The organism is Halovivax limisalsi (assembly GCF_023093535.1).
Classification (GTDB): domain Archaea; phylum Halobacteriota; class Halobacteria; order Halobacteriales; family Natrialbaceae; genus Halovivax; species Halovivax limisalsi.
Genome location: NZ_CP095757.1, coordinates 1370564 through 1822396, shown reverse-complemented (window position 1 = coordinate 1822396; position 451833 = coordinate 1370564). Strand labels below are relative to the sequence as shown.

Below are 451833 nucleotides of genomic sequence, written 5' to 3'. Positions count from 1 at the left end.
GTAGTTGTTCATCAGGACGAAGCTCCGGGGGCTCCGGGCGACGATGCGGGTCTCGCGGTCGTCCTGACGCTCCGGGAGATCGCAGAACGGACACGCCGACGCGTCACCGTCGTCGACGGCGTCCTCCCGCTCCACCCACTCGATGCGCCAGGGAGCGAACACCTGATCCATACCGGCGACTCGGCCGCGGCCGGCCTAAATCTGTCCACCCGTCGCTTCGACGCTGGCCGGCCCTGCGACGGCGAATCGACGGTCCGCCGCCGAGAAACGGGCGCATATCGCCCCGTAAACCGTATCGAACGGTCTCGCGGCGTCGCTTGTCGACCCCGGCGCCGTAGTGCGATCCCGCGACTCGCGCTTCGAAATGAAACGTGGATTTATACCTGAGTTATCTAAATTCGTAGGTAGATGGCAACGACAGACGACACGTTCAACGGACTGACCGAATACTGCGAGGACTGCGACCTCGAAACGCTCCACGAGGTGTCGGTGCAGATTCGAACCGAGAGCCTCAAAGAGGAGAACAGCCAGTTCTCGCGCGAACCCTACCGCGTCACCGAGTGCCAGCGCTGCGGACACCGCGGCAGCCAGCGGATGAACAACGCCTGATCGGCCGGGCCGTCCCTCGCCGCGGGAGGCGTGACGGGGCAGCGATCGGGCGCGGGCCCATATAGCTGCTGGTAGCTCCGAAGGGCCAGAGCGTCCGATGGGGAGCGATAGCCCGCGGATCGAATTCGGGTGGACGACGGCCGCGGAGACGCGACCACCCCAGACCGGGCGTCGCGGTGCGCGTCGCCGAGTCACTCCGGTTGACTGACGACGCACGCCGTTCGACGGCTGTCGAGACGCGGGGGACTCGATATCACGACGCGGGGGACGCGTCGAACGGGGCCTTACGCTCGATCGCGGGTAGTTACTTCGCAGCCGTCCTCGGTGACGATGACGGTGTGTTCTTTCTGGCTGACGAGGCAACCGTCGTCCTCTTTCAACACGGGGTAGCCGTGGACGATGTCGTTTCGCTTGAGCCGGCGCAGCGCCATCGCCGCGCGGTCGGTCTCCAGCCAGCGCGTCGCGAACGGAAGGGTTCGAAATTCCTCGGTGATCTGCGAGAGGGCCTGACGCGCCTGGCGGTTTCGGACCGTTCCCTCGCGCTCGAGCGAGAAGATCTCCTCCGAGGCCCCTTCGCTCACCTTGCCGCCGCCGTCGGTCGCGAAGGGTTCGATGGCGACCACGTCGCCCACCTCGAGCGTCGTCCCCTGCGAGACTTCCCGGTTCGGGATCGTCGGGCTGGTGTGTTGTTCCCAGTGACCGAGTCCGTGGCCGGTGAGGTTGACGACCGGATTGTAGCCGTAGTCGTCGATCGACGATTCGATCGCGGCGCCGAGCTCGCCCGTTTCGACGCCCGGTTCGATCAGGTCGATCGCGGCCTCGAGGGCGGCGGCGGGAGCCTCAGCGAGGTCGTCGTGTCCGGAGAGGTCGACCGTGATCGCCGTGTCGGCCAGCCAGCCGTCGACGTGGACGCCGATGTCCAGATTGATCATCTCCTCGCCGAAGGTGGTCTCGTCGTCGATTCCCGGCGTCGCGTGGGCCGCCTCTTCGTCGATGGAGATATTCACCGGGAACGCGGGTTGCCCGCCGAGTTCGCGGATGCGATCCTCGGCGAACTCCGCCACCTCCAGGTGGGAGACGCCGACCTCGACGCGGTCGGCCGTCTCGGCTCTCACCTGGGCCAGGATCTCGCCCGCCTCGCGGTGCTTGTCGTACTGCTCGGCATCGAGATCGACCTCGGAATCGGCCATGGACGGAGTTCGGCGGGTCCACAAAAAGAGATTGCGTCTTCCCGGGGCGCCCGCGATACCGGACGTCCGGCGGCCGCGACTCGGCTCGTCCGTCAGTCGCCGGAGTCGATCAGTCGTCCGGCCGAATCCTCCGGCCTCGTCGCAGTCGGGTGTGCGACCTCGGTACTCGCGGCGATAAAGCCGGAAGCGGCAAGCACGCAGCCGTTTGCATGCCTGGCGATCCGAATACGATGTCACTCCGAGCGATCCGAGGCGGTCTCGTTCGACCGATTCGAGGTGGGCCGGTTCGAGCGATCTCGAACCCACTCGCAGGTCGGGCAGGTGTCGAGGCCTTGGACGTTCGAGAGGGCCACGTCGCACGACGGACACCGGCTCGCGCCGACGGTTCGTGGTTCGAGCATACCCCGACCAGGAAGTCGACGATAATAAAACTCTGGTTCGACGATCGACGAACGCAGCCGGTTGCTTCGACCCGAGCTCTCGATGGGTTTCGAACCGAAAAACCAATTCCCCGGCAGGCACCGTCGAAAGGCCCTACAGCAGGTGCCGCCGATGGGAGATGCACCACCTGTCTCGCCGGCCGACCACCCCGGCCGGCGCGGTTCGAACCTCGCGAGCGACGCGTATCGCGACCGATCGAGGGTTGCGACGAGTAGCCGGATCGCTCAGTTCCGCGCCCGGTCGACCGATCGTGCCCGAACCACGACGGGGATCGCCCGGCCGACGGGCGTGACCGATGGGGAACCGTCGCGCTCGTTCCACTGCATTTACCAATCCCGTCACGAAAGGGGTTCGAAATGGCGACCGTACCCGCACTTCCGACGCCGCACGACCTGCCGACGTACCTCGAGGACGGTGCCAGGATCGCCGGCATACTCCTGCTCTGGGGAATCCTCGGCACGTTCGTCCGGTTCGGGCTGACCGAATTCGGGCTCTTCGAACGGACCCTCTGGCAACTCGGCGACCTGCTCCTGCTGACCGGCGCGTTGAACGCCGTCCTCTTCGTCCTCTATCGCGTCGTCGACTACCACAACCGGTACCACTGAGGGACCCGGGTGAACGGAGCGTCGCGATCGAACGGTCGCACCGAGCGATGGGGTACCGTGCGCGGATCGAGAGATGGCGACAGCGATCGGACGATCGCGAACGAGGCAGGCGGAACGATCGATCGTGTCCGGTCGCTCAGTGTGACGATGTTCCCGCCGATACGGATGCGAGTAGCGCCTCGACGTCGAGATGGGTCTCGACGAGGGTCGCGGCGGCGTCGTACGGATTCACCCGCTCCGGACCGCGAGCGGGCGGCTCGGTTCCAGCGCGGCCGAAGACCCGCTCGCAGAACGCCTCGCGCACGAATCGATTCTCGAAGAGGCCGTGGAGGTAGGTCCCGAGCACCCGCCCCGACGCCGCACTCTGCGGGCCGATCGGCCGCGCGACGGATTCGGTCGCGCGGGTTTCGCCCGCGTGGATCTCGTAGCCGCTCGCACGGCCCGCGGCGCCGGCGAGCGGGCCGACCCCGTCGACGGCGTAGCTGACCCGTTCGACCCGCTTCGCCCGGGAGAACCGGGTCTCGACCGGGAGCAACCCGAATCCCGCGAGGGTACGGCCGTCGCCGGTCCCCTCGACATGGGCGTTCGTGAGTCGCTCGCCGAGCAGCTGGTAGCCGCCGCAGATGCCGACGATCGGTCCGTCGAATGCCGCGAGTCTGTCGCCGAACCCGGCCGCACGGAGCGTCCGCAGGTCGTCGACGGTGTTCTTGGTTCCGGGCAGGACGACGGCGTCGGCCGTCTCGATCGGATCGTCGGGATCGACGTACCGGATTCGGACGCCGGGTTCGCGAGCGAGCGGTTCGAGATCCGTGAAGTTCGAGATCCGCGGCAGACGCGGGACGGCGACGTGCACCGATCGCGAGTCGGGTACCTCGTCCGCCCCCACGGTCTCGACGCCGTCCGGGAGCCCGACGCTGTCCTCCTCGGGGAGGCCGGGATCGTCGTAGGGAAGGACGCCCAGGATCGGGACGCCGGTGCGCGCCTCGATGTCGTCGAGCGCGGGCGCGAGAACGTCTCGATCGCCGCGGAATTTGGTGATCGCCGCGCCGACGACCCGCTCGCGCAACTCTGCGGGCGCGAGTTCGAGCGTGCCGTACAGGCTCGCGAAGGCGCCGCCCCGTTCGATGTCGGCGAGGACGAGCACGGCCGCGTCCGCGAAGCGGGCGGTCTCGCGGTTCGCCAGGTCGCGGTGGGCGAGGTTCGGCTCCGCGGCGCCGCCGGCCCCCTCGGCGACGATCACGTCGTACTCGCTCGCGAGCCGGGCGTGGGCGGCTTCGGCGGCCGACACGGCCGTCTCCCAGCCCTCCTCGTAGTAGGCGGCCGCGGATCGGTGACCGATCGGTTCCCCGTCGACGATCACCTGACTCTCGCCCTCCCCGCGGGGCTTCAGGAGGACGGGGTTCATGTCGGTCGTGGCCGGGACGCGGGCGGCGCGCGCCTGGACGTACTGCGAGACGCCGATCTCGCCCCACGACCCCGAGGGTGTCACGGCGACGCGGGCGTTGTTGCTCATGTTCTGGGCCTTGAACGGCGCGACGTCGTAGCCGCGATCGGCCAGGAGCCGGCAGAGGCCCGCACAGACCGCGCTCTTGCCGACGTGCGAGGCCGTCCCGACGACGAGGATCGTGTCCGCGCCGCTCATGCGCGACCGCCGCGCCGGTCGGCGACGCCAGCGCGTTCCGACGCGACGTCGAGAAAGCGGTCGAACGCGCCGCTCTCGGGGTGACAGTGCGTGTACGTGCCCAGTACCGCGTACTCGGTGAGACCGTCGTGCGCGCCGTCGATCCCCTCGCCGCGTCGGACGTCGAACGCGAACCGAGCGTCGTCGCCGACGCTCGCCGTCGAGTAGTGAAACTCGTGCCCCCGCAGGGACTCGTCCGCTCGCGCGGTGACCCCGTCGGTCCGGGCCCGCAGTTCGACGTGGTCCAGCGCCTGATACCGCTCGCACAGTTCCACGTCGGCGGGCAGGACGCCGGCCATCCGGTGGGTCTCCCCGTCCGCCGTCGTCAGCGATTCCGAAAGCGCCATCAGTCCGCCGCACTCGCCCAGCACGGGCAGCCCGTCGCTCGCTCGGGCGGCGAGATCCTCGAGCGCGGGCGCGTTCGCGAGGGTCTCGGCGTGGAGTTCCGGGTACCCGCCGGGAAGGTAGACGCCGTCGCAGGACGGCACCGGATCGCCGGCGGTCGGCTGGAAGGTCACGACGTCAGCACGCTCGCCCAGTCGCTCGATCGTCGACGGATAGACGAAGCAGAAGGCCTCGTCGCGGGCGACGGCGACGCGCACCTCGGGGTCGGCCGTCGACGCCATCCCGATCGACGTCGCCTCGGCCCCGCTCGTCGAATCACGTTCGGCGGCGGCCGCGCTCGGACGCGGTGGCGTGCGAGCGAGGGCTGCGAGGCCGGCCGCGTCGATCGTCTCGGCGGCCCGGTCCAGCGCGTCCGCGTCGACCGGCGCCTCCTCGCCCCTGTGCAGTCCGAGGTGGCGGTCGGGGATCTCGAGGTCGGCCATCGGCGGGATGCGACCCAGATACGCCAGATCGTCGGGAAGCGCGTCCCGAATGCCGGCCTCGTGACGGCCGCCGTGGGCGCGCTGGAGGACGACGCCCGCGACGTCGACGTCCCGATCGAGCCGGGCGGCGAACTCGCGAAAGCCGAGCGCGGTCGCGCCTACGCTCTGCATCCCGGCGCTCGCGTCGAGGACGAGCACGACCGGCAGGTCGAGTCGCGCGGCGATCCCCGCCGTGCTCACCTCGCTGCCGTCGTAGAGGCCCATCATGCCCTCCACGAGACAGACGTCGCCGTCGCCGCGCCAGAAAGCCCGACGGAGCCCCGCCTCGCCTTCGAGCCAGGGATCGAGCGTCCGGGAGGGGCGGCCGCTGACGACCGCGTGGTGACTCGGATCGATGAAATCCGGCCCGGCTTTGGCCGGCTGGACGTCGTAGCCCGCGTTATCGAGTGCGCGTATCGCGGCGAGCGTGGCGACGGTCTTGCCCACGCCCGATGCCGTTCCGGCGAGCACGAGGCCCTTCATCGCCCCCTCCGGTTCGACGGTTCCGCCGACGTCCGCGCACCCCGCCTTCGAGCCGCAAATACCATATCACCTGTAGTAGGACAACGTCACTTTAATTTCGCGGTCGGCTCCCATCGCGTTCGGCTCGCCTCACCCCCCGTCATCGGTGGAGTCGTCCGGATCGTGCCGTTCGATCACGGCTTCGATCCCCGCCCTGATGGCTTCGCTCCGGTTCGGATAGACGTCGGCCGAGACGAGCGACTCGATCGCTTCCAGTTGCTCGTCGGTCGTCCTGACCGTGACGCGATCGGATATCTGGCGCGGTTCGAGGCGAGAACGGCGCCCATCGGCCGCTCGATCCGGTGACGAATTGCTCCGTTCCGTCATGGGTTCCTCCGCGGGCCCGAGATACCTGGCGACTCGCGTCCCGTCGACGCGCTGGCGACTCGTCTCGATGGTCGCCGACCGGCGACTGTCGGTCGAATTCCCACGTCTACGAGAGGGGGTTCGGCGGAAAAAAGGCCTCGCGTAGCGGGGTGAAAGTGAAAATTCGCGTCGGCGCTCCCGACCGTCTCTTCCGACGATCGGGATCTCCTGAATCTCACGAAAACTAGGGGAAGCGGCCCGGAGACAGCGTTTTCACCGTCCAGCCCCGTGGACAGTTGCGGGCAACCGCCGCAACACACCATGCCCGAGAACACCCATTCGTCCCCCGACGGGGACACGACACCCGACCGGTTCGAATCGCTCGAAGGCGCCGCCCGCGATCGCGTCGACGACTTCCTTCGCGACCGCGTCGCGTTCACCGCGCGCGAGTGGGCGATCGCCCGACTCTGCGCCGACTTCCGGACGAAGACCGGCGTCGAGATGACGACCGTCGGCGAGGAGCTGCCGGATCTCGTCCCCTTCGTGCACGAGCCCTACAGCCGCCAGGCCGTCTACCAGGCGCGTCGCTCGTTCGAGGAGAAGGTTCGCACCGCGGGAGCCACGTTTTGCTACGGCGCGTTCGCCGACTTCTTCACGGCCGACGAGCTCGACGACGTGCTCTACGAGGCGACGGAGGTCGCCCGGTTCCTGATCGAGGTGGAGGGGCTCCGGCGCTCGCACGCCGACGAATCGCGATCCGAAGCGCAGGTCCGTTCCGCCATGGAATCGGTCCACCGCGCGAGCCGGGACCTCCGCTACGACCGCTGTCCCAACTGCGGACACGAACTCGACGAGGACGCGATCGAATCGGACTGAGCCCGCGGCTTCGGTCGCGTTCGGCCGTCAGGACTCGATCTTGTCGACGATCTCCGAGGCCTGCGCTTCGGCCTCGTCCTCGCCGACGTTCTTCTTGATGAGGACGGATTCGACCTTCCAGTCGTCGCTTCCTTCCTCCTGACCCATCCGGACTTCGCTCCCCTCGGAGACGGAGCGGGCCGGGTTCTCCGCCCAGTCGGGCGTGCGGATCTCGTCGAACCGGTCCGGATCGCGAAATCGAACGTGGATGTACTCGTCCTCCGTCTCGACCTTCGATGCGCTCGGCATACGCGGTCGTCCACCGCCGACGAGGATAAGCCGCGGGGGCGGAAAGCGCAAGCCCGGTCAGCCGCGACCGGCGGCGACCGCCGCTGACAGTGGCCGCCGACGCTAACCCGCGTCCGAGGGACGCGTCGAGCAGCACTGGGTAGGTTTTTCCGGAGTTCGCTCGTAGGCGGGGACATGAGAAACGCGAAGATCGTCTGCACGCTCGGACCGGCCTCGAGCGACGTCGAGACGATCCACCGGCTGGCGGACGCAGGCATGTCCGTCGCCCGGTTGAACGCCAGCCACGGCGAGACGGCGGATCGGGCGACACTCGTCGACCGGGTTCGGACCGTCGACGAGGAGACCACTAGCCCGCTGGCCGTCATGCTCGACCTCCAGGGGCCAGAGATCCGAACGGCGCCGCTCGAGGACGACGAGGCAGTGACGCTGCGCGACGGCGAGACGATCGCGCTCGTCGAGGGCGAGGCCGCGACGCCGGCGGAGATCGGTCTCTCGGACCCGATCGTCGGCGTCACGACGGGCGATCGGATCCTCCTCGACGACGGCCTGATCGAACTGACGGTGACGGAAGTAACCGACGAAGCGGTCCACGCGCGGGTCGACAGCGGAGGCGAACTCGGAAGTCGGAAGGGGGTGAACGTCCCCGGCGTCGAACTGGATCTGGAGACGGTCACCGACGCGGACAGACGCGAGCTCGAACTGGCGGCCGAGAAATCGGTCGACTTCGTCGCGGCGAGCTTCGTCGGGAGCGCCGACGACGTCTACGAGGTGAACGAGTTCCTGGAAAGTCTCGGCGCCGACGTCCCGATCGTCTCGAAGATCGAGCGCGCCGAGGCGGTCTCGAATCTCGACTCGATGATCGACGCCTCGGAGGGTATCATGGTCGCCCGCGGGGACCTCGGCGTCGAGCTGCCGATGGAGGAGGTGCCGATGATCCAGAAGCGGATCGTCCGCCGGGCCCACGAGGCCGGCGTGCCGGTCATCACGGCGACGGAGATGCTCGACTCGATGGTCCACGCGCCGCGACCGACGCGAGCCGAGGCGTCGGACGTGGCGAACGCGGTGCTCGACGGCACCGACGCGGTGATGCTCTCCGCCGAGACCGCCGTCGGCGACGACCCCGTCCGCGTCGTCGAGACGATGGATCGGATCGTCCGCGAGGTCGAGTCGTCGTCCGAGTACGGGGACGTACTCGAAGGGCGCGTGCCGAAATCCGGCGGCTCGAAGACCGACGCCCTCGCGCGGGCCGCGCGGTACCTGGCCCGGGACGTCGGCGCCGACGCCATCGTCGCGGCGACCGAATCGGGCTACACGGCGCGCAAGGCGGCGACCTACCGCCCGTCCATTCCGATCATCGCCTCGACGCCACACGACGGTGTCCGACGCCAGCTGGCGTTGAGCTGGGGCGTCACGCCGGTCTACGCCCCCATCTCGGATCAGAGCGCGGACGCCGTCATCGAGCGCGCCGTCCAGTCGGCCATCGACGCCGGCGTCGCCGAGAGCGGCGAGACGGTCGTCGTCCTCTGCGGGATGATGACCGAACTCGAGGGGGCGAACACGACGAACATGCTCAAGGTCCACGTCGCCGCCGACACGCTCGAAACCGGCCGCGTCGTCGTCGAGGGACGAGCGAGCGGGCCGATCGCGCACGCTTCCGACGGAGCCCTCACCGACCTCCCCGAGGGGGCGATCCTCGCGCTCGACGCCGAGTTCGACGGCGAATTCGACGGCGACGTCTCGCGGCTCTCGGGCATCCTCGACGCCCGACCCGGGATGACGGGCTACGCGGCGCTGGTGGCGCGGGAAGTCGGCATTCCGATGCTCAGCGGGGCCGACTGCACTGACCTGGCGGCGGGTCGAGTAGTCACCATCGACGGCGACCGCGGCGTCGTCTACGACGGCGAACTCGCCCCCCGCGACCAAACGGCGTGAGCGCGGACCGGCGGATCGTCGCGACGGCGTGATTCGGCGCGCAATCGGGCGACTGCATCTGAGCCCGCGACTTTTTCACCGCGCGTCGAGTACGTTCGTCCATGACTCGCGACGCGGACCCCGAGGACGACTCGGAGGGACACACCGAGCCCGCGACGGCGGGAGACGCCGACCACAGAACACAGCCGTCCATCCCCAATCCAAATACGTGGGCGGACGCGGGGACGAACGAGGGCCCCGACGGTGACGCGGGCGGCGCGGAACCGACGGCAGCCGACGAGGGCGAGGATTCGGAGCCGATTCCGGAGTCGGGATCGACCCCCGTGGTGGCCGGTCGCATCGACCGCGAACACGCGGCGTTCGTCGTCCTGGGAGCGCTGACGACCGTGCTGGTGTTGCTCCGGGCGACCGGACTGGGACTCTGAGATCGAACCGTTCGAAAATGACGCACACTAAAGGTTTAATCGGGGCCGTCCCCTACCCCCGCCCATGATCGATCTGCTGGTCTCGAATGCGGCCTACGCCCTGCTCGCTGCGGGGCTCGTGTTGATGGCGATCGAGGCGGTATCGCCGGGGGCGTATCTGATCGTCATCGGGGTCGCCCTCGCGGGCGCGGGGCTGGTTGGCGTACTCGTCCCCGGCGGCCTCAACATCCTGGTGCTTGCCGTCCTGACGCTCGCCATCGGCGCGGCGGCGACCTGGACCTACCGGGAGTTCGACTTCTACGGCGGGAAGGGGACGGCCCAGACCAGCAGTTCGAGTTCCCTCGCCGGTGCGACCGGCTACGTCACCGAGACCGTCACGCCGCGCTCCGGCGAGGTGAAACTCGAACGCGGCGGGTTCTCGCCGTACTACACGGCCCGGACGACCGACGGTACGATCGAGGAGGGCACCGAGGTCATCGTCCTCGACCCGGGCGGCGGCAACGTCCTCAAAGTGGAAGCGCTCGATAGCATCGAGTCGGACGGGATCGACCGCGCGCTCGCCCGCGAGTCCGCGAGCGACGGAGACGAGGAGTCGAAGAACGACGACTACGGCGGGTCGGTCGAGGGCGAGCGGGACGCCACTGGCGAGGCCGAGCGGGCGTCGGATTCCGAACTCGAGTCCGAGCGCTCCGGCTGAGAATCGCCCGTTCGTTCACATTCTTGAACGACAACACTTTTGAATACATCCGCGCAAGTATCGGGTATGGCAACGACATCCATCCTCGTCATCAGCGCGCTCGTCTTCGTCGTCGTCATCGCGACGCTTCTGAGCGCCGTCGAGATCGTCAACGCGTACGAAAAGCGCGCCCTGACCGTCTTCGGGGAGTACCGGAAACTCCTCGAACCCGGGATCAACATCATCCCGCCGTTCGTCTCGCGAACGTACAAGTTCGACATGCGCACACAGACGCTCGACGTCCCCCGCCAGGAGGCCATCACCCGCGACAACTCGCCGGTGACGGCCGACGCCGTCGTCTACATCAAGGTCATGGACGCAAAGAAGGCGTTTCTGGAGGTCGACGACTACAAGAAGGCCGTCTCGAACCTCGCCCAGACGACGCTTCGGGCCGTCCTCGGCGACATGGAACTCGACGACACCCTCAACAAGCGCCAGGAGATCAACGCCCACATTCGCGAAGAACTCGACGAGCCCACCGACGAGTGGGGGATCCGCGTCGAGAGCGTCGAGGTCCGCGAGGTCAACCCCTCCAAGGACGTCCAGCAGGCGATGGAGCAACAGACCTCCGCGGAGCGCAAACGCCGCGCGATGATCCTCGAAGCCCAGGGAGAACGTCGCAGCGCCGTCGAGAAGGCGGAGGGTGACAAGCAGAGCCAGATCATCCGCGCGCAGGGTGAGAAGCAGAGTCAGATCCTCGAAGCGCAGGGTGACTCCATCTCGACCGTCCTCCGGGCCAAATCCGCCGAGTCCATGGGCGAGCGGGCCATCGTCGACAAGGGGATGGAGACGCTTTCCGAGATCGGCCAGGGCGAGTCGACGACGTTCGTCCTCCCGCAGGAACTCTCCTCGCTGGTCGGACGCTACGGCAAGCACCTCACCGGCAGCGACGTCGCCGAGGGCGACGGCACGCTCGAGAGCCTCGACTTCGACGAGGAGACCCGCGAGCTGATCGGCCTCGACGACATCGCCGAGATCATCGGCGAGATCGACGAGGAGGCCGATATGGACATCGAGGCGATGGAACAGCAGGCCCAGGCGATCAAGGAGGGCAAGGACGCGGCGAACATCACCGATCCCGACGCGGTCATCGAGGAGATGGACCAGGAGTTCGGCGGTGACGCGAAGGGAGAGGACGACTAGTCAGTTCGACGGAGGTTACATTCGACGAATCGAAATCGAACGAAACGTGTTTTACCCTCGACCGTGTGCGTACTGTAGAGCCAGATGACCGGGAAGGACCGCGTCGACGAGGACAAGCGGGCGACGCTGCGGCGCTTTGCGACCGTCGGCGCCGGCGCGCCCCTCGTCGGTGCGGCCGGATCGGCCGCCGGTGAGACGGGCGAGAGCGAGGCCCGCGACGCCATCGCGGGCTACCTCGCGACTACGCCCGGCGCGCACTTCTCGAAGATCCGCGACGACCTCCAGCTCGGGACGGGCGAGACCCAACACCACCTTCGAACGCTCGAGGAGGCCGGCCGCGTCGAGCGCTTCGCGGACGGCGATTACAGTCGCTTCGTCCCGGCCGGTCGATTCGACGCGTTCGAGCGCTGCGCGCTGGGCTACCTGCGACGCGAGACCCCGCGCGGGATGATCATTCACCTCCTCCGGGAGCCGGACGCCGCCGCGAGCGAACTCGCGGATGCCCTCGAGGTCTCCGCGCCGACGGTGAGCAAGTACGCGGCCGAGCTCGAATCGCAGGGGCTCCTCGACCGATCCGACGGCTACAGCCTGGTCCGCCCGGAATCGCTGCTCGTCCTCCTCACCAGGCACGCCGACTCGTTCGGCCCGGACGCCGTCTCCCTGGCCAGCGACGCGGACGCGCTCGTCTCCTACACGGGGTAGATCCGCGTCGGTGCGGGTCGGGTTCGACATCCCCGTCGATCGGTTACAACCCCGGTCAGCCGTGGGGAACGCTTTTGCCGGCCGCCGCCAATCTCGCGACCATGAGCGACTTCGACTTGGATCTCCGGGCGATGGAAGAACACATCGAGGCGTCGGAGGATGCCGTCGACGGGAGCATCGTCCTCGACGTCCTCGACGGGTCGACGCCGGGCGAGGAGCGCGTCGAGACCGTCGCCGACGGGAACGTCCTCGTCCTGAACGTCGAGGGCGACGTCAACGAACTGGCCGCGGACTTCGCTCGCGAAATTTCGGAGCTCGGCGGCAACCTGGTTCACTTCCGCGGGTTTCTGATCGTCACGCCGCCGGACGTCGAAGTGGACAACAGCCGATTGGGGGAGTGACGATAGTCGGTCGCCGATTCGACGGCGACCCGAGAAGTCGGCCGTCGGTCCGATTCGGAGACGACGGCCCGGCCGTCGCGGACTCCGGTCTCGGCCTCAGTCTGGCCGAATCGTCAGGTGGTGGCCGTCCGGGTCGACGACGATCCAGCCGTTTTGGGTCTGCTCGCATCGACACGCCCGTTCAGCCACGGCGTCGACCGCAGCCCGCGGGTCGGCTGCGGAGAACCCCAGATCGACGTGGACGCCGCCTCGGGCGTCCGCGATTCCGAGCTGGGGTTCCCAGAGTTCGAGCGCCATCGGCCCGGCCATTCGAACGCGACGGCGGTTCCCCCCTCGATCCACCGTCTCGAAGCCGAGGGACTCGTAGAACGACTCGGCGTCCTCGAGCGAGGCCACCTCCAGGGCCACTTCGAAGATGCCGTCGATCCCCGGCCCCGCGACGTCGCGCTGGCCGAGTTCGACGCAGTTGCCGTCCGGATCGTACAGGTAGAGCGATCGCGCGTCGCCGAACGTCGTCTCCTCGAGGTCGTACTCGGCCGCGAGCCGGTCCCACCAGTCGTCGTACGCGGCTCGCGGGATCGAACAGGCGTAGTGGGTGTGGAGACCCCCGCGCGGAATCCCGGACGGTCGCCTGAGAACGAGGTCCGACGGACCGGCGGCGTAGCGAACTTCGTCGGCCGATTCCGACCGCACCGAGAGCGAGAGCGTCTCCTCGTAGAACGATCGCGCCGGGTCGAGGTACTTCACTTCGAGGGCGAGCCAGTCGAGTCCGGAGAGCATGGCGCCACCTACATCCGGCGCAGCTAAATCGGTACTGGCGCGCGTGCGAGTGCAGCCTGGCTCGTGTGGACCGGGTCTCGATTCGAGTGGACCGGGCTGATGGAACCGAACAACGCACCACTTAACCGGCGGTGCTCCGTGGTGTCTCGCGAGCACACGATGTCCGAGTTACCGGAGGACTTCAGCTGTACCATCACCAACTGGGAGTACATCTACAGCCTCTGTCGGGAGGTGAGCGAACAGGTCAGACGCGACGCGTTCGAGCCGGACGTCATCGTCGCGCTCGCTCGCGGAGGCTGGTTCGCCGGACGCTGCTGCTGTGACTTCCTGGGGCTCGACGACCTGACGAGCCTGAAGATGGAACACTACGTCGGCGCGGCGGAGAAGGCCGACGAACCCACCGTCAGGTATCCCATGCCGGAGGGCAGCGTCTCGGACAAGGACGTCCTCATCGTCGACGACATCGCCGACACCGGCGGCTCGATCGAACGCGCCCACGAGTACGTCACCGACCGCGACGCGGGGACCGTCCGCACCGCGACCCTCCAGCTGCTCGGGACGAGCGAGTTCGAACCCCACTACGTGGGCGAACGACTCGAGGAGTGGGCCTGGATCGTCTACCCGTGGAACTTCATCGAGGACATGATCGACCTGATTTCGGGCGTGATGGACGGGGCCGACCAGGAGACGTTCACCGCGGACGAGATCCGACACTTCCTCGCGAGCGTCCACGACATCCAGCGCATCGAGATGGAGATCGCCCAGCCCGACCGCCTCCCGGAGGTGCTCTCGGAGATGGAACGCCGCGAGGTCGTCGAAGCCGTCGGCGACGGGGAGTGGCGTCTGGCCGCCTAGTCCCCGTCACTCGAACGCCCGTTCGAGTTCGCGATCGACCGCGTCGTCCGTACGGGCGGTCGCGTCGGCCTCGCGGCGGACGGCCGACCCGCCCGGTTCGGCGCAGTCCAGACAGTACTCGTTGACTCCCCACCCGAGGGTGTGCAGCGGGACGCCGAAGCAGACGAACTGGCGCGCGTATCGCCGACGCAGGCCCTGCGTGGTCGATCGGCCGCACTCGGTACAGCGCTTTCGCGACCCGTCGAACGTGTCCTCGTCGACGCGGTGGTGCACGCCGAAGGCATCCGGGGCGTAGAGCGGGAGTGGCCGGGCCGTGGTGACGGCGAAGAGGGCCACGGTGAACAGCGCCATCCCGATGGCGAGTCCGACCCCCGAATCAAGGAGGAGTAGCGGCCCCACCAGTAAGCCGAGCAGAACCGCGCCGAACAGGAGCAATCGGAGCAGGGCGAACGTGACGACGCGGAGGCGATACAGGGCGTCCTCGGGTCTGGACATCAGTAACTGGTAGGTGAACTGACCACATAGGAATTTCGTTCACCCTCCGTCGCAGTGGACGGATGGGGCGAGTCAGTCCGCCACCGCTTCGCCGGTCGCCTCGGCCTCGACCGTCACCTGCTGGACCCAGAGGTCGCCGAACAGTTCGTCCTGTTCGAGTCGCACCCGACCGCGGTGGGCGAGAAACAGCAGCGCCAGGTAGGTCATCACCCGCGAGCCGCCCGACGCCTCGATCTCGACGAACAGGACCTCCTCGCGGCCGCCCTCGTAGTGCGGTTCGAGCGCCGCCTCGACGGCGTCGATGACGTCCTCGATATCCTCGTCGTGCTGGGTGTGCGTGACGTCGTCGGCCGTCGGCTCGTCGACGCCGCGAAAGGCGTCGCCCGAGTGGTAGCTGAGTTCCTGCACGCCGCGGTTGAACCCGCTCGGCGAGTTCGACGTGTCGTACTCGCGCGAGCGCTTCCACCACGACCCCCGCTCGGCGTCGCGCAGTTCCCGAACCAGCTCGTCCAGCGTCTCCGGCTTGCCGCGTGCGTGCTGGCGCTCCAGCCGGCGATCCATCTCCGCTTCGAGCCGCTCGACCGGATCGAACCCGTCCGGCCCCTCCGCTTCCTCCGGGGCCGGCCCCTCCTCGGCGAACGGCGCCTCCCACGGCGGCAACTCCTCCTCGTCGGGCTCGTCCGGCGTGAACAGCACGTCACTCTTCATCCGCAGGAGGACGCTCGCGTAGAACAGCGCCCGACCCGAGGTTCGCAGATCGGCCTCGTCGAGCGCGTCGAGAAACGCGTCCGTCACGTGCACGATGTCGATATCCCACGGGTCGATCTCGCCGTTCTTGGCCAGCTGAACGAGCAACTCGACCGGCTGGACGTCCTCATCGTCCTCATCGGCGGCGAGCGCGTCGACCTGGTCGGGGTACGGATCCGCGTCGTCGGGTGCATCGGCGTCCGACTCCTCGTCCGCGTCGCCGAACGAGACCGATTCCGCGTCGTCTCCGCCCGGTGGCTCGCGATCCTCGTGCCCGGCGATCGATAGGGGAATGTCGTCCTCGGCGGCCTCGTCGGATGGTTCCGAGGATCGCTCGAACTCGCCGTCCACGCTCTCTCGCGGGTCGCTTCGCTCCCCGCTCGAGTGTTCGGAGGGTTCCGTCGTCGCCTTCGCCTCCTCGGAGCCCTCCCTTCGCTCACGGGTCACTTCGTTCCCCGTTCGCGTTTCCGAGGAATCCGTCGTCGCCTTCGCCTCCTCGGAGCCCTCCCTTCGCTCACGGGTCACTTCGTTCCCCGTTCGCGTTTCCGAGGAATCCGTCGTCGCCTTCGCCTCCTCGGATTCCTCGCTAGTCATCAGCAACGACCTCCTCCCCGCCGCTCAGGTCGATCCCGGTCACCGCGCTCACGTTGTCCTGTTGCATCGTCACCCCGATGGCTCGCTCGGAGCGATCGAGCATGGCCTGGCGGTGCGAGACGACGACGAACTGCGCGTCGCCGGCCAGCTCGTCGACCATCCGGCCGACGCGTTCGGCGTTGACCGCGTCGAGGAAGGCGTCGATCTCGTCGAGCGCGTAGAACGGCGCCGGGTTGTGCCGCTGAATGGCGAAGATGAACGCCAGCGCCGTCAGGGACTTCTCGCCGCCGGACATCGCGTCGAGGCGCTGGATCGGCTTGTCGCCGGGCTGGGCCTTCATGGTCAGCCCGCCGTCGAACGGGTCCTCATCGTCCTCGAGGTGGAGCGAGCCCGTCCCCTCCGAGAGCTGCTCGAAGATGTCGGTGAAGTGGCCGTTGATCGATTCGTAGGCGTCCATGAAGGTGTCCTTCTTCTGGCGCTCGTAGCGCTCGATCCGATCGCGAATGCCCTCGGCCTCCTCGACGAGGGTCTCCCGGTTTTCCTCCAGTTCGTCGAGGGCGGATCGAACCTCGTCGTACTCGTCGATCGCGAGCATGTTCACCGGTTCGAGCGCCTCCATGTCGGCCTCGAGGAGGTCGATCATCTCGACGACGGTGTCGTGGTCCGGGACGTCCTCGGGGTCGTAGTCGCCGACCTCGTCCTCGAGCGAGTCGATCTCCCACGTCAGGGCCTCCTCGCGGTCCCGCGCCGCGGCGAGGTCGGACTCGGTCTCGTCGACGGCCTCCTGGGCCTCGTCGCGAGCCAGCCGGGCGTCGGCGAGATCGTCCTTGAGATCGGAGCGCTCGTCTTTGAGTTCGGCGAGTTCGGATTCGAGCTGTTCGACCGCCTCGCGCTTTTCGTCGAGGGCGCCCTCCTGACTCTCGATCTCGGCCTCGTAGGTTTCGATGCGCCCTTCGTACTCCGCCTTCTGGTTCTGGGCGGTCTCGATCTCGTCGTGGAGGTCCTCGATCGCCTCCTCGGCGTAGTTCTTCTCGAGTTCGTACTCGTTGAGCTCGGAGTTGAGCGCCTCGACGCGATCCTCGCGCTCGTCGATCTCGTCCTCGAGCTCCTCGATCTGGGCCGTGAGTTCCGGAATCTTCGAGTCGGCCAGCTCGGTCTCGAGTTCCTCGATCGCCGCCTCGATCGACTCGATATCGGCCTGTTTTGCCTCGATCTTCCCGGAGATTTCGGTCATCTCCTCGTCGACGGATTCGCGCTCGTCCTCGAGCTCTTCGAGTTCAGACTCGTCGGACTCGATCTCCGCCTCGAGTCGCTCGCGCTGGTCGTCGAGCTTCTCGATCTCGTTCTCGATGGACCGAACCTCGTCCGCCGCGTCGGTCTGTCGGTCCCGCGCGTCGTCGAGTCTCGATTCGACGTCGCGAAGCTCCTCGCGCAGGTCCTCGCGCTGGTCCTGCAGCTCCGTGATCTGGGTCGCGACGCGTTCGAGTGTGCCGCGACCGTCCGTCGAGAACGAGTAGCGCGATCCCTTGCGCGAGCCGCCGGTCATCGCCCCGCTCTTCTCGACGAGGTCGCCGTCGACGGTCACCATCCGGAAGTCGCCCATGTAGGACCGGGCCGTCTCGATGTCCTCGACGACGAGCGTGTCGCCGAGGACGTACGAGAAAACCCCCGCGTACTGGTCGTCGAAGTCGACCAGATTGTACGCGAAGTCGACCACGCCGGGGTCTGCCGGGGCCGAGGGCAGGCTTCGCGTGTGCATCTCGGTCATCGGGAGGAACGTCGCCCGCCCGGCGTTCTTCGACTTGAGGTGCTCGATGCAGTGCTGGCCGACGCCGTCGTCGTCGACGACGACGTTCGCCAGCCGGCCGCCGGCGGCCGTCTCGCAGGCGACGGCGTGCTCGCCCGCGACGCTTCCCAGCTGCGCGACCGCGCCGTGGACGCCCTCGAAGCCGGCGTTCAGGATGGTCGTCACCGCGCGCCCGAACGAGGAGTCGCCGCTCTCGCCCGCCTTCGCCTCGAGTTCGGCGTACTCCTGCTGTTTCGCCTGGAGTTCGTCCTCGAGTTCGTCCAGGTCGTCCTGGAGCTGGAAGCGCTCGCGTTTCAGGTCCTGGACGACCTCGGCGATGTTCTCCTTGTTCGCCTCGGCCTTCGACAGTTCCCGTTCGAGTTCCGAGCGCTCTTCGTCGAGTTCCGGCAGGAGTTCACGGGTCTCCTCGATCGAGGACTCGAGCTCCGAGATCTCGTTCGATCGCCGTCGCGCCTCGTCGAGCAGGCGATCCTGCTCGCGCTGGAGGTCGTTCTTCGCCGTCTTCGCCACCTCGAGTTCGTCCTTGCGCTCGGCGAGGTCGGCCTTCACTTCGTCGTACTCGGTGTCGACGTTCTCGAGTTCGGTCTCGAGCTCGTCGATCTCGGCCTCGCGCTCCTGTATCTCGGAGGCGATCGAGGCCTTCTCGAGTTTGCACTCGCGCATCTCGTCCTCGAGCTCCTCGACGCGCTCTTGCTTGCGGTCGATCTGGACGAACGCCTCGCGCCGGTCGGCCTCGGCTTCCTCGATGCGCTCCCGGCAGGTCTCGATCTTGTCCTCGAGGCGGGCGATCTCGCCTTTGACCTCCTCGATCTCGGCTTTGATCCGTAGCTGTTCGTCCTCGCCCTTGCGCTCGATCTCGGCGTTTAGGTCCTCGAGGTCCTCCTGCAGGCGAACGACGGTGCCCTGCTTCTCGTCGAGGTCGCGCTGGCGTTCCTCCAGGTCGGCCTCGAGGTCGTCGATGCGTTCCTCGACCGATTCGAGTTCTTCGCGTTTCTCCTCGAGTTCGCTCGCCTTGAGGTAGCCCTCGTACTCGGCCTTTTCGCGCCGGAGGCGACGGTAGCGAAGCGCCATCCGGCGCTCGTCTTCGAGCTGGTCGAGGCGGGTCCGCTTCTCCTCGATGCGGAGGTCGGCTTCGTCGATGCGCTCCTGGACGACCTCGAGTTCCTCGAACGCGTCCGCCTTCTTCGCGTCGAACTCCGCGACGCCGGCGATCTCGTCGATGATCTCGCGCCGACTGTGCGGGGTCATGTTGATGATCTCGGTGACGTCGCCCTGCATGACGACGTTGTACCCCTCCGGGGCGACGCCGGCCTGGGCGAGCAGGTCCTTGATGTCGGTGAGGTTGACCGAGCGGCCGTTGAGATAGTAGTAGGAGTAGTAGTTGTCCTCGGTCTGTTTGACCCGTCGGCGGATGCGGATCTCGTCGCAGTCGCCGACGTCCTCGGTGCCCGCGGCCGTCGCGACCTGGGATTTCTCGAGGGTCCGATCGGCGTTGTCGAGGATGACTTCGACCTCGGCTTCGCGGGTGCCCGGCGGGCGCTCGCCGTCCTCGTATCCGGGGTTGTAGATCAGGTCGGTGAGCTTCTCGGCGCGAATGCCCCGCGTCCGCGCCAGTCCGAGCGCGAAGAGCACGGCGTCGATGATGTTCGACTTGCCAGAGCCGTTCGGACCGGTGACGACGGTGAAGTCCTCGTAGAAGGGAATTCGGGTCTTGCGCCCGAAGCTCTTGAAATTATCCAGAACGAGGGCTTTGATGTGCATTTCCTGGGAGCCTCCGGGGCCGACGTCGAATCGAGCAGTTAGGCTACGATGATGTCGTCGGTACGTGACTCTTGTGGTTCTGAGTCAGTGTCGCCGTCCGTCGGTTCCGCCGAAGCCGGTTCCGTCTCCGGGGCGTCCTCGGCCGCGTCCGGTTCGAGCCCGAGATCGTCGGCCGATTCCGCCTCCGCGGCCGCCGCGGCGACCTCGTCGGGCTCGGCTTCGAACGTCCCCTCGCTCCGGCGGTCCGGCACCCGGGTCGGCGCCTCGGCTTCGAGCATGTCCTCGAGGACTCTGATTCGTTCCTTCGACTCGACGAGTTCCTCCGTCAATCCCTGAATCGTCGACTCCAGTTCGCGGACCGTCGACTCCAGTTCGTCGACGCGATTTTTCGGCATACGCGCTAGGGGCGCCGCCGTGTACATAAACGTGCGTCAGACAAACATATTTAATTCGTCAATTGTCCGAGAGCGATACGTTTCGGGTGCTCCCGATTGCCGAGCACGTCCCGATCGGCCCGTCTCGCGACCGACCGCCGCCGGAGGGCAGCGACGGGACCGACCACACCGCGATCGCGCCGTCCCGATACGTTTTACCCGCGGGAACTCGAATCGGGCCCAATGACCGCCCAGCACGTCCAGCGAAGCGACCTCGTGACGGTCATCGGCCTCGAGGTCCACGTCCAGCTGGAAACCGAGACGAAGATCTTCTGCGGCTGCCCGACGGACCCGGCTGACGAACCGAACGACCACGTCTGCCCCGTCTGTCTGGGCCTGCCGGGATCGCTGCCGGTGCTCAACGAGGGGGCCGTGGAGGCGGCCGTGAAGGTCGGCAAGGCGATCGACGCGACGATTCCCGAGGAGACGCGGTTTCACCGCAAGAACTACTTCTACCCGGACCTGCCGAAGAACTTCCAGATCACGCAGTACGACGAGCCCATCTGCCAGTCCGGCGAACTCGAGGTCTCCGTCGAGGGCGACCGTCGCACCATCGAGATCGAACGTGCCCACCTCGAAGAGGATCCCGGGAGCCTCCAGCACGTCGGCGGGGGCGGCGGCATCGACACCGCCGAGTACACCCTGATCGACTACAACCGCGCGGGGACGCCGCTGATGGAGATCGTCACCGCGCCGGACTTTCGCAGCCCGTCCGAAGTGCGCGCCTTCCTCGCGGAACTGGAGGAAGTCCTCGAGTACCTGGGCGTCTTCGACGCCGAGCGAGACGGCAGTCTCCGGGTCGACGCCAACCTCTCGATCGTCGAGGCCGACGAGGCGGAGGACGGCGGCGACCTCACGGCCGAGACGCTCGAGTCGGCCAACCGGACCGAGGTCAAGAACATCTCGAGTCACAAGGCGGCGGAGAAAGCGCTGGCCTACGAGGAGACCCGCCAGCGAAACGCCATCCAGCGCGGCCGCGCGGTCGAACAGGAGACCCGCCACTGGGACGAGAGCCGCGGCATCACGGTCTCGATGCGCTCGAAGGAGGAAGAGAAGGACTACCGCTACTTCGAGGAGGCCGACCTGCCGCCGCTGCGGGTCGCCCACTGGCGGGACGAGATCGAGATTCCGGAACTCCCGCGAGCCCGGCGCGAGCGCTTCCGCGCGGCGTACGACCTCGACGAGGAGGCCGCCTCGAAGCTCACCTCGACGAAGCAGGTCGCGGACTTCTACGAGGACCTGGCGAGCGAGTTCGATCCGGACCTGGCCGCGACGTGGGTCGCCGACGAGCTGCTCGGCGAACTCAACTATCGCGACATGGAAATCACCGACCTCGAGGGCCGCCTCGACGAGATCGCCCGACTGGTCGAACTCGTCGCCACCGACGAGATCACGGCGAAGAACGCGAAGGAAATCGTCCTCCGCGCCATGCTCGACGAGGGGACGGGCCCGGACGCGATCGTCGAGGCCGAGGGACTGGGCAAGACCAGCGACGACGAAGTCGCCCAAGCCGTGACGGCCGCCATCGAGGACAACCCCGACGCCGTCGCCGACTACGAGAACGGCGACGACGGCGCCATCAACTTCCTCGTCGGGCAGGTCATGCAGGCGACGGGCGGCAGCGCCGATCCGGGCACCGTCAATCAGCTCCTGCGAGCGGAGCTCGAAGAATAGGGGCCTCCCCGTCCACTCGCCTACTCCGCCTATCCGATCACCACGCGCCGTCGATCGGCGGTCGCTCGAAGGTCGACTCGCAGTTCTGACAGGCGACGACTGGGTCGTCCGACTCGCCGAGGACGACGCGCAGGTCCTCACTCGAACAGGTGGGACACGCCGCGGGGTCCCAGTTCCCACCGCACTCCGTGCACTCGAACGCGAGCGAGTCCCCCGCGAAATCGAGACGGAGATCGTCGCCGCGACAGGATGGACACGCGATCGGGATGCGAACGTCGACGGTCTCTCGCGGAGCGCCGAGCGCCAGCACCGACAGCGGGGCGTCGCCGTCGTTCCGGCCGGCCTGGTACTCGCCCGGGGCGAAGCGAACCGCCTCGTCCGCCCCCACGACGACCGCGCCGTCGAGCGTCTCGAACGTCGCCCGTCCGGACAGGACGACGAAGCATTCCTCCTGATCGCGGTGGGCGTGCAACCCGGCCGGGAAGCGACCGCCGGGATCGATCCGGTAGTGGTTGATCGCGAGGTCCGACGTATCGAGTGCGGTCGAAAGCGTCCGGCGAACGAGGGACGGCGATTTCGTCGACGAGTCCGCAGTCGATTTGGAGCCGTCTCCGCGTGCGGATTCGGGTCCAGTTTCGCGTTCGTCCGCGAGCGAGGCGCGTTTCACGTACGCGAATTGACTCCCGGGCCACCAAAACGGTCCGGGTCGACCGCGACGTCACGCATCCTCGATCCGCTCGCGGTTGCGATCGAGTACCGTTAGGTCGCCGTCGACGACGAGCTTCAGTCGCTCGTCGTCGAGAGCCACGACGAGCGAGAGTCGCCACGGGTCGCGGGACTCGACGGTGACGGTGCGGTCGGTCGCGGCGAACTCGAGTTCCCAGAGCGGGGTCGTCAGGACGTCGAGGCCGTGGTCGTGACAGAACGCGCGCAGTGTCGCGTCGGCCAGGACGGCCTCGCCGATCGACAGGTAGCGCGCGTCGTCGCAATTTTGACAGCGGAGGTAGGCGGAGACGACCCGGCGGTCGTCCGTGGAAAACGGCGTCTCTTCGGGTTCGAGCACCGTCGCGGTCGGCTGGCGGCCGCAGGTCGGACAGACGCCGCGGGCGAACGCGAGGTGGATCTGGTGGGTAAAGCGGGCGATCCCGTCGAGGTCGAGGTCGGCCGCCGCGTCGATCCCCGGCGGAACGGTCGTGACGTCGTATCGGTAGTCGCAGTCGGGACACTGGATCCGAAGTTCGCCCTCGTGAACGACCGCGTCGACGGGCGCTTCGCAGTAGTGACAGTCGAAGCCCGCGGCCGCTCTCGACTCGCTGACCCGGCGATCGAACGAGCCCGCCGACAGCGCCTGGTAGAGGACGCGCCCTTCGGGACGGATGCGATAGCCCGCGTCGGTTCGCTCGACGAAGTGACCGACGAGCTGGCCGAGGTGGTAGTTGAACTGGCTGCTCCTGACGTCGACGTCGACTCGGTCCCGGAGGTCGGAGAACGCCACCGGTGGCCCGCCGCGCACGTCGGAGCCGCCGAGTTCCCGGACGATGGCCGCCCTGATCTCGTTGCCGACGAGCGCGAACGGGTCCGAACCAGCCGGGTCCGGGTCGGACGTGTCGTCGGGGGTCACGAGTGAGGCGTTGTGAGACGGACCCCTAATCCTTGCGGCGCGCTCCGGCTCACCCGTACCGGTGGGTCCGACATTGCGTCCGATCGGTGCGACCGTCGGGCCGGTCGGTCGGCGACGGCACCGCGGGGATCAGTCGCCCGGATCCGGATCGACGGGCGGTTCGACCCGGTCCGAGACGGACTCGCCGAACGGGGACGTGACGGAGAGCAAGCCGACGGCCGAGGCGACGACGAGGACGCCGCCGGCGGCCAGCACGGGGACCAGTCCCACCGCGTCGGCCAGCGCACCGACGAGCAGTTTCGCCGCGCCACCGGAAAGCATGAGGATCATCGACACCCCCGAGAGGATCGTCGCTCGGCCGGCGTCCTCGATTCGGTCGTTCAGGTACTGGTTCCGTATCGGCCGGATGACGGCCTTGATGCCGCGATTGGCGAAAAAGAGCGGGACGAGCGCGAGCGGCGTGATCGCAAGGGCGACAGACGCGACGCCGTAGATCGGGACGAGGAGGGTGTACGTCAGCCGGACGCCCAGTCGATCGCGAATCCACCCCGCGGTCGCCGCCGCGGCCCCGGAGACGAGTTTGAACGCGGCGTAGAGCAGCCCAAAGCCGGCGACCGGGATCCCGACCGATTCGAGGCCGGGTTGCTCGAACACCCGGACGACCTGGTACAGCACCGAGAACAGGCCCGCGTAGGCGACGAACCACCGGATATCGGTGCGGACGATCAGCGCCCGGAGCGACCGGAGCGCCTCGCGAGTGGTGAACGGCTCCGTGGCGGGCGCGTCGGCTCCCGCATCCGTCGCGTCCGGGTCGGTCGCTCGCTCGGCTATCGCGTCCGAGTCGGTTGCCGCGGCTGCCGTCTGGCGCGAGCGCGGCGCGGTGAGCAACAGCGGGATTCCGAGCACCGCGACGAGCGCGTTGGCCAGGAAGGGGAGCGACCAGCCGAGGGTGACGAGCAGGCCCGCGGCCGCGGCCGTAACCGCTTCGAATCCCAGCTCGACCGTCGTCGCGCGCCCCCGAACGCGAGTGAACTCGTCGGCCTCGCCCGCCCTCGCGAGGAGTTCGTAGAGCCACGCGTCCGCCGTGCCCGAACGAAACGCCCAGCCGACGGCCCAGAACGCGTGGAGCGCGGCGTACGCGAGCGGCGTCTCGACGACCGTGTAGGCGGCCATGAACGTCGCAATTATCGTGTTTCCGAGGAGGAGACAGTGCGGTCTGCTGAGCCGATCGCCGACGTACCCCGTCGGAATCTCCGCGAGCACCATCGCCACGGAAAAGGCGCCCATGACGAAGCCGATATCGCCGAGAGCGAATCCGCGCACCTGCTGCAGGTAAACCACGCTGACGGGCAGGTAGAAGCCGTTCGAGACGCTCACCCGGTAGGCGTAGAACCGCCACACGGCCCGGTTCGGCTCGCGATCCGTCGGCTCGATCATCGTATCGGATCGGACGGCCGCGAGGGCCGTCAACGTGTCCGTAAATTGATTATTGTAGCGCCGCGGACTACAGTCGATTGTTGTAGGGAGACTGACTCGCGAGAGCCGGGCCACGGTCGGAGACCCGAACACCGGCCGCGACAGCGATCGCCAGCCCTCGATCGAGTCCCGTCAGCAGGCCACTCCGCCCCGGCTCCGGACGACCGTGGGCTGGGACTCGGTCGACGGCTTCGAGCCGTCGGCCGTGAATCGTCCGATCAGTCGTCGATGAGCTCCGGCGAGTCGTCGTCTTCGCCGACCGCTTCCCCGGCGGGGGCGCCTGCGGTCGGGCCCTCGTCTTCGATGACGGCTTCGGTCCAGTTGCCAAAGCGGAGCCAGAGCACGGCGACCACGAACGAGGCGGCCATCCCGACCGCGAACGCGATCCAGATACCGTCGACGCCGAGATCCACGCCCGGGACGGTCGGGACGGTGATGTCGGTGTAGGGGATCGTCACCGCGGTAAAGGCGAGGGCGAGCGCGACCGGGACGCGAAACACCCACCGCGAGAGGACGGAGAGGATCATCGCCGAGCGGGTACTCCCGGCGCCGCGGAACGCGCCCTGGATTACCATCACGGCCGCGAAGAGTGCCCAGAACGGTGAGACGATGCGCATGAATCGTACACCCTCTTCGATGGTGTCGGAATTGTCCACGAAGATGGCCATCGCCTGGTACGGGAACGCGAACACCAGTGCGGCGCAGGCGGCGATGAAACCCATCGTTCCGAGCACGGCCGTCCGTGCGACGGTCCGGGCCCGGTCCGGCGCGTTCGCGCCGAGGTTCTGGCCGACCCCGGTCGCCGTCGCCTGGCCGACGGCGCCCGAGACCGACCAGGTGACGGACATCAACCTGATGCCGATGCCGTACGCGGCCGTCGCGGTGTAGCCGAAACGGGCCACGAAGCCGGCCATCGCCACGGCGGCGAAACTGCGAACCCAGCCGTCGAGCGTGGCCGGATACCCGACGTCGACCAACCGGTAGAGAAGGGCCCAGTCGGGGCGCAAGTCGCGCACGTAGAGTTTGACGCCGTAGGTTCCCTCGAGGAGGATGTAAATTCCGGCGACGGTCGCGACGCCCCGCGAGATGAGGGTGGCGATCGCCGCACCCCGCGTCCCCATCGCCGGGACGGGGCCCCAGCCGAGGATGAACAGCGGGTCGATGACGACGTTGAGGCCGGCCGAGATGAGAACGAGCCACATCGCGGTCCGCGTATCCCCGGCGCCCTGCAGCGACGACCGGAACACGAAGAACAGGAACGTCAGCGGAAGGGTGAGAAATATCACCTCGATGTAGACCAGCGCGGCGGTGAATACGGGCCCTTCAGCGCCCATCAGCCGGAGGATCGGTTCCCTGAACGCGAGGCCGAAGGCCGCGAGGACGACCGAGACGACGATCGCGAGGAGGATCGACTGCGCGACGGCCCGGTCCGCCTGCCGACGCCGGTCCGCCCCGACGTACTGGGAGACGAGCGCGATCGTCGACGCGGTCAGGCCCATCGCCGTCGAGACGAACATCCACGACAGCGGAAACATGAGCGAGACCGCCGCGACGCCGATGTCCTGGTCGCCGGGAATCATCCCCACCCAGAACATATCGGCCAGGTTGTAGACCGTCTGGAGGAGGTTCCCGAGAACGAGCGGCCACGACAGGGCGAACAGCTTGGGCGTGATCGCCCCCGTCGTCACGTCGATCCCCTTTCGATCTGGCTGCGACACGGAAGACTCGGGTGGACGGTCGGGAGGTCGCAAGTTAAAGGATGGCAATCCGCGAGCGGCTTGCCGGGACGACCGGTCGCCGAGCGGGAAGTCGGTATGCCAACCGACTGAACGTTCATGTCGGTCGCCCGAGAACGAAGGCGTATGCCACCAAACGACCGAGAGAGCTCGAACGATCGGGGGTCGCTCGACGCCGACACACTCTCCACGATCGATTCGGTGCTGCGAACGCGACTTGCCGAGGACGACATTCCAGGGCTGAGCCTCGCGATCGCGGACCGCGAGGGGGTCCGGTACGCGAGGGGCTACGGCTCGCGCGATCTGGCGACCAACGAGCCGGCGACGCCCGAGACGATCTACGGGATCGGCTCGGTCTCGAAGTCGTTCGCCTCGCTGGCGACGCTCCAGCTCGTCGAGGCCGGCGATCTCTCGCTCGACGATTCGGTCACCGCGCACCTGGACGTCGACGTCCCCGAGGAGATCACCCTTCACCACCTCCTCTCGCACACGTCCGGCTTCCCATCGCTCGCGGCGAGCGAAGCCCTTCTGGGCAGACAGATGGGTACCGGGGAGGCCGGGATCCCGCTCGGATCGCGCGAGGACGTACTGGCCCACATCGAGGGTGCGACCGACGAGCTCGTCGGCGAGCCGGGCGAGCGGTGGCTGTACTGCAACTCGGGCTATACGCTCGTCGGGGAAGTCATCGAAGCGGTCACCGACCGACCGTACACCGACTACGTCACCGAAGAGATCCTCGACCCGCTCGGGATGGATCGCTCGACGTTCGACGGCGACCGGTTCGAGGCCTTCGAGGATCGGATGACGCCGTACTTCGCTCCCGACGACGAACTCGAGCCCCATCCGCTGCCGATTCGCGAGCACAGCGCGGCCGCCGGCGGCCTGCTCGCACCCGTGACCGACCTCGTCCGGTACTGCCGGCTGCACCTCCGCGGCGGCGAACTCGACGGAACCAGACTCGTCGACGAATCCGTCCTGCAGCGGGCCTACGAGCCCCACGCCAAGACGCCGGCCGGCCCGTACGGCTACGGCTGGCGAACGCGCAATGTGGCCGGCGACACCCTGATCGGCCACGGCGGCTCGATCGCCGTCTCGACCGCCTACGCCGGGTTCAGTCCCGATCGCGACCTCGCCATCGCCCTCCTCGCGAACGCGAGTCCGGGCTACGGCCTGGCGGAACTCGGAAAGGGCGTCTTCGCGGCGCTCACCGGGCCGGACCCCGAGACGCTACCGTTCTTCCGGCGCCGCGACCGGTTCGACGCGTTCAGCGGGACCTACGAGTCCTACCGCGGGATCAAGCGCGCCGAAGTGGAGCCGAGCGGCGGGACACTCCGGCTGCGGATCGGCGGCCCGATCGACGGCGAAGGCGAGTGGCAACCGCTGATTCCCGTCGATATCGACGAAGGCGAGTTCGAGACGCTGTCGGCCGCCGGCGATCGAATCCCAGTGGAGTTCGTCGAGACCGACGCGGGCGTCGAGTGCTACGTCGATCGGTGGCGGTTACATCAGGTGTGAATCGGACCGTCGTTCGATTCTAACCCGTGTCTACCGCCTAGCTGTCGTCGTGATCCTCCTGTCGAAAGCGCCCCACTATCGGTTGTCGAGCGGTGTCGTGGCCGAGCCGGCGGTCGGTGGGTCAGCACTCCGGCCGTATTCGCCACTCGCGCACGAAGACGAACCAGTACAACGGAAGTGAGAGCGCGTAGAAAATCGCCCCGAAGAAGAGCCACAGGATGATGCCGATCAGCCCCGAATCGTGACCCACAACTGCGTTCGAGGCCCCTGCCCCGAGCGTTGCCGCTACACCTGCGATTAGTAGCGGAACCACGACATTCGAAATGAGCGTACCAATCGTGATCTGAGGACTACCGTTACGCGCCATGCGTTCGATAATTGAGCTTTCATGTTAAATGGTTCTAACCGCGTTATCTCACGCGAGGCGTACCACACGGATCAACGGCGATCGTCCACCACGGTCGGCCATACACCCGACGCCCCCGTCAGCCATACACGGTCGTTCGCGCAGGCGCGCATCGCCCGCGTACGGCGCGCACACCCGCGCTGTCTTGCGGTTTCGCCGAAACGGTTATGGGGGCGACCGGCGTAGCCCCGGCCGATGCGAACGCGAGCGACGGCCGGCGGAGGTGAGACGGCGTGGAACTGATCGTCACCGAGAAGGACAACGCGGCGAGGCGGATCGCGGAGATCCTGAGCGGCGGCTCGATGCAGTCGACGCGCGAGAGCGGCGTCAACGTCTACGAGTGGGGCGGGAAACGGTGCGTCGGGCTCTCCGGGCACGTCGTTGGCGTCGACTTCCCCCCGGAGTACGGCGACTGGCGGGACGTCGAACCCGTCGAGCTGATCGACGCGAGCGTCGAGAAGCGCCCGACGAAGGAGGACATCGTCTCGACGCTGCGGATCCTCGCCCGGCGGGCCGAGACGGTGACGATCGCGACCGACTACGACCGCGAGGGCGAACTCATCGGCAAGGAAGCTTACGAGATCGTCCGCGACGTCGACGAGGACGTCCCGATCCAGCGGGTGCGCTTCTCCTCGATCACCGAGAACGAGGTCACCCGCGCGTTCAACGAGCCGGAGTCGCTGGACTTCGACCTGGCGGCCGCTGGCGAGGCCCGCCAGATCATCGACCTCATCTGGGGCGCGTCGCTCACCCGCTTTCTCTCGCTGTCGGCCGGCCAGCTCGGCAACGACTTCATCTCCGTCGGCCGGGTCCAGAGTCCCACCCTGAAGCTGATCGTCGACCGCGAGCGCGAGATCGAGGCGTTCGACCCCGACGACTACTGGGAACTGTTCGCTGATCTCGCAAAAGACGGCGGCGCGGGCGACGCCTTCGACGCGCAGTACTACTACCTCGACGAGGACGACAACGAGGCCGAACGCGTCTGGGACGAGTCGGTCGCCGAGAGCGTCTTCGAGACGCTCGCGTCGGCGAGCGAGGCGACGGTCACCGACGTCAATCGCCGGACGCGAACCGACGCGCCGCCGGCCCCGTTCAACACCACGCAGTTCATCCGCGCGGCCAGCGCGATCGGCTACTCGGCCAAGCGCGCGATGTCGATCGCGGAGGACCTCTACACCGCGGGCTACATGACGTACCCGCGCACCGATAACACGGTCTACCCCGACGATCTCGACCCCGAAGCGCTGCTCGACGAGTTCGTCGGCCACCCAACGCTCGGGGAGAGTGCGGAAGACCTCCTCGATGCCGACGACGACCTCGTGGCCACGGAGGGCGACGAGGAGACGACCGACCACCCGCCGATCCACCCGACGGGCGAGATCCCCTCGCGCGGCGACGTCTCCGACGACGAGTGGGAGATCTTCGAACTCGTCGTCCGGCGGTTCTACGCGACGCTGGCCGAGGCGGCCCGCTGGGAACACCTCAAGGTGGTCGCCGACGTCGAGGACCACTCGCTCAAGGCCAACGGCAAACGGCTGGTCGAACCCGGCTACCACGCGGTCTACCCGTACTTCAACACCAGCGAGAACTTCGTTCCCGACGTCGACGAGGGCGAGACCCTCGCGCTCACCGACGCCGAGATCGAGGCCAAGCAGACGCAGCCGCCGCGACGCTACGGTCAATCCCGGCTGATCGAGACCATGGAGGACATGGGGATCGGCACGAAGTCGACGCGGCACAATATTGTAGAAAAGCTATACGAACGCGGCTACGTCGAGGACGATCCGCCGCGACCGACGAAGCTCGCGATGGCCGTCGTCGACGCGGCCGAGCAGTTCGCCGACGAGGTCGTCAGCGAGGAGATGACCGCCCAGCTCGAAGCCGACATGGACGCCATCGCCTCCGGCGAGGCCACGCTGGACGACGTCACCGAGGAGTCCCGGGAGATGCTCGAGGAGATCTTCGCGGAACTGGCCGACTCGCGCGAGGAGATCGGCGACCACCTCCGCCAGTCGCTCAAGGACGACAAGCGCCTGGGGCCGTGTCCGGAGTGCGGCGAGGATCTGCTCGTCCGGCGGAGCCGCTACGGTTCGTACTTCGTCGGCTGCGACGGCTACCCCGACTGCGAGTACACCCTCCAGCTCCCGTCGACCGGCAAGCCCCACATCCTCGAGGAGACCTGCGACGAGCACGACCTCAAGGAGATCAAGATGCTCGCCGGGCGCCAGACGTTCGTCCACGGCTGTCCGCAGTGCGCCGCGGACGACGCCGGCGAGGGACCGCTGATCGGTGACTGTCCCGAGTGCCACGACGAGCACGGCGGTGAACTCGCGATCAAGACCCTACAAAGCGGGTCACGACTGGTCGGCTGTACGCGCTACCCCGACTGCGACTACTCGCTCCCGCTGCCCCGCCGGGGGGAGATCGAAGTCACGGACGAGCGCTGCGACGAGCACGACCTGCCCGAACTCGTCGTCCACAACGATGACGACGACCCCTGGGAACTGGGCTGTCCGATCTGCAACTACCGCGAGTACCAGGCTCGCGAGGCCGAAAGCGGCTCCGACCTCGAATCGCTCGACGGTATCGGCGCGAAGACCGCGGAGAAACTGGCCGAAGCCGGCATCGAGAGCGTCGACGACCTCTCCGAGGCCGACCCGGACGCAATCGCGTCCGACGTCGACGGTGTCAGCGCCGACAGCGTGCGAAGCTGGCAGGCCAAGGCCTGAACACCGTTCACGGTGGCGGTGCAGTCGGACGGTCGCATACACCGGAACAGCTCGAATTCGTTCCGCTTCGCCGCCACCGGGACATTTTTGATCGCGTCGCGCCGAGACGGCCACGTGTTCGAGTCGGTCGGTACGCTCGTCGTCGGCGCGATCTTCGGCCTGGCGCTCGCGGCGCCGCCGGGGCCGATGAACGCCATCATCGCCGAGGAGAGCGTGCTCCGGGGCTGGGTCCCCGGCTTTACGGCCGGGCTCGGGGCGTTCACCGCGGACGCCCTGTTCTTCGTCCTCACGCTGGTCGGCGTCGTCACCGTGATCGACGCGCAGCCGGCGATCCGCCCGCTGCTGTACCTGTTCGGCGGCCTCCTCATGTGTTACTTCGCGATCGACGCGTTCCGGAGCGCCCGCAAGGCGTTCGCCTCGCGCATCGAGGACGACGCCGGCGCCGCAGCTGGGTTCAAAAAGACGTTCGTCCTCGCCGCGACGAACCCCTATCAGATCGGGTTCTGGGTGACGGTCGGCGTAGGACTGCTGAAGGAGGGGACCCTCGACGTCTTCTCCCACGTACCGCTGGTGGGAACCGACCTCGCCGGCACGCTCGTCGTCGAAACCGGCTCGCCGACGCTCCTGATCGGCTTCTTCGGCGGGATCGTCGTCTGGATCGTCGTCTTTCCCGCCACGCTGGTCGAGGTGGGCGACAGGGTCGACGAACTCGCGCCGGTCATCGCGACGCTCAGCGGCGTCGTCCTCGCCGGGTTCGGCGCCCTCTTCCTCGGCCTCGGGGCGTCAGGGCTGCTGTAATCGATCACAAAACATCGGTCGGGGTCGCCGTTCGCTCGGATCGACCGTCCGCTCAGCCCAGAACGTACCTGAGCCGCGGGAACCGCTCGATCAGTCGTCGATCGCCGACGCGGAGGCGCTCGATGTAGGCGTCGAGTCCGGCCATCCGACCGGCCGCGAACGCCCCGAGCGCGAGGAAGACGAACGCGTAGACCAGCGTCGAGTCGAACAGCGCCAGCCAGTCGCCGGCCCACCCGCCGAGGTAGAACAGGACCATCTGCACGGCCCCGCCCAGCGCGGCGAGTCGGACGAACGCACCCGTGAGCAGCGCGACGCCGATCAGGAGCTGCGTCGCCGGTACGATCACGTTGATCGCCTCGAGCACGACGGGCGTCCCGGCCATCGTCGCGTAGAGTCCGCTGACCGGGCTCGCCGGGTCGACACCGTGGACGAGGAAGCCGCTCGCGTCGAACGGCCACTCGCTCACCTTACCGAGGCCGGCGAACAGCATCACGCCGCCCATCACGAGTCGGAGCGCCACGATCGTCACCGCGCTGAGCGCGTGGGGCCGGCCGTTGATGGAGAGTCTGCCGTACTGGGCCTCGAGTCGGTTTCGGGTCGTCGTTGACATCGTCCTTGCACCTCTACGTATACAGGTAGGACCCCCGCGTACCTATACGGAAACGGCGGTTCCCGCGGAAGGAGAACGATTGCCAAACGCTGGGAGCGATCGCACCCGAATCGAGTGCGAGTAGAACCGGTTCGGTTACAATCGGTATCGGATCGAGCGGGGCAGTGACCGAATGGACACCGACCGATTCGGCGAACGCGTCACTCGCCCATGCCGGCGATCTCGTCTTCGAGCCACTCGCGGAACCACTTGACGCGCTTGAGTCGCCGGTGGGCGATGTCCGTCGCCGTCTGGCTCTCGACGCGCTCCGCGGCGTCGACCCCGCGTTCGAGAACGCGCGAAACCATCTCGTCGGCGTCCATGTGGACCCGCGACTCGTAGCCCATCCGCAGGAGCATCAGCGCGGTGCCGTTTGCGCCGACCTTGTCGAGGAGGTCCGCCTCGATCAGACACTGCGTCTCGAGGGGCAGGTCGGTGACCGGTCCCTGGTAGGAGTGGTTCTCGACGGCCCGACAGACCTGGTCCACGAACGAACTCGGGTAGTCGCCCTGGGCGGCGAGGTACTCGCGTGCGATGCGGGCACCGGCCTCGGCGTGGCGATCTTGCGCGGTCTCGAGTTTGGCCACGTCGTGAAAGATCGCCGCGGTCCGGGTCACGTCGACGTTCGCTCCCTCCGCCTGCGCGATGTCGGCCGCCAGCTCGGCGACGTTGCGGATGTGATTGTGCCGGTACTCGGCGGAGTGCCAGGGGTACCAGCGCATCCGGCCGCCGTCGTCTTCCTTCTCGACGCTGGCGGAGAGGTACTCGAAGACGAATCGCTCCATCTCGGCGTACTCGGCCTCGCTGATCTCCGGTTCGGTTATTTCGACGCCCACGAGAGATCCCTCCGATAGACACGAACGACGTTCATTGTGGGGATATTCGTCAGTTTCACTCTTTAGCCTTTGGTTCGCGTCGGAACGCGAGTCCTCGCGAAGAACGGCGATCCGATCGCGGTCCGGCCACGCGAACGCGCCACGGGAACGACGATCCGATGACCGTCGGCCGAGACGACCGGCTGGCGGACGCTGTCGGTGTTCGATCGCGACATTCCGTTAGAGTCAAACGCCATGCCAGTGAAATCTCGGCCATGAGTACCGACGCGGAGGGCCGATCGATCCGCTGTCTCGTCGCGAAGGTCGGCCTCGACGGACACGATCGGGGCGCCCACGTCATCGCCCGCGCGTTCCGCGACGCCGGGTTCGAAGTGATCTACTCCGGGCTCCACAACGCGCCCGAGGAGATCGTCCAGGCGGCCGTCCAGGAGGACGTCGACGTCCTCGGGATCTCGATCCTCTCGGGGGCGCACAACACGCTCGTGCCGAAGATCATGGACGGCCTGGAATCCTACGGGGCCGCGGATGACACGCTCGTCCTCGTCGGCGGCGTGATCCCCGAGGAGGATCGCCAGGGCCTCGAGGACGAGGGCGTCGCCGCCATCTTCGGACCGGGCACGTCGATCGAGGAGACGATCGAGTTCGTCCGCGAGAACGCACCGGAGCGATGAGCGGACGCGACGCAGGCGAGGACGCACGCGCCGGTTCGGGAGACGAACGCGCCGAACTGGACGAGCTGCTGAACGCGCTCCTCGACGGCGAGTATCGCGCACTGGCCCGGGTCATCTCGAAGATCGAGAACCGCGCTCCCGGGTATCGGCGGCTCGTCTCCGATCTGTACGCCCACACCGGCAACGCAGACGTTATCGGGGTCACCGGCTCGCCCGGCGCCGGCAAGTCGACGCTCGTCGACAAACTCGCGGAGACCTACCGCGACGACGGGCAGTCGGTCGGGATCGTCGCGATCGATCCCTCCTCGCCCTTTTCCGGCGGGTCGGTCCTCGGCGACCGCATCCGAATGGCCTCGACGGTCGGCGACATGGACGTCTTCGTCCGCTCGATGAGCGCGCGGGGGACCCTCGGCGGGCTCTCGACCGCGACGGCGGACGCCGTCAAAGCGATGGACGCCTTCGGGATGGACACGATCATCATCGAGACCGTCGGCGCCGGCCAGAACGAGATCGACGTCGTCCGCACCGCCGACACCGTCGCCGTCCTCGTTCCGCCGGGGTCGGGCGACGCGGTCCAGACGCTGAAGGCCGGCATTCTCGAGATCGCGGACGTCTTCGTCGTCAACAAGGCCGATCGCGACGGCGCCGACCGGACCGTCCAGGAACTCACGGAGATGATCGAGCTCGGCGAGGGCCCCACGTTCGGCGTGCAGGCGGGCCACCACGGTCCCGACGCGATGGCCGATGCCGACGGGACGGCTGCCGGCGACCGACACCCGGACGAGGGGTCGTGGCGGCCGTCGATCGTCGAAACGATCGCGACCGATGGCGAGGGCGTCGCCGACCTCATCGACGCGATCGAGGCCCACCGACGGTACCTCGACGAGTCGGGCGAACGGACGACGCGAACGCGTCGACGCCACGCCGAGGAGATCAGGACGCTGCTCCGGGCGGACCTGCACGACCTCCTGGAGGACGAACTCGGGCGGATCGGCGGCATCGACGACCTCGCGGCCGCCGTCGATCGGGGAGAGACCGACCCGTACACGATCGCCGACGACGTCCTCGACCCCGTCGAGCGCTGTCTCGGCGAGCTGGAGGCGCCGGATCGAGCGGAGTGAAATACGGCTGTCGGCCAACCTGTTCGACGGATAGAGGGCGGACTGATTATCGGGGTTCGAAGGCGACCTGGCGCTCGCCGGTGGTCACCGTCTCCGTCGTGGAGAGCGTGACCGGCATGCCGATGTCGACGGTGTCCGGATCGGCGTCGACGACGCGACCCGTGACCCGGACGGGGCCGAGGTCGACGATCGCCGTCGCGTAAGGGGCGTCGTCTGCGAACGCCGGGGTGGGGACGTGCACCACGGTGACGGACTCGACGACGCCGTCGATCGAGAGCGATTCTCGCTCGATCGCGTCGCTCCCGCAGTCCGGGCAGACGGTCCGGGGCGGGAGCGAGCCGTGTCCGTTCTCGCACGCGAGGTAGTACGGGTCGCCCGACTCGAGCGCGTCGAGCCAGTCGTCGAACCCGGCGTCCCTCGCGCCGTCGTCGCTCATTCGACCACCTCCAGGACGTGAACCACGCAGGAGGCGACGGTCCCACCCGCGTTGTGTGCCGCGGCGACGTCCCCGTCGACGGCGTCGCTGTGCGGATGATCGCCGCGGAGCAACCGGGTCAGTTCGACGATCTGGGAGGCGCCGGTCGCCCCGACCGGGTGGCCCTTGGCCTTCAATCCGCCGGAGAGGTTGACGGGAACCGGTCCGTCGGCGGTCGTGTAGCCCTCGCGCGCGGCCGAGATACCTTCCCCCAGTTCGGCGATCCCCAGCGACTCGATGGCGAGCACCTCCGCGATCGTGAAGCAGTCGTGGACCTCCGCCGCAGCCACGTCCTCGGCGGTGACGCCCGCATCGTCGTAGGCAGCGGCGGCCGCCTCGTCCGCCGCCGGCGAGCGGGCCAGGTACTCGCGGTCGTGCAACGCCATCCGATCGCCGCCCTGTCCGAAGCCCGTGATCCCGACCCGCGCCTCGATATCGGTTGCGGCCGCGTACTCCTCGCTGACGAGGACGAGCGCGGCGGCGCCGTCGGAGATGGGACAGGCGTCGTAGAGGCCGAGCGGTTCGGCCACCGACGGCGCCTCCAGGACGTCCCCGACGGTGATCGCGCGCTGGAACTGGGCCTTCTCGTTTTCGAGCGCGTTCTCGTGGTTCTTCACCGCGATGTGCGCGAGATCTTCGCGACTCCCACCGTACCGGTCGAAATACGCGCGAGCCATGAGCCCGTAGGCGCCGGGGAACGTGACGCCGGCGCGGACCTCCCACAGATCGTCGGCCGCGATGGCCAGCGCTTCCGTCGCACCGGCGGTGCCCAGATTCGTCATCCGCTCGGCGCCGCCGACGAGACAGACGTCGCACTCGCCGTGTCGAATGCTGGTGACGGCGTCTTTGATCGCGGTCGCCGCCGAGGCACACGCCGATTCGTACCGCGTCGCCGGCGCCCGCACGCCGGCGGCCTCGGCCATCAACGGCCCCTGGTGACCCTGGTGCTCCGCGAGTTCGCCCATGAAATTCCCGTACCGCACCGACTCGACGTCGGTTCGCGGTACCGAACAGTCCTCGAACGCTGCCGCCGCGGCGTCGGCGAACAGCGCACGACCAGTCCGGTCTGGCGTACTCCCGAACGGAGTCAATCCGACGCCGGCGACTCGTACACCGCTCATGCGAGGCGATAATCGGCCGAACGATTAATACCTCGTGGTTCCCGTCCCCGACGAACTCGAATACGGTCTCGACGAATACGCGGCCGACCGAACGCGCAGAGCGCTCCGTCACGCCGGTTCGCCGCCGAAGCGGCTCGCGGGCGGTAGGCCGTCAACCTTACTTTCATAAAAAGGGAAACGATCCGAACTAATTAATGAATTTTGACGTGGGTAATTCCCCGAGACCGAATGATTAACGGAGAGCATAGTCCGTGTTCAGGAATCGCAGCGCTTCGGTAGATATTTACGAGATGTCTGACAATGCCCGCCCATGTCCGATACTGCAGATCGGCAAGATGTGGATAGCAAGCGTCGGCAAATGCTCGCCCTCCTTGGTGGGAGTGCGTCGGTGGGACTCGCCGGCTGTTCGGCCCTCTTCGGCGACGGTGACGACGGCGAAGACGGCGAGGACGGCGGCGACGGTAGTGACGGCAGCGATGGGAGTGACGGCAGTGACGGCGAAGACGGCGAAGACGGTGAAGACGGCGGTGACGAGCAGGAGTTCGCGACGCCGGCAGACAAGGCCCAGGCCGCGTGGGACTTCGTTACGGAGAACACCGGTCCGGACGCGGAGGAAGAGCGCAACGAGCGCTACGTGGACATGGAGGAGGCCGCCCGCGAAGCCGCCGTGTGGCACCCCCAGTTCCACCAAAAGACCCGTCGGTACTGGTACGACGTCGTCGATGTGCCGCGGACCGGCGTTCTCGGCACCCGGTACATGCAGCACAACGAGACGACGGTCGACCGCTCCGACAATCAGCTCAACGAACAGATCAACACGTTCAGCACGCTCGACCCGATCACGTCGACCGACGTCTACTCCGGACGGGTCATTCACCAGATTTACGACAAGCTGACGAACTTCCGCAACGGCACGCTGGAAATCGAGAACGTTCTCGTCGAGAACTTCGAGTCGAACGAGGACAACACCGTCCTCACCTTCGAGCTCAAGCAGGGCGTCCAGTTCCACGACGGATCGGAGTTCACGGCCGAGGACGTCGTGTACACGATGCGACGCGCCGCCGAATCGCCGAACAGCCTGATGACCAGCTTCGTCATCTCCATGCCCGTCGGAATGGGCCTCCAGTACGAGGAGGGCGAGGAAGGTGGCGTTGCGCCGGGTTCCCTCGGTGTCGAGGCCGTCGACGACTACACGGTCGAGATGTCGCTGCAGAACCCGCACCCGAACCCGCTCGAGATCCTCTCTTACAGCTCGTACGTCATGACGCCGGCCGGGCTGGTCGACGACGTCCCCAACGTGGACGGGGAGTACACGCAGTCGCAGATGTCGACGGGCGAAGCGGCCAACGGGACCGGCCCCTTCATCCTCGAGAGCTTCACGCAGGAAGAGGACGTCCAGCTGTCCGCGTACGACAACTACCACGGCAGCGGTCCGGAGCTCGACGCGATCAATTACATGATCGTCGAACAGCCGGAACCGATCTGGACGAACGTCGTCGAGCAGAACTTCGACATCTTCCCGATCCCGACCAACGTCTTCAACCCGGACCAGCAGACCGTCGAGACGACGGACGATCTCGACCGGGAGGTCGGAACGTACCAGATCGAAGAGAACGGAGAGACCGTCAATTACCTCGGCATCGATGCGCTTGCGGTCTCCTACTACGCGTTCAACGTCGCAAACACGCCGGAGGCCGTCCGAAAGGCCGTCGGCTACGTGATGAACCGCCAGGAGATCGTCGACAACTTCTACAAAGGAGTTCCCACTCCGGCGTTCAGCTTCACGCCGCCGTCGATCTGGCCGACCGGTGACGAAGGCCACCAGGAATTCGTCGACAACCACCCCTACAGCGCCAACGAGACCGACATCGAGGGCGCCACGCAGGTCCTCGAGGAGGCGGGCTTCACGCCCGACGATCCGTACGAACTCACGATCAGTACGGCCGACGACGCCACGGCGATCAACGTCGCCGAGAACATCCAGTCGAAGCTCAACGGGACCGGCGTCAACGCCAGCGTGGAGCCGACGCAGTTCAGTACGCTGATTCAGCAGGGGTACGACGGCAGCCTCGAGATGTATGGGATCGGCTGGGGATGGAGCTTCCCGATCGCCGCCTACGGTCTCTACCCGCTCGAGCCGAAGAACACCGACACGAGCGGCATGCCCGGCGAGAACAACGGCTACTACATGGACTGGCAGACGAACCTCGAAGACGAAGCCTAGGTACCGCATCGCTGTTCGGGAGCGCCTATTTCGTCCGATTCCCGGTTCGATCGCATCGTTTTCGTGTCCGTGCAAACCGGCTATGAGGCCGTCGGGGGCGGGCAAAAGTAAGAAATTTCCACTGATTATATCTCAAAGAATTCGAAGGCCCCGACTCCGTTCTTTGGACTCGTATAAATCTTGCCAGGCAATAACAGAACGTTTACAACCGTTCCGTCGAAGTCAAAAATGAGACGGATGCACAAAGGAAAGGGCACACGGGAAGGAAGGGGCGCACGACATCGACTGGTGGGTGACGGTGTATGAGTCGGTGGGGCTACTTCTTCAAACGGCTACTCCTCTCGATACCGGTCCTGTTCCTAGTCATGACGTTCATTTTCGTCATGCTCCGGATGGGGCCGATCGATCCGGTATCTGCAATACTTGGTCCGAATCGTCAACCCGGAGCTGCCGAGGCCTTGCGGCGACAGATGGGGCTCAACGATCCGCTCTGGCGGCAGTATATCGACTTCATAGCGAGTTTCCTGACGGGCGATCTAGGCCAATCGGAAGTCATCAGACAAGGCCAAGAGGTGACGGAGATAATCGCCCAGTCGGGGCCGCCGACGCTCTGGCTCGGATTCTGGGCAATTCTACTTCCGATATTTATCGGCATCCCGCTCGGCCTCTACGCGGGACTCAATCCGAACACCAAGGGCGATTACACGGCGTCGATCAGCGCGATCCTCTGGCAAGCGATGCCGAACTTCTGGCTGTCGATCATGCTCATTTTCGCGCTCCGACAGACACACAACGGCGGCGGCCCGTTCGGTTTCGACTGGTACACACTCGGGCCCGACATTTCCAGCGTTGCGGGGACGCCCGATCTCGACTTCTATTCGACCGGCTGGACCGAGATCCTCGGCGTGATTCCCTCGCCGCTGACGATCGACTGGGGTGCCTTTGCCGCCGAGGTAAAGTTCATCCTTCCGGCCGCAATCGTGCTCGGATCGGCGTCGATGGCCGTCGAAACGCGGATCGGCCGCACGGCAGTCCTCGAGAATATCAATTCGAACTACGTCGAGACGGCTCGAGCGAAGGGACTCACTGAACGTGTCATCATCTGGAAGCACGTCTTCCGCAATGCGCTGATCCCGCTCGTGCCGGTCATCATGAACGAGGCGTACATTCTGATCGGCGGCTCGGTCATCATCGAGTATATCTTCAATATCAACGGACTCGGGAGCATCTTCTTCGACGCGATGACGGAGGGTGACCTGAATCTCGCCGGCGGGTTGCTCTTCTTCTACACGGTGATCATCATCGGGATGAACGTACTACAGGACCTGCTCTACACGATAATCGATCCGCGCGTGGGGTACGAACAATGAGTGACCCAACGACGACGGAGGCGAACGATCGGTCAGTTGCGGCCAGGAATAGTCTCCGCGAGCGCATTCTCGAGAATCCGCGACCCGCGCTCGTCTGGTTCGGCGTATTCGCGTTCCTGATACTGATCGAATTGCCGAAGTACGCCGGATCAGTCGGCGGGTTGACAGGGGCCGTATCGTTCACGCTGGACGGTATCAAACAGATCCCCGGTTGGATCGGCGGAAACGTCGGCGACGGCATCGCGTCGGCGGTGTCGGCGATCGGGATGAGCGGCGTGAGCGAACCGGTGAATACGATCGCGAGCGCCTTCGCACACGACCTGATCGTGATCGGAATCCTGTTCGTCGTCGCCACGCTCATCTCCGGGTACGTCCTCCCGTGGCACGTCGCGGATCGATTCGGTCTCGACCTGACCCGACGGGGACGAGTGTATCTCGACAGGCTCTTCGTGACCGGCATACTGACGGTGCTAACCGGACTCCTGGCGTTTACACCGCTCGGCGGAATCGTATCGAGCGAATTGAGTTTCTGGGGGTCGATCTTCGAGTCGATCGGCGAGTTGCCGTCGCTGACCGATCGCAACGTCATCGACAACGTCGGCCATCGATCGCCGACCGGGAGCGGCTGGGAAGGGACCTTCCTCGGTCTTTCGCCCAAGTGGGCCTGGGTGCTCAGGGTGGTGGTGGTCTACGCGTACGCTTTCGCACTGCTCGCGTGGCTCTGGAAGGGATACAACGTCTTCCGGGAGCACTATCGGGAGGCCGACTGGACGCCCCGAGACGACACGATTCGCCGGTTCCGAGGCCACACGTGGGGCATGTTCGGCTTGGTCGTCGTCGTGATGTTCGTCGTTCTCGGATTTTGGGCTCCGACGATCAGTCCGGTGACGGCCGAAACGGGGATCTACGGGTCATATCAACACGAATTCCAGTACCTTTCGGACGGAGAGGTCGTCTCGTCGACCCACGGAGCGGCGAACGTAAATAGCCACTCGACCGGTGGCAGTTCGGACGTCGGTCCCTGGAGTTACGACGACTACGGACGCTGGCAGCCGGCCGGAACGACGCCGAACGGCCACAACATGATGACCCACCTGGCATACGGTGCCCAGACATCGCTGATAATCGGGATCGTTTCGATCAGTCTCGGCGGTCTGATCGCCCTGCTGTTCTCGTTGATCAGTGCCTACTACAAGGGGGTTGCAGACACCCTCGTCGTGATGGCGAGCGACACGATCATCTCGATTCCCGCGTTCCTCCTCGTGATGATGATCTCGGTGCTGTTCAACCAGAGTGATCACCCGTTGTCCGAGCCGATGGACGGTGGATTGCTGCTCGCGCTCATCTTCGGCTTCGTCTTCTGGCCGAGCCTGTGGCGGTCCATCCGCGGGCCCTCGCTGCAGGTGGCCGAAGAAGAGTGGATCGACGCCGCGAAGAGCTACGGCCAGCGACCGCTGACGACGATGCGCAAGCACATGGCGCCGTACGTGGCCGGATACATGCTGATCTACGCGTCGCTGATCCTCGGTGGGATCATCATCACGACGGCAGCCCTCTCGTTCCTCGGGCTGGGAATCAATCCACCGACCCCAGAGTGGGGTCGACTCATCGCCTCGGGACAGCCGTATCTCTCCCAGGGAGCGTGGCACATCTCCACCATCTCCGGACTGATGATCGTCCTGGTCGTCCTGGCGTTTAACGCACTTGGCGACGGCTTGCGCGACGCGATCGATCCGGAGGCGGATATCGAAAGTGGAGAGGGAGGCGCAGCTGCCGGAGGTGGTGGCTAATGTCCATGGAATCACCAATCGAATCGAGCGACTCGACGGCGGAACCGATCATCTCGGTGAACAACCTCCAGACGGCCTTCTTCACCGAGAAGGAGACCATCCGGGCGGTCGACGGCATCTCGTTCGAGATCCACCCCGGCGAGACGGTCGGAATCGTCGGCGAGTCCGGCTCGGGAAAGAGCGTCACCGCACGCTCGCTCATGGGACTGGTCGACTCGCCGGGGCGAGTGTTGCAGGGGAGTACGGTTCGGTTCAACCACCTGGACACCGTCCAGGCGTACGCCGAACAGTTCCCGGATCGAACCGCAGACATCGGACGGCTCTCCGAAACCTACGATCCCGAATCGGTCTTCGACCACCCGTCCGTCGAGGCGACGCCGGGCGAGTTCGGATTCGACCGGGAAGCCGACGTTCCCCTGGAGGTGCTGGTGGGAGCCGGCTTCACCGAGCCGTTCGACGGCGTCAGCGACGACGATTTCGTCTTCGTCGTCGACGGCGATCCGGAGACCCCAGCGTCGATCACGAACGGATTCGTCGAAATCACCAACCTGTCGGGCGAATCCCAGCGGCTCATGCGCGGCGGCCGGATCGCCATGATCTTCCAGGATCCGCTGACGAGTCTCAATCCCGTCTACACCGTCGGGAACCAGATCAAGGAGGCGCTCAAACTCCATCAGGGACTCACCGGAGAGGAGGCGACCCAGGAAGCGGCCAACCTGCTCGAAGCGGTCGGGATCCCAGACGCCCGCCGGCGCGTGACCGAGTATCCCCACCAGTTCTCGGGCGGCATGCGCCAGCGGGCCGTGATCGCGATGGCGCTGGCCTGCGAACCGGATATGCTCATCTGTGACGAACCGACGACGGCGCTCGACGTGACGATTCAGGCACAGATACTCGATTTACTCCGCGAGATCCAGGACGACCGCGACGTCGGAATCATGTTCATTACCCACGACATGGGCGTCATCGCCGACGTTACTGACCGGGTCAACGTCATGTACGCCGGCGAGATCGTCGAATCGGCGGACGTCGAGACGCTCTTCGCGGAGCCGAAGCATCCCTACACGAACGGCCTCCTTCGAGCGATCCCCGGAACCCAGACCGGCGATCGACTCGAGACGATCGAGGGGAACGTGCCGACGCCGAACGAGAAGGCGACGTACTGTCGGTTCCAGCCGCGCTGTCCGAAAGCGTTCGAGGAGTGCTCCGTCGTCCACCCGTCGTCCGTTCCGGTCGATACGGAGACCGACGATCACACGGCCGCTTGCCTGCTGTATCCCGAGGACATGTCCACCGAGCGTGCGGTCAACCTGCACCAGCAGCACGGATACGCCACCGACGATTCCGGCACGAGCGGCGGAGGTGAGTACGAATGAGTCAAGAAACCGTTTCGACCGACACGGCCGCGGCGACGGAAGCGAGCGAGACGATGATCGAGGTCGACGAATTGAAGACGTACTACGAGAGCGGCGGCCTCCTGGGTGGCACCCCCGTCAAGGCGGTCGACGGCGTCACGTTCGACATCAACCGCGGCGAAACGCTCGGCCTGGTTGGCGAATCAGGCTGCGGGAAGACGACCCTCGGTCGGACGCTGATCCAACTCGAGGAAGCCACCGACGGCGAGATCCGCTTCGACGGGAAGGACATCACGACGCTCACCCGGGACGAGCTGTACGAGTGGCGAAAGAACGCCCAGATGGTGTTCCAGGATCCGGATTCGAGTCTCAACGACCGGATGACCATCGGGGAGATCGTCCGGGAGCCCCTCGACGTCCACGAGGTCGGCACCCCGCAGGAACGCCAACGGAAGGTCAAGGAACTCCTCGCCACGGTCGGCCTCCAGCGGGAACACTACTTCCGCTACCCGCACCAGTTCTCCGGCGGGCAGCGCCAGCGCATCGGTATCGCGCGGACGCTCGCGCTCGAACCGGAGTTCATCGTCCTCGACGAACCGGTCTCGGCGCTCGACGTCTCCGTGCAGGCCGAAATCATCAACCTCCTCGAGGACTTACAGGAGGAGTTCGGACTCACCTACCTCTTCATCGCCCACGACCTCTCAGTCGTCCGGCACATCTGCGATCGCGTCGCCGTGATGTACCTGGGCAACATCATGGAGATCGGCCCGACGGAGGAGCTGTTCAGTGACCCGGCGAACCCGTACACGCACGCGCTCCTGTCCGCGATTCCCGAGCCCGACCCGACGGCTCGCGGCGACCGGATCACCCTTCACGGAACGCCGCCGAACCCGCGGTATCCGCCGGCCGGCTGTCCGTTCAGCACGCGATGCCCGGCCCACATCAAGCCGGAGCAGTTCGAAGGGGTCGACGACGACGTCTGGACGCGCGTCGTCCAGTTCCGTGAAGTGCTCAACGAACGAGCGCGGGCGGATCGATCGATCAGGGAGCGTGTCCGCGAACGAATCGGTCGCGAGACGCGGTTCGGAACGATCGAAGAGACCATCGAGGATCTCTTCGGCGATCTCGACATCCCGCCGAACGTTCAGTCCGAGATCGACGAGATCGCGGACATCGCACGCGACAGAAGCGAGGCCGCCGCCGTCGAACGGTTCAACGAGGTTTTCGGCAGTATCTGCGACCAGGAAGAGCCGGAATACTTCGACGTCTCCGGCACCGACCACCAGAGTTTCTGCCACCGACACGGGTCGGACTTCCAGGATCCCGAGCCGATCATCGAGGCCCGCCACGGGTAAGCATGGGCGTCCCTCGAACGCTCTGGACCCGGCTCCGGCGACGGATTCCAGCCTGGATCGACGCGATCACCTACGCACTCGTCCTCGGTGGCTTGCTCACCGCCGGGGCGCTCCTCGTCGCACTCGGAGCCGGTGGCGATCTCACGACGGTCAAGTACCTGCTCTTCGGTGCCGGCTGGGTCCTACTCGCGATCGCGACCGTTCGGCTGTGGCCGTCCCGGGGCGGTGATCCCGAGCCGAGCGATGATTTCGATCGGTCGATTGGATCGCCGGGGCGCGTCCAGCGACTCGCAGACGACGCCCCGCCGGCCAGGTGGGTCCGGCAACCGACGCCACACGAGCGGCTCTCGAGCGCCTCGAAGCAGTTTCTGGCTGCGATTATCACGCTGGCCATCTCGATCCTTCTCGAGGTCGGAATCGGCGCGTAGCCGTATTCCGTGGGGCCCGAACCGAGCGCAACCGTCGGTACGGCGTCGAGAGCGACTCGAAAAGAGTTATCCGCGCGCCCGCTCGAGTGCGGATATGACCGAGAACGGGTCGACGGATCCCCGCATGGACCGACTCCAGTCGCAGTCCGACGTGCACATCGAGGCCTACAAGCAACTCCTCGCGGAGGTAGACCAGCTCGCAGCCGATCGCGAGGACGACGGCTGGGAAGTTCTCACGCTCTCGCCCAATCACACGAACATGCTCTCGACCGACGACGACCGGGACTGGTGGGGCTTCAGCCACATCGTGGGCGGTAGCGACGCCGAGGCGTTCGAGGACTTCTACGATGCTGACGCGTTCACCGAATATCTCGCCTACGGTCGACAGGTCGAGGGTTACATGTACCTCGTGACGGAACTCATCGATCCGACGGACGAACGCACGGTTCTGATCGCCAGCCGGTACGACCGACGACTGGCGAAGGGGGTCGTCAACAGTGCCAAGTCGGAAGGCGTCCTCTACACGCACGTCCAGACGATCGACGGGACCATCGTCGGGAGTTTCGAACACGAGGAGTACGGCCCGCTACTCGGCGAACCGACCGAGTAACGGCTGCCACTGGTGCTAACCCGGCCCGTCGATCCGCGCAGCGTTCCGAGAGCCGCCCGGCACAGGAGAAGGGTGCTCTGTCGTGTTCCGTAATCCGCGCGTTTTTACACCGGGGATTTGAATCGGCTGTATGGCAGATCACACGCTCGACGAACCCCGCGTCGCCGAACTGACCGAGACGAGCGGCGTCCCCGGCTACGAAGATCGGATTCGCGACCTCGTACGCGAGGACCTCGAAGAAACGGTCGATCGCGTGCGAACCGACGCGATGGGCAACGTCGTCGGGACGATCGAGGGGGACAGTTCGTACTCGGTCGCCGTCGCCGCCCACATGGACGAGATCGGCTTCATGGTGAGTCACGTCGAGGGCGAAGACGAAGGCAACGGCTTCCTCGAACTCGAGGCGCTCGGCGGCTGGGATCCCCGGGTGCTGGCGGCCCAGCGGGTGACCGTCCACACCGAGGCCGGTGACCTGCCGGGCATCATCGGCTCGCCGCCCCCGCACACGCTCGACGAAGCGGACCGCGAGGCGACGCCGGACGTCGACGACGTCTCCGTCGACCTCGGGCTTCCCTACGAGGAGGTGACCGAGCGCGTCTCGCCGGGCGACCTAGTGACGATGGAGCAGTCGACGAAAGTCGTCGGCGAGACGATCACCGGAAAGGCCCTCGACGACCGCATCTGTCTCTACGCCATGCTCGAGGCCGCCCGGGCGATCGAGGATCCGGCGGTGACGATTCACTTCTGTGCGACCGTCCAGGAGGAGGTAGGTCTGCGCGGGGCGCGGGCCCTCGGCGTCGACGTCGATCCGGACTTGGCGATCGCGCTCGACGTTACGGTTGCGAACGACGTCCCCGACTTCGACGAGGGCGAGCACGTCACCCGCCTCGGCGATGGCGCGGCGATCAAGCTCAAGGACGGAAGCGTCATCACGAGCCCGAGGGTGCACCGACGGCTGCGCGACGTCGCCGAAACGGAAGCGATCGACCACCAGTTCGAGATCCTGCCGTCGGGCGGCACCGACACGGCCGGCTTTCAGCACACCCACGGCGCCAAGCCCGTCGGCGCGATCTCCGTCCCGACGCGGTACCTCCACACCGTCACGGAGACGGCCCACCGCGACGACGTCGGGGCCACCGTCGACCTGCTCACCGCCTTCCTGGAGAGCGAAACCGGCGACCACGAGTACTCGTACTGAGGTGACGGAAACGGCGTTCAATCCGGTCGCCGGCAGCGCTCGCGGACGCGAACGGGTGCCGTCAGCCCGGCGTTTCGTGGACCGTCAACTCGATCTCGCGCGGCCGTCCCTCGACGTCGGCGACGAGCCGTTCGAGGACGCGCTCGGCCTCGTCGTACAGTTTCGGGCGCACGCGGTCGATCACCCACCCCAGCGAGACCAGTCGCGGCAGGCTGATCGCGTCCGGGTCGGCAGTGTGCGGGTCGTACGTCGCCTCGAAGAACAGCCGCGTCGCCGCGCCGTCGTCGCCGTCCGCCGACGCGATCGGTTCCAGGCGCCACTCGCCGGCCGCGTCGAGGTCCGCCGTCAGGCGCCAGCCGAGACGCTCCGGCGGTTCGATCTCGGTGACGGTCGAGCGGACCGCGTAGGACAGCTTCCACCAGGAGAAGTGTAGTTCGTAGTCCGTGCCGACGCCGCCGTCCCCGTCGACGGTGACGCGATCCAGGTGCGAGGCGTAGGCCGGGTAGTCCTCGAACGAGGCGACCGCCTCGAAGACGGCCGCCGGTTCGCGATAGACGTCGGTGCTGACGAGGATCCGTTCCACATACGCCCGGTCGGGCCGCACCGAGAAAATTCTCTCGACCGGGACCGAGGTGCGGACGGTGACGGAGCGGCCGCGGGATCGACACGCGCCGTTCGAACCATCCTCCGCCGGATCGACACCATTGACTGGGTGCGCGACCGATCGGATCCTATGTACGATATCGCGATCGTCGGTGGCGGCGTGGCCGGCCGCAGCGCCGGCATCTTCACGGCCCGCGCCGGACTGGAAACCGTGATTCTCTCCGCCGACGAGTCCATCCTCGCGCGCAACGCCCACCTCGAGAACTACCCGGGCTTCCCTGGCGGCGTCGACGCCAGAACGTACCTTGAGCTCCTTCGCGAGCAGGCCGCGGAGGCGGGGTGTACGACCGTGGCGGACCGCATCGTCGCGGTCACGCCGCGGGCCGAGAATCCGTCGGTCACGCCACGGGAGGACGGATCGCCGGAGGCGGGGTTCGTACTCGAGGGCGAGAACGAGAGCTACGCGGCGCGCCGAGTGATCGCAGCCTCGTGGCCAGACAGCGAGTACCTCACGCCGCTGGACGTGGGCCGACGCCAGCGCGGGAGCAAGCACGTCGTCCAGACCGCCGAGACTGGACGGACGGCGGTCGACGGCGTCTACGCGGCCGGACGGATCGCGGACGAGCCCCACCAGGCGATCGTCGCGGCGGGTCACGGGAGCAAAGTTGCCCTCGCAGCCGTCCAGGACAGCGAGACGGCGTTCTACCACGACTGGGTCGCGCCCGCGGGCTACTTCACCGGCCGCGACCGCGACGTGCCGCCGGCCTGCGAGGAGATCGACGACGCGGAACGCCGGCGTCGCGACGAACGCGCCCGAGAACGGTTGCGCGACGCGCTCGCCGAGCCGAACGACGAGCGCCCGACGATGCACCCGAACGTCGACCGAGACTGAGTCGCGCCCGTCGACAAGTGACACTCGGTTCGGCGACGGCAGCGCCCGGTCCGCCGGAGGCAGGCCAGCCCGCGGCGACGATCGGGCGTCACACTCCGGGCGGCGTTTCTTCCCCGCGGCCGCCGAAGGGAGCCCATGACCCGCGTCGCGATCACCGGCGGAACCGGTAACGTCGGCGGGCAGGCCGTCGAGGCGCTCGCCGACCACGAGACGACGATCATCGCGCGGAGCGACCACGAGGACTACGACGTCGTTCGGCTCGACGTCGCGGATCGGGATCGATTCGTCGCGGTGCTCGACGGTCACGACGTGCTCGTCCACCTCGCGGCCAACCCCTCGCCGTTCGCCGACTGGGACGACGTCGTCGAGCCGAACATCGAGGGGACGTACAACGCCTATTACGCCGCCCTCGAGTGCGGCGTCGACCGCGTGGTCTTCGCGAGTACGAATCACGTCGCCCACATGTACAACGCGGCCGACCCGTCCGAACCGGAGTCCCTCGTCGAGGACCCGCGGCCGGTCACGCCGGACGATCCGCCGCGACCCGATTCATACTACGGGGTGAGCAAGGTGACGGGCGAGGCGCTCGGCAATTACGTGGCGGACCGACACGGGCTGACGGTCCTGAACCTGCGCATCGGCTGGCTGCTGAGCGAGGCGGACCTCGCCGAGACCCAGGCGGAGGCCGACGACCACGCCCGCTTCGCCCGCGCGATGTACCTCAGTCCGCGCGACTGTCGCGACGCCATCCGGCGCGCCGTCACCGCACCGATCGCCGACTCGCCGCTGACCTGTCACGTCGTTTCGCGAAACGACGACCGCTACTTCTCGCTGCTCGAGGCGACGACCGGCTTCGGCTACCGTCCCCGGGACAATTCGAGCGAGGTCCTCGACGACGGATAAGCGATCCGCGGGTGGCCACGCCGCACTCAAGGTTCCCCACCGGGGAAGGTACCGCGCGCGGCGCCCGTACGGCAACGGTTAACCCCGATCCGCCCGAACGTCGGGTCATGTCGATGTTGGACGACGTCTCGGTCGCCCTCGGGGTGACGGGGTCGATCGCCGCCGTGAAGACGGTCGAACTCGCCCACGAGCTCAGACGGCGGGGCGCGTCGGTGCGAGCGGTGATGACGGACAGCGCAGCGGGGATCGTCCACCCGGACGCCGTCGCGTACGCGACCGACGACGCGGTCGTCACGGAACTGACGGGCGGCGTCGAGCACGTCGAACTCTGCGGGACTGACGGCTGGGCCGACGTCCTCCTGATCGCGCCCGCGACGGCCAACACCGTGGGCAAGCTCGCGGCCGCTGTCGACGACACCCCCGTGACGACGACGGCGACGACGGCCATCGGCGCCGGCGTCCCGGTCGTCGTCGCGCCCGCGATGCACGAGCCGATGTACGACCACCCGGGCGTCCTCGAGGCGATCGAGACCGTCGAGTCGTGGGGCGTCGCGTTCGTCGAGCCCCGCGTCGAGGAGGGAAAGGCGAAGATCGCGACCGAGGCGTCGATCTGTACGGCCGTCGCCCGCGCGGCCGGCGATCGGCCGCTCGAGGGGAGCCACGTCGTCGTCACCGCGGGCGCGACGAGCGAGCCGATCGATCCGGTCCGGGTCATCACGAACGGAGCGTCCGGGCGGATGGGCCGGGCCGTCGCCCGCGCGTGCTACGCCATGGGCGCCTCGGTGACGCTCGTCCACGGCCCCGTCGGCCCGCACCCGGTCGATCGCCCCTCGACGCCCGCCGACGGATCGATCGACTACGCCACCCTCCGGACGATCTCGACTACCGCGGAGATGGTCGAGGCGACGCGAGCGGCGGCGACCGACGCGGACGCGCTCGTCTCCGCGGCCGCGATCGGCGACTACACGACGACCGCGGCCGAGGAGAAACTGCGCTCGGGTCAGTCGCGAACCCTCGAACTCGAACCGACCGAGAAGCTCATCGACGCCGTTCGCGAGGCCGACCCGTCGCTCCCGATCGTCGGGTTCAAAGCAGAGACGACCGGCGACGAGGCGGCGATGATCGACGCCGCCCGCGGCGTGCTCGAACGCGTCGACCTGGCGTTCGTCGTGGCCAACGACGCGAGCGCGATGGGGGCCGAGGAGACGCGGGCGTTGCTCGTCCACGCGGACGACGTCGCCAGGTACGTCGGCGACAAGGACGGCCTCGCCCGCGAGATCGCGACCGCCCTCGCGGTCGTCCTCGACGCGAACGCCGACGCGCCGGTGTGAGCGTCGGACGGTCGGTTCCGACTTACCGTCACAGGGAACACAGTTAAGACAGCGAGATCCTCCGTCGGATCGACTAGTCACGAACGTTATATAGGTCGCGTTCGTGGCCCAAATTGAATGGAAGGAGAATCGCCCACGACTGGCCCACTCCGCTGGTGATCTACATGCTACCGGACCGTCCGCAAACGGAGTTCCTGTCGAAAGGTGAGGTGTTCGAAGTCCTCCGAAACCAGCGTCGCCGGTACGTCCTGCAGTACCTGAAACAGGACGATCGACCGGTCGAGCTCGGTGATCTCGCCCAGCAGGTCGCCGCCTGGGAGTACGAAACGACCCTCGAGGATGTGACGCCCGAACAGCGAAAGCGCGTCTACACGACCTTACAGCAGACTCACCTCCCGAAGATGGACGAGGCGGAGATCCTCTCGTTCGACTCGGACGCTGGAGTCATCGAATCGACCGACCAGACGGGGAACGTGAGCGTCTACCTCGAAATCGTCCCCGGTCACGAGTTCGCCTGGCGCGAACTCTACCTCTCGCTGGGCGCCGTGAGCTGTGCACTCGTCGCCGTGATCTGGGGGAACGTCTACCCGTTCACGACGATCCCGACGATCGCCTGGACCGCGCTCATCGCGGTGACGTTTACGGTGACCGCCGGCGCGCACATCTACCACGAACGGAACATGCGCCTCGGGTACGGAAGCAAGCCGCCGGAACTCGCCTACGGCAGCGACGACTGACGGACTCGGCACCCGGCGGCGGACTCCCCGCTCGTCGCAACTCCCGTCGCGTCTACGTGGGTCGCTCGCGCGATCGACGCGAGTTACCTCGGTTCCATCGAGCACGTGCGGGTGCGCAGGGCGGAATCGCGCTCGCATCGTCAGCTTTTACTCCGTCTCGGAAGCACTCTCGGCATGGATCAACTGGAGCGGTCACTGCGCGAGGCCCCCATCGTCGAGAAAGACGACGGATACCAGTACTTCGTCCACCCCGTCAGCGACGGCGTCCCCAAACTCGATCCGGGCTTGCTCCGCGAGATCGTCATCCGGATCATCCGGAAGGCTCGCCTCGACGAGGTCGACCGGATCGTCACGCCGGCGGCGATGGGCATTCACATCTCGACGGCCGTCTCGCTCATGACCGACCTTCCCCTGACGGTCATCCGCAAGCGGGAGTACGGACTCGACGGCGAGGTCGCGATCGCACAGCGGACCGGCTACTCGGAGAACGAGATGTACATCAACGACGTGCGGGCCGACGAACGGGTCCTCGTCCTCGACGACGTGCTCTCGACCGGCGGGACGCTGGCCTCGGTGCTCGCCGCGCTCGACGAGATCGGCGCGGAGGTCGTCGACACCGTCGCCGTCATCAAGAAAGTCGGCGGCGAGAACGCGGTCGACGACGCGGGCTACCACGTCAAGACGCTCGTCAACGTCGACGTCGTCGACGGCGAGGTCGTCATCGTCGACGCCGACGGCGACGACTGAGCGGCGATCGCCCGCGCGTTCGATCGACCGGTTCGCGACCGAACCGACACTCATTCGCTCACCACTGCATGATGGAAAACTGGTAGACGAGCCCCAGCACAAACGAGATCGCGATGGTGATCAGCGCGAAGGCGACCGCCACGTTGCCGAGCGGTTGGACGCCGAGCCAGGCCGCAGTGACCCCGACGATCGCGAGGGCGAGCGCCAGGACGCCGAGGCCGACGCCGATCGATCCGCCCAGTTCGACCAGCCACGGTGGGTCGGCGTCCTCGACGGTCGTCGACGGCGCCAGATCCGAGATCGTCCCCCCGAGTATCTCCTCGCCGGGCTGGCGTCCCGACTCGTCGGTCGGGAAGTCAGCCGACGCGTCGGCTCCGGACTCGTCGGTCGGGAAGTCAGCCGACGCGTCGGCTCCGGACCCGTCGGACTGATCCGTCTTATCGGCCGTCATACCCGTTCATCGTCGGTTCCGGGCAAAAGTCCGTCGAAGCGATGCTGACTGACGGCTGACCGGTCGGGGGTGACGACGACCGGTACACGCGGCGCGGACGGTGATGAGGCGGTGACGGATTAGTCCGACGACCCCGGTGACGGCTGGCTGCCGATTCCCGACTGGATCGGCTCCGTCGGGTTTTCGAGCAGACACGCCGACTCGCGGCCCGGACCCTTGGATTCGAGGGCCGGCCGCTGGGTCTCACACGGCGTCGTGAAGTTCTCCGCGAGAATGCTCTCGGCCGCGTCCGGCTCGTCGTCGACGATCGACTCGATCGCGTGCGCGAGGATCGTCTCGGCGGTGGTATCCGATAGCTGCGTCGGGAGGTCGAACTCGGTGCGAATCCAGCGATTCAGCGTTTCGAGATCGAAGTCCGACGGCGATACCTCCGTCGCGTCGTCGACCGTGTCGGCCTCGATCGCGTGGATCTTGACGATACTTTCGAGGTCGAGCCCGGGGCCTTCGACCTGCTTGCGGAAGTGAAGCAGGTTCCGCCACTCCGCCTGCGGGAGGTTGATCCCGTCCGGGGGGATCACCTTCGGACAGCGGGTGTGGAACCGACAGCCGGCCGGCGGCGCGGACGGGTCCGGCACGTCGCCTTTCAGCTCCTGGCCCATCCCGCGTTCGCGCGGGTCGGGCGTCGGAATCGAGGACAGTAACGCCTGGCTGTAGGGGTGCTGGGGATTCGTGAACAGCTCCTCCGTCGGCGCCACCTCGACGAACTCGCCCAGATACATCACGGCGACCCGGTCGCAGATCTCGCGCACGACGCCGAGATTGTGGCTGATGACCAGCATCGTCAGGCCGAAGTTTCGCTGGAACTCGTCGAGCAGCCGGAGGATCTCCGACTGAACGGAGACGTCGAGCGCCGAGACGGGTTCGTCGGCGACGATGAACTGCGGGTTGACCGACAGCGCTCGCGCCAGGCCGATGCGCTGTTTCTGCCCGCCGGAGAACTCGTGGGGATAGCGCTCCATGTCCGACGCCGAGAGGCCGACGCGCTCCAGCAGGTCGGCGACGATCTCCCGGCGACGGGATTTGTCGGTCATCCCCTGAACCGTCAGGGGTTCGGCGACGGACTCGCCGACGCTCATCCGGGGATCGAAACTCGAATCGGGATCCTGGAAGATCATCTGGACCTCTCGGCGGAAGCGCCGGAGCTCCTCGGCGGAGTACTCGGTGATGTCCTCGCCGTCGAAGATGACCTGGCCGCTCGTCGGCTCCTCGAGGCGGATCATCGACGTCGCCGCCGTCGACTTGCCGCAGCCGGACTCGCCGACGATCCCGAAGGTCTCGCCGCGCTGGATCTCGAAGCTGATTCCGTCGACCGCGCGGGCCCGACCGACCTCCGTGTCCATGAATCCCTGGGTGATCGGGTAGTGTTTCTTCAGGTCGCGCACCTCGAGGAGCGGATCGGTCGATCGACTCATCGAGGCTCACCCCCGGGCGAAGCGGTCAGATCGCGATCGGCTTCGAGGACCGTGTTCGGATCCATGTCCGATCGGAAGTGGACGCAGGAGACCTCGTGATCGGCCGAACCCTGCACCGAGTGCTCCGGCGGCTGCTCGCCGTAGGTGCACTCGTCGATGGCGTACGGACACCGATCCGCGAACCGACAGCCCTCCGGCGGATCGAGCGGATCGGGCAGTTCGCCAGGAATCCCGCCGAGATTCCCCTTCCCGGGCAGGCACTCGAGCAGGGCTCGCGTGTACGGGTGCGACGGGTTCTCGAAGATCTCGTACACCGATCCGCGCTCCATCACCTTGCCGGCGTACATGACGACGACGCGATCGGCGACCTCCGCGACGACGCCCAGGTCGTGGGTGATAAACAGGACGCCCATGTCGAGTTCGTCCTGGAGCCGGTTGAGTAGCTTCAGGATCTGGGCCTGGATCGTCACGTCCAGCGCCGTCGTCGGCTCGTCCGCGATCAGGAGGTCCGGCTCGCAAGCCAGCGCGATCGCGATGATCACCCGCTGTTTCATCCCGCCGGAGAACTCGTGCGGGTAGTCGTCGAGCCGGGAACTGGCCTCCGGAATCCCGACCTGGGTCAGCAATTCGACGGCTCGTTCGGTGGCTTCCTCCTCGGAGAGGTCCTGGTGGAGCGTGATCGCCTCGCGGATCTGCCAGCCGATCGAGTAGACCGGGTTGAGCGCGCCCTGCGGGTTCTGGAAGATGTGGCTGACCTCGCCGCCGCGCAGCTTCCGAAGTTCGGATTCGCTCATCTCGGTCACCTCGCGTCCGTTGACCCTGACCGAACCCTGCGGAATGAAGCCCGGCGGACTCTTGAAGAGCCGCGTGATCGACTCGCTCGTGACGGTCTTACCGGACCCGCTCTCGCCGACGATGGCGACGGTTTCGCCGCGGTCGACGCTAAAGGAGACGCCGTCGACGGCCTTCACCTCGCCGGCATCCGTCTCGAAGTACGTGTGAAGGTCGGTCACCGAGAGGAGCGAATCGGCCGCCGCCGTCGCTCCCGTCGCGCCCTGTACACCGTCTCGGTCGCCGTATTCCGTGCTCATGACTCGGCACCTCCGTGTCGCGGGTCGAGCGCGTCGCGCAGCGCGTCGCCGATGAAGTTGAACGCCAGGATCGTAAAGAACAGGAAGATACCCGGGAACGTCGAGATCCACCACGAACTTTGCAGGGATCCCCGCCCGTCCGCGATCACGCGACCCCACGAAGGGATCGTCGGATCCGAGAGGGCCAGGAACGCGATCGCCGCCTCCGCGAGGATGATGCTCGGGATCGTCAGCGTCGCGGCCGTGATGATGCTGTTAGTCGTGTTCGGCAGGAGGTGGCGTCGGATCGACCACTTACTCGTCGCCCCGGCGCTCTTTGCGGCCTGCATGTAGGGCTCTGCTTTGCGTTGTAACGCCTCCGCCCTGATGATTCGCGCCGTTGCACCCCAGCCGAACAGGCCGAAGATCATGATCAGGATGAAGAGGCTTCCACCGATCGTGTAGGCCAGCAACAGGAAGAGGAAGAACGACGGGAATGTCATCTGGAGATCGACGTAGCGCATCAGAACCTCGTCGACGAGCCCGCCGAAGTAGGCGGCAGACAGTCCCACGACCGTCGCGACGACGACGCTGAGTAACGTCGCGGCCAGGCCGACCATCATGCTCACTTCCATCCCGTGAACGATCAGCAGCAGGATGTCCTCGCCCGATCCAGTCGTCCCGAGCGGGTACTGCATGCTACCGTGGCAGATCTCAACACCGGCCTCCATCGTGGTGCCGCCGGGACAGTTATTCCCGACGTGATACTTCTCGATCGACATCCAGAACGGCGGCAACTCCTCGAAGCCCGGGTTCCGCTCTGGGAACGGCAAGACCCGCGCACCGATCCCCCCGACGACCAGGATCACTGAAAGGAACAACCCGCTGATGACGGCGGCCTTGTTCTTCCGGAACTGTTTCCAGTAGTGCATCGTCATCCGGGGGCTCTGATACAGCGGTCTGACGCCGTAGTAGACGAGACAGGCGAGCGTCAAGACCCAGAGCCAGTCTTCCGGGGCGACGGTTCCGATAACCGGGAGTTCGGCGGGTTCTGCAGCCGCGGAGACGAACTGCGAGTAGATGTCGAACAGGACGCCGAACAGCCAGATCGCGAGAAAGCCCATCCAGAGGTACTGGCCGGGCGATCGGCCGCTGTTCGCGAGGTCGATCTGGTCCCAGTCGACGGACTCGAACGTCTCTCGCGGCTCCTCGAGACCGTCGTCGACCGCCGGAGAGTCAGTCGGTTCGCTCATTATCGATCACCGTAGTCGATGCGCGGATCCAGTACCGCGTACATGATGTCCTCGACGAGGTTGCCGACGATCGCCAGAAACGTCGGAATGAGAATGGTGATCGCCACCAGGCTCGTGTCCTGGCGGACGATCGCCTCGTACGAGGCGAGTCCGATCCCCGGGATGCCGAAGACAACCTCGACGAGGTACGACCCAAAGAGGACGATACCGAGGATCCGACCGACGAAGATCGTCATCAGCGGGATCGACGCCGGGCGGAAGATGTGCTTCGCGGTGATCCGACGCGCACTCACGCCCTTGGCTTTCGCAGTCTTGACGAAGTCTGCGTCGACGTACTCCAGCGCTTCGGCGCGTGCGTATCGCATCACCGTCGCAATCGAGGTCGTCATGATGACGAACGTCGGCAGGAGCAATTGCTTCAGGTTCGCAGGACTCAGAATACCCACGTATCGCTCGCCCTCGAAGTTATCTCCGACGAACGCGAGGTGACTCGCGTCTGTCGTCTCGAGCCAGGTGAAACTCCCGTCCGCCGCGAGTGCCAGTTTTCCGTTGAACTCGTAGGGCACCCACCCGAGCCAGGACGAGAACACGAGGAGCATGATGATCCCGAACCAGAAGTTCGGAATGCTGAGCCCGAAGAAGGCGAAGAACGTGGCGGTATAGTCCTTCTTCGTGTACTGGTTGACCGCCGAGTAGAGGCCGATGATCGTCCCGAGAATCGTCGAGAGTATGATCGCCGGGAACCCGTACATCAGCGAGTACGGGATCGCACGCTTCATGACGTCGATCACCGGCTTCTGGTATTCGATCGACCAGCCCCAGTCACCCTCGAAGACGTTCGTCATGAACTGCAGGTACCGTTCGTGAAACGGCATGTCGAGCCCCATTTGCTGGCGCTCGGCCTGTACCGCCGTGGTGAGGTTTTCACCGGCCATCGCCGCCCGCATCTGCGCCTCCATGATGCGCGTTTTCGGCGTCTGATCCATCAGAACGAACGTGACGGTGAGAATAATCGCCGTTGCGAACCCCGCCCACACCAATCGACGTAAGATATACCACTTCATGTGTTGTTAACGTCCTTGAAAATCGACGAGCTACCCCGCCGGTTCAGACTTCGTCGAGTTCGAAGTTGTCGTTCTGCCGGAGCAGCTCGCGCGCCTCCTCGACTTCTTCCGTGCCGATATCGACTCCGTAGACGTTCACCGCGTCCTCGTTGTACCAGTTCGACCAGGTCGGCTGGAACGTGACGGCGGGTTCGGTGTAACCTTGCTGGATATCGTTCGAAATCGTCTGCTTGTCGATGACCAGCGCCATCGCCTCGCGTCCGTCGCGTTCCCGTGAGAGGATGCTCCCGTTGGATCGCTGATTGAAGAACAGGAAGCTGATCCACGGTACGCGCTGTTTCTCGACGCGGACCGATTCGACTGCCTGCTGGAACTCCGCGATGTTGTCGGTCGGTAGAAGCATCTCGTCTCCTTCCCCGTTTCGCAACTGCTCGACGCGCGAGGAATCCTCGGGAACGTTGTTGAACTGGTACCGCTCGAAGTACGGCGCGTCCACGAAGGCCTCGTCCATATCCTTGACGTTGCTTCCCTCCGTGTGTTCGCGCATGTAGTACTCGTCGTTTCGAGTGGTCGTGAACGACCCTGCGGCGCCGGCGACGCGGTCCTCGTACTGGTACGGGCCGAGGTTGCCGGTCCAGGTAAACTCCTGAATCTCGGTCGATTCCCGAAGTGCCTGCGCGTCCGGAGCGTACGCTTCGTACAACGCCTTCGGGAGGACCATTTCGCCCCAGATGACCGGTCGGAGCGGGAATAGCGGATCTGCTTCCGGTAGTTCCAGCTGGAACTCCAGTTCACCGGTCTGTTCGACGTTCTCGACCGCGCTATACGAACTGATGCTCTCGCTCGGCGGGCTCGAACCGTCCCAGAGTTCGACGTTTTCAGGGCTGTCGTACCCGACGGCGTGAAGGTTCTCAAGCTGGAACACCCAGTCTTCGGCCGTCATCTGACCGTAGTCGGTTCCGTCCGCGGACTGGCCGAATTGCAGGTTGTCCCGAACCGTACAAACCCAGACCGTCGAATCGCCGGAGTCCTCGATGCCGATGTGAAGCGGGATGACCTCGTCATCCTTTCGAATGGCGTAGGCACCGTCGGACATGAGCGCGACCCGCATCGCGGAGTTGTCATCGGAAATTTCCGTCGGGAGGAGAGTCGATAACGGCGTTCCCTCCAGCTGGATGTAGTCGCCGCCGACCGTCTGATCGTTACGGTACCGTTCGATCTGGGACAGCTCCGCACCGTAGGCGTTGAAATCGTCCGTCGTATTGATGTCGTTCTGGAAGCCATAAAAGTCGAGACTCTGGGACATGAAGTTCGCCGGCAACTCCTCGGTTAGCGTCCCCATGATCTGATCGATGAGATCCTGACGTTCCTCCTGATCGGTGGAGTTACGGAACTCCTCGTACATCGAATTCAGATCGGCCTCGGGAACGTAACCGTAGGCGTTGACAGCCGAATCTTTCTGCCAGAACGTGTCGGTGTCGCCGGGGGTTCGCGGATACGAGTTGGCTCGAATTCCAATGAGGAGGTCCCAGGGGTAAACGGTCCGGGTCTTGTCCGGCGGTCCGGCATTGTAGCCCACAGGCCCCCACTCGAACTCCTCCGGATTCGCGTCCGGTAACGGCTCGGAGTTGAAGTCCTGGCCGAGCACCTCCGGCCGAGCCTCCGTCTGGAGGTTGACGCCGATCGATTCGAGATTCCGTTTCATCTCGGCGGCGATGTCCTCCGCGTTGGAACTCCCGGCGTCATAAATCAGTAGCGGCTCGATCCGGTTTCCGTCTGCATCGTACAGCTCGACGTCCGGAAGTTCCTCGCTCGGATCACCGCCATCACCGCCGTCCGATCCATCGCTCCCGTCGCCGCCGCCGGTGCAGCCAGCTAACGCAGCAATGCCAGCTGCACCGGAGGTTTTTAATAGAGCACGTCGCTTCAACGGTCGAAAGGCCCGTCGTGGCATAGCGTTTGGATTTCACTAACACGGTAAATAGTTTTTGATTTTTTGGTTCCGAGTGACACGATATCGGATAATATCTACCGGACTTGGGGAAATATTTTATTTATTATATTTAAAACGAACGGTCGGGCAAATCGATTCCTCGAATCGCGCCACGTTGTGCTCGGTTGAACGGGTTTCAGACCGATTTCAGTGTCCGCGACGGTCCAAAAACAAATTACCACGCTGATACCCAGTTTTGAACGGCAGTAATAGTCGAAATCCGGGCCTCCTGGATTCGGACTGCTGGCGCGACGAGCAACTGACCGATCCGGCCAATAGGCAATTGCCCGTCATCCCCAACTTCCCCAGAACACGTGGTAATCAACGCTCCCTTCGACAAAGCGATTCACCGCGCGATCGGTCCACGGAGCGGTCGGCCGTCGAAACGACTCGTCCGGTCCCTCACCGGGGCGAAATACCTCGTCGGCAGTTGCACCGCGGTGCGATCAACTACTCGCTTTGTACGTGGCCCTACACGTATCACACTCGAAAGTGCTCACAGCCAAGGCGTAGCCGGAGGGAGATTCGAACCACGCCGAGACGTCCTCACTGGCTCACGGCTGCCGATTACTTGTCGTGGTTCTCACTCGCTCCCTGCTCATAGCTAGAATTTTTGAGGATTAAAGGACCGCTCAATCCATGCCAAAGTGAAGCTCACGTTCTCCGTGAGTACATTGCTATACCTCGCACGCCAACAGAACTCACCAGCGGCCGCTGTCTAAAGAGGGCATTGAGGAACGAGCAGGAGGTGGCGAAAAGTATCCAAGCAATTCACCAACCACCTCAGTAAGACGTTAAAAGGGGTATAATGAGATTTTGGAGAAGGAGGGCACCCCGAACACCCTGACGAGTGACGGGGTGTGTCTCTATCGACGGAGTGTCAGTTCGAGAAGTCGTCACTGTGCTCGAATTACTCGGCCATAACCGCTACATGGTGCGATCCAGAACTGAATAGTGGCTATCAGAACTCAAAACCGACCCGCTGGTGGCGTCACCGTCGCCGGCCGCAGTCAACGAAACATAGTTCAAAAAAGTAATTTCACACCAATATCAATACGGGAATAAAGCTATTACTTGAAATCGACGTGTTCGGCTGTCGCGGGACTGACCCTACAGCGTCGATTTTGCATCGACTCGTTGAGAAACGGAATTACCACGACACAGAGTTTCCCGTTGATGCCGGCAGCGATCTGGCTGCCCTTGCGTGCCCCAAATTAAGCGGCCAGCTCAACTCCAGCGAGCGAAACCCCGTCGAAAAGAGGTTCCAGACTGTCTCAATGTGAATCGGCCGCTTTCACACCTTCTGGGGGCGGTCCGTCCAGCGCCCGCCGCTGACTAAAACGCTTCAGGTATCGCTACAATCACGATCGTCCGACCAAGCGTTCAATGGTCGAAAGCCGGCTGAGAAGGTGTGAACTAGGCGGTGCCAATAGAAGTGAAACAATAGATTACAATCGCTGATGTGGTTCAAAAACTCAGAAGATACGTCAATTCCAACTTACATCTACTGTTTTCGTGGCGAGATCTTCACCCACATCGTTCTCGGCGGCTACTTCTATATATTTATCACCTTGGTCATCCCAGCTGGTTGTGATCGAAGATCCACTTCCGCTGACGTCACCATCCCAATTGAACGAAAGATCTGATCCAGCCGCTACATCTGCAGTATATGTAGCAGTATCACCGGGAAGGAGGGAATCTGGCCCAGAAATAGAAACTTCTGGCGGTTCTGGTTGATCCCCGCCGCCGTCATCATCCTCATTCGCATTAAAGAAGTCATACGCTTCATCCTGTTGGTTCAATTGGTTTGTAACAGTGAGAGTGACATCATATTTCCCGGGCTGCGAGGGAACGTATTCCTGCTCATCTTGGTACGTATCGGTGCAAGATTCGGTGCTCGTAGGATTCACTGCCTTACTCTCAATCGTATCCGATGGACCCACATCCCAGAAAAAGTTCACCTCCGATCCAGATTCAACAGCAGCCGAAATATCAACTGATTCCCCAACATCGGGGTCATATGGCGTAATATTCAACTCTTTAATATTGGGTTTATAAAGAGTATCCTTGGCTTCAAAGAAGTCGGATACGCTATCGGTATTACCGTTGCCATCCTCAACAGCTAGTTCGACGTCATATTTTCCAGCTTCAGAGGGAGTGTACTGCCATTCCTTTTCGTAAATACCGTCCCCAACAAATTTTGTTTCCGAACTTCGTGCCGACGAGTCCACGGTATCCGACAGGCTCACATCAATGGACCAGTCGGGTTCGGTCACCGACTCCACCGTCGCAGCGATCGTGACCGACTCATCAACTGGAACCGTGTAACAACCGATTTCGAATTCGATTATTTCCGGCCCCTCCGGCTGGGACGTTACAGTAAAGTAATCCTTTGCCTGTACCGTATTGTTGTCTACGTCCGTTGCTTGCAAGGATACCTGATGTTTTCCAGTAACGGTTGGTACGTACGAATATTCATCTTCATATTCTTCGACACCCCCATCATTTTCGTCAACATTACGCTTTGTACCATCGGAAGCTCGGTGATCAGATGCGCTGCTGTCCACCGGACCGACATCCCAAGCGAAGGTTACGTCGGATTCCGCTTCGACAGCCGCCGAGATCGTCGTCGTCTCGCCTACCGGAACAGTATAATCAAGGTCTAAGCTCGTCAGTTTTGGGTATTCATCGACCCATATTTCTACGGTGTCGACTCCGCTCACCCCCGCCGCGTTACGTTGCACAAGGGCAACGGTCATGTAACCTCCCGTCGACGGCGTGTGAGATTCTAGTGTCCGAGAAAACCGGCTGACCCGGCACCAACCATCGTCGCTGTGTTGAATGAACCAACGCGAATCGATAACGTTTTCACTTTCGTCCGTCCGTAATTTTATTGGCTCGCCAACTATAAATTTGTCATCTGGCCTCGGTTCTATAATCTCGGGATGGGGTCCGCTACTGCCCTCAACCGCCATATGACTCTGCAAGACCGTAGTAATAGGGTCCTCATCCTCATAATTACAAGTCCAGTCGTTGCGATAACCAGATGTATCAGGTATTGATGCGCCGTTTTTCGACAACGTGTCCGAATTTACGCATGACTGTTCAATAAGGGTCGGATCCGGAAGAGGCTCAATATCGATTCCCCAAAAGTACGAATCGACGAGTCCATATCCGTCTCCAAATTCGAACGTCGACTGCACAGTAACCGATCCGCCGGTATTCGGTTCCACAAGGACATCAAAGACCAGGAAATGCGCCTGGCCAGGACCTTTTTCGGTAGGTCTAAAGGAAAAGGATACCTCGGACGGATCAAACCGGTTTGGTGGCGGGCTACTGATATAATCAAGAATTATCGTTCCAGCCACATATGCCAAGCCAGCCATCGTAAATGCCGAGGTCGTCGTCGAGAGGGCGGCAACGCCGAGTCCCAGCGAGATCACATCCCCGAAGTTAGTCGTCGAGAGGGCTTCTCCTCGCTCACTGGCGACTTCGCCGCCATAATTTGCCAGTGCGGTTTCGACGTCAATATTCTCCGGGTTCACCCCCGAATTTACAATTTCTTCCGCGAGCTTGCTCTCGGCCATTTCTGCCTTTTCTAATGAAGTGTCAAGAAAAGAGGTGAAATTTTCAGGACCGATTATCCCGAGTGTATTCTGGCCATATAACGGCGACAATGATAGTGAACTGCTGCTGTTAGGAGTTACCTTCATAATCGACTTTGCACCTTCTCGATGACCCATGTTGAATTCCCGATTAGCCACCGGCTGGAGCGTAGGTTCACAAGACCACTCGGTCGGTTCTTCGTCAACAGCGACCCCTTCGTCTATAGAATACCAGTTTCCAGTGAGTGCAAATTTGTGGCGCCATACAGGGTCCCCATCCCTCGCATCAGCGTTTGATTCGTATGTAGCACCAAAATATGAAAGGTTTCCATTACTAATTAGGTGTTTGCCGACACTTTCACCTTGTGGGATTCGCAACCACTGTCGCTTGGCTTCTGAATTCCAGACCGGAACCACCGCATTAACCACATCCTGGAAGTTGCTCACATATTTCGATTCCTCTTGAGTATTAGAGTCGTGTAATTTCCGTCCACTGGCTCCGACTGCCACGCCCGTTCCAAGGACACCGAGCGAACTGAGCAAGTCACGTCGGTCCATATTATTTGGTAAAAAGTAGGAAGTACTTTAATCTTTCTCTAAAATAAATTTTTTATAATTATCAAAAATAATTGTAGTAATGTTATTTTGGCGTCTTATCGTATTATAATCCTTTAATTGTGTTATTAATAGTTATTATTTGTTGCGGAAAGACAATACACCGACTACTTAAACCTGCTCATGTGGAAATATATTACGGAACGCTCGATTCCAGAGCATCAATGAACAACTTTGCAAATCGTACGCTTGATCAACTAAGCTGTTTTTTATTCAGCTATTGATGGCCGTGAAGCCTCATTGTTACACGCACTAATTACGTGAACAACGTGGCAAACTCGTGATGCTTGATTACGGCCTCACGCCCTCTTTTCGCAACGGATCGCACAACCACTGACAGTCGTTCCGTTGACAGTGACAAGGTTGTACAACTCGTCCGAGGTGTGATGGACGATTGCCATCTGTTGAAACAGCTTGCTCCTCCTGCAGAACCTCGGTTTCGTTCAAACTACCTCATGTGACGTTTGCTGCTCGCGAATTTGCTCGCAGCAAAGAAGTAGCGGGAGGTAGATTTGAACTACCGATCTGCGGGTTATGAGCCCGCCGGAATCTCCTGGCTATCCCATCCCGCTACCTCATGGTATCCGAGAACGCCAGATAAGGGTTGTGATTCGGGTGCCGTGTGTGGGTTCGTCGCGCGGTGAAGCGGGTCAGGCCGCGCTGGCTTCGAGGACGGTGACCTCCTCGGCATCGACGTGCTCGACCGAGAGGAAGTGCGGGATGTACTGGCGTCGTTCGAACGCCTCCCGTTCGGATTCGGATCCGACGGTACACCAGAGCTGGACCCGATCCGGCCCGTGCCACTCGCCGTTTCGGTTGATGGCGAAGCAGACGTACTCCTCGCCGTCGACCTCGATCACGGCGTCCTTGCGGATGCCCGGGTCGCCGCGAATGATCACCTTCTTCATACCGACGGCTTCGGACAGCCAGACCGTAAGCCCTTCGGAGTCGACCGTTTACGGCCGACAACGGCTGATCGGCGATGAGAATGCGTCGTCGGCGGCGGAACGAGATCCGTCGGTTGCGCCCCTGGCGCTGACATTCTGCCGCGAGTCGCGCGCTGGATGCTTCACAGTCCGGTTCCAATCATCGCTGAAGACCACCACAGCATCCGGTTCCAATCAGTCACAGCCTCGCACGCTCGTATCACAACTACCCGCAGGGCGACAATAGTGACCGCCGCGAAGCAACGCACGCACGTGAGCGGGTACAAAACTAATTAGAGTGCGTCAAGCGAGCTCGTGTCGGCTGGAAGCACACCGATGGAACCGGGCAACCGCGAATCATTCGTCGACGGGCGACGGCTCGACGTCGAACCAAACGCGTTTTAAACGGGGCTGCCCAACGGATCGGTAAGTGAGCCACCAATGGAGATGCCACGCCGCTTCAATACGTACTGTCCGCACTGTCACGAACACCACGAACACGAAGTCGAAAAGGTCCGGACGGGCCGCTCGACCGGCATGAAGAAGGTCGCCGACCGCCAGCGCCGGCGCCAGACGTCGACGATCGGGAACTCCGGGAAGTTCTCGAAAGTTCCCAGTGGGAACAAACCGACGAAAAAGACCGACCTCAAGTACCGCTGCAGCGAGTGCGGCAAGGCCCACCTCCGCGAGGGATGGCGCGCCGGCCGACTCGAATTCCAGGAGTGATCACGATGGCAGGATCATTCTACTCCGTCCGCTGTGGCGACTGTGAGAACGAACAGATCGTCTTCGGCCGGGCCTCGACCGAGGTGGCCTGCGCCGTCTGCGGAACGACGCTCGTCCGTCCGACCGGCGGCAACGCCGCGATCGAACACGAGATCGTCGAAACAGTCGAGTCACGATGAAGTACAGCGGCTGGCCGGAACCGGGCGAGCTCGTCGTCGGCAAGATCGACGAGATCGAGGACTTCGGCGTCTTCGTCGACCTCCAGGAGTACGAGGACAAACGCGGCCTCGCGCACGTCTCGGAGGTCGCGAGCGGCTGGATCAAGAACGTCCGTGACCACGTCAGCGAGGGTCAGATCACCGTTTGCAAGGTCCTCGACGTCGATCGGTCGGCCCAGCAGATCGACCTCTCGATCAAGGACGTCAATGACCACCAGCGCTCGGAGAAGATCCAGGACTGGAAGAACGAACAGAAAGCCGACAACTGGATGGAACTCGCGTTCGGCGAGTCGCTGGACGGCGAGCAGTACACCCAGATCGCAAACGAGCTACTCGCGGCCCACGGCAGCCTCTACGACGGGTTCAAACAGGCGGCCATCCACGGGAGCGAAGCGCTCTCAGAGACCGACCTCACGGACGAGGAGATCGAGGCGCTGGTCGACACCGCGCGCGAGAACGTCTCCGTCCCGTACGTCACCGTCACCGGCTACGTGGACCTCGAGAACCCCTCCGCATCCGGCGTCGACGGCGTCCGCGAGGCGCTTTCGGCCGCCGAGGGCAACGGCGAACTGCCCGACGAGATCGAACTCGACGTGACCTACGTCGGCGCACCGGAGTACCGAATCAGGGTCCAGGCACCCAATTACAAGACGGCGGAGGATCACCTCGAATCCAGCGCCGATCGCGCGATCGCGGCCATCGAGGACGAAGGCGGCAGCGGCCAGTTCCACCGCGACCGGCGAACGGACGAGGAGTAACCGCGACCGCTCTGCGTTCCGAACATGAAATCCGACATTCGACGCTGTTCCGAGTGGCAGTCCGAGCACGAGCGGCCGGTCTACACGCTCGACTCGCGCTGTCCCGAGTGCGGTGCGACCGCGGAGAACAGCGTGCCGGCGTCGTTGACGCCGGGCGACCCACGCGGCGAGTACCGACGCGCACTTAAGCGTCGGCTTCGGGGGTAGCACATATGGACGAACTCGCCGTCGATACCGTCGCGGATCCGACCCTCGACGATCCGGTCGTGATCGAGGGACTCCCCGGCGTCGGTCACGTCGGCTCGCTCGCCGCGGATCACTTGCTGGAAGAGCTCGACGAGCAGACCACGCTCGTTCGACGGATCTACTCGCACGCGTTTCCCCCGCAGGTGTCCGTCGAGGGCGGCGTCGCCTCGCTGACCTGCACGGAGGTTCACGCGATTTCGCCGGACGACGCCCGCGACATGCTCGTCTTCACGGGCGATCACCAGGCCCAGCACGCGGAGGGACACTACGTGCTGGCGGACGCCTACCTCGACGTCGCCGAGGAATTCGGCGTCAGCGAGGTGTTCGCGCTCGGCGGCGTCCCCACCGGCGAGCTCATCGAGGAGTACGCCGTCGTCGGCGCCGTCACCGACGAGTCGATGATCGAACCGCTCGAAGACGCCGGCGTCGAATTTCGCGAGGACGAGCCCGCCGGCGGCATCGTCGGGATCTCGGGACTGCTCCTCGGGTTAGGCGCGCGTCGTGGTATCGACGCGACCTGTCTCATGGGCGAAACCAGCGGCTACCTGGTCGATCCCAAGAGCGCGCGAGCCGTCCTCGACGTCCTCGAGACGGTGCTCGGCTTCGACGTCGATTACGACTCGCTCGACGAACGGGCGGACGAACTCGAAGACGTCATCGGCAAGATTCAGGAGATGGAAGCCCAGGGCGGCATGGACCTCCCGAGCGACGACGACCTCCGCTACATCGGCTGATCGATTTCGGACCGGGACGATTTTGAAGCGGCTGTTCGGCGGACCGGGAACCTACCCCTCGAGTACTTCGTAGGAGACGTCACCGTCGCGGAGGCTGTCCGTCACCCGACCGACGGCGCCCGTCGTCGCCACGACGGCGACGTCGAGTCCGCGCTCGGTCGCGGCGACGGCTACCTCGCCGGCGGCGACCGTGACCGCCGGTGCGACGCCGAGTTCACGGAGGACGACGACGGCTTCGACGCCGCTCGCGACGACGCGATCGGCGTCCTCCACGATCGACGCGACGGTTTCGTCGTCGACGGCGCGGCTGCCGCCGGCTCGCACCGGTGGCACCTGCACGACCGTGACGGTACCGGGGTCGAGGTCGATCACCCCTTCGAAGTTCGTGACGCCCACGTCGGTGCCGGCGTCGGCGTCGGTCGAGGCGATGCCGGTCGCACTCCCCTCGGTTCCCGGCGACGCGGTGAGGAGGCCGTCCTCGACCGAGAGCGAGACGGGGTCGCCCTCGGACACCGACTCGGTCGCGATCGCGGCGTCCTCGCCCATCGTCCCGAGGACGTCCTCGGTGACGTGATCGGCGAACCGTCGGACGTCGTCCGCGGCGCGAAAGAGCCAGTCGACGCCCTCGTTCGTGACGCGATAGCGCGACCGGGCTTCCTTCTCGACGAAGCCCTCGTCGACCAGTTCGCGGATGTACTCGCTGACGGCCTGGCTCGTGACGCCGACCTCCTCGGCGATTTCGCCCTGGCTCACGGCCGGTTGACGCTCCGCGATCTCGACGAGGATGCGCAGACGGGTCGCGACCCGCTTGTTATCGAGGACGTCGACCATGGCTACGTCTCCGGCGCGTACAGCAAAAAGGTACGTGATCGACGGGATCGTCCGAACGCGCGACTCGGGGTCGACCGCGGGCGCTCCTCGAATGCCGTCGGTTTGCTTCCCTGGCCTCCGGGCGAACGGCGAGTGATCAGTCGTCGACAGTCGCTCGCTTGCGCGAGAGGACCGTCCGTTCGAACTCGCAGACGAGTTCGTCGTCCTGGTTGAAGACCTCGACCAGCATGGTGACCACGCCGCGGTCGCCGTCGGACGTCTCGCGCTTGTCGGTCACCGTCGACTGGACGGCGATCGTGTCGCCGTGGTAGACCGGTTTCGGGTGCGAGACCTCGTCGTAGGAGAGGTTCGCGACGATCGTGCCGTCGGTGGTCTCCGGAATGGTGATACCGACGGCCAGCGCCATCGTGTAGAGCCCGTTGACCAGCCGGCCCTCGAAGTCGGTCTCGGCCGCGAACTCGGCGTCGAGGTGTAACGGCTGCTGGTTCATCGTCATGTCGCAGAAGCGCTGGTTGTCGCTCTCGGAGATGGTCCGCCGGCGATCGTGTTCGATCGTCTCGCCGACTTCGAACTCCTCGTAGTACAGTCCGGGCATGATCGGGGGATCGTTCCGCCGGGCCAAAAGCGAATCGAAGCGTGATGGTGCTTCGAGCCGTCGACTCAGGCGCCGTTCGCGTTTCGGAAGGCCTGGATCCCGCCGACGACCGGGATGTCGAAGCTGCTCCAGCCGGGGACGACCGATAGTTCGGGGTAGTGCGACGGTCGCTTGGTGAAGTCGTAGTCGCTGGAGCGCAGCACGATGCCCAGTCGGTTGCCCGAGTCGAAGATGTAGTCGTCCATCTGCATCGGGAAGCGGGCGCGGTACAGGCCCGTCTCCGAGCCGAGCTGGTAGGACTGGTAGAGCGATTCGAAGTTGTTGGCGTTCATCCAGCCGCGACAGACGATCGACGCGTTGTCGTACTGATCGTACTCGACGAGGATCGCTGTCAGGAGCGCAGCGGGCTCGTTGCAGGAGATTGCCAGGTTCGGTTCGATGGTCCCCGAGACGTGCAGGTCCGTCTGGAGCTGATTCGTCCGGTAGACCAGCGAGTACTCCGAGTCGAGTTCGTCGACGAGCGACGTCGTCGGCGTGCTGGGATTATCGGCGAACGTCTCCTCGCGCATGTCGCCGATCATCGCCTGCGTCGAGAGCCCACCCGGTCCGTCGCCGCCGTAGACGGCCGAGACGTTGACGCGCTCGACGTCCTGGTGCGGCCAGGCGTCGTATTCGTCGAACGAGCCGTCGGGGCGCTCGACCGTCGCGATCGGGACGTCGTCGATCGCGTCGCCCGGTTCCTGTAGCCAGTGGGTGAGCCAGACGTTCAGCGCGTCGAGCCAGCGGTTCGGGTGTTGGTTGATCGGATCGGCGTGCGCGGCCTGCATCAGCCACATGCGGTGTTCCGTATCGACCTGGCCCTCGGTCAGGGCATCGTACCAGCGGCCGGCGTTTCGCGTCTTGACGTTCGTGTCGTGCAGGCCGTGGACGACCAGCACCGACGCCTCGACCTGGTCGACGTCGAGGACGTAGTCGCGGTCGTCCCAGAAGTCGTTCTTGTTCCCGGTGACGCGATCCTGTCCGTCGATGAGCTCCTGACGGACGGAGTCACAGACGTACGATCCGGAGCGGGTGAGCACGGAATCGAAGAGCGAATCGGTGTCCATCGCCGCACCGGCACCGGCGCCCGTCGCGATGACGGCCCCGTTCGCGCGGTAGTAGGTGTACCAGCTCGAGATCGCCGCGATCGGCACGATCGTCTCGAGGCCGTCGACGCCCGTCGCCGCGACGCCGTTGGGCAGGGTGCCGTTGTACGACACCCCGAGCATGCCGGTCGCGCCGTTCGTCCAGTCGGCCTCGACGGTCGAACCGCCGGATCGCGAGGTGTACGCCGTCGCTCGACCGTTGAACCAGTCGACGACCGCCTTCATCGCCTCGATCTCCTTCGACCCGCCGATCGTCGGACAGCCGGTCGACTGTTCGGTGCCGATCGAGGCCGCGTACGCCCACGCGAATCCGCGCGGCCGGAACTCCTCCTCGTAGGCGCTCGGCCCGATCGGATCCCCCTCGGAGCCGGTGAACTCGACGAGGTCGTCTTCGGAGGTGATGATCGCGTCCTCGGTGCCGCCGCGAGCACGTCGATCGATCGTCTCGTCCGGGACGTAGAGCTCGTCGTCCATCGAGTGCGAGGAGCCCGAGTTGAGCCCGCCGTAGTACGGACTTGGCTCGAGCACCACGGGGAGTTGGTTCGACGGTCCCGCGTCGGATGGGTAGGCGACCTCGACGTGGACGCGGTCCGGCGACCCGGAACCGTCGGTATCGGTGGTCGTCTCCACCCAGACGTCCTCGCGGACCGCCGTCGAGTTCCTGAACGTCGGCTGCGATCGCCCATTTTCGACGACCACTTCGTTTCGCGGACGGCGCCGAAGGGACCGTGGGTGGGCCGCGGCGCCGTTGGCGAAGATCGCCGTTCCCGCAACCCCCGTCGCCGTCGACTGCAGAATTCGCCGCCTCGTCGTTGAATTGCTGGACTCCGATGTGTCGGTCATGGCCGGATCACCCGTCGATCGATCCGTGCTGGAAGCCTGTGTGCAGATGGCATCCTTGGTGGGAAAACAGCCTTCACCGTATTTAATTTATTGTTCCTTTTTCTTTATATTTATTCGAAGTTATTCCCTAGGGCGCCAGACCAGTATATTCCGAGCGAGGCAATCGAACCGGGACGATCCGAATCCATCTCGCTGGCGAACCGCATCGACTCGATCGAGAACGGTCAGTCGACGGTCGGGTGACGGTTCAGTACCAGCGATGCGGCGAACGGGCGGGCGCCCGAGCGAGATCGGTCGGCACCGTGGGGGAGAGAAGCGCCAAGCGGCGGCGCCGAACCCACACGTTCAATTCGTCGGCCGCGAAACGACCGGTCATGGTACGACGCAGCGTCATGTTCACGCCCGGCGATCAGTCGGCGTTGCTGCGAAAGGCACCGTCGGCCGGCGCCGACGTCATCGTCTTCGATCTCGAAGACGCCGTCTCGCCGGCCGAGAAACCGGAGGCTCGGCGCACGGTACGAACCGTACTGACGGCCGATGATTTCGATCCGGCGTGTGAAGTGTGCGTCCGGATCAACGCCGAGGCCGACCGCGCCAGCGCCGACCTCGACGCCATCGCCGACGACGAGGCCGCGCGGCGCCTCGACGCCATCGTGCTCCCGAAGGTCGAGTCCGCGGCCGACGTTCGCGACGTCGCGGACGCGCTCGAGGCCCGGGGGCGATCGCTCCCGATCCTGGCGCTGATCGAGACGGCCCGGGGCGTACTCGACGCGGACGCGATCGCGGCGGAGACGGCCACCGACGCGTTGCTCTTCGGGGCGGAGGATTTCGCGGCCGACGTCGGCGCCACACGAACGAGCGAGGGAACCGAGGTTCTCTACGCCCGCGAGCGAGTCGTCGCCGCCGCGGCCAACGACTGCGACGCGATCGACACCGTCTACACCGACTTCGGCGACGAGGCCGGACTGCGCGAGGAGACCGCGTTCGCGATCGAACTGGGCTACGACGGCAAACTCGCGATCCACCCGGCCCAGGTCGGGCCGATCAACGACGCGTTCACGCCCGACCCGGACGAGCTCGCCTGGGCCGAAGACGTCCTCGAGGCCAAAGCCGAGGCCGACGCCGAGGGACGCGGCGTCTTCGAAGTCGACGGCGAAATGATCGACGCGCCGCTGGTCGCTCAAGCCGAACGGATCGTTCGACGCGCCGAGGCGGCGTCTGACGACAGTCAGGTCCGATGACGCCACACCGAGTGACGACTCGGCCGGGCCACGCTGTCTCACCCGTGCGACGATCCGCAGCTCGAAAACGGGTCGGCGGAAGCTCGACGGCCATGACAGTTCCGCCGGACCGGAAAGTATGACATAGAGAGCAGGCTCTAAGGGAGGGGGCTGTGTAGCGTGCGTATGAGCGAATCGACGACTCCGTTCGAGAACCTCCGGTCGCAACTCGAGACGGCGAGTTCGTACGTCGACGTCGCCCCCGACGTCCTCGATCGATTGTCCCATCCGGAGCGCGTCCTCGAGACAAACCTGACGATCGAACGCGACGACGGCACCCTCGAGCGATTTCCCGCGTTCCGCTCACAGTTTAACGGCGACCGCGGCCCGTACAAGGGCGGGATCCGGTACCACCCGGACGTCACGCGCGAGGAGGTCGTCGCGCTCTCGGGGTGGATGACCTACAAGTGCGCCCTCGTCGACGTTCCGTTCGGCGGCGGGAAAGGCGGCATCGTCGTCGATCCGGCGGCGCTCTCGACGGCCGAGCTGGAACGGCTAACGCGCGCGTACGGCACCGAACTCCGGCCGCTCGTCGGCGAGGACCGCGACATCCCCGCGCCGGACGTCAACACCGGTCCGCGGGAGATGAACTGGCTCAAAGACACCTACGAGACGCTCGAGGGGACCACCGCGCCGGGCTCGTTCACCGGCAAGGCGCTCGAGACCGGCGGGAGCGAGGGGCGCGTCGAGGCGACGGGGCGCTCGACCGTCATCGCCGCCCGCGAGGCGTTCGAGTACCTCGGGCGAAATCTCGACGACGCCACCGTCGCGGTCCAGGGCTACGGCAACGCCGGCTGGATCAGCGCGAAACTCGCCGCCGAGGCGGGCGCGACGGTCGTGGCCGTCTCCGATTCCCGCGGCGCGATCGTCGATCGCGACGGACTCGACCCGATCGCGGTGAAAGAACACAAAGACGAAACCGGGAGCGTGGTCGGCTTCGCGGACGCGGAACCCTTCGCGGACGACGCCCTCCTGACGATGGACGTTGACCTCCTGATCCCCGCGGCCCTCGAGAACGCCGTCGACGCCGAGCTCGCGGCCGACGTGCAGGCGGACGTGATCTCGGAGGCGGCGAACGGTCCGACGACGCCCGCGGCCGACGAGGTCCTCCTGGAGAACGAGGTCTTCTACGTCCCCGACATCCTCGCGAACGCCGGGGGCGTGGTCGTCTCCTACTACGAGTGGGTGCAGAACCGCCAGCGCGTCTCCTGGAGCGAAGAGCGGGTCAACCGAGAACTCGAAGAGACGATCGTCGCGGCGTTCGATGCGCTGGTCGAGACCCTGGAGTCGATCGCGTCCGACGATCCCCGCACCGCGGCCTACGTGATCGCCATCGACCGCGTGGCCGCGGCGGCCGAGCGCAACGGCACCTGGCCCTGATCCGGTTCCGAGCCAGCCGGAACGATCGACGAATCCCTACAGGCCGAGTTCGCGCCCGATGACGAGGTGCTGAATCTCGCTCGTCCCCTCGCCGATCTCCATGAGTTTCGCGTCGCGGTAGAAGCGCTGGGGCGCGAAGTCGGTCGTGTAGCCGTAGCCGCCCAGGACCTGGACGGCGTCCTCTGCGACCTCGCGAGCGGCCTCGCTCGCGTCGAGCTTCGCGAGCGCGGAGTCCTTGGTGACCGGCTCGCCGTCGTCGTACAGACAGGCGGCCCTGTGGGTGAGCAGGCGGGCGCGCTCGGTCTTGCGGTGCATGTCGACGAGCTTGTCGCGGATGGCGTCGAACTCGCTGATCGGCCGGTCGAACTGTTCGCGCTGGGTCGCGTACTCCTTCGCGTGCTCGAAGGCGCCCTGTGCGAGCCCGGTCGAGAGCGCGGCGATCGAGATGCGACCGCCGTCCAGGGTCTTCATCGTCTGTGTCCACCCCTCGCCCTCCTCGCCGAGGAGCCGGTCCTCGGGAACGCGAACCGAATCGAGCGAGAGTTCGCAGGTCGGCGAAGCGTTCAGCCCCATCTTGTCCCAGACGGTCGTCACCTCGAAGCCGTCGTCTTCCTCCGGGTCGACGATGAACGTGGAGATCCCGTCGTAGCCGGCGTCGGGGTCGGTGACGGCTTTCACGAGCACCGAGCCGGCTTCGGAGGCGTTCGTGATGAACTGCTTCGTGCCGTCGATGATCCACTCGTCGCCGTCCTTCCGGGCGGTCGTGTCCATGTCGGAGGCGTCCGAGCCGCTACCGGGTTCCGTCAGCGCCCACCCGCCGAGGTACTCGCCCGTCGCCAGCGGGCGGAGCCAGCGCTCCTTCTGTTCGTCGGTGCCGAACAGCTCGATCGGTTTCGTCGCCAGCGACGTGTGCGCGGCGTAGGAGAGGCCGACGGACCCCGACACCCGGCCGATCTCCTCGGTGACGATTGCGTACATCAGGGTGTCGCCGCCGAGGCCGCCGTACTCCTCGGTGATCGGGACGCCCATCACGTCGAGGTCGGCCAGCTGCTCGAATATTTCGGCCGGGAAGCGGTGTTCGTCCTCGATCTCCTGGGCGATCGGCTCGAGTTCGGTTTCGCAGAAATCCCGGACGGTCTGCTGGATCATCCGGTGCTCGTCGGGGAGCGTAACGTCCATGCGGATACGTTCCACCAGCCGAGAAATAAACGCACCGAACCGGCATCGAGACGGATCCACGGTGCTCGCAGGTTCCCGGCAGGCCACGATCACGCCCGGGGGATCGATCCTCGTCTCTCGGCCACGATCCCCCGCTCGTGGTTACCGATCCTCGTCCCGGTACGACCAGCCGTCCGAACCCGAACGGTCGTCGTCTTCGACCTCGGCGTCGTCCTCGGTCCCGGCATCGTCCTCCGCTCCGAGGGCTTCCTCGGTCGTATCGGCAGTTCGATCCTGGGTCCGGTCAGACCCATCCCAGCCGTGGCCCGCCGACCCGTCCCCATGTTCGGCGTCGTCGGTCGACTCGTCCGCGGCCGACTCGGTCGCCGGCGCCGATCCGACGTCCCAGCCGTGACCGTCCGACTGGCCCCGCCGACGACCGGCTTCGCCGGTCGCGTCCGACTCCGTCCCCGCGTCCGACTCGGCCGCCGCGGCCGAGTCGGCGTCCCACTCGTCGGCGCCATCGCGGTCCCACCGCTGTCCGCCGGCCCAGGCGTCGCCAGCGCGGACGCGTCGACGACGATCCGGAACGAGATCGTATCGCTCGTCCGTGTCCCCCAGGACGAACAGCGCGTAGTACCGCAGGTAGACGACGACCGGCAGTTCGATCGCTCCCTTGCAAAGAACCAGCGCGACGACGAACAGGAACAGGAGGAGGACGATCGCCGGCAACGCGAGCGGGCCGAGCAGGAGCGAAACGACGCCAAGCAGGACGAACGGGACGGCCACGACGACCATCGCGATCGCGAGGATCGTCGTGACGAGGATCGCGGCGACGAAGCCGGCGATCGTCGCGATCGTCAGGTAGACGGCGTACTCGGCCGGGTCCGAACGGATCAGTCCCGCCAACCGTCGCCAGCCGGCGAGGACGCCCACGTCTGCCGCGTACATGATGGGGACGACCAGCGCCGTCGTCAGCCGGATCACGACGGTGTAGGCGAGGGTAGAGATCGCGCCGGCGGCGGCGAGGCCGGCGAGCGACGAGAGCGACAGGGCCTCGATCGATCCGGCGTCGACGTACGCTCGATAGCCGGCGAGGGCCACCGGCGCGAAGACGAGGACGCTCGCGACGAGGATGAACGCGAACAGCGAGAGGGCCCGACCGGCGTAGCGGCGCGACGCCGCTCTGATGTGGACCTCCCCGGAGACCAGCGCGTCCACGAGGACGAACTCCATCGCCGCGCGAATCAGCGTCAGGACCAGCCAGATGGCGAGTCCAACGGCCACGACGAGTGCGAGCAGCGCGAGCAGCGATTCCATCGGCACCTCGACTCCGGCCTCCCCGAACGCGTCCTCGACCGCGGGGTCGACCCTGACCGAGGTTCCGTCGGTCGTCGGAATCGACGGGAGGCCGAATCCGGCGCCGGAAACGAAGAACGCGACGACGACGAGTTTGAGCCAGAACCGAGCGTCGACGGGCGTCAACAGCTCCTCGGTGACGTCGACCGCGTCGCTCAGATCGTCGATCGCGTACATGTCCGTCGGGCGAACCAACGCGAGCGGCGGGTAAAAACGGTACCGAAACGCGAACGACACCCGTAATCGCTCGGTGCGGTGCCGGCAGTGAGAGGCAACGGTGGCCGCGAGGCGAATTCGGTACTCGCCGTGCGGTGGCGAGGGCCGTTCCACCGCCGTCGGCGACTCGTGGCGCGGTCCGGTCGGGGATCGTTTCGGCAGCCGAGCCGCTGCCGGGACGATTATAGGCGCCCGGGACGTCCGTTCGGTCGATGGACATTCGCCAGCTCGCCCGCGGGACCGTCCCCTGGGATCGCCTCGAGCGAGTGGCGACGATCCTCGCCCGACGGTACGATCGCGACGCCGTCCGCGTCGAGTTCCTGGCGGCCGACAACTGGCTCTCGATTCCGTGCATCGTCGACGACGAGTGGTTCGTCAAGATCGTCACGAAACAGCACACCCGCGTCCACGCGCTGTTGACGGCGGGGCGCAACGCCGGCGCGCTCTCGTCGGGGTCGGGGGGCTTTTTCACCAGATTCGAGACGCCGCTCGCGATGGTCGAGCACGAGTACGAGGCGACCCAGCGGATGCGCGAGATCGGCTGTAACGCCCCGGAGCCGATCGAGGCGTTCGAGGCCAACGGCCTCGGCGTCCTCGTCCTCGAGTACCTGCCCGCGTTCGAGTCGGTCGACGACCTCGACGCGACCCGGGTCCGGGCGCTCGCCCCCGAGCTGTTCGCGACGCTCGCGACGATGCACGACAACGGGCTGGCCCACGGCGACCTCCGCGCCGAGAACCTGCTCGTCGCCGACGGCGACCTCTACTTCATCGACGCCACGAAGGTGCTGCCGGACCGGCAGGCGGCCGCGCGGGCGTACGATCTGGCCTGCGCGCTCGCCATCCTCGAACCGCGCGTTGGCGTGCGATCGGCCGTCGCCGCGGCGAGCGAGCAGTACGCCGCCGAAGACCTGCTCGACGCCAGGGACTTCCTGGATTTCGTCAGACTCCGGCCGGATCACCGCTTCGACTCCACCCGCCTTCGAAGCGAGCTGGAGAAGTGGGCCGCGCTCTCGGAGGGGTAGCCAGCGGTCGAAGGTCACCGGCCGACGAACGCGAGCGGCGCGAAGACCGACGCGTCACCCGTCCGTTCGGCCGAGCGAGCCCGTCGGTGGCGAGGAGCGCCGTTCGTCGATCGAGGCCGGTCGACGCGATCGAATCGACCCGGTCGATAGCAGGGTTTTTGATTCCCGTCGGAGAAATTTACGTCGAGTATGACACCAGACAGCGACGCAGGAACGTTCGGTCACTACGTCGACGGCGAGTGGACCGACGGGACGGGGACCAAGAGCTTCGAGAGCACCAATCCGGCGACGGGCGAGGCGCTCGCGACCGTCCGGCGCGGCACGGAGGACGACGTCGACGCCGCGCTCGCGGCCGCGGACGACGCCTTCGAGGAGTGGCGCGAGCTCTCCTACATCGATCGCGCGGAGTACCTCTGGGACATCTACCACGAACTGCGCGACCGCACGGACGAACTGGCCGAGATCGTCACCAAAGAGTGCGGCAAGGAGATCTCCGAAGGGCGGGCGGACGTCGTCGAGGCCTATCACATGGTCGAGTGGGCCGCGGGCAACGCCCGCCACCCGCACGGCGACGTCGTCCCGAGCGAAGTCGGCTCGAAGGACGCCTACATGCGCCGCAAGCCCCGCGGCGTCATCGGCTGCATCACGCCCTGGAACTTCCCGGTCGCCATTCCGTTCTGGCACATGGCCATCGCGCTGGTCGAGGGCAACACCGTCGTCTGGAAGCCCGCCGAACAGACGCCCTGGTGCGGCCAGATCATCGCCGAGATGATGGACGACGCGGGTATCCCCGACGGCGTCTTCAACATGGTCCAGGGCTTCGGCGACGCCGGCGCCGCGATCACCGACGACGGTCGCGTCGACACCGTCCTCTTCACGGGCTCCGCCGAGGTCGGCCACGAGATCGCCGGCAAGGTCGGCGGCGAGCCCGGCAAACTCGCGGCCTGCGAGATGGGCGGCAAGAACGGGATCGTCATCACCGAGGAAGCGGACCTCGACATCGCCGTCCACTCGGCGATCATGTCGAGCTTCAAGACGACCGGTCAGCGCTGCGTCTCCTCCGAGCGCCTCATCGTCCACGAGGACGTCTACGACGAGTTCAAAGAGCGCTACGTCGAGACCGCCGAGGCCGTCGCCGTCGGCGACCCGCTCGACGAGAACACGTTCATGGGGCCGGCGATCGAGCCCGCCCACGTCGAGAAGATTCGGCGCCACAACGAACTCGCCCGGAAGGAGGGCGCGGAGGTACTCGTCGACCGCTTCGAACTCGACGGCGACGAGATCCCGGCCGGTCACGAGGACGGGAACTGGGTCGGCCCGTTCGTCTACGAGATCGACTACGACACGGACCTGCGCTGCATCAAGGAGGAGTGTTTCGGCCCCCACGTCGCGCTGATGGAGTACTCGGGTGACATCGAGCGCGCCGTCGAGATCCACAACGACACGCCCTACGGCCTGGCCGGCGCCATCATCTCCGAGGACTACCGCCAGATCAACTACTTCCGCGATCGCGCCGACCTCGGCCTGGCCTACGCCAACCTGCCCTGCATCGGCGCGGAGGTCCAGCTCCCCTTCGGCGGCGTCAAGAAGTCCGGCAACGGCTACCCGAGCGCCCGCGAGGCGATCGAAGCCGTCACCGAGCGCACCGCGTGGACGATGAACAACTCCAAAGAGATCGAGATGGCCCAGGGCCTCTCCGCCGACATCACCACCCAGGACGACTGACACCTCCCGGCACCGCCGAGCATCGGGTCGAACCGTTGCCCGCAGCTCCTCGATCGAACCGATCGCACCGCGACCGTCACGCTCGCGGTGATCCGGATGCGAACCGATGTGAGAAGCGAATAGCAAGCCCGGTCGGCACCGGGCGGACGTGCGCGCGAGGTGCTGACGGGTTCGGAATTTCTGGCGGACGGACAGTAGTCTCCGTCTCTCTGGCCGGTCGATCGAGACCTCGAAAACGGCGTCGGGTCGAGTCGGGCTCGGGAGACGGTCCGGCGGCCGGCACGCCGGACCGGGCGGACGATTCGTCCGAGCGGCGAATCGACGACGTGCGAGCGGCGTCCCCAGTCGCGTACCGGTATCAACGTGAAAAGCGTCGAGTACCGGCACTCGTGCGTTTGGCGTACAGCCTCAAAAGGGCCCCGGTCCGTCGCGGGCGAGCGAACGCGAATCCGGCCAGGATGCCGGTGGACTCGGAGCGTCCATCGGCTCGATCCCGAGCCGAATCGGTCGAGACGCCGGGGCCAGGGGCGGCGGAGCCCTCGTTAGCGTCGCCGGTCCGCGAGTGCGGGGAACGTCTCGCGCACGCGATCCACGCGGCCGGGATCGAGGTCGGCCAGCACGAGGTCCGGCTCGTCGCCCGTCGAGGCGAGCGTCGTCCCCCAGGGGTCGTAGACGGTCGACCGGCCCAGCAGCGTGGCGTCGTCGAACGAGCCCGCGCCGTTGATCGTCGCGACGTAGCACTGATTCTCGATCGCTCGGGTGCGCGAGAGGGTTCGCCAGTGCTCGACGCGGGGGTAGGGCCACGCGCTCGGAACGAGGACGAGCGTCGCGCCCTGGTCGACGAGGTCGCGGTACAGTTCGGGAAATCGCAGGTCGTAACACGTGGTGACGCCGACGGTGAATCCAGCGAGCTCGCAGACGTCGACGGCCTCCCCCGGGACGAGGAGGTCGGATTCGGCGGAGTCGTAGCCGAAGAGGTGGTGTTTGCGATAGACCAGGCGGCGCTCGCCGGTCGCGTCGAAGAGCGCGCTCGTGTTCGCCAGCCCCGAGGCCGCCGGCGTCGGCGCCGACGTCGCCGCTAGATCTTCGACGATCGAGCCGCCGAGAACGGCGATCTCGTGACGGGCGGCTGCGTCGGCGAGCACGCCGAACGTCTCACCCTCGAGCGGCTCGGCCGCCGATTCGTAGGCGTCGAACGCGAAGTAGCCGACCGTGAACAGTTCCGGCAGGCAGACGATGTCGGCCCCGCGATCGGCCGCCCGCCCGACGGCCTCGATCGCGCGCCGGCGATTCGATTCGACGGCGTCGGCCTCGACCTCGAGTTGCGCGAGGGCGATCCGGACCGCGTCCGCCGGAGAGCCAGACGTCGCTTCGGAAGCGGAGTCGGACGTCGGATCGGCCGTCATTCGGCACCACCGCTCGAGACGGCGTCGATCGAGCGAGTCGCCTCCCGCCGGAGGTTGTCGAGTTCGTCGTCGAGCTGTCTGGTGAAGTACCGTTCGACGCCCGGCACTCGCCCGTCGACGACGAACTCGTTGTCGAGGCGGCTGCCGTCCTCGGTCGCCGTAATCTCGTGTCGACCCGTCACCTCGAGCACCGACGACTTGCCGGTGAACTCGACGAATCGCGGCGGGTCACGGGCGAGGTCACGCGTTTCGACGGTCGTCGTCCGGTTCAGGAAGGGGATCGGGAGGCGCACCTGCCAGGTACACCGCCGGTCGTCGGCGGAATCGACCGAGAAGTTCTCGACGACGCTTATCGCGCGCGCCCGATTAGCCGGATCGGCGATGAACGCCCACACCGCCTCCGGCGGAGCGTCGAACTGCATCGTCCGCTCGACCCGTACGGTCATACCGATGCATCGCCGCCGCCAGATAAAAGTCCGACGACCCGCTGGCTTTCTGTCGCGTTCCGAGGACCCTAGCTGAGCGTCACGCGCCACGTCGTCGAGCGCGCGCGGCCCCACTTTTCGATGTCGACGTCCTCGGACTTCTCGGCCAGTTGGGGGAGTCGAGCGCCGACCTGCTTGGCCGAGAGCCCGATCGCGTCCGCGATGTTCTTCGCCCGGAAGTACTGTTCTCCCCGGGCCGCACTCTCGCGGAGGTGCGAGAGGATGCGTTTGTCCTCGTCTGAGTACTGGCTCATCCGTACGCGCTCCTCTACGGCGCGGCGAGTCTTAACTGTTGGCAGGACGGTTCACGGCCTGGAAGCCGATCCGGAGAACGAAAGCGCCGGACGGTCGAGGGCGATCTCACGCCCAGTAACGGTGGGCGGCGACAACCGAGAGACAACCGAACGCGACCGCCGCCGCGAAGCCCCACGCGGCGGTTTCGGCCGGCGCCCCCACGGCCATGACGCCGGCCGAAAGCACCGCGAGCGCCCCGAAAAGTAGCGTCAGTCCAACGCCCCGGTCCGTCGATTCCGTATGCTCGTCCATGCCCGCGGCTCGGGCTGGAACGGTCTTAACTGTGGTTATTCCGGGCGCGGAACCGATCGCACGGCCCGCCGAACCGGTGGCCCGGTCGGCGATTCTCGCTCACAGAATCGTCGTGTGCTCGGAGGGTTCGTTGAGCGCCAGGTTCGCGGCGATCTCGGCGTTTCTGACCGCGTACTGGGCCGTTTGCTCCAGGCTGACGAGGACCTCGCGGACCTGGAGGAGTTCGTCGTTGGCCATCTCCGGTAAGTTCTCGAGGATCTCGCGTTCGTGCGTGGAGATGTCCTCGAAGCTGGTGCGGGCTTCGATAGCCAGGTCGTACTCGCGCTCGACGGCCGCCTCGACCGCGAGCGTCGTGATGTCGTCGACCTCCTCGGTCAGGTCGCGGATTTCGCGCATGACGGCGTTCTCGACCGAGAGGGTGTGGCCCTCGTTCGCCAGGACGATGTCGGCGATGTCCTCGGCGTTGTCGGCGGTGAGTTCGAGGTTCTTCGCGATCGACCGGTAGCCGATCAACGGGAACCCGTCGTCGAGTCCGATCGAGCGCGCCAGCGTCGGGTTGCCGTACGCGGTGAAGATCAACCGGAGCAGCAGGACGAAGATCTTGTTGGCCTGGCGCTCCCGGTTGAGCGCTCGCTGTGCCAGGTCGGGATTGCCGTGTGCGAGCGCCTTGATCGCCTCGCCGCGCATCGTCCGGCCGGTCCGTTCGAGGCGTTCGAGCAGATTGTCGAGGGTGAAGTCCTCGGGATCGACGGAGCAGCGAATGGCGATGCTCTCGGGCGTCTCCTCGACGACGCCCAGCCCCATCAACTGGGTCTCCGCCCGGTAGACGGCGTTGATGATGTCGGAATCGAGCGTCCCGTCGTCGTGTTCGACGTGGATGATCCGACGGCCGAGGACGTACTGGGCCACGATCGCTCGCTCCACGGCGTCGGCGTCCAGCGCGTCGCAGTGGACGATCGCCTTGGGTTCGTCCACCTGGACCGACTCCGGGAGCACCGAGAGCGCGCCGTTGGTCCCCGTCCGGATCGATATCTCGTCGCCCTTCTCGACGTTCTGCGCGCTCGCCCAGTCGGCCGGGAGGGTTATCGCCAGCGTGGAGGGTCCCAGTCGCTGGACTTTTCGCGTTTCCATACCTGGGCATAGGGGAGGTCTCGACCTTAAAGATCACTATAGGCCTAGAATGAAGATCGATATATCTGTACACACACTAGGCAAAACTACAGACGGTGAAATCTTAGCATCCATTCGGTCAGACCCCATGTTACGCCGCCAATCGACAGACGACACCGGAGCGGCATGGACTTTCGAAACGGCAGTTCGTGTCGGTCCAAATACGCATTTCCCCGGCCGTGCCAATCGAACGAACGCATTCGGAGGAGGAGACGAAGCGAGTGATCAACGGCCAGTCGAGTGAAACGGAGGTGCCGAGGAAAAATCGAGGTGCCGCGTGAACGGGGCTATACGGTACCGTCCTGATCGGTCCGCGGTCGCCGCGTGGTCCGAGGTCGGCCGAGGAACGTGCGATCGGGGACCGGGCCGGTGGACCGCGGCTCCGTTCGACCGCGGTCAGGCTAGACGACCTTGACGAGTCGGGTCGTGAACCGGCCCGTGCGGACCTCCATCCACCCGCGAAGCGACGCCGCGAGATCTTCGTCGTCGACGTCGACCCGCAACACGTCGAGCGCGTCGAGTTTCTCGTCGGACGCGACGACATCGATTTCCGCGGCGCGTTCGAGCACCGCCGGCGAGAGCTGGTGATTCCCCCGTCCGAAGACGAATCCCTGCCCGCCGATCGGCGAGACGACCACCGTGGCCGGCTCGCCCATCGTCGAGCGGATGGTGGATTCGTCGGCGTCCCTGGCCAGGAGCGAGCCGCCGCGCCAGACGTCGACGCCCAGCGGCGAGGCGTCGATGCCGAGTTCGGCCTCGATCGCACCCACCGTGCCGCCCGGGCCGAACACGTACGTCCGATCGTCCTCGATATCGCGCGCGTACCCGCTCGCGAGCGTCTCCACCGTACCGCGAGCGAGTTGTTTCCCCGACTGGACCGCCCGCGTGACGGGGACGGGAACGACGGCCTTGAGTTCGGTTCGCACCTCGCCCTGCCGATACGCCTCCTCGTCGATGTCGTTGACTTCCCGGCGTTCGACGTCGTCGAACGAGGCCGCGACCCGGCCCGCGTCGGCGGGCGTGACGCCGAAGACGGCCGAGTAGATCTTCACGCCCGCGGGGACGCCGAGCATCGGCGTCTCGCCCCCGCGTCGATCGAGGACGGTCGCCACGTCGACGGCGGTCCCGTCGCCGCCGACGAAACAGATCAGATCCACCCCCTCGTCGAGGAACGCCTCGACGGCCGCGCGCGTGTCCGCCGCCGTAGTCTCCGAAAGCTCGTCTCCGTCCGGCCGGTAGACGACGGTCGGGTCGCCGCCGGCCGCTCGGATCACGTCGGCGCCCATCGGCGCACCCGCCGTGACGATCACCGACTCCGGCGCCCGATCGAGAAACGCGGCGATCGCCTCGCCCGCCCGATCCGGCGCCCGGGGCTCTGCACCGCGGTCGCGCGCTTCCTCGAACAGGCCGTCGGTCCCCTTCAACCCGACACGACCGCCCATCCCGGCGATCGGATTCACGACGAAACCCAGCCGTAGCATACCGCCGATTCGGCCGGCACGGACAAAAACGGCGCGACTCCGCGCCACGCTCCGCGCGCTCGTCGTCGGCTGCGGCCGAATCGACGGGGATCGAGAGGGGCCCGGCGGGAGCGGTCGAACACGACGGCGACCGTCCAGAACTCGACATCTGAAAGGTTAAGGGCCACCACGCCAGTCGCTCAACCATGCTCGAACACGCGCCCGTCGTCCTCGAAACCGAACCGGCGCTCCCGATGACGCTCACCGGCTGGGGCGTCCTCGCCCTGAGTGTCCTCGTCACCGTCCTCTGGCTCGCCTACGTGTATCGATGATCGGCCGGGCTGTCCGACGGCCCGGCTGCTGATCCATCGGCGTCCGCGAATCGAGCCGATGCGGGCAGAGGCGCGTCTGACCGCCCGCGTGGGATGGCGGATTCGCGCGGTCTCGTCCGGCGGGACGTCGAAACAACGATCGATGGTGTCCGGTACGGACGGCCGTCCGTGATATCCCCGCCTTGTTCGGTCGAACGGTGTCGATCACCGACAACACTCCATTACTATCACGTCGTTTCGCGTTCATATCCTGGAATCGCGGAAGGGATTTTCCGACCGATCAGCTTGAACGAGATTCGATCGAGCCACAAGATTCAACATTGATAATTGGTTAGGTTGGGTATATCGATGTCACGGAGCGAGCGACCGGCGGGCGCCGACGACGAATCGACGGCAATACTCTCGGCACTCGGGAGCAAGTACAGCGCCGAAATCCTGTGTGCGGCGGATACGCCGAAATCCGCCCAGGCGCTGAGCGACGACATCGAGATCCCGATCGCGACGTGTTATCGACGGATCGAGGAACTCGTCGACGCCGGCCTGCTCGAGTGCGAGGGGCGGACGCTCTCGGCGGAGGGCCGCCGGACGAACATCTACCGGCGCACCCTCGACGAGATCGAGGTGGACTTCAGCGACGAGGCGCCCCACTGCTCGAAGAAGCGGCGCACGGAAGCGAAGAACCAGCTTCGCGATCAGATCGCCGAGTAGCCGTCCGACCCCTGACGCTCACGTCGTCGGCCGGTCGACCACTCCGGTAGAAACGCCGAATTGGTCGTCGGCGGCAGGCGAACCCGTCTGCACGCTTCCTCGATCGATCCCGCCCGCGTCAGGGACTCATTTCAGGCGTTCCTGGAGGAAGCACGGGTGAGCCGCGGTGATGCCCTCGACGCCGAGGATCGAGGAGTTGATGAGATCGCCGAGGGCGTCGCCGTCGGGGGCGCGCACCTCCGCGAGGAGCATGTGATCGCCGGTACAACTGTAGAGCGTCTCGACCGCGTCGATCGACTTGAGCTCCTGGGTGGCCTCGATGTAGCGCTCGCTATCGACGTCCATCCCGACCAGCGCGATCAACTGACTCGAGAGCTTCTTCGGGTCGACGTCCGCCGAGTAGCCGACGATCACCCCCTCCGATTCCAGTTCCTCGATGTACTTGCGGACCGTCGGCTTCGAGACATCGGCCCGCTCGGCGATCTCGGCGTAGGAGGCCTGCGCGTCGGCCTCCAGGACGTCGAGAATCCGCTCTCGCGTCGACTGGCTGCTCATGTCGTACGATTTTGCTCCAGCGGAAAAATATCTTTTGTATCGGAAACCGTCACTCGCGCATAGAAAATTACCGACCGGAAGCGAACGGGAGTATCGCGTTCGGCGGTCTCCGGGTCGGTCCCCGTCGAGTACGTCCCGCGTACGGGCGGTCGCATCGGGACGGTATCGATCCGAGAGCGGGCGATACGGACGGGATCACGTCCGTTCCGAGCGGGTCGGGACGGCGTCGATCGGGACGTTTATTCGGCCGGCCTCCCGAGTCCGAGCGATGGTAGCGGTACACTGGCTCAGCGGCGCCGTCTGGGTCCTCGGCGGGCTCGCGATGGGCGGCCTGGGCTACCTCATCGCCGTTCGCGGCCGGGTCGACCTCCACAGCGATTTCGACGAAGCGGCCGATATCGATCGCGACGCCGCCGGCCGGCGCGTCGGAACGGTGGCGCTGTTGATGGGCGTCGTGACGGCGGCCTACGGGCTCCGGGAGATGCTATTCGGCTTCGACGCGACGCTGCTCGGTGGGTTGCTCGTCGTGCTGCTCGCCCTGAGTTACCTCACCAAATTGCTGGCCCGCGGCTGGACGCCGAGCGACGGTTACCGATAGAAGGCGTCGCGATGGATTTCAGTCACGCAGCGGAACCAGCCAGTGCAGTTACGCGCCGGCGAACCCACCGAGCGCCCGCAAACCCAGGGCCGGTCGAAGCGGTCCGTTACGTGTGCCGGTCGAGCAGGTCGTAGCTGCGCTCCCACTCTGCGTCCTCGTCGAAGTAGCGCTCGGCGATCGGCTCGTCGGGAAGCTCGCCGACGTTGCGCTTTTCCTCCTGGTAGGACGGGCGGTCCTCGTCGACGTAGTAGCGGCCGGTGAGGACGGTGCCCTCGTAGAGGGCGCTCTCGGTCTCGTACATCATGTCGGCGGCCTCGCGCCGGTCGGTGATGTCGAAGTCGTAGTCCTCGGACTCCTGGACGTCGACGTAGGGCACGTACTGGCGGGCGTCCTTGTTCCAGGTGGGACACTGGGTCAGGAAGTCCACGTGGGAGAAGCCGTCGTGCTCCATGGCCTCGACGAGGATCTCCTTGGCCTGGTTCGGGTTGACCGCCGCCGTGCGGGCGATGTAACTCGCGCCCGAGGTCAGTCCCATCGAGAGCGGGCGGAGCGGATCCTTCGCGCTCCCTGACGGCTGGGTCTTGGACTTGTGACCCTTCGGGCTCGTCGGCGAGGTCTGGCCCTTCGTCAGGCCGAAGACCTCGTTGTTGAACACGATGTAGGTCATGTCGTGATTCTCCCGGGCGCTGTGGATGAAGTGGTTGCCGCCGATGCCGTAGCCGTCGCCGTCGCCGCCCGCGGCGATCACTTCGAGGTCGGGGTTGGCCAGCTTCGCCGCGCGGGCGACCGGCAGCGAGCGGCCGTGGATGGTGTGGAAGCCGTAGGAGTCGAGGTAGCTGTTGAGCTTGCCCGAACAGCCGATGCCGGTGACGCAGAGGACCTCCTCCGGGTTCCGGCCGACCTCGGGCAGCGCCTGTTTCAGCGCCTTGAGGACGCTGAAGTCGCCGCAGCCCGGACACCAGGTCGGTTGTGGTTCGACGCCGGGCGTGTAGTCGTCGCCCGATACCTCGCGTTCGTCGCCGATCGCGTTGAATGCACTCATTGTCAGTCACCTGCCGCCGGTTCGATGCGAACCTGGGCGCTGGGTTCGGCCGCGCCGCCGTCGAGGTTGACCTCGTAGCCCTCGACGATCTCGGCGGGCTCGAACGGGTTGCCGTTGTACTTCAGCAGGCTGGTGAGCTTCTCGCCGAAGCGGCCGAGCTCCTTCTGGATCAGCCCGCGGAACTGTGCGGTGGCGTTCATCTCGACCACCATCGCCTCGTCGACGCTCTCGATGAATTCGACGAGTTCGTCCTCCGCCAGCGGCATCATGTCCGAGACGCCGATGGCCTTGACCGAGTGGCCCGCGTCGTTCAGCCGGGAAACGGCCTCGAAGACGGCGCCCTGGCTCGATCCCCAGGTGACGATGCCGTAGTCGGCGTCGTCGGGGCCGACGTAGGTCTGGTTCGTCTCGCCCTCGTCCAGGTCCTCGCGGATGTGCTCGAGCTTCTCGAGGCGTCGGTCCATCTGCAGGACGCGGTTGTCGGGGTCCTCGCTGATGTGGCCGACCGGCGTGTGCTCGTTGCCGGTCGCGAGGTAGCGGCCGCCTTTCTGGCCGGGAATCGACCGTTTGCTGACGCCGCGTTCGTTGTCACCGTAGCCGAATCGCTCGAACTTGCCGGAGGCGTCGTGTGCGGCCTCCTTCAGCTCCTCCTCGGTCAGCGTCGAGCCGAGGTCCGGCGCGGGCTCGCGGTCGAAGAACTCGACGTCGACGTTGGAGTTCTCGCCCGAGAGCTTCTGGTCGTAGACGATGATCGTCGGGATCTGGTAGTCGTAGGCGATCTCGAAGGCCGTCCGGGTCTGCTCGTAGGCCTCCGCGACGTTCCCGGGCGCGAAGACGACGCGCGAGGAGTCGCCCTGGCTCGTGTAGAGAACGTGTTCGAGGTCGCCCTGTTCGGGCTTCGTCGGCATCCCCGTCGAGGGACCGGCCCGCATCGCCTCGAGGAGGACGATCGGCGTCTCGGTCATCTCCGCGAGGCCGAGCGGTTCGCTCATCAGCGCGAAGCCGCCGCCCGAGGAGCCAGACATGGCCTTCGCGCCGGCGTGGCTCGCGCCGACGGCGAGTGCGGCCGCCGCGATCTCGTCCTCGACCTGCTCCGCGACGCCGCCCATGTCGGGGAAGTTCTGGCTCAGAATGGTGAAGACGTCCGTCCACGGCGTCATCGGGTAGCCGGAGATGAAGCGGCAGCCGGCGTCGATGGCGCCGTACGCGATGGCGTTCGAGCCCGACAGCAGCGCCTGCTCGGTCTCGTGCTCGCCCTCGGGAATCCGCAGGTCGTGATTAGTCTCCATCTCGTCGACCATGTCGTGGGCCTCCCGGAGGATCTCCATGTTGGCCTCGAAGACGTCGCCCGACATGGCGTCGTCCATCAGGTCCTCGATGTGCTCGAGTTCCATGCCCAGCAGGCCGGCCGTGATGCCGACCCCGGCGGTGTTGCGCATGACCTCGCGGCCGTGTTCCTTCGCGAGCCCGCGGAGGTCGACCGGGTAGACGTGCCAGCCGTTCTCCTCGGCGCGCTCCTCGAGGTCGATCTCGGCGACGTCCTCGGCGTCGAGCAGGCCCTCGTCGTAGACGATGATCCCGCCCTCGCGGAGGTCGTCCAGGTTCTCCGAGAGCGGCTTGAGTTCCTCGTTACCGTAGTAGGCCTCTTCCTGGGGGTTTCGCGCGAACGAGTCGCCGAGCGCGAGCAGGAAGTTGTACCCGTCACCGCGTGACTGTACCTCGTGGCCCGCCGCCCGGATCTCGACGTAGGTGTGTCCGCCACGGATCCGCGAAGGATAGTGGCGATGGGTGAAGACGTCGAGCCCGGAGCGCATCAGGGCCGTCGCGAAGTTCTGGCTCGTCGAGTCGATCCCGTCGCCGGAACCGCCCGCGATTCGCCAGATGAGTTCGTCGTTGGTCATAGTTCGAAAGTATCTGTGGCCTCGTTGGCTCCGTAGGCGAAATTTGCGACAGACGGCCTAAAGCCTTTGCTATCCATTATCACGGATTTATCGTGAAGAATGATAGACCGGGATGAAATATCCGCGAGGCGAGCGATGAGAGGGGTCCGTCGGCCGGCGTCGCTCGATCGGTGGCAGCGCTCCAGCCGTCCGGTGCAGTAGCGTTCACCGGCCGAGAGGGACGCTCATCGGTCGGAACGTAACTAGAAGAGTAATGTATCGAGGGTGACTACGAACGGTAGTGACAGTTCCCCCGCCGACCCCCATCACAGTGCTGTCCGAGACCGATCCGGTTTTCGTGGCCTACGTCGCCGTGTTCGGCCTGGCCGCCCTGGCCTGTTTCGCCAGTCTCGCCCCCCTCGGACGGATCGACGACAGAGACACCCGGCGCGGGCTGGTCGGCCTGATCGGGTTGAGCGGCGGCTGGGCCGCCTCCCAGGTCGGATTCCTGGCCGCGCCGTGGACGACGGTCAAACTCGGCAGTTACGTCGTCGGGCTGGTTCTCGGGTTCGCGGCGGTTGTCGCCTGGCTCTACTTCTGTTCGGCCTACACGGGGCGCAGCTACCACCGCGAGCGCGCCTACCGTCGCGTCGCGGCCGGGCTGTTCGTCGCCGTAATCGGCCTCAAGCTGACGAACCCGCTCCACCAGGGGTACTTCTCGGCCGTCGAAGCGTCGACGCCGTTTCCCCACCTCTCGATGCAGACGGGCTCGCTCCACTGGACGGCGATGGGGCTGGCGTACGCCCTCTCGTTCGTCGGCTTCTTCATGCTGTTCGAGCACTTCGTCGCCGTCGACTTCGACACGCGGCCCCTGCTGGTACTCGCGGGCCTCACGGGGCTCCCGGTCGTCTTCGACCTGGTCGGATACGCGACGCCGTACCTCATCGACATGACGTACGAACCGCTCGGCGTCGCGCTCTTCGCGGTGGGCGTCGGCTACGTCCACCTGGAGCGCTTCGAGCTCGTCCGTCTGGCCGCCGAGCGCGAGTCGCCGATCGTCTCGCTCGATAGCGTCGACCGGATCCGCGACACGAATCGTGCCGCGCGCGACCTGTTTCCGGCGCTCGCGGACGGCCGGGGCGATCCGTTCGAAACCGTCCTTCCCGCGGTCGCCGACGCACTCGCGACCGACGATCCCATCCTCGAGACGGCAATCGACGGACAGAAACGCTACCTCAGGGTGACGGCGACGCCGCTCGGAACCGCGACGGCCGGGCTCGGTCGCACGATCGTCTTCACGGACGTCACGGAACGGGAGCGCTATCGGCGAGAACTCGAACGACAGAACGACCGCCTGGAGCGCTTTGCCGGTATGGTCAGTCACGACCTGCGAAATCCGCTCACTGTCGCCCAGGGAAACGTCGAACTCGCGAGGGAGGGAGCGGACGCGGCGGCGGCCGTCGACGAGATCGAAGCCGCCCTCGATCGGATGGACGCCCTCATCGAGGACGTGCTGGCACTCGCCAGGCAGGGCCAGCCGATCGACGACCCCGAACCGGTCGCGCTGTCGGTGCTCGTCCGCGATAGCTGGCAGATGGTCGACTCGACCCAGGCGTCGCTCTCGGTCGACGGGGACATCGAGTTCGAGGGCGACAAGAGCCGACTGACCCAGCTCCTCGAGAACCTGTTTCGGAACGCGATCGACCACGGCGGGAGGACCGTCTCGGTCACCGTCGGCGTCCTCGCGGATGGGGACGGCTTTTACGTCGCGGACGACGGCCCCGGCATTCCCGAAGCGGAACGCGAGACGGTGTTCGAACAGGGCTACACCACCGACGCGAACGGCACGGGATTCGGTCTCGCGATCGTCGCGGAGGTCGTCGAGGCCCACGGCTGGACGATTCGCGCGACCGAGAGCGCAACCGGTGGCGCGCGGTTCGAGGTGTCGGCGATCGACTCCGCGCGAGCGACCGACCGGGCAGAGCCTGCGGTCGGGTAACTCGAAGGCGGCGATCGGATACGGACGACGTGCCGCCGAGCGGTGGACGGTCAGTTCGACTCGTTCCGGGGGTTACTCGGGTGATACTCGGTATCGTACTCGCCCGGCCGATCGTCGACGCGGTCGGGGTTGATGCGACCCGCGAGCAGCATGAAATCGACGAGCGTCAGGGCCAGCATCGCCTCGACGACCGGCACGCCGCGAGGCGGCAGGACGGGGTCGTGCCGACCGATGACCTGCGCGTCCTCGATCACCTCGCCGGTCTCCCAGTCGACCGTCTGCTGTTCGGACGGGATCGACGTCGGCGCGTGCAGCGTCACCTCGCCGTAGATCGGCTCGCCCGAGGAGATGCCGCCCTGGATCCCGCCGTGATCGTTTTCGGCGGGCTGTGGGTTTCCGTCGGCGTCGAACTCCCACTCGTCGTTTCGCTCGGTTCCCGCGTACTCGCGGGCCTCGCGTCCGAGGCCGAACTCGAACGCCGTGGCCGCCGGCACGGCCATCATCGCCTGGCCGAGCCTGGCCGAGAGGGAGTCGAATCGCGGTGCGCCGAGCCCGACCGGAACCCCGCGGGCCTCGAAGTAGATGCCGCCGCCGATCGAATCGCCCTCGCGCTGGTACGCCTCGATCAGGTCCTGCATTTTCTCGGCCGTGTCGGGGTCCGCACAGCGCACGTCCGTGTCGTCGGCGTGGTCCTGGATCCGCTCGAAGGAAACCGCCGGCGCCTCGACGTCGCCGATCTGGCAGACGTGGGCGGCGATCTCGACGCCCTCCCGGGAGAGGAGTTTCTTCGCGATCGCCCCCGCGGCGACCCAGTTGACCGTCTCGCGCGCGGAGGACCGACCGCCGCCGCCCCAGTTGCGCGTGCCGAACTTCGCGGAGTAGGTGAAGTCGCCGTGAGAGGGCCGCGGCGCGGTGATGAACGGCTCGTACTTGCCCGATCGGGCGTCCTTGTTCTCGATGGAGAGTCCGATCGGGGTCCCCGTGGTGTAGCCGTCCTGGATCCCCGACTCGATCGAGACCGCGTCGGGTTCGCCGCGACTCGTCGTGATCTTCGACTGGCCGGGCTTGCGACGATCGAGTTCGCGCTGGATGTCGTCTTCGGAGAGTTCGAGCCCCGCCGGACAGCCCGAGACGGTACAGCCCATCGACGGTCCGTGGCTCTCCCCGTAGGTCGTCACCTGGAAGAGGCGACCGAAGCGGTTGCCGTTCATTGGCGTCGCCTCCGCGGCCGCGACACTTAGCGGTGGGGTTTCTGGCGAATGTGGACGCGAGGGAGCCGGCGGGGTAGCAGCCGTCACTGTCGGCTGGTTCGAACGAACGTCACCGGGTGCGTCGGTGGTGGCAACGAACATGCCGCGGGAACGATCGAGAGTCCCACCGGTCGACCGTCTCGACCGGTATTGGTTCCGCGGTGAGAGGGCGGTTACGTACGATGTGCGGCGGCGTTCGAACGGCGTCCACTCGCGCGGCGACCGCGATCGCAGTTCGTCGCCGGGTCCGAAATCGACGGAGGCGAAAAGCGATGTATGACCGGCGCGCTCGCGCGGATCGTCGGTACCGTTCCCGGCGTGAGAGACCGCGATCGATACCGCTGACCGAGTTGCTCGCCTCGAACGGCCGGGGGCGGCTCGTTAGAGTAATGATTAAAACATATATTCGAATATTATCGCGAACAGTAATTTTATTAGTCCGGTAAGTAACATACAGATGTAATGTCAGATCGGTTGATGCAAGGTGGCGAAGGGGTCGACAGACGGACGGCGCTTCGAGTGCTCACAGGAACGGGGCTCGGGCTCTCTATCGGCGGTCGGGCAGTTGCCGACAGGTCGAACGACGATGGCGAAGCGACACTGGACGAAGAACCGTCCCGGTCGTCGACCGTCTAGGTGTACGACCAGTCGCTGTATCGGATCACGGGGCACCCGTACTTGCTCGCTCTCTCCGACGAGGCGATCGACCGGCACTTCGGAGCGTCGTCGATCGACGGGCGAGCGTACGAAACCGGCCGCCGCTACGTCGAGAACCTGCGGGCGCGGTACCCGGTCGAGGTCGTCGAGACGGGGGCGGAGAAACGCGTCGAGTTGAGCGAACGGGGGCGCCGGAATCTGGAAATCGACCGTCGGAGCGGAGCATCGATCGTGGCATCCAGGGCCGAAAGCGAGGACCGTCCGGCCCCGTCGGACGGCGGGGTTCCGGCCGTCCAGTCGGATCGCGATCGCGCCGCGTTGGACACGTCGATGGACGTCTTCGGTGGACGGTCCGCTGCGGGCCCTGACGGCGACGCAGACCCGCAGTGGACACACGATCACCACGTCGATCTCCTCGACGATGCCAGAGACGACGTCGGTTCGTCGGCGTCCTTCGCCGACTGGGCGAAAGAGCCCGACGAGTTCAGCGACTGGGCCAACGGCGAACTCGGCCTCGGCGACGGTCGGCTGGAGATTCCGGTCTATCCGGCGGTCGCGCCCGGGAAGGAGTGGCTCGAGGACGCGCTCGGCACGGCGATCTCCGCCGCGATCGACGTCGTTCTCAATAACTACACGCAGTACTACGACCCGAATCCCATCACGATCCCCGTTCCCTCCGTCTCGGACATCGAGATCGGGAACGTCGGCATGGCGCCGGAAGCCTGCGCCCACTTCTACGACAAAGCGGCACAGTCCAGTAGTTCCTACTGGACCCGGAGATACACGGCCTGGGCCTCGCACTACCTGCAGGACATGGCCGTCCCCTTGCACACCGGGATGGCGATCGAGCAGGCCGGCCTCGTCCCGGAGTTCACCTTCGAATTAGCGGACGGCTATCGGATCACGCTCGACGTCGACTGCTCCGTGTCACCGAAGGTGTGGCTTCACCACGGGTTCGAGCAACTGGTGCATAACCGCTACGAGAGCGAGTTCCGGGAGTGGTTTCGGGGGACGGAGACGCGACCCGTTCACAGTCCCGAGTCCGCGATCGAGGAGGTGGCACGGGTGAGTCACGCGTACTCGAACGACGTCTTCCACACGATCATGGAAAACGAGACCGCCGGGCAGGACGATCCGGAGAAGTGGTCGGATACGACCCGAGCCGTCGTGACCGAAGACCTCCATCGCTGCTTCGACCGGTGTGGCAAACTCCACCGACAACTGTTGCTCGATCAGGGTTTCGGTGACCTGCCACCCGGTCTCTGACAGCGGGCGATCGATCCGGCCCCGGTCGGTACCGGACCGACGAAATCCGCGGGATCGACAGCGGTGGTATTGGCGCGACTCGGTGCGGTGTCCTCACCGAATAACCCGATCGCGTCTCGAGCGAGTCGATCCCGGTTCCATCGGTGGGCTAGCCGAAACGAGGCGACGAGTGCATCCGGGCAGTAAGAGCGTCGCGGCGCGAATCGGGACGCACGTTTGAAGCGGCAGACGCTCACTCGTTCGTCGGCAGCTCGCGCTGCACCGGATCGCCGACGACTCGGGCTTCGAGGTCGAGCAACCGACGCTTCGTCTCGACGCCGCCGTTCGCGGAGTAACCGCGGAGTCCGCCGTCGCCCGCCACGACGCGATGGCAGGGGACGAGTATCGGGACGGGGTTCCGACCGCAGGCCTGGCCGACGGCGACGGGCGCGGTATCGAGGGTGGCCGCGAGGTCGCCGTACGTCCGCGTCTCGCCGTAGGGGATCTCCGTCATCGCCGCCATCACCTCGCCCAGAAAGCCGTCCGGAAGTTCTATCTCGAGATCGAATCGCCGTCGGTCGCCGCGGGCATACTCGCTCACCTGCCGGCGGATGGCAACCGGGGGCGCGTCGACCAGCGCCTCGTCGATCTCGAACGTCGTACTACGGCCATCGACGTCGGTTTGGACGTGCATACTCCGTTACGTCACCACGTCAGCCCTTCGTAGACGTCTAGCCGGTCGCGATCGACGTCGATTCGGCGGCCGTCGACGAGAATCCGCCGATCCATCGCCTCGACCGGCAGGTCGTCGTACTCGGGCCAGGCGGTCGCGACGACGGCGCCGTCCGCACCGTCGAGTGCACTCTCGACGGTCGCTGCAAAGGTAAGCGGGCCCGGTCCGGACTCGTCGCCGTGCTCGGCGTAGTACTCGCGGACGGTCCCGATCGCGACGGGATCGTGGGCGACGACGTCGGCGCCGCGCTCGCGAAGTCGATCGATCACGATCAGCGCGCGGGACTTCCGGATGTCGTCGGTGTGGGGCTTGAACGATAAACCGAGGACGGCGACCGTCGCACCGTCGAGATCGACGTGGTCGGCGAGCAGCGAGACGAGCCGGTTCGGCTGGCCGTCGTTGACCGAGACGACGGCGTCGAGCAGTTCCGGATCGTAGCCCTGCTCGCGCGCCCCGGCCCGGATCGCGTTGACGTCCTTCGGAAAACAGGATCCACCCCAGCCAAGCCCCGATCGCGTGAAGCGCTCGGAGATGCGATCGTCGAGGCCCACCGCATCGAGCACCTCGTAGGCGTCCGCGTCGTAGGCCTTCGCGATGTTACCCAGTTCGTTGACCAGCGAGACCTTCGAGGCGAGGAAGGCGTTGTTGGCGTACTTGATGAGTTCGGCCGAGCGGACGTCCGTCTCGACGTAGTCCGTCCCCTCGCGGTCGAGGATGGGGGCGTAGAGCTCTCGCAGCGTGGCCGACGCGTCCTCGCTCGTCGCGCCGACGACGACCTTGTCGGGCTCCTGAAAGTCGGCCACCGCGGTCCCCATCCGGAGGAACTCGGGGTTCATCACGAGTTCGAGGTCCTCGCCGATCGTCATCCCGGACGCGTCGGCCACGATCGGGCCGACGACGTCCTCGGTGGTTCCCGGCAGGACCGTGCTCTTGACGACGACGAGGTGCTCGGATCCGGCGGATTCGCCGGCCGCCCCGTCGCCACTCGCTTCGGACCGGCCTTCGGCCAGCGCCTCGCCAAGCGATTCGCTCGCCGCACGCATCGGTCCGAGGTCTAGACTTCCGTCCTCGTTCTGCGGCGTCGGGAGACAGAGCAGCGTGAGTTCCGTGTCCGTGACGGCGTCGTAGTCAGTCGTCGCACGGAGGCGACCGCCGGCGTGTTCCTCGATCAGCGGCGCCAGGCCGGGTTCGTGGATCGGGGACTCGCCCGCGTTGATCGCTTCGACGATTTCGTCGTCGATGTCGACGTTGACGACCTCGTGGCCCATATCGGCGAGGCAGGCCGCGACGGTCGTCCCGACGTAGCCGCTGCCGACGATGGAGACGTACATGGACGGGGGGACGATGCGCTGGGGTTAGAGGTTTGTGGGTTTCGGTCGACCCTGAGCAAGTGTATCCTGCGAACTGGAGCCCGCCCACTGATCGAAACGGGATGTTCGGTCACTATCTGTATCGACTCGACGTCAGTACTCGTTCCAGTCTACAGCGGTGACGTCTTCGATGCGCTGGAAGTGAGAGACGTTTGCTGTCAGCACAGGCAGCTGTTCGACCCGTGCAGTAGCACCGATATATACGTCGTGAAGGTCGTTCAGAGATCGTCCCTGCTCTTTGAGCGTCGCGATGATATCGGCTGCCGCGACCGCCACCGGGCGCGAAACGTCGACGAGTTCGAACCGCGAGAGCAACCGATCGAGCTTCGTTATTCGGTTCTCCAAATCGGAATCCGACAGGTGAACACCGAGTCGGAGTTCCGTTACAGTCACGGTACTAACCGCATGTGGACCTTCGTCGTCTAGCTTCTCCACTTGGCGTTCGATCTCACTGCCGCCCCGGTCGATATCGACGAGGACAGACGTGTCACAGATTTTCATCGTCCAACCTCGATCGGGTTCCGCGACTCAGCCGTTCGATTTCGTCGGACGCCGCAGATATGGCCTCGTGATCGAGGGCTCCGGCTCCCACGACATCGGACAGTCGTCCCCCATCTTCGAGCCTGTCTTCGATTACTTCGCTGAAACTTCTGTCCCCTTTTTCGCGTTTCAGTCGCTCGTAGACGTCGTCGGAAATGGCGATGTTCTTGCTCACGAATTTGGTATAGGTACCCATACGAAAAAACGTTCTCCCCGAAACCGACGGGTGCCGACCAGAGTCAGTGTTTGCATGGGATGAGGCCATCGGGTTACTGCGACGCCCGTGGTCCGGTACTCTCCGCCATGAATGGAACGAAATGGTTCCCCACCGCGAAGCCAAATTCGTCGGCGACGAGTAGGATCGTGCCTCACTCGGAAACAGAATCACGGCCAAAATTACGAGCGTCGACGCGGAGTTTCCGATCGGTCCGCTCGAGTTGCAGATCGCGTACAAGCTTTATCTCGGCACGCCAAAAGGTTCTGAAGACGCCGTCCATCTCTAATCTACTGGATGACCCCTTCGCACCTCGGCGCTCGAACGCTGGGGGAAGAAACTCGACGTTCAAGAAAACGATGAGCGATTCGAGCGCGCGTGACTCCCTCAAGGAAAAACACGAGCGGAACCGGCAACAACGCATCGTCGCCATCAAGCGATGGGTCGAATACATCGAAACCCACGACGCCGACGAGTGGGGTGAACAGCAGAACCCACTGATCGACTCACAGCTCGAATCCGCCCGACAGTCCGACATCAGCGTCGAACATCGCCGACGCGTGGCGAAAGCCGGTCGCGACTGTTCGAAATAGTGCAATAGGTCAGTACGTGCACCTCACTCCGCCGCTTCAGCCGGCTCGGCCTCCTCGAGAATCAACTCCTCGGCGCGGTCGCGATCCTCCGGGTAGCCGACGTCGACGCGCCAGCCGTCAAGCCGGAGGGCGTCGATGGTTCGTCCGGACTGGATGAGCAGGTCGATGGCGTCCGGGAGTTCGTACTCGCCGCGGTCGGAGGGCTGGACGAGGTGGCAGGCGTGGAAGATCGCGGGCGTGAAGGTGTAGAACCCGGTCATGACGAGGTTCGACGGCGGATCGTCCGGTTTCTCCACGACCTCGACGACCTCGCCGTACTCGTTCGTGTCGAGCACGCCGTATCGGGAGGCCTCCTCCCACGGCACCTCCTCGACGAGGAAGGCGGCGTCGGCGCGGTCCTCCTGCTGGCGGTTGACGACGTCGCCGAGGTTGCCCCGGAAGACGTTGTCGCCGAGCATCAGCATGAAGTCGTCGTCGACGTGCGGTTCGGCCTGGAGGATGGCGTGGGCCAGCCCCAGCTGCTCGCGCTGGTGGGCGTAGGTGATGGGGACGCCGCGGTACTCGTCGTCGTAGCGCTCGATGATCTGCTCTTTGAGGTGGCCGACGACGACGACGAGTTCCGTCGCGCCGATGGCGATGAGGTTGTCGAAGACGTCCTCGACGATGGGCTTCCCGTCGATTTCGACGAGGGCTTTGGGGGTGTCCTCGGTCAGGGGTTCGAGCCGAGTCCCCTTCCCGGCCGCGAGCACGACAGCTTGCATGACGTTCGACTGGAACGTCGACCCTCATATCTCTTCGGGGTTGGGACGGCTGTACGGTCGGGCTACGTGCGGACGGACTCCACGGCGGGAGCGCGGGAGCGGCTCTCCAAGGTGAGAGGAAACGGCGCGCGCTTCGTCGGTGGACGGTCGCTGGCGGCGACTCTAGTCGACGGCTTCGCTGGCGGACTCGACGAGGTCGCGCGCCGCGTCGAAGACCTCCCTCGCACGGGATTCCGCCCTCGCCTGGGCGGTGACGCGGACGAGCGGCTGGGTCCCGCTGGCGCGGACGAGGTACCAGGCGTCGCCCAGGTCCACGCGGAGTCCGTCGCGATCGTCGGTCGACTCGACCGGTCCCGGCCCGGCCCCGTCGGCGATCCGGGCGGAAAGTTCCTGCATGACCGCGCCTTTCGCGTCGGTCCCGACGGCCGTCCGGTGGATCGGGTACGACGGAATCTCCGCGGCGAGGCTGGACAGCGGACCGTCTCGCGAGACCAGGCCGGCGAGGCGACAGGCCGCCAGTGGCCCGTCCGGACACGGCGTCTCGTCGGGCCAGATCCACGCGCCCGAGGGCTCGCCACCGAAGACGACGGCCGGGTCCGCCGCGCGTTCGGCGACGTAACCGTCCCCCACGCGCGTTCGGGTGAGTGCGGCACCGACGTCGTCCAGCGCGTCGTCGACGGCCAGGCTCGTGTTGACCGGCGCCGCGACGAGCGGCCCGTCGGCGGCCCGATCCTCCTGCCGCCGTCCCGCTTCGGCCGATCGCTCCACGGCGTCCCGGCCGAACAGCGCGAGGAGGACGTCCCCGTCGAGCGCCGTTCCGTCCTCGGTGACGGCGAGCAGCCGATCGGCGTCGCCGTCGTGGGCCACGCCCAGATCGGCGTCGGTCGCCGCCACGACGTCGGTGAGCGTCCGGCAGTTCTCGGGAGTCGGTTCGCTCGGACGGGCGGGAAACCGACCGTCGGGAAGCGCGTTCAGCGTCTCGACGTGACAGCCCAGCTCGCGGAGGGCGCGGGCGGCAATGGCGCCGGTGCCGTTGCCGACGTCGACCACGACCGACGGCGGGTCGTCGATCGCTACGGCGTCGACGATCGCCTCGACGTGTCGATCCGTCGCGTCGGGCCACTCCCTGATCGACCCGATCCCGGCCCAGTCGGTGAGGTGATAGTTCTCCGCATCGATCCGCCGCTCGATCGCGTCGAGGCGATCGCGGTCGAGCGCCTTGCCCGTCTCGTCCCAGAGCTTGATGCCGTTGTCGGCCGGCGGGTTGTGCGAGGCGGTGATCGCCACGCCGCGGTCGGCCTCGCGCCAGGGGACGCTCCGCGCGATCGTCGGCGTCGTCGCCACGCCGACGTCGATCACGTCCGTCCCGGACTCGCGAAGGCCGGCGGTGAGCGCGTCCGCGAGGGGTTCGCCGCTCTCCCGGGCGTCGCGTCCGACGACGACGCGGTCGGCCTCGGCGCCGACGGCGCGACCGATCGAGAGCGCCAGCTCGGCCGTGACCGCCTCGCCGACGGGACCGCGAACGCCGCTGGTTCCGAAGAGTGACATACGAGAGCCTCTGCGACGGGCGGTCGAAAACGTTGGGGTCGATCGTCGTCAGTGAGAGCGGTCGGATCGGTTGACTGTACTCGCGACGATGACAAACAGTGCTGTCCAGCCCAACACGAAGCGGGTGCGAACCTCGTCCCTATCGATCGCGTGTGACCGACTCGCCGGGTTTCGTCGTCGCGCCCGTCGAGAGCGTCACGCCGGCGTTGATGTTGGTATCGATTCCCGTCTTGGCCTCGTCGCCGAGGACGACGCCGAACTTCCGGCGGCCGGTCGAGACGCGCTCGCCCTTGACGGTGAGTTCGACGGATTCGTCGTCGTGGCGGAGGTTCGCCACCACCGTCCCTGCACCGAAGTTGACGTCGCGCCCGAGGACCGAGTCGCCGACGTACGAGAGGTGATTCACCGCGGCGCCGGCCATCAGGACGCTGTTTTTCACCTCGACGGCGTGGCCGACGCTCGCGTTCTCGCCGACGAGCGTCGTCCCGCGAACGTAGGCGTTCGGGCCGACGGTCGCACCCGATCGGATCAGCGCCGGTCCCTCGATCGTGACGCCCTCGCGGACCGTCGCGCCCGCCTCGACCACGACGGGTCCCTCGATCGTCGCGTCGTCGCTCACCGTCCCCGCGAACGATCGATCGGTGCCCGCGAAGTGGACCTCCTCCGCACCTGCGCCATCGCGTTCGGCGTCTGCCGCCGCTTCGACGAGCGACGCGATCTTCCACTCGTTGGCTTCGAGCAGTTCCCACGGTCGACCCACGTCGAGCCAGCGCGAGAGGGTGACGGGGCGCACGTCGACGTGGTCGATGGTGCGTTCGAGGACGTCGGTGAGCTCGTGCTCGCCGCGCTCGCTCTCGGGGACGTCGAGCCACTCGAGCGCGGCCGCGGGGAAGTGGTACGCTCCGGCGTTGATGCGATTCGACGGCGGGTCGGTCGGCTTCTCGACGATCCCGGTGACGACGCCGTCCTCGACGTCGAGGACGCCGTACTGGGTCGGGTCGTCGACGCGAACGCTGCAGATCGCCGGTCCGCCGTCGTAGAGCGGGGCGAGATCGCCGTCCGCGAACAGCGCGTCGCCGTTGAGGACGACGAAGGGCTCGGCCGCGAGCGCCGGCGCGGCGGTCCTGACCGCGTCGGCCGTCCCCGCCTGGGCCTCCTGGTGAACGTACTCGATCGGCACGCCCCCGTACGTCTCCCCGAAGTAGTCGACGATCGGGTCGGACTCGTAGCCGACCACGAGGACGATCCGCGTGGCGCCGGCCGCGATCGCGGCGTCGACGGTGTGGGCGACCAGCGGCCGGTCCGCGACGGGGAGCATCGGCTTCGGGCGACGATCGGTCAACGGCCGCATTCGGGTACCCTGACCGGCGGCGAGGACGACGGTTTGCATGTCCGTGCCGTTCGTTGCGAATCCAATAGACCTTGCGACCCGCTTCGCTCGCCGAGTATCGCTGGGGTCGCCGATCCGCGGGAGACGGCGGCGCCGAGAGCATCCCACCTCGTCGATCGGTCCGATCGAGGCTCGCGCGTCGGTAATGAGTCCCTACGCTCGGACGACGGAATGTGCCCCACGCCCGGACGACGGGGATGAAGGCAGCAATGGTCTACCACGATACCGATCCGCACCAGCCGCGCTATTCGAGTCAATGCGACTGCTCGGTAGCGCGCTATTCGATCGACTCCCGAAACCTTCGCAGTCGCGGTCCACCGCCGATCCGTCCAGCCACCTTGAAGTAGTCCTGGACCGAACTGCGGGTATGTCCGTCTCCCCCATCCCCGCGGTCGTGCTGGCTGCGGGCGAAGGTCGGCGGCTCGCGCCGCTGACCCACCGCCGCCCGAAGCCGATGCTCCCCGTGGCCAACCGGCCGCTGCTCGAGTACGTCGTCTCGGCGCTGGTCGAGGCCGGCGTCGATCGGATCGTCCTCGTCGTCGGTCACCGTCAGGAGCGCATCCGGACGCACTTTCGCGACGGCGACGACTGGGACGTTCGCATCGAGTACGTCGAGCAGTCGACCCGCCTGGGAACCGCCCACGCCGTCGCCCAGGTCGAGCCCGTCGTCGACGGTCCGTTCCTCGTGTTAAACGGCGACCGGATCGTCGATCCGGCCCTGATCGCGGACGTCCGCGATCGCCTGCTCGAATCCGGCTCGCCGGTCGTCAGCGTGACGCCGTCGAAACAGCCGACACGGTACGGCGTCGTCGAACTCGACGACGGCCGCGTCGTCTCGATCCAGGAGAAACCCCACGACGTCGGCGACTCGGCGCTGATCAACGCCGGCGTCTACGGCTTCGGCGGCGACGTCTTCGAGGCGATCAGGGAGACGCCGCAGGAAGGCGGCGAACTCGCCATCACCACGACGCTCGCGTCCTACGCCGACGCCGACGGAATCTCGGCGGTCGAGTACCGCGGCACGTGGCTGGACGTGACCCACCTCTGGGACCTGCTGTACGTCACCGAGGCGACGATCGACGGCGGCCGGACCGCCGAGACGGCGAGCGTCCACGACCGGGCGAGCGTCGCTGCCGACGTCGTCCTCGGCGAGAACGTTCGCGTCGACGCGAACGCGACCGTCGGCGGCGCGACGGCGCTGGGCGCGAACGTCACGATCGGCGCCAACGCGGTCGTCTCGAACGCGGTCGTCCTCCCGGACGCGGTGATCGAACCCGGCGCCGTCGTGAACGAGGCCATCGTCGGCGAGAGCGCCCACGTCGGCGCGAACGCGACCATCGCCGGCGGCGAGACGAGCGTGATCGTCGACGACACCGTCCACGAGGGCGTCGATTTCGGCGGCGTGATCGGCGATACGGCCCGCCTCGGCGGCGGCGTCACCGTCGTACCGGGCGCGATCGTCGGCGACGGCGCCACGGTCGAGGACGGCGCCAGCGTCGCCGGACGGCTCGAGACCGACGCGGTCGTCCGGAGGGGGTAACGATGTGTGGCATCTTCGGCTACGTCGGCGACGAATCGGCCGGGCCGATCGTCTACCGCGGGCTCGAAACCCTCGAATATCGGGGCTACGACTCGGCCGGCATCGCCCTCCGCGAACCCGACGAAGCCGCGCTGTCGATCGCGAAGCGGGCTGGCGACGTGAGCGCGCTCTCGGTGCCCGAGTCCGAGACCTCGACCTGCGCGATCGGACACACGCGCTGGTCGACCCACGGCCCGCCGACCGACGCCAACGCACATCCCCACACCGACTGCCGGGACGAGCTCGCCGTCGTCCACAACGGGATCGTGGAGAATCACGAGGCGCTGGCCGGCGAGCTGGCCGACCACGAGTTTACGAGCGAGACCGACACCGAAGTGATCCCGCACCTGCTCGAGACGAATCTCGATGCCGAAGGCGGGCGGCGGGCCGACGGCGGCGACCTCGCCACGAAGCGCTCGAAGCGGGCGGCGCGTTCGAGTGACGACGTCGACACCGCGACGCTCCGGCGCGCGGTCGAGTCGGTGACCGACCGCCTCGACGGGAGCTACGCGGTGTCCGCGTTACACCGGGACGCGGACTGCATCGTCGCGACCAGATCGGAGAGTCCGCTGGTGATCGGCCACGGGGAGTCGGCGTCGTACCTCGCGAGCGACGTCCCCGCGCTTGTCGAGCACACCCGCGAGGTGACCTACCTCGAGGACGGTGACGTCGCCGTGCTCGAAGCCGGCGACGTGCGCGTCTATCGCGACGGCGTCGAGATCGAACCCGAGGTCCAGCGGATCGACTGGGACGCCGACGCCGCGCAGAAGGGCGGCTACGAGCACTTCATGCGAAAGGAGATCCACGAACAGCCCTCGGCGCTGCGCCAGACGCTCGCCAGTCGGGTCGACGTCCCCGGCGGGACGGCCTCGCTCGACCTCGACCTCCCGGAGTCGTTTCTCGACTCGCTGGAGGAAGTCCAGTTCCTCGCGATGGGGACGTCCTACTACGCCGGCTGCTACGCCGCGACGCTGTTCGAGGAGCTGGCCGACGTTCGGGCGACGCCGATCATGGCGAGCGAGTACGGCTACACCGGCGGTCGCGATCCGGCGGAGACGCTCTCGGTCGCGGTGACCCAGAGCGGAGAGACGGCCGACACGCTGTCGGCGCTCCGCGAGGCCGACGCCGCGGGGGCGCGCACGCTCGGGGTGACGAACACGCTCGGCAGTTCCGTCACGCGCGAGGCCGACGACGCGCTGTTCATCCGCGCCGGACCGGAGATCGGCGTCGCCGCGACGAAGACGTTCGCCTCGCAGGTGACCACGCTCGCCCTGCTGGCCGTCGCCGTCGGGCGGGCCCGCGGGACGCTCTCGGCCGCGAGCGCTCGCGAGCACCTCGAGGCCCTGACGTCGCTCCCCGGCGCGATCCAGCAGGTCCTCGACGAGGAGGGCCAAGTCGAGGAGACGGCCCGCGCGTACGCCGACTCGGACGCGTTCTTCTTCGTCGGCCGCCGGTACGGCCACCCGGTCGCCCTCGAGGGCGCGCTGAAGCTCAAGGAGATCGCCTACGACCACGCCGAGGGCTTCGCCGCGGGCGAACTCAAGCACGGTCCGCTGGCGCTCGTCACCGAGGAGACGCCGGTGCTGGCCGTGCTGACCGACGGGTCGAACCCCCGCGAGACGCTGAACAACGTCGCGGAGGTCCAGGCCCGCGGCGCGCCGGCGATCGGCGTCACGGGCGGCGGGCTCGACGCCGGCACGCTCGATACGACCTTCGAGGTGCCGGACGCGGGCATCTTCGAGCCGCTGGTCGCGAACGTCTACTTCCAGCTGTTCGCCTACCACGTCGCCGACGCGAAGGGCCGGTCGATCGACAAGCCGCGGAACCTGGCGAAAAGTGTCACGGTGGAGTGAGATGACCGGGGTTCGATCAACCACCGTTCCGCTCACCGACGAGGAAAAAGCGGTGATGCGCGACGGACGGTTTCGGTCCGGAACTGAAACTGACGAAGCGGACGTCGACGAGATCCTGTACGGCTGAGGTCGCCCAGAAAGCCCAGCCAAATCGGACGAGCGGTCCGCACAACGCCACGTCACTCACGACGCCCGGACGAGTGGTTCGTACCACTCACGGTTGTCCTCGTACCACGCGACGAACTGCGAGACGCCCTCGCGGATGGTCGTAGTCGGCTCGTAACCGATCAGGTCCCGCGCTTTCGACACGTCGGCGTGGGTGTGTCTGGCGTCTCCCTCCTTGGCGTCGTCGTAGACGGGATCGACGGCCGCGCCGGTCTCCGCGATCACGCGGTCGGCGAGTTCCCGAATCGTGATGGTGCCGGTCGAGCCGACGTTCAGGACGTGGCCGTCTGCGGCGTCAGTGTCGAGAAGGCGGAGGTTCGCCCGGACCACGTCGTCGACGTACGTGAAGTCCCGCGTCTGCTCCCCGTCGCCGTAGATCACCGGCGGCCGCCCGTCGAGACAGCGGCTGGTGAAGTTCGTGATCGCCATGTTCGGACGCATGCGCGGGCCGTAGACCGTGAAGTAGCGCAGCGAGACCGTGGGGAGGTCGTGCAACTCGGTGAAAACCCGGCAGTAGTGTTCCGCGGTGAGTTTGGTGACCCCGTAGGGACTGCGTGGCGTGGTGGGGTGGTCCTCGTCGTAGGGCAAGTACTCGTCGTGGCCGTAGACCGACGAGGACGAGGCGTTGACGAAGCGGGTGACGTCGTGGTCGTCGGCCGCCTCGAGGAGCGTGAGCAGGCCGGTCGTGTTGATCTCGTGGGGCTTGTGCGGGTCCTCGACGCTCGTGCGGACGCCGGCCTGGGCCGCCTCGTGGTAGACGAACTCGACGTTGTACTCCTCGAAAACCGATTCGACGAGGGATCGATCCGTGATGGAACCGGTTACGGTGTAAAACCGATGGAGTGCGATCCGCTCGCATTCCTCCAGATTGTGTCGCTTGATGGCCGGATCGTAGTACGGGTCGAGCGAGTCGAGCACGACGACGTGGTGGCCGGCCTCGAGCAACGCCTGTGCGATGTGCGACCCGATGAATCCCGCGCCGCCGGTGACGAGAACGTTCATTGTTGCTGTCGATCGGGGCCCGGCACGACCGCCGGTTCAGCCATCGGACGCCGACGACGCTCGTAACGGTTCGGGTCGTATGCGTGCCGTACACGTCGGATACGGGGAGCTTACACCCGAGAACCGCGGCGGTGTTGGGCCACGACGAGCTCGCGATTCGGCGGTTGCGATCGACTTCCGGGCGTATATGTCGGTCGCACCGGAATTCGGGACCGATGCCAGCCCGCTTGATTTCCGTGCTGCGGAGCGTGGCCGCGGCGGTCTCGCTCATCGGGTTCGTGATCGCGTTCGTGGCCGCCCGATCGGCGGCTGCGACGCCACGGCTCGTCCTCGCAGCGGCCGCCATCGGCGCGATTTCCCTCTGCGCCGCGGTCGGCCCGCGGGGCCTTCTCTGGCTGGTCGGCCTCGACGTCGATCGCAAAAACCGGGGCGAGAATTACCGAAACGGCGGAGGCGAGGGCGACCGACACGGCGGGGGCAAGAACGACGAGGGTGATCGATCCGACGAATCGGCGTGGTGGCCGACCCGGTTCGAACCGACCGTTGACGAAGTGTGGGATCGCCAGGCCGATTACGCGCTGGCGGTCGGCCTCGCCGTCGTCGGCGTCGGTGCGCTCGCGCTGTTCGCCATCGAACCCGGCGACGAGATTCCCACACATCTGCTCGTCCTCGCCCTAATCTGTCTCAACGGGTCGCTCTTCGCGCTCGCGGGCGCCGCGATGAACGAGTGACGTGCGGGTCCAAAACGGAATCGTCGAAGAATTCGATCCGCAATCGGCGTCAGCCTACGACAGCGTCTCGATGTTCGCGACGACTTCGTCGGCGAACTCGCTGGTGGCGAGCTTCTCGGCGTCTTCCAGGTTGCGTTCGAGGTCGTAGGTGACCTTGCCAGAGGAGATGGTCTCCTCGACGGCGTCGCGGACGAGGTCGGCGGCGTCGGTCCAGCCGAGGTACTCGAGCATCATGCGACCCGAGAGGATCATCGCAGTCGGGTTGACCTTGTCCTGGCCCTCGTACTTGGGCGCGGAGCCGTGGACGGGCTCGGCGAGACAGCGGGCGTCGCCGAAGTTGGCGCCGGGCGCGATGCCGAGCCCGCCGATCTGGGCGCCCGCGGCGTCGGACATGTAGTCGCCGTTCAGGTTCATCGTCGCGATGACGTCGTAGTTGTCCGTGCGGGTCAGCAGCTGCTGGAGCATGTTGTCCGCGATGCGGTCGTTGACGACGACGGCGTCGTCGGGTTGCTCACCGTCGCGCTCCTCCCAGAGGGTGTCCTCGGTGATGACCTCGTCGCCGTACTCCTCCTCGGCGACCTCGTAGCCCCAGTCGCGGAACTGGCCCTCGGTGAACTTCATGATGTTGCCCTTGTGGACCAGCGTGACCGAGTCGCGGTCGTGTTCGAGGGCGTAGTCGATGGCGCGGCGGATCAGCCGCTTGGAGCCGAACTCCGTGATCGGCTTGACGCCGATGCCGACGGGGCCGTCGTGGATGACGTCGTCGTGGCCCATCTCGTCCTCGACGAACGACTTGACCCGCTCGACCTCGTCGGTGCCTTCCTCCCACTCGATGCCGGCGTAGACGTCCTCCGTGTTCTCGCGGAAGGTGACCATGTCCATCTGCTCGGGCGCTTTGACCGGCGAGGGGACGCCGTCGAGGTGGTATGTCGGGCGGACGTTCGCGTAGAGGTCGAGCAGTTTTCGCAGGCCGACGTTCAGCGAGCGGAAACCGGCGCCGACGGGCGTCGTCAGCGGCCCCTTGATCGCCACGCGGTGTTCCTTGATCGCCTCGACGGTCTCGTCCGGCAAGTTTTCGTCGTACTTCTCGCGGGCGGACTCGCCGGCGTAGACGCGCATCCAGTTGATCTCCCGGCCGGTCGCGTCGGCGGCGGCCTCGAGCACTTGCTGGGCGGCCGGACCGACGTCTTTCCCGACGCCGTCGCCGTAGATGATCGGAATGATCGGGTCGTCGGGGACCTCGAGTTCGTCGTCAGTCCCGTCTTTCAGCGTGATCTTCGTCCCGGATTCGGGGACCTCGATCTTGTCGTAACTCATCTCGTTCGTAGTTCCCGCCGTCTCGCGTAAAAACACATCCATTTCCGCGCGTTGCCGTCGTCGAGAGCGAGGAACGCGATCGTCGCGGCGTTCCGGGTTGACCCGCGGCCGGACGTCGCCCTCGAGTGGTTCGCTCGGGCCCTGGAGTCTCGATTCTACGGCGCGTCCCCGTCAGAGCGTCGGTCTTCGCCCGGCCGGTCCGGGAGCGCTGCGGCGTCCCGTCTGGCTGTTTTCATGAACATCTCGTGGGCGTCGAGCGGGTTCTCGTCCTCGGTGGAGACGGGCTCGTACGTCCCGTCGGTGCCCAGCACCCACCGGTTGCGTTCGTCGGCCAGGAGCGTCTCCAGGATGGCGTCGAGCCGGCGCCGTAACGAGGGATCGTCGACCGGTGCCAGCGTCTCGATCCGGTCGTCCAGGTTCCGTTGCATCCAGTCGGCCGAGCCGACGTAGTACCGTCCGCTCCCGCCGTCGCGCGCGTGTACGATCCGGGAATGCTCGAGGAAGCGACCGACGATGCTGTGGACGGTGATCCGGTCGCTGACGCCGTCGATCCCGGGGCGGAGCCGACAGATATCCCGCACGATGAGATCGATCTCCACGCCGGCCATCGACGCCCGATAGAGTTCCCGGATCAGTTCGGGATCCTCGAGCCGGTTCACTTTGACGATCAGGCGAGCGTCCTCGCCGTTGCGTGCGTGTTCCGCCTCCGTGCGGATCAGTTCGCCCAGCCGATCTCGCAACTCGACCGGTGCGACGAGGAGCGTCTCGTACTCGCCGTGGAGCGACTGGCCCGTGTAGTAATTGAACAGGGCCACGAGGTCGCGTCCGATCGCCGGGTCGGCGGTCAGCAGCCCGAGATCCTCGTAGCCCTTCGCCGTCTCGGAGTGGTAATTCCCGGTGCCGACGTGGGAGTACAGCCCGACGCCGTCGGTTTCCTCGCGGACGACCAGCGCGGTCTTGCTGTGGGTCTTGTAGTCGATGGTGCCGTAGGCGACGTGGATGCCCTCGGCCTCGAGGCGCTCGACCCACTCCAGGTTGTTCGCCTCGTCGAACCTGGCCGCGAGTTCGACCATGACGGCGACCTGCGTGCCGTTGCGAGCGGCCGTGATCAGGCTCTCGATCACCCGCGATTCGCTCGCCGTCCGGTAGATCGCCGCCTTGATCGCGAGGACGTCCGGGTCCGTCGCCGCCCGTTCGAGGAACCGACAGACCGTCCCCTCGAAGGAGTGGTACGGATGGTGGACGAGAATGTCGTTCGCCCTGATCGCGTCGAAGACCGTTCGCGCGTCGTCGCGAGCGGCCGCTGCCAGGCGGGGATGGGGCTGGGGCGTCCACTCCGGCGCGTCGAGGTCGGGGCGATCCAGCGAGGCGATCCGGTGGAAGTCGCGGTACTCCAGGGGACCGGGAAGGGAGAACACCTGGCGATCCGCCAGGTCGAGTTCCCGCGTGAGGGTGTCGACGATCGCGTCCGCGGCGTCGGGTTCGATCTCCAGGCGGACGACGTTCCCGAAGCGACGCCGTTCGAGGACGGACTCGGTCGCTTCGATCATGTCGTCGGCCTCGTCGGCCCGGCGAACTTCGGCGTTTCTCGTCACGCGGAACAGGGCGGTGTCGACGATCTCGACGGCCGGGAACAGGCGATCGAGGTTCGCTCGGACGACGTCCTCCAGGAGGACGTACCGCGAGCCCGGTTCGACCGTGACGAAGCGGGCGCGATTGCGCGGGATCTTCACGCGGGAGAACGTGACGTCGTCCGTCCCCTCGCGCCGGGTGAGGACGGCCAGTGAGAGACTCTGATTCGAGATGAAGGGAAACGGGTGTGCCGGGTCGAACGTCAACGGGGTCAGGGTCGGCAGGATCGACGCTTCGAACGTCGATCGGACCGCCTCAGCCTCCGTCGGCGAGAGGTCCTCGTAATCGAGAATCTCGATGCCGTTGGCCTCGAGCGCCGGGCGCAACAGCTCGCAATAACACCGCGCCTGGCTCGCGAGGAGGTCGCCCGCCGCCTCGAGCGCGTCCGCGAGACGCCCGTCCGGGGTGGAGCCCGTCGGCGAACCACTCCCCGAAGCGGTCCGCGAGCGTCGGTCGAGACCGCCGATCCGCTTGCGGAAGAACTCGTCCAGGTTGGCCGTCAGGATGGCCAGGAACCGGACCCGTTCGAGGAGCGGATTCGTCTCGTCGCGCGCCTCCGCGAGGACGCGTCGCTGGAAGGCGAGTTCGCTCAACTCCCGGTCGAAATAGTAGGCGGGATCGTCGAGGTCGACGCGCTCCGGAGGAGCACCGTCGTGTGCCGGTCGGTCGGCCGAATCGGGCCGGGCACTGGCGATGTCGTCGGCCATCGAGCGGAACCGAAACGTCTCCCCGTCGGGGTCCGTGTCGGTCGGGCCGCCGTCCGCGCCCGCTTCGGAACGTACCTCCTCGGACTGGCCCTCGCTCTCGGCGCCGGTCGAACGCCGGCCATTGGCCCTCCCGTCGTCGCCGTCCACGCCAGCGTCGCTCGGCGGGGCGGGTGGCTCCGATCTCGCGGCGCGGGCGTCGGGTTCCGATCGTTCGGTTGCCGATTCCTCGGGTTCAGCCTGATCGGTCGACTCCCCGTCTCGCATTCGCCTCACCTCACGTCGACCCCCCGCTCGAGACGACCTTCGTCGCCGGTCGATCCCGGTGGGCCCGCCCGTCGACGGTCACGAAGCGATCGCCCTTGAGATCGTAGGCGGTCAGCTGGCCGCCGTACACGCAGCCCGTATCGAGCCCGACGACCCACTCGTCCTCGATCGGGGCCGAAAGGACGGTGTGACCGAAGAAGACCCGCGGCGGGCCGTCGTATCGGTCGAACCAGAACGGGCCGTCGTAGCCGTCCCCGGTCGGCGCACGCATCGTCAACAACTCCTCGCGAGAGTGGGCACCGAGTTCGCGGTCGGGATCGAGACCACCGTGGACGATCAGGCCGCCCTCCCATCGGATCACGTCCGGAAGCGTCTCGAGAAAGCGGCGATCGAGGGGATCGACGGTAGGGCAGGAGACGTCACCATCTAGCAATTTCTGCTCGTTGTTTCCGCGAACGGCGAGCATGTTCTCGCGTCGTCGAACGAGGCCGACGACGCCGCCACCGTCGGGTCCCTTCCTGACGAGGTCGCCGACGAAGACGACGAGGTCGTCAGCATCGACGGCCAGTTTCGCCAGGAGGCTATCGAGCACCTCGCGACAGCCGTGTACGTCGCCGATCACGTACACGTCGTTCCACGCGTCGGGATCGATCCGGCGCTGGACGAACGGGTCACCCCCGTCATCGGTCGAAGCGATAGTCAGCACGCGCCGGAGTTCTTTCAACAGCTGTTTTATCTTTTATATTATTGATACCGATAGCTATTGTACGGTCGGTCCGGTTCGACCCGCTCTATAGGAATATATACCGGTACCGAGCGAGAGGCGCCGCACCGTCCGGCCCGGGCAGGCAGTTCGGACTCGCAGACCCTTCGGCCGGGCCAGCGGCCACCGCGATGTCCGAGTGCCGAACCCATCCCGACCAGCGCCGTCCGACCCACCTCGAAGGCGGGAAAGCCTAACGGACGACCGCCAGCGTCGATAGCCACGGTCGCGAGCAGCCCCGATGGACTCCGTTGGAAGCGGGCTCCGCTCCTCACGAGACGAATATCACGCCCGCGTTCCAGCCGGTCACCATCGCGCCGACGACGGCGATCGCCAGCGGAATCGCCACCCTGGCCGGGGACGCGAGGACGTACCAGACGAGATAGAAGAGCGCGATTGTCACCGTTTTTGCGAGGAACAGCCCGGCGGTTCCGAACGAGGCGACCATCGGTCCGACCACGGGCCCGACCTCGGTGGCGCCGACCGTCCACAGGCCGATCGCCGTGGTGAGACCATCACCGACGCCGTAAAGCGAGATCGCGAGCAGCCACAGCGCCCGCTCGCGATCGCCAAGCCACGAGAGTCCCGGTTCTATTCCCACAGTACTCGGTCGATCTCAGGGGACGAGCAGTAAAATACCACCGACCGAGAACAGGAGCGAACACACCAGCACGAAGAGGAAGTCGACGAACGGCGAGACGTACGCCGCCGACTCGACCGGTTCGGCATCCCGTTCGCCGGTTATCGTCGGTGTCGACGGCATGCGTACGTGATTGGACGGACATCGCGTAAGCGTAGCGTCGATATCGAGTATCGAAACGCCCGGAAGAGATATATGCAAGCAGCGGTCCCCGCCGGGCAGCGGCCCGATACAGGTTCGAACTCCGTGATCCTCATAGGGCCCGTCGGCCCGACACCGGGTCGAATCACCCGCGCAATATGCGTCACATCGGATCGGGAAAGATTATCCTCCGGGGGTCGCAGTGTTCGGGCATGCACGTCATCGTCCACGGCGGTGCCGGCGGGAGCCCCGACGAACCGGACGCGAGACAGGCCGTACTCGACGACGCGGCGACTACGGGCGCGGCGACCGGGACGCCGATCGAGGCCGTCGAAGCGGCCGTCCGCGTGCTCGAATCCTCGCCGCGATTCAACGCCGGCGTCGGCGGCGCCGTCCAGAGCGACGGCGTCGTGCGGACCGACGCGGGCGTGATGACCGACGACCGAGCGGTCGGAGCCGCCTGCTCGATGCCGGGCGTCGAGCACGCGGTCAGCGTCGCACGGCTCGTGATGGAAGAGACGCCCCACGGCTTCGTCTCCGGCGAGCACGCCGTCTCGCTCGCCGAGGCGTTCGGCGTCGAGACGGACGTCGATCTCCGGACGGAGCGCACGCGCGAGAAGTGGGCGGATCTCGACGCGCCGGACGGCGACCCCCGCGAGCACCTCGAGTGGATTCGCGAGCGCTACGGTCGATCAGATCCCGACGGTCGCGACGCGGGTGAGGGAGAGGCGACACGTCGGGCGGACGGCAGCGATCACGCGGGTTCGGCCGCGCCGGGCGTCGGCGACGAGCGCGATCACGACACCGTCGGCGCCGTCGCCCGCGAGGGCGATCGCATCGCGGCGGCGACCTCGACCGGCGGACGGTGGCTCGCGCTCGCGGGTCGCGTCGGCGACGTCCCGCAGGTGGGGTCGGGCTTTTACTGCTGTCCCGCCGCGGGCGTCAGCGCGACGGGCGCCGGCGAGGACATCGCGCGCGTCACCCTCTCGCGTCGCGTGGCCCGTCACGTCGAACGCGGGCTCGACGCCGACGCGGCGACGACGCTGGCAATGGCGGAGTTCGCCGAACTGACCGGCTCCAGCGCCGGCGTCATCGCCATCGACGCCGACGGCAACGCCGGGTCGGCGTTCAACAGCGACGAGATGCAGACCGCGATCGCCCGGGACCGAACGACCGACGCTGGTCGCCGAAACTGAGTGATCCCTCCGGTCGCCCGAGACCGAGGGACCACGCAGGTCGTTCGAGGGAGATCGCCACGGCGATCACTCGGACCGTGATCTTCAGGGCTCCGGATCGTCGGCCGCCGGGAGCGTGAACGAGAACGTCGTTCCCTCGCCGGGTTCCGAGTCGACGGTGAGTTGGCCGCCGTGGCGCTCGACGATGCGTCGGCAGAGCGCCAGCCCGATACCCGAGCCGTGATGTTCCTCGTGCGTGTGGAGGCGCTCGAACACCCGAAAGATCCGCTCCTGTGCGTCGGGATCGATGCCGATCCCGTCGTCGGTCACCGCGATCTCCCACCGGCTCCCGGTTCGGCGGCAGGATATCTCGATCCCGGGCGGGCCGTCGCCGCTGTACTCGATGGCGTTGTCGAGCAGGTTCTGGAACACCTGACGGAGTTGACTGGCGTCGCCCTCGACGGTCGGCAGCGGGTCGGCCGAGATCTCGGCGCCGGTCTCCGCGATGCGCCGTTCGAGGTCTCTCCGGACGTCCTCGAGGACGGCGTCGAGGTCGACCGCCGCCATCGGATCGCCCCGCGTTTCGACCCTGGAGTACGCGAGCAGTCCCTCGATCATGGCCTTCATCCGCTCGGCGCCGTCGACGGCGTAGTCGATGAACTCGGCAGCGTCCTCGTCGAGGTCGTCGGCGTAGCGACGCTCGAGCAGGTCGAGGTAACTCGTGACCATTCGCAGCGGCTCCCGGAGGTCGTGGCTGGCGGCGTAGGCGAACTGTTCGAGTCGCTCGTTCGACGCGGCGAGGCGCGCTTCGTACTCGTGCCGGTCGGTGATATCCGAGTGGGCGACGACGACGTACCGATCTCCGTCGTGTGTGAACGGCGTCGCGCGCAGCAGGAACCACCGTCTCGCGTCCGGACCGTGACAGGGGTACTCGAGTTCGACGTGCTCGCGCTCGCCCGCGAGGAGCTCGCGAAGCCCCGCCGCGGCCGCTCGCCCGGTTTCCGACGTCGAGGCTTCGGTGACCTCGAGGTAGTTGATCCCCACCGTATCCGGCTGGAGGTCGATCTCGTTGTCCGCGCCGAATTCCTGCCACGCCCGGTTCGTATAGAGGATCGTCCCCTCGTGGTCGAGGATCGCCATGTTGATCGGGAGGGTGTCGACGGCCGCCGGGAGGAGGTCCGGCGCGTCGGGAGCGGTCATGGACGAGGAAGGCAGCCGGACGCCAAAAGTGCTGTTCCCGACCCCCGGTTCCGGTCCCCGCCGTGCTCGCTCCGGCGGGTCCCTCCACGACACAAGCTCCGATCCGTCGCCGGTTACCGCACGAGCGCGGCGGCGCTCAGGCGCCGCATGTCGAGGGCGCGTCGCAGAACGATCGAGGCGAGCCAGAGGGCCGCCGCGACGGCGGCGAACCGGAGCGCGAACGTCTGGCCGACCTGGAACCGGAAGGGAACCGAGAGCAGAAAGTACCAGGTGAGGACGGTGAAGCCGGCGACGATCAGGTGCGGGAGCGCCCAGTGTTCGTCGATCGCCTCCGACTCGCCGCCCGCTCGGTCCGTCGCAGCGGTTCCAGCTGCAGCGAGCGCAGACCGACAGTCGGCACAGAGGTGATGGGCGTCGGCTCCCTCGAAGAGCGAGGCGATGGACTCGCCACCTATCGCACTCGCCTCCGACCGGGAGGACAGCGTCCGATCCAGGTTCGCTCCCTCCAGTTCGACGAGGACCGTTCCGTCGTCAGTTCTGGGCGCACCGCAGCTGTCACACCGGCGTTCCGCTCCATCGTCCGGCGCCCCCGTTCGGTTGCTCATGACCGCTCACTGGTAGGGATTCGGCCGATGGTGATCCTTGGGCTTGCACCTCCCGGTAACGCCCCGTTAGAACGAACTGACGGTAGCCCGCGTTCACGCGTCGGACCGACCGAGCGGGGAGAGGGGAGTGACGGGCGCTTCGAAGCGACGGTGTCCCGCTCGGACCGAACCGCCGCGAGCGCTGACCCGGTCGGCCGAACCCGCCGCGGATCTGTAGGTCACATGCCGGCGTTAGGCGCGCGTAACGGCCTTCTGGGGCGCATCCGCGCGCCGGTTCGCGTAGGCGTTGTAGGCGCTGAGCGCAGCGACGACCACGCCGGCGATCATCGTGCTGTTCGATAACGCGCCGCTTCCCATCTCGATGAGGAACGGCGAAACGACGATCCACAGTCCGAGGAGCACGGCGAGCGACGCCGCTCCGACGCTCGCGAGGCGGTCTCTGGTCATCCGGTAGAAGTTGTAGCCGGCGAGCAGGAAGATGCCCGTGCCGACGAGCGTGTTGTTCCAGTAGGCCGCGTCGGTCGCTTCGTACACGAACGGCGAGGCGACGATCCACAGCCCCACGATCGCCGCGAGCGCGCTCACCCACTGCATCACGTCCGTGTTCAACCCGTCTCGATCGGTGTCTCGGCTGCGTCCGGTTCGTTCGTCCGCCGGTGGTGACGACCCGTTCATAGCGCCGGTTCGTACGGAAACCCCGTCGAAAACCACACTGCTTGCAACGGCCGAGTGGGGCGGGGAAACGCCTGCTTGTACAGGTGGACGGTTCGGGCGCGAATCCCGCCGGTCGATCAAGAAGCAATTACCACGCTATGCTGCGTTCGAGGGCTCGACGGCGAAACCGGGCGAAGTTGTATCGCGTGAGGACGACCGAGAACCCGAGCAAGACGATCGCGAACGGTACGGAGACCAGGGGAGAGAGACCGTTGACGAAGCTATTTCCGAGTTGTGCGATCGAGAGAACGAGCGGAACGATCGTGTACAGCGCGTGCTCGAACGGCCGGGCGCGAAACATATCGACGGGGGTGAGCGACGTATCTGTCTCCATTACCGGATCGTAATCACACGTTGGCCGCGAGTGGTACTTACGTTTTTTCCGCGCTCCGGCCGAGAGTCGATCGGGCTGATACGTCGGTCGGACGGAGACGCCGATCGCGGGCGGCGGTGCCGGCCGCGGATTTATTCTGCTGGCGTGCGTACGTCGCTCCGATGACCCGCACCGTCGAACTCGACGACGAGCTGGCCGAGCGCATGGAGAGCTACCTCGAGGCCGACGAGACCATGGAGGAGTTCATCGCGGAACTCGTCGCGATCTACGAGCAGGAAGGTCGCTTCCTCCAGGAGAGTGTCTGACGTGACCGCGTCCAATCCGGTGCTCACCGTCGCCCAGCAGGAGGGCGACCTCCGCGTCACCAGCGCCGCGTTCGCCGACGGCGAGTCGATCCCGGACGCCTGCAGCTACGACGGGGAGAACGTCAACCCGGCGCTGGAACTCAGCGGCGTCCCCTACGAGGCGGCCTCGCTCGCCATCGTCGTCGACGATCCGGACGCGGTCGAACCCGCCGGGAAGATCTGGATCCACTGGCTGGTCTGGAACGTCGATCCCGCGATGGACGCCGTTCCGCGCGCGTGGGATCCGAACGACGCCGTCGAGGGCGAGAACGACTTCGGCGAGATCGGCTACGGCGGGCCGAAACCACCGGACGGCGAACACCTGTATCGCTTCAAGGTGTACGCGCTCGACACCGAACTCGACCTCGAAGAGGGCGCGTCGGCCGCGGAACTCGGGGACGCCATCGACGACCACGTCCTCGCCCAGACGCAGGTGACCGGGACGTACGCGCCGTAGAAGGAGACGCGGGCCGGGACGGGGCCGGTGGAAAGGAAGAATCGATTACTCACTCGCCAGCAGTGCACGGATCTCGTCGCCGTCGCGACAGGGCTCGGGGAACACGTCCGCGTCGAAGACGCCCGTCGCGCGGGTCACCCCCGGGTGATCGAGTCGCTCGCGTTCGACGTGGAGCGAGCCGCCCGTGCGGTGTCCGACGAACTGGACGACCGGGAGCGGAACCGAGTGGCCTGCTGCGTACTGGAACTGACAGCGAGTCGTGTAGTGGACGTCCGTCAGCGCGACGTCGACCCCGATCTCCTCGCGGGCCTCCGTCCGGGCGGCCTCGGCGGGCGTCTGGTCTCGTTCGACGACGCCGCCCGGCGGCTCCCAGTAGCCACCCGGGTTGAAGACGAGGACCGTTTCCTCGCGGGCCTCCGTGTAGTAGACGACGACCGACGCGACGCCGGCGATGCGATCGAGCTGCGCGCCGGCCGTCTCGGGCGGTTCGTCGGGGTCGAAGGGGCGAGGGCCGAGTTCGAACGGCTCCCCCGTCCGGTCCGTTCCCCACTCCGCCTGGATCCCTTCGATGATCCGGTCGGTCCGCGCCGCGACTCGGTCCCGAACCCGCTCCCATCCGTCGGTCATGACTGGGACCTCCGTGCAGCCACGGCCCCCGGAGAGCGCCCGGACGATCCGGTTCGAGCAATCGCCGCTCGCACGGTCGCGTCGCCACCGGGAGCGCCCCTCCCTCGCATCGGATCGTCGGACCCGTCCGGTTCGCCCACCGTTCGACGGCAGCTCGTCGGGCGTGTGGATGGAGCAGATCGAGTCCGAATTCGGGAACCGAGGGTGGATCGTCCGTCGGCCATACCCGGAGATTCCCGTCGCTGCAATTCAATCTACCGTCGAACCGGTCGTGACAGACCGTAGCTGACCCAGATTTGGGCCCACACTCGAATCACGTCGCGCCGTCCGGAGGGGAGACCGGGGAGACTATGCCCGGCGAGACAAATCGGGCCCGCATGACCTGGGAGTTGGCTCGAGCCGACGACGATCGAGTCGAGCTCGAACACGACGCCGGCCGCCGGCTCACGGCGACCGTCGAGACGCGCGGAGCGGAGCGGAGCGTCTGGTCGATCACCGTCGAAGACGATCCCGCGGGCGAGCGCCTCGGCCACCACCGCTGGGAGGTTCGGAACGAGGAACACCTCTGGGCCACGCTCGACGCGGTCACCTACCGGTACGATCCGGATTTACCGGAACAACGCGCCGCCCGGTCCTGACGGGGCGGACGGGCGCCGAGTAATTGCCGGGGGACGATCGGAGACACCGAAGGCGGCGACGAACGGGAGCGGACGGAGGCGCAGCGATCGCCACGTTGCCGGCCCTCGGTGCGGCGGCAAGCTGCACCAGTGGCGGCTCGCCGTGGTGGTCACGACTGAAAACGGTAGCTCCGCGGCGGGTTCAGGGTGACCCGTCCGCGAAAGCGGATTCCGGCGAGTCGCCGACAGGGGTTCGACGGGTGTCGTTCGCCGGACAGGGGCCGACGCCCAGGGGGGCAAGGGAATGGGAATGCGGCCTGGGACGTTGCGGCCAAGGCGTAATCGGTGGTAATAACGAATAAATGTTTGTCAGACGTGCGTCTGACGCTCGGCACCGGCGCCGACAGGGCGACCACCAGCGTCGACGGGGCGACGATCTCGCACTCCGCCGCCGCGACCGGTCAATCGCCCGGCACCGGCGGTCCGACCTCGCGTTCGACGACGCCCTCCGTCCAGGTGCCCCGGAGGACCCAGACGCCGGTGACGATGGCCGAGGCGACGAACGAAACGGCGACGGCGTACCAGACGCCGACGACGCCCATCTCGAACCCGAGGACCGCCACGAGCGCGATGGGAATGCGCCAGACCCACAGCTCCTGGACCGACAGGACCATCGCGGCCGTGGTCGACCCGCTGCCCCGGAGCCCGCCGAGCATGATCTGGAAGACCCCGAGGAAGACGTAGGAGGGGCCGGCGATGACGACGTACGCCGCCGCGTACTCGATCACCAGGTCCGCGTTCGGCGTCCCGGATTCGATGAAGATGCCCGCGATGGCCTCGGCGTGGGGATACGCCGCGGCGACGACGAGAACGAAGACGCCCGTGATAACCATCGAGCTCAGCTTCACGGCGCGCTTCGCGCGATCGACCTGGTCGGCGCCGAGGTTCTGTCCGACGACGGTCTCCGTCCCGCGGGCGAGCCCGAGCGCGGGCATGAACAGCAACGACGAGAGCCGCGTGACGATCCCGTAGGCCGCGACGGCCTCGGTACCCGCGATGGCGATCACGGCCGTCAGCACCGTGATGCCGAACGCCCGCAGGCCCTGCTCGGTCGCGATCGGCGCGCCGATGTCGAGGATCTTGCGCACGGTCCGGCGTTTCAGTCGCAGGTCGGAGAGCGAGGGATCGAGCCCGACCCGCCCCGAAAAGAGCAGGGAGAGTCCGATCACGGCCGCGACGCCCCGGGAGAAGATCGTCGCGACCGCCGCGCCGTCGACGCCCCAGCCCGTAAAGCCGGTCGCCGCGTACAGCGTCGATTCGAGTTCGGTCAGTCCCAGCCAGGAAAACAGCGGGTTCCCCTCGAAGCCGAGGATGAGGATCGGGTCGATGACCACGTTGAGCGCGACGCTGACGACCATCAGGTACAGCGGCGTCCTGGTGTCGCCCCAGCCGCGCGAGAGCGCGTCGAAGATGAAGAACCAGAACATGAAGGCGATCCCGACGAACATGATTCGCGTGTAGCCGACGGCGAAGCCGTACGCGTCGCCGCCCGGGTCCGCGCCCACCATCCGCATGAGCCACGGCGTCAGCAGGTAGCCGACCGCGGCGAACGCCACCGCGACGATCGTCACGAACGAGAGCGTCTGCCCGGCGACGTGACTCGCCCGCGCCGTGTTGCCCGCGCCCTTGTGCTGGGCGATGAGGACCGTCCCTGCGACGGTGAGTCCACCCCCGACGCTGATCATCAGGAAGACGACGGCCCACGAGTACGACAGCGCCGCGATCGCGTCGCCGCCCAGCCGACCGACCCAGAACGTGTCCGCGAGGTTGTAGCCGACGTTGAGAACCTGCGAAGCCACGATCGGCGCCGAGAGCACGAGCAGCGGTTTGAAGAGTTCGCCGTCGGTGACGTTGACCGATCGGTCCGTCCGGGAACTCATTCGGCCTCCGTTTGGGCGGTGGACTCGTCGTCCCTCCCGTCGAGGTCCTCGACGGCTCCGACGAGTCGTTCGTCCGGCGGGATCGAGACGGCCGGCTCCGTCGGGTACGCCGTCCGGGGTGCCAGCACGTCCGCGATCAGGTGGTCGACGATCGCGTCGCGAACGGACTCGCCGTAGGCGTCCCGGCCGAGCGTCAATCGGCGCGTCCGCGCGCCGTCGACCGCCGAGAGCAGCAGGTCGGCGACGGACTCGGCGTCGTGGTCGCGGAAGGCCCCGCTCTCCATCCCGTCCGCGAGAATTTCGACGAGGGCGTCCCGCAATCGGTCGTCGCTCTCGCGAAGTTTCGCGCGGACGCCTTCGTCGTACGGCGCCTGCGCGCGCAGCTCGAGCATCGCGGTGTGATACTCGGTCTCGTCGGTTCGCGAGGAAGCGAATCCCCACTCGACGAACGCCGCCAGACGCTCGACGGGCGGCGCGGACCGGGTCGGTTCGATGCGCTCGTCGAACCCCTGGAGGAGGTACTCGATGAACGCACGCACCAGATCGGCCTTCGACTCGTAGTGGTAGAAGAGGGCGGCCTTGCTCCGATCCGTTCGGTCGGCGATGGCCTGCGTCGTGAGCTCGGTGTAGCCCTCGTCGCAGAGCGCCTCGTACGTCGCGCGCATGATCGCGTCCCGGGCGTCGGCTGTCACTGACTGACCGGTAAGTCAGTGGCGGTGAAAGAGGTTTCGATTCGAAATACCCCGTCGCGCCGGTGAACCGTCCGCTACGCCTCCGGAGACCGGTGCGTTCCCGGCCGTGTGAGATCCGCCAGCGCAGATCGGGCATCGGCGCGGCAGGGTTCCGGCAGGCAGTCGAGGACCGCATCGAGGTGACGGTCGATCGCCGCCGGGGTGCCGACCGTCGACGCGTCGAGGATCGACGCCTCGCGAAGGCGTGCGAACCCCAGCTCGGAACCGAATCGGGTGGCGGTTCGCTCCAGCTCGTCCACGCGGTCGTCGTCGACCCCGGCCAACAGGCCGGCGATCGAGCCGGCGCATCCCACGAGGGCACCCAGCCGGGAGTCGAGTCGCTGGACGAGCTCCGAGCCGTCGGAGTCGAAGGACGCGTCGGCGAGGATCCCGCGAGCCTCCTGCGTCCGTCTGCAGCCGTCGGTTAGGGCCGACAGACACGAGTTGCGGGTCGAAGCCGGGACGTCCAGCGCCGTCAGTCGTTCGAACGCCACCGAGAGGAGTGCGTCGCCCCGGAGGATCGCGCGCGTCGGATCGGACTCGGCGTCCGAGTCGCCGAGCCGGAGCGAGGTACGGCGATGGACCGCGACGTGGCCGGCGGCCAGTTCGACCGCCACCGCGGCCGGAACGGCCGATTCGACCTCGATGCGATCGTCGCCGAACGCCTCGACGGCGGCGAGACACACGCGACCGCGAGCCAGGCCGTCGGCCGGACCCCGGTGAGGGCGGCGAACGTCGGTTCGGCGGGCCGAACCGTCGGCTTCGATCCACGACGGAACCGCGTCTGCCAGCGCGTCGAGCAGCAGGGATCGGCCGGTTGGCGCTCGTCCGGTCATGATAGCTCGTCGACGGCCGATCGATTCCCGACTGACCGAACCGCGATCGACTGACCATCGGGTCAGCGCACGCATAAACCTGGTGACCGCTTCCCGCGGCGGGACCGATCGGGTCCGATCACTCGGTCGGGCAGTCTCCTCGCTCGATCCCGGAATCGGGGCGAGGTTCCGACGAGAGTGACAGTCGGCCCGGGGCACCGACACGCGTCGTCGGTTGGGCACCCCCGGACGATCGCGTCCACGGTGAGAGGGGTGACGCGGCCGGTTTCCCGTCACGCCGATTCCGCCGGCGATCGCCGCCGGATCGACCGCGCGACGTCGCTCACTCCGCCCGTCGCAGGCCGTCGACGACGGCCGCTCGCGTATCGAAGCCGAACCCGATCGCCTCGCAGTCCAGACACGACCAGCCGTACTCGCCGTCGAGGCCGCGAATCGAGACCAGCCCGCGACAGGCCGGACAGCGCGTCTCGCGACGACGGTCGGCGACTCGATCGAGGACATCCGCAACAGTCCGCCGTGGCATGTTTCTGGATGGCGGGGAAGCGCCGGTATATGCTTTGTCGTCCGGTCCGGTGGACCTGGTCGGGTCGCAATCTGGTTGGACGGAAATCCGTTCGCGCGGTTCGAGCGACCGAGCCCGGGTCCGGTCGCAGCATCGGCCCGCCGATGCCGGCGGGGTCAGCGTGCTTAGCGAAATCCGCCCGTGTGCGGGGCGCTCGTCGACCGAGCGGACTGGCGCCCGTCGCCGGCGAGTCCGTCGAGATCGAGATCCCCGAACTCGTCGGGACGGACGCCCTCGGTGGCGTAGAGGTAGAGCGTCGTCTTGATGACGCCCTGGAGGGTTTGGCTCACGAGGAACGCGAGCAGCGCGCCGGTCAGGATCGCTCCAGCCGTGAGAATCGGGCTGATTCCGGAGAGTGCGATACCGAGGAGGACGAACGGCAGGGCGATCACCAGGCCGACGAGCTGAACCGCGACGAGGCTGATCGGCGTCTCGCCCCAGAGCTCCTTGAACGTGTGCGAGCTCTCTTTGAACATTCCCGTCGTCGTGGTGTCCTCGAAGACGATGACCGGGACGACGAAGAACGTAAGGAGCGTCCAGGCGGCGCCGAAGAGCGTCCCGACGAGTCGAGCCACGCGCGAATCCGAGTTCTCGATGGCGTTGATGAGGACGCCGACGGTGGCGCTGATGAACGACCAGATCAGGAGCGGCTTCCACACCGCTTTCGCGGCCTCGATCCCGCGCCCGAGCGACGGCTCCTTCCCCGCGAGGACCTCGCGGGTTTCGTGGACGAGCCCGGCCGCGAAGAACGACGAGACGAACGTCAGCGTGAGGTAGGTGAGCCCCAGGAGGACCAGCGCCGGGCCCTGCGCGCTCACGCCGACGACGCCGAAGGTGACGCCGAGGAACAACGCGAGGAACGCGAACCCCGTAATTCCGCTCACCAGCGGAAAGACCGCCAGTCCGGGGTTGTGTCGAACCACCAGCAGCGCGTCCTTCGAGAGGGCGAGTCCGGTTTTGAGTCTGCCGAATAGCGCCATATCCGCTTCGATTGCCCACAGATGTATTAATACGTTACTACTTCTACCGCAAATTTTCCGGCGAGACCGTGGTCGGGCTAGACCGAGAAGGACGCGCTCGCCGTACAGTCTCGATCCGTGGCGGTGAGTTCCGCCGTCGCCGTGTACGAGCCCGGGTCGGGGTCGGCCCACTCGACCTCGAACCGTCGCGTCTCGCCCGGATCGAAGCGTTCCTCGCCGAGAACCTGCGGGAAGAGTCTCTCCTCCGTAAAGCGCCAGACCTCCGCGTCGTCGTCCTCGACGGCGACGTCGACGCGACAACCGTCGCTGAACTGTGCCGTGATCGGTTCGTCGCTCGCGTTCGTGACGGCCAGTGCGAACGAGACGCCGTGCCCGTCCGTCGTCACGTCGAGGGTTCCATCGAGTCCCATACCGTCGGTTCGTATCCAGCGGTGCTAATTCTTTCCCCAGGGAGACCGGAAACGACTCGCGGTCGAGGCTCGATCGGACGAACGTCACACCTTTGGCGACGCTGCGCGAAGGTACCGTCGTGCAGATAGTCGGGTACGAACCGACGGCTCGCGGTCCCGCGCTGCTCGTCCGCGAGGGCGAACCCGGGAGCGGCGCCGCCGGCGAGGCGGGCGTCGACCGCCGACCGCTCGAACCCGGCGATCAACTGGAACTGCCGCTCGGCCGGCGCCACTGCGCGGGATCGATCGACCGCGAGACGGGTCGCCACGTTCCGTGCGACCGGCCGGGGACGCCCTACTGCGAGGCCCACGCCTCGACGTGGGTGTGCGCCCGCTGTACCGGGACCTGCCTGAAAGACGAGATGGACTGCTTCGAACCCCACGCCGTCTACATCGCGGCCTTCGCCCCCGACACCGTCAAGGTCGGCGTCACCCGCCTCGACCGCCTCGACACCCGGCTGCGCGAGCAGGGTGCCGATCGAGGCGCCCACGTCCACACCGTCTCGAACGGCCGGATCGCGCGGGAGCTCGAGGCCGAGATCGCGACCGAACTGGTCGATCGCGTCCGGATCGATCGCAAGATCGACGGCCTCGCGGCGGCGGTCGACGAAGCCCGCTGGGAGTCCGTCCTCGCGGAGTTCGACGTCATCGATCGGTGGACGTTCGACTACGGCGTCGACCTCGATCGACGCCCCGTCGTCGAGACGATCGCGACGGGTCGGATCGTCGGCTGCAAGGGCCGGCTGCTGGTGCTCGAACGCGGGGGAACGACCTACGCCGTCGACCTGCGCGAACTGGTAGGCCACCGCGTTCGGACGGACACCACGGATCGACACCTGCAATCGTCGCTCGGGTCCTTCGGCGGTGCGTGACGCCGCATTCGACGACACCGACGACCGGTTCGGACGGATCGGCGTGGGCGCGAACGATTAGCTCGCGGGCGGGCTATCGGTCCCGCTATAACAATCCTTTTCCGGCCCGCGAGTGAACCGCGACGCATGGCAGACGATACCCCCGAAGACGAGGCGGACACCGGCGAATCGGCCGACGACGGCGAGGAGAAGTCCTTCCGCGAGCGCGTCGAGGAGATCCGCGAGAAGCGCGAGCAGGAGGGCGAGGGTGCCCCCGAAGAGAGCCCGTTCGGCGGAGGCGGCGGCCCCGGCATGGGCGGCGGCGGAATGGGCGGTGGCGGCAATCCCTTCGCGCAGATGATGGGCGGCATGATGGGCGGCGGACCGGGCGGTCCCGGTGGCGGCGGCCAGAGCGCGGAGGGCGGGAACGAGGAACTCGTCCGCGAGGTCAGACAGCTGCGCGACGAGGTTCGCGACCAGACCCGCCAGCTCCAGCGCATCGCCGACGCGCTCGAAGACGACTGACGCGTCCGGCGCGATCGATTCCGTCTCGTCGCCCCCGACGCGACGTCGGCGAACCGTCCGGCTCGCCAGCAACCGAACCGGTCGATCCTGCGATTCGTGGTCCCTTGCCGATATCGATCGACCGACCAGTCACTCCTCGGATTGCTGCTGCCGTCGACGGAGCCGGTCGGCAAGCGATCGGCGGTCGACCAGTCGATCGGCCAGCCAGAGGCTGATCGCGGCGAGGACGACGCCGCCCGCGACGTCGATCGCCCAGTGAATCCCGAGGTACATCGTGGCGACGGCGATACACCCGCTCCCGAGCGCGCCGAGGTACCACCAGGCGGGATAGCACTCGCGAGTCCAGTAAGCCACGACGGCGACCGTCACCGACAGGGAGACGTGCAGCGACGGAAAGACGTTGGTGTTGCGGTTCACCTCGGCCGTGAGTAACTGGTACTGCGGATAGACGTCGTAGAGGAGACTCTCCGCGGCGAAGTTGCGCGGCCCGTAGGCGATGACGAAGACGTACACCAGCGGCCCGAGGGTGTAATTGATCGTGTACGCGGTCAGGAGGACGCGAAGCGGGCGCGTGTCGGCGAGCAGGAGGTACGCGACGACGGGAAAGACCAGCAAGAACGCGTAGCCGTAGACGTAGACGTACGAGAAAACGGCCGTCAGCGCGGGCGTCCGAAACGACTGGATCCACGGCACCAACCCGCCTTCGAGCTGATAGAACGTCCAGGTGAGTTCCCACCCGACGATCCAGGAAAGCCCGGCCATGTGCTGTCGGACGATCCCGTTGGCGACGAGAACGAGACCGAGGACGAGCGCGATCGGCGCCGCGTCTCGCAGCCGGGCGAGCAACTCGCGACGAGTCCGGGCGAGCTGGCTCCGGGAGAACAGGACGCTGCCGACGAGCGCGATCAGTCCGACGACGACGAGCACCAGATTCGTCAGGACGGACCGTAACATCTGCGTGAAAGTGACCCACGATCGTGCCAGTTCGTCGGACTCGCCCGGGCAGTTCGTCGGACCGTCGAGCGTCAGCCGTCCGACCCGCGGCGTGAGCCGGCGGGCCCGGACGGTCGAGCCCGGATTCGAGCGACTCACCGTTCGATTCGGCCGACCGACGCGGCGGTCGAAGCGACGCGAGTTTCGAACGGGTTCGACGGGCGCCGTCTTCAACCTTCGTGCGCGTCGCAGGACCTGCGAACCGCTCGATCGCCGGCCGAGAACCGTCTCGACGGCGGAGCGCATTTCGAACGCCGCGTGCCCGAAGCGATCGGCCGCTCAGTTTCTGGTCAGCAGCGAGCCGTCCTCGTCGTAGCGATAGCCGATGTTGTCGAACGCTCGCCTGACCGCGTCGGTATCGAGTTCGCCGTCGCGACCCAGAAACGGGGTCACCGGATCGCGCCCGCGCCAGCGAAGCGCGCTCGGTACCCACTCGGGGGAAAGCGGCGAGACGATCGGCGTCGCGTGGCCGTCGAAGACGGCGTCGACGAGGTGGGCTTTATCGACCAGCGAGGCGATCACCTGCCGGAAGTTCGGATTGCCCAGCGGCCCACTTCTGGCGTTGTACCCGATGCAGTAACACCAGCGCGCCTCGGTTTCGAGTATCGACGCCGGCGGGTCGGGAGCGAGTCCGTCGACGAGACGCGGCTCGATCATCGAGAGGGTGACGTCGGCCAGTCCCGACCGGACGGCCTCGGCCGCGTTCGAGCTATTGGAGACGACCTCGAACCGGAGCGTCTCGATCGTCGGCGTCGGCAGGGTCGGCGCCGACCGCGAGAAGTGCTCGTCGTTTCGAGCGAGCGTGAGTAACTCGCCGTCGGTCCGATCCTCGAACCGGTAGCAGCCGCTGCCGACCGGCGGCACGTTGTCGGTGACGACGCCCTCGGTGATCGAGGGCGTTTCGATGCCCGGCAGCGACGCCTCCTCGGTTCGGTCCGCCCAGACGTGTTCGGGGAAGATCGGGACGGTAAGGGCGCTCTCGGCGGCTTCGATCCCGCCAGCCGCCACGAGTTCGAGCGCCACAGCACCGCTCGCCTCGACCGATTCGATCGCCGAGGCGCGCCCGCGATAGATCGGCGCAGGGGCCGGCACCTCGGCCGACCCGAGCGCCATGTCCTCGAGGAAGTCGTGAGTGAACACCACGTCGCTCGCCGTCACCGGTTCGCCGTCGTGCCAGGTGGCGTCTCGTAGGGTGACCGTGGCGACGGAGCCGTCCCACTCCCAGTCCTCGGCGAGCCACGGGACGTACCCGTCTCCGTCGCGGGCCGCGAGCGAATCGTAGAGCAAGTCGATGACCAGTCCCCCATCGCGGTACTCGATCGAGAACGGGTTGAGGTTCTGGGTCACGCGCGGATCGGTGAGGAGCCCGCGAAGCGTGGTGACGTCGGCCTCTGGTTCCAGCGCGGCGAAGAACAGTCGATCCGTGAGCGGATGTCGGTCCCAGCCGGTGAAGCGATCGGCATTGACCAGGCGGTGCTCGGTCGGTCGGCAGAGCGGCGTCAGGGGCTGTTCGTTCGCCAGGGTAAACAGCCCGTCCGTGACCGCCTGGACGCGCGCGGTGTCGGTCGCCGATCGCTGGGCCTCGAGTTGTTCGTCGAACCGGAGATTCGTCAGCCCGAAGGGGTTCTGCCAGCCCGATTCTTCGGCGTAGCGCGAGTGGAAGGACTCGTAGAGGTACTCCGGATCGATGCCCGTCGGATAGGGACCGACGAACGTGTCGAACTCGTGATTGAGCAGGATCTCCCGACGGTACTCGACGGGAGAGAGAATCGCGACTTCGACGTCGATTCCCGCGACCGACAGGGCCGATTCGAACGTTTTCGCGAGTGCGTTGGCCGGCGGATCGGCGTCCTCCGGAAGCGTCGCGATCGAGAGCGAGAGCGATCGATCCGGTTCGCGCCGGACGATGTTTCGAACCTCGCGAACGCACCCGCTCGTCGCGGCGAGCGTCCCGACGGCTGCCGTTTGGAGGGCGGACCGACGGGAAACCGTCGGTCCGTCGGCGTGCGATGTCATGGCGGCGATGGGTAGGCTTCGAGAGTGGACCTATAACAGTATTGCCTTCTGTGCGCGCCCGCCGGCGTCGCACGGGCCATGCCGCGCCGGGCGCACCCGTCGCGGGCGCGGACCGGCCGACGGGATCGGCCCGCGTTACCCGCCCCCAAAACGCCGGAAGCGACGATTCACGCGATCACCGATCCGTTTCGAGAGGCGATCCACGCGTAACCAGACGGGGTCGAAGAATCGATCGACGTCGAATCGACCGACCAGTCGATCCGCGAGGGCGACGCTGCCCCAGGCCAGGACGAGCCCGGCGACGACGTCGATCGCCCAGTGAATCCCGAGGTACATCGTCGCGATCCAGACGTTGACCGCGATGAAGGCCGCGATCGGCGTCCAGCGCGGGAACCGATCGTGCGTCCGGACCGCGTAGAGCAGCACCGTCGCGGAGAGCGAGGTGTGCAGCGACGGGAAGACGTTGGTGTAGGTGTTGACCTCGGCCGTCAGCAACTGGTACGACGGCCGGAAGTCGAAGAGCATCCACCGGACGTCCTCGCCGATGTACTGACGCGGGCCGAACGCGTGGACCACGACGTAGAGGACGGCCCCGATCGTATAGTTCAGCGTGTACGACGCCAGCAGGCCGCGAATCGTGCGCGTGTCCGAGAGGACGAAGTACATGATGACGGGAAACGCGAGCAAGAACACGTACGCGTAGATGTAGATGTACGAGTAGAAGGCCGCAGTCCACTCGTTCCCGATCGACTGGAAGAGGAGGATGAATCGCCCCTCGATGTCGTAAAAGAGCCCGCCGAGCCGGAGTCCGTACTGGCTCGAGATGTCGACGAGCGCCTGCCGGGAGATCTTGTTGATCGACAACACCGTCGCCAGGGTGAGCCCGATCGGCGTGATCGCCCGCACCGTTTCGCGCCACGTCGAGAGCCCGTCTCGAAACCGATCGATGCCGATGACGCTCACGACCCCCACCAGCATTGCCAGGAGGAGGACGACGCTCAACCGGGTCAGGATCGAGACGAGCATCAGTCGTTCACCACGAGCCTACCATCCTCGTCGTACTTGAAGCCTGCCTCCCTGAACCGATCGCGCGCGGCCTCGACGTCCAGCTCGCCGCTATCGCCGGCGAACGGGACCGTCCGGTCCGGGGCGGACCGCCCGGCGAGTTCGTCCTCGAACGCGTCCGACCGCGGCGCGGTGATCGGCCGGGCGTTGCCCTCGAAGACGTCCGCGACCAGCCACTCGCGGTCGATCAGGCTGGCGATCGCCCGGCGGAGGTTCGTGTTCGAAAACGGTTCGTGCCTGAGGTTGAACCCGACGTGGTAGAACCCGCTGGAATTCGTCTCGACCAGCCTCGCCCCGTCGAGGTCCGCCGGGTCGGGGATGGCGTGCGATTCGAGCGGCGAGACCGTCACCGACGCTTCGCCGGTTTCGACCATCGCGATCGCCGACGAGCTGTTCGCCGCCGGCAGGAAGCGAAGGGTTTCGGCGGTCGGCGCGGGCAGGTCGACCGACTCGCGCAGCGTGAAGTGCTCGTCGTTCCGGACGAGGGACAGTTCCTCGCGCTCGACGAGTTCCTCGACGGCGTAGGGGCCACTGCCGACCCGCTCGTCCCGCGCCGAGAGGAGGGCGTCGCGGAGCCAGGGTTCGGTCGTCGCCGTCTCTTCGTCGAGCTCCTCGACGAGGGGCTCCCAGATGTGGCGAGGCAGGATCGGGATCGTCAACCCGTCACCGACGGGGTCGGTGGTCCGGTCGAACCGGAACGCGACGGTCTCGTCGTCGATCACTTCGACGGCCTCGATCAGCGACCGTTCTCGGCGGAATCGCGGCGACGGGACCGGCGACTCCGCCCGCCCGAGCGAGAGATCCGCGATCAGGTCGTACGTGAAGACGACGTCGTCTGCGGTGAGCGCCTCATCGTCGTGAAAGTGACAGTCCTCCCTGAGCGTGACCGTGGCGCTCGTCTCGTCCATCGTCCAGTCGGTCGCGAGCCAGGGCGTCAACGAGCCGTCGACGTACCGAGCGATCGAATCGTAGAGGAGGTTGACGACCGCCCCGCGCCGGCGGAAGAACACGGCGAGCGGATTGACGTTCTGCGTCGCCCGGGCGTCCAGGAGGAGGCCGGTCATGTCGGCGGTCGACCCGACTTGCTCGAGACCCAGGTAGCCCAGGCTAGAGTTCAGCCGGTCCGGTCGCCAGCCCCCGAAGTGTTGATCGGTCACCACGCGATGCTGCGACGGCTCGCAGATCGGAACGAAGGGCTTCGTCTCGACCAGCGTTTCGAGGACGGCCACGAGCGTCTCCGCTCGCCGTTCGCCCGCCTCTCGACGCTGCGCCTCGAGGTGATCGTCGAGCTGGATGTTCGTCAGCCCGAAGGGATTCTGCCAGCCCGGATCGTTGATGAACTGCGAGTGACACAGCATGTAGAGGTAATCGAGCGTTCGATCACCCGGGAAGTATCCCACGTACATGTCGAAGTCGTTCTCCATCAAGATCGCGCGGTAGAACTCGTGAGTCATCCGCAGATCGAACGAGACGTCGATCCCGACGGCGTTCAGCTTCGCCTCGAGGTCGGTAAAGATCCCGTTTACTTGCCGATCGTCGTCGTCGGGGACCGCGGTGATCGTCACCGAGAGCTGGTCGGTCGAGTCCGGGTCGACGCGGTTCAACAGCGCGCCACAGCCGGCGAGGCCGAGCCCGCCGGCGGCGACGCCTGCCGTCAGGTACTCCCGTCGCGACAGTCCGGCCCGGTCCCTCCTCCCCGTCATCGGTCTCTATGGCCAACGGGGAACTCCAGCGTATAATTATATTGTGACTGACGACTCCGTCGAGACGATCGACGTCGGGAGGGCGCCCGAGAGCGGAGGGATTCGAGCCGGAGAGACGAACGCATCGAGTTATCTACTCGCTCGACGCTCCACCCTAAATAAAACGCGGTTTTAGATCAGCACGAGGGCGCGAGCGACTGGCCGCGCGGGTAGTGTCGGAACGAAACACCGATTTAGGCGGCGGCAAAGGGGGACGTATGACGGTGGCCGAGGAGCGGATCGAGCGACTCGAAACCCTGGCGCGCGACGCCGCCGCGTCCGGCCACCACGACCGCGCCCGCGAGTACGTCCGACTGGCCCGTCGCATCGCGGAACGAAACCGCCTGTCGCTGCCGCGCTCGTTCACGCGCTCGACCTGCGACGCCTGCGACGCCTACCTCCGACCGGGCGATAACGCCCGCGTCCGCCTCCGGGACAGACACGTCGTGATCACTTGCGACTGCGGCCACCACGCCCGCTACCCCTACGACTAGGCCATCCAGAACCGACTGATCCCGCGACCGGCGAGACGGTCCATTCAAACCGCTCGCGGCCAACCCACACGCATGGACGAAGCCGAACGGACCAAACGCGCTCACGACCTCGACGTCACCGTCTGGGTCGGCAAGGGCGGCGTCGACGCCGTCGCCGACGAACTCGACGCCCAGCTCGACGATCGCGACCTGGTGAAGGTGAAGTTCCTGCGCGCCGCCCGCGGGGGAACCGACACCGAGGAACTCGCGACCGACCTGGCCGAGGATGTCGGCGCGAAGATCCACGACACGCGCGGGCACACCGCCGTGCTGTACCGCTAAACACCTGTTTCTGGCCGCAATCGCACCTACGACTATTTTCCCGAATCGTTCGCCAACAGCGTCCCGCGGAGGACGAAACCGACGCCGGCTCCGGCGATTCTTGTTGGAACTACGGTCACGCGCGATTATGCGGTGGCCCGGAGCGCGTGATCGCGCCAGCGATCCGCGCGAACGACGGGGAAGGGTAGGGCGATTGCCAACGATGCTCACCGCGAGCGAGTCCGGCCGGACTCGCGAGCGGGCCGACGACCGACCGAGAAGCCGCGCTCCGCGCGGCTGTCGGGGAGGGAGGAGTGCTTTTGATCAACATTTTACCGAACGACAGCGCGCCGTGTAGCAGCGATGCTGCTACCGGCGCGCACGAGTGCAGCGTAAAAGGTTGATGAATGTGGACGACCGCGGTGGCCCGGCGTTCCGACCGGGGGAATCCCGGTTGCCTCCTCCACCCCGCGACCCGTCGAGCGACAGGTGTCCGACGGTCCACTGCTCGCTTCCGCGCCTGATGGGCTGTCGCCGGCTAACCGCGATGGGACGTCCCTGCGGACGATCATCGCGGACCGCTGTCCCCGACGGACGAGGCTTCCACGTTGGCTCCCGGGGCCCCGGTCGGTCTGACCGGACGCCCGCGGCGTTCGGTCCCCGCTGAAGGCCATAGTGCGGGTGACGAGCAGGGCCTAACTGCCCGACCTAGTCCATCTCCCGGTAGGCCGCTGTGACTTAAGGGCCTTTCGTCTAGCGCGAGGAATGGACGACGGGCCAGGGGCGAGGCGGCGTTCGATCGTCGATCGCGGCATCGTCGACCCGGCCGAACGGGCGCGGACAATCGGCGCGGCGTCACCGGCCGCATTTGAACGTCGGCACTCACCTCGCGAAGACGGACGCGGGTTCGGCGCCGAATCAGGACGACGATTCCTGCTCGACCAGCGCGTGGAGGCCGCCGCTGGGGTAGAGGACGGCGTCGCCGACGACAGGGGTGACCCGGCCGGCGCCAGTTGAGGCAGCCGAGTCGTGGTGCCAGAGGCGATCGCCGCTCGCGCCGTCGTAAGCGGCCGCAGCGCTCAAGCCGCCGATGTAGACGACGCCGTCGGCGACGAGCGGCGTGCCGTCCGCGTCGCCTTCGGTCGTCCACCGGATCGAGCCGTCCTGTACGTCGAGCGCGCTCACCTGCCAGGCGTTCACGACGTAGCACGTCCCCTCAGCGACCGCCGGCGACGAGACGAACGGTGTGCCGACGACGGAGGCGGCACTCTCGACGGGCTGAGTCCAGCGAGGGGTGCCGTCGAGGTCGTAGGCCCTGACGGTGCCGTCGCCCAGCGGTGCGTAGAGGTCACCGTCGGCGACCGTCGGCGACCCGACCACGGGTGCGTCGAGGTCGCGCGTCCACCGTCGCTCGCCGTCGGTGGCCGACAGCGCGACCAGCTCGCTGCCGCCCTGGTAGACCGTCCCGTCGACGACCGCCGGGGCTGTCGGCCAGAATCGGCCGTCGTCGGCCAGCGGTTCGGTCCAGCGCTCGCCGCCGTCCGCGAGGGAGAGCGCGACGAGCGTCGGCGGGTCGGCGTACGCGGTCTCGATCGCGTAGACGGTGTCGTCGGCGACCGTCACCGGGTTCGAGAGATCGCGGCGCTCGCGCCAGCGTTCCGCACCCGTGTCCGCCTCGAGGACGACGACCATCCCGCCGAGCTGCTGCACCACCGCGCCGTCGACCACGGCCGTCGACCCCAGCGCGTTCGTCCCGGGGAACGTCTGTTCCCACTCGACCTCGCCTGTCGCCCCATCGAGCGCGTAGACACCCGTCGCTGCCTCCGCCTCGTCGTCAGACCGGCCCTCGGCGACGTAGACGGTGCCGTCGACGATCGCCGGAGTGCCGATTTCGTAGTAGGTGTCGTCGGCGCCCTCCCGGAAGGTCCAGGCCACGTCGACGGCTGCAGTCGGACCCGCGCCATCCGCGACGCCGGCGTGGTCGGGGCCGTACTGGTGCATCCGGTAGGGAGCCGCGTCGGTCAGATCCGGGCGCAACCGGTCCCCCGCGTCCCCGGGCTCGTTCGTCGAATCCGGCGTCTCGTCCCCGTCCAGCGTCCCGGCGCACCCGGCCAACCCGGCGACGAGCGCCGCGCCGGCGCTCGACAGCAGCTCGCGGCGTCCCCGACGATCGCGAGTCGAATCCCTCGACCGTTTCATGGCCCCCAGTTGCGGCCCGGCCGTATAGAAGTACCTGGCCCCGTCGACGGCGATAGTTCGCCTACTCGGCCTCGGCGTCGTCGCGGGTCGTATCGGTGTCTGGCGTCCTGACGCGGCCGGCGGACGATACTATCGGACGGAAGCCAGTGATTACTGGGCCGGATTCTGAAACCGTTCGTCCCTCGAGAGCGCGGGCTGGACGGGCGCTGTCCGGGGACTGGCCGGCCGAGTGGCGATCCGGTCACCGACGATTGGACTCGCGGAGCTGAACGAAGGCCGTGGCGGTAGTCGCGTAGCCGAGCACGGTTCCGACGGATGCGCCGAACTGTCGAACGAGTAGTCGTGGGACGTCGCCGAGGGGCGCACCGAAGATCGCGAATAGCCAGCCGAGAACGCCCGTGGTGAGGACGACGAGAACGCCGAGGAAGAACACCGGCAACCGGTTCTCGGACGTGAGCGCCCAGCTGCGTTCGAGCCCCTCGACGAAGGACTCGTCCTCGACGGCGACGGAGACGGCGAAGAACCAGAGGGAAACCAGCAGGAAGAACCCGGGGACGATCAGCAGGACGAACCCGATTCCGACGAGGACGCCGAACACCAGGTACCCGACGAAGACGTTTACAAGCGCCCAAAGGGGGCGATGTCCGACTGCACCCGCCGGGAAACGGTCCGTCGCACCGCTGACGAACGTTCGGAAGGCGACGATCGCCACGTACAACGATAGAATTCCGGAGACAAGCGCGACGAGAGCGCCGAGTGCGACCGAATCGCCGATCACGGGCGATCGGAGCACCCGCACGTCGGTTCCGGGGGTCGGATCCGTTCGAACCGGCAGGAAGAGAACGGACACCGCGCTCAGGAGGTACGAGGCGAGGACCAGCAAGAGCCCGTTTCTGGATAGCGTGTGTGTCACCCCCTCACTGAGCGCATCGACGGGCCTAAATGTCATAAATTCGTATTTTTACGCGTCGTATTTAGTCGTTCCTATCGATGATCGATCGTCGAACTATCGGGCGCCGACCGGACGTCGAGTGGCGGCGCGTATCGCCCCCAAGGTGGCAGCGACAACTGTGCCGTCCGACTGCGGCGTCTCGTTCACCGGTCTCGCTCGTCCGATCGATTGGAGTCGTCGGTATCGTCGCGTTCCGACTCTTCCGCCTCGGGGCGCTGATCAGTCCGCTCGGCTGCCCCCGCGGCGCCGGTATTCGCCGCCGCGGGCGGAACGTCCTCGGTGGCGGCCGGTTCCCTATCGAATCCGCCGCGTGGATCGCCGGCGTCTTCGACGGTGACCGCCTCGAGATCGCGGCCCGTTCGGTCGAACTCGTTCGTCCCGCTGGGCTGGACGTTCTCGATCGCCCGCTCGAAGTGCTCGGCGGTCAGTTCGATTTCGTCGACGTCGCGGTCCTCGCCCGCTGTGGTCGCGTCGACGTACTCGCGGACGGCGATCGTGGCCGCCTCGCGACAGACCGCCTCGACGTCCGCACCGGTGTAGTCCTCGGTCTCGGCGGCCAGCTCGTCGAGATCGACGTCGTCGGCGAGCGGACGGTCGCGGGTGTGGATCGCGAAGATCTCGCGGCGCGCGGCCTCGTCGGGTTCGGTGACGGCGACGTGGCGGTCGAGGCGGCCGGGCCGGAGCAGGGCGTCGTCGATGAGTTCCGGTCGGTTCGAGGCGGCGACGACGACCACGTCCTCGAGTTCCTCCAGCCCGTCGAGTTCGGTCAGCAGCTGCGAGACGACGCGCTCCCCGACGTTGGAGTCGCCGCCCCCGCTGCCTCGCTCGGTCGCGATGGCGTCGATCTCGTCGAAGAAGATCACCGTCGGGGCGTTCTCGCGGGCCTTGCTGAAGATCTCGCGAACGCCCTTCTCGCTCTCCCCGACGTACTTGTCGAACAGCTCGGGGCCCTTGACCGAGATGAAGTTCGACTCGGCCTCGCTGGCGACGGCTTTCGCGAGCAGCGTCTTGCCGGTGCCGGGCGGGCCGTAGAGCAGGACGCCCTTGGCCGGATCCAGGTTCACCCGCTCGTAGGCGTCGGCGTGGTCGAGCGGCCACTGGATCGTCTCGCGGAGGCGCGCTTTGGCCGCCTCCAGGCCGCCGACGTCCTCCCAGTTCACGTCGGGGACCTCGACGAAGACCTCGCACATCGCGGAGGGTTCGATGCCCCGGAGCGCGCGCTTGAAGTCGTCGGCGGTCACTTCGACTTCGTCGAGGACCTCGGCGTCGATCTCCTCGTCGGCCTCGAGATCGAGGTCGGGCCGGATGCGGCGCATGGCCGTCATGGCCGCCTCCTTGGTGAGGCTCTCCAGGTCGGCGCCGACGAAGCCGTGCGTGTTACCGGCCAGCCGGCCGAGATCGACGTCGTCGGCCATGGGCATGCCCCGGGTGTGGATCTGCAGGACCTCCTCGCGGCCAGTCTCGTCCGGCACGCCGATCTCGATCTCGCGGTCGAAGCGGCCCGGGCGACGCAGCGCGGGGTCGACGGCGTCGACGCGGTTGGTCGTGCCGATGACGGTGATCCGGCCGCGCTCCTCGAGGCCGTCCATGATCGACAGCAGCTGGGCGACGACGCGGCGCTCGACGTCGCCCTGGACGTCCTCGCGCTTGGGCGCGATGGAGTCGAGTTCGTCGATGAAGACGATCGCGGGCTCGTGCTCGGCGGCCTCCTCGAACACCTCGCGGAGCTGCTCTTCGGACTCGCCGTAGTACTTCGACATGATCTCGGGACCCGAGATCGTCTCGAAGTGGGCGTCGATCTCGTTCGCGACCGCGCGGGCGATGAGCGTCTTGCCGGTCCCCGGCGGGCCGTGCAGCAGGACGCCCTTCGGCGGCTCGATCCCCAGCGTTCGGAAGAGCTCCGGGTGTCGCATCGGGAGCTCGATCATCTCGCGCACCTGGTCGAGCTCGTCGTCGAGGCCGCCGACGTCCTCGTAGGTCACGCTCGGCGGCCGGGTTTCGGTCGGCTCCGTCTCGGAAACCTGAATCTCCTCGGGCGACTCCTCGGCCACCTCGATCCGCGTCTGTGAATCGATCACGACCGTGCCGGACGGCTCCGTGTCGACGATCGTCACCGGGAGTCGGTGGCCGCTCCGGTCCGACAGGATCCCGAACCCGAGCGGGACCGCGAGTCGGTCGCCGGCCGCCACCGCCCGGTCCGACAGCTGGTCCCGGAGGTACGACCCGAGGTCGCCCCGGAGCCGGACGGAGCTCGGGAACGCGACGCTGACCCGCTCGGCGGACTCGACGTCGGCCGATTCGACGGTCACGCGATCGTCGATGCGGACGCCGGCGGCGTTTCGCAGTTCGCCGTCGATGCGGATCGTGCCCCGGCCCGAGTCGGCGGACCGGCCGGGCCACACGCGCGCCACGACGGACCCCTCGGGACCGTCGATCGCGACGAACTCGCCGCTCGCGACCCCGAGATCGGCCATCGCCTCGCGGTCGATCGATGCCAGTCCGCGTCCGGTGTCCTTGCGCTTGAGCGGTTTGACGATCAGATCCATGGCTCCTCACCCGAGCTGGGAGACGGTGTCCGAACGGACGATACCCGAAAGGAACGAGCACGTGCCTGCAGGGGCAGGGCCGGACGATCGGGGGCCACGGCGCCGCTGCAGGCAGCGGCGCTCGTGGGTCGGATCACGTACTTCGTGGTCGAGGCCGGGTTCAGCGTCGGCCGACAGTGGGGTCGGCCGAGCGGTGGGCGGACGAGTTCAGCCCTTGACTTCGATCGGCGTTCCCTGGACCGTGCTGCCGGCGGTCGGCAGCCGGACCTCGAGCACGCCGTTGGTGTAGCGGGCGTCGATCTCGTCCTCGTCGACGACCTTCGGGAAGCGGTAGCGCCGGTGGTAGGTCTTCCGGCGACCGCGCTCGTCGTCGACGTGCTCGGCGGCGACGTTCAGGATGCCCTCGTCCCACGCGAGGTCGATCTCCTCGCGCTCGAAGCCGGGCAGGTCGACGGTGAGCACGAACTCGCCGTCTTCCTCGTACAGTTCGTAGTCGGTTCCACCGGACTCCCCGAAAATGCGGGACGGGAAGTCGAGGCCTTGCATCCAGGATGACGTCGGTGATGCGCGTGGCACCATGGATGGTCACCTCGCGTGCAGGAAAAGATTGTACGCGGTTCGTAAAAAATCTTGTCTTTCAATTCGGATGTGATTTGATCGGAACCATTACATCGAACTTCCGGAGCCGCGAACCGGGGACCGGCGAGAAGCGTATCGCAGGGAGGCAGGCAGTGAGCTTGAGCCCGGCGCGAGCATCGGCTGCGAGGCAATAGCGATCGACGCTACGGACGGCGTGCGGGCGGACGATTCCCCTCGAGTCGACCTGTACACGCGAGTAACGTATCGGCTCGTCGCGGAGTGGAAAGAACCAACTGGGTCGCGACCCAGGTTGTTCCCATGGGACTCGGCTCGACGGCGAAGAAGATCCAGCTCGTCTCTGAGAAGGCGGAACAGATGTACAAACAGGTCCAGGAGCTCCAACAGCGGATTATCGGCCTCGAGGGCGCGGTCGAGGAGACCCACGACACCGTGACCGATATCGAGACCGACGTCGCACAGCAGCGAGCCCTCCTCGAAGCGCTCGCCGAGGAACGGGGGCTGGATACCGAAGCCATCCTCGCGGAAGCGGCGATCGACGACGCCGAGGGGGCCGACGCCGAGCTACCGGATGGCGACGAGGCCGACGCGACCGCCGTCGACGAGCGACCCGAGGAGTCCGGCGCGGACGCCGCGACGTCGTCCGACGAGTAACCCCCACGTTCCCGCCGTTCCGGGCCGGCGATCGATACCAAGAGCTTTCACTCGTGGCAAACGTTGCCTCGATCATGACCGTTCACGACCGCCCGCTGTCGTCGGTGCTCGAGACGGTGGGAAACACGCCGCTGGTCGGACTGCAGGCCGCGCCGGCGGCCGTCTCCGTCTACGCGAAGCTCGAGACGTTCAATCCGGGGGCGAGCGTCAAAGATCGGATCGGCGCGTACATGCTCGAGGCGATGCTCGAACGCGGCGATATCGAACCCGGCGGCACCGTCGTCGAGCCGACGGCCGGCAACACGGGGATCGGATTCGCGATCGCGGCCCGCCAGCTCGGCCTCGAGGCGATCTTCGTCGTGCCCGAGCGCTTCAGCGTCGAGAAACAGCAACTGATGGACGCCCTCGGCGCCCGCGTGATCAACACGCCGACCGACGACGGGATGGGCGGCGCCATCGAGCGCGCCCACGACCTCGCGGACGAACTCGACGACGCCGTCGTTCCCCAGCAGTTTTCCAATCCGCTGAACACGGAAGCCCACTACGAGACGACCGCCCCCGAGATCTACGACGCGCTCGACGGCGAGGTCGGCGCCGTGGTGGCCGGCTGCGGCACCGCGGGGACGCTGATGGGCCTCGCTCGCTACGCCCTCGAACGGAACCCGGACACCCACGTCGTCGCGGTCGAACCCGAGGGCTCGCTGTACGGCGAGTTCCTGGGCGAGGAGCGCGAGGAGGGCGAGTACAAGATCGAGGGCATCGGCACGCACGACACCGCGACGAACGAACTCTTCGACCCCGACCTCGTCGACGAGATCCGCCCGGTGAGCGACGAGGCGGCCCACGACGAACTCACCCGGCTCGCCGCCGAGGAAGGCCACCTCGTGGGGTCGAGCGCCGGCGCGGCGAGCGTCGCCGCCCGTGACGTCGCCGAGCACATCGCCGCGGGCGACCTCGACGTCCCGGCGGACGCCGTCGTCACCGTCTTCCCCGACTCCAGCGAGCGCTACCTCTCGAAGGACATCTACCGCTCGTTCGAGGCCTGGACCTCGTAGGGTAGCCGGCGAAGCCGACCCGCACAAACCGAACGGTTAGTAAGCCGGGCCTCGAACGTGGGAGACGACCGTGTCCCCCGTCGAGACCCAGCCGACCGCCGTCTACGTGACCGAGGGATTACTGGAAGCGTTGCTCGACCTGGCGAGCGAGGCCGAACCGGGCGAGGTCTCGACGCCGATCGCGACCGTGCCGGCGGGCGATCTCGAGGGACCCGACGCGGATCGCGTCCCCGAGGCGACCCCGGTCTTCGCGGAGTATCGACTCCCGGATCCGAACAACGCGCTCGCGGGCGTCTTCGGCGTCGAACTCTCCCGCCCCAATCGCGATACGCAAGGACGGTTTCTCTCCCACCCGTCCGGACTCCTCGAGGTGACGATGGAGGACGACCTCGCGGAAGTCGTCATCGTCGCCGTGCCGCCGTGGGAGCCGACGGACGACGCGCTCGCCGCGTTCGATCGGGGCGGGAGCCGGCGCTCGATCGTCGAACTGGACGCGGCGCCGCCGGTCGAACCGTTCGAGTCCTGACCGGGTACGACGCGAACGTTTCCTTCCCCTCGGAGCCAGGCCGCACCCGGTGCTCGATTCGAGGGAGCCGCTCACGCGCCCATCGCTCACTCCAGATAGCCGAGCGCCCGGAGCTGGTCGGTGATCTCCTCGAACTCGGCCTCGGTGAGTTCGCCCGAGCGCTGGCGCTGGATGACGATGCTGCGCAGGAGAAACCGGACGAGGTCGCTCGTCGAGGTGAAGCTCGTCCCCTCGATCGTCTCCTCGACGCGGTCGGCCAACTCCTTCGGGATCGAGACCGTCGTGTACTCGGTCATACCTCCGAGGAGGGGTCGACGGCCCAAAGACGCATCGACACCCCGGATCGATGCCGCAGGCGTTTTTTGTCCCGCGCGTAGAGGAGGGTGTATGGGCGTACGGCCGCCGACGAACAACGACGATCGAGAGCCCGAAACGATCGAATTCGGCATCGCCGCCGTCGACGCCAGGCTGAAAGAGGTGGATCTGTCGTTCCCCGCGACGGCCGACCGCGTCGTGGAGGCGCTCGGATCGCGCCCGATTCCGTTCGACGCGAGCGGCAACACCGTCGCGGCCGCCGAGGCGGTCGAGAAGACCGGGACGGACCGATTCGAGACCCGCCAGGAGCTACTGAACGAACTCCATCCGGTCTTCGAGGCCTATCGATCGCGCCACTCCGGTTCGGTCCTCGGGCGCGTTCGCAGTCTGCTTCCATTCTGAGTGGTGTCGAACCGGGACAGCGGCCGCCCGGGACGCCGTCGATCGGCTCGATAGTGCTACCGCCGGAGAGGGACCTGGCGCCGCAACGACGGTGCGAGCCTCATTCGCCCCGACGTGCCCGGGCGGACCGGGCGTCGTCGGCCGGCTGCTCGTCGCTCGCCGGACGACCGTCGGCCGGCGCCCGGTCGTCGGCACCGGCCGACCCGTCATCGCTCGCCCCGCGGCCGCCGAACTCGGTCTCGCGGCGGCGCGGAGCGCTGCGGTCGATTCCGTCGTCTCGCTCCGCCCGCCGTCGGAGGTCCCCGGCGAGCCGGTCGAGTCGGCGGCGCTGGTCGCGGTGCAGCGAGACGATCATGTCGGAGAGCACGCCGAAGATCAACAGCTGGACGCCGAGTAGGATCGCGGCCGCCGAGACCAGCGCCAGAATGTTGTGCCCGACGCCGTTGACGATCCACTGGTAGAGCACGAACGTCGCGACGAAGCTACCGAGGAGGGTGGCTCCCACGCCGATCGTCCCGAAGTAAAAGAGCGGGTTGTTCGTCCGCGCGAGCGAGTAGAGCGCGACGATGATCCGACCGCCGTCGCGGATCGGGTGCAGGTTCGTCTCGGATTCGTCCGGCCGCGGCGAGTACGAGATCGGGACGACCGTCGTGGCGACGCCCTGTTTGACGCACTCGACGGCGAGTTCGGTCTCGATCGTGAAGCCGTCGGCGCTCAGGTGGCAGCGCTCGAACGAGTCGACCGTGAACGCGCGGTAGCCCGAGAGGATGTCGACGTACTCCGCGCCGTGGATGGTCTCGAACGCGCCGTTGATCAGCGAGTTGCCGACCGAGTTGAGTCGGGACATCGCCCCCGGCTCCATGTCGGCGAAGCGATTGCCGATGACGTGTTCGTAGCCCTCCGCCAGCGCTGCCAGGAGCCGATCGGCGTCGGCCGGGTCGTACGTGCCGTCGCCGTCGAGCATTACCACGTACGGAACGTCGATCCGGGCGACCCCCTCGCGAACGGCCCGCCCCTTGCCGCTGCCGGTCTGGGTGATCACCCGCGCGCCGTGCTCGGCGGCGATGGCTCTCGTGTCGTCGGTCGAATCGCCGTCCACGACGAGGACGTTCTCGTAGCCGTCCTCGCGAAAGGCGTCGACGATGTCGCCGATCGTCGCGGCCTCGTTGAGCGTCGGGATGAGGACGCAGACGGCCGATTTCGGGATGGAGGTGCTGGGTTCGCGATCGGCGGCGTCCGTCGGGACGCGGCCGTCGGTGCCCGCTGGGGCCATTGTAAGGCAGTGGTATGTCAGTACCGAAAAGGCTACTGGTAGCGAACGAACGCGACTCCCGCCGGCCGCTCCGAGCCCGCTCCGGATATTTTCGCCGGAGGATGGCCGTAGCCGACACGCCGCAGACGGAGCGACCGACGCCGCCGTCCGTCTGCCGACCAGGGTTCCGCGCCCGCCAGGGCCGCGGGGACGGATCCGGCGAGTCGGTCAGTGTTCGCGTTGCTCGGCCGGTTCCTCGGTCTGGCGCTCCTCCGACGGCGTCGGCTTCCAGCGGAGGTCGATCCGAACGCGTTCCTGATCGCCCCGGAACATCCCCGAGCGTTCGAGAACCTCGACCTCCGTCGTCACCTCACCGGGCGGCGAGAGCGTGACGGTTTTGTTCCCGACCGGCACCGAGACTCGCTCGCTCCCGCGTTCGAACTCGTCGGCGAGTTCGCGAAACAGGGCCGCGACGCTGGATCGATCGAGTTCCTGGCTCGCGTCGGTTCGTTCGACCATAGCCTCTCGACACCGCTCAGCGTCAAAATGGTAGGGGGTGAGTGTGACGGGACGAGGCCGCGGGATCGACCAAGATGAGCCATCGTCAGGCCCATGAGCGGAACCCTCAATCTCGCAGGGCATCGACGCGCGCCGCGGCGAAGGGAACCAGCATCTCGGCCCGGGTCAGCCCGCCGTGCAGGCCGCGATTCGCGAGGTCGACGTCCCGCCAGCAGCAACCGCGATCGCGGTGGATCGCGACGAGGTCGCCGCAGCGACGGTCGAACAGCGCCGACGGATTCGCCGGGCCGAACAGATCGGCCTCGACAGCCCCGGCTTTCGTGTAGACCCGTCCGTCGACGGCCGACTCGAGCCGGTGGCGCGCCCGGTCCACGGCCGACTCCTCGACGTGAAGGTGCAGATTTCGGGGGCTGCCGGTCGGCCGACGCGGCCGCCCGCTCCCGTCCGTTCGAGCGCACTCCCGGAGGGCAGGCCAGCACGACCGGTCGGTCACGTCGACGTTCTCGCCGGGCGGGACGTCGACGAGACCGTGATCGGCCGTGACGACGAGCAGCGTCTTCGACGCCGTCTCGGCCGAAAGGGCGTCGACGAAGTCGGCCTGCAGGCTGGCGAGCACGTCGCCCATCGTCCGTCGGGCCGGGCGACTCGCGAGGCCCTCCTCGTGGGCGACGGCGTCGATCGAGGGCTCGTACCCGAAGACGAACGCGGGGCCGTCGGCCGCCTCGGCTCGCTCGCGAAGCCGCCCCGCGAACGCGTCGCGGTCCTCGTAGCCGAGCCGTTTCGCCCCCTCGAAGATCGCCCGGCTGAACGCGGAGTCGGCGATCGCCTCGGGCTGCACCGCGTCGAACGAAACCGAGGGTGTTCGAGCGGATCCCGACTTCGCGGCCCGCGCCGAGAGCGGGCGCGCGTCGAAGAGGACCGACGCGTCGATCGCCGGCTCGACGTCGGAGAGCGGCGTCTCGTCGAGCGCGGTGAACGGCAGCGTCACGACGTCGCGGTCGATCGCCCGCAGGTACTGGAACCAGCCGAGTAGCCCGTGTTCGACCGGGGTGCAACCGGTCGCGATCGAGGTGAACGCCGCGGCCGTCTCCGAGGGGTAGACCGAGGTGAGCGGCGTCACCGCCCCCGACGCTTGCAGGCGACTCGCGAGCGTGCGGCGGCCTTCGAATCGCGTCCACTCGTCGTAGCCGAAGCCGTCGAGCAGGACGAAGACGACGGTCTCCACGTCGGTCTCGACGCCGCGAAACGCCGCGTCCGGCAGCGACCGGTCGAAGGTGGCCGAATCGAGCAGGGAGAGCGACGTCTCGGCGGCGTCCGCGACGCAGTACTCGTCGTAGGCCGGTTCGACGAACGCCGAATCGTCACCGCACAGCTCCGCGACGAGATCCTGCCGATCCATATCCCGACGTATCGACCTCGAATCCTAACTGTTTCGACGCGAATCCGGGTGCGGCGTTCTGGTCGTTGCGTTCTGATCGGTAGCCGGCTCGACGAGAGACGGACCGACGCCACCGGGAGAGCGATTCCGTTCGCGCGGACCTCAACCGGCCTGGCCGTGGCGTTCGACCCGCGCGCCCAGCGCCTCCAGCGCGTCGAAAAAGTCCGGGTACGAGACGTCGACGTGTTCGGCCCCCGCGATGGTGGTTTCGCCCTCGGCGGCGAGGGCGGCGATCGAGAGCGCCATCACGATGCGGTGGTCGGCGTGGCCGTCGACGCGGGCACCCTCGAGCGAGGAGCGATCGCCGTGGATCGCGAGCGCGTCGCGTTCCTCGGTCGTCGCCGCGCCGAGTTTCTCGAGTTCGGTCGCCATCGCGGCGACGCGGTCGGTCTCCTTGTAGCGGACGTGTTCGGCGTCGAAAATGTGCGTCTCGCCGTCGGCGACGGCGCCGAGGGCGGCCAGCGTCGGGAGGAGGTCGGGCGTGTCGGCGACCGAAACCTCGATCCCCGAGAGCGGCGCGCGCTCGACGGCGATCCGTCCCGCGTCGCGATCCCACTCGACCGGTGCGCCGAAGCGGCGGACGTGATCGACGATAGCGCTATCGCCCTGCGCGCTCGGCTGGGCGCCCTCGATCTCGATCCCGTCCGCGGCGGCGACCGCACCCGCCGCGAGCGGGTACGAGATCGACGAGAAGTCCCCCGGCACCGCGTAGGTGCCGCCGTCCCGGTCGACCTCGCTCGCGGCTGACGGCCCGTCGGTCGCGCGATAGGTCTGGCCGCCCGCAACCGCGAAGCCGTCGCTCGTCTCGCTCGTCTCGACGCCGAAGGCCGCGAGGACCTCCCGCGTGATCTCGACGTAGGGCGCGGACTTCAGCGCCGTCTCGAGGCGGATCTCGACGCCGTCGTCGGTGAGCGCGCCGGCGAGCAGGAGCGCCGTGACGTACTGGGAGGAGACGTCGCCGGGGATGGCGACCGTCCCGCCGCCGATCGGGCCGTCGACGACCAGCGGCGCCCGCCCGTTGCCCCGCGTGCTTCGCGCCGAACCGCCGAGGTCTCCGATCGCCTCGAGTAACGGGCCCTGCGGGCGCGACCGCAGCGAGTCGTCGCCCGTCAGGACGGTGGTGCCGTCGGCGAGCGCGGCGAGGGCGGTCACGAGTCGCATCGTCGTCCCGCTGTTCGCGCAGTCGATCACGTCGGCGGGGACGGCCGGCCGACCGTCGAAGCCCTCGACCCGCAGGTCACCGTCCGGGCGCCGAGCGACCGACCCGCCGAAGGCCTCGACCGCGCGCGCCGACGCGCGGGTGTCGGCGCTCCAGAGCGGATCGACGACCCGCGTCGCACCGGCGCAGCCGGCCGCGAGGATCGCCCGGTGCGTGTAGCTCTTCGACGGCGGCGCGCGGACGACGCCAGACAGGGAACCCGGCGAGATGGTGACGTCCATATCGGCCCGTCGGGAGAGCCGACCAAGACGGTACCGGTCGCGTCAGCACTCACCGCGCCGCGGGCCCCTGCCCGACGCGATCGGCTCCGGGACGCCCCGGCACGAACCGATCCGGTACGCTCCGCCCCGGTCCGGGACGGCAGCCGGCGATCGGGCGCACGCTCGCTCCGGCGGTCGCCCGCGGCACGGGCCACCCCGACGCTCCGGGAACCGACCGATTATGTGACGCCCGGCGAAATGAGTCGACATGAGTCACGACCTCACCCCGCTGGTCGAGCACCTCGAGGAAACCGGGCACGACGCGTACCTCGTCGACGCCGACGGCGACGACGCCACGCAGCGCTACGTCTCCGGCTTCGGCGCGCCGGATCCCTTTCAGACGCTGGTGACACCTGACGGCGTCCACCTGCTCGTCTCCGGCCTCGAGTACGGCCGGGCGCAGAGCGAGGCCGACGCCGATAGCGTGACAAAGCTGGCGGTCTACGACTACCGCGACCTGCGCGCCGAGTACGGGCAGGCGGAGGCAAAATCCCGCCTCCTGGCGGCCTTCATGGCCGATCACGACGTCGAGTCGGTCGCCGTCCCCGCCGAGAGCCCCGTGGGGACGGCCGACGGCCTCCGCGAGCGCGGGATCGAGGTGACCGTCGACACCGACGACGTCGTCGGCGAGATTCGCGAGACGAAGAGCGATCGGGAGATCGAACACATCCGCGAGACCCAGGCGGCGAACCAGCGGGCGATGGCCGTCGCGGAGGGGCTGATCGCGAGCGCCGACGTGCGCGACGGCGTCCTCTACCACGAGGGCGAGGTGTTGACGAGCGAGCGCGTCGCCACGGCGATCGAGATCGCCCTGCTGCGCGAGGGCTGCGCGCTCGACGAGACGATCGTCGCCTGCGGCGCCGACGCGGCCGACCCGCACGACCGCGGGAGCGGGCCGCTCGAAGCGGGCGAGACCATCGTGATCGACATCTTCCCGCAGGACAAGGCGACGAAGTACTGCGGGGACATGACCCGGACGTTCGTCCGCGGCGAGGCCGCGGCCGAGATCGAGCGGCGGTACGCGGTCACCCGCGAGGCGTTCGAGGCCGCGCTCGACCGGCTCGAACCCGGCGTCACCGGCGACGAGGTCCACGACGTCGTCTGCGACGTCATCGAGGACGCGGGCCACGAGACGCTCAGGAGCGACCCCGAGACGGACACGGGCTACATCCACGGCACCGGCCACGGCGTCGGCCTCGAGGTGCACGAGGGACCGAGCCTCTCGTTCGGCGGCGAGGAGCTCGAACCCGGGCACGTGGTCTCGGTCGAACCGGGCATCTACGACCCCGCCGTGGGCGGCGTCCGCATCGAAGACCTGGTCGTGATCACCGAGGACGGCTACGAGAACCTCACCGACTACCCGGTGGCAATCGAGCCCGCGGACCGTCGCTAACGGACACTGATGGGGCGACGAGTGACGGCGGCACGACCGCATCGTGGAGCCGTCACGGGTAGACTGTCCGGGCGTGTCCACCGGTTTCGACTGTCACGGGTCCGTCATCCACGCTCACGGGGCGACGATCCGCGAGATCGCCAACGGCGCCGCAGTGCAATGGAGCGCCCCACGATGCCGCCGGCAGTCGACAGTCACTCCGGCGCTACCGCGGGACTCTCACCGCCGGTCAGGTGGGTTTCGCCCGTCCGGACCGGATCGACCAGCAGCCAGAGGAGTCCGCCGGCGCCGGCGGCCGCGATCCCTGCGCCGGCGAGCAATTTGACCGGACCCGTGCCGGTCGCGATTACACCCCCAACGACGTCGAGTATCGCCGCACAGACGGACAGGACCATCGAAGCACCCGAGAGCACGGTCGCTCGCCCGACGTCGTCAAGCCGATCGTTGAGATACTGGTTTCGGATCGGGCGGGAAACAGCGCTCGCGCCCCGACTGACGAACAAGGCCGGCACGACGAGCACCGGCCAGACGGCGGCAGACGCGAAGGCGATTCCGACGACGGGGGCGATGCCAAGGTAGACGCCGCGAGCGCCGAGGCGATCTTGCAACCACCCGGCCGTCGACGCGGCGCCGGCGGAGACGAACTTGAAGCCGGCGTACACGGCGCCCAATCCGGCCACCGGAACGCCCGCGGCGCGCATCGCGGGTTGTTCGAACGCCATTCCGAGCTGGTATACCCCGTAGAAAAGCGCCGTGTAGGCGACGAACCACCGAATATCCGGTCGACTCGTCTGGAGGCGGATCGTTCTGAGCGCGTCCCGAACGCGGAAGGACGGCTGGCCGCCGGAATGGCGAGTCTCGCCGTCGACGCGCGGGAGCGTCACCAGAAGTGGGATGCCGAGCGCGGCCAGCGCGGCATTGGCCAAAAACGGCGCCGACCAGTCGACGGTGACCAGCAGGCCCGCCGCGAGGGCGCCGATCGCCGAGGCCAGCAAGCGAAGCGTCGCAGCTCGACCGCTGATCCGAGCGAACTGATCGGCGGATCCGGTCTCGTCGAGGATTTCGTACAGCAACGCGCTGGCCGTCCCGGATCGAAAGGTGGTCCCCGTCGCCCAGAAGACGTTGATGCACAGGTACTGAAGCGGCGTCTCCAGCAGCGGCCAGGCCGCCATCGCCGTCGCCGTCACCGCGCTCCCGACGGCCAGACTCGCCCGCCGACCGACGCGGTCGCCCAGATAGCCCGTGGGAAGCTCCGCGAGCAGCATCGCGACGAGGTAGGCCGCCATGATCGTCCCGACCGCGTCCAGCCCGAAATTCCGAACCTCCGTCAGGAAGACGACACCGACCGGCAGGTAGAGGCCGATCGACGTCGTGACGCGATAGGCGTAGTAGTGCCACACGACGCGTTGAATGGTCGGCATTCGGGCTGGATTTCCACGAAAATCGGCTAAAGCGTTTCCTGATAGTCGTTTTTGTAAGACGGCCGGAACGTGGACGATTCACCGGCCCCGAGATCGTGGCGACCGACGACTCCGCCATTCGAGCGGTCGGTCGGCTCCCGCCCAACGGTACTATCGACGGGTACGGACGAGCGTCGGTGCCAGCGACTCACGCCGGAGCAGGCGGTCGAGAAACGGCGATCGGACGCATGCGACCGAACCCCTTTTGCGCGGGCGCTCGATACCACCTCCCAATGGAGGTGCTCATCGTCGGTGCCGGGGCAATGGGTCGGTGGCTCGCGAGCGTACTCGACGCGAACGTCGCGGTCGCGGACGTGGACGACGATGCTGCCCGGGAACTGGCCGCGGCCGCCGACGGCCGGGTCGTGCCGGTCGACCCGGACGGGACGACGCGTTCGGGGTTCGACGACGATGACGAACGCTTCGACGTCGTCTGTCTCGCCGTCCCGATGGGCGTCGTCGAGTCGGCCGTGGAGGCCCAGGCCGGCCGCGCCGACGGGGCGATCGTCGACGTCTCGGGCGTGATGGCCGCACCGCTTTCGGCCATGGCCGGCCGCGCGCCGGATATCGAGCGACTCAGTCTCCACCCGCTGTTCGCCCCGCAGCGAGCGCCCGGGTCCGTCGCGTACGTCCGAGGGGAGCCGGGTCCGTTGACGGACGCGCTCCTCGCCGACCTGGAGCGTGCCGGCAACGACCTCGTCGAGACCACGGCGGCAGAACACGACGCGGCGATGGAATCCGTCCAGGCCGCGACCCACGCCGCCACCATCGCGTTCGGACTGGCGGCGCGGCCGGTCCCCGAGGCGTTCGAGACGCCGGTCTACGCCGCCCTCAGGGAGCAGGTCGAACGCCTGACCGACGGGACGCCGCGGGTTTACGCCGACGTGCAGGAACGATTCGACGGCGCCGAGTCGGTGGCGCGAGCCGCCGAGCGCGTCGCGGCCGCGGACCACGACGAACTGCAGGCCCTGCTCGGCGAGGTGGCGGCGACGTGGGACGGGCGGGGCGAGGGCGATTGCGCCGAGGAGGAGCCGGATCGCGGCGTCCACGGTGGACCGGATCGCGTCGACGAGGATCGCGCGGACGCCGAGACGAGCGGACGAGGCCGCGACGGGCGGGGTGAGCCATCGAGATGACCGACCAGCGCGAGGCGGTGCGTGAGAACGCGAAGTACCTGCGCAACGTCCGCCCGATCGATCCCGACGAGATCCACGAGTACGTCGACGGCCGGCCACACCCCGCGGTGGTCAGACAGTACCTCCGCGAGGAGGCGCCCGATCTCGGCCTGATCGAGCGCGCGGACGGCACGTTCGTCCCCGCCCAGGGCGACCCGGTGAGCCCGTTATCCGGTCCGATCCGGGAGGTTCCCGCGCGGTACGAGGATCGACTCGACGACTGGCTGGCCGACGAGTACGGCCCGGACTGGCACGAGGGGCCCTCGGGCGATCTGCTCCGGTCGACCCTCCGGCGAACGAAAGCCCAGTACCTCGCCGGCGGGCCGGTCACCTACGACCGCGACGTCGCCGCCGCGTACGCGATCTACCACCTGCCGGGCTACTACGCCGCAGTGCAGTACGCCCTCGACGACCTCGCCGATAGGGGGTTGCTCGGCCGTCGGCTCCGGGTCCTCGATCTCGGCGCCGGCGTCGGCGGCCCGGCCCTCGGGCTCGCCGACTACCTCCCCGACGACGCCCTGCTGGAGTACCACGCGGTCGAGCCGAGCGCGGCCGCGGACGTGCTCGAAGCGCTGCTCGCCGAGACCGGTCGGAACGTCCACTGGGAGGTTCACCGCGAAACCGCCGAGAGCTTCGACCCGGCCGAGGCCACCGGCGACGGGACGGTCGATCTCGTCATGCTGTGTAACGTCCTGAGCGAGCTCGACGACCCCGTATCGGTCACCCGGCGCTACTGCCGGACGCTCGCGGACGACGGCTCGTTGCTCGCGATGGCGCCCGCCGATCGCGAGACCAGCATCGGCCTTCGACGGGTGGAACGAGCCGTCGAGTCGCCGCCCGGTGGCGACGGGAAAACCGGGACGGACGCCGACGAGGACGGCCCGCGCCCGGTGACCGTTTACGGCCCGATGCCGCGGCTCTGGCCGGGCGAACGGCCCAGCGATCGCGGCTGGTCGTTCGATGTCCGACCCGACGTCGCCGTCCCCGACGTCCAGTCGCGCCTCGACGGGGCGGCCACCGGCGAGGACCACGCGCCCGGCGAGTTCGTCAACGTCGACGTCCAGTTTTCCTACAGCATCCTCCGCGTGGACGGCTCCCGATATCACGACGCGTCCCTCGATACGGCCACGTGGGCAAGGATGGCCGATATGGACACACACGTCTCGAACCGGATCGACCTCGTCGCCGCGAAGGTGAGCCGCTCGCTTAGCGACGGCGACGAGTCGGGGGGACCGGGCGGCGACCGGTCGAATCCGCTGTACAAGATCTCCGACGGGAGCGAGGAGCGCGACCACTACGCCGTCGTGACGAAGGAGACGGGGCTCAATCGCCCGCTGCGGGAAGCGGACTACGGCGACCTGCTGGCGTTCGAGTCAGCGCTCTCGCTGTGGAACGACGACGAGGCGGCGTACAACCTGGTCGTCGACGAGGAGACGATCGTGGATCCGCTCGCCTGACGCCGCGAACTCCCGGTCGAGGGACGCGTCACTTCACGCTCCGATGGGCTTTTCGCGTCGGGAGCGTTGACCAATCGTATGGACGAGCGGCCCGAAATCTTGCTGACGAACGACGACGGCATCGACGAGCCGGGCATCCAGGCGATGGCCGAGGGGCTGTCGGCGATCGGCGACGTCACCGTCGTCGCGCCGGCGACGGACCAGAGCGCTTGCGGCCGGGCGATCTCCAACGAGGTGACCGTCAAGGAGCGCCCCGGCGGGTACGCCATCTCGGGGACGCCGGCCGATTGCGTCGTCGTCGGCCTGGCCGAGCTCGCGCCGTCGCCCGACCTCGTCGTCGCGGGCTGCAACGAGGGGGCGAATTTGGGCTCGTACGTCCTCGGTCGGTCGGGGACGATCAGCGCCGCGGTCGAGGCGGCCTTCTTCGACGTCCCGGCCATCGCCACCTCGATGTACGTCCCGGTGGGCGAACGATCGCTGGCCGAGGTCGAGACGGGCGTCGACGACTTCAGGGAGGCCGTGCGAGCGACGCGATACCTCGTCGAGCGCACCCTGGGGACGGACCTCTTCGACGACATGTCCTACCTCAACGTCAACGTCCCGATGAACGGCGGCGAGAACCCGCCGATGGTCGTCACCCGTCCCTCTCACCGCTACGAGATGGACGCGACGCGCGAGGGGTCGACGATCACCGTCGAGGACGGCGTCTGGGAGACCATGGACCCCGAAGCCATCCCCGATCCCGAGGGGACCGACCGCCGGGCCGTCGTCGAGGGCAAGATCAGCGTCTCGCCGCTCGTCGCCCCGCACACGACGGGGCCCGACGCGCACCTCTCGGCCATCGCCGCCGACTATCAGGGCCGTCGACGGGAGCGGTCGGCCGAGTGACGTCCGCCACGGTCGAAATCCCGAGGGGACGGTCGGTTACGAAACGCCCGACGTCGGCGAGCGGGGGGCTGATTTATGAGGATGGAGAGCAGAGACATCGACAGCCAACGGTTACTTCCCGGTCGACGGGAAGCACAACTACAAGGTACGCGGGCGTCGTACGACGTCCAAGTAACCGAACGGTGATCAAACGATATGGTACTCAAAAACCTCTGGTCCCAGCTCTCGTCCCGACTCGGATCCGACTCGGTCGAGACCTCCGACGCCGCGCAGGGGGTGGACGAACCGGACGAAACGGAGGAGACGGTGAGCTTCGCCGAACAGGTCGAGTACGGCGTCGACGAACGCGACCTCGCCGACGAGGACGTGATCCTCAGGCTCCTCGTCAAACGGGGTGGCCGCGTGGAACGCGACACCGTGATCGAGAAGACTGGATGGTCCGAGTCGCGCCTCGAATCCGTCATCTCCGAGATGGAAGCCGACAACCAGGTCAGCGCCATCACCGTCGGCCGCCAGGACATCATCTGTCGACGCGGCTTCGAACCCAAAGGCTACCGTTCTCACCTCAACGAGTGACCGCCGGCGTCGCGCCGGTCGACCGCATCCAGTCGCTGGCCGACCCGCCGCACGATCGACTGCGCTCCGACGAATCCCGGATCGCGGCCACCAGTTCGTCCCCGCGGGTGACAGTGAATTGACCCGAACCAGTAATGGTTTCGGCGTGGGACGAGTCACGTGACGTAGTATCGCCGCCAGAGACCATGGAAGCGGAGTGTACCCTGTGCGGACTTCCGACGCCTGATTCGGCTCACACGGCGAGCGACGTTCGCGGGGCCTTCTGCTGTCGCGGGTGCCTCGACGTCGCACGATCGCTCGAGGACGTCGAGGACGTGGGTCGGGACGACCTCGAGGCGCGAGCAGCGGCGGGCGCCGAGGACTCGGAGACCGCGGGTCCCGATGGCGCGAGGACCGCGGATCAGGAGGCCCCCGACGACGAACTGGCCCGGGCGTTCCTCGAGGTCGACGGGATGCACTGTTCGACGTGCGAGGCGTTCGTCTCGCTCCGGGGCGAATCTGAGGACGGAATCGGGACCGTCGAGGCGAGCTACGCCACGGATACGGCCCGGGTCAGCTACGATCCCGAGCGAATCGATCCCGCGGACCTTCCGGCGGCCGTGAGCGGCTACGGGTACACCGCCCGCCACCGCGACGAGTCCGCGTCGGCATCCTCACCGCGTCGGGACGACGAACTCGGACGGCTGGTCGCCGGGGTGTTCCTCGCGATGCTCGTCATGCCGTGGTACATCTTCTTCCTCTATCCGAGCTACGTCGGTCTCGAGTCGGGGATCCTCGCGGCGGATCGGACGGCCGCGTTCGGCCTGTACTTCCCGATGGTGATGGTCGCGGCCCTCACCACTATCGTCGTCTGCTACTCCGGGTGGCCGATCCTTCGCGGTGGGTACGTCAGTCTGCGGACGCGCCGGCCGAACATGGACCTCCTGCTCTCGGTGGCGATCCTCGCCGCGTCCGGCTACAGTACGGTGACTCTTCTCTCCGGCGGAACGCACCTCTACTACGACGTCTCGATCGCCATCGTCCTCGTCGTCACCGCCGGCGGCTACTACGAGGGGACGCTGAAACGGCGGGCGACGGGCCGACTGTCGGACCTCATCACGACGCGGGTGACCGAGGCGACCCGGCTGACCGAGGATGGGTCGACGGAGACGATCCCGGTCGACGCGATCGAACCGGGCGACGACGTCGTCGTTCGGCCGGGCGAACGCGTCCCGATCGACGGTACCGTTCGCGAGGGCGTCGCGGCCGTCGACGAGGCCGTCCTGACGGGCGAGTCGCTACCGGTGACGAAACGGCCGGGCGACACCGTCATCGGCGGGAGCGTCGTCACCGACGACGCGCTCGTCGTCCGCGTCGACGATGCGGCCGAGAGCACGCTCGATCGCATCACGTCGTTGCTCTGGTCCGTCCAGAGCACGCGCCCCGGCGTCCAGCGATTCGCCGACCGACTCGCGACCGTCTTCGTCCCGCTGGTCCTCCTGCTCGGTGCCGGCGTCGCCGGCTGGCACCTGGCCGTCGGCAACGGGACCGCGGCGGCGCTGCTCGCCGGATTGACGGTGCTGGTCGCGGCCTGTCCCTGCGCGATGGGGCTGGCGACCCCGCTCGCCATCGCCGGCGGCCTCCGCGACGCGCTCGAGCGCGGCATCGTCGTCACCAACGGCACCCTGTTCGAGGCCGCGCCGGCCGTCGACACGATCGTCTTCGACAAAACGGGGACGCTCACGACCGGTGAGATGCGAGTCCAGCGAGTGGTCGGCGACGGGGACGCGCTGGCACCGGCGGCCGCGGTCGAACGGCGATCGTCACATCCCGTCGGTGAAGCGATCGTGGATCACGCGCGTGAAACGGCCGCCGGCGAGACGGGCGCCCGCGGCGAAGCGAGGGTGACCGACGGCGGCGACGTCGAGCGTGTCGAGGAGCGTACCGGAAGCGCCGAATCGCCGGCGGCCGACACGCCTGCCGAACCGACGGCCGTCGACGCACCCGCCAGCGATGTGGCGAACTTCGAACGGCATCCCGGTGAGGGTGTCAGCGGGGAGGTCGACGGGGAGCGGGTCGTCGTCGGCACGCCGGCCCTCGTCGAGCGACGCTGCGGCCCGCTCCCGGATCGACTCGAGAGCGCCGTCGCGGACGCGCGGGCGTCGGGGAACGTACCCGCGGTGATCGGTCGGGGCGACCGGGCGGCCGCCGTTGCGATCGTCGGCGACCGCGACCGCACCGAGTGGGAGGATGCGCTCGCGGCGTTCGACGAGCAGTCGGTGATCGTCCTCTCGGGCGACGGCGAGTCGGCCGCCGCCCGGTTTCGGGACCACCCGGCCGTCGATCGGGTGTTCGCGGGCGTGCCGCCGGACGGCAAGACGGCGACGATCCGCCGGCTCGGCGCCGCGGGGACGGTCGCGATGGTCGGCGACGGGACGAACGACGCGCCGGCGCTCGCGGCCGCGGACGTCGGCATCGCGTTCGGCGGGACGGCCCGCGCCGGCGAGGCCGCCGATGTCGCGATCCTCGACGGCCGCCTGACCGACGTCCCGGCCGTGTTCGACCTCGCGCGGGCGACCCGGCGACGGATTCGCGAGAACGTCGCCTGGGCCCTGTGTTACAACGCGGTCGCACTGCCGCTCGCGGTCGCAAGCGTCCTGAACCCGCTGTTCGCCGCGCTCGCGATGGCGGGCAGTAGCATCCTCGTCGTGACGAACTCGCGACGCCGGCTGCTGGCCCCGGACGAAGACTAACGGTCGTCCCGTGTGGCTTCGGTAACGCGGAGACGCCGGTCCGGCGCCGCGCTACCCACCCGGAATCGTATCGACGATGCGGAGGAACGTCCGAAGCGTCTCGCCGTTACGATCCTTGAGTTCGACCCGGAACTGTTCTTGCCCTCGCACCGCCTCTAACTCGTCGATCTCGAGGTTGAACTCGAAGGGGGGATCCGCGACTCGCTCGACGCGCTCGCCGCCGGAGGTGACGACGACGCTGTCGATCCCGCGCGAGTCGGAGAGGTGACAGTGGACGGTCTCGGCCGATTTCGTACACTGCAGTTGCGCGGTCACGCTCTCGCCACCGCCGCCGGAGGGGAGCTGGAACTCGAAGACCATGGGTCCGATCGGGTACGTCCCGAGAATCAGGACGAGGGCGAAGAAGATCGACAGGTTCGCCTTCGAGCCGTGACGCGAGAGGAACCGCTCGATCCGGCTATCGGGGCCGCCTCGCCGGATCCGGATCACGAATGGGACGACGACGAAGTGGGTGAACGGGCCCCAGAACAGCAGCAGAAAGCCGTAGGCCAGCACGTAGTACAGTATCGCCCAGTCGGGCCGGTAGGACAGCAGGAGGTTCGCGCCCGCCCAGCAGAACAGCCCGAGAAAGATCAGCGCGCCGCTCTTGAAGACGCGCCAGATGAGCGTGTTCGCGTAGTAGACGCTCCGGAAGTCGTTCCAGCCGGATCGGAGGGTCCGGCGGATCCACGCGACAGGGTGCGGTGCCGGCTCCGACGGAGGGACGTCGTCTTCAGCCATGAGTAGAGCGGGTCAGAGCCCCACGGACCACAGTTCCGACAGCAGGTACCAGTTCGCCGCGTACGCCACGACGAACATGACGAAGAAGATCAGCACGATGACGAACGTGCCCCGCATCTCGTAGGCGTGGACCGGATCGTCCTCGTCGACCACCGGGCCGCCGCCGTCGGCGAGTCGCGGCCCGCCTTCGAGGACCAGGCCGGTGCCGTCCGGGCCGTCGACGACGCGCTCGCCGAAGAGGATCGAGACGACGGCGATCAGGACGAACGCGGCCCCAGCGACGATCGCAACCAGGGCGAAGATCCCGAAGATGGTCATGAGCGGCGCCGCGGCCGCGAGGTCGAAGTTCGCGCCCGGAATGTTCCGCACCACCTCGACCGTGCGCCGGGGCACGCCGTAGAGGAGGCCGGCGTACAGCATCATCATGGTGGCGATGCCCATCCCGCCGGCGTAGAGGTACGGCTGGAGGGTCGCGAGCCGGCCGAGCGCGAGCCGGCGCATGAACATCGTCCGGACGACGAAGTAGATCAGTCCCATGAACGCGAGGGTCGTCCCGAGCGCCACCGTCGCGTGGAAGTGTCCGACCGTCGCGAACGTGTTGTGCCAGGTCATGTTGACCTGGAGCTGGCCCATGACGACGCCGGTGATGCCGCCGACGAAGCCGAAGAGGATGATGCTGAAGATCGTCGCGGAGAAGACCGGATTCGTCCACGGCGCCGAGGTGAGCCAGCCGAAGAGACCGCGCCCCTGCCCGCGCTTGCGTCGGCCCGCCTCGATCCCCGCCGGGATCGCGAAGGCGTGAATCATGCTGGCGAAGGCCGCGCCGTACAGCGCGTAGGAGGCGTTCCAGACGCGCCAGCCGGTCGAGACGACCGGATCGGACAGGATGTGGTGGGCGGCCCCGAGGTTGATGAAGAGGATGTAGAGGATGAAGGCGGTGCGCGAGACCTTCTCGCTGACGACCTCCGCGCCGCCGACGACGTGGGTGAGGAAGTACCAGACGGTCACCATCGCCGCGAGGTTGATCTGCTGGGTGCTGTGTCCGATGGTCCAGTACATGTGGCGGTACCACGCGGCGTCCATCCACGCGATGAGCTCGACCCGCCAGAGCAGGGTGACGGCGAACGTGATGAGACCGCCCAGCAGCGCCTCGAAGGCGATGATCGACGTCGCGAACGCGCCGAAGGTCACGAGCGGCAGCGTCTTCCAGGGCTCGCCGCGCTTTTCCTTCCAGATGGTCACGAAGAAGGGGAGCGCGGCGACGATCGCCCCGAGGATGAACGTGACGGCGCCGACGTAGAACCAGGTGTGGGCGGTCAGCGGCACGTACGCCGTCAACAGCGGCGCTTCGTCCGGCAGCGAGGTCAGCCAGATGCCGGCGTTGACCAGCACCGCCCCGACGACCATCACCACCCAGCCGAGCAGGGCGACTGGCGACCACGACAACCGCCGGCCGAGCACCATCGGCCCGCCCACGTACAGGATGGCGATCTCCAGGAAGACCATCCAGAAGATGAGCAGGTTCCAGGCGTGCATCGAGAGGTGCTTGTAGTAGCTCTCGGGCCCGAGCAGGCCGACGAGTTCCCAGCGCGTCATCGCGACGAAGAAGGCGAAGATGCCGCCGACGATCATCGCGACGACGGCCGTCAGGCCGAACAGCTTCACCATGTTTTCCGCGGTGTGATGGATGTCCAGGCCCGTCACCGAACACCGGCGAAAGCCCTCCTCGTCGTAGTCGTTGTCGAAGAGTCCGAGGACGTCGTACCTGTGGGCCATCTCACTCGCCCTCCTGAACGACGATCCGACCGTGCATCGTTCGGTGGCCCTCACCGCAGAACTCGTTGCAGATGATGTGGTACTCGCCGGGTTCGTCGAACTCCATCGGCAGGACCCACTCGTAGCCCGGCAACACCTGGAAGTTCATCTGCTTGCTCAGCGCGTGCTCCGGCCGGAGCGAGAAGCCGTGCTGGACGTCGATCGAGCTGAGGTGGAAGTCGTACTCCGTCCCGGTCTCGAGGACGACCGGCGTTCCCAGCCAGCTGAAGCGCATTCCCGCGATGTAGACGTCGGTGCCGGGCGGAACGAGTCCCTCGTCGGTGTCTTCGGCCTCGTCCTGGTAGTCCTGAACCGTCTGCAGGTACTCCTCGGTCTCGACCTCGTAGGTCGGGCCGATCGGGTTCTGCTCGCCGAAGCGGGTGAAGCCGCTCATCCAGGCGAAGATGCCGACCGACCAGATCCCGGCCAGTCCCAGCCAGATACCCTCGCGGCGGTTGATCGGTTGGTTCCACCAGTTTCCGTCCGGGGATTCGAGCGGTGACGTCATCGGATCACCCCGCCGGAATCGCGAGAATGTCCACGTATCCCCACAGCACGTACGTGGTCGCCCAGACGAGGACGGCCACGAGCGCGATGAGCCAGATTCTGTCGTACAGCCGTTGCATCAGCGGTGGTGTGTCCGCCGGACGCTCCGACATGATGGCACGTGGTAGCACGAATCGCGATAAAAATCCCGGGGGTCGTGTAACCGCCCGACGGAGCGGCGACGAGCGGTTCGGTTCGACGAACGGGGACGGTCCGTTCGGTGAGGCAGAATCGCAGCAGGGAGTCAGACGCCCCAGATTGCCACGATCCCGATCGACGTGACCACGGAGAGCAGCAGTTGCAGCGGGCCGCCGACCCGGAGGAAGTCGGTGAACTCGTACCGGCCCGGCCCGTAGACCATGAGGTTGGTCTGGTAGCCGACCGGCGTCGAGAACGAGGTCGCCGCGGCGAACATCACCGCGAGCAGGAACGAAAACGGCGCGGCGCCGAGGCTCGTCGCGGTATCGACGGCGATCGGCGTCATCAACACGATCGTCGCGACGGGCGTGATCACGTTCGCGAGCACCCCGGTCACGAGGTAACACAGGAACAGGATACCCGCGTGCGAGAGGTACGGGTCCGTCGCCCCCAGCGCGCCCGCGATGACCGCCGATCCGCCCGTCGCCTCGAGCGCGATCCCCAGCGGCAGGACGCCCGCGAGGAGGAACACCACGTTCCACGAGACCGCGTCGTAGGCGTCGCTCGTCGAGAGACAGCCCGTGAGGACCATGCAGAAGACGCCGGCCAGCGCCGAGATCACGATCGGGAGGACGCCGAGCGCGGCCGCCCCGATCACGCCAGCCATGATCCCCAGCGCGATCGGGGTCTTCGGCGAGAGCGGCGCGCGTTCGGCCGGCTCGTCCGCGAGCAGTCGATCGAGCGCGTCCTCGTCGACGACGACCAGGTCCGTCCCGTCGCCGAAGTACTCGACGGTCTCGGGGACGGTCTGGAGCAACAGGAGATCGCCGGGCTCGAGTCGCGTCTCCCCGAGGTCGGTGCGAAGCAACTCGCCGTCGCGACGGATCGCCAGCACCGTCGTCCGGTAGACCTCCCGGAGGTGCGAGTCGGCCAGTTTCTCACCGGCGAAGGACGACTCCGGCGGGACGACGGCCTTCGCGAGCACGTCGTCGCTCGCGGCGGCTTCGAACGTTTCGTCAGTGACGGACCGGCGGACCAGTTGCGAGAGTCCCTGATCGCCGACGAAGCGATTGACCGCCTGCAACGTCCCGTGAACGGTCAGGACGTCGTCCGCCTCGATCCGCGTGTCCGGGCTGACCGACGCGAACGAGGCGTCCCCGGCGGCCACCCCGTCCGCCGAATCCGGCGACGAGTCGGTGACGGATTCGGCCGCGCCGGTCGTGCCCGCCGGGTGGTCCGAGGGGGCCGCCGGCGGATCCGCAGTGGCGACGGCTTCCTCCTCGGACGGCGTCGCGGCGCTCTCGACCGGCGACTCGCCGGCCGCCGCCGTCGCCGTCGAGTGGTCGCCAGTCCCGTCCTCGTCGTACGCCAGCGCTCGACCGTCGTCGCGTCGCAACTGGAGGATTCGGATCTTCGCGTCCGATCGCGATTCGAGGTCGCCGACGGTCGAGCCGACCGCGTCGGCGTCCGGTCGCACCCGGACCTGTGAGAGGTGGTCCTCGAGGTCGAACTCGTCGACGAGGTCGCCCTCGACGGGGGCGCGCTCCGGCGTCAGCCAGCGGCCGACGGTCATGAGGTAGGCGAGCCCGACCGCGAGGATCACGACCCCGAGCGCGCTGAACTCGAACAATCCGATCGCGTCGCGGCCGACGAGCTCCACGGCGAACTCGCTCGCGAGCAGGTTCGTCGACGTCCCGATGAGCGTCAGCGTGCCGCCGAGGATGGCCGCGTAGGAGAGCGGCAGTAAGAGCTTCGAGGCCGAGATTCCCGTCTTCGCCGCGAGTTCGGAGATCATCGGGATGAAGATCGCGACGATCGGCGTGTTGTTGACGAAGCCCGCGAGCGGGCCGGTGGTCGCGATCGTGGCCGCGAGCGCCCGCGTCTCGCTGCCGCGGGCGAAGCGCGCGAGCGAGAGGCCCAGTCGCTGGACGAGTCCCGTCCGCTGGATGCCCGCGCTAAGCATGTACATCGCGACGATGGTGATCGTCGCCGTGCTGGCGAACCCGGAGATGGCCTCGCCCGCCGAGACGCCTGTCAGCGGCTCCAGGACGGCCAGCGAGACCAGCACGCCGATCGCGGTCGCGTCGGTCGGAATGACCTCCGTGACGAACAGGACCAGCGTGACCGCGATCAGCGCGAAGACGACCAGCGCCCCGGTCGAGAGGACGGGATCGGTCATCGATCCCGACCCGCCGGTCGGTAGCCCCCGACACCCCAGCTCGCGGACCGGCGGGAAGGTGACTGCGGGCCGACCGATCCGGCGAGACGATAGAACGAACGCACACGCAACGGTGCTCGCGAATCACTCAAAACAGTTTGGGTACACGACTGTCAGTCTCATCCTATTCGTCAACCGGCCCCGGGTGCCTCGTGTTCCCCCTACCACGTGATCTCCCGCCGGCCGGTCGGGTGTGCCACGGACTCGGATCGCCACCATCCCGACGCGACCGTCGCGATGTCGATCGGCGACCCGTGCGAAACGAGCACCGAATTACTCGCGGTAGGCGCCTGATACGGGCTCGTTCGACCGGCTCTTGCGGTTCCGGGACCACTGCAGCGGCGGACTGGAGCCGGCTTGGGCGAGTCCGAATACGCCATTACCGCTCGACGGAGTCGGGAAGAGCCGAGTTTCGTGTGGAACGATAGCGTCCATTTATAGACAGATCTCGCCACCGACCGCGCCGGAGAGACATGACCAATCCACCATTCGATCCCGACGGGCCACCGTGCGGGCGCGACGGACAACGCTCGCGGACGGATTCGTCGCGACGCGTGTTCATGAAGGCCGCGGCGGCGACCGGCGCGGCGGTGAGCCTGACCGGTCCGGCGATCGCGCAAGACGAGAACGAGTCGGGCGGGACCGAAACGAACGGCGAAGACGAGTCGACGGGACCGAGCCGGGACGAGATCGTCGGCGAGGGGCCGACCATCGGACTCGAACGCGTCGCGGGCGGGTTCACCGCACCCGTGGGGTTCGAAGTCGCCCCCGGACAGGAGGATCGGTTCTACGTCGTCGACCAGCTCGGCCAGATCCGGGTGATCGAACCCGCGACGGCGGACGGAGATGCCGCGGACGGCGAGGCTGGAACCGACGCGGAAACCGGCGACGGAACGGACGAAGGCAACGTCACCGAGGACGGAAACGAATCCACCGGCGCGGGCGCAGCCGGGAACGAGACCGGCGGAGTTGCCGACGACAACGAATCCGACGGAGCGGGTGACGGTGCCGGGAACGGCGCCAGTCAGGGCGGAACGGACTCGGGGGAGATGCAGCTCAGGGCTGAGCCGTTCCTCGATCTCTCCGACCGGATCGTCGAGGTCAGCGGCGGGACCGGCGAGTTCGACGAGCGGGGGCTACTCGGACTCGCGTTCCACCCGGACTTCCGGGAGAACGGCCGCTTTTTCGTCCGCTACAGCGCGCCGCCGACCGACGACACGCCGGAGGACTACGACCACACCGCCATTCTCGCCGAGTTTTCGACCGCGAGCGACGACCACGAGACCGGCGACCCCGACTCCGAAGAGATCCTGCTCGAGGTGCCGGAGCCCCAGTTCAACCACAACGCCGGCGCCGTGCTCTTCGGCCCGGACGACTACCTCTACGTCCCGTTCGGCGACGGCGGCAACGCCAACGACGTCGGACTCGGCCACGTCGAGGACTGGTACGACGCGAACGAGGGCGGCAACGGCCAGAACACGACGGAGAACCTCCTCGGCGGCATCCTCCGGATCGACGTCGACGCCGAGGGTGACGACGGTCGCCCGTACGGCATCCCCGACGACAATCCGTTGGTCGACAGCGACGAGGGGATGGACGAGTACTTCGCGTGGGGCCTTCGCAACCCGTGGCGGGCGTCGTTCGACGGCGAAGGGCGATTCTTCGTCGCCGACGTCGGCCAGAATCTCTTCGAGGAGGTCGACATCGTCGAGAACGGCGGCAACTACGGCTGGAACGTCAAAGAGGGAATCGAGTGCTTCAGCACGGAGAACCCGGGCGAGCCGCCCGAGGAGTGTCCGAGTGCGACGCCGGACGACGTCCGCGGCGGCGAACCCCTCATCGATCCGGTGATCCAGTACCCGCACCTCGTCGAGGGCGAGACGCTCGGGATCTCGATCACCGGCGGCTACGTCTACGAGGGCGATTCCGTGACCGAGCTACAAGAGACGTACGTCTACGGCGACTGGAGCAGCTCCTTCGGGACGCCCGACGGATCGCTGTTCGCCTCGCCAGTCCGGGAGTACGAGGCGACGGCCGATCGCAGCCGGGACGACCTCTGGGAGATCCAGGAACTGTCGGTCTCGGACGCGGAAAACGACCGGATCAACCGGTTCGTCCTCGCGTTCGGCCGCGACCACGACGACGAACTCTACGTGCTGACGACCGCGCGCTACACCGACGGCGAAACCGGCGAGGTCTGGCGCATCGTGCCCGACGGCGAGGGCGAGTCGATCGAACCGCACCCCGACGGCGTCGGGATGGACGACGATGACGGCGATGACGGAGACGCTGAAACCGAAGATGACGGGGAGAGCGGCGAAAAGGGGGCCGAGAACGGCGACGACGGAACGGGATCGGACGACGAATCGGAGTCGGACGGGGAGGAAGCAAACGAGACGACGGGGGAGTCGGACGGGGAGGAGACCGAGGCGGTCGACGACTGACTGCGGTGAGCGCGGGAGCCCCGCGGCGAGAGCGCGACCGCCGAACCTCCGCGCCTACGACTCGGACGCCGATTCCGTGGATCCGTCACCGGCAGGACGTACATCGAAATCACTTTGCCGCGGACTGCCCGAAAGAGGAGTATGACCGAGCACCGGGAGGGAGAGCCGATCGAGATTTTGCTCGTCGAGGATAATCCCGGTGACGTGCGCCTCACGAAAGAAGCCTTCCGGGAAGGCGGCATCAACAACACCCTCCACGTGGTCAGCGACGGCGAGGCGGCGCTCGACTTTCTATTCCAGCGCGGCGAGTACGAGGACGCGACGCGACCCCACCTCGTGCTGCTCGACCTCAACCTCCCGAAGCTCGACGGACACGACGTGCTCGAGCGGATCAGAGCGGACGACGACCTCCACCGCCTGCCGGTAATCATCCTGACGAGTTCCGAATCGGAACGGGACGTCGTCGAGAGCTACGAGCGCAATTCGAACGCCTACCTCACCAAACCGGTGCGCCCGAACGATTTTATCGACCTCGTCCAGACGTTCGAGGAATTCTGGCTCACGCTCGTCCGACTGCCGCCGCGCCCCGAATAACGACCCCGAAATGCCGCACTTCGGCCCGGTAGTCGGGCAGCTATCGATCGAATCGGCGTATCGAGTGGGGCGGGACTGACGAGCGGAGATCAGTCAGGAGCGCTTTTCCCCTCCCGTCCCATTCACTCCTGACGATGGAAACTGGTTCGTCTCCGAGCGGACGGCGTCCGACTCGTCTGCAACGGGACCGCACGCGGTCCGCGACCGACGCCCCGTCGAGCACTCGTCGGACAGGTCGTCTCGATGCGTCACCGAAAACGGTCCCGCTAACGCATCGGCCACGATGAGCGGGGCCGAGCGCGACATCCTGCTGATCGAGGACAACCCCGGCGACGTCAGACTCATCGAGGAGTTGCTCACCGACGCGACGGGACCGGTTCCGGGATCGCTCGAGCGGACGGCCGACAGCGGCGTCGACCTCCAGCACGCTGATCGACTGGCCGCGGGGCTGGACCGACTGGACGACGCGTCGATCGACGTCGTGCTGCTCGATCTCGGATTGCCCGATTCGAGGGGGATCGAGACGCTCGAGGCCGTCCTCGCGGAGACTCGCGAGCTGCCGATCGTGGTCCTGACTGGGCTCGACGACGAGCGCGTCGGCGTCGAGGCCGTCCAGCAGGGCGCACAGGAGTACCTGGTCAAAAACGAACTGACCCCGAAGTTGCTCGGCCGGTCGATCCGCCACGCGATCGAGCGCAAGAAGTTCGAACGCACCCAGCGGGCGCTCCACGACGCGAGCCGGGCGCTCATCCAGGCCGAATCGAAAGACGAGGTGGGCCGGCTCACGGTCGACGCCGCCGCCGACGTCCTCGACGTCGCCGGCATCGTGGTCTACCTCTTCGACGAGGCGGCGAACGAGCTTCGGCCCGCGGCGACGACGCCGGCGACCGAAGCGATCTTCGGCGACGTCCCGACGTACGGTCCCGACGACGATTCGACGACGTGGCGGGCGTTCATCACGGGCGAATCGCTGTCGCTCCCGACGCCGAACGACGACCCGGCGATCGAGAGCGCGAGTTCGGTCATCCGAAGCGGCGTCTGGATCCCGCTGGGCGACCACGGCGTCGTCGTCGCCGTCTCCGCCGAGGCGGACGCGATCGACCAGCAGACCGAACGGACCGCGGATCACCTGGCGGCGACGGCCGAAGCCGCGCTCGAACGCGTCGAGCGCGAGGAATCCCTGCTCGAACACGAGCGCGAACTCACGGAGCGGAACGCGCAACTCCAGGCGGTCAACCGGATGAACGAGATCATCCGCGACATCGATCAGGTGCTCGTCCAGGCGACGACGCGCGAGGCCATCGAGGACGCCGTCTGCGAGCGCCTCACGAGCGACGAGCGGTTCGCGTTCGCCTGGGTCGGCGAAGCGGCGGGCGACGTCCTCCGCCCGCGGTCGTGGGCCGGCGAGGATCAGGGCTACCTCGACGCCATCTCGCTCTCGATCGACGACGGGGACGGCCCGCCGGGCGTCACGACCGGCGCGACGGGCCGCGCGACCGTCGAGGCGAACGTCGCCGCGGACTTACGCGGCGCGGCGTGGCGAACGGCCGCACTCTCGGCCGGGCTCCAGTCGGTCGTCAGCGTCCCGCTCACGTACAACGACCTCTCCTACGGCGTGTTGACCGTCTTCGGGTCGGATCCCGGGGCGATCGACGACGAGACGGCGACGACGTTCGAGGAGCTGGGCGATACGATCGCGAACGCCATCAACGCGGCCGAGACGCGCCAGGCGCTGTTGACGGACAGCATCGTCGAGCTCAGGTTGGCGATGACGGACCCCGACGACCTGCTCGGCCGGCTCGCCCGGCGAGCGAACTGCGCGATCGAGTACGACGGGATCGTCCCCCAGACCGACGGCAGCGCCCGGGTCTACGTCTACATCGACGGCGTCGACGAGACCGACCTCCGGCCCGTCGCCGACGACCTCCCGAACGTCAAAACGCTCGCACGCGTCGGGGAGGACGGCGGCGACCCGGCGGCCGGTCGCTTCGAGCTGACGGTCACGGGACCGACGATTCCCTGGACCCTCGTCGAGTGCGGCGCGATCGCCCGATCGATCGAGGTGACGGCCGAGACCGCGGACGTCGTCGCCGAGTTGCCCGACACGACGGACGTCAGGGCGTTCGTCGATCGACTCGACGCGATCCATCCGGGAACGGAACTCGTCGCCCGCCGCGACAGGGATCGGCTGGACCGGTCCCGGGAGACGTTCGAAGACGCGCTCACGGACGAACTCACCGAGCGACAACTGGAGACGCTCCGAACGGCCTACCGCAGCGGCTACTTCGAGTGGCCGCGCGAGCGGACGGGCGAGGAGGTCGCCGCCTCGCTCGACATCACGCAACCGACCTTCAACGGCCACCTCAGGACGGCCGAGCGAAAGCTGTGCCGCCGCCTCTTCGACGGCGGCCGCCTCGGCGCGGTCGACGTGGACCAACGTGAATAGGTGTGTCACTCCTTCGCATCCCTACGGGTGTCGTCACAGCGCCTATCCGAATCGTCACCGTTCCACGAGTCATGGATCAACAGACCGGACTCACCGCGACGACCCCGACGACCGACTACGACGCCCCAGTGAGCGAGCGAGTCATCGAGGAAGTGGCAGCGGCGACCGACGCCGATCCCCTCGAGATGACGCCGCTCTACGACGTGCTCGATCCGGACGCGCTCGACGCGCTCTTCTCGACCGGAACGGGCCAGACGAACGGCGAGCTCCGGTTTACGATGGCCGGCTGCGAGGTCGTCGTCCACGGTGACGGCGAGGTCGTCGTGACGCCGACGGGGCGGAGTGCCCGCGCCTGAGATGGGTCGATCCACCGCTCGGGAGCCGACCGGTCGCCGACCGACCCCGCGACGGACCGCTCCGACCGGCCGCCACGTCCTGCTCGGGTGGACGGACGACCGCGAGGGTGGCGCCGATGTCTGAACGGACGGAGCGAGCGGACACCAGCACACGCCAGGAGTACGAAGTATGCACCCGGTGCGGGTCGGTGATCGACACGAGCGACTGGTACCCCATCGCGACGGACCGGATCGACGGCTCGGTAACGCTGCACCCGTTCTGCGACGAGACGTGTAAAGATGCCTGGCTCGACGGTCAGGACGCCTGAACCGTCGCGGGCCGTCGGACCCGAGTGATCGAGACCGAGTCGCCTATTACCGTCCGGCGGAAATGGTCACCGACGGTTCGTTCGTCCGCTCGTCGAGCACCCTCCCATGACCGCCGACGCGACACTCGACGTCCTCCTGATCGAAGACAATCCCGGTGACGCCAGACTCATCGAGGAACTGCTTCGAGCGGCGACTCGCCCCCTCGTGCGATCCGAGGCGGAATCGGCCGACGTGGTCGACGCCCGCGTTCGCCACGAGCCGACCCTCGACGACGGCCTCGATCGCGCACCCGACGCCGACGTCGTCCTCCTCGACCTGGGGCTGCCCGGGTCGACCGGCCTCGAAACGGTGACCGCGGTCGCGGACGCGGTCGAGTTCGTCCCGATCGTCGTGCTCACCGGCAACTCCGACGAGGAGATCGCCGTTTGCGCGATCGAGCGCGGCGCGCAGGACTACCTGGTCAAAGACAAGGTGACGAGCGAACTGCTCGTCCGGACGATCCGCTACGCCATCGAACGAACGCGGCAGGACCGAGAGCGGGCTCGACGCCGGTCCCAGCTCGAGACGCTCAATCGCCTCAACGAGATCGGCCAGGACGTTACCCACGCCGTGATCACGACCTCGACCCGCGAGGAGCTGGAGCGGGCGGTCTGTGACCGCCTCGTCGAGTCGGACGCCTATCGCTTCGCCTGGATCGGCGAGGTAAACGGGGCGAACGACAGGATCACCCCGCGCGTCGCAGCCGGGGTCGAGGACGGCTATCTGGACGAGGTCACGATCACGGCCACCGAGGGCGAGACGGCCAAGGGACCCGCCGGACGGGCCGCCCGCACCATGGCGGTACAGACCGTCCAGAACGCCCAGACGGATCCAGCGTACGAACCGTGGCGGGCGGAGGCGATCGAACGCGGCTATCGCTCCAGCGCGTCGATCCCCATCCGGTACGAGTCGGTGCTCTACGGCCTCCTGAACGTCTACTCGGCCGCTCCGGAGGCGTTCAGCCGACCCGAGACGGACATCCTCTCGCGACTGGGCACGGTCATCGGCCACGCGATCACCGCGATCGAGCGCAAGCAGGCGCTGATCGCCGATACGGTGCTCCGGTTCGAGTTCGACGTCGCGGAACCGCCCGCGGCGCTCGTCTCCCTCACGACGGACGGCGGGCGGGTCGACGTCGAGAACGTCGTCCGAACGGACGATTCCGTCGTCGGGTACGGTCGCACCCGCGACGTCTCCCCGTCGGCCGTGCGCGACGCGGCCGAGTCCACCGCACTCGTCGACGACGTCCGCGTCCTCGCCGACGGCGAGGATGGCTGCGAGTTCGAAGCGACCTCGACGGCCGCCGCGGAGCTGGTCGACGCAGTCGGCACCCACGGCGGCCGCGTCACCGGCGCCACCGTCGAGGGCGGCTCGCTCCAGTTCGCCGTCGAGTTCCCGCCCGGCCGTGACAAACGACAGTTGCGAGACCTCGTCCGTCGGCACTGTCCGGGGGCCCGGACCCGCGCCCAACGCACCGTCGAGCAAACCGACGACATCTCGGCGTTGCGATCGATCGTCCGGAACGCGCTGACGGCGAAACAACGCGTCGCGCTCGAAACCGCGTTCGCCGCCGGGCTCTACGACTGGCCGCGAAAGACCACCGGCCAGGAGCTCGCCGACCGACTCGACATCGCCCCGGCGACGTTCAACCAGCGCCTTCGGGCCGCCGAACGACGAGTGTTCGAATCGCTCTTTTCGACCGAGGGCGGCGAGCCGACCGACACGACGACGTAGCGCCCGCATTCGTTCGCGACTCGCGGCGGCTCGATCGGTCCGCACCCAACGACCCGGTCGGGGCGGCCCGCAGCGGTCGATCCGCCGCACGTAGCCGCCGTCCGCCGCGTCTATTCAGTCCGGTCTGACGGTCGCTATCAGCCGAATGAATATATTTGGGCGCACGCTCAACCCCCGGGCGACCGATGGATCGAGCAAGATGGGACGGTCACCAGCCGAACGTCAACGAGGGCAGAATCGCCGCGGGACTGACGGGACGCGCTCGTCACGGGTGAGCCACCGAGTCGTCAAGTCCCTCGGTGACCGGGAGGGGTGGGTCGCCGTTGCCGATCTCGCTAGCGACCTCGCAACCGCGTCAGACGGGGACCGGGCCGATACCGCGTCCGAGACGGCGTCCGATCGCGACGCGGAGCGACGACGATATCGGATTCGACTCCACCACGTCGACCTGCCCGCACTGGCCGATCGGGGCGTCATCGTCTGGCATCGAACGGAGGGCGTCGTTCGGCTATCCGATCGGAGTGCGAACGCCGCTGCGGGCCCGTTCGACCGCGACGCGGCGGAGCGATCCGAGCGCGGGATCACCGATCCGCAGCGTCGAGCCGTCCTCGATATCGTCCGCGAAGCGGCACCGAAGCCGGTGACGCGGGATCACCTGGCCCGCGAGGTTGCTCCGTCTGGCGACGCGGCGGGGGACGCAGCGACCGAACGGGTCGCCATCCAGCTTCACCACTGTCACCTCCCGAAACTCGACGAGGCGGGCGTCATCCGCTACGACAGCGAGGCGGGTTCGGTTTCGTACCGCGGCCCGACAGAGTCCCCCGCCGTTCAGTCCGCGGAGTAACGCGCGCAAACCTGCGGCAGTCGTGCCCCCTACCGCTCCCGTCGCCGGCTACGTATCCCGGTGCGGTGCGCAGCCGGCCTGCCGATCGGGAACCACTCACTCCCCGTCGCCCGACTCGCGCGTGACCGGGGCTCGCCCGGCCCATCGACGGACACCCGTCGTCGATCTCGAACCGTCAGTATCGAAAGGCGAACCATTTATGTAACGGACGGTGAGGGTCGAATATGGTCGCAGACGACGATGCGTCCGAGGCCGAAGCGGAATCGACGGAGACGCCCGACGGCAACGAGGACACCGAACACGAGGGCGAGCGAGTGATGGGACGCTCCGACGGGGCGGCGATCCTGCGCGAGGTCGCCTCCGGCGTCGAGAACGGTGAAATCGACATCGAAGGGGCGAACGGCTTCACGGCCGCAATTCCGGAACGCTTCGAACTCGAGGTGGAGTACGAGGTCGGCGACGACGAAGCCGAACTCGAAGTCGAACTCGAGTGGCCGATCGAAGACGGCGAGGCGGTATCGGTCGACGCCGAGTAGATCCTGTCGATCCCGACCGAGCACGTCGAATTCGAACCGGGCGAGGGACGTTCTGTTGGCGGATCGTCCCGTCAGCGTGGGCGACCGCGATCGGTCGAACCTGGGAACCGAACCCGACGGGGCCAAGCGCAGCCGAGTCCGCCGGGCGAATCCGGTCGGCCGACGATCACCGACGGCGGTGGAACGGGCGATAGCAAGGCTCGTTTCGTGGGTTACGGCGACGAGGCGCGGGCGAGTGGCGCTGGCGGCTCGGCCACGACAACGGCAACATCATCGCGGACAGCGGTGAAGGATACGACCGGAAGGCTGGCGCCCGGAAGGGCATCGAGAGCGCGAAACGAAACGCCTCCGATGCGGCCGTCGTCGTGAGAGAGTGACGACCGTCGCACTCGACAGCCGCGCCTCCCTGGATCGGTGACGAGCGAGGCTGGATCAGGCGGTATCGGAACGCGATCGATGGAAGACCCGCCTCAGAAGACAGTAATCGACACTTCAAGCACCCATTGAACGCGTTCGATCGCTCGAATCCGAACCGCTTTAGCCCGGGCTGGCGGGAGACGGAACATGGACCGGCGCCGCGAGGTCAGGCGAACCTACGAGCGCATCGGGAGTCACTTCGCCGAGACGCGAGCGTACGCGTGGCCGGAGGTGGAAGCGTTCGTCGAGGATATCCCGCGCAGCCTCGACGACGCGGACGCGAGGACGGACCCGATAATCGGTCTCGACCTCGGCTGCGGCAACTGTCGCCACGCCGAAGTGCTCGCCTCGCACGTGGATCGCGTCGTCGGCGTCGACGTCAGCCGCTCGCTCCTCGACGCGGGACGCGAGCGAGCCCGCGAGCGATCCTTCGCGGACGCGCTCGACCCGCTCCAGGCCGACGCCGCGCGTCTCCCGATCGGGACGGATGCCGTCGACTGCGGCCTCTACGTCGCGACGCTTCACCACCTGCCCACCATGGAAACCCGACGGGCCAGCCTCGACGAACTGGCGCGGGTACTCGACGCGGGCGGCCGCGCACTCGTTTCGGTCTGGTCGACCGCCCACGACCGCTTCGACGACCGGAGCGAGGCGGACACAACCGGCTTCGATACGACGGTCGAGTGGACGCTGCCGGGCGGGACGGTCGTCGACCGGTTCTACCACATTTACGCGCCCGACGAGTTCGAACGCGACCTCGCGGCGAGCGGTCTCGACGTGCTCGCGCGGGAGATGTCGAGCGGCAACTGTTACGCGACGGTGGCCGGTCCCGACGCGTGATCGACCGGCTGGGAAAGAGAAGTCTCTTTACCGAGGCCCGACAACCGACCGAGTGCGCGCGGATGGTCTAGTGGTAGGACCTGAGCCTTCCAAGCTCATGGCCCGGGTTCAAATCCCGGTCCGCGCACTTTTCGAGGAACGCAAGCGAGCCGTATTCAGAGCGAGTCGGCACAGGATCGGGCCTACGAGGGCGTACACAGGTGTTTACCCGCGGTCAGACGGCTCACGGAAGATGCAATTTCGTCCGGGAGGACCCGCGGTAGTTGTCCCCACCGGACCGTTTCCCGGTTCGAATCAGGCGTTGTTCATCCGCTGACTGTCGCGACGACCGCAGCGCTGGCACTCGGTCACGCGGTATGGCTCGCGGGAAAACTGGCTGTTCTCCTCCTTCAGGCTCTCCGTTCGAAGCTGGACAGACACTTCATGCAGCGTATCCAGATCGCACTCCTCGCAGTATTCGGTGAGGCCGTCGAAGGCGTCGTCTGTGGTTGCCATGTCTGTTTATCTGGAACATCTACTTATTATACCTTTCCTTTGATGAACCGTTTGACCCCTCCTTGGAGAAGTTCAAGGATCAATTGCTGACGAAATTTTTGGAATTTAGGGCTTCTTGAGATGGTGGAACCGGGTGAACTTTCCCGGCGGAATCCGTAGACGAAGGCGTGGCAGTTGACTCGATCTCGTGCGACCTGCTCGGCTGGCCGGCCGACGGCCCGACGCTCCGGCTCGATCACGAGCGGTTCGCCTACGCAGGCAAGTTCGTCATGTCCTCGACCGGCAAGGCCGTCGCGCGCGACGACGGGTCGATCGTGGCGGCGGTCGCGTTCAACGAAGACCGGACCGATCCGCGGCGGTGCTGGCTGCGGTACGTCACCGTGCGCGCGGACCGTCGCGGCGAGGGAATCGGGCCGCGACTCTGCGCGTTCGTTCGCGACCGGGCGCTCGCGCGCGAGTTCGAATCGGTGCGGATCGCCGTCAACAACCCGTACGCGTACGAGGCGCTCCATCGGGTCGGGTTCGGCTTCACCGGGGAGACGACCGGAATCGCGGAACTCGTCCTCTCGTTTCCGCCCGCCGAAGGGAGGGAGGAGCGCTATCGATCGGGGCTGGAGGCGTTCGCGGACCGCGATCTGACCGACGAAGAGCGGTCGTTCGTCGCGGATCGGCTCGAACGCGGGACCCCGGGTCGGCTCGACGACGCGTCCCAGGAGTGACGGGTTTCGGGACGCGCCGGCGAGCGGGTCCAGTCGGGATCCATCGGCTGGGTCCAGCCGTGCCGGAGGCCAACGCTCAAATCCCAGCCGTCCGAAGGCATCTCCGATGGGAAACGCAGCACTTCGGGACATCGCGTCGATCGAATCGGTGCCGTTCGACGACCTCGAGGGATCGGTCGTCGCCGTCGACGCCCACAACTGGCTCTATCGGTACCTGACGACGACGGTGAAGTGGACGAACGCCTCGATCTACACCACCGGCGACGGAACGGAGGTGGCCAACCTCGTCGGGATCGTCCAGGGACTGCCGAAGTTCTTCGAGCACGACATCGTCCCGGTGATGGTCTTCGACGGCGGCCCGTCCGACCTCAAGGCCGACGAGATCGAGGCCCGACGCGAGCAGCGCGCGGACTACGAGGAACAACTCGAAGCGGCTCGCGAGGCGGACGATCCCGTGGCGGTGGCTCGACTCGAATCCTACACGCAGCGCCTGACGGAGACGATTCAGGAGACGAGCCGGGAACTGCTCTCGCTGCTCGACGTCCCCGTCGTCGAAGCCCCCGCCGAGGGAGAGGCCCAGGCCGCGCGGATCGTCCGCAACGGCGACGCGGACTACGTCGGGTCGGAAGACTACGACGCGCTGTTGTTCGGCTCGCCGCGCACCCTTCGCCAGCTCACCAGCAAGGGCGATCCGGAGCTGATGGACCTCGAGGCCACGCTCGCCGCACACGACCTCACGCTCGAACAGCTGATCGACGTCGCGATTCTGATCGGGACGGACTTCAACCCCGGCGTCGACGGCATCGGTCCGAAGACGGCCCTCTCGCTGATCGACGAGCACGGCGACCTCTGGAGCGCGCTCGAGGCCCGCGGCGATCACGTCGAGTACGGCGACCGGGTCCGCCAGCTCTTCCGCGAGCCGAACGTGACCGACGACTACGCGTACACGACGGATCTCGATCCGGACGTCGACGCGGCGCGCGAGTACGTCTGCGAGGAGTGGGGCGTCGACGCCGACGAGGTGGCGCGCGGCTTCGAACGCATCGAGACGTCGCTCGTCCAGACGGGACTCGATCGCTACACGTGAGATCGAGCGACCGGCCGGAAACCGAGTAGCGAAACCGCGAGTCGGTCACGGACAGTCGGCCGGCCCGGACGCGAGCTCGGTCCGCGCCAGCTCGAACGCCGTCCGCCCCGCGCCGACGGCAGCCAGATGCCGCGCGCCGGCGGCCGCCTTCGCGATCCTCGCGGGCCGGCCGGTGACCACCCGTGAGCCGACGATGGCCACGGCGTCGTCGCCGACGCTGACGGCCCAGCCCGGCGCGGCCCACTCGAATTCGTCGAGATCGACGGCCGCGGGCGGAGCCGTCGACGATCGATCGTGCCGCACGAGTCGATCGACGTTTTCCGCGGCCGTCCGCGCCGTCTGGCGGGCAGATTGTGCGCTGGCGGGGACGCGGTCACCGGTGGCGTCTTCGACGCGCACCGCGTCGCCGCAGCCGAAGGTGAACCGGTCGAGTTGTAAAGCCGGTCCGACGGTCGGGCGCGTACCGCGCTGGGCGTCGGTCCCCCGAATGCCCCCCGTCCACACCAGCTGATCGAACGGGACCGATCGCCCGTCCGCGGTTTCGACCGCGCCGTCGTCGGCCCCCACGACCGTCGTCTCCGGTTCGACCCGGACGCCGCTCGCGTCGAGCGCCTCCCGGATCGCCGCGGCGAAGCGGGGTGGAAAGCCAGGTGCGACGGTCGACGCCCGTTCGAGCAGCGTCACCGTCGTTCGATCCGACGCGTCCCACGCACGGGCGAGTGCCGCGAGCTCGCCCGCGACCTGAACGCCCGAGAGTCCGGCGCCACCGACGACGAGGCGAACGGATCCCGCCGATTCGAGCGCCTCGCGATACCCGGATCTGATCGCCAGCGCGTCCGCGCTGGACGCCAGCGGGACCGCCCGGTCACGGACGCTCGCCATGCCGTGATAGTCGGTCGCCGTCCCAAGACAGCACACGCAGTAGTCGTACTCGATCGGGCCGGTCGAGCACTCGACGATCCGTCCGGCTCGGTCGAGCGACTCGACGGTCGCGACGTGGATCCGCGCGCGGTCGGTCACGGCGGGCAACGAGAGCCTGATCGCGTTCGCCATCGCCGGCCGTCTGATCACCCGGTGGAGTTCGTGCTTGAGGACGTGGTCCGGCGACTCGTTGACCAGCGTCAATCGGACGTCGCTCGGCAGTCGTCGTTCGAGTCGCCGCGTGGTAACGAGGCCGGCGTACCCGCCACCGAGAACGACGACGTGCATGCCTCGACGTACGCCGCGGGTGCAGTTAGGTCTGTGGCGACGCTGCAGCGAGTCTCGCTCTCGATCGGCACTGCCCGCGCGACGGCGCCGCCGATCCATCCGCCCATCGCTCGATCGTCGAGCGGCGGAGCGGTCGGCTCACGACTCGGACTCGGCATCGCCTGCGCCACCGGGTTCGAGCGACGCCGATTCATCGCGCGTCGAATCGGGATTCGCCGGGCGATCGGCGTCCACCGACGAGGACTGGTCGCGGTGGGCGAGGTCGAACAGTTCGCTCGCCTCCTCGTCCGTCGCCTCGACGACCTCGACCGGGTGGGCGTCGAGGCCCACGCGACGACAGGCTGCGATGCGCTTGTGTCCGTTGATGAGTTCGTAGCGAGGTTCGTCGCCGTCGGCGATCGGCCGTACGACGGGGTAACCGCCCGTGAACTGATCGCGGTAGGCCGCACGCATGTCCTCGTCCGAGACGTCGAAGTCCAGATCGTGGTGGGGAGCGGGCTCGATGCGGTCGATCGGGACGAGTTCGATGACCTTCGACGGCGAGAGCACCTCGATTAGTTCGACCACGCGGACGTAGACGGAACCGACGTCGCGTTCGGCGTCGTCGGTGACGTCGACCGCGTCGTGGACGATGACGCTCGAGCGCTTGTGGTGGATGCGGTCGACCCACCCCTCGTAGACCCGATTCGTTCCGTAGACGCGGACGTACTTCCCCCGAAAGCTCCAGTCGAGTGCGTTGTTGAACGGATTCATTGGTGCGAGTGCGTTCGTCGGTAATTCATTGTTGTGACGTCCGAATAATATGACTGCCGGTATCGACGGTAGCATAACTGAGTTCGGTGGATTGACCGCCGTCCAAACGCGTGTGGCGTACCGAACGAGCCGCAGAGCCTGGAGCGCGTAATCGCGGAGCGATCCGCGCGTCAACGGGGAAGGGCTGGCAGTCTCCGGCGAATCCACCGCGAGCGAGTCCGCGGCGCGGGCGAGCGAGCGGGCCGACGACTGACCCGGAAAGCGCGGCGCTACGCGCCGCGTGAATACGAGCGGCGAAGCCGCGAGTAAGCCGCGCTTCGCGCGGCTGGCGGGGAAGGAGGAGTGCTTTTCATCAAAGTTTTGCCGAGGGCCAGCTTCGCTGGCCCGCAGCGCAAAAGTTTGGTTTAGAACAGGTGTTCGTCCTCGTCCAAGAGTTTCGCGGGGCCGCCGACGCTCCAGGTGGTGGTCGAGACGCCGGTGTCGGCGACGGCCTCCTCGACGCGGTCGACGTGTTCCTCGGTGGTGTTGACGTAGACGCTGGCGCCGGTGTCCGTCGAGAAGTAGACGGGAATGTCCTCCTCCGCGCGGAGTTCGCGGACTTTGTTGAAGACGGCGAGGGTGGCGGGTTGCCAGTAGACCCAGCCCTCGGGGCCGGTCATGGTGGTGGCGGCGAGGCTCAGCGAGTCGTGCTCGGCGAGTTCGAACGTGCGCTCGAAGTCGTCCTGGCGGAGGGCGGCCTTCATCTCGGCGAGCTGGTCCTGGACGTGGGCGCGGCGCGCGTCGAACATGTGGCTGTCGGCGGCCTCCTCGTGGGCGTCGTCGGTGTCCTTGTGGTAGGGAACCAGCGCGACGACCGTCCGGAGGTCCTCGTGTAGCGAGGTCTGCAGTCGGCGGGCGTGGCAGTCCTCGTCGGTGAGCCCGTGCGTGAGGATGGAGAAGGCGCCGGTGACCGCGCGGGCGGCCGACGAGGAGCCGACGCGGGCGATGGTCGAGATCTCGGCCGTCGAGACGTCGAGTTCGGCCGCTTCCGAGAGCGCCATCGCGGCGGCGGCGAAGCCGGACGACGAGGAACCGAGGCCGACGTTCGACGGGAAGCTGTTTTCGGACTCGATCCGGCAGGGGTAGACGGTGTGGGCGGCGTCGGACATGCCGCGGGCCTTCTCGACGACGCGCTCCAGGCGGTCGAACCCGGTCCCGGTGAGTTCCTCCCCGTCGACGACGTAGGTGTCCTCGTCGTAGTCCATCGAGAACTCGACGGTCGTGCGCGTGTGACTCGGGGCGGTACAGACGCTGATGCTGTCGTGGTAGGGATAGCGCTCCAGGTCGTCCCGCAGCCCGTGATACTTGACGAGCCCCTGGATGGGATGAGCCATCGCCGTCGCTTTCATATCGAGACACGGGAGTGATGGTTGCATAAAGGTCACGGCTTTCGGAGTGGCGACCGGACGACGCAGAAATCCGAGTGGGAGGCGACGATCCGCCGATCGAATCGCTCAAATGGCTGCTCGCGGAAGTCACGGGCGATGGGTGAACCGCGTGGCGACCCGGCGGCGCAGACCGAAACGGTGATCGAGCGACTCGAGGCGGAGTACCCCGATTCGACGATCTCGCTTCGGTACTCCAATCGCCTCGAGTTGCTGATCGCGGTGATCCTCTCGGCGCAGTGTACCGACGAGCGGGTCAACGCCGAGACCGAGCACCTCTTCGAGACCTACCAGTCGGCCGAAGACTACGCGAACGCGCCCCAGGAAGAACTCGCGGACGCGCTCGACTCGATCAACTTCTACAACAACAAGGCGACGTACATCCGCGAGGCCTGCGGGATTATCGTCGACGAGCACGACGGCGAGGTCCCCGATACCATGGAGGAACTGACCGAGCTGCCGGGCGTCGGTCGGAAGACCGCCAACGTCGTGCTCCAGCACGGCCACGACGTGGTCGAGGGGATCGTCGTCGACACGCACGTGCAGCGACTGACCCGACGGCTCGCCATTACGGAGGAAGAACGCCCGGAAGCCATCGAACAGGATCTGCTCGACGTCGTCCCCGAAGGCTACTGGGTGCAGTTCACGCACCTGTTGATCGACCACGGCCGGGCGATCTGCACGGCGCGAAATCCGGAGTGTGACGAGTGCGTGCTCGCGGACGTCTGTCCGTCCGAGAAGGGCGACAGCGCAATCGATCTGGCCTCGGGCGAACCCTGGGCGTGACACCCTCCCGGCCGAAGCCGTCCGCGACTTCCGCACATCGCTGTACGCCGGGACCGATCGGGGGACGACCGAAATCGCGATCGTCGCAGCCGCCGCGGATCGCCACTATACCGTCCGTTCGGGGCGCCTGCTCCCGGTATTCGATACCGAGAGCACCTTGCAAGCCCAAGCCCTTTTCACCCGACGACGGTAGCCCAGACTCGGTGGTCCCAATGGTCGACGAGAACAACGAACACGGGCTCGACGAGCATCCGGCCGCGGCCGACGAGGAGCGCGAGGACGCGGACGAGGACGACGAACTTCGCGCCGAACAGCAGGACGCCGAGGAGCGAGCGCAGGAGGCGGACCGGCGCCAGGACGTCGAACACGCGTCCCAGGAACGCGAAGGCGACGCACTCGAACAGGAGAATCCCGACTATCACCGGGACGAGCCGCCGGAGGAAAGTTAACCGGGCAGGGATCCATCTCGGGTCGCATCGGCACTGCCATCACGTATCGGTAGTCACCGCGCCGACACGCTTCTCGCGGGAACTGAAGCTTTTTCACGCCGGTCTGTGACCGGGGAGGTATGCAGGAGACGCTTGCCGAGTGGCGTCCGGCCATCGACGAGGCCATCGCGGGGGTGTTGGCACGCGAGATCGACGATGCCTACCTCGAGTCCTACTTCGGCGAGCCCACGTACGAGTACGATCCCGAGGGAATTCAGCGCGCCCTGGCCGATCCGATCTGGGAGCTGCTGGATCGCGGCGGGAAGCGCTGGCGAGCCGTGCTCTTTCTGGTCTTCGTCGAGGCGTTCGGGGAGGACCCCGAGGACTACCTCCCGTACGCGACGATCCCGGAGATACTGCACAACGGGACGATCATCGTCGACGACGTCGAGGACGAAGCCGAGACGCGCCGGGGTGAACCCGCGTTACACCACCGCTACGGTCGGGACGTCGCGCTCAACGCCGGCAACGCGATGTACTTCATCCCGCTGAAGATACTCACGCACAACCCGGGCGAGTTACCGCCGGAGCGTCGGCTCGCGGCCTACGAGATGCTCATGCACGAACTCAATCGCACCCACCTCGGCCAGGGGATGGACATCCACTGGCACAACGAGCGCGACGTCCGGATCTCGCGCGAGCAGTACCTCGAGATGTGCGCGTGCAAGACGGGCTGTCTGGGTCGGATCGTCGCTCGCCTGGCCGCCATCGTCACCGACCAGCCGGCCGAGGTCGAACGCCACGTCGCCGCGTACGCCGAGACGATCGCCGTCGCCTTCCAGATCGGCGACGACGTCCTCGACGTCGAGCACTCGCTGGGGCGCGCGGGCGACTTCGGAAAGGCCTTCGGCAACGACATCCGCGAGGGCAAGAAGACGCTGCTCGTCTTACACGCCACCGAGAAGAGCGATCCCGCGGACGCGGACCGACTGACCGACATCATCGCCGCCGACGAGAACACCGACGCGGAGATTCACGAGGCCCTCGAGATCCTGGAGGCTGCGGGGAGCATCGAGTTTGCGAAAGAGCGAGCGCGGTCGCTCTCCGACGAGGCGATCGCGCACGTCGACGCCCTCGACATCGACCCCGACGCGGCCGAGCAGTTGCGCTCGTTCGCCCGGTTCGTCGTCGAGCGCGACGCCTGAGTCGAGACGACGTTCGCGAACTCCGGATACAGACTGTACAATCGACGAGAAGCAACAATATAATGGATACAGTAGCTTAATTAAATCGGGTTCGGGGGAGAGCCGTTACGTTGTGCTGCTTACGTGGCAGTACAATAGCCGTCTAGAAATTTCAACGAGGCAAGAACGGATAAGGCGATACCGAATATCCAAGCCGCGCTGGACGTCTGGAAAGCAAGGAGCCAAATGGCGAATCCGAAGATAGAGGCGAGCAAACACATACCGAAGAAGCGCCGATCCGATAGGGACCCCATAAATTCGGTTTATGCATTAAGCGTTCCTCCGCTACGGACCGCCGAGAGCCCGATTCGATTATCGGCAGCGAACTGCAACAGTGCCAGGTCAGTCGCAACGACGGCCCATGCGTCTAGTTCGAATCTGTCGTCGTCGCGTCTCGATCAGTCCTCGCTCACCTGCGCTTGAATGTCCTCGACGACCTCGGGGTTGCGAAGCGTCGACGTGTCCCCCAGATCCCCGCCGGAGGCGATGTCCTCCAGGAGGCGGCGCATGATCTTGCCCGAGCGGGTCTTCGGGAGTTCCGGCGTGAAGACGACCGCCTCGGGCCGGGCGATCGGGCCGATGGCGTCCTCGACGCCTTCGATCACCCGCTCGCGCATCGATTCGGTCGGCTCCTGGCCGTCTTCGAGGATGACGTAGGCGTAGACGGCCTCGCCCTTCACGTCGTGACTGGCACCGACGACGGCGGCCTCGGCGACGCCCGGGACGCCGACGATCGCGCTCTCGATCTCCATGGTGCCCAGCCGGTGGCCGGAGACGTTGAGGACGTCGTCAACGCGACCGAGGACGGTGATGAAGCCGTCGTCGTCGATCTTGGCGCCGTCCTCGGGGAAGTAGACCCACTCGTCCGCGTCGGGGTCCGAGTACTCGCGCCAGTACTCGTCGAGGAAGCGATCGTCGTTGTCGTAGAGGGTGCGGAGCATACCCGGCCAGGGGCGCTGGACGGTGAGGTAGCCGGCATCACCTGCATCGACCGGGTCGCCGTCGCCGTCGACGACCTGCGCGTCGATGCCGGGCAGCGGCGGGCCGGCCGAGCCGGGTTTCATTGTGTCGACGCCGGGGAGCGTCGTCACCATCATGCCGCCGGTCTCGGTCTGCCACCAGGTGTCGACGATCGGGCAGGATTCGCCGCCGATATGTTTGTAGTACCACTTCCAGGCCCGCGGGTTGATCGGCTCGCCGACGGTGCCGAGCAGTCGGAGCGAGGAGAGGTCGTGGCGCTCGGGATACTCCGTCCCCCACTTCATGAACGAGCGGATGGCGGTGGGCGCGGTGTAGAAGATGTCGACTCGATTTGTCTCGATCAGTTCCCAGAGGCGGTCGCGCTCGGGGTAGTCCGGCGTCCCCTCGTACATCATCGTCGTCGTACCCAGCGCGAGGGGACCGTAGACGATGTAGGAGTGGCCGGTGATCCAGCCGATGTCCGCGGCGCACCAGTAGGTGTCCTCGGGCTCGACGTCGAGAACCGCCTGGCTCGTCCAGGCGGTGTAGGCGAGGTAGCCGCCCGTCGTGTGCTTGACGCCCTTCGGCTCGCCGGTGGTGCCCGAGGTGTACATCAGGAAGAGCATGTCCTCGGCGTCGCGCGAGACCGGTTCGACCGTCGCGCCCTCGCGGTCCGCGACGAGGTCGTCGTAGTCGTGGGCGCGCTCGCCGAGGAAGTGGGTGAGTTCGTCGCCGAGCCGGTCGACGACGACCGTCTCGACGTCGTGATCGACGCCGCGGAGGCCCTCGTCGGCCTTCTCCTTGTGGTTCAGCGGGTCGCCGCGGCGGTAGTAGCCGTCGCAGGTGACGAGATACTCGCTCTCCGCGGCGTTCATCCGCGTCGCCAGCGCGTCCGCGGAGAACCCGGCGAAGACGACCGAGTGGGGTGCGCCGATGCGCGCACACGCGAGCATCGCGATCGGCAGTTCGGGGATCATCGGCAGGTAGAGGGTGACGACGTCGTCCGCCTCGACGCCGAGATCCCGGAGAGTCGCCGCGAACGCCTCGACCTCGTTCAGGAGGTCGCCGTACGTGTAGGTGCGCGTCTCGCCGAGTTCGCCCTCCCACTTGATGGCCGCCTGGTTCTTCGCGCCGTTCTCGACGTGGCGGTCGAGGCAGTTCGCCGACGCGTTGAGCCGGCCGCCGGTGAACCACTCGTAGAAGGGGGCGTCGCTCTCGTCGAGGACGGCGTCGTAGGGCTCGTCCCAGGTGAGGAGATCGGCCGCCTCCGTCCAGCAATCGGGCCACTCCTCGGCGAATCGCTCCCGAATGCCCTCGTCGCTGACGTTCGCCTGCTCGACGAACGATTCCGGGGGGTCGAATGATTCCTGTTCTTCGAGCCGGGCCTCGAGATCGACCGCGGGATCGTCACTCATGGTCGCGTCAAACTTCACCGATGGGCCGGATAAACATTCTCACTCCCGTCGAATTCTGGTCGTCGAGTCGGTCGCAGGGCGCCGATCGGTTCGGTCGGGTCGGGACGCCGTTTACAAGGCGAGCGGGCGAAGTGAGCGCACGATCGGATGACGGGCGAGGAGATGCGCCGCCGGGAGGAAGACGGAAGCGGACGGAGCGGCGACGCCGTCGAGACTCCCGCCGCGGTCGTCCGGACCGCCGCCGGGGACCGATCGCCGGGCCGCGCGCTGGACGTCGCGACGGGCCGCGGGCGGAACGCGATCTTCCTCGCCGAACGCGGGTGGACCGTCGACGCGATCGACATCTCGCGCGCGATGCTCGACCCCGCTCGGGAACGCGCGAGCGCTCGCGGCGTCTCGGTCGAGTGGATCCTCGCCGACGCCGACCGCTATTGCGTCCGGAGCGCGACGTACGACCTCGTCGCGATAAGCTTCTTCGACGCGCGCGATCGCCTCGACGGGATCGTCGACGGGCTTCGCCCCGGCGGCGCCCTCTGCTACGAGCACCACCTCGTCGCGAGCGACGCGAGGTCCGGACCCGGCGCTCGGTATCGCTTCGAACGCGGAGAGCTGCGAGCGGCGGTCGACGAGCTGATCGTCGAGCGCTACGACGAGGATGCGGACGAGCGGCGCGTCGAACTGATCGCGCGAGCCCCCGACGAGTGATTCGCGGGACGGAGACCAGACCGCAAGCCCCGTCGCCCGAACGCGAACGACTAACTCGCTCCCGCCGAGACGGTCCGGCGATGGCTACGCTCGAACGATTGCGCGTCTACCCGGTGAAAGCGCTCGACGGAATCGACGTCGAGTCGTCGCGGTTCACCCCCGGCGGCACGCTCGAGTCGGACCGCGAGTTCGCGCTGTTCGACGCCGACGGCGACGTCGTCAACGGAAAACGGACGCCGGCCGTCCACGACCTCGGGACGGCGTTCGATCCCGACACGTACGCGCTCGCGGTCGAATCGCCGGACGGGACGCGGCGACAGTTCGACCTCGACGCGGAGTCCGGCCGTCGCGACGCCGAGGCGTGGTTCGGGGCGTACTTCGACCTCGAGATCTCACTCGAGCGCGACGAAGCGAACGGCTACGTCGATCGCCGCTCGATGGGCCCGTCCGTGATCAGCACGGCCACGCTTGCGACCGTCGCGGACTGGTTCGACGAACTCTCCGTCGAGAGCGTCCGCCGACGCATGCGAGCCAATATCGAGATCGGCGGCGTCGAGCCGTTCTGGGAGGATCGCTTCGTCGGCGCGGACGCGCCCGCCTTCGAAATCGGCGGCGTCAGGTTCGACGGCGTGAAGCCGTGCGGTCGCTGCGTCGTCCCGCAACGCGATCCGGACACGGGTGCCGAGACGCCGGAGTTTCGCGAGCGGTTCGTCCGAAAGCGCCGGGAGACGTTCCCCGAGTGGGCCGACGAGACGGCGTTCGAGCACTTCTACACCCTGATGACGATCACGACCGTGCCGGAGACCGACCGTGACGAGATGCTTCGTGTCGGGGACGACGTGTCGATCGTCGAGTAAGGAATCCCGTTTCGTCGGTGGCCCCGATTCACCCGGCGTCGACCTTACGCGAGGCCGATCTGCTCGGTGTAGGAGCCGTGGACGTCCTCGAAGACCTGCATGATCTCGCCCATCGTCGCGTAGGCCTTCACGGCGTCGACGATGTAGGGGATGGTGTTCTCGTCGTTGTCGATCGCATCGCGGAGCGCGTCGAGCGTCTCGTCCACGGCGGCGTCGTCGCGTTCGTCCTTGACCTCGGCGAGGCGATCGAGCTGGCGCTCCTTCGCGGCTTCCTCGTCGACGTGCAGCAGGTCGGGGCTGGTGTCTTCCTCCAGGGTGTACTCGTTGACGCCCACGACGACCTCCTCGCCGCGCTCGACGCGCTCCTGGTACTCGTAGGAGGCCTCCTGGATCTCCCGGAGGAAGAAGCCGTCGTCGATCCCCTGGAGGATGCCGTCGCGCACCGAGCCGTCGCCCAGCTCCTTGATCTCCTCGATGTAGGCCATCGCCTTCTTCTCGACCTCGTTGGTGAGGCTCTCGACGGCGAAGGACCCGCCCAGCGGGTCGACGATGTCGGCGACGCCGGATTCCTCGGCGATGATCTGCTGGGTGCGCAGCGAGACGCGGACGGCCTCCTCGCTCGGCAGCGCCAGCGCCTCGTCGAAGCTGTTGGTGTGGAGGCTCTGGGTGCCGCCCATGACGCCGGCCAGCGCCTGGATCGTCACGCGGACGACGTTGTTGAGCGGCTGCTGGGCGGTCAGCGACTGCCCCGCTGTCTGGGTGTGGAATTTCAGGCGCTTCGACTCCGCCTTCTCGGCGTCGTACCACTCGTCCATCACGCGGGCGTAGATGCGCCGCGCGGCGCGGAACTTCGCGACCTCCTCGAAGAAGGAGTTGTGACAGTTGAAGAAAAAGGAGAGTCTGGGGGCGAAGTCGTCGACGTCGAGCCCGCGGTCCATCGCGTCCTCGACGTAGCCGAAGCCGTCCGCCAGGGTGAACGCGAGTTCCTGGACCGCCGTCGAACCGGCCTCGCGGATGTGATAGCCCGAGACCGAGATCGGGTGGAACTTCGGCGTCTCCTGCGCGCTGAACTCGACGACGTCCGTCACCAGGTCGAGGGATGGTTCGGGCGGGATCGTCCACTCCTTCTGCGCGATGAACTCCTTGAACATGTCGTTCTGGAGGGTTCCGCGGATCTCCTCGCGCGGGACGCCCTGTTGATCGGCCAGCGCGACGTACATCGCGTAGATCACCGGCGCCGAGGGGTTGATCGTAAAGCTCGTCGAGACCTCGTCGAGGTCGATGCCGTCGAAGAGGATCTCCATGTCCCGCAGGGTGTCGACCGCGACGCCCTCCTTGCCGACCTCGCCCTCGCTCATCCGGTGATCCGAATCCAGCCCCATCAGGGAGGGCATGTCGAAGGCCGTCGAGAGCCCCGTCTGGCCCTGCTCGATCAGGTAGTGAAAGCGCTCGTTAGTCTCCTCGGCCGTCCCGAAGCCGGCGAACTGGCGCATCGTCCAGGTCCGACCCCGGTACATCGTCGGGTACGGGCCGCGGGTGTAGGGTTCCTCGCCCGGGAAGCCGAGATCCGCGTCGTAGTCGAGGTCGGCCACGTCATCGGGCGTGTAGAGCCGGTCGACCTCGAGGTTCGAGACCGACGCGAAGCGATCCTTGCGCTCGCCGAATCGCTCGAGTACGGGGTCGAGCGTCTCGCTCTCCCACCGGGATCGGCCCTCCCGAATGTCGGAGAGTTCCTCCTCGTCGTACATGCGCCGAGATTACACCGGAATCGACATTAGCCTTCGGGAACCGCGTCGTGCAGGAAACCGTTTCCGAGGCCGGACGCCCGACCGATCTGACCAGCCCGGAGTCTCGACGTGAGGTCCGGACGGCGGACGAATGCACTTCCGATCAGTGAGCGCTTGACGGGAACGTTCGGTTACCGGGTACTGCCGCTCGCGTGTCGACCCTGCTGCCGCGAGCGGCCGGTTACCAGCCCTCGTTCTCGGAGATATCGAGACGCCCGGTCGCCGGCGAGGCCGCGTCGTACTTGTCGCCAAAGTGGAAGGCCACCAGCTCGTTCGCAGTACACTCCGTTATCACGGGATTGTATTCCGGCCTCCTGCCCTGGCTCAGGCTGGACCCGTCACATTCTGTATCCGGGATTTGGGGTTCGTAGTCTTGCCACTCGTTGGCATATCCCGTGACCATGATGGACGCTTGTAGACGATCAAACAGCGGATTCCACGTTTCACCGAACCCGTGGTCAAGCTTCGCGCCAGTATCGCTCGTCGTGTGATATGTCATGCAGTGGATCGCTTCGTGAACCGCAAAGTTGTAACCCGCATCCGACCCGAGATCGATTACGGGTATATGGTTTGAGTTGACGTAGCAATGGGCGTTCGTACCATCCGAGTCGGCATTGTACAGCTTTCCGTCGGCGTAGCCAGCAGACAGATCAGTGCTCGAGGTCAGACACACGTTGAGCGAGTCCGGCGTGTCGGTATAGTCCGGATACTGGTCCGCCACGTCGTCAATATCGCCGATCGGATCGAAATCCGCAAATCCCGTCTGGTCTAGTACCTCGACGCTGTCGACGTACGGCATCCACGTCTCGAGCCACACGCCGAAGTCGTCGAGTCCCTCGATGGCACCCTCGTGATAGTCGTGCGTCGGATCGGTGCCTTCGTCCGTCCGAATACGGATCGTGAGCTCCCTGTACTCCCTCGAATCGTTCTCGTGGCTGTCGGCAGTTGCCGTGCCAGACGCGGCCGCTCCGACTACCGCAGCCGCACCGACCGTTTTCAGAAGCGTACGCCGTTGCATTGCGAAATAAAATCCACGGAACAAGTACTTATTTCCTTGGCATATAGTACATACAAATGTTAAGATGAATAGTATATAATTAAATCGACGGCATGCACCAGTGATAGAGCGGTCTGTTCTTGCTCCGCTCTCGGCGAACCGTGATCGGTGAGCGGAACAGGGACGGACGCACGACGCCGAACCACACGCCGGGGAGTAAGGATATTCGGCAGTCGCTCGGCTGCGCGCCGACGAGATCGAGTTCAGTAGTGACCCATCACGCCGAGTCGACGAGCCCGCCGGACGCACAGCTGGAAGACGAAGTAGCCACCGAAGAGGTAGCCGACGCCGGTGCCGACGAGGATGAAGATATCGCCGACCCTGAACGAGAGCAGCGTCGTCCCCTCGGTCATCGAGCGCTGGAGCAGCCCGCTGCCCGCCGAGAGCGGGAGGAGGTCGATCGCCCAGTGGACGTCCGTCGCTGGTGCGGCGATGAGGCCGATGAAGGCGAACTGCACCAATTGCTGGACGTTCTCGATGCGCTTGTACAGCAACGAGAGCCCGGCGACGACGAAGCCGAGCCCCAGAACCGAACAGATGGCCAGTCCCGTCACGACAGTCACGGTCAGGGGGTCGACCGTCAGCGTCCGCCCCGTCGTCACCAGCATGACGACGAGCAGGACGAACGCGACGGCGACGCTCCAGAGCACGTTCCAGACCGACTTGACGGCCATCACCCGCCCGATGCCGTGGGGCGACATGAACAGCTGTTCGAGCGTGCCCCACTGGGCCTCGCGCTGGACGTTCCGGGCCGTCCCGAAGAACGCCGCGAGCGTCGCGGTAAACAGGAAGAAGCCGACGACGAGCCCGTCGAGCGAGCCCTCGATGGCGGGCCCGGCCACGGCCTGGCCCCCGTAGAAGATGATCGCGAAGAAGACGTAGGAGGTGACGAGCATGGTCGCCGTGTTGATCCAGTAGCGCCTGAGCAGGATGACCTGCTTCTCGAACACGGCCGCGGTGAGGCGGCGGAGCGACGCCGCGCTGGAACGGGGCTCGGCTCCGCCATCGCCGGGCCCACCAGGCTCCCCGCTCATCGACTTGCACCCCCGTTCCCGGACGCATCAACGGCGTCGCTCCCCTCGATCGGATCCGCCGTCCCGTCGGTCACTTCCAGGAAGATCTCCTCCAAATCGGGTTCGAGCAGGTCGACCGAGCGGAAGGTCGCATCGGAGGCCTCGATCGTCGACAGCATGCCGTGAAACTCGGCGCCCCGGACGGTTCGCGCGTCGAACTGCGTCGTCCCGTTGCGTTCGACCCACTCCGTCGCGCCGACGTCCGCCTCCAGCGCGGCCTTCGTCTCGCGCGAGAGCGCCCCGTCGAGGCGAACCCGGTAGGCCTGCGTCCGAAACACCGACCGGAGGTCCTCGATCGAGTCGTCCGCGACGATCCGCCCCTCGTTCATGATGACGACGCGGTCGCAGACGGCCTCGATGACGTCCATGTCGTGACTCGAGATGATCACCGTGCGGTCCTCCTCGTCGACGAGCGTCCGCAGCTCTCGGCGCAGGTCGAGCGAACTCTCGACGTCGAGGCCCAGCGTGGGTTCGTCGAGAAAGACGACCGGCGTGTCGCGGACGAGCGTACACGCAAGCGACGTCTTTTGTTTCATCCCGCGGGAGAGTTCGTTGACCGTCGCGTCGGCCTTCTCGGTCAGTCCCACCTGCTCGATCAGCGCGTCGATACGCGCGGGATCGGCCGGTCGGTCGGCGAGCCGGGCGAAGTACCGGACGTTCTCCCGGACCGTGAGGCGCCAGTAGACGTTCCGGGCGCCTTCCAGCATCGCTGCGACCGCGCGATAGCCCCGCCGGGGCGACTCGAGGACGTCGACGCCGTCGATGCGCGCCTCGCCAGCGTCGGGCAGGATCAACCCCAGCAGGAGCTTGATCGTCGTGGTCTTGCCCGCCCCGTTCGGGCCGAGGATCCCGACCGCGCTGGCGCGCTCGATCTCGAGGTCGACGCCCTCGACCGCCGTCACGGCTTCCTCGCCGCTGCCGTACGTCTTGGTGAGATCGCGCGCCCGGACGACGGGATCGGCGGTCGGCGCGGTCGAATCGCGACGGCGGCCGTCGTGGGACCCATCCCCATCACGACCGTCGGCGTCAGCCGGTTCGGACCGGTTCTCGACGGCGTCGTCCACGGCGGTGACGGATCCGCTCCGCCCGTCGACCCGGTCCGAGACACTGGGGTCGCTCATTCGAGCGAACCGACGAGTGGTTGCCTCATAATCATTTTCAACTCGCCCGTGCGTCGCTCGGTTATCGGTCCGGTCGACCACTGCACCACTCCGCTCACCGTAAAAGCCGGCCGTTCGCCGCGGCGTCACTCCTCGCCGGACGAGCCGTCGGCCTGCAACCGCTTGGTCGTCTCGACGAGCGGGTGGCGGGCGTAGTCGACGACCTCGATGTCCTCGAGCGACGAGAGTCCCTCCTTGCGCGCGGTGCGGGCCATCCCGAGGTCGATCGGCTCGGCCGTCTCGATCACGTATGCGTCCATCTCGTCGATGTCGAGGCGGTCGGCCGCGAGAACGCGGTGGTGGCCGTCGGCGAGCAGGAGGGTTCCCGCGTTGTCGATGACGACGAGCGGTTCGGCAAGCCCGTGTTCGAGTTCGTAGCGTCGACCCTCGAGTTCGTCGGCGTAGACCCGCCCCTGCGTCGGGATGAGGTCCACCAGCGGCACCGTCCGTCGCGTCTGCTCGAAGTCGACGCCGTGGATGTTCGAGAGCGTTCGGATGAGCTTTCCCACCTTCTCCGGCGTCGCGCGCTCGATCTGGCTGCGGATGACGTCCGCGTTCGAGATGATGCCGACGAGGTTGCCCGCGTCGTCGACCACCGGCAGCTTCTGGATGCCCGACCGGAGGATGACGCGGGCCGCGTCGGTCACCTTCATCTCCGGGTGCGCGACGATGAGGTCCGTCGTCATCACCTTCCAGATCGGCTCGTCGTCCGCGGCGAGGAGCAGATCGCGCGCGCTGATGAACCCCTCGACGCGACGGCGCTCGCAGACGGGATAGCCGCTGTGGTTGTCGCTCTCGGCGATGCGCCGGGCCACGTCGGCGACCCCGGCGTCCGGCGAGACGGTCACGACGTCCTGGGTCATGTACTCGCCCACCTGGGGCTTGTTTCCACGCCACGCCTCGTCCATACGTACGACCTCGTTCCCGGATGACAAAAGGGTGCGCTTCTGCGGTCGGGTCGGGCGCCGTAGCGCCGCCGTCGATCAGCCACGCAGGTGACGCTCCCGGGCGACCGTCAGTCCCGACCGGCCTCGAAGAGGATCTCGCTCTCGCGATCGTACGAGGCGACGGGCGCACCCGGCTGACTCTCGATCGCCTCGACGAAGCGTTTCTCGACGACCTCCTCGACGGCCGTGAGGATCCGATCGGTCCGTCCGGCGGCGTCGACGTCGCCGCCCTCGAGTTCGCCGAGGACGCCGATCTCGAGCTGGGCGCCGGCCATGTCGCTGTGGCCGCCGGCGCTACCGATCGGCTCGAAGGCGTCGCGGATCACCTCGCCGAGATCGAGATTCCGGTCGCGCGAGCGCGCGGAGCAGAACACCATCTCGTCGAGCATCCCGAAGACGAGGGTCGTCGCGACGCCCTCGATCGAGAGGAGTCGGTCGGCGGCCTGGGGAAGCGCGTCGCGACTCGCGATCTGACCGGCGCTCGCGACGATGACGTCGTCGTAGCGCACCCGTCGTTTGATCGCCCGGGCGATCGTGTCGAGCGTCTCGCCGTCGATCGTCGGCTGTTCGATCCGTTCGAGGACGTCCGCGTCCGCGTGGGGCCGAAGCGTCGCGGCCGCCTCGAAGTCGAGCGACGACGTCTCCCGCGTGAAGTCGTTCGTGTCGACCCGAATGCCGTAGAGCAACGCCGTCGCCGTCCGCCCGTCGAACGCGACGCCGGATTTGTCCACGTACTCCGCCATCACCGTGCTCGTCGCCCCGACGGCCGTCCGGAGGTCGACGAACCGCCCGGCGACCGGACCGCGCGGCGGGTGGTGATCGATGACGATGTCGACGTCCCGATCGGGCGCCAGCCCGTCGTTGACCCCCGGGCGTGAGTGATCGACCAGCGCGATCGACCCGTACTCGTCGATATCGTCCGACTCGTCGACGCGCTCGATGTCGAGATCGAGCAGGTTGACCATCGCCCGATTCTCCTGGTGGGAGATCTCGCCGAAGTAACACGCCTGCGCCTCGACGTCGAGGGCCTCGGCCAGGTCGACGAGTGCGACCGCGCTCGCGATCGCGTCGGGATCCGGGTTGTCGTGGGTCACGACGGCGAGCGGCCCGTCGAGCGACAGCAGGGCCGCACGGAGCCGCCTGGCGGTCTCCGCCTCCGGGCTCGCCGCCCGGTCGAGCACCCGGGCCGAAAGCGCCCCCGCCGGTTCGACGACGTCGTCGGCGACCGCAGACAGCCGCTCCCAGGCGTCCGGCGTGAGATTGCCGCCGGCGTACGCCAGCAGGATCGCGTCCGGAAACTGTGCGCGTGCGGCCTCGGCCGCCTCGACGTTCCGATCCGTCCGGTCGCCGGCGACGATCACCGTGCGCGGCGGTTCGTACGCGGCGAGCGTCGTCCGATCCGTCGGATCGCCCGTCTGGGCGGCGATCCCCGCGTCCCGGAGGCGTTCGACCGTCGCCGGCTCGTCCACGAGGCAGGTGACGGCGTCGAGCGACTGCAGCATCGTCGCTCCCACGTCACCACACCCGAGGACGAGCCGCCGTGCCATGCCCGCGGCTTCGACCCTGTCGCGTAAAAGACAACCGGCTCTCGCCCGGAATCGGTCGCTTGCAGCCGGAGTTACCGCAGGATCGAGCCGGCCGCGTCGATCGCGGCCTCGCCAACCGGCCCGAAGCCGGGCAGGATGACGACCGTCATGACGGCCGCGACGAGGATGGCCGCGTAGAGGCCGACCGGCTGGGCCAGCGGCTCGCGCTCGGTGATCGGCTCGTCGATCCAGACGGCCTTGACCAGCCGCAGGTAGACGTACAGCGAGAGAGCGCTGTTGATCACGAGCGCGGCCGCGAGCACGATCATGCCCGACTCCAGCGCGCCGGCGTAGAGCAGGTACTTGCTCCAGAAGCCAGACAGCGGCGGGACGCCGGCCAGGCTGAACATGAAGACGGTGAGGGCGACGCTGGCGACCGGCGCCGACCGGCCCAGCCCGTTGTAGTCGGCGAACGTGCGGCCGACCCCCCAGTGTTCGGCCAGCGCGACGAAGAGGAACGCGCCCGTGTTCATGAAGGCGTAGACGAGCAGGTGGGCGAACGCCGCCCCGACGACGAGGTCGCCGGCGCCCGCTCCCACGCCCGCCAGCCCGATGAGGGCGTAGCCCGCGTGGCCGACCGAGGAGTACGCGAGCATCCGCTTGACGTTCTCCTGGACGGCCGCGGCGAAGGTTCCGACCGTCATCGTCACCACCGCCAGCGCCGCGAAGACCAGCGGCCAGTCGAAGCCGACGACGCTCGCGGTCGAGTTGACCGGGAACGCCTCGATGAAGACGCGGAACGCGACGACGAAGCCGGCGGCCTTCGACGCCGAGGAGAGGAAGGCCGCGATCGGCGCCGGCGCACCCTCGTAGGCCTCCGGCGCCCAGAAGTGGAACGGAACGCTCGCCATCTTGAACGCGATGCCGCCGAGCACCAGCAGCAGGCCGACGCCGAGCAAGCCGTCGAACGCCGTCACGTCGTGGGCGGCTCCGGTGACCGGGTGCTGGCCGGTCCGGCCGGTGAGGACGTCCGCGATCAGGTCCAGCCGCAGCGCGCCCGTCGCCGCGTAGACGAGGCTGATGCCGAAGACGAAGATCGCCGAGGAGAGCGCGCCGATCAGGAAGTACTTCAGCCCCGCCTCGACGCTGCCGCGGTTGTCCTTGAGGATGGCCACCAGCGCGTACGACGGCAGGCTCGCGAGTTCGAACGCCAGGAAGACCGTCACGAGGCTGTTGGCCGCGGCCATCGTCGCCATCCCGGTCGCCGCCAGCAACAGCAGCGAGTAGTACTCGGCCTGGTAGGCGTGGCCCTCCATGTAGTCGTAGCTCGCGATCGCGACGAGCGCGGTCACGATCGCGGTGACCACCATGAAGAAGAGCGCGAGCTGGTCGACGACGAGCTGAGCGTCGAACATCGTCAGCTCGCCGAGGCCGCCCGGCTCGGGCGCGCCGACCCCGGCGAGCAGGAACCAGAGACCGATCCCGAGCCCTGCCAGTGCGCCGCCGGCGGTCGTCCCCGCGAGCAGCGAGCGATCGACCGCGTCCGGCCGGATCGTATCGAGCGCGAAGACGACGAACGCGGCCGCTCCGAGCGCGAACACCGGCGCCAGCGCGGCCCAGTCGGGCAACTGGATCGGATCGATGACGGGCGCGCTCACGCGCCATCACCTCCGGATGCGGCCACGCCGGTCCCGTCGGCCGCGTACAGGTCCACGATCGGATCGGCCGCGTCGGTGATACGATCGAAGATGGTCTCCGGCGCCACGCCGAGGACGACGATCAGCCCCAGCAGGATCAGCATCGGCGCGATGTCGTGGACCGGCGCCCGACCGATCTCGTAGTCGGTCTCGAGCGCGTAGGGCCCGAACAGACTGCGCTGCATCGCAAAGAGCAGGTAGCCCGCGACGATCACGATGCCGAACATCGCGATCGCGGTGAAGAGGGGCGCGTAGGCGAGCAGGTCGGAGCCGAAGGCGCCGTAGAAGATCGAGAACTCGGCGAAGAAGCCGCTCATCAGCGGCAGACCCATGTATCCGAACGCGCCGGCGACGAAGATCCAGACGGCGACGGGCATCTTCTGTGCCAGCCCGGACATGTCGGTGACCATCCGGGTGTGGGTCGCGTTGTAGACGACGCCGACGGCCATGAACATGAGTCCGGAGATGAGGCCGTGACTCACCATCTGGAAGGTGGCGCCGCTGACGCCGAACTGCGTCGCTGCAACGAGTCCCAGGATAACGTACCCCATCGAGGAGACCGAGGAGTAGGCCACGATCCGCTTGAGGTCCGTCTGGGCGAGCGCGAGCAGCGCTCCGTAGATGACGCTGATCCCGGCGATCGCGGCGATCGGGATCGCGAACGCTTCGACTTGCTCGGGGAACATCGTGAAGTTGAACCGGAGCAGGGCGTAGGTCCCCATCTTCAGCAAGACGCCCGCCAGCAGCACCGACGCCGGCGTCGGCGCCTCGACGTGGGCGTCGGGCAGCCAGGTGTGGAACGGGACGACGGGCACCTTGACGGCGAAGCCGAGGAACAGCGCCACGAAGATGATCGAGGCGAGCAATGGCGCCTCGATGCCGTAGGCGTTGCCCACGAGGCCGCCGTCGTGGAACGCCTGCGTGATCTCGGGCAACGAGAAGCTACTCACGTCGCCCCCCATACCGAAGACGAAGGCGACGAAGGCGCCGAACAGCACGAGCGAGGCGACGTTCGTGTAGACGAAGAACTTCACCGCCGCGTACTTCCGGCGCGGCCCGCCCCAGATCCCGATCAGCAGGTACATCGGGATGAGGACGGCCTCCCAGAAGATGAACCAGAGGAAGAAGTCCAGCGCGACGAAGACGCCGAGCAGGTTCGCCTCGATGAACAGCACGAGGCCGTAGAACTGGGACTCGCGCTCGTCGATCGGCGTCCACGACGAGAGGATCGCGAGCGTCGTCAGCACGGTCGTCAGCACGACCAGCGGCAGGCTGATGCCGTCGAGGCCGACGAACCACGAGACGTCGTACTGGCCGAGGCTGAACCACGTCGCCTGCGACTCGAACGCCAGGTCGCCGCCGAGCAGGGCGTTCCCGCTGCCGTCGAAGGCGGCGAACAGCCACAGCGAGATCCCCGCGGGCAGCAGGCTGACGAGCAGGGCCAGTTTGCCGGCGATGCGATTCGGTGCCAGGAACGTGACGGCCGCGCCTGCGAAGGCGACCGCGAGGAGCAACTCGATCATCATAGGAACCACCCTCCGACGAAGCCGAAGGTTACCAGTATCGCGAGCAGGCCGAGGACGATCAGGGCGGCGTAGTTGGTCACGAGCCCCGACTGGAGCCGGCGCACGCGACCGCCGCCGAACAGACTCACCGCGCTGACGCCGTTTACGACGCCGTCGATGGCCGTCTGGTCGAAGCGGTCGGTGAGTCGCGCCGTCGGCAGGGTCACGTCACGCGCGAGCCAGACCTGATACTCGTCCTGGTAGTAGTTCGCCGCGACAACGTCGCGAACGCGGCCGAGGCGTTCGGTGTGACGACGCGGTTCGGGCGCGTGATACAACGTCCAGGCGAGGGCGGCCCCGCCCAGCGCCAGTCCCAGCGAGAGGACCGCGCTCAGGAGCACCGTCCCCTCCGGCCCGCCGACGTACTCGTGACCGTAGTGGACGGCGTCGCCGTAGGCGTGATACGTCAGCTCCGAGAACGCGCCGACGCCCTGACCGTCGAGCCACCGCTCGAGGTACGCGACGTCGAGCCCGAGGAGTTCCTCGAGCGGTTTGAGGTTCATGAGGCCGCCGATCGTCGCCAGCACGCCGAGGACGACCAGCGGAACCTTCGCCGGAATGCCGATCGCGTGGGGAGACTCCGCTTCGTCGGTACGGGGTTCGCCGTGGAACGTGAGCAACACCATCCGGATGGTGTAGAAGCCGGTGAAGAAGACGGCCACCAGCCCCATCGCGTACGCGGCGAGGATGAGCGGCTCGGAGAGGCCGACGATCAGGGCGTCGTAGAGCACCTCGTCCTTCGACCAGAAGCCGCTGAACGGGATGATGCCCGCGAGCGCGAGCGAGCCCGCCAGGAACGCGTAGTAGGTGACGGGCATGCGATCCTTGAGCCCGCCCATCTCCCACATGTCCTGCTCGTGGTGCATCGCGATGATGACCGCGCCGGCGCCGAGGAACAGCAGCGCCTTGAAGATCGCGTGGTTGAACAGGTGGAAGACGCCGGCGACGTAGCCGCCGACGCCGAGTGCCAGCATCATGTAGCCGTACTGCGAGATCGTCGAGTACGCGAGCACCTGTTTGATGTCGTCCTTGACACAGCCCATCGTCGCGGCGAACAGCGCCGTGAAGCCGCCGACGAACGCGATGATGGCAAGCGCCGTCGGGCTCTGGGCGTAGAAGCCGAACATCCGCGCGACGAGGTAGACGCCGGCGGCGACCATCGTCGCCGCGTGGATGAGCGCCGAGACCGGCGTCGGACCCTCCATCGCGTCCGGGAGCCAGGTGTGAAGCGGGAACTGCGCCGACTTGCCGATGACGCCGCCGAGCACCAGCAACCCGGCGACCGTCACCCAGGTTTCCGCGCCCAGGCCGCCGGGGATCGAGGCGTCGCCGGTGCCGGCGATGGCCGCCTCGGCCGCCGCGACGAACGAGTCGTCGCCGGCGAAGCCCAGCGTGCCGAACGAGGCGGCGATGGCGACGACCCCGAGCAGGAAGAAGTAGTCCCCGAAGCGCGTGACGAGGAACGCCTTCTTCGCGGCGGACGGCGCAGAGCGGGTCTCGTGCCAGAAGCCGATGAGGATCCACGAGCACAGCCCGACGAGCTCGAAGAAGATGAACGCCATCAGCAGGTTGTCGGCGATCACGAACGCGAGCATGCTGAACGTAAAGAGGCCCAGCCCGGCGTAGTACCGGGGCAGGCCGGTCTCGCCCTCGGCGTTCATGTAGCTCAGACTGAAGACGTGGACGAGGAAGGCGATCAGCGAGACCACGACGAGCATCCCGACCGACAGCGGATCGAGTAGCGCGCCGAAGTGGAACGTAATCGCGTCGGTCTCGACCCACGTGTACAGCACCTCGTCGACCGGATCCGAGCCCACGAGGGCGAACGCCATCACGACCGAGAGAACGAGCGACCCGCCCGTGGCCGCGATGCCGGGAATGGCACCGCCTTTCGGCAGGTGCCGACCGAACAGCAGGGTCACGGCGAACGCGACGAGCGGGAACAGGACGATCGCGGGCGCGTAGCTGAACAGTCCCTCCATCTTACCACCTCATCGTCGTCGGCGTCGTGACGTCGATCGTTCCGAAGTTGCGGTGCAACACCATGATGATGCCGAGCCCGACCGCGACCTCCGCGGCCGCGAGCCCGAGGACGAACAGGGTGAACACCTGCCCCGTGAGCGTCCCGTAGTACGCCGAGACCGCGACAAGATTGACGGCGGCCGCGTTCACCATCAGCTCGACGGACATCAGGAACATGAGCGCGTTCCGCCGGGTCAGGATGCCGAACAGACCGATGCAGAACAGTCCGGCCGACAGCAGGAGGTAGTACTGCAATCCGATCACGCCGCGTCACCTCCGTTCTCCCCGCCGGTGGTACCGCCAGGGCCGCCCTCGGCGGCCGCCGCGTCGGACGCGCCGGCCTCGGTGGGCCGCGTCCCCCCGTCCGTCGCCGCGGCCGATTCGCCGGACGCTCCGGCCCCGGTCGCGGCGTCGTCGACGGTGGCCCTCGTATCGGACGCGTCGAACGACGCGGGAAGCGTCGACTCGCCCGCATCCTCGCGCTTCGCGAGGACGATCGAGGCGTCGAGCGCGGCGTCTAAGACGACCGCGATCAGGATGAAGGCGACGAGGAACGGCTCGGTGTCGGGAACGCCCCGGCTCGCCTGTAGTCCCTCGAGATCGAACAGCGAGTAGCCGATCGCGGCGGTGATCGAGACGTCGTCGTAGCCGGTCATCGCGCCGAAGTCGGTTCCGAGGACGACCAGCGCGAGGAACGCGAACAGGGCGACGGCCAGCAGGCCGGGGACGAGCCGGCCCCCCAGCGGAACGAGTCGCGGGCGCGTCATCGGCCCGCCACCTCCGCGTCCTCGCCGGGCGCCTCGCTGGCGTCGACCTTCGTCAACATGACGACGAACGAGATCAGGACGAGCACGCCGCCGACGTAGACCAGCACCTGGATGACGGCGACGAACTCCGCCGTGAGCATGACGTAGTGGGCCGCGACCGAGAGCAGGGAGACGCCCAGCATGAGCGCCGAGTGCCAGGGGTCTTGCAGCAGGACGACGCCGGCGGCGCTCGACAGCGTGATCGCGGCGAAGAGCGCGAACGCGGCTTCCTGCATCATTGGTAATCCACCTCCCCCTCGCCCTCGCCGACCCAGCCCGACCGATCCGGCTCCCTGGCTTCGAGCGGGTCGATGTCCTTGTACCAGGGGACGCCCTTGAGCTGTTCTTTGTTGTAGACGAACTCGTCTTTCGTGTCGGCCGTGAACTCGAAGTTCTGGGTCAGGAGGATGGCGTCGGTCGGGCAGACCTCCTCGCAGAGCCGACAGTAGACGCACTGGCCGATGTGGAGGTTGTACTGCTCGCCGTTTCGCTGGTCGTCCATCACGATCTGGATGGTGTCGTTCGGACAGACCTTCTCGCACTGGCGACACCAGATGCAGCGCTCCTGGCTGAACTTGTGGACCCCGCGGAATCGCGGCGAGACCTTCGGCGTCTCGTCCGGGTAGGCCACCGTGTACACTTCGCCGTCCAGCGCGTGCTTCATCGTCGTCCCGAGTGATTTGAGCAGTCCGATCATACGAAGAACACCCCCACGATCAGGGCCGTCAGCAGCAGGTTCGCGAACGAGGCCACGAGCATGCCCTTCCAGCCGATCTCGATCAGCTGGTCGATGCGCACGCGGGGCATCGCCGTCCGGAACCACTGGGTCAGCAGGAAGAAGGCGACGACCTTGAGCAGGAACCAACCGACGCCCAGTATCGCCGGTCCCGGCCCGGCTGGGCCGCCGAGGAAGAGCGTCGCCACGATGGCGCCGCTCAGGAAGATGTGCAGGAACTCCGAGAGGTAGACGAGGACGAAGTAGACGCTCGAGTACTCCGTCTGGTAGCCGGCGACGATCTCGGTCGGCGCCTCCGGCGTGTCGAACGGATTTCGGCCCACCTCGGCCATCGCCGCCGCGATGAAGAGGACGAACGCGAACGGATTGACGAACGCGAACCAGCCGGGGATCGAGACCGGCCCGAGCTGGACCAGCGTCTCGGCCTGAACCGCGACGATCTCCGAGAGCTGGAGCGTGCCGGTGTAGAGGATGACCGACGCGCCGGTCACGATCAGCGGGATCTCGTAGGCGAGGTTCTGCGCGGTCGCGCGCAACCCGCCCATCAGCGAGTACTTGTTGTTCGAGGAGTAGCCCGCGAGCATCATGCCGAGCGTCGCGAGCGACGCGACGGCGAAGACGAAGAGGATGCCGACCTCCGGATCCGCCAGCTGAATCCCGTTCCCGAGCGGGATCACGGCGAAGCCGAACATCGCCGAGAAGACCATGATGATCGGCGCGATGTCCCACGCTGGCCGATCGACGCCCTCGGGGATGATGAGTTCCTTCGAGATCAGCTGGAACGCCGCGGCGGGGATGATGAGGATCCCCCAGGGACCGTGCTCGGTGATTGCGTACCGATCGGAGAAGTCCGCGAAGATCTTTCGCTTGCCCCAGGGGCCGGCGAATGCGGCCATCACGAGCAGCACGTTCGCGATCACGAACGCGCCGATGAACGAGGCGATCAGCGTGCCGAGCAGGCCGAAGCCGTCGAGCCCGAGCAGGTCGCCGATCGCGTCGGGAAAGGGGATCGCCGTACCCGGTGTGAGCGGAGCCGCCGTGGCGCCCATTACCGGTCCACCTCCCCGAGGATGACGTCGATGCTACCGAGCGTCGCGATCAGGTCGGCCACGTACTCGCCGTTTGCCGCCTCGCCGAGGGCCTGCAGATTGCTGAAACACGGGCTGCGAATCTTGAAGCGGGCGGGTTTGTCCGTGCCGTCCGAGCGGATGTAGATGCCGAGTTCGCCCTTCGCGCCCTCGACGGCCCGATACACCTCCTGATCGGCGTCGGGCTTGAGCGTGCGCGGCACGTTCGACTGGATCTCGCGCTCGTCGTCCGGCCAGTCTTCTAAGATGTCGACGCACTGCTCGACGATCCGCGCGGACTCCTCGAGCTCTCGCATGCGCACGAGGATGCGCGCGTAGTTGTCACAGCCGTCCTGGACCGCGACGTCCCAGTCGAGCTCCTCGTAGTAGCCGTAGGGGTCGTCCCGGCGGACGTCGTAGTCGATACCCGAGCCGCGGGCGACGGGACCGGTGACGCCGTAGCTCTTGGCCGTCTCGGGGTCGAGGTGGCCCGTATCGATGCACCGCAGCTGGAAGATCTCGTTCTCGGCCATCAGGTTGTGGTACTCGTCGACCGAGCCCTCGAAGCTCTCGAGGAAGGTCCGGATCGACTCGAAGAACTCCTCGCGGGGCTCCGGAATGTCCCAGACGACCCCGCCGAGTCGGAAGTAGTTGAACATCATCCGCTGGCCGGTGAGATCTTCGAGGATGTTGAGGACGTCCTCGCGATCCTGCCAGGCGTACTGGAAGGTCACCGTGAAGTCGCCGATGACGTCCAGGGCGAACGCGCCGATCGAGATCAGGTGGGCGGCGATCCGGCTGAGTTCCGCGCCCATCGTCCGGATCACCTGGGCGTACTCGGGGACCTCGATGTCGGCCATCTCCTCGATCGCCCGCGCGTAGGACCACTCGTTGATGAGGCCGGCCGAGACGTAGTCCCAGCGGTCGGGGTAGGGCATGATCTGGTGGCGGTAGGTGCCCTGCTGGCACATCTGCTCCTCGCAGCGGTGCAGATAGCCGATGTCGGGTTCGACGTCGGCGACCGTCTCCCCGTCGAGCACGGCCTTGAGGTGCAAGACGCCGTGAGTCGCCGGGTGGTGCGGCCCGATGTTGAGGAACATCGTGTCCTGTTCCTCGTCGTGGTGGTGCTCGGCGATCGGATTCGCGTGCTCGGAGAGGCTGACGAGCTGGGGCTTGTCCTGGTCGTAATCGCGCCCGAGCGGGTGGCCCTGCCACGTCTCCGGCAGCAAGATGCGTCTGAGGTCCGGATGTTCGTCGTACTGGATGCCGACGAGGTCGTAGGCCTCCCGCTCGTGCCAGTCCGCGGTGCGGTAGACGGCGTCCGCACTCTGGCTGACCGGCTCGTCCGTGCTCGTCGGCACGACGACGCTGACCTCCTGGGTTCGATCCGCGTACTTCGTCAGGTGGTAGATGCTCTCGTAGCGGTCGTCGTACTCCTGGGCCGTGAGCGAGGAGAGGTGGTCGAAGCCGCCCTCGTCGCGCAGGGTGCGAAGCACCGACTGGACCTCGTCCGGGCGGATGACGACGCCCTGGGCGTTGACGTGGTCCTCCCAGCCGATGGCGCGGTCGCCGATCAGTTCCTCGAGCGTCTCGCGGTCGTCCGTCCGTTCGACGGGCTCTTCTCGCCGTGAAACCTCCAGGCTCACGGCGAGTCACCCCAGTTGTAGCGCATAACTAGCGTCTCCTCGTCGATCTCCTCGGCGAGCGAACGGACCACTTCGTCTCGCTCCAGATCGCCGAACTCCTCGAGTTCGTACGGTTTCACCGTCACCGGGGCGGACTCGCCGTGCTGGACGCGATCCTGGAGTTTGCGGATACCGTAGATCAGCGCCTCCGGCCGCGGCGGGCAGCCGGGGACGTGGATGTCGACGGGGATGATCTCCTCGGCACCCTTGACCACGTTGTACCCCTCCTGGAACGGACCGCCGGAGATCGTACACGATCCCATCCCGACGACGAACTTGGGCTCGGGCATCTGGTCGTAGAGGCGCTTCAGTCGCGGGCCGAACTTCGAGACGATCGTCCCCGGGACGATCAGCAGGTCCGCCTGCCGGGGCGAGGCGCGGGGAACGCCCGTCCCGAAGCGGTCCAGGTCGTGGCCCGGCATGTACGTCCCCATCATCTCGATCGAACAGCACGCGATCCCGAACTGCAGGACGAACATCGACGAACTGCGCGCCCAGTTCAGGAAGGCGTCGAACTTGGTGAGGATGAAGGGGGTCGAACCGAACAGCTCCCGGAGTTTGGAGTTGAACCGATCGTCGACGTCTCCCATCCGGGCCGCCTGCGTTTTCGACGCGACGTCTCTCGGACCGGTCGTATCGTGTATGTCGGAGCTCATTGTTCGAGTGTCGTTTGCCAGTCGGTCGTCTGACTGCGCGCCCAGCTCACGACGCCGTTGCGCCACGCCCAGACCAGCGCGACGACGAGAACGGCGAGAAACGCCAGCATGGGGGCCAGAACGTCGAACGACGAGGCGCCGGCGTTCAGCGCGTCCCGGTAGATGACGACCCAGGGGAAGATGAAGGCCGTCTCGACGTCGAAGACGACGAAGAGGAGCGCGACCATGTAGTACTGAACGTTGAACCGGAACCGCGTTCCGCCGGTCGGAATCTCACCGCTCTCGTAGGTCTGGCGCTTGCCCGGTTCGGGGACGCTCGGCCGAAGGAGGCTCGAAAGGACGATCAAGCCGATCGGCAAGCCGACCCCGACGAGGGCCATCGCACTAATCGCTATCCACGCGGTACTCATCTCGCGTGAGGCTTGGGTACAACCCTATATAAGGATTCTCAAACCCTGAGAGGCGCGTGGGCCGTCTCGCCGTCGACTTTCTACCGGTCCGCCCCGATCGACCGGAGTCCGACCCGCACAATCGTCGGTTACGTGACGCCATTTGCCTCGAACGGGATCGGCTTCCCCGTACGAGACGCCACGCCCGGCCGTTCCGCTCGCGGCGTGAACTAGCGCTTCCTTACTCGTCGCATCCGAGTTGACGGGGGACGACTCGCGGTGTGTTCCCCGAATCGTCGCCCACACGGTACTCGCTACCCACCGGTCACTCCGAACGATCGGCCGCGAACGCCTCGGTTCCCCGATCGTGGAGGTCGCGCGAGACGGCCCCGACACCCTCGCGGAGGGCGTCGTGGTAGGCGACGAGCCGGTCGCGCACCGCGTCGTGCTGGCGCGCGAGGATCTGCGCCGCGGAGAGCGCCGCGTTGAACGACTTGCCGGCGTCGACGGCGACCAGCGGCGCGCCGGTCGGCATCCCGATCACCGAGTCGACGGACTTCTCCTGGACGGGAACGCCGATCACCGGCAACGGATAGGCGATCGAGGCGGTCATGTTCGGCAGGTCGGCGGATTTCCCGCCCGCGCCCGCGATGACGACCTCGAGGCCGCGATCCTCGGCGGTCTCCGCGTACGCGGTCATCAGATCGGGCGTTCGGTGGGCCGAGGTGACGTACGTCTCGAAGGTGAAACGCTCGGCTGGCGGGTCCTCGAAGTCGGTCTGTTCGGCGAACCCGAGTTCCTCGACGAACGCGTCGTACGCGCCGCGACGTCGTCCGCCGGTCATCATCGTCTCGAGGTCGGAGTCGCTGCCCATGACGATGCCCACGTCCGGGGTCTCGGCGGCCGGGCGGTCCTGTTCGGCTTCCGCGCGGAGCCGGTCGATCAACTCGGAAACGGTGCCCTCGCTCATACGGCAGGGTTCAAAGTCGGGCGCCATGAAAGGCGCGGGTTCGGTCGTCACCGCTCGAGATTGTGCGCCCAACTCGAAAGCCGCTCCAATCCGGTATCGGAGCCGGGACCGCCGACGACGGGCGCTGCACGCAGCGATAGCATCGATGCGAGTACCCGGGTCGAAGCAGTTGCTACGTCAGTAACCGCGCGTCTTCGGTCACGATTCGACGTACGCTCCGACGGATTAGAGATTGCCAGGACGTGGTGAAACAGAACTAATACGACCAATCGAGTCGAATGCAGCGTATGGGAATGCAGTCCGTCCTTTCGGTATTCGGCAGCGAGCTGTCGAAAGAGACGGTCGGATCGAACTGGCCCGATGCGTACTCCGACGCCATTATTGCGCTCTACGACGCGAACGAGCGCCCCGGTGACGGGATCTACGTCCACATCGAATCGACGTACGATAGGGACCACGAAACGTTCGTGCCGGCGGTGCTAGAAGCGGTTCCCGGCACGACGATCGCCGTGCTCACGCAGATGAACGATACGACGGATAGCGGGGCAGCCTGGGGATATCGAGATACCGGCGACGAAGTGGCGTACCTCGGAAAGATACGCGGCGAGGAAGCCGAGTTCGGCCGCGACGTCGTTTCGCACTACGAGAGCACGTACGGGATTCGCGTCTGGACCCTGTGGGACGTCTTCGAGTACGACTTCTGAACGGGCCCCACGGACTGATGCGCTGTTTCCTTCCCCAACCGTCCCGTGCGCCGGATTGTGAGCCGGGTGTCCCGGGCTGCTGGTCAGTCGCCGGAACGTGTGACTGTCCGGAAGTTGATATAAAAAGACGGTTTTTCAGTGATTCCTAGCTCGATAACGACTACGTAGACGGCGGCCCATTTCTCTTGCAATGGAATCGAAACGATCGGACGCGCCGAGTCCCAGAGATCCAGCGGCGCTCCTCCCTGAAGAGAGCGTTCTCTCGCTGGACGACTACCTCGACATGCAGGCGGCGATCGGAAATCGGACGCGCTTCGAAATCCTGTATCGACTCTCACACACTGATGAATTCGCTCCCGGTGAGCTGGACGAAGTGATCGATGTCGACGACAGCACCCTCCACTACCATCTGGGAATCCTCCGCGACGTCGGCCTCGTCGAGGAACGGGTCCGAACGGAACGCGACGAGGATGGCACCTACACCTACTATCGAGCGACGATCCTCGGCGACGTCTTGCTCGAAGACGGCATCGAGACGTTGATCCGCCGGGAACGGGAGTTCAGAGACGTCTACGATAGCTCTCGTGAGTGATTTCCTCGGCGGATCGGTTCGTCACGAGCGAGGCGGGCGACCCGCCTATTCGAACGTCACCGCGTCGCGCAGTTCGGTCGCCTCGGACGGCAGCGTCTCGACATCGTTCTGATCGGACCCGCTGTGCACGTAGCGTGAGACGGTCCGGTCACGCTTCGACTTCATCCGAACCGACACTCGGCGTCACGAGCGGCAGATCGATGTCGATAGCCGTGTACCAGACGCGCGGCCGTTTGGCCTGGCCGTCCTCGACGAGCTCGATCAAGTGGAGGTCTTCGAGTTCGGTGAGGTTTCTGTGGACCTGTCTGACGTCGCGATCGACCCGCCGAGCCGTTTCCCGGATGCTTCCGGGTTCGTACTGGACGATCGCCCGGAGCAGTTCGAGATTTTTGGGTCGGGTCACGCGATGGACGTCTTCGGGGTCGTGATAGACGATTTCGAAGTGCGGATCCGGCGTGTCTCCTCGGTCGATCGCTTCGAGCGCATTCGCGAGGTCGTCGTCGCTACTGGTTCGAAACCGAACCCGTAGCGTTCGATCGTCGGACTGTCCCATTTCGGTGTCGTTACCAGGGGTCTCCATACTCGTTCACCTCTCGCTTGAATCGTTCGAAGAGGGGTCGCAACCCCTCGAATTCGACGGCCTCAACCGCTCCACCTTCGGCGTGCTTGTGGTGGTGTGCGACGCCAGGGTGATCCGGAAAGTTGTCGTACCGAACGATCGTTTCGCCGGCCGCATTTCCGTACTGCATCGAATGCTTGATCCCATCCGGATACCGCTCAGACTCCGGGACCGCCCACGCCGTGACTTCGGCATACCGACTCCCGAAGTCGACCGTCTGGGAGAGCAACTCGACAGCGTCATCGTCCCCACCCATGTCTGTTGTTATAGGGAACAACGGCATAAGTGTTGTTCCGGCCGCCAACGGTTGCCGTCGGCTCGAATCTAAAACTTCGTTCCAGACGCTGCTCGGGGAACGGCATCCCGTTCGGAAACCGTCCTCGCGCTACTCGAACGTCACCGCGTCGCGCAGTTCGGTCGCCTCGGACAGCAGCGTCTCGACGTCCTCGGTTCCCGAGCCGGTCACCGTCACGTGGCCCATCTTCCGAAGCGGTCGCGCCTCGGCCTTGCCGTACCAGTGGAGGTGCGCTCCCGCCGTCTCGTGGATCCGGTCGACGTTGGCGAGCGCGGCGGGTTTCGACTCCTCGACGTCGCCGAGCAGGTTCACCAGGACGGTCGGACAGCGGAGATCGGTCGCGCCGAGCGGCCAGCCCAGGACGGCGCGGACGTGCTGTTCGAACTGGGAGGTTCGCGCGCCCTCGATCGTCCAGTGGCCCGAGTTGTGCGGGCGCGGGGCGATCTCGTTGAGCAGAATCTCTTCGTCGTCGGTTTCGAAAAATTCGATCCCGTAGACGCCGCGACCGTCCATCACGTCGAGGACGTCCCGCGCAACGTCGTGCGCTCGCTCCCGGGCGGCGTCGCTCGAGCGCGTCGGGACGATCGTCTCCCGGAGGATCTCCTCGCGGTGGACGTTCTCGCCGACGGGGAAGGTCGCCACCTCGGTCTCGCCGGTCTCGGCGTCGGTCGCGCCCTTCACGGCGATGACGCTCACCTCGCGCGCGTAGTCGACGAACGACTCGACCATCGCTGGGCCGGCCACTGCATCGATGGCGGCGTCCGCATCCGCCTTCGACTCGACGGGGACGTTGCCCCGCCCGTCGTAGCCGCCCGTGCGGGCCTTGAGCATCACCGGCGCCCCGTAGTCGTCGATCGCCGCCCGGATGTCGTCGGCGTCCTCGACGGCGCGAAACGGCGGGACGGGGATCCCGGCGGCCTCGAGTTCGCGCTTCTGGACAAGCTTGTCGTGGATCGTCCGCAGCGTCGCCGGCTTCGGGTGGATCGGCACGCCCGTCTCCTCGCTCACCCGCTCCATCGCGTCCTGGTCGGCGAGTTCGATCTCGAAGGTGAGGAAGTCGGAGCGCTCCGCGAGTCGACGGATCGCGTCCTCGTCGTCGAAGTCGGCGACGAGCTGGTCGCGAGCGACCGGCGACGCGGGGCAATCGGGCGTCGGATCGAGGACGAGGAGTTCGACCCCGAGCGGGGCCGCGGCTTCGCCGAGCATCCGTCCGAGCTGTCCGCCGCCGACGACGCCGATCGTCGGGCCTGGGGTCCGTAGCGTAGTCATCGTCGGATCATTGCGAAAGGGCGCGCTTAAGAATTCTCACTCGGGACGATCCCACGCCGAACGGCGTCGCTACGTCGATACTCGACCGTCCCATTGCGGGGCGAGGGGGAACTCCCACGACGCCCGCGGACCGGTACGTCCGATGGGACGGACCGTTCGGCTCGCGTTCGAACGGAGAAAGCGGCTGGTCAGTCGTCCCCAGGGACGCCGGTGTCCCCGGCATCCTCGACGCGGAGGCCGGACGCTCCAGTGGCGTCCTCGAACTCCCGCTGGACGGTCTCCGGTGGTTCCGCAGTCAGGAGACTGACGGCGACGATGGCAACGCTCGAGAAGAGGAACCCGGGGATGAGTTCGTAGACGATTCCGATGTCGAAGAACAGCCAGATGGCGACCGTAGCCATGCCGACGATCATGCCGGCGTACGCGCCCCACTTGTTGAGCCGTTTCCAGTACAGTGAGGCGATCAGCAGTGGGCCGAACGAAGCGCCGATGCCGGCCCAGCCGCCGAGGATCACCGTAAAGACCACGCCGGAGGGCCGGGCGAGCGCGATAGCGGCGACGACGATCGCGGCCATCACGATCCGTGACACCCACAACACCGTCCGGTCGCTGGCATCCTCGTTGACGAATCGCTTGTAGAGATTGTAGGAGACCGCGTTGGTCGCGACGAGGAATTTCGAGTCGCTCGTCGACATCATCCCGGCGATCGCGCCCGCCATGAGGATGCCGACGAGCCACCCGGGCAGCAGTTCGTCGGCCAGCAGCGGCATCACCTGATCGGTGTTTTCGACGCCACCGAGGTACGCGCCGGCCGCCCAGCCCAGGAAGATGGCGCCGTACGTCGCGAAGATGACCCAGACCATTCCGATGAGGGATGCGCGGCGGAGATTCCGGTGGTCGTCGATACTCATGTACCGGACCGTGATGTGGGGTTGGCCGGGATAGCCGAATCCGATGCCGATCGTGCCGGCGAAGAACCCGATAATCGCCAGCACGCCAGAACTCCCGCCCAACAGGCCGGGGGAGGCACCCGAGACTTGCTGGAGTTCGGTCAGGCCACCGGCAACGCTACCGATGCCGACGAATGCCACGACGGGGAGCAGGACGACGGCGACGATCATGATCAGGGCCTGGAGGACGTCGGTGTACGAGACGGCGATGAACCCGCCGACGAGCGTGTAGACGAGGACGAGGACGCCGCCGATGAGGACGCCGGTGAAGAAGTCGTACCCGAAGACGGCGTTTAAAATTTTCCCCGAGCCGATGAATTCGCCGGACGTAGAGATCGTGTAGAACAGTACGAGGGAGACGGAGCCGACGAGTTTGATGATGCCGAGGTCGTCGCGGACCCGTTTCTCGAGGAAGTCGAGGACGGTCACGCTTTCGAGGTGACCGCTGTAGCGGCGCATCCGTTTGCTGAGGAAGAACCAGTTGAAGGCGGTTCCCGCGATGACACCCATGCCGATCCAGATGGCCGACAGGCCCATCGCGTAAGCCGTCGCCGGCAGTCCGATGAGAAGCCAGATGCTCATGTCGGACGCCTGGGCGCTGAGGCCGACGACCCAGTCTTTCATGCCGCGGCCGCCGAGCGCGAAGTCCTCGAACGTATTGGTTGCCAGATAGCCGAAGATGCCGATGCCGAAGACGACCAGGAGGTAGAGGGCGAACGTGATGGTCGATGATTCGACCATCAGCGGTCACCGCTCACGGAGGACTGGGACGGTTGGGCCGCTCGCTCGTCCGCCTCCTTCCCCCACCGCAGATAGTACACGATCGTTACCAGTAGCATCACCAGCGGCGGTCCCCACAGCGCCAGGTGTTCGATCGCGGACAGTGGCATGCCATCCCATCACGACCGATCTCACATAAATATTCGGGTAAGTAACGAATTCATGTACGTTCGATCCCCTAAATTTCCCGAGGGGTACGATTTATGAAGAGGGGTTCGAAATTACGCAACCGATGACAGATTACCCAAACTACTTCGACACCCACGACCACGGCGAGGGGCACTTCGACGTCGAGGACTACGAACTCTACTACCGACGCTTCGGTTCGGGAGACGACGTCCTCGTCGGCGTCCACGGCGGCCCTGGTATGCCTCACGACTACCTCGCGCCGCTCGCCCGCCACGCCGGCGACGAGCTGACGGTCTACCTCTACGATCAGTTCGGCGTCGGTCGTTCGGACGACCCCGCGCCCGGTGATTTCGACCGCTACACCGTCGAGCACTACCGCGACGAACTCGAGGCCGTGCGCCGGGCGATCGACCCCGACGGTTCGTTCGCTCTCTACGGCCAGTCCTGGGGCGGTATGCTCGCCCAAGAGTACGTCCTCGAATACGGTCGACACGTCGACGGACTCGTGCTCGCGAACACCCTCGCCGACACCCGGAGCGCCTACGAGTCGATGCGGCGTGTCGTCGAGGAACTGCCGGCGGAGGAACGCGCCACGATCGAGCGCACGGAAGCCCGGCGAGCCTACGACGCGCCCGAATATGCAGCCGCGCTGGACGGCGCCTACCGCGAACACGTCTGTCGGACCGAAGAATACCCGCGTCCGGTCGCCTCCACGTTCGACCGGATCAATCTCGACGTCTACGGCCTGATGTGGGGCCCCAACGAGTACGTCCTCCTCGAGACCGCGCGCCTTCGCGACTGGGACGTCCGCGATCGACTGAGTGAGGTCGACGTCTCGACCCTCGTGTTGTCGGGCGAATACGACGAAATTTCGCCAGCCATCGCACGGGGCATCGCCGACCGCATCCCGGACGCTCGTCTCCACGTGTTCGACGACAGCAGCCACATGCCCTTCTGGGAACAGCCCGACGCGCACTACGAAGTCGTCGAATCCTTCCTTGCGGACACCGCCACGTAGTCCGCACCGACGATCCGGCGTCGGTGAGCCTCGCGACCTCGAGGACCGGGCAATTCTGGGAAGGCGCCGGGAAACGCGGCGTTCTGCCTCTAGAAGCGCGATAGCCGACGAACGAAGCTTGCGATCGGAGCCGACGAGCGCGAAATACGACGCCAGTACGGAAACTGCAGGGAGTTCGGTGCCTTCCGATCCCGCACGACAGTGATCCGCCACGACAGGCGATCGGCGGCATCCCGATCGAGCGGGGCCACGTACAATATGGGTCGCAAACGGTATCTCTTTAGTTCGCCCGCCCGACTCCTCGGGCATGCCCACGCTCGGACTCGTGGTCGCACAGTTCAACCGGTCGGTCACCGGCGAGATGGAGGACCTCGCCCGCGAAGCGGCCGACGAGGCCGGCGCGGAGGTGGCGACCGTGGTCTCGGTGCCCGGCGTGTACGACGCCCCGCTCGCGGCCGACCGCCTCGCCCGGCGGGCGGCAATCGACGCAGTCGTCGTGATCGGCGCGGTCGTCACGGGCGACACCGACCACGACCAGGTGATCACCGACGCGACCGCCCAGCGCCTGTCCGACGTGAGCCTCGAGCGCGACACGCCGGTCACACTCGGCGTGACGGGCCCCGGCATGTCCGGCGCGGAGGCCCGCGAGCGCGTCGCGAACGCCCGCAAAGCCGTCGAGAGCGCCCTCTCGCTGCTCGAGGAGCTACCGGCCGCCTGAGGAATCGTCGCCGAACCAATCGGTCGCCGTCGACGTACCGATCACCGACGAACCCACCACGCACCCGATTCAAGAAACATATGGAGTACGCAGACCGCATCACGAGAGTCGAACCGTCCGCCACGCTCGCCATCTCCGCGCTCGCCTCGGAACTCGAGGCCGAGGGCGCCGACGTGGTCGACCTGAGCGTCGGCGAACCCGACGCCCCGACGCCCGAGAACGTCGTCGAAGCCGGCAAGGACGCCATGGACGCCGGCCACACCGGCTACACCACGTCTGCCGGCATCCCCGAACTTCGCGAGGCCATCGCCGAGAAACTGCAGGCAGACGGCCTCGAACACGGCCCGGAGAACGTGATCGTCACGCCCGGTGCCAAGCAATCACTGTACGAGGTTACCCAGACGTTGATCGACGATGGAGACGAAGTCGTCCTGCTCGACCCCGCCTGGGTCTCCTACGAAGCGATGGTGAAACTCGCGGGCGGTTCGCTCGTCCGCGTCGACCTCTCGCCGTACGACTTCGCGCTCGAGCCCGCCCTCCCCGACCTGGAGAACGTCATCACGGACGAGACCGACCTCGCGATCGTCAACTCGCCGGCGAACCCGACCGGCGCGGTCTACACCGACGCCGCGCTGGCGGGCGTTCGCGATCTCGCCGTCGAGCACGACGTCACCGTCGTCGCCGACGAGATCTACGGGGAGATCACCTACGACGTCGAGCCGACGAGTCTCGGCTCGCTTTCCGGCATGGCCGATCGGACGGTCACGGTCAACGGCTTCTCGAAGGCCTACTCGATGACCGGCTGGCGGCTGGGTTACTACGCCGGTCCCGAGGAGCTGATCGCGCAGTCGGGGAAACTCCACTCCCACTCCGTCTCGTGCGCGACGAACTTCGTCCAGCACGCCGGTATCGAGGCCCTGCAAAACACCGACGAGGCCGTCGAGGAGATGGTCCGGACGTTCGAAGAGCGTCGCGACCTCCTCCTGGACCTCTTTGCGGACGCGGGCGTCGACGTCCCGAAACCGGGGGGCGCGTTCTACCTGATGCTACCCGTCGACTCCCCGGACACCGAATGGTGTGAAGGCGCGCTCGAAGACGCCCACGTCGCGACGGTCCCAGGCAGCGCGTTCGGAGCGCCCGGGTACGCGCGCCTCTCCTACGCCGCGAGCGAGGAACGCCTCCGCGAGGGCATCGAGCGACTCGACGACGCGGGCTACCTCTGAGCGCGCGATACCGCCGGCGGCGGACGTCCCCGCTCGGCCGGGATCGGGGGGAACGCGGAATTACCGACGGAATCTCGCTGTTGCGGGATTGCGTGAAGTGCTGGAAACGCCACACTCATGCGTTCTCGGCCCAGTTCGTTGCGTATCGATCCGATGAACTGGCAGTACCGGTACTCGGTTCTCACCCTGTGCATGCTGGCGTTCTTCGTCACCTACTTCGCCAGGTTGGCGATCAGTCCGGTCGTTCCGTCGATCGTCGCGGCGTTCGAGATCACGAACGCGCTGATGGGGTTGGCCCTGACGGGGATGTGGCTCGCCTACGGTCTCGCGCAGTTCCCGAGCGGAATTCTCGCCGATAAGTACGGTGAACGGGTCATTATCCTGATCGCCGTCGGGGGCACCTCGGTGATGAGCCTCGCGCTTGCGGTGTCCCCGGTCTACGGCGTCTTCGTCCTCGCGCTGGTCGGTCTCGGTGGCGTCGCCGGACTCCACTACACCGTCGCGACGACGCTGTTGTCCCGGACGTTTGACGATTTCGGGACGGCGATCGGTATCCACTCGATCGGCGGCCCGTTGGCGGGCCTGCTCGCGCCCGTCGTCGCAGCCTGGGTTGGCGTTCGGTTCGGCTGGCGGCCCGCGGTCGCGGTGACGGCGGCCGTCGGGATTCCGATCTTCCTGCTGTTCTGGTGGCGCGTCCGTCCGACGGAACCGAGGCGGCCGGACGAACCGTTGCGAGACGCCGTGCGATCGAACTCGCTCGTCGAACTCTGCGCTCGACCGTCGGTCGCTTTTCCGCTGCTCATCGCGATCGCCGGCACGTACGCCGCCCAGGGGCTGCTCTCGTTTTTCCCGACGTTCCTCATCGCCGTTCGGGAGTACACGGCCACCGAAGCCGGCGTCGCATTCTCAGCGTTCTTCGTCGCGAGGGTCCTCGGTCAGAGCGTTCTCGGACGGACCTCCGACACCTACGGACGGGATCCCTCGATCGCCGGTTCCATGCTGGCCGGCGCGGTCGGTTTGCCGTTGCTCGTACTGGGTCCGGGAACGATCGCGATTGCCGCCGGCGTCGTCTTGACCGGGTTCGGATCGAGTTTCTTTTCGGCGATCGATCCGCGGTTCATCGACGCGCTTCCCGACGAGCAACGGGGAACCGGATTCGGTCTCGTTCGAACGGTCTACACGGTCGTCGGGGCGTCTGGATCGGTCGGCGTCGGCCTCACCGCCGACCTGTTCGGCTGGGAGACCGCCTTCGGATCGCTCGCGATCCCCTTCGTGGCCTCGTTTCTGGCACTGACCGCGAATCGCGCCTTCGGGTTCGGATACTAGGTTTCGAGAACGGGGCGAGATCGGGGACGGTACCCAAGTCGTTCGTCCGAACTGTTAGCCCCGGCGGTCGATGATCCGATCGACGATCTTGCGGGTCGAGTACAGTTCGTCCTCGCCGGGTTCGGTCCCGCTCGCTCGCCTGAGCTCGCAGTCGATGCCGCGGCGATCCAGCTCGGCCAGTATCGCCTCCTCGTCGTGGTGCTGGTCGTGGCCCAGCGCGATGACGTCGGGCTCGAGCTCCTCGATGGGGACGAAGATATCGGACTCGTGGCCGAGGATCGCGCGGTCCACGGGCTCGAGCGCGTCGACGACGTCGCGTCGCTGCGTGGCTGGGCAGATCGGTCGCTCCTTGTGGTCGACGTTCGTCCGGCGGGCGACGATGACGACGAGTTCGTCGCCCATCGCGGCCGCTTCGCGGAGGTAGTGGACGTGGCCGGGGTGGACGAGGTCGAACGTCCCCTGGGCGACGACGCGCATCACTTCGGGTCGCCCCCGCGACGGTGGCCGCGACCGGTTCGTTCGCGTTCGGTCCCGTCACCGCCGCTCGAACCGACGGGCTCGATACCGCGGCGCGGCCGCTCTATCGTCCGTTCCGCGACTATCGCTCGTTCCATTGTAACTCCTCGTCGATGTCCTGCTGGGTGAAGTGAAAGAAGTCCTCGGAGTCGGGCAGATCGACGTCGATCACCGACAGCGTCGTCGGCTCGCCGCTCGAGTCGAAGGCCTGCCAGTCGTGGCGGCCGTACGGCGCGCCGACGATCACGTGCACCGATCCGCGACCGAACGTGCCGAGGTCGGCCTGGCTCGGACGGAGCACGCCGTTCGGATGCGAGTGGATGCTCCCCAGCGCTTTCGTGTCGTTCGGAATCGAACTCGATTTGACCGTCGCGCTGACGCTGTTCGACTCGGTGCCCGGCACCACCAGCACGTCGGTGATGATCAGGCCGTCGCGATCGAGGCCGAGTCGGCTCGCCTCCGTCCCCCGGAGAAACCCCATGTACTCGTTGGGATGGGTTTCGGCGGAGGACTCGACGGCGAACTCGAGGGTCTCCTCGGCGATGCCGAGAATCTCGCTCGAGCGGAACAGCGACGAGAGCAGCCCCATGGCCCTCCATCCGGGCGCGGCGTTGCTAAACGTTGCGGAGTCGGGCGGGGTTTCCGACCCCAGCGCCGGGACGTCGCCGATGGGGGGCGAAAAACGCGCCCGGGCTCGTTTCTGGCGCTCCTTGATAAGCGTTATACGCGCCGGTCGCAAACGACCGGCAACGATGACCCACGAGACCGCCGACGGCGACGGCACGGAACGCGAGGCGGTCGTCTACGATCTCGACTCGGCGTGTACCCCCGACGAGCTCGAGCACGAGACGCCCTATCTCGCCGAGATCAACGGTATCGTCGAGTACGGTATCTTCGTCGATCTCGCGGACGACATCTCCGGCCTCGTCCACGAGTCAGTCCTCGAAGGAACCTACCACGTCGGCGACGAACTCGCCGTCGAACTCGAAGACGTCCGCGAGAACGGCGACCTCTCGTTCGCGCCGGCGGCCGTCGACCTCGACGACGCAAGTGTCGAACCGGTCGACCACGAGGTGTCGCTCACCGGGACGAATCGGCTCGAAGCGAACGTCGGCGAGCAGATCACCTTCGAAGGCGAGGTGGTGCAGATCAAACAGACGGGCGGCCCGACCATCTTCCACGTCGCCGACGAATACGGCGTCGTCACGGCCGCCGCGTTCGAACAGGCCGGCGTGCGCGCCTACCCCGCCGCCTCGGTCGGCTCGATCGTCAGACTCACCGCCACCGTCGAGCGCCACGAGGGCTCGATCCAGCTGGAGGTCGACGGCCTCTCCGTGCTCACCGACGAGGCCGAAACCGAGGCGCGCGACCGGCTCGAAGCGGCCCACGCCGACCGTGCCGAACCCGCCGACGTCGAGCCGTTGATCGAGTGGCCCGCGTTCGAACCGCTCTTCGAGGAACTCCGAGGCGTCGCCGAACGCCTCCGACGGACCGTTCTCGAGGGGCGGCCGATCCGGGTCCGACACCACGCCGACGGCGACGGGATGTGCGCGGCCGTCCCGGTCCAGCTCGCCCTCGAGCGATTCATCGCGGACGTTCACGAGGACGCCGACGCGCCGCGACACCTGATCAAGCGCCTGCCGAGCAAGGCGCCGTTCTACGAGATGGAAGACGCCACGCGCGATCTCACCTACGCGCTGGAAGACCGCGCAAAACACGGCCAGCAGTTGCCGCTCTTGCTGATGCTGGACAACGGCTCGACCGAGGAGGACGTCCCCGCCTACGAGACGCTCGCTCACTACGACATTCCGATCCTGGCGATCGATCACCACCACCCGGACCCGACCGCCGTCGAGGACCTCCTCGACGCCCACGTGAATCCGTACCTCCACGACGAGGATTACCGGATCACGACCGGGATGCTCTGCGTCGAACTCGCGCGGATGATCTACCCCGACCTCACCGACGAGATCCGCCACCTCCCCGCCGTCGCCGGCCTGGCCGACCGGTCGAAGGCCGACGCGATGAGCGACTACATCGACCTCGCGGCGGACGCGGACTTCGACGAGACGCACCTGCAAGACGTCAGCGAGGCGCTGGACTACGCCGCCCACTGGCTGCGCTACAGCCCCGGCGACCACCTCATCACCGACATCCTCGGCATCGACTGTGCACCCGACCACCACGACGAACTCGTCTCGCTGTTCTCCGGGACGGGGCGCGAGGCGGTCGACCGACAACTCGAGGCGGCCACGCCCCACCTCGAACACGAGTCGCTCGAGAACGGCGCCCACCTCTACCGGATCGACGTCGAGGATTACGCCCATCGATTCACCTACCCCGCGCCGGGCAAGACCACCGGCGAGATCCACGATCAAAAGATCGAGGAGACGGGCGACCCGGTGATCACGGTGGGGTACGGCCCGGACTTCGCCGTCCTCCGAAGCGACGGCGTCAGACTCGACATTCCGGAGATGGTCGCCGAACTCAAAGCGGAGGTGCCCGGCGCGGGCGTCTCCGGCGGCGGCCACCTCGTCGTCGGCTCGATCAAGTTCGTCACGGGCAAGCGCGAGGCCGTCATCGACGCCCTCGTCGAGAAGATGGCCGACGCCGAGATCGACGAGGCGCTCTCCAGCGCCGCGCCCCTGGACGACTGAGCGAGCGCCGCTATAGCCGACCGCTTCGGGCGACGCGTCGCGGACGACCGAGTTGCCGGCCTCGCGTCGATACCCGTGGGGCGTGCCGAGACGGGTGACCGGCAATATCCGGGTCGACGCCACCGTTTTTACGACCGCCTGGCGTGGTCCAACCCATGCGACTGCACAACAGGAACCTCTCCCGCGACGTCCGCGATCTCGGGCGCGTGCTCGGCGACGTCCTGACGCGTCAGACCTCGACCGAGGCCTTCGAGGCCGTCGAATCGTGTCGCACGGCCGCGATCGACTACCGGGCTGACGAACTGGACAGCCGGGAACCGCTCCGTCGCGAACTCGACGACCTGTCACCCGCCCACGAGCGGACGGTCGCTCGCGCGTTCGCGACGTACTTCGAACTCGTCAACCTGGCAGAAGAGCGCGAACGAGTCCGGTCGATCCGTCGGCGGTCCCAGTCGGGCGACCTCGACGACGGCCTCGTCGCGGCGGCCGACGCCCTCGCCGAACTCGACGGGTCGACGGTCGAGGGCGTTCTCGAGGACGTCCTGATCGAACCCACGTTCACCGCCCACCCGACTGAGGCGCGACGGAAGACGGTGAAGGCCAAACGCAGGACGATTTCGAACCAGCTCGAGACCCTCGACGAGCGCCTGCTCACCGACGGGGACGCGGACCGCGTCTGGCGGGCGATCGACGCGGAGGTGACGAGCCTCTGGGGGACGCCGCAGGTCCGTCGTCGAAAACCCGAGGTCGCGGACGAGGCGCGTAACGTCCAGTGGTACGCCGAGCACACGCTCTTCGACGTCGTCGGCGATGTCTACGACGAACTCGAGCGGGTCCTCGACGAGGCGGTCGAGGGCGGCCTGGACGTCCCGACGGTCGTTCGGTTCCGATCGTGGGCGGGGAGCGACCGCGACGGCAACCCGTACGTCACGCCCGAGGTGACCGCGAACACGCTCGAACGCCAGCGCGAGGCGATCCTGCGGCGCTACGACGATGCGCTCGAGCGGCTGTTGGGCAGCCTGAGCCAGGAGGGTCGCCGGCTCGCGGTCGGTGACAACTTCGAGGAATCGCTCGCGGCGGATCGCGACCGACTGCCGGAGTGTGCGCGGCGATACGAGACTCGCTACCCGGACGAGCCCTACCGACAGAAGGTCGCCCTCGTCCGCGAACGCCTCGATCGGATCGGCGACGTTCGCCCCGGCGGGTACGCGGACGCCGAGGAGTTGCTCGCGGACCTGACCACGATCGCGGAGAGCCTGCGTGCCAACGACGCCGAGTCGGTCGCGTCGGTCCACGTCGACCCGCTCCGGCGACAGGTCGAGACGTTCGGCTTCTCGCTCGCCAGCCTGGACCTGCGCGATCACCGGGCGAAACACACCGACGCGCTCGTCGAGGCCTTCGAGCGCGAGGGAATCGACTACCGGGACCGGGACGAAGCCGAGCGCGTCGAGTTGCTGACCGACGCGATCCTCCAGGACGAGCCCGTGATCGACCTCGGCGATACCGACGGCCTCTCCGAGTCGTCGGCTCGCGTCCTCGAACTGTTCGACCGGCTCGCCGACTGGCAGTCGACCTACGGACCGGAGGCGATCGACACCTACTGCATCTCGATGACGGAGGAGCCGAGCCACGTCCTCGAAGTGCTCTTTCTTGCCGACCAGGCCGGCGTCGTCTCCCTGCCGGATTACGCCGGCATCGACGTCGTCCCGCTGCTCGAGACGGAGGCCGCCCTCTCCGGGGCGCGTCGCATCGTCGGGACGCTGTTCGAGAACGAGGCCTACGCGCAGGCGCTCGCCGCTCGCGGGGGCACCCAGGAGATCATGCTCGGCTACTCCGACTCGAACAAGGAAAACGGCTTCCTCGCGGCCAACTGGTCGCTCTATCGAACGCAACGCCGCCTCGCGCGGATCTGCGAGGATCACGACGTGACGCTGCGACTCTTCCACGGGCGCGGCGGGTCGATCTCGCGCGGCGGCGGGCCGATGAACGAGGCGCTGCTCGCCCTGCCCAACGCAACCGTCTCCGGCCAGGTGAAGTTCACCGAACAGGGCGAGTCGATCGCCGAGAAGTACGGTCACCCGCAGATCGCACGGCGAAACCTCGAGCAGATGCTGAACGCGCAACTTCGCGCCCGCAAGCGCGCGATCGAGCAGCCCCGGGAGTCGATCGAGGAGGCGTGGCTCGACGCCGCGGAACGGACGGCTGAGGCGGCCCGGACGGCGTACCGCGATCTGCTCGAGCGCGACGGCTTCGTCCGGTACTTCGAACAGGCCACCCCGATCACGGTCATCGAGAAACTCGACCTCGGCTCACGACCCGCGTCGCGAAGCGGCGAACGGACGGTCGAAGACCTCCGGGCGATCCCGTGGGTCTTCTCGTGGACCCAGTCGCGGTGCATCCTGCCCGGGTGGTACGGCCTGGCGACGGGGATCGACGCCTACCTCGAGGACGGGGGCGATATCTCGGTCTTGCAGACGATGTACGACGAGTGGCCGTTCTTCCGGACCACGCTCGACAACGCCGCGCTCTCGCTCGCCCGGACCGACCTCGAGATCGCCGCCGAGTACGCCGCCCTCGCCGAGGACGACCTCCGGGAGACGTTCGTCCCGCTGCTGAGCGAAGAGTACGAACGAGCGGTCGAACTGGTCACGACGATCGGCCGTCGGGACGGCCTGCACACCCGCGACTGGCTCGCCGAGTCGACCCGGCGTCGCAACCCCTACGTCGACCCGCTGAACCTCCTCCAGACGTCGCTGCTCGCTCGATCGGATCGCACCGACGTCGAGGAACGAACGCTGCGGCTGACCGTGCACGGCATCGCGGCCGGCATGAAGAACACCGGTTAATCACGACCCGAACGGAACTCACCGTCAGTTCGTGGTCGCGTACCGCACTTCCTGGTACCACTCCGCGGCGAGCGAGTCCAGGCGCTCCTCCGCGTCGGTCGCGGCGAGCACGTCACCGGTCCCCTCCCACTCGATCGAGACCTTCGACAGCGGCGCGAGCGCGAGTCCGGAGACCGTGATCGGCCCGGCGGTGGTGTGGACGACCCACGCGGTCCGCGACCAGCCGCGATCCCGGGTGATCCCTTCGACGGTCGCGCCGTGGGCCTCCCAGTGGGCGGCCAGTCCCGCCGTGATTCGTTGCAGTCGACGCTGGCCGGCGAAATGCGCGAGGAGCCCCGCGGCACAGAGCAGGAGAAAGGCCGCGGCGGCGAACGCGAACCCGCCGTAGGGGACGTTCACCGAGGCTGCCAGCCCGGACAGAACGACGATCAGGGCGACGACCCGCGGGTCGAACGCACCCTCCACGCGGTCGTCCCAGCAAGCAATGTCGGAACCAGGTTCGGCGGTCATTGATCGGTCCGTCGACGGCGACGGCGATACCGGCCCGGCTGTCCGATTTCGCGCGTTAAGTGCGCGGGTTCGATGGCGAGTGATCGGTCGCGTCGGCGTCCTCGCACGTCGACGATCGGGTCGGTGGTCGGGACCGAACCGCGTCGGGCCGATCTGCCGATCGCCGGCGACCCGTCGAACGTGACCGGTTCGCCGATCGATCGACGCGATCGGGCTTCGAGTCGGTCCCGAGTGTATCGGCGTTGTCCGACCCCGTCAGGAGCGGCCTATCGCCGTCTCGCTCGATCACGATCGGCCGCGGCGGACGCGATTGCCCCACCGAAGCCGGACGAACTGACGACCCCGGCCGATCCGGTCCGGACGAGGACTCGAACGCGAGTCGGCGGTGAACGATCAGGACGACCACCGCGACGGCCCCGAGCGCCGCGACGAGAAGCGTCAGCGGCACCGTCCACGCCTCCCGACCGCCCCAGTCCGCGTCGAACACCTCGGCGTAGTAGTTCGCCGGCTCCTCGCCGTGGAGGACGAGCACCACCTCCCTGTTCTCGGTCATCGACTCGTCGTTCCAGTTGAGGCTGCCCAGCACCGTCGTCTCGCCGTCGATCACCAGCCCCTTCGCGTGAATCCGGTCGAATCGGTCGCCGCCGTCGATCCGGCGGACCTCGATGGGAAGGGCCTCGCGGTCGGCGAGCCGTTCGAGTCGCTCGACGAGGTCGCGGTTCTCGTCCGCGACGTACCACGAGTCGTCCAGTGCGATCGAGACGGAGACGCCGTCCCGTGCCGCGTCGATCGCCGCTTCGAGGAACCGGTTGTCGGGGCCATCGATTCGCATCTGGACGATGCGGATCGAGTCATCCGCGTCGTCGATCAGCGTCTCGATTCGCCCCGCCGCGTTGTCGGGCGAGAGCAGGAGTTCGACGCGCTCGGCGTCGACGGACGCCGGGTCGTGGTTCGTCGGAAACGCCCCGGTCGCCGGATCAGTCTCGACGAACGAGGCGCGAGTTCGGTACTCGGTCCAGGGCACCGTGTCGTGGCCGGTGGCATCCGCCTCGAAGACGGCGGCGAGTTCGCTCGCGAGGGTCGGGCTCTCGACGACGGCGCCCCAGCCGCGACTCGCCGCGCCGCCGACGCCGGCGGGCTTCCAGTTCTCCGTCGTCACGAGCACCCGGTCGTCGATCACGGCGTACTTGGGGTGGTGAAAGGCGTAGCGAGGGGCCTCGACGCCGATCGAGCGGACGGACGCACCGGCCGCGGCGAGGTCCGAGAGGTGGTCGTCGGTCGCGCGCTCGTGGCCGCCGACCGGACTCGCCTCGACGAGGACCTCGACCGAGACGCCGCGTTCGAGCGCGTCCTCGAGCGCCCGCGCGATCCGTCCGTCGGTAACAGTGTACGCGGCGAGTCGGATCCGCTCGTCCGCCCCCTCGATCGACTCGAGGACCGACGAGGGCGAATCTGGCAGGACGAACGCGGTGGCGTTCGCCCCGTCGACGGCTGTCGGTTCGCGGCAGGTCGCATCCTGTGGCCACCACGTTCCCCGATAAACCCGGTGAGAGCCGTCGGCGGTGGTCGTGGCGGTCGCCTCGCCGCCCCGATGCCAGAGCTCCCCCTCCGGCGCCCGGTCGTAGACGACCGACTCGACGGGGTCACCGGCGTCGAGTACGGTGAGTTCGTCTCCGTCGGCCGCGAGACGGAGCGAGCCCTCGACGGGTACGACCGGCAGATCCGTGAGCGTCGCCGTCTCGTTCGGCCATCGCGTGAGGGCGACGCGGTCGGCGGGGAGGTCCGCCGGAATCGTCGCGTTTGCGTGGCCGTCGGTGAGCGTCAGCGGGGTCGCCCGACCCCCACGAGGGACGTCGAGGACGACGTACTCGCCTTCGTTCCCCTCCGTCGGTGGGTTCGGGTAGAGTGCGATGATGCGGGGCCGATCGGGCCGGTCTGTAGCGTCGATCGTGACCGGGCAGTCGGGGGTGGTGCCATCCGGCTTGACCGCGGGAGCGACGCCGGCATCCGGGTCGGGGCCGTCGACAACCGCGGTAGCACCGGCCGACGCCGGCGCTGCGAGGCCTGCCACGGTCGACGGAGCGAGCGCGACGACCAGCACGAGTAGCAGGAGGGCGCTCGCGCTATCGGCCCCGACCCCGCGCCGTCGGTCGCTTGCTGCACCGGTCACACCACGGGGTGGCCGGGTGCTCCCTTATAAAGTGTCGGACGGGGAGACAACCCGGACGAGCGCTAGAGGTACGGACGGGTGGCCGGAGTCCAGATGGCCCGGACGGCGACACCCGATTCAGTCGCCGATGGCTCGTTTCGCTCGTTCGGCCTCGGTCTGGACGAGGTACGTGCGATCGTCCGCGTACGCCGCCGCGGCTTCGAGCGCCGCCGGCACGCCGATCTGTCGGAGCGCCCACGCGGCGCTGGCCCGGACGGTGTCGCTCTCGTCGGACTCGAGGCGATCGGCGAGCGGGTCGATCGCGCGCGTATCGCCGATCAGGCCGAGCGCGCGGGCGGCCCGGCTTCTGATCGCCTCGTCGTCGGCGGCGAGCTGGTCGGCGATCGGCTGGACGGCCTCGGTCGCGCCGAGTTCGCCGAGCGCGCGGAACGTCGTCGCCTGCATGCTCAGGTTGCCCGAGTCGACGTAATCGAGCAAGGTGTCGACGACCTCGTCGTCGGCGACGCCGATCTTGCCGAGGACGGCGATCGCAGCCTCGTCGCGACGGTTCGCCTTCTGGAGCATCGCGTCGACGGCGCGCTCGTCGCCGACCCGCTCGAGCGCCTCCAGACAGTGTTCCTCCATGTAATCGGAGTCGAGCGACTCGAGCGCGAGCAGGATCATGTCGACGTTGCCCTGGCGTTCGTGGACCTTGAGCGCGTGCCACTCCGGCGGGAAGTCCTTGACGTGACCGAGCCCCTCGTAGAAGCCCTCCCGGACGAGCTGTTCGCGAACCTCGAGATCGTCCCACGCGGTCGCGTCGTCGACGCCCGACTGCAGGTCGTCGGTGACCTCGAGCATCGCCGCGATCGTTGCCGCATCGTCGTCGGGGTCGAGGTCGGCGTCCTCGACGGCCTCGATCAGGTCGTCGATCACCGAGACGAAGCCGGCGGCGGCCTCCTCGATCCGTTCGTCGAGCTCGCTCCGGGGTTCGTCCTCGGCCGCCGGTTCGACGTTCCTAGCGACCGAGTCGTCGATGTGCAGCGGGGTGTCGAGGGCGGCCTCGCTCTCTGCGACCGCGGTCTCGATCGTCGCGTAGAGGTCGGCGATACCCTCGCGCGTCCAGCGGGTCGACTCGATGTCGCCGCTGGCGCTCTCGAGGTCGGAGACGACGTCCTCGGCGTACGGGCCGCGCTGGTCTTCGATCCCGGACGCGACGTCGTCGAGGTCGTCTTCGAGCTCGTCTCGTCGCTCGCGGACGTCCTCGTACGGATCCGGGGGCGCGTCTTCCTCCTCGTCGTCGGGTTCCTCCGGGGGTTCGGGGATCTCGATGGCCTCGAGGTCCTCGCGGACGTCGGCGAGGGCGGCTTCGACGTCGTCGAGATCGTCCTCGGTCTCGGCCGCCTCGAGGTCGGCCGCCAGTGCGTCGTGCTCGGCCTCGACGGCGTCGAGCGACGCCTCGATCGAGGCCACGTCGGGCCCCGATGCCGTCTCGGGCGTCGATTCGGCCGATTCGTCGCCCGTCTGCTCGTCGGGGGCGCCCGATTCGCCGTCGTCGGGCGCCGACTCGTCGGTCATGGCCGCACCCGTCGGCGCCGGGCCGACCGCGGACTCCTGGGCGGTTGCATGTGCCTCGCTCGGGTGCAAATCCCCCTAAGCGTTTCCATACACCGCGGACGCGAACGCACCGCCGCGCCAGTACAGCGCCGGACCGAGGACGAGGTAGGCCACGCCCAGTGTGAGTAGTGCGTAGGGGAATGTCCGACCGAAGAAATCTGGGATGAGGACGGCGAGGACGTGGACGACGCCCATCAGCAAGGCGTCGCGCGCCAGCAACTCCGGATAGCGGATGCGCGAGACCATCAGGTAACAGAACGCGGCGGTCGCCCCGAGCACGAGCCACGGGTCGGTCACCTTCGCGAGGATCGCCGCGCCGAGAATCGTCGCCGCGAGCGTCGTCTGGACGCCCTCGGTGAACTCGTCGGCGGTGTCGTAAGCGGTGTAGAGCCCCAGCCGCGTCACCGCCATCGCGACGAACAGGCCGCAGACGGCCGTGACCGCGCCGAGTTCGAGGCTCCAGGCGCCCGCGTCGATCGCCAGGCCGTCGGTGACGACGACGAACGCGATGACGGCCGGCGCGACCGCGAACGACGCCACGTCGGCCAGCGAGTCGAGGTGCGGGCCGACCGGCGTCCCGCCGAAGTGGCGCGCGACGACGCCGTCGAGCCCGTCGAGGACCGCCGCGAGGAGGACGACTCGCGCGGCCAGGCGAGCGTCGGCGAACGCGAGGACGACGGCGAGAAACCCGAGCGCCGCGTTCGCCACCGTCACGACGTCGGCCGCGCCGAGGCGTCCGACGAACCGTGGAAGCATACTCCCCGATTGGCGGGCCGTCGACCTTACGTGTTTCCGTCCGGCGGTCGAGCCGGTATCACGGTGGATCAATGCGAGGAGCCGGGCCGCCGGTGAACTGGCTCCCGCAACCACCCAACTCGTCCGCGCCCGGGGGTCACCGCTCGCCTGCGACCACGCCCGATTCGACGCCGGGTTCGACCGCCCGATTCCCGGCCGACGGGAGAAACCGGGGCCGTTAAACGCCCGCTGTCCCACCACCCGACTATGCGACGGCGCGCGTATCTCGCCGGGCTGGGGACGGTCAGCCTGACGAGTCTCGCCGGGTGCACCGCGTTCGGCGAGGTGGCGACGGACCTCTTCGGCGGCGAGCCCTACGACATCGGCATGACCCGCAACAAATTCACGCCGAAAACGTACGCGGCGACCGTCGGCGAACGCGTCGTCTGGAAGAACACGAGCGAGTCCGTCCACACGATCACCGCGTACGAGGGGGGACTCCCCGACGGCGCCGCTTACTTCGCCACCGGCGGCTTCGAGAGCGAGCAGGCGGCCAGGGAGGCCTGGAACAGATCGGGCGAGGGCGGCTTCAGTACGCGCGATACGTTCGCACACACCTTCGAGGTTCCCGGGACCTACGGCTACTGTTGCATCCCCCACGAGTTCGACGGCGACGAGAACCCCCGAATGGTCGGGTCGATCGAAGTCACGGAGTGAGCGGTCGCTCCGCGGTCGTCCACGCGAAGGTCGCTATTCGAGCCGACAGTCGAGATCGCTCACTGAGCGTCGCCGCGGAAATCCCCACTCCGGGCGGTCGTTCGTCGGCGTCGACGGTCGGTTCGCGATCGACGTCGTCGGTTTCGACGTCCGCTTCGTCGACGTCGTCGGCTTCGACGGCCGACCTAGTCGTCGGCTTCGACGTCCGCTTCGTCGACGTCGTCGGCTTCGACGGCCGACCTAGTCGTCGGCTTCGACGTCCGCTTCGTCGACGTCGTCGGCTTCGACGGCCGACCTAGTCGTCGGCTTCGACGTCCGCTTCGTCGACGTCGTCGGCTTCGACGGCCGACCTAGTCGTCGGCTTCGACGTCCGCTTCGTCGACGTCGACGGCGGTCTCCTGCTCCTCGGCGACCTCTTCGGGGTGTGCCTCGAGCGTCGCCTTCTGGATCTCGACGCGTCGCAGCGGGTAGATGGTCTTGGCCTCGCCGTAGATGGCCGAGGAGAGTCGCCCCTGGACGACGCTGTCGATGAGCTCCTCGAAGGAGCGATCGGCGGCGGCGTCCTCGACCATCTCGACCATCTGCTCGCGGATGGCCTGCTCCTGGCTCGCGTCGGCGTTCTTGGTCGTAAAGGCGACGGGCTGGATCTGGACGCGGTAGTCGTCGGTCGTCAGGACCGTGACGTAGGCCTCGACCTTCGAGGCGCCGCGCCGGACCAGCGAGCGCAGGTAGTCGCGGGTGAGCGAGTGAGCGATGAACTCCGTGTAGGCGGCATCGCTGCCCACGTCCGTGATGCGGAACGTGAGCTTCGTGTTGTTCTCGCTCGCGTTGTTCGTCAGCTCGCCGAGCGTCGTCTCGATCGTTCGGTCGAGCACCTGTTCCGGTTCGTCCGCGGGGGTCTCGCCGAGCTCCTGCCGGTCGAACTGCTCCGGCGCGAGCACGGTGTACCACCGCTTCTCCTGCTTTGCGCGTGAAACTGATCGTTCACTCATGATGTATCGGTCGTGTCTGTCGTCGGTCGGTCGTCGGTCGATGCAACTCGCGTGGATTCCGCCGCGTCGTCGGACCCCGTCGAACCCTCGTCGCCGCGGGCGAGCGTGGCCACCCGATCGGCGACGGCCAGGTTGACGAGCGTATCGTCGACGGTCGAGTGCAGTCCGCTCGTCGAGTCGCGCTCGATCGTCGTGACGACGACGGCGTCGGCCGCGTCCGGTGTCGCGGATACGTCGGCCGCGTCCGTCGTCTCGGTCGCGCCCGCCGTGTCCGTCATTTTGGTCTCGTCCGCCGCGCCCCCGTCGCCCGGTCCGTCGTCCCGGAAGCGCTCGACGCGCGTCCGCATCTCGTCGGTGTTGTCGGGCGCGATCGCCGCCGCGATCGTCTCCGGGTCGGCGTGGGCCATCCGGATGGTGGCGCGGCGGGTCACGACTCGGCCCTCACGGTCTCGATAACGGCGTCGACGTCGATCGCAGCGTCGAACGCGTCGTCCGTCGGCTGATCGACACCGTCGTCGGTCGGATGGCTCGCTCCGTCGACCGGGTCGGTCGGTTCGCCGGGATAGAGCGTCCCGGTCCGGTGACCCGCGTCCGCGACTACCTCGTGGCTCGCGGCCACGGCGTCGCAGTGGATGGCCGCCGGGGTTCCGTCGGCCGTGGCGAGACCGATGCGATCGTCACCGACGGCCAGCACGACGGGTTCCGGCGTCATCGTCGCCGCGGCCAGGCCGGCGACGGTCTCGATCGCGTCCGTGCGGGCGAGGTCGGGCGCCTCGTCGTCGAGTCGACAGACGAAGACGCCGTCGTGGCGCGCCGTCGTGGCGGCGTCGAGCGCCGCGTGGACCGCCTCGCCATGGGTCCGCCAGGCCTCGAGCGCGACGTCCGTGACGTCGCGCCCGTACGCGAGCGTGACGCCGATGCCCGGCGCCGTGCGAGCGGTGGCGGTGAGGACGTCCGCCAGGCCGCCGACGGTCGCGAACGGGCCGTCCGGCGTCGTATCCGGATGGAGCACCCGATCGATCGTCTCGGCCGCTCGCGCCGAGGCCCCGTCGCAGCCGATCGCGTCGATCGCGACGACCGAGGCCAGTTGCCGTCCCTCGGCGTCGCCGGTGGCCGTCGCCGCGGCGTCGGCGTCACCGGACCACGCGGCCCGGACCAGCGTCGCGTGTGCGAGGCCGTCGACGGGATCGTCGGTCGGGATCGCCACGCCGGGTCGTCGATCCAGGACGCCCGTCTCGCGGGCGATATCGACGAGTTCGGCGAGTGGATCGGCGTCCGGCGTCGCCGTCCCCGCGGCGACGGTGCCGGCGAGGGCGAGGCCGGGATCGACGTCGACATCGAGTGCGTCGGCCAACTCGACGGCCTGTCCCGTCAGCGACCCGTGTGCGGGGTCGATGGAGACGACGGACCCGTCGGAACTCGACGGAACGTCGATCGGACCGAGCGCCACCGTGACCGTGTCGGCGTCCGTCGCGACGCGCGACGCGCGGTCGGCTCGCTCGCAGACGCTCACCTGGAAGGGCGTCTCGCGGGCGTCGAGCGCCCGGGCGAGGACGCCGGCCGCGGCGAGCGCGTCGCCGTCTGGCCGTGCGAGCAACTGGACGAAGCCGGCGCTCTCGACGGCGGCCGGCGTCGCCTCGGCGGATCGGCCCGTTGCGGTCATCTAGTCTTCGATGAGTTCGACGGCGACGTCGTAGCTGTAGGTGAAGTCGGCGTCGATCTCGTCGCCGCGGTAGTAGTCGGCGAGGCGACGGACCTTCGACTCCGTGTTCTGCAGCGCGCGCTTGTTCTGGTGGTCCTGCGGGTTCTCCCGGATGTGCTCGCGCAGGCGGACCGCGCGCTCCATCAGATTGTACAGATCCTCCGGGAAGTCGGGTTCCGCGTCGTTCTCAGCCAGGATCTCCGTGATGGACTTGCCCGTCGCGAGCGAGACGTCGGGGACCGGCGTCCCGGTGACGCCCTCGTCGCGCAACTTCATGCCGATCTGGCTGGGATCGTAGCCCTGGTCGGCCAGCTCGACGACGCGCTCTTCGATCGCGTCTTCGTCCACGTCACTCCACTCCGGTGGGTCGTCTGCCGTCGGCTTGTCCGATCCGGACGAGCCGCGACGGCGGGTGTGCATGCGTGCCATTGGTGAGGATAGGAACCACACTGACCGCGACAATCCGGCTACTCGCCGGGCGCACTTCCGCAATCTCGAGTCGCGCCGAGAGACCGATCCGGGTCCGAGGTGGACGCCGTGGCGCGACGGGTCAGATTTGCGGCCGTGCGATTCCCAACGAGGTATTGTGGGGTAGGGGGCAAAAGGGTTTCTAGACCGGATTCAGGCGGACGAACGGTCGGGAGACGGGATGCGCCCGAAAACACACCGTGGCTCGGAACCGAAGGCGAAAACGGGTCAGACGGAGAACGGAGCGAACGATCGAGTCTCAGCGAGCAGCCAGATCGCGTCCGACTCCCGATCCGCCAGGGAGACGGGCAGGGGTAGCATCATGATCGGAGGGGACCGAGTCCGTGTCACCGCCTGGCGCCCGCCTCGCGCTTTCGAGGGGTTTATCTACACCCGCAGAAAAATTCCTGCTGCGACCGCGGGCTCGTAGATCAGTGGTAGATCACTCCCTTGGCATGGGAGAGGCCCCGGGTTCAAATCCCGGCGAGTCCATTCCGATTTAACTCGTATTCCGAGGGAAACTAAAAACGTTGAGAGAGCCCAGTTCGCCGGTATTCTGGCGAATTAGGTCCTGACGGCGCTCCCTCAGAATTCGAGGGCAGTTCGATTCGGAACGCACCCCGACGCCGTCGCCGCCTCGATTCAGGGAGGGGAGTTCTGTGCCTTCGTCTGAATTCGTCGAGCGAACACGTCCACGTCTACCTGCGCGAGATTGCCTCGCCGATCACCGGCGTTGCTGGTGGGGAAGTTTCGGTTTCCAAAAGAGTGTGATCCGCAGCCAGGCCGGGATCGAGTCACTCGGCTTCGATTGACACTCTATCGGTTCTCGTCGATCCACTCGCACCAGGCGTGGAAATCCTCTGCGCCACATTGGTTTGCGATCGACTGGAGCGTCCCGGTCGGGATCTCGTCTTCGGACTTCATTGGAACGGTAACTATCCGTACTTCTCTGGTTACTGGGTGCTCGTAGCGCAGTTTGAGGTGGCTTCCCTTTCGCCCGGCGCGTCGAAATCCGTGGTTCTGGAGGACTTTCGCAATCTCGCGGCCAGAGAACGACGTTTTGGGCATTTAGTTACTGGTAGACAGGGAGAGAATACATAAAAATCTCATCGGTCTGACCGGTTAGGACATGAAGTCGGGAAGTGGTTTGTCGTCTACTTCGTCAGGATCGAGGCCCCACGCTTCGAGATCGGCGTCGGTGACGGGCTCGCCACCGCCCTCGTGAAGCTCAAGCGCTTCGGCGAGCATCGTGAGAGCCTCGGATTTCGTGTCGCCGTAGGAGGCGACGCCGGTTTCGAGGTCGACGGCCGTAATTTGGCCGTTGTCCTCGTGGACGAATTCGACGCCCTCGTTGTTGTTTGACCTGGTCGTGCTCGACATGGCTGTGCGTACGGGTGGGTGTCTGATAAGCGTTCCTCAGAGTTGCGATGAGCCTCCACAACTCTGAGGCGACAGAGCCCTTTTCGTGACTGTCCGCCTCGAGCGCGCTGGCGAAGGGGGTACGGCCGATTTCGATGGCCTTATAGAATCCGTTCGTCTCATCGACGTTCTCGAATAGTTTGTGATCGACGCGATGGACAATCTTCGGGAGCCCTTCGAAGGGAAATCCTCCATTCATCCGTTACTATCCACCACCCGATCTGCGAACTCCAGCATCCCCATGCCAGCCACACAATCGGCACAGCAGAATCGCGTGGCCGCCGCGAACCGCTCCGACGAGGCCGGCGGCTGGACGACCACGCGAAACAGCTCGTCGGTCGCCACGTCGCGATCACACCGATAGCACTCGCGCTCGGCCGTCGAGTGGGCCGACCGGTCCCCCATGACCGTACCGAGAGACGTCATCGGAGATTCCTCCGGACCAGTCGCGCCATCCACCCGTGACGACAGCGTCCCCACTCCGAACGATCGAAACCAGAAGCAGGGCAGGGATTTATCTCTCGGTACCGCGAGCGTGCGAGACCTTTTTGTCTCGGAAGTGTGTACGCAATCATGGTGACCAAAGCGGAGCCCGCTTTGGAAGCCAAGCGTCTCGGGTGCTACCACACCCGGGACATTCTCTGCGCAGCCCCCTGCGACGGATGGAGACGCTGACTTCCAGCGGTGGCTACGGAGCGGTAGGTGTTATATCTACTGGAGATAATGGGAAAGTAACCTTCTGAAGTTGCGGGCGGATTACGTCGTATCGATCTCGACTCGACCCCGGTCACGAGGTGACGCGGTGTCGCTCGACCTGCCGGAGAAGTACGATTCGCGAACCGAGTCCGTCGCAGCGTGAGCTGCTCGCGATTCGGTTCGACCTCGATACCATCGGGAGGTTGCGGCGGGAGACGAGTACGTCGTCGCCGATACAGACTTCGAGATTCGACCGCTCGAGGACCGGATGACCGTCACCAATCTAGCGACAGAACCCGACGATTCGGCGTGAAGCGATGGCAGGCGTCCCGTTCACTCCATCTTGCGTGGTTTCAGATCCCGACATTCGCTAACCGAACACCATCTCGCTCATCGGAACCGTTATACTGTTTGGACTGGTGACCCAGTCTGATTTTGTTAATTAGTTCAGTTGCCGACCGAAACGGCTCGTCGATCGTGCCCGGCCGGATTTGTGCGCCCCATCAATTATAGATGGAAACACTTTTTATTGTTTTTGCTATTTCTATCTGTAATGATATCAAACTATTTCTACAAAATTTTCTCCCGGATTACGGATCAGTTTCGAACGGGCGGAGACCGGCCCAGCAGACTCACGGTCATCCTGACGGCCGTATTGCTCGTCAGTTCGATCATCGTCACGCCGGTGCTCGCCGCGCCGGCAACGCCAGAGCGAGTGGATGGCGGCGCAAGCGACAGATTTCTCCCGGACGAGATGGCGACCACGAATCAGGGTGTTACTGGCGTAGCAGCGGACCAAGAACGCACAACCCAAAACCCAGTCATCGAATCCGGACCGTCACCGCGCCACCTGCTCGTCCAAGCGCAGGCGAGCACGGATCAACTGGAGTCGAGTGACAGCGGACCCGGATCGGCCGTCGCCCCGCCGCTGAACCGGGTGGTCAAAAAGTACGAATCGGCCGTCGACCCCGGCAATCGGGGCACGATCCAGATGACGGCGGCCGCCACGCGCTCGCTGGCTACCGCGGTCAAATTCAAGGGGAAACACGCATCCCCGTCAGAGGACCTGGCGGCCGTCCGGAACGCGACGCGGCACACGACCGAAGCCGGGCGGGTGACGGCTCAGTGGGAGCTCGCGCGGGTCGAGCACTCGATTCAACGATATCGGGCGAACCTAACCGACGGGCAGTACGAGGACCTGACGGCCAGTCTCGAGCGCGCCCGAACCGAGTACCAGAACGGGCTGGGGCTCCAGCGCGAGGCCGCCGAGGAAATAGACGCGACGAGCCATCGTGCGTTCAAAGCGGCCGTTCGCGATCGCGCCGATGCCATCGGATCGTACGCGAGCGCCTGGCGCGACGCCCGGCAGATTCGGGATCGGCTGGACTCGCTCGATGTCGAACCGGCCGGCATCGACACCGACGGCGACGGGCTCGTCGACGCCTGGGAGCTCCTGATCGGAACCGATCCCGAGGACGACGACACCGACGGCGACGGGCTCGGCGACGGCGCCGAAACCGTGTTCGGGTTCCCGATCGACACCGACGCCGACGGCGAGATCGACGCGCTCGATCTCGATTCGGACGACGATTCGGTGCCGGACCGCAGACCGTCCGAGAGTTTCTCCGATACCGACGAGGATTGGGTGCCGAACGTGCGTGACACCGACGACGACGGCGACGGCATCCCGACGGCCGTGGAGTTCGAGGACGGGAAACCGGCGGCGCTCGACGCGGACTTCGACGGGCGCCCGAACTGGGTCGACACCGACGCCGATGGCGACGGCGCGCCCGACCGCGAGGAAGGACGCGAGGATCCGGACGGAGACGGCGTCCCCGCCTACCTCGACAACGACGGTGACAACGACGGCCTGCCCGATTTCTACGAGCGGGAGGTCACCGGGACCGACCCCGCCAGCAACGACAGCGACTACCCGTCGACCGACGCGGACGAAGCGGACAACGGGGTCATCGACGGCCGCGAGGATCCGGACGGCGACGGGTTGACCACGCACCGCGAATTCGCGGCCGGAACCGATCCCTTCGTCGCCGACACCGACGGGGACGGCCTGTCCGATCGCTTCGAGGTCCGCCACGATTCGGATCGGGTCGAGCAGGATCGCTTCGACCCGCTCGTGGCGGATACGGACGGAGACGGCGTCTCCGACGCCGAGGAGGATCACGACGGCGACGGGCTCACGACGGCAGAGGAACGAGAACTCGGAACGGCCTTCGACGATCCCGACACCGACGACGACGGCGTCAGCGACGCGGACGAACTCGACCTGGGGACCGATCCCACCGTGGCCGACACCGACGACGACGGGATCACGGACGGCGGCGAACAGCCGCTCCCCACGGACCCCACGGATCCGGACACCGACGACGACGGAATCCTGGACGGGAACGAGACGTTCGATACCGTCGCCTCGAACGAGACCACCGGCGTGAGCGTCGCGGTCCGCGGACAGGGCAATGTCGCCGAGGGCGTGTCGATCGATCCCAAACCGGCGTACTTCAACGCCACCGATGCCGGCGCCGGCCCGACGGTGCGACTGACGAACGCGACCGCCTTCGAGTCCGCGTCGGTCGAAATCCCGATCGATGAGACGGTCTCCGCGACGGAGTACGACGATCTCGCCGTCTACACGTGGAACGGGTCGGCGACCGACACGTGGCGGCCGCTCGAAACGACGATCGAGAACGGGAGTGCGGTAGCCGAAACCGAACACTTCTCGTACTTCACGGTGCTCGACAGCGAGGAGTGGGTCGACGCAACGACGTTCCCTACCAGCGGTCCGGAGGATGACCCGATCGCCTTCGAAAACCAATCGAACTTTACGTGTCAGGACGCTTGCACCGTCGAGAACGAGAGTACCCTGCTCGTCGGCGGAGAGCCCGACGCGCGAACGATCACCGTCGAACAGGGCAACGAGAGCTTTCAGGTCGTCCCGTTGACCAACGGCCAGGACATCGAGGAATTCTACGACTACGAGGATGCGGAGATCAACTCACCGCTCCCGATCGCGAAGAGCGATGCCAGCCGCCTGTTCGTCTGGTCCGGTCCGGAAGGGCTCAGCCTCGTCAGCCTGCACGACAAACCGCGCGATGGATCCGGTGGCGCGGTCGATCTGGCGTTCGACGGATTACCCCTGAGTCAGGGTGACTGGGTCGTCGAAGACGACCCCGGCGATTTCAACCGCGGGCCGCCAACGCGGCCAGAGTGGACGTGGAACTACGACAACACCGACGGTGGCGTGTTCCGCGGTGGGCTCACGAATCGGTCCCTCACCGTGACGCCGTACTTCAACGATGCGGCCTCGCAGGACCCGCTGACACCGGGCCAACTCACTCGCTGGGAGTTCCTGACGGGACAGGCGACCGCGCCCGAACACCACGACCTGGCGATGGGCGAGCCGGTGACGATTCACTTCCCGGAAGCGGTCGAGGAGAACGAATCGACGGATCCCGGCGGCGACAGCGGCACTGCGAACTTCACGTACGACCTCGGCGAGGACGTCAATGAGATCGCCGTCCGGTACCAGACCGAGCAGACGGACGTCGAACCGGCTGCCAATTTCACGATCGAAGGGACGAACGGGACCGTCGTCGACGAGGCGCTCACCATCGGCACCGTCGGCACCGTCGAAGAAGTCTTCAACGTCTCTTCGCTCGCACACGGCCCGGCGAACGTCACGATCGACGCCGAGGGCGTGAACCTTCGCACCCAGGTGATCCCGCGAACGAGTCAGATCGACGCGGACGGCGACGGGATCCCCGACCGCCTCGAAGACCGCGAGTGGGTCGCCCAGAACGGACCCGCCAAGACCTTCACCACCTCCTCGACCGATCCGGATACGGACGGTGACGGGATTCCCGACGGCGACGAAGCGCACTTCGCCGAGGAGGTAGTCGACGGCGAGTCGGTCGTCACCGTTCGATTGAGTTCCAATCCGGACAGGGCGGACACCGATTCGGACGGCATCGACGACGGGGAAGAACAGGCCCTTCGAACGAACCCCTTGATCGTCGACACCGACGCCGACGGGATCGCAGACGTCGACGATCCGTATCCCGGCGATCCGACGAAGCCGACCATCACGGAGCAGTCGTTCCACCTCGAAGACGGCCTCCCGACCGACGAGTTCCTCGACGGGATGGTCTACGGCGACTGGGGCTACGTCAACGACCGCGCGGGCTCGGACACGGTCGCCTACATGTTCGGCTGGTTCTTCCCGTACATCGTCATCGCGACGGGGTACGTCCCGGTCGTCGAGGACGGCGTCGAGATTGCCCTCGAAGTCCGTGAGTGTCTGGCGATCAACGACGCCCTCTGGGAGAACGCGCTCGACTGCGGCTTCGCCGCCTGGGAAATCGTCACCACCGGCGCGAAGGTCGTCGGTGCGGCGACGTCGATCACCGGCGTCGGCGCCGCATTGACTGGCTCGGCCATCGCGGCCGACGAGGCGGGCGACCTCGTCAGGGCGGCCACGAAGACCGCCGAGGTCCTCAAGAAGGTCCCGGCGTCGAAGATGCAGCGTCTCGGCTACCTGACCGGTCGCCAGTTCGGCGACTTCACGCCCGAGTTCGCCCAGACTGTCGCCAGCAAGGTCTCGCCCGGCAAGGGCTCGAACTTCGTTACCGGCGTCCGCAAGGGAACGCTCCAGAACGCGGGGCTGTCCGAGGCCGTCGCCGAACAGGTCGCCAAAGAGGTGGATGAGGTGGCGAGCGCGAAGCAGGTCGTATCGGGGCTCGAAGGACTGGACACGGTCCCCGCAGCCCTGCGGGCCGACCTCGTTGCCCAACTAGCTAAGCGAAGCGACGCGGAAACCCTGACGAACGCCTACGATAGCCAGACTATACGGAGGATCGTCGCTGCTGGCGGTAGCGACGGAGACAAAGGTGACGACTTGCTCGACAAAGCCGCCGACCTCGCCAATGCAGGGAAAGCCGATGAGCTCGCACGGGTGGCTGATGAACTCGATGCTGATACACTCCGGTACGTCCTCGAAACGGAGTCGGTTACGTCCACCCGAAAACTGTTAGATCGAGGACTGGAATCCAGCCGCATCAGCACGCTTGCGGACATGGTAATCGATATTAGCCGCCACCAGCAGGGGGTGGCGCTTGTCATGGATGAGTCGAACAAAGTACCTAGTTCGTCAGTTGGCGATATCGGCGAAATTCTGGCGGTCGAAAAGGGCATCGTCCAGAAATTTGCGAAAAGCGGTGACGTGATCTATCCGACGCCCGAATCAGTTGGGAAGGGTGTTACAATCAAAGTCGATGGAGGAAGCGTAGAATTTGATCACTTGATTGTAAACAGCGAAAATCAAGTTGTGGGGATCGCGGAAGAGGGTGTGGGGAGGCAAGATCCGGCGACTTCGAAACTCGAACAGATCCGGACATCGTTAGCGGACATCGAGAGCAGCAGTAGTATATCTCTAGTAGACGGGCAAAAAGGGGTGAATCTCGATGACCTCTCTAAAAGCGATTTCGTGGTGAGTAGTGGGAACAACGAGGGCCAGATCGCCATCGTGGCAAAAGGAATGGACGATACGTCTGACCCAGTGAAGCAAGTCGAAACGTTCGAGAGGACGCCAGCCGAACTCAAAGCGCTGCACGAGTCTGTGAGAGAACTCCTGTAATATATGGGAAGCACAATTACATTACTCGTCCCGTCTGACGAGCAAACCCGAGAGACGATCGACGCATATTACATGTACTATCTAGAGGCTATGCGTGAATACTACGAGGGAGAGATTTCCGCGTCGCATCCGAAGGCAGAAACCATCGACGATCTTCGAGAATATCGACGAACAGTCGATCGATTCGAGGAGGACGGCACGTTCCGAATATATTACAAACTACACACCTCTATAGGGGAGAAGATGGACCCATCTGTCACTGACATCTGGAATCAATACGGGATCGACGACCTGTCCGAAGTGGTCACGAACCCGGTTGGGCTTGCCAAATTCGTTCGGGCCTGCGAGCAAGCGCGCGAGCAGGCCGAAGGATGGCGCGAAGAGAAACGGGTCGACGAACTGATCACGCTCGCTGACTTCGCTATTGAAAACGAGTACGGTCTGGCGTATCCATAACGTTGGGCCCTCACATCGATACTGACGCAATCGGATCTAGCGCAAACCGGCACAGTTCACAGTGAAGACGGACAGAATGGATCCGACAAAACCGACCAGACTTTTGGATCGGTTTCACGGATGAACGACGGAGAAGCAAAACTGCTCGAACCCCACAGCCGGCTCAGTAGCCCAACTGCTCGCGAACCAACACCACAGTCGTCCGACCCTCTTCGAGTTCCTGCCGGAAGATGAGCTGTTTCGCGATCGCGGAGTCGACACCGTAGGCCTCCTTGGCGCGTTCGTTTTCGAGCGGGTAGGCGACCGATTCCAGCCGGTCGAGGGCATCGTCCAGCGTCGGGACGATCTTGTTGACGCCGCTGACGATGACGAGGTTACTTGCGGCGAATGGATACGCGCCGATTCGACTGCCCGAACGGTCGGCGGCGACGAGTTCGCCCGTCTCCGCGATGGCGTTGATACCGCCGAGGAAGTAGTCGGCCGTCTGTGCCTCGCGGCGGGCGGCCTGGCGCTCGGCGTCGTCCTCGATGCTCCAGATCTCGTCAGGGAGACTCTCCCACTCGTGGTCGCCCTCGGAGAGGTACGTCATAAATTCGATCTCTTCGAGCGTCGTGGAGTGGCCGTTCATCACGGACGCGCCGGCGGGAACGTGTGACTGGATCGTCTCCAGGGCTTCGGCGGCCGAGTCGACGACCACGACGTCGAAGCCGTTCGATTCGAGGTTCTCGACGGCCCGACCGATGGCCTCGTCGGTCGGCAGCTCGTCGAGCGATGCGTCGATCTCCGTGTCGGGCGCGTAGTCGGATTTCTGCTGAGACATTACGATTTCCGTACCGATCGATAGCGGCGGGAACCCAAAAGGGCTCGCTAACGTCCGTGTTGGGTGGTTATCCGGGTGTGATCTACTCGTATCAGTGTTACCGAGAATACATATTTGGTCCGTGCCGTCGTCTGAATCGGTATGGCGACGACTACCACCGCAGACGCAACGCGACGTATCGCAGGTCTCACCCACCAGACTGCCGTTCCGGAGGGCGGGGAGCGATGAGAGGCGTCGACGGCAAGACCGCCCTGGTTTCCGGGGCGGCGTCGGGAATCGGCCGCGCTGCCGCGAAGCGATTCGCCGAGGAAAGCGCGAGCGTCGTCGCCGTCGATATCGACGAGGAGGGCGGCGAGGAGACAGTCTCGCAGATCGAATCCGACGGCGGCGAGGTCACCTTCGTCGAGACGGACGTCACCGATCGGGACGACGTCGCGGCGGCGGTCGAGACCGCCGTCGACACCTACGGGGGGCTCGACGTCGCGTTCAACAACGCCGGTATCGAGGGCGAGCAGGTGGGATTCGGCGACCAGAGCGACGACAACTGGGAGCGCGTGGTCGACATCAACCTGACCGGCGTCTTCTACGCCATGCGCGAGGAGATCCCGGCGATGCTCGAGAGCGACGGTGGCGGCGCTATCATCAACACCGCCTCCATCGCCGGCATCCTGGGCTTCCCGAACTTGAGCCCCTACGTCGCGAGCAAGCACGGCGTCGTCGGCCTGACGCGGTCGGCCGCCGTCGAATTCGCCGCGGAGGATATCCGGGTCAACGCGGTCCTGCCGGGCGTCATCGACACGCCGATGGTCCAGCGTTCGGGCGAAGCCGATCCCGAGTCGACGGAGCGGACGATCGCGGCGATCCCCGCCCAGCGACTCGGTGAACCCGAGGAGATCGCCTCGACGGTCGTCTGGCTCGGCTCCGAGGACGCCTCCTACGTCACCGGCCAGCCCATCACCGTCGACGGCGGCTACTCCGTCCAGTGAGGCGACCCGCCGACCGCAGCCCTGCCAACCCGGCGGGGAGCGGCTGAACGCGAACCGGCGCCACACGCTCGACGTGACTCGGGCGGCGTGCTCGGTGGGCCACCAGCGACACGACGACGATTCGACAGCTAGTAGTGGCTGCCGTCGCGTCCATCGCCCGTGTTCGCGCAGTCCGCCCTTCGCGACGCCCTCGCCGCCGTCTCCGACGGCCCCGTCGAGGTGGCCACGATCGCCCCGATCGAGGCGGGGACCAATCGCGCCTACCGCCTCCGGCTCGCGGACGAAACGGACCGCGTTCTCAAGGTCGGGACGCGGTTTCCCGACGCGTTTCCGGCGGAGCCGGAGACGATGGCGCTCGTCCGCCGCGTGACGACCCTCCCCGTCCCGCGAGTCTACGGAACAGGCACCGAGCCGCTCGGCTACCCGTTCACCGTCTACGAGTACGTGCCCGGCACCGACCACCGGTGGGTCGGCGAGCTCCCGACGCGAGCGGCCGATCGGCTCTGTCGCGAAGCCGGCGCGCACCTCCGCGAACTTCACCGCATCCGGTTCGAGCGGTTCGGCGCGCTCGGCATGGCGGACGAGGCGGAAGACGGACTTTCCGTCGTCGATCCGGCGCCGCCGCGGACGGTCCTTCGGCGTTCGCTCGATCGCCAGCTCGCCGAGTTGCGGGAGACGCCGTTCGCCGATCGGGTCAGCGCGCTCGACGCGCTCGGCGCCGACCTGATCGACCGAATCGACACCGAGCGCGTCGAACCGACGCTCGTCCACGGCGACTACCGGCTCGAGAACCTCTGTATCGATCCGGCGGCCGACCGGATCACGACCGCGGTGCTCGACTGGGAGCGGCCGACGTCGTTCGACCCGCTCTGGGACGCCGTGATGGCGAGTGCGCTGCTGGCGGACGGTTATCGACTCGATCCGGAGGCCCGGCGTTCTCTACGCGGCGCGTTCTGGGACGCGTACGGGGACGGCGCCGACGGGACGCCGCGGCGCCGGTGCTACGAACTCCTCGCGAGGATCCGACTGGCCCGCCACCTCGACACCGAGATGCGCGGCGAGCCCGACGCGGCGGTGACCGAGCGAAGCGCCGAGCACGAGGCGGCTTTCGAGGCGATGCTCGAGAGCCACTAGCGGACCGGATCGTCGACGGGTAGTCGGCACGCGACGAGCGCAATCACTTTGGCCCGCCCGCGCGAACGGCCCACGCCCGGAGCGTTCACGCGTATGTTCCGAGATCTCACCCAGCCGCTCGACGCCAGCGTGCGGCCGTATCCCGGCGATCCCCCGGTCGAGATCGAGCCGGCGGCCACGATGGATTCGGACGGCTATCGCGTCTCAGAGCTTCACTGCGCAACCCACAGCGGGACGCACGTCGACGCGCCGAGTCACACCGAAGCCGAGGGCAATACCCTCTCCGACTATCCCGTCGAACGCTTCGTCTTCGACGCCAGGCTGGTCGATTGCTCCGGCTACGACGATCGCGAACCGATCGGTCCCGACGCGCTCCCGACCGACGACGAGGGAGAGCTGCTGGTCATTCGAACCGGCTGGGACGCCTACTGGGGAACCGACCGCTACCTCGATCACCCGTACCTGGCGCCGGACGCGGCCGAGCGCTGCCGGACGGCCGGCTGGTCGATCGGGTTGGACACGCTGAGTCCCGATCCGACCCCCACAGACGCAGCGCGGCCGGACGAGCCCGCCGGGGACCCCGCCCACCACGCGCTCCTCGGCGACGACCTGTTCGTCGTCGAGAACCTGACGAACCTCGCCGGGCTCGACCGGTTCGAACTGTTTGCCGTCCCGCTCCCGATTTCGGGCGGGGACGGGTCGCCGGTACGGGCGTTTGCACGGGTGGATTGACATTCTTCCACGGCTTCAACTGCGGGCGTTCGCCTCGTACAGCAGTACTGCCGATCGAACATGGCGTTGCGGGACCCGTCGATGCCGAGTTCGGTCGTATCGGGTCTGCAGTCGACGGCGTCAACGATGCGGATTGGTCGCCGTGTCAAGTCGGACGAGTTCGTCGACGACATCGAAATCGTCGTCGAAGGAATACAGGTACTGGACGTCCTCGCGGTGCATGTATGCGGCGAGCGTCGCATCGACGAACGAGAGTTGCGGATGCTCTCGGAATAGCGATTGTGCGCGGATGAAATCCGTCTGTGGCGTGTGAACGACTTCGAAATGGGTCCCCTCGATGAGTCGTTCGAGTACTCCGTTCGCCACCTCGGGACCGAGTTTCTCTCTCACGAGGTTCAGCGCTTCGGCGACCACGTAGTCCGTCACGATTGCATCCGGCAGTTCGCCGTAGTCGATGCCACGAACGAGTTCCCGGGCACGGTCGTGGTACGCATCCCGCGCGCTAGCGCTGGCAAACAGGACGTTCGTATCGAGCATCGCGACGGCCATCAATTCGCCCCGAATTCGTCCTCGACGGAAACGGCGTCCGTTTCACCGACGTCAGCCGGTTCGAAGTCATCGAAAACCCCTTCTCGCTGTCGAATAACCTCGACGGTTAACTCACCGGACGAATCGATGTCCCACCGGAGCTTATCACCCGGCCCGATATCGAGATCGCGACGGATCTCGGCCGGAATCGTCACCATTCCCCGTTCACTCACGGCCGTCTCCTCCGGAGATTCCGACGTCGCCATAGTCGTGATAGACGCCGATCACATTTACATGTTACTCCACATGTGTACGATGGCAGCTGCGTGGTGAGACTGCCAGTATCGGCGGGTGGACGTTCGGTCGCAGGCAGTGAACGACGTCGATCATAACACCAGCGTGAATAGCAGGAGCGCGACGAGCGTCATGATCGAGGCGTGCTTCGCGCCCGCCCGGACGTCCCCCGTCGCGAGCTGGCCCGCGACGAAGCCGGACGTCGCCCCCTGGATCACCGCCGCGTGGTAGAAGAGCATGTCGTAGGTCTCGCGAGCGCCGTCGCCCATGTTCGCGAACGGGCTGTCGGCGGCCGCGTCGTTCGCGGCGGCTTCGGCGGCCGCGTCGGTCGGCAGGCTCGGCAGGAGGTACGCCGTCAGCACGGCGATGATGAAGACGAAGACGAGGAACGAGACGTAGACGACGACCATGTACTCGGTCATCGTCTGCTTGCGCTCGCGCTCGAGGCGGAGGTCGGCGGCCGCCTGGCGCGAGGCGATCCGGAGCACGGTCGTGAGGTTGCCGCTCGCGTTCATCGCCTCGGTCAGCAGCGTCACCATCCGCGAAACCGACCGCGTGCGGATGCGGCGTTCGAATCGCCGAAACGCCGTCCCGAGGTCGGCGCCGAAGCGGACGTCGCCCCTGAGGCGATCGATGTCGGCGTCGAGCGCGCCCAGGTCGGAGTCGCCGACGCGCTTGACGGCGGCGACGATCGACATGCCCGCCTCGTTCAGACTCGCGAGGCGATCGAGCAGGTCGGGGACGGCCGCCTCGATCGCGTCGATCCGGCGGCGGTGGATCTCGTAGACGATCGCGAACGTGCCCGTGACGAACAGGCCCGCGAGGATCACGATATCGTCGATCGCCGCGGGTCCGGACTCGAGCGCGAGGTGGAGGCGCGACCCGACGGCCGCGAGGGCGATCGGAACCGTCACCAGGAGGAGCCGAACCGGCCGGTCCACGATCGACCGGAGTGGGCGCCCCAGGAGAGTCCTGACGCGTCGAACCCGCCGATAGAATCGGAGGCGAGCCAGGTTCGCCTCGGGCCGCCCGGCCCGCGGATCGACCGGGGACGCCGGCGCCGCGGTCGCGGACGGGTCACGTTCGACGCCGCCGTCGGGAAGCGCGGGCGTCGCGGACTCGGCGCCTCGATCGTCCGGTGGCCCCGACGAAACGTCCCCCGGATTGATCGAGTCGGTGACCATGCTGAGGTAGACCACGAACGCGAGATTGCCGAGCGGCAGGAGGACGTAGATGAGCGCCCGGAGCGGCGCCATCGTATTCCCCATCGAGATCCCCAGGACGACGAGGATCGTGATCAGGAACAGCGGGCCGGCCACCAGGACGGTGACGTAGGCCTCCGCCAGCGTCGCCAGGATATTGAGGATGCTCTCCTGCTGGGACTCGGCCTCCTCGCGATAGTCGTGGTACTGGCGTTCGAGAAACGACGAGAGGCTGTGGCCGCTCTGGAGCACGCTGACCAGGTTCTCGGTGAACTCCTTGAACTGTGTACTCGAGGTCCGGCGGCCCATCGTTTGCAACGCCTCGGTGACGTCGGTGCCGAAGGTGTCCATGTTCCTGACCGCGACGTCGAACTCCGCCGCGGCCGCGCCGTAGGTGTCGCCGTTGCGAGCGACGATCCGCAACACCGTCGGGAACTCCATCCCGCTCCGGGAGAGCGCGTAGCAGAAGGCGACCGTCGAAGGGAGCGTCGCCTCGATCGCCCGGGCCCGGCGGCCGGCGAGGTACGACGGGTACCACCACCGAAACCAGTAGGTGCCGACACCCGCGACGACGCCGAGTGTCGTCGCCGACGCCAGAAAGAGGACGAAGAGCTCCGACGGCGACAGCGTGGGGACGCCGCCGAGATCCGCCAGAAACGCGAGCATCGATGGGAGCGACTCGCGCAGCACGTCCGGTTCGATCGAGAGGACGGTGAGCACGCCCCAGATGGCGTAGATGCCGGCGACGCTCCCGACGACCGCGGCGACCGACGCGACGGCGAGCGTCCGGGCTCCGTGTTCGCGATACGTATCGGTGACGTGGGCCGCCCGTAAGGCGTGACGTCGGTTCGGGTGCTCGTCGCGGAACTCGTCGACGTAATCGCCGAAGGCGTAGATGGCCAGTCGGGTGACGACGCGATCCGTCGGTTCGTGGACGCGCGCCGCTGCGAGCGGAATCAGCAGTGACAGCGCGACCACGAGCGGCAGGAAATTCACGCTACTCACGGGATCACCTCGCCACGAAACCGGCGTTCGAGCCGGTTTCGGGGGTCGGTTTCACGAGTTCTCACCGGCCCGTCTCTGCGTCGGTGGCGAGCCCGCAGACTCGCTGGCGAGCGCCGTCGCCCCGTCGTCCCCGGCCGGGTCCGTCGGTCCGTCGCCGGCCGGCTCCGTCGACCCGTCGCCAGTCGGCGCTGTCGTCGGGCCGCCGTTCGGATCGGCCGTGTCGCCGCCGTCGTCGGGACCGCCGTCGCCCGACTCGGTGCGGCCGGCGGGCGAATCCTCGATCGCATCGCCGCGGCCGATGCGTTCGAGGACGGTGGGCTTGTCGGCGTAGTACTCGTTGACGAGCGCCGTGAACCGGCGATAATCGGAGATGTCCTGCTCGTGAACGTACGCCAGGAACGCCTCGCGGTTCTTGCGCTCGACGCGCAACTCCCGCTCGCTCCAGCCGCGGTTCTCGCGGATCTCGCCGAGGAGGGTGCTGCCCGACTCCTCGAACGTGTCCGAGTCGCCGTCCCACGTGAACGCCGTCGAGTAGTCGAGTTCGCCGGTTCGCTGGTCGATCCCCTCGATCTCCGCCAGAACCGCGTTCCGGCGGACGCGCTCGCCGTCTTCGAGGCGCGTGAGTTTCTGGATCGAGAGGATGTCCAGGCTCTGGACCATCGCCCGCGGCACGTTGATCGGCTCGTTCTCCAGCCGGTTGATGACCGTCTGGACGGAGTCCGCGTGCATCGTCGAGTACGTCGTGTGGCCGGTGTTCATCGCCTGGAAGAGCGTGATGGCCTCCTCGCCGCGGACCTCGCCGACGGCGATGTACTCCGGGCGGTGGCGCAGCGCCGAGCGCAGCAGGTCGTACATCGTGACGTCGGTGCCCTCGTGGATGCGCTCCCTGGTGATCGAGGAGAGCCAGTTGTCGTGATAGAGCGTGAGTTCGCGCGTGTCCTCGATGGTGAGGATCTTCGACCTGGGCGGGATGAACATCGAGACGGCGTTCATGCTCGTCGTCTTTCCGGAGGCCGTCCCGCCGGCGAAGATCAGGCTCTTGTTGTGCTCGATGGCCAGCCAGAGGTACGCGAGCTGCGTGACGTTGAACGTCCCGTACTCGATCAGGTCGACGGGCGTGAACGGCTCGTCGGCGTACTTTCGGATTGTGAAGGCGGATCCGCGCGGCGTCACCTCCTGACCCAGCGCGAGTTCGGCCCGGGAGCCGTCGGGCAGCGTCGTCTCGACCATCGGATCGCCGATCGAGATGTGTCGGCCGGAGCGCTGGGCAAGCCGGACGACGAACTGGTCGAGCGAGGCCTGCTCGAACGAGACGGTCGTCGCGACGTCGGTGTACTCGTCGTGGTAGACGAAGATCGGCAGGTCGTAGCCGTCGCACGAGATGTCCTCGACGTGCGGGTCCTTCATGATCGGGTCGAGCCGGCTGTACCCCTGGAAATCCCGGTGGACGTAGTAGTACAATCGGTAGAAGGTTTCGACGCCGATATCGACGCCGTAGCGCTCGAGGAGGTCCACCACCGCATCCCACAGTCGCGTCTCGACGTCGGGGTGATCGTCGTCTCGATAGAGCAGCGGATCCCGAACGTCCTCGAGGACCATTTCGAGCAGGGCGGCTTCTTCCTCCGTGAGTGACGGTTCGACGACGGTGTACCGGTGGGCGTTGTCGTCAGGGTCGTAGCAGATCGAAACGAACGCGAACGGGGCGTTCACCCAGTAGCGGTCGACCTCTCGAAGCCCCTCGGGGACCGCGTAGGAAACCAGCGGTTCGTGTCTCGTCGGATCGTAGCGCTCGACGTCGAGACGCGAGCCTCGGAGGACGTCGAGCGCGTAGCCGATGCGGCGCTTGAGCCGGTCGAGTCGACCGTCAGTCGCGCCGGTCCGGTCGACGTCGGACGGCGTCGACGCGGTCGCGGCGGCGTCGAGGGGATCGCCGTCGTCTGGGGGGTCCTGGTTGTCCATCGCTGGCGGAGTCGCTCACCAAGTATCCGGAACGCGGCGTCTTAAATCGGATGGCCGCGGGAACGGCGACGCTATCACCGGCGCTGTCGCCACACGCCGCCCAGGTGGCAGCGGTCCGAATCGGACGTCGCGACCGAGCCCACGGCTAGAGTCGGCGGTCACGGGAGCGGAGAGAGCGGTCCGCACGATCGCGGTATCGGATCGGCGGACAGTCAGGCGAACCGGCAGTTCGATTCAGGGACTGGGCGTTACGTTCATACGGTCGGACCCCTAACATGGAAGTACCGAATGAGGCGCGAACACTTCACGCTCGACGTCGAGAACGTCGACTGGGTAGGAACCGACGGCGAGCCGCGAAAACCGTCGGTAACGATCGACTTCGAAGGCTCCGGATCGGATCTCGAATCGCGCCTCACCGGCCCCGACGGCGAACTGCTCGCCGCGGACGAAACGGACGTCGCGCTCCGGCTGCAGGAGGAGGCCGACGACGGCCCCGGCGTGGTCAGCGTCACCGAGCGGATCACCGGCGACTTCGTCCTCGAGTTAAACGTTGACGCCGACGACGTCATCCGCTTTATCACCGCCGCCCGCCGCTACGGCGAAGCCGCCGGCGACGAGAGCGGGCGCTACGAGGTGACGCTCAGTATCGACGGCGAGCCGTTCGTCACCTACGAAAAGCGCACCTTCCTCGTCTACGACGACGAGGGGAGCCTGCTCCGAAAGCAGAGTCTGATCCCCGGCGGCGTCGAACTCTGAACGGACGGTCCCGACCGAGTGCTGACGCCGAACGGGTCGTGGGCGAGGGCTTCGGGGCGCGGGGCCGAACCAGCAGGTATAAGTATTTTAGGGGCGCCTAAACAACTACGAATCGATCGCGGGTCCCGGCCATGTCCAGCCAACACACACTCGAGCGGCGGGCGGAGTCGACCGGCGCGTCGGACGAGTCCGACGTCGCGCTCGAACTCGATGACGTCGCTGCCTCCTACGGCGCCGAACGCGTCATCGAGCGCTGTTCGCTGCAGGTCTACGACGGCGAAATTCTGACGCTGCTAGGGCCGTCAGGCTGCGGCAAGACGACGACCCTCCGGCTGATCGCCGGGCTCGAAACGCCCGACGCCGGTCGCGTTCGACTGTACGACGAGACGGTGGCCGGCGACGAGGCCTTCGTCGCCCCCGAGGATCGCAACGTCGGCGTCGTCTTCCAGGAGTTCGCGCTCTTTCCGCACCTGACCGTGCGCGAGAACGTCGCGTTCGGCATCGACGACTGGGATCGCGACGCGCGCGAGTCGCGCGTGGACGAACTGCTCGATCTGGTCGGCCTCCCGGAGCAGGCGGGGGCCTACCCCGACGAACTCTCGGGCGGGCAGCAACAGCGGGTGGCGCTCGCGCGGTCGCTCGCCCCCGAACCGGCGATCCTCTTGCTCGACGAACCCTTCTCGAACCTCGACGTCGACCTCCGGGTTGAGATGCGCGAGGAGGTCCGCCGGATCATCAAGTCCGCCGGCGTCACCGCCGTCTCCGTCACCCACGACCAGGAGGAGGCGCTGTCGATCTCCGATCGCGTCGCGGTCATGGCCGACGGGACGCTCGAACAGGTCGGCGTCCCCGAGCAGGTCTTTCAGCACCCGAAATCTCGCTTCGTCGCCGGCTTCCTCGGCCACGCGAGCTTCCTCTCGGGGACGGTCCAGGGCGATCACGTCGAGACCGCGCTCGGCCCCGTTCGGCGCGACGCCGTCAGCGGCCTCGTCGAGACCTACGACCGCACGGAGATCGACCTCCTCGTCCGCCCCGACGACGTCACGGCTTACCCCGCGAGCGAGGTGGAGACCGACGGGGAAGTCGTCTACCGCCGGTATCTCGGCCCGACGATCCTCTATCGCGTCGCGCTCGACGACGGCGAGACCGTCGAGTGCATGCACAACCACTCGGATCGGATCGAATTGGGCGAGCGCGTCGCCGTCCGCGTGACGGCCGACCACGAACTCGCCTGGTTCCCCGCGAGTCAGCGAGACGAGGCGCCGGAAGCGACGACCGAGTCGGACCGGGCGGCGCCCGGCAGCGCGATCGAGGCCGCCCGAGACGAGCCGGCCGAGTCCGCGGGCGTGCCGGGCGAGGCCGGCCCGGTCGAGCCGACCGATGACTGAAACCGGGCGGCCGCCGGGTGACACGCGGCCTGAGAGAGACCGGGCCCGTTCTTGGGGATCGCCGGTGGAACGGAGGACATGGGTTCGTACTGGCGGCTGCAGACCGCGTGCGGTGCGATCGCCGCGGCCCTCGTGATCGGCGTCATCCTGGTCTCGAGCTGGCTGGCCGAGCCGTCGACGTTCGCCTGGCGCCACCGGGCGCTCTCGGACATGGGCCGAGCCGACGCCCGCACGTTCGCCCTGTTCAACGGCGGGCTCGCCGGCGCGGGCGTACTCGGCATCGGCTTCGTTCCGCGCGTCCAAGACCTGTCGCAAAATCGCCTCCAGCGCCTCGGCGCGATCGCACTCGCCGGGTCGCTCGCGGGGCTCGCGGGCGCCGGCGTCTTCTTCCTCGATCACTCGCGCGTCTACCTGCCGATCGACCTCCACGCGCCGGCTGCCATCGCGACGTTCACGCTGGCGCCGGTCGCGGCGATCGGCTTCGGCGTCGGCGCCTGGGAGGCCGACCAGCGACGACTCGCCGCGGGCTCGATTCTTGCGGGGGCGATCCCGGTCGCCTCCTGGCTCCTGTGGCTCGCCGGCGCCGTCCGCGGTGCTCGGGACTGGTTCAGCGTCCCCGAACTCGTCGCGACGGTCAGCCTGGCCGCGTGGCTCGCGTTGCTCGTCGACCGGAGTCGCCGCAGTGGACCGACCGGAGAGTGAGCACCCGGTCGTCTGACTCGGCCCGGGCCAGCAAGCTGGCTGCCACCGGGCAGTCGGTCTCGCGGTCGCCGACCGTCTCCAGAACGAGTCGACGGGCCGGTCGAGACGCGGGTCGACGGCGAACACGGTACCGAGACGAAGACGGCCACCGAACCAGCGGACCATCGAACGACGCTCCGGGGCTCCTTCGTCGGTGACGCCGAGCGCAATCTGTCCGACGTAACCGACCGCTACTGTCGTACGCCAACGGCCCGCATACCGCCGCGTGCGGCGGGAACGGAACCGATCCGCAAAACCCTTAACAGGGGTACGCACCTACAGGCGATCATGCATAAGGACGAGCTGCTGGAGCTCCACGCCGAACTGGTCATCATCATGGAGTACTTCGACGACCGGGAGGACGTCGAGGACGGGCTCTTCGACGCGTACCGCCAGCTCGACGTGGATCCCGGCGACGCACACAAGTCAAAGAGCGAACACAAACACGCCGTCTTCGTGCTCGGAAACGCCCTCGCGAACGCCATCAGCAGCGACGAGTTCTCGAGCGCGGGCCGGATCGGCAAGCGCATGCAGGAACTGGCCGACGACGCGGAATCGAAGATCTAGAGCCGATCGGGACCCGGGGGACGGACTCCAAGCGAGTCGCCGAAGGAAACTCGCGGGCCGTCCGAGCCACCGAGTGTCGTCGGTGCCGCGTCGTCGCCCGCGATTCGGGCGTCGGAGTGTGCGAACGAAGCCGTCGCCGGCGAATCGGTCGGGTGAACGAACAATTAGCGCTGTCGATTTGTAGGCGAAACGGTTATACTTTGCTTGCCGCTTGTTGGCGTATGGACTCACGTACGCAAGCGCGCGTCGAGCGCTGGGAGTCGCGCCCGTTCGACGGGGACGAACTGCCCGCGCTCGCCGACGCCGATTTCTCCGGCGCCGTGACGGCCGCCGGCACCTGGCTGTTCGTCCTGAACGGCCGGGTCGTCGGCGTCGTCGACGGCCGGATCACGGACGTTCACGGAACGAGCGGGACGATCTACGAGGCCCCCGAGGACGTCCTTCCCCTCCTGCTCGCGATGCTCGAAACCGGCGGTGAGAGCCGCGGGACGTACTACACTAACGAGACCTCGCTGGCCGAGGTCGACCGCACGCTGCAACAGGGATCGTTCACCGGCTACGTCGAGTTGAGCGAACAGGTCCTCTCCGGGGACTACTACGCCGTCTACTACGGCGGCAAGCGCATGTCCGCGGCCTACATCGGCAACGCCGAACGCCTCGTCACCGGCGAGGAGGCCTTCGAGCGCGCCGACGACGAGGTCGGCCTCTACGAGGTCGTCGACGTCGACGTCGAGGTCACCGACGTTCCCGGACACCGGGATTCCGCAGCCGCCCCGACGTCCGACGCCGACGGTAGCCGGTCCGGCCCGGCGACCGCCACCGACTCGACCGCGACGAACGACGCCTCGGCGGGAGCGTCTGACGGTGGGAACGGTGCACCCGCGAGCGGTGCGGAAACGGACGCGACGGTCGACGCGCGGGGGGACGCCGCGAGCGCGTCGAGCGATCCGAGCGCGGACGACGCCGCGGATCCGACCGGGACGGACCAGTCCCAGGCAACGGGCGGGGAACCGGTCGATCCCCTCGCCGAGTCGGCGCCCGATCCCGGAAGCGCCGCGGCGGAAGACCCGGAGGGTACCACACCCGATCCGACGGCGGATTCGGGTTCGGACTCCGTCGTCGCGGCCGAGCCCACCTCCGACGCGTCCGACGGCGTGACGACGGACGCGGCCTCGCGAACCGGCGCGACTGAACCGGCGGACGCGTCGGACCAGTCACCGGGCGGCGAATCCAGCGAGGATAGCGCAACTGGGTCCGAACCGGTCGCGGACGACGCGGCGACGGCGGCCGGCCGGTCGGAGTCGTTCGACGAGACCGATATCGGGCCGGACGAGGGCGACGGGGACGCCGCGGCCGGTGCATCCGAGGCGACCGGGACCGGACGGGACGCCTCACCCGCGAACCGACCGGCCCCCGGAGCGGGCGATCGAGCGGACGCCGACGGTCGGGCGGAACCCGACGACCGCCCGGATGCGGACGATCCGACGGGGCATGCGGACCCCGGCGCCGATCGAGCGGCCGGGCCTCGAACGGGGGCCGAACCCGAGGCGGACGCGAGCGAGGGAGAACACGACGAGCGATTCAAAGAGGAAGCGCGCTGGCGGGAGACGCGTCAGATTCCGTCGATCGATCCGGAGAACTCCCGGCCGGATCCGAGCGCCGGACGCGAGCGACGGGCGCCGTCGGAGCGATCGCAGACGACCGAACCCGCCCGGCCGGCGGACGGCCAGTCTCCCGAACCCGCCGAGGGAGCCGACACCGGCTCGGTCGCCGACGGTTCCGCCACCGATACGGTCGCCTCGACTGACCGCGCGCTGCGGTCGGACATGCTCGAACGCGAGGACAAGATCGACCGCCTGACCCAGCGCGTCACCGAGATCGAGGCCGAGAAGGACGAACTCGAGGCCGAGCGCGACCGGTTGGCCGGCGAGAACGAGGAACTCAGAGAACGCATCGCCGACCTGGAATCGCAGCTCCGGTCCCTCGAAGCTGAACGCGATTCCCAGCGGGCGTCGGCCGGCGGTCACGGATCCCGGGCGGGGTCGGCCGGCGTCGACGGCTCCCCGGAGACGGGTTCGCCCGCGGCGACCGGTTCGGCGACGCTCACACCGGCCGAGGCCCTCGCCGGGACGAACGTCTTCGTTCGGTACGCCTCGAAGAGTCAGCCGACCCTCGAGGCGGCCCACGACGGCGACGGGAGCCGGAGCGACGTCGTCGAGAACCTCCAGCTCGAGCGCCACACGGGCTTCGACGCGAGCCGGGCGACCGTCGGGGACGCGTCCTACGACGAGTTCCTCGAGGGGACGGTCCAGTATCGATTCGTCCGCTGGCTCGTCGAGACGGCCCTGTTCGAGATCAGGGAGACCGGCAACGCAGCCGGGCTCGCCGACCTGTACGACGCGATCCCGCGGATCGACCGCGTCGAACTCGACGCGACCATCTCCCTCGAGGACGACGACACCGAGAACGTCCCCGATCGCGTCACCTTCGACCTGGCCGCGTTCGACAAGCGAGGGACGCCCCTCGTCGTGGCCAACTGCAACGACTCGCGCGACCCGGCCGATCGATCGATGCTCGAGTCGCTCGAGGCCGAGGCCTCGGCCGTCTGTGCGAACTACCCGGCCCTCGGCGGCGCGGTCGCGGTCACGTCGAGCTTCTTCGAACCAGGCGCGCTCGAATTCGCCGAGGAGGCGACCAGCAGCGGCCTGCTCAACCGCAGTTCGAAGCGCAGCCACGTGAGCCTCTCGCGCAAGCAGGGCTATCACTTCTGTCTGGTCGAGTCGAGAAGCGGCGGCTTCCACGTCACCGTCCCCGAGCTGTAGGAGCGCTCGACGCCGTACGGTCGCTCGGACGGCGATCAGGCCGCGACGCTACCGTGTGGGCGGGTCACAGTTTCGAGACGAGCCCGCCGCTCGCGGTCGCATCGCGATGACACGCACGTGAGCGGGCTACTGCGGAGTCGGCGACACGACGGGCTGTCGCGAGACGGCGTCGAAAACGTAGCCGGCCGACACGGACAGGAACCGCGAGCGGGATCGCGAGCCGGTGGCGGACCACCGGGCGGCGCCGGTCAGGACTCGGCTTCGGCGGCGTTTTCGATCTTCATCCCCTCGAGCTTCTCGGAGATGGTCTCGATTTTCCCGTCCAGGTCCTCGACGAAGTTCTCCGTCTCCTCGGTCTTGATCGCTCCCTGGCTGGACGGTTCGATGAGGTTCTCTTCCTCGAGGACGCGAAGCGAGTAGCGAACCTTGTGGTGCGGGTAGCCGGTCTCGTTCGACATCTTCACGATGCCGATCGGTTCGTTCTCGAGGACCATCTTCAGGACCTGGAGATGACGCTCCAACATGTCCACCTCCTTCTCAAGTCGGTCTATCATGGCATTTGTTAACTTGTCGTTGCCCCTTTTAAAGGTTGCCCTCGGCGGGCACGGGTCACACGTTGCGGTTCGACGTGCGAGGGGTTAACACTTCCCCTCTGGGAGGGAGGCGAGGGATCGTAATCGGTTTATCGACCGGGACAGAAGCCGATCCTGTCATGACCGTTACTATCGTCGGGTCGCAACTCGGCGACGAAGGGAAGGGCGGCGTCGTCGACATCTACGGCGACGGGGCGGACGTCGTCGTGCGATACCAGGGCGGGGATAACGCGGGCCACACCGTCGTTCTCGGCGAGGAGACGTACAAGCTCTCGCTCGTTCCCTCCGGCGCCGTCCGCGGGACGGTCGGCGTCCTCGGCAACGGCTGCGTGGTCAACCCCGAGACGCTGTTCGAGGAGATCGACGCCCTCCGCGAGCGCGGCCTCGATCCCGACGTTCGCGTTGCCGAACGCGCCCACGTGATCCTGCCGTACCACCGCGTGCTGGACGGCATCGAGGAGGAAGCGAAGGACGATCTCGCCGCGGGAACCACCAAGCGCGGCATCGGCCCGACGTACGAGGACAAGGCCGGCCGCCGCGGCGTGCGGGTCGGCGACCTCCTCGATCCCGAGGTGCTGCGCGAGCGCCTGGAGTACGTCGTTCCGCAAAAGCGGGCGCTGGCCAGCGAGGTCTACGGCGTCGACCCCGACGAGGCGTTCGACGTCGACGCACTCTTCGAGACCTACCGCGAGTACGGCGAGCGGCTCGCCGACGAGGAGATGACGGTCAACTGCAGTGACTACCTGAACCGGCGCCTCGACGACGGCGACGACGTCGTCTTCGAAGGGGCCCAGGGGACGGCGCTGGACATCGACTACGGCGTCTACCCCTACGTCACCTCGTCGAACCCGAGCGCGGGCGGGGTCGCGGTCGGCGCCGGCGTCGCGCCCGCCGTCGTCGGCGACGGCGACGTGATCGGGATCGTGAAGGCCTACCTCTCGCGGGTCGGCACGGGGCCGCTCCCGACCGAACTCGGCGGCGTCGAGGGACAGACGCCGGGCTACGACGGCCCGGCCGACGCGGACGACGAGGCGGAGTCGCTCGCGGCCTACATCCGCGACGAGGGCGGCGAGTACGGCACCGTCACCGGTCGGCCGCGACGCGTCGGCTGGCTCGATATGCCGATGCTCCGTCACGCCGCGCGGACGAGCGGCTTCACCGGTATCGTCGTCAACCACGTCGACACGCTCGCCGGCCTCGACGAGGTAACGGTCGGCCATTCCTACACGATGACGACCCGCGACGGCGAGACCCGGGAGCTCGATACAATGCCGCCGACGACCGAACAGTGGGCGCGCTGCGAAGCGAACCTGCGGACGTTCGACGGCTGGCCGGACGTCGACTGGGCCGACGTCGTCGACGCCGGCTGGGAGGGCCTCCCGGAGGCGGCGCGGACGTACCTGACGTACGTCAGCGAGGAACTCGACGTCGACCTCTACGCCGTCGGCGTCGGCCCGGGTCGCGAGGAGACGATCGTCCTCGAAGATCCGTTTGACTGAGGGAAGTGGACTCCAGGGTCCACCGGCGGCCGACGACGCGGTCGGAAACCCCGGCGGACACCTGCGACCGGCGACGCGGCTTCCCGAAACCTTTTGACCTATGCGCGCGGCCTGACGTGTATGAAGGAGTCGCTTCTCGACATTCTCTGCTGTCCGCTCGACAAGCACGATCTTGACCTCGAAGACGCCGAGGGTGACTCGGAGATCGAATCCGGGACGCTCGTCTGTACGGAGTGTGGCGAACGCTACCCGATCGAGGACGGCATCCCGAACCTGCTCCCGCCGGACATGCGCGACGGGACGCCGGCCTGATTCCCGTGTCTCCCCAGACGATCGCGGTCCACGTCGATCGCTACGACGAAGGGGCCATCGACAGTACGCCGCCCTCGATCGAGACCGATCGCTCGTTCGACCTCCACGTCACCAATCACGGCGAACCCGTCCACCTCCACGTCCGCGCCGACGACGAGCTCGCGGACGTCGTCTCGGTCGCGGAGACGAACCCCTACGTCGAATCCGGCGAGTCGATCACGATTCCGGTCCGCGTCGGCGCGCACGAGAGCGACCGATCCGGCGCGGTGGAGCTGTCGACGCGCTTCGGCGCGAACACGGCGGCCATCGACCTGACGCTGACGGGCGGCGTCGATCCGGACGATCGGGTCGACGTCGACGAGCGCCTCGCGTCGCCGCCGGACCGGGGCGAGTCGGCCGACGACGGCGCCGAACGGCGGTCGGTCCCGACGGACGCGCTCGCCCTCGCCGGGCTCGTCGTCCTCGCGCTGGTGGTCGGGATCGGCGCGCTCTCGATCGTCGACGGGCCGGCCGCGATCCTCGGGGGACTCACCGTCCTCGCCGGCGTTCTGGTCGCGGGCTACCTCCTCGCGAGCGGCGACGCCTGAGGGCGCTGCGCCCGGCGACGGCGGATCGCCCACCACCATTAATGTGAGTCGCCGTCCCGGATCGAGACGATGGCCGACCTCGAGGTATTCGTCGACGGGGCAGCGTACGATCGGATCGAGGAAATCGGAGCGCACGCCGCACGGGCCGAGTCGCTCGGCTTCGAGCGCTTTTCGATCGGGGAGACGACGGGCTGGAACGTCGTCCCCGCGCTCTCGATCGCCGCGGACCGGACGAGCGAGATCGAGCTCGGAACGGCCGTGCTCTCGCCGTACGGGCGTTCGCCGGCGATGCTCGCACAGACGGCGTTCGCACTTTCGGACCTGTCGGACGGGCGATTCCGGCTCGGACTCGGCGCGAGTTCGCCGGCGATCACCGAGCGCTGGCACGGCGAGACCTACGACCGGCCCCTGCGGCGGCTGCGCGAGACGATCGACGTCGTCCGCACCATCGCGGAAACGGGGACCTCGGCCTACCGCGGTGCCGTGTTCGACATCGACGGCCTCTCGTACGACCGCGACCCGCCCGCCGAGTGCCCGCCGATCGACGTCGCCGCGCTCGGCCCCACGGCCACGGAGCTGGCCGGCCGATTCGCGGACGGCTGGCTCCCCCAGCTCCTCACGGCGGACGGCCTGGCCGATCGGCTCGAGGACCTTCGCCGCGGCGTCGAACTCGGCGACCGATCGATCGCGGACGTCCGCGTCGCCCCGACCGTCGTCTGCGTCGCGGACCCGGACGCCGACCGGGCCCGCTCGATCGCCCGCTCCGACGTCGCGTTCATGCTCGGTGCGTACGGCCCGTACTACGGCGATTCGGTGGCCGAGCAGGGGTATCAGGACGTCGTCGAGGCGATCAGAGACGCGTGGGCGGATCGCGATACGGACGCGATGGCCGCGGCGCTCCCCGACGACCTGCTCGACGAACTCGCCGCCGCGGGGACGCCCGCGGACGTCCGCGAGTGGGTGGCCGACTACGCGGCGCTCGACGGCGTCGACGCCGTTCAGGTCACGTTCGCGAACGGAATGGACGAGGAAGACAGAGAGCGGACGACGGAAGCCGTCGCCGAGTTCATCGACTGACGACTCGACACGATCACCGACAGCTGTTCGACGATCCGACGCGATCGTAGACGGGCATTCGACGAGCAGGCGGGTCCCCGACGCGGAGGGACTCGCCACCGCCGGATTCGTCAGTCATCGAAGGCGACCTCGCCGTCGGATCGGTTCGCGTCCCACTCGTCCTTCGAGACGCTGTAGCGATTGACCGCCGCGGGCTCGCCGTCGAAGGTGTGCCAGTTGCGAAGCGTCCCCTCGCGGCGCCCGCCGTGGGCCTCGACGTACTTCTCGATCGCCCGATTGGACTTCTCGTTGTCGACGTGGGCCGTGACGGCGACCAGTTCGAGGTCGAGGCGGTCGAACGCCAGTTCCAGCATCGCTGCGGCGCGCTCGCCGGAGTAGCCGCGGCCCCAGAACGGCTTCGAGAGCCAGGTGCCCAGGACCATCGTCCGGCGGTCCCACTCGACGGAACAGCCGGCCGCACCGGCGAGCGTTCCCGCCCCGTCCTCCCCCTCGCGCGGGCGGACGACGTACGTCGCCCCGTCGCCCTCGTCGTACTGCTCGCCGGCGAACTCGACGAACTCGAGGGTGTCCTTCGGCGTCTGGTGTGCGTCCCAGGTGAGATAGCGCGTCACCTCCTCGACGTCCGGGCGGGTGCCGGCCGCCTCGTAGAGTTCGAGGAGGTCCACCGTCTCGGGATGCAGAAGCTCGAGTCGGAGTCGCTCGGTTCGGATCGTCTCGGGAAAGAGATCGGTCATCGCGAGATCACGCTCGCCTCAGGTGTACGAAATCCACGACGTAAGGGTTTCGCTTACGCGCGCTCGTCCGTTTCCCGTTCGTTCGTCCCGGCCAGCGCGTCCGTTTCCCGTTCGTTCGTCCCACTTCGTTCGTCCGTCGCGGACCGATACGCCGCCCGGGTGATCGAGTAGCGATGAAGGTCGAACGGTTCCCCATCGACGACCGTCATATCGCGAAAGCGCCCCTCGTACGCGCCGCCGTAGGCGTCGACGTAGTTCTCGATGGCCCGCTTCGAGCGCTCGTTGCCAGCGGCACAGCCGACCGCGACGCACTCGAGATCGAGTCGCTCGAACGCGAGTTCGAGTAGCGCACCGGCGCGCTCACCGGAATATCCCCGCCCCCAGAAGGGTTTCCGAAGGAGAATGGCCGGTTGGGCCAGGCGCGTCTCCCAGTCGACGTACAGGATCGTCGATCCAGCGATCTCGCCAGCCCCCGGTTCGCCCGATCGCGGTCGTATCAAGTAGGTCACAGCGTCGGCCTCCGCGGCACTCCTGCCCGCGGTGGCGACGAACGCCTTCGAATCGGCCGGCGTATCGGGTTCGTCGACCGGCACGTACTCGTAGACGGTCTCCGGATCGGGATCGTCGGCGAAGGCCTCGTAATGATCGAGCGCGTCGACCGACCCCGGTTCCACGCGTTCCAGCCGGAGCCGGTCGGTTTCGAGGTGCTCGGGAAACAGCTCGGTCATAGTGAGTCGTTCGATCGTGCTGACAATACCGGTTTCGAACGACGTCGGTTTCGAACGTGGTGAAAGCACGGCGCGGAGTCCGGCGCTGTGGCAGCGATGGGCACACCCGACCGGTGCGTGTTTCCGACCGACCCGAGTGCGTCAAGTTGATATCCCGACCGCCCGTGGAATCGGTCAGTGACGGTGACTGACGCAGGCGGTTCGATCTCGCTCGCCGCGGCCGACGCCGCGACGGGCGGTGTCGGGGCCAACCCGTTCGCGAGCCTCCTCTCGTCGTCGGTGGCGTTCGGCCTCGGCGTCGACGACCTGCTCGCCTGGCTCTCGATCGCCACGTTCGTCGCGGCCATCGGCCTCCACTGGCGCGACCGCATCGAGGTGGCCAGGTACGTCGCCGCCGCCGGAAGCGCGCTTTTCGGACTCTACTGGCTCGCGATGGTCCCCTACTTCTGGGGCGAGGTGAACAGCCCGCTCGAAACGCTCCTGGCCCTGGCGGCGTTACCCCTCTGTCTGTACGCGGCCTACCTGCTCCTCTCCGGCCGGGACTCGATGTTCGTTCTCGTCCGCGCGGTGGCGGTGATGGGTATCATCTACCTGCCGGCCGAGACGATCCCCGTCGCCCGCGAGTGGCTGATCGAGACGACGGCCTACCAGACCCACGTCGCGATGGACCTCGTCGCGGAGAGCCCGGGCCTCGAGACCGGCAGCAACGGCTACGAGAGTCGGCTCGCGTTCGATCCCGAGGCGACCGCGACGGGGCGGACGACCTACATCGTCCTCTCGTGTACCGGCCTGGGCAGCATGGCGATCTTCACCGGCCTGATCGCGTCGGTGACGGCGCCCTGGCGGCGGAAGCTGGCCGGCATCGCCGCCGCCGTGAGCATCATCTGGTTCCTCAACCTGGTGCGCAACGTCTTCATCGGCCTGGCGACGCCCCACGGCTGGTTCCAGCAGGGCCCGTTCGTCTACATGGCGACCGAGTGGATGGGGTCGGTCCCCGAGCGGGCGTCGTTTCTCGCCTCGCACAACGTGATCGCCCAGCCGGCGTCAGTCGTCGCGCTCGTCGGCATCGCGTTCGTCGTCATCCGGTTCGTCCCCGAGGTGTTCGACCCGCTCGAGGAGGTCCTGTTCGTCCTCACCGGCGACGAGTACGACCTCGCCGAGGCCTTCGGCACCGCCACCGAGAGCGAAACGGGGAAGCCGACGGCCGACTGACGGTCGGTGATGGCCCCCGACGCCCCCTTCTCATTCGCGGAGCGAGCGGTCTACGTCCGCCCCGCCGAGACGGTCGTCCTCGCGGACATCCACCTCGGCCGCGGCGAGGCTTCGGCCGTCGACGCCCCCATCGACGCGGCCGAGCGCGTCGTCTCGCGCCTGGATCGGCTCCTCGATCGGTTCGAGCCGGAAACGGTCGTCGTCGCGGGCGACCTCCTGCACTCGTTCTCGTGGGTGCCCCGCGGCGTCCGCGAGACGGTCGAACGGATCGAAACTCGGGTCGACGACTCGGGCGCGACGCTCGTCTGCACGCCAGGAAACCACGATCGGATGCTCGAAGACGTCTTCGCGGGCGAGACGGCCGACGCCTATCGACTCGCCGACGGTCGTACGATCGTCAGTCACGGCCACGAGCACCCGGATTCGATCGACGACTCGACGTCCGAGACGAACGAAGCGGCGTCCCCGAGGGACGATTCGACGTCCGAGACGGACGAACCGACTCCCGATACCGACGATCCGGCGAGCCATCGCGACGAACCGGTCACCCGCATCTTCGGGCACGACCACCCGGCGCTGGCCACCGACGGGCGCAAACGACCGTGCTTCCTCTACGGACCGCCGGGTCGTTCCGGGCACGAGGACGCCGCGGGTGAGGCCGACGAACCGGGCGTCCTCGTCCTACCCGCGTTCTCGCAGCTAGCTCGAGGCACGAAGATCAACGATCGCCCGGCGCGGGACTTCCAGTCGCCGTTGCTGTCCGACGTCGACGGGCTCTACCCGATCGTCCGAGACGACGACGCCGGCGAGACACACTGGTTTCCGCGCCTGGGGAAGTGCCGCCACGTCCTGTGACGGCGCCGGTTCCGGCCATCCCGACCGGTCCCAACAGGTCTTTGCCGGCCGACCGCACACGCCCCGGTATGGAGACCACCGACGCGTTCATCGGCCTCGCCTGTATCGACTGCGAGCGGACGTACGATCCGGCCGAGGGGACCCACCGCTGTGCGGACTGCGGCGGCATCCTCGACCCGCAGTACGACTACGACGCGATCGACGTCGATCGGGAGACGTTTCGCGGGCGGCCGTTCGACTCGCTGTGGCGCTACGCCGAGTTGCTGCCGTTCGAGCGGGACGTCGCCGTCACGATGGACGAGGGGGCGACCCCGACGGTCGACTGTCCGACGCTGGCCGACGAACTCGGCGTCGACACGCTGCTGATCAAGGACGAGGGCCGGAATCCGACGGGCACGTTCAAGGATCGCGGCGCGTCGATGGCCGTCACCGCCGCGACGCAGCACGGCGCCGAGGACGTGGTCCTTCCGTCGGCTGGCAACGCGGGCCAGGCCGCCTCGGCCTACGCCGCCCGCGCCGGCCTCGAATCGCACGTCTTTCTCCCGTCGCGGGCCGGGTTCACCACCAAGGCGATGGTGAACGTCCACGGCGGCGACCTCACCGTCAGCGGCGGCCGGATCGGCGACGCCGGCGCCGCCGCGGCGGACGCCCAATCAGAGCACCCCGACTGGTACTCGCTGTCCTCGCTGGTGACGCCGTACCGCCACGAGGGCAAGAAGACGATGCTCTACGAACTGATCGAGCAACGCGACTGGACGGTTCCGGACGCGATCGTCTACCCCACCGGTGGCGGCGTCGGCCTCGTCGGAATGTACAAGGCCGCCCTGGAGTGGCGCGAGCTCGGCCTGATCGACGAGCTACCGTCGTTCTACGCCGCCCAGGCGACGGGCTGTGCCCCGATCGTCGAGGCCTTCGAGGCCGGTCGGGACGAGCACGACCCCGTCGAGCACCCCGACACCATCTGCGGCGGCATCGAGATCCCCGACCCGGGCGCCAGCCGGTGGATCCTCGAAGCACTGGGCGAGACCGACGGCGGCGCGGTGGCGACCGACGACGGCGAGATCCTCGACGCGGCCGTCGCGGTCGCCCAGCACGAGGGCCTCGAGATGGCACCGACCTGCGCCGCGGCGGCCAGCGGCGCCTGGGCGCTCGCCGAGTCCGGCGAGTTCGACGCGGACGACACCGTGGCGATCGTCAATACCGGTACCGGAAACAAGGACGCGGACGTCCTGCGGAGCCACCTGATGGGTCAGGGCATCTGACCCGCGACGTCGCAGAGCGGATCGCGGGCGACAATCAGTCGCTGTGCACGTCTGGGGCGGACCCCAGTTACTCAGCCGGTCGAATCGGTCGACGAATCGTCGCCCCCGTCGTCGGAGTCGGCTTCGTCGTCGGCCGGCGGCCCGCGATCATCATCGTCCGGCGGCCCCTGATCGCCCTCCTCCGGCGGGGTATCGTCATCACCGGAATCGCCCTCCGACGGACCGCCGTCACCGCCATTACCCGGTTTCTCCGCGGGCGGGCCGCGCTCGCCGTCCTGGCCCGGCGGGCCCGATCCGTCGATCCCCGGCGGGTTAACCCCGCTCAGGTTTCGGGCGACTGCGGCCACCTCGGGCCCGGTCAGATCGGAGGCGTTGCCGCGTAGCCGCTGCAGCCTGGCGGTATCGACGCCGACGTCGGTCGCCCGTCGTTCGACGTCGTCGATCGACTCGTTCAGCGAATCGAGTTCGACGGCCAGTCGCGTCAGTCGCGCCTCGCGCGCCCGTTCGGGGAGGGCGGTATCGTTTTCGAGCGCGCGCATGCGCTCGCGGATCGACTCGTACGTCGCTTCCAGATCGCCCGTCCGGTCGGTCACCGCCGTGGCTTTGTCCTCCGACCGGTCGAACGACGCCTCGAACATCCCGCGGTCGACGTCGCCGCTCGCCTCGGCCGTGCTCTGGTGCATGAAGGTCCCGAGCTCCTCGCCCATGGACCGCTCCGGTGCCCCCTCGTCACCCGATGTCGAGTCGACGACGGCGACGCCGCCCACCGAAATCGTCGTGATCGTCACGAGGACGAGACAGCCAACGGCGGCGAAACCCCATCGGTTCATCGACAGATCCTTCTCGATACCACCAATAAAAGATGACCCTTCGTTCGGACCGTTCAACATCGTTTTCGAACGGTGGTGTGGCCGTCCAACGGACTCGGGAACGGCGGGTCGAGGCACCCGTACCGATCGGATCGGGCGGTGTGAACCGTCCAGCCGCGACCATCGCTCGCACCGTGGCCGACAGTAGCTGCTGATGCATCGATCGGGACGAACGGCGATCACCGCACCGAGACGACGCCCCACTGCGACGGCGACTGCGCTGAAAGTCCTTCAACATAACCTTACTCGCAAAACGGTTATCCGTTCCCGGTTCTTGATACCACATAGCATGTTCGAGCGGTTCTCGAAGAGCTACTACCTGGGTCGCCTCTACGTGACCCCGGGCGCGGGCGACCGCGTGACGATGGACCACGCCCAACACGAGCGCGTCAACGAGCAGCTCTACGCAACCGGCGAGGGGGCCGAGCGCCTCGATACGCCGGTCGTAATGAAACTCGAGGGCCAGCACTTCCCGGTCCACGGCAGCGAGTCCGTGCCGACGAACACCCTCTCGGTGCCGGCCGACCTCCTCGAAAACACCGACATCGAGAATCCACCCGAGCTCGCCTCGGTCCTGCTCGCAAATCGCGATCGGGCCAGACAGCTCCTCGAATACGCGGGCTGGAATCCGGATCAGCCGATCGACGAGGACAACGCCGTCGACGACGGCGTCGACTGGGACGGTCCCGTCGGCACCTGAGGCCGAGACCGCTGCGAGACAGGATTCGCGGCGCGTCGATCGCACTTCCGCGATCCGAGCCGGCGGCGATCGGTTCGATCGGAGCAGTCGCTACGACGTGTCGCAGTCCGTGGGAAAGAAGTGTCGACCATCGCTCGGAGCGATGGTGACAGGAATCGTTATTTGCGGGTGAGATTCGTCGCGCGCGGTCCCTTCGGGGACGATTCGATGTCGAACTCGACTTCCTGACCCTCTTCGAGGTCCGGACCGCCGACGTCCTCCATGTGGAAGAAGACGTCCTCGTCGTCGTCTACCTCGTCGTCGTCCGTCGAAATGAAACCGTAGCCGCCCGTGTCGTTGAAGAAGTCAACTTTACCGTTTGCCATTACGGAAATAGGTTGAGCGCGGTCGCGTATAACACTTCCGAGGGTCGCAGTACCACGACACCCCCGTACCCCCGCCTCGGCCGGACGAACGACACTCGCTGTCACACGCGAGGGCCGCTCGATCGCAACGGCCCGTCGGTCCCGGTAGGCCCCTCGTTATCGCAGGCAGATATTTACGACGCGATACCGAGGTGAGACGTGCACCGCCATGAAACCGTGCCAAAGCTGCCAGACGGTCATCGACGAGTACATCCTGGACAAACAACTCGAACCCCTGCGCGAGCTCACGGCCGACGACTTCAACGTCTGTGCGGACTGCGCGACCATCGTCGCGGACGCGTGCGTGAAGTGCGGCGGCGCGGTGTACGTCCCCCGAAGCGAATCCGGTACCCCCGACTACTGCCCGGCGTGTCGATCCGACCTCATCGACCGCACCGGCCACGATCCCGGCTGGATGTGCGACCGCGCGTCCACCTGATCGGACGCGCGACCGCGATTTTTTGCCGATGCGCTCGAACGAGCAATGCCCATCCTACAGCGTGTCGAAGATCGCGCTCCGCCGCGGTATAGCGGGAATACGTGCCCTCGCCGTTCCGGTACCTAGAAGTGTTGCGGGGACGCCATTGCGCTCGATGTCCAGGCTGGACGCGTTGCTCGGGCGGGCGTCGCTGAAAGAGCGCATTGCGGAGCTCGAAGCCGACCTCGAGGACCAGCGAGCGCGCTACGAGGCCGAGTCCGAACGGCGCCGGGAGGCCGTCAGGGGGCGCCAGCGGGCCGAGGAGCGGGTCAACCGCCTCGAAGACCGGATCGCTCAGCTCGAGGGGGAGCTGGAACGTACCGACGCGGGCGACCGCGCGCCCGAGCCGCGTCGCCGGGAGTCGCTTCGCGGCGAGCGGGCGGCCGCGGTACTCGATCGGCTCCGCTCGATTCGGTCGGATCCCGAATCCGTCCTCACCGCCTGGGTATCGGAGGCCAACGCCGTTCCCGGGCCGGTCGAATCGCTCCTGGGCGAGCGGGCTCGCCTCGCGGCAGCCGTCGCACCCTGTCTCGTGGTGGCCGACGACGCCGAAGTCGTCTCGGTGGCGCTGGACCCCCCGATCGAGCCCGCGATCGACGCGGTCTGGGCGGATCGGCCCCGCCTCGAGTCCGGCTGGTTCCGCCCGACCGGCTCGTTCCGGTTCGCACTCGTCAGGGCCGATCTGTTCGCCCTCGGGACCTACGAGGGGACCGAGCAGGTCGACTTCGTCGGCTTCGAGAGCGACGTGAAGAGCGCCCACTCGAAGGGCGGCTTCTCGCAGGCTCGCTTCGAACGCGTTCGCGAGGGGCAGATCGACGACCACCTGGACGCCTCGCGGGAGGCGATCGAGGCGACGCGAAGCGAGTCAGGCGTCGAGACGCTCTACCTCGTCGGCGAGCGGGACGCCGTCGACGCCCTGGCCGACGCCCTCGACCCGGCCGCCACCGGGACCGTCGACGCGACCGGGAAGCCGGCCCCGGCGCTCGAGGACGCGTTCCGCTCGTTCTTCACGACCGAACTCGTCGCACTCTGAGGCCGGTCGACGGATCGGCCGACACTCGCGAGCGGTCGATCGAGACCGGCGACCGCGAGTCAATCGGCCGACGCCCGCGACCGCAGGTCGGTCGATCGAACCACGGGCCCGTACCGCGCCCGGTCGCGAATTCCCGCCGATACTCGAATCGTTAAGTGGGCCCTCGGCAATGGGCCGAGTATGCGCGTCACCATCCTCGCACACGAGCAGTTCCCCGACCGGGCGAAGACCGCCCAGGGCATCTTGCGGTACGCCGACTACGACGTGGTCGCCGTCCTCGACCGCGACCGGGCCGGCGAGCGCGTCGCCGACCACGTGCCGGACGCCCAGGACGCACCGATCGTGACGGGGATGGACGACGTCGACGAGCCGGTCGACGCCCTGATCGTCGGCATCGCCCCGATCGGCGGGGGCTTCGACGAGTCCTGGCGCCCCGACGTCCGAACCGCGCTCGAACGCGGCTGCGACGTCGTCTCCGGCCTGCACTACTTCCTCACCGAGGACGAGGAGTTCGCCGCGCTGGCGGCCGCCCACGACGCGGAGCTCTGGGACGTGCGCGAACCGCCCGAGGATCTTTCGGTGAGCGAGGGCGTCGCGGCCGACATCGACGCCGAGATCGTCTGTACGGTCGGCACCGACTGCTCGGTCGGGAAGATGACGGCGACGATGGAACTCGTCGACGCGGCCCGCGAGGCGGGCCACGACGCGGCGGTCATCCCCACCGGCCAGACGGGCATCATGGTGGAGGGGTGGGGCAACCCGATCGACCGGGTGATCAGCGACTTCACCGCCGGCGCCGTCGAGGAGATGATCCTCGAGAAAGGTGACGAACACGACCTGCTCGTCGTCGAGGGCCAGGGCAGCATCGTCCACCCGGCCTACTCCGCGGTCACCTGCGGCATCCTCCACGGTGCGATGGCCGACCGACTCGTCATGTGTCACGACGCCACGCGCGAGTCGATCCACGGCTACGAGTCGTTCGACCTCCCGCCGATCGAGACCTACGTTTCCCTCTACGAGTCGCTGGCCGCGCCCGTCCGCGAGAGCGAGGTTGTCGCCGGCATGCTCGACACCCACCACCTCGAGGGCGACGACGCGGCTCGCGCGGCGCTGTCTGACTTCGAGGACGCGGTCGGCGCGCCGGCGACCGACCCGATCCGGTACGACGCCGCCGAGGTGCTGGAGGCCATCGTATGACCCTCGAGACGAGCGTCGAGCGCGTCTCGCTCCCGCTCGAGTTCCCGTTTACGATCGCCCGTGGCACCTCGACGGAGACGGCGAACGTGATCGTCCGGATCGAAGACGAGGACGGCGTCGTCGGGATCGGCGGCGCGGCGCCCTCGACGCACTACGGCGAGACGGCGGCGACGGTCGAGGCCGTCCTCCCGGACCTGCTCGCCGTCGTCGAGGACGCGGGCGATCCCCACCAGCTCGAACGGATCGAGCGGCGCATGCGCGAGGCGGTCGCCGACAACCCGGCCGCCCGGTGTGCCGTCTCCATCGCCCTGCACGACCTCGTCTGCAAGCGACTCGACGTCCCGCTGTATCGCTACTGGGGGCTCGATCCCGATCGGACGGTCACCTCCTCGTACACGATCGGCATCGACGACACCGAGACGATGGCCGAGAAGACCGAGACCGCGCTCGAGCGCGGTCACGACACGCTGAAGGTCAAGCTCGGCACGGACCGCGACGTCGAGATCGTCGAGACGATCCGCGACGTCGCCCCCGAGGCCCGCCTCTACGTCGACGCCAACGAGGCCTGGACGCCGAAGGAAGCCGTCCGGAAGATCGAGCGCTTCGCCGCATACGACCTCGAATTCGTCGAGCAACCCGTCCCCGCCGAGAACCCGGAGGGACTTCGCTACGTCTCCGAGCACAGCCCGCTTCCGATCGCGGCGGACGAGTCGCTGCTGACCGCCGCCGACGTCCCGCGGGTGGCCGATCGCTGCGACGTCGCCAACCTGAAGCTGATGAAGTGCGGCGGGTTGCTGGAAGCCAGGCGCATCGTCCACGCGGCGCGAGCCCACGGCCTGCAGGTGATGTGTGGCTGTATGTCCGAGTCCAACGCTTCGATCGCGGCGGCCTGTCACCTCGCACCGCTGCTCGACTACGCCGACCTCGACGGCTCGCTCCTGCTGGCGGACGACCCGTACGACGGCGTCCCGATGCCCGGCGGCCGGATCGACCTCTCGGCGGTGACTCGGGCGGGGACCGGCGTTCGAGAGGCGTAGGCACGGCCGTACGGAACCGAGCTCACGGCCGGGACGTCTCGGCGGACAGGCCGCCCCCGACACCGCATTTTTATGTCGATACGGCCGGAATCGGGCGGTGATGAGCCAGTTGACAGCGGACCTGCAATCGGCCTACGAGGCGGCGGGGTACGACGTGAGCGAGGTAACGCAGAACCGCGACCGCGTCCGGATCGTCCTCGCCGAGGACGTCGGCGCCGACGCGGCCCGCGAGGTCGTCGACGAGACGCTCGACGAGGCGCCCCGGTTCGGCGTCAACGTCTCGACGGAATCGATCGAGGGTCACGACGGCGTCAGCACGGTCGTCTCCTTCCGGTCGGCGAACTGACGATCCCGAGCCGTCGAACGCGCCCGCGGGTCGCGATCAGCCGAGATCCTCGTCCCGGCCGGATCGTCTGAGGATGAACGGACCCATCGCCAGCGTTCGTTTGGCGATCGTCGTGATCCGGAGGATGTAGACGATGAAGACCACGAACGGGGCGAGTCCGACGACGACGCCCGCGCTGGTCACCCAGACGAGATTGTCGACGCCGAGCGTCGACCCGGGCAGGGTGCCGGCGTCGAGGTACATCAGCATCGTCACCATCACCGACAGCGCCGGAACCGCGATGTACAGCAGGGCTCGCGAGAGGTTTATCAGCTCCCACTGGAAGTACAGCGTCTTGAAGTGCTCGCGGGCCGGGCCGAAAAACGTGAGCAGTTCGATCACATCGGAGAGTTCCTCGTCGGCCGTCTCGGAGAGTTCGTCCCCGTGGTCGGCCCGGAGCTTGCGCGCGTCGTAGATCTTTCGCGAGTAGTTGAACCGGAGCGCGTGCCAGATCACCTCGAACGTGCCGAACTGGGCGTCCTCCAGCGAGCCTTTGACGGTCCGCGCGTTCTCGACGACATCGTCGACGTAGCCGTCCACCAGTTCATCGATGTCGTCGCCGTGCGACGGATCGTTCGCGACGACCGACTGGAGGTCCGTCGCCTCGTCCTCGATCCCGTCGACGAGTTCGTAGAGGAAGGCCGCGGGTTCCGGCGGCGAGGCGTCCTCGTCGAGTTCGGATTCCAGGTCGCGGCGAAAGTCCATGGAATCCCGCATCCGCTCGCGCTGGTCGCCGACGGCGCCGAGTTCCTGCGAGAGCACCAGCTGATTGATCGTGACGACGATCGACGTCCCGGTGATGATCGCTCCGATGAACGCCGAGAAGATCCAGAACGTGCCGTTGTTGGTCGCGATGATGGACCGAAGCGACGGCAGACCGAGCTGACTCAGCCCGACCAGCGCGAGGAAGATCACGAGCGAGATCGCTCCGGCGAAGACCCAGCGGTCGAGCCGGAGCAGGAGGTACAGCCGGATCCCACCCAGTCGATCGGTCGATTCGCCGCCGTCGGTCAGCAGCTGCGCGCGTCCCATCGAACCTGCGTGTCCCGTCCACGACCGCGAACAAAAGTCCCCGCCCGGTACCGGCCGACAGCCGGCGCCGTGGACCGCTTCGACGTCCGTCGGCGCGGAGTTAGCGCGGGTCTTTCGGTTCCACGCCGTAGAGCTCCTGCACGCGTTCGACGACCGTCCCGTGAAAGCCCACGAGGATCGCGACCGAACCGACGATGATGGCGATCTCGAGCGGCGAGGACATGAGCCCCAGCGCGACGATGAGCGTCGTCGCACAGGCCGCGGGGTGGTTCGTGTCCGACCAGAGCATTCCCACCGTGGTCAGCACCATCGCGAGGAGCCCGGAGAGGACGAGCCGACCGACGGCCGGCGAGAACGGCGTCCCCGCCCGGAAGACGTCGACGGCGACGAGGCCGTCCGCCAGGGCGACGTACGTGACGAATCCGGCGACGGCCGCGATGGCGTGGCCGCCGACGACGTGATACGCGCCCTCCGCCCGCGGATTCTCGCCCGTCGCGAGCAGGTACGCCGACGGACCGAGACTCGGGAAGAGGATCGGCTGGCCGCTCGCCCACGCCAGCCCGCCGAGCAACGTGACGTGTAACGCGACGTTGATCCCCGCGCTGACGTCGTCCCTGATCCCCATCCGGCGGGCCAACGCCCCACGACGGAATAAGTAGGCGGGCGGTACACGACGGGGTCGTCGTTCGGCGGGCGGTCCGCCGGTTACCGGTCCCGGCCACCGTCCGATTCCGTCACGTCGAACGGCCCCTCGTCGGGATCCTTCGTCGGCATCATCGGACCCGTCGAAGCCGTTCGGCGGGTGATCGTCGCCGTCCGCAGGATGTAGGCGACGAGTAACGAGACCGGCGCGAAGACGATCGCGACGACGGTGCTGACGACGTACGGGAAGACCCCGAACGAGACCGTCGGACCGGTGATATCCGCGTAGAAGAAGCCGAGTAACACCGCCGACAGGATCGACGGCACGCCGACGACGATCGTCAGCTGCGAGAACCGAGTCAGCTCCCGCTGCAGGTAGGTCGTCATGAAGTGTTCCCTGGCCACGGCGAACAGCCGCAGGCCGGTGAGAACGTCGTCGAACGCGGCCGTCGCGTCGTCCGAAAGCGCCTCGTCGTGGGCGGCCCTGAGGTACGACCCGGCGTACCGGAACCAGTCGTCGTCGAAACGGGCGCTGAGCGATAGCGCGTCGAACGAACTGAACGAGGTTCGGTCGAGAGCGTCGTCGAGCTGGTCCGTCTCCCGGGTCAGTTCCGCGACGTAGCGCCGGATCGGCGTTCGAACGACCGCGTCAGCCCCGTCGACCATCGACTCGAGCGCGGTCGCCCGACGGGCGATCGTTTCGGCGAGGAGTTCGAGCAACTGGGCCGGTGCCGCCGGCGCCGCGGGTGCGCTCGCCAGCGTCGCGACCTGCTCCCGAAACGACTCGACGCCCTCCAGCCGGTCCTCGGCGGTCCCCGCGGCCACGAACTCCCGCGAGAGGATCAGCTGATTGATGGAGACGACGAGCGTCACGAGCGAGAACGTCCCGGCGATCATCCCGCTTGCCACCCGGGTCATCGAGTTCGCGTTGGTGAACGAGATGATTCCGACGGCTTCGAGCACGAGCACCGACAGAAAGATCGCGACGGAAAGCAGCGTCGCGACGACGAGTCGGTCACCGTCGAGGAGGAACCACTCGCGACCCCGAACCAGCGGGCCCGCGTCGTCGGTCGGCGCAACACCGCCGGGCGCCGGGTCGCGAGAATCGCCGCTGTCGGCGTCCGCTCCCATCGGGCGTGGCTTCGACGGACGGGCAGAAAAGCGTCGGCGTTGCAACGAGTGGACGGCGATCGGGTGATCCGGCCACGAGCGATCCGGATCCCGGCTTCGGGCGATCCGACGCGCCGGTCGCGGACGATCCGCGAGCGACCGTCACGACGAGCGCGTTCGAGGATCCAGCCCCAGCAGGGTCCACACTGAAATGTTTCCGCGTTGTCGACGGTCACATGCGGAACGGGGCCGATTCTCGCCGCGGGAGACGACGCCTGTTGTACGGCCTGGGAACGGGCCTCGCCGGGTTCACCCTGACCGGCTGTCTCGATAGCGGGCGGGTCGGGTACGAATCGGGCCCGGTCCCGGACGTCAACGGGAGTAACCGGTCGACGCGGGAGCAGATCGCCGCCGTAGCGAGCGCCACGACGAGTACCGTTCAGGGCGTCTCCCCGCTCGAGACGCTCTCGCTCGACGATCACGGGTTCGTCTTCGAGGACGGCTATCAGGGCTCGACCGTCCAGGGGAGCGTGCTGAATCGCGCCGACGAGCGCGTCGAACTCGCCGAAGTGCGCGTCCGGGTCTACGACGAGAGCGGCGCGCAACTCGGCCGATACTTCGCCCGGACCGGCGACCTCGACGGCGGGAGTACGTGGTCGTTCACCGTGATCGTCCTCCAGCCGCCCGCCCGACTCGATCGCTACGAGATCGCCGTCCTCGGGACGCCCGGGTGACCCTGGACGGGACTGAAGAATACAATCGGGCGCCCGAGCGTCGGTCGACCCGATCGAGAGAGAGAGAGAGAGAGAGTGTGTGTGTGGAACCGGACGGTCGCCGTTACTGACTCTCTTCTTCCTGCAGTTCCGAGAGTTCCGCCTCGACGTCCTCGTCGACGGCCGGTTCCTCGGTCGCGGTTTCGGTCGCGTCGGTCGCAGCGTCGGCCGACTCGCTCGTGGCCTCGGTCTCGCTCGCGCCGACCTCCGCCTTGAGCGTCTCCAGTTCGGCCTCGACGCCGCTGTCGGTGGAGACCTGCTCGAGTTCGCGGTCGATCTGGTCCTTGTCGGACATGACGTCCTCGAACGCGCCCGACTCGCGCAGTTCGTCCATCGCGGCCGATCGAGCCTCCATGTCCTGCGTCTTCTCCTCGGCGCGCTCGATGGCCCGGCCGACGTCCTCGAACTCCTCGCCCGTCGCGGTCATCGCCTCGTTGACCGTGGTGCTCGCCTCCGCCGCCTCGTAGCGGGCCTTCATCGTCTCCTTCTTGGTGCGGAACTCCTCGATGCGCGACTGGAGTTCGTCCTTCTGCTCGATGAGCTGGTCCTGCTGGTTCTGGAGGTTCGAGATCTGGCGCTCGAGCTCCTCGATCTGGTTCATCTTCGTCTTCTTCTTCTCCAGGGCCTTGCGCGCCAGATCCTCGCGATCCTGCTGGACCGCGGTGCGGGCCTGGTCGTTGTGCTTCTCGACGTTCTCCTCGAGGCGGCGTTTCTGCATCTCGAGGCGCTTCTTCTGCGTCGTCAGGTCCGCGATCCCCCGCTTGACCTGCTGGAGTTGATCGCGCATCTGCTCGTAGGAGTAATCGAGCGTCTGCGTCGGATCCTCCGCCCGGTTCAACACCGAGTTGAGCTTCGACCGGATGATGTACGACGTCCGAGAGAGGATGCCCATACTGGTAGCTGTTGTTCCCGTTACTTAAAAACATCACACACGTTCCCCGAGGACGCCGGTCCGTCGACGACCGGGGACGGTTCTTCGGCACGGTGTCGCGCCGGCGCCGCGTCGGTACGACCGTCGCTCCGCCGTCCGAATCCCCGCGTTGAAGGGGTCGAGCCTCGAAGCGGCGATATGGATCGAATCCGCGGTGGGGAATCGATCGTCGTTCCCGGCGCGCGCGACGTCCGCGGGACGATCGACGGCCCGGACGACCCCGACGCCCTCGTCGTCGCCTGTCCGCCCTACCCGAAGGAAGGGGGATCACGGACCGACGCCCGGTTACGGGCCGTCGGCGACGCCCTCGCGACCCGCGACGTCGGCTGTCTCCGCTTCGATTACGGCCCCTGGGACGAGGGCTACGGCGAGTGCGAGGACGTCAGGAACGCGCTCCGGTGGGCGGCCGCCCGCGTCGAGACCGTCGGCTGCTTCGGGTTCAGCTTCGGCGGCGCGGAGGCGATCCTCGCCGCCGCCTCGGTCGACGTCGACGTGGCCTGCGTCTCCGCGCTCGCGCCCACCGCGAGCCTCGGCGACGATCTCGAGGTCCCGTCGGCCATCGACGACCTCGACGGCGGGGTCGCCCTGCAGGTCGTCTACGGGACGCGCGACGACGTCGCGGACTGGGAACCCGTCGTCGAGGCCGCTCGCCGTCGCGATGCCGCCGGCCGCCGCGACACGGAAGTCGTCGAGTGGTCGGCCGACCACTTCTTCGTCGGCCAGGAGGAGAGAGTCGCCGCGGACGTCGCGGACTTTCTCGCCGAGCACGCCTAGGATCGGCCGCCGCTGGCTACGAGCCAGGGTCGCCCCGGGAGGGACTCCCGGTCCGACGAAGCGCGGTCAACCGCCGGCCACGACATCGGACCCCGGACGACGAAGCGGACACGCTCATGGGGGACGAAGTGGTCGGTTCTCCGATCGCGAATGACCGCACCACGGACCGAACCGTCGGCGGCGTCGACCGAGAGTGGAGCGTCGGCGACCGACGGTGGGGCGATCGAGAGTGGAACATCGGCGACCGACGACGAGGTGACCGAGACGATTCGATCGGAAACGAGCGTTCTCGAGGGTCCGACCGCGCTCGCGGGGCTAGCGGATCGCTTGCGCGAGTACGACCTCGTCCTCCTCGGGGAGGCGTCGCACGGGACGTCGGAGTTCTACCGGTGGCGATCGTGGCTGACCGCCCGGTTGCTGCAATCGCGGCGACGCGCCTACGTCTGCGTCGAAGGCGACTGGGCGGACTGCTACGCGGTGAACCGGTACGTCAAGGGGCTGGACGGCGCCGAATCCGCCCGCGACGTGCTGGACGGGTTCGACCGCTGGCCGACGTGGCTGTGGGCGAACTGGGAAGTCGTCGACTTCGCGGAGTGGCTCGCCTCGCACAACGAGTCCCGCGAGGCGGGCGAGCGGGCGGGGTTCTACGGCCTCGACGTCTACGGCCTCTTCGAGTCGATGCGGGCCCTGATCGACGCCCTCGAGCGGATCGACCCGGACGCGGCCGAGGACGCGAGACGCGCCTACCGCTGCTTCGAACCCTACGGCGAGGACGCGCGCGAGTACGCGCAGGCTATCCGGCTCGCGCCCGAGTCGTGCGAGGACGAGGTCGTCGACGCGCTCGCGTCGCTCACCGAAGACGGGGGCGAGTACGGCGATTCGCACCCAGACGAACGGTTCAGCGCCGAGCAGAACGCCCTCGTGGCCAAGAACGCCGAAGCGTACTATCGCTCGATGGTCGGCGGCGGTGCCGACTCGTGGAACACCCGCGACCGACACATGGCCGAGACGCTGGACCGGCTGCAAGAGCACCACGGCGAGGACGCGCTGGGGATCGTGTGGGCGCACAACACGCACGTCGGCGACGCTCGCGCCACGGACATGGAGCGTCGCGGCCGCCTGAATCTGGGCCAGCTCGCTCGCGAAGAGCTGGCGGGCGACGTCGCGCTCGTCGGCTTCGGCTCCCACCGCGGGGAGGTCGTCGCCGGCGAGCGCTGGGACGCGCCGATGGAACGGATGCCCGTCCCGCCGGCCCGACGCGGCAGTATCGAGGAGCGCTTCCACCGCGCCGACGGGCGGGACCGCCTGCTCGTGACGGACGACCTGCCGTCGGACTCGGTCTTCGACGAGGAGCGCGGACACCGGGCGATCGGCGTCGTCTACGACCCGGATCGCGAGTCCGGGAACTACGTCCCGACGGTGCTGGCCGAGCGCTACGACGCGTACGTTCACGTCGACGAGACGACGGCGCTCCATCCCCTCGCGAGGCACGCGGATCGCACCGGCGTCCCGGAGCTCTATCCGTGGGGGCTGTAGGCACGGTCCGACGGCGGGTGAGGCGATCGATAGAAGGCAGGCAGGACCGATGCCGGGTCCAGCGATGCGAGGGGAACGCCCCGGTTCGCCGCGTGAGGGTGTCACCGATCCGGTCGCCGTCGGTCCCGGCGGTCCGCGAGCACCCGCCGAATCTGCTTGCCGGGGCCGCCCTCGATCGGCCAGCCGCGCGAGCGCCAGGCCGGCGGCTCCGGTTCGAACGCCGAGCAATCGCCCGAACACTGGCGGGCGGTCTGCTGACAGTCCTTCGCCCGACAGTAGGGGAGGATCTGGCCGTGCGTTCTCGTCTCGAAGTGCCGGCAGTCGGGTCGCATCGAGTCGACGAACGATCGAAATCCTCGCTCGTAGGCGCGTTCGGCGATGGCCAGGCGTTGCGCGTCCTTCTCGGCCCGGTCGACGTACTCGAAGCGGGCGGCGGAGGCGTCGTGTGCGCTTCGGTCCGGTCGTTCGAGGATGCGCGTTCCCGGCCGATCCGCCGCGAGCGTTCGGGGGTACCAGGCCACATCGGCCGACAGCGTCTCCGGATCGAGTTCGAGGATCCCCGCCTCGACGGGGACGTCCTCGAAGAGCGCCGGCGAGATCCGCTCGTCGGTCGCGCGCGTCGCGATCCACACCTCGTCGGCCAGGCCGAGCGCGACGTCGTGTTCGAGCTGGCCCGACAGCGCCCGCGCCGCGCTCGCGTCCAGGTCCGGCTTGTTCTCGATCGCGATCACCCGGTCGACCCAGTCGGGATACGGCCACCGGCGACGGATCTCGATCCGGTTCCCCCGGCGACGGGTCTCGAGGATCCCGCGATTGTCCGCACGGTGGATCGACTCCCGGACGTAGCGCCAGGGGTAGCCCGGATCCGGCAGCGCGTCGCGATAGTAGGCCCACTCGGCGGGCGCGTATCGGCACACGTCGAGGAGGTCGCCGTCGAGGCGGTCGGAGCCGAACCGGGCGCGCTCGCGGAGGCCGTCCGGATCGCACTCGATGACGACGGTGTCCCAGCGTCGCCGTTTCGTCCCGAGCTGGCGCGAGACGACGACGGGGACGGACCGGTCGCCGTCGGGCGGCCAGCTATCCTCGGCCCACCGACAGGTCCGCAACTCGAAGCCGAACTCGCTCGCGTCGTAGTCCACGGCGAGGTATTCGGCCCGACGAGCGAAAGCGTTGCGTCTCGGCGAGCACAGTATCACACTCGGTTGCCCACTACGCGACGCGGGTGGTACGACAGAGGGAAACGACAAGAACGGAATGACCCGGCTGTAGACGGGGCGGCCTCCTGGGTCAGTAGCGTGCGTGGCTCCGGCGTGCTGTGGAGAAGAATAATTTTTCCGCGAAACTATTTATTCCTCCACGGCCTACGAGGGACCATGGCCGCCGATTCGTGGGACGACGTTAACGAACGCACGAAAGCGGTGTGGAAGGCGGATACGACCCCGTTCGAACGGGTCTATGCCATCGTCGAGGGAACGCACGGCGGGCAGCCGGCAGCTCGAATTGCAGAACGGGCGCTCGTAAGCGAGCCGACGGCCCGGCAACACTGTAAGACCCTCGTCAACACCGGGTTCGCCGAGACCGAGTCCGACGGGCAGACGACGCTGTACAAACGAAACAGCGACCGGGTGCTCGATGCGCGGATTCGCGAACTCCGGAACGAGGCCACCAGGGACGAAATTCTCGACGGCATCGAACGGATGAAACGAGAGATTCGGGAGTATCAGGACCGGTACGACGTCGTCACGCCCGAAGCGCTCGCCCGTGAACTCGAGGCCGACGAGGGTGGCTGGGACGATCTCAGCGCCTGGCGGACGACCCGAACCAACCTCGCGGTCGCCCAGGCGGCGCTCGCCTACGACGAGGCCAGTCACCAGCTCACCGCATGAGCGACGACCGATCCGGTGCGTTCGGGCCGATCTACCTCCCCGCACTCCAGCGCATCCGAACGATCTGGCTGGACATCGAACCGCTCGTCGACTCGACGTCGTTCGACGATCCGATCGCACCGACCGAACTTCGGATCGAACTCGCTGACGGAATCGGGACCGCCGACGCGGCCCGCCTCGACGTGCAGTGGAGCGAACTGGATATGTATTCGTTTCACTACGTCACCGCCAAGGACGTCAACTGGCGGTTCGACCGTCATCCCAACACCCATTCACCGGAGCGTCACTTCCATCCGCCGCCGGACGGGTCGGTTGCCGAACCGTCCTGCATCGAGGGGACGGAAGTGTCACTGGTCACCCGAGCCGTTCACGCGCTGTGGCGTGGGGCATACGACGCCGACGATCAGACGCGGTTGAACAGCCTCTCGAACCCGCCGTAGTCGATAAACAGCCGCTTCGAGGATCGAAGCGTCGTCGGTCGCAAATCGATCACCGGAACGGTGCCGTCGCTGCGGGTCCCAGGAGGCGATCGTCTCGTCCGCTTCGACGATAACCGGCACGCGCCGGCGTCGTCCACACCGCTCGTTCTCAGGCCTCCTGTTCGTCTTCCAGCTGGTCGATGTGTTCGTGTGCCTGTTCCAGGATCTCGCGCGGCCCGTCCTGGGTGACGGTGTTGATCGCCTGCTCGTAGTCGCGCCACTGGAGGTCTCTGTGTTCGTTCGACAGTTCCGCGCTCGCTTCGAACGAGCGGGCGATGAACAGGTGGACCGTCTTGTGGATGGTCTCACCGCCCGCCTCGAAGACGTAGCTGTAGTCCTCGCGGAAGCCGTCGAGTAGTCTGAACTCCTCGATCCCTGCCTCTTCTTTTACCTCGCGGATCGCCGTCTGCTGTAGTTCTTCGTCTCCCTCGACGCCGCCCTTCGGAAACTCCCAGTCCCCGGGGCGACTCTTGAGCAGAAGATACTCGCGCCGGCCCCGCGTGTCGCGGAAGAGGATCGCGCCTGCGCTCGTAGCTTCGACTGCCATTAGAGGCATTATCAGCCGAGCCGTTATGAGAATATCGGACGACCGATCGAATTCGAGAATTGAGCGATCGAATTCGGGGTGACGGCCGATCGATCTCGGGAGATTTTTACCTGCGCCCCGTGGACTAGGGTGATAGTCATGACCTTCGTCACCGGACTCACCCTCCAGAGCGGGGACCGGACCGCGCTGGACGGCGTCGTCGAGGACATCAAGCACACGGCAGAGCGGAAGGGTGTGGCGCTGAAGGGGCCACACTCCCATCCGCCGAACCACCTGCACGTTCCGCAGTACCGCCGGCTCTGCGCCGACGACGAGCGCCACTACGACGACTGGTCCTACACCGTCTTCACGCGCGAACTCGAGATCCACGGCCACCAGACGTTCGCCCGCAACGTCGCCGGCCGAAACTTCCCCGACTCGGTCCACATCGAGGTCGAGGTCGAACAGATCCACGGGATGGGGCGGGCCTGAGTCCGGGTCGCTCGCGTTCCCGCGTCCGTACCCCGCCGCGATTCGCCGGAGTCGGCACGATTTTACGTCCGATCGCCCTCTACGAATGTATGTCATCGAGCGATCCCGTCTCGTTCCGCCGGCAGCTCCACCGCCACCCGGAACCCGCCTGGCGCGAGTTCGAAACGACCGCGCGCATCGTCGAACGGCTCCGCGAGATCGACCTCGACGCCCTCCACGTCGGTCCGGACGCGATCGACGGGGCGAACCGTCTCGCCGTCCCCGACGAAACCGAGCTCGATCGCTGGTACGACCGCGCCCGCGACGCCGGCGTCGATCCCGACGTCCTCGACCGGCTCGCGGGCGGCTACACCGGCGCCGTCGCGGTGCTCGAACGCGGCGAGGGACCCGTCGTCGGCCTTCGGGTCGACATCGACGGCCTCCCGCGCGAGGAGTCGGACGACGCGGATCATCTCCCCGCCGCCGAGGGATTCCGTTCGGAAACGGGCGAGTCGATGCACGCTTGCGGGCACGACGCACACGCCGCGATCGGCGTCGGCGCCCTCGAGGCCGTCGCCGAGAGCGATGACTTTTCGGGCACGCTCAAGGTGTTCTTCCAGCCCGCCGAGGAGGTCATCGGCGGCGGCAAGGCGATGGCCAAGAGCGAGCACATCGCCGACGTCGACTACCTGCTCGCCACCCACGTCGGCCTCGACCACCCGACGGGCACCGTCGTCGCCGGCGTCGAGGACTTCCTCGCCGTGCGCCACCTGGAGGCCACGTTCACCGGCGAACCCGCCCACGCCGGCGCCGAACCGGAGAAGGGGCGCAACGCGATCCAGGCCCTCGGGACGGCGATCCAGAACGCCTACGCGATCCCCCGCAACTCAGACGGCCCGACACGGGTCAACGTCGGCGTCGTCGAGGGCGGCACCGCCGCGAACATCGTCGCCGAGGAAGCCTCGCTCGTCGCCGAGGTTCGAGGCCAGACGACCGATCTCATGCGCTACACGAGCGATCGACTCGAACGGATTTTCGAGTCCGCCGCGACGATGCACGACTGCGAGGTCGAGATCGAGGTCGGCGCCGAAGCCCCCAGCGCCGAGAGCGACGACGAACTGCGCGAGATCGTAGGCTCGGTCGCCGCGGACGTCGACGGCGTCGACCGCGTCGTCGACGAGGCCGGCCTCGGCGGCAGCGAGGACGCGACGTTCCTCATGAAGACCGTCCAGGACGACGGCGGCCTCGCGTGCTACGTCGGCGTCGGCACCGACCACCCCGGCGGCCACCACACCGCCACCTTCGACGTGGACGAGCCGACGATCCAGCACGGGATCGACACGCTCTCCGGCGCTATCGAGGAGATCGCCGAACAACGTCCGTAGGAGGGACGACGGACCGTATTTTTCGGCCGTCGTAATCGGACAGTCGCTGCGACGTGTGGATGCAAACCGAACTTTTGCGCTGCGGGCCGGCGAAGCCGGCCCTCGGCAAAATGTTCAAAAGAATGCGAAGCGCTCTTTTGGACAGCGAGGGAACGCAGTTCCCTCGAGCAGTCGGCGCGAAGCGCCCACGACCTCGCGGGATCTTCGATCCCGCTCAGCGTCGACGAAAAGCACTCCTCCCTCCCCTACGGGTCGATCGTCGGCCCGCTCGCTCCCTCCGGTCGCTCCCGGAGAGTGTGCTCACAGCACGCTCTGTACTGAACGGTGGACCAATCCGACCGAGGCGGAGCGAGATGCTCAAATCGCCCCCTGATTTTGAGCCTGCGGCCACGTTGTCTACGAGAGACAGTAGAGATTGACCGCTAGATCTGCGTCAGAATCGACCACGACGAAACACTGTTTCAACGGGAAAAATCCGCAGCCGCCTCGGCCGGTTCGACCTCAACCGTCCCATCCGCAAGTACCTGTATCCGACACCCGCTGTACTCGAAGCAAACTCGCCCGGCCGATTTCTTCGGCGCCTTGAAGAGGTCGTTCAAGGCATCGGCATCGATCACGGTATCGAGGGGCGGGGAGAGGTCGACCGGATCGACCTCTTTCTCGCTGGCGACAGCCCGGACGATCGCTACGGTCATTGATCGGCGATCATCGGCTGTTGACGAATCCGTGCTCATTGACGGTAACAGTGCGCTCATACGGTTAAGAATACTGAATAGTATCGTTGGCACCCGCCTGCATCAATGTTTAATTCTGGATGAAAGACAATATAGAAAGTCGAGCCTTAATACGGGCGGGCTTCGAATCCATCAAGATGATTCATCCGCCAAATCTTTTCCGAAATCATCAAATGGCTGGTGCAACTCCCGGCGAAGTATCTCGGAATGTTCGATTACGAGTCCGAGTTCGTCTAACTCCTGCGTGGTCGTTTCGATATCCTCCGCGTCGGTCCCGACGACCTCGATGTGGATATTTTGCGTTCCAGTCAACAACTCGCGTACATTTACGACGTGCGTAATATCCATCGCAGCCTCGCTGATGTGTTTGCGGTCGCTGATCGGTGCCGTACAGACGAACAGAATGCGGTGGGGAATCCCTGCGTTCTCGTAGTCGATTTTTGCCCTGTATCCGAGCAGGACGTCGGTTTCTTTGAGTTGCTGAATGCGGTTGCTTACGGTACTGGACGAGACGTCGATCCGGTCGGCGATATCGTCGTGCGTGAGGCTCGTTCCCTTCTCGCCCTGTAGGAGATACAGGATCGTCCGGTCGGTGGGGTCGAGTTCCATGAGCAAGTGACACGAGCCGACGAAGTTAGTTTTTTGCTCGGCAAGTGGATGGGGAATAGCTGCTCCATTGTTTTGTCTTCTGTCCCGTACCGTTCAGGGGTGCTCGTATTCAAAATTCTCGAGGCCCTCGAAACGCCAGTTCTATTGGCCGAGTACCCATCACCGCGTTCACTTCATGACCGACTCTTTGGCCGCCATTGAAGTCTCAGCTTATTCGAGCGTCCGGATCAAGCGTTCGTATCCGAACGTGGTAATGCGATGACCGGCCGGTCTGCCTCGGTAACGAGTTTGAGCGATAGATCGCCCGTCAAAAATTGCATGAGACGGTTTCCGCCACGAGAACGATACGTGATCGCACTCGCGTCGATATCATTAGCAACCTCGAATATCGCCCCGACCACATCCCGAGCGTATGCGGTGAGCAAGTCAGCATCCGGAAACACTTCGCGGAAGGCGGCGTACGGCTCCTCCGCGATTTCCTCCGATTGGGCGACAGGAGTCTTATCCGGCGCACCGCCACCCTTTTCGACGACGTGGAGCACCGTAACCTGAGCGGGATCGTACGGTTCTAACGACGTTGCGGTCTTTCTGGCGTCAGTCTCGTTTGCAACTGGAACGAGAACGCTGGCGAGAAGTCCGATCGCGGAGACTCACTTGGACTACCCATACGGTAAATAGGAGAACGTGCAGTATATCAGCTTGGTAATTTGGCACAGACGACAATCAAATCAACTATTTCGCTTTTCTTCGTCATCGAGGTTAATATCGCCGATAAATTTCCAATACGGTTTTACAGTGCCATCCGGATGGCGTTCCTCGGTGACGTGATAGTGGAAGGGCCCCACCCGGCTTTCCGTCCCGTTCACCGTCTCAGTTACGTATTTGATGACTTCCGTGTACCCTTCGTGCTCGGTAACGCTGAGTATGTCATCTCCCGGTTTGGGTTCCACGGGTGATGGACTTTCATGATTGTAATTGAGGAGTTCCTGTGCGTGAATTATCGTTCTTCGAAGCTCTTCGGGACGTAACTGGTGTAAGGTGGAGGCGAGCTCGTCGGGTAGCCCCTCCGGAGGAGTGGGCTCGGCCGGATCGGAACTCATGCGCGACTATCGGTACCGCATGCCCATAATTCCTGTCGGTGACTCCTCGCCGGTGAGTATCGAAGATTCCGGACTGAGAACTAAGTACGGTGTGGCCCTTTAAAATATTTAAACCGAACTCCTCCTCTTTACAACCTTTCCTCCGGATCCCCTGGCTAAAGCGGTCTCACCCTGGGTACGCGAAGTCATTCTAGAGCCGGGTTCTCTCCTTCCACAGACGATTGTAGACCAGAGAGGTGCTATCCGTAAATCAGGAGTCTGCGGTCCCACAATTCACATCGAATGAATAGGTCGCAATTTCGGTTTTCCCACAGGCCGTACAGTAGTTCCGGTCTTCGTCAAACTTGGTTCCGCAATGGCGACATTCGAAGAGGGAAGCACCTCCGGGTTCGGACTCCTTTTCCTGAGAGAGGAGAAAATCCGACAGGAGCTGTTTCATGGGCGCTAGAATCGATTCCGGAATAAATAATTGGTGGACTGTCGATTCCATTATTTCCCACCCATATTTTACCGGTTCGTGGGGAGAGGGGTACTGACACGGGATTTTAAGTATCCGATTTTTCTCATCTTTGTCCTTCAGTAAATGCTTCTAACGTCTCTTCAGTTATCCCGGACCGCGAATGGATAGTAACAAAGTCGCCCTGCTCGATTGCCGTCTCCCCAGTTGGTGTGATCGCCTGGTCATTTCGGTCTATTCGCACCACGAGCACGTCTGACGGGATTAAATCCGCTTCGTTAGCTTCCTTCAATGTCGTCCCGACGATTGGAGCGCCACCTTTGACGATAACCTCGATAACATCCGCATCACCGGCGAGCCCGGCGACGCCGGTTACTGGTGAGATCGGTTCCTGGTCTCTGGGGCCGAACTGGGCGTAGGGCCGGAAATACTCCCGGTGTATGAGGTCCTCGTTATCAATTTCGATCCCAAGAGCCGTAATGTCCTGCGCAATCCGAGTGAGATCGTCCGTATCAGTGCCTACTGCCTTAATCCGAAGGTTTCCTTTCCCGGACATGATCTCCCTCACGTTGATGACTCCCGGAATTTCAAGCGCACGCTGGGCGAGTTCCTGCCTATCGGTGGCAGCCGTGCTACACATAAACATGTTAGTCAACAATCCGTCGGCACGTTCGTAATTAATGTGGGCCGGGTACCCGATGATGATGCCCTCCTCTTCGAGTCGACGAATCCGATTTCGAACGGTAGGAGCTGAAACGTCTACTTTCTCGGCGATATCCGGAGCAGACGTGTGTCGCGCCTCCTGTGAGAGATGGTACAATATCTGCTCGTCGGTCTCATCGATACGTTCCCCCATTTTTATACCCAATCGATAGTTATTCAATCGAGTTAAATTTGTCTTTGGGTTTCGATTGCCGTTCTAACGGGCTTCGACGATATTCCTGTTTGGGTTGATGAGAATTTAGTGATATCACACGATACGCACGGTCAAACTCCGGGCAAACGAATGGAAAATATATTCTCTAGTATCAAACGTAACAGCATTCTACCGGAAGATATTTTTGTTTTCCCCAACCGAGTGGTGGTGTATGAGTTCAGATGGGTCGGTACCAGACTGCCTTCCAGCAGATCTGGTGAAGCAACTACGCGCGCTCGCCGTTCCGGAGCTTCGAGCGGCCCGCGAATACATCGACGAGCGAATCGAGCAACGTCGCACCCCGATACGAGAGCAGATTCTCTCGGGCGCTGTCGGCGATGTCGTTGGAATCGAGGACCACGGGGCATACGCTCTGGTGCGAATGCGGGATCCGACCCAGGACGGACTCGACGGCGATCCGCAGCTGGTCTCCCTTTATCACGTAACACGGGAGAAGCGACCAGGTGGCAAGGAGAGTCTCCACTGGGCGTTTCTAGGTGACATTCAGAGCGCGGCGATACGGAAATGTAAACACTGCAACGGCTACGTGGACGAAAACGCGGAGTCGTGCCCACACTGTCGCAGAGAAACGTCCGAACCGGATCGGCAGGAGGGTTCCGATGCCTGATACAATTTTCATCCGTCCCCTCGACCCACTAGCGAACGTCGCCGACGCGGAACGAACGTGCGAGACCCTCGACCAATATCCCGATTCTGACGTCGAACAAATTACAGTCGTCTTCGTTATCGAGCAATTGGAAGGATTCATCGACCCGGCCTCGCCTGAGGCCTTGAATCAGGGGGCAGAGGAAGTATTCTCGTACGTCAAAGACTACTTCTCGAACGGGCCTGATATCAACCGGGCACTACGGGCTGGCACGGACACAGTTGAGGAGATTGTTGCGGCTGCTGACGAACGCGACGCATCGGCAATTACCTTTTCACCCCGCCCGAAAACGCGGTTTCAGCAGATACTCACGGAGAACTCATCGTACCGGTTGCTATCCGAGCGTCATCAGCCAGTCGTGATCTTTTCAAAAAGACAAATGGAGGAAAAGTAGATGTATCTGATAATCGTCGGCGCAGGAAACATCGGATCGAATCTTATCGAGAGTGCCGTCCAAGACGGAAACGATGTTGCGGTCATAGAACAGGACGAACAGCGGGCGAACGATGCCGGTGCGGAATACGATTGCCTCGTCTTGCACGCTGATGCGACGAATCTCGAAACGCTCCAAGACGCGGGGATCGACCGCGCTGATGCCGTCATATCCACGACCGACGTGGATGCGACCAATATCATGGTGATGTTGCTCGCACAGGAGCACGACGTCCCGAATCTCGTCAGCGTCGTTCACGACCCGGAGAACCTCCCCGTCTTCGAAAAGATCGGCGTGACATTGATCGAGAACCCGCAGCGACTGATCGCCGACTATCTCTACCATGCCGTCCGGTACCCAACAGTTAGCGAATTCATCGAACTCGACGATTCGACCGAGTTGGTAGAATTGACCGTCACGAACGATGCACCCATGAGCGGCGTACGACTCAATACGGCGCTGGAGTCCGGTGCGCTTCCGGAGGGTTGTCTGGTTGTCGCCCTCCAGCGAAACGGCAATCTTCGGGCCCCGAGAGGGGAGACGACCATCCACGCCGGTGACGAGGTGACGATTTTCACGGACGACGCGACGCTTTCGGATGCTGTTTCAGCGTTTACTGGTACATAGCCATGAGGCTTCAGTCCCGTGTCATCGGCCGAGACATCGGTCGAATTCTACAGGTAATTTCTCTGATGAGCGCCGTATCGATACCAGTCGCCATCGTCAACTACGAGTTCTTCGCAGTTCCCGCATTCGCCGTCACGGCAATCCTAATTGCCGGTATCGGCATTACGATGGTGCGACGATACAGTGGCAAAGGCGGAGCTGGCAAGGCCGAAGCGATGCTAACGGCTGCTATCGCGTGGTTTATGGTTGGAGTTCTCGGTGGGCTCCCGTTCCTCCTCATCGCGTGGACGATCTCGCTCGATCCGCTCCCCGCGTGGGCAACCACGCCGCCGATGGATGGCACGACGGTGATTTTCCTCAACCCGCTGGACGCATTCTTCGAGAGTATGAGCGGGTTCACCGGGACGGGGTTGACGGTGGCCGCCGTCGAAGAGGAACTCCCTCGATCGCTGCACTGGTGGCGGTCGTTCACGGAGTGGATCGGCGGCGTCGGTGTGATCGTTCTTACCGTCGCGATCCTCGCCCGTCCGGGGAGCGGCTCGCTCACACTGTTTGAGAGCGAAGCGCGATCCGAGAAGATCCATCCGAGCGTCGTCAACACTGTCACGGAGATCTGGAAGATCTATCTCGGACTGACGCTCGCTTCGATTACACTATTTCTTGCAGTCGGGATGCCACTCTGGGGCGCAATCAACCACGGAATGACGGGAATCGCGACCGGCGGATTCTCCGTGCACGCAGATTCGATTGGCTACTACGACAGCCCGCTAATCGAGTACGCGGTCGTCCCGGTGATGGTCGCTGGAAGTATCGCGTTCCCGATCCACTATCTCATCATCAAGGGCGAAATCCAGAACTTTTACCGGGACATTCAGACTCGATGGGTGTTCCTCTGGTTCGGAATCGGTTCGCTCCTGTTAACCGTGATCCTCGCGCTCAACGACCAATATGAGACGTTCGAAGAAACGTTTCGTATCGCCCTTTTTCAGTTCGTCTCCGCGACGTCGAACACCGGCTTCGGCACGGCCGCGATCGGTGGCGGGACAGAACGAGTCTGGACTGCCGGAGCGACCTTACTGACGTGTCTCGGCATGCTCACCGGCGCAGCGGCTGGTTCAACGGTGAGCGGGTTGAAACTCATCCGCGTGATCACGCTCGTTAAAGGAACGGCGTGGCAAATCGGAAATGTCCTCCAGCCAACCGCTGCTGTTCGACGGCTTCAGATCGGTCAACGAAATCTCAGCGAAAACCAGGCCCAGCGGGAATATACGGAAGCAACCGTCGTGTTCATCCTCTGGATCGCCGGTCTCGCTATTGGCGTAGCGGTGCTTTTGCGGACGCTGTCATCAGCATATCCCCTGGAGTACGTGATCTTCGACGTGATGAGCGCCCAGAGTAATGTTGGACTCAGTGCAGGGATCACCGGGCCTGATCTCCCCGATACCGGAAAGGCCGTTTTGATCTTGAACATGTGGATCGGTCGGTTAGAAATCATACCAATTGCGGTGCTAGTGGGCGCAGTTCTCCAGCGACTGGATTTGTACAACTAAACCAGATGGTCGCTGGGTCACACTGGAATATCTCGGTGAATACCATATCCAATAATCCTTCGAATAGTAGCATTCCCACAATCTACATCTTCTGTATTCGGTACGTATCTTTTGACAAAGATTAGCGAGAGCGGATCTCCTCTGTTACGTGGGTCACCCGTACGTAGCAATTCGACTCGCCCGATGGTAATAGAATCAGTACTGAATACGGCACCTTCAACACGGTCTCCCAGGAATATCCCCCATCGAATACACGGTCGGCGTTCGACCATCGCTCGAAATCCCGCATCCCCGTCTCGATCGGCCGCCGTCCGGACCATCCAGGTTTCACAATCACCATCAATTATATAATCTTCAACTGCTATTGTCAGAACGGAAGCCGCGCTCTCCAGAACTGCCGCGGGGACAGGCGCTAGAATTGTCCCGGGTGGGAACAGCACCCGAGACGTGGCTTCCGAAAACCATGAGCGGTTTTCAGTTGCCATGATTGCGTACACACCACCGAGACAAAAAGGTCTCGCACGCCTGCGGTACCGCCAGCTTCAGCTATGCAGCGTAGAACGTTCAGATTCTGAACCGGCCGGAGATCCGTCGGCGGGGCGACCATGACGGACCGGCCGGTCTGCTATCGCTGCGACGATCCCCTGACCGACAGGCACTGGGTGCGCCTCGCGACGGAACACCGGGGCGTAGCGCCGACAACTACCGCGACATCGACCGCCGAATCTGTCCCGACTGCCTCGCCGGGATCGGGATGCTGGAATTCGACGTCGAGTCGACCGCTCGCGACGAGGGAGACCCCTCGACGATACGGGATCGACCAGCACCGATTCGGACGCTACGGGGTGAGGACTGAGCGAGACGGCCTCGAACAAGAAGGGCGAAGCGCTCGTCGACGCCGCGGTGTCGGGCATTCGGGAGCGGGTCACGGACCTCGAGTCGGAGCGGTGAACGACGGGAAGACCGATATCCCGGCTCCCCGGGTCGCCGTTTACGAACGGTTCGCCTCGAACCACTCGACGGCGAAGTCCACCAGCGCTCGCTGGGAGAGCAGGTTCGCGTCGCCGACGCCGACGGTGCCGGTCACGAACGCGTCCGGGTGTTCGCGCTCGAACGCCTCGCCGCACTCGGGGAAGTCTTCGTCCGTAAAGTCGATGTCATCCCACTCGACCCACTCGCGCTCGCCGTCGACGAGGATGGCGCTCTGCTGGGTCGCCGTCCCGAGGTCGAGGTCGGCGCGATACTCCGCGAGGTGAAACGACGTGTTGGTCGCGTGGGTCGTTCCCAGAAAGAGGACGTCGCCATCCAGGTCGTAGACCCGGGCCAGCGGCGACTCCTCGCCGAGGGAGTACGCCAGCGTGTGGCCCTCGGTCACGAATTCGGCGTCGGCGCCCCACGCCGCGAATGAGTGCTGGGGGTGATCGCTCCGCAGAACGTCGGGATAGGTTCGAAAGCACTCCGCGATCGCGCCCATCCCCTGGGTGGGCGTCGATTCGGGGCGATACGGCGGCATCGTCTCGCGGATGGTCTCGTACCACGACTCGGGGACCGGCGGGTTACCCATGTCGGCCGGGTTCATGTTCCCCGGCGAGTGCGTCGGCATGACGATGGTCCCGTCAGCGCCGACGACGTGCTGGAGGGCGTCGACGACGGCCTGCGGGCCGCCACAGACCCACCCCAGTTCCGAGAGCGAACCGTGGACCAGTACGATGTCCCCGTCCTCGACGCCGAGGGTTCGGAGGTCATCCGCCATCGAGTCGACCGTGACGGGCACCGAGGAGCGTTCTTCGGGAAGCGTCTCGCTCATGAACGCCGCTTCGCCGGGTTCAGAATAAGTTTGGTGGTGTGACGATCGACCGCGCCGATACCCGCGATCGAACCCAGGTCGGCCGGCCCGATCACGCACCGCGATCAGGGTTCGGGCGAGGAGCAGCACGAGAGCGCCGAATCAGGAGGGCACCGAGTCCGATCGCAAGCGACAGCATCCCCACTCCGGCGAGGAGTGGTCGGTAACCGGTGTGGGTCGCGACGAGGGTGAACGAGAGCGGCCCCGCCGCGCGTCCCAGTCCGGTCGCGCTGTTTCGTAAACTGAGTGCGCTGGCGTTACAGGCCGGCGAGACGGCCCGACTGATCGAGGCGTCCACGGACGGTAGTATCAGGCCGATTCCGCCGCCGAAGGCGAGTGCGAACGCGCCCACGAACGGTACCGAGGACGTAAATCCGACGCCGATGAGGCTCACGCCGAAGCAGCAAAAGCCGGCCGAGACCAGCGCGCGATTCGACGCATGCCGAACGAAGCGCCCGTTCTCCGCTGCGACGAGCGCCGAGGCGAGCGTCGCGATCGCGACGATGGCACCGATCGTGGCGGTAGTCGCGTCGAATTCCGCCGCGAGGAGGAAGGGGACCGTCGTCATGATCGACCCGAAGACGATCGTCTCCGCGAGCACCGTCGCCCCGTAGAGCTGGATCGTCCGACCGACGGTGAGTTCGGCGATCGCCCGTCGAATCGTCGCGCGCTCGGTGGGATCGGTGACGAGCGCCGACTCCTCGAAGACGTTCGCGACGAAGAGTCCGGCGCCGACGGCCAACAGGTAGCAGGCGAACGGCACCCGCCATCCAAACAGGGCGAGCGAGCCGCCAACCAGCGGGTAGAGCGTCCGGCCGATCGAGAGGATCGCCACGTTGAACCCGAAGACGGCGTTTCGCTGCGTGCCCGCGAACGAATCCGCGATGATCGTCACCGTCGTGATGAAGATCCCCGCGGCGGCGACGCCCTGTCCGACACGGGCGACGAGGATCGCGGTGAAGTCGCCGAGAAACGGCATCGCGACGCCGACGAACCCGAACGCGAAGAGACTCGCCAGCAGAACGGGCCGCCGGCCCCACCGATCCAGCATTCGGCCGATGAGCGGCGAGAGGACGATTCCGGGGAGGAAGTACGCGCTGAGGAGGTATCCCGCGCGCACGTCCGACACCGCGAACGTGTCCCGAAGTAGTGGCAGCGTCGGACTCAGGAGGGGGACTCCAAGCGGCACCACGACTGTGGCGGCGAGCACGGTCACGAACGGCCGCGAGCGCCACGGCAAACCGATCGGTTCGTCGCCGCTGGAATTCCCCATCAGTGCGACTACGCGAGGCCGAGGGGTATAGCCGGTCGTGGCGAGAGCACTCTCAGTGGTGGCGATCGACTCCGACACCGACGGGCATACCCGCGAATAGGTACAGATCAGGGCACTACGCACCGCGGACAGTCGAACGGCCGAAGGCCGTGTGTCGGGCTGCAAGCGGGCCGGCGACTAGGGGAGCGAGTGGAGTGCGATCACCGCGAGGTGGCGAACGGGCGGAGCCCGTGAGTCGCCGAGCGGGCCGACGACCGATGTGAAAGCCGCGCGAAGCGCGGCTGGAACGGAGGGAGGAGTGCTTTTCATCGAAGGTTTTCCGAGGGCGCGGCTGCGCCGCGCCCGCAGAGAAAAAGTTCGTTGTTAGTACTTGGGATCGGCGCCCGTCGTCTCGTAGACCGACTCCATGAGTCGGTCGCGTTCGGCTTGCCAGGCGTCGAACCCGGCGGGCGAGTCGGGGTAGTCCTCGTAGTGGGCGAGGAGTTCGTCGGCGCGTTGTTTGGTCTTGTAGAGGTTCCAGACGGTGCCGTAGTGGCCGCGAGCCTTCAGGAGCGCCTTGAGTTTGAGGCTCCAGCTCAGGTTCGCGCTGCCGGAGTAGAGCGCCTCGGCGATCTGTTCGCCGGGCATGGCCGCGAGCAGGCCCATGAGTTCGTCGATGTCGACGGCGGTCGAGAGGATGTTGTAGACGTCGAGTGCGGCGTAGCGCGCGCCGAAGTGGTCCATCACGCGCTCGTTGTACCGCCAGAGGGCGTCCTCGTCGACGGTGCCGTCTTCGATCGCCGCGATGGCCTGCTCGGCGGCGTAGGTGCCGGCGTAGGCGGCACCGGCGATGCCGCCGCCCGTGGTGGGGTTGACGTGACCCGCGGCGTCACCCACCGCGACGAAGCCGGGATGGACGGCCGAGTCGTAGGGCCGACGCGTCGGGAGGGCGGCACCTAGTTTGTCCGCGACGCGGGCGCCCTCGAACTCGGGGCGGTTCCGGAGGTCGCGTTTGAGGTCGTCGACGAGGTGCATCGGCTCTTCGGTCATCTGAAAGCCCAGCCCGGCGTTGATCTCGGTCTCGGTGCGCGGGAAGTACCAGAGGTAGCCGGCGGCGCGCTCGGTCGGCTTGAAGACCAGGGCGTCGGACCACTCGACCGGCTCGTCGACGTGGACGATCTCGCGGTAGGCCGAGCAGAACTGCGAGTAGGTGACGTTGGTGTCGAACGTCGATCCGGCGAGATCGGCCTTGTCCTGGAGGATCGACAGCGCGCCGGCGCCGTCGACGACGATCTCGGCTTCGTACGTTCGGGGATCGCCCTGCCGGACGGCGTCGACGCCGGTGACGGTGCCGTCGTCGGCCTGACGGACGTCTTTGACGACGGTGTCGTAGTGGAACGTGGCACCCGCGTCGCCGGCGCCCTCGATGACGCGGCGGCCGTACTCCCAGCGGTCGACGACGGCGAGTTCGCCGGGAACGGGGATCTCGAGGACGGTGTCCTCCTGGGGGATCTCGAAGCGACCGTGGTCGACGCCCGTATTGGTGAATGCGGGTTCGAGCTGGGACTTGGAGATGACCTCGGGGAACGCGTCGGCGCCCTTGAGGGCGTCGCCGCAGGCGATGTGGCCCGCCTCGGATGCGGACTTGCGCTCGAGGACCACGACGTCGTAGCCCGCCTCGGCGATAGTCGCCGCGGCGTAACAGCCCGCCGTCCCGGCGCCGACGACGACAACGTCCCACGTTCGTCGGTCCCGATCGGCCGTCGCCGCCGATCCGGCCTGCTCCTGGGTACTCATACCGAACCGTCGTGAGCGCTGGTAGAAAACGTTTTTCGTGCGACTCGGCAGGGGATCCGGCTCGAATTTCCGGGATCGAACGCCGGCGACCGGCCCGTCACAAGCGAAGTATTTTGACGGCGACCTTCGTAGCCGGGCACATGACCGACTACACCGTCGAGTTCGTGGGGACGGGCGAGACGATCACCTGCTCGGACAAAGAGACCATCCTAAGTCGGTGTCTCGAGGCGGGGATCGCCCAGGAGTACTCCTGTCGGGTCGGGATGTGTCTGGCCTGTACGGCCGAGATCGTCGAGGGCGAGGTCACCCAGCCCGCGGCGCGCGGCTTTACGGCGGACGAAGCCGAAAACTACGCGCTCACCTGTATGGCTCGCCCGCAATCGGACCTGAAACTAGACCGCGGGAAGTACCCGCCGAGTATCGAAGGCGATGCGGCGAAGGGAGCCGGCGAGGCGTTCGCCGACGACTGATCGACGGCTCGGAAGGTGCTCGCTGCCCGGACGTACGCTCTCCGCCCCGAAGGGTGCTCGTTGCGATGCCAGTACGCTCTGCGTGACCGTCGAATGGAGCCCGCGATCGACCGGTCTGGGAGGACGCTCATAGCGGGCAAACTGTGACCACGAACGACCAAAAATCGGTTCCGTCCCAGATCAGATACCGCGGTCGACCGCCGCCACGAGACCGTCAACCGACGAAGTCGATGTCGTCGTCATCCTCGGGGGAGGCGTCGCCCTGACCGCCGACGGGGTCGCCGCCGGCCTGCTGGTGGCCAGTCGGGCCGGCGCCCGCCTGTCCGCCCGCACCCGGCTGACCGCCTGCGCCCGCCTGGCCCACGCCCTCGGGCTGGACGGTCTCGCCGTCCGGTCGGCCGTAGATCTGGGGCGACTGGACGCCCGTGACGACGATCATGGTGCGCATGCTGCCCTCGAGGGTCTCGTCGATCGAGGTGCCCCAGATGATGCGCGCGTCGGGGTCGATCCGGTCGTAGATCTCCTCGACGACGCCCTCGGCCTCCTCGATGGACATGTCGTTGCCGCCGGTGACGTTGACCAGCGCGGAGCTCGCCCCGGAGATGTCGACGTCCAGCAGCGGCGATCGGAGAGCGGTCTTGACCGAATCCTCGGCCTTCGCTTCGGAGTCGGACTCGCCGAGGCCGATCATCGCGACGCCGCCTTTCTCCATGACGGTGCGGACGTCGGCGAAGTCCAGGTTGACGAGGCCGGGTTTCGTGATCAGTTCCGTGATGCCCTTGACCGAGCGCATCAGGACCTCGTCGCTCACCTTGAACGCTTGACGGACGGGGAGCTTGCCGACGGAGTCGAGGAGGCGATCGTTGGGGACGACGATGACGGTGTCGGAGACGTCGCGGAGGCGTTCGAGGCCGGCCTCGGCGTTCGTGCGACGGACCTCGCCCTCGGCAGTGAACGGCGTCGTGACGATGGAGATGGTCAGCGCCCCCGACTCGCGAGCGGCCTTGGCGACGACGGGGGCCGAGCCGGTGCCGGTGCCGCCGCCGAGCCCGGCGGTGACGAAGACCATGTCCGAACCCTCGATGGCCTCGTAGATGTCCTCCTGACTCTCGAGAGCGGCCTCCTCGCCGACCTGCGGGAGCGACCCGGCGCCGCGGCCGCCGGTCTTTTGCTCGCCCATCAGGATCTTCGTGTCGGCGTCGATCTCCACGAGGTGCTGGACGTCCGTGTTCGCGGCGACCAGCTTCGCGCCGTGGATCCCCTCCTCGTTCATGCGGTTGACGGTGTTGCCGCCGGCGCCGCCGCAGCCGACCACCGTGATGTCCGTCTGGAGGTCCTGGAGAACGTCTTTCAGTTCCTCGTCGGTCATCGTCCCCGACGGGTTCGGTTCCGAACCGGTCTCGGGCGCTCCGGGGCCCCCCTGGGCGGGGTCGGCGCCCCCGTCCTCGGCCTCGTCGATCGCGTCCTCGACAATGGAGTCCATTCCTGGCGCGCTATTGTGATCGCAGCGTTATGACCGTTTCCCACGTTGTCTGCCGCCCGTCAGACGATCGTCGATCGAGCGTGGCGGTCACGTCGATTCGAAAGCAACCGTCCACTGAACCAGTGAGCGACACCACTTCCACGGGGAAGCCGACGGTTCACCGGTGACGCAGAGCGGCTCGGGGCGCTCGATCGATCGGCCTCGAGCAAGTCGACCGTCCGTCAGTCGTCGGCCACGAACGTCTCGAGTAGCCGAAGCTCTTCGGACTCGGAGATGCGCTCGGACTGGAGACAGGCGTGCATCGCTTTCGCGATCAGTTCCGGATCCTCGAGACCGGACCGACTGCCGTCGCCGGACGCATCGAGGCGACGGTCGAGCGACGCCACCGATTCGGTCAGTGCGTCGATCCGGGCCGAGAGCGCCTCGAGTTGCGCGCTCTCGGCGTCACACTCGGCGGGCTCGGCGCCGGATCCGGGGTTCCTCGAGTCGGCCGGTTCGGGCTGTGTCGGGTCGGCCCCGGAGTCCCGCCGGTCCGTGGTTCCGTCGGCTCCGGCCGTCGTGGACTCGCCCTGCGAAGCGGCCGCGTCGGGCCCAGACGTCGCGTACTCGGCTTCGGAGTCTCGCCGTTGGGAGCCCTCGTCGGGTGCTGGCCCGGTCGGAACGGCGTCGGGCTCAGCCTCGGCCGAGTCGTTGTTCGGCTCGGGCTCCGTCGGGTCGACGTCGAGTTCCCGCCCATCGGGACCGTCGTCCGGAAAGAGGTCGGCGACGATCGCCTCGCGGTTCGACCACTCGAAGCCGTCGATGTCGTTGACGCGTCGATTGATCGTCGCCGCGGTCACGTCGAAGCGGTCGGCCAGCTCCTGCTGGGTCGCGTTCGGACGCTCCCGAATCGCCCGAAGGGTTCGGCGCTCGGTCTCGCTCAGGCTGTCGGGGTCGATCGGGCTGTCGGACGTGGAATCGCTCCGACCGTCCGCCGCCGGTGCCTCGCGTCGATCGGACTCGGTCGGTTCGCGGTCGGTTTCGATCGTCGCGCCGCCGTCGGCGGCCGATTTGCGCTCGCCGTGGCCCGGTGACGCGGCCTCCCCCGCTTCCGGCGATCCTGGGGTACCGTCTCCACCATCCTCCGGCTCCGGGTCGGAATCTCGTCCGACCATCGATTCCGGGTCGCCGTCCGGCCCGCCCCACGAATCACCGTCCGCCTCCGGATCGTCGGCCGTCTCCGGATCGCCGGCCGACGGCTCGTCGGCCGCGGGGTCGCCGTACTCCTCGAGGACCTGTTCGACGAGGTCGACGGACGCGCCGTTGACCGCGTCGGCGAGTTCGCTCATCGCCGCCGCCGGCCGGTCCTGAGCGGCGTCGAGAATCTGCTTGTGGATCACTGCGCGGGGGACGGGGGTCGATTGGCGGGTCTCCTGGGACGTCGTGGGATCGTTCGTCGATCTGCTCATATCTCTCTTCCAACGGGGATCGCTGGTGTATACCGAACCACCATTATCCTGACCGAAGTAAGTGTTTCTGTACGGTGCTTCGAACGATCGATCGTTCGTTCGAGAATACATTCATCTATTCGGAACTATACGACTACATAGCGATTAGTGTTGAAAATTAGATCGGGAAATGTGCCAGGAATCGGTCTTTCCTAGGTCATTGATTTTATTCGTCTGAAGAGTCGACGCCAGGTCCGCGCGCCGAGCGGTGAAAGGGATATCGCGTCGGCTCACACGTCGCTCGCGACGGGGCCGGCAACCGTCCGGCACCGGACGGTTGGCCGCGAAACTCGCACCAGCCGCCGAATCCGGCCGCGGTATCCGATTCAGATCGCGTATCGGGTCGTTCGGGTTTCGTGGACGTCGTCTGGTTCGACGACGGTCCCGTCGACCGAGACCGTCTCACCCTCGGCCAGTTTCCCGAAGGCGGGACCGTCCGGGACACCCAGTTCGCGCGCTCGGTCGGGGTCGAACGCCGTCTCCTCGACGACGACCGCGCCGTCGGAGACGGTGACGGCGTCGGCGCCCGACCGGATCACGTCGGCGAGGCCGTCGACGATCTGCCGCGGGACGCCGGCGGGGGACCGGTTCGTCTCCACATCGATCGGGACGGCGATACGCTCCCCGAGTCGACTCCCGCCGTTCGCGGTCTCGACGGCGACGCTCCCGGCGGTGACGACGTCCCACGTCCGCTCGGCGTCGATCCCTTCGGCCCGCGAAACGAGGTCGGGCGCCGGGGAAATCACGTCGAACGACTCGGTTCGCCGGTCCCCGAACCGGACGCCGTCGGCGACGGGGCCGAGCGCCGACTCGACGGCGTCGACGAGCGTGAGCGGACGGTCCTCGACCTCGCGAACCCAGGCCTCGCTCACGACCCGATATCCCAGGTCGTCGATCGTCCGCACCAGGGCCGGCCGCGTCCCCTCGACGACCGCGTGAGTCGCGGTACTCGCTTCGAACAGGGCACGAACCAGGGCCGATTCACTCGCCACCCCTTCCAGCGCGTCGAGACCCCAGTCGGCGGCGACGTGGCCGACGGTCCAGGCCGTCTCGCGGACGATGCGCTCGAACCGCGGGACGTAGTGGCCGCCGCCGAAGCCGACCAGCTGCCGGGGCCGGCCCGACTCCGGATCGATCCGGTGGGGCGAGACACCCCGCAGGTCGAGGATGGCGCGGGCGACCGCCTCGGCCCCGGCCGGATCGTCCCACTGGGCGTCGTCGCTTCCGAGTTCTGCAAATAGCGACGGACAGCCGACGTCGGACGGGCCGTGGTGCGTACACTCCATCCCGACCTCGTACTCCTCGGGGGCGTGACGATCGTACGCCTCGAGGAGGGTCGCGAGGGCGTTCGGCGCGGCCGTCGCAACGGCGTTCGTCTCGCCGCCGAACTCGGCCGGGCCGACGTTGCCGGTGAAGTGCGCCGACAGGAGCGGCCCCGTCTCGCCGGAGTGGCGCGAGGCGAAGACGAGCACGTCGGGCGACTCGCCGAACGCCTCGTCCGGGCGAACGAGGTCGAGGTGGAGGGCGTCGAACGATCGGAGTTCGAACCCGTCGGTTCGGTAGTAGGTCCCGCCGCCGTCGGCGTCGGAGCGGGCGTCGTCGACCCGTTCGTCCCACGCGGCGAGTCGGCGGAGCTGGTCGCAGACGTGAACGGACGCTCGGTCGGCGCGACTCTCGACGATCGCGATCACGAGCGCCACTCCGTGCCCGGCGACCGAATAGGCTCCGTTTTCGACCGGCTGCGAGGCTCCGCGTTCGCCCGGACCGACGCGGTGCGACCCCGGGAATCGATAGGTCGGGCCCAGCCACCGCGCGAATACAGGGATCGATCGCATACGCGTCGGCGACGGAGCGAGTATCGTATGAACGAGTCGCTGAAGCCGATCGACGACCAGACCATCGTGATCACCGGCGCCTCCTCCGGCATCGGCCTGACGACGGCCCGGATGGCCGCCGACCGGGGCGCGAGGCTGGTGCTGGCCGCGCGGAGCGAGGACGCACTCCGGGAGCTAACCGATGAGATCGAGGCGAGCGGTGGCGAGGCCGCCTACGTCGTCGCCGACGTGCGCGATCGCGACGACGTCCGGGCGATCAGGGAGACGGCGATCGAGCGATTCGGCGGGTTCGACGCATGGATCAACGGCGCCGCCGTCTCCATCTACGGCCGACTGAGCGAGGTTCCGGTCGAAGACATGCGCCGGCAGTTCGACACCAACGTCTGGGGCCTGCTGTACGGATCGCTCGAGGCCGCCGAGCACCTCCGCGAGCGGGGCGGGGCGATCGTCAACATCGGGAGTATCGTCTCCGATCGATCCCTCCTGCTGCAGGGAAGTTACGCGGCGTCGAAACACGCGGTCAAGGGCTTCACCGACGCGCTGCGGATGGAACTCGAGGATGCCGGCGCACCCGTCTCGGTCACCCTGATAAAGCCGAGTTCGATCGACACGCCGTACCCCGAACACGCGGAGAACTACATGGACGAGGCGGCGACGCTGCCGCCACCGATTTACGCCCCCGAGACGGTCGCGCGGGCGATCCTCCACGCGGCGACCCAGGGCGACCGCGAGGTGACCGTCGGCGGTGGCGGGAAACTCGTGACGGCGCTGGGTCACTACGCGCCCGGCTTGCTCGATCGCATCATGGAAACCGTGTTCGACCGGCAACAGCGAGCAGGTCGGCCACCCAGACCCGGGGCGAGCGCGCTCGAGGAGTCCTCGGGCGAGCTGGCGGAACGGGGCGACTACGAGGGACACGTCTCCGAGACGAGTCTCTATACCAGGCTCCGGCAGCGCCGGCGGACGGTCGCGGCGACGCTCGTCGGCGTCGCCGCCGGCGCGGCGTACGCGGGATATCGGACCCTGCGCGGCGGTGACGAGAAGCGGGCCGGCGAGCAACGCGAGACCGTCGAGCGGGATCGGTCCAGACGCCCCTCGGTGTCGCGATTCGGGCGCTGACAGTCGTCCCGCGTCGGCGGTCGGAGGGATCGCCTTCGGGCGACGGTCACTCCGCCTCCGGCTTCGCCTTGCCGTAGACGGCCCGCCTCGCCGTGGCCTGCCCGATCGAGGCCAGTTCCGCGACCGCGGCCCGCCGACAGTAGAACATGATCGCGGCGAGGACGACGTAGACGACGGTGTAGCCGATCAGGATCTGGTGACTGAGCGCCTCGGGGTTCGCGACCGAGAGGATTCGCAGGACGAGGAACTCCAGAATGACCTGCGAGAGGAACAGGAAGAGAAGTACGAGCGCCTCACGGCCGGAGATCTCGAGGTTGACGAGGATGGCCAGTGCGAACAGCGACTGGGCCGCCGTGATCCAGATCTCCAGGTCCTGCTTGAAATCGAACGCGAGGACGCCGTAGCCGCCGTAGCCGATCGAGTAGACGATCGCGAGCGTCCCGATCAGCAGCGTCCACTGGTTGAGCTTCGACGAGATGAGCGCGTTGAAGCCGGCCGTCGAGCGCGACTTCATCACCAGCACGGCGACGACGATGAGTTCCGGCGACTCGCTGGCCAGCGGCGCGATCCACTGGATCATGAAGAACTCGGGGAGGCCGAACGCCACGCCCAGATCCTCCAGCCCGTGGGCGAACGGTTCGACGGCGACGAGAATCGTCGCCCCCGAGTAGGCGAACAGCCCGATGACGATCGGGATGCGGAACCGTCGGGCGAAGTCCTGGAGATAGGCGGGCACGCCGACGTGCTCGTCGACGGTCTCCGCACCGGCGCGAATCACGACGACGATGTAGGCGACGTAGAGGCCGACGAGCACGATCGTGTCGACGATATCGATGCCGCCCATGAAGGGGACGAAAAAGGCCCACAGCGTCGCGATCCCGAGGAAGGCGATCTCGACCGAGATCCCCTGGTGGAGCGTCACGGCGTTCGTAAACCAGCCCTCGCGCTCGCGAACCGACGTATCGGCCACGCGTCGCGCCCGATGGAGCGTAAAGAGCGCGATGCCGGACCAGCCGAGTCCGATGAGGATCCGGTTGGCGCCGGTCATGTTCGCGATCGCGAGGTTGCCGGCCTCGGCGCCGCGAGTCGTGCCGGCCTGAGCGCCGGCCTCGAAGGCGTACAGCGCGTCGACGGCGTACTCGGGGGCGACGGCGAGCACCGCCAGCACGGCGATCGCGAACGATCGCGGGACGTCGGCTTCGGCCGTCTCCGCCGCCCAGGCCAGGAGGAACGAGGCGCCGAGGACGGCGATCCCGGAGATCGCGACGGTCGGGCCCGCACCGAATCCGTTGCCACTCGCCCAGATGCCGATCCAGGGAAGCGTGAGCGACAGAGCTACGGCGACGGCGACCAGCGGGTGTCGAAGAGAGGCCATCGCCGTTCGGTTGTGAACGTCGATGTTAGTCAGTTTCGATGCGTCCGCTCCAGCCGGATCCGACACCTCGCCGTCGACCGACGGCCTCGGCGCCGGGCACGACGCAGTCGCCCCGGCCCGACCCGACCCATTATGACCTCGGCGCGCCGAGTGCCGGCATGGACGTCTACGGACTCGTCGGCAACCCGGTCGAGCACTCGCTGTCGCCGCCCATGCACGAGGCGGCTTACGAGGCCCGCGGACTCGACGCTCGATACGTCACGTTCGAACCGCAACCTGAGACCCTCGAGCGCGCGATCGACGGCGCCGACGCGCTCGGGGTTCGCGGCCTCAACGTGACGATCCCGTTCAAGCGCGACGCGCTCGACCTGGTCGAACCGGACGACCTCGCCGACAGAATCGGCGCCGTGAACACGATCGACTTCGGCGGCGACCGACCGACCGGACACAACACCGACGCCGTCGGCGCCGTGCGCGCACTCTCCGAGCACGGGTTCGACGGCGACGAGACGGCGATCGACGGGGCGACGGCCGTCGTCGCGGGGGCCGGCGGCGCCGGTCGCGCCATCGCGTTCGGACTGGCCGACGCGGGCGCGACGGTGCGGATCGCCAATCGGACGACGTCGCGCGCCGAGTCGCTCGCCGACGCCGTCCCGGCGGCGACCGGCCACTCCCTGTCTGAACTACCCGCACTCGTGAAGGAGGCGTCGATCCTCGTCAACGCCACGAGCGTCGGACTGGACGAAGACGAGTCGATCGTCGACCCCACCGCGTTGCGCGCCGATCTCGTCGTCATGGACGCGGTCTACTCCCCGATCGAGACCCGACTGCTCGAAGCCGCCGCGGCGCGTGGTGCGCGGACCGTCGACGGCGCGTGGATGCTGCTCTACCAGGGCGCCGCGGCGTTCGAACGCTGGACCGGCCTCGACGCGCCGGTCGATCCGATGAACGACGCCCTCAGGGCCCGCCTGTGACCGCGAGACGGTTCGGCGGCGCGCTCGACTCGGCTCCGCTCGCGACTCGGTCTCGGCTGCGGCGGGGTGCTACCGGTATCGAACGACTTTAGCGGCTCTACCGTATACGGTCGGCATATGCCACTCCTGGACACCATCAAGTCCCTCCTCGGCCTCGGCGACGGGTCCGACCGACGCTCTCGCGGGCGCGGCGGGACCGCGGAGCCGGGCGAGGAGGCGGGACCGAGAGCGCCGCCGCCGATGAGCGGCCGGGACGACGAAGAACCGACCGACGGCGAGGCGGCCGACGCGACACCCGACTCGGCGGGCGCCGAACCCGAGGACGGCGACGGGTCGGATGCCGCCGAGGAGTCGACGGACGGGCGGCCGTCAGACGACGGGGCGGGCGCCGACGAATCGAGCGATTCGACGAGCGACGACGCGACCGACGCCGCAGCGGCCATCGAGGAGGCCGGAGCCGCGGCCGAGTCCGGAGCGGCCGCCGACACCAGCGCGAGCGCGTCGACGGACACCATGACAGAGGTGCCCGACGAGCGCGAGGCGGCCGAGGCGACGGGGCCGACCGACGCGCAGGCGACGACGACCGAAAAGAGCGACCCGGAGACGACCGCCGACGAGACGGACGTGCCGGACGGTCCGACCGGCGAGGACGACGGCGACGAGCCGGTTGCGGACGACGGCGACGAGGATGGCGAAGCGGCCGACGAGGTCGCCGCGGACCACGACGCCGACAGTGCGGCTGGAGACGACGCCGACGAACCGTCCAGCGACGCCGCCGACGAACCCGTTACGGAGATCAAGGGGATCGGTCCCGCCTACGCCGACCGCCTCGGCGATGCCGGCGTCGAGACCGTCGCCGACCTCGCGGCGGCCGACGCGACGGCGCTCGAAGCGGAGACCGACATCGCGGCCTCCCGCATCGAGGGCTGGATCGGGCGGGCGACCGACCGCTGAGGGACGGCGGACTGACACGGTCCGTTTCTCCGAGGCGGCGCGATGCTCGTCACTTGTCAGCCGGGTTTCGACGTCGGTCGAACCGGCAGGGACCGCAAGAGGATTATTCCGGGAGTGAGACCGGCAGTACATGAGCGAACCGCGGGTCGTGACCACCGAGGCGGACGTCGCCCGCATGGCCGCGGGCGCCGACCAGGGGACGCGACTCCCGGTCGAGGCGCGACTCGAGGTCGACGATCCGTTCGACGCCTATCGCCGCGCTCGCGACGGGCCGGGCGGCGCGTTTCTCGAGACCACGGGCGGTCAGGACGGCTGGGGGTACTTCGGCGTCGATCCGATCGAACGCGTGACCGTGAGCGCGGACGCGTGCCTTCGCCGGAACGAGGAGGATGCCGGGTCGCCGACGCTCGCGGCGCTCGAGGGCGTTCTCGACGGGGAATCGGTGGTCGAGGACCGCTCGCCGAACGCGATCGGGAGCGACGACCAGGAGGACGAACCGGTGCCGTACCCCTGCGGCGCCGTCGGCTGGCTCTCCTACGACGTCGCGAGGGAGCTCGAAGCGCTCCCAGCGAACGCCGTCGACGATCGAGGGTTACCGCGACTCGAACTCGCCGTCTTCGACCGGCTCGTAGCGTGGAGGGCGAGTGGCGACGACGGACCGGTGACGCTTCGGATCACCGCCTGTCCCCGGTTCCAACCGAACGGCGAGGCGGCGAGCACTGACGAATCGGGCCACGCGGTCGGTGACGGTTCGACGGCCGACGGGAGCGTCGATCCGGCGACCGACGCGTTCGAGCGCGGCCGCGAGCGCGCGCTCTCCCTCGCCGACTCGATCCGAACCGGTGCGCCGTTGATCGGCCCGGCGCCCGTCGAGGACGATGCCGCGACGTTCGAGAGCCAGTGCGGGCGGGACGCCTTCGCCGAGCGGGTTCGACGGGTTCAGGAGTACGTCCGGGCCGGCGACACGTTTCAGGCCAACGTCTCCCAGCGCCTCGTCGCGCCCGCGGCGGTCCACCCCGTCGCCGCCTACGACGCGCTCCGCCGCGTGAACCCGGCCCCCTACTCGGCGCTGCTCGAGTATCCATCGACCGACCTGATCAGCGCGAGTCCGGAGCTCCTCCTCGAGCGCGAGGGCGAGTTCGTCCGCACGGAACCGATCGCCGGGACGCGACCGAGGGGCGAGACGGCCGCGGCGGACGACGAGTACGAGGCCGACCTGCGCGGCGACGAGAAGGAACGGGCCGAACACGCGATGCTGGTCGACCTCGAGCGAAACGACCTCGGGAAGGTCTGTCGGTACGGCTCCGTCGAGGTGGCCCAGTACCGCCGCGTCGACCGGTACGCCGCCGTGATGCACCTCGTCTCTGACGTCAGGGGCCGACTCCGCGAGTCGGCGACCGTGGCCGACGCCGTCGCGGCGACGTTCCCCGGCGGGACGATCACCGGCGCGCCGAAGCCGCGGACCATGGCGATCATCGACGAACTGGAGGCCGTCCGACGCGGTCCCTACACGGGAAGCATCGGGATCTTCGGCTTCGACGGACGGGCGACGTGCAACATCGTCATCCGGACGCTCGTGCGCGTCGACGACGCGTTTCACCTGCGCGTCGGCGCCGGAATCGTCCACGACTCGGTGCCCGACCGGGAGTACGACGAGACGCTCGACAAGGCCCGCGGGCTCGTCTCCGCGATCGACGAGGCCCTCGGCCGACGCGGCGAACTCGCGGTCGAAGGCGGCGGCCGGGTCGAACCCGACGGCGGGGAGACGGTCGGGCACGGCGGAGAGACGGCCGACCCCGACGGCGGGGAGACGGTCGGGCGCGGCGGAGAGACGGCCGACCCCGACCGCGGAGGGACGGCCGAACTCGACGGGGGAAGCGATCGTGCCTGACGAGCGTGCGGTTTCGGATCGCGCCCGGACGGCCGACGAGCGAGCGCGGGTGACCGGCGAGCGATCGGACGGGCGTGGCACGCCGATTCGGGTGCTCGTCGTCGACAACTACGACTCGTTCGTCTACAACCTCGTCCAGTACGTCGGGGAGGTCGCCGACGAGGTCCGCGTCGAGCGAAACGACGAGCTCACGGTTTCCGACGTCCAGGCGTACGAGCCGACGGCGATCGTGCTCTCGCCGGGACCCGGTACGCCGTCGGACGCTGGCATCTCGATCGACCTCTTCGCGGAGACGACGTATCCCATCCTCGGGGTCTGTCTGGGCCACCAGGCGCTGTGTGCCGCCCACGGCGCGTCGGTCGGACCGGCGCCCGAAGTCGTCCACGGCAAGCCGTCGACGATCACCCACGACGGCAAAGGCATCTTCGCCGGCCTGCCGGACCGGTTTCGCGTCGGGCGCTACCACTCGCTGGCGGTCGAGCGCGACGAGTTGCCCGATCCGCTCGTCGAGACGGCGACGACGACGGACGACCGCGAGACCCTGATGGCCGTCCGCCACCGCGAGCGACCGCACGTCGGCGTGCAGTTTCACCCGGAGAGCATCCTGACGAGTCGCGAACCCGATCCCGAGCGGCGCGACGACGGGGACGACGCCGCACGGACAGGAGACCGGGCGAGCACGGATTCCATCGGAGAGAACGAGGATTCCGCCGTGCGGACGGCGGGGAGCGATCCCGCAACCGTCCGCCGTCGGGCCCGACGGGAAGCCGGGTCGCTCTCGCTCTCGATCGGCAAACGGCTGATCGCGACGTTCTGTGAGATGGCAGTCGAACGGAGGGTGGAGAAATGAACGATTCGAGCGACGGCGAGACGCGCGACACCGCTTCGGGCGGTGACGATGCGACCGACGCCGATTCGAACGACGCCGACCCCATCTACTGGGTCGACGGCGACCTCGTTCCCGCCGGCGAGGCCGTCGTCAGCGTCGACGACCGCGGGTTTCGGTACGGCGACGCGGCGTTCGAGACCATGCGCGCCTACGGCGGGTCGCTCTTCCGGTGGGACGCCCACGCCGACCGCCTCGCGGAAACCTGCGACCTCCTCTCGCTCGATCACGGCCTCGATCGCGAGACGCTCCGTGAACGGATCGACGAGACGCTCGCGGCGAACGGACTCGAGGACGCGTACGTCCGGCTCTCGATCACTCGCGGCGTCCAGCCCGGGACGCTGGCCCCGGACCCCGACGTCGATCCCACGGTCGTCGTCTGGGTCAAGCCGCTCCCGCGCGGCGGCGTCGACGGCGTGCCGGTCTGGGACGGCCCCGCGACCGTCCGGACCGTGGAGCGACCGCGCATCCCCGACGACGCCATCCCCGCCCGGGCGAAGACGCACAACTACCTCGACGGGATCCTCGCGCGGCTCGACGGTCGGACGGACGACGCGGGCGGATCGGGCGATAGCGACCGGATCCGAGATCCCGACGAAGTCCTCCTGTACGACGGGGACGGATACCTAGCGGAGGGGGCGACGAGTAACGTCTTCGTCGTCGCTGACGGCGTGCTCTACACCCCCGCGACCGACGGGCCGGTGTTGCCGGGCGTCACGCGACGGACGGTCCTCGATCTGGCCGACGACCTCGACGTTCCGGTCGAGGTGGGTCGGTACGGGTCGGACCTGCTCGACGCGGCGGACGAACTCTTCCTGACGAACACGACGTGGGAAGTCCGGCCGGTCGACCGGCTCGACGGCCGGACGATAGGGCCCGGCCCGATAACGAGTCGGTTGCGACGCGCGTTCGACGCGACCGTCGAATCGCGCCACTACGGCTGATCGTCGCCCGGCAGCGCACAGCTCTCGAAGTTCGGGATGACGAGATCGCGCTCCTGATCGTACGAGAGGAGGCCCACGTCCACGAGTCGCGGGAGGTGATCGTGATAGATCCCGACGTAGATTTCGGTGACGGTCTCGGGGTCGATCGCCGACAGCGGCCGGCCCCGTTCGGCCACGGCGACCTCGTCTGCCACGTCCGGCAGGGCGAGCGCCTCGCCGTGATCGCGAACGACCGCAAGCGTGAGCCGTCGCCGCCGGTTCGAGAGGACGGCGAGCGCGTCGTCGACGTCGGCCGGGTCGGCCGGGTCGGGAAGCTGCTCGAGAATCGAGAGGGTGAGCTCGGCCGCGTCGGTTTCGTTGGAGGGTGGCGCTGTCATAGGCTGCGACGGGCCAGGGATCGCCGTGCGCGCTCGCGGTCCCGAACCCGGTTCCGTGCCGGACTGACAGTCGGCCCGTTAAAGTGTGTATCGAAAGTGCGCCGGGTGTGCGGAGCGATACCACAGAGAGCCACCGACGCAGGTGCCGACGACCCGGAGCGAGGCGATGACGCTACGGACTGGGGTCGGCCGCTACCGTATCGCGGTCCGACAGAGGCGGCGCTCACTCGATCGTGACGGTTGGTTCGTCGATCCCTTCGTGCTTGCACGAGGGACACCGCGACGGGACGTTGAGGAGGTCGTCGAAGTCGTCGAAGCCGCACTCGCGGCAGGTCGGCGGCGCGACGAGGACGGCCTCGTCCCCCGCATCGAGGCTGCGGGCGACGTGTTCGAGGTGCGAAAGGACCGTCGCCGCGGTCAGGTCGAACTCGCGGGCCAGTTCGGACGGCGTCGCCGCCGTCTCCCGTAACCGCCTGGCAAGCCGCCGTCGGGTCGTTTCGGTTGCCCCGGTCATGCGGCGACGTTCGCGGCCGGGCCATTTCAGGGATGCGGTCAGACCGGTTCGCCGGCCCCGCCCAACGATGAATCGACGGGTCGGGGTCCGGCGACGGGACCTCGGATCACGAATGGAGAAGACACGCTTTTCAGCACCCGTCGCTTAGAGCCGTTCAGATGGACTCCGCGGCGCTGCTCAACCTGCTCGGGAACGAAAATCGCCGGCGGATCCTCCGGTTACTCTCGCGAAAGCCCTGTTACGTCACCGAGATCTCCGAGTACCTCGGCGTCAGCCCGAAAGCCGTCATCGAGCACCTGCAGAAACTCGAAGACGCCGGGCTCGTCGAGAGTCGGACCGACGACCAGCGCCGGAAGTACTTCCACATCGCGCGAAACGTCAGGCTCGAGGTCAACCTCTCGCCGTACGGCTTCGCCAGCAAGAGCGCCTATCCGGCCAGCAACGGACTCGACATGTCGAAGTGTCGGTACCTGACCCTCGACGTCGGCACCGAAGACGAGGAGTCGATCGACGAACTCCTCGGGACGCTCGAGCAACTCGAACGCCTCGAGAACGAACTCTCGCTCGCCCAGCGGTGGGTCCAGGGACGGCTCTGCGAGGTGCTCGATCAGATCTCCGAGTCGGTCGGCACCGGCTCCGAGAGTCGAATCTACGCCGACCTCCTCGCGAGCATCCGATCGGAACCGAAGGGGATCGGCACCATCAGCCAGGACCTCGACGCTCCCAGAGAGGTGGTCGCGGACCTCCTCGAGGCGATGGCCGACCGCGGCCTCGTCCAGCGCACCGAACGCGGCTGGGAGTTGACCGAATCGCGCGCGGAAGTCTGAAGGCGCGGAGCGATCCGGAGCGGGTGCTGTGATCCGAGGGCGGCTCGCGGGAGATTCCGGGACCGGAACCGGCAGTCACTCGGATCGCGTCAGGCCGTCTCGCAGGTCGCGCCCGAAGTAGTAGCCAAGCAGCGCGGCCAGCAGGCCGGCCGTCAGGCCGGCGATCACCAGCCGCGTCCCGACGCCGGCGACGAAGGCGACGGCGAAGTCGAAGATCGCCATGATCGCGCCGATCGACGCACCCGCCGTCGTCACCTCCAGGTACCGACGTTCGGCCGTGAGAGTTCCGACGAGAAAAGCCGCGACGGCGAGGCCGACGAGCGGCCCCGCGATCGGGATCGTCGCGTTGCCGACGAAGTAGCCCGCCCCGAAGACGCCCGCGAGTGCGAGGTACGCCCGCGGCGAGAAGTACGCCGACGGCGAGAGGGTCGAGGGTACTCGAAGCGAGGGGAGCCATCGGCGCGGGTTGAGTCGACTCCGCGAGGCGGAGTCGGCTGCGTCCTGCGTCGGATCCACCGAACCGCGGTCGGGCTCGAACGCCGGCGAGGTGACCGACGAATCGGGTTCGCTCGGCTCCGCCGTCGGCTCGCCGCCCTCGTCGAACCCCGTCTCCGAGAGGAGCCGGTCGGTCTCCTCGAGGAGGTCGTCGGTGGACCCCGGCTCCGAGACGGTCGTTTCGTCCGAGCGATCTGCCATACTCGCCGTTCGGGCGCCGAGGAAATGGGCTTTTTCATGCCGAACGCGCGCCGGCCTCGCAGCAGCCCGGCGGGTCGTCTTCGCCCGGCCGGAGCGTATAGGCACCCCCGCAGCCATTCCGGGACCATGGAGTGGGCCGTCATCCTCTATTTCGCCGGGGTGGGCTACGCGGCCGCGGGGATCGCGGGAGGGCTGGCGCTCTCGATCGAACGGCAGCCCGACCACTCGTCGGTCACCTTCCGCGCGCTCAGGGCGATCGGCGTCGGTATCGGCCTGCTCGCGCTCGGCTTCGCGCTCGTTCTCACCGGCTACGCCCTGCTCGCGCTCGTTTGAGTCTCTCGGAACCGATGCGCCAGTCAGGCCGCTATCGATCCCCCCATCGCCGACCGCCCGTCCGGGCGAAGGGGTGGGTTCAAGTTTCGGGCCGGCCAACCGCGGCGTATGAACCCAGGCGACCGGATCCGCGCCGAGGGGCCGGATCGCACCGTCGAGGGCGTTTACCTGCCCTCGAGTACGCCCGAGCACCTCGTCGTCAAACTCGACGGGGGCTACAACGTGGGCCTCGATCGCGAGTCGAGCACCGTCGAGGTCATCGAACCCGACGTCTACGACGTCGCCGGCGAGGAACCGGCCGACGAGTCGACCTCCGAGATCGCCTACGACGACGACCTGCCGACGATCTCGCTGCTGTCCACCGGCGGGACGATCGCCTCGACCGTCGACTACCGAACCGGCGCCGTCACCGCGCGCTTCGACGCCGAGGACGTCCTGCGAGCCGTCCCGGAACTGGCCGGCCGGGCGAATTACCGCGGACGCGTCGTCTCGAATATCCTCTCGGAAAACATGGAGCCCGCCATCTGGCAAGACCTCGCCCGAGCGGTCGCCGAGGAGATCGAAGCGGGCGCCGACGGCGTCGTGATCATGCACGGCACCGACACCATGCAGTACACCGCGTCGGCGCTCGCGTTCATGCTCGAGACGCCCGTGCCGATCGTCTTCACCGGGTCGCAGCGCTCGGCCGACCGACCCTCCTCGGACAACGTCATGAACGCCGTCTGCGCTGTCGAGGCCGCGAAAGCCGACTGCGCGGAGGTGCTGGTCTGCATGCACGCGACCGAATCCGACGACGTCTGCGCGCTCCACCGCGGGACGCGCGTGCGAAAGAACCACACCTCGCGCCGGGACGCCTTCGAGACCGTCGGCGCCAGCCCGCTCGGCGCGGTCGCCTACGAGACGGAGGACAGCCCGACCGCGACCGTCACGTTCGACGGCGAGTACGTCGAGCGGGGCCACGCCAACCTGTCGGTCGACGCCGCGCTCGAGTCCGACGTCGACCTGCTCAAATTCGCGCCCGGCATGGACCCCGCGTTCCTCGACGTCGCCGAGGGATCGGCGGGACTCGTCATCGAGGGGACCGGCCTCGGTCACGTCCACACGGACCTCGTCCCCCGCATCGAGGCGCTCGTCGACGACGGGACGACCGTCGTCATGACAAGCCAGTGTCTCGAGGGTCGGGTCTGCGATCGCGTCTACGACACCGGCCGCGACCTGCTCGAGGCCGGCGTGATCGAGGCCGGCGACACCCTCCCGGGGACCGCGCTCGTCAAACTCATGTGGGTGCTCGAACGCGAATCCGACGCCGACGCCGTCGCCGCGGCGATGGAGACCTCAGTGGCCGGCGAACTGCAGGACCGGTCGGTGCCCTGGACCTGAGGATGCGGCGTTCTCGCCCGCGATCGAAACGGGGATTCCTCGCGACACCCGATCCGGAGACGAGAACGAACGCGTCCGCCGTCGGACCCAGTACGGCCGGCGAGTACGGACCACCGGCGATCACGGACCGCCGACAGACCGCAGATTCGAACGCGACACCGTTCGGCGGCGACCGAGAGCGACTGATCATCCATCCATGACCCGATCGACAGACATCGAGATCCGACGCGCAACGCACGACGATTACGAGGACGTCGCCGCCTTCACCAGCGAGCTGTGGGCCGATCGGGGCGGCGATTACCTCCACCGCGTCTACCACGACTGGCTGGAAGCCGACGACGAATCGGGCAAACGGACGTTCCTCGCCGCCGTCGGCGACGACGTGGCCGGGATCGTCCAGATCGTCATGCTCTCGCCGGACGAAGCCTGGTTCCAGGGGATGCGCGTCAACCCCGACTACCAGCGCCAGGGGATCAGCCGGCGACTCAACGAGGCCTGCTTCGACTGGGCGGCGGCGCGCGGCGCCACCGTCGGTCGATTGATGACGTTCTCCTGGAACGTCGCCGCGCTGGGCGCCGCCCGCGCCGGCGGCTTCGGTCCCGAAACCGAGTTTCGCTTCGCCCGGCCCGAACCAGATCCGGACGCCGACGGCCCGCACGCGGTCTCTGCGGATCCCGACGCCGCCTGGCGCTTCTGGACGGCCAGCGACGCCCGGACCCACCTCCGCGGCCTCGCGATGGACCCCGAGGAATCGTGGGCGGCACGCGAACTCACCCGCGCGGACCTCGAAACCCTCGCCGACGAGACGGCCGTCTTCGCCGTCGAGGGCGAGGGCGGCGTCTCGGGCATGGCCTACCGAAGCCGCGCGTACGATCGCGAGACCGACGACGGCGAGACGGTCCGCTGGGCGGAGTACGGCGTCGGCGCGTGGGCGGACGTCCCCGCGGCGAAATCGCTACTCGCCGCCGTCGCCCGCGACGCCGCCGCCATCGGCGCCGACGAGACGCGCGTCTTGATCCCCGAGACCGCGCGGGCCGTCAGCGACGCCTCCTACGCCGGCGCCGACCTCTCCGACGAACCCGACTTCGTCCTCGGCATCGACCTCACGAATTTGTAAGCGGACGTTTCCACTCCGAACTTTTTCTCTGCGGGCCGGCTCCGTCGGCCCTCGGAAAAATCTTCAAAAGAGCGCTACGCGCTCTTTTGGACAGGGCGGTTCCACGGAATCGCTTGCAGTCGGCGCTTCGCGCCGACGACCTCGCGGGAGCTTCGCTCCCGCTTAGCTTCGATGCTCTCCTCCCTCCGTTTCAGCCGCGCTTCGCGCGGCTCGTCTCGCGGTTTCACCGTCTGCTCACGGGCGCAAAGCGCCCGTTCGCATGGTACGCGGGACCTGCGGTCCCGCGCGATTCGACTTCCCGCGGCGCATCCGCGCCGCGCTTTCCACATCGGTCGTCGGCCCGCTCGCTCACTTCGCTCACGGGCTTCGCCCGTTCGCATATCGCGGTTCTCACTTCGTTCCGAACCGCGCACCGTTCGCTCGCGGTGGGTGCACTCTACCACTGCTCCCAACACGGCGACAGGCGCGGGACCGACTGCCTCGACACGTCGCTCCGACAGTCGCGTTAGCCCCCGCTAACCGGCGGGAGCAGGGCGAGTTCGTCGTCGGCGTCGAGCGTCGTCGCCAGCCCGTCCCCTCGAGCGTGGACGTCGCCGCCGTTTCGCAGGACCGTGAGTTGCGAGCGCAACTCGCCCCTCTCGTCGAGGACCCGCTCGCGAAGGTCCTCGCGGTCCTCGAGCAGGGCGTCGAGGGCGTCCTCGACCGTCTCACCGGGTTCGACGTCGACCGCGACGTGCCGGTCGCCGGCGCGCTCGGCCAGGTCGGCGAACAGCTTCCACTCCATGCGAGAGCGTATCGGCCGATTCGGGAAGTAGCTACCGCTCCGCGCGGAGCCGTCCGGAGGGAACCGGCCTCGCATTCGGCCGGGACGTCCGTCGAAGGGGTGCAACGTAGTCTCGGTCCGTTTAACTACGCGCCGCTCACAGGGGAGGTATGGAGGCGCCGACCAGATCAAGTGCGGGCGACGACTGGCGACGCCACCTGACGACGCGACTGACGGTGGGACTCGTCCTCGCCGTCTCGCTCCTGTCGGTGCTGACGGCCATCGTCAACATCTCCACCACGACGATCGACGGGCCCTTCGCCGCGTACGTTCCGGCGTACGCGCAGGAGGCGGCGGGGTTCACCGGGGCGCTGACCGGCTTTTTGATGGTCGGAAGCGCCCTGGCGCTCCGTCGAGGGCTGCGCGCCGGCTGGTGGGCGACGCTGTTGTTGCTCCCCCTCACGGCCGCCCAGGGCGTCCTCCAGGCGAGCCGCTACTCGACGCCCCTGATCGCCCTCTCGCTGCTCGCCATGCCGGTGCTGGTGCTCAGCCGCCGTCGCTTCGACGGACGGCTCTCCCTCTCCACGACGCAGATCGCGGCCGGAGCGGCGCTCGCAGCCGTCCAGCTCTACGGGACGATCGGCGCGTACCACCTCCGCGAGGAGTTCGACGGCGTGAACTCGCTGCTCGACGCGTTCTACTTCACGTTGATCACCTCGAGCACCGTCGGCTACGGCGACATCACGCCGAACGGGGGCTCGCCCAGAGCGCTGTTGTTCACCATGTCCGTCCTCGTCCTCGGCGTCGCCAGTTTCGGTATCGGCGTCGGCGCGCTCGTCGGGCCGGCGATTCAGGCGCGAATCTCGAAAACACTCGGAAAGATGACCGATTCACAGCTCCAGACGCTCGACAGCCACGTCCTCGTGCTCGGCTACGGGGATCTGACGGAACCGATCATCGACGAACTCGAGGCGGCCGGCCTGGAGTTCGCCGTCGTCTCGCGAGACGAGACGGACACGGCGGAACTCACCGACCGCGGCGTGGCGGTCGTGCAGGCCGACCCGAGCGACGAGCGGCCGCTCGAACGCGTTCAGATCGCTCGTGCGAGCGCGGTCCTCGTCGCGACGAACGACGACGCGGCCGACGCGCTGACGATCCTCACCGCCCGCCAGCTCCGGCCCGACGTCCGCATCGTCGCCGCGGCGACCGACCGCGAGAACCGTCGAAAGCTGATGAACGCGGGCGCCGACGACGTGATCAGCCCCGCGGAGCTCGGCGGTCACCTCCTCGTGAAATCCGCCCTCGACGGCGATTCCACCGGCCTGATCGAGCGACTGCTCGAGGAGTGAGGATCGCGTTCGGTTCGTCGATCGTTCGCCGTCCGTCCGCCAGATCGACCTCGATCGGTCGGGTCCCGCCGATCGACGGGGTCGCGGGTGGAACGTCGCCTCAGCCGTTCGCCGGATCGGGCGCCCCCTCGAGAATCGCGACGCCGCTCGAGGTCCCGATGCGATCGGCCCCGGCGTCGATCATCGCCATCGCCTCGTCGTAGGTCCCGATGCCGCCGCTGGCCTTGACCGGCAGGTGCTCGGCCATCCGCCCGACGTCCTCGACCGTCGCGCCCCCGTCGACGAAGCCCGTGGACGTCTTGACCATCGCGGCGTCGGCCGCGACGGCCGCCTCGCAGGCCCGGTCGAGTTCGGCGTCCGAGAGCAGCGGCGCCTCGACGATCACCTTCACCGGAATCGGCACCGCCGCGACGATCTCGGCCAGTTCCTCGCGAACGGCGTCGGTCTCGCCCGCCCGAAGCCGACCGACGTTACACACCACGTCGAGCTCGTCCGCCCCGGCCCGCCAGGCGCGAACGGCCTCCTCGCACTTCACCGCGGGCGCGTGCTGGCCGTGAGGAAAGCCGACGACGGTCGCGATCGTGAGGTCGGGATTCGCGCCGCGAACCGCCTCGAGGTAACACGGCGGGATGCAGGCGTTCGCGCCGTACCGGTCCGCCTCGGCGCAGCCGTCCATCGCCGCCCGTTCGGTCGTCCCCGGGCCGAGGACGGTGTGATCGATCGACGGCGCGAGTTCGGCGCGGTCCATGCGACGGCCTCGGCGGGCGAGCGCAATAAACGCGATCATCCGTCGGACGGCGCGAGTCGAAGTCGACTCGGCGAGCCCCGGCGCGGTACGGGTCGGAAACGAGACGCGTATCAGAAGGCATCGGCCGGGACGCGGACCGATCGCCATCCGGCCGGGACGCGGGCGGCCAGTCGGCGTCTGACGATCCATCCACGAGGGGCGTCGGTGGACCCAACCGGAACTTGTTTGACGCTGGTATGTCCCTCTAATTCTATGGTGCTGCCGGAGGGATTCGTCATACCGTCGTGGTACTACACCGTCCCGCTAGTCCTCGGGCTGGCGGGGGTGCTCGCCTTGCTGTGGGCGATCGATCCGCCCGTGACCGATCGGACCGTGATCGCCTTCGCCCCGTGGATGATGCTCGGTTCGACGCTCTCTGTCCTCCACAGCGAACCGATCGACGCGTTCCCGGAGACGCTGTCGCCGCTGTTTGGCATTCCGAGCGTCTACGTGACCACGGCTATCGTCGCCGGGTTCGTCTGGATCGTCGCGAACTTCCTGTACGCGGCCGGCCTCTCGCGGTCGATACCGCGAGTCGTCGGCGTCACCGGCACCGGCTTCGTCTCCGTCTTCGCGATGCTCACGATCATGCTCGGCCTCGAGGCCGGCCAGTTCACCCCCTTCTGGTCGGTCATCGCGGTCGTCATCACCGGGATCGTCACGGCCATCGCCTGGCTCGCCATGGGACTCTGGTTCACCGAGGTCGCCGCGGTCACGGGGCTCACCGGCGCGTTCGTCGTCTTCTCGCAGGTCCTCGACGGCGTCTCGACCGCGATCGGGTACGACGTCATCGGCGTCGCGGAGCAGGTCCCCCTCTCCCAGATCGTCCTCGAGACCGCCGAGTCGCTGCCGACTCCCGACGTGATGGGCGCGGGCTGGATGTTCGTCCTGGTGAAGCTCCTGCTCGCGCTGGTCGTGGTCGGGCTGTTCAGCGACCTCGTCCGCGAACGGGAGCGACAGGGGCGACTCGCGCTGGCGTTCGTCGCCGCCGTCGGGCTCGGGCCCGGCTTTCACAACGTCTTGCTCTACACCGTCACTTGAACCGACGGGTGACCGCAACCGGCGGCTGACTGTCACGCACCGAGAGCGGGCGAGGGGGTTTTTACGTTCGCCGTCGTCAGTCGATCAGTATCGGATGGAGCGAGTACTCGTCGCCGGGCACGTAAACTGGGACGTGACCCTGCGAGTCGATCATCTCCCGGTTCCCGACGGGGAGTCGACGATCCACGGCGAACGCACCGGTCCCGGCGGGAGCGCGGCCAACGTGGCCGCGGCACTCTCCCAGCTCGGCGTCGACGTGGCGCTCTACGGCAGCGTCGGCGACGACGCGCCCGGCGATCGAATCGTCGACGCGCTCGAATCGGTGGGCGTCGACTGTACCGGCGTGCACACCGTCGCCGGATGCGAGACGTCGCGGAAGTACCTCATCGTCGACGATGCCGGCGCCGTCTCGGTCCTCGGGAACGATGGGGCGAACGAGGCGCTCGGACCCTCCGCGGTCGACGACGAAGCCGTCCGCCGCGCGGATCACGTCCACCTCACGAGCCAGCGCCCGGAGACGGCCCGGGCCTTCGCGTCGGTCGCGCGCCGGTGGAACCGACCCGTTAGCGTCGACCCCGGTCGTCGACTGGGGGACCGCTCCTACGAGGGAACGATCGAGCGCGCCGACATCCTCTTTCTGAGCGGCCGCGAGGCCGACGCCATCCGCCGGCGCGGGACGGAGGTGCCGGCCGACGGTGAGCGGACGGTCGTCGTCACCGAAGGCGGGGACGGCGCCGTCCAGTACGGACCGGACGGATCGGTCCGCCACGCGGGATTCGACGTCTCGCCGGTGGACACGAGCGGGGCCGGCGACGCGTTCGCGGCCGGGTACCTCGCCGAACGGGCTCGCGCACCGACGCCCCGGGCGCTGCTTCGCTTCGCGAACGCGTGCGGCGCGATCGCCGCGACGACGGACGGAACACAGATCGAACTCTCGCGCGATCGGGTCGCGGCTGTCGGTGGGCAGTTAGACGAACGGACGGACGGCACCGGCGACGAGCGAACGGCCGGTCCCTGCGACCACGGGGCGGGCGACCGATCCGGTGCGCACCGAACGGGTGATACCGACGCGGAGCGACCGGTCGATTTCGACACCGACCGAACGAGCTGTATCGACGACGAGCGGCAGGGTGACGTTTCGTTCGACGGCGGCATCAGGGACCAGCCGCGGTGAGGGCGTTCCGCGATTATTGCGACCACACCCCATATTATTCTCAGCGGTGGATGTCTGACGAAATATCTAAGAGTGACGCCGTTGGGGACTACGGTAGCCCGTCGACCGGCCGGACGCGAACCGCTGCCGTCGGTCGGCGGAACCGAGTCATGAGAGATGCCAGCAACGCGGGTGGGGCCGTCGCGGAGAACGGGCCCAGTGGACGGACGGAGTACCGCCGATCGACCGATGAACCAGTAAGCGTCGCCGTCGCGACCGCACTCGCCCGGTTCGAAGGGACGAGTCCGACCGGGACGGGAGCGAGTCTGTACGAACACGTCGACCCGGACGCGCTCGACGCCCTCTTCGCGGATCGGGCCGACGGAACGAGTCGTCGGCCGGGGACGGTCCGATTCACCACGGCGTCCGCGACGGTCGTGGTCGAACCGGACGTCGTCCGCGTGTTCGAGTGCGGGCGGCATTGACCCGGGTACACACCCCGCAACGTGGGCCTGCGGCCCCATCGAGCGAACCTGCTCCCCGCGAGCGTGGACGGACGGAACGGAAGGGCGACTCTTATACTCCGGGGCGGAAAACGCGATGACGATGACCCAACCCCATCTCCTCCTCGAATCCGGTGCCGTCGCGGACGTCGCGCTCCTGCCCGGCGATCCCGGCCGCGTCGATCGCATCGCGAACCACTGCGACGGCGCGGAGACCGTCGCGGAAAACCGCGAGTACAAAGTCGTCAACGCCGCGTACGAGGGTCGCGAGCTGACGATCTGCTCGACGGGGATCGGCTCGCCCTCCGCGGCGATCGCCGTCGAGGAACTCGCCGCCATCGGCGTCGAGACGTTCGTCCGCGTGGGAACGACCGGAGCGCTGCAGGCCGACCTCGAGATCGGCGACATGATCGTCGCGAACGGCGCCGCCAAGGACGAGGGGACGACCAGGCGCTACGAGAACGTCGAGTACCCCGCCGTCCCCGACTACGACGTCCTCTCGGCGCTCGTCGAAGCGGCCGAGGACAGGGCCGAACCCGTCCACGTCGGTCCCGTCGCCACCGACGACGCCTTCTACGCCGAAACCGACGCGTACGTCGACGACTGGGAGGACGCCGGCCTGCTCGCCGTCGAGATGGAGGCCGCCGCGATCTTCACGCTCGCCCGCCGGAAAGGCCTGCGCGCCGGCGCCATCTGCACCGTCGACGGCAACCTCGTCGAAGGCACGCAGAAGGGAACCGACACCGAGGACGACGAACTCCCCGAGAAGGCCAAGGACAACGTCGCCCGCGCGATCGACATCGCCCTCGGCGCGGCGGCGTCGCTATAGGGCCCGAAAAAGGTCTACTCGTCCGTAATCGACGGCGACGGCGTCCACGATAGCGGAGAACGACCGAACCGACACCGTCGTGACGGCACCGCCGTCCGATCGACGCACGGGCACCTACGACGCGACCGCGGACGAAACACCACGCCAAGGAGCTATCTCGCCGACCCGACCGACGTGCGGTAGCCAGATCGACCCTCGAGCAGGAAATACGCGACCGCCGTGAGGGCAATTACGCCGAGACTGATCGCTTCAACCGAAGCGGGCCCGACGGCCCGATCGCCGGCGAGCGCGATCGCGACGGCAGCGACCAGGACGACCCCGAGTGCGATCACGTAGCGCCAGCGCGATTCGGCGGGAATCAACCCGTCCTCGTGACGGATCGCGAGGTACAGGTGTGCCCCGCCGAAGGCGATCCCGTAAGCGACGGCGGCGAGGGCCACGCCGATCGCACCGTCGTCCCAGACAGTCGCGTACTCACCGATCGCGAGCGTTCCGATGGCGAGCACCGTAGCGGCGAGATGGACGTACGTATCGCGAGAGACCATACGATAACCGAGGAGCTCGCCCTACTAATAATTACTCATCCGTCACGAACGGGGCGAAAACAGCGACGATCCGGGATCTCGCTCGGCCGAGTCGCCCGCTCGCGGTTCGCGGCGGATCACCAACGGGCGGCGCGGTCGGCTACACGACCACCGACAGCGTGTAGAGGTTGACGACGACGGCCGCGCCCCACGGGATCGCGAGCGCGGCGGGCACGATCGGTCGATACGCGGCGTCGACGAACGGGCGACAGGCGATCGCGACGCCGATCGCACCGGCCTTGAGCGTCAGCATGCCGAGGACGCCCCAGCCGTCGATCGCGGACCGGGCGATCGGATTCGACTCGGCGAGGCCGAGTTCGAGGCCGACGAGCGTCGTGGCGACGTCGCCCATCAGCGCCACGGCGACGAGCACCCACAGCAGGCGCTCGGTCTCGGAAGCGTCCGTCAGCGGCGTCCAGTCTACGGCCTGCCGGGTGCGCGTGCTCATGGACGTCACCCCGTCGGAATCGAACCGATCGCCGGGTCCACGGACACCCCGGAGTGGCTCGTCCGACCGGGCAACCGTTCGACGAATAGTTATCCCCGAGGTACGGCCGTTCGTCCGTCTCTAAGCGACGGTTACGGAACGCACAGCTCGCCTCGCCCGGGGGTAGGCGTCGGTTACCGGCGATCGCTCGCTGCCGACGAACGCGCCAGCACTCGCTCGCGGACAGACGGAACCGGGCGCGCCGGCACGGCAGAGGGGATAGTGACCGAGATACCACCGCGGTGCGCACCGGGGAGCAGATGAGAGGGCTCAACCGGTGGTATACCGGTGATCGGACCGCCTGGTTCCGATCCGGCTCCGTCCGTTACAGAATCGTGCCGTGTTTCTTGCTCGGCAGCTCCTTCTCGATGCCCTCGTAGAAGGCGAAGCGATTGGCGAGTTCGGTCCGGAGCTCGCTCGGGGGCACGATCTCGTCGATGACGACTTCGCTCGCCATCCGGTGGATGTCGATGTCCTCGCGGTACTCCTCGCGCAGTTCGGCCTCCATCTCGGCGCGTTCGTCCTCGTCCTCGATCTCGGAGAGCTTGCGCGCGTAGACCGCGTTGATCGCGGCTTCGGGGCCCATGATCGCGATCTCGCCGGAGGGGAGGCCGATGACGCTCTCGGGGTCGTAGGCCGGGCCGCCCATCGCGTAGATGCCCGCGCCGTAGGCCTTGCGCACGACGACCGTCTGCTTGGGCACCGTCGCCGATGACGTGGCGTAGATGAACTTCTTGCCCTTCTCGAGGATGGCGTCCTTCTCGACCTGCGAGCCGGCCATGAACCCGGGCGTGTCACAGAGGTACAGGATCGGCACGTTGAACGCGTCGGACTTCCAGATGAACTCCGCCGCCTTCTCCGCCGCGTCGGGGAAGATCGCGCCCGCGCGGTGGGCCGGCTGGTTGGCGACGATGCCGACCGGCCGGCCGTCGATCCGGGCGTAGGCCGTGATGATCTCTTTCCCGTAGTCGGGTCGGAGTTCGAAGAACGAGCCCTCGTCGACGACCCGGTCGATCAGGTCGACCATGTCGTAGCCGCGGTTGGGTTCCTGCGGGATGATCGAGTCGATGCCGGCCGGCGACTTCGCCGGCGGCCCACCGGCCGTCCGCGGCGGCTGCTCGTCGGAGTTGTTCGGCAGGTACGTGATCAGCTGCGAGACGAGTTCGCGGGCGTGCTCCTCGTCGCGGGCGACGAGGTCGGCGCTGCCCGACTCGCTGGCGTGGACCGACGCGCCGCCGAGGTCCTGCATGCTGATGTCCTCGCCGGTGACCATCTGAACCATCCGGGGCGAGGCGATCGCCATCGCGGACATCCCCTCGACCATGATCGTGAAGTCGGCGAAGACCGGCGTGTAGGCCGCACCGGCGATACAGGGGCCGTAGAGCACGCAGATCTGGGGCACCCGACCCGAGAGCATCGAGTGGTTGTAGTAGTACTTCCCGATCCCCTCGCGGTTCGCGAAGAAGCCCGTCTGCTGGTCGATCCGGCCGCCCGAGGAGTCCATGAGGTACAGCACCGGCTGACCCGTCTTCAGAGCGCGCTGTTGCATCCGGAGGAACTTCTCGACGCCCTTGGCGGCCATCGACCCGCGCTTGACCGTGTAGTCGTTGGCCATGAAGTGGACGTCCCGGTCCTCGAACGTCGCGGCGCCCGTGATCAGGCCGTCCGCCGGCAGCTGGTCGTCGGCGTCGAACTCGGCGAACCGGCCGTCCTCGAAGAGCAGGTCGTTGCCCTCGCCACCGAACCAGAGGTCGATCCGGTCGCGGACGAACAGCTTGTCCTCCTCGGGGAGTTGCTCCTTGTACTTCTCCGGGCCGCCCTCGAGGATCTCGGCGATCTCCTCGCGGAGGCGCTCCTCGCGCTCCGTCGGCCCGAGGTCGTCCGGCGCCGGTGCCGACGGTGCAGAGACGCCATTCCCGGACCCCGCACTGCCTCCGGATCCTGCCCCGTTCGACCCGCGCTCGCGCCCGTCGGTCGGCGCCGCTTCGGCGGCCGGCTCCGTCGCGTCGCCGACGAAGACGGACACCGACCCGCCGACGTGTTCGGCCATGGCGGTGGCGATCGCCGAGGCCTCGGCCTCGGAGGCCGCCGCACCGATTCGAACCTTCATACCATCTCGTGGGAGTGTCCGGCCCATACCCTTTTCCATTCGTCGAAGCGGCGCTGAACGAAGGCGCCGCGTCGACCTGGCGCCGATTCCGACCGATGCCGTCAGACTGCAAGCACAACCACCAATGACCTCACTCGCGTGGAATAGTAGCGCGTCAGTCGACCGGCGACCGTCGACGCGTGAGAGGCAGGGCCATGTCCGGAGCAGCACCGGGGTCGGAAGCTGCGGGTCAGCCGAGCGACCGGCCGGAGAAACGGGGCGACGGTAACGGGCGAATCGATCGCCGAACCGTCCTCGAGAGCGCCGCCAGCGCCGGGTACGCCCTGGGGCTGGCCGGCGTACTCGGGATCGGCCGGGCGCTCGATCCCGCGAGCGGGACGGTCGAGGTGGAGACGGCGCTGGTCAGGCGACCGGACGAGTCGGCGGGCGACGATCCGGGGCGCAGGGCCGCGGTCGAACCGCTGGTCCGAACGGTCCCGGCCGACTGGTACCGACGGGTTCGAACGGCCATGGACGTCCATCGCCAGCTCCTCAGAACGCGCCTCCCCGGCTACCTCAACAGCGCAGTCGTGCCGGGGTCGTACGGGTCGGGGACGGTTCGGCTGTCGATCGGCGTCCGGAACCTGAACGATTGGTCGCTGCCGAGGACCATCGGGACGCTCGCCTCGCGGATCGGGATCGAGTGGGACGGGTCGCTCGACGGAATCAGCATCGAACTCGAAGAACAGGGCGGCGACCGTGACGGAACGACCCCGTCGCTCGATTCGAGCGGACTCGTCCGGACCCCGTACGTCGACCCCGTCCCGGGCGGCGTTCGCTGTTCGATCGGCGACAATTTCGCGACGCTCACTCCCGCGCTGTACGGGACGGACGGTCGGGCGCGGTTCGCGACGGCCCTGCACGCGTTCCCGGAAGACGACGCGACGGGGACCGAACTCGGCCTGCCGAGCGCCGAGAACGTCGTCCGCCGGATCGGCTACGTGGCCGACCCGTTACCCGACGCCGACGTCGCGGTCGTCTCGCCCGTCGGCGCGGCTCGCCCGGGGAGCGTCCTCGGGCGGGACGGAACGATCCCGGTCGTCGGCCAGTACACGCTGTGGGGGCTCGCCGATCTCGTCGCCCGCGGGAAAGCGGTCGAGATGATCGGCGGGACGAGCGGGCACACGAGCGGGCGCGTCCACGGCATCGACGCCTCGACGTGCGTCACGACGGATCGCTGTCGGCGCGGCCAGCTGAAGTGGGGGCGCGAGTCGGACATCGCCGACGGCGACAGCGGTTCGGTGACGATCGACCCGGAGCCCGACGGCGTCTTCGCGAGCGGCGAGGGACGACGTCCCTCGGACAATTCGAGCGGGCGACGCCCGCGAGAAGACGACGGCTCGTCGGACGGCGTCGACGGCGCGCTCGTCGCCTCGGTCAACAGCGCCCGCACCTGGTGGCCCGGCCAGAACCACGTCTGGGGCGTCGCCGCACACACCATCACCGAGCGCCACGGCTATCACTTCTGATCATGCTCGAATCCGTCCGCCCGCGGACGATCGTTCGCACCCTCGTCGGCGTGACCTGGCTCCTCGTCGTCCTCACGGGCTGGGTCGTCGGCCTGAGTCTCGTCTTCCTCGCGACCGGCTGGCCGCGCGTCGCGTTCTACGCGCTGCTCGTCGGCGGCGCGATCGCATTCGCGATCGTCGGCGACCCGCTCCGCTGGCGGTGACGGGGCCTCGACGATGGCGCGCGGCGTCGGCGACGTCCAGGGAGACCGGCCGCGCGACTGCGCCGGTCGCTCACGCGAGGACGGTTTCGAGCCGGTCGATCAGCTCCGCGTTGCCGACGTGCAGCGGGACGCGGTCGTGGAGGTCGTCCGGCTCGACCGAAAGCAGCGACCGGCTGCCGTCCGAAGACCGGCCGCCGGCGGTCTCGACCAGGTGGCCGATGGGGTGGCCCTCGAACTGGAGCCTGAGTTTGCCGCGCGGACTGCTCTCGAGCGCCGGGTAGGCGAAGATCCCGCCGTAGGTCAGCACCTGGTTGACGTCGCCGATCATCGCCCCGCCGTAGCGCAGTTTGTGCGACGGGTCCGATTCGACCTCGCCGGCGAAGGCCGCGAAGTCCTCGGGCCAGTCGGGGACGCGCCCGCCGAAGCCGTAGACGAGCGGCTCGTCCGGGATCGTGACGTCCGTCTCGACGACGGTTCGCTCGTCGCCCGAGAGTTCGTACTTCGTGACGGTGCCCTCGCGGGCCAGCGCCATCGTCGTGATGGGGCCGTAGAGCACCCAGCCCGAGGCGACGATCGCGGCGCCGGCCGCCGGGAGGGGCTCGTCGTAGACGGCGAAGACCGTCCCCATCGTGTTGTTCGACTCGAGGTTCGACGAGCCGTCGAGCGGGTCAACGGCGACGGCGACCGCATCGGGATCGGCCGCCGAGCCGCCGCAGTCGACGACCTCCGCGCGCTCCTCGCTCGCGTACTCGGCGACGCCGTCGATCGCCGAGAGGCGCTCCTCGAGCAGGTCGTCCGCGTAGACGTCCGCCTCGGCCTGGACCTCGCCGCTCGGATTCTCCCGGTCGGCTTTGCCGCGCCGGCCCACCAGGCCCGCTCGGATGTCGCTCGCGGCGTCCGCGACGGTGTCGACGACCGCGTCGATCGTCGCGGCGCGGTCGTCCGCGCCGCCGTCACCAGCCGCGCCGTCGCCGTCCGCACCGCTGTCCGCCCGTCCGGTATCGCCGGTCGCGCCGTCGCCGTCCGCGCCGCTGTCCGCCCGTCCGGTATCGCCGGTCGCGCCGTCGCCGTCGCGCTCGCTCATTCCTCCAGCGCGGCGTCGGCGGTCTCGCCCTCGTAGATGACCTTCTCGAGGGCGTCGAGCAGCCGGGCCGGGTCCTCGCGCTGCCAGACGTTGCGGCCGACGGCCAGGCCCTTCGCGCCGGCGTCCATCACGGCCTCGACGGTCGAGAGGAACTCGTAGTCGGAGGTCTTCGAGCCCCCGGACATGATGACCTTCACGTCGCCGGCGCACTCGACGGCGTGGGCCATCGCCTCCTTGCTACCGGGGTGCTTGACCTTCGCCACGTCGGCGCCGAGTTCCAGCGCCAGTCGGGTCGCGTAGGAGATGGTCGAGGGCTTGGTGTCGTTCTTGATTCCCTGGCCGCGCGGGTAGGACCACATGACCATCGGGAGGTCGTACTCGCGGCCGGCCTCCTGGGCGTCACGGAACTCCTCGACCATCTCGATCTCGTTGTTCGACCCGCCGTAGACGGTGAAGCCGAGCGCGTCGGCGCCGAGTTCGGCGGCGTACTCGACCGAGCAGTTGACCGCCGAATCCGGTTCGCCCATCCAGAGGTTCGAGGTGCCGTTGAGCTTCAGGAGGAGGTTGACGTCGTCCTCGTAACTCGGGTAGTACCCCTCCGCGATGCCCTTCTGGACGCCCATCGCGGTCACGGCGTCGTGAGTCGCCGTCTCGAAGACGGTCGAGGGGTCGAGCTTTTCGGGGACGTCCTCGAAGTCGACGGGGCCGTGTTCCAGGCCGTGATCCATCGCGAGAATCAGCACCTTACCGTCGCGCGCGATCGGGGTATCGTCGATCGGAATCATCTGTTCGAGTGGTGCTACGGACGGATATTTATCTCTGGTGGTCCGGGTCGCGACGGCCCCGTCGATCGCTGAACGGCGGTCGGCGTCACGCCGTCGGGACGCCACGCCCCCGCCGAGATACGTCGCCCGTTCGTCGCGTCGGCCGTCGATCGACGCGGCGGGCCAGAACGATTCGGCGATCGGCGAACCGTCACAGCCGGTTCGAGACCGGAATGGGGTTTTGTTCGGTGCTCGTTATACGCCATTGCAGTTAATAATATTAGAAATATATTGTTGTAAGCCACACCGATTGGTTATCAGTGGATAAATTAACTAATATTATAAAGAATATTAATATCAAATAACTTATGTGTGGGAGCGTGGACCGGGTGATTGCGGTGTCATCACCCGAAGAGACAATGAGCACACCAACCCAATCCGCGGCCGATCCGTTGGAACAGTTACAGAACAAGTGGTACAACGCGCTGACGACCGGGCTCGAACTGGACGAGCAGTCGTTCCAGATCGTGGAAGCGTCGGAGCCGATCGAAGCGACCGCTGACCTGTGGGCGACGGCCGACGGCATCCCGCCGGAAAGTACGACGCAGGTCTTCACTCAGTCGGGCTACGACAGTTTCTACGACCTGTACCGAAACCGTCTGCTCTACAGCCTCAAACCCGACGAGACGGACTGGACGGAGTACGTCACCGAGGACGACGTCAAAAGCTGGAAGCAGTACCAGCAGAAACACCGGCACGCCTACTTCAAAGACCCCGTCACCACGTTCGAGCGGTGGGCCACGCTGAACCTCGTCGGCTCGACGCAGACCAACGCCGTCGAGGCGTTCCGGCAGACGATGCAGACCAGCCCGATCATGACGGCGCTACAGTCGCTCAGAAACCCGCACTACTACGAGAACGGTGACGCCGACTCCGGAACGCCGAAATACTCGGACACGTACGACGAGATCAGGTCGAAACTCGCTGACGGGTCGAGCTACTCGTTCACGTTCGACAGCGAGGAACAAAGCGGTAGCACGAAGGACTGCTGGTCCTCCTCCGGCAAGGACATCTTGGGACTGATCGTCGACCGGCACTCGGAACACCACCTGTCGAAGACGTTTAGCGAGTCTCGGGTGCAGGCAAACGCCTCCTTCGACAGCGTCGTGACCGTCCCGATCACGGCCGGCGGGTGGTACAATGCCGCCGCGCTCGAACTGGCTCTCAAGCACGAAGAGAGCGTCTGGCGGACGGGCGACGGCTACGCGACCTGGGACGAACTCTTCGGCGACGACGGGGCGATGCAGCGTCTCGTCACCGACCTCGTCGTCACCGCGGGCGTCGACGTGACGATCACCTCGGACGCGTCCTACTCCGCGGAACAGCAATCCGAGATCAAGGACTACGAGAAGAAGGGGCTGTGGCCCTTCTACCGAACGTCCAGCTCCGATCGCGTCAAGACGTCCACGAGCTTCGACGCCCAGGGACACATGGAAGTGCACTTCCAGTCGCCGTCTGACGTGCCGTTGCTTCTGGGCGTCAACGTGCAGTCGGTCGAATCGCTGTTCGACTGACGGGGTCCCGAACGGATTGGGGTGTGGAACGAGCCGAATAGGCGCCATTCGGGTTCCACCCGGCTGGGTCATTTCGGCCGACGCGTCTCGGTCCGGTCCGCTGGGACCGCCTGGCCGACGCGGATCGGTCGGTCCGCCACCGCCGGCGCGATATTTTTATCGATCGACAGTCGATCGTGGCACATGGCATCGACGACCCACCGGTGTGTCTGTGGTGCCGAACTGCGCTATCGACAGGATCTCGAAAAGGACGACAGCGGCGTCTATCCCACCTGGAAGTGCAAAGACTGTCTGACGCCGATCCCCGGGACGGTGGGCGAGCAGCTCAAGCACCAGCATCCCTCCTGAACGGGGCGTCCCTGCTGCGACCGATCCGCGGCTCGACGTCAGCGTACCAGCGGCATGTTGTAGCTCGTCTCCAGTTCCATCACGGCCTCCCACGTTGCCTCGCACGCACACGACACCTGCTCGAAGACGGAGGGGTCCTGCCTGAGGTCGAAGTCCTTGATCGCCTTCTGGACGAGATCGTCACACTCCGTGCAGTTGTGCGGCCCCCGGTCCGAGCCGTGGCCGACGGGGTCCGAGACGACGATTGCGTCGACGTCCGCGGTCGCCTCGAGGACGTGCGCGACCGACCAGAGCCACGGCGGGCGGTAGCCGTCGTCGAAGTACAGCTCGTCGACCATCGTGTAGCGCTGGACGTTACAGGGGTTCATCGAGACGGTGTGACAGCCCGCGACGTCGGCACAGCGCTCGATCGAGTCGATCATGTCCTCGACGGCCTCCGACTCCGCGAGGAAGGGCGGCTTCAGCAGGAGGTAGGCCTTGACGCCGGCCGAGGCGCGGCCATCGGCGTCCGCATTCGCGGCCCCGCCGGCGTCATCGTCCGCCGTGACGGTCCCCGCGTCCGCCTCCGCGCTCGCCGCGGCGGCCTCGGCGCAGGCGGCCTCGAAGTCCGCGAAGTCGAAGTACTTGTTCACGCAGTCGTGGCGGACGCGATCCGTGGCGGTCTCCAGGCCGATCGCGACGTCCGTGTCGAGGCCGTACCGGGTGAAGTCGGCGATCTTCTCCCGGTCGACGAAGTCGGGCAGGGATTCGACGACGATGCGCTCGCGGTCGGCGAACGTCTCCGCGATGGCCCGGCGGGTCTCCGCTCCAACTTCGCGCTCGTCGAGGAACGACCCGGAGGTGTAGATCTTGATCAGGTCGGCGGGTTCGTCGGCGTTTTCGGCTTCGTGGTCGAGGCAGACGTCGATCTGGTCCAGCAGCGCATCGTGGCTGACGCTGCCGCCGTCGACGCTCTCTGCGACGTACCCGCACATCGTACAGCCGCCCGCGCGGGCCCACCGACAGCCCCCGGTGTTGAGGATGATCGTCAGGCTCTCCTTGACGCCGTCGGGCGTGTTGTCCTCGTCAAGCCAGACGCGCGTGGGTTCGTGGGGATCGTAGCTCGCCTCCTTGCGCGAGCGGATCTCGCGCATCACCTGGTTGTGGGCGTCCATGCCCTTCCCCTGCTCGTAGACCTCGGGCGTGGGGTGACTCATTGTCGGGATAAACGCCCCGGCGCGTATAGCCGCTTCGTCTCGGCGGGTATCGGACGGGCAGCAGCTCCATCGTCGACAGCCCCGCGTCGTCGGCTCACCGCCCCGGCGGTCCCGCCTCCGGCTCAGTGTCGGTCGCCTACCTCGGCAGTCGAACCTCGCGGCTGTCGCGAGCCCCGCAGCTCCGGCACTCGCGCTCGTACCGGACGGAGCGACCGCTGGCGCGAACGGTCCACCGGCCGTCGTCCTCGCTGCCACAGGCGACGCAGCGGGACTCGGACTCGTAGGTCCGTCGAAGGCGCTCGAACGGGCTGATCGTGTCTCCAATAGACATGTGGTATCATACCACATGGGGCGGATTAATACTGTCGCCGGCAATCGCCCGGCTCGGTCGAAGACGGTTCCAGACGGCGGACGGCGAGCCCCAGACGCGGGCGACGAACGGTCCGCAGGGCAGCCCGTCGCGGCACGGTCGTCGAGCGACTCGTCCGACTCCGATGGATCGCGTGGTGATCCGACGGCCACACCGCGATCGAGGCCGGTACGGGCCGATTACTCCCGTCAGGAGCGTGATCGGTCGACTGGAGGGTCGGCGGTATTTATGTGTCCGTCCGTGGCGAACCGGCGTATGTTCGAAACAGTCCCGCTCACGGTCGGCGACGGTGGATTCCTGTACTGGGCCATCGTGTTCTTCGTCCTCGCGCTCGTTGCCGCGGCGATCGGCGCGCGCGGCGTCGCCGGCATCTCGATGGAGATCGCCCGGATCTTCGTGTTGGTGTTCATCGTTCTCGCGATCATCGCGCTGTTGCTCTGAGGCGGGAATCGGGCCTGCGTGCGAGGAACGGGCCCGCGCCGACGGCCGGTTCGCCGAGGCGGCCGGTCTCGACCCGCTCGGCCACCGAAGGCGCGCGCCGTCTCCAAGCGCCATTTCCGGGGCCCACAGCCATCGTGCGGGCTGTTATCGGGCCACAATTGTTTAGGTCGTGCTCACCCGAATTCGAGTCGACATGAGCCGTCACGTCTCCGGGATATTCCTCGACGGCTCCCGGACGCGCGAGGACCTGTTCGACTCGCTTCGATCGCCGACGCGGTCGATCGAGTCGGCGTCGAGTCCGGAGGCGGTCACCGCGCGGCTCTCCGACGGAGCGGTCGACGTCGTCGTTACCGGTCCGTCCACGTCGTCGGACGCGATCGAAGCGGTCCGCTCGGCCGACCGGTCTGTTCCCATCATCGCGCTGCTGGACGACGAAACGCGACCGGACGAGGCCCTCGAGGCCGGTGCGACCGACTGTCTCACTCTCGCGGCCGACTCGGCGACGACGGCGGCACTGCTCGACCGTCGCATCGCCGCGGCGCTCGATCGAACCGACGGAGCCGACCGGGACGCCGATGGTGACGGTCGGACTGCCCACGTCGGGGCGCTCGCCGCGCTCCTCGAGGACGAGGACGCCGTACTCGGCGTCTTCGACGCGGACTACCGCCACGTCACCGTCGTCGGGACCGCCCTGACCGACGGACTGGACCCGGCAACGCTCGAGGGACGGACCCTCGTCGGCGCGTCGATCGATCCGAGCGTCGAACCGTACGTTCGAGCGGCGTACGCGGACGCGCTGTCGGGCGAGGAACGATCGGCGGAGTTCGTGATCGACGACCGGCCGGTTCGCGTTCGAACGCGGCCGCTGCCGGGGTCGCCCTACGGCCTCGTCAGGATCGAACCGGTCACCGGCGTCGAGGCGAAGTCGGACGATCGACTGGACACCCGCGAGCGGATCGATCGACTCCGGGCGATCAGTCGCGAACTCGACGCCCACGACGACGACGTCGAGCGCGTCTGCGAGTACGTCGTCGAACGCGTCTCGGACCTGCTCGATTTCGAGGCGTGCGTCATCGCAGACGCCGAGGGCGAGACGTTCGAGGTGCTGGCGGCGACGGCCGCCGAGCCCTACGCCGACGCGGGGCCGCTCTCCACGGCTGACGGGATCGCCGGGCGGACGGTCGCGGAGGACCGGACGATCGTTGTCGACGACGTCCACGAGGAGTCGGCGACCGCGGCGACCAACCCGGCGTATCGATCCGCGATCTCGATCCCGATGGGCGAGACGGGCGTCTTCCAGGTCCTGGCCACCGAACCCGACGCCTACTCCGAGATCGATCGCCAGCTCGCGGAACTGCTGGTCGTCCACACCGCCCACGCGATGGCCCGGGTCAGGTTCGAGGGGGCGCTGACGCTCGAGCGCGATCGGTTCGCCGCGCTGTTTCAGAACATCCCGGACGCGGCGATCACGTACGTCCTCGAGGACGGCGAGCCCCGGATCGAGTCGGTCAACTCGGCGTTCGTCCGGCTGTTCGGGTTCGAGCCCGAGGACGCCGTCGGCGAATCAGTGCGGGATCTGCTCGTCCCGGCCGAGGCGGACGAGGACGCCGCGTCGCTGTACGAGGCCGTCGAGGACGGCGATCGGGTCGACGCGGAGGTCACCCGGCGGACGATTCACGGCACCGCCCCGTTCCTGCTCAGGAGCGTTCCGGTCCAGTCCGACGACGATCGCCAGCGCGGCTACTTCATCTACACCGATATCTCGACGCTCGTCGAGCGCGAGCGCGAACTCGAACGCCAGAACGAGCGCCTCGATACGTTCGCCTCGATCGTCAGTCACGACCTGCGCAATCCGCTGTCGGTCGCCGAGGGCTACCTCGACACCGCCATCGACACCGGCGACCTCAAGCACCTCGACGTCGTGGGGGAGGAACTCGATCGCATGCACAGGATGATCGAGGACCTCCTGACGCTCGCGCGCGAAGGCGAAGCCATCGGGGAGCTCGAACCCGTCGCGCTCGAAGACGTCGTCCGACAGGCGTGGGACGGCGTCGACACGGCCGACGGGACGCTCTCGGTCGATTCGCTGCCGGACGTCCAGGCCGATCGGGCGCGGGCGCGCCAGCTCTTCGAGAACCTGTTCCGCAACGCCGTCCTCCACGGCGGCGACACGGTCTCCGTCGACGTCGGGACGTTCGACGGCGGCGTCTACGTCGCCGACGACGGCCCCGGCGTCCCGGACGATCTGAAAGACGAGATCCTCGAGATGGGCGTCTCCACGGCGAAGGGCGAGGGCGGCACCGGCTTCGGCCTCTCCATCGTGACCCAGGTCGCCGAGGGCCACGGCTGGGACGTCGCGGTGGCCGACAGCGGGAGCGGCGGCGCTCGCTTCGAACTCCGCCTGGATCCGGCCGCTGACGGGGCGGCCGCGCCGGAGACGGCCGATTCGGACGACGACGTCGACGCGTCCGATCGGACGCCGGAGCCGAGGCGCTCGCGATAGCGCCGGTCGTCCCAGTGTGGCCGGTAGCGATGCGCTGGCCCCCGACGAGTCGACCGGATCGGCCCGGTTGAAGCCATCACAGGTATACTGGTCGACCACCTTCCGGGCGTATGGTCGCGATCGAGGTGATCGACACGACGATCCGCGCGACCGACCGCGTCGACAACGTCGTCGAGGTCGAGACGGTCGGGTGGGACGAGATCGCCCCCGCACACGCCTTCTCGAAACAGGTCGACGGCCGAATCGGCGGACGCGTGACGGCGATCACGGTTCCGGCCAGTTTCGCGCAGATCAACACGTACGAAGACGGTGAACTCGGTCGTCCACAGCCGATCCATCCGGAGGAGACGCCGATGGAGTGTGCCGATCGCGCGGTGCTGTTGGGCGAAGGGGTGATCTCGGTCTCCGTTCGGTTCGACCGACCGGGCACCATCGACTTCGAGGACGAGGGGTCGGTTACCATCTCGTTCGAGCAGCCGACCCCGGTGACGGTCGGGTTCGAGAGCCGCGTGTCCTACCCGCGCCACACCGTCACCGTTCCGCGAACGACCGACGGCGTCGCCGCCGCGATCTCGTACTTTTCGTCCGCGGTTCGGCAGGACGCACCCCATCGATCGGCCGATCCCAACCGGCGCCATCCGCCGCGGCTGACCTACGGCGACGGCTACGACGTCCCGGAAGCGGTCAGGACGAACGTCGCCGAGACCGGGCTCGAACTCGTCGTCCCCGATGAGCTCGCGTTCCTCTTTCCGGCGGCCCCGCTCGCGTACTATCTCGGCGCTCGCGTCGTGGTCGAGGCGGGCGACAGGGCGCACCTTCGGACGGACGAGGGCGACGTGCTCGCCGAACTCGGGGCCCTCCCCGCCTATCAGTACGAGATCGCCCGGTTGCTCCGTCGGGTCTTCCTGATCGAGTGTCTGGTCCGGTACGACCAGGTGGCCAGCGCCGATCCGGCCGAGCTACCCCTGGTCGATCAGCTCTCGTTCGACCCGGCGGCCTACGTCGAGGCCTCGGATATCGAGCGCGTTCGAACGTGCCTCGGCCTCGAGTTCGACCGGGTGAGTCGCGCGCTCCCGGAGTGGCACGCCGTGAGCTTCGTCGAGCCGACGTTGGCGCACGCGCGAGGACTGCCGTACCTGGTTCGGGACCTCTCGGCCGTCATGCTCCCCGACGCCGCTCCCGGCCGAGAGCGAGACGGCGCCCACGAGACCCACCGAACGCGCCACGCGGCGATGCCGGCGCGTGCACTCGACGGCGGACCGCACGGCGCGGCGCTGGCCTGGCTGGGCGAGGACGACCCGCCCGACGAGACCCTGTACGTGCCGACCGTCGAGAGCTACGAATCGGCGACGCGCTATCTCGATCGCCAACCCGAGACGGATCGGGTGGTCGTCGTCTGTACCGACGACGATCGCCGATCGGCCGCCCAGCTGGGCGCCGAGCTGCTGGACCAATACGGCCCCGATACCCTCGCGATCGACGTCCATCACGGGCTCACGCGCGCCGAGCTTCGCGATCTGTTCGAGGCCGACGTCGACCTGCTCCACGTCGTCGGCGACGTCGAGGGTGGGATCGCGTGTGCCGACGGAGTGCTCGACCCGACCGACGTCGGCCGGTCGAACGCCCGCGTCGTCTTCCTCGACGGCCCTGATGGTTTCGAGACGGGACGCGCCTGCGTCCAGAACGGGAGCGTGGCCGGCATCGTCCGCGACGGATCGACGGCTGCGGCCGATAGGGCAGCCAGGACGCAGCTCTTCGGGTTGCTCGCGCGCGGCTGTACGATCGACGAAGCGGTCAGGTACGCGCCCGGGCCGACGCCGGGCACGCCGTTTCGCGCCCTCGGCGACGCGGTCGTCCAGGTAACCCAGTCGATGAAGCTTTACTGTACGCTGGCGACGGTCGAATCCCTGGGCGTCGACCGATTCCGGGTGTGCGCTCACCAGTACATACCCAAGGCGGGTTTCATCTGGCGACCCGGGGTGGAGGACGTCCCGGCGAGGTTGTGCGCGCAGCCGTTCGAGTTCACGACGACGGGCACCCAGCTCGCGGGCCTCGTCGCGTCCGAGGACATCATTCCGATCGTCGACGGCGAGATCCGGTGGACCGTCGCTGACGAACCGTTCTATCCGTTCGTGTAGGGATCGACGGCATTCTCAGGCTATCTCCGCTGTCTACGCCGCCATCCGGGACCAGCCACGAGGGCGGCCGTGGCCACCCGAAAGCCAGCAGACGTATACTGGTCGAACGCCATCGACGCGCATGGTCGCGATCGAGGTGATCGACACGACGATCCGCGCGACCGACCGCGTCGACAACGTCCTCGAGGTCGAGACGATCGGGTGGGACGAGATCGCCCCCGCACACTCCTTCCCGATGCAGGTCGACGGACGAATCGCCGGTCGCGTGACGACGCTGTCGACATCCGCGAGCTTCGCCCAGCTGGCCGGGCTGGAGGAGGACTCGATTCGCGATCGGCAGCCGATCGAAGAGGGAATGGACGCGATCGAGCCGACCCACTCGTCGTCGCTCCTGTCGGTCGAATCACCGGTCAACGTTCGGGTTCGGTTCGACGGGCCGGCCCGGATCACCTTCGACGACGGACTCCTCGAACTCTCGTTCGAGCAGCCGACGCCGGTCACGCTCGGGTTCGAGAGTAGCGTCACGTATCCCCGACACACCGTCACCGTCCCGGAGACGATCGAGGGCGTCGCCACCGCGATCTCGCAGTTTTCCTCGTCGGTCCGCGATACCACGCCGCGGCGCTCCGCGAACGCCAGCCAGCGCCACCCGCCGCGCGTGGCGTTCGACGACCGCGTCGATATTCCCGAGGCCGTCGAGAGCCACGTCCCGGAGACCGGGCTCGAACTCGTCGTGCCGCAGTCCCTCGGCTATCTCCTCCCGGCGGCGCCGCTGTCGTACTATCTGGGGTGTCGAGTCGTGACCGAAGCCGTCGACGGCGGGCGGATCCGAACCGACGACGGCGAGTCCGTCGTCGACCTCGGTTCGCTTCCCGCCTACCAGTACGAGGTGGCCGCGCTGCTCCGTCGCGTCTTTCTCGTCGACAGCCTCGTCCGCTACGACCAGCTCTCGACGATCTCGCCGGCGGAACAGGACCTGCTCTCGCAGCTCTCGTTCGACCCGGCGGCGTTCGTCGACGCGTCCGACGTCGAGCGACTCGAGACCTGTCTGGCGCTGGATTTCGGTGGCGTGAGCGAGGCGCTCCCCGAATGGCACTTCGTGAGTTACGTCGAACCGACGTATCAAAATGTCCAATCGTTACCGTACCTCGTCCGGAACCAGTCGATCGTCATGCTCCCCGACGCCGCCCCCGGCCGGGTCGATCCGGACGGGCCCCACGGCACTCGTCGAGTCGCGCCCGAATCGGTCCCAGCGCGCGCGGTCGACGGCGGTCCCCACGGCGCGGCGCTGGCATGGATGAGCGAGGACGCACCGCCCGACGAGTCGCTGTTCGTCCCGGTACTCGAAGCCTACGAGAGCGCCACTCGGTACCTCGAACAGTGGACCGAGGCCGAGCGCGTCGTGGTCGTCTGCACCGACGACGGTCGACGCGAGACCGCCCGGGCGAGCGCCGACCTGTTCGCGGAACACGGGCCGGACGGCGCGGACGTCACGGTCCGAACCGACGTCCCCCGCGACGACCTGCGAGATCTGTTCGAAACGGGCGGCGACTTGCTTCACTTCGTGGGCGACGTCGCGGACGGGTTCGCGTGCGACGACGGGACGCTCGATCCGTCGACGATCGAGCGATCGAACGCGCGCCTCGTGTTTCTCGACGGGCCGGGCGGGTTCGAGGCGTGCCGGTCGTGCATCCGGGCGGGGAGTCTGGCGGGGATCGCCCGGGATCGGTCGTCGAACGCGCCCGAGCCGGCCGATCGGGACCGACTGCTCGGCCTGCTCTCGCGCGGGTTCACCGTCGACCAGGCGACCCGGTACGCCGGCGGCCCCGACGAGACGGCCGCGTTTCGCGCCCTCGGCGACGCGTTCGCCCAGCTCACCCAGCCCGACATGCTGTACACGGCGCCGGCGACGGTCGACTCCGCCGGCGTCGATCGCCTCGACGTGCGCGTCTTTCAGTACATCCCCAAGGCCGGATTCATCTGGCACTCCGGTCTCGAGGACGATCCGCCCGAGATGTGCGCCCAGCCGATCGAGTTCACGACCACGGGCCCGGAGTTTTCGAACGTCGTCGCCGCGGAGGGCATCATCCCCATCGTCGACGGCGAGGTCCACTGGCAGCCCGATCGAGACCCGTTCTACCCGTTCGTCTGAGTCGAGCCGACGACGTCAGGCGGTGAGTGCTCCGACGGATCGGCGGTGATCCGGCGACGGTCATCGGGGTCGCTGTCGACTATCGGCGGAGCCACTATCGTCCTCAGCGGGCGGGGTCACCGTCAGTCCTCCCGCTCGTTCGTGCAACCGCCCGGAGGCCTGCTACCTACCGCTCCACCGACGGGCCGGGCTGTCGGTAATTGTCCTTCGGTATCAGAATTCATAAACATCTGTTCGAATACCGTTGGTTGATGTTCGATAGATAGAAATATTATCCCCCGCGCAGCATTTTCGAGCGAATGTCACCCACAGTGACTCGACGACGGTTGCTCGAAGCGAGTGGCTCAGCCGGAATCGTCGCTCTCGCAGGTTGTATCAGCGGTGACGATGAAGACGGGTCTGACGGCGACGGCGGCAGTGACAACAGCTCCGACGACGAAAACAGCACCGATGTCGGAGGGGATACCGACGGTGAAGATGGCGACGACGGCGGAGACGGCGGCTCCGAGGCGCGGCTCTCCTGGCACGCCGGCGGGACCAGCGGGACTTACTATCCGCTCTCGAACGAGATCAAGACCGTCGTCGAGGACGCTACCGACTACACGTTGACCGTCCAGTCGACGGGTGCGAGCGTCGAGAACGTCGGCAGCCTCTCGCAGGGCAACGCCGACTTCGCGCTCATCCAGAACGACATCGCCTCGTTCGCAGTGAACGGAACCGGCATCGAGGCGTTCCAGGGCAACGCGATCGAATCCCTCCGGGGCGTCGCGACGCTGTACCCGGAGACGATCACGGTCGTCACGCTCGCGGAGAACGACATCAGTTCGCTGTCGGACCTGAGCGGCGCGACGATCAACACCGGCGACCTCGGGTCTGGAACGCAGGTCAACGCCCTGCAGATCCTCGAGACGGTCGGTATCTCCGACTTCGAGGAACAGAACGCCAGCTTCTCGCAGGCCTCCGACCAGCTCGCGAACGGCGACATCGACGCGGCGTTCGTCGTCGGCGGCTGGCCGGTCGGCGCGATCGAGGACCTCGCGACCAGCCACGACATCGAGATCGTCCCCATCGACGGCGAGAACCGCGAGGCTATCATGGAAGACGCCGAGTGGTTCGCCGAAGACACCATCCCCGGCGGCACCTACGGCGGCGTCGATTCGGACGTCGAAACAATCGCCGTCCAGGCGATGATCGCCACGCACGCGGACGTCTCGGCCGACACCGTCGAGACGGTGACGGCGGCCATCTTCGACAACCTCGACGAACTCTCGATCAAGACCGACTTCATCTCGGTCGACAGCGCCCAGGACGGCATGTCCATCGATCTCCACGAGGGCGCCGCGGCGTACTTCGACGTCTGAGCCGCGGGCCCGAACCTCGAACAGCCGCCACCGTCGCGATCGGTCGCATCGACCGCCAGTCGAGCCGGTCCGACGGTCGTGCCGACCGTCCCCGTTCCGCAGACAGGACCGCAATTCATCCGTCACCCAGCATGGTTTCGCTCACTCGTCGACGCGCGCTCGCCGCGCTCCTCGTCGCGGCCGTCCCGCTCCCGGCCACGGTCGCCGCGCTGGTCCCGGCCCAGCGACGCCTCGTCGTCGAGGACCAGGAGACGGGCGAGCGATACCTCAGCGAACCGGTCGCGGACGGGAGTACGGTCGGCCTGGAGTACACCCACAGCGTCGAGAAATCCCGCGTCTACGACGTCTACCGCGTCGACGGTGACCGCCTCCTGCAGGTCCGGATGGAGTTCGAGTCCTACGGCTGGGGACTCCCGACGAGCGCGAACGTCACCATCGTCGACGGAACCTTCGTTTACGAACCCGACGAGCCGATCGTCGAGCTCCGCCGCCTCGCCGTCTCGCCGGGCCGGGTCGCCGGCCACACCCTAGTCGTCGACGGCCGCCGCCACGACCTGGTCGCGGCCACGGACGGCCGCGACGTCACCCTCTCCGTCGAGCGATCGTCCCTCCTCGAACGGTATCTATGACCACGAGCGACGACACGAACGACGACGAACCGACCGACGCAGGCGCCGACAGAGACGAACCCGGCGACGGGTCGAGCGACGAGGTCTCGCCAGTGGACGCGAACGAGCTGGTCGACGAGATCGAACGGCGGCGGTCGCTCAGGGGTGTCGCCACCATCCTCGTCTCCGCGATCGGGATCCTGTTTTCGATCTTCCAGCTGTTCCTGGCCGCGCGCAGCACCACGTTCTCGATCCCGATCGTGACGCTCGACGGCTGGCGACCCGCGATGGCCTCCTGGGACGTCTCGCTGCAGCTCCTGCAGGCCAACGCGGTGCACGTTTCGTTCGCGCTCGTGCTGACGTTCCTGCTGTTTCCGGCCAGTACGGGCGACGGGATCGTCGTGCGGACCCTGGGGCGGATCGTCCCCGCGGCGACCCGGACACTGGGTGCGACGAGCCCGGTCACCCGACTGCTTACGGCGGGCCGTTCCGGCGTCCGCTGGCTCTTCCTCGATCCCGACCGCGATCGCGTGACGCCGTTCGACCTGACCTGCATCGTCGGGTCGGTTCTGCCGACGATCTACCTCCTGACCGAGTTCGCGGAACTCAACAATACGATGCGGGTGTTCGGGCTCACGGCCGGACGGCCCGTTACCGAGGTGTACCCGGCGCTCGAGCCGATCCTCGGCGGCGTTCCGATCGTCGGCGGGACGTCCTACGCTTTCCTACTGGGAGTCGTCGGCGTCCTGCTCGTTCTGGAGGCCACTCGCCGAACGCTCGGCCTGCCGCTCATGCTCATCGTGGCGACCTTCATCGTCTACGCGCGCTGGGGCTACCTCATCGACGTGGAGACGCCACTCGTGGGCGTCCTCGCGATCGACGGGCTGACCTGGCCGCAGATCGTTCAGAATCTCTGGTACAACACGGAAAACGGCGTCTTCGGGATTCCGGTGACGGTCTCGGTGCGGTACATCTACATCTTCATCCTCTTCGGCGCCGTCCTGGAGATGAGCGGCGCCGGACAGTGGTTCATCGATCTCGCCTACGCGGCGACGGGCAAGCGCAAGGGCGGGCCGGCGAAGGCGAGCATCCTCTCGAGCGGCTTCATGGGGACGATCTCGGGCTCCTCGATCGCCAACACAGTCACCACCGGCGCCTTTACCATCCCGCTGATGAAGCGCTCGGGTTACTCACCGGAGTTTTCCGGCGGGGTCGAATCCTCCGCCTCGTCCGGCGGGCAGATCCTCCCGCCCGTGATGGGCGCCGCGGCGTTTCTCATGGTCCAGTACACGGGGACGCCGTTCAGAGATATCATCCTCGTCGCGACGATCCCCGCGATCGTCTTCTTCGTCGGCGTCTGGGTGATGGTCCACTTCAAGGCCGTCAACGAGGGGATCGGCGGCGTCGCGGCCGACGATACCGTGCCAGTCTGGGCTCACCTGAAACGGGGCTGGTTCTACCTCGTCCCGATCGTCCTCCTGCTGTACTACCTCATCATAGAACGCCTCTCCGTCGCGCGCTCGGCGTGGTTCACCATCGTCGCCCTCGTCGCGCTGATCGCCCTCGTCGCGGCCTACAGCGAGGAGACGCGCGGGCTGCTCGTCGCGATCTTCGCCGCCGTCCTCGGCGTCGAACTGGCGAGTTACGTCGGCGCCGGCGTCTCCGTCCTCGGCCTGCTCGCCGGCGACGGGGGTGCCGGGCTGTCCGTCGGCGCGGCGCTCGACGTCGTCTTCGTCCGACTCGACTGGTACGCCATGCTCGCGGGCGTGCTGACGCTACTGTTCCGTCCCGGCACGGACTCGTCGTTACTCTCGCTCGATCCCGCGGTCCAGCGGTCCGTCGACTCGCTCGACGATCGGACCGGCCGCAGCCTGCGAACCAACCAGCCGTTTCGATTCGGCACCTTCGTCGTCAAATCGATGGACGAGGGCGCCCGGACGGCCGTCCCGGTCGTGATCGCCGTCGCGGCCGCCGGCATCATCCCGGGCGTGATCAGCGTCACCGGCCTCGGCCCCAACCTCACGTCGTTGCTGCTGACGCTCTCGGGCGGTTCGATCGTCGTCATGCTCGTCGTGACGGCGATCGCCAGCATCGTCCTCGGCATGGGGATGCCGACGACGGTCACCTACATCATCCTCGTCTCGATGCTCTCCTCGCCGCTCACCGAGTTCGGCCTCCCGCTGCTGGCCGCGCACCTCTTCATCCTCTACTTCGGCGTCATCGCCGACATCACGCCGCCGGTCGCCGTCGCCGCCTACGCCGCCAGCGGGGTGGCCAAGTCCGAACCGTTCGAGACGGGCGTCAAGGCGTTCTCGCTCTCGCTCAACAAGGCGATCGTTCCCTTCGCGTTCGTCCTCACGCCCGGGATCGTCCTCCTGCGCGAGAACGCGAACGCCGCCGAGCTGGACCCCGGCGAGCGCTATCGCGTGGTCGGATTCAATGACCTCGCGGAACTGTCCTACTCGATCCCTGAAATTCTCATCCCCGTGATCGGCGTCTTCCTCGGCGTCGTCGCGCTCGGCGCGACCGTCATCGGCACGCTGTACACGGCCGTCTCGTCGGTCGACCGGGCCGGCTTCGCCCTCGGGTCGGTGCTACTCATGGCACCGGGGCTCCTCTCGACGACCGGCTTCGATCTCCTCGAACTGGCGGGCGTGACCGTCTCGGTCGACGCCCTCCTGCTCGATCTCACGCTTCGCGCCCTCGGATTCGTCCTGTTCGTGGCCCTCGTCGCGAAGAATCGCCGCGAGGCGACGGACCGGAGCGACGTCCCCCGGCCCGCGGCGGGGTGACCCGCGGGGGAAGCACCTGCCGTCCGACGAATTTATCCCCGTCGCGATGCCCGGGAGCCGGACGAGCGACGCCGTCCTCACCACCGCCAGCGTCGGATCGATCTCGTCGGCGGACGCGTCACCAGATCCACCAACGTCGTGGCCTCCCCAAATGGAACATATTTACGCTGTCGGCCCTGCACCTGCGTATTTCGGCATATCGGGGAACCCCGGAGATCGGCTCCCCCGGAATATTCGATATCGCGTTATGAGATATAACATATAAGCAGGGTCGACACGGCACCGCCAGCGGGCGGTATCGGAAAATCGGAACACGGTCACCGTCGCTTAATATTCTGGCCGTCCAACCGGTAGGCGTGATCGTCGACGAGCGCGTCCTCGCCGAGGAGTTCGTTCCGAGCGAGGTGGTCCATCGCCACGAGGAGGTCTCGCTCCTCTCGGAGGCCGTCGAGCCGCTGGTCTCCGGCGGGCGGGCGGATCCGGCCTTCTGCTTCGGGCCGACCGGCGTCGGCAAGACCTGCATCGCCCGCTACACGATGGAGCGCCTGACCGAGAAGCGCCCCGCGATCCGGGTCGCCTACGTCAACTGCTGGCAGGCCTACACCAGGTTTCGCGTCCTCCACCGCCTTCTCGAGGCGGTCGACCGGGCCTACGACGTCCACCGCTCGACGGCGAAGGACGAACTGTTCGGTCGGCTTCGGGCCGCGGACGACGCGCCGATCGTCGCCATCCTCGACGAGGTCGACCAGCTCGAGGAGAGCGAGGTTCTGTACGACGTCCACCGGCTCCCCCACGTCTCGGTCGTCCTCGTCGCCAACCGCGAGGAGGAACTCTTCGCGCGCTTCGACGACCGCGTCCGATCCCGGTTTCGCGCGGGCACGCGCGTCACGTTCGACCGCTACGGCGTCGACGAACTCGTCGCCATTCTCGCCGAGCGCGTCCGGCAGGGCCTCCAGCCCGACGCGGTCGCCGACGACCAGCTCCGCCGCATCGCCGACGCCGCGGCCGGCGACGCTCGCGTCGCGATCGGCATCCTCCGGTCGGCCGCCACCCGCGCCGCGGCACGCGGCGACGAACGCCTTACCGACGACCTGCTGGACGACGCCATTCCCGACGCCCGCAGCGCGATCCGACAGAAGACCCTCGAGAGTCTCCCCGCCCACCAGCGAACGCTCTACGACGTGATCGCCGAGCGCGGCGAGACCGAACCCGGCGAGCTCTACGAGACTTACGAGGAACGCGTCGACGACCCCAAAACCCGACGGACGGTGCGCAACTACCTGACGAAGATGGCCCACTACGACCTCGTCGAGGCCACCGGCGAGAAACGCGGCCGGACGTACCGGACCGTCGAGGCGCGGCCGACCGAATCGAACTGAGCCGAGAACCACGACCCCCTCGGCGGCATCCAACTTGTTCGGTCGGCAGTGGCCGGGCCGTCGATCGACGGCATCGGATCGTTCGGAACAGCGACCGTCGAACCGTCCGATCGGTCGCGCAGACGAATCATGATCCGAGCGACCGGTATCGGATCGGTCGTGCGATACTCGGTCGAACGGGCCACGATACCTGACGGACCGACCGGAAACGGACGGCGCTCGCACGCCGGACGAGTTCGAACTCGGACCGCGGGAGAGCGACGATCGCCGGGTGAGCGAACGGACCCGTGGCGATCGCTCGATCGCGCCGTAGGGGCGCCGACGCCGCCGGCTTCGCGATGCCGCCGCCCGAGCGAGCATTCGTCCTCTCTCCTGCTCGACCACGAGGTCGAATCCGACGCCTCCACGACCGATCGGACGAACTCGAAGCGACGACCGCGGCGACGACGCCGGCGACGAGGGGCCCAGTGTGACTGGAATCGCCAGCGAGGACGGAGACGAGTGCGGAGCCGGTGCTGGACGACGGGTACGAACCGGTGCCGTCCGTCGCCGGTCCGCCCGAGGCGCTGGACGCGCGTCGAGCGACGCTGCGAGCTGATCCGAAGGGCCGGACGCGTCGATCGGGAGCCGATACATCACATTACGCAATACGAAACGGGGGTCGGCACTCGAGCCGGTGCTCAGGGGCGTTCGAACGAACCGGCGAGGATCGGACGCTGGCGCTCGTTCACCGCCACGAGCGGGCGCCGCGGCCGAACGCGGGACGCGACGCGTCGACGGGCGAACGGCGGCGAAGCCGTCGGTCGGAGCGGAGGCGTCGACGCGGTCGAGCGACGAGTCCCCGCCGGTCGCGCCGGGGAGGCTCCGCCTGTTCGACGCCGACTTCGAGACCGATTCGGGCCCGACTACGACGTCGCGTCCTACACCGGACACTCGTCCGCGCGGCCGAGAGCGTCGTCTCGTCGCTCGGCTGGGGTCGCGAGCGGATCCGACGTCCGTGCCGACGAACGGTCAGTCCTGTCCGCAGGCGGTGATCGCGGGCACGAGGACGAAATAACTGTCCTATAAACTATTAATTGAAGGTAATAGCTTCCGTAATATATATGTGAGAGACGAATATAGATCGAACAGGCTATGCGAAAAGATAGTAATCACGGGTACGAACGGCGATCCATCCTGAAGGCCGCCGGTGCGATCGGTGCGACGGTCGGTATCAGCGGCATCACCGTCGCGACACCGGGTCGCGAACCGAAGCCGCGGGAGAATGAACTGCTCGTCGGCTACGCCGAGGGTATCGGACTCGACAGTGCACGATCGATCATCGAGGACGCGATTCCGGCGGACGCCGCGGTCGTCCACGAGAACGACGTGATCAGGTACGTGGCCGTCGAGTTCCCCGACGCGGACGACGCGGAACTCCGGACCCAGCGCGGGCGCCTGGAAGGGCGAGACGGGATCAGGTACGCGGATCGCAACCGCGCGGTCTACGCCTACGACGTCCAGCCGAACGATCCGCGCTTCGACGAGCAGTACGCGCCCCAGCAGGTCAACGCGCCGGACGCCTGGGAGACGACGATGGGCTCGACCGACGTGACGCTCGCGGTTCTCGACACCGGCGTCGAGTACACTCACGAGAACATCGAGGCGCGCTTCGGTGACGATCCCGGGTACGACTTCGGAGACGACGACGAGGATCCGGCCCCGGGGCCCAACGAGGACCACGGGACGCACGTCTGTGGCTGCGCCGCCGCGACCATCGACGACGGCGTCGGGACGGCCGGCATCGCGAACTGTCGTCTGATCGCCGGACGAGTTCTCGGCGGCGTTGGCGGCGGGATGGACGCGGTCGCAGACGGCATCCAGTGGGCGGCGGACGAAGGAGCCGACATCATCAACATGTCTCTCGGGTCGGACTTCCCGAACGGGGCGATCGAGGACGCGCTCGCCTACGCGCTCGAAAACGACACGTTGCCGATCGCCGCCGCCGGGAACGAGGGAACGGAACACACCGGCTACCCGGCCGCCTACGAGGACTGCATGGCGATCTCGGCGCTCAACGAGCAGGAAGAGCTCGCGGATTTCTCGAGTTACGGCCCCGCGATCAACCTCGCGTCGCCGGGCGCGCAGGTCCTCTCGTCGGTCCCCGGCGGCGGCTACGAGCGCTTCTCGGGGACGTCGATGGCCTCGCCCGTCGCCGCCGGCGTCGCCGCGCTCGGCAAATCGGCCCACCCGGATCTCTCGGCCCAGGAACTCTGGGACAGACTCGAAGAGACCGCCGTCGACATCGGCCTGCCCGAAGACCACCAGGGATCCGGCCGCGTCGACGCCGCCAACATCGTCGAGGGCGGTGGCGGCGAGTGTAGCGGCGAGACCGAGACCACCACCGAGTCCGGGTACCTCGCCTGGTGGAACGACCGCGAGGACTACACCTACGCCACGACCACCGACAGTCCCTGCGGGATCGACATCGAGCTCGAGGGTCCCGGCAGCTTCGCGAACTACGACCTCTACGTGACCTACGACGGACGCACTCCGACGACCGGCGACTACGACGACCGCTCTGCCGGCTCCGGCCCCGACGAGGCCATCTCCGGCAGCCTCTCCGGAACCACCGACGTCGGCGTCCTCGTCCACGCCGCGGAGGGCTGGGGGAGCTACGACCTCACCATCACCGAACAGGGCCAGAGCTGAGTCACGCACAGGTCCTCGTGAGAAGCGCCTCGGCGTCTCGCGCCGGCCAGCGAATTTCTTGGGCCCGCCGTCTAGAGCGAGAGCCGATCAAGCGTAACGGCCCCATACTAAAATACAAACTTTTCAGAAGTTATTTAATGATGCAATAGGTACTGATATTACAGTCATGGGAGAAGATGACAGACACGGCTTCGACCGACGATCGGTACTAAAGGCGGCCGGCGCGGTCGGCGCAACGGTCAGCCTGGGCGGCGTTACAGTCGCGACGCCGGGGCGCGAGCCCGGTCCGAAGGAAGACGAGATCGTCGTCGGAACGAACGACGGCGTCTCGATCAAGCGCGCGCGGGCGACGATCGAGTCGACGATCCCGAACGACGCCGCGGTCGTCCACGAGAACGACGTCCTCGACTACGCGGCAGTGAAGCTGTCCGACGACAGCGCGGGAGCGATGCGCACCGTCATCGATCAACTCGAGCGCCAGCCGGACGTCGCCTACGCCGAACGCAACGAGACTTGGCACGCCTTCGCCGAGGAGCCCAACGACCCGCGATTTAGCGACCAGTACGCCCCGCAACTGGTCAACGCGCCGACGGCCTGGGACACGGAGATGGGCTCGATGGACGTCACCATCGCGGTCATCGACACCGGTGCCGACTACACGCATCCCGACATCTCCGACCGGTTCGGGGAGAACAAGGGCTACGACTTCGTCGACGGCGACGGGGATCCGGCGCCGGTTGGCGGCAGGATGCACGGCACGCACGTCAGCGGCTGTGCGGCGGCGACGACCGGCAACAACGAGGGCGTCGCAGGCATCTCGAACTGTCACCTGATCTCCGGGCGGGTCCTCGGCCCGAACGGCGGCTCCGTAACCGACATCGCCGACGGGATCCAGTGGGCGGCCGACCAGGGCGCCGACATCATCAACCTCTCGCTCGGTGGTGGCGGTGGCAGCGAGACGGGTCGCAGCGCGATCAACTACGCCTACAACAACGGCACGCTGCCGATCGCGGCGGCGGGCAACGACGGCGGTCCGGTCTCCTATCCGGCGGCGTACCAGAACTGCCTGGCGGTTTCAGCGATCGACGAGAGCGAGAACCTCGCGAGCTTCTCGAACCGCGGTCCGGAGATCAACGTCGCCTCGCCAGGCGTGGACGTGCTCTCGTCGGTCCCCGACGGCGGCTACGATACGGCCTCGGGGACGTCGATGGCCTCGCCCGTCGCCGCCGGCGTCGCCGCGCTCGGCAAATCGGCCCACCCGGACCTCTCGGCCCAGGAACTCTGGGACAAACTCGAAGAGACCGCCGTCGACATCGGCCTGCCCGAAGACCACCAGGGATCCGGCCGCGTCGACGCCGCCAACATCGTCGAGGGCGGTGGCGGCGAGTGTAGCGGCGAGACCGAAACTACCACCGAGTCCGGGTACCTCGCCTGGTGGAACGACCGCGAGGACTACACCTACGCCACGACCACCGACAGTCCCTGCGGGATCGACATCGAGCTCGAGGGTCCCGGAAGCTTCGCGAACTACGACCTCTACGTGACCTACGACGGACGCACTCCGACGACCGGCGACTACGACGACCGCTCTGCCGGCTCCGGCCCCGACGAGGCCATCTCCGGCAGCCTCTCCGGAACCACCGACGTCGGCGTCCTCGTCCACGCCGCGGAGGGCTGGGGGAACTACGACCTCACCATCACCGAACAGGGGCAGTCGTAACCGACGCGGCTGTCACGCTCCGTGCGGTCTCGAATCCGTCACAGTCAGTACTGGCCGAAGGCAGCGACCGTGTTCACGAGCCGGATAGCGGTGCACCGCGTCCGACCGGACGAGCGATTTCGGACTCGATCGATCCGAGGCGCCCGTCACCTATCGGTCGGGCGCGACGATGCGATCGGATAGTCGCTGTCTGCCGGGCCGATCGTATAGAGCCGGACGTTCACCGCGACAGCGGCCGTCGAAACCGGAGTCAGTCCTCGCCGTCGGTCGATCGACCGGTATCGACGGCCACCCGACCGGCCGGGCGGTCGGTCCAGTCGAATCGCCGCTGGAAGCGAACGGCGACGTGGACGAGTGCGAGCAAGACGGGCACTTCGATGAGCGGGCCGACGACGGTCGCGAAGGCGACGCCGGAGCCGACGCCGAAGACGGCGACCGCGACGGCGATCGCGAGTTCGAAGTTGTTCGAGGCGGCGGTAAAGCCGATCGCCGTCGTCGTCGAGTAGTCCGCGCCGACCGCTCGCCCCATCGCGAAGCTGACGAGGAACATGCCGACGAAGTAGATCGAAAGCGGGACGGCGATCCACAGGACGTCCGTCGGCCGGGCGAGGATGGCCTCGCCCTGCGTCGCGAACATCACGACGATAGTGAACAACAGCGCCACCAGCGTCAGGGGGCTGATCGCGGGGACGAACGACTCCTCGTACCAGGTCTCGCCCTTCGCCCGGATGCCGGCGAATCGGGTGAGGAGGCCGGCGGCGAACGGCAGCCCGAGATAGATAGCGATCGCTTCGAACACCTGCCGGACGGTGACGTCGAACGACTCGGTCCCGGCGACCATCGCGTCGAGGCCGAGTTGCGGCGGCAGAAAGAGGGCGAAGAACCAGACGTAGACGCCGTAGGTGAGGATCTGGAAGACGCTGTTGAACGCGACGAGGCCGGCGGCGTACTCGCTCGAACCGTCCGCGAGGTCGTTCCAGACCAGCACCATCGCGATGCAGCGGGCCATTCCGATGAAGATCAGGCCCAGGAAGTACTCGGGCCGGGCGGGAAACGGCGGCACGAGGCCACTGAAGAAGATCACGGCCAGCGCGAACATCAGCGTCGGGCCGATGAGCCAGTTCTGGACGAGGCTCAGCGAGAGGATGCGCCACTGACCGAACACCCGCGGGAGCAGGCGATAGTTGACGGTCGCGAGCGGCGGGTACATCATGGCGACGAGACCGATCTCGACGAGGTGGTACTCCCCGATGGGGTCGACGACGCCCGGCGCGGACGACCCGAGCCCGACGCCGAGCGCCATCGCCGCGAAGATCCAGACGGTGAGATACTTATCGAGGAGGTCCATCGACCGCGGATCGGCGCAGTCCGGACAGGCGCAGTCGGGGCCGTGATCGTGATCGGTCGCCGGCGAGTTCATCGACCGGCTCCCCCGGTTAACCGGGCCGCCAGTTCGTCGAACAGCTCCCGGACGCGGCCATCGATCGTGTCCCTGATCTCCCGGACCGTCTCGACGTCCTGACCGTGGGGATCGGACAGATTCCAGTCCCTGACGTCGACGCGCGCGTCGAGTTCGAGGGTCGAACATCCCATCGTCGCGACGACGTCGCAGGTCTCGAGTTCGGCGGTCGAGATCTCGCGCGGGGTGCGCCCGGAGAGATCGACGCCCGCCTCGGCCATCGCCTCGACGACGACATCGTGGATCCCGTCGGCGGGGTGCGTGCCGCCGGTCACGATCTCGACGTCGTCGCGTCCGCGCCGATCGCGTTCGCGTTCGGCGAACGCGGTCGCCATCTGACTGCGGCCGGCGTTCCGGACACAGACGAAGGCGATCCGGATGGGGTCGCCGCGTTCGGTACCGGCGTCGGTTCGAGCGTCAGACACGGGCGTCACCCCGGGTGGTCTCCAGCGCGGCGAGGAGCGCCTCGGCCCGCTCGGTCGGCCGGTAGTATCGCCAGGTGCCCTCCTTGCGTCGCGTGACGAGCCCGGCGTCGGCCAGGTCCGAGAGGGCGTGGCTGATCGCGCTGTCGCTGACGTCGACAAGCGGCGAGAGTTCGCAGACGCAGAGTTCGTCGTCCGCTTCGACGAGCAGCGAGGCGATGCGGTAGCGGGTGCCGTTGCCGAGCGTCGAGAGCGCGTCGAGGTCGGCCGACGGGTCCGTCGGGACGGCGTCGTCGAGCGACGCGAGCGCGTTCAGGCGCTCGTCGACGTCCGCGTCGCAACAGTCCTCGAGTTGGGTTTCCAGCAACCGGCGGAGCGAGGATGACTGGACCATCAGTATCTGAATATCTGAACAGGCACTCATATAGATGTTCGGATCGGCGCGGGACCGGCGCCGCGGTCGAAGCGGTCGCCGATCACCGACACTCGTCCAGGGGAAGGAATACCTCGTCGTCCGCGGAGAGCCACGCGGTCAGTCGCGCCCACTCGTGGCAGTGGCGCGGGTGGACGGTTCGTCGATCGGGCGCGGCGTCGTTCCGGACGACGGTCGAGGCGAGTTCGGTCGGCGAGGAAAGCGCGGGCTCGGCTGCCGGCTGTTCGGGGGTGCGTTCCCCGGTCGGGGGATCGGTGGCGGTCATGGGAAGACGGAGTGTCGGACCACTCCGGTCGAGTGTCTGGAAGGATGGCTCAAAGGCGCTGCTAAGAGGTCTATAGAGCGATCGGGAGCGGTACGTGCGGGACGGGAACTGCGAACCGGAGCGGGATCCGGGGGAACGGGATACGGGGCCAGGGGCGAGCGAGACGCCGGTCGGAAAGGGCACACGGAAGACGGTCAGAGGCGAGGAATCACGGGATCCGGTGCGGTCGGGCGTCACCAGTCGAGTTACCGATCGGCGACGGTGCGACCGTGGCGCTCGCGACGGCGTTCGATCCGTCGCGAGTTCCCGGGCGAACTCGACGAGGCGCGTCGATCCCGCTCGGTTCAGTATCCGACGGACGGACCGCCGCCGGCGCGTGGAAAGGCACGAAACACCCGGTCGGTCGGACTCACGGACGAGAGGAGTGGTTGGACGCATCGCAATCGGGACTCGGTCCGAACACAAAATCCGTTGCAAAGGGCTGCTAGCGGCTATTGGCCATGTGCGATTAACTTACCCTCGTTCTGTTCGGCATGGATTATTCACAGCCCTGTCGGCACTGCTACCGCACTGCGCGCCCGACCGCGCGGCCTCGCTCCGCTCGATCAGATGCTCGGTCGGTCCAGTACGGGAGACGCGGAACGGTCGGTGATCGCTACGACCGGCGGGGAGAAGACGAAGCGGGAGTGCAGCGAGCGGCGATCGATCGTCCGGGGTGGCGGCGCAGAACCGATCGATCGGTACGATGCTAACGGAAGGCGTTTACCGGGGTCGACGGCCGTCGCCGCGCCGATCGGCTCAGCAACAGGTCCCGTCCGCGTCGACGACGGACTCCGAGAGGGAGAGGGCGGTCGACGCCACCCGCTGAAGGCAGTCGGCGAGGGTCTCGTAGCGCACGGCGTCCGGACCCTCTCGCTCGCGCGCGACGGTCGCCAGGGTCGCTACGTCCTCGCGTGCCTCCGGGTACCGGCACCTGGCCGATCGCGTCCGACCGGCCAGCGCCGGTTCGAGGAGCCCGCGAACCGCTTCGTCGGCCGCCTCGACGGCGGGGCCGACTGACGGATCGGGGGCGGCCGACTGCCGGTCGGCGACGGTCGCGATTCGGTCGGACACCTCGCCGAGCCGCGAGAGCCGCTGGGCCGTGCGATAGTGATCGAAGGCGTCGGTTCGGTCGGCGTCGACCCGCGCCAGTTCCGTCACGTCCGCCAGCCCGCGACGGAAGCCCCGGCGCACGAACCCGACCAGTCGATCGACGTCGTCGACGCGCTCGGTCGCGCGAGTCGCCAGGTCCGCATCGTCGTCGACGACGGCTTCGATCGCCGCGTCGTACGCCGCGTTCGTCCGGTGGCGGATCTGGGAGACCGTCTGGGCGAGCGAGACGTCGGCCGCGTCGAGAACATCGGCTGCGACGAGTTCGGTCTCCGTCTCGCGCTGTATCTCGAGGCCGATCAACTCGCCGACCAGCGCCGTCACATCGCGCCGGATGGCGGCGTCGAGCCCGGTCGAGTCGACGACGGTGATCCGATCGCACCCCGCGGCGTAGGCGTCCGTGACGCGAGCGGGCACCAGTGACGCGTCCATCGAGACGGCGTCGATCCGTATCGATCGCGACGGCGGGTCCAGCGGTTCCGCCGCGAGGACGAGCCGGTCGTCGTGGGGGTACAGCTGTATCGGCGTGCCGCGCTCGATCCCCTGCTCGAGCGCCCACTCCTTGGGCAGGGAGACGACGAACGTCGAATTTCCGGCCAGTTGAACCGTCCGCTCGACCGCGTCGGGCGTCTCGACGCTCATGAGTTCGAACCGTCAGTAGAGCAGCGTCTCATCGTTCTCGACCATGTACAGGGTCCGGGCCGCGATGTTGACGGCGTGATCGCCGACGCGTTCGAGGTCGCGGATCGTCAACAGGATCCGCGAGACGTCCGCCAGCACGGGGTCGACGGACTCGGGCGCGTCGACGGCCACGCCGGACGCGAGCAGGTTCCGGACGACGACCTCGCTCGCCCGTCGACACCGGTCGTCGATCTCGTCGTCGCGGGCGGCGATCTGGCGCGCCGAAGCGGTGTCCGCATCGGCGTAGGCCGTCGTCGCGTCCTCGACCATCTCGACCGTCTCCTCGCCGATCCGCACGGCGTCGATCTCCGGGTACCGCTCGCGACCGGCCTCGATCGTGTACTGCCCGAGATTGGTGGCCAGGTCGCCGATCCGTTCGAGATCCGTGATGATCTTGAACGAGGCGGCGATGAAGCGCAGATCGCCCGCGACCGGTTGCTGGAGCGCCAGCAGGTCGATGCAGTCGCCCTCGAGGTCGAGGTACCGCTCGTTTATTTCGTGGTCGCCGGTGACGACCGTCTCGGCGAGGTGTTCGTCGTGATCCGCGTAGGCGTCGAGCGCGAGCGTCAGTCGCTCGCAGACGAGGTCGCTCATCGCGAGGACGTCCGCCCGCAGGCGGTCGAGGTCGTCCTGATAGGAAGTGCGTGCCACGGCGATCACCCGAACTTCCCGGTGACGTAGTCCTCGACGCGCTGGCTCTCCGGATCTTCGAATATCTTGTCGGTGTCGTCGTACTCGACGAGCTCGCCGCCAGTGAGGAAGACGGCCGTCTGGTCCGAGATCCGCGCGGCCTGTTGCATGTTGTGAGTGACCACGATGACCGTGTACTCCTCCGCCAGTTGCTCGATCAGATCTTCGATCTTCGCGGTCGCGATGGGGTCCAGCGCGGACGCGGGTTCGTCCATCAGGATCACGTCCGGATCGACGGCCAGACAGCGCGCGATACACAGTCGCTGCTGTTGCCCCCCGGAGAGTCCGAGCGCGTTGTCGTCGAGGCGATCGTTCACTTCGTCCCAGAGGGCCGCCTGTTTGAGACTCCGCTCTACGAGTTCCCGCTCGCGACCGCTCGAGTCGTCGCGGAGCAGGCGGGCGAGCAGTCCCGTTTCGATATCACCGTGTTTCCGCGGGCCGTAGGAGATGTTGTCCCGGATCGATTTCGGGAACGGATTGGGCGACTGGAACACCATGCCGACGCGTTTCCGAAGTTCGACGAGGTCGACGTCGTCCCGATAGATCTCCGCACCGTCGAGTTCGACCGACCCGTCAACCCGAGCGCTGTTGATGCGGTCGTTCATGCGGTTGAGACACCGCAGGAAGGTCGACTTCCCGCAGCCCGAGGGGCCGATCAGCGCCGTCACGCTGTTCTCGGGAACGTCCATCGTGATCCCCTGCAGGGCCCGCTCGTCACCGTAGTAGACGTCGAGGTCCTCGATCGAGAACTTCGGTTCGCCGTCGAACCCGTACTCGATCCACTCGCTCCGGGTCTCCTCCTGTGACTCCCCGACCGTCGTCTGCGTGACGCCGTCGGTCGATCGACGATTCGACTCCGTCGTTTCTCGTGGATTTTCCATGCGATTACTCATGCGCGTAGTTTCTTCCGGAAGTACGTCCGAGTGGCAATACCGATCGCGTAGAACGAGAGGACGACGAGCAGGAGGACGAAGGCGGTTGCCCACCCGTATCCGGGATCGTCGCCGACGACCCCGGTCGTGATCGCGCCGTACAACTGGTACGGCAGCGCGCTCGAGCCGCTGAGCAACGCCTCGTTCACGATGAACGGCGGCGAGGCCGTGAACTCGAACGAGCCGAGAACGGACGGCGCGAACTTTCGCTGCGGGTTGTCGGCGGTGACGATCAAGATCGGTGCGGTCTCGCCGGCGATTCGACCGATACCGATGATGACGCCGGTCACGATTCCGGGCATCGCCGACGGAATGGTGACCTCCTTGATCGTCTCCCACTTGGAAACGCCCAACGCCGCGCTGGCGTCGCGATACTCGTCGGGGACGCTCTTGATCGCCTCGCGGCTCGTGATCAACACGAGCGGGAGGAGCATGAACCCGAGAACGATCATCCCGGCCAGCAGACTCGTGTTGTTCCCGAGGCGGGGAACGAGGAACGCGTAGCCGAACAGACCGAAGACGACGCTCGGGGTACTCCAGAGGCCGTTCGTCGCGATCTCGACGGCGGACGTGAACCGCCCCTGCTCGGCGTACTCTGTCAGGAACACCGCCGCGCCGACCCCGATCGGGACCGCCAGCACGACGGCGCCGACGACGAGCCAGAACGTGCCGACGATCGCCGGGAAGATACCCTTGGTCCCGAGGTACGCGTCGTACCCGTTCATCACGAAGGGCCAGTGAAAGTGCAGCCCCGGTCCGATTTCGACACCGTCGACGGCGTACCAGAATCCGTTCTTGACGATGAACCCGATCAACAGGACCAACACCAGGAGGATGAATCCGGCGTTGGTCCCGATCAGGAAGAACGCGCCGGCCTGGCGGCCGGCGGCTCCGAACCCCCGGAACGCGTTGGCCGCCGCCCACGCGCCTACGAAGGCGGTGAAGACCGTCAACAGAGGAACAACGACCGTCCCGAAGAACGTGACGCCGAATCCCGTCGGGGAGAACGTCCAGCTGGGGCCGATCACGTCGAACAGGAACAGCCCGCCGACCAGGAGCGAGAACAGCCCCGACGGGACGGTTACGCCGAGGTCTTCGCGTGCGAACAGGATCGAGCCGGCGACGACGGCGCCGACCACCGACGCGAGAAGCGCCGAGGGGACGCCGCCGACTCCGAACGTCTGCGACGCGGTCAGGCCGGTCGCGCCGAAGGCGACGAGGCCGAATCCGGCCGCGACGGCGACGCCGGCGGACCTGTCGGGCGTCGTCTCGACGATCTCGAGTCGGGACGCTGCGCCGGTCGCCAGCAGGCAGACGCCGGACGCGAACGGGAGCGCGGCGAACACGGTCTCGAGAGCGAGTCCGAAGAGTGACGATCCGAAGCCGAACCGTCCGGTCAGCGTCGCACCGCCGACGACGAAGGCGACCAGAAACAGCGCGATCGGGACGACCGAGAGTCCCGTCATCGCCGGGGAGTGGTCGGCGGTGAGTGCGTTCCGTGTGTTGTGCTGCGTGGACCGTTCGCTCATCGGTCTCCTCCGAGATTCGTCGTAACGCGCGCTTCGATCACCTGTGCAGTGACGCTCAACGCCATGACGGTGACGAACAGGACCACGCCGGCCGCGAACAACGCCTCCCTGTGAAGGCCGTGTGAATTACCGTACTGGCTGGCGATGAGGCTCGTCAGCGTGATCGTGTTTCCGAACACGTTGTAGAGCGGCTGTGGCAGCTGCATGACGTTTCCGAGGATGACGGTCGCCGCCATCGTCTCCCCGACAGCGCGTCCGACGCCGAGCAGTACCGCCGCCGAAACCCCCGAAACGGACGCGGGAAGCGTGACGCTCTGGATCGTCTGCCACTTCGTCGCGCCGATCGCGGCCGAACCGTCTTTCACGTGATCGGGGACGCTCGCGATCGCGTCTTCGGCGACCGAGGCGACCGTCGGCAGCGCCATCAATCCGACGACGACGCCGACGACGACGATGCTCCCGATCGAGGAGAGCCCGAAGTTATCCATCATGTAGCCGTTGATGATCGTAAAGCCGATGAAGCCGTACACGATCGACGGGATCCCGGCGAGCGTTTCGACTGCGGGCTTTACGATCTCGTGAGCCCACGGAGGCGCGATTTCGCTGATGAAGATCGCCGAGGCGATTCCGAGCGGTGCGGCGACGGCCGTCGCCAGGATGGTCGTGAGAACGGTCCCCCAGATAGCCGGGTACAGCGAGTACCGGTCGTCGGCGCGGCTCCAGTAGTCCCCGTCGCTGTAGAGGATGTCGAGCCCCATGTGTTCGAACGCGGGAAGCGAGCGGAGAAACAGGAAGGCGATGATGAGCACGAGAACGAGCGCCGTCGAAACGGTCGCGAGGAACATGAGTCCCTTCGCGGTCCGTTCCTGGTAGGCGACCCACCCGTATCCGACGACCGCGAGGAACGCGGCGACGAAAAACACCGTGAGCCACGGTGCGACTAGGAACGTCAGCAACGAACCCGCGAGCGACGCCCCGGCGACGAGAGACAGAATCGATCCCCTCCCGCCGCCGGACCGATCGTCGGCATCCGACGGACCGCCCTTTCGTAAATTAGTATACATTGATGGTGATGACGGTTGCGAAACCGGATGTCCGCCCGGGTCAGTTACTCGGCTCGGGAAGCTTTCCCAACTCCTCCTCCCGACGCTCGTCCGTCAGGGGGAGATAGTCCGCCGGTTCGACGAACTGCTGCTGTCCGTAGGGGTGCAGGATCATGCGGATGAAGGCGGCCTCCTTCTTCGAGGTATCCTTCCACGTGTAACAGTGCAGATCCCGAGCGAGCGGATACTCGGGATCGGCCATCCGCTCCCGGGTGTACTCCGTGCCGTCGATCACGAGGTTGACCATCGGCGCCTGGTCCGACACGAACGCGAGGCCCGCGTAGGCGATGGCGTTGTCGGACTGTTCGAGGGTCGTCTGAACCTGCTGATTCTCGCCCTTCCGGGCGTCGACTTCCATCTCGGCGTCGGGATCGCCGAGGACGTTGTTTCGGAACGACGTGTCCGTCCCGGAGCCCTCTGCGCGACCGATGACCTGGATCTCCTTCGAGGAGCCGCCGTAGGCCTCGACCTCGGTCCAGTCGGTGATCTCGCCCCGATAGATCCCCCGTACCTCCTCGAGGGTAATCTTGTCGAGCCCGTCATCTTTGACGGCCTTGCTCACCATGATCGGCTGGGCGTCGACCGCGACGACGTGGTCGACGAACGGCTCGAGGTCGGATTCGCTTCGGTCGGGGAACTCCGCGGAGACGGGAGCGCTCGCGTCGCCGATGTCGACCTGGCCCTCCTCGAGCTTCTGCAATCCGACGCCGGTGTGGTTCAGTCCGATCGACGTCTCGAACGGTGGCGCGCCGCTGTCCTTCGCCTCGAAGCCGTAGCGACCGGCCCAGTAGTCTGCGAGGTTCTCGTCGGAGTCGATGCCGTACTGACTGGGACCCCAGTACTCCTCGTCGTCGGCCGGCGGGTTCGAGTTCCACAGCGACCCGGCCTTGCTCGTGATAGGATAGACGGTCGACGATCCGTCAGCCGACAGCGATCCGGTATCATCCTCATCCGCGCTGCCGAGGCTCCCGACACAGCCGGCGACCGACACCGTCCCCGCGACGCCCGCTCCAGCGATGAATTTACGCCGCGATACGTCAGCACCGAACCGCCCGAATCTGTCTTCGGACATCAGGTGCAGGTATCGGCGGATGGGTTAAGTAGAATGCTAATATCTATATAATTTGGGCGGTAGTACTATATTTAGGTATATAGAACAATGAGGGGAGGCGTGGAGCCTTAAATATCGAGGGTTCCGGACCTTGCAGTCCGCGTCATACGCACATTCGGATCGGGAACGTCCTCGATCGAAAATTCCGAGACGACGACTATCGAGCCGGTTCCGGGATAGCCGCTGGATAAACCGATTTGAGTAGAAATCTATATAGAATTGGCCAGTACACATCGTGATGTGCGACACGGCCGGGTTGTCGGACGCCGCGGAACCGCCGGTTCGCGCTTGAGAAGTCGACTCGTAATCGATCGGCGCTCCGCTATCCGCCGTCGCGACGCGCGATCTGATTCGCCGGCTGCGATTACGTCTCCTCGACGTGGCGAACCGTCACGGCCTCGCCGCGGGCGCTTTCCGCCATCTCGCGGCCGAACATCTCTGCGCGACCGACGGCGAATGCTTTGGGGCCCTCGACGATCACCTCGTCGCCGACGCGGATCTCCTCGTCCGCGTCGACGATACCCGGCGCGAGGACGCTGCCGTGGGGGACGAAGCCGTCGATCTCGACGCGCTTCGTCGGCGCGTCGCTCTCGTCCCACAGCCGGGCGCCCTCGAGCGTGAACGAGAGCGTGCCGTACTCGGGCACCATCGTGGCGAGCTGGGTGCCGTCGCCGTCACGTACCTGGATCTTCGGATAGCGACTCGTGGTCTGGACCTCCACGTCCGCGAAGAGGTCGTCGCCGGCGCCGTCGCCGAGCAGGTAGTCGGCGATCGCGCGGACGGTGTTGTGCTCGCGCTCGCGTTTCGAATACTTGAGTTCGCCGTCGAGGGCGTTCGCGAGGTTCGACAGTGACTCCTCGTCGGTCGGGTGCCCGTCCGCCGGGACGGTGTAGGTCACCCGCTCCTCGAGTTCGAGGTCGGCCTCGACCCGTTCGACGATCTCGCGGTAGCCCTCGTCGGGGACGTGCGCGACGATCTTCCGGTAGTCGTTGCGCTGCAGGTAGCGCCGGAGGACGCTGGCGACGAAGTCGATCTCGTCGGCCGACCAGCGACCGGTGACGACGGTGTCGTAGTGCTGGGCTGGATAGGTCGTCTCGAGTTCCTGGGGCACGACGCCGATCGGACTCGTCATCGAGACGAGGTGGGCGCGCCACCGGATGACGTCGTGGAACTGCCCGTGACTCTGGGACTCGCTGTAGGGCTTTCGGGCCGAGCAGGGGACGAGGACGAGCGGATTTCGGAAGCGGTTGCGGTACCGGCTCGTCACCCGGTCGGCGAAGCGCTGGATCTCGACCCGTCGGAGCGTGTCGGCCGTGGTGGCCGCGATCTCGGCCGCGCGGAGGATCGGCGCGCGTTCCTCGAGGTAGCTCCACTCGTCGTCGAGTTCGCGCATCGCGGCCGTGAGCCACTGGTCGTGGCGGGCCTGTCCCTCGACGTAGTCGCGCAGGCGCCCGTCGCGGATCCGCCCGCGAACCCGCGCGAGTTCGGCCGCGAGCGCGTTGCGGTTGTGCTCGACGCAGTCCTCGCGGGTGAACTTCGCCAGCGGGACCTGACAGGCGGGGCAGGCACACGGCAGTTCTTCGAGCGCGTCGAGGTGGTGAAACCCGTCCGTCGTCAGGTAGTGTCCCTGCGTCCCCTCGACCGTCGCGCGCGACGCGTCGACGCCGTCCACGCCGGCGTAGGAAAGCAGCGAGACGTTCCGCGGCGTGGCGACGCCGGAGAGGATCACGGCGGTGTCGGCCGGCACGGCCTCGCGGACGGCGACGATGGCCTCCACGAACGCCGCGCCGTGGCCCCGAAACGACTGGGCGTCGGCGACGATCACCGCGTCGGTGCCGTGATCGACGGGCGACTCGCTCGAGACCACCGCCGCGCTCGGATAGTCCACGTCGGGGTAGGTGGGTGCGAACGACTCGCGGACCTCGGGGGCCGTGCCGCCGGGAAACGCCCGGTGGGGCAGCACCGTCAGCGACGACGGATCGCCCGCGGGGAGTTCGGGGTCGGCGACCCACTCCGACCCCGCGTCGTCGAGGAGATCGCCCACCAGCGCCGGCGTTCGCCGGGGCTCCGCGAGGCGAAGTTCGCCCAGACGCGCCGCGCCGTCGCGCGCGTGAATCTCGAAGTACTCGGTCATACGGACCCTGCGGCGGGCAGTCGAAAGAGCGTGTCGAAACCCGCCGGCGGGCCCAGACCGGATCGTCGAACGGCGCGACCGGTGGGCCGATCAGCTGCGTTTGCCGACGCCGCGAGCGCTACTCCAGGTCGACCGTGACGCGACCGTCGAAACCGAGGATGACCGCCTGGGCGACGTCGCCGAAGATCGCCTTCCCCGTCGGGGAGCGCTTCTGGCCGACCAGGAAGATGTGATCGACGTCGTACTCCTCGGCGGCGTCGAGGATGGCGTCGGTCTCCGAGCGGTCGTCGATGATACGGGGGACGAGTTCGTACTCGACGCCGGTGTCGCCGAGCGTCTCGTTCGCGACCGACTGGAGTTCCTGCTCGAGGCGGTTGCGGAACGTGTCGATGCCGTAATCGGTCCCCTCGATCCGTTCGAAACCCTTCAGGGCGTCTTTGTCCTCCTCGTACTCCGCGTAACTGAGCGTCGAGAGCAAGACCAGGTCGGCCTCGGCCCCGGCGGCGAACTCGCCCGCCGTTTCGAGCAGCCGCTTGTTCCGGTCCGTCTTCTCGAAGACGACTAACCCACGATCCATACCCCCTCCATCTCAGCGACACGTCAAAAATTGCGTGGTTTCTCCATCCGGAACCGCTCGAATCTGTGGCGGCCACTTCGGCGTTGCGTGATCTTCGCGGCGACCACTCCGGCGTTTCCTGGTCTTCGCGGCGGCCGCTCCGACTGAGTCAGGCCCGGCCGACGAACGTCGCCGTGGCCGACGTCCGCCCGCGGTTGAACGAGAGGATCGAGACGCGGATCGTGTCCGACGGCTGGACGTCGCCCGGAACGTCCGTAACGAACACGACGAACCCTTCGACCTTCGCGACCGCGTGGCGATCGCCGGAGTGGTGGTGGGAAAATTCCTGGACGCCGACGGTGTACTCCTCGCCGATGGCGACCGGCGGCTCGCGCTCGCGAGCGGCCTCGTGGCGCGATCGGGACCGCCGGCGGTCGCGTCGGACGCGCCATCGGCGCCGGAGCCCCCGGGTCGCGAGTGCGAGTAGGACGAGCGCCAGGATCGCCGCCCCCAGACCGACGGCGAGTTCGGTCGACGACGCCCCGGACAGAGACGATCGAATCACGTCCCAGAGTTCGACGGCCCGTTCACGCATCGTTACGGGAAAGGACAGCCATCCCTCTTCGGTGTTTCTATCCGCGAAGCCGGTGTCAGCGCGGTTGAGTCCGGGTGGAGGTCGGTACGAACGGTCGTCGGCCGCGTCCCAGGCGGGCGCTTACGACGGCGCGGAGCCCTCGACGACCGAAACCCGATCGGGTAGCGCCGAGAGGAGTTCCGGCGACCAGCCGGGGTGGCCGAGGCCGAACGCGGTCTCGGGATTGGCCGCGACGAGTCGCTCGACGCCGCGGACGGCGGCCGCGATCGCGGCGCGGTCGGTCCGGTCGGGCACCTCGGCGGTCAGGGGATACGTCTTCGAGAGCGCCCGCGGGAACGGTCCGAACGGCGGCTCGACGCGCCAGACCGCTTCGAACGGTTCGTCGGGTTCGACGCCGCCCGCCGAGAGGAACAGCGACTCGGGCACGGCCAGTCGGTCGAGGCGATCGTGGTGTCGCAGCACTTCCGGCCGGCGCGCGCTCTCGTGGGAGGTGTAGAAGAAGGTGCCCTTCGAGACGGGATCCGTGCGTTCGAGCTGGGCCGCGTGGTCGAGCAGGGCCCGATAGCCGTCGAGCATCGCCGGGTGCGAGCGGGCGCGCTCGTCGACGAGTTCGAGCAGGTTGCCCGCCCGGATCGCGGCCTTGATGCGGCGGATCTCCGCGAAGCTGACGTGGAGGTTGTGCGCGGCCAGCGCCGACTCCCGCCGGTCGTCGGGCAACGCGGCGAGGCCCTCGGCGCCGTGATCGGTGCAGACGGGACACGAGCAGGGCAGGTGATCGAGGTCGTCGAGGTGGCGGGTCCCCCGGACGGTGAGGTAGCGGTCGTCGCGGGCGTAGAGCGCGTAGGCCGCGGAGTCGAACAGGTCACAGCCCATCGCGACGGCCAGCGCGAACATCATGGGGTGGCCGGCGCCGAAGAGGTGCACCGGCGCGTCGGCCCCGAGCCCGCGCTTGGCGGCGGCGACCACCTCGACCACGTCGGCGTAGCGGTACTCGTTCAGCAGCGGGACGACGGCACCGATCGGGAAGACGTCGAGCCCCGTCGAATCGGCGTGGGCGCCCGCTTCCTCGCGGAGGTCGGGATAGGTCGACCCCTGCACCGGCGCGCTGCGGAGCATCTCGCCGGTGTCGATCCCGGCGGCGAGTTCGAGGCGCTCCTTCGTCGTCTGGAGTTCCGCCGCGGCTCGCTCGCGGGGGACGTCCGGCGGCGTCGGGACGTCGACGGGCGTCGCGATGTCCGACCCGATGGCGGCCTGGAAGTCGAGAATCTCCTCGGTCGTGACGTCGATCTCGCCGTACTCGGCCAGCTGGAACGAACCGGAGTCGGTCATGATCACGCCGGGAAAGTCGAGGACCTCGCGGAGCCCCTCGGCGAGCGCGCGCTCGCGGAATTCCTCGGAGCCGTGGAAGATGTACGCGTTCGTGATGAGCGCCTCGGCGCCGAACTCGTCGTGGAGTCGTCGCGGCGGGAGCGTATCCAGGTGCGGGTTGATCACCGGCAGCAGCGTCGGCGTTTCCAGTGTCGTATCGGCGCTCGGGATCGAGAGCGAACCGATCCGGCCGCCGGCGTCCACGTCGCGAAGTTCGAAGCGCCCAGCCATCGTGGACGTCTTCGTGGCGGCGTCGGTAAACGTTGCGTTCCGGCGAGGATCGCCGGCGGTCGGGGGCGAGACGATCGATGACGACCCAGGTCCGCCGATAGCGGCGCGGGTGAACGACCCATTACGCTTCGAAACGGTCCGTCGGGCGGCCGGTCGACCGCCGACACCGGGCGTTGATCGCCGATTGCCAGTCGCGATTCATCCGGCGGCTGCTCGCGCCGTGAATGCGGGGTTACCCGCGACCCTCGCGACGTGAATCGACAGTTTCGGTCGGAAGACCGTGAAACGGTCTGTTCGTTTTAGCCCGGAACGCGGCGGTACTGCGATCCGTATGGACTCACGACTACAGGCGATCGGTGTCGTCCTCGTCGCGTGCTGCGTCGCACTCGCCGGCCCCGGCGTGGCCACGGCGAGCATGGCCGACGGGACGACGACCGGAGAGACGAGCGCAACGCTGCAACACGTACAGGTGGGCGAACTACAACTGGACAACGTCACGGTCGAGAACGTGACGATCGAGGAACTCAACGTCGAGACGCTCGAGGCCCAGGACAGAGCGGCACTCGAAGACGAACTCGGCGTCAACCAGACCCAAGACGGGGCGGCGACCGACGGCACGGACGGTGACGACAACGCTACGGCCGACGGCGAAGACGACGCCACGGCCGGCGGCGCGGACAACGCGACCGACGGTGCCGGCACACAGAACGCCTCGGACGAGCCGATCGAGGACGTGACGTTCTCGAACATCCACATCGAGTCGCTCGAACTGGAGAACGTCTCGATCGAGGAGCTTCAGGTGAGCGAGATGGGCGCCGGCACGGACGGCGCCGACAACGCCACGGACGGCATGGACGGTGCGGGCAATGCCACCGACGGTGAAGACGGCGCTGCGACCGACGGCGCGGACAACGCCACCGACGGCGAGGACAACGCGACCGACGGTGCCGGCGACGAGATGGTCATCGACGAGAACGTGGTCGCGCTCGACGGGAGCGAACTGACGATCGAGGAGATGAACATCGAGACCCTGACGCTCGGCGATATCACGGTCGAAGAGGAGGACGGCGGTATCGTCGATCAGATCGGCGACTGGCTCGGCGGCATCTTCGGCGGTGACGGAGATGGCGAAGACGGCGAGGACGGCGCCGCGACCGACAACGCGACCGACGGCATGGACAACGCCACCGGTGGCGAAGACAACGCGACCGACGGCATGGACAACGCCACCGATGGCGAAGACAACGCGACCGACGGTGCCGGCGCGGCCACCGACGGCGAGACGCAGGAGTTCGAGTCGGTCACGATCGAGCAGTTCGACGTCCAGGAAGCGACCGTCGAGGCGATGACGATCAATTCGCTCGAGGATCGAAGCGCCGACGACGGCGCTGACGGCATGGACGGCAATGCAACGGACGGCATGGACGGTGCGGACAACGCCACCGAAGACGGTGGCGACGGTGCGACCGACGACGCCACCGACGGCGAAGACGGCGCCGCGACCGACAACGCGACCGACAACGCGACCGACAGCATGGATGGTGACGACAACGCGACCGACGGTGCCGGCGCGGACAACGCGACCGACGACGGCGCGGCCGACACCGCCGAAGCTGGCGAGACGATCGAGATGGCGTCGGCCGCCTCGATGACGATCGAGGACGGAACGGCCGAAACCGTCACGGTCGACGTGGACCAGCTCGAACAGGAGTTCGAAGGCGACAACGAGACCGGTACGACGACGGGCGACGGTGCGGACAACGCCACCGAAGACGGTGGCGACGGTGCGACCGACGACGGCACGGACGGCGAGGACAATGCGACCGAAGACGACAGCGCCCCGTCGATCGAGGCGCCCGTCTGATCGGCCGAAACGATTCGTCGGCGACGGACGATCCATTTTTCGAACGACTGCACCCGGTTAGCGACGGCTTCGGGAGGCGGGAAGCCGGTCACCGAAGGGGCTATCGACGGCTGAGCGAGGGGTCGTGAACGGGTGACGAACGTGTTGCAACGGGTGCGGAACGCAGTCAGCCGGCCGGTCAGTCGTCGACGGCGCCGCTCGCTCGGTCAGTCGTCGACGGTTCCGTCGCTCGCCCGCTCTCGGAGCCGGTAGTACGAGACGGCCAGCATCGGCCGAGCGTCCCTGAGTTCGCCCGACAGCGCCGCCCGTTCGAGCGCTTCCAGTGATCGTTCGCGCACGCGAATGGTCTCGTCCTCGTCGAGGTCCTGCTCGGCGGTGGGCCGACAGTCGCGAGCGACGAAGAGGTGCAAGACGCTGTCGGCGAGGCCGTTCGCCGGTTCGACCGTACAGAGCGCCTCGAGCGAGCCGGCTCCGTAGCCGGTCTCCTCGGCGAGTTCCCGCCGCGCGGCGGCCGCGACGTCCGCGTCGTCGGGTTCGACGCCGCCGACGGGGATGCCGACGTTGTGCCGACCGACGGCGTGGCGCCACTCCTCGATCGTCACGACAGCCCCCGCGGGCGTGAACGGCAGGATCCCCACACTCGGCGGCTCGGAGAGGTAATCGAAGTCGGTTCGCGTCCCGTCCGGGAGGACGACGGTCTCGGAGATCACGTCGAAGCCGGGACAGGAGTACGCGACCGAGCGGTCCTCGGTCTCCCACGCCGACCCGTCGGGATCCTGTGGATGGATCTCGGTCCGCGGGTCGGGCTCGGTCTGCTCGGGAGCCTCGTCTCGCGATGGGGGATCGTCAGGCATGCGAGGGGCTTCGCGCGCGGCAGAAAAAAGACTGCCCTCAGACGGAGCCGGACTCGCCCAGGTGGACCGGCGGCGTTCCCGCGGTGAACGTCGAAGCGGCCAGCCAGCCGACTCCCATCGGATCGGCGAGCGGTACTCGAACGGATTGCGGATCGATCGGCGATGAGATGGCCTACGACGGGGTTTCGCGCCGCCATACGTCGCGTTCGGACCTGCTAAATTGCCGTACAACTCCGATAACAAAGACACGGCGTCGTGAATGGATCATTTCGGAGTCACATGGATCAACTCACCGGCTTCCAGCGCGACCTGCTGTACGTCATCACCGGGATGGATCGCCCGTCCGGCCAGGAGATCCTGGACGTGATCAACGACTACGTCGACCAGCCCGTCACCCACGGGCGGCTGTACCCGAATCTCGACGCCCTCGTCGAGGAGGGCCTCGTCGAGAAGGGCCAGCTCGACCGCCGGACGAACTACTACGCGCTGACGCCGAGCGGCGAACGCGCCCTCGAAGACAGACAGGAGTGGGTCGAACAATACGTCGAAGTGTAACTCACTCCTGTATTCTGTCGCGCGGTGTCGGAATGGGACGTAACCGAGAAAGAGCGAACAGTGAGCACTTGCAGAAGAGACCTACAAACCGTTATTCAATATCGAATTCAAATTATAATTTAGCAGACTCTTAAAGTTGGACGTACACACCTTCATATGAAGATACTTGCTCATCCATATCAGGAATTTGCCATTCATAGCCGGTCCAACCCATGAGAATACCATCGGGAGAAGAGGGTTCGTGCATCAATTGGTTAAAATTACCTAGAATATCTACCGGATCTACGAGGAAATATTTCATATATTAATGAACATAAAATATAAGAAGTAAAAAAGATAATTTGCAATATGAATAGAAGATCAATGCTGACCTATGGCCTATTTCTGGTTGTATCTGTATGTCTGATTCTGTTATGGACGTATCAGAGCTCATTAATCGCCATTATTTGCGTGTTATCGGTAGGATTTTACGTAACATTATTTAATTTATTAATTTATATAGAATGGTGTTGAATTGAATGGTTTTTCTGAACTCTAGTTATTCAATAGTTCTCAGGAGGATTGCCTGGTATTTTATATATCTGATCAATCTAGTATAGTTTTTGGAAGATAGCATAGAAATGCTAATGAGGATCGAGGACGTGTTGATATCAATTGTAATATTGGTTGTGATTATAATAGCTGGCACGGCGAGGGTCGCTCCGAAATCGTTTTCACCGGGACCCGCGCACACTCGGTATGCCGACGGACTCGGACACTGATTACGATCCCACACTGGGACGGAAGTTCATTTTCGTCACCGGCGGCGTGATGTCGGGCCTCGGGAAGGGCATCACGGCAGCGAGCACGGGCCGCCTGCTCAAAAACGCCGGGTTCGACGTGACCGCGGTGAAGATCGATCCCTACCTCAACGTCGACGCGGGGACGATGAACCCGTTCCAACACGGGGAGGTCTACGTCCTCAAAGACGGGGGCGAGGTCGACCTGGACCTGGGGAACTACGAGCGGTTCCTCGGGATCGACATGACCTCGGACCACAACGTCACGACGGGCAAGACCTACCAGCACGTCATCGAGAAGGAGCGCGCGGGCGACTACCTGGGCAAGACCGTCCAGATCATCCCGCACGTCACCGACGACATCAAGCGCCGCATCCGCGAGGCCGCCGAAGGCCACGACGTCTGCATCGTCGAGGTCGGCGGCACGGTCGGCGACATCGAGGGAATGCCCTACCTCGAGGCGCTGCGCCAGTTCGCCCACGAGGAGCCGGACGAGAACGTCCTCTTTACCCACGTCACGCTCGTCCCCTACTCGAAGAACGGGGAGCAAAAGACCAAGCCGACCCAGCACTCCGTCAAGGAGGTGCGTTCGATCGGCCTCCAGCCCGACATCATCGTCGGGCGCAGCCCCGACGAACTCGACCGGGCGACCAAAGAGAAGATCGCGCTCTTTTGCGACATCCCGACGGAAGCCGTCTTCTCGAACCCCGACGTCGAGGACGTCTACCACGTCCCGCTGGTCGTCGAGGAGGAGGGTCTCGACCAGTACGTCCTCGAACGCCTCGGCCTGGCCGACGAGGCCCTGCCCCAGGGCGAGCGCGCCAGCGAGTGGCGCGAGATCGTCACCACCGAGAAGACGGGGACGGTCGAGATCGCGCTGGTGGGTAAGTACGACCTCGAGGACGCCTACATGTCGATCCACGAGTCGCTCAAGCACGCCGGCTTCGAACTCGGCGTCGAGATCGAGACCCGCTGGGTCGACGCCGACGAGATGGCCGACCACCACCGCGAGCGACTGCGCGACGCCGACGGGGTCATCGTCCCCGGCGGCTTCGGGATGCGCGGCACCGAGGGCAAGATCGAGGCCGTCCGCTACGCCCGCGAACACGACGTCCCCTTCCTCGGACTCTGTCTGGGCTTCCAGTTGGCCGTCGTCGAGTACGCGCGCACCGTGCTCGGCTTCGAGGGCGCCCACTCCACCGAGATGGACGAGGAGACGCCCCACCCGGTGATCGACATCCTGCCCGAGCAGTACGAGGTCGAGAACATGGGCGGGACGATGCGCCTCGGCGAGCACACGACCGTCATCGAACCCGAGACGCTCGCCTACGAGCTCTACGGCGACACCTCCTGCTCGGAGCGCCACCGCCACCGCTACGAGGTCAACCCGGAGTACTTCGAGGACTTCGCGGACGAGCCGATGGTCTTCTCCGGCACCGCGGGCAACCGCATGGAGATCCTGGAACTCGAGAGCCACCCGTTCTTCCTCGGGACCCAGTTCCACCCCGAGTACAGTTCGCGACCGGACGATCCGAGTCCGCCCTTCGTCGGCTTCGTCGACGCCGTGGTGGAGACGGCCGATATCGACGGTCGCGATGCCGAACCCGACAATCGCGAAGGCGCTGCGGACACGGAGGTGACCGCCTGATGGTCGACGTCGAGACGTTCGTCCCGGAGGCGATCGACGAGATCGGCGACGAGATCGGCGACGCCAACGCCGTCATCGCGCTCTCGGGCGGCGTCGACTCCTCGGTGGCCGCCGCGCTGGCCTACGAGGCCATCGGCGAACGGCTCACGCCGGTCTACGTCGACACCGGGCTGATGCGCAAGGGCGAGACCGACCAGATCCGGGAGACCTTCGACTACATGGAGAGTCTGCGGATCGTCGACGCCAAAGACCGGTTCCTCGACGCCCTCGAAGGGGTCACGGATCCGGAGGAGAAACGCCGGGTAATCGGCGAGCGGTTCATCCGCGAGTTCGAGCGCGAGGCCAAAGACGCCGACGCGGACTACCTCGTCCAGGGGACCATCTACCCCGACCGCATCGAGTCCGAAGGCGGGATCAAGTCCCACCACAACGTCGGCGGCCTTCCGGAGGTCGTCGACTTCGACGGCATCGTCGAGCCCGTCCGCGATCTCTACAAGGACGAGGTCCGCGAGGTGGCTCGCCACCTCGATCTGGACGAACTCGTCGCCGAGCGGATGCCGTTCCCCGGCCCCGGTCTCGCAGTCCGCGTCATCGGCGAGGTGACCGAGGAGAAGCTCGCGGTCGCCCGCGAGGCCTGTCACGTCGTCGAGGACGAACTCGAGGAGTACGATCCCTGGCAGGCGCTGGCCGCCGTCATCGGCAAGGCGACGGGCGTGAAGGGCGACAATCGCGTCCACGGCTGGGTCGTCGCGGTCCGGTCGGTCGACTCCCGCGACGGGATGACCGCCCGCGCCCAGGAGATCGACTGGGAGACCCTCCAGCGCATCCAGTCGCGCATCACCGGCCAAAACGACAACGTCGCCCGCGTCGTCTACGACGTCACGCACAAACCCCCCGCGACGATCGAGTACGAATGAGCGACGACCCAATCGATCCGGACGGCAGGACCGATGCATCGCCACGTGATGCGGGCACGAACGAACCGATCGCCTCGGCGATCGTCGCCGGTCCGGACGATCACGACATCGCCCCCGCGCTGGCGGCGGAAGGGATCGACGTCACCCGCATCGACGAACCGCCGAACAGACCGGCGCTGGAGACGGCGGGGATCACGTCGGTCGAGGGCTACGTCGTCACCGACTACGCCGACGCGACCTCGGTCCCGATCGCTCGCGACCTGACGGACGACCTTCGGATCGTCGCCTACGCGAGCGGGTCCGTCCCCGAGTTCGTCCGCAGCCAGCTGGATCTCGCGATCGATCCCCGGGTGCTCGACCCAAACATCGTCGCGGAAGAACTCGCTCGCCCCTAGTAAATTCGCCTGCCAGCGGCAAACACGTACGGTAATATTCACTTTATTACGGCTCGAATGCATCCCGCGCGAACGGGGATCGCATCGCCGGACGAGGACAATCGGCGAATCCGTATCGCGGTCGCAGGGCGACGCCGCCCGCCGATTTAATCGGCGTAAACCCGGGTCAATTCGGATTGATCGTCCGGTCTGGCCGTTGGACGGTCGCGGGTGTTGAAGTCCACACTCGCCCATCGACGAACTGGAGGACACGGGCCCGCACATCCCAACGGTCGAATCCCGTGGCTTCCAGCATCCCACCAGAGCACCCACCAGGTGTGCCACATCGCGGCCGCCCGGGCCTAGCACCTCCCGGCCGGCCGTTTTTGCCGAACGTACGCGCCCAGCGACGGCCGAGAGCAGCGCCCCGAGGGCAGAGTGCACCGTTTCGAACCGGACCAGTCCGCCGTTCGAGCCGACAACGCCAGACGGATTCTAGAGACGTGCTCGAATCGGCGCGGAGGGACACTCAGACCGGCGGATCCCGTTCCAACGCCGATAGAATCGGGATCTCGTCGCGTCGCTCCGGCGAGAGCGCCGCCCAGTCGATCCCGTCCGGTTGGGAGGCGCCGCCCGTCTCGATAACTCGTTCGGGCGTGACCACCAGGTCCATCGTGACGTCGTGGGCGTCGGCGTCGATCGATTCGACGAGCTGGCGCTCGTGAACCGTCGTGGCGACGGTCGTCGCGTCGTCGACCCGATCGAACGCCCGGAGGATCGCCCACTCGAGGTCGCTGTAGCCCTCCCCTTTCCCGATTCGGGCGCCGGCCTCGGAGACCGCGACGCTCCCGGAGACGATCAGGTCGATGCGGGGCAGGTCGGCGGGCGAACGCGGGACGCCGTACTCGGAGATCCCGGAGACGGTCGTCGCGCCGTCGTAATCGTCGATTTTCGACGGATCGAGTTCGAGGAAGCACCGCTCGTCGCGAAGCCGCGGAACGGCGACGTAGAGGCGTTTTCCGTCGCGTAAGGCGCGCCTACGCACCGGGAGCTGCGGGGCGTCCGGGTTCGCTTTGACGGTCCGAGCCGCGGCCCACCGCGAGGTGTCCGCGAGGCGCTCGGCCGCGTCACCGGCGTCGGCCACGTTGGGGATGCGCCCGTGGGGCGGGTACGGAAAGCGGGCCGCTCCCGAATCCTCGAGGGCGTCCCAGATTCGTTCGCGCACGGCCGCTTTGGACCGGCCGGCCTCGGACGGCGAGTCGGGGTCCGTCGATTCGTCGCCGTCGCGGGCGGATGGACTCATGCTGCGAGTACCGTCGAGCGCGACTCACTCATCGGCTTCGGATTCGTCACCATCGTCGGCCTCCGGTCGGGCCGCGAGGTTGACGAGCTGGCGCAATTGCGGACAGACGATCCGACGCATCGCGAGTCGCGTCCCGCCGGTATTGCCCGGCAAACAGAACACCGGCGTTTCACCGATGACGCCGGCGAGCGGGCGCGAGGCCACGACGTGCGTGCCGATCGACTCGAGCGCGAAGAGCGTAAACAGCGTCTCGAACGCGGGGAGTTCGGCGTCAAGCAGCGGCCGGACCGCGCCGACCGTCACGTCGGTCGGTTCGACGCTGGTCGCACCCACGGTCACCAGCGCGTCGACGTCGTCGCGGTCGGCGAGTCGCGACGCCGTCGACTGAACCGAATCGAAGTCCCGGCCGATCCGCTCGCGGACGACGATCTCGTGACCGGCGGCCTCGACGTCGGCGGTGGCCTCGGCCAGCGCCCGGTCGTCGGAGAGCGACCGCATCTCCGAGATCGAGAGGAGCCCGATTCCGAGGGGCGGACCGCCGTCGGCGGCCGCGTCGGCGTCGGACGATTCGGTCCCTCCATCCGCTCGGTCGGCGGCCATACGCGGGGGTTCTCAGTCGTCCCCCTTAGCGGTGGGGATCCGAATCACCGGGGCGTGGCGGTCGGTCGCGTCGCCGATCGAACGCCGCTCCGAGACGCCGGCCGAAACCGGGCGCCGAGCCGATCACGCGTCGCTCGCCGCGTCGAAGTCGTCGATGAGCGCCTCGAGCGTCGCGACATGGTCCTCGAAGAGGCGTTCGCCCCGGTCGGTCAATTCGTAGGTCGTTCGGGGTTTGCGGTCGACGAACGTCTTCTCGACGGCGACGCAGTCTTCGTCCTCCATGCGGCCGATGTGACTCGCCAGGTTGCCCTCCGTCAGCTCGAGCGCGTCGGCGAGGTCGGAGAACGTCGTCTCGCCGTTCGCGTAGAGGTACGCGAACAGTTGCAGCCGCGTCGGCTGGTGGACGAGTTTGTCGATCTCCATCGTTAGCGGCGGGCGAGAACGACGTAGGCGACGAGACAGTACAGGCCGTAGGCGAGTCCGAGGGTGGCGAACGCCCAGTCCTGGACGGTATCGGGCAGCCAGGGGAGCGCTGCGGAGACGGCGAGCAGCCAGCTCCCGCCGAGGTAGAAGGCGTTGCGGTCGGCCGATCGGATGTGGTAGGCGCCGAGCAACTGACCCATATAGAAGAAGGCGACGCCCATGACGATGCCGGCGCCGACCCAGATCAGCGGCGTCTCCGCCAGGCCGGGAACGGCGTCGAGGACCGGCGAGAGGCCGACGATCCACGCGAACAACCCGGCGAAGAAGCCGAGGTGCCAGCGACCCCAGTCGGGAATTCCCGTCGTCGGTTCGTCGTAGGCCCGCTGAACCCGATAGAGGGCGTACTGGTGGCCCGCGAAGACGGCGAGCAGGCCGCCGACGACGGGGATCGAGAAGCCGTAGACGAAGCCCACGTTGAACAGCGGAAAGAGCAGCGCCACGCCGAGGCCCTCGACGAGCCACATCCGCCACCAGTACGGGTGCGACTCGGCCAGGCCGACGGCGCGCTTGATCTGGCCGAGTTCCGCGCGAAGCGCCTCGGGATCCGACGGGACGTCATCGCTCGCGGCAAGGGACGGGGTGGCCTCCGCGTCCGTCCCGCTGCCGTGGTCAGACGACGAAGCGCCCGCGTTCGTCCCGCCGTCGTTCGCCGGCGCGTCCGTTCCGCCGCCGTTCGCGGACGGGTCCGGCTCGGTCATGGGTCGCCCTCCATCGCCGGAACGAGTCGCGTGAAGTACGTAAAGAGGTCGGTGTAGGTGGTTCGCTCGACGCGCGAGACGCCGGACGGCACCGCCGGATCGGTGGACGAACGATCGTCGGTCCCCTGTCCGTCCGCGTCGCTCGCCCCGCCGTCAGGGGGGAGAAAGGCGCGGACGGCGCCGTCGGCCGGGTAGGTCACGCCCGCGAGAGCGACGTCGGCCAGCGCGTCGGCGTTCGAGAGGCGCGTCTCGACGACCGGCGGCACGCGCTCGAAGAGGGTCTCGGGCGACCCCGTCCCGACGATCCGCCCGTCCGCGACGAACGCCAGCCGGTCCGCCAGGTCGGCGTCCATCGGCTGGTGACTCGACAGCAGGATGGTTCGGCCGGCGGCCCGCCGTTCGCGAACGAGCTGGTGGACCGCCTGGATCGTCGAGAGGTCGAGCGCGGCCGTGGGTTCGTCGAGCAGGTACAGCGGGACGTCGATGGCGAGCGCGATGGCGAGTTCGAGCTTGCGGGTCATCCCGCCGGAGTAGTCCTCGACGCGCTTGTCGAGTGCCTCGGTCAGTCCGAGGCGGTCGACGATCGTCCAGGCCTCGTCGGTGAACGCGGGATGGAGCCGTTCGAAGTACCGGATGTTCTCCCGGCCGGTGAGTCGGTCCGAACACAGCGCGTCCTGCAGGAGGAAGCTCGTCGTGTCCGATCGCTCGGTCGGATCGGCGCCGAAGACGGTGACGGAGCCGGACGACGGACGCGTACTGCCCGCGATGGCCGAGAAGAGAACCGACTTGCCGACCCCGTTCGGTCCCATGACGGCGAGCACCTCGCCCGCCTCGACGGTCAGGTCGACGTCCCGGAGGACGGACGCGTCTCCGAACGACTTCGCGAGGTCGTCGGTTTCGACGACGCTCATCGCCGAACCCCCCGGTCGTAGAGGAGGCGATTCGTCGCGACGGTCCCGGCGACGGCCGCGACGACGGCGTAGGCGACGAGCAGGGCGAGGTATTCGGGACCGGCAGGCGGGCCCGGCGGGCCGAGACCGGCCTCGGCCCAGTCGCTCGTCGGCACGAGGTGGTAGATCAGCAGGCGGGTCGAGAGCGTGTTCGGCAGGTAGTTCAGCAGATCGCCCGAGAGCGGCGAGAGGGCGACGTTCGCGCCGTTGAACCCGGTGAGCATGTAGCCGAGGACGGCGATCATCGGCACGCCGTACTCCGCGAGGCGCTCGTTGGCCGCCGTCGCGATGACCGGCAGCGCCACGAGCATCCAGAAGACGCAGGTGACGGCGAAGGCGAGGAGGACGATCGGGACCGACGCGACGCTTCGCAGGGCGAACGACCCGCCGGTAACGACGCCGGCGACCAGCGTGAGCGAGAAGGCGACGGTCGCGAGGACCCCGCCGGCGAGCATCCGCCCGGCCAGGTCCGCGGAGGCGGCGATGGGCATGGATCGGTAGGCCTCGTACCGGCGCGCTTCCAGGTCGCCGGCCAGCAGGTAGCCGAAGGCGTACAGGCAGACGTAGATCGCCCCGAACGTGGCCGTGCCGACCGCCGCGCTGGCGATCGTCGACGCGGCCATCCCCTCCCAGAGGGCGCCGAAGAACAGCTGCATCCCGGCGGCCGTGCCGACGAGGCTCGCGAGCATGATTCGACTCGTCGCGAGTTCGCGCAGACAGCGTTCGGCGAACGCGCGGGCCTGGTTCGCCCAGACGGCCGTCGCGCTGGCGGCGGTCCCGCGCACCGTCTCCGCGCCCGTTTCGGCTGCGTGAGCGCCGCCGTCGGCCCTGACGGAGTCCGGGCGGGGGCCGTCGTCTCTCGTTGACGACCGCCCCTGGTCGGCGGGTCGGTCGTCGGTATCAGTTCGTTCCATCGCTCGTACCAGGGGTGTCTGCCCGAGGGTACAAAATACTTTCCCAAGTATTGTACTTTGCACTACAAAGCTTCCGTTCGGATTCGCTACTAGTCTCTTCGAGAGTGTGAGTGAGTCAGAGTGCGAGTGAATCAGAGTGCGAGTGAGTCAGAGCGTGAAAGGATGAGAGCGTGAGAATCGGTGCACGGCGAACGGTGGTTTCAGCCCGATACCCATCGCTGCTGGATATCGAACGGTCACCACCATCGCGTCACCGAAAGTGAGAATCGTTATCCCCGTCGTCGCCAATCGGGCGCACATGGACGCAGTCACGTTCACCGGCCACGGCGGTCGCGACGTCATCGAGTACGGCGAGCGGCCGGAGCCGACGGTCGGCGACGACGAGGTGCTCGTCGACGTGAAAGCGGGAGCGCTCAACCACCTCGACGTGTGGACCCGCGGCGGGCTCCCAACGCTGGACCTCGATATGCCCCACATTCCGGGCAGCGACGGGGCGGGCGTCGTCGAGGCCGTCGGCGATGCCGTCACCCGGTTCGACATCGGCGACCGGGTCGCGGTCTCGGCGGGCGTCAGCTGCGGCCGCTGTGAATTCTGTCGCGACGGGGACCCGACGCTGTGCGTGAACTACCACGTCATCGGCGAACACGTTCCCGGCGTCCACGCAGAGCGGGCGGCGGTGCCCGAGGACAACCTGATTCCCGTCCCCGACGGCGTCGACTGGACCGTCGCGGGCTCGGCCTGTCTGGTCTTCCAGACGGCCTGGCGCATGCTCGTCGACCGGGCCGACCTGCGCCCGACCGAATCGATCCTCGTGTTGGGCGCGAGCGGCGGCGTCGGCCACGCGGCGGTCCAGATCGCCGACTACGTCGGCGCCGAGGTCTTCGCCACCGGCTCGACCGAGGCCAAACTCGAGGCCGCCCGCGAATACGGCGCCGACCACGTCTGCAACTACGAGGAGGAGAACTTCGCCGAGTGGATCCGCGCGGAGACCGGCAAGCGCGGCGTCGACGTCGTCGTCGACCACGTCGGCGCGGCCACCTGGCGCGACTCGATCAAGAGCCTCGCGAAGGGCGGCCGACTGGTCACCTGTGGCGGGACGACGGGGCCGAACCCGGAGACGGACATCCCGCGGATCTTCTGGAACCAGCTCTCGATCGTCGGCTCGACGATGGCCACGCCGGGCCAGGTCGACGACGTCATGGACCTCGTCTGGGACGGCACGTTCGAACCGGCGATCCGCGAGGTCCTCCCGATGAGCGAGTCCGCTCGCGCGCACGAGCTCCTGGAGGAACGCGAGGGCTTCGGAAAGGTCGTGGTCGTGCCCGACAGCGAGTACTGAGCGGTCGGTCGAAACCGGATTCGGAACCGCTCGCATCGGGAGCGATCGGCGGGTGATTCGCCACGTTCGACGGAACCCCGCGACTCCGTATCCCGGATGTCCGCGGGGTCCCGCGGACCGGGAACGCCTCGGAGGTGAGGACGACCCGAGGTCGCGGCGATAGCGATCCGACGATCGGAGACCGCTGCCCGCCATCTACCCTCGGACCCCGCAGTGCCGGATCTCGTCGCCGATCGCCGACCGGATCAGTTTGTCTTCGGCCTTTTGTAAGTGCTCGGTGACCGTACTCACCCCGCAGTCGAGTTCGGCGGCGATCTCCTCGTGGGTGATTCGCCGCGGTCGTTCGTAGTATCCCATGGCGAGGGCGACCTGGACCACCTCCCGCTGTCGGTCCGTGAGCCGCGTCGAACGATCCTCCGCCGGACACGGGAACTCGCCGACGGCCGTCACGTCGAAATCGACGTCGGGCGAAAGTTCGGTTAGCATCTCCTGAAGGGGACCCGATTTCCCGACGACGTGACCGTGCGAGGCGCCGTCCCGGTAGACGAGCGGGCGACGCACGATCATCCCGGCCCTGGCCACCGCAGCGACCATCGTCTCGAAGAACGGCATCGCCGCCGATCGGGCCTCGAGCAGGGCGTAGGACGGATCTGCGTCCTCGTCGGTGAGCGCCACGCCGTCGACGCCCTCGGTCTCGAGCGCAGCCGCCCGAAAGTCGGTGGCCGACCCCTCGACGGCGTACAGCACGGTCCCGGCGCCGGACGCCGCGAGGTTCCAGTCGAGAACGCGTAGTTCCGTTACCGGCCCGCGCTCGGAGACGATCTCGTACGCTCGCGGCACCAGTTCAGGATCGGGGGTGGCCGTCACGCGAAGATACTTCATGGGGAACGCACCCGCAGTCGTTCGGTTGCCTGCGACCGGCGAGGACATAAAGCCGCCGGTGATTACCCGCAGAAGCGCCTCCCGACCCCGCCCCTACGATCAGGTATGACGGTGTCCGTCACCGATCCCGACGTCGTCATTCACGACGCCCTCGTGATGACGGTCGACGGCGACAACGAATTGCTACAGCGCGGAACGATCGTCGTCTCCGACGGCCGACTGGCCGCGGTTCGCGAGACGGAGCCCGGCGACGGGAACGCCCCCGCGGATGTCGTCGTCGACGGGTCCGGGACCCTCGTCATGCCGGGCCTCGTCAACGCCCACGCGCACCTCGAACTGACGCCGGTTATCGGCGGCGTCAGCGAGCTTGGCCTCCTCGAACTCTGGGGACACCTGTGGGCAGTGTACAGCAGAATCGGCGCCGGCGACTTCTCGTACCTGATCGAAGCGGGATACGAACTCGCCGCGCTGAACTTCCTGACGGGAGGGATCACGACGACCAATTCGATGGACATGCGCCCGCGACCGGGCGCGGAGGCCTTCGGCCGCGCCGGCCTCCGCGCGTTTTTCGGCGCGCCGCTCTCCGATCTCTTCTGGGACGTTCCGGTCGACGACCAGTTCGCGCGAGCGCGGGACTTCGTCGAGGAGTACCACCGCTCGTACGACGGACGGATACGGGCGACGATCTGCCCGCACGACGACTGGTCGTGTACGAGCGAATTGTGGGAGCGAGTTGCCGACCTCGCCGCCGAGTATCCCGACCTCCTCGTCCACACGCACCTGCTCGAACTTGAGGCCAGTAACACGATGGCGCGGGCCAACGGCGCCGCCGATTCGCTCGACCTGCTCGAGGACGTGGGATTGCTCGACGATCGACTGGTCGCGGCCCACTTCCGACTGGCGAGCGACGAGGACGTTCGCCGCACGTCGCGGGCGGACGCATCGGTCGTCCACTGCCCGTCCGTGTTCTGTCACTGGAATCCGAATCCGGACGACCAGTGGACCCCGGTCCCGTCGCTCAGGGACGCTGGCGTCGACGTCGGGCTGGGTCTCGACGACCACTACTGGCACGATTCCTACGACCTCTTCGGCGAAGCCAGGCAAGCTCGACTCGCCGCCAACCTCGAACGGGGAACGGGACAGTTCACCGCCAGGGAGCTCGTCCGCATGCTCACCATCGACGGGGCCCGCGCACTCTCCGTCGGCGACGAGATCGGCAGCCTCGAACCGGGAAAACGGGCCGACCTGATCGTGCTCGATCTGACGAAGCCAAAATTCGCGCCGGTGAACGACGCCTTCGCCCACGTGGCGAACCAGGCCGGCCCCGCCGACGTGCAGACGGTCATCGTGGACGGCGACGTCGTGATGCGCGACGGCGAGATCGAGACGGTGGATCCGGAGGCCGTGCTCGAGCGGGCGACGAGCGCGATCGAGCGGTTCGAGGACGCAACCGGGTGGACGTTCGACAACCACGGGACCGAATCCCCGAGTCCCGTCGACGCGGTTCGGGACGCCCCGAAACGGGGCCCGGCGAGGCTGATCGCCCGGCTCGCGACGCGGTCCGCCCGAGAAACGATCGGCGGATACGTCCGCAGGTGAACCAATGGGACGCGTCACGATTCTCGTCGACAACACGGTCGCGAGGGCGTTTCCGAAGGGGCTCCGCACGAGTCGGTCGTATCGTCCCTCCGCGACCGCCGACGCGAGTTCGGAATAGCGTGGGTCGGTCGATCGATGCGGACGGCGTCCTCGCCGCCCGTGGTCAGCCCGCTCGCCGCGGTCGGCGGAGGTGAAACCGCCGCGAAGCGAGAAAACGGAGCGCACTTATCCGACGGGCCGAAAGAATCGATCGTGAGCGACGACGAGGGCTACGTCCACGATCCGGCGGCGTTCGACGCGGACGGGGAGCGACGGGGCGAGGCGAGTGACGGGTCGGCGGAGCGGGCGACCGACTCCCGAACCGGCGTCCACCCGACCGCGGCCGACCGGACCTTCGGCCGGCGCGGCTGGATCCTCGTCGGCGTCATCGTCCTCGCGTTCGTCGTCGCACCGCTCTCGATCTACGTGCTGACGCCGGAGGCGGAGGTCTACCTCATGGCGCTGATCATCCTGCCGCTCTTCCCGGCGATTCTGCTCGGGCTGACCGCCGTCTGGGCGACGACCCGTCCCTGAAACGAGACGGCGATGGCCCGGAAACGGCGACGGAGAAACCGCGGCGAGGCAACCGCGTTCGTCAGTCGGAGCGATCCGAGAGCGCGTCGAGTATCGCGGTCGCCGTCTTCGCGTCCGACGACGGCGTCTCCGGGTCCTCGACGTAGGCGCGCAGATCGGCTTCGAGCGGGTCGATCGCCCGCTCCGGTAGCGACGAACCGTCCGATTCGAGGCGCTCGAAGGACTCCACGAGCCAGTCGGGCACGTCGTCGCCGGCCGAGAGGTGTTCGTCGGCCAGTGTGACGACCCGGTGGTGAAGCACCCACTGCTGTTCGTCGGACAGCTCGACCGCGTTCGTTCGTGGTTCCGTCGGCGCCTTGCTCATGGCGATCGGAGCCGTGATCGGCTCACGGCACCTCCTACGAAGCTACCCACCATAAACCTTGTTACATGCTAGCATTCATCTACCACGCCCTCGACAACCGACCGTCTCCTCCCCCATCGTACCGGCGAACTACGGAAATTGCCGGGGAGAGCGGCGCTTCGAAACGGGTGCCTATCGACGGAAAGGGAGGCCCTACCGGCGAACGCGGGGACCGAACAAAGTGAACGGTGCCTATCGGCGAAGGTGAGGAACGACCGTCCCGTCAGGCGTCGTCGCGGCGCATCGCGATCTCGAACCAGGGACAGAGGCGGAACTGGCGATACCACTCGGGGTGCTCGCGGAGCCGGTCGTACGGCACCCAGGCGAGGCCGGCGACCTCCGATTCGTCGGGATCGAGGCTGCGGTCCGTGAGCGTGAGTTTGAGCACGGCACAGACCTCGTGTTCGACGCCCTCGTTCTCGAAGTAGCGCTTGTACTCGAAGCGGTCGGTGCGTTCGAGGTCGTCGTACTGGTCGGGCGTGATGCCGAGTTCCTCTTCGAGGCGCTGCCGGGTGGCGTCTGCCTGGCTCTGGCCCGCGACCGGATGGGACGCGACGGTGCCGTCCCAGTAGGTGCCCCAGAGGCGCTTTCCGGGGGCGCGCTGGGCCAGCAGGATGTTGCCGTCGCCGTCGAAGACGAGCGACGTGAACGCGCGGTGGCGAATGCCGTCGCCGGTGTGGGCGTCGAGTCTGTTGACCTGTTCGAGTTCGGTGTCGTCGGCGTCGACGGCGACGACGTCCTGCCCCGCGTTCGGGTGGGCCGCCCGCCCGTCTGACTCGCTACTCATACTCCCACCGTCGGGAAGCGCTCTCAAACCAGTGTCGAATCGGCCCCGGCCCGCGCCCGCCGGATCCGGTCCGATCTCCCGACGATTCGCGGTTCGACCCGACCAGAGCGGGGATCGGCGGAGTCGTGGCGACGTTAAGTTCGTCGCCCGTCCGGATCGGCCGCGTACCCCTCGCCGACGATCACGGACAGCGAGGCCGCGGCGACGTCGAGCTCCAGGCGATCCGTCTCAAGCATCTCGCCGTCCAGGCTGTACTCGACCGACCGTTCCTCGCAGGCGATGCGAACCGAGGGGGTCCGACGCCGGACGATGGCGTCGCCGTCGCGGCCGAGCAGGCGCTCCAGCGCGGCGTCGCCGACCAGCGACGACGGCGGCTCCTCTCCGACGACGACCACCTCGAACAGGCCGTCCTCGACGTCGGCCTGGGCCGTTCGCGTCCCGGAGAACCGCCTGGCGTTGCCCACGAAGACGAACAGTGCATCGCCCTGCCAGTCGACGTCGTCGGCCGACCCGTCTCGCAGATCCACCGAGAGCGGCGGCGCATCGTACGACGTCACCTCCTCGATCGTGTTGCGAACGTACGCGAGGACGCCCAGCGACGCCTTCTCCTCCGAGCCGGTCGCCGCGCTCGCCGCCGCCGTGATCCCGCCGACGCAGGAGTTGACGAACGCGCGATCGTTCGCCAGTCCCAGATCGATCTCGCGACGGCGATCGCGGGCGAGCACGTCGAACGCCGCCTCGATCCCCTCGATGCCGACGTTCGTCGCGAAGTTGTTTCCCGTGCCCGCCGGGACGATCCCGAGCGTCGTCGACTCGGTCGCCGTCGCCTCGACGATTCCGTTGACCACCTCGTTGACCGTCCCGTCGCCGCCGGCCGCCACGACGACCTCGGCCGCCGGGGCGACCTCGCGAGCGATCCGCCTGGCGTCGCCCGCCGCGTCGGTGAGTCGCGTCTCGAATCCGGCGTCGGCGGCACGTTCGACGACCGTATCCACGTGGTCGGCGCTGCCGCTGACGGGGTTCACCACGACCACGCCGCGACCGGGACTGCTCGAAGCCATGGGTCACCCACACCGTGAAAGTCAAAAAGGGGTGGCCCACGTACGTCGGTGCATGTACCGCGTCGACCTCCACACGCACACGCGATTCTTCCACGGGCGCCGCGACCTCGGGGACCGGTTCGACCCGATCGGCCACCGGGTGCTGGCCCGGCTCGCCGAACGTCGGGGCCTCGACGGAATCGCGACGACGAACCACGACTACTACACCCGCTTCGGACCCGCCGCGGTCGCCTCGATCCCCGGCATCGAGATCTCGACCGACCGCGGACACGTCCTCGTGATCGGGCCGGATCCGCCGACTGAGACGGAGCCGAAGGAGCTTTCCCCCGGCGAGGCCGTCGACCTGGCCCACGATCGCGACTGCGCCGCCGTCGTCGCCCACCCGTTTCGCAACAGCACGGTCCGCGACGTCGACGACGTCCCCTTCGACGCGATCGAGGTCAACGGCAAACACCCGCGCTCGCTCCCCCTCGTCGAGAAGCTGGCCGAAGTGCGCGACCTGCCGCTGATCGGCGGCAGCGACGCGCACTACCCCTTCGAGGTCGGGCGAGCGTACACGCGCATCGAGACCGACGACCTCACCCCGCGAGCGGTCGTCGACGCCATCCGGGCCGGCGACGTCGACTTCGCGATCGAGCGCGGCCGGGCCGATCGCCTTCTCCGACAGCTCTACCGGCGGGTCCACCACCGAAAGGGAGTCGCGGACGACTTCGGCGATCTCGGACCGACCCCGGGCGTCGGGCGACCACCCGCGGAAGCGGAGGGTGTCGAGGCCGACCCGATCGAGGCAGGCGACGTCGACCGAACGCGGACCGACGGGGCCGATCGAACGCAGGCTGACGGAAGCGAGCGGACGTCGACCGACGGACGAGAGCGCGTCACCGACTGATAGAACGAACGCGTCACCGACTGACGGAAGCGAGCGAGCATCGACCGGCTCGCGGTCACAACTCAGCCGCGCTGCTCGTCGAGAATGAGGCGGGTCTTCGTGTTGACGACCTCGTCCTGCTCGCGGGCGCGCGTGATGAGATCGTTGATGCCGCGGGTGTCCGCGGCGTCAACGACGAGGACGATGTCGTCCTCGCCGGAGACCTGCCAGGCGTAGTCGACTTCGTCCCACTCGGCCATCCGCTCGGTCGTCTCCCGGGTGTCGACGTCGACGGCGACGCCGATCTCGAGCATCGCTTTAACGTTCCCCGTGCGCGTGGTGACGGTGAAGCGCTCGATGACGTCGGACTCGACCATCCGGTCGACGCGGTTTCGCACCGTCCCCTCGCTGGTGCCGACCTCCTCGGCGATCTCGGTGTAGGGCGTCCGGGCGTCGCGGCGAAGCACGTCGAGGATCTCGCGGTCGAGGTCGTCCATGGAGGTGCGACGGTTCGCGGCGGTCGCACTTGACGATTACGAAAATCGTAACTCCGCTTCGAAGACAACACTTATGACCCTGCCGCCAGTACGTATCTCGTAATGCCACCGGCCTATATTGCACTGGAGGGCGGCCACGTGATCGAGGGGCGTGGTCGTTCGCCGGGTACGGCCCGTGGGGAACTGGTTTTCACAACCGCCTACACGGGATACGAAGAGAGCCTGACAGACCCGTCCTACGAAGAACAGATCCTGACGTTTTCGTACCCCCTAATCGGGAACTACGGGGTTCGCGAGGAGCGCTTCGAGTCCGAACGCGTCCACCCGCGAGCCGTGCTCGCACGGGAGTTGACCGACGACGTCGCCGACTGGCTCGCCGACGAGGGCGTTCCGGCCGTCGACCACCTCGACACGCGCGAGGTCGTCACCGACATCCGCGACGGCGGCGCCATGCAGTGCGGGATCGCCGTCGGCGAGACCGCCACCCCCGAGGACGCCCTGGCCGAGCTCGATCGCTCCGTCGCGATGAGCGATCACACCGAGATCGGCTCGCAGGTCAGCGTCGCCGACGCCGAAGTCTACGGCGCCGAGAACGACGGCGAGACGCTCGCGCTGGTCGACTGCGGCGTGAAGTTCTCGATGATCGAGTCCTTCGTCGAGCGCGGCGCGACCGTCCACGTCCTGCCCCACGACGCGACGCCGACCGACGTCCGGGCGATCGACCCCGACGTCCTGTTCATCTCCAACGGCCCCGGCGATCCGGAAAACTACGACGAGGCCGTCTCGCTCGTCGAGGAACTCGTCGACGACTACCCCGTCGCCGGCATCTGCCTCGGCCAGCAGATCGTCTCGCTCGCGCTCGGCGGTACGACCGAGAAGATGGCCTTCGGTCACCGCGGCGTCAACCAGCCCGTCATGGACCTCGAGACGGGCCGCGTCGTCATGACGACCCAGAACCACGGCTACACCGTGGAGGACCCCGGCCCGCGCCTCGACGTCGCCCAGCGTAACGTCAACGACGACACGCCCGAAGGGCTCACCGGCGTCGACTGCGACGTCCTCACCCGCCAGTACCACCCCGAGGCCAACCCCGGTCCCGAGGACACCCTCGACTTCTTCGACGACGTCCTCACGATGGCACAGGCGCCCACCTCGCGGGCGATCGCCTGCGACGACTGAGCGGCTCTTCGACTCCCGTCTCGCCGACTCCGCGTGCCTATTCTCCCCCGGTAGCCGAGTCGGTATCGTCCGGTTCCGTCCCGTCCCGATCGCCGGACGTGCCGGGTTCGGCGTCTCGATCGCCGACGTCACCGTCGGAATCGTCGACCGGGTCGGTCCGGGTCGATTCGGCCTGCGTGCGGTCGCGATCGGTCCCTGCGTCCGATTCGTCGGCCGCCGACCCGGGAGGGGCGATATCGATCGACGTGCCCGATTCGTCCGCCGACCGTCGCGGATCCGCCTCGACCGCGTCGTCGCTCGACGGACGGGTGTCGGTCGCGTCCTCGATCGACGGCTCACTGCCCGTCCGCGGCCGTTCGGCCGGCGCGTCGTCGCGCGAGGGGTGCCAGTCCGACTCCTCGGCCGCCGGCTCGTCGCCGATTCCGCTCCCCCGACCGGCGAGAGCGACGCGCTTCTCGACGCCGTACCCGAGCAGTCCGGCGCCGGCGACGGCGGCGAGCGCGCTTCGAAGTGCGCCGTCGCTCGCGATGCGGCCGGCGACGAACAGCGCGGTACCCCCGGCAACGACTGCGAGCGTCCCGTCACCCGCCCCTCGATCGAGGGCAGCGGCGAGGCGGTCCGACGCGGGTTCCTCGGTCGCGCTAGCGGTGTCCATGCGTCCGTCTCACGGTTGCCGGACGGTTGAAACCCCACCCGGCGACAGCGCGGCAGCCACGGCGATCGCCCTCCCGACCTCGAAGCGCCCCGTCTCCGGAGCGCGGGCTGCGAGTCGACCGAACCCTTACGGTCACCTCCGGCGGATTAACGGGTGTGAGCGACGCTCGACTCGTCCTCCCCGTCGCCAACCCGGACACCGCCGCCCGGTTGCTCGAGACCGCCGTCGACGTCGCCGACGATCGCGATCTCGAACTCCTCGTCGTCCACGTGATCGGCGTGCCCGGACAGACGAGCCTCGAACAGGCCCGCGCGTCGATGGACGCGGGCCCCGGCGAGTCGGTCGTCTCCGAGACCGTCGAACGCGCACGCGCGGCCGGGATCGAGGCGACGGGCCTGCTCCGATACGGCCACGACGTCGCCGGCAGCCTCACGAGTCTGGCCGATGCGGCCGACGTCGAGGCCGTGTTGCTGGGCTGGCACGGCCGTCCGCGCCGACGGGAGGTCGTCTTCGGCGGGTACATCGATCGTGTGCTTCGCGAGGCGGCTTGCGACGTCATCGTCGAGCGCGTCGACCGGGACCGGGGGCCGATCGAATCGGTGCTCGTCCCGGTCGCCGGCGGTCCGCACACGACCCTCGCGGCGGAGATCGCGGGCGCCATCGCCCGGGCGCACGACTCGAGCGTCGAGCTCGCCACGGTGGTCGATTCGAGCGCCGACGAGACGGCCGTCGCCGACGCCCGGTCGCTCCTCGATCGAACGGCCCCGTCGCTCGGCGCGGTCGAATCGGTCACCCAGACGGTGGTTCGTGGGACCGACGTCGTCGACGCCATCCTCGCCGCGACGACCGATCACGACGTGACCGTCATGGGCGCCGGCGGCAGCGGCCGCCTCCACCGCATCGTCGCGACCGACGTGGCCGAGGCCGTCGCCCGCCGGGCCGAGAGCGACGTCGTCCTCTGTCGCCGTCACGAGAGTCGATCGCGGACGCTGTGGCGGCGACTGGTCGAACGGGTCGGCGAGTCGTTCGAGTAGCGGCGAACGGGAGGGCTTCGGCCCGTAAGACGGTTCCCCGCGCCGGCCTCGTCCGTTCTACCACGGCGCCGTCGTCCGAATCGATCGCTATCGATAGCCCAGCGCCGCCAGTTGCTTCTGACGCTCGGCTTCGGCCACGCCCGCGACCTCCCCGGAGCTCGTTTTCGTGGAGGGGTACTCGCTCGCTTCGAGGAGCGCCCGCCCCCGTTCAGAAAGGGTGTCGACGCCGTCTTCTGTCCCGTTCCGTCGCTTGTACGCGACGGCGTCCGGTTCCGTCAGCCGGATCGCCGTGTTCGACTTGGAGACGACGCGACGCGGACGCGTATCGGTCAACGGGTACGCTGTAGACGACCAGAACGAACTCGGGAGGTCGAGTACGTCCGAAATCGTCGGCGGGATATCCGCGTGCTGGACGAGGTGATCGAATCGTATCCCGCCGTAGGCGTTTTCGGGATACTTGACCAGGAGCGGGGTTCGCACCAGGCCGTCGACCGGGTCGACGTCCCACGGGTGATACACGATCCCGCCCTCGCCGAACAGCTCGCCGTGATCGCCGACGACCACGATCAGCGCGTCCTCGTAGATATTTCGATCGGACAGCCAGCCGAACAACCGATCGAGCTCCCGGTCGACGTACCGAACGTTCGACTCGTAGAGCGCCTGGAGGAGCTCCAGATCGGCCCTCGTCTCGGGCGTGTCGGGGAGCTCCGTCTCGCCGAGGTACCGTTCGTACAGCGCCTCGAGTTCCCGTCGCGATCGATCCGTCTCCGGCCCGTCGATCGCGAGATCCGGATGGTAGGGAACGTGCGGATCCATGTAGTGGCCCCACGCGAACGCCGACGGGTGCGATTCCAGTTGTCGTGTCACGAAGTCGGTCACGACGTCCCCGGGCGTGAGCGGGTTGGGAAACGGATCGCCATCGCCCACGCCCGTGAGGTCGGCGACCGCGTGCCGAATCCGCTTGACGGACCGGTACGCCGCGTACACCGTATCCGAGTCGCCGATGACGGCGTGCTGTTTGAGCCGCTGTTTCAGCGTCATGTCGTCGGGCGGGTACGGTCCGAACGCCGTGAACCCCCGATCGTAGCCTCGCGAGGCGTCGAGGTGCGCGTTGTTCGAGAAGCCGAAACACGGTCGGTCCGACATCGACTCCGCGATGGTTCGCGCGCCGTCGGGAAATTCCCCGTCGCCGACGACCGGATGCGACGTCAGGATGGCCGGGAAGGCAAAGGGCGTCGAATTGCCGTGGGAGAGCGCGTTCGAAAAGATCGCGAAATCGTCCGCGAACCAGTCCATCGACCGCGGAAAACAGGCTTCGGTAAACCGATCCCGCCGAAGGGTGTCGATCGTGAGTAGCAGAACCGGGATCCGACCGCCCATGGCGCCTGCCGCATCGACACCGTCGGCTCGGTTACGTCTACGCCCGGCCTATGCAGGCGATATCACGATTCTCGGCCCCGAACCGCGCTGGTCGCGGCTTCGCCGCTCGCCTCTCCGAGATTCTCGCTCGCTCCGCTCGTTCCGAATCTCGCTGGTCGCGGCTTCGCCGCTCGCCTCTCCGAGATTCTCGCTCGCTCCGCTCGTTCCGAATCTCGCTGGTCGCGGCTTCGCCGCTCGCCTCTCCGAGATTCTCGCTTCGCTCGGTTCCTCGCTGCTCGCGGGTCACTCCGTTCCCCGCTCGCATTTTCTCGGTTCTCGCGCCTTCGGCGCTCCGAACCGCGCTAGTCGTGTCTGAAAGACCGCTGCCCGGTAAACGCCATCGCCATGCCGTGCTCGTCGGCGGCCTCGATGACGTCCTCGTCGTTGACCGAGCCGCCGGGTTGGATCACGGCTTCGATGCCCGCCTTCGCCGCGTGTTCGATCCCGTCCGGGAAGGGGAAGAAGGCGTCCGAGGCCATCACGGCGCCCGCGGCGTCCTTCCCATCGGCGTGTTCGTCGGCCTTCATGGCGGCCAGACGGACGGCGTCGACGCGGGAGACCTGTCCCATGCCGATGCCGACGGTCTCGGTGCCCTCGGCGAAGAGGATCCCGTTGGACTTGACGTGCTTGAGCGTCCGCCAGGCGAAGACCATCGTCTCGAGCTGGTCGTCGGTCGGCTCGCGCTCGGTGACGATCTCGAGGTCGTCGACGGCGATCGACTGGAGATCGCGCTCCTGGACGAGGCGGCCGCCGACGAGCGGCTTCTCCGTGAATCGTTCCGTTCGCCCGCCGAGTTCCCCGACGTCCAGCACCCGCAGGTTGTCCTTCTCGAAGAGGACGTCGAGCGCGTCGTCGGTGTAGCCGGGCGCGACGACGATCTCCTTGAAGGAGTCGACGATCCGGGCGGCCGTCTCGGCGTCGCACTCGCGGTTGAGCGCGACGATGCCGCCGAAGGCGCTCTGGGGATCCGTCGCCAGGGCCTTCTCGTAGGCCTCGGCGAGGGTGTCGGCCGTGGCGCAGCCGGCGGGATTGGTGTGCTTGATGACCGCCGCGGCGGGTTCGTCGAACTCCTTGATCAGGTTTAGCGCGCCGTCGGCGTCGTTGTAATTGTTGTACGACAGCGCCTTCGCTCCCTCATTGAGCTGAGCCGCGTGGACGACGCTGGCCTCGTCGCAGGTGCGGTCGACGTAGACCGCGGCGTCCTGGTGGGGGTTCTCGCCGTACCGGAGGGTGTCGAGCCGGTCGTCCGAGACGAGGCGGCGCGTGGGAAGGCCGCCGTGATCGGCCCCAGCGACGCTCGCAACGTCCTCGCTGACCGCCACCTCACCCGCATCAAGATCGACGTCCACCGCTCCCCGGGCGAACCACTCGACGGCGCGCGGGTACGCCCGGAACTCGCCCTCGTGGAGGACGCGGTCTTTCAGCGTCGCTTCGTCGTCGCCCTCGTAGACCGGGACCGGCTCCTGGGTGACGATCGGGCCGGCGTCGACTTCGTCCTCGATCACGTCGCCGTCGGCGTCCGTCGCGTCGGTGACCACGTGGACGGTACAGCCCGTCACGGAGACGCCCGCGTCGAGCGCGTCGCCCCAGGCGTCCATCCCGGGAAACGCCGGCAGCAGCGACGGGTGGACGTTCAGCGTCGTCGGCATCGCGTCGAGGAAGGTCTCCGAGAGGATGCGCATGTACCCGTCGAGACACACCAGGTCGACGTCGTACTCGGAGAGCGCGTCGAGGACCGCCTCCTCGTGTTCGCGACGGTCCATCTCCGCCTCGAGCGGGACGACCTCGGTCGGAATCCCGCGCTCGGCCGCCGCGTCGAGTACCGGCGCGTCCGGGCTGTTCGTGAGCACGACCGCGAGTTCTGCCCCGCCGGGCCGTCTGTCCGCGATGTTCAACAGGTTTCGCCCCCGATTGCCCGCCATCCCGGCGATGCGCGTCATACGCGATACACCGGCCACGCGGATCAAAGGGGTTCTGATTCGGCGGGTGGTCTGCGACGAGTCACCACCCACCGCCTGCCGACGGTCGGCCCCGAATCCCGCCCGTCCGAGACCACGAAATCGTCCAAACGATACGCTTTTTCGGGTTCGCGGGCGAGTCGCGGGTATGCCAACCGTGGATTCGCTGTACGCCGTCTCGCCGCTCGACGGGCGCTACGCCGGGCGGACCGAACCGCTCCGGCCCTACGCGAGCGAGGCCGGCCTCATGCGGGCCCGCGTCCAGGTCGAGGTCGAGTATCTCCTCGCGCTCGCCGATCTCGACGCCACGCCGCTGGAACTCGACGCGGAGACGCGGGCCGACCTCCGGGCGGCCTACGAGGACTTCGACGCCGACGACGCGGCGGTGATCAAGCGAATCGAGACGACGGGTCACGGCCCGTTCGAGGCGACCAACCACGACGTCAAGGCCGTCGAGTACTTCCTCAGACTCCGGCTTCCCGACGGACACGAGGCGGTCCCGTGGATCCACTTCGGGCTGACGAGCGAGGACGTCAACAACCTCGCCCACCGGCTGAATGTCCGCGACGCGGTCCGCGACGTCCTGTTGCCCGCCCTCGAGGACGTCCGCGAGGCGCTGGCCGAGCAGGCCCGCGAACACCGCGACCGGCCGATGCTCGCTCGCACCCACGGCCAGCCCGCGACGCCGACGACCTTCGGCAAGGAGATGGCCGTCTACGCGAGCCGGCTCGACACCGCCACCGACCGCATCGCCGACGCGACCGATCGCCTCCGCGGGAAGCTCGGCGGCGCGTCGGGCACCTACGCCGCCCACCACGCCGCCTACCCCGACGTGGACTGGCCGGCCGTCGCCGAGGCGTTCGTCACCGATCTCGGCCTCGACTTCGAGCCCCTGACGACGCAGGTCAACCCGTGCGACGACCTCGCCGCGCTGTTCGACGCGCTCCGCGGCGCGAATCGGATCCTGCTCGACCTCGATCTCGACGATTGGCTCTACGTCTCCGACCGCTACCTGGGCCAGGAGGCCGCCGCCGGCGAGACGGGCTCCTCGACGATGCCCCACAAGGTGAACCCGATCGACTTCGAGAACTCGGAGGGCAACCTCTCGAAGGCCAACGCCGACCTGCAGTTCCTCGGCGAGTACGTCACCACCTCCCGGCTCCAGCGCGATCTCTCGGATTCGACCGTCAAGCGAAACATCGGGGCCGCGTTCGCCCACTGCCTGATCGGCTACACGAAGGTGCAGGACGGCCTGGCGAAGGTCGCGCCGAACGAACGGGTGATGGACGAGGAACTCGCGAACACCCCCGAGGTGATCGGCGAGGCCGTCCAGACGATCCTCCGGCGCGAGGGCCGCGACGACGCCTACGAGCGGGTCAAAGATCTCACCCGCGGCGAGCGCGTCACCATCGAGGACTTCCGCGACCTCTTCGCCGACCTCGACGTCGACGACGACGTCAGAGCGGAGCTGTTGGCGCTGACGCCGGCCGGCTACACCGGCGTCGCGTCGAACCTCGTGGACGAACTCGAGGAGTGATCGAGTGGGGGCGGTTCGGTGAGTACGTCGGGCCAATCCCCGTGCTACTCCGCTCGCGCGGCCAGTTTCGCCCGGGTTTCCTCGCCGAGGTTCCGCTCGAGCAGCGGGATGTCGGCCTCGTATAGCCAGCGCGAGACGAGCGCGTAGTGGACGCCGCAGTCGACGGCGATCCACCAGAGGGTCCGTTCCTCGTCGTGGAACAGTTCGCGGAGGCGTTCGTCGTCCGGTTTTCGCTCGAGCAGCGAACCGCCGAACGCGTCGGCGGCCGCGAGGTCGATCACGCCCCGGTGTTCGAGGAGGTACGCGATCAGGTAGGCCGCACCCTGATCGTCGAGCGTTCGTTCCTCGCCCAGCGTCTCCGTCCAGTCGTCGTAGACCGTTTTGACGGCGTCGGCCGGGGCCAGGCCGTCGAGGTCCGGGACGTCGCGCTGGATGAAGGGCTGCAACTCCTCGCCGGGAACGCCGCGGACGGCGATGACGTCCTCCCAGGGCACGGGGTCCATTGGATCCATACCCGCCGTTCGGGTCCAAACCAGTAAAGTTGTTAGGGTGTTCGACCCGACGAATAGGGCCGCGGCGTCGCGGTCGACGGTGAGACGGTCCCGATCGACGCGACGAACGACGGCAATACCCCACGATACCACCCGGCAGGCCGGGCGGTTCAACCGTCGTAGGGCCAGTCGCCGATGATCTTCATCCCCTCGGCGAGGTCGGCGTCCTCGAGGTCGGCGGCGATGGCCTCGGAATCGCGGTGGGCGACCGAGAAGCCCTCGTCGGCGAGTTCCACCGCCAATTCCGCGAGGACGATCGCCTGTTCGCGGTGGTTTCGCCGGTCGAGTTTGTCGAACGTGTCGGCGAAGGTGTGGCCCCAGCCGCGGCCGCTGTCGCCGGTTTCGCTCATCATCATGTAGCCCGGCACGCCCCGCTGGACGTACGGCCAGTGGTCGCTGTGGGGCTGGGGTTCGGGATCGATCGAGGCCGGGTGAGAAAAGCGATCGCTCACCTCCTCGGCCAGGTCGGCGAGCTCGTCGAAGCCGTTGGGATAGACGACGAGATCGCGTCCCCGGGTGACGCCGTCGTTGTTGAGGATCGCCTTCACCGACTCGTGATCGCGGCGCTCGGCGTCGACTGACGAGCCGACGAGGCCGATCTCCTCGGCCCCGAAGGCGACGAACTCGACCCGCGTATCGAGTTCGTCTTCGCGCGTCGCCAGGGCGTCCGCGATCTCGACGACCATCGCCGTCCCCGCGGCGTTGTCGCCCGCTCCCTCGGCGATGTCGTGGGCGTCGACGTGACTCGTCACGAGGACGCGCTCGTCGGTGTCGGGACCGAGTTCGGCGCGGACGTTCCGGCTCGTCGCGTCGTGGACGTCGGCCTCGACGGCGACCGTCACCTCGGTTCCGTCGAATCGCCGCGCGAGCCTGGCGCCGACCTCCGAACTGACCCCGAGGGCCGGAATATCGCCGATCGGGTCCTCCGGCGTCCCCACGCTGCCGGTCGGCGGGAGGCAGCCCTCGACGTGATTCCGATACAGGAACGCCGCGGCGCCCGCCTCGACGGCGTGGTAGTACTTCTCCCGGCGGTGGATGTAGCGGTCGAACGAGTCGGGCACGTCGCTGCGCGCCATCGCCACCTTGCCGTCGAGGTCGGCGTCCGCGAAGTCCGACGGGCGGCCGTACCCGACGTCGACGAGTTCGGCGGTGACCGAACCCGGCGGGCTCCGCGGGAGGGCGATGCAGTCCTGCTCGAGGCCGCCGGCCTCGATCGAGCTCGAGCCGCGGGTCCAGCCCTGAATGTCGAACGCCTCGAGGCGGGCGTTTCGCGCCCCGACGGCCTCGAGTGCGTCCCGCGTCAGCTCGGCGCCCTCGCGCTCACCCTCGCTTCCCGCCATCCGATCGCCCACGTCGACCAGGTCCTCCAGGAGGGACCAGCCGGCGTCGCTCGTGTACGTCTCCGCGATCCACTCGGTCATGGGAGTGGGTGTCGCGGGCGGGCGCCTAAACGTTCTGGTCGCGGTAGCGCCGGCCGCAAGCAACGGTAGGGACCGGCGCAGGGCACCCGAGCGCTCCGGACGCCAGATTTTTCACGTCCCTCGTGCGATTCCGACGACGATGACGAACCCGCGACTCTGTCACCTTGCGGACCTCGAAACTATCTACGACGACCCCCGGCGACTCGCCCGCCTCGCGGGCGCGATCGAGGCCGCCCGCGACGGGCGGACGCTCGTCGTCGGCTCCGGCGACACGACCGCCCTCGGCGCGCTGGCCTTCGAGAGCGAGGCCGGCCGGGCCGTCGCCCGCCAGTTCTACGAGCGGATCGAGCCCGACGCTGACACGCTCGGCAACCACGAGTTCGACCTCGGCGTCGACGGCGCCGTCGAGTGGGCGACCACGACGCCGGGAACCCACCTCGTGGCCAACGTCCCCGACGACGCAGGGGAGGGGCCGGACGCGAGCCGGTGGGACGGCGTCCGACCGAGCACGATCCGCACCTGCGCCGGCGATCGCATCGGGCTGATCGGGATCGCCCACCCCGAGACGGACGCGCTGAGCGGACTCGACCTCGAGGTTGCGTTCACCGACCCCGTCGAGGCGGTCCGCACCGAGGCCGAGCGACTCCGCGATCGGGGCGTCGACCGACTCGTCGTCCTGTCTCACGCCGGGCCGATCGACCGGCGCATCGCGACGGCGACCGACGTCGACGCGATCCTCGGCGGGCACGACCACGACGCGGTTCGCGACCGGGTCGACGGCACCCTGGTGACCCGAACCGAAGGCGGGCAGGCCGGCGTCTACCAGGTCGTCGAACTCGCCGACGACCCCGTCGCGCGGACCCGCACGATCGACGACGGCCCGCGCGTCGACGCCGTCGAGGAGACGTACCGCGATCTGGCCGCCGACCGCGGGCTAACCGAGACACTCGGAACGCTCCCGGCCCCGCTGGAGCATTCCGAAGCGGCCGAACTCGTCGCCGACGCCTTCAGCACCCGCGGCGACGCCGACGTCGGTCTCGTCGCGGCCGCGTCGGTTCGCGACGGCCTCCCCCGGCGCGTCACCCGCGGCGACGTGATCGGCATCGTGCCGTTCGGCTCGGACCTCCACGTCCACCGGCTCTCGGGGGAGCGGCTGCTCGATCTCGCCGACCGCTGTGCGTCGCCGCTGGACGCCACCCACGGAGAGCTGATCACCGCGGGCCTCGCGGTCGCGGGCGCCGGTGAGCCCCGCGTCGACGGCGAGCCGATCGATCCGGACGATGCGTACCGCGTCGGCTGTATGAGTTACCACACCGCCGTCGACGCTGTGCCCGAACTCGATGCAGCGACGCTGGTCGAATCGCGGGGCCCGCAGTACGAACACGTCCTCGCAGCCGTCTCGAACCGTGCGGCATCGGACGCGGTCGACGGACCGGCCGACGCGGTCGATTGAGACCGCCACGCGTGGGTCATCCTGGGTCTATCCCTGATCGGACCATGACCCATGGGTCGCCAGTGACTCCCGCCCGTAGTTCGACGCAGACTACCACCCGAGGGCCACCTCCAACCGCCGCCCGCGGCTCGAAGCGGACCGCCGGAGTTCGTTCGGAAGGCCGGAAAATATAATATAAATAAAATATATTCTGAACTATGGATCGGCGATCGCTACTCGCGCGGGGAACGACTGCGGCCGTCGCGAGCGTCGCGGGCTGCCTGGGTGTCTTCGACGGGGAGAACGAGCAAAACGACGGTGGCGGCGAGTCGAACGGCGGTTCGGGACCGAACGATGCCGACAGGTCGGAAGCCGGACAGTACGGTCTCGGGGATTTCGGCCGCTGGATTCCGACGGCGGCGGGGTCCGAAGCGAATCCGGTCACCGTCATCGGGATGGCACCGGCGTCGCTCTCGGCGGTCGACGACACCCCGCTGGAGTTGGGGCCAGGCAAGCGAATTTCCGATCAACCGATTGCGTTCCCACCGGCCGAGGACATCGACTTCGTCGCGAGCGCCTCGTTCGGGTTGAATCGGCCGCCGACCGACGCCGCCGGCGCCACGCTGGTACTGCACGGCACCCTCGACCCCGACGCGGCGGCTGCCGATCTGGAAGCGGAGGGATACGAGCGCGACACCTCCGTACGCGAATTCGAGTGTTACACCGACGGACGCTCCGCGTGGGGACTCGGCTCGGAAACGTTCGTCGCCGCGAGGGGTCCCGACAGCTCGGTCGAGCGGCTCGAGCGGAGTCTCGCCGCCAGCGTCGGCGATGATTCACGCCTCGTCGAGGAGCGCGATCGGTTCCAGCGGCTGGCGACAGCTCAGCCGGCAGGCGACGTCGTTTTCGCCGAACACGCGACTGGCTCGGTCAAACCGGTGCTGGCACCGACGGCGGTAGACGAGGTCGTCGCCGCGGGCGAATCCTTCGACGTGGGCGCCGAGGAGACGACGATCACGACGACGCTCGTCTTTTCGGGCGCCGAGGCCGCCACCGAGGCCCGCCTCGAGGGCTACGTCACCGACTCCGGCGCCGATCCGGCGAGCGTGACCACCCGTCTCGACGGCGATGTCGGTGAAATCGAACTGACGCGACCGACTGACGAGCTCCTGTAGTCCCGTTCCGTCGTCCCGAATTCGCTACGCGTCCGCGAGAAGCACCGACTCTGCGGTCCGCGTCAACGCGTCCGCGGCCGATCGAACGGCGTCGACGCGGACGTACTCGCGATCGGCGTGGGCGATCGGGCCCTCGTCGTCGGCGAGCCGACCCGGTCCGAAGACGACCGTCGGCGCGCGGGGCGCGAAGTACGACGCCTCGGTGGCCGCGCCGAACGGACGAACCGCTCCGCCGCTGGCGTCGGCGAGGATCCCGACAATCGACTCGGACGGATCGGTCGCCCACGACTCGAAGAACGGCGTCGGGCGCTCCGTGAAGGAAAACGAGATGGCGATCGAAGGGGAGACGGCGTCCCGCAGGTGCTCGAGTAACGCCGCTTCGAACGACGCGGGCGTCTCGGGCGGCGCCGGCCGGCGATCGACGGTCAGGCGGGCCTCGGCGGGCACCTGATTCGTGGTCTCGCCGCCCGCGACGACGGTCGGCGTCAACGTCGGGTCGCCGAGCTGGGAGGACACGTCGGGGACGTCGGATCGCTCGTCGAACGTCCGGATAGCGGTGAGAACCTCGGCCAGGGCGTCGACGGCGTTCGCTCCCGTCTCCGGTTCCGCCGCGTGGGCGCGTTCGCCGGCGAGTTCGATCGTCCCCTCGAACCGCCCGGGCGCCGCCGTGCAGACGTCGAGGCCGGTCGGCTCGCCGACGATCACGGCGTCGGCGGTCCGGATCGGGGACGCACCGTTTCCCGCCGCGTCGTCCGTGGAGAGCCCGTTCCCCGTCACGAGGGCGTGCGCGCCGGTCGAGTAGACCTCCTCGTCCGGCGTCAGCGCGAGCGAGAGTCGACCCCTTCCCGCGTCGGCCGCGAGAAACGCGGCGAGCATCGCGGCGAGCGGGCCCTTGGCGTCGCAGGCGCCCCGGCCGGACAGCCGCTCGCCGTCGTCGCTCCACTCGGGGTCGAAATGCGGAGCGACCGTGTCCATGTGCGTGTTGAGAACGAGGTGCGGACCGGCGGTGTCCCCGGCCTGGGGCGAGGCACCGTTCGGCCCACGACCGGCCAGGAGGTTGCCGGCGTCGTCGACGGTGACGTCGACACCGTTGGTTTCGAGTGTCGATCGGACGAGATCGCGGACGGTGTCGACCGACTCGTCGGAGGGAATCGAGACCGCGCGTTCGAGGAAGTCGACCGGATCGAACGCGTCGGCGGCGGCCGGGACCTCGGACATCCTATTGCGCCCCGAGGACCGACAGGTCGGTGGTGAACTCGCGGACGACCGGGCCGGCGAGGACGGCCCGACCCAAATCGTCGAACGCGACCCGCAGGTCGCCGCCCGGCGGGTGGACGGAAACGGGGACGCCCGTCTCGGTACGGCCCGTTTCGGCGGCGGCCGCGGCGATTGCGACCGCGCCGGTGCCGCAGGCGTCGGTCTCGCCCTCGACGCCGCGTTCGTACGTTCGCTGGGCGAAGACGGGGTGGTCGTCGGTGGCGCGACCGACATCGAGACTGGCGATCGTCACGTTGGTCCCCCGCGGGAACGCGTCGGCGTGGCGGATCGCCGGCCCGAGCGTCGTCAGGTCGACCGACGCGACGTCGTCGACGAAGACGATGGCGTGGGGTACGCCCGTGTTGACGAGCGTGACGGGGTGGGAAGCGGGGAGTTCGGAGGTACCCTCCGGATCGACCGCCGCCTCGGCACCGTCGAGGCCCAGCTCGGAGAGCGGGCGTTCGACGACCGGACCGTCGGCTCGAACCGGCACCGCGGCCGGTTCGAACGCCGGCTCGCCCATCTCGACGGAGATCGCGTCCGGCGGCCCGTCCGCCGTCGTCGCGTTCGGTGGCTCGCCGTCGGCCACCGCCTCCAGCGGTCCGTCCGCCGGCCCGTCGACGGTCAGATCTTCCCCGTCGGCGAGCGCGACCCGTTCCGCGCGGCGGGAACCGGACTGCGTGTCGACCATCACCGCGTCGGCGCCGGTTCGCGTCATCGCCCACGCGGCGGCACACCGCGCGCCGTTACCGCACATCGGCGCGGTCGAGCCGTCGGGCTGGACGAGCGTCATCACGACCCGCGGCGGCCGGTAGTCGGGTTCGAGCGCGAGGAAGAGTACGCCGTCGGCGCCGAGCCCGTCGGACCGGTCACAGACACGTCGGGCGAAGGCGCGGCGGTCGGGGATCGACTCGGCGGCGTCGACCACGACGAAGTCGTTGCCGGTACCGTGGTACTTCGCGACCGGAACGGTCGCGTCGTCGGCCGCGATCGAACTCATTCGTCCACCTCCGTGGACGAACCGCCGTCGGTCGCCGGCGACGTCCCGTCAGCGGCTCGCTCCGCCGCACCTGGTGCTCGTTCCGTCCCGGCATCGGCTCGGTTGCGTTCCAGCCGAGTCAGGTCGTCGATCGATTCCCGACGCCGGGCGAGGCTGACCGATCCGGCGTCGACGACGACCGACGCGGGCCGGGGCCGGGAGTTGTACGTGCTCGCCATCTCGTAGCCGTAGGCGCCGGCGTTCCCGACCGCGAGGGGTTCCTCGCGGTCGATCCGCGGGAGGGGACGATCCGTACAGAAGACGTCCGCGCTTTCGCAGATCGGCCCGGTGATGGTCTGTGCGACCCGGTCGCGATCGGCCGCACCGGGCGCGACCGGACGGATGTCGTGATAGGCGTCGTACAGCGCCGGGCGAAGCAGCGACGTCATGCCCGCGTCGACGCCGACGACCCGCGTCCCGGGCGTCTCCTTGACGGTGTTCGCCCGGGTCAGCAGGAGGCCGGCGTCGGCGACGAGGTAGCGACCGGGTTCGACGACGAGGTCGGCGTCGACGCCGACTAGCGCGTCCCGGGTCGCCCCGGCCACGGCGTCGAGGTCGAGCGGCGATTCCGACTCGCGGTACGGTACCCCGAAGCCGCCGCCGACGTCGACGAAGTCGACAGGGCCGACCGCGGACAGGATGTCTTCGGCGAGCGCGGCGACCCGGCCGACGAACTCGCGGTGGGCCGCGACCTGCTCGTCGTCGAGCACCCCGGAGCCAACGTGGGCGTGCAGGCCGACGAGGTCGAGGCCCGATTCGACGGCGAATTCGGCCACGCCGACGAGTCGATCCGCGGGGATCCCGAACGTGGCGTCGCCGCCCGTCCGGACGGCGTCGTGGTGGCCCGCGCCCACGCCCGGGTTGACCCGCAGGGCGAGTCGGCCGTCGTAGCCGGCGTCGGCGAGGCGCTCGACCGTATCGCGGGCGCCGGCGGTGATCGTCAGGTGCGGCTCGTCGGCCCAGACGTCGAGGACGTACTCGAGGTCGCGCTCCGGCGGGTTGACCGCCGTGTAGTGGATCCGATCGCCGGACGCGCCGGCGGCGAGCGCGCGCTGCACCTCGCCCGCCGAGGCGCACTCGATCGTCGCACCCTCGGCCAGCAGCGTCTCGAGAACGTCGCCGAGCGCGTTTGCCTTCGCCGCGTAGCAGATGTCGGCGTCGGGGAACGCCGAGGCGAGGCGCCGGTAGTTCGCCCGCACGCGGTCCAGGTCGAGGACGTACAGCGGCGTCTCGTACTCCGCCGCGAGCGAGCGCAGGAACGCGCCGTCCCAGTCGTCGAGTCGCCGGACCGACTCGCCTCGGTCGGTCGCGGTGGCCGTCGGCTCACCGGACTCGTCGGATCGTCCGGTCACGACCGGAGCACCTCCTCGCGTTCCGTCGCCTCGAGCGTGCGATCCTCGAGCGTCGTCGCGACGACTGCCGGCTTGTACGCGCCGCCCTCGAAGAGGTCGTGCTCGCCGATCGAGGACTCGACGAACCGGGTGAACGCCCGGCGCTCCGGCGGCAGGTTGCCGTAGTACACCTCCTCGTCGACGAGGTCGTAGACGGGGATGCGCGGCGTCAGGAGCGTGTTCTCGCCGACGACCGAGCCGGCGCCGACGACGAATCCGGAGGTCACGCGACAGCCGGCCCCCAGGGAGACGCCGTCCTCGATCACGACCGGCGCCTCCTCGACGGGTTCGAGGACGCCGCCGATCAGCGTGTTGGCGCCGAGCTTGACGTTCGCGCCGATCTGGGCGCAGGAGCCGACCGTGTCGCAGGAGTCGACGAGGGTGCCGTCGCCGACGCGGGCGCCGACGTTGACGAAGGAGGGGCTCATCAGGATGCAGTCCTCGCCGACGTGGGCGCCCCGTCGGACGACGGTGCCGTCCGGCGTGTTCCGGGTGCCGCGCTCGCCGTACGAAGCGGTGTCGGCGAGCGGGAGGACGTCGTTGTACGTGACGTCGCCGTACTCGCGGGCGGCCGTCTCGCGCAGGCCGAACGTGAGCAGCATTCCGCGCTTGACCCACTCGTTCGCCTCCCAGTCGCCGCCGCGGCGCTCGGCGGCCCGCGCCTCGCCCGCTTCGAGCGCGTCGAGGAAGTCCGAAAGCGTCGCGAGGTCGTCCTCGGTCGCCGTCGCCGCGGACACGTCGCCGGCCTCGTGACGTTCCCAGAGGTCGTCGATCGCCGACTCGAGCGACGGACTCATCCATCGATCACCTCGGCGAAGTCGTACCAGCCGGGGTCGCGGCCGGCGAGCCAGTCGGCCGCCTCGAGCGCGCCGGCGGCGAAGACGCCGCGGTCGCCCGCCCGGTGGGCGATGCGGAGTTCCTCGTGGTCGCCGGCCAGCAGGAGTTCGTGTTCGCCGGCGATCGCGCCCGCCCGGACCGCGTGAACGCCGATCTCGCCCGGCTGGCGGGGCGCTTCGCCCTCGCGCCCGTGGACGCGGCCGGGGGGATCGGAATCCGCACCGCCTTCAGCTGCCTCCTCGCGGGCCGATTCGACCGTCCGGAGGAGGGCGTTCGCCGTCCCGCTCGGGGCGTCGCGCTTGCCCCGGTGATGAGTTTCGACGAGTTCGATGTCGAACTCGGGGAGGCTGCGCGTCGCCGCCGCGACGAGGCGGTCGAGGACGGCGACGCCGCGGGAGAAGTTCGACGCGTGCAGGACCGGGATCGACTCGCTCGCCTCTCGGAGTCGCTCGCGGTCCCCGCCGTCGATTCCGGTCGTCCCCGTGACGAACGCGACGCCGGCGGCGGCGCAGGCCTCGGCGTACGCGAGCGCGGCGTCGGGGCCGGTGAAGTCGACGACCGCGTGCGGTTCGCGCTCGGCGACGAGCGCGTCGAACTCGCTCGCCGGCTCGATCGGCACGCCGCCGATCTCGTCTGCCTCGGGCGACCGGTTCACCGCGAAGACGGCGTCGCAGCCCTCGCGGTCGTCGACCGCTTCGAGAACCTCGCGACCCATCCGGCCGGTCGCGCCGGTGACGCCCAGCCGGAGGTCGCTCGCGTCCGTCATCGCTCGCCCACCGGCGCGGTGGCCGCATCCCCGTCGAACGGGGCGTAGGAATCGAGGACCGCTTCGAGGTCATCCCTGTGTTCGGGTGCGAGCCGGGTCAGCGGCGATCGGAGGTGGGGCGGATACCCCTCGCGGATCGCGAGCGCCTCCGTGACCGGGATCGGGTTCGTCTCCACGAACAGTTCGCGAACGAGCGGGCCGAGTTCGTGGTGGAGCGCGCGAGCGCGGGCGTAGTCGCCCGAGCGCGCCGCCTCGACCATCGCGACGGTGCGGTCCGGTTCGACGTTCGCGGCGACGCTGATCGCACCCGTCCCGCCAACCGAGCAGATCGGGAGGGTGAGTCCGTCGTCGCCCGAGAGAACGGAAAACGTCTCGTCGCGGGTTCGCTCGGCGATCTCGCCGATCGCGTTCAGGTCGCCCTCCGCGGCCTTGTAGCCCCGGACGTTCGGGTGGGCGGCCAGGTCGACGACGGTATCGGGGTCGATCGTCCGCCCCGTTCGCGAGGGGACGTTGTAGACGATCTGGGGCAGGTCGACGGCGTCGGCGATCGTCAGGTAGTGCTCGCGCAGGCCGCGCTGTTCGGGCTTGTTGTAGTACGGCGAGATCAGGAGGAGCGCGTCCGCGCCGGCGTCGGCGGCGCGCTCGGAGAGTTCAAGCGCCTCGCGGGTGTTGTTCGAGCCGCTGCCCGCGATCACGGGCACCTCGTCGACGGCGTCGACGACGGCCTCGACGACGCGGACGTGTTCGTCGTGCGAGAGCGTCGCGGACTCGCCCGTCGATCCCACGGGGACGAGTCCGGCCACGCCGGCGGCCTCGAGCCGTCGGGCGTCGGCGCGCAGCGTTTCGAAGTCGATGCGGTCGTCGGCGTCGAACGGCGTACACATCGCCGGGTAGACGCCGGTGAAGGGGTCGTCGTGTGTCATCTGGTCTGGGTGTGGTGAGTCGCGGCGGGAACGGACGGTGGTCCGTCAACGGGGCCGACCCCGCCGGGTCGGGTACGGTGCATCCACGTCGGTGGATGCTGTCTGTGCGCCGAATCCGGATGCACCCGGAACGGGATCGCCAGTCCCGCTCCGAGCGCGATCACCGGCGTTTTTTGATCGCTGTAAAAGAAGTGCGCATACCCGCCGATCGGCCGCCATCGGCGCCGCTCGCGTGCGCCTCGGTTCGCTCGCGAGCGAGGGTCGTCATTGACGGAGAGGATTCGTTCCGGCCACTTAGCCGTTGCGCATCGAGACGCAATATTCGCCAGAAACCGGGCATCGTTTTCAACAGAGTGTGAAATTCAAGCGGTATCTTCCGCACGCACTAATCGAAACGGACTGGTACCCGACGATCGACAGTGCAGCGACGGCCCGGCTAGTTGCGGGCCAAACCGTCATGAGTCGGCCGGCCCACGGACGGGTATGGACCTGTCGTCGATCCGACTGCGGTATCACCTCGTCAATACGGCGATCGTGCTCGCGATTCTCGCCGTGGTACAGTTCGTGCTGTCCGACATCGACCCGGCCGTCCTGGCGCTCGTCGCGGGGATCTATCTCGGTCTGGTAGTGACGCTCGATCTGGTCCGCCCGCTCGAGTCTGAACCCGAACAGTGAGCGACGTCACCGTGTGGTGGAATTCGAGCGAAGAGCTGCCGTCACTCGGAAACGGTTTCTCGCGCGCGCTGTCTCGCCGAGTCGATCGCGTCGCGGACGCTCACGGCGTCATCGATGACCTCGCGGTGACACCGCAGGTTCCGGATTCCGGAGCGCTCGATACGCAGTTCCGTCTCGGTCAGCGTCACGTCCTCGACGTCGCTCCAGGGGACGAACCGACGCCGCAGCGGCTGGCGGAGGACGAGTCCCTCTTCGTGGACTCTGAGTTCACTCGTTCCGGCGGGTTCGAACGAGTACGGATCGTACTCGAACGTTGAACCGAGGACGGATCGACGCTTCGTAAACGGCAGAATACGACTGAGCCAGCGGATCGGGGGAACGCGCGATGCCAGGCCCGGTTCGTCCGCCGGTCGGAGGCTCTCGTGCATCCAATAGCCCATGAGGAGGAACGCGACACCCATGAACGAGAGGTGAAAGCTGAGATAATCGACCGCGGGCAGCAGTATCCCTTGCAGACCCAGCACGAGGAGGCCGAAGGCGGCGAAGTTTCTGGGCTGGGTAGCCGAGACGAAGTCGGCCGCCGCGATCGGCTCGTTCGGGGCCATGAGTCGGGCGTAGCGCGTCCGGGCCATGTTCGTGAGCGCGAGGGCGAACAGTCCCGACCCGACCGCGCCGAGGCTGCTCGTGATCGCCGCGGTGTCGACGACGCCGGACCGGAGGATGCCACCCGTCAGGAGGGCGAGACCGGCCGGCACGACGAACGGGGCGGCGAGCCAGCGCCAGTCGCGCGCGAAGCGTACCGGGAGGGCGTTCGCGCGCCGCGCGGCGAGGGCGCCGCCGATGAGGCCGAACGTGAAGGCCGTCGAGAGGCTGCCGACGACCGTCGGGAAACTGACGCCCGCCGCGGTGGCGATCGTCCCGCCGACCGTCGCGACGACGATCCCGACGTAGACGCCGATACCCGTCGTCCAGCCGACGTCCGGACGACCGTCGACGTCGATATCGAGGCCGGATTCGCGGGTGACGCTCATTACCTGTGGCTTCGAGGGCCCGGAACAAATAGGTTGGTACTTTGACGGACCACCCGCGTCGCCGTCGATTCCGGCGGTCACCGGTGGGTCCCGGCCGCCGCTACTCGCGTTCGAGTGAGAGTTGCTTCGTCTCTACGTCGGCGTCGGCGGCGCGCTCGTCGGCGTCCAGCAGCCGATCGAGGCGGCGCTCGAACTCGTCCTCCGAGAGGTCGCCGCTGGCGTAGCGCTCCTGGAGCGTCGTCACCGGATCGACCGCCTCGATCGCGGCCGCCGTCCGCTCGGCCTCGTCGACCGCCGTCTCGTCGCTCGACCCGACGTGCTCGGTGAGATACCAGACGAGGACGACGCTCAGCACGAGCAGCGCCGTGATGGCCAGCGCGTAGAGCGGGCCGGCAAAGACCAGAGCGGCGATGATGATGACGTCCGCGAGAACGAACTTGACGACGAACAGTTCCATCAGGCTGAACTCGCCGCCGTCGTCCGTCGAACCCATAGTCGACCCTTCAAGCCCCTGGCATAAAAACGCGAGTGTCTCAGCGCCGGTCCGATGGCAGCTGTCTCAGTGCTGGTCCGGTCGCAAACAAGTCAGCGTCGCCCGATCGCGCGCTCTCCGAGCCGAAGCGTTATTCGAACCGGTCGACGGCCTGGTCGTAGCGCCGCGCCGGCTCGTCCCAGTCGACGACGGCGAAGAAGGCGTCGACGAAGTCGCCGCGAGCGGGACCGTAATCGTAGTAGTAGGAGTGTTCCCAGACGTCCAGAGCGAGGATCGGGTGCGCACCCCAGAGGGCTCCCTGGTCGTGCTTGTCTACGACGACGTTGCGGAGCTGGTTCGAGAAGCTGTCGTAGACGAGCAGCGCCCAGCCGCCCGCGTCGCCGGCCGCGGCCTCGAACTCGGCCTTCCAGGCCTCGTACGAGCCGAAATCGGCCGCGATGCGATCCGCCAGGGCGCCAGCGGGCTCATCGCCGCCCTCGGGGGACATGTTCTGCCAGAAGAGGTCGTGCAGGATGTGGCCCGACCCGTTGTGAGTCACGTTTCGGATCGCGCCGGAGGAATCGGAGACGTCACCCGATTCGCGGTTTTCGGCCAGGGTTTCGTCGGCGGCGTTCCAGCCGTCGACGTAGCCCTGGTGGTGGGTGTCGTGGTGCCAGGTCAGGACCTGTTCGGAGAGGTGCGGTTCCAGTGCGTCGTAGTCGTACGGCAGCGGTGGCAGTTCGTAGTCGGTCATGCGACGTTCGAACTGTGGTCCGACACCCGGAAAAGCGATTCCTGAAATCGATATTTGTTGGCGTTCAATCAATAGCACGTCGACAGAATAACACCGCAGAGAGCGATCTGCGCGGGTTGCCGTAGGTACAACGAGTCTTTCACCGTGAGAAGGCGAGATAAGTGCCGGGGACGTACGTGGTGCTATGAACGCGCTCGATCGACGATCCGTCCTCCGCTACGGTGCCGGCGGTCTCGGCGTCTCGCTCGCCGGCTGTTTGAGCGACTTCTCGTCCGGAAGCGGCGACGGTGGCGATGACGGGGGCGACGGGAGCGATCTGACGGTCGACGTCTTCCAGCTTGGCGCGACGGGGGAGCGACCGATCTGGTATCGCGACGACGACCGGCGCGGTGCGGTGACGGTGGTCGACTCGTCGAGAGACAGACCGTGGCACGGCCGGTTCGAGGGTGGCGGGTCCTCGGAGCGACGGGACGACCTGCGGTCGTGGCTCGAAGCGACAGACTTCGACAGTTCGGTCGTCTGCTACGTCGAGACCGTCGCTCCGAACACCTGCTACACCGAGGTCGCCGTCGCCGACGTGCGCGTCGAGACCGCGACGATCGATCGCCTCGGCGGGGAGCGCGAGGTCATCGCGGGCACCGTCGAAGCGATCGATACGAGCGGGGCGAACGAGGCCTGCGGCCAGTTGATCAGCTATCCGGCCGCCGTCGTCCGGATTACGCCCGACGATGGCGACGCCGACCTCCCGTCGATCGCGCAGTTCGAGATCGTCGACGGTTGGGGCGAGGCGAGCACCGAGAACTCGGTCCGCGGGATCGTCTCGCCGTCGGACCTGCCCGGATTCGTCCGGCCCTCCGGCGATCCGCCTGCAATCCCCGACGCGCTGTCGTGTCCGGACGAGACGTTCGAGCGATTGCCGTCCACGGGCGACGACGAGACAGTGTACGGCGAGACCGTCGACGAGGACGGCCGGCCGCTGTACGCGATGCGGGTCGTGAACCCCGCGGTCGATTCCTCCGACGCGGACGCCGACGATGCCCTCGCGTTCGAGCGCGGCGACGCGGTCGAGATCGTCCTGCGAAACGTCTCGAACCGGGAACTACACGCCGGGAACGCCGCGAAGTACAACTTCGAGGTGCAAACGGCCGCGGGCTGGCAGGACGTGCGGGGGGTCGCCGACGGTGACGGGTTCGGGTACACCGACGAGGCCTACGCTCACCAGCCGGGCGACGGGTACGAGTGGTCGTTCGCGTTCGACGAGTCGGGCGTCGTCGCCGACTCGGTGCGAGCCGGCGAGCTGTCGGTCTGTCCCGACCTCCAGACGGGCCGGTATCGCTTCCGGTTCTGGTCGGTCGAGGGGGCCGACTCGATCGCCGTCGCGTTCGATCTCGTCGACTGATGAGCGCGGTTCCGACACCGTCTCGGAGCGTGATAGGTACACACCCGGCACCGCCTCGTAGCGCACGGACTACGATCCCGGCATCGCTTCTTGGCGCGAGGACTACGGTCCCGCCACCGCCTCGCGGCGTGATCGGCGTCGGGCCAGGGACCGCCCGCCCGTCGACGTGCGAGCAGGGCGGACGGATCGATCGGTCGCTCCACAAATATTTTCCCGGTCTCGGGCGAACGGACGGTATGGACGTATTGCTGGGTCTCGGTGGGACCGACGAGTCGATCCGGGCCCTGGCGGAGACGGTCGATCGCGCCGCGACGATCGGCGACGACCTCGTGATCGCCGTCCTCGAGAACCGCGACTCGCCGCGAAGCGCCGACGAGATGCTCGAGACGGCCAGGTCGGCGGTCGACTCGGCCGGCCTCGACGCCGAGGTGCGACGGCTGGACGGCGAGCCGGGGCCCGCGCTGGTCGAGCTGGCCGAGTCCGAGGCCTTCGACCAGGTGGTCATCGGCGGCGGGACGGAGACGCCGATGGGCAAGATTCGACTCGGCCCGATCACGGAGTTCGTCCTGCTCAACGCCTCGATGACGGTCAAACTGGTGCGGTGACGATGCAACTGACACGACGCTACCCGGACGAGCCGGCCGACCCGTTTCCCGCACCGCCGGCGACGTTCGTCGACGACGAGGGTCGACGCATGCAGGTCGAGGCCCTCGATAGCGACGCGGCAGTGACCGACGCGCTGACGGCGATGTACGACCGCTTTCACCCGGCCGATCGCGCGCAGGGCATCCCGCCGACCGGCGAGGACCGCATCCGCGAGTGGCTCGCGCCGCTCGTCGACGACGGCGTGAACGTCGGCGTCCGGCCGGTTTCGAGCGACGACGCCCCGCCGTACGTGGGCCACGCCGTCCTGGTGCCGGACACCGACGATCCGGAGGGCACCGACCCCGGCGATCACGAGTGGGAACTGGCGATCTTCGTGCTGCGAGCGTACCAGGGCGCCGGCGTGGGGACCGAACTGCTCGCGCACCTGCTGGGCGAAGCCGAAACGCGCGGAATCGAGCACGTCTGGCTCACCGTCGAACGATGGAACAGCGCGGCCATCACGCTCTACGAACGGACGGGCTTCGAAACGGTCGGCCGCGAGAGTTTCGACCTGGAGATGGCGATCCGCCTCGACGGAGAGCGGTGAGGAAGTCGGCGATGGGCAGTGCCGACGTCGCTTCTGCGGCCGACGACGGTGCCGCGACCGACGACCGGTCCACGGCCAGCGTCGTCCCACGATCGCTGCCCCCAACTTCCCGGACGATGCCCCGGGAGCGCCGACGGTGCCGTCTCGACAACGGAGGGGGCGCCACCCCCGTTCCACGGTCATTTCAATTTATTTATTTCTTCCTCGGGCCGTTCTAACATTCCTTTGATAGATACTATTTTTACCGTGGATGAACGAAGGAAAACGTATGCAAATTTCCTATCAGCACGCGAACGTCACCCGGGGCAACGAGTCGACGCTGCTTCGGTTCACCGCGGCTGATGGGAGGCGGGCCTGCGTGCTCGTCGACGCGGGGGACGGCGTCGACGTCGAAGCCATGCTCGACGAGGACGAGTACCTGACGGCGATCCTGCTCACGCACGCCCACATCGACCACTACCGCTCGCTCGCCCGCAACGTCGTCCACGGTGCATCCGTCTACGCTGCACCGGCGACCGCGGCGGTCCTCGAACGGGCGCTGCCCGAGGCGCGAAAGGACTCGAACGTCGGTCCCGTCGAGGATGCACTCGACGCGCTCGAGCCGATCGCGGACTGGACCGACGTCCTGCCCGAGGTGGCCGTCAGACCCGTCCCCGCCGGCCACGCGCCGGGTGCGACGGGCTTTGCCGTTCGGGTGACGGACGACGCCGGCGCCATCGCGAGCGAGCACCACCTGCTCGTCACCGGTGACTTCTCGCGACGTCCCTGCGGCGGATTTCCCGGCTTCCCGACCGCCTACCCGTTCGAGGTCGACGCGCTCCTCTGCAACGTGGCGACGAACGACTCGTACGAATCTACCCTCCGGACGGCCGTCAGGACGGTCCTCGAACGGGCCTTCGCCGGCTCGCGAGTCGTCCTCGCCGGCGGTTCGCTCTCCGGCGTCCATCTGGCCACGGTTCTGGGCGCGGTCGCCGATCGCCTCGGACGCACGCTTCGGATCCGCGTCGTCGGCCAGACCGCGAAACTGCTCGAAGCCCTCCGCGACGAAGTCCCTGGCGACCGCTGGGAACTCGACGCCCTGCTCGCGGACGGCCGACTCGAACCGTGGCCCGTTTTCGACGACCCCGCCGAGGTGCTCGAACCGGGAACGGTCACGGTCGCCGGCCCCGCGAGCCCCACCCGCGGGAGCGCCGAGCGGCTCTTCGACGCGATCGCGGCCGATTCGGGCGCGCTGTTCGTTCAGACGGCAGGCGGCGATCCGCCGGACGCCCCGCGGGGCGGCTGCACGACGCGGACGTTCGATCTCGGCAACCACCCGACGCGCGAGACCGTCCTGTCCGTCGTCGAAGCGCTCGTTCCACAGCAGGTGATCGTCAAGCACGCCGGTCGGTCGACGATGAAGCGCTTTCAGCGGGATCTGGATCACTGTTTCGTCTGGGGGAGCGGCGACGAGGCGGTCCACCGGCTCTACGCCGACGGCGAGTGGCTCGAACCGCCCTGGATCAGCGAAGCCGCCGTCCGCTCGATCAGAAGCGGGCGTCGCGAACGGCTCCAGGAACCCGGGGTCGAACGCGCCGAATCGCTGCCCCCGCTCGATCCCGGCCCGGTCGATCTCGCGGCCGAAGGACTCGATCTCGATTCGCTCGCCGCAGCGTTCGCCGGTCCGATCGCGGATCCCTACGGCGGGGCGGCCGGTTCGGGGGCGGCCAGTTCGGACGCGCCCGGTTCGAGCCCGCTTCCGATCCGCTACGACGGAGGCGACGGGGAGACCGATGCCGTCGATTCGGGCGATGGCTTCGTCCCGGACGGCGATCCAGACGGCGGGCACGCCCCGGAGCGGCGTTCGGACGCGGAGACGGCCGGACGCGCCGACGTGGCGGCGTGGCTTTCGGCCGAGACCGAATCCAGTTTCGTTACCGTGGGTGACGGTGGCATCCCGCTCTCCGTGGGGACCTCGAGAGCGGGCCCGGGGGAGTCCGCGGAAGGAGCCGACGCGCTCCCGACCGAGCCCCTCTCGATCGAGGTGCTCGACCGACTCGAATCGATCGAGCGGCGACTCGACGGCGAGCGGCTGCCGGCTCGCGTCCTCGGCGGCGGTCCGGACCGGGTACTCAAACCGCTCGAGGACGTCGAGCTGGAACCGGGCGAGATCCTCACGGTCCGGATCCAGCGCGATCGGGAGACGGGGACTGATCCGTCGGTCGAGTAACGACTGACAGTCGTCCGGCGATCCCTCCGAAACCGATCTCACACCGAGAGTACGGGCTGGCTCGCGTAGCCGAGGACGTACTCGGCGACCCGTTCGAGGACGGTCGCGGGCTCGTCGACGCGGGTCTGTGGGAGGACGATGAAGTCGGCGTGGATCTCGTCGGCCGCGTCGAGGACGACGCTGCCGGGATGGTGGGTCAACTGGGCCGGCGAGAAGCCGTGGACGGTCGAGGACGTCACCGGAACGCCCTCGCGCTCGGCGTGGGTGCGAACGTCCGCGAGGTAGGTCTGGACGGACTCGGCGACGGTATCCTCGTCGACGGCGTCGGCGTCGATGCCGAGCATCAGTTCGCGACCGAGGACGAACAGCGCGTGGACGGACGCGTCGTAGCGCTCTGCGAGTTCGATCGCACAGTCGATGGCCGACGTCGACGCGTCGCTACCGTCGACCGGCGCCAGGACCGTCTCGACCGCGAGGGAGTCGTCCATGTCCCAGCGTCTGTCGGGCGCGGGCAAAAAACCTCACTCCGACGGGCGGCGGCCGTTCGACCCGTGGACGTTCGACCCCGCCGCCGGTCGCGTCGGCGGGACTTATGTCGGTCCGCTTCGAAGCACCGGGCATGTTCGACCGCGTGGTCGTCGCGACGGACGGATCGGAGAGCGTCCAGCGAGCGATCGACGTCGGCCTCGACGTCGCCGACCGGTTCGACGCGGAGGTCCACGCCGTGACCGTGATCGACACGACCGAGGTCGAGACGGCGCCGGAGACGCTTCGCGACGAGTATCGCGTCGCGCTCGAGAGCCAGGCGGAGGCGGCGCTTGACCGCTTCTCCTCGCGGGCCGACGATCCCGCGATCACGACGGCGATCCGGGAGGGACGGCCGGAAACCGAGATTCGCAGCTACGCGCGCGAGGTCGACGCCGACCTGCTCGTCTCGGGCACCCGCGGCCGCCACGGCGAGCACCGGCCGCTGCTCGGCAGCGTCGCGGAGCACCTCGTTCGAAGCGCGTCCGTTCCCGTCCTCACCGTGCGCCAGCTGGAAGACGGCGAGGCCTCCACGTGAGCGTCGACGGCGTCGCATTCGATCGACGGTGACCGGGTCGGACCAGCGTCGGTCCGTCGATTTCGGGCGCGACGTCGGTCCGTTCGGGTTGGATCAGTATCACTCCGTCCGGGTCGGCTGCGACGTCGGAACCGGCCGGCCGTACCGTCGAATCCGGATCGACGCGACGGATCGGCGGGTTCTTCCCGCTCCCCCTCGAACGCGGTCCATGGACGACGTATTCGACACGAGCGACCTCGATCCGGTCCGGCGGAGCCTGCTCCCCGGCGCCGGCTTCTTTCTCCCCGACGACGTCGAGGACGACCTCGAAGCCGAGCGCATCGAAGCCGCCGTGGCCGACGCCGAGGCGGTCGTCGTGGCCGACCCCGACGCCGACGGCCTCGCCTGCGTGGCGCTGCTCCGCGAGGCCTACGGCGACGCCCTCGTCCTGCCAGACCCGCCGACCGACGGTGACGAACCGGACGCGCGCGACGAGGGGACTGCCGACGAGAGCGAATCGGCCGCCGCCGCCGAGCTCGACGACGCGATCGACGTCCCGGAGCCGGGACCGCACGAGGTCGTCCTCGTCCCGGCGAGTCCGCACGACGTCGAGGACGCGCTCGGCCGCGTCGCGGGGACGGCCCAGCCGGGGATCGACCTCTTCGTGTGCGACCTGGCGCCGGATCGCTACGAGTACGTCGAGGCGGAACTCGACGCCGCCGTGAACGTCGCGTCGTCCGTCCGCTGGTTCGACCACCACCAGTGGGACGACGACGTCGCCGCCGCCGTTCGCGACGCGGGCGTCGAGCTCGTCGTCGGCGACTCGGAGGCCGAGTGTAGCGCCGACGTGGTCGCGCGCTCGCTCGAGTACGCCTTCGTCGACCGTCACGTCGACCTCGTGGCGGCGACGCGGGATCACGACCTCTGGATCCGCGAGGATCCGCGGAGCGACGACCTCGCGGACTACGCGTACTGGGCCGATCCCGGCGAGTACGTCGAGGTCGTCCGCGAGTACGGTGCGGACCTTCCCGCGTGGGTCCAGGACTTTCTCGCGGAGCAGCGCGTCGAGAAGGAGCGCCTGATCGAGTTCGCAATCGACCGCGCGGAGTTCCACGACGTCGGCCCCTACACCGTCGGCGTCACGTACGGCCGGTGCTCGCAGAACGAGGTCGCGGAGGGGCTGCGCGAGCGGGGCGCCGACGCCGCGGTGATCGTCAAACCCGCCGGCAGCGCCTCGATCCGCGGCACCGAGACGTTCGAGCGCTGTCACGAGGTCGCCGGCCGCGTGGGCGGCGGCGGCCACCCGAAGGCCGCCGGCTGCAAACCCGACATCTACGACGACATGCTCGACTACGCGACTCACTGGACGACCCGCGGCGCCGTCACCAAGCGCGTGATTCTGCAGGCGTTCGAGAACGTCGTCGCCGACGGCGAGACTGACGCCGAGTGAGTGCGCACGGACGCCCGTGGCGTACGGTACAGTCGGACCGGGCGTCTGAACGGGCCGCCCTGTCGAATTAATCGTTTCCGCGGACCGTCCGCTACTCCTCGTCGCCGTCACGAATCCGCTTGCGATCGGACGCACCCGAAGAATCTTGTATACAAGGCGTATACAAACGTGCATGACGAGCAAGACAATTCGTATCTCGGAGGAGAATTGGGAGCGACTGCGCGATCTCAAGCGCTCTGACGAGTCCTTCGACGACCTCGTCACCCGCCTCACGACCAGCGACAAGTGGCGTGGCTTCGGCGCGCTGTCGGAAACCAGGGCCGCCGAGGAGATGGAGGCCGTCCGGACGCAGTTCGAGGACGAACTTCGAGACGGTACCAGTCGAAAGGAGACGTAGGGGATGCTCTGTTTCGACAACTCGCTGCTCGCCGACTATCTGGACGGGGTGCCGGCCGCAAAATCGTTTCTCGAAGAGTGGGAGGATCACCCGTGGGCCGTTCCGAGCCTCGCGGTGTTCGAGGCCTATATGGGAGCGCTCTACGGTCGTCCCCGCGGGTCGATCGACGATGTATACGAGGCGACGCGCGGATTCGAAGTCCTTCCCATCACCGACGAGACCGCGCTACGGGCGGCACGGCTCCAGGAATCGGTGAAAGCTGACGGCGTGGAACTCGGGTTCGTCGACGCCGTGTTACTCGCAGCGTCCGACGAGGCCGGCGGACCCTTCGCGACGGGCGACGAGACGCTCCTGCTCGATCCCGTTCGAGAGCGGGTCGACGTCGTCGCGTACGACCCGACGTGAGCACGCATACAGCGTCTCCGCAGTCAGAACGGTCTGGGAAGCTGCGGGATACCGGACCCGCCTCCCTTGCCGGTTCGGGTTCGACCAGTATCCGGCCCTACAGTCGCCGATCGAGGTAGTCCTCCAGCAGGCGGAATTTCTCGACCTTCTGTGCCATGTCGGTCGAGCCGTGACCCTCTTCGCCGAGCTCCGTGTACTCGAAGTCTTCGCCCTCGACCCAGCCCCGATCTTCGAGCGCGTTCCGGAAGAGCCGGGCCTGCGAGATCGGGCAGCGCGGATCGTTGACGCCGTGGACGATGTAGATCGGCCGTTCCATGCGCTCGACGTGCTCGATGGGGCTGCGCTCGCGCCACAGGGCCTCGTTCTCGTCCGGGTCGCCGAGTTGCTCGCGGAGGCTGTGCTGGAAGTGGGGCATGCTCTCCTCGTAGAGGGCGTGCAAGTCCGTGATGCCGACCGAGGCGATCCCCGTCGTCCACAGGGTGGGATACCGCGTCAGTTGCGTGTAGACGGAGTAGCCGCCGTAACTGCCGCCGTAGACCGCGATGCGATCGGCATCGATCCACTCGCGGGCTCCGAGCCAGCGCCCGGCGGCCGCGATGTCCGCCTGTTCCTTCCCGCCCCAGTCGCCGTGGATGGCCTGCTTGAACGCGCGCCCGCGCCCGGTCGACCCGCGGTAGTTGGGCATGAATACCGCGTAGCCGCGAGTGGCGAGAACCTGGGCTGTCAGGGAGAAGGCCTTCGAGGAGCGAGCGTGGGGACCGCCGTGGACCACGACGACCGCCGGGACGTCGGCGGCGTCGTCGGCCACTGCCGGGCCCGCCCGCGGATCGTACAGGAGCCCGCCGATTTCGAGCCCGTCCTCGCTCTCGTAGGTGACGTACTCGGCGTCGACGAAGGAGTCAGGGGAGACGCGGTCCGTGTCACTCCGACCGTCAGGTGAGGCGCGGCTCCCCTCGCTGCCCGCTGGGACGCCCTCGTAGGCGGCCTCGAGCAAGACGTCGTACTCGTCGGTGTCCAGGTCGTAGGCGTAGAGTTCCTTGCGGGCGTCGGGGCGGGAGTGAGAGAAAACGACGGTCGTCTCGTCGACGAACGCGGCGTCGCGCCCCCCTGGGATTCGGGCGACGCCGTCGGCCACGTCGAGTTCGCGCGACTCGCCCGTCCGACGGTCGTAACAGACCGGCATCGTCGCACCCCGGCGCTTGCGCGAGACGAGGACGAACCGGCCGTTCGGCGAGATCGCCGCGGGGGTTTCCTCGGCTTCGTGGGCGCCGAGCCACTCGATTTCGTCCGTCGTCAGGTCGTAGATCCCGGCCCGGCGAAGGTCGTCGGCGTTATCCGAGACGAGCAGTCGGTCGCCGTCCGGAAACCAGGCGGTAACGCTCGCTTCGGACCCCTCCTCCCCGATGCCGAGTCGACGCTTCTCACTCCCGTCGGCGTCCATCACGTAGACGTCGCGGTTCTCGAGGGCGTCGGACTCGTTGGTGACGTACGTGATCCGCTCGTCGTCCGGACCGAAGCGGCCACCCCGCGTCGGCCGGTCGTACGCGGTGAGCCGGGCGCGTTCGCCGCTGTCCGTATCGTAGCGATAGAGATTCAGCTGCTCGCCCGCGTCGCTAGCGTACAGGATCGACGCCCCGTCCCGCGTCGTGTCACTGAAGCTGGCCTGCCCGTCGACATCGACGACCGTCTCGACTCCCGCACGCGTCCAGGCGAGGATGTCGTTTTGCTCGTCGCCAGCGTCGTCGTGGTGGAAGTAGACGGTTTCGCCGTCCCGGCCCCAGCGGACGTGCCAGCGCGCGCTCCGCGGGGCCTCGCCGTCGGTGACTCGCTCGTAGCGACCGGTCTCCGTCTCGAGTAGGTAGAGGTCGTTCCGGCCGTGCGCGTCGTAGTAGAAGGCGACCTGCGAGCCGTCCGGCGAGACGGCCGGATGATAGAACTCGGGTAATCGAGCCAGCATCGCCGGGTCGACGGCCGGCGACTCTTCGGATGACATGCGGCTGGGTTGCGACGGTGTCGAGTTAACAGTTAAGGCCAACTGATTCGTGATAAACACGTTTGACCGCTTTGGAGAACACCGCCGATCGAGCCGACCGCTCGATCGTCGACGCAAGGCCCGGCGGGCCCGTCAGGCGGATTCCGCGACGACCCACTTGTCCGCGTAGGCCGTCCCGCAGTCACACCGGGCGTAGGCGTGGACGACGTCGCCCTCGGCGTAGAGCCCGCCGACGTCCTCGTTCTGCGCCTCCGAGAACGCGAAGACGAACTGCAAGTCGTGGTCGTCCCCGTCGCCCGCCTCCGGGCAGGTGCCGTCGGTCAGGTCGCCACCGATCTCGCCGTCGGTGCCCATCGCCTCCTTCGCGAAGGCCATCGCGTCGATGCCGGTCGCCGCCCGAAATGCGTTGCGGCCGTTCTCGCCCTCGATGACCAGCAGCGTTCCCTCGTCGACCCGTTCGCCGTACGTCTCGAGTTTCGTCGCGTCGTCGATCGCGTCGTCGGTGATGTAGATGACGACGTCGTCGGGCCGGTCGCCCGCCAGAAATTCCTCGCGGTCGGTTGGCATACTGAGGACTGGGTTCCCGACGCGGAAAAAGCACGCGTCATCCGTCCGGCAGGGGGCGAGGACGAACGGTGTCGACGCCGCTACGTCTCCTCTTCGTAGACCTTCGTCCCCTGGATCAGATTCCACAGTTTCCGAAGGTCGGGATCGGTCCCACCCGCGGCCGTCTGATTGTCGCTCTCGTTCTCGGCGTCGGAATCGTCGCTCTCGGCCGCCTCGCCGTCAGCACTCTCGTCATCGTCACCGTCGTCGTACTCGTAAATCCAGTCGGTATCCAGCGACCAACCGCGAGCCTGATCGTCGAACGGATTTGCGATCTCGCAGTCCAGAAACGTCACGTTCGAGCCCCGGAGGATGAGGCCGCTCCGGTACACCTGGTAAATGATGCCGATTTCGTCGTTCGACTGGGGGCGGTTCTCCGCCGACGACCGGTACGTGAGATAGAGGACGTCGCCGCCGCGCTCGAGCGATTCGACCGTGATCCCGTTCTCTTCGAGGAAGTAGTAGAACTCCGCGGGCGTCCCCTCGCGCTCGATCGGTTCCGTCGCGGGCTGGATAGCTTCGCGGCCGTCACTGCCGTCGTCCCCGAGAGCGAGACAACCGGCGAGGGCGGCGACGCCCGACCCGCCGATCCCCGCGAGGAGGGTTCGACGGCACCGGACGCGCGAATCGGCGTCGAATTCCGTCATAGCTTGTGGTTCTGGCTCGTCGTACAAAGCGATCCGCTCGATATCGAGCGCCGATTCGAGATCGAAATCGCTCGCTCGTCGGTCGATAACCGGCCGTTTGTGTTCGAATTGCGTCCTGCAAAGCGATCTGCAGACTCGTGACTGACCGACCTCAGACCGAAGAAACGACAGCGAGTGACGTAATTATCGAGAAGATCGAAGCGATGGCGTTCGAATGCGACCAGAATGGGCTTTCCATGGGCAGTTCCATTCGTTGTTTGCCATGCGGCGAACACCGTAAGGGTGAACTGCCGGCCCGTCCAAGAGTGGACAATAGTCAGGAACGGAATGACCGGGGTCGGTTCACGGAGGCAGTTTCTCCGGTGGACGTTATCGGGATCTTCGACGAGATCACGGGTCCAGTTCTCACGTCCGGCGACGTTGCCGAACGAACGGGGTGCTCTAGGGATACAGCACGGCGAAAGCTCGCACAGTTAGAACGCCAGGGACTGGTCGAAAGCCGAGAGACCGCCGGCCGGATCGTCTACTGGCGGTCTGGCGACACTGACGCGACGTCGATCGATCCCACCGATCCAATCTTCGTCGATCGACCCACGTTTTCCTCGGGCAGCGGCGACCTTTCGTCCCGCGTCGACGAGCTACTGTACGGCAGTGACGCATGACAGCGAACGAGAACGCCGACCCACTCTTCATCGATACGAACGCCCTCGTCGCTCTCTTCGACGAGGACGATCATCACCACCAGTCGGCGACAGCCGTGTTCGACGGCATCCAGCGAGGCGACCTCCGATACGGACCGCTCTTCACCAGTCGATACGTGCTTTCCGAGACTGCGACGACGATGGTCGTGGGAATCGATCACCGTGCAGCCGTGGAAGCGTTGGCGACGGTCAGTGAATCACCGTCGATCAACGTTCTGGAGGTCGATACCGCGCTGTTCGACCGAACCGTCTCGCAATTCGAGCGATACGACGATCACGAAATCTCGTTCGTCGATCATACGAACGCCGTCCTGGCTGACGAGTACGATATCGAGCACATCTTCGCGTTCGATTCGGATTTTGCGACCTTAGGGCTACAACGCGTTCCAGTCGACGTGTAGAATATCGGGTCGCCGCATTCAGTCCGGAAGCATCTCGGCACGCCGAAGCGACGGATATCAGGTAGTCTCAGCAGAACGATCGACTTGAGCTCCCCTGAGGGGTTTCTTTCAGCGAAGCGTGGAAGAATCTGCATATCGTAGCGATGGTATGAGTCAGTCCGTCCGCCGGATCGTCCGCGAGGTTCACGATGAACCACACATAGAAGGCCGACGGTTGATAGTTCAGTTCATCAAATCCCAGGTCGAAGATCGAGGACTAGCCCCACGGACTGTGGCCGGCCGGCACGATCTTGATATCGCAACCGTTTACAACGCGTTAACGTACTATCACGAACATCCGTCCGAAATGCGAGAGATAGAACGCAAACGACACGAAGCAACCGAGTCGATGGCCGGTCAGACGACTGACCCCACGGACGTAAAATAAGAATGCCGTTTCGCCTGCTGGCGGACGAAAACATCGAACTCGCCACAATCCAATATTTGCAGAAGCTCGGACAGATTCATCACCGAGTTCGATCCCGCAGAGACGGCTGGTGTCCTCTACCAGCGGGATCAGACAATCAGTTCTCGCGGTATTGGTGATATCGTCCACGAGATATCGGTTTACATTGATCAAGACGAAATCGATCTCGAGGACGTCTCTCGCGAGTGGATAGATCCGTAAGAGTTTCCCGAAGACCGACGTTCTGACTGCCTCCTGGTGTCTTCGCGAGAAAATTGCTCTGTTGACCGTGCCCGGTCTCGTTGTATGTCTAAATACCGGTAGATCTCATATCCCCTTCTTCGAATGGGTTCAAGCGCGCTCGTCCAGATCCGTCGTCGCGACGAGCACTTCAAGCGCCTGCATCGGGGTGACCTCCTCGTCGAGTTGGGAGGCGTACCAGGCCATCATGTCCGCGAAGACCTCGCGGATATCGCTCGACGTGCCCCGGTGGCGGGCTACCTCGCCGTCGGTTTTCAGGCTGATATCGACGCCGTGCGGGGCGGGATCGGCAGCGAGGACGTCGGTCGGGCTGGGCTCCCGAGCCTGGGTCGCGTCGGACTGGCCGCTATGCTCGTCGTCGAAGGCCGAAGTCAGATCCGTCTGGGTCGTCTGCCCGGACGGCTCGTCGTCCGGCACGCGGACGGTTTCGGCCGGGCCGAGCGCAGTGGACGGGTCGGACGCGCGCGTCGGCTCGCCCGACTCGTCGGGTTTGACGACGAAGCGGTTGTCGTCGATGCGGTCGACGTGCTCGGGGTCGAGGGTGAGGTCCTCGGGTTCGAGCACGCCGTCGTCGGTTCGATCGGGGGTCATAGCGGTGAATGGGGGAAGCGCCCGGTAAACGGTACCGGGTTCGAGATTACTGTTCGGTGATCCGGTACTCGTAGCGGTCGAACTCCGAGGGGGTGTCGACTTCGAACCGGATCAGGTCCGTCTCCTCTTCGATCGTCGCCTCGCGAGTGAAGCTGTCGACCTCGTTGCCGTCCTCGTCGTACGTCGTCACTTCGACCTCGACGTCGAGCGGCGCGGAGTCGGTCTCGACGGTGAACATCATTTCGGCGGGTCCGTCCGGGTTCTCGTCGTCGAATCGAATGTTGCTCGACTGGACGGAGATCTCGGCGGCGTCTCCCATGCAGCCGGCGACGGATGCGATCGAGGCGACCCCTGCTCCGGCGAGGAGGCGTCGGCGTGTTGCTGGCATTGAAAAAGAAATAGTATTGACGGGCTAAAGACACTCGGTTCGTGTCGGATTTCGTTTCGGGACTCGATATGCATGCTGGCCCTCCAAGCGGTTCCGGCGGATAGATCCTGTACAGTGAAAGCCAGAGGGGAAAACTCGGTAATGGCTCAGATGCCAATACGGGGTCAACGGCCCCTGATTGTGGTGGAAAACGGCGCCACAAAAAGCCCCAGTCGTTGGCCGTCTTCATCCACGAGAGAACGCGCCGCTCACGGTATCCAAAACCTGCCGAAGAAAATCACCCGGTAACGGAGAACCGGTGATCAGACCGTCACTTCGTTCTTGTCGGCGAAGGACGAGGGCAAACGAACTTCGACATACGTCGTCGCACCCGACTGATCGACGATCTCGAGCGTCGCACTGTCACCCGAGACGAGGTTATCGACGACGGATGAGGTAGTGTTTTTAATCGTGATCATGGCTCGGTCACCAGTGCTGGTGAGCGTGTTACCATTAGTGGTCCCGTAGACGTTCGATGTCTCGAACTCAGACGAGCTGGCTGTACTTGCCCAATCCAGACTTTCACTGGCGTCGCTACTCAGAGCGTGGATCGTCGTCTCGGTCAGGTCGATGGTATTGGCACCAGCTGCCGGTCCGACCACGAGATCGAGACTACTCACGTTGTCGCCAACCTCGTCGACCGAGGCCGTCTTCGTCAGCACCTGAATGTTGTCGGACACCTGCGATTGGGACTCCGATCCAGTTGCTTCACCCTGGGCCTGCAGTTCCCCAGCGGTGCTGATCAATACGCCTGCTGCGATGGCCGCTACGAGCACCATCGCGATGAACACGATCAGGGTACCGATACCCACCTGACCGCGATCGAATCCGATAGTCGATTGTGTATCTCGTTTCATACTATCACACCGCCACGTAACTATCGCTGCTGGTTATACCCTCCGGGGGCTGTGCAACGAAGACCGTCGTCGCCCCGGACTGATCGATGATGTTCAACACGGCGTCTTGGCCCTCCTCGAGCTTCGCACTGCTAGCGAAGTTCGTACTCGACAGATCGATCGTTATGACCGACTCCTGTCCGGACTCCGAGAGGACGGACCGTGAGACGTTGAAGTTACCACTGTTCAGCGTATCGTTGTACGTCAACGTCTGCGATACGTCCGAAGAGGTGAAGTGAATCGTCGTCTCCTCGAGCTGGATCGTTTCCGCGCCCGGCGACTTCATTACCGTCAGATTCAGCAGCGAAACGTTCTGGTTGCTATCAATTTCCCCAACCGCGTGAACGACGTTAACGGTATCTGAGACCTGGGATTGCGAGTCCTCCCCGGTCGCTTCCCCCTGGGCCTGTAGTTCCCCGGCGGTGCTGATCAATACGCCTGCTGCGATGGCGGCTACGAGCACCATCGCGATGAACACGATCAGGGTACCGATACCCACCTGACCGCGTTCCTCCTGTTCTGTTAGTTTTTCGAACATTATGTGTACACCCTGCGTGCGAGACGCACCCGAAGCGGTCGTCCCACCGCTGCGGTGAGTGTCGACCGCGCGTTCCTGCCGCGCGTGCGGACAGCCCGCGTCGACGGGCGGCTCCCGTCGCGTCCGCGAGGATCGACCGCCGCGGTGGCGGTCGGATCGGTCGCGGAGGTGGCGACGGGACGGCGGTCGTCCCGTCGATCGGCGAGAGCGGGTGCGTCGATTGGCATCACAGTATCTGGGGATGTACCCCGGCGGAGACGTGGACTAGTACAGCCATTAAGCTCCGTATCCCCTCAGACGGCGTTTCGAGGTTCGACTCAGGCTTCGAAACGCGGGCCGAATCGGCCGGCGAATTCGCGAGTAGAGTTTTAGGATGACTGTGGGTACAGATGGGTAGATGATTCCGTCTCGCGAGTCAGGGACGACGCCGCCCACATTCGGCGCAGCGCCACCCCGTCGGCGTCTCGCCTCCCTGCAATGGATCTCAGCCTAGACAGTCTCCGCGAGCTCTTCGAAAACTTGCTCGGTAACACCGGCGGCCGGCGCGGCCGCGAGCGAGAGCAAGCGCGACAGGCCGAGTCCGGGGAAGGGCCCGGAAACGCAGGCGGCGTCGGTGAACGCGGCCAGCAACCGCCCATCGACGGTCAGGGCCAGCCGGACGGCGCACAGGCCGGTGACGGGTCGATTCCCGGCGACTCGGCTGGCGGCGGAGCGGGAGGCGGTGGAGCGGGAGGCGATGGCGGCCAAGCGGGCGCAGAGGGTAGTGCGACGGCGGGTGCAGCCGGCGGAAACCAGGCCGGTCCGGCGTTCGATCAGGAGCGCCCCGACCCGGAGGAGCTGGACGACGACGAGGTCGTCGACGACCTCTACCACCGGATCGAGACGCTCGAAGAGGAACTCGAACGAAACGGCAACCAGCTGGGCTCGATCCGCGACGCCCAGGAGAGCGTCTCGTCGGACATCGAGGAGGTCAACGACACCGTCCGCCGGCTCCTCGGCGTCTACGACAAGCTCACCCAGCCCGTCAACCCGTTCTCGGGCGCGGGCGAGGAAGCGGAAGGGTTCGGCGTCTTCGGCGAGAACCACCACGAGGGGTTCGGCCTCGAGGACTCCAACGATCGGTCCTCCGACGGCGTCTCCTTCGAAGACCTTCGCGCGGCCGTCGAGGAGGGAGACGGCTCGCGCGAGGCGCGGCGAATCCCCTTCGAGGACGAAATTGACGACGCGGCGGAGCCGACGGCGGGAGGCGCCGGGAGCGGTGACGGGGACGCCGATTCGTCGGTCGAAGTGCAGGCGACCGACTCGGCCGACGCGACGAACGAGGGACCGTCGAACGGTGCGGAGGACGAGGCCGACGCGACGAAGGCGGACGAGTCCCCGACAGCGGCGTCGGACGACGACGTCACGCTCGCGACCCTCGCCGACTCGTACGCAACGGACGTCCTGATCTTCGAGTGGCTGACGGAGATGGTCCGGACGGGCGGGCCGTCGGCGACGCTCCGGGCCATCTCCTACTACCACGAGATCGGCTGGATCGACGAGGATGTCAGAACCCACCTCGAGGCCGTGCTCAGCGGGCCGGATCTCGACATTCACGTCGATCCCGAGCGCACGCCGGAGGAACTGACCGCGGCGGACCACGCGGACAGCTACGAATACATCATGAAACTCGCGGAAGTCCACGAAGCTCGCGCCGAGGTGACCGGCTAATGGGGGACTCGAAACCGACGGCAGCCCGGATCGATCGGCTCGTCGGTCGTTCGCCGGCGACGAACGGACCCCTCGCCGCCGAGGTGATCGGAGATGGGATTTAGCACCAGCGCCGCAACCGTGATTCTGTTCATCGGCCTCTTCGTCGCGATCGGGATCGCGTTCCCGGCGTTCGAGACCGCGTACGATCGCCAGACGGAGGCGTTCGACGACCGTGAGGATCGCGCACTCGACGTGCGAAACACTGCCATCGAGGCGAACGCCAGCTACAACGAGACGGCCGACGAACTCACGGTGAACGCGACGAACGTCGGCTCGACGACGATTTCGGTCGAAGACATGGACCTGCTCGTCGACGGCGCCTACGTCGTCGAGTCGAACTACACCACCGTCGTCGGAAGCGATGGCACGGAGCGATCGCTGGTCCAGCCCGGCGAGCGGGTGCAGCTGACAGTCTCGAACGTGACCGAACCGCCCGATCGCGTGAAGGTGGTCACGGGTCTCGGGGTCGCGGAGACGATCACGGAGGTGCCCGTCTATGCGTGACCGAATCGCGTCGCGGCGTCGGTCGCGGGGTATCGACGTCTCGGCGGCGGAGGTGAGCGACGATGGCCGGTGAGGCGATCTCGAGTTTGATCCTGTTCATCGCGGCGATGCTCGTCGCGGTCGGGGTCGCCGGCACGCTCGTCGCCGGCGTGGGCGACCTCAGCGGCTCGCTCGACTCGGTGAGCGGGTCGGTCAGCGACGACATCGACACCGAGGTCGAAATCATCTCGGATCCAGGCAGTGACGCCGTCGTCGGCGACAATAACGAGACGGTGACGGTGCTCGTGAAAAACACCGGGGCCCGGACGTTACCGACCGACGGGAGCGAACTCGAGTTCCTCGTCGATGGCTCCTACGTCGCGAACGGGAACATTAGCGTCACCGTCTACGAATCGAACACCTGGCGAACGGGATCCGTCGCCGCGGTCGAACTCGCGCTCGACGGGCCGATCGGCACGGGCGAACACCGGGTCCATCTGACGGCCGGCGGATCGGAGGAACTGTTCGAGTTCTACTACGGAGGCCCCTGAATGACGGAGTACTATCCGCTCGGCCTGACGGAACGCGATCGCGTCGAGTCCGCCTTCGGCGGCGGGATTCCGGATGGGTCGATCGTCCTGATCGAGGGCGAGGACGGCGCGGGGAAGAGCGCGCTCTCCCAGCGATTCTCATACGGGATGGCCGAAGAGGACGTCTACGTCACGTTCATCTCGACGGAGCTGGCATCCTGGGAGTTCGTCCAGCAGATGCACTCGCTGTCGTACGACGTCGTCGAACACCTGCTCGGTGAACAACTGCTGTTCCTCCACGCGGACGTCGACACCCACGACGAGGGCCCACAGCGCGAGTTGCTCACCCGATTTACCGAGGCGAAGACGCTCTGGCTGGCGGACGTCATCTACGTCGACAGCCTCTCGGCGTTGCTCCGAAACGATCCGCGGTACGAGTCGGTCGAGGGAACTGGGAACGAGGATCACGTCCTCCAGCGCCTCGTTTCGTTCCTCAAAGGCGTCACCGAGCGCGACAAGACGGTCGTCTTCACGGTCGACCCCACCAGCGTCTCCGACGACGCGCTCCGGCCGCTTCGAAACGTCGCGGACGTCTACTTCCAGCTGGAGACGAAGGAGGCCGGTCAGGAGATCAGGCGCAGCGTTCGCGTGCGTCGCTACCAGCACATGAAGGACCCGGTCGACGACTCGATCGGCTACACGGTCCAGCAGGGCCGCGGCCTGTCGATCGTCAGCAGGACGGTGGCCTGAGATGGCGGACTTCGGCTCGACTCGACTCTCGAACGACCTCGACGAACTGGCCCGCGAACACCCGCACCTCCGGGAGCACCTGGAGTGGTTCTACGGCGAGTACACCGAGTACCCCGCGCTCATCGACGAACCGACCGAGGAGTGGGAGTCCCACCGGCCGAACGTTATCTACGAGGCCGAGGCGCCGATCTTCTGTCACGTCTACGGTGACGTCGGGATCGACACGACCTACTACTGCGTCGAACCCACGCTCGGCGAGAACGACAGCGAACTCTACAACCGGATCCGCCAGCGCATTCTCGACAAGAGCGTCACCCGACCGGCGCCGACCAACGACGAGGAGTTCGAGGAACACTTGGACGAACTGCTCGACGAGGTCGTCGAGATCACCTCGGGCATCACCGGCCAATCGATCGGCCGCCTCAAAGCGCTCGGCTCGACCAAGTTCTCCATCTCGAGCGAACGGTTCGATCGCCTGCGCTACCAGCTCCAGCGCGACATCGTCGGCCTCGGCCCGCTCGAACCCGTCATGGCCGACACGGCCAACGAGGACATCCACGTCATCGGGCCCAAGCAGTGCTACCTCGATCACGGCACCTACGGGATGATCAGAGCGACGGTCGACTTCGGCACGCCCGAGGAGTTCGAACAGTGGCTGCGCAACATGGGCGAACGGATGAACCACCCGATCTCCGACTCCGATCCGATCGTCGACTCCACGCTGCCCGACGGCTCGCGGATCAACATCATCTACTCCGACGACGTCTCGGTGCAGGGACCCTCGCTGACCATCCGACAGGGCGAGGAGATCCCGTTGTCGGTCTTCCAGATCACGAAGTGGGGGACGCTGAGCCCGGAACTGGCTGCCTACCTCTGGCTCTGCCTGGAGAACGAGCAGACCGTCTTCGTCGTCGGCGAGACGGCGTCGGGCAAGACGACGACGCTCAACGCCGCGCTGTCGTTCATCCCGCGGGACTCGAAGATCTACACGGCGGAGGACACCGCGGAGGTCGTCCCGCCCCACGACACCTGGCAGCAACTCCTGACCCGGGAGGGCTCCGGCGACGAGTCGGCCGACGTCGACATGTTCGACCTGGTCGCGGCCGCGCTTCGATCGCGCCCGGACTACATCGTCGTGGGTGAGGTCCGCGGAGCGGAGGGGCAGATGGCGTTCCAGGCGGCCCAGACCGGGCACCCGGTGATGCTGACCTTCCACGCGAGCGACATCGTGTCGATGATCCAGCGGTTCACCGGCGCGCCGATCAACGTCCCCGAGACGTTCATGGACAACTGCGACGTCGCGCTCTTCCAGAACCGCGTCAAACAGGGCGACGACGTCCTCCGCCGGGTGACCTCCGTTCAGGAGATCGAGGGCTACTCCGACTACGAGGGCGGCGTCGTCACTCGGCAGGCGTTCCGCTGGGACCCCCGCGACGACGAGGTCGTCTTCACCGGCCGGAACAACTCCTTCGTCCTCGAAGAGCAGATCGCGACGCTGCTCGGCTACGCCGACACGCGCGAGATCTACGACGAACTCGATCGCCGCGCCGAGATCATCCGCCAGCTCATCGACGCCGACATCGTCGGCTATCACGAGTCGAACAAGGCGATCGCCGACTTCCAGCGCGACGGGATCGAGGGCCTTCCGATCCAGCTCACCGGAATGCACCAGTTCGGATAACCATGTCTACGGCCGACCAGAACAAGCCGGACTTCGGCGCGCGTTCGATGTTTGCCTCGCTCTTGCGTGCCTACGAGACGATGGGGATGTCGATCCGTCGGTACCTCCTCGTCGTCATCCTCCCGGGCGTGCTGCTCTTCGTCGGGTCGTTGCTCGCTCCGTTTCTCGTCGGCGCCCCCTTCATCGTCGCCGGCCCGCTGGCGGGGCTCGGCCTGCTCGCGATCGCCATCGCGATCTTCTACCCGAAGCTGTCACAGGATCGCCGACGCAAACAAGTCAGGCAGCGCTTTCACCTGTTTCTGACCCACATCACCGTCCTCTCGATGGCGAACATGAACCGCGTCGAGATCTTTCGCATCCTGGCCGAAGAGGAGGAGTACCAGGCGCTGGCAGAGGAGATGGGCTACCTGGTGGCGCTGATCGACACCTGGAACCAGAGTCTCGACGACGCCTGCCGGATGCGTGCGAAGGAGGTCTCGAGCCCGCTGCTGTCGGACTTCTTCGAGCGGCTGGCCTACACCGTCGGCGCCGGCCAGGAGATCAGCGAGTTCCTCGTCGAGGAGCAGGACACGATGATCCAGCAGTTCGTCACGCGCTACGAGTCGGATCTGGCGAAGCTCGACGTGATGAAGGAACTCTACATGTCGATGATGCTGTCCGTCGCGTTCATCCTGGTCTTCGCGATCGTCCTGCCGATCCTCATCGGAATGAGCCCGACGCTCCTCATCGGCGCGACGATCCTGATGTTCACGATCGTCCAGGGCGCGTTCGTCTACGCGATCCACGTCGTCTCGCCGTACGACCCGCTGTGGTACATCAAGAAGACGGAGGGTGGCGGCCCGACGGAGCGCATCCCGCAGGCGCTGATCGTCGGCTTCGGCGGCTGTCTGCTGCTCGGCGTCGTCGTCCTCGCGATCCTGATCGGGGTCACGCCGATCACGCCGAACGAGATTCCGCGGCCGGTGCTGGCGGCCATCCCCGTGACGCCGCTCCTGTATCCCGGCTGGAAGATGCGAAGCGAGGAGAAGAAGGTCAAAGAGCGCGACCAGGAGTTTCCGTCGTTCATCCGGGCGCTGGGCGCCGTCGAGAGCGTCAAGCAGACCTCGACGTCGAACGTCCTCGAGTCGCTCCGGTCGAAGGACTTCGGCGCGCTGACGAAGAACGTCGACGCGCTCTACAAGCGACTGCACATGCGCGTCGACGACGTCCGCTCCTGGCGCCTCTTCGCGGCCGAGACCGGGTCGTACCTCATCCAGAAGTTCGGCGACATGTACGTCATGGGCCGGCAGATGGGGGGCAACCCGCGACTGCTCGGCCAACTCATCAGCACCAACCAGAGCCACGTCCTGAAGGTCCGCGAGCAGCGCCAGCAGGCGACGACGACGCTGACCGGCGTCCTCTACGGCATCACGGCGGCGTCGGTCTTCTCGTTCTTCATCGGCCTCGAGGTCGTCGAGATCATGATGGACATCACGGCCGAGTTGGACGTCTCCCAGGGGATGCCGGGCGGCCTCCTGCAAACCGGCCAGTACAACCTCGCCGTCATCGAGTACCTGCTGATCGCGACGATCCTCATCAACGCCGCCCTCTCGGCGGTCATGATCCGGCTGACCGACCGCGGCCACCTCATCTCCGGGCTCGTCAACTTCGTCTTCTTGACGTGGCTCGGCGCCGTCGTCGCCGTCATCACGGAGTACGTCGTCGGCGGCGTCATCAGCGTGTGAACCCGCGCCGATCTCGGGACCGCTCTCCCAGGGCCGTTCCCGATCGGCGAGCTCCCGACTCACCTGGCGACACCGCTGACACCTCACCGTGCCACCGATACGCTGGCCCGGCACCGCGGCGTCGACCGCCGGGGCCGTCGGCCGAGTGCGATGGCGCCTCGACCGACGGGAGAGGTCCCGGTTCAGCGCCCGACTCAGCGTTCGATACGACGCGAACCTACTTCATCGGCCCATCCAAGTAGCAGACGAGTGGAGCTTCGACGATGAGCCAGGACAGCTATCACCTCGAATCACTCGAACAGGCGGTCGGGCGCACAGATGCGACGATCCAGTGGGCTCGCTTTCTCGGCGAGACGTTCGGAACGACCGGCGCGCTCAACTGCCTGCGCTACTATCAGGATCTGGGGTGGATCAGTCCGCTGGTCCGCGAGCAGATGACCTCCTACCTCCGCGGCCTCTCGATGAGCGAGATCCACAACAAACGATACGACGAGCCGACGACGCTCGAGTATCCCCTGGAATCGCTCAGCGGCACGCTCTTCGGGGCACACGCACAGTCGCTCGAGTACATCTCCCGGATCAACGACGACGACCTCGAGGAACACGTCATGGTCGCGCGGATGGCCGAGCGGCGGGTCGATCGACGGATCGACGGAGACGATGCGGACGAGTCGGACGGCGGCGAACTCGTGAGCATCATTCGCGACGAACCGCCGGTTTCGGACTGACCGTGACCCGCGCTATCCGTCCGCTCAATTGACGAATTTTTCCTGACAGACAGGGATTCTGTCGGAATGCCTGTATTGATCGTCGAAAATCGGACTTGTAACCAACCGTTTGCGGGTATTTCAGGGAACTTTTAATAATTTCGCAGCGTACTCGAGGTATCAATGGACGATCGGTGGTGGGAATGGCCACGTTCTTTATACCTGATCGGTTCCTCGGGGCACCATACGCGGGACGAGCGCCGGACCCCCACTCTCCGCCTCGCCCGACAGGTGATCGGAACATGCGTGACACAACCCCCAACGAAACGACGTCCGTGCTCGACGGCTTTCAGGCCGAGCGTGCGGGCGATGACGCGGACAGCTCGTACGAAATCTCGATCGGCAGCGTCGACGACGCGACCCAGGACATCGAGGCGGACTTCGAGGAACTCATGACCCAGGTCCGGGCGGCGCTCCCGACCGACGACGTCCAGTTCGACGAGGCGATCGTCAAGGAGAACCTGGAGGAAGTCCTCCTGATGCTGATCTCGCTGCACGGCGAAACCCACGGGAAGGAGCTCCTCTCGGATCTCAGCAAACACTTCGGGACCCAGCTGAGCCCCGGGACCGTCTACCCGAGCCTCCACGCGCTCGAGGACGAGGAAGTGCTCTCGATGCACGCGAAGGTCCGGACCAAGGAGTACGCGATCGACGACGAGGAGGCCGTCAGAGGCCGCGTCGAGCGCACGATGGTCCAGCACCTCGCGTTCGGACTCCTGCTCTACGCGTTCCTGCCGGAACTGTAACGCCGTCGCCTTTTCGCCCGACGCGACCCATCAGACGAGCGACTGCCGTACCCCGTAGGGCTACTGAATCCACTCAGTGCCCTGCGTCCGGCTCCGCCAGGACCGACTCCGCAATCTCGGTCCGCCTCGATTCCGATAGGTTCGGCGACCGGACCGGAGATCGCCCGACATCGAAACGGGACTCGACGACACGTCCGCGTCAGGAATCGGAATTCGACGCGGCGCCGTCCAGCCGGTCGGCGATCCGGGAGAGCGAGTCGTCGGGCGGCGATTTCGCCGCGTAGACGGCCGACTCGCCGGGGGCTCTCGCGCCGTAGAGAAAGTCGGGTTCCACGACGTCGAGCAGCACCGACCCGCCGTCGACGTCGTGCACGTCGAGCCACTCGTCGAGGCGATCCGGTTCACCGCCGGGATCGCGGGCCGTCGACGGCGAGTCGTAGACGCCGGCGATCCGCAGATCGTCGCCGGTGAGGGCGCGATCGACGCGCGCGAACCGTTCGGTGCCGTCGAGGACGATGCGAATCACCTCGTCGTCGGGAAATCGCGATCGCTCGTCGCCCGGCAGTTCGATCCGCCGGCCGGTCGGCGTCTCGACGACGGTCGCTCTGACGGTCTCGATCGACGGGTGATCGCTCGAAATTCGATCGGTCACGAACCCGTCCCCGGATCAGTCCTCGTCCTCGGCCGCGCCGAGCTGTTCGTCGATCGGCGTCGAACCGGCCTCGGCCACGGAGACGTTGATCTGACTCACGTCGTCGGCGATCTCGCGCCCGCGGACGGTGATCCGACGCCGTTCGCCGTCGCGACGCTGCCGGTAGCCGGTCTCGGTCCCGTGCATCAAGACCGCCTTGAGGCTGGTGCCCGCGACGGATTCGTGCAGGGGCCGGCCCGTCTCGTCGGAGCCGCCCGTGATTTCGAGCGTGTAGCCGTCGAGGCCGAGCGCGCCGCCGTCGACCTCCTCGCCGACCGACTTGCCGATGAATCGATTCGCGTCCTGTCCGTCCGCTTCGAGCTGATACGCCCGTCCCGACTCGGGGTCGCCGAGGACGACGCTGAACGTAGCCATGCCCGGAGCAACTCGGTCGGCGCTCAAAAACCAATCGGAACAAACTTTTGCGCTGCGCTCTGCCGGACCGGCGCCAGCATCGCTGGCGCACGGTCCGCAGACGCTCGGCAAAACTTTGATGAAAAGCGCTCCTCCCTCCCCGCCAGCCGCGCGAAGCGCGGCTTCTCGGTCTGTCGTCGGCCCGCTCGCTCGGCCGCTGGCCTCGCTCGCGGTGAGCAATCGTAACGGCCGTCAGCCGTTCCCCGGGGAGCACGGTTCTCACCAACGTACGAACCGTGCTCCCGGCCGAGAACAAACGAGAGTTTGCCGATCCATCCAAGTGACCGCGGGCCCTACGACCGGTCGTGCCCATCGAACCCGGTCGGCTCGAACTTCGCCTGCGCGAGTCGTTCGGCGGGACGGTCGGCGAGTCCCGCGTCGTAGTCCGGCAGGCGATCGACCTCGCCGATAGCGGGCAGTACGAGGCCGACGTCGGCGTCGCCCTCTCGAACGACCTGCTCGTCGACGAACTCGCCGACGCGCCCGACGGGTCGCCCGCGGATCGGTGGAACTGGTGGGTAGGGGCGCTCGAGGTCGCCTACGGCGGGTACGGCCAGTTCGGGATCCAGCGGTATCGGACCGAGTAGAAATCTGTTTCGGCCGTTGGGCGACTGTCGGGTTCTCCGTGCGGGCGAACCGACGAACCCAAACCCCGCTCGGCCCAATCGAGTATCGATGGAACTGCGGTTTCTCGGCGGCGCGCGGGAGGTGGGCCGGAGTGCGATCTGCGTCGACGATCGACTCCTGCTCGACTTCGGCGCCGACTCGGGGAACCCCCCGAAGTATCCGATCGGCGATCCCGAGCCGGACGCCGTCGTCGTCAGTCACGGCCACCTCGATCACGTCGGGTCGATCCCGACGCTGCTCTCGGGCGCGGACCGACCGCCGGTTCACTGGACGCCGCCGACCCGTGATCTGGCGTTGCTGGTTCTCAGGGACACCCTGAAGCTGCGCGGCGGGACGTACGACTGTCCCTTCACGCGGACCGAAATCGCCCGACTCACCCAGGTATCGACGGTTCACGGTTACCGGGAGCCGTTCTCGATCCTCGGCGGCGCGGACGGCGAGGGGTACGACGTGACGTTCTACGACGCGGGCCACATTCCCGGGAGCGCGCACGTCCTCGTCGACGACGGCGAGACACGGCTGCTCTACGCGGGCGATTTCAACACCGATGACCAGCGCCTGCTCGCCGGGACGAGCGCCCGACCCGACGCGGACGCGGTGATCACCGAGTCGACCTACGCCGAGACGACGCGAGCGGCACGCGAGACCGTCGAAGCCGACTTCGTCGAGTCGGTGCAACAGACGATCTGGGAGGGTGGCACCGTCGTCGTCCCCGCGTTCGCGATCGGGCGCACCCAGGAGGTCCTCGCCAGCTGTGCCGCACACGGAATCGACTGCTACGTCGACGGGATGGGGACGCGCGTCACGGAACTCCTTCGACGGCCGGCGAACGAACCGTTCCTCCGCGATTCGGCCGAGCTCGCCCGCGCGAGCGCCAACGCCCGCGTGGTCGACGGCCGGGACGGGCAACGGCGACGGATCGCCGAGGGGTCGAACGTGATCGTCACGACGAGCGGGATGCTCCACGGCGGCCCAGCGATGACGTACGTGCCCGCGATCCGCTCGAATCCGATCAACAAGATCGCCTTCACCGGCTATCAGGTCGCGGGCTCGCCCGGCCGCGAGTTACTCGACACCGGGCGGGTCGACCTCGACGGCACGGTTCGCCCGGTCAGCGCGCGCGTCGAAGCGTACGACTTCTCCGCCCACGCCGACCGCGAGGGCCTCCGGACGTTCCTCGAGCCCTACCGGGATGCGAGGGTGCTGTGCGTCCACGGCGATCGCTGCGAGGCCTTCGCCGAACGCCTCGGCGCCGACGGATTCGACGCCGCAGCCCCCGCGCTCGGGGATGTAATTCGGATCGCCGACGGGGTGGAATCGTGACTGCGACAGGGTGCTGACCATCGGCGGCCCGGTCCACATCCGGTCCGTCCCGCCACGGCGGTCGACGAGCGCCGACGGTGCCGGTCGGCCGCCAGAATCAGTCCTCCACGGGCACGAAATCGGTATCCGCGAGACGACTCCCGTGCTGGTAGTAGGCGTGTGCGAGCGCCGAGACTGCGAGCATCAGAAAGCAGACGATCGAGACCGTCTGCCAGCCGACGGCCAGCGGATACAGGTCGAAGAACGTCGTCGCCACGAGGACGCCGCTGAGGGCCGTGACACCGAGGTAGTGGGCGTGCCACGGAATGTCGTTCTCCGGGACGTACTCCAGGTACATCTGGACGTGGTTCGCTCGATCGGTCAACTGCATCACGCCGCGGGACTTGTCGAACTCGATGATCCCGAGTTCGTCGAGTTTCGGGAGGTGCGTCTGTCGAAGCGCGGTGTAGACCGACTTTCGATCGTTGTACTCGACCTGGCCCTCCGCCTCGGGGTGTTCGGTCTTTGCGACGTAGTCGACGACGTCGCGGAGCGAGACCAGTTCTTCGTCGGTTTCTTTCAGATATCGGATGGTGCAGATCCGACGATGGTTGCTCAGGACGTCGAAGACCTGATCGCGACTGATCTCCGCGTCGGTCCCAGATCGGCTGCTCCGATCGGGAAGTTCGCTCGAAAGCGAGCTCACGCCGATCCCTCCGCCTGTTCTCGAGTCGACCCGAACCGGACGGTCGATTGGAACGGTTCAACGCAGGCGAGCCTGCGAGACCCGACTCGTTCGCGCCCCGGCCGAGCGGCCGACTCGATCGGCACGTCGCTCGATGATCGAATCATCATATACACATCTTTATTTTATCCTTTAGTTAATTAAATATACGAGGTTTGTTGGCGCGGATTGTCCAAACTGAACGCGATCAGGTGCGAACTGAGCGGTAAAAGGTCGTGAACAGAACGACTCCAAGCCGACGAAGCGGATCGGTACACTAATATCGGTGGCTATCGACAACACGCATCGGCAATATACTGTTGGATCTCGTGATTGGCGGACGATACTTCCAGTAGTGGTTCGAACGGTATCGACCGCCATCGGCGAGGAGGGGCCGGTGGTCGGTGGTCGGAATTCGTCCGGTTACTGCGAGCTTCGAACGAGACGGTCCCTAGTTCGAGGGAATTATTCCGATATTTATCAGGCAGCGGTATGGTAAAATAGGCATTTTACTCACTGCAACAGCGTATCGGACGGCCAGAAACGTTTTGTTCCCGTGAACTGTCGAGTAACCTTAAATCTCTCCCCCGGTAGTTATCGTATCGCGTGTGGGGCTGGGCCGTTCTCGGACCCGTGGGGTGCCAGTGGCCGGTTCGACAGCCTCGATCACCGAAGAATCGATGACACTACGAGATGCGATCGAATACGGGTTGCTCGCGCTCGGGGGGATTCTCGTCCTCTCGCTCGTCCTCGGCTCGGTACTCGGACAGCCGGTACTCTTCGCGTACGTCGAGACGGGGAGCATGGCGCCGACGCTCGAGCCGGGCGACGGCTACGTCGCGATCCCCGCCGCGCTGGCCGGCGAGGTCGAGACCGGGGACGTGGTGGCGTTCGAGTCGGAGTCGGTTCACGGCGGTTCCCTGACGACCCATCGGGTCGTCGACGAACGACCGACCGGGTACGTCACGCAAGGGGACGCGAACCCGTTCGTCGACCAGAGCCAGGGCGAACCGCCGATCACGGACGGGCAGATCGAGGCCGTCGCCCTCTCGGTCGACGGCGAGGTGGTGACGATCCCGAAACTCGGCGTCTTCGCCTCGACGACCGGGTCTGCGATCGGCTGGGTCGAGGGAGTCGTGGCTTCGCTCTTCGGCACCGAACGCCTCGGCCCGTCCCAGCTCATGGTCGTGCTCTTCGGCGTCGGCCTCGTGACGCTCGTCCTCGGCGTCTTCGACGGTGGCGGGGAGGACGGGAGAAGTGAGGCGAAAGGCAGGGATCGGACCCGGGACACCGGTTTCGACGAACGGTACCTGCTGGTCGCCTGTATCGGTCTGGTCTGCCTGGCGGCGACGCTCGCCATGGTCCTCCCGGCGGGCGGAGAGACCTACGGGATCGTAAGTTCCGAGGGCAACTCCTCGAGTCCGACGATCATTCCGGTCGGCGAGACGGACTCGTTTCAGTACCAGATCCACAACGGGGGCGTCGTCCCGATCGTCAGCTACCTCGAACCGGAGACGAACGGACTCGACGCCGAGCCATCGCGGTTCGAGCTCGGGCCGGGGGAGGGCGCGAACGCGACCGTCACGTTACACGCCGCCGACGAGACGGGCTATCACGTCGAAGCCATGCGAGAACATCGCTACCTGATCGCGCTTCCGCCGGGGGCGATCGATTCGCTGTACGCCATCCACCCGTGGGTGCCGTACCTGGCCATCTATGCGGTGCTTTCCGGCCCGCTCTGGCTCTTCTGGCGGGTCTTCGGGGACGGGAGCGACCGGATCCGGTCGCGGCGGCGTTCGCGATCGTCGAGCCTTTTCGACTGGTTACAATCATGACTACAAGGGAACGTGATCGACAGGACGTGCAGGGCGTGTCGGCGACGAGACGACTGGAGATACGACTTCGAGAGGTCCTCGATCGACGATTTCTCGCCGTCGTCGTCCTCCTCGGCCTCGTCGTACTCGGGGGTGGCTGGGTCGCCTACAACACGCACGTCGACCCGGGGACCGAGGAGACGACGGCGGTCGTCGGATCCTGGTCCGAGGAACCCGAGCTGAGCCACCAGGCGCGCGTCCAGGCGGACAACCCCGTCTTCGAGACGGGAACGGTGCGCGCCGATCGCCCGCTGTACTTCACGCGGCTGATGCCGGAACTGGAGGGGCTCTACGCGTACGCCTACGACGGGTCCGTGACCGACGGGTCGCTCTCGGTCGAGGCGACCAGTTACCTCGTGATCCGCGCCGTCGACGGCGAGGAGACGCTCTGGCAGGAACGCGAACGGCTCGAGACGACGTCGGTCGACGGCGTCGAACCCGGAGCGGCCGTCCCGCTTTCGTTCACGGTCAACGTCTCGGAACTCGACGCGCGGATCGGATCGATCGTCGCCGATCTCGGGGCCGATCCCGGAACGACGGAAACGTCGGTCGTCGTCAAGACGACCGCCTCCGGAACGATCGACGGCAAGCAGGTGGCCAACGCCCACGAGGCGACCTACAGCATCGAGCGCAACGACGGTAGCTACGCCGTTACGACGGAGACGAGCGGTCTCGGCGGCGGGGAGTTTACGCGGACGGTCACGACCGAGCGGACGTACGGACCGCTCCGTTCGTTCGGCTCGCTCGCGGCGCTGCTGTTCGGCGTCGGCGCCCTCGCCTGGGTCGTCCACGGCCGTCGGACGGGAACGCTCGGCCCCTCGCGGGAGGAACTCGCCGCGCTGGAACTCGCGCAGGAACGCGCCGAGTACGACGAGTGGGTCAGCCGCGGGCGGATCCCCGTCGGGGAGCTGGAGGGCCCGACGATCGAGGTCGAGTCGCTCGAGGACATCGTCGACGTCGCGATCGACAGCGACCGGCGCGTGATCGAGGATCCGACCGCCGAGGCCTACTACGTGGCGGATCGCGGCGCCGTCTACGTCTACGAACCGGCGGAGTTCCCGGGAGCCGACGAGGCGCTGCCGGCCCCCGCCGACGACGCCGAACCGATCGAGATCGATCCCGAGACGACCCTGGACGAACCGGTCGAAGCCGAGCCCGAGGCGATCCTCGACGACGTGGAGTCGGATCGAGCCCGCCGGGACAGCGCTCCGGCCGCGGGCAGTCGGGTCGCCGTCGACGGCCCCGGAGCGGACCAGGCGTCACTCGAGGCGCTCTTCGCGGACGTCGAAACGTGGGAAGACGAACTCGTGACGCCCGACGCGAACGGGGCGTCGTCCGGCGGCGACTCCGACTCGTCGAATGCGGCCAGTCCGCCCATGGAGCCGGATGGCGGAACGGAGCCCGACGCGACCGATCACGGCTGACGCGGTCGGTCGACACCCACCCGAACCGACCGATCGCCGCTGGCACGAATCCGACGGCTCCGTCGACTCGAATCCACTTCGACCGCGCCCTTCACCAGCTGGAGACTGGCCGGCTCCGCACCGCACAGGGTGAGTCAGTAGCCGACCAATCCGACGTTGTCGGTGCCGCCAGCGCCGAACGAACGGCGTTGTTGCCGATTTTCGGTGGTTCGTTCCCTCGCGGCAGCGCGGACGCTCGGCTCGGCGGTGGGCGACCCTGTCCGACGACAACGGCTCGATGGTGCGAACGGGCCGCGGAGAAACGAGTCTATACATACCGGGTCGAATCACGTGGGTTCTCGAACGAGTCGTGTCGTGCGGCAAGCGCAGCGACACGTCCTCACCAACCATGAAACGACGAAACTTCCTGATCGGCGCCGGCTCTGCCTCCCTCGGCGGCGGAGCCATCGTCGGATCGGGCGCGTTCAGTCGCGTCGAATCGGACCGGGCCGTCTCCATCGCGGTGGCGGAGGACCCGAACGCCTACCTCGGATTGGACAAGTGTGACTCGCCAAACGGCAGTTACGCCCACCTCGACGACAACGGCCACCTCAAGATCTACATGGACGAGGACAACCCCACGCGGGACTCGACCCCGCTCGGGGCAGGAATCAACTCGAATTCCACGAGTTACTTCCACAACGTCTTCCAGATCTGTAACCAGGGCAAGGAATCGGCCTGCATCTGGATCCAGGACGACGATAACTGGCCCACGTACGAGGGCGACCGCCGCGTCGAATTCTACCTCGGCGCCGACGACGAGGCCTCGATCGTCGGCGAGGGTAACGCCGTCTCGCTCGACGTCGGCGAGTGCATCTGCGTCGGCATCCGCACCAAGAGCTACGGCCTCGAGGAGGGCGATATGCTCCTCGACGCACTCGACAACGACGTCACCATCGTCGCCGACGTCGACGGCGACTGTAGCGACGACGGCGGCGAAGAACCACCCGAATGTACCGAACCGAAGGAGAAGACGTGGTCCGACCTCGTCGACGAAGAAGAAGGCGGCGGCCCGGTCGTCCTCATGGGACTCGACTCCGAGGACGGCGCCGGGACGGGCGGCCACGGCGATCCGGCGGATCACGCCTCGATGGTCGAATCCATCCTCGACGACGTGACCAACGGCGGCGATGGGATTCTCGTCCTCGGCGGCGACCCGGACGCCTCGGGCAGCTTGGTCGACGACTACTGGGAGGGCGATCTCGGGAACGCGCCGAACGTCGACGAGACCGTCACGTTCGTCTCCGAGAGCTCCGAGATCGAGTCGGTCGACTTCGACGGGTACGCCATGCTCGGGATCCCGAGCAGCTGTTTCGAGATCACTGCCGGCGTGACGAACGCCCAGAACGCCGCGATCAAGAGCCGCGCGGACGACATCTCCGACTTCGTCAACAACGGGGGCGGCCTCCTCGGGAAAACCCAGGAGGACCTCGACGAACCGTGGGCCTACGCCGATCCGTTCGGCGAGTTGCAGAACCGGGAGATGGGCTGGAATCAGTACGACTCGGTCACGGTCGAACAGGCCGGGCTGGACATGGGGCTCACCCAGAACGGCATGAGCGGCTGGTGCTGTTACCACGAGACGTTCCCCGAGTACCCCGACTTCTTCGACGTGTTACTCACGCGCGACGACGGCGGGCTCGGTGACGGCGAGGCCGGCGCGATCGGCGGGAGCGCGGTCGTCATCCCGCGGGTCGTCTCGTTCGAGGCGACCGGCGCGTCGATCGTCGAGGTCGGCGATACCCAGTCGTACGCCGTCTCGCTGTCCAACGAGGGCGAGGAATCGGAAGGCGAGGTCGAGATCCAGGTCGACGACCCCGACGGCGTCGTCGTCGCCGACTCGCTCCCGGACGACCCCTTCGAACTCGTCGACGGCTACGACGGCTCCTACGAGTTCAGCCTCGAGTGCACCGACCCCGGCGTCCACGAGATCGGGCTCTCGGTCGTCGGGACCGACGGCTCCGAGATCACCTCGATCGTCGTCGACGTCGAGTGCATTCCGGCCGACCCGGGCCTCTGTTGAGAGCCGGGCCGGTCGTCCGTTCGAGAACGGTCGGTGATTCGTCCGGCAGTCCCGTTCGGCGGCTTGTCCGACCGGCCGATCTGCAACTCGAACCGGTGGACCGACGGTTCACCCACCCGATCGGGTTCGCAGATCGGCCGCGGTGCGGATGAATGCTGACCGCGTCCGTCGTGCAGTTGGTCGCGTCTATTACGATATCTCCGTCACCCGATACGGAGCGGTGGGACGAGGCGGCGACGTGATGGGGATGAACTGGCTCGGTGTCGAACAGAACCGGTGTCGTTTCCCGGCAACCGCCGTCGGATCGCCCGAACAGTCCGTGACTCGAGGGAGTGTGGGATGGATCCCGTCGGAGAGACGGCGGGACGCTACGCGCCCCGGCCTCAGTCCCGCACGCACGTGAAACAACGAACGGACTGTGACACGTGAACAGCGGAACTGACGGTAGAGTCGCAACCAGGGCGGTGAAGCCTCGTCCAGGACAGTTGCCGTGACGATCGGGCCGAAACGAGCGCGATCGTGATCGCGTTCGAGGATCGGTCGTCGCCGATCGATGCCATCCGCGTCGACAGCGTTACTCCATCCGCCTCAAATCGGACAACTAACCGAATATTGTTGCCATTCAGGCGGGGTTCAGCCGAAACCATCCGGAGTGTTCTGGATACCACTCGGTCGTTGGTGGTCCATCTACGTGCAATTTCTTACGGGGGGTACACGCCTGGTCTGAACCAGGCACGGGGGCTGGGGATTGCCGGTCTGGACCCGTGCGACACGGAGATCAACCATGAAACGACGCAACTTCCTGGTCGGCATCGGCGGTACAGCACTTGGCGGCAGCGCGCTCATCGGTTCGGGCGCGTTCAGCCGCGTCGAATCGGATCGTGCGGTCAGCATCGAGGTCGCGCCCGACGACGAGGCCTACCTCGGGCTCGTCCCGCTCGATACGAAGAACAGTGAGAACTACGTCGCGCTCGACGAGAACGGACACCTCTACGTCCAGATCGACGGCGAGGGTAACCAGCAGGGGAACTCGGGAGAGGAACCCAACCTCGGCGAAGGCGTCAACTCCGACTCGACGACGTACTTCGAGGGGATGTTCGACATCTGTAACAACGGCAAGGACACGGCGACGATCTCGATCGACGTCACGGATCTCGACTTCCACCCGTCCGCGCCCGAGGGCATCAACGAAGAGGGGTCGCCCATCGTCGACGTGCAGGACGAGGACGGCAACTCGATCGTGATGGACAGCGAGGACGACTGGGAGGCGCCCGGCTACGAGCCGCTCGAACTCGAGGTCGGCGAGTGCGAGACGATGCGCATCGTCACGAAGACCTACGGCGTCGACGCGACGGCCGACGAACCGCTCATCGACGGCAGCGTCACGATCGTCGCCGACGCGCCGGGCGCGGGCGAGGTTCAGAGCTGATCGATCGACGTTTCATCTAGCATGCAACGAAGAACATTCCTCGCGGGCGTCGGTAGCACCACCATCGGTGCGAGCGCGCTCGTCGGAACCGGCGCGTTCAGTCGCGTCGAATCGGACCGGGCCGTCTCCATCGCGGTGGCGGAGGACCCGAACGCCTACCTCGGATTGGACAAGTGTGACTCGCCAAACGGCAGTTACGCCCACCTCGACGACAACGGCCACCTCAAGATCTACATGGACGAGGACAACCCCACGCGGGACTCGACCCCGCTGGGTGCCGGAATCAACTCGAATTCCACGAGCTGGTTCCACAACGTCTTCCAGATCTGTAACCAGGGCAAGGAATCGGCCTGCATCTGGATCCAGGACGACGATAACTGGCCCACGTACGAGGGCGACCGCCGCGTCGAATTCTACCTCGGCGCCGACGACGAGGCCTCGGTCGTCGGCGAGGGTAACGCCGTCTCGCTCGACGTCGGCGAGTGTATCTGCGTCGGCATCCGCACCAAGAGCTACGGCCTCGAGGAGGGCGATATGCTCCTCGACGCGCTCGACAACGACGTCACCATCGTCGCCGACGTCGACGGCGACTGCGGCCAGACGCCGACGTGTCCGCATCTCTACGGTGAATACGTCTGTACGACCTACGAGCAGGACGGTGACGGCTACAAGCGAACGGGCACGGAGTACACCGTCGGGAACGACGGCGCGGGCTCCGGCGCGAGCGTCACCTACGACCTCGCCATCGCCGACTCGCCCGGCGAGTTCCGTTCGGATCACTCGCTCGGATCGTCGACGTCGGAGATCCGCTCCGGCGACGCGAGCGTCCCGCTGGCAGGACTCCTCTTCTGGGAGTCGGGATCGGAGTGCAACCCGCTCGCACAGACGTGGGCGCAGTACAAGACGGAGAACGGTCTCGAGGACCTCGCCGACTGGTACTCGACGGAGGGTCACGGCGTACCCGCGGAGGCGCCGTCCGACGTCGACGACGACCTGCTCGTCGTCGAGGTTGACCTCCCCGCGGAGGGCGAGCCGGACGAGACCATCTCGCCGGAACAGTATCCCGAAATGAGCGACGAGGCGTCGGCACAGGGCTGGCGCACCTGCGACGAACAGCACTGACCTCTGACCGTCGCTTCGAATCGATCCGAACGACCGCAGCGTCGTCCGATCGGATCGACCCCGAGGGCCGTCGAACGCGATCGAGGCGCCCACCCACGGCCGACGACTGCAGAACGGGTCGCCGGCGCGCACTTCGCGTACGAGACGAACAGCCGAACCGGCACGGGCTACTCGCCCGTCGATACCTCTCTTCTCCCGGCAGCGCGATGACCGGCTCGTCGACTGGCCCAGACTCGTCCTGGCCACGACGACCGTCGCGATCGCCGCTACCACGACTCGAGTAGTCGGCAGCCGTCCGCCCGAACACCGTGGTCGGCAGCCGATAGCCCCGGCTCCGCGATATCACGTAACCCGGAACAGTTCGGTGGTGGCCGTGGCCGCGCAGTCCCCCGATCTTGCTCACCCTTCGCGCGATAAACGATCGCTTTGAACTGGTTCAGGACCGCTCTGTGACACCGCTATCGGCGCACTACTAAGTCGTTGCCGGGGATCGATGCCGTCAACGGGGACCGTGCCGGGCGGTTGCCCCTCGTCGGGTCGGCGGCCAGCCGCTTCGCCGACAACGTGGCGGCGACAAGGCCGACGAGATCGACGATCGGTGGACAATGGGATTCGAGACGTAGCGCGAACGCAGCACGAGACTCTACAATGAAACGACGAACGTTCGTTCTGGGAATGGGAACGGCCTCGATCGGAAGTAGCGTCGTCATCGGCTCCGGTGCGTACTCGCGAGTCGACGCGACTCGCGACGTCTCCATCGAGACCGTCGGCGACGACGAGGCCTATCTTCGGTTGCAGTACAACGATACGATCGAGTTCGACTGCGAAGCCGTCGAGACGCTGCTGTGGGTCACCAATCAACTCAAAGCGCCGATCGAGTCGTTCTCGTTCGACGCCGTCGGTGCCGACGAGGAGATCGGGGTCGAACTCCTCGCGTTGCCCGACTCGATCGACGTCGGCGAGACTGCCGAGGTGCGCGCCCGACTATCCTGCCTCGACGGGGACGGAACCCGACCCGTCAACTTCGAGATCGAGGTGTCGGGGCCCGATCTGAGCGTTCACGCCCACCGGACCGACGAGATTTCGATCGCGTGTCACTGTCCGTCGGAGACGGCGTGGGCGATCCGCGAGGGACCGGACGGAACACCGGATCCGACGGCCAACCGACTCAACGAACTCGAGGGAATACGGGCCAATCGCTGGGGCTGGTACCTGCCGTACGAGCTCGGCGCCGGTCCCGTCGACGGCCAGCTCTGGAGCGGAGCGGGCCAGAACGATCTCGACCACGGGGAGCAGGTCGGGTCGGTCGAGTTCGACGACGACGGCGACGCGGTGACCGTCTCGCTGCAATCGAACGAGGGGACGATGCTCCGGAAGAGCCACTGTTACGCGGCCGTCGGAACCGACCGCCTCGCCGCCGTCAACGCCGCACCCGGTCGCTTCCAGCACGACAGCGCGAGCGCGACGTACGATCCCTCGACCTCGACGTACACGATCCCGCTCGACGCGATCGACGGGTCGGCTGCAAGCGCCGAGACGATCGTGCTCGCAGTGCACGCCGACGTCGTGCCCACCGTCGAATGAGACCGGGATCGTGCAATCCGTCTGCACCCCGCGACCACGGCCACGATAACCCGGGCCGGGATCGCTGACCCCCATTACTTACAATAATTCGAATAGATATACCCTGCATTTATTTGGTGTCAGCCCGTTCGCTCCGATGTAATCGGGTGGTCTAATGGGGGCAAAGGGAGTACCACGACGGGACGGTGAATCGCCAGGGGGCCTACCAGGGGCGGACGAGCGAGGGCTCCCGCGCGAGCCGAGCGGGCAGGTCGTCGACGTCGATCGGCTGTACGACGTCCTCGCGAACCAGCGACGTCGGTTCGCGCTGTACTATCTCAAACGCCATCCCGAGGGCGTCACGCTCGGCGAGTTGACCGAACGAGTCGCCGCCTGGGAGGACGGCTGTACGCCGGAGGACGTCTCCTCCGAACAGCGAAAGCGCGTCTACACCGCGCTCCAGCAATCGCACCTGCCCTCGCTCGAGGAGGCGTCGATCGTCACCTACGACGAGGACCGCCGGTTCGTCGAACCGACCGAGGCGCTGGCGACCATCGAGTGCTACCCGACGACCGATACCGGGGACTCGACGGACTGGTCCGCGCGCACGCTCGGACTCGCCGCCGCGTCGATCGGGGTCCTCGCGCTCGGGTGGCTAGGGATCTGGCCGGTGGCGGCGCTGTCGCCCCTCGCCGTCGCCACGGTGATCGTCGTCGCGTTCGGCCTCCTGGCCCTCGGTCAGTGGCACGACGTTCGACGGCGAGCGAGGGGTGCGGACGCACCACCGCCGGAGCTCGAGTGACGGTCACGAACGGGGAATCGTCGCGTGTGAGGCCCCGGCTCGGCCGTCGGTGCCGGGGCAGACCCGACTACCCGTCGAAGAGCCGCTCCAGTTCGGCGTTGATCGATTCTCTATCGACCTCGACGTCGCCGAGATCGACATCGATGCCGACCGCTTCCTCGTAGTCTTCGAGCGTTGGACTGTCAGGAGCCATCATGGGACCTCCGCCGTGATTTCGATCTGATCGTCGATTTCGGGACCGTCGATCGCACTTTCGGGGAACGCGAGGGCCAGCAGGCTGAAGTGAATCGCCTCGCCGGGCCCGACGTCCGGGATCGAAATCCCGCCGCCGGGCTGGATACCCCAGCTGCCCTGTGGAACGAGCAAGACGGCGAGGACGCCGTCGAAGGACGGGGGAAAGATGCTGCCGTCGACGTCGAGGAACGCGATCGGCGAGACGCCCACGTCGACCGCCTGGGTCCCCTGATTCTCGATCGTGAACAGGTTGGCGATTCCCGTCAGGGCGTTCGTATTCACCCCCTTGCCGGCGACGTTGCCGTTATCGCCGGTCAGGTCGACCGCCATCTCGCCGTCGGTCATGGTGGCGTAGTTGCCGTTCGGCCCGTTGTACGGACGGATGCTCAGGTAGGCGTTCGCGTCGTCCGTGACATCGATCGTCACGTCGCGCTCGGCTTCGACGCTCGAGAACGCGCCGGTTCCGAGCGCGAGCGCGCCACAGGTGGCGATCGCACCGCCGCTCAGGACGAATGTTCGTCGTTGCATTGATCGAACACCGTTAGGCCAGCGCCTGGATGACGACGCTGTCGAGCAGTTCTTCGTTCACCGAGATGGATCCGGCCGTCGTGTCCACGACGACGCTGATGCTCGCCTGTTCGCCGACGTCCAGGTCGATCCCGTTCGACAGCGAGTTGCCGTTGCTATCCTCGAACGTCACGGCGTCCGGGTGCTGCCCGGATTTCGAAATCCCGACGGAGACGGGCTGGGTTCCGTGATTCGCGACGACGAACAGGTCGTCGAACTCGGTCACCGCGTTGGGGTTGACACCCGTTCCGCCCGCGTTCGTCGGGTTGGAGTCGCTCATGTCGATGGCGAGGGTGCCGCCGTCCCCGTCGTCGACGACGTAATGTGAATCCGTTCCCTTCAGTTTCAGGTACGCGCTCGCGTCGTCCGCGACCGCGACGTCGATGTTTCGCGCGGCGGTGACGGAAGAGAACGCCCCCGTCCCCACTGCCGCCGCCGTTGCCGTTGCCAGTGCGCCCGTACCGATGATGAACTTTCGTCGCTGCATGCTATCTCGCCCCCGAGGGGCACGCGGTACTATCCGAAGCGGGTATATCGTAATACAGACGTGGCGTCCGTTCACCGTCGGTTTGACCAGCAGTCAACAACCTCCCACACAGGTGTTCCGAGTGTTGACCGCCGGTCAACGGCCATCCACACGCGTATTCCGAAGGTTGACCGCCGGTCAACGGTATACTGTGAACCACCGTCCGCATTACATGTAATATTAATATAAATTTCACCGCGAGCAAATGCAGATACTCTGCGGGAAGAACTGTTCGAACTTTGCGCTTCCATAACTTTCGATAGCTCTTCCGTGATATTTATTTTGGCGATAAGTGATGGAATACTTTTAATTGTGTCGTCGTTGTGTTCGTGGCACGGATGGCGACAGCGCACGGCAAGGGAACGGGGGCGCGGGTGAGCGAACAGGGTGTACAACTGACGGAAGACGAACTCTTTGAGCTCCTGGCGAATCAGCGACGGCGACAGGTGCTCTACGCGCTCATGTGCGAAGGAAAGACGTTGACCATCGGTGATCTCTCCCAGCGGATCGCCGCCTGGGAGGACGGACTCGACTACGAGGAGGTTTCGAGCAAGGATCGAAAACGCGTCTACACGGCGCTCCAGCAGTCACACCTGCCGAAGATGGATCAGAGTGGCGTCGTCAACTTCGACCGCGACCGGGGGACCGTCGAACCGACGGCGGCGCTGTCGGACGTCGAGATTTACATCGACGTCGTCCGAGGGCACGAATTACCGTGGAACGAGTACTATCTGGGACTGGCCGCGGTGTCGGCGATCGTACTCGTCGCATCCGTGCTCTCGATCTATCCAGTGTCGACCCTTCCCCCGCACGCGGTGACCGTCTTCGTCGTCGTTTCCTTCGCCGTCTCGTCGCTCGCTCACCGATTTCTCGCACGACGGAGTCGACTTGGAATCGACGAGGATCCGCCACTCATCGACGACGATTCTCGGGATAGGCTGTTGCAGTAAGGAAACCACACGCCCGTCGATCCGTCCCGGAAGTGTTGATCGTGACCGATCGGGCCGGCCGTCGAAGACCGTCGAGACGCGTCGCGGACGCTCGTCGCTCAGTCGTCCGCAGGCGCTTCGGTGCCGCCGTCCTGCGCCTGGGCCTTCGTCCAGGAGAGCTTGCCGCCGGCGGCGAGGATGTCGCGCTCGCGCTGGGAGGCGTCGAGCGTCGCGATGTACTCGTCGGTTCCGTTGACGCGAACGGTGAACTCCGAGCGCCCCTCGGAGACGCCCGTCTCGACGTCCTCGACGATCTCGACCTCGTCGCCCTGGTCGATCGAGTCGTAGGCGGCCTCGTCGATGACCAGCGGGACGATCCCGAAGTTAAAGAGGTTCGCGCGGTGGATCCGGGCGAAGCTCCGGGCGAGGACCGCCTCGACGCCCAGGTGCATCGGACACATCGCGGCGTGTTCGCGCGAGGAGCCCTGGCCGTAGTTCTCGCCGGCGAGCAGGACGCCGCCGTCGGCTTCGGCCGCCCGGTCGGCGAACGTCTCGTCGACGCGGCTCAGCGTGAACTCGGAGAGTTTGTCGATGTTCGAGCGGTACATCAGGATGTCCTGGGTCGCTGGGATGATGTGGTCCGTCGTGATGTTGTCGCCCATCTTGAGCAGGACCTCGCCCGCGATATCCTCGTCGATCCCCTCTCGCAGCGGCACCTCGCCGATGTTGGGCCCCTTGATGAGGTCGTCGTCGACGGCCTGATCGGGGGTGATGAGGTCGGCCTTCGAGGCGTCGTACGCCTCGGCGAGTTCGAAGCCGGGCGCCTCGAGATCGCCGAGTTCGTCGGCCAGGTCCCGCGGGTCGACGATCTCGCCCGCGAGGGCGGCCGCGGCGGCGACCTCGGGCGAGCAGAGGTAGACGTTGTCGTCCTCGATGCCGGACCGGCCCTCGAAGTTGCGGTTGAAGGTCCGCAGCGAGACGGAGTCCGAGGCGGGGACGTGACCGATGCCGATGCAGGCGCCGCAGGTCGCCTCCGAGAAGTTGACGCCGGCGGCCATCAGCTCGGCGACCCAGCCCTGGCGGGCGAGCAGTTCGGAGGCCTGCTTCGAACCGGGCGCGACGATCATCTCGGTCTTGCGGTCGACCTGGCGGCCCTCCAGCATCTTCGCGGCCGGGAGGACGTCCTCGTAGGCGCCGTTGGTACAGGAGCCGACGATGACCTGGTCGACATCGGTGCCCGCGACCTCGCGGACGGGAACGACGTTGTCCGGCATCGACGGCTCGGCGATCAGCGGCTCGAGCTCCGAGAGGTCGACGACGATCTCGTCGTCGTACTCGGCGTCGTCGTCCGGCTGGAGTTCGGTGTACGCCTCGCCGCGGCCGACGCGTTCGAGGTAGTCCTTCGTCTGCTCGTCGGTCGGGAAGAGCGACGAGGTCGCGCCCAGTTCGGTCCCCATGTTGGTGATCGTCATCCGCTCGGGCGCGGTGAGCGTCTCGACGCCCGGGCCCGTGTACTCGAGGATCTTGCCGACGCCGCCCTTGACGGTCAGCCGGCGGAGGAGCTCGAGGATGACGTCCTTCGCGGTCGCCCAGTCGGGGAGTTCGCCCTCGAGGCGGACGTTGACGACTTCGGGCATCTCGATGTAGTATGGCGCCCCGCCCATCGCGACGGTGACGTCGATCCCGCCGGCGCCGATGGCGAGCTGGCCCAGCCCGCCCGGCGTCGGCGTGTGCGAGTCGGAGCCGAGCAGCGTCTTGCCGGGCGCGGCGAAGTTCTCCCGGTGGACGTTGTGACAGATGCCGTTGCCGGGTCGGGAAAAGTGTGCGCCGTAGGTCCCGGCGGCCGACCGGAGGAACCGGTGGTCGTCGGTGTTCTTAAAGTCGAACTGGTAGGTCTGGTGGTCGCAGTACTGGGCGGCGATCTCGGTCTGGACCTCGTCCAGCCCCATCGCCTCGAACTGCAGCCAGACCATCGTTCCCGTCGTGTCCTGCGTGAGTACCTGATCGATCTCGATCCCGATCTCCTCGCCGGTCTCGAGTTCGCCCTCGACGAGGTGATCGTCCAGAATTTTCTCGGTAAGCGTTAGTCCCATAGCACCCGGAAATCGGCCGCGCGGGGCCATAAAACCAGCGTGTTCGTCGCATCGAACGGAGGGAGAATTTGACGTTCGGTCACTTCGTCGCAATAATTACACGAATAATGATTCGGTTGTGGCGGGCCGAGTCGGTCGAACACCGAACGTCCGATCGGTTGCGGCCTCGGCACTCGGTCTGCTCGCGATCAGTGATCGGCTTCGTGCGGGTTCGGTTCGGTGCCGTACTGCTCGGCGTGCTCTGCGTACTCGATGAACCGCGGCGCATCGGGGTCGAACGGCCGCTGCAGGGATTCGAAGGCCTGCTTCTTGTCCCAGCTCTGGAGCTTCCCGATGGCGCTCCGATTCTCCAGATCGTGATACTCCAGATCGGACTCGGCGTGTTCCCAGGCCTCGAGACCGCGCTCGGTCCGGACGATGACCGACGAGAACCCGTCCGAGGAGCCGACGGAGCCGATTGCAAGGTCCGCCGCGTAGCCGGTGAAGTCCGCACACTCGTCACAGCCCTTGAGCGTGGCGTCGTGGAACTCGGTGACGTCTTCGGCCAGGATCGGATCCAGATCCCGGTCGTAGACGCGCATCTCGCCCTCGATGACGTCCATCTTCCCGATCTCCTCCGGCGAGATACCCCGTTTCTCCGCTAGTTCCTCTCCGAGGAGCCGTTCGTAGTTGAAGTTCTTCGTACAGAACAGCGCGATGCGGTACTCGACGGCCCTGAGGCCCGCCTCCTGGGCCTGCAGGTCCCAGTCGAAGTCCTGGAGCGCGCGAAGCCCCTCGATCTCGCAGGGCGTCCCGACGACGGCGAGGGACAGGTCTTCCGGGTCGTTGTCCGGAAGCTTGTGCGCCCACTGCGAGAGGTCGAGGTTGCCGAGCGCCATCGTCTGGTTGTAGAACGAGCCGGCGTTTTCGACCAGCTCCTCGTGGGAGGTCGCGAGGAAGGACTCGGCCTTCCACGGATCCTCCTCGGACTCGGTGGCGACGAGCGCGCCGTCGATCTCGCCCGCCTCGAGCAGGTGCGAGAGGATCGACGTGACGACGCCGCCGTCCTGGGCGCCGCGGCGCCAGTCCTCGGCGACCCGCGCGGAGAACTCCGTGATGGGGTCGCCGGCGCCGGAGACGTTGTCCTCGCCGCCCGTGATCTTCCACTGGCGCTCGTAGCGCAGCCCGCCGCGCGGACAGAAGTCCCAGCACATCGAACAGCCGGTGCACATCTTCACCAGCTCGGGTTTGCCGTCGTCGCCGATCCCGATGGAGTCGGAGGGACAGGCGGCGACGCAGGTGCCACACTGGATACAACGATCGGCCTCGATGACGGCCTCGTCGAGCTCCATGAACCAGGTCTTCTCGTCGGGCGTCTCGATGTCGTTCATCTCCGAACGGATCGAGTAACCGGGCGTCTCGAGGTCGATCCCGTCCGGGACGCCCGGTCTGGCCGTCGGGTCGACGTCGGGATCGTCGACGTCCTGACTCCGTCCCACCGCCGGCTCGGTGAATTCGAGGTCGCCGAGGCTGCCCGATTCGTCGACGTTGGCCGGTTGCGCGCCGCCGTCGGTTCGTGTCCCGCCGTCCGCGCGGAGTTCGACCGACGAGTCCTCCGGCGCCGACGAGTCATCCGACCTGCCCGCCGGCCGATCGGCGTCGTCGCACCGACACTCGCCGTCCTCGCACCCCGCCGACGCCGAGTCGCCGGCCGCCGACGATGCGGGTACCCCTGGAAGGGGTTCGTCAGTCACCGTGAGCCACCCCCGAAGCGACCGGCCCAGCAGCCCGTTGCATCACGTCTCGCAGACGGTCGTTCTCGATCCGGCGCGTCCACTCGTAGAAGCGCTCGCCGTCGGCGCGCTCGTCGGCGTACGCCTCGAAGAGCTCCTCGAGCGCGGGGACGACGGATTCGGCCGGGACGGCGGTTTCGACCCAGTCGAGGAACTCGTTGTCGCCCCCCAGCGCCCCGCCGAGGCCGACGTCCATCCCCTCGACGAGAGCGTCGCCCTCGGCGTTGGTCGTCACGTCGCTCGCGAGGGCATCGCCGTCGACCGCCACCGTCTCTCCGCGGAAGCCGATATCGGCGATCTGGGGCTGGGCGCAGGAGGCCGAGCAGCCGGACATGTGCATCCGGACGACGTCGAGATCGTCGGGCGTGTCGATCCGCTCGTCGAGTTCGCGCGCCCAGCGCTTCGTGCGCTTCTTGGTCTCGATGATGGCGTAGTTGCAGAACTCGTCGCCCGTACAGCCGACGGCGCCGCGCGAGAACGGGCCCGGATCGGGCTGGTACTCGGCGGCGAACGGTTCGGCGAGGAGGTCGTCGACGCGCTCCTCGGGGACGTGCGTGACGAGGAAGTTCTGGTCCGTCGCCAGTCGAATCGACGAATCGTCCGTGCCGTACTCGCGGGCGGCCCGCGCGGCCGCGGCGAACTCGTCGCCGCCCATGCGGCCGGCGACGACGTTGAAGCCGACGTACTGCAGGCCGTCTTCGCGCTGATCGTGGACGCCGACGTGATCCCCGACGTAACCCTCGGTCAGGTCGGTCCCGCGCTCGCGGAGGTCGACCGTACACCGGTCGCGGACCGCCTCCTCGAACGCGTCGGGGCCCAGCTGCTCGACGAGGTAGCGCATCCGGCAGACGCCCCGGTTCTCGCGGTCGCCGAGTTCCTTGAACGTCTGGGCGACCGCCCGGCAGAACTCGACGGCGTCCTCGGGCCGGACGAAGACGTCGAGCGGCGAGGCCATCCGCGGGCCGTCCGAGAGGCCGCCGCCGACGCGGGCGTGGAAGCCGTAGTAGGACTCCCCGTCGATCGCTTTCCTCGCGGGCGTCAATCCCACGTCGTTGATCTGGGACTGCGCGCAGTCGTGGGCGCACCCAGTGATGGTCAGCTTGAACTTCCGGGGCAGGTTGGCGTACTCGCGGTTCCCGGTGAAGAAGTCGGTCACCGCGTCGACGACCGGCTGCGCGTCGAAGCACTCGTGGTCGTCGAGGCCGGCGGCGGGACAGCCAAGCACGTTCCGGGCCGAGTCGCCACAGCCCTGGACGGTGGTCAGCCCGACCTCGTCGTACCGATCCCAGATTTCGGGGACGTCCTCGATCTCGATCCAGTGCATCTGGACGTCCTGACGCGTCGTCAGATCGAGGAAGGCGTCGCCCCACAGCTCGTTCTGGTCGGCGCCGCCGAACTCGTCGGGCGCGGTGGCGAACTCGTCGGCGACCTCGCCGATCACCGCGGCCTGCTCGGGCGTCAGAAAGCCGCCGGGCGCCTTCGTCCGCAGCATGAAGTAGTCGTCGTGCTTCCCGTGTGCGTAGAGCCCGGCCCACTTCAGACGTTCCCACTCGCCATCGCCGGCGCGATCCTCGATCTCCGCGAACGAGCAGCCGTCGTCCGCGTACTCGCGAACGTCGTCGAGCACGTCGAGCGGATGCTTCTCTCGCTTGTGCGCTTCGACCGCGTTCACGCGAGCGCCACCTCGGTTCGGGTGAACGCGTCGCGTCGGGCGAACGCGTCGGAAGTCGTCGGTCGAGTTGGCCGGCGCGCGGCTCGTGTTGCTCCGTCCATCGTGAGCGGGCAATCGCCGCGCCATCCCATGTAGCTCTCCGTCCGGGCAGGGCCTGGCGGGGCTCGAGAACGGCGGCAATATTTGCGGCCCCGTCCGCTCGGTCCGTCGTCGCGTTCAAGGCGAGCCGAACGACCGCCACTGCCGCCCGATCGGGTCGAGCGGCCGCGAGCGTTCCGCACGCGGCGTCGGCTCGACGAGTCGATCGGGCGTTCGATTCGCACCGGACCGATACGCCACACCGATTCCGACCCGGCCATCGTCAGATACAGCGTCTAACGAGGGCGATCCCGCGTCCCACGCGACGACGTGTGACGGTGATTCCCCGGTCGGTATCGAACGAATCAGACGGTTTCACCGGTCTGGAACCGCGAGGGGCCTCGCGCGGGTTTCGGCCGGGCCCGCCCGGCCGTCATCAGTTCCGGCAGTACTTGATTCAACCACAGACCGACGGAAATCGCTGACGCGGAGGACTCGGCTATAGGGGTTCGGTTCGAGGGGTGCAGTATGACCGACCCAACGTGTCCCGCTCGATCGAGCGACCGACAGCCGGAAGACGACGGCGACGTGAACGAGCACGGTCGAACTGCGACGACCGACGACGAACCCGGAGCCGACTCGATCGCTCCCGACTCCGTCGACGACGAACCCGCCGACACAGCCGACGCCGACCGGAGCCATCTCCGTGACGTGCCCGTCGGCAGCGGCTGCACCGAGATCTGGGAACATCTCGCCGAACATCGCGAAGACGATGAGTGAACGCGCCGCGTCCCCGACGACCGACGGAGTGACGAGCGGATCGCTCGCCGCGACGACGCTCGTCCTCGTCGGCCACGGCTCGCACCACTCCGCCCGGTCGGCCGATCCCGTCTACGCGCACGCGGACCGGATACGCGACCGCGGCGCCTTCGCGGCCGTCAGAACGGCGTTCTGGAAGGAATCGCCGTCGCCGCGGGAGGTTCGTCGAACCGTTCCGACCGCCCGCGCCGTCGTGGTGCCGGTCTTCATGGCCGCGGGCTACTTCACCGAAACGGTCCTCCCGCGGGAGCTGGGGCTCGACGACGCGTCGGCCGTCGAGGGAGGGACGGTCGCGTACGCGGAGCCGGTCGGCACGCACCCCGCGGTGTCGACGGTCGTCGGCGATCGCGTCGACCGCCTCGTCGGCGACCGCGAGCGTGACGTCGGGGTCGCGATCGTCGCCCACGGGACCGACCGCCACGCCGGGAGCGCGGCCGCGGCGCGCGCTCACGCCGATCGCCTCCGGGAGGCTGGCCGATACCAGGAGGTGCGGGCGCTGTACCTCGACGAGTCGCCGGCCGTCGACGCCCTCACGGACCACTTCGCGGCCGAGGACCTGGTGGTCGTGCCGCTGTTCGTCAGCGACGGGCCCCACGCGCGAACGGACGTGCCCGCCGCGATCGGCCTGGTGGACGGAGACAGGGCGGTCGAATCCGGCGCGGCCGAACCTCTCGACGGCGCCGGCGACGTTGTCGTGGCCGCCGGTGCCGGCGACGAACCGGTCGAGCTCGACGGCCACCGCGTCCGGTACGCCGGCGCCGTCGGGACGGACCCGTTGCTCGCGGACGTGATCCTCGACCGGGCGCGCGAAGCGCGCGCGTTGACGGGCGCCTCGGAGCCGCCGGCGACCCCGACGGATAGCAGTGCGCGGACGGACGGTGCCGCTCCCCGATCCGCGTCCGGACGGGCGTTCGTTCGATGGGTCCACGGCGGTGCGGCGGCCCTTCCAGGCGGCATCACGGACGCCCACGCGCCCGATACCGCGGCAGACGGAGACACCCAGCCGCCGCTCGAGCCCGGCGGACGCTCCGATCGGCGCCGAGCCCGAACGTGGGGCCAACTGTGGATCGCGATACCGCGCGAGTCGGACCCGTGTCGATACGAACTCCGACACGAGGCCGATCGAGGGGCCTCGCGGACCGAACTGCGGGACCTCGACCGAATCCGAGACCTGCGAACCGCGATTCGGTTCGACGACGAGGAACGGTTCCGCCCGCTGCGAACGGCGCCGACGCTCCCGACCGGCTGGCGCTTCGTCGCCCTCGACGGGCGGACGCTCGTCCGCGCCGTCGAAACGGTCTACCCGGCGACGATCGCGAACTGGTATCGGGATCGAACCGACGACCTCGACGTCACGCACTTCCGCGCGACCGCCGAGCGCCAGACCGGCCGCTACGAGGACCTCGAAACCCTCGACGAGCACACCGTCGAAGCGGTCGCCCACGCCTGCTGTGATGACGGCGCGTGTCTGAAGCGTCGGTGCTGGGAGTTCGACGCGGACGCGACCCTCGACGCGGCGAGCGGGTCGGGACGCCTGCCCTGCCGGGAGCCGTGCTCGCAGGTCCTGGAGACGGCCCGCGAGTTCGGTCTCGCCGGCCCCGACGACGGAGGTGTCGAGTCGTGAGCAGCGACGCGGGGACCGTCTCGCTCGTCGGCGCCGGACCTGGCGATCCAGACCTCCTGACGGTGAAGGCTCGCCGTCGCCTCGACGAGGCGGACGTCGTGTTTCACGACGCGCTGGTGACGCCGGCGCTGCTCGAGACCTGCCCGGCGTCGACGGCCCTCGTCGACGTCGGAAAGCGACCCGGACCCGACGGCGAACGGCCGACCCAGGGCGAGATCAATCGACGGTTGGTCCGGGCCGCGCGAGCGGGGCGGGACGTGGTTCGCCTGAAAGGCGGCGATCCGTACGTCTTCGGTCGCGGCGGCGAGGAAGTCGAGTTCCTCGCGGCCGCCGGCGTCGACGTCGAGGTCGTCCCCGGGCTGACGAGCGCCGTGGCGGGACCGGCCGTCGCGGGCATTCCCGTCACCCACCGCGAGCACGCCTCCAGCCTGACGGTCGTCACCGGCCACGAGGATCCGACGAAGGACGAGAGCGCGCTGGACTGGGAGGCGCTCGCCCGGACGGTCTCGGCGGGTGGGACGCTGGTGGTCCTCATGGGCGTCGGTCGACTGCCGGCGAACGTCGCGACCCTTCGCGAACACGGGGTGGCCCCCGACACGCCGGTCGCGATGGTCGAGAAGGCGACCTGGGACGACGAGTACACCGTGATCGGCAGGCTGTCGACGATCGTGTCGCGGGCGACCGACGCCGGCATCGAGCCGCCGGCGGTCACCGTCGTCGGCGACGTCGTTTCCGTGCGCGATCGGGTGATCGAGCGCGCGGAATCGGCCGGCTCGGCCGAGGGAGCCGACACTCAGTCCCGCGCGCTGGTACCGGACGGAGGTCGACGATGACCGAGGACTGGTCGCTCGATCGGCTGGTGGGCGAAGTCGTCGGGTCGGGACCGCGATCGGCGTCGGACATGACCTACGAGCAGGCCCACGCCGCCATGGAGGACGTCCTGGACGGCGATCCTCATCCGGTCGCCCTCGGCGGGTTCTGGATCGCCAACCGGTGGAAGCGCAATACGCCCACCGAACTGGCCGGGTTCGTCGACGCCATGCGATCGGTCTCCGTCGAAACCGCGGTTCCGGACGCCGACCCCGTCGACATCGGCGCGAACTACGACGGCAAAGCCGACACCGCACCGCTGGGCGTGGCGAGCGGGATCGTCGCGGCGGCCGCCGGGACGCCCGTGGCGGCCCACGGCGCCGACCGGGTCCCGGCGACGGAGGGCGTGACGTATCGCCACGTGCTCGACGAACTCGACGTCCGGACCGACCTCTCGCCCGCGGCCAGCGCGGCCATGGTGGACGAGACCGGCTTCGGGTTCTACGACGCCACGCGGTTCAACCCCGGCGTGCACGCGCTCCTCGATCGCCGTCGGGCGCTCGGCCTCAGGACGTTCCTCAATACGGTCGAGACGCTCGCGAATCCGGCGGCGGCCGAGGTCCACCTCGGCTCGTTCTTCCACCGCCCCTTCGCCGAACGAGTGATCGCGACGCTCCGCGAGAGTCGAACGATCGACGCGTCCCGCGTCGTGATGGTCCACGGCCAGGAGGGCGCCGACGACGTTCGCCCGGGCTCGGTCCGGCTCGTCGAGTGGCGCGATCGCGGGGAGCAAGCGGCCAGTTCCGGCCCGGACGACGGGGCCGAGGAGCCCTCGGTCGAAATTTCGGAGATCGAGACCGAGGCGTTCGGCGTGGAACCCGGCGTGCTCGACGATATCGAGGCGACGCCCGCGGACGGCGACCTCGCCGAGACGGCCGCTCGAGTGACGCGGGAGGTCGTCGCCGGTGACCGCGACGGACCCGTTCGGAACCTCGTCGCGCTCAACGCGGGCATTCGAATCTACGCCCGAGACGACGAGCGATCGCTCTCGGGGGCCGTCGAGCGAGCTCGAGGGGCCATCGCGGACGGCTCGGCGGCCGACGTCCTCAGGGCACTCCAGCGATTCGAGCCGGCCGACGACGTACCGGCCGCCACACCCCGCTACCCGCGGCGCTGAACCGGCGTCCGATCGACCGGGTGAACCTGTCGGTCGAACGCGATACGCTTTTGCCGGTACCGACAACTCTCTCCACCATGTACCGATCCGGCGCCTTCGTGGCCGAGTGCGTCTCCCCCACGACCGACGAACAGGTCCAGCCCAACGGCGTCGACCTCACCCTCGACGTCGTCTTCGAACAGCTCGAGCCCGGCCGCATCACCCGCGACGAGAAGGAGATCGGCGATCGCGTCGCCCGACCGCTCGAAGAGCTCGAGGAGAAAGCGCCCGCGACGTACTACCTCCCGGAAGGCGTCTACGTGGCTCGATACGGCGAGCGCATCGAGATCCCCGACGGCCACGTCGGCTTCGTCTACCCACGCTCCTCGCTCATGCGGAACTCCTGCATGCTGAACACGGCCGTCTGGGACGCCGGCTACCAGGGGCGCGGCGAGGGGCTGTTGCAGGTCCACCACGACATCGAACTCGAACGCGGCGCCCGAATCGCCCAGCTCGTGCTGGCCGAGGCGGATCACGAGGACGTCTACGACGGGTCCTACCAGGGCGAGAACCTGTAGCCGGCGCCGTCGGAACCGGTTTCGAGCGCCGTTTAGGGAGATTCGACGGAGTGTTCGTTCCGACCGATCCGCTCGACGGGTCAGCGGTGTCCCAACTGCGCCGGCCACGAGTCCCGGCGCCCGACGGATGGAGCTTTACCGGTTCGTTCGCCTAGGGGAGGTATGACGGGTGTCGAGCGCGGATGATGGCCACGACCCACGGCTTCGTCGCGCTGGCTGTCGTCGCGCCGGTCGCGGTCGTCGCGCCCGACCTCGCGACGCCGCTGGCGGTCGGCGCGATCCTGGGCGGGCTCGCGCCGGACCTCGACGTCGCGTTCGTCCACCGACGGACGCTTCACTTCCCGCTGCTCGGGGCGATCCCGGCCGCAGCCGGCGCGGCTCTCGCCCTCGCCGTCGCGACGCCCGCGACGGCCGGGGTCGCCGCGTTCGTCGTCGGCGCCTGGACGCACGCCGCGAGCGACTGGATCGGCGGCGGGCCGGAGTTCGACCCGTGGACGAACCCGACCGAACGGGCGGTCTACGACCACGTCCGCGATCGGTGGCTCCGGCCGCGGCGCTGGGTTCGCTACGACGGCGCGCCGGAGGACGCAGCACTGGCGATCGCCCTCGGACTCGGCTCGCTCGTCGTCTTCGAGGCCCGCTGGATCGAAGGGCTGATCCTCGCCGGCATCACCGTCTCCGCCGGATACGCCCTCCTCCGGCGCCGGATCGCCGCCTGGGCCGGTCCCGATCGATAGGTGGATTCGCCTCGTTCGTAATTGACCGATTGTCGATCCGTCCGGATCCGCGACCGGTCGGATTTCGGTACGCTCTTGGCCCGATAGGCGAACCGACGGGTATGATCGACGTCGCGCTCGCCCGGATGACGCATCTCGTCTTCGCCGCGCTGTGGGCCGGAAGCGTCTGTTTCGTCGCGCTGGTCGTCGTCCCGCTCGCCCGGGACGGCGCGTTTCGCACGACGCAGCCGCTCGAATCCATCACCGGGTCGCTGAAGCTGGTTTCCCGGGTCAGTTCGGTCGTGTTGTTCCTCACCGGCAGCCACCTCGCCGGTCGCCTCTACACCGTCGAAACGCTGGGGGGCTCGCCCAACGGGCACCTCGTCATCACGATGACCGTCCTGTGGCTCGTCCTCACGGCGCTCGTCGAGGTGGCTGCGGCCCGATTCGGGCGCGGACTGGCCGAAGACAAACTGCGAGAGCCGGCCCACCAGACGCTCACCCTCTTTCGACTCGGCGCGCTGGTCGCGATCGCGCTCCTCGTCGTCGCCGGCTCGCTCTCGGGGAACCTCGCCGGGTTCCTCTGAGACGCGTCCGTCCACCCCCGGGATCGGTGGCGACCATCACGTCCCCGGGACAGTTGTGAATCATCGCACGCCGACCCCGAAGCCGCTCGACGGCCCGCTCGGGCGGGTGAGGGGCTCGAGGGTCACCCGGCGTGGAATTCTCACGTTTGAAATTTTCTGCGGAAGATACTTATAGGTCAAATCTCACGTACTGAGATAATGCGAAACGGCAGGGCCATCGGCCTCTCGCTGCTGGCGGTCGGAACGGCGGCGGTCGCCGGATACGTGCTTCGCTCCGGTCGATCACGCGCGTCGATCGCTCGCGTCGAGGCGAGCATCGGCGCACGCACCGTCGAGGACGTGCCGTCGACGGCGACGGTCGTCGACGTCTCCTCCGATCGACTGCGAGACATCCCGGGGGCGAAACGGGCGATCGAACGCGCCGTCGATGCGAGCGCCGACGACGGCTGGGTCGAAGTGACCTTCGCCGACCGGGACGCCTGGTCCGTCGTCGACTCGCTTCGCGGTGCGCTGCCGTACTACGACGGCTGTGCCGGCGAGTACAACGGCGTCTACGTCAGAGCCGACGACCGCTTCGTCGTCGTCGACGCCGTCGGCTGGGCGGAGCTCGAAGGGCAGACGGTCTGAGATCGGCGTTCCCGTGTCCTGTCGACCTGGGTGCGCCTCCCCGGTGGTTCTCCACGTCGCGTTCGAAGGCCAGTGGATCGTGAGCGCGGGCCGTCGCGGTGTGCGAGCGTCACCGCGAGGCGCGAACCGGAACCCTGACGACGCCCGCCCGAGGAGCCCCGGACATGCAACTCGGGCTGATCGGACTCGGACGGATGGGGCGGATCGTCGCGGATCGGTGTCTCGACGCCGGGATCGACGTGGTCGCGTTCGACCTGGACGACGAGGCCGTCGCCGCGGCGGCCGACGCGGGCGCCGAGCCGGCCGATTCCGTGACCGATCTCGCGACGCGCCTCGACGCGGGCGACGGGCCGACGTGCATCTGGCTGATGGTGCCCGCGGGCGAAGCCGTGGACGCCGCGCTCGACGACCTCGAACCGCACCTCACCGGCGAGGACGTCGTCGTCGACGGCGGGAACTCCCACTTCGAGGATTCGGTCCGCCGGGCCGAAACCTGTCCGGCGGCCTACCTCGATTGCGGCACCTCCGGCGGGCCGGCGGGCGCCGAACTCGGCTTCTCTCTCATGATCGGCGGCCCCGAGTGGGCCTACGAGGCGCTCGAACCGG

At 67.1% G+C, this 451833-nt stretch carries 434 protein-coding genes, 3 tRNA genes, 1 other RNA gene and 2 pseudogenes (2 of these 440 only partly in view); 212 read left to right on the top strand and 228 right to left on the bottom strand.

The window, feature by feature from the left end; all coding sequences use genetic code 11:
- On the bottom strand, nucleotides 1–171 hold the 5' portion of the coding sequence (locus MXA07_RS08325; RefSeq protein WP_247731579.1) for an HIT family protein. It extends 378 nt beyond the left edge of the window; 171 of the gene's 549 nt are visible here — the first part of the coding sequence; its start codon is at nucleotides 169–171; its stop codon lies beyond the left edge, outside the window.
- A 237-nt stretch (nucleotides 172–408) separates the two neighbouring features.
- Here MXA07_RS08325 and MXA07_RS08320 point away from each other — a divergent pair, with 237 nt between their 5' ends.
- Nucleotides 409–609, top strand: coding sequence for a DUF7835 family putative zinc beta-ribbon protein (locus MXA07_RS08320; RefSeq protein WP_247731578.1), 201 nt, complete (start codon nucleotides 409–411; stop codon nucleotides 607–609).
- Nucleotides 610–893: 284 nt separating this feature from the next.
- On the opposite strand, the gene map is transcribed toward MXA07_RS08320, so the two are convergent.
- On the bottom strand, nucleotides 894–1799 hold the full coding sequence (gene map / locus MXA07_RS08315; protein WP_247731577.1) for a type II methionyl aminopeptidase: 906 nt from the start codon (nucleotides 1797–1799) through the stop codon (nucleotides 894–896).
- A 233-nt stretch (nucleotides 1800–2032) separates the two neighbouring features.
- Entirely contained in the window at nucleotides 2033–2200 is a 168-nt protein-coding gene (locus MXA07_RS08310; RefSeq protein ID WP_247731786.1) for a hypothetical protein, read from the bottom strand.
- A 396-nt stretch (nucleotides 2201–2596) separates the two neighbouring features.
- Here MXA07_RS08310 and MXA07_RS08305 point away from each other — a divergent pair, with 396 nt between their 5' ends.
- Complete coding sequence (locus MXA07_RS08305; RefSeq protein WP_247731576.1) at nucleotides 2597–2845, top strand: hypothetical protein; 249 nt, start codon at nucleotides 2597–2599, stop codon at nucleotides 2843–2845.
- A 136-nt stretch (nucleotides 2846–2981) separates the two neighbouring features.
- Here the strand turns inward: MXA07_RS08305 and MXA07_RS08300 are convergent, their stop codons facing one another.
- The 3 genes from MXA07_RS08300 to MXA07_RS08290 form a co-directional block, all read right to left on the bottom strand.
- Nucleotides 2982–4487, bottom strand: a complete 1506-nt coding sequence (locus MXA07_RS08300) for a cobyric acid synthase (protein WP_247731575.1) — start codon at nucleotides 4485–4487, stop codon at nucleotides 2982–2984.
- Entirely contained in the window at nucleotides 4484–5875 is a 1392-nt protein-coding gene (locus MXA07_RS08295; protein ID WP_247731574.1) for a cobyrinic acid a,c-diamide synthase, read from the bottom strand. Before MXA07_RS08295 ends, MXA07_RS08300 begins: the two co-directional genes overlap by 4 nt.
- Before the next feature lie 129 nt (nucleotides 5876–6004).
- Entirely contained in the window at nucleotides 6005–6241 is a 237-nt protein-coding gene (locus MXA07_RS08290; protein ID WP_247731573.1) for a ribbon-helix-helix domain-containing protein, read from the bottom strand.
- A gap of 300 nt (nucleotides 6242–6541) precedes the next feature.
- On the opposite strand from MXA07_RS08290, the gene MXA07_RS08285 reads away from it, so the two are divergent.
- Nucleotides 6542–7096 (top strand): DUF5806 family protein, encoded by a 555-nt coding sequence (locus tag MXA07_RS08285; protein ID WP_247731572.1) that lies wholly within the window; start codon nucleotides 6542–6544, stop codon nucleotides 7094–7096.
- A gap of 27 nt (nucleotides 7097–7123) precedes the next feature.
- Here the strand turns inward: MXA07_RS08285 and MXA07_RS08280 are convergent, their stop codons facing one another.
- Entirely contained in the window at nucleotides 7124–7384 is a 261-nt protein-coding gene (locus MXA07_RS08280) for a hypothetical protein (RefSeq protein WP_247731571.1), read from the bottom strand.
- 174 nt (nucleotides 7385–7558) lie between these two features.
- On the opposite strand from MXA07_RS08280, the gene pyk reads away from it, so the two are divergent.
- The 6 genes from pyk (at nucleotide 7559) to MXA07_RS08250 (ending at nucleotide 12723) form a co-directional block, all read left to right on the top strand.
- On the top strand, nucleotides 7559–9316 hold the full coding sequence (gene pyk, locus MXA07_RS08275) for a pyruvate kinase (protein WP_247731570.1): 1758 nt from the start codon (nucleotides 7559–7561) through the stop codon (nucleotides 9314–9316).
- 101 nt (nucleotides 9317–9417) lie between these two features.
- Nucleotides 9418–9741: a DUF7312 domain-containing protein gene (locus MXA07_RS08270; protein ID WP_247731569.1), complete on the top strand. Its 324-nt coding sequence runs from the start codon at nucleotides 9418–9420 to the stop codon at nucleotides 9739–9741.
- A gap of 64 nt (nucleotides 9742–9805) precedes the next feature.
- Complete coding sequence (locus MXA07_RS08265) at nucleotides 9806–10438, top strand: NfeD family protein (protein WP_247731568.1); 633 nt, start codon at nucleotides 9806–9808, stop codon at nucleotides 10436–10438.
- A gap of 66 nt (nucleotides 10439–10504) precedes the next feature.
- Nucleotides 10505–11620, top strand: coding sequence for an SPFH domain-containing protein (locus MXA07_RS08260; protein WP_247731567.1), 1116 nt, complete (start codon nucleotides 10505–10507; stop codon nucleotides 11618–11620).
- 84 nt (nucleotides 11621–11704) lie between these two features.
- Nucleotides 11705–12322: a winged helix-turn-helix transcriptional regulator gene (locus MXA07_RS08255; protein WP_247731566.1), complete on the top strand. Its 618-nt coding sequence runs from the start codon at nucleotides 11705–11707 to the stop codon at nucleotides 12320–12322.
- Nucleotides 12323–12423: 101 nt separating this feature from the next.
- Nucleotides 12424–12723 carry a DUF5779 family protein gene (locus MXA07_RS08250; RefSeq protein ID WP_247731565.1) on the top strand — a complete coding sequence of 100 codons (300 nt, stop codon included), beginning with the start codon at nucleotides 12424–12426 and terminating at the stop codon, nucleotides 12721–12723.
- Nucleotides 12724–12819: 96 nt separating this feature from the next.
- Here MXA07_RS08250 and MXA07_RS08245 read toward each other — a convergent pair whose 3' ends face one another.
- Complete coding sequence (locus MXA07_RS08245) at nucleotides 12820–13503, bottom strand: VOC family protein (RefSeq protein WP_247731564.1); 684 nt, start codon at nucleotides 13501–13503, stop codon at nucleotides 12820–12822.
- A gap of 159 nt (nucleotides 13504–13662) precedes the next feature.
- Between MXA07_RS08245 and MXA07_RS08240 the strand changes: the two genes are divergently transcribed.
- Nucleotides 13663–14358 carry a phosphoribosyltransferase gene (locus MXA07_RS08240; protein ID WP_247731563.1) on the top strand — a complete coding sequence of 232 codons (696 nt, stop codon included), beginning with the start codon at nucleotides 13663–13665 and terminating at the stop codon, nucleotides 14356–14358.
- Nucleotides 14359–14364: 6 nt separating this feature from the next.
- Here MXA07_RS08240 and MXA07_RS08235 read toward each other — a convergent pair whose 3' ends face one another.
- The 4 genes from MXA07_RS08235 to MXA07_RS08220 form a co-directional block, all read right to left on the bottom strand.
- Complete coding sequence (locus MXA07_RS08235; protein WP_247731562.1) at nucleotides 14365–14853, bottom strand: DUF8108 domain-containing protein; 489 nt, start codon at nucleotides 14851–14853, stop codon at nucleotides 14365–14367.
- 72 nt (nucleotides 14854–14925) lie between these two features.
- On the bottom strand, nucleotides 14926–16194 hold the full coding sequence (locus tag MXA07_RS08230) for a segregation/condensation protein A (RefSeq protein WP_247731561.1): 1269 nt from the start codon (nucleotides 16192–16194) through the stop codon (nucleotides 14926–14928).
- Nucleotides 16187–19762: a chromosome segregation protein SMC gene (gene smc / locus MXA07_RS08225; protein WP_247731560.1), complete on the bottom strand. Its 3576-nt coding sequence runs from the start codon at nucleotides 19760–19762 to the stop codon at nucleotides 16187–16189. The genes MXA07_RS08230 and smc overlap by 8 nt, the downstream gene beginning before the upstream one ends.
- A 38-nt stretch (nucleotides 19763–19800) precedes the next feature.
- Complete coding sequence (locus tag MXA07_RS08220; protein WP_247731559.1) at nucleotides 19801–20157, bottom strand: DUF7518 family protein; 357 nt, start codon at nucleotides 20155–20157, stop codon at nucleotides 19801–19803.
- A 222-nt stretch (nucleotides 20158–20379) separates the two neighbouring features.
- Here MXA07_RS08220 and gatB point away from each other — a divergent pair, with 222 nt between their 5' ends.
- Nucleotides 20380–21870, top strand: coding sequence for an Asp-tRNA(Asn)/Glu-tRNA(Gln) amidotransferase subunit GatB (gatB, locus tag MXA07_RS08215; protein WP_247731558.1), 1491 nt, complete (start codon nucleotides 20380–20382; stop codon nucleotides 21868–21870).
- A 37-nt stretch (nucleotides 21871–21907) separates the two neighbouring features.
- Here gatB and MXA07_RS08210 read toward each other — a convergent pair whose 3' ends face one another.
- The 4 genes from MXA07_RS08210 to MXA07_RS08195 form a co-directional block, all read right to left on the bottom strand.
- Nucleotides 21908–22537, bottom strand: a complete 630-nt coding sequence (locus MXA07_RS08210; RefSeq protein ID WP_247731557.1) for a cupin domain-containing protein — start codon at nucleotides 22535–22537, stop codon at nucleotides 21908–21910.
- A gap of 51 nt (nucleotides 22538–22588) precedes the next feature.
- A complete protein-coding gene (locus tag MXA07_RS08205) occupies nucleotides 22589–23491 on the bottom strand; it encodes a DUF7351 domain-containing protein (RefSeq protein WP_247731556.1) in 903 nt (300 codons plus the stop codon).
- A gap of 129 nt (nucleotides 23492–23620) precedes the next feature.
- On the bottom strand, nucleotides 23621–24928 hold the full coding sequence (locus MXA07_RS08200) for an MFS transporter (protein WP_247731555.1): 1308 nt from the start codon (nucleotides 24926–24928) through the stop codon (nucleotides 23621–23623).
- 257 nt (nucleotides 24929–25185) lie between these two features.
- Entirely contained in the window at nucleotides 25186–26685 is a 1500-nt protein-coding gene (locus MXA07_RS08195) for an MATE family efflux transporter (protein ID WP_247731554.1), read from the bottom strand.
- Between the two features lie 144 nt (nucleotides 26686–26829).
- Here MXA07_RS08195 and MXA07_RS08190 point away from each other — a divergent pair, with 144 nt between their 5' ends.
- The gene (locus MXA07_RS08190) at nucleotides 26830–28218 is read left to right on the top strand and encodes a serine hydrolase (RefSeq protein ID WP_247731553.1); all 1389 of its coding nucleotides are present in this window, start codon (nucleotides 26830–26832) and stop codon (nucleotides 28216–28218) included.
- A gap of 121 nt (nucleotides 28219–28339) precedes the next feature.
- Here MXA07_RS08190 and MXA07_RS08185 read toward each other — a convergent pair whose 3' ends face one another.
- Nucleotides 28340–28585 (bottom strand): hypothetical protein, encoded by a 246-nt coding sequence (locus MXA07_RS08185; RefSeq protein WP_247731552.1) that lies wholly within the window; start codon nucleotides 28583–28585, stop codon nucleotides 28340–28342.
- Between the two features lie 272 nt (nucleotides 28586–28857).
- On the opposite strand from MXA07_RS08185, the gene MXA07_RS08180 reads away from it, so the two are divergent.
- On the top strand, nucleotides 28858–31353 hold the full coding sequence (locus tag MXA07_RS08180) for a DNA topoisomerase I (RefSeq protein ID WP_247731551.1): 2496 nt from the start codon (nucleotides 28858–28860) through the stop codon (nucleotides 31351–31353).
- Between the two features lie 114 nt (nucleotides 31354–31467).
- A complete protein-coding gene (locus tag MXA07_RS08175; protein WP_247731550.1) occupies nucleotides 31468–32151 on the top strand; it encodes a LysE family translocator in 684 nt (227 codons plus the stop codon).
- Nucleotides 32152–32203: 52 nt separating this feature from the next.
- Here the strand turns inward: MXA07_RS08175 and MXA07_RS08170 are convergent, their stop codons facing one another.
- Entirely contained in the window at nucleotides 32204–32761 is a 558-nt protein-coding gene (locus tag MXA07_RS08170; RefSeq protein WP_247731549.1) for a DoxX family protein, read from the bottom strand.
- Between the two features lie 200 nt (nucleotides 32762–32961).
- Nucleotides 32962–33636 (bottom strand): HD domain-containing protein, encoded by a 675-nt coding sequence (locus MXA07_RS08165; RefSeq protein ID WP_247731548.1) that lies wholly within the window; start codon nucleotides 33634–33636, stop codon nucleotides 32962–32964.
- A gap of 254 nt (nucleotides 33637–33890) precedes the next feature.
- Between MXA07_RS08165 and MXA07_RS08160 the strand changes: the two genes are divergently transcribed.
- Nucleotides 33891–34307: a cobalamin B12-binding domain-containing protein gene (locus MXA07_RS08160; protein ID WP_247731547.1), complete on the top strand. Its 417-nt coding sequence runs from the start codon at nucleotides 33891–33893 to the stop codon at nucleotides 34305–34307.
- Complete coding sequence (gene meaB / locus MXA07_RS08155) at nucleotides 34304–35428, top strand: methylmalonyl Co-A mutase-associated GTPase MeaB (RefSeq protein ID WP_247731546.1); 1125 nt, start codon at nucleotides 34304–34306, stop codon at nucleotides 35426–35428. The genes MXA07_RS08160 and meaB overlap by 4 nt, the downstream gene beginning before the upstream one ends.
- A 46-nt stretch (nucleotides 35429–35474) precedes the next feature.
- On the opposite strand, the gene MXA07_RS08150 is transcribed toward meaB, so the two are convergent.
- Entirely contained in the window at nucleotides 35475–35864 is a 390-nt protein-coding gene (locus MXA07_RS08150; RefSeq protein WP_247731545.1) for a Zn-ribbon domain-containing OB-fold protein, read from the bottom strand.
- Nucleotides 35861–37024: a thiolase C-terminal domain-containing protein gene (locus tag MXA07_RS08145; RefSeq protein WP_247731544.1), complete on the bottom strand. Its 1164-nt coding sequence runs from the start codon at nucleotides 37022–37024 to the stop codon at nucleotides 35861–35863. Before MXA07_RS08145 ends, MXA07_RS08150 begins: the two co-directional genes overlap by 4 nt.
- Before the next feature lie 310 nt (nucleotides 37025–37334).
- On the opposite strand from MXA07_RS08145, the gene MXA07_RS08140 reads away from it, so the two are divergent.
- The 8 genes from MXA07_RS08140 to MXA07_RS08105 all read left to right on the top strand — a co-directional run bounded on the left by MXA07_RS08140 (nucleotide 37335) and on the right by MXA07_RS08105 (nucleotide 47354).
- Nucleotides 37335–39248: an ABC transporter substrate-binding protein gene (locus MXA07_RS08140; protein ID WP_247731543.1), complete on the top strand. Its 1914-nt coding sequence runs from the start codon at nucleotides 37335–37337 to the stop codon at nucleotides 39246–39248.
- A 302-nt stretch (nucleotides 39249–39550) separates the two neighbouring features.
- Complete coding sequence (locus MXA07_RS08135) at nucleotides 39551–40618, top strand: ABC transporter permease (protein WP_247731542.1); 1068 nt, start codon at nucleotides 39551–39553, stop codon at nucleotides 40616–40618.
- Nucleotides 40615–42408, top strand: coding sequence for an ABC transporter permease (locus MXA07_RS08130; RefSeq protein ID WP_247731541.1), 1794 nt, complete (start codon nucleotides 40615–40617; stop codon nucleotides 42406–42408). The genes MXA07_RS08135 and MXA07_RS08130 overlap by 4 nt, the downstream gene beginning before the upstream one ends.
- Nucleotides 42408–43784, top strand: a complete 1377-nt coding sequence (locus tag MXA07_RS08125; RefSeq protein WP_247731540.1) for an ABC transporter ATP-binding protein — start codon at nucleotides 42408–42410, stop codon at nucleotides 43782–43784. Before MXA07_RS08130 ends, MXA07_RS08125 begins: the two co-directional genes overlap by 1 nt.
- Nucleotides 43781–45118: an ABC transporter ATP-binding protein gene (locus tag MXA07_RS08120; protein WP_247731539.1), complete on the top strand. Its 1338-nt coding sequence runs from the start codon at nucleotides 43781–43783 to the stop codon at nucleotides 45116–45118. The genes MXA07_RS08125 and MXA07_RS08120 overlap by 4 nt, the downstream gene beginning before the upstream one ends.
- A gap of 2 nt (nucleotides 45119–45120) precedes the next feature.
- Nucleotides 45121–45546: a DUF7555 family protein gene (locus MXA07_RS08115; protein ID WP_247731538.1), complete on the top strand. Its 426-nt coding sequence runs from the start codon at nucleotides 45121–45123 to the stop codon at nucleotides 45544–45546.
- 94 nt (nucleotides 45547–45640) lie between these two features.
- Nucleotides 45641–46156 carry a DUF7529 family protein gene (locus MXA07_RS08110; protein ID WP_247731537.1) on the top strand — a complete coding sequence of 172 codons (516 nt, stop codon included), beginning with the start codon at nucleotides 45641–45643 and terminating at the stop codon, nucleotides 46154–46156.
- Nucleotides 46157–46286: 130 nt separating this feature from the next.
- Nucleotides 46287–47354, top strand: coding sequence for a M42 family metallopeptidase (locus MXA07_RS08105; RefSeq protein ID WP_247731536.1), 1068 nt, complete (start codon nucleotides 46287–46289; stop codon nucleotides 47352–47354).
- Nucleotides 47355–47415: 61 nt separating this feature from the next.
- On the opposite strand, the gene MXA07_RS08100 is transcribed toward MXA07_RS08105, so the two are convergent.
- A complete protein-coding gene (locus MXA07_RS08100) occupies nucleotides 47416–47937 on the bottom strand; it encodes an SRPBCC family protein (RefSeq protein ID WP_247731535.1) in 522 nt (173 codons plus the stop codon).
- A 150-nt stretch (nucleotides 47938–48087) separates the two neighbouring features.
- On the opposite strand from MXA07_RS08100, the gene MXA07_RS08095 reads away from it, so the two are divergent.
- From MXA07_RS08095 to hpt, 5 genes are all read left to right on the top strand, one after another.
- Nucleotides 48088–48849 (top strand): NAD(P)/FAD-dependent oxidoreductase, encoded by a 762-nt coding sequence (locus MXA07_RS08095; protein WP_247731534.1) that lies wholly within the window; start codon nucleotides 48088–48090, stop codon nucleotides 48847–48849.
- A gap of 135 nt (nucleotides 48850–48984) precedes the next feature.
- A complete protein-coding gene (locus MXA07_RS08090) occupies nucleotides 48985–49752 on the top strand; it encodes an NAD-dependent epimerase/dehydratase family protein (protein WP_247731533.1) in 768 nt (255 codons plus the stop codon).
- 113 nt (nucleotides 49753–49865) lie between these two features.
- A complete protein-coding gene (gene coaBC, locus MXA07_RS08085; RefSeq protein ID WP_247731727.1) occupies nucleotides 49866–51083 on the top strand; it encodes a bifunctional phosphopantothenoylcysteine decarboxylase/phosphopantothenate--cysteine ligase CoaBC in 1218 nt (405 codons plus the stop codon).
- Nucleotides 51084–51247: 164 nt separating this feature from the next.
- Complete coding sequence (locus MXA07_RS08080; RefSeq protein WP_247731532.1) at nucleotides 51248–51820, top strand: DUF7344 domain-containing protein; 573 nt, start codon at nucleotides 51248–51250, stop codon at nucleotides 51818–51820.
- A 174-nt stretch (nucleotides 51821–51994) separates the two neighbouring features.
- Nucleotides 51995–52567 (top strand): hypoxanthine/guanine phosphoribosyltransferase, encoded by a 573-nt coding sequence (gene hpt, locus MXA07_RS08075; RefSeq protein WP_247731531.1) that lies wholly within the window; start codon nucleotides 51995–51997, stop codon nucleotides 52565–52567.
- A 58-nt stretch (nucleotides 52568–52625) separates the two neighbouring features.
- Here hpt and MXA07_RS08070 read toward each other — a convergent pair whose 3' ends face one another.
- The 6 genes from MXA07_RS08070 to MXA07_RS08045 all read right to left on the bottom strand — a co-directional run bounded on the left by MXA07_RS08070 (nucleotide 52626) and on the right by MXA07_RS08045 (nucleotide 59831).
- Nucleotides 52626–53018 carry a hypothetical protein gene (locus MXA07_RS08070; RefSeq protein WP_247731530.1) on the bottom strand — a complete coding sequence of 131 codons (393 nt, stop codon included), beginning with the start codon at nucleotides 53016–53018 and terminating at the stop codon, nucleotides 52626–52628.
- A gap of 119 nt (nucleotides 53019–53137) precedes the next feature.
- Nucleotides 53138–54490, bottom strand: a complete 1353-nt coding sequence (locus MXA07_RS08065) for an ABC transporter ATP-binding protein (RefSeq protein ID WP_247731529.1) — start codon at nucleotides 54488–54490, stop codon at nucleotides 53138–53140.
- Complete coding sequence (locus MXA07_RS08060) at nucleotides 54487–55581, bottom strand: ABC transporter ATP-binding protein (RefSeq protein WP_247731528.1); 1095 nt, start codon at nucleotides 55579–55581, stop codon at nucleotides 54487–54489. The genes MXA07_RS08065 and MXA07_RS08060 overlap by 4 nt, the downstream gene beginning before the upstream one ends.
- Nucleotides 55578–56813, bottom strand: coding sequence for an ABC transporter permease (locus MXA07_RS08055; protein WP_247731527.1), 1236 nt, complete (start codon nucleotides 56811–56813; stop codon nucleotides 55578–55580). The genes MXA07_RS08060 and MXA07_RS08055 overlap by 4 nt, the downstream gene beginning before the upstream one ends.
- A complete protein-coding gene (locus MXA07_RS08050; RefSeq protein ID WP_247731526.1) occupies nucleotides 56813–57877 on the bottom strand; it encodes an ABC transporter permease in 1065 nt (354 codons plus the stop codon). Before MXA07_RS08050 ends, MXA07_RS08055 begins: the two co-directional genes overlap by 1 nt.
- A gap of 43 nt (nucleotides 57878–57920) precedes the next feature.
- On the bottom strand, nucleotides 57921–59831 hold the full coding sequence (locus MXA07_RS08045) for an ABC transporter substrate-binding protein (RefSeq protein WP_247731525.1): 1911 nt from the start codon (nucleotides 59829–59831) through the stop codon (nucleotides 57921–57923).
- A gap of 852 nt (nucleotides 59832–60683) precedes the next feature.
- Here MXA07_RS08045 and MXA07_RS08040 point away from each other — a divergent pair.
- Nucleotides 60684–61285, top strand: a pseudogene (locus tag MXA07_RS08040) (IS6 family transposase).
- Nucleotides 61286–61357: 72 nt separating this feature from the next.
- Here MXA07_RS08040 and MXA07_RS08035 read toward each other — a convergent pair.
- The 3 genes from MXA07_RS08035 to MXA07_RS08025 all read right to left on the bottom strand — a co-directional run bounded on the left by MXA07_RS08035 (nucleotide 61358) and on the right by MXA07_RS08025 (nucleotide 64998).
- Complete coding sequence (locus MXA07_RS08035) at nucleotides 61358–64033, bottom strand: PKD domain-containing protein (RefSeq protein WP_247731524.1); 2676 nt, start codon at nucleotides 64031–64033, stop codon at nucleotides 61358–61360.
- Between the two features lie 554 nt (nucleotides 64034–64587).
- Nucleotides 64588–64662 (bottom strand) — tRNA-Met (locus MXA07_RS08030).
- A 78-nt stretch (nucleotides 64663–64740) separates the two neighbouring features.
- On the bottom strand, nucleotides 64741–64998 hold the full coding sequence (locus MXA07_RS08025) for an HAH_0734 family protein (RefSeq protein WP_247731523.1): 258 nt from the start codon (nucleotides 64996–64998) through the stop codon (nucleotides 64741–64743).
- Nucleotides 64999–65457: 459 nt separating this feature from the next.
- Here MXA07_RS08025 and MXA07_RS08020 point away from each other — a divergent pair, with 459 nt between their 5' ends.
- Genes MXA07_RS08020 through MXA07_RS08000 form a run of 5 tightly spaced genes read left to right on the top strand, consistent with a single transcriptional unit; the run spans nucleotide 65458 to nucleotide 67698 of the window.
- Complete coding sequence (locus MXA07_RS08020; RefSeq protein ID WP_247731522.1) at nucleotides 65458–65742, top strand: 50S ribosomal protein L44e; 285 nt, start codon at nucleotides 65458–65460, stop codon at nucleotides 65740–65742.
- A 5-nt stretch (nucleotides 65743–65747) separates the two neighbouring features.
- Entirely contained in the window at nucleotides 65748–65921 is a 174-nt protein-coding gene (locus MXA07_RS08015; RefSeq protein ID WP_247731521.1) for a 30S ribosomal protein S27e, read from the top strand.
- Nucleotides 65918–66718 carry a translation initiation factor IF-2 subunit alpha gene (locus MXA07_RS08010; protein ID WP_247731520.1) on the top strand — a complete coding sequence of 267 codons (801 nt, stop codon included), beginning with the start codon at nucleotides 65918–65920 and terminating at the stop codon, nucleotides 66716–66718. The genes MXA07_RS08015 and MXA07_RS08010 overlap by 4 nt, the downstream gene beginning before the upstream one ends.
- 24 nt (nucleotides 66719–66742) lie before the next feature.
- Nucleotides 66743–66925, top strand: coding sequence for an RNA-protein complex protein Nop10 (locus tag MXA07_RS08005; protein ID WP_247731519.1), 183 nt, complete (start codon nucleotides 66743–66745; stop codon nucleotides 66923–66925).
- Between the two features lie 5 nt (nucleotides 66926–66930).
- The gene (locus MXA07_RS08000) at nucleotides 66931–67698 is read left to right on the top strand and encodes a proteasome assembly chaperone family protein (RefSeq protein ID WP_247731518.1); all 768 of its coding nucleotides are present in this window, start codon (nucleotides 66931–66933) and stop codon (nucleotides 67696–67698) included.
- Nucleotides 67699–67749: 51 nt separating this feature from the next.
- On the opposite strand, the gene MXA07_RS07995 is transcribed toward MXA07_RS08000, so the two are convergent.
- From MXA07_RS07995 to MXA07_RS07985, 3 genes are all read right to left on the bottom strand, one after another.
- Nucleotides 67750–68529 carry a DUF7839 domain-containing protein gene (locus MXA07_RS07995; RefSeq protein ID WP_247731517.1) on the bottom strand — a complete coding sequence of 260 codons (780 nt, stop codon included), beginning with the start codon at nucleotides 68527–68529 and terminating at the stop codon, nucleotides 67750–67752.
- Between the two features lie 136 nt (nucleotides 68530–68665).
- Entirely contained in the window at nucleotides 68666–69151 is a 486-nt protein-coding gene (locus tag MXA07_RS07990) for a MaoC family dehydratase (RefSeq protein WP_343217261.1), read from the bottom strand.
- Between the two features lie 38 nt (nucleotides 69152–69189).
- The gene (locus MXA07_RS07985) at nucleotides 69190–71112 is read right to left on the bottom strand and encodes a CocE/NonD family hydrolase (protein ID WP_247731515.1); all 1923 of its coding nucleotides are present in this window, start codon (nucleotides 71110–71112) and stop codon (nucleotides 69190–69192) included.
- A 374-nt stretch (nucleotides 71113–71486) separates the two neighbouring features.
- On the opposite strand from MXA07_RS07985, the gene MXA07_RS07980 reads away from it, so the two are divergent.
- Nucleotides 71487–72353, top strand: coding sequence for an HpcH/HpaI aldolase/citrate lyase family protein (locus MXA07_RS07980; RefSeq protein ID WP_247731514.1), 867 nt, complete (start codon nucleotides 71487–71489; stop codon nucleotides 72351–72353).
- Nucleotides 72354–72518: 165 nt separating this feature from the next.
- The gene (locus MXA07_RS07975) at nucleotides 72519–73772 is read left to right on the top strand and encodes a Glu/Leu/Phe/Val family dehydrogenase (protein ID WP_247731513.1); all 1254 of its coding nucleotides are present in this window, start codon (nucleotides 72519–72521) and stop codon (nucleotides 73770–73772) included.
- 36 nt (nucleotides 73773–73808) lie between these two features.
- Here the strand turns inward: MXA07_RS07975 and MXA07_RS07970 are convergent, their stop codons facing one another.
- Together MXA07_RS07970 and MXA07_RS07965 are read right to left on the bottom strand one after the other, a co-directional pair.
- Complete coding sequence (locus tag MXA07_RS07970; RefSeq protein WP_247731512.1) at nucleotides 73809–74951, bottom strand: acyl-CoA dehydrogenase family protein; 1143 nt, start codon at nucleotides 74949–74951, stop codon at nucleotides 73809–73811.
- A 141-nt stretch (nucleotides 74952–75092) separates the two neighbouring features.
- A complete protein-coding gene (locus MXA07_RS07965) occupies nucleotides 75093–76466 on the bottom strand; it encodes a DUF7544 domain-containing protein (protein ID WP_247731511.1) in 1374 nt (457 codons plus the stop codon).
- A gap of 251 nt (nucleotides 76467–76717) precedes the next feature.
- Here MXA07_RS07965 and MXA07_RS07960 point away from each other — a divergent pair, with 251 nt between their 5' ends.
- Nucleotides 76718–77527: an RIO1 family regulatory kinase/ATPase domain-containing protein gene (locus MXA07_RS07960; protein WP_247731510.1), complete on the top strand. Its 810-nt coding sequence runs from the start codon at nucleotides 76718–76720 to the stop codon at nucleotides 77525–77527.
- A gap of 189 nt (nucleotides 77528–77716) precedes the next feature.
- The gene (locus MXA07_RS07955) at nucleotides 77717–79252 is read left to right on the top strand and encodes an aldehyde dehydrogenase family protein (RefSeq protein WP_247731509.1); all 1536 of its coding nucleotides are present in this window, start codon (nucleotides 77717–77719) and stop codon (nucleotides 79250–79252) included.
- A gap of 542 nt (nucleotides 79253–79794) precedes the next feature.
- On the opposite strand, the gene MXA07_RS07950 is transcribed toward MXA07_RS07955, so the two are convergent.
- The 6 genes from MXA07_RS07950 to MXA07_RS07925 all read right to left on the bottom strand — a co-directional run bounded on the left by MXA07_RS07950 (nucleotide 79795) and on the right by MXA07_RS07925 (nucleotide 84340).
- Nucleotides 79795–80658: a carbon-nitrogen family hydrolase gene (locus tag MXA07_RS07950; protein WP_247731508.1), complete on the bottom strand. Its 864-nt coding sequence runs from the start codon at nucleotides 80656–80658 to the stop codon at nucleotides 79795–79797.
- A complete protein-coding gene (locus tag MXA07_RS07945; RefSeq protein WP_247731507.1) occupies nucleotides 80655–81104 on the bottom strand; it encodes an SRPBCC family protein in 450 nt (149 codons plus the stop codon). Before MXA07_RS07945 ends, MXA07_RS07950 begins: the two co-directional genes overlap by 4 nt.
- A gap of 68 nt (nucleotides 81105–81172) precedes the next feature.
- Nucleotides 81173–81397: a DUF7123 family protein gene (locus MXA07_RS07940; protein ID WP_247731506.1), complete on the bottom strand. Its 225-nt coding sequence runs from the start codon at nucleotides 81395–81397 to the stop codon at nucleotides 81173–81175.
- 106 nt (nucleotides 81398–81503) lie between these two features.
- Complete coding sequence (locus MXA07_RS07935; RefSeq protein WP_247731505.1) at nucleotides 81504–81689, bottom strand: DUF7525 family protein; 186 nt, start codon at nucleotides 81687–81689, stop codon at nucleotides 81504–81506.
- 99 nt (nucleotides 81690–81788) lie between these two features.
- Complete coding sequence (locus MXA07_RS07930; RefSeq protein WP_247731504.1) at nucleotides 81789–82820, bottom strand: phosphate signaling complex PhoU family protein; 1032 nt, start codon at nucleotides 82818–82820, stop codon at nucleotides 81789–81791.
- A 440-nt stretch (nucleotides 82821–83260) separates the two neighbouring features.
- Nucleotides 83261–84340, bottom strand: coding sequence for an ATP-NAD kinase family protein (locus tag MXA07_RS07925; protein WP_247731503.1), 1080 nt, complete (start codon nucleotides 84338–84340; stop codon nucleotides 83261–83263).
- Nucleotides 84341–84525: 185 nt separating this feature from the next.
- Here MXA07_RS07925 and MXA07_RS18180 point away from each other — a divergent pair, with 185 nt between their 5' ends.
- Together MXA07_RS18180 and MXA07_RS07920 are read left to right on the top strand one after the other, a co-directional pair.
- A complete protein-coding gene (locus MXA07_RS18180) occupies nucleotides 84526–84651 on the top strand; it encodes a hypothetical protein (RefSeq protein ID WP_282102547.1) in 126 nt (41 codons plus the stop codon).
- 348 nt (nucleotides 84652–84999) lie between these two features.
- Entirely contained in the window at nucleotides 85000–85359 is a 360-nt protein-coding gene (locus MXA07_RS07920) for a winged helix-turn-helix domain-containing protein (RefSeq protein ID WP_247731502.1), read from the top strand.
- 126 nt (nucleotides 85360–85485) lie between these two features.
- Here MXA07_RS07920 and lrpA1 read toward each other — a convergent pair whose 3' ends face one another.
- Nucleotides 85486–85914, bottom strand: a complete 429-nt coding sequence (lrpA1, locus tag MXA07_RS07915) for an HTH-type transcriptional regulator LrpA1 (protein ID WP_247731501.1) — start codon at nucleotides 85912–85914, stop codon at nucleotides 85486–85488.
- A gap of 268 nt (nucleotides 85915–86182) precedes the next feature.
- Here lrpA1 and MXA07_RS07910 point away from each other — a divergent pair, with 268 nt between their 5' ends.
- Nucleotides 86183–86512 carry a hypothetical protein gene (locus MXA07_RS07910; protein ID WP_247731500.1) on the top strand — a complete coding sequence of 110 codons (330 nt, stop codon included), beginning with the start codon at nucleotides 86183–86185 and terminating at the stop codon, nucleotides 86510–86512.
- A gap of 106 nt (nucleotides 86513–86618) precedes the next feature.
- Here MXA07_RS07910 and MXA07_RS07905 read toward each other — a convergent pair whose 3' ends face one another.
- Complete coding sequence (locus tag MXA07_RS07905) at nucleotides 86619–87554, bottom strand: thiamine pyrophosphate-dependent enzyme (RefSeq protein ID WP_247731499.1); 936 nt, start codon at nucleotides 87552–87554, stop codon at nucleotides 86619–86621.
- Between the two features lie 2 nt (nucleotides 87555–87556).
- The gene (locus MXA07_RS07900; RefSeq protein WP_247731498.1) at nucleotides 87557–89455 is read right to left on the bottom strand and encodes a 2-oxoacid:acceptor oxidoreductase subunit alpha; all 1899 of its coding nucleotides are present in this window, start codon (nucleotides 89453–89455) and stop codon (nucleotides 87557–87559) included.
- Nucleotides 89456–89735: 280 nt separating this feature from the next.
- Between MXA07_RS07900 and MXA07_RS07895 the strand changes: the two genes are divergently transcribed.
- On the top strand, nucleotides 89736–91433 hold the full coding sequence (locus MXA07_RS07895; RefSeq protein WP_247731497.1) for a sensor histidine kinase: 1698 nt from the start codon (nucleotides 89736–89738) through the stop codon (nucleotides 91431–91433).
- A 50-nt stretch (nucleotides 91434–91483) separates the two neighbouring features.
- On the opposite strand, the gene aroC is transcribed toward MXA07_RS07895, so the two are convergent.
- Nucleotides 91484–92644, bottom strand: a complete 1161-nt coding sequence (aroC, locus tag MXA07_RS07890) for a chorismate synthase (RefSeq protein ID WP_247731496.1) — start codon at nucleotides 92642–92644, stop codon at nucleotides 91484–91486.
- Nucleotides 92645–93145: 501 nt separating this feature from the next.
- Between aroC and MXA07_RS07885 the strand changes: the two genes are divergently transcribed.
- Together MXA07_RS07885 and MXA07_RS07880 are read left to right on the top strand one after the other, a co-directional pair.
- The gene (locus tag MXA07_RS07885; protein ID WP_247731495.1) at nucleotides 93146–93319 is read left to right on the top strand and encodes a hypothetical protein; all 174 of its coding nucleotides are present in this window, start codon (nucleotides 93146–93148) and stop codon (nucleotides 93317–93319) included.
- Nucleotides 93320–94606 (top strand): phospholipase C/P1 nuclease family protein, encoded by a 1287-nt coding sequence (locus tag MXA07_RS07880; protein ID WP_247731494.1) that lies wholly within the window; start codon nucleotides 93320–93322, stop codon nucleotides 94604–94606.
- A gap of 232 nt (nucleotides 94607–94838) precedes the next feature.
- Here the strand turns inward: MXA07_RS07880 and MXA07_RS07875 are convergent, their stop codons facing one another.
- The 4 genes from MXA07_RS07875 to MXA07_RS07860 form a co-directional block, all read right to left on the bottom strand.
- Nucleotides 94839–95279, bottom strand: coding sequence for a methylated-DNA--[protein]-cysteine S-methyltransferase (locus tag MXA07_RS07875; RefSeq protein ID WP_247731493.1), 441 nt, complete (start codon nucleotides 95277–95279; stop codon nucleotides 94839–94841).
- Nucleotides 95280–95290: 11 nt separating this feature from the next.
- Entirely contained in the window at nucleotides 95291–96649 is a 1359-nt protein-coding gene (locus MXA07_RS07870; RefSeq protein ID WP_247731492.1) for a UDP-glucose dehydrogenase family protein, read from the bottom strand.
- Nucleotides 96650–96781: 132 nt separating this feature from the next.
- Nucleotides 96782–97189, bottom strand: a complete 408-nt coding sequence (locus tag MXA07_RS07865; protein ID WP_247731491.1) for a type II toxin-antitoxin system VapC family toxin — start codon at nucleotides 97187–97189, stop codon at nucleotides 96782–96784.
- The gene (locus MXA07_RS07860) at nucleotides 97176–97403 is read right to left on the bottom strand and encodes an antitoxin VapB family protein (protein ID WP_247731490.1); all 228 of its coding nucleotides are present in this window, start codon (nucleotides 97401–97403) and stop codon (nucleotides 97176–97178) included. Before MXA07_RS07860 ends, MXA07_RS07865 begins: the two co-directional genes overlap by 14 nt.
- 398 nt (nucleotides 97404–97801) lie before the next feature.
- Between MXA07_RS07860 and MXA07_RS07855 the strand changes: the two genes are divergently transcribed.
- Nucleotides 97802–98035 (top strand): DUF8150 family protein, encoded by a 234-nt coding sequence (locus tag MXA07_RS07855; RefSeq protein WP_247731489.1) that lies wholly within the window; start codon nucleotides 97802–97804, stop codon nucleotides 98033–98035.
- A gap of 23 nt (nucleotides 98036–98058) precedes the next feature.
- On the opposite strand, the gene aglF is transcribed toward MXA07_RS07855, so the two are convergent.
- The 3 genes from aglF to glmU form a co-directional block, all read right to left on the bottom strand.
- Nucleotides 98059–98796 (bottom strand): UTP--glucose-1-phosphate uridylyltransferase AglF, encoded by a 738-nt coding sequence (gene aglF, locus MXA07_RS07850; protein WP_247731488.1) that lies wholly within the window; start codon nucleotides 98794–98796, stop codon nucleotides 98059–98061.
- A 162-nt stretch (nucleotides 98797–98958) separates the two neighbouring features.
- The gene (gene glmM / locus MXA07_RS07845; protein WP_247731487.1) at nucleotides 98959–100344 is read right to left on the bottom strand and encodes a phosphoglucosamine mutase; all 1386 of its coding nucleotides are present in this window, start codon (nucleotides 100342–100344) and stop codon (nucleotides 98959–98961) included.
- Nucleotides 100345–100483: 139 nt separating this feature from the next.
- Entirely contained in the window at nucleotides 100484–101734 is a 1251-nt protein-coding gene (gene glmU, locus MXA07_RS07840) for a bifunctional sugar-1-phosphate nucleotidylyltransferase/acetyltransferase (RefSeq protein ID WP_247731486.1), read from the bottom strand.
- A gap of 367 nt (nucleotides 101735–102101) precedes the next feature.
- On the opposite strand from glmU, the gene MXA07_RS07835 reads away from it, so the two are divergent.
- The 3 genes from MXA07_RS07835 to MXA07_RS18175 are packed head-to-tail and all read left to right on the top strand — an operon-like array spanning nucleotide 102102 to nucleotide 105293.
- Entirely contained in the window at nucleotides 102102–103274 is a 1173-nt protein-coding gene (locus MXA07_RS07835) for a sugar phosphate nucleotidyltransferase (RefSeq protein ID WP_247731485.1), read from the top strand.
- Nucleotides 103275–103276: 2 nt separating this feature from the next.
- A complete protein-coding gene (glmS, locus tag MXA07_RS07830) occupies nucleotides 103277–105166 on the top strand; it encodes a glutamine--fructose-6-phosphate transaminase (isomerizing) (protein WP_247731484.1) in 1890 nt (629 codons plus the stop codon).
- Nucleotide 105167: 1 nt separating this feature from the next.
- A complete protein-coding gene (locus MXA07_RS18175; protein WP_282102546.1) occupies nucleotides 105168–105293 on the top strand; it encodes a hypothetical protein in 126 nt (41 codons plus the stop codon).
- Between the two features lie 56 nt (nucleotides 105294–105349).
- Here the strand turns inward: MXA07_RS18175 and MXA07_RS07825 are convergent, their stop codons facing one another.
- A complete protein-coding gene (locus tag MXA07_RS07825; protein ID WP_247731483.1) occupies nucleotides 105350–106333 on the bottom strand; it encodes an SDR family oxidoreductase in 984 nt (327 codons plus the stop codon).
- A gap of 215 nt (nucleotides 106334–106548) precedes the next feature.
- Here MXA07_RS07825 and MXA07_RS07820 point away from each other — a divergent pair, with 215 nt between their 5' ends.
- Entirely contained in the window at nucleotides 106549–107064 is a 516-nt protein-coding gene (locus MXA07_RS07820) for a hypothetical protein (protein ID WP_247731482.1), read from the top strand.
- A 54-nt stretch (nucleotides 107065–107118) separates the two neighbouring features.
- On the opposite strand, the gene icd is transcribed toward MXA07_RS07820, so the two are convergent.
- The 5 genes from icd to MXA07_RS07795 all read right to left on the bottom strand — a co-directional run bounded on the left by icd (nucleotide 107119) and on the right by MXA07_RS07795 (nucleotide 112510).
- Nucleotides 107119–108381, bottom strand: a complete 1263-nt coding sequence (icd, locus tag MXA07_RS07815) for an isocitrate dehydrogenase (NADP(+)) (protein ID WP_247731481.1) — start codon at nucleotides 108379–108381, stop codon at nucleotides 107119–107121.
- Nucleotides 108382–108536: 155 nt separating this feature from the next.
- Nucleotides 108537–110984, bottom strand: a complete 2448-nt coding sequence (gene ppk1 / locus MXA07_RS07810) for a polyphosphate kinase 1 (protein WP_247731480.1) — start codon at nucleotides 110982–110984, stop codon at nucleotides 108537–108539.
- 10 nt (nucleotides 110985–110994) lie between these two features.
- Nucleotides 110995–111690, bottom strand: a complete 696-nt coding sequence (locus tag MXA07_RS07805) for a metallophosphoesterase family protein (protein WP_247731479.1) — start codon at nucleotides 111688–111690, stop codon at nucleotides 110995–110997.
- A 328-nt stretch (nucleotides 111691–112018) separates the two neighbouring features.
- A complete protein-coding gene (locus MXA07_RS07800; RefSeq protein WP_247731478.1) occupies nucleotides 112019–112348 on the bottom strand; it encodes a DUF5658 family protein in 330 nt (109 codons plus the stop codon).
- Between the two features lie 15 nt (nucleotides 112349–112363).
- Nucleotides 112364–112510, bottom strand: a complete 147-nt coding sequence (locus MXA07_RS07795; protein WP_247731477.1) for a hypothetical protein — start codon at nucleotides 112508–112510, stop codon at nucleotides 112364–112366.
- A 230-nt stretch (nucleotides 112511–112740) separates the two neighbouring features.
- Here MXA07_RS07795 and MXA07_RS07790 point away from each other — a divergent pair, with 230 nt between their 5' ends.
- The gene (locus MXA07_RS07790) at nucleotides 112741–113724 is read left to right on the top strand and encodes an isoaspartyl peptidase/L-asparaginase (protein ID WP_247731476.1); all 984 of its coding nucleotides are present in this window, start codon (nucleotides 112741–112743) and stop codon (nucleotides 113722–113724) included.
- 84 nt (nucleotides 113725–113808) lie between these two features.
- Here the strand turns inward: MXA07_RS07790 and MXA07_RS07785 are convergent, their stop codons facing one another.
- The 4 genes from MXA07_RS07785 to MXA07_RS07770 form a co-directional block, all read right to left on the bottom strand.
- The gene (locus MXA07_RS07785) at nucleotides 113809–114903 is read right to left on the bottom strand and encodes a sensor histidine kinase (protein WP_247731475.1); all 1095 of its coding nucleotides are present in this window, start codon (nucleotides 114901–114903) and stop codon (nucleotides 113809–113811) included.
- A 113-nt stretch (nucleotides 114904–115016) separates the two neighbouring features.
- On the bottom strand, nucleotides 115017–115508 hold the full coding sequence (locus tag MXA07_RS07780) for a hypothetical protein (RefSeq protein ID WP_247731474.1): 492 nt from the start codon (nucleotides 115506–115508) through the stop codon (nucleotides 115017–115019).
- A gap of 231 nt (nucleotides 115509–115739) precedes the next feature.
- Nucleotides 115740–116183 (bottom strand): SPW repeat domain-containing protein, encoded by a 444-nt coding sequence (locus MXA07_RS07775; RefSeq protein ID WP_247731473.1) that lies wholly within the window; start codon nucleotides 116181–116183, stop codon nucleotides 115740–115742.
- 127 nt (nucleotides 116184–116310) lie between these two features.
- Nucleotides 116311–116556 carry a hypothetical protein gene (locus MXA07_RS07770; protein WP_247731472.1) on the bottom strand — a complete coding sequence of 82 codons (246 nt, stop codon included), beginning with the start codon at nucleotides 116554–116556 and terminating at the stop codon, nucleotides 116311–116313.
- Between the two features lie 161 nt (nucleotides 116557–116717).
- Between MXA07_RS07770 and MXA07_RS07765 the strand changes: the two genes are divergently transcribed.
- Together MXA07_RS07765 and MXA07_RS07760 are read left to right on the top strand one after the other, a co-directional pair.
- Entirely contained in the window at nucleotides 116718–116861 is a 144-nt protein-coding gene (locus MXA07_RS07765; protein ID WP_247731471.1) for a DUF7557 family protein, read from the top strand.
- The gene (locus MXA07_RS07760) at nucleotides 116854–117357 is read left to right on the top strand and encodes a YbhB/YbcL family Raf kinase inhibitor-like protein (protein ID WP_247731470.1); all 504 of its coding nucleotides are present in this window, start codon (nucleotides 116854–116856) and stop codon (nucleotides 117355–117357) included. The genes MXA07_RS07765 and MXA07_RS07760 overlap by 8 nt, the downstream gene beginning before the upstream one ends.
- A 45-nt stretch (nucleotides 117358–117402) precedes the next feature.
- Here MXA07_RS07760 and MXA07_RS07755 read toward each other — a convergent pair whose 3' ends face one another.
- On the bottom strand, nucleotides 117403–117984 hold the full coding sequence (locus MXA07_RS07755; protein ID WP_247731469.1) for an NUDIX hydrolase: 582 nt from the start codon (nucleotides 117982–117984) through the stop codon (nucleotides 117403–117405).
- Nucleotides 117985–118361: 377 nt separating this feature from the next.
- Between MXA07_RS07755 and MXA07_RS07750 the strand changes: the two genes are divergently transcribed.
- On the top strand, nucleotides 118362–118622 hold the full coding sequence (locus MXA07_RS07750; protein WP_247731468.1) for a hypothetical protein: 261 nt from the start codon (nucleotides 118362–118364) through the stop codon (nucleotides 118620–118622).
- Between the two features lie 440 nt (nucleotides 118623–119062).
- Here MXA07_RS07750 and MXA07_RS07745 read toward each other — a convergent pair whose 3' ends face one another.
- The 6 genes from MXA07_RS07745 to MXA07_RS07720 all read right to left on the bottom strand — a co-directional run bounded on the left by MXA07_RS07745 (nucleotide 119063) and on the right by MXA07_RS07720 (nucleotide 124060).
- Entirely contained in the window at nucleotides 119063–120541 is a 1479-nt protein-coding gene (locus tag MXA07_RS07745) for an MATE family efflux transporter (protein ID WP_247731467.1), read from the bottom strand.
- Nucleotides 120538–121233, bottom strand: coding sequence for a TetR/AcrR family transcriptional regulator (locus tag MXA07_RS07740; RefSeq protein ID WP_247731466.1), 696 nt, complete (start codon nucleotides 121231–121233; stop codon nucleotides 120538–120540). Before MXA07_RS07740 ends, MXA07_RS07745 begins: the two co-directional genes overlap by 4 nt.
- Nucleotides 121234–121307: 74 nt before the next feature.
- Nucleotides 121308–122108, bottom strand: a complete 801-nt coding sequence (locus MXA07_RS07735; protein ID WP_247731465.1) for a polyprenyl synthetase family protein — start codon at nucleotides 122106–122108, stop codon at nucleotides 121308–121310.
- A gap of 322 nt (nucleotides 122109–122430) precedes the next feature.
- Entirely contained in the window at nucleotides 122431–122631 is a 201-nt protein-coding gene (locus MXA07_RS07730) for a hypothetical protein (protein WP_247731464.1), read from the bottom strand.
- A 164-nt stretch (nucleotides 122632–122795) separates the two neighbouring features.
- Nucleotides 122796–123650 (bottom strand): DUF6159 family protein, encoded by an 855-nt coding sequence (locus MXA07_RS07725; RefSeq protein ID WP_247731463.1) that lies wholly within the window; start codon nucleotides 123648–123650, stop codon nucleotides 122796–122798.
- Nucleotides 123651–123727: 77 nt separating this feature from the next.
- Nucleotides 123728–124060 (bottom strand): BsuPI-related putative proteinase inhibitor, encoded by a 333-nt coding sequence (locus tag MXA07_RS07720; RefSeq protein WP_247731462.1) that lies wholly within the window; start codon nucleotides 124058–124060, stop codon nucleotides 123728–123730.
- A gap of 119 nt (nucleotides 124061–124179) precedes the next feature.
- On the opposite strand from MXA07_RS07720, the gene MXA07_RS07715 reads away from it, so the two are divergent.
- Together MXA07_RS07715 and MXA07_RS07710 are read left to right on the top strand one after the other, a co-directional pair.
- On the top strand, nucleotides 124180–124971 hold the full coding sequence (locus tag MXA07_RS07715) for a DUF2797 domain-containing protein (RefSeq protein WP_247731461.1): 792 nt from the start codon (nucleotides 124180–124182) through the stop codon (nucleotides 124969–124971).
- 126 nt (nucleotides 124972–125097) lie between these two features.
- A complete protein-coding gene (locus tag MXA07_RS07710) occupies nucleotides 125098–125475 on the top strand; it encodes a hypothetical protein (RefSeq protein ID WP_247731460.1) in 378 nt (125 codons plus the stop codon).
- A gap of 129 nt (nucleotides 125476–125604) precedes the next feature.
- Here MXA07_RS07710 and MXA07_RS07705 read toward each other — a convergent pair whose 3' ends face one another.
- The 4 genes from MXA07_RS07705 to MXA07_RS07690 form a co-directional block, all read right to left on the bottom strand.
- A complete protein-coding gene (locus MXA07_RS07705) occupies nucleotides 125605–126714 on the bottom strand; it encodes a phosphatase PAP2 family protein (protein ID WP_247731459.1) in 1110 nt (369 codons plus the stop codon).
- 33 nt (nucleotides 126715–126747) lie between these two features.
- Nucleotides 126748–128484: an ABC transporter substrate-binding protein gene (locus MXA07_RS07700; protein ID WP_247731458.1), complete on the bottom strand. Its 1737-nt coding sequence runs from the start codon at nucleotides 128482–128484 to the stop codon at nucleotides 126748–126750.
- Between the two features lie 135 nt (nucleotides 128485–128619).
- Nucleotides 128620–129510, bottom strand: a complete 891-nt coding sequence (locus MXA07_RS07695; protein ID WP_247731457.1) for a phosphatase PAP2 family protein — start codon at nucleotides 129508–129510, stop codon at nucleotides 128620–128622.
- Nucleotides 129510–131252 carry an ABC transporter substrate-binding protein gene (locus MXA07_RS07690; RefSeq protein WP_247731456.1) on the bottom strand — a complete coding sequence of 581 codons (1743 nt, stop codon included), beginning with the start codon at nucleotides 131250–131252 and terminating at the stop codon, nucleotides 129510–129512. The genes MXA07_RS07695 and MXA07_RS07690 overlap by 1 nt, the downstream gene beginning before the upstream one ends.
- Before the next feature lie 257 nt (nucleotides 131253–131509).
- On the opposite strand from MXA07_RS07690, the gene MXA07_RS07685 reads away from it, so the two are divergent.
- Both MXA07_RS07685 and MXA07_RS07680 read left to right on the top strand, forming a co-directional pair.
- A complete protein-coding gene (locus tag MXA07_RS07685) occupies nucleotides 131510–131785 on the top strand; it encodes a ribonuclease P protein component 4 (protein WP_247731455.1) in 276 nt (91 codons plus the stop codon).
- Between the two features lie 72 nt (nucleotides 131786–131857).
- On the top strand, nucleotides 131858–132106 hold the full coding sequence (locus MXA07_RS07680; RefSeq protein WP_247731454.1) for a YhbY family RNA-binding protein: 249 nt from the start codon (nucleotides 131858–131860) through the stop codon (nucleotides 132104–132106).
- Between the two features lie 386 nt (nucleotides 132107–132492).
- Here MXA07_RS07680 and ffs read toward each other — a convergent pair.
- The 5 genes and pseudogenes from ffs to MXA07_RS07655 all read right to left on the bottom strand — a co-directional run bounded on the left by ffs (nucleotide 132493) and on the right by MXA07_RS07655 (nucleotide 138361).
- An RNA gene (ffs, locus tag MXA07_RS07675) (signal recognition particle sRNA) lies at nucleotides 132493–132804 on the bottom strand.
- Nucleotides 132805–133003: 199 nt separating this feature from the next.
- Nucleotides 133004–134284, bottom strand: coding sequence for an outer membrane protein assembly factor BamB family protein (locus tag MXA07_RS07670; RefSeq protein WP_247731453.1), 1281 nt, complete (start codon nucleotides 134282–134284; stop codon nucleotides 133004–133006).
- Between the two features lie 241 nt (nucleotides 134285–134525).
- A complete protein-coding gene (locus MXA07_RS07665; RefSeq protein ID WP_247731452.1) occupies nucleotides 134526–135233 on the bottom strand; it encodes a DUF7847 domain-containing protein in 708 nt (235 codons plus the stop codon).
- 377 nt (nucleotides 135234–135610) lie between these two features.
- A pseudogene (locus MXA07_RS07660) lies at nucleotides 135611–137782 on the bottom strand (CDC48 family AAA ATPase); the annotation flags it as partial.
- Between the two features lie 207 nt (nucleotides 137783–137989).
- Nucleotides 137990–138361 (bottom strand): Hsp20/alpha crystallin family protein, encoded by a 372-nt coding sequence (locus MXA07_RS07655; protein WP_425492202.1) that lies wholly within the window; start codon nucleotides 138359–138361, stop codon nucleotides 137990–137992.
- 318 nt (nucleotides 138362–138679) lie between these two features.
- On the opposite strand from MXA07_RS07655, the gene MXA07_RS07650 reads away from it, so the two are divergent.
- The 3 genes from MXA07_RS07650 to MXA07_RS07640 all read left to right on the top strand — a co-directional run bounded on the left by MXA07_RS07650 (nucleotide 138680) and on the right by MXA07_RS07640 (nucleotide 140614).
- A complete protein-coding gene (locus MXA07_RS07650) occupies nucleotides 138680–139033 on the top strand; it encodes a DUF5798 family protein (protein ID WP_247731450.1) in 354 nt (117 codons plus the stop codon).
- Between the two features lie 74 nt (nucleotides 139034–139107).
- The gene (locus MXA07_RS07645) at nucleotides 139108–140088 is read left to right on the top strand and encodes a PLP-dependent cysteine synthase family protein (protein ID WP_247731449.1); all 981 of its coding nucleotides are present in this window, start codon (nucleotides 139108–139110) and stop codon (nucleotides 140086–140088) included.
- A gap of 70 nt (nucleotides 140089–140158) precedes the next feature.
- Nucleotides 140159–140614: a JAB/MPN domain protein-containing protein gene (locus MXA07_RS07640; protein WP_247731448.1), complete on the top strand. Its 456-nt coding sequence runs from the start codon at nucleotides 140159–140161 to the stop codon at nucleotides 140612–140614.
- 86 nt (nucleotides 140615–140700) lie between these two features.
- Here MXA07_RS07640 and MXA07_RS07635 read toward each other — a convergent pair whose 3' ends face one another.
- Nucleotides 140701–140910: a ribbon-helix-helix domain-containing protein gene (locus MXA07_RS07635; RefSeq protein ID WP_247731447.1), complete on the bottom strand. Its 210-nt coding sequence runs from the start codon at nucleotides 140908–140910 to the stop codon at nucleotides 140701–140703.
- A gap of 91 nt (nucleotides 140911–141001) precedes the next feature.
- On the opposite strand from MXA07_RS07635, the gene MXA07_RS07630 reads away from it, so the two are divergent.
- Nucleotides 141002–141331, top strand: coding sequence for a hypothetical protein (locus MXA07_RS07630; RefSeq protein ID WP_247731446.1), 330 nt, complete (start codon nucleotides 141002–141004; stop codon nucleotides 141329–141331).
- Between the two features lie 100 nt (nucleotides 141332–141431).
- Here the strand turns inward: MXA07_RS07630 and aglJ are convergent, their stop codons facing one another.
- The 4 genes from aglJ to aroA all read right to left on the bottom strand — a co-directional run bounded on the left by aglJ (nucleotide 141432) and on the right by aroA (nucleotide 145980).
- Nucleotides 141432–142604 carry an S-layer glycoprotein N-glycosyltransferase AglJ gene (gene aglJ, locus MXA07_RS07625; RefSeq protein WP_247731445.1) on the bottom strand — a complete coding sequence of 391 codons (1173 nt, stop codon included), beginning with the start codon at nucleotides 142602–142604 and terminating at the stop codon, nucleotides 141432–141434.
- A 207-nt stretch (nucleotides 142605–142811) separates the two neighbouring features.
- Nucleotides 142812–143102, bottom strand: coding sequence for an amphi-Trp domain-containing protein (locus MXA07_RS07620; protein ID WP_247731444.1), 291 nt, complete (start codon nucleotides 143100–143102; stop codon nucleotides 142812–142814).
- Nucleotides 143103–143208: 106 nt separating this feature from the next.
- On the bottom strand, nucleotides 143209–144501 hold the full coding sequence (locus MXA07_RS07615) for an alkaline phosphatase family protein (RefSeq protein ID WP_247731443.1): 1293 nt from the start codon (nucleotides 144499–144501) through the stop codon (nucleotides 143209–143211).
- 141 nt (nucleotides 144502–144642) lie between these two features.
- Nucleotides 144643–145980, bottom strand: a complete 1338-nt coding sequence (gene aroA, locus MXA07_RS07610; protein WP_247731442.1) for a 3-phosphoshikimate 1-carboxyvinyltransferase — start codon at nucleotides 145978–145980, stop codon at nucleotides 144643–144645.
- Nucleotides 145981–146227: 247 nt separating this feature from the next.
- Here aroA and MXA07_RS07605 point away from each other — a divergent pair, with 247 nt between their 5' ends.
- Entirely contained in the window at nucleotides 146228–147412 is a 1185-nt protein-coding gene (locus tag MXA07_RS07605; RefSeq protein WP_247731441.1) for a M24 family metallopeptidase, read from the top strand.
- Nucleotides 147413–147606: 194 nt separating this feature from the next.
- Here the strand turns inward: MXA07_RS07605 and MXA07_RS07600 are convergent, their stop codons facing one another.
- Complete coding sequence (locus tag MXA07_RS07600; RefSeq protein ID WP_247731440.1) at nucleotides 147607–148833, bottom strand: MFS transporter; 1227 nt, start codon at nucleotides 148831–148833, stop codon at nucleotides 147607–147609.
- Between the two features lie 272 nt (nucleotides 148834–149105).
- Here MXA07_RS07600 and MXA07_RS07595 point away from each other — a divergent pair, with 272 nt between their 5' ends.
- From MXA07_RS07595 to MXA07_RS07575, 5 genes are all read left to right on the top strand, one after another.
- The gene (locus MXA07_RS07595; protein WP_247731439.1) at nucleotides 149106–150008 is read left to right on the top strand and encodes a prephenate dehydrogenase/arogenate dehydrogenase family protein; all 903 of its coding nucleotides are present in this window, start codon (nucleotides 149106–149108) and stop codon (nucleotides 150006–150008) included.
- Nucleotides 150005–151504: a small ribosomal subunit Rsm22 family protein gene (locus MXA07_RS07590; RefSeq protein ID WP_247731438.1), complete on the top strand. Its 1500-nt coding sequence runs from the start codon at nucleotides 150005–150007 to the stop codon at nucleotides 151502–151504. Before MXA07_RS07595 ends, MXA07_RS07590 begins: the two co-directional genes overlap by 4 nt.
- A 78-nt stretch (nucleotides 151505–151582) precedes the next feature.
- Nucleotides 151583–152392 carry a 5'/3'-nucleotidase SurE gene (gene surE / locus MXA07_RS07585; protein WP_247731437.1) on the top strand — a complete coding sequence of 270 codons (810 nt, stop codon included), beginning with the start codon at nucleotides 151583–151585 and terminating at the stop codon, nucleotides 152390–152392.
- 195 nt (nucleotides 152393–152587) lie between these two features.
- The gene (locus tag MXA07_RS07580) at nucleotides 152588–152968 is read left to right on the top strand and encodes a helix-turn-helix transcriptional regulator (RefSeq protein ID WP_247731436.1); all 381 of its coding nucleotides are present in this window, start codon (nucleotides 152588–152590) and stop codon (nucleotides 152966–152968) included.
- A gap of 185 nt (nucleotides 152969–153153) precedes the next feature.
- Nucleotides 153154–155700, top strand: a complete 2547-nt coding sequence (locus MXA07_RS07575; RefSeq protein WP_247731435.1) for a heavy metal translocating P-type ATPase — start codon at nucleotides 153154–153156, stop codon at nucleotides 155698–155700.
- 51 nt (nucleotides 155701–155751) lie between these two features.
- Here MXA07_RS07575 and MXA07_RS07570 read toward each other — a convergent pair whose 3' ends face one another.
- The 5 genes from MXA07_RS07570 to MXA07_RS07550 form a co-directional block, all read right to left on the bottom strand.
- Entirely contained in the window at nucleotides 155752–156480 is a 729-nt protein-coding gene (locus MXA07_RS07570) for a DUF2189 domain-containing protein (RefSeq protein ID WP_247731434.1), read from the bottom strand.
- 12 nt (nucleotides 156481–156492) lie between these two features.
- Entirely contained in the window at nucleotides 156493–158256 is a 1764-nt protein-coding gene (locus tag MXA07_RS07565; RefSeq protein WP_247731433.1) for a cytochrome c oxidase subunit I, read from the bottom strand.
- Nucleotide 158257: 1 nt separating this feature from the next.
- Nucleotides 158258–158803 (bottom strand): cupredoxin domain-containing protein, encoded by a 546-nt coding sequence (locus tag MXA07_RS07560; protein WP_247731432.1) that lies wholly within the window; start codon nucleotides 158801–158803, stop codon nucleotides 158258–158260.
- 4 nt (nucleotides 158804–158807) lie between these two features.
- Complete coding sequence (locus MXA07_RS07555) at nucleotides 158808–158954, bottom strand: hypothetical protein (protein WP_247731431.1); 147 nt, start codon at nucleotides 158952–158954, stop codon at nucleotides 158808–158810.
- A 131-nt stretch (nucleotides 158955–159085) separates the two neighbouring features.
- The gene (locus MXA07_RS07550) at nucleotides 159086–161158 is read right to left on the bottom strand and encodes an SLC13 family permease (RefSeq protein ID WP_247731430.1); all 2073 of its coding nucleotides are present in this window, start codon (nucleotides 161156–161158) and stop codon (nucleotides 159086–159088) included.
- Nucleotides 161159–161670: 512 nt separating this feature from the next.
- On the opposite strand from MXA07_RS07550, the gene MXA07_RS07545 reads away from it, so the two are divergent.
- The 11 genes from MXA07_RS07545 to MXA07_RS07495 all read left to right on the top strand — a co-directional run bounded on the left by MXA07_RS07545 (nucleotide 161671) and on the right by MXA07_RS07495 (nucleotide 171883).
- Entirely contained in the window at nucleotides 161671–163641 is a 1971-nt protein-coding gene (locus MXA07_RS07545; protein ID WP_247731429.1) for a PQQ-dependent sugar dehydrogenase, read from the top strand.
- A gap of 141 nt (nucleotides 163642–163782) precedes the next feature.
- Entirely contained in the window at nucleotides 163783–164235 is a 453-nt protein-coding gene (locus MXA07_RS07540) for a response regulator (protein WP_247731428.1), read from the top strand.
- Nucleotides 164236–164518: 283 nt separating this feature from the next.
- Entirely contained in the window at nucleotides 164519–166681 is a 2163-nt protein-coding gene (locus tag MXA07_RS07535; protein ID WP_247731427.1) for a bacterio-opsin activator domain-containing protein, read from the top strand.
- 71 nt (nucleotides 166682–166752) lie between these two features.
- Entirely contained in the window at nucleotides 166753–167037 is a 285-nt protein-coding gene (gene ddfA / locus MXA07_RS07530) for a DdfA family disk-determining factor (RefSeq protein WP_247731426.1), read from the top strand.
- A 116-nt stretch (nucleotides 167038–167153) separates the two neighbouring features.
- The gene (locus MXA07_RS07525; RefSeq protein WP_247731425.1) at nucleotides 167154–167345 is read left to right on the top strand and encodes a DUF7576 family protein; all 192 of its coding nucleotides are present in this window, start codon (nucleotides 167154–167156) and stop codon (nucleotides 167343–167345) included.
- Nucleotides 167346–167451: 106 nt separating this feature from the next.
- The gene (locus MXA07_RS07520) at nucleotides 167452–169119 is read left to right on the top strand and encodes a bacterio-opsin activator domain-containing protein (RefSeq protein ID WP_247731424.1); all 1668 of its coding nucleotides are present in this window, start codon (nucleotides 167452–167454) and stop codon (nucleotides 169117–169119) included.
- A gap of 271 nt (nucleotides 169120–169390) precedes the next feature.
- Nucleotides 169391–169963, top strand: a complete 573-nt coding sequence (locus tag MXA07_RS07515) for a DUF7344 domain-containing protein (RefSeq protein WP_247731423.1) — start codon at nucleotides 169391–169393, stop codon at nucleotides 169961–169963.
- 224 nt (nucleotides 169964–170187) lie between these two features.
- Entirely contained in the window at nucleotides 170188–170499 is a 312-nt protein-coding gene (locus tag MXA07_RS07510; RefSeq protein ID WP_247731422.1) for an amphi-Trp domain-containing protein, read from the top strand.
- A 269-nt stretch (nucleotides 170500–170768) separates the two neighbouring features.
- The gene (locus MXA07_RS07505; RefSeq protein ID WP_425492216.1) at nucleotides 170769–170876 is read left to right on the top strand and encodes a YegP family protein; all 108 of its coding nucleotides are present in this window, start codon (nucleotides 170769–170771) and stop codon (nucleotides 170874–170876) included.
- A gap of 187 nt (nucleotides 170877–171063) precedes the next feature.
- Nucleotides 171064–171756 (top strand): class I SAM-dependent methyltransferase, encoded by a 693-nt coding sequence (locus MXA07_RS07500; protein WP_247731421.1) that lies wholly within the window; start codon nucleotides 171064–171066, stop codon nucleotides 171754–171756.
- 56 nt (nucleotides 171757–171812) lie between these two features.
- Nucleotides 171813–171883, top strand: a tRNA-Gly gene (locus MXA07_RS07495).
- A gap of 167 nt (nucleotides 171884–172050) precedes the next feature.
- On the opposite strand, the gene MXA07_RS07490 is transcribed toward MXA07_RS07495, so the two are convergent.
- Entirely contained in the window at nucleotides 172051–172251 is a 201-nt protein-coding gene (locus MXA07_RS07490; RefSeq protein ID WP_247731420.1) for a DUF7835 family putative zinc beta-ribbon protein, read from the bottom strand.
- Between the two features lie 182 nt (nucleotides 172252–172433).
- Between MXA07_RS07490 and MXA07_RS07485 the strand changes: the two genes are divergently transcribed.
- Both MXA07_RS07485 and fen read left to right on the top strand, forming a co-directional pair.
- On the top strand, nucleotides 172434–172970 hold the full coding sequence (locus tag MXA07_RS07485) for a GNAT family N-acetyltransferase (RefSeq protein WP_247731725.1): 537 nt from the start codon (nucleotides 172434–172436) through the stop codon (nucleotides 172968–172970).
- A 106-nt stretch (nucleotides 172971–173076) separates the two neighbouring features.
- On the top strand, nucleotides 173077–174057 hold the full coding sequence (gene fen, locus MXA07_RS07480) for a flap endonuclease-1 (protein WP_247731419.1): 981 nt from the start codon (nucleotides 173077–173079) through the stop codon (nucleotides 174055–174057).
- Nucleotides 174058–174102: 45 nt separating this feature from the next.
- Here fen and MXA07_RS07475 read toward each other — a convergent pair whose 3' ends face one another.
- From MXA07_RS07475 to mvaD, 3 genes are all read right to left on the bottom strand, one after another.
- Nucleotides 174103–175266, bottom strand: coding sequence for an NAD(P)/FAD-dependent oxidoreductase (locus MXA07_RS07475; RefSeq protein WP_247731418.1), 1164 nt, complete (start codon nucleotides 175264–175266; stop codon nucleotides 174103–174105).
- Between the two features lie 138 nt (nucleotides 175267–175404).
- Complete coding sequence (locus tag MXA07_RS07470; RefSeq protein WP_247731417.1) at nucleotides 175405–176019, bottom strand: ParB/RepB/Spo0J family partition protein; 615 nt, start codon at nucleotides 176017–176019, stop codon at nucleotides 175405–175407.
- Nucleotides 176020–176423: 404 nt separating this feature from the next.
- Nucleotides 176424–177407, bottom strand: coding sequence for a phosphomevalonate decarboxylase MvaD (mvaD, locus tag MXA07_RS07465; protein WP_247731416.1), 984 nt, complete (start codon nucleotides 177405–177407; stop codon nucleotides 176424–176426).
- A 135-nt stretch (nucleotides 177408–177542) separates the two neighbouring features.
- Between mvaD and nth the strand changes: the two genes are divergently transcribed.
- The 3 genes from nth to MXA07_RS07450 all read left to right on the top strand — a co-directional run bounded on the left by nth (nucleotide 177543) and on the right by MXA07_RS07450 (nucleotide 179862).
- Nucleotides 177543–178229 carry an endonuclease III gene (gene nth / locus MXA07_RS07460; protein ID WP_247731415.1) on the top strand — a complete coding sequence of 229 codons (687 nt, stop codon included), beginning with the start codon at nucleotides 177543–177545 and terminating at the stop codon, nucleotides 178227–178229.
- A 212-nt stretch (nucleotides 178230–178441) separates the two neighbouring features.
- Nucleotides 178442–178678 (top strand): hypothetical protein, encoded by a 237-nt coding sequence (locus MXA07_RS07455; RefSeq protein ID WP_247731414.1) that lies wholly within the window; start codon nucleotides 178442–178444, stop codon nucleotides 178676–178678.
- Between the two features lie 119 nt (nucleotides 178679–178797).
- Nucleotides 178798–179862, top strand: coding sequence for a polyprenyl synthetase family protein (locus MXA07_RS07450; protein ID WP_247731413.1), 1065 nt, complete (start codon nucleotides 178798–178800; stop codon nucleotides 179860–179862).
- Between the two features lie 437 nt (nucleotides 179863–180299).
- Here MXA07_RS07450 and acs read toward each other — a convergent pair whose 3' ends face one another.
- Nucleotides 180300–182276: an acetate--CoA ligase gene (gene acs / locus MXA07_RS07445; RefSeq protein WP_247731412.1), complete on the bottom strand. Its 1977-nt coding sequence runs from the start codon at nucleotides 182274–182276 to the stop codon at nucleotides 180300–180302.
- A 147-nt stretch (nucleotides 182277–182423) separates the two neighbouring features.
- Here acs and MXA07_RS07440 point away from each other — a divergent pair, with 147 nt between their 5' ends.
- Entirely contained in the window at nucleotides 182424–182981 is a 558-nt protein-coding gene (locus MXA07_RS07440) for a class I SAM-dependent methyltransferase (RefSeq protein WP_247731411.1), read from the top strand.
- Between the two features lie 80 nt (nucleotides 182982–183061).
- Nucleotides 183062–183838: an MOSC domain-containing protein gene (locus tag MXA07_RS07435; RefSeq protein WP_247731410.1), complete on the top strand. Its 777-nt coding sequence runs from the start codon at nucleotides 183062–183064 to the stop codon at nucleotides 183836–183838.
- Between the two features lie 44 nt (nucleotides 183839–183882).
- Here MXA07_RS07435 and MXA07_RS07430 read toward each other — a convergent pair whose 3' ends face one another.
- The 18 genes from MXA07_RS07430 to MXA07_RS07345 form a co-directional block, all read right to left on the bottom strand.
- Nucleotides 183883–185586 (bottom strand): acyl-CoA mutase large subunit family protein, encoded by a 1704-nt coding sequence (locus MXA07_RS07430; RefSeq protein WP_247731409.1) that lies wholly within the window; start codon nucleotides 185584–185586, stop codon nucleotides 183883–183885.
- A gap of 220 nt (nucleotides 185587–185806) precedes the next feature.
- Complete coding sequence (locus MXA07_RS07425) at nucleotides 185807–186643, bottom strand: hypothetical protein (protein WP_247731408.1); 837 nt, start codon at nucleotides 186641–186643, stop codon at nucleotides 185807–185809.
- 242 nt (nucleotides 186644–186885) lie between these two features.
- On the bottom strand, nucleotides 186886–187716 hold the full coding sequence (locus tag MXA07_RS07420) for an ABC transporter permease (protein WP_247731407.1): 831 nt from the start codon (nucleotides 187714–187716) through the stop codon (nucleotides 186886–186888).
- On the bottom strand, nucleotides 187713–188876 hold the full coding sequence (locus tag MXA07_RS07415; RefSeq protein ID WP_247731406.1) for an ABC transporter ATP-binding protein: 1164 nt from the start codon (nucleotides 188874–188876) through the stop codon (nucleotides 187713–187715). The genes MXA07_RS07420 and MXA07_RS07415 overlap by 4 nt, the downstream gene beginning before the upstream one ends.
- Before the next feature lie 125 nt (nucleotides 188877–189001).
- Complete coding sequence (locus tag MXA07_RS07410; RefSeq protein ID WP_247731405.1) at nucleotides 189002–189823, bottom strand: CBS domain-containing protein; 822 nt, start codon at nucleotides 189821–189823, stop codon at nucleotides 189002–189004.
- A 107-nt stretch (nucleotides 189824–189930) separates the two neighbouring features.
- On the bottom strand, nucleotides 189931–191409 hold the full coding sequence (locus MXA07_RS07405; protein ID WP_247731404.1) for a DHH family phosphoesterase: 1479 nt from the start codon (nucleotides 191407–191409) through the stop codon (nucleotides 189931–189933).
- A gap of 71 nt (nucleotides 191410–191480) precedes the next feature.
- Nucleotides 191481–193031, bottom strand: a complete 1551-nt coding sequence (locus MXA07_RS07400) for an NADH-quinone oxidoreductase subunit N (RefSeq protein WP_247731724.1) — start codon at nucleotides 193029–193031, stop codon at nucleotides 191481–191483.
- An 11-nt stretch (nucleotides 193032–193042) separates the two neighbouring features.
- On the bottom strand, nucleotides 193043–194611 hold the full coding sequence (locus MXA07_RS07395; protein WP_247731403.1) for a complex I subunit 4 family protein: 1569 nt from the start codon (nucleotides 194609–194611) through the stop codon (nucleotides 193043–193045).
- Nucleotides 194608–196632: an NADH-quinone oxidoreductase subunit L gene (gene nuoL / locus MXA07_RS07390; RefSeq protein WP_247731402.1), complete on the bottom strand. Its 2025-nt coding sequence runs from the start codon at nucleotides 196630–196632 to the stop codon at nucleotides 194608–194610. The genes MXA07_RS07395 and nuoL overlap by 4 nt, the downstream gene beginning before the upstream one ends.
- A 1-nt stretch (nucleotide 196633) precedes the next feature.
- Nucleotides 196634–196936 carry an NADH-quinone oxidoreductase subunit NuoK gene (nuoK, locus tag MXA07_RS07385; protein WP_282102545.1) on the bottom strand — a complete coding sequence of 101 codons (303 nt, stop codon included), beginning with the start codon at nucleotides 196934–196936 and terminating at the stop codon, nucleotides 196634–196636.
- The gene (locus MXA07_RS07380; RefSeq protein WP_247731401.1) at nucleotides 196933–197439 is read right to left on the bottom strand and encodes a hypothetical protein; all 507 of its coding nucleotides are present in this window, start codon (nucleotides 197437–197439) and stop codon (nucleotides 196933–196935) included. Before MXA07_RS07380 ends, nuoK begins: the two co-directional genes overlap by 4 nt.
- Nucleotides 197436–197717, bottom strand: a complete 282-nt coding sequence (locus tag MXA07_RS07375; RefSeq protein WP_247731400.1) for an NADH-quinone oxidoreductase subunit J — start codon at nucleotides 197715–197717, stop codon at nucleotides 197436–197438. The genes MXA07_RS07380 and MXA07_RS07375 overlap by 4 nt, the downstream gene beginning before the upstream one ends.
- Entirely contained in the window at nucleotides 197714–198175 is a 462-nt protein-coding gene (locus MXA07_RS07370; protein ID WP_247731399.1) for a NuoI/complex I 23 kDa subunit family protein, read from the bottom strand. The genes MXA07_RS07375 and MXA07_RS07370 overlap by 4 nt, the downstream gene beginning before the upstream one ends.
- A complete protein-coding gene (locus tag MXA07_RS07365) occupies nucleotides 198172–199263 on the bottom strand; it encodes a complex I subunit 1/NuoH family protein (protein WP_247731398.1) in 1092 nt (363 codons plus the stop codon). Before MXA07_RS07365 ends, MXA07_RS07370 begins: the two co-directional genes overlap by 4 nt.
- Nucleotides 199263–200927, bottom strand: a complete 1665-nt coding sequence (locus tag MXA07_RS07360; RefSeq protein WP_247731397.1) for an NADH-quinone oxidoreductase subunit D — start codon at nucleotides 200925–200927, stop codon at nucleotides 199263–199265. The genes MXA07_RS07365 and MXA07_RS07360 overlap by 1 nt, the downstream gene beginning before the upstream one ends.
- The gene (locus MXA07_RS07355) at nucleotides 200924–201622 is read right to left on the bottom strand and encodes an NADH-quinone oxidoreductase subunit B (RefSeq protein WP_247731396.1); all 699 of its coding nucleotides are present in this window, start codon (nucleotides 201620–201622) and stop codon (nucleotides 200924–200926) included. The genes MXA07_RS07360 and MXA07_RS07355 overlap by 4 nt, the downstream gene beginning before the upstream one ends.
- Entirely contained in the window at nucleotides 201619–202032 is a 414-nt protein-coding gene (locus MXA07_RS07350; RefSeq protein ID WP_247731395.1) for an NADH-quinone oxidoreductase subunit A, read from the bottom strand. The genes MXA07_RS07355 and MXA07_RS07350 overlap by 4 nt, the downstream gene beginning before the upstream one ends.
- A gap of 304 nt (nucleotides 202033–202336) precedes the next feature.
- The gene (locus MXA07_RS07345; RefSeq protein WP_247731394.1) at nucleotides 202337–202981 is read right to left on the bottom strand and encodes an AIR carboxylase family protein; all 645 of its coding nucleotides are present in this window, start codon (nucleotides 202979–202981) and stop codon (nucleotides 202337–202339) included.
- A gap of 287 nt (nucleotides 202982–203268) precedes the next feature.
- Here MXA07_RS07345 and MXA07_RS07340 point away from each other — a divergent pair, with 287 nt between their 5' ends.
- A complete protein-coding gene (locus MXA07_RS07340) occupies nucleotides 203269–203685 on the top strand; it encodes a hypothetical protein (RefSeq protein ID WP_247731393.1) in 417 nt (138 codons plus the stop codon).
- 190 nt (nucleotides 203686–203875) lie between these two features.
- Nucleotides 203876–204277 (top strand): ArsR/SmtB family transcription factor, encoded by a 402-nt coding sequence (locus tag MXA07_RS07335; RefSeq protein WP_247731392.1) that lies wholly within the window; start codon nucleotides 203876–203878, stop codon nucleotides 204275–204277.
- A gap of 148 nt (nucleotides 204278–204425) precedes the next feature.
- Here MXA07_RS07335 and MXA07_RS07330 read toward each other — a convergent pair whose 3' ends face one another.
- The 5 genes from MXA07_RS07330 to MXA07_RS07310 form a co-directional block, all read right to left on the bottom strand.
- Nucleotides 204426–204857 carry an HVO_A0114 family putative DNA-binding protein gene (locus MXA07_RS07330; protein WP_425492201.1) on the bottom strand — a complete coding sequence of 144 codons (432 nt, stop codon included), beginning with the start codon at nucleotides 204855–204857 and terminating at the stop codon, nucleotides 204426–204428.
- On the bottom strand, nucleotides 204841–205152 hold the full coding sequence (locus MXA07_RS07325) for a toxin-antitoxin system TumE family protein (RefSeq protein WP_247731390.1): 312 nt from the start codon (nucleotides 205150–205152) through the stop codon (nucleotides 204841–204843). The genes MXA07_RS07330 and MXA07_RS07325 overlap by 17 nt, the downstream gene beginning before the upstream one ends.
- 129 nt (nucleotides 205153–205281) lie before the next feature.
- Nucleotides 205282–206460 (bottom strand): 5-(carboxyamino)imidazole ribonucleotide synthase, encoded by a 1179-nt coding sequence (locus MXA07_RS07320; protein WP_247731389.1) that lies wholly within the window; start codon nucleotides 206458–206460, stop codon nucleotides 205282–205284.
- A gap of 188 nt (nucleotides 206461–206648) precedes the next feature.
- Entirely contained in the window at nucleotides 206649–208151 is a 1503-nt protein-coding gene (locus MXA07_RS07315) for a sodium/proline symporter (protein ID WP_247731388.1), read from the bottom strand.
- Nucleotides 208151–208300 carry a hypothetical protein gene (locus MXA07_RS07310; protein ID WP_247731387.1) on the bottom strand — a complete coding sequence of 50 codons (150 nt, stop codon included), beginning with the start codon at nucleotides 208298–208300 and terminating at the stop codon, nucleotides 208151–208153. Before MXA07_RS07310 ends, MXA07_RS07315 begins: the two co-directional genes overlap by 1 nt.
- 122 nt (nucleotides 208301–208422) lie before the next feature.
- Between MXA07_RS07310 and MXA07_RS07305 the strand changes: the two genes are divergently transcribed.
- From MXA07_RS07305 to MXA07_RS07290, 4 genes are all read left to right on the top strand, one after another.
- The gene (locus tag MXA07_RS07305) at nucleotides 208423–209337 is read left to right on the top strand and encodes a proline iminopeptidase-family hydrolase (protein ID WP_247731386.1); all 915 of its coding nucleotides are present in this window, start codon (nucleotides 208423–208425) and stop codon (nucleotides 209335–209337) included.
- Nucleotides 209338–209644: 307 nt separating this feature from the next.
- Nucleotides 209645–210055 (top strand): 6,7-dimethyl-8-ribityllumazine synthase, encoded by a 411-nt coding sequence (ribH, locus tag MXA07_RS07300; RefSeq protein WP_247731385.1) that lies wholly within the window; start codon nucleotides 209645–209647, stop codon nucleotides 210053–210055.
- 80 nt (nucleotides 210056–210135) lie between these two features.
- Nucleotides 210136–211278 (top strand): pyridoxal phosphate-dependent aminotransferase, encoded by a 1143-nt coding sequence (locus MXA07_RS07295; RefSeq protein ID WP_247731384.1) that lies wholly within the window; start codon nucleotides 210136–210138, stop codon nucleotides 211276–211278.
- Between the two features lie 153 nt (nucleotides 211279–211431).
- Nucleotides 211432–212604 (top strand): MFS transporter, encoded by a 1173-nt coding sequence (locus tag MXA07_RS07290; protein WP_247731383.1) that lies wholly within the window; start codon nucleotides 211432–211434, stop codon nucleotides 212602–212604.
- A gap of 54 nt (nucleotides 212605–212658) precedes the next feature.
- On the opposite strand, the gene MXA07_RS07285 is transcribed toward MXA07_RS07290, so the two are convergent.
- Complete coding sequence (locus MXA07_RS07285) at nucleotides 212659–213081, bottom strand: FAD synthase family protein (RefSeq protein ID WP_247731382.1); 423 nt, start codon at nucleotides 213079–213081, stop codon at nucleotides 212659–212661.
- A 121-nt stretch (nucleotides 213082–213202) separates the two neighbouring features.
- The gene (locus MXA07_RS07280) at nucleotides 213203–213709 is read right to left on the bottom strand and encodes a Mov34/MPN/PAD-1 family protein (protein WP_247731381.1); all 507 of its coding nucleotides are present in this window, start codon (nucleotides 213707–213709) and stop codon (nucleotides 213203–213205) included.
- 163 nt (nucleotides 213710–213872) lie between these two features.
- On the opposite strand from MXA07_RS07280, the gene han reads away from it, so the two are divergent.
- Complete coding sequence (gene han / locus MXA07_RS07275; protein ID WP_247731380.1) at nucleotides 213873–215777, top strand: Hef-associated nuclease; 1905 nt, start codon at nucleotides 213873–213875, stop codon at nucleotides 215775–215777.
- A gap of 155 nt (nucleotides 215778–215932) precedes the next feature.
- Nucleotides 215933–218623 (top strand): phosphoenolpyruvate carboxylase, encoded by a 2691-nt coding sequence (ppc, locus tag MXA07_RS07270; RefSeq protein ID WP_247731379.1) that lies wholly within the window; start codon nucleotides 215933–215935, stop codon nucleotides 218621–218623.
- 24 nt (nucleotides 218624–218647) lie between these two features.
- On the opposite strand, the gene MXA07_RS07265 is transcribed toward ppc, so the two are convergent.
- The 4 genes from MXA07_RS07265 to MXA07_RS07250 form a co-directional block, all read right to left on the bottom strand.
- Complete coding sequence (locus MXA07_RS07265) at nucleotides 218648–219133, bottom strand: hypothetical protein (protein ID WP_247731378.1); 486 nt, start codon at nucleotides 219131–219133, stop codon at nucleotides 218648–218650.
- Nucleotides 219134–219188: 55 nt separating this feature from the next.
- On the bottom strand, nucleotides 219189–221303 hold the full coding sequence (locus MXA07_RS07260) for a phospholipase D-like domain-containing protein (RefSeq protein ID WP_247731377.1): 2115 nt from the start codon (nucleotides 221301–221303) through the stop codon (nucleotides 219189–219191).
- A gap of 117 nt (nucleotides 221304–221420) precedes the next feature.
- A complete protein-coding gene (locus tag MXA07_RS07255) occupies nucleotides 221421–222860 on the bottom strand; it encodes a HEAT repeat domain-containing protein (RefSeq protein WP_247731376.1) in 1440 nt (479 codons plus the stop codon).
- Between the two features lie 75 nt (nucleotides 222861–222935).
- Complete coding sequence (locus tag MXA07_RS07250; protein WP_247731375.1) at nucleotides 222936–223655, bottom strand: protein sorting system archaetidylserine synthase; 720 nt, start codon at nucleotides 223653–223655, stop codon at nucleotides 222936–222938.
- Between the two features lie 246 nt (nucleotides 223656–223901).
- On the opposite strand from MXA07_RS07250, the gene MXA07_RS07245 reads away from it, so the two are divergent.
- Nucleotides 223902–224351: a cupredoxin domain-containing protein gene (locus MXA07_RS07245; RefSeq protein WP_247731374.1), complete on the top strand. Its 450-nt coding sequence runs from the start codon at nucleotides 223902–223904 to the stop codon at nucleotides 224349–224351.
- Between the two features lie 350 nt (nucleotides 224352–224701).
- Here the strand turns inward: MXA07_RS07245 and MXA07_RS07240 are convergent, their stop codons facing one another.
- Genes MXA07_RS07240 through MXA07_RS07225 form a run of 4 tightly spaced genes read right to left on the bottom strand, consistent with a single transcriptional unit; the run spans nucleotide 224702 to nucleotide 227474 of the window.
- Nucleotides 224702–225343, bottom strand: coding sequence for a 30S ribosomal protein S3ae (locus MXA07_RS07240; protein ID WP_247731373.1), 642 nt, complete (start codon nucleotides 225341–225343; stop codon nucleotides 224702–224704).
- Entirely contained in the window at nucleotides 225340–225774 is a 435-nt protein-coding gene (locus tag MXA07_RS07235; RefSeq protein ID WP_247731372.1) for a KEOPS complex subunit Pcc1, read from the bottom strand. Before MXA07_RS07235 ends, MXA07_RS07240 begins: the two co-directional genes overlap by 4 nt.
- Nucleotides 225771–227006, bottom strand: a complete 1236-nt coding sequence (locus MXA07_RS07230) for a hypothetical protein (RefSeq protein ID WP_247731371.1) — start codon at nucleotides 227004–227006, stop codon at nucleotides 225771–225773. The genes MXA07_RS07235 and MXA07_RS07230 overlap by 4 nt, the downstream gene beginning before the upstream one ends.
- Complete coding sequence (locus tag MXA07_RS07225) at nucleotides 227007–227474, bottom strand: 30S ribosomal protein S15 (protein WP_247731370.1); 468 nt, start codon at nucleotides 227472–227474, stop codon at nucleotides 227007–227009. It abuts the gene before it with no gap.
- A gap of 459 nt (nucleotides 227475–227933) precedes the next feature.
- Between MXA07_RS07225 and MXA07_RS07220 the strand changes: the two genes are divergently transcribed.
- Nucleotides 227934–228005: transfer RNA gene (locus MXA07_RS07220), tRNA-Ala, on the top strand.
- 324 nt (nucleotides 228006–228329) lie between these two features.
- Here the strand turns inward: MXA07_RS07220 and MXA07_RS18170 are convergent.
- The 3 genes from MXA07_RS18170 to MXA07_RS07205 all read right to left on the bottom strand — a co-directional run bounded on the left by MXA07_RS18170 (nucleotide 228330) and on the right by MXA07_RS07205 (nucleotide 229358).
- Complete coding sequence (locus MXA07_RS18170; RefSeq protein ID WP_282102544.1) at nucleotides 228330–228581, bottom strand: type II toxin-antitoxin system HicA family toxin; 252 nt, start codon at nucleotides 228579–228581, stop codon at nucleotides 228330–228332.
- 54 nt (nucleotides 228582–228635) lie between these two features.
- Nucleotides 228636–228893 (bottom strand): type II toxin-antitoxin system HicB family antitoxin, encoded by a 258-nt coding sequence (locus tag MXA07_RS07210; RefSeq protein ID WP_247731369.1) that lies wholly within the window; start codon nucleotides 228891–228893, stop codon nucleotides 228636–228638.
- Between the two features lie 234 nt (nucleotides 228894–229127).
- Nucleotides 229128–229358 (bottom strand): hypothetical protein, encoded by a 231-nt coding sequence (locus MXA07_RS07205; protein WP_247731368.1) that lies wholly within the window; start codon nucleotides 229356–229358, stop codon nucleotides 229128–229130.
- 823 nt (nucleotides 229359–230181) lie between these two features.
- On the opposite strand from MXA07_RS07205, the gene MXA07_RS07200 reads away from it, so the two are divergent.
- Both MXA07_RS07200 and MXA07_RS07195 read left to right on the top strand, forming a co-directional pair.
- A complete protein-coding gene (locus tag MXA07_RS07200) occupies nucleotides 230182–235275 on the top strand; it encodes a hypothetical protein (protein ID WP_247731367.1) in 5094 nt (1697 codons plus the stop codon).
- A gap of 72 nt (nucleotides 235276–235347) precedes the next feature.
- On the top strand, nucleotides 235348–235731 hold the full coding sequence (locus tag MXA07_RS07195; RefSeq protein ID WP_247731366.1) for a hypothetical protein: 384 nt from the start codon (nucleotides 235348–235350) through the stop codon (nucleotides 235729–235731).
- A gap of 163 nt (nucleotides 235732–235894) precedes the next feature.
- On the opposite strand, the gene MXA07_RS07190 is transcribed toward MXA07_RS07195, so the two are convergent.
- Nucleotides 235895–236551, bottom strand: a complete 657-nt coding sequence (locus tag MXA07_RS07190) for a lactate utilization protein (protein WP_247731365.1) — start codon at nucleotides 236549–236551, stop codon at nucleotides 235895–235897.
- 224 nt (nucleotides 236552–236775) lie between these two features.
- Here MXA07_RS07190 and MXA07_RS07185 point away from each other — a divergent pair, with 224 nt between their 5' ends.
- The 3 genes from MXA07_RS07185 (at nucleotide 236776) to MXA07_RS07175 (ending at nucleotide 239403) form a co-directional block, all read left to right on the top strand.
- Nucleotides 236776–237537: an SDR family NAD(P)-dependent oxidoreductase gene (locus MXA07_RS07185; protein ID WP_247731364.1), complete on the top strand. Its 762-nt coding sequence runs from the start codon at nucleotides 236776–236778 to the stop codon at nucleotides 237535–237537.
- 159 nt (nucleotides 237538–237696) lie between these two features.
- Complete coding sequence (locus MXA07_RS07180; RefSeq protein WP_247731363.1) at nucleotides 237697–238671, top strand: phosphotransferase family protein; 975 nt, start codon at nucleotides 237697–237699, stop codon at nucleotides 238669–238671.
- Nucleotides 238672–238764: 93 nt separating this feature from the next.
- On the top strand, nucleotides 238765–239403 hold the full coding sequence (locus MXA07_RS07175) for a cyclase family protein (RefSeq protein ID WP_247731362.1): 639 nt from the start codon (nucleotides 238765–238767) through the stop codon (nucleotides 239401–239403).
- Nucleotides 239404–239523: 120 nt separating this feature from the next.
- On the opposite strand, the gene MXA07_RS07170 is transcribed toward MXA07_RS07175, so the two are convergent.
- The 4 genes from MXA07_RS07170 to MXA07_RS07155 form a co-directional block, all read right to left on the bottom strand.
- The gene (locus MXA07_RS07170; protein WP_247731361.1) at nucleotides 239524–239952 is read right to left on the bottom strand and encodes a type II toxin-antitoxin system VapC family toxin; all 429 of its coding nucleotides are present in this window, start codon (nucleotides 239950–239952) and stop codon (nucleotides 239524–239526) included.
- Nucleotides 239952–240197, bottom strand: a complete 246-nt coding sequence (locus tag MXA07_RS07165) for an AbrB/MazE/SpoVT family DNA-binding domain-containing protein (RefSeq protein ID WP_247731360.1) — start codon at nucleotides 240195–240197, stop codon at nucleotides 239952–239954. The genes MXA07_RS07170 and MXA07_RS07165 overlap by 1 nt, the downstream gene beginning before the upstream one ends.
- A 120-nt stretch (nucleotides 240198–240317) precedes the next feature.
- Complete coding sequence (locus tag MXA07_RS07160; RefSeq protein WP_247731359.1) at nucleotides 240318–242432, bottom strand: type II secretion system F family protein; 2115 nt, start codon at nucleotides 242430–242432, stop codon at nucleotides 240318–240320.
- 51 nt (nucleotides 242433–242483) lie between these two features.
- A complete protein-coding gene (locus tag MXA07_RS07155) occupies nucleotides 242484–244391 on the bottom strand; it encodes a type II/IV secretion system ATPase subunit (RefSeq protein ID WP_247731358.1) in 1908 nt (635 codons plus the stop codon).
- A gap of 288 nt (nucleotides 244392–244679) precedes the next feature.
- On the opposite strand from MXA07_RS07155, the gene MXA07_RS07150 reads away from it, so the two are divergent.
- The 5 genes from MXA07_RS07150 (at nucleotide 244680) to MXA07_RS07130 (ending at nucleotide 250665) form a co-directional block, all read left to right on the top strand.
- A complete protein-coding gene (locus MXA07_RS07150; protein WP_247731357.1) occupies nucleotides 244680–245147 on the top strand; it encodes a DUF5793 family protein in 468 nt (155 codons plus the stop codon).
- A 131-nt stretch (nucleotides 245148–245278) separates the two neighbouring features.
- Entirely contained in the window at nucleotides 245279–246535 is a 1257-nt protein-coding gene (locus MXA07_RS07145; protein ID WP_247731356.1) for an ABC transporter ATP-binding protein, read from the top strand.
- Between the two features lie 78 nt (nucleotides 246536–246613).
- Nucleotides 246614–247237 carry a DUF998 domain-containing protein gene (locus MXA07_RS07140; RefSeq protein ID WP_247731355.1) on the top strand — a complete coding sequence of 208 codons (624 nt, stop codon included), beginning with the start codon at nucleotides 246614–246616 and terminating at the stop codon, nucleotides 247235–247237.
- Between the two features lie 327 nt (nucleotides 247238–247564).
- The gene (locus MXA07_RS07135; RefSeq protein WP_247731354.1) at nucleotides 247565–247843 is read left to right on the top strand and encodes a UPF0058 family protein; all 279 of its coding nucleotides are present in this window, start codon (nucleotides 247565–247567) and stop codon (nucleotides 247841–247843) included.
- A gap of 221 nt (nucleotides 247844–248064) precedes the next feature.
- On the top strand, nucleotides 248065–250665 hold the full coding sequence (locus MXA07_RS07130) for a DUF7527 domain-containing protein (protein ID WP_247731353.1): 2601 nt from the start codon (nucleotides 248065–248067) through the stop codon (nucleotides 250663–250665).
- A gap of 248 nt (nucleotides 250666–250913) precedes the next feature.
- Here MXA07_RS07130 and MXA07_RS07125 read toward each other — a convergent pair whose 3' ends face one another.
- Entirely contained in the window at nucleotides 250914–251219 is a 306-nt protein-coding gene (locus tag MXA07_RS07125; protein WP_247731352.1) for a hypothetical protein, read from the bottom strand.
- 158 nt (nucleotides 251220–251377) lie between these two features.
- Here MXA07_RS07125 and MXA07_RS07120 point away from each other — a divergent pair, with 158 nt between their 5' ends.
- The 4 genes from MXA07_RS07120 (at nucleotide 251378) to MXA07_RS07105 (ending at nucleotide 254733) form a co-directional block, all read left to right on the top strand.
- The gene (locus MXA07_RS07120) at nucleotides 251378–252757 is read left to right on the top strand and encodes an adenylosuccinate synthase (RefSeq protein ID WP_247731351.1); all 1380 of its coding nucleotides are present in this window, start codon (nucleotides 251378–251380) and stop codon (nucleotides 252755–252757) included.
- A 120-nt stretch (nucleotides 252758–252877) separates the two neighbouring features.
- Complete coding sequence (locus MXA07_RS07115) at nucleotides 252878–253069, top strand: methytransferase partner Trm112 (RefSeq protein WP_247731350.1); 192 nt, start codon at nucleotides 252878–252880, stop codon at nucleotides 253067–253069.
- Nucleotides 253070–253074: 5 nt separating this feature from the next.
- Complete coding sequence (locus tag MXA07_RS07110; protein ID WP_247731349.1) at nucleotides 253075–253656, top strand: DUF7524 family protein; 582 nt, start codon at nucleotides 253075–253077, stop codon at nucleotides 253654–253656.
- A gap of 69 nt (nucleotides 253657–253725) precedes the next feature.
- A complete protein-coding gene (locus MXA07_RS07105; RefSeq protein ID WP_247731348.1) occupies nucleotides 253726–254733 on the top strand; it encodes a TIGR04024 family LLM class F420-dependent oxidoreductase in 1008 nt (335 codons plus the stop codon).
- Between the two features lie 110 nt (nucleotides 254734–254843).
- On the opposite strand, the gene MXA07_RS07100 is transcribed toward MXA07_RS07105, so the two are convergent.
- Complete coding sequence (locus MXA07_RS07100; protein ID WP_247731347.1) at nucleotides 254844–255467, bottom strand: GNAT family N-acetyltransferase; 624 nt, start codon at nucleotides 255465–255467, stop codon at nucleotides 254844–254846.
- A 53-nt stretch (nucleotides 255468–255520) separates the two neighbouring features.
- A complete protein-coding gene (locus MXA07_RS07095; RefSeq protein WP_247731346.1) occupies nucleotides 255521–256195 on the bottom strand; it encodes a GNAT family N-acetyltransferase in 675 nt (224 codons plus the stop codon).
- 183 nt (nucleotides 256196–256378) lie between these two features.
- Here MXA07_RS07095 and artA point away from each other — a divergent pair, with 183 nt between their 5' ends.
- The 3 genes from artA to MXA07_RS07080 all read left to right on the top strand — a co-directional run bounded on the left by artA (nucleotide 256379) and on the right by MXA07_RS07080 (nucleotide 259524).
- A complete protein-coding gene (gene artA, locus MXA07_RS07090; RefSeq protein ID WP_425492200.1) occupies nucleotides 256379–257407 on the top strand; it encodes an archaeosortase A in 1029 nt (342 codons plus the stop codon).
- Between the two features lie 9 nt (nucleotides 257408–257416).
- Nucleotides 257417–258262, top strand: a complete 846-nt coding sequence (locus MXA07_RS07085) for a metallophosphoesterase (RefSeq protein ID WP_247731345.1) — start codon at nucleotides 257417–257419, stop codon at nucleotides 258260–258262.
- Between the two features lie 68 nt (nucleotides 258263–258330).
- Nucleotides 258331–259524: a threonine synthase gene (locus tag MXA07_RS07080; protein WP_247731344.1), complete on the top strand. Its 1194-nt coding sequence runs from the start codon at nucleotides 258331–258333 to the stop codon at nucleotides 259522–259524.
- 71 nt (nucleotides 259525–259595) lie between these two features.
- On the opposite strand, the gene MXA07_RS07075 is transcribed toward MXA07_RS07080, so the two are convergent.
- Complete coding sequence (locus MXA07_RS07075; RefSeq protein ID WP_247731343.1) at nucleotides 259596–260354, bottom strand: hypothetical protein; 759 nt, start codon at nucleotides 260352–260354, stop codon at nucleotides 259596–259598.
- Nucleotides 260355–260682: 328 nt separating this feature from the next.
- Here MXA07_RS07075 and MXA07_RS07070 point away from each other — a divergent pair, with 328 nt between their 5' ends.
- Nucleotides 260683–261093 (top strand): DUF5802 family protein, encoded by a 411-nt coding sequence (locus MXA07_RS07070; protein WP_247731342.1) that lies wholly within the window; start codon nucleotides 260683–260685, stop codon nucleotides 261091–261093.
- 158 nt (nucleotides 261094–261251) lie between these two features.
- Here MXA07_RS07070 and MXA07_RS07065 read toward each other — a convergent pair whose 3' ends face one another.
- Nucleotides 261252–261458, bottom strand: a complete 207-nt coding sequence (locus tag MXA07_RS07065; RefSeq protein ID WP_247731341.1) for a cold-shock protein — start codon at nucleotides 261456–261458, stop codon at nucleotides 261252–261254.
- A gap of 208 nt (nucleotides 261459–261666) precedes the next feature.
- On the opposite strand from MXA07_RS07065, the gene MXA07_RS07060 reads away from it, so the two are divergent.
- The 5 genes from MXA07_RS07060 to MXA07_RS07040 all read left to right on the top strand — a co-directional run bounded on the left by MXA07_RS07060 (nucleotide 261667) and on the right by MXA07_RS07040 (nucleotide 265588).
- The gene (locus tag MXA07_RS07060) at nucleotides 261667–261936 is read left to right on the top strand and encodes a DUF7571 family protein (protein WP_247731340.1); all 270 of its coding nucleotides are present in this window, start codon (nucleotides 261667–261669) and stop codon (nucleotides 261934–261936) included.
- A 154-nt stretch (nucleotides 261937–262090) separates the two neighbouring features.
- A complete protein-coding gene (locus tag MXA07_RS07055; protein ID WP_247731339.1) occupies nucleotides 262091–263008 on the top strand; it encodes a Vms1/Ankzf1 family peptidyl-tRNA hydrolase in 918 nt (305 codons plus the stop codon).
- Between the two features lie 180 nt (nucleotides 263009–263188).
- Entirely contained in the window at nucleotides 263189–264205 is a 1017-nt protein-coding gene (locus MXA07_RS07050) for an N-acetyltransferase DgcN family protein (RefSeq protein ID WP_247731338.1), read from the top strand.
- Complete coding sequence (locus MXA07_RS07045) at nucleotides 264202–265242, top strand: dipeptide epimerase (RefSeq protein WP_247731337.1); 1041 nt, start codon at nucleotides 264202–264204, stop codon at nucleotides 265240–265242. Before MXA07_RS07050 ends, MXA07_RS07045 begins: the two co-directional genes overlap by 4 nt.
- 100 nt (nucleotides 265243–265342) lie before the next feature.
- A complete protein-coding gene (locus tag MXA07_RS07040) occupies nucleotides 265343–265588 on the top strand; it encodes a hypothetical protein (RefSeq protein WP_247731336.1) in 246 nt (81 codons plus the stop codon).
- A gap of 36 nt (nucleotides 265589–265624) precedes the next feature.
- On the opposite strand, the gene MXA07_RS07035 is transcribed toward MXA07_RS07040, so the two are convergent.
- The 3 genes from MXA07_RS07035 to MXA07_RS07025 form a co-directional block, all read right to left on the bottom strand.
- Nucleotides 265625–266659, bottom strand: a complete 1035-nt coding sequence (locus tag MXA07_RS07035; RefSeq protein WP_247731335.1) for a DUF7972 family membrane protein — start codon at nucleotides 266657–266659, stop codon at nucleotides 265625–265627.
- A 100-nt stretch (nucleotides 266660–266759) separates the two neighbouring features.
- Entirely contained in the window at nucleotides 266760–267284 is a 525-nt protein-coding gene (locus tag MXA07_RS07030; protein ID WP_247731334.1) for an HPP family protein, read from the bottom strand.
- An 80-nt stretch (nucleotides 267285–267364) separates the two neighbouring features.
- Nucleotides 267365–268432 (bottom strand): DUF7972 family membrane protein, encoded by a 1068-nt coding sequence (locus tag MXA07_RS07025; RefSeq protein WP_247731333.1) that lies wholly within the window; start codon nucleotides 268430–268432, stop codon nucleotides 267365–267367.
- Nucleotides 268433–268647: 215 nt separating this feature from the next.
- On the opposite strand from MXA07_RS07025, the gene MXA07_RS07020 reads away from it, so the two are divergent.
- Nucleotides 268648–269145 (top strand): FxLYD domain-containing protein, encoded by a 498-nt coding sequence (locus MXA07_RS07020; protein ID WP_247731332.1) that lies wholly within the window; start codon nucleotides 268648–268650, stop codon nucleotides 269143–269145.
- A gap of 103 nt (nucleotides 269146–269248) precedes the next feature.
- On the opposite strand, the gene MXA07_RS07015 is transcribed toward MXA07_RS07020, so the two are convergent.
- Nucleotides 269249–270076, bottom strand: coding sequence for a PspA/IM30 family protein (locus MXA07_RS07015; RefSeq protein WP_247731331.1), 828 nt, complete (start codon nucleotides 270074–270076; stop codon nucleotides 269249–269251).
- 177 nt (nucleotides 270077–270253) lie between these two features.
- Between MXA07_RS07015 and MXA07_RS07010 the strand changes: the two genes are divergently transcribed.
- On the top strand, nucleotides 270254–270889 hold the full coding sequence (locus MXA07_RS07010; protein WP_247731330.1) for an alpha/beta hydrolase: 636 nt from the start codon (nucleotides 270254–270256) through the stop codon (nucleotides 270887–270889).
- 150 nt (nucleotides 270890–271039) lie between these two features.
- On the top strand, nucleotides 271040–272425 hold the full coding sequence (locus tag MXA07_RS07005) for an erythromycin esterase family protein (RefSeq protein ID WP_247731329.1): 1386 nt from the start codon (nucleotides 271040–271042) through the stop codon (nucleotides 272423–272425).
- A gap of 101 nt (nucleotides 272426–272526) precedes the next feature.
- Here the strand turns inward: MXA07_RS07005 and MXA07_RS07000 are convergent, their stop codons facing one another.
- Complete coding sequence (locus MXA07_RS07000; RefSeq protein WP_247731328.1) at nucleotides 272527–273564, bottom strand: DUF5787 family protein; 1038 nt, start codon at nucleotides 273562–273564, stop codon at nucleotides 272527–272529.
- 234 nt (nucleotides 273565–273798) lie between these two features.
- On the opposite strand from MXA07_RS07000, the gene MXA07_RS06995 reads away from it, so the two are divergent.
- Nucleotides 273799–274311: a winged helix-turn-helix domain-containing protein gene (locus MXA07_RS06995; RefSeq protein WP_247731327.1), complete on the top strand. Its 513-nt coding sequence runs from the start codon at nucleotides 273799–273801 to the stop codon at nucleotides 274309–274311.
- Nucleotides 274308–274751 carry a toxin-antitoxin system TumE family protein gene (locus tag MXA07_RS06990; RefSeq protein WP_247731326.1) on the top strand — a complete coding sequence of 148 codons (444 nt, stop codon included), beginning with the start codon at nucleotides 274308–274310 and terminating at the stop codon, nucleotides 274749–274751. The genes MXA07_RS06995 and MXA07_RS06990 overlap by 4 nt, the downstream gene beginning before the upstream one ends.
- 148 nt (nucleotides 274752–274899) lie before the next feature.
- Here MXA07_RS06990 and MXA07_RS06985 read toward each other — a convergent pair whose 3' ends face one another.
- Nucleotides 274900–275337, bottom strand: coding sequence for a bis(5'-nucleosyl)-tetraphosphatase (locus MXA07_RS06985; protein WP_247731325.1), 438 nt, complete (start codon nucleotides 275335–275337; stop codon nucleotides 274900–274902).
- 138 nt (nucleotides 275338–275475) lie between these two features.
- On the opposite strand from MXA07_RS06985, the gene MXA07_RS06980 reads away from it, so the two are divergent.
- Both MXA07_RS06980 and MXA07_RS06975 read left to right on the top strand, forming a co-directional pair.
- The gene (locus tag MXA07_RS06980; protein ID WP_247731324.1) at nucleotides 275476–275808 is read left to right on the top strand and encodes an uS10/mL48 family ribosomal protein; all 333 of its coding nucleotides are present in this window, start codon (nucleotides 275476–275478) and stop codon (nucleotides 275806–275808) included.
- Between the two features lie 89 nt (nucleotides 275809–275897).
- Nucleotides 275898–277172 carry an amidohydrolase gene (locus MXA07_RS06975; RefSeq protein WP_247731323.1) on the top strand — a complete coding sequence of 425 codons (1275 nt, stop codon included), beginning with the start codon at nucleotides 275898–275900 and terminating at the stop codon, nucleotides 277170–277172.
- Between the two features lie 461 nt (nucleotides 277173–277633).
- Here MXA07_RS06975 and MXA07_RS06970 read toward each other — a convergent pair whose 3' ends face one another.
- From MXA07_RS06970 to MXA07_RS06950, 5 genes are all read right to left on the bottom strand, one after another.
- Nucleotides 277634–277867, bottom strand: a complete 234-nt coding sequence (locus tag MXA07_RS06970; RefSeq protein WP_247731322.1) for a HalOD1 output domain-containing protein — start codon at nucleotides 277865–277867, stop codon at nucleotides 277634–277636.
- A gap of 171 nt (nucleotides 277868–278038) precedes the next feature.
- Nucleotides 278039–278515 carry an Lrp/AsnC family transcriptional regulator gene (locus MXA07_RS06965; RefSeq protein ID WP_247731321.1) on the bottom strand — a complete coding sequence of 159 codons (477 nt, stop codon included), beginning with the start codon at nucleotides 278513–278515 and terminating at the stop codon, nucleotides 278039–278041.
- A gap of 227 nt (nucleotides 278516–278742) precedes the next feature.
- Complete coding sequence (locus tag MXA07_RS06960; protein WP_247731721.1) at nucleotides 278743–279156, bottom strand: universal stress protein; 414 nt, start codon at nucleotides 279154–279156, stop codon at nucleotides 278743–278745.
- A gap of 87 nt (nucleotides 279157–279243) precedes the next feature.
- The gene (locus tag MXA07_RS06955) at nucleotides 279244–279615 is read right to left on the bottom strand and encodes a hypothetical protein (protein ID WP_247731320.1); all 372 of its coding nucleotides are present in this window, start codon (nucleotides 279613–279615) and stop codon (nucleotides 279244–279246) included.
- A gap of 563 nt (nucleotides 279616–280178) precedes the next feature.
- Nucleotides 280179–280928 carry an Lrp/AsnC family transcriptional regulator gene (locus MXA07_RS06950; protein ID WP_247731319.1) on the bottom strand — a complete coding sequence of 250 codons (750 nt, stop codon included), beginning with the start codon at nucleotides 280926–280928 and terminating at the stop codon, nucleotides 280179–280181.
- Nucleotides 280929–281160: 232 nt separating this feature from the next.
- On the opposite strand from MXA07_RS06950, the gene MXA07_RS06945 reads away from it, so the two are divergent.
- The 4 genes from MXA07_RS06945 to MXA07_RS06930 are packed head-to-tail and all read left to right on the top strand — an operon-like array spanning nucleotide 281161 to nucleotide 284265.
- Complete coding sequence (locus MXA07_RS06945) at nucleotides 281161–281616, top strand: zinc ribbon domain-containing protein (RefSeq protein ID WP_247731318.1); 456 nt, start codon at nucleotides 281161–281163, stop codon at nucleotides 281614–281616.
- Nucleotides 281609–282049: a universal stress protein gene (locus MXA07_RS06940; RefSeq protein WP_247731317.1), complete on the top strand. Its 441-nt coding sequence runs from the start codon at nucleotides 281609–281611 to the stop codon at nucleotides 282047–282049. Before MXA07_RS06945 ends, MXA07_RS06940 begins: the two co-directional genes overlap by 8 nt.
- Nucleotides 282050–282715, top strand: a complete 666-nt coding sequence (locus tag MXA07_RS06935; protein WP_247731316.1) for a potassium channel family protein — start codon at nucleotides 282050–282052, stop codon at nucleotides 282713–282715.
- A 2-nt stretch (nucleotides 282716–282717) separates the two neighbouring features.
- On the top strand, nucleotides 282718–284265 hold the full coding sequence (locus tag MXA07_RS06930; protein ID WP_247731315.1) for a TrkH family potassium uptake protein: 1548 nt from the start codon (nucleotides 282718–282720) through the stop codon (nucleotides 284263–284265).
- 991 nt (nucleotides 284266–285256) lie between these two features.
- On the opposite strand, the gene MXA07_RS06925 is transcribed toward MXA07_RS06930, so the two are convergent.
- From MXA07_RS06925 to MXA07_RS06915, 3 genes are all read right to left on the bottom strand, one after another.
- On the bottom strand, nucleotides 285257–286072 hold the full coding sequence (locus MXA07_RS06925) for an AAC(3) family N-acetyltransferase (protein WP_247731314.1): 816 nt from the start codon (nucleotides 286070–286072) through the stop codon (nucleotides 285257–285259).
- Nucleotides 286073–286163: 91 nt separating this feature from the next.
- Nucleotides 286164–287384 (bottom strand): MFS transporter, encoded by a 1221-nt coding sequence (locus MXA07_RS06920; protein WP_247731313.1) that lies wholly within the window; start codon nucleotides 287382–287384, stop codon nucleotides 286164–286166.
- A 363-nt stretch (nucleotides 287385–287747) separates the two neighbouring features.
- Nucleotides 287748–289160 (bottom strand): geranylgeranyl reductase family protein, encoded by a 1413-nt coding sequence (locus MXA07_RS06915; protein ID WP_247731312.1) that lies wholly within the window; start codon nucleotides 289158–289160, stop codon nucleotides 287748–287750.
- Nucleotides 289161–289300: 140 nt separating this feature from the next.
- On the opposite strand from MXA07_RS06915, the gene MXA07_RS06910 reads away from it, so the two are divergent.
- Nucleotides 289301–289630 carry a 2Fe-2S iron-sulfur cluster-binding protein gene (locus tag MXA07_RS06910; protein WP_247731311.1) on the top strand — a complete coding sequence of 110 codons (330 nt, stop codon included), beginning with the start codon at nucleotides 289301–289303 and terminating at the stop codon, nucleotides 289628–289630.
- 214 nt (nucleotides 289631–289844) lie between these two features.
- Here MXA07_RS06910 and ftsZ read toward each other — a convergent pair whose 3' ends face one another.
- The 3 genes from ftsZ to MXA07_RS06895 all read right to left on the bottom strand — a co-directional run bounded on the left by ftsZ (nucleotide 289845) and on the right by MXA07_RS06895 (nucleotide 294291).
- Nucleotides 289845–291113, bottom strand: a complete 1269-nt coding sequence (ftsZ, locus tag MXA07_RS06905) for a cell division protein FtsZ (RefSeq protein ID WP_247731310.1) — start codon at nucleotides 291111–291113, stop codon at nucleotides 289845–289847.
- A 221-nt stretch (nucleotides 291114–291334) separates the two neighbouring features.
- Entirely contained in the window at nucleotides 291335–292561 is a 1227-nt protein-coding gene (locus MXA07_RS06900; RefSeq protein WP_247731309.1) for a winged helix-turn-helix transcriptional regulator, read from the bottom strand.
- A 365-nt stretch (nucleotides 292562–292926) separates the two neighbouring features.
- The gene (locus tag MXA07_RS06895; RefSeq protein WP_247731308.1) at nucleotides 292927–294291 is read right to left on the bottom strand and encodes a D-aminoacyl-tRNA deacylase; all 1365 of its coding nucleotides are present in this window, start codon (nucleotides 294289–294291) and stop codon (nucleotides 292927–292929) included.
- 171 nt (nucleotides 294292–294462) lie between these two features.
- On the opposite strand from MXA07_RS06895, the gene MXA07_RS06890 reads away from it, so the two are divergent.
- A complete protein-coding gene (locus tag MXA07_RS06890; protein WP_247731307.1) occupies nucleotides 294463–295554 on the top strand; it encodes an SDR family oxidoreductase in 1092 nt (363 codons plus the stop codon).
- A gap of 46 nt (nucleotides 295555–295600) precedes the next feature.
- Here the strand turns inward: MXA07_RS06890 and MXA07_RS06885 are convergent, their stop codons facing one another.
- On the bottom strand, nucleotides 295601–296929 hold the full coding sequence (locus tag MXA07_RS06885) for a sodium:calcium antiporter (RefSeq protein WP_247731306.1): 1329 nt from the start codon (nucleotides 296927–296929) through the stop codon (nucleotides 295601–295603).
- A 158-nt stretch (nucleotides 296930–297087) separates the two neighbouring features.
- On the opposite strand from MXA07_RS06885, the gene MXA07_RS06880 reads away from it, so the two are divergent.
- The 5 genes from MXA07_RS06880 to MXA07_RS06860 all read left to right on the top strand — a co-directional run bounded on the left by MXA07_RS06880 (nucleotide 297088) and on the right by MXA07_RS06860 (nucleotide 302578).
- Nucleotides 297088–297903 carry a shikimate dehydrogenase gene (locus MXA07_RS06880; RefSeq protein WP_247731305.1) on the top strand — a complete coding sequence of 272 codons (816 nt, stop codon included), beginning with the start codon at nucleotides 297088–297090 and terminating at the stop codon, nucleotides 297901–297903.
- A 117-nt stretch (nucleotides 297904–298020) separates the two neighbouring features.
- Complete coding sequence (locus MXA07_RS18165; RefSeq protein WP_282102543.1) at nucleotides 298021–298857, top strand: helix-hairpin-helix domain-containing protein; 837 nt, start codon at nucleotides 298021–298023, stop codon at nucleotides 298855–298857.
- 130 nt (nucleotides 298858–298987) lie between these two features.
- Nucleotides 298988–300748, top strand: coding sequence for an anthranilate synthase component I family protein (locus tag MXA07_RS06870; RefSeq protein WP_425492199.1), 1761 nt, complete (start codon nucleotides 298988–298990; stop codon nucleotides 300746–300748).
- Nucleotides 300749–300797: 49 nt separating this feature from the next.
- Entirely contained in the window at nucleotides 300798–301598 is an 801-nt protein-coding gene (locus tag MXA07_RS06865; RefSeq protein WP_247731719.1) for an anthranilate synthase component II, read from the top strand.
- The gene (locus MXA07_RS06860; RefSeq protein ID WP_247731304.1) at nucleotides 301595–302578 is read left to right on the top strand and encodes an aminotransferase class IV; all 984 of its coding nucleotides are present in this window, start codon (nucleotides 301595–301597) and stop codon (nucleotides 302576–302578) included. The genes MXA07_RS06865 and MXA07_RS06860 overlap by 4 nt, the downstream gene beginning before the upstream one ends.
- Here the strand turns inward: MXA07_RS06860 and MXA07_RS06855 are convergent.
- The gene (locus MXA07_RS06855) at nucleotides 302569–302955 is read right to left on the bottom strand and encodes a DUF7344 domain-containing protein (RefSeq protein WP_247731303.1); all 387 of its coding nucleotides are present in this window, start codon (nucleotides 302953–302955) and stop codon (nucleotides 302569–302571) included. The two genes, MXA07_RS06860 and MXA07_RS06855, sit on opposite strands and share 10 nt — an antisense overlap.
- Nucleotides 302956–303178: 223 nt before the next feature.
- On the bottom strand, nucleotides 303179–303469 hold the full coding sequence (locus tag MXA07_RS06850; RefSeq protein WP_247731302.1) for a transcriptional regulator: 291 nt from the start codon (nucleotides 303467–303469) through the stop codon (nucleotides 303179–303181).
- Nucleotides 303470–303627: 158 nt separating this feature from the next.
- On the opposite strand from MXA07_RS06850, the gene MXA07_RS06845 reads away from it, so the two are divergent.
- On the top strand, nucleotides 303628–304296 hold the full coding sequence (locus MXA07_RS06845) for a metalloregulator ArsR/SmtB family transcription factor (RefSeq protein WP_247731301.1): 669 nt from the start codon (nucleotides 303628–303630) through the stop codon (nucleotides 304294–304296).
- 75 nt (nucleotides 304297–304371) lie between these two features.
- On the opposite strand, the gene MXA07_RS06840 is transcribed toward MXA07_RS06845, so the two are convergent.
- Nucleotides 304372–304992: a DUF456 domain-containing protein gene (locus MXA07_RS06840; RefSeq protein ID WP_247731300.1), complete on the bottom strand. Its 621-nt coding sequence runs from the start codon at nucleotides 304990–304992 to the stop codon at nucleotides 304372–304374.
- Between the two features lie 126 nt (nucleotides 304993–305118).
- Between MXA07_RS06840 and MXA07_RS06835 the strand changes: the two genes are divergently transcribed.
- The 3 genes from MXA07_RS06835 to MXA07_RS06825 all read left to right on the top strand — a co-directional run bounded on the left by MXA07_RS06835 (nucleotide 305119) and on the right by MXA07_RS06825 (nucleotide 307822).
- A complete protein-coding gene (locus MXA07_RS06835; RefSeq protein ID WP_247731299.1) occupies nucleotides 305119–305325 on the top strand; it encodes a hypothetical protein in 207 nt (68 codons plus the stop codon).
- 108 nt (nucleotides 305326–305433) lie between these two features.
- Complete coding sequence (gene gatD / locus MXA07_RS06830) at nucleotides 305434–306705, top strand: Glu-tRNA(Gln) amidotransferase subunit GatD (protein ID WP_247731298.1); 1272 nt, start codon at nucleotides 305434–305436, stop codon at nucleotides 306703–306705.
- Between the two features lie 196 nt (nucleotides 306706–306901).
- Nucleotides 306902–307822, top strand: a complete 921-nt coding sequence (locus MXA07_RS06825; protein WP_247731297.1) for a GNAT family N-acetyltransferase — start codon at nucleotides 306902–306904, stop codon at nucleotides 307820–307822.
- Nucleotides 307823–308327: 505 nt separating this feature from the next.
- Here the strand turns inward: MXA07_RS06825 and MXA07_RS06820 are convergent.
- The gene (locus MXA07_RS06820; RefSeq protein WP_247731296.1) at nucleotides 308328–308606 is read right to left on the bottom strand and encodes a ubiquitin-like small modifier protein 1; all 279 of its coding nucleotides are present in this window, start codon (nucleotides 308604–308606) and stop codon (nucleotides 308328–308330) included.
- A gap of 149 nt (nucleotides 308607–308755) precedes the next feature.
- Here MXA07_RS06820 and MXA07_RS06815 point away from each other — a divergent pair, with 149 nt between their 5' ends.
- On the top strand, nucleotides 308756–309934 hold the full coding sequence (locus MXA07_RS06815) for an NAD-binding protein (protein WP_247731295.1): 1179 nt from the start codon (nucleotides 308756–308758) through the stop codon (nucleotides 309932–309934).
- 100 nt (nucleotides 309935–310034) lie between these two features.
- Here the strand turns inward: MXA07_RS06815 and deoC are convergent, their stop codons facing one another.
- Nucleotides 310035–310682 (bottom strand): deoxyribose-phosphate aldolase, encoded by a 648-nt coding sequence (deoC, locus tag MXA07_RS06810; RefSeq protein ID WP_247731294.1) that lies wholly within the window; start codon nucleotides 310680–310682, stop codon nucleotides 310035–310037.
- A gap of 252 nt (nucleotides 310683–310934) precedes the next feature.
- On the opposite strand from deoC, the gene MXA07_RS06805 reads away from it, so the two are divergent.
- The 4 genes from MXA07_RS06805 to MXA07_RS06790 all read left to right on the top strand — a co-directional run bounded on the left by MXA07_RS06805 (nucleotide 310935) and on the right by MXA07_RS06790 (nucleotide 314247).
- Nucleotides 310935–311762 (top strand): DUF63 family protein, encoded by an 828-nt coding sequence (locus MXA07_RS06805; protein ID WP_247731293.1) that lies wholly within the window; start codon nucleotides 310935–310937, stop codon nucleotides 311760–311762.
- Between the two features lie 94 nt (nucleotides 311763–311856).
- Complete coding sequence (locus MXA07_RS06800) at nucleotides 311857–312936, top strand: ATP-dependent ribose-1-phosphate kinase (protein ID WP_343217260.1); 1080 nt, start codon at nucleotides 311857–311859, stop codon at nucleotides 312934–312936.
- Nucleotides 312937–313085: 149 nt separating this feature from the next.
- Entirely contained in the window at nucleotides 313086–313400 is a 315-nt protein-coding gene (locus tag MXA07_RS06795) for a HalOD1 output domain-containing protein (RefSeq protein ID WP_247731292.1), read from the top strand.
- Nucleotides 313401–313521: 121 nt separating this feature from the next.
- The gene (locus MXA07_RS06790) at nucleotides 313522–314247 is read left to right on the top strand and encodes a guanosine phosphorylase (protein WP_247731291.1); all 726 of its coding nucleotides are present in this window, start codon (nucleotides 313522–313524) and stop codon (nucleotides 314245–314247) included.
- Between the two features lie 152 nt (nucleotides 314248–314399).
- Here MXA07_RS06790 and MXA07_RS06785 read toward each other — a convergent pair whose 3' ends face one another.
- From MXA07_RS06785 to MXA07_RS06775, 3 genes are all read right to left on the bottom strand, one after another.
- A complete protein-coding gene (locus MXA07_RS06785) occupies nucleotides 314400–314792 on the bottom strand; it encodes a hypothetical protein (RefSeq protein WP_247731290.1) in 393 nt (130 codons plus the stop codon).
- Between the two features lie 139 nt (nucleotides 314793–314931).
- Nucleotides 314932–315279 (bottom strand): DUF5658 family protein, encoded by a 348-nt coding sequence (locus tag MXA07_RS06780; protein WP_247731289.1) that lies wholly within the window; start codon nucleotides 315277–315279, stop codon nucleotides 314932–314934.
- Between the two features lie 364 nt (nucleotides 315280–315643).
- On the bottom strand, nucleotides 315644–317428 hold the full coding sequence (locus MXA07_RS06775; RefSeq protein WP_247731288.1) for an acyl-CoA carboxylase subunit beta: 1785 nt from the start codon (nucleotides 317426–317428) through the stop codon (nucleotides 315644–315646).
- Nucleotides 317429–317622: 194 nt separating this feature from the next.
- Between MXA07_RS06775 and MXA07_RS06770 the strand changes: the two genes are divergently transcribed.
- A complete protein-coding gene (locus MXA07_RS06770) occupies nucleotides 317623–318936 on the top strand; it encodes a hypothetical protein (protein WP_247731287.1) in 1314 nt (437 codons plus the stop codon).
- A gap of 2 nt (nucleotides 318937–318938) precedes the next feature.
- Nucleotides 318939–319139 carry a DUF8119 family protein gene (locus tag MXA07_RS06765; RefSeq protein ID WP_247731286.1) on the top strand — a complete coding sequence of 67 codons (201 nt, stop codon included), beginning with the start codon at nucleotides 318939–318941 and terminating at the stop codon, nucleotides 319137–319139.
- A gap of 70 nt (nucleotides 319140–319209) precedes the next feature.
- On the opposite strand, the gene MXA07_RS06760 is transcribed toward MXA07_RS06765, so the two are convergent.
- Nucleotides 319210–320223, bottom strand: a complete 1014-nt coding sequence (locus MXA07_RS06760) for a class 1 fructose-bisphosphatase (RefSeq protein ID WP_247731285.1) — start codon at nucleotides 320221–320223, stop codon at nucleotides 319210–319212.
- On the bottom strand, nucleotides 320220–321008 hold the full coding sequence (locus tag MXA07_RS06755) for a class I fructose-bisphosphate aldolase (protein WP_247731284.1): 789 nt from the start codon (nucleotides 321006–321008) through the stop codon (nucleotides 320220–320222). The genes MXA07_RS06760 and MXA07_RS06755 overlap by 4 nt, the downstream gene beginning before the upstream one ends.
- Nucleotides 321009–321406: 398 nt before the next feature.
- On the opposite strand from MXA07_RS06755, the gene MXA07_RS06750 reads away from it, so the two are divergent.
- Nucleotides 321407–322561 carry a hypothetical protein gene (locus MXA07_RS06750; RefSeq protein ID WP_247731283.1) on the top strand — a complete coding sequence of 385 codons (1155 nt, stop codon included), beginning with the start codon at nucleotides 321407–321409 and terminating at the stop codon, nucleotides 322559–322561.
- A gap of 183 nt (nucleotides 322562–322744) precedes the next feature.
- Nucleotides 322745–322909, top strand: coding sequence for a hypothetical protein (locus MXA07_RS06745; RefSeq protein WP_247731282.1), 165 nt, complete (start codon nucleotides 322745–322747; stop codon nucleotides 322907–322909).
- A gap of 38 nt (nucleotides 322910–322947) precedes the next feature.
- Here MXA07_RS06745 and MXA07_RS06740 read toward each other — a convergent pair whose 3' ends face one another.
- Nucleotides 322948–324105 carry an archaeosine biosynthesis radical SAM protein RaSEA gene (locus tag MXA07_RS06740; protein ID WP_247731281.1) on the bottom strand — a complete coding sequence of 386 codons (1158 nt, stop codon included), beginning with the start codon at nucleotides 324103–324105 and terminating at the stop codon, nucleotides 322948–322950.
- A 136-nt stretch (nucleotides 324106–324241) separates the two neighbouring features.
- The gene (locus MXA07_RS06735) at nucleotides 324242–324436 is read right to left on the bottom strand and encodes an HVO_0649 family zinc finger protein (protein ID WP_247731280.1); all 195 of its coding nucleotides are present in this window, start codon (nucleotides 324434–324436) and stop codon (nucleotides 324242–324244) included.
- Between the two features lie 294 nt (nucleotides 324437–324730).
- On the opposite strand from MXA07_RS06735, the gene MXA07_RS06730 reads away from it, so the two are divergent.
- The 10 genes from MXA07_RS06730 (at nucleotide 324731) to MXA07_RS06685 (ending at nucleotide 342260) form a co-directional block, all read left to right on the top strand.
- A complete protein-coding gene (locus MXA07_RS06730; protein ID WP_247731279.1) occupies nucleotides 324731–324916 on the top strand; it encodes a DUF1328 domain-containing protein in 186 nt (61 codons plus the stop codon).
- Between the two features lie 193 nt (nucleotides 324917–325109).
- Entirely contained in the window at nucleotides 325110–327419 is a 2310-nt protein-coding gene (locus MXA07_RS06725; RefSeq protein ID WP_247731278.1) for a sensor histidine kinase, read from the top strand.
- 110 nt (nucleotides 327420–327529) lie between these two features.
- Nucleotides 327530–329557 (top strand): hypothetical protein, encoded by a 2028-nt coding sequence (locus tag MXA07_RS06720; RefSeq protein WP_247731277.1) that lies wholly within the window; start codon nucleotides 327530–327532, stop codon nucleotides 329555–329557.
- Between the two features lie 121 nt (nucleotides 329558–329678).
- Nucleotides 329679–331709 (top strand): hypothetical protein, encoded by a 2031-nt coding sequence (locus MXA07_RS06715; protein ID WP_247731276.1) that lies wholly within the window; start codon nucleotides 329679–329681, stop codon nucleotides 331707–331709.
- A 299-nt stretch (nucleotides 331710–332008) separates the two neighbouring features.
- On the top strand, nucleotides 332009–333070 hold the full coding sequence (locus MXA07_RS06710) for a TAXI family TRAP transporter solute-binding subunit (protein ID WP_247731275.1): 1062 nt from the start codon (nucleotides 332009–332011) through the stop codon (nucleotides 333068–333070).
- Nucleotides 333071–333201: 131 nt separating this feature from the next.
- Complete coding sequence (locus MXA07_RS06705; RefSeq protein WP_247731274.1) at nucleotides 333202–333699, top strand: DUF1850 domain-containing protein; 498 nt, start codon at nucleotides 333202–333204, stop codon at nucleotides 333697–333699.
- Nucleotides 333696–336470, top strand: coding sequence for a TRAP transporter permease (locus MXA07_RS06700; protein WP_247731273.1), 2775 nt, complete (start codon nucleotides 333696–333698; stop codon nucleotides 336468–336470). Before MXA07_RS06705 ends, MXA07_RS06700 begins: the two co-directional genes overlap by 4 nt.
- Nucleotides 336471–336826: 356 nt before the next feature.
- On the top strand, nucleotides 336827–337849 hold the full coding sequence (locus MXA07_RS06695) for a Cdc6/Cdc18 family protein (RefSeq protein ID WP_247731272.1): 1023 nt from the start codon (nucleotides 336827–336829) through the stop codon (nucleotides 337847–337849).
- 1134 nt (nucleotides 337850–338983) lie between these two features.
- Nucleotides 338984–340540, top strand: coding sequence for a S8 family serine peptidase (locus MXA07_RS06690; protein ID WP_247731271.1), 1557 nt, complete (start codon nucleotides 338984–338986; stop codon nucleotides 340538–340540).
- A 166-nt stretch (nucleotides 340541–340706) separates the two neighbouring features.
- Complete coding sequence (locus tag MXA07_RS06685; RefSeq protein ID WP_247731270.1) at nucleotides 340707–342260, top strand: S8 family serine peptidase; 1554 nt, start codon at nucleotides 340707–340709, stop codon at nucleotides 342258–342260.
- A gap of 250 nt (nucleotides 342261–342510) precedes the next feature.
- Here the strand turns inward: MXA07_RS06685 and arsB are convergent, their stop codons facing one another.
- The 14 genes from arsB to tgtA all read right to left on the bottom strand — a co-directional run bounded on the left by arsB (nucleotide 342511) and on the right by tgtA (nucleotide 356918).
- A complete protein-coding gene (arsB, locus tag MXA07_RS06680) occupies nucleotides 342511–343680 on the bottom strand; it encodes an ACR3 family arsenite efflux transporter (RefSeq protein ID WP_282102542.1) in 1170 nt (389 codons plus the stop codon).
- Nucleotides 343677–344144 carry an arsenate-mycothiol transferase ArsC gene (locus MXA07_RS06675; RefSeq protein ID WP_425492198.1) on the bottom strand — a complete coding sequence of 156 codons (468 nt, stop codon included), beginning with the start codon at nucleotides 344142–344144 and terminating at the stop codon, nucleotides 343677–343679. Before MXA07_RS06675 ends, arsB begins: the two co-directional genes overlap by 4 nt.
- Complete coding sequence (locus MXA07_RS06670; protein ID WP_247731269.1) at nucleotides 344137–344535, bottom strand: ArsR/SmtB family transcription factor; 399 nt, start codon at nucleotides 344533–344535, stop codon at nucleotides 344137–344139. Before MXA07_RS06670 ends, MXA07_RS06675 begins: the two co-directional genes overlap by 8 nt.
- 82 nt (nucleotides 344536–344617) lie before the next feature.
- Nucleotides 344618–344839, bottom strand: a complete 222-nt coding sequence (locus MXA07_RS06665; protein ID WP_247731268.1) for a DUF7511 domain-containing protein — start codon at nucleotides 344837–344839, stop codon at nucleotides 344618–344620.
- A gap of 798 nt (nucleotides 344840–345637) precedes the next feature.
- Nucleotides 345638–346630, bottom strand: a complete 993-nt coding sequence (locus MXA07_RS06660) for an AbrB/MazE/SpoVT family DNA-binding domain-containing protein (RefSeq protein WP_247731267.1) — start codon at nucleotides 346628–346630, stop codon at nucleotides 345638–345640.
- Between the two features lie 12 nt (nucleotides 346631–346642).
- Complete coding sequence (phoU, locus tag MXA07_RS06655; protein WP_247731266.1) at nucleotides 346643–347320, bottom strand: phosphate signaling complex protein PhoU; 678 nt, start codon at nucleotides 347318–347320, stop codon at nucleotides 346643–346645.
- A gap of 5 nt (nucleotides 347321–347325) precedes the next feature.
- Nucleotides 347326–348240 carry a phosphate ABC transporter ATP-binding protein PstB gene (gene pstB, locus MXA07_RS06650; protein WP_247731265.1) on the bottom strand — a complete coding sequence of 305 codons (915 nt, stop codon included), beginning with the start codon at nucleotides 348238–348240 and terminating at the stop codon, nucleotides 347326–347328.
- An 8-nt stretch (nucleotides 348241–348248) separates the two neighbouring features.
- On the bottom strand, nucleotides 348249–349820 hold the full coding sequence (pstA, locus tag MXA07_RS06645; protein WP_247731264.1) for a phosphate ABC transporter permease PstA: 1572 nt from the start codon (nucleotides 349818–349820) through the stop codon (nucleotides 348249–348251).
- A complete protein-coding gene (gene pstC, locus MXA07_RS06640; RefSeq protein ID WP_247731263.1) occupies nucleotides 349817–350884 on the bottom strand; it encodes a phosphate ABC transporter permease subunit PstC in 1068 nt (355 codons plus the stop codon). Before pstC ends, pstA begins: the two co-directional genes overlap by 4 nt.
- A gap of 40 nt (nucleotides 350885–350924) precedes the next feature.
- Nucleotides 350925–351995, bottom strand: a complete 1071-nt coding sequence (locus MXA07_RS06635; protein WP_247731262.1) for a PstS family phosphate ABC transporter substrate-binding protein — start codon at nucleotides 351993–351995, stop codon at nucleotides 350925–350927.
- Nucleotides 351996–352398: 403 nt separating this feature from the next.
- A complete protein-coding gene (gene arcS / locus MXA07_RS06630) occupies nucleotides 352399–354168 on the bottom strand; it encodes an archaeosine synthase subunit alpha (RefSeq protein ID WP_247731261.1) in 1770 nt (589 codons plus the stop codon).
- Nucleotides 354169–354286: 118 nt separating this feature from the next.
- Nucleotides 354287–354745 carry a universal stress protein gene (locus MXA07_RS06625; RefSeq protein ID WP_247731260.1) on the bottom strand — a complete coding sequence of 153 codons (459 nt, stop codon included), beginning with the start codon at nucleotides 354743–354745 and terminating at the stop codon, nucleotides 354287–354289.
- 148 nt (nucleotides 354746–354893) lie between these two features.
- Nucleotides 354894–355319, bottom strand: coding sequence for a TRAM domain-containing protein (locus tag MXA07_RS06620; protein ID WP_247731259.1), 426 nt, complete (start codon nucleotides 355317–355319; stop codon nucleotides 354894–354896).
- Between the two features lie 120 nt (nucleotides 355320–355439).
- On the bottom strand, nucleotides 355440–356918 hold the full coding sequence (tgtA, locus tag MXA07_RS06615) for a tRNA guanosine(15) transglycosylase TgtA (RefSeq protein WP_247731258.1): 1479 nt from the start codon (nucleotides 356916–356918) through the stop codon (nucleotides 355440–355442).
- A 331-nt stretch (nucleotides 356919–357249) separates the two neighbouring features.
- Here tgtA and MXA07_RS06610 point away from each other — a divergent pair, with 331 nt between their 5' ends.
- The gene (locus tag MXA07_RS06610) at nucleotides 357250–358782 is read left to right on the top strand and encodes a midas domain-containing protein (protein WP_247731257.1); all 1533 of its coding nucleotides are present in this window, start codon (nucleotides 357250–357252) and stop codon (nucleotides 358780–358782) included.
- A 206-nt stretch (nucleotides 358783–358988) separates the two neighbouring features.
- On the opposite strand, the gene MXA07_RS06605 is transcribed toward MXA07_RS06610, so the two are convergent.
- Complete coding sequence (locus tag MXA07_RS06605) at nucleotides 358989–359636, bottom strand: NUDIX hydrolase (RefSeq protein WP_247731256.1); 648 nt, start codon at nucleotides 359634–359636, stop codon at nucleotides 358989–358991.
- A 279-nt stretch (nucleotides 359637–359915) separates the two neighbouring features.
- Between MXA07_RS06605 and MXA07_RS06600 the strand changes: the two genes are divergently transcribed.
- The 4 genes from MXA07_RS06600 to MXA07_RS06585 all read left to right on the top strand — a co-directional run bounded on the left by MXA07_RS06600 (nucleotide 359916) and on the right by MXA07_RS06585 (nucleotide 363930).
- Complete coding sequence (locus MXA07_RS06600) at nucleotides 359916–360191, top strand: PadR family transcriptional regulator (RefSeq protein WP_247731255.1); 276 nt, start codon at nucleotides 359916–359918, stop codon at nucleotides 360189–360191.
- Nucleotides 360192–360929: 738 nt separating this feature from the next.
- Nucleotides 360930–362618: a CTP synthase gene (pyrG, locus tag MXA07_RS06595; RefSeq protein ID WP_247731254.1), complete on the top strand. Its 1689-nt coding sequence runs from the start codon at nucleotides 360930–360932 to the stop codon at nucleotides 362616–362618.
- Nucleotides 362618–363535 (top strand): glutamine-hydrolyzing GMP synthase, encoded by a 918-nt coding sequence (guaA, locus tag MXA07_RS06590; protein ID WP_247731253.1) that lies wholly within the window; start codon nucleotides 362618–362620, stop codon nucleotides 363533–363535. Before pyrG ends, guaA begins: the two co-directional genes overlap by 1 nt.
- A complete protein-coding gene (locus tag MXA07_RS06585; protein ID WP_247731252.1) occupies nucleotides 363532–363930 on the top strand; it encodes a DUF7126 family protein in 399 nt (132 codons plus the stop codon). The genes guaA and MXA07_RS06585 overlap by 4 nt, the downstream gene beginning before the upstream one ends.
- A 508-nt stretch (nucleotides 363931–364438) precedes the next feature.
- Here the strand turns inward: MXA07_RS06585 and MXA07_RS06580 are convergent.
- The 6 genes from MXA07_RS06580 to MXA07_RS06555 form a co-directional block, all read right to left on the bottom strand.
- Nucleotides 364439–365212 (bottom strand): 5-formyltetrahydrofolate cyclo-ligase, encoded by a 774-nt coding sequence (locus MXA07_RS06580; protein WP_247731251.1) that lies wholly within the window; start codon nucleotides 365210–365212, stop codon nucleotides 364439–364441.
- A gap of 24 nt (nucleotides 365213–365236) precedes the next feature.
- Nucleotides 365237–365812, bottom strand: a complete 576-nt coding sequence (locus MXA07_RS06575; RefSeq protein ID WP_247731250.1) for a MogA/MoaB family molybdenum cofactor biosynthesis protein — start codon at nucleotides 365810–365812, stop codon at nucleotides 365237–365239.
- Between the two features lie 123 nt (nucleotides 365813–365935).
- On the bottom strand, nucleotides 365936–366235 hold the full coding sequence (locus MXA07_RS06570) for a transcriptional regulator (protein WP_247731249.1): 300 nt from the start codon (nucleotides 366233–366235) through the stop codon (nucleotides 365936–365938).
- A gap of 2 nt (nucleotides 366236–366237) precedes the next feature.
- Entirely contained in the window at nucleotides 366238–366993 is a 756-nt protein-coding gene (locus MXA07_RS06565) for a hypothetical protein (RefSeq protein WP_247731248.1), read from the bottom strand.
- Complete coding sequence (locus tag MXA07_RS06560; protein WP_247731247.1) at nucleotides 366990–367904, bottom strand: ABC transporter ATP-binding protein; 915 nt, start codon at nucleotides 367902–367904, stop codon at nucleotides 366990–366992. Before MXA07_RS06560 ends, MXA07_RS06565 begins: the two co-directional genes overlap by 4 nt.
- Nucleotides 367901–368857 (bottom strand): ABC transporter permease, encoded by a 957-nt coding sequence (locus tag MXA07_RS06555; protein WP_247731246.1) that lies wholly within the window; start codon nucleotides 368855–368857, stop codon nucleotides 367901–367903. The genes MXA07_RS06560 and MXA07_RS06555 overlap by 4 nt, the downstream gene beginning before the upstream one ends.
- A 298-nt stretch (nucleotides 368858–369155) precedes the next feature.
- On the opposite strand from MXA07_RS06555, the gene MXA07_RS06550 reads away from it, so the two are divergent.
- Entirely contained in the window at nucleotides 369156–370196 is a 1041-nt protein-coding gene (locus tag MXA07_RS06550) for a zinc-binding dehydrogenase (RefSeq protein WP_247731245.1), read from the top strand.
- A 195-nt stretch (nucleotides 370197–370391) separates the two neighbouring features.
- Here MXA07_RS06550 and MXA07_RS06545 read toward each other — a convergent pair whose 3' ends face one another.
- A complete protein-coding gene (locus MXA07_RS06545) occupies nucleotides 370392–371078 on the bottom strand; it encodes a helix-turn-helix domain-containing protein (RefSeq protein WP_247731244.1) in 687 nt (228 codons plus the stop codon).
- 105 nt (nucleotides 371079–371183) lie between these two features.
- On the opposite strand from MXA07_RS06545, the gene MXA07_RS06540 reads away from it, so the two are divergent.
- Both MXA07_RS06540 and MXA07_RS06535 read left to right on the top strand, forming a co-directional pair.
- On the top strand, nucleotides 371184–372677 hold the full coding sequence (locus MXA07_RS06540; RefSeq protein ID WP_247731243.1) for an amidohydrolase family protein: 1494 nt from the start codon (nucleotides 371184–371186) through the stop codon (nucleotides 372675–372677).
- Nucleotides 372678–372929: 252 nt separating this feature from the next.
- Nucleotides 372930–373250: a DUF7977 family protein gene (locus MXA07_RS06535; protein ID WP_247731242.1), complete on the top strand. Its 321-nt coding sequence runs from the start codon at nucleotides 372930–372932 to the stop codon at nucleotides 373248–373250.
- 61 nt (nucleotides 373251–373311) lie between these two features.
- On the opposite strand, the gene MXA07_RS06530 is transcribed toward MXA07_RS06535, so the two are convergent.
- The 3 genes from MXA07_RS06530 to MXA07_RS06520 form a co-directional block, all read right to left on the bottom strand.
- On the bottom strand, nucleotides 373312–373614 hold the full coding sequence (locus tag MXA07_RS06530) for a DUF7853 family protein (RefSeq protein ID WP_247731241.1): 303 nt from the start codon (nucleotides 373612–373614) through the stop codon (nucleotides 373312–373314).
- Between the two features lie 262 nt (nucleotides 373615–373876).
- Nucleotides 373877–374440, bottom strand: a complete 564-nt coding sequence (locus MXA07_RS06525; RefSeq protein ID WP_247731240.1) for an NUDIX hydrolase — start codon at nucleotides 374438–374440, stop codon at nucleotides 373877–373879.
- 134 nt (nucleotides 374441–374574) lie between these two features.
- Entirely contained in the window at nucleotides 374575–375501 is a 927-nt protein-coding gene (locus MXA07_RS06520; RefSeq protein ID WP_247731239.1) for a diacylglycerol/lipid kinase family protein, read from the bottom strand.
- Nucleotides 375502–375553: 52 nt separating this feature from the next.
- Between MXA07_RS06520 and MXA07_RS06515 the strand changes: the two genes are divergently transcribed.
- Nucleotides 375554–376390 carry a PHP-associated domain-containing protein gene (locus MXA07_RS06515; protein WP_247731238.1) on the top strand — a complete coding sequence of 279 codons (837 nt, stop codon included), beginning with the start codon at nucleotides 375554–375556 and terminating at the stop codon, nucleotides 376388–376390.
- A gap of 62 nt (nucleotides 376391–376452) precedes the next feature.
- On the opposite strand, the gene MXA07_RS06510 is transcribed toward MXA07_RS06515, so the two are convergent.
- The gene (locus tag MXA07_RS06510) at nucleotides 376453–376866 is read right to left on the bottom strand and encodes an Lrp/AsnC family transcriptional regulator (protein ID WP_247731237.1); all 414 of its coding nucleotides are present in this window, start codon (nucleotides 376864–376866) and stop codon (nucleotides 376453–376455) included.
- A gap of 102 nt (nucleotides 376867–376968) precedes the next feature.
- On the opposite strand from MXA07_RS06510, the gene carA reads away from it, so the two are divergent.
- On the top strand, nucleotides 376969–378045 hold the full coding sequence (carA, locus tag MXA07_RS06505) for a glutamine-hydrolyzing carbamoyl-phosphate synthase small subunit (protein WP_247731236.1): 1077 nt from the start codon (nucleotides 376969–376971) through the stop codon (nucleotides 378043–378045).
- Between the two features lie 37 nt (nucleotides 378046–378082).
- Here carA and MXA07_RS06500 read toward each other — a convergent pair whose 3' ends face one another.
- A complete protein-coding gene (locus tag MXA07_RS06500) occupies nucleotides 378083–378700 on the bottom strand; it encodes a hypothetical protein (protein WP_247731235.1) in 618 nt (205 codons plus the stop codon).
- 155 nt (nucleotides 378701–378855) lie between these two features.
- On the opposite strand from MXA07_RS06500, the gene MXA07_RS06495 reads away from it, so the two are divergent.
- Nucleotides 378856–379734 (top strand): universal stress protein, encoded by an 879-nt coding sequence (locus MXA07_RS06495; RefSeq protein ID WP_247731234.1) that lies wholly within the window; start codon nucleotides 378856–378858, stop codon nucleotides 379732–379734.
- Nucleotides 379735–379821: 87 nt separating this feature from the next.
- On the opposite strand, the gene MXA07_RS06490 is transcribed toward MXA07_RS06495, so the two are convergent.
- Complete coding sequence (locus MXA07_RS06490; RefSeq protein ID WP_247731233.1) at nucleotides 379822–381114, bottom strand: sulfatase-like hydrolase/transferase; 1293 nt, start codon at nucleotides 381112–381114, stop codon at nucleotides 379822–379824.
- A 341-nt stretch (nucleotides 381115–381455) separates the two neighbouring features.
- The gene (purH, locus tag MXA07_RS06485) at nucleotides 381456–383093 is read right to left on the bottom strand and encodes a bifunctional phosphoribosylaminoimidazolecarboxamide formyltransferase/IMP cyclohydrolase (protein ID WP_247731232.1); all 1638 of its coding nucleotides are present in this window, start codon (nucleotides 383091–383093) and stop codon (nucleotides 381456–381458) included.
- A 166-nt stretch (nucleotides 383094–383259) separates the two neighbouring features.
- Here purH and purB point away from each other — a divergent pair, with 166 nt between their 5' ends.
- Nucleotides 383260–384648, top strand: a complete 1389-nt coding sequence (gene purB, locus MXA07_RS06480; RefSeq protein WP_247731231.1) for an adenylosuccinate lyase — start codon at nucleotides 383260–383262, stop codon at nucleotides 384646–384648.
- 44 nt (nucleotides 384649–384692) lie between these two features.
- Here the strand turns inward: purB and MXA07_RS06475 are convergent, their stop codons facing one another.
- Both MXA07_RS06475 and MXA07_RS06470 read right to left on the bottom strand, forming a co-directional pair.
- Nucleotides 384693–385160, bottom strand: coding sequence for a hypothetical protein (locus MXA07_RS06475; protein ID WP_247731230.1), 468 nt, complete (start codon nucleotides 385158–385160; stop codon nucleotides 384693–384695).
- Between the two features lie 149 nt (nucleotides 385161–385309).
- Nucleotides 385310–386620, bottom strand: a complete 1311-nt coding sequence (locus MXA07_RS06470) for a M28 family peptidase (protein WP_247731229.1) — start codon at nucleotides 386618–386620, stop codon at nucleotides 385310–385312.
- A gap of 139 nt (nucleotides 386621–386759) precedes the next feature.
- Between MXA07_RS06470 and MXA07_RS06465 the strand changes: the two genes are divergently transcribed.
- On the top strand, nucleotides 386760–388073 hold the full coding sequence (locus tag MXA07_RS06465) for a bifunctional metallophosphatase/5'-nucleotidase (RefSeq protein ID WP_247731228.1): 1314 nt from the start codon (nucleotides 386760–386762) through the stop codon (nucleotides 388071–388073).
- Nucleotides 388074–388270: 197 nt separating this feature from the next.
- Nucleotides 388271–389227: a hypothetical protein gene (locus MXA07_RS06460; protein WP_247731227.1), complete on the top strand. Its 957-nt coding sequence runs from the start codon at nucleotides 388271–388273 to the stop codon at nucleotides 389225–389227.
- 24 nt (nucleotides 389228–389251) lie between these two features.
- Here MXA07_RS06460 and MXA07_RS06455 read toward each other — a convergent pair whose 3' ends face one another.
- Genes MXA07_RS06455 through dapA form a run of 6 tightly spaced genes read right to left on the bottom strand, consistent with a single transcriptional unit; the run spans nucleotide 389252 to nucleotide 395440 of the window.
- On the bottom strand, nucleotides 389252–390445 hold the full coding sequence (locus MXA07_RS06455) for a M20/M25/M40 family metallo-hydrolase (RefSeq protein ID WP_247731226.1): 1194 nt from the start codon (nucleotides 390443–390445) through the stop codon (nucleotides 389252–389254).
- 1 nt (nucleotide 390446) lies between these two features.
- On the bottom strand, nucleotides 390447–391484 hold the full coding sequence (locus MXA07_RS06450) for a diaminopimelate epimerase (protein ID WP_247731225.1): 1038 nt from the start codon (nucleotides 391482–391484) through the stop codon (nucleotides 390447–390449).
- Nucleotides 391481–392875 (bottom strand): diaminopimelate decarboxylase, encoded by a 1395-nt coding sequence (gene lysA, locus MXA07_RS06445; RefSeq protein WP_247731224.1) that lies wholly within the window; start codon nucleotides 392873–392875, stop codon nucleotides 391481–391483. The genes MXA07_RS06450 and lysA overlap by 4 nt, the downstream gene beginning before the upstream one ends.
- On the bottom strand, nucleotides 392872–393711 hold the full coding sequence (locus MXA07_RS06440) for a 2,3,4,5-tetrahydropyridine-2,6-dicarboxylate N-succinyltransferase (protein WP_247731223.1): 840 nt from the start codon (nucleotides 393709–393711) through the stop codon (nucleotides 392872–392874). The genes lysA and MXA07_RS06440 overlap by 4 nt, the downstream gene beginning before the upstream one ends.
- A complete protein-coding gene (gene dapB, locus MXA07_RS06435; protein WP_247731222.1) occupies nucleotides 393708–394517 on the bottom strand; it encodes a 4-hydroxy-tetrahydrodipicolinate reductase in 810 nt (269 codons plus the stop codon). Before dapB ends, MXA07_RS06440 begins: the two co-directional genes overlap by 4 nt.
- Complete coding sequence (dapA, locus tag MXA07_RS06430) at nucleotides 394514–395440, bottom strand: 4-hydroxy-tetrahydrodipicolinate synthase (protein ID WP_247731221.1); 927 nt, start codon at nucleotides 395438–395440, stop codon at nucleotides 394514–394516. The genes dapB and dapA overlap by 4 nt, the downstream gene beginning before the upstream one ends.
- A gap of 483 nt (nucleotides 395441–395923) precedes the next feature.
- On the opposite strand from dapA, the gene MXA07_RS06425 reads away from it, so the two are divergent.
- Nucleotides 395924–396115 (top strand): hypothetical protein, encoded by a 192-nt coding sequence (locus MXA07_RS06425; RefSeq protein WP_247731220.1) that lies wholly within the window; start codon nucleotides 395924–395926, stop codon nucleotides 396113–396115.
- A gap of 41 nt (nucleotides 396116–396156) precedes the next feature.
- Here MXA07_RS06425 and MXA07_RS06420 read toward each other — a convergent pair whose 3' ends face one another.
- The 3 genes from MXA07_RS06420 to sod form a co-directional block, all read right to left on the bottom strand.
- Nucleotides 396157–397146 (bottom strand): PH domain-containing protein, encoded by a 990-nt coding sequence (locus MXA07_RS06420; RefSeq protein WP_247731219.1) that lies wholly within the window; start codon nucleotides 397144–397146, stop codon nucleotides 396157–396159.
- Between the two features lie 100 nt (nucleotides 397147–397246).
- Nucleotides 397247–397639: an SHOCT domain-containing protein gene (locus tag MXA07_RS06415; protein ID WP_247731218.1), complete on the bottom strand. Its 393-nt coding sequence runs from the start codon at nucleotides 397637–397639 to the stop codon at nucleotides 397247–397249.
- A gap of 130 nt (nucleotides 397640–397769) precedes the next feature.
- On the bottom strand, nucleotides 397770–398372 hold the full coding sequence (sod, locus tag MXA07_RS06410) for a superoxide dismutase (RefSeq protein WP_247731217.1): 603 nt from the start codon (nucleotides 398370–398372) through the stop codon (nucleotides 397770–397772).
- Between the two features lie 184 nt (nucleotides 398373–398556).
- Here sod and MXA07_RS06405 point away from each other — a divergent pair, with 184 nt between their 5' ends.
- From MXA07_RS06405 to MXA07_RS06390, 4 genes are all read left to right on the top strand, one after another.
- Complete coding sequence (locus MXA07_RS06405; RefSeq protein WP_247731216.1) at nucleotides 398557–399771, top strand: hypothetical protein; 1215 nt, start codon at nucleotides 398557–398559, stop codon at nucleotides 399769–399771.
- 236 nt (nucleotides 399772–400007) lie between these two features.
- A complete protein-coding gene (locus MXA07_RS06400; protein ID WP_247731215.1) occupies nucleotides 400008–400376 on the top strand; it encodes a universal stress protein in 369 nt (122 codons plus the stop codon).
- 2 nt (nucleotides 400377–400378) lie between these two features.
- Complete coding sequence (locus tag MXA07_RS06395) at nucleotides 400379–400963, top strand: GNAT family N-acetyltransferase (protein WP_247731214.1); 585 nt, start codon at nucleotides 400379–400381, stop codon at nucleotides 400961–400963.
- A 268-nt stretch (nucleotides 400964–401231) separates the two neighbouring features.
- Nucleotides 401232–403172: an MBL fold metallo-hydrolase gene (locus MXA07_RS06390; protein ID WP_247731213.1), complete on the top strand. Its 1941-nt coding sequence runs from the start codon at nucleotides 401232–401234 to the stop codon at nucleotides 403170–403172.
- Nucleotides 403173–403210: 38 nt separating this feature from the next.
- Here MXA07_RS06390 and MXA07_RS06385 read toward each other — a convergent pair whose 3' ends face one another.
- On the bottom strand, nucleotides 403211–403660 hold the full coding sequence (locus MXA07_RS06385; RefSeq protein WP_247731212.1) for a universal stress protein: 450 nt from the start codon (nucleotides 403658–403660) through the stop codon (nucleotides 403211–403213).
- A 131-nt stretch (nucleotides 403661–403791) separates the two neighbouring features.
- Between MXA07_RS06385 and MXA07_RS06380 the strand changes: the two genes are divergently transcribed.
- The 4 genes from MXA07_RS06380 (at nucleotide 403792) to MXA07_RS06365 (ending at nucleotide 406466) form a co-directional block, all read left to right on the top strand.
- Nucleotides 403792–404235 (top strand): universal stress protein, encoded by a 444-nt coding sequence (locus tag MXA07_RS06380; RefSeq protein ID WP_247731211.1) that lies wholly within the window; start codon nucleotides 403792–403794, stop codon nucleotides 404233–404235.
- Nucleotides 404236–404443: 208 nt separating this feature from the next.
- Entirely contained in the window at nucleotides 404444–405664 is a 1221-nt protein-coding gene (locus MXA07_RS06375; protein ID WP_247731210.1) for a DHH family phosphoesterase, read from the top strand.
- A gap of 172 nt (nucleotides 405665–405836) precedes the next feature.
- Nucleotides 405837–406061, top strand: coding sequence for an antitoxin VapB family protein (locus MXA07_RS06370; protein ID WP_247731209.1), 225 nt, complete (start codon nucleotides 405837–405839; stop codon nucleotides 406059–406061).
- 3 nt (nucleotides 406062–406064) lie between these two features.
- A complete protein-coding gene (locus tag MXA07_RS06365; RefSeq protein ID WP_247731208.1) occupies nucleotides 406065–406466 on the top strand; it encodes a PIN domain-containing protein in 402 nt (133 codons plus the stop codon).
- Nucleotides 406467–406563: 97 nt separating this feature from the next.
- Here the strand turns inward: MXA07_RS06365 and MXA07_RS06360 are convergent, their stop codons facing one another.
- The 3 genes from MXA07_RS06360 to MXA07_RS06350 form a co-directional block, all read right to left on the bottom strand.
- Nucleotides 406564–408459, bottom strand: a complete 1896-nt coding sequence (locus MXA07_RS06360; protein ID WP_247731207.1) for a S9 family peptidase — start codon at nucleotides 408457–408459, stop codon at nucleotides 406564–406566.
- Between the two features lie 132 nt (nucleotides 408460–408591).
- Nucleotides 408592–409026 carry a DUF5807 family protein gene (locus tag MXA07_RS06355; protein ID WP_247731206.1) on the bottom strand — a complete coding sequence of 145 codons (435 nt, stop codon included), beginning with the start codon at nucleotides 409024–409026 and terminating at the stop codon, nucleotides 408592–408594.
- Between the two features lie 80 nt (nucleotides 409027–409106).
- Nucleotides 409107–409712 carry a DUF8159 domain-containing protein gene (locus tag MXA07_RS06350; RefSeq protein WP_247731205.1) on the bottom strand — a complete coding sequence of 202 codons (606 nt, stop codon included), beginning with the start codon at nucleotides 409710–409712 and terminating at the stop codon, nucleotides 409107–409109.
- A gap of 362 nt (nucleotides 409713–410074) precedes the next feature.
- On the opposite strand from MXA07_RS06350, the gene MXA07_RS06345 reads away from it, so the two are divergent.
- Nucleotides 410075–410374, top strand: coding sequence for a helix-turn-helix domain-containing protein (locus MXA07_RS06345; protein WP_247731204.1), 300 nt, complete (start codon nucleotides 410075–410077; stop codon nucleotides 410372–410374).
- Entirely contained in the window at nucleotides 410371–410814 is a 444-nt protein-coding gene (locus MXA07_RS06340; protein WP_247731203.1) for a type II toxin-antitoxin system VapC family toxin, read from the top strand. The genes MXA07_RS06345 and MXA07_RS06340 overlap by 4 nt, the downstream gene beginning before the upstream one ends.
- A 796-nt stretch (nucleotides 410815–411610) precedes the next feature.
- Here MXA07_RS06340 and MXA07_RS06335 read toward each other — a convergent pair.
- The 4 genes from MXA07_RS06335 to MXA07_RS06320 form a co-directional block, all read right to left on the bottom strand.
- Nucleotides 411611–412111: a DUF7500 family protein gene (locus MXA07_RS06335; protein WP_247731202.1), complete on the bottom strand. Its 501-nt coding sequence runs from the start codon at nucleotides 412109–412111 to the stop codon at nucleotides 411611–411613.
- A gap of 46 nt (nucleotides 412112–412157) precedes the next feature.
- Nucleotides 412158–412499: a hypothetical protein gene (locus tag MXA07_RS06330; protein ID WP_247731201.1), complete on the bottom strand. Its 342-nt coding sequence runs from the start codon at nucleotides 412497–412499 to the stop codon at nucleotides 412158–412160.
- A 302-nt stretch (nucleotides 412500–412801) separates the two neighbouring features.
- Entirely contained in the window at nucleotides 412802–413395 is a 594-nt protein-coding gene (locus MXA07_RS06325; protein WP_247731200.1) for an archaellin/type IV pilin N-terminal domain-containing protein, read from the bottom strand.
- 4 nt (nucleotides 413396–413399) lie between these two features.
- Entirely contained in the window at nucleotides 413400–413972 is a 573-nt protein-coding gene (locus MXA07_RS06320) for an archaellin/type IV pilin N-terminal domain-containing protein (RefSeq protein WP_247731199.1), read from the bottom strand.
- A gap of 477 nt (nucleotides 413973–414449) precedes the next feature.
- Here MXA07_RS06320 and MXA07_RS06315 point away from each other — a divergent pair, with 477 nt between their 5' ends.
- The 8 genes from MXA07_RS06315 (at nucleotide 414450) to MXA07_RS06280 (ending at nucleotide 422405) form a co-directional block, all read left to right on the top strand.
- Nucleotides 414450–415682 (top strand): FlaD/FlaE family flagellar protein, encoded by a 1233-nt coding sequence (locus tag MXA07_RS06315; protein WP_247731198.1) that lies wholly within the window; start codon nucleotides 414450–414452, stop codon nucleotides 415680–415682.
- A 93-nt stretch (nucleotides 415683–415775) separates the two neighbouring features.
- Nucleotides 415776–416228: an archaellum stator protein ArlF gene (gene arlF, locus MXA07_RS06310; protein ID WP_247731197.1), complete on the top strand. Its 453-nt coding sequence runs from the start codon at nucleotides 415776–415778 to the stop codon at nucleotides 416226–416228.
- A gap of 62 nt (nucleotides 416229–416290) precedes the next feature.
- Nucleotides 416291–416758 carry an archaellum stator protein ArlG gene (gene arlG, locus MXA07_RS06305; RefSeq protein ID WP_247731196.1) on the top strand — a complete coding sequence of 156 codons (468 nt, stop codon included), beginning with the start codon at nucleotides 416291–416293 and terminating at the stop codon, nucleotides 416756–416758.
- On the top strand, nucleotides 416759–417487 hold the full coding sequence (gene arlH, locus MXA07_RS06300; protein ID WP_247731195.1) for an archaellum protein ArlH: 729 nt from the start codon (nucleotides 416759–416761) through the stop codon (nucleotides 417485–417487). It abuts the gene before it with no gap.
- A gap of 1 nt (nucleotide 417488) precedes the next feature.
- The gene (locus MXA07_RS06295; protein WP_247731194.1) at nucleotides 417489–419168 is read left to right on the top strand and encodes a type II/IV secretion system ATPase subunit; all 1680 of its coding nucleotides are present in this window, start codon (nucleotides 417489–417491) and stop codon (nucleotides 419166–419168) included.
- A gap of 2 nt (nucleotides 419169–419170) precedes the next feature.
- The gene (gene flaJ / locus MXA07_RS06290) at nucleotides 419171–420892 is read left to right on the top strand and encodes an archaellar assembly protein FlaJ (protein ID WP_247731193.1); all 1722 of its coding nucleotides are present in this window, start codon (nucleotides 419171–419173) and stop codon (nucleotides 420890–420892) included.
- Nucleotides 420893–421155: 263 nt separating this feature from the next.
- Nucleotides 421156–421620: a FlaD/FlaE family flagellar protein gene (locus MXA07_RS06285; protein WP_247731192.1), complete on the top strand. Its 465-nt coding sequence runs from the start codon at nucleotides 421156–421158 to the stop codon at nucleotides 421618–421620.
- 281 nt (nucleotides 421621–421901) lie between these two features.
- Nucleotides 421902–422405, top strand: a complete 504-nt coding sequence (locus MXA07_RS06280) for a PadR family transcriptional regulator (RefSeq protein ID WP_247731191.1) — start codon at nucleotides 421902–421904, stop codon at nucleotides 422403–422405.
- 199 nt (nucleotides 422406–422604) lie between these two features.
- Here the strand turns inward: MXA07_RS06280 and MXA07_RS06275 are convergent, their stop codons facing one another.
- Both MXA07_RS06275 and MXA07_RS06270 read right to left on the bottom strand, forming a co-directional pair.
- A complete protein-coding gene (locus MXA07_RS06275) occupies nucleotides 422605–423057 on the bottom strand; it encodes a DUF7112 family protein (RefSeq protein WP_247731190.1) in 453 nt (150 codons plus the stop codon).
- Nucleotides 423058–423072: 15 nt separating this feature from the next.
- Nucleotides 423073–423471, bottom strand: coding sequence for a 30S ribosomal protein S6e (locus tag MXA07_RS06270; RefSeq protein ID WP_247731189.1), 399 nt, complete (start codon nucleotides 423469–423471; stop codon nucleotides 423073–423075).
- Nucleotides 423472–423815: 344 nt separating this feature from the next.
- Between MXA07_RS06270 and MXA07_RS06265 the strand changes: the two genes are divergently transcribed.
- Both MXA07_RS06265 and MXA07_RS06260 read left to right on the top strand, forming a co-directional pair.
- Nucleotides 423816–424097 (top strand): WNWW family protein, encoded by a 282-nt coding sequence (locus tag MXA07_RS06265; protein WP_247731188.1) that lies wholly within the window; start codon nucleotides 423816–423818, stop codon nucleotides 424095–424097.
- 88 nt (nucleotides 424098–424185) lie between these two features.
- Nucleotides 424186–425460 (top strand): MBL fold metallo-hydrolase, encoded by a 1275-nt coding sequence (locus tag MXA07_RS06260; RefSeq protein ID WP_247731187.1) that lies wholly within the window; start codon nucleotides 424186–424188, stop codon nucleotides 425458–425460.
- 97 nt (nucleotides 425461–425557) lie between these two features.
- Here the strand turns inward: MXA07_RS06260 and MXA07_RS06255 are convergent, their stop codons facing one another.
- Nucleotides 425558–426145 carry a DUF7344 domain-containing protein gene (locus tag MXA07_RS06255; protein ID WP_247731186.1) on the bottom strand — a complete coding sequence of 196 codons (588 nt, stop codon included), beginning with the start codon at nucleotides 426143–426145 and terminating at the stop codon, nucleotides 425558–425560.
- 698 nt (nucleotides 426146–426843) lie between these two features.
- Here MXA07_RS06255 and MXA07_RS06250 point away from each other — a divergent pair.
- From MXA07_RS06250 to MXA07_RS06220, 7 genes are all read left to right on the top strand, one after another.
- Nucleotides 426844–427998 (top strand): S26 family signal peptidase, encoded by a 1155-nt coding sequence (locus MXA07_RS06250; RefSeq protein ID WP_247731185.1) that lies wholly within the window; start codon nucleotides 426844–426846, stop codon nucleotides 427996–427998.
- The gene (locus MXA07_RS06245; RefSeq protein ID WP_247731184.1) at nucleotides 427995–429461 is read left to right on the top strand and encodes a DUF5305 domain-containing protein; all 1467 of its coding nucleotides are present in this window, start codon (nucleotides 427995–427997) and stop codon (nucleotides 429459–429461) included. Before MXA07_RS06250 ends, MXA07_RS06245 begins: the two co-directional genes overlap by 4 nt.
- Before the next feature lie 388 nt (nucleotides 429462–429849).
- Nucleotides 429850–431523: a DUF1102 domain-containing protein gene (locus MXA07_RS06240; protein WP_247731183.1), complete on the top strand. Its 1674-nt coding sequence runs from the start codon at nucleotides 429850–429852 to the stop codon at nucleotides 431521–431523.
- Nucleotides 431524–432307: 784 nt separating this feature from the next.
- On the top strand, nucleotides 432308–432952 hold the full coding sequence (locus MXA07_RS06235) for a hypothetical protein (protein WP_247731182.1): 645 nt from the start codon (nucleotides 432308–432310) through the stop codon (nucleotides 432950–432952).
- 21 nt (nucleotides 432953–432973) lie between these two features.
- Complete coding sequence (locus MXA07_RS06230; protein ID WP_247731181.1) at nucleotides 432974–434074, top strand: DUF1102 domain-containing protein; 1101 nt, start codon at nucleotides 432974–432976, stop codon at nucleotides 434072–434074.
- A gap of 648 nt (nucleotides 434075–434722) precedes the next feature.
- Nucleotides 434723–435658, top strand: a complete 936-nt coding sequence (locus MXA07_RS06225; protein WP_247731180.1) for a hypothetical protein — start codon at nucleotides 434723–434725, stop codon at nucleotides 435656–435658.
- A gap of 154 nt (nucleotides 435659–435812) precedes the next feature.
- The gene (locus MXA07_RS06220) at nucleotides 435813–436439 is read left to right on the top strand and encodes a DUF7344 domain-containing protein (protein WP_247731179.1); all 627 of its coding nucleotides are present in this window, start codon (nucleotides 435813–435815) and stop codon (nucleotides 436437–436439) included.
- 67 nt (nucleotides 436440–436506) lie between these two features.
- Here the strand turns inward: MXA07_RS06220 and MXA07_RS18160 are convergent, their stop codons facing one another.
- From MXA07_RS18160 to MXA07_RS06210, 3 genes are read right to left on the bottom strand one after another with little or no spacing between them, the layout of a single operon-like run.
- Complete coding sequence (locus tag MXA07_RS18160) at nucleotides 436507–436635, bottom strand: hypothetical protein (protein WP_282102541.1); 129 nt, start codon at nucleotides 436633–436635, stop codon at nucleotides 436507–436509.
- Complete coding sequence (locus MXA07_RS06215; RefSeq protein WP_247731178.1) at nucleotides 436632–437201, bottom strand: hypothetical protein; 570 nt, start codon at nucleotides 437199–437201, stop codon at nucleotides 436632–436634. The genes MXA07_RS18160 and MXA07_RS06215 overlap by 4 nt, the downstream gene beginning before the upstream one ends.
- A 13-nt stretch (nucleotides 437202–437214) precedes the next feature.
- On the bottom strand, nucleotides 437215–437727 hold the full coding sequence (locus MXA07_RS06210; protein ID WP_247731177.1) for a DUF1102 domain-containing protein: 513 nt from the start codon (nucleotides 437725–437727) through the stop codon (nucleotides 437215–437217).
- A gap of 377 nt (nucleotides 437728–438104) precedes the next feature.
- Between MXA07_RS06210 and MXA07_RS06205 the strand changes: the two genes are divergently transcribed.
- On the top strand, nucleotides 438105–438716 hold the full coding sequence (locus MXA07_RS06205) for a DUF7344 domain-containing protein (RefSeq protein ID WP_247731176.1): 612 nt from the start codon (nucleotides 438105–438107) through the stop codon (nucleotides 438714–438716).
- Between the two features lie 98 nt (nucleotides 438717–438814).
- Here MXA07_RS06205 and MXA07_RS06200 read toward each other — a convergent pair whose 3' ends face one another.
- The 3 genes from MXA07_RS06200 to MXA07_RS06190 form a co-directional block, all read right to left on the bottom strand.
- Nucleotides 438815–440788 carry an aconitate hydratase gene (locus tag MXA07_RS06200; protein WP_247731175.1) on the bottom strand — a complete coding sequence of 658 codons (1974 nt, stop codon included), beginning with the start codon at nucleotides 440786–440788 and terminating at the stop codon, nucleotides 438815–438817.
- A gap of 188 nt (nucleotides 440789–440976) precedes the next feature.
- On the bottom strand, nucleotides 440977–442521 hold the full coding sequence (locus MXA07_RS06195; protein WP_247731174.1) for a Coenzyme F420 hydrogenase/dehydrogenase, beta subunit C-terminal domain: 1545 nt from the start codon (nucleotides 442519–442521) through the stop codon (nucleotides 440977–440979).
- Nucleotides 442514–444232, bottom strand: a complete 1719-nt coding sequence (locus MXA07_RS06190; RefSeq protein ID WP_247731173.1) for a nitrite/sulfite reductase — start codon at nucleotides 444230–444232, stop codon at nucleotides 442514–442516. The genes MXA07_RS06195 and MXA07_RS06190 overlap by 8 nt, the downstream gene beginning before the upstream one ends.
- Nucleotides 444233–444838: 606 nt before the next feature.
- Here MXA07_RS06190 and MXA07_RS06185 point away from each other — a divergent pair.
- The 9 genes from MXA07_RS06185 to gnd form a co-directional block, all read left to right on the top strand.
- Nucleotides 444839–445090 carry a hypothetical protein gene (locus tag MXA07_RS06185; protein WP_247731785.1) on the top strand — a complete coding sequence of 84 codons (252 nt, stop codon included), beginning with the start codon at nucleotides 444839–444841 and terminating at the stop codon, nucleotides 445088–445090.
- Complete coding sequence (locus MXA07_RS06180; protein ID WP_247731172.1) at nucleotides 445083–446753, top strand: DR2241 family protein; 1671 nt, start codon at nucleotides 445083–445085, stop codon at nucleotides 446751–446753. Before MXA07_RS06185 ends, MXA07_RS06180 begins: the two co-directional genes overlap by 8 nt.
- Nucleotides 446750–447586: a uroporphyrinogen-III C-methyltransferase gene (cobA, locus tag MXA07_RS06175; RefSeq protein WP_247731171.1), complete on the top strand. Its 837-nt coding sequence runs from the start codon at nucleotides 446750–446752 to the stop codon at nucleotides 447584–447586. The genes MXA07_RS06180 and cobA overlap by 4 nt, the downstream gene beginning before the upstream one ends.
- Nucleotides 447583–448740 carry an anthranilate phosphoribosyltransferase gene (locus MXA07_RS06170; protein ID WP_247731170.1) on the top strand — a complete coding sequence of 386 codons (1158 nt, stop codon included), beginning with the start codon at nucleotides 447583–447585 and terminating at the stop codon, nucleotides 448738–448740. Before cobA ends, MXA07_RS06170 begins: the two co-directional genes overlap by 4 nt.
- 50 nt (nucleotides 448741–448790) lie before the next feature.
- Nucleotides 448791–449297 (top strand): deoxyuridine 5'-triphosphate nucleotidohydrolase, encoded by a 507-nt coding sequence (locus MXA07_RS06165; protein WP_282102540.1) that lies wholly within the window; start codon nucleotides 448791–448793, stop codon nucleotides 449295–449297.
- A gap of 182 nt (nucleotides 449298–449479) precedes the next feature.
- Entirely contained in the window at nucleotides 449480–450034 is a 555-nt protein-coding gene (locus MXA07_RS06160; protein ID WP_247731168.1) for a metal-dependent hydrolase, read from the top strand.
- 101 nt (nucleotides 450035–450135) lie between these two features.
- Complete coding sequence (locus MXA07_RS06155; RefSeq protein WP_247731167.1) at nucleotides 450136–450600, top strand: copper resistance protein CopD; 465 nt, start codon at nucleotides 450136–450138, stop codon at nucleotides 450598–450600.
- 195 nt (nucleotides 450601–450795) lie between these two features.
- Nucleotides 450796–451227 (top strand): hypothetical protein, encoded by a 432-nt coding sequence (locus MXA07_RS06150; RefSeq protein ID WP_425492214.1) that lies wholly within the window; start codon nucleotides 450796–450798, stop codon nucleotides 451225–451227.
- A 164-nt stretch (nucleotides 451228–451391) separates the two neighbouring features.
- Nucleotides 451392–451833, top strand: partial view of a phosphogluconate dehydrogenase (NAD(+)-dependent, decarboxylating) gene (gene gnd, locus MXA07_RS06145; RefSeq protein ID WP_247731165.1) — the 5' portion only. 467 nt of this gene lie beyond the right edge of the window; 442 of the gene's 909 nt are visible here — the first part of the coding sequence; its start codon is at nucleotides 451392–451394; the stop codon falls past the right edge of the window.

Bases quoted from the DNA above. Each gene is read 5' to 3' on its own strand.
- MXA07_RS08320 (WP_247731578.1), top strand. From the start codon at position 409: ATGGCAACGACAGACGACACGTTCAACGGACTGACCGAATACTGCGAG.
- map (WP_247731577.1), bottom strand. From the start codon at position 1,799: ATGGCCGATTCCGAGGTCGATCTCGATGCCGAGCAGTACGACAAGCAC.
- MXA07_RS08310 (WP_247731786.1), bottom strand. From the start codon at position 2,200: ATGCTCGAACCACGAACCGTCGGCGCGAGCCGGTGTCCGTCGTGCGAC.
- MXA07_RS08305 (WP_247731576.1), top strand. From the start codon at position 2,597: ATGGCGACCGTACCCGCACTTCCGACGCCGCACGACCTGCCGACGTAC.
- MXA07_RS08300 (WP_247731575.1), bottom strand. From the start codon at position 4,487: ATGAGCGGCGCGGACACGATCCTCGTCGTCGGGACGGCCTCGCACGTC.
- MXA07_RS08295 (WP_247731574.1), bottom strand. From the start codon at position 5,875: ATGAAGGGCCTCGTGCTCGCCGGAACGGCATCGGGCGTGGGCAAGACC.
- MXA07_RS08290 (WP_247731573.1), bottom strand. From the start codon at position 6,241: ATGACGGAACGGAGCAATTCGTCACCGGATCGAGCGGCCGATGGGCGC.
- MXA07_RS08285 (WP_247731572.1), top strand. From the start codon at position 6,542: ATGCCCGAGAACACCCATTCGTCCCCCGACGGGGACACGACACCCGAC.
- MXA07_RS08280 (WP_247731571.1), bottom strand. From the start codon at position 7,384: ATGCCGAGCGCATCGAAGGTCGAGACGGAGGACGAGTACATCCACGTT.
- pyk (WP_247731570.1), top strand. From the start codon at position 7,559: ATGAGAAACGCGAAGATCGTCTGCACGCTCGGACCGGCCTCGAGCGAC.
- MXA07_RS08270 (WP_247731569.1), top strand. From the start codon at position 9,418: ATGACTCGCGACGCGGACCCCGAGGACGACTCGGAGGGACACACCGAG.
- MXA07_RS08265 (WP_247731568.1), top strand. From the start codon at position 9,806: ATGATCGATCTGCTGGTCTCGAATGCGGCCTACGCCCTGCTCGCTGCG.
- MXA07_RS08260 (WP_247731567.1), top strand. From the start codon at position 10,505: ATGGCAACGACATCCATCCTCGTCATCAGCGCGCTCGTCTTCGTCGTC.
- MXA07_RS08255 (WP_247731566.1), top strand. From the start codon at position 11,705: ATGACCGGGAAGGACCGCGTCGACGAGGACAAGCGGGCGACGCTGCGG.
- MXA07_RS08250 (WP_247731565.1), top strand. From the start codon at position 12,424: ATGAGCGACTTCGACTTGGATCTCCGGGCGATGGAAGAACACATCGAG.
- MXA07_RS08245 (WP_247731564.1), bottom strand. From the start codon at position 13,503: ATGCTCTCCGGACTCGACTGGCTCGCCCTCGAAGTGAAGTACCTCGAC.
- MXA07_RS08240 (WP_247731563.1), top strand. From the start codon at position 13,663: ATGTCCGAGTTACCGGAGGACTTCAGCTGTACCATCACCAACTGGGAG.
- MXA07_RS08235 (WP_247731562.1), bottom strand. From the start codon at position 14,853: ATGTCCAGACCCGAGGACGCCCTGTATCGCCTCCGCGTCGTCACGTTC.
- MXA07_RS08230 (WP_247731561.1), bottom strand. From the start codon at position 16,194: ATGACTAGCGAGGAATCCGAGGAGGCGAAGGCGACGACGGATTCCTCG.
- smc (WP_247731560.1), bottom strand. From the start codon at position 19,762: ATGCACATCAAAGCCCTCGTTCTGGATAATTTCAAGAGCTTCGGGCGC.
- MXA07_RS08220 (WP_247731559.1), bottom strand. From the start codon at position 20,157: ATGCCGAAAAATCGCGTCGACGAACTGGAGTCGACGGTCCGCGAACTG.
- gatB (WP_247731558.1), top strand. From the start codon at position 20,380: ATGACCGCCCAGCACGTCCAGCGAAGCGACCTCGTGACGGTCATCGGC.
- MXA07_RS08200 (WP_247731555.1), bottom strand. From the start codon at position 24,928: ATGATCGAGCCGACGGATCGCGAGCCGAACCGGGCCGTGTGGCGGTTC.
- MXA07_RS08190 (WP_247731553.1), top strand. From the start codon at position 26,830: ATGCCACCAAACGACCGAGAGAGCTCGAACGATCGGGGGTCGCTCGAC.
- MXA07_RS08185 (WP_247731552.1), bottom strand. From the start codon at position 28,585: ATGGCGCGTAACGGTAGTCCTCAGATCACGATTGGTACGCTCATTTCG.
- MXA07_RS08170 (WP_247731549.1), bottom strand. From the start codon at position 32,761: ATGTCAACGACGACCCGAAACCGACTCGAGGCCCAGTACGGCAGACTC.
- MXA07_RS08160 (WP_247731547.1), top strand. From the start codon at position 33,891: ATGAGTACCGACGCGGAGGGCCGATCGATCCGCTGTCTCGTCGCGAAG.
- meaB (WP_247731546.1), top strand. From the start codon at position 34,304: ATGAGCGGACGCGACGCAGGCGAGGACGCACGCGCCGGTTCGGGAGAC.
- MXA07_RS08150 (WP_247731545.1), bottom strand. From the start codon at position 35,864: ATGAGCGACGACGGCGCGAGGGACGCCGGGTTCGACGACTGGCTCGAC.
- MXA07_RS08145 (WP_247731544.1), bottom strand. From the start codon at position 37,024: ATGAGCGGTGTACGAGTCGCCGGCGTCGGATTGACTCCGTTCGGGAGT.
- MXA07_RS08140 (WP_247731543.1), top strand. From the start codon at position 37,335: ATGTCCGATACTGCAGATCGGCAAGATGTGGATAGCAAGCGTCGGCAA.
- MXA07_RS08135 (WP_247731542.1), top strand. From the start codon at position 39,551: ATGAGTCGGTGGGGCTACTTCTTCAAACGGCTACTCCTCTCGATACCG.
- MXA07_RS08130 (WP_247731541.1), top strand. From the start codon at position 40,615: ATGAGTGACCCAACGACGACGGAGGCGAACGATCGGTCAGTTGCGGCC.
- MXA07_RS08125 (WP_247731540.1), top strand. From the start codon at position 42,408: ATGTCCATGGAATCACCAATCGAATCGAGCGACTCGACGGCGGAACCG.
- MXA07_RS08120 (WP_247731539.1), top strand. From the start codon at position 43,781: ATGAGTCAAGAAACCGTTTCGACCGACACGGCCGCGGCGACGGAAGCG.
- MXA07_RS08115 (WP_247731538.1), top strand. From the start codon at position 45,121: ATGGGCGTCCCTCGAACGCTCTGGACCCGGCTCCGGCGACGGATTCCA.
- MXA07_RS08110 (WP_247731537.1), top strand. From the start codon at position 45,641: ATGACCGAGAACGGGTCGACGGATCCCCGCATGGACCGACTCCAGTCG.
- MXA07_RS08105 (WP_247731536.1), top strand. From the start codon at position 46,287: ATGGCAGATCACACGCTCGACGAACCCCGCGTCGCCGAACTGACCGAG.
- MXA07_RS08095 (WP_247731534.1), top strand. From the start codon at position 48,088: ATGTACGATATCGCGATCGTCGGTGGCGGCGTGGCCGGCCGCAGCGCC.
- MXA07_RS08090 (WP_247731533.1), top strand. From the start codon at position 48,985: ATGACCCGCGTCGCGATCACCGGCGGAACCGGTAACGTCGGCGGGCAG.
- coaBC (WP_247731727.1), top strand. From the start codon at position 49,866: ATGTTGGACGACGTCTCGGTCGCCCTCGGGGTGACGGGGTCGATCGCC.
- MXA07_RS08080 (WP_247731532.1), top strand. From the start codon at position 51,248: ATGCTACCGGACCGTCCGCAAACGGAGTTCCTGTCGAAAGGTGAGGTG.
- hpt (WP_247731531.1), top strand. From the start codon at position 51,995: ATGGATCAACTGGAGCGGTCACTGCGCGAGGCCCCCATCGTCGAGAAA.
- MXA07_RS08070 (WP_247731530.1), bottom strand. From the start codon at position 53,018: ATGACGGCCGATAAGACGGATCAGTCCGACGGGTCCGGAGCCGACGCG.
- MXA07_RS08065 (WP_247731529.1), bottom strand. From the start codon at position 54,490: ATGAGTCGATCGACCGATCCGCTCCTCGAGGTGCGCGACCTGAAGAAA.
- MXA07_RS08060 (WP_247731528.1), bottom strand. From the start codon at position 55,581: ATGAGCACGGAATACGGCGACCGAGACGGTGTACAGGGCGCGACGGGA.
- MXA07_RS08055 (WP_247731527.1), bottom strand. From the start codon at position 56,813: ATGAGCGAACCGACTGACTCTCCGGCGGTCGACGACGGTCTCGAGGAG.
- MXA07_RS08050 (WP_247731526.1), bottom strand. From the start codon at position 57,877: ATGAAGTGGTATATCTTACGTCGATTGGTGTGGGCGGGGTTCGCAACG.
- MXA07_RS08045 (WP_247731525.1), bottom strand. From the start codon at position 59,831: ATGCCACGACGGGCCTTTCGACCGTTGAAGCGACGTGCTCTATTAAAA.
- MXA07_RS08035 (WP_247731524.1), bottom strand. From the start codon at position 64,033: ATGGACCGACGTGACTTGCTCAGTTCGCTCGGTGTCCTTGGAACGGGC.
- MXA07_RS08025 (WP_247731523.1), bottom strand. From the start codon at position 64,998: ATGAAGAAGGTGATCATTCGCGGCGACCCGGGCATCCGCAAGGACGCC.
- MXA07_RS08020 (WP_247731522.1), top strand. From the start codon at position 65,458: ATGGAGATGCCACGCCGCTTCAATACGTACTGTCCGCACTGTCACGAA.
- MXA07_RS08015 (WP_247731521.1), top strand. From the start codon at position 65,748: ATGGCAGGATCATTCTACTCCGTCCGCTGTGGCGACTGTGAGAACGAA.
- MXA07_RS08010 (WP_247731520.1), top strand. From the start codon at position 65,918: ATGAAGTACAGCGGCTGGCCGGAACCGGGCGAGCTCGTCGTCGGCAAG.
- MXA07_RS08005 (WP_247731519.1), top strand. From the start codon at position 66,743: ATGAAATCCGACATTCGACGCTGTTCCGAGTGGCAGTCCGAGCACGAG.
- MXA07_RS08000 (WP_247731518.1), top strand. From the start codon at position 66,931: ATGGACGAACTCGCCGTCGATACCGTCGCGGATCCGACCCTCGACGAT.
- MXA07_RS07995 (WP_247731517.1), bottom strand. From the start codon at position 68,529: ATGGTCGACGTCCTCGATAACAAGCGGGTCGCGACCCGTCTGCGCATC.
- MXA07_RS07985 (WP_247731515.1), bottom strand. From the start codon at position 71,112: ATGACCGACACATCGGAGTCCAGCAATTCAACGACGAGGCGGCGAATT.
- MXA07_RS07980 (WP_247731514.1), top strand. From the start codon at position 71,487: ATGGTACGACGCAGCGTCATGTTCACGCCCGGCGATCAGTCGGCGTTG.
- MXA07_RS07975 (WP_247731513.1), top strand. From the start codon at position 72,519: ATGAGCGAATCGACGACTCCGTTCGAGAACCTCCGGTCGCAACTCGAG.
- MXA07_RS07970 (WP_247731512.1), bottom strand. From the start codon at position 74,951: ATGGACGTTACGCTCCCCGACGAGCACCGGATGATCCAGCAGACCGTC.
- MXA07_RS07965 (WP_247731511.1), bottom strand. From the start codon at position 76,466: ATGTACGCGATCGACGATCTGAGCGACGCGGTCGACGTCACCGAGGAG.
- MXA07_RS07960 (WP_247731510.1), top strand. From the start codon at position 76,718: ATGGACATTCGCCAGCTCGCCCGCGGGACCGTCCCCTGGGATCGCCTC.
- MXA07_RS07955 (WP_247731509.1), top strand. From the start codon at position 77,717: ATGACACCAGACAGCGACGCAGGAACGTTCGGTCACTACGTCGACGGC.
- MXA07_RS07950 (WP_247731508.1), bottom strand. From the start codon at position 80,658: ATGACGGCCGATCCGACGTCCGACTCCGCTTCCGAAGCGACGTCTGGC.
- MXA07_RS07945 (WP_247731507.1), bottom strand. From the start codon at position 81,104: ATGACCGTACGGGTCGAGCGGACGATGCAGTTCGACGCTCCGCCGGAG.
- MXA07_RS07940 (WP_247731506.1), bottom strand. From the start codon at position 81,397: ATGAGCCAGTACTCAGACGAGGACAAACGCATCCTCTCGCACCTCCGC.
- MXA07_RS07935 (WP_247731505.1), bottom strand. From the start codon at position 81,689: ATGGACGAGCATACGGAATCGACGGACCGGGGCGTTGGACTGACGCTA.
- MXA07_RS07930 (WP_247731504.1), bottom strand. From the start codon at position 82,820: ATGGAAACGCGAAAAGTCCAGCGACTGGGACCCTCCACGCTGGCGATA.
- MXA07_RS07925 (WP_247731503.1), bottom strand. From the start codon at position 84,340: ATGCTACGGCTGGGTTTCGTCGTGAATCCGATCGCCGGGATGGGCGGT.
- MXA07_RS18180 (WP_282102547.1), top strand. From the start codon at position 84,526: ATGCTCGAACACGCGCCCGTCGTCCTCGAAACCGAACCGGCGCTCCCG.
- MXA07_RS07920 (WP_247731502.1), top strand. From the start codon at position 85,000: ATGTCACGGAGCGAGCGACCGGCGGGCGCCGACGACGAATCGACGGCA.
- lrpA1 (WP_247731501.1), bottom strand. From the start codon at position 85,914: ATGAGCAGCCAGTCGACGCGAGAGCGGATTCTCGACGTCCTGGAGGCC.
- MXA07_RS07910 (WP_247731500.1), top strand. From the start codon at position 86,183: ATGGTAGCGGTACACTGGCTCAGCGGCGCCGTCTGGGTCCTCGGCGGG.
- MXA07_RS07905 (WP_247731499.1), bottom strand. From the start codon at position 87,554: ATGAGTGCATTCAACGCGATCGGCGACGAACGCGAGGTATCGGGCGAC.
- MXA07_RS07900 (WP_247731498.1), bottom strand. From the start codon at position 89,455: ATGACCAACGACGAACTCATCTGGCGAATCGCGGGCGGTTCCGGCGAC.
- aroC (WP_247731496.1), bottom strand. From the start codon at position 92,644: ATGAACGGCAACCGCTTCGGTCGCCTCTTCCAGGTGACGACCTACGGG.
- MXA07_RS07885 (WP_247731495.1), top strand. From the start codon at position 93,146: ATGTCAGATCGGTTGATGCAAGGTGGCGAAGGGGTCGACAGACGGACG.
- MXA07_RS07875 (WP_247731493.1), bottom strand. From the start codon at position 95,279: ATGCACGTCCAAACCGACGTCGATGGCCGTAGTACGACGTTCGAGATC.
- MXA07_RS07870 (WP_247731492.1), bottom strand. From the start codon at position 96,649: ATGTACGTCTCCATCGTCGGCAGCGGCTACGTCGGGACGACCGTCGCG.
- MXA07_RS07865 (WP_247731491.1), bottom strand. From the start codon at position 97,189: ATGAAAATCTGTGACACGTCTGTCCTCGTCGATATCGACCGGGGCGGC.
- MXA07_RS07855 (WP_247731489.1), top strand. From the start codon at position 97,802: ATGAGCGATTCGAGCGCGCGTGACTCCCTCAAGGAAAAACACGAGCGG.
- aglF (WP_247731488.1), bottom strand. From the start codon at position 98,796: ATGCAAGCTGTCGTGCTCGCGGCCGGGAAGGGGACTCGGCTCGAACCC.
- glmM (WP_247731487.1), bottom strand. From the start codon at position 100,344: ATGTCACTCTTCGGAACCAGCGGCGTTCGCGGTCCCGTCGGCGAGGCG.
- glmU (WP_247731486.1), bottom strand. From the start codon at position 101,734: ATGCAAACCGTCGTCCTCGCCGCCGGTCAGGGTACCCGAATGCGGCCG.
- MXA07_RS07835 (WP_247731485.1), top strand. From the start codon at position 102,102: ATGTCCGTCTCCCCCATCCCCGCGGTCGTGCTGGCTGCGGGCGAAGGT.
- glmS (WP_247731484.1), top strand. From the start codon at position 103,277: ATGTGTGGCATCTTCGGCTACGTCGGCGACGAATCGGCCGGGCCGATC.
- MXA07_RS18175 (WP_282102546.1), top strand. From the start codon at position 105,168: ATGACCGGGGTTCGATCAACCACCGTTCCGCTCACCGACGAGGAAAAA.
- MXA07_RS07825 (WP_247731483.1), bottom strand. From the start codon at position 106,333: ATGAACGTTCTCGTCACCGGCGGCGCGGGATTCATCGGGTCGCACATC.
- MXA07_RS07820 (WP_247731482.1), top strand. From the start codon at position 106,549: ATGCCAGCCCGCTTGATTTCCGTGCTGCGGAGCGTGGCCGCGGCGGTC.
- icd (WP_247731481.1), bottom strand. From the start codon at position 108,381: ATGAGTTACGACAAGATCGAGGTCCCCGAATCCGGGACGAAGATCACG.
- ppk1 (WP_247731480.1), bottom strand. From the start codon at position 110,984: ATGCGAGACGGGGAGTCGACCGATCAGGCTGAACCCGAGGAATCGGCA.
- MXA07_RS07795 (WP_247731477.1), bottom strand. From the start codon at position 112,510: ATGCCGTCGACACCGACGATAACCGGCGAACGGGATGCCGAACCGGTC.
- MXA07_RS07790 (WP_247731476.1), top strand. From the start codon at position 112,741: ATGCACGTCATCGTCCACGGCGGTGCCGGCGGGAGCCCCGACGAACCG.
- MXA07_RS07785 (WP_247731475.1), bottom strand. From the start codon at position 114,903: ATGACCGCTCCCGACGCGCCGGACCTCCTCCCGGCGGCCGTCGACACC.
- MXA07_RS07780 (WP_247731474.1), bottom strand. From the start codon at position 115,508: ATGAGCAACCGAACGGGGGCGCCGGACGATGGAGCGGAACGCCGGTGT.
- MXA07_RS07775 (WP_247731473.1), bottom strand. From the start codon at position 116,183: ATGAACGGGTCGTCACCACCGGCGGACGAACGAACCGGACGCAGCCGA.
- MXA07_RS07770 (WP_247731472.1), bottom strand. From the start codon at position 116,556: ATGGAGACAGATACGTCGCTCACCCCCGTCGATATGTTTCGCGCCCGG.
- MXA07_RS07765 (WP_247731471.1), top strand. From the start codon at position 116,718: ATGACCCGCACCGTCGAACTCGACGACGAGCTGGCCGAGCGCATGGAG.
- MXA07_RS07755 (WP_247731469.1), bottom strand. From the start codon at position 117,984: ATGACCGACGGATGGGAGCGGGTTCGGGACCGAGTCGCGGCGCGGACC.
- MXA07_RS07750 (WP_247731468.1), top strand. From the start codon at position 118,362: ATGACCTGGGAGTTGGCTCGAGCCGACGACGATCGAGTCGAGCTCGAA.
- MXA07_RS07745 (WP_247731467.1), bottom strand. From the start codon at position 120,541: ATGAGTTCCCGGACGGACCGATCGGTCAACGTCACCGACGGCGAACTC.
- MXA07_RS07735 (WP_247731465.1), bottom strand. From the start codon at position 122,108: ATGACCGGACGAGCGCCAACCGGCCGATCCCTGCTGCTCGACGCGCTG.
- MXA07_RS07730 (WP_247731464.1), bottom strand. From the start codon at position 122,631: ATGCCACGGCGGACTGTTGCGGATGTCCTCGATCGAGTCGCCGACCGT.
- MXA07_RS07725 (WP_247731463.1), bottom strand. From the start codon at position 123,650: ATGGCGCTATTCGGCAGACTCAAAACCGGACTCGCCCTCTCGAAGGAC.
- MXA07_RS07720 (WP_247731462.1), bottom strand. From the start codon at position 124,060: ATGGGACTCGATGGAACCCTCGACGTGACGACGGACGGGCACGGCGTC.
- MXA07_RS07710 (WP_247731460.1), top strand. From the start codon at position 125,098: ATGGCAGACGATACCCCCGAAGACGAGGCGGACACCGGCGAATCGGCC.
- MXA07_RS07705 (WP_247731459.1), bottom strand. From the start codon at position 126,714: ATGCGCTCCGCCGTCGAGACGGTTCTCGGCCGGCGATCGAGCGGTTCG.
- MXA07_RS07700 (WP_247731458.1), bottom strand. From the start codon at position 128,484: ATGACATCGCACGCCGACGGACCGACGGTTTCCCGTCGGTCCGCCCTC.
- MXA07_RS07695 (WP_247731457.1), bottom strand. From the start codon at position 129,510: ATGCTCGTCTCGATCCTGACCCGGTTGAGCGTCGTCCTCCTCCTGGCA.
- MXA07_RS07690 (WP_247731456.1), bottom strand. From the start codon at position 131,252: ATGACGGGGAGGAGGGACCGGGCCGGACTGTCGCGACGGGAGTACCTG.
- MXA07_RS07685 (WP_247731455.1), top strand. From the start codon at position 131,510: ATGACGGTGGCCGAGGAGCGGATCGAGCGACTCGAAACCCTGGCGCGC.
- MXA07_RS07680 (WP_247731454.1), top strand. From the start codon at position 131,858: ATGGACGAAGCCGAACGGACCAAACGCGCTCACGACCTCGACGTCACC.
- MXA07_RS07670 (WP_247731453.1), bottom strand. From the start codon at position 134,284: ATGAAACGGTCGAGGGATTCGACTCGCGATCGTCGGGGACGCCGCGAG.
- MXA07_RS07665 (WP_247731452.1), bottom strand. From the start codon at position 135,233: ATGACATTTAGGCCCGTCGATGCGCTCAGTGAGGGGGTGACACACACG.
- MXA07_RS07655 (WP_425492202.1), bottom strand. From the start codon at position 138,361: ATGGTGCCACGCGCATCACCGACGTCATCCTGGATGCAAGGCCTCGAC.
- MXA07_RS07650 (WP_247731450.1), top strand. From the start codon at position 138,680: ATGGGACTCGGCTCGACGGCGAAGAAGATCCAGCTCGTCTCTGAGAAG.
- MXA07_RS07645 (WP_247731449.1), top strand. From the start codon at position 139,108: ATGACCGTTCACGACCGCCCGCTGTCGTCGGTGCTCGAGACGGTGGGA.
- MXA07_RS07635 (WP_247731447.1), bottom strand. From the start codon at position 140,910: ATGACCGAGTACACGACGGTCTCGATCCCGAAGGAGTTGGCCGACCGC.
- MXA07_RS07630 (WP_247731446.1), top strand. From the start codon at position 141,002: ATGGGCGTACGGCCGCCGACGAACAACGACGATCGAGAGCCCGAAACG.
- aglJ (WP_247731445.1), bottom strand. From the start codon at position 142,604: ATGGCCCCAGCGGGCACCGACGGCCGCGTCCCGACGGACGCCGCCGAT.
- MXA07_RS07620 (WP_247731444.1), bottom strand. From the start codon at position 143,102: ATGGTCGAACGAACCGACGCGAGCCAGGAACTCGATCGATCCAGCGTC.
- MXA07_RS07615 (WP_247731443.1), bottom strand. From the start codon at position 144,501: ATGGATCGGCAGGATCTCGTCGCGGAGCTGTGCGGTGACGATTCGGCG.
- aroA (WP_247731442.1), bottom strand. From the start codon at position 145,980: ATGGACGTCACCATCTCGCCGGGTTCCCTGTCTGGCGTCGTCCGCGCG.
- MXA07_RS07605 (WP_247731441.1), top strand. From the start codon at position 146,228: ATGAGTCACGACCTCACCCCGCTGGTCGAGCACCTCGAGGAAACCGGG.
- MXA07_RS07600 (WP_247731440.1), bottom strand. From the start codon at position 148,833: ATGCCGACCATTCAACGCGTCGTGTGGCACTACTACGCCTATCGCGTC.
- MXA07_RS07595 (WP_247731439.1), top strand. From the start codon at position 149,106: ATGGAGGTGCTCATCGTCGGTGCCGGGGCAATGGGTCGGTGGCTCGCG.
- MXA07_RS07590 (WP_247731438.1), top strand. From the start codon at position 150,005: ATGACCGACCAGCGCGAGGCGGTGCGTGAGAACGCGAAGTACCTGCGC.
- surE (WP_247731437.1), top strand. From the start codon at position 151,583: ATGGACGAGCGGCCCGAAATCTTGCTGACGAACGACGACGGCATCGAC.
- MXA07_RS07580 (WP_247731436.1), top strand. From the start codon at position 152,588: ATGGTACTCAAAAACCTCTGGTCCCAGCTCTCGTCCCGACTCGGATCC.
- MXA07_RS07575 (WP_247731435.1), top strand. From the start codon at position 153,154: ATGGAAGCGGAGTGTACCCTGTGCGGACTTCCGACGCCTGATTCGGCT.
- MXA07_RS07570 (WP_247731434.1), bottom strand. From the start codon at position 156,480: ATGGCTGAAGACGACGTCCCTCCGTCGGAGCCGGCACCGCACCCTGTC.
- MXA07_RS07565 (WP_247731433.1), bottom strand. From the start codon at position 158,256: ATGGCCCACAGGTACGACGTCCTCGGACTCTTCGACAACGACTACGAC.
- MXA07_RS07560 (WP_247731432.1), bottom strand. From the start codon at position 158,803: ATGACGTCACCGCTCGAATCCCCGGACGGAAACTGGTGGAACCAACCG.
- MXA07_RS07555 (WP_247731431.1), bottom strand. From the start codon at position 158,954: ATGTCGGAGCGTCCGGCGGACACACCACCGCTGATGCAACGGCTGTAC.
- MXA07_RS07550 (WP_247731430.1), bottom strand. From the start codon at position 161,158: ATGACCGATCCCGTCCTCTCGACCGGGGCGCTGGTCGTCTTCGCGCTG.
- MXA07_RS07545 (WP_247731429.1), top strand. From the start codon at position 161,671: ATGACCAATCCACCATTCGATCCCGACGGGCCACCGTGCGGGCGCGAC.
- MXA07_RS07540 (WP_247731428.1), top strand. From the start codon at position 163,783: ATGACCGAGCACCGGGAGGGAGAGCCGATCGAGATTTTGCTCGTCGAG.
- MXA07_RS07535 (WP_247731427.1), top strand. From the start codon at position 164,519: ATGAGCGGGGCCGAGCGCGACATCCTGCTGATCGAGGACAACCCCGGC.
- ddfA (WP_247731426.1), top strand. From the start codon at position 166,753: ATGGATCAACAGACCGGACTCACCGCGACGACCCCGACGACCGACTAC.
- MXA07_RS07525 (WP_247731425.1), top strand. From the start codon at position 167,154: ATGTCTGAACGGACGGAGCGAGCGGACACCAGCACACGCCAGGAGTAC.
- MXA07_RS07520 (WP_247731424.1), top strand. From the start codon at position 167,452: ATGACCGCCGACGCGACACTCGACGTCCTCCTGATCGAAGACAATCCC.
- MXA07_RS07510 (WP_247731422.1), top strand. From the start codon at position 170,188: ATGGTCGCAGACGACGATGCGTCCGAGGCCGAAGCGGAATCGACGGAG.
- MXA07_RS07500 (WP_247731421.1), top strand. From the start codon at position 171,064: ATGGACCGGCGCCGCGAGGTCAGGCGAACCTACGAGCGCATCGGGAGT.
- MXA07_RS07490 (WP_247731420.1), bottom strand. From the start codon at position 172,251: ATGGCAACCACAGACGACGCCTTCGACGGCCTCACCGAATACTGCGAG.
- fen (WP_247731419.1), top strand. From the start codon at position 173,077: ATGGGAAACGCAGCACTTCGGGACATCGCGTCGATCGAATCGGTGCCG.
- MXA07_RS07475 (WP_247731418.1), bottom strand. From the start codon at position 175,266: ATGCACGTCGTCGTTCTCGGTGGCGGGTACGCCGGCCTCGTTACCACG.
- MXA07_RS07470 (WP_247731417.1), bottom strand. From the start codon at position 176,019: ATGAATCCGTTCAACAACGCACTCGACTGGAGCTTTCGGGGGAAGTAC.
- mvaD (WP_247731416.1), bottom strand. From the start codon at position 177,407: ATGAAAGCGACGGCGATGGCTCATCCCATCCAGGGGCTCGTCAAGTAT.
- nth (WP_247731415.1), top strand. From the start codon at position 177,543: ATGGGTGAACCGCGTGGCGACCCGGCGGCGCAGACCGAAACGGTGATC.
- MXA07_RS07455 (WP_247731414.1), top strand. From the start codon at position 178,442: ATGGTCGACGAGAACAACGAACACGGGCTCGACGAGCATCCGGCCGCG.
- MXA07_RS07450 (WP_247731413.1), top strand. From the start codon at position 178,798: ATGCAGGAGACGCTTGCCGAGTGGCGTCCGGCCATCGACGAGGCCATC.
- acs (WP_247731412.1), bottom strand. From the start codon at position 182,276: ATGAGTGACGATCCCGCGGTCGATCTCGAGGCCCGGCTCGAAGAACAG.
- MXA07_RS07440 (WP_247731411.1), top strand. From the start codon at position 182,424: ATGACGGGCGAGGAGATGCGCCGCCGGGAGGAAGACGGAAGCGGACGG.
- MXA07_RS07435 (WP_247731410.1), top strand. From the start codon at position 183,062: ATGGCTACGCTCGAACGATTGCGCGTCTACCCGGTGAAAGCGCTCGAC.
- MXA07_RS07430 (WP_247731409.1), bottom strand. From the start codon at position 185,586: ATGTACGACGAGGAGGAACTCTCCGACATTCGGGAGGGCCGATCCCGG.
- MXA07_RS07425 (WP_247731408.1), bottom strand. From the start codon at position 186,643: ATGCAACGGCGTACGCTTCTGAAAACGGTCGGTGCGGCTGCGGTAGTC.
- MXA07_RS07420 (WP_247731407.1), bottom strand. From the start codon at position 187,716: ATGAGCGGGGAGCCTGGTGGGCCCGGCGATGGCGGAGCCGAGCCCCGT.
- MXA07_RS07415 (WP_247731406.1), bottom strand. From the start codon at position 188,876: ATGAGCGACCCCAGTGTCTCGGACCGGGTCGACGGGCGGAGCGGATCC.
- MXA07_RS07410 (WP_247731405.1), bottom strand. From the start codon at position 189,823: ATGGACGAGGCGTGGCGTGGAAACAAGCCCCAGGTGGGCGAGTACATG.
- MXA07_RS07405 (WP_247731404.1), bottom strand. From the start codon at position 191,409: ATGGCACGGCGGCTCGTCCTCGGGTGTGGTGACGTGGGAGCGACGATG.
- MXA07_RS07395 (WP_247731403.1), bottom strand. From the start codon at position 194,611: ATGATGATCGAGTTGCTCCTCGCGGTCGCCTTCGCAGGCGCGGCCGTC.
- nuoL (WP_247731402.1), bottom strand. From the start codon at position 196,632: ATGGAGGGACTGTTCAGCTACGCGCCCGCGATCGTCCTGTTCCCGCTC.
- MXA07_RS07380 (WP_247731401.1), bottom strand. From the start codon at position 197,439: ATGACGCGCCCGCGACTCGTTCCGCTGGGGGGCCGGCTCGTCCCCGGC.
- MXA07_RS07375 (WP_247731400.1), bottom strand. From the start codon at position 197,717: ATGATGCAGGAAGCCGCGTTCGCGCTCTTCGCCGCGATCACGCTGTCG.
- MXA07_RS07370 (WP_247731399.1), bottom strand. From the start codon at position 198,175: ATGATCGGACTGCTCAAATCACTCGGGACGACGATGAAGCACGCGCTG.
- MXA07_RS07365 (WP_247731398.1), bottom strand. From the start codon at position 199,263: ATGGGCGCCACGGCGGCTCCGCTCACACCGGGTACGGCGATCCCCTTT.
- MXA07_RS07355 (WP_247731396.1), bottom strand. From the start codon at position 201,622: ATGAGCTCCGACATACACGATACGACCGGTCCGAGAGACGTCGCGTCG.
- MXA07_RS07350 (WP_247731395.1), bottom strand. From the start codon at position 202,032: ATGAGTACCGCGTGGATAGCGATTAGTGCGATGGCCCTCGTCGGGGTC.
- MXA07_RS07345 (WP_247731394.1), bottom strand. From the start codon at position 202,981: ATGAGCGAGGGCACCGTTTCCGAGTTGATCGACCGGCTCCGCGCGGAA.
- MXA07_RS07340 (WP_247731393.1), top strand. From the start codon at position 203,269: ATGGGAATGCAGTCCGTCCTTTCGGTATTCGGCAGCGAGCTGTCGAAA.
- MXA07_RS07335 (WP_247731392.1), top strand. From the start codon at position 203,876: ATGGAATCGAAACGATCGGACGCGCCGAGTCCCAGAGATCCAGCGGCG.
- MXA07_RS07330 (WP_425492201.1), bottom strand. From the start codon at position 204,857: ATGGAGACCCCTGGTAACGACACCGAAATGGGACAGTCCGACGATCGA.
- MXA07_RS07325 (WP_247731390.1), bottom strand. From the start codon at position 205,152: ATGGGTGGGGACGATGACGCTGTCGAGTTGCTCTCCCAGACGGTCGAC.
- MXA07_RS07320 (WP_247731389.1), bottom strand. From the start codon at position 206,460: ATGACTACGCTACGGACCCCAGGCCCGACGATCGGCGTCGTCGGCGGC.
- MXA07_RS07315 (WP_247731388.1), bottom strand. From the start codon at position 208,151: ATGGTCGAATCATCGACCATCACGTTCGCCCTCTACCTCCTGGTCGTC.
- MXA07_RS07310 (WP_247731387.1), bottom strand. From the start codon at position 208,300: ATGCCACTGTCCGCGATCGAACACCTGGCGCTGTGGGGACCGCCGCTG.
- MXA07_RS07305 (WP_247731386.1), top strand. From the start codon at position 208,423: ATGACAGATTACCCAAACTACTTCGACACCCACGACCACGGCGAGGGG.
- ribH (WP_247731385.1), top strand. From the start codon at position 209,645: ATGCCCACGCTCGGACTCGTGGTCGCACAGTTCAACCGGTCGGTCACC.
- MXA07_RS07295 (WP_247731384.1), top strand. From the start codon at position 210,136: ATGGAGTACGCAGACCGCATCACGAGAGTCGAACCGTCCGCCACGCTC.
- MXA07_RS07290 (WP_247731383.1), top strand. From the start codon at position 211,432: ATGAACTGGCAGTACCGGTACTCGGTTCTCACCCTGTGCATGCTGGCG.
- MXA07_RS07285 (WP_247731382.1), bottom strand. From the start codon at position 213,081: ATGCGCGTCGTCGCCCAGGGGACGTTCGACCTCGTCCACCCCGGCCAC.
- MXA07_RS07280 (WP_247731381.1), bottom strand. From the start codon at position 213,709: ATGGGGCTGCTCTCGTCGCTGTTCCGCTCGAGCGAGATTCTCGGCATC.
- han (WP_247731380.1), top strand. From the start codon at position 213,873: ATGACCCACGAGACCGCCGACGGCGACGGCACGGAACGCGAGGCGGTC.
- ppc (WP_247731379.1), top strand. From the start codon at position 215,933: ATGCGACTGCACAACAGGAACCTCTCCCGCGACGTCCGCGATCTCGGG.
- MXA07_RS07265 (WP_247731378.1), bottom strand. From the start codon at position 219,133: ATGACCGCCGAACCTGGTTCCGACATTGCTTGCTGGGACGACCGCGTG.
- MXA07_RS07255 (WP_247731376.1), bottom strand. From the start codon at position 222,860: ATGACCGACGAGTCGGCGCCCGACGACGGCGAATCGGGCGCCCCCGAC.
- MXA07_RS07250 (WP_247731375.1), bottom strand. From the start codon at position 223,655: ATGCTTCCACGGTTCGTCGGACGCCTCGGCGCGGCCGACGTCGTGACG.
- MXA07_RS07245 (WP_247731374.1), top strand. From the start codon at position 223,902: ATGCGACGGCGCGCGTATCTCGCCGGGCTGGGGACGGTCAGCCTGACG.
- MXA07_RS07240 (WP_247731373.1), bottom strand. From the start codon at position 225,343: ATGAGTGAACGATCAGTTTCACGCGCAAAGCAGGAGAAGCGGTGGTAC.
- MXA07_RS07230 (WP_247731371.1), bottom strand. From the start codon at position 227,006: ATGACCGCAACGGGCCGATCCGCCGAGGCGACGCCGGCCGCCGTCGAG.
- MXA07_RS07225 (WP_247731370.1), bottom strand. From the start codon at position 227,474: ATGGCACGCATGCACACCCGCCGTCGCGGCTCGTCCGGATCGGACAAG.
- MXA07_RS18170 (WP_282102544.1), bottom strand. From the start codon at position 228,581: ATGCCCAAAACGTCGTTCTCTGGCCGCGAGATTGCGAAAGTCCTCCAG.
- MXA07_RS07210 (WP_247731369.1), bottom strand. From the start codon at position 228,893: ATGTCGAGCACGACCAGGTCAAACAACAACGAGGGCGTCGAATTCGTC.
- MXA07_RS07205 (WP_247731368.1), bottom strand. From the start codon at position 229,358: ATGACGTCTCTCGGTACGGTCATGGGGGACCGGTCGGCCCACTCGACG.
- MXA07_RS07200 (WP_247731367.1), top strand. From the start codon at position 230,182: ATGATATCAAACTATTTCTACAAAATTTTCTCCCGGATTACGGATCAG.
- MXA07_RS07195 (WP_247731366.1), top strand. From the start codon at position 235,348: ATGTACTATCTAGAGGCTATGCGTGAATACTACGAGGGAGAGATTTCC.
- MXA07_RS07190 (WP_247731365.1), bottom strand. From the start codon at position 236,551: ATGTCTCAGCAGAAATCCGACTACGCGCCCGACACGGAGATCGACGCA.
- MXA07_RS07185 (WP_247731364.1), top strand. From the start codon at position 236,776: ATGAGAGGCGTCGACGGCAAGACCGCCCTGGTTTCCGGGGCGGCGTCG.
- MXA07_RS07175 (WP_247731362.1), top strand. From the start codon at position 238,765: ATGTTCCGAGATCTCACCCAGCCGCTCGACGCCAGCGTGCGGCCGTAT.
- MXA07_RS07170 (WP_247731361.1), bottom strand. From the start codon at position 239,952: ATGGCCGTCGCGATGCTCGATACGAACGTCCTGTTTGCCAGCGCTAGC.
- MXA07_RS07165 (WP_247731360.1), bottom strand. From the start codon at position 240,197: ATGGCGACGTCGGAATCTCCGGAGGAGACGGCCGTGAGTGAACGGGGA.
- MXA07_RS07155 (WP_247731358.1), bottom strand. From the start codon at position 244,391: ATGGACAACCAGGACCCCCCAGACGACGGCGATCCCCTCGACGCCGCC.
- MXA07_RS07150 (WP_247731357.1), top strand. From the start codon at position 244,680: ATGAGGCGCGAACACTTCACGCTCGACGTCGAGAACGTCGACTGGGTA.
- MXA07_RS07145 (WP_247731356.1), top strand. From the start codon at position 245,279: ATGTCCAGCCAACACACACTCGAGCGGCGGGCGGAGTCGACCGGCGCG.
- MXA07_RS07140 (WP_247731355.1), top strand. From the start codon at position 246,614: ATGGGTTCGTACTGGCGGCTGCAGACCGCGTGCGGTGCGATCGCCGCG.
- MXA07_RS07135 (WP_247731354.1), top strand. From the start codon at position 247,565: ATGCATAAGGACGAGCTGCTGGAGCTCCACGCCGAACTGGTCATCATC.
- MXA07_RS07130 (WP_247731353.1), top strand. From the start codon at position 248,065: ATGGACTCACGTACGCAAGCGCGCGTCGAGCGCTGGGAGTCGCGCCCG.
- MXA07_RS07125 (WP_247731352.1), bottom strand. From the start codon at position 251,219: ATGATAGACCGACTTGAGAAGGAGGTGGACATGTTGGAGCGTCATCTC.
- MXA07_RS07120 (WP_247731351.1), top strand. From the start codon at position 251,378: ATGACCGTTACTATCGTCGGGTCGCAACTCGGCGACGAAGGGAAGGGC.
- MXA07_RS07115 (WP_247731350.1), top strand. From the start codon at position 252,878: ATGAAGGAGTCGCTTCTCGACATTCTCTGCTGTCCGCTCGACAAGCAC.
- MXA07_RS07105 (WP_247731348.1), top strand. From the start codon at position 253,726: ATGGCCGACCTCGAGGTATTCGTCGACGGGGCAGCGTACGATCGGATC.
- MXA07_RS07100 (WP_247731347.1), bottom strand. From the start codon at position 255,467: ATGACCGATCTCTTTCCCGAGACGATCCGAACCGAGCGACTCCGACTC.
- MXA07_RS07095 (WP_247731346.1), bottom strand. From the start codon at position 256,195: ATGACCGAGCTGTTTCCCGAGCACCTCGAAACCGACCGGCTCCGGCTG.
- MXA07_RS07085 (WP_247731345.1), top strand. From the start codon at position 257,417: ATGGCCCCCGACGCCCCCTTCTCATTCGCGGAGCGAGCGGTCTACGTC.
- MXA07_RS07080 (WP_247731344.1), top strand. From the start codon at position 258,331: ATGGAGACCACCGACGCGTTCATCGGCCTCGCCTGTATCGACTGCGAG.
- MXA07_RS07075 (WP_247731343.1), bottom strand. From the start codon at position 260,354: ATGAACCGATGGGGTTTCGCCGCCGTTGGCTGTCTCGTCCTCGTGACG.
- MXA07_RS07070 (WP_247731342.1), top strand. From the start codon at position 260,683: ATGTTCGAGCGGTTCTCGAAGAGCTACTACCTGGGTCGCCTCTACGTG.
- MXA07_RS07065 (WP_247731341.1), bottom strand. From the start codon at position 261,458: ATGGCAAACGGTAAAGTTGACTTCTTCAACGACACGGGCGGCTACGGT.
- MXA07_RS07060 (WP_247731340.1), top strand. From the start codon at position 261,667: ATGAAACCGTGCCAAAGCTGCCAGACGGTCATCGACGAGTACATCCTG.
- MXA07_RS07055 (WP_247731339.1), top strand. From the start codon at position 262,091: ATGTCCAGGCTGGACGCGTTGCTCGGGCGGGCGTCGCTGAAAGAGCGC.
- MXA07_RS07050 (WP_247731338.1), top strand. From the start codon at position 263,189: ATGCGCGTCACCATCCTCGCACACGAGCAGTTCCCCGACCGGGCGAAG.
- MXA07_RS07045 (WP_247731337.1), top strand. From the start codon at position 264,202: ATGACCCTCGAGACGAGCGTCGAGCGCGTCTCGCTCCCGCTCGAGTTC.
- MXA07_RS07040 (WP_247731336.1), top strand. From the start codon at position 265,343: ATGAGCCAGTTGACAGCGGACCTGCAATCGGCCTACGAGGCGGCGGGG.
- MXA07_RS07035 (WP_247731335.1), bottom strand. From the start codon at position 266,659: ATGGGACGCGCGCAGCTGCTGACCGACGGCGGCGAATCGACCGATCGA.
- MXA07_RS07030 (WP_247731334.1), bottom strand. From the start codon at position 267,284: ATGGGGATCAGGGACGACGTCAGCGCGGGGATCAACGTCGCGTTACAC.
- MXA07_RS07025 (WP_247731333.1), bottom strand. From the start codon at position 268,432: ATGGGAGCGGACGCCGACAGCGGCGATTCTCGCGACCCGGCGCCCGGC.
- MXA07_RS07020 (WP_247731332.1), top strand. From the start codon at position 268,648: ATGCGGAACGGGGCCGATTCTCGCCGCGGGAGACGACGCCTGTTGTAC.
- MXA07_RS07015 (WP_247731331.1), bottom strand. From the start codon at position 270,076: ATGGGCATCCTCTCTCGGACGTCGTACATCATCCGGTCGAAGCTCAAC.
- MXA07_RS07010 (WP_247731330.1), top strand. From the start codon at position 270,254: ATGGATCGAATCCGCGGTGGGGAATCGATCGTCGTTCCCGGCGCGCGC.
- MXA07_RS07005 (WP_247731329.1), top strand. From the start codon at position 271,040: ATGACCGCACCACGGACCGAACCGTCGGCGGCGTCGACCGAGAGTGGA.
- MXA07_RS06995 (WP_247731327.1), top strand. From the start codon at position 273,799: ATGGCCGCCGATTCGTGGGACGACGTTAACGAACGCACGAAAGCGGTG.
- MXA07_RS06990 (WP_247731326.1), top strand. From the start codon at position 274,308: ATGAGCGACGACCGATCCGGTGCGTTCGGGCCGATCTACCTCCCCGCA.
- MXA07_RS06985 (WP_247731325.1), bottom strand. From the start codon at position 275,337: ATGGCAGTCGAAGCTACGAGCGCAGGCGCGATCCTCTTCCGCGACACG.
- MXA07_RS06980 (WP_247731324.1), top strand. From the start codon at position 275,476: ATGACCTTCGTCACCGGACTCACCCTCCAGAGCGGGGACCGGACCGCG.
- MXA07_RS06975 (WP_247731323.1), top strand. From the start codon at position 275,898: ATGTCATCGAGCGATCCCGTCTCGTTCCGCCGGCAGCTCCACCGCCAC.
- MXA07_RS06970 (WP_247731322.1), bottom strand. From the start codon at position 277,867: ATGACCGTAGCGATCGTCCGGGCTGTCGCCAGCGAGAAAGAGGTCGAT.
- MXA07_RS06965 (WP_247731321.1), bottom strand. From the start codon at position 278,515: ATGGAACTCGACCCCACCGACCGGACGATCCTGTATCTCCTACAGGGC.
- MXA07_RS06955 (WP_247731320.1), bottom strand. From the start codon at position 279,615: ATGAGTTCCGATCCGGCCGAGCCCACTCCTCCGGAGGGGCTACCCGAC.
- MXA07_RS06950 (WP_247731319.1), bottom strand. From the start codon at position 280,928: ATGGGGGAACGTATCGATGAGACCGACGAGCAGATATTGTACCATCTC.
- MXA07_RS06945 (WP_247731318.1), top strand. From the start codon at position 281,161: ATGAGTTCAGATGGGTCGGTACCAGACTGCCTTCCAGCAGATCTGGTG.
- MXA07_RS06940 (WP_247731317.1), top strand. From the start codon at position 281,609: ATGCCTGATACAATTTTCATCCGTCCCCTCGACCCACTAGCGAACGTC.
- MXA07_RS06935 (WP_247731316.1), top strand. From the start codon at position 282,050: ATGTATCTGATAATCGTCGGCGCAGGAAACATCGGATCGAATCTTATC.
- MXA07_RS06930 (WP_247731315.1), top strand. From the start codon at position 282,718: ATGAGGCTTCAGTCCCGTGTCATCGGCCGAGACATCGGTCGAATTCTA.
- MXA07_RS06925 (WP_247731314.1), bottom strand. From the start codon at position 286,072: ATGAGCGAGACGCTTCCCGAAGAACGCTCCTCGGTGCCCGTCACGGTC.
- MXA07_RS06920 (WP_247731313.1), bottom strand. From the start codon at position 287,384: ATGGGGAATTCCAGCGGCGACGAACCGATCGGTTTGCCGTGGCGCTCG.
- MXA07_RS06915 (WP_247731312.1), bottom strand. From the start codon at position 289,160: ATGAGTACCCAGGAGCAGGCCGGATCGGCGGCGACGGCCGATCGGGAC.
- MXA07_RS06910 (WP_247731311.1), top strand. From the start codon at position 289,301: ATGACCGACTACACCGTCGAGTTCGTGGGGACGGGCGAGACGATCACC.
- ftsZ (WP_247731310.1), bottom strand. From the start codon at position 291,113: ATGGACTCCATTGTCGAGGACGCGATCGACGAGGCCGAGGACGGGGGC.
- MXA07_RS06900 (WP_247731309.1), bottom strand. From the start codon at position 292,561: ATGAGCAGATCGACGAACGATCCCACGACGTCCCAGGAGACCCGCCAA.
- MXA07_RS06890 (WP_247731307.1), top strand. From the start codon at position 294,463: ATGAACGAGTCGCTGAAGCCGATCGACGACCAGACCATCGTGATCACC.
- MXA07_RS06885 (WP_247731306.1), bottom strand. From the start codon at position 296,929: ATGGCCTCTCTTCGACACCCGCTGGTCGCCGTCGCCGTAGCTCTGTCG.
- MXA07_RS06880 (WP_247731305.1), top strand. From the start codon at position 297,088: ATGGACGTCTACGGACTCGTCGGCAACCCGGTCGAGCACTCGCTGTCG.
- MXA07_RS18165 (WP_282102543.1), top strand. From the start codon at position 298,021: ATGCCACTCCTGGACACCATCAAGTCCCTCCTCGGCCTCGGCGACGGG.
- MXA07_RS06870 (WP_425492199.1), top strand. From the start codon at position 298,988: ATGAGCGAACCGCGGGTCGTGACCACCGAGGCGGACGTCGCCCGCATG.
- MXA07_RS06860 (WP_247731304.1), top strand. From the start codon at position 301,595: ATGAACGATTCGAGCGACGGCGAGACGCGCGACACCGCTTCGGGCGGT.
- MXA07_RS06855 (WP_247731303.1), bottom strand. From the start codon at position 302,955: ATGACAGCGCCACCCTCCAACGAAACCGACGCGGCCGAGCTCACCCTC.
- MXA07_RS06850 (WP_247731302.1), bottom strand. From the start codon at position 303,469: ATGACCGGGGCAACCGAAACGACCCGACGGCGGCTTGCCAGGCGGTTA.
- MXA07_RS06845 (WP_247731301.1), top strand. From the start codon at position 303,628: ATGGACTCCGCGGCGCTGCTCAACCTGCTCGGGAACGAAAATCGCCGG.
- MXA07_RS06840 (WP_247731300.1), bottom strand. From the start codon at position 304,992: ATGGCAGATCGCTCGGACGAAACGACCGTCTCGGAGCCGGGGTCCACC.
- MXA07_RS06835 (WP_247731299.1), top strand. From the start codon at position 305,119: ATGGAGTGGGCCGTCATCCTCTATTTCGCCGGGGTGGGCTACGCGGCC.
- gatD (WP_247731298.1), top strand. From the start codon at position 305,434: ATGAACCCAGGCGACCGGATCCGCGCCGAGGGGCCGGATCGCACCGTC.
- MXA07_RS06825 (WP_247731297.1), top strand. From the start codon at position 306,902: ATGACCCGATCGACAGACATCGAGATCCGACGCGCAACGCACGACGAT.
- MXA07_RS06820 (WP_247731296.1), bottom strand. From the start codon at position 308,606: ATGGAGTGGAAGCTGTTCGCCGACCTGGCCGAGCGCGCCGGCGACCGG.
- MXA07_RS06815 (WP_247731295.1), top strand. From the start codon at position 308,756: ATGGAGGCGCCGACCAGATCAAGTGCGGGCGACGACTGGCGACGCCAC.
- deoC (WP_247731294.1), bottom strand. From the start codon at position 310,682: ATGGACCGCGCCGAACTCGCGCCGTCGATCGATCACACCGTCCTCGGC.
- MXA07_RS06805 (WP_247731293.1), top strand. From the start codon at position 310,935: ATGGTGCTGCCGGAGGGATTCGTCATACCGTCGTGGTACTACACCGTC.
- MXA07_RS06800 (WP_343217260.1), top strand. From the start codon at position 311,857: ATGGAGCGAGTACTCGTCGCCGGGCACGTAAACTGGGACGTGACCCTG.
- MXA07_RS06795 (WP_247731292.1), top strand. From the start codon at position 313,086: ATGAGAGATGCCAGCAACGCGGGTGGGGCCGTCGCGGAGAACGGGCCC.
- MXA07_RS06790 (WP_247731291.1), top strand. From the start codon at position 313,522: ATGACCCAACCCCATCTCCTCCTCGAATCCGGTGCCGTCGCGGACGTC.
- MXA07_RS06785 (WP_247731290.1), bottom strand. From the start codon at position 314,792: ATGGTCTCTCGCGATACGTACGTCCATCTCGCCGCTACGGTGCTCGCC.
- MXA07_RS06780 (WP_247731289.1), bottom strand. From the start codon at position 315,279: ATGAGCACGCGCACCCGGCAGGCCGTAGACTGGACGCCGCTGACGGAC.
- MXA07_RS06775 (WP_247731288.1), bottom strand. From the start codon at position 317,428: ATGAAGGTTCGAATCGGTGCGGCGGCCTCCGAGGCCGAGGCCTCGGCG.
- MXA07_RS06770 (WP_247731287.1), top strand. From the start codon at position 317,623: ATGTCCGGAGCAGCACCGGGGTCGGAAGCTGCGGGTCAGCCGAGCGAC.
- MXA07_RS06765 (WP_247731286.1), top strand. From the start codon at position 318,939: ATGCTCGAATCCGTCCGCCCGCGGACGATCGTTCGCACCCTCGTCGGC.
- MXA07_RS06760 (WP_247731285.1), bottom strand. From the start codon at position 320,223: ATGAGCGAGCGCGACGGCGACGGCGCGACCGGCGATACCGGACGGGCG.
- MXA07_RS06755 (WP_247731284.1), bottom strand. From the start codon at position 321,008: ATGATTCCGATCGACGATACCCCGATCGCGCGCGACGGTAAGGTGCTG.
- MXA07_RS06750 (WP_247731283.1), top strand. From the start codon at position 321,407: ATGAGCACACCAACCCAATCCGCGGCCGATCCGTTGGAACAGTTACAG.
- MXA07_RS06745 (WP_247731282.1), top strand. From the start codon at position 322,745: ATGGCATCGACGACCCACCGGTGTGTCTGTGGTGCCGAACTGCGCTAT.
- MXA07_RS06740 (WP_247731281.1), bottom strand. From the start codon at position 324,105: ATGAGTCACCCCACGCCCGAGGTCTACGAGCAGGGGAAGGGCATGGAC.
- MXA07_RS06735 (WP_247731280.1), bottom strand. From the start codon at position 324,436: ATGTCTATTGGAGACACGATCAGCCCGTTCGAGCGCCTTCGACGGACC.
- MXA07_RS06730 (WP_247731279.1), top strand. From the start codon at position 324,731: ATGTTCGAAACAGTCCCGCTCACGGTCGGCGACGGTGGATTCCTGTAC.
- MXA07_RS06725 (WP_247731278.1), top strand. From the start codon at position 325,110: ATGAGCCGTCACGTCTCCGGGATATTCCTCGACGGCTCCCGGACGCGC.
- MXA07_RS06720 (WP_247731277.1), top strand. From the start codon at position 327,530: ATGGTCGCGATCGAGGTGATCGACACGACGATCCGCGCGACCGACCGC.
- MXA07_RS06715 (WP_247731276.1), top strand. From the start codon at position 329,679: ATGGTCGCGATCGAGGTGATCGACACGACGATCCGCGCGACCGACCGC.
- MXA07_RS06710 (WP_247731275.1), top strand. From the start codon at position 332,009: ATGTCACCCACAGTGACTCGACGACGGTTGCTCGAAGCGAGTGGCTCA.
- MXA07_RS06705 (WP_247731274.1), top strand. From the start codon at position 333,202: ATGGTTTCGCTCACTCGTCGACGCGCGCTCGCCGCGCTCCTCGTCGCG.
- MXA07_RS06700 (WP_247731273.1), top strand. From the start codon at position 333,696: ATGACCACGAGCGACGACACGAACGACGACGAACCGACCGACGCAGGC.
- MXA07_RS06690 (WP_247731271.1), top strand. From the start codon at position 338,984: ATGCGAAAAGATAGTAATCACGGGTACGAACGGCGATCCATCCTGAAG.
- MXA07_RS06685 (WP_247731270.1), top strand. From the start codon at position 340,707: ATGGGAGAAGATGACAGACACGGCTTCGACCGACGATCGGTACTAAAG.
- arsB (WP_282102542.1), bottom strand. From the start codon at position 343,680: ATGAACTCGCCGGCGACCGATCACGATCACGGCCCCGACTGCGCCTGT.
- MXA07_RS06670 (WP_247731269.1), bottom strand. From the start codon at position 344,535: ATGGTCCAGTCATCCTCGCTCCGCCGGTTGCTGGAAACCCAACTCGAG.
- MXA07_RS06665 (WP_247731268.1), bottom strand. From the start codon at position 344,839: ATGACCGCCACCGATCCCCCGACCGGGGAACGCACCCCCGAACAGCCG.
- MXA07_RS06660 (WP_247731267.1), bottom strand. From the start codon at position 346,630: ATGAGCGTCGAGACGCCCGACGCGGTCGAGCGGACGGTTCAACTGGCC.
- pstB (WP_247731265.1), bottom strand. From the start codon at position 348,240: ATGGAAAATCCACGAGAAACGACGGAGTCGAATCGTCGATCGACCGAC.
- pstA (WP_247731264.1), bottom strand. From the start codon at position 349,820: ATGAGCGAACGGTCCACGCAGCACAACACACGGAACGCACTCACCGCC.
- pstC (WP_247731263.1), bottom strand. From the start codon at position 350,884: ATGTATACTAATTTACGAAAGGGCGGTCCGTCGGATGCCGACGATCGG.
- MXA07_RS06635 (WP_247731262.1), bottom strand. From the start codon at position 351,995: ATGTCCGAAGACAGATTCGGGCGGTTCGGTGCTGACGTATCGCGGCGT.
- arcS (WP_247731261.1), bottom strand. From the start codon at position 354,168: ATGACCGAGTACTTCGAGATTCACGCGCGCGACGGCGCGGCGCGTCTG.
- MXA07_RS06625 (WP_247731260.1), bottom strand. From the start codon at position 354,745: ATGGATCGTGGGTTAGTCGTCTTCGAGAAGACGGACCGGAACAAGCGG.
- MXA07_RS06620 (WP_247731259.1), bottom strand. From the start codon at position 355,319: ATGCGTGAACGGGCCGTCGAACTCTGGGACGTGATTCGATCGTCTCTG.
- tgtA (WP_247731258.1), bottom strand. From the start codon at position 356,918: ATGGCTGGGCGCTTCGAACTTCGCGACGTGGACGCCGGCGGCCGGATC.
- MXA07_RS06610 (WP_247731257.1), top strand. From the start codon at position 357,250: ATGGACTCACGACTACAGGCGATCGGTGTCGTCCTCGTCGCGTGCTGC.
- MXA07_RS06605 (WP_247731256.1), bottom strand. From the start codon at position 359,636: ATGCCTGACGATCCCCCATCGCGAGACGAGGCTCCCGAGCAGACCGAG.
- MXA07_RS06600 (WP_247731255.1), top strand. From the start codon at position 359,916: ATGGATCAACTCACCGGCTTCCAGCGCGACCTGCTGTACGTCATCACC.
- pyrG (WP_247731254.1), top strand. From the start codon at position 360,930: ATGCCGACGGACTCGGACACTGATTACGATCCCACACTGGGACGGAAG.
- guaA (WP_247731253.1), top strand. From the start codon at position 362,618: ATGGTCGACGTCGAGACGTTCGTCCCGGAGGCGATCGACGAGATCGGC.
- MXA07_RS06585 (WP_247731252.1), top strand. From the start codon at position 363,532: ATGAGCGACGACCCAATCGATCCGGACGGCAGGACCGATGCATCGCCA.
- MXA07_RS06580 (WP_247731251.1), bottom strand. From the start codon at position 365,212: ATGAGTCCATCCGCCCGCGACGGCGACGAATCGACGGACCCCGACTCG.
- MXA07_RS06575 (WP_247731250.1), bottom strand. From the start codon at position 365,812: ATGGCCGCCGACCGAGCGGATGGAGGGACCGAATCGTCCGACGCCGAC.
- MXA07_RS06570 (WP_247731249.1), bottom strand. From the start codon at position 366,235: ATGGAGATCGACAAACTCGTCCACCAGCCGACGCGGCTGCAACTGTTC.
- MXA07_RS06565 (WP_247731248.1), bottom strand. From the start codon at position 366,993: ATGACCGAGCCGGACCCGTCCGCGAACGGCGGCGGAACGGACGCGCCG.
- MXA07_RS06560 (WP_247731247.1), bottom strand. From the start codon at position 367,904: ATGAGCGTCGTCGAAACCGACGACCTCGCGAAGTCGTTCGGAGACGCG.
- MXA07_RS06555 (WP_247731246.1), bottom strand. From the start codon at position 368,857: ATGGAACGAACTGATACCGACGACCGACCCGCCGACCAGGGGCGGTCG.
- MXA07_RS06550 (WP_247731245.1), top strand. From the start codon at position 369,156: ATGGACGCAGTCACGTTCACCGGCCACGGCGGTCGCGACGTCATCGAG.
- MXA07_RS06545 (WP_247731244.1), bottom strand. From the start codon at position 371,078: ATGAAGTATCTTCGCGTGACGGCCACCCCCGATCCTGAACTGGTGCCG.
- MXA07_RS06540 (WP_247731243.1), top strand. From the start codon at position 371,184: ATGACGGTGTCCGTCACCGATCCCGACGTCGTCATTCACGACGCCCTC.
- MXA07_RS06530 (WP_247731241.1), bottom strand. From the start codon at position 373,614: ATGAGCAAGGCGCCGACGGAACCACGAACGAACGCGGTCGAGCTGTCC.
- MXA07_RS06525 (WP_247731240.1), bottom strand. From the start codon at position 374,440: ATGAGTAGCGAGTCAGACGGGCGGGCGGCCCACCCGAACGCGGGGCAG.
- MXA07_RS06520 (WP_247731239.1), bottom strand. From the start codon at position 375,501: ATGGCTTCGAGCAGTCCCGGTCGCGGCGTGGTCGTGGTGAACCCCGTC.
- MXA07_RS06515 (WP_247731238.1), top strand. From the start codon at position 375,554: ATGTACCGCGTCGACCTCCACACGCACACGCGATTCTTCCACGGGCGC.
- MXA07_RS06510 (WP_247731237.1), bottom strand. From the start codon at position 376,866: ATGGACGACCTCGACCGCGAGATCCTCGACGTGCTTCGCCGCGACGCC.
- carA (WP_247731236.1), top strand. From the start codon at position 376,969: ATGCCACCGGCCTATATTGCACTGGAGGGCGGCCACGTGATCGAGGGG.
- MXA07_RS06500 (WP_247731235.1), bottom strand. From the start codon at position 378,700: ATGGACACCGCTAGCGCGACCGAGGAACCCGCGTCGGACCGCCTCGCC.
- MXA07_RS06490 (WP_247731233.1), bottom strand. From the start codon at position 381,114: ATGGGCGGTCGGATCCCGGTTCTGCTACTCACGATCGACACCCTTCGG.
- purH (WP_247731232.1), bottom strand. From the start codon at position 383,093: ATGACGCGCATCGCCGGGATGGCGGGCAATCGGGGGCGAAACCTGTTG.
- purB (WP_247731231.1), top strand. From the start codon at position 383,260: ATGCCAACCGTGGATTCGCTGTACGCCGTCTCGCCGCTCGACGGGCGC.
- MXA07_RS06475 (WP_247731230.1), bottom strand. From the start codon at position 385,160: ATGGATCCAATGGACCCCGTGCCCTGGGAGGACGTCATCGCCGTCCGC.
- MXA07_RS06470 (WP_247731229.1), bottom strand. From the start codon at position 386,620: ATGACCGAGTGGATCGCGGAGACGTACACGAGCGACGCCGGCTGGTCC.
- MXA07_RS06465 (WP_247731228.1), top strand. From the start codon at position 386,760: ATGACGAACCCGCGACTCTGTCACCTTGCGGACCTCGAAACTATCTAC.
- MXA07_RS06460 (WP_247731227.1), top strand. From the start codon at position 388,271: ATGGATCGGCGATCGCTACTCGCGCGGGGAACGACTGCGGCCGTCGCG.
- MXA07_RS06455 (WP_247731226.1), bottom strand. From the start codon at position 390,445: ATGTCCGAGGTCCCGGCCGCCGCCGACGCGTTCGATCCGGTCGACTTC.
- MXA07_RS06450 (WP_247731225.1), bottom strand. From the start codon at position 391,484: ATGAGTTCGATCGCGGCCGACGACGCGACCGTTCCGGTCGCGAAGTAC.
- MXA07_RS06440 (WP_247731223.1), bottom strand. From the start codon at position 393,711: ATGAGTCCGTCGCTCGAGTCGGCGATCGACGACCTCTGGGAACGTCAC.
- dapB (WP_247731222.1), bottom strand. From the start codon at position 394,517: ATGACGGACGCGAGCGACCTCCGGCTGGGCGTCACCGGCGCGACCGGC.
- dapA (WP_247731221.1), bottom strand. From the start codon at position 395,440: ATGACACACGACGACCCCTTCACCGGCGTCTACCCGGCGATGTGTACG.
- MXA07_RS06425 (WP_247731220.1), top strand. From the start codon at position 395,924: ATGGACCTGTCGTCGATCCGACTGCGGTATCACCTCGTCAATACGGCG.
- MXA07_RS06420 (WP_247731219.1), bottom strand. From the start codon at position 397,146: ATGAGCGTCACCCGCGAATCCGGCCTCGATATCGACGTCGACGGTCGT.
- MXA07_RS06415 (WP_247731218.1), bottom strand. From the start codon at position 397,639: ATGGGTTCGACGGACGACGGCGGCGAGTTCAGCCTGATGGAACTGTTC.
- sod (WP_247731217.1), bottom strand. From the start codon at position 398,372: ATGACCGACTACGAACTGCCACCGCTGCCGTACGACTACGACGCACTG.
- MXA07_RS06405 (WP_247731216.1), top strand. From the start codon at position 398,557: ATGAACGCGCTCGATCGACGATCCGTCCTCCGCTACGGTGCCGGCGGT.
- MXA07_RS06400 (WP_247731215.1), top strand. From the start codon at position 400,008: ATGGACGTATTGCTGGGTCTCGGTGGGACCGACGAGTCGATCCGGGCC.
- MXA07_RS06395 (WP_247731214.1), top strand. From the start codon at position 400,379: ATGCAACTGACACGACGCTACCCGGACGAGCCGGCCGACCCGTTTCCC.
- MXA07_RS06390 (WP_247731213.1), top strand. From the start codon at position 401,232: ATGCAAATTTCCTATCAGCACGCGAACGTCACCCGGGGCAACGAGTCG.
- MXA07_RS06385 (WP_247731212.1), bottom strand. From the start codon at position 403,660: ATGGACGACTCCCTCGCGGTCGAGACGGTCCTGGCGCCGGTCGACGGT.
- MXA07_RS06380 (WP_247731211.1), top strand. From the start codon at position 403,792: ATGTTCGACCGCGTGGTCGTCGCGACGGACGGATCGGAGAGCGTCCAG.
- MXA07_RS06375 (WP_247731210.1), top strand. From the start codon at position 404,444: ATGGACGACGTATTCGACACGAGCGACCTCGATCCGGTCCGGCGGAGC.
- MXA07_RS06370 (WP_247731209.1), top strand. From the start codon at position 405,837: ATGACGAGCAAGACAATTCGTATCTCGGAGGAGAATTGGGAGCGACTG.
- MXA07_RS06365 (WP_247731208.1), top strand. From the start codon at position 406,065: ATGCTCTGTTTCGACAACTCGCTGCTCGCCGACTATCTGGACGGGGTG.
- MXA07_RS06360 (WP_247731207.1), bottom strand. From the start codon at position 408,459: ATGTCATCCGAAGAGTCGCCGGCCGTCGACCCGGCGATGCTGGCTCGA.
- MXA07_RS06355 (WP_247731206.1), bottom strand. From the start codon at position 409,026: ATGCCAACCGACCGCGAGGAATTTCTGGCGGGCGACCGGCCCGACGAC.
- MXA07_RS06350 (WP_247731205.1), bottom strand. From the start codon at position 409,712: ATGACGGAATTCGACGCCGATTCGCGCGTCCGGTGCCGTCGAACCCTC.
- MXA07_RS06340 (WP_247731203.1), top strand. From the start codon at position 410,371: ATGACAGCGAACGAGAACGCCGACCCACTCTTCATCGATACGAACGCC.
- MXA07_RS06335 (WP_247731202.1), bottom strand. From the start codon at position 412,111: ATGACCCCCGATCGAACCGACGACGGCGTGCTCGAACCCGAGGACCTC.
- MXA07_RS06330 (WP_247731201.1), bottom strand. From the start codon at position 412,499: ATGCCAGCAACACGCCGACGCCTCCTCGCCGGAGCAGGGGTCGCCTCG.
- MXA07_RS06325 (WP_247731200.1), bottom strand. From the start codon at position 413,395: ATGAAACGAGATACACAATCGACTATCGGATTCGATCGCGGTCAGGTG.
- MXA07_RS06320 (WP_247731199.1), bottom strand. From the start codon at position 413,972: ATGTTCGAAAAACTAACAGAACAGGAGGAACGCGGTCAGGTGGGTATC.
- MXA07_RS06315 (WP_247731198.1), top strand. From the start codon at position 414,450: ATGGATCTCAGCCTAGACAGTCTCCGCGAGCTCTTCGAAAACTTGCTC.
- arlF (WP_247731197.1), top strand. From the start codon at position 415,776: ATGGGATTTAGCACCAGCGCCGCAACCGTGATTCTGTTCATCGGCCTC.
- arlG (WP_247731196.1), top strand. From the start codon at position 416,291: ATGGCCGGTGAGGCGATCTCGAGTTTGATCCTGTTCATCGCGGCGATG.
- arlH (WP_247731195.1), top strand. From the start codon at position 416,759: ATGACGGAGTACTATCCGCTCGGCCTGACGGAACGCGATCGCGTCGAG.
- MXA07_RS06295 (WP_247731194.1), top strand. From the start codon at position 417,489: ATGGCGGACTTCGGCTCGACTCGACTCTCGAACGACCTCGACGAACTG.
- flaJ (WP_247731193.1), top strand. From the start codon at position 419,171: ATGTCTACGGCCGACCAGAACAAGCCGGACTTCGGCGCGCGTTCGATG.
- MXA07_RS06285 (WP_247731192.1), top strand. From the start codon at position 421,156: ATGAGCCAGGACAGCTATCACCTCGAATCACTCGAACAGGCGGTCGGG.
- MXA07_RS06280 (WP_247731191.1), top strand. From the start codon at position 421,902: ATGCGTGACACAACCCCCAACGAAACGACGTCCGTGCTCGACGGCTTT.
- MXA07_RS06270 (WP_247731189.1), bottom strand. From the start codon at position 423,471: ATGGCTACGTTCAGCGTCGTCCTCGGCGACCCCGAGTCGGGACGGGCG.
- MXA07_RS06260 (WP_247731187.1), top strand. From the start codon at position 424,186: ATGGAACTGCGGTTTCTCGGCGGCGCGCGGGAGGTGGGCCGGAGTGCG.
- MXA07_RS06250 (WP_247731185.1), top strand. From the start codon at position 426,844: ATGACACTACGAGATGCGATCGAATACGGGTTGCTCGCGCTCGGGGGG.
- MXA07_RS06245 (WP_247731184.1), top strand. From the start codon at position 427,995: ATGACTACAAGGGAACGTGATCGACAGGACGTGCAGGGCGTGTCGGCG.
- MXA07_RS06240 (WP_247731183.1), top strand. From the start codon at position 429,850: ATGAAACGACGAAACTTCCTGATCGGCGCCGGCTCTGCCTCCCTCGGC.
- MXA07_RS06235 (WP_247731182.1), top strand. From the start codon at position 432,308: ATGAAACGACGCAACTTCCTGGTCGGCATCGGCGGTACAGCACTTGGC.
- MXA07_RS06230 (WP_247731181.1), top strand. From the start codon at position 432,974: ATGCAACGAAGAACATTCCTCGCGGGCGTCGGTAGCACCACCATCGGT.
- MXA07_RS06225 (WP_247731180.1), top strand. From the start codon at position 434,723: ATGAAACGACGAACGTTCGTTCTGGGAATGGGAACGGCCTCGATCGGA.
- MXA07_RS06220 (WP_247731179.1), top strand. From the start codon at position 435,813: ATGGGGGCAAAGGGAGTACCACGACGGGACGGTGAATCGCCAGGGGGC.
- MXA07_RS18160 (WP_282102541.1), bottom strand. From the start codon at position 436,635: ATGATGGCTCCTGACAGTCCAACGCTCGAAGACTACGAGGAAGCGGTC.
- MXA07_RS06215 (WP_247731178.1), bottom strand. From the start codon at position 437,201: ATGCAACGACGAACATTCGTCCTGAGCGGCGGTGCGATCGCCACCTGT.
- MXA07_RS06210 (WP_247731177.1), bottom strand. From the start codon at position 437,727: ATGCAGCGACGAAAGTTCATCATCGGTACGGGCGCACTGGCAACGGCA.
- MXA07_RS06205 (WP_247731176.1), top strand. From the start codon at position 438,105: ATGGCGACAGCGCACGGCAAGGGAACGGGGGCGCGGGTGAGCGAACAG.
- MXA07_RS06200 (WP_247731175.1), bottom strand. From the start codon at position 440,788: ATGGGACTAACGCTTACCGAGAAAATTCTGGACGATCACCTCGTCGAG.
- MXA07_RS06185 (WP_247731785.1), top strand. From the start codon at position 444,839: ATGACCGACCCAACGTGTCCCGCTCGATCGAGCGACCGACAGCCGGAA.
- MXA07_RS06180 (WP_247731172.1), top strand. From the start codon at position 445,083: ATGAGTGAACGCGCCGCGTCCCCGACGACCGACGGAGTGACGAGCGGA.
- MXA07_RS06170 (WP_247731170.1), top strand. From the start codon at position 447,583: ATGACCGAGGACTGGTCGCTCGATCGGCTGGTGGGCGAAGTCGTCGGG.
- MXA07_RS06160 (WP_247731168.1), top strand. From the start codon at position 449,480: ATGATGGCCACGACCCACGGCTTCGTCGCGCTGGCTGTCGTCGCGCCG.
- MXA07_RS06155 (WP_247731167.1), top strand. From the start codon at position 450,136: ATGATCGACGTCGCGCTCGCCCGGATGACGCATCTCGTCTTCGCCGCG.